The sequence below is a fragment of the Kushneria avicenniae genome (assembly GCF_900112585.1).
Classification (GTDB): Bacteria; Pseudomonadota; Gammaproteobacteria; order Pseudomonadales; family Halomonadaceae; genus Kushneria; species Kushneria avicenniae.
On the sequence record NZ_FOLY01000004.1, the window covers coordinates 57,672 to 519,044 of the forward strand.

The following is a 461,373-nucleotide window of genomic DNA, read 5'->3' on the forward strand; positions in this document are numbered from 1 at the left end:
ACCATCAGCGCCCGATCACGCCATTCACCGGGCACCCGGTAGCGCTCACACAGCGCGGTCAGCGCCTCCTGTGACAGATCGGCTGTCAATAGCGCCCAGCGGGTCATGGGATCCGTAGCGACGTTCATCCGCGCCAGACCGGCCGCCAGCACCTCATCGATCGCCGGCATCAGAACGCCCAGCGCCCCGCACTGTTGCAACAGCTCGAAAAAGGCTGCCGGATCGGGTTCTCCCAGCGTCCGTTCGATCTCCTGCCAGACCCGCTCGGCCACCAGATACGCAACTTCGCCTGCCGCCACCATGCGCGTCATCAGCGTCATGGTGTCATCGGCCACCGTGAAACCGCGTGGACGCAGACGCGCCAGAAAGCGCCCGGTCCGCAGGATACGCAGCGGATCCTCCACAAAGGCATCGGAAACGTGTCGCAGCGTACCGCTGCGACAATCCTCGACACCTCGAAAGGGATCCACCCGCCGGCCCGTGCTGTCCTGCGCCATGGCATTGATGGTCAGGTCGCGGCGCGCCAGATCCTCCTCCAGCGTCACTTCCGGCGCGGCATGCACTTCAAAACCGGTATAGCCGTGGCCGGACTTGCGCTCGGTGCGTGCCAGCGCGTATTCCTCGTGAGTCCGGGGGTGGAGAAAGACCGGAAAATCGCGCCCGACCGGGCGAAACCCGCGCCGGCGCATCTCCTGGCTGGTGGTCCCCACGATCACCCAGTCGCGGTCATCGTGACCAATTCCCAACAGGTCATCGCGCACGGCACCGCCAACGCAGTAGACCTCAAGCCCCTTCAGCGCCTGATCGAGTTCAAAGCGGATCACTGCGGCGCCTGCCCCTCATCACGCACCACCTGCTCGGGATGATGGTGCTGCCAGTGAGTGAAGCCACCATCAAGGCTATAAACCCTGTCATAGCCCTGCCCAGCCAGCCATGCGGCCGCCTGCTGACTGGAATGACCGTGGTAGCAGACCACCACCACGGTACGCTTCTGCGGTGTCTGCTCGATAAAGCTGCCTACGCTTGTATTGTCCAGATGCCGGCTGCCCGGAATATGGCCCTGACTGAAACTCATGGGATCGCGGATATCCACCACTTCATGCACGGTGCCGCTTTCCCGCCACTGCTCCAGAGTGTCATGATCGAGATGATTAAAGGACATGGGACCTCTCGGGACGTGTATGTCACGTCGTTGCCGGTATTTATTCGCGCGGACGCGCCGCGACCGTAACGATCTGGTCGGTTTCAAGATTCATGGCCATCAGCGCCCCACCCCAGACGCAGCCGGCATCCAGCGACCGAACGTTGGCCAGTGCCCCCGGTGCCCGCCCTTCCAGCGCCGCCCAGTGCCCGAAGACAAGGCGCTCGGTATCCCCACGCTCAAAGCGGAACCAGGGCTTGAAACCATCAGGGGCACTGTCCAGCCCTTCCTTGGCACTGAAGTCAAGCCGGCCGTTCTCATCGATAAAGCGCATGCGGGTAAACACGTTGATGATGGCACGCAGACGGTCATTACCGCGCAGCGTCGGCTCAAAGCACGCCGGCTCATTGCCGTACATATGCGGCAGAAATTCGAAGAACTGCCTTGAGGAGAGCATGGCCTCACCCTCACGCGCATACTGCCTGGCACGCTCGATGGACCACTGCGGCAAAAGACCGGCATGGGTCATGACGCATTGATGCGTGCGGGATTCGACCATCAGCGGCTGACAGCGCAGCCACTCGAGCAGCACCTCACGGTCGGGCGCTTCGAGAATGTCGGTCAGCGTATCGGAAGGCTTGAGGCGCGCATGACCGAAGGCGACCGCCAGCAGGTGTAAATCGTGATTGCCCAGCACAACGCTTGCGTGCTCGCGCAGCTCGTAAACGCGGCGCAGCGTTTCAAGCGACTGTGGACCACGATTGATCAGATCGCCGGTCATCCATAAATGATCGCGCCCGGGAACAAAATCAATGGCCTCGAGCAGCGCCTCAAACTCATGGCCACAGCCATGTAAATCACCGATGGCCCAGATCGTCATTATCTACTCCGAAACCGTTGTTATGAGGATGAGCTCTACCCTGCCCAGAAAGCAGCACCTGACACATCAGTGCAGATGCAGCGGGCAAGCCAGCCTGAAAGGGGCAATCGCCACATCAAATGTCCTGCCCAGCGCTGGCGCCATGACGGTATAGCTGCCCTCCATCACCCCGACCTCGCTGTCGAGAATGGCACGGCTGCTGTAATTGAACGGCAGTCCCGGTGCAATCATGGGCTGTTTGCCCACGACCCCTTCGCCGCCTATTTCACGCACATCGCCGCTGCCCTGGGAGATGCGCCAGTAGCGTGCCAGAAGCTGAATGGAATAGTCCCATTGATTGCGAATGGCGACCCGATAGCCAAACACAAAACGCTGCCGGGCGGGATCAGACTCCTGGGGGAGATAGAAACTCTCTACATCGACCACGATGTTCCGGACAGGCTCGCTCATGGGGCGCTCTCGGACAGATGATTGGCGATGGTGACGAATTCACCGACGCTCAGCGTCTCCGGACGACGCGACGGTGCAATATCAAGCGATGTCAGCGCCTCGGCGCTCATGATGTCGCGCAGATTGTTGCGAAGCGTCTTGCGACGCTGGGAAAAGGCACGGCGTACCAGATCGGACAGCAACGCCTCATCGTGTGCCACGTGCGGGCGCGTCTGCCAGGGGATCAGCCGAACGATGCTGGAATCCACCTTCGGCTGGGGAATGAAGGCTTCAGGGGGCACATCAAAAAGCGCCTCGACCTGGCAATAGTAACGGGTCATGATCGACAGCCTGCCCCACTGCCCGGTGCCGGGTTCTGCCGCCAGACGGGCCACGACTTCCTTTTGCAGCATGAAATGCATGTCGCGCACCGCATTACCTGCACCGAGCAGATGAAAAATCAGCGGCGTGGAGATGTTATAGGGCAGATTGCCCACCACGCGAAGCGGCGGACCATCACCGCGCAAGGCACTGAAATCCAGCGCCAGCGCGTCACCTTCGATGATATGAAAGTCGGGATAGTTGAAAAAACGCGTTCGCAGGCCGGGAATCAGGTCGCGATCCAGCTCGACGGCCTCCAGCGCCCCATGCGCTTCCAGCAGCACCTCGGTCAGCGCCCCCTGCCCGGGCCCGATTTCGACCAGACGGTCATCCTTTTGCGGATGTATCGAGGCCACGATACGCTCGATGACGCCGTGGTCCTGGAGGAAGTTCTGCCCGAAGCGCTTGCGGGCGCGCATGGGGGCCGGTTGTCGTGACATGAAAATTCCTTGCGTAAAAAATGACAGCCTTCATCGACGAAAGGCCGCGAGGAGTACTCGCGGCCCGTCATCACCGTCGGCATCGAATGAAGATGTGGGCGGTTACGGCGTGGCGCCGCTGCCTTTCTCCAGTCGATTATCAATGTAGGCCGAAGCGCGAATTTCCTGCGTCCACGCCTCGAGTTCCTCGTTGACCTTGCGCTGGAAAAGCGTGCGACGGATCTGTTCACGCTGCTGCTCGGCATTGCCGCCGCCGCGTTTTTCCAGCAGGGTGATCAGATGGTAGCCGCTGGGGCTGCGGATGGGTTCGCTGACATCCCCCACGCTCATGCCGGGAACGACATCGTCAAAGATGCTGGGCATCTCGGCGCCGCTTCGCCAGCCCAGATCGCCACCGTCCAGCGCCTGGGGACCGTCGGACTGCGCCGCGGCGACCTCCTGAAACCGGGCCTGCCCGGACACAATGCTCTGGCGCAACTGTTCAGCCTTTTGGCGCGCAGCTTCAGCCTGCTGCGGGGTGGGCGCCTGAGGCACGGCGATGAGGATATGCGCCAGATGATACTGCACGCCGGCATTGCTGCCGGCCTGCTTCAGGTACTGATCCACTTCGCGGTCGGAAATGTTGATCTGCCCGGCCACACTGCGCTGCTGTACCTGGGTGATCAGAAGCTCACGACGCACCTGCTCTCTGACCTGGGCATAGCTCATGCCCTCCTGCTCGACACGGTCGGCAAACTGCTCAAGCGTCATGTTGTTGCGCTGGGCAACACCGCGCATGGCCTGGTTGAGATCGCTGTTGCTGATGCTGAGATTGGCACGCTGGGCCATCTGCAGTTCGATCCGCTCGGTGATCATGCGCGACAGCACCTGCTCACGCAGCTCATTCTGGTCCGGCAGACCGATATCGCGTGACTGCATCTGCTGACGCACCTGCGCGACACGCTGATCCAGATCGCTGGACATGATCGCATCATCGTTGACCACGGCAACGATGCCATCCAGAGGCTGCACGGCAGCCGATGCCAGCGGCGAAATGGAAAGACTCAGCGCAAGGCCCAGAGCGGCCAGCGTGTTTGCGTTGCGTGCTTTCATGAACTCTCTCTTTTCATTCATAAAACCGACGTGTCGTCAGTAGTGCAGCAAGGAGATACCTTCGCTACGGGTTATGGCCCGATCATGGGCGATCAGAACGCCTATTGGCTGATGCCGGTGTAGGCACCGAAGTCATCTTCCCGAACGCCGGGAATGGCCTCGGAGAAATAACCATCGCTGCTGCCCTGACCGACACCGCCAAGCCCCTTGAAGATAAAGGACAAAAAGAGGCCATGCTTGCGTTCATCATCGTCGATGCGAGCCGTCTCGTCGTCGTCAATATACTCACGCCAGGCAAGCTGAACACCGTAGCAGCAGTCGTTGAAGCGCACTCCCGCCAGCGTCTCGAGTGTCCGATTGTTGGTCTGATCATACAGATAGCGACCGAGCAGTGAAATTGCCGGAGTAATACGGTAAGCCGCCGAAATATCGTACTCTTCACGGTTATAGGTCAGGCGATCATCCTGATCTCCAAAGGGATCGAAATCCTGAACGGTCCAGCGATAGCCCAGATTGAGGATCAGATTGTCGGTATCCTGATAGGTCAGATAAGAAGAGGTCTTCTCGGTGCGATCGCGGTGATCGTCATAGAAAAACGACTGGCGCGCCGACCAGCGATCGGTAATCTGCCAGTCCGCTTCGGCAACGATTGGAGAACGGTCACGAGTATTGCGGTAAAAAAGATCGCTTTGCTCGTTGATGGTTCGATCTTCGAAGCGCGCATCTACAACACGACGATCCTCGAAATAACGGCTTTGCCCGACCGACAGTCCCAGACGTTCACGCCCGGTATCGTCTTCAAGGAAGCGCGTACTGACGCCGTAGGACACCTTGTTGGTATCGCCAATTCGATCGGAACCGCTGAACCGGTAGGGTGACCACAGCTGTGAATAGGACAGCGGCTGCTCGCGGCTATCGAACTGTGGCAGCTCGGACTGATCCCGGTATGGCGCGTAGGCATAGTACAAACGTGGCTCCAGCGTCTGGCGCCAGTCGCGTCCAAAAATACTGGTATCACGCTCGAATATCAGCCCTGAATCCACTGACAGCACCGGCAGCACCCGATTGGGCGAACGATCAAAGTCCGAGGTGTCGTCACGTCCATGCCAGTCCAGATCATACTGGGTCGCCATGAGTTCGGCACGGGGCTCAAAAAAACCCCAGGACGGAGAACGGCGAAAGCCGATGGCCGGAGCGACATGAACGCGCGCACCGGTCGCGGATTCCTGCGGGATGATCGAAGGATCACTATAATTGACGTCACGCCAGAAATAGGTAGCGCTGGAGTTGAACTCTTCATAAAGGCCGCCGGCCTGATCCCAGCGCGCGCTCGCCAGTAATGCCGGCAGCTCATAGAACGGTTTGTCATCGTCGCGCAGCGGCTCGTCGAGCTTCTGGTAGCCGCGGGCTCGCGCCTGGAGATTCCAGGTCGTGCCCTGATAGTTCAGCCGCGCCAGACGCTCGAGATTATCGGTGTCCTGCTCTTCGAAGGTCTGGCCGAAATCGTCGAAATAATCGCCATCGCTGGCGGCGCCATAGCGGAGGTTATAGGTGGTGCGCGGCGAAAAACGTCCGTCGTGGGCATAGCGCACGAACCAGCGATCCTCGCCTTCGTAATCCTTGTCCTCGCCACCGTCATCATGGCCGAGATAGTTGCCTTCCAGCGTACCGGCGTCCTCATCAAAGAGGTATCGCAGCTGCCCACCGATCGCCTCGCCTCTTCCGGAAATAACGCGTGGCGTAACAGTGGCATCGTAATTGGGCGCCAGGTTCAGATAAAACGGCTGGGCATAATCGAGTCCGGATTCACTGCCGTAGCTGACGGATGGCCATAAAAAGCCGGTCAGACGGCGGTCATCGATCGGAAAGCGCACCCAGGGCCAGTAGAAGACCGGGACATTCTCGACTTCCATGCGCGCATGAGTGGCCGTACCGTAGCCGTTTTCGCGATCAAGGGTGATATCACTGCTGACCAGCTTCCAGAGACTCGACTGCGGCTCGCAGGTGGTAAAGGAGGCGTCCTGCAGGCGGTAGCGGCCATCCTCCAGTCTTGCCAGCTGGCCGGCATCGCCACGCAGACGCTGCTGATGAGCCACGTAATGGGCCTGATCGATCTCGGCGGCATCGCTGTTGAGTGCAACCTGCCCCTTGTCGCCGCGCACCAGAAAGCCGGGCTGGCGGTAGGCCACCGGGCCCTGCAGCGATACGTTGGTACGATCCTGATTGAGTGTGGCGCGCTGCGCTTCAAGCTGCTGGTCACCGCGACGCAGCACTACCTCGCCATCAAGCAGGGTTTCCCCGTTGCTGCCGTAGCCGGCGTCATCGGATTCGGTACGCACCTGTGACGGAGTGCTGCCGGCATCGATACGATAGTCCGGCATGATGTAGCGACCCCGACACAGCGCATTGGCGGGGCGGTCATCTCCCCAGGCCTGCCAGTCGAGTTCGCTGGCAGGCAGTGGCTGGGGCGCCGCCTGAGCCATGGTCGAGAGAAGACCGGTCAGCGAGGCGGCGGTCCAGAAGATACGCTGGCCCATGATCCTTGTTCTTCCTTGCAATGAGGCGATGTGATTGCTTTTAAAAATCGGTATGGTACGCGGCAACAGACACCGCAGCAGCCTGAAAACAGCGATAAAAGTTTACTGTTGCGGCCATTGAGCGCTCAGCATGCGGTGCCGTAACCGTACCGTCAACCAGGAGTTCCCATGACAGCGCGCCTTGACGCCCTGCGCCGCTGGGCGGCATCTCACCACGGCCTTGAGGCCACGCCACCCGAACTCGAGATCGTGACAGATGATGCCAGCTTTCGGCGCTATTTTCGCCTGCCCCTCGACGGTGGACAGTCACGCATTCTGATGGATGCCCCGCCGGAGCGCGAAAACAGTCATCCTTTCGTGGAGATCGCTCGTCAGTGGCGCGCACACGACATCCGCGTTCCCGAGCTTTACCACGTCGATCTGGCGCAGGGCTTCATCGAGATGCAGGACCTGGGCGATGACATGCTGCGCCAGCATCTGGCGTGTCCGGACCAGCGTGAAGCCCTCATGGAACAGGCCATCTCGGTCTCGGTGGCCATCGCGGCGCTGCCACCCGATGACCTGCCCCCCTATGACGCCCGCTGGCTGGGCGATGAGCTCGACCTTTTCCCGCAGTGGTGCCTCACACAGTGGCTCGATATCGCGCCCCCCGACAGCTGGCCACAGGTACGCGAGCAGCTTGTCGTCGCCCTAACGACCCAGCCTCAGGTGTGCGTGCATCGCGACTTTCACGCACAAAATCTCATGTGCCACGACAGCCAGCTCTGGGTCATCGATTTTCAGGGCGCCGTATGCGGGCCACTGGCCTACGATCTGGTCTCGCTGCTGCGCGATCGCAACAACGCCTGGCCGGAAAGCGATCAGACGCGCTGGATCGAGACATGGCGACAGCGGGCCCAAAAGGCCGGTGTCATGGCGACCGTGGCCCCCGAGGCGTTTCGACGCATGGTCGATCTGACCGGCGCCCAGCGCAGCCTCAAGGTGCTGGGGCTTTTCTGTCGTCTGGCACTGCGCGATGACAAGCCGCGCTATCTCATGCTGCTGCCGCTGTTTGTCGAACATGTGCGACAGGGGCTGACAGGGCAGCCAGGGTTTGAAGCGTTCATGCAGTGGTTTGATACCTGCTTTGTGCCGGCACTTGATGCCCGACTGATCGAGCATCGCACTGCCGGTCAGGAGTGCTGACATGAAAGCGATGATTCTGGCCGCCGGACGCGGTTCGCGCATGCGCGAGCTGACCGATGACTGCCCCAAACCCCTGCTCAGGGTGGGCGGCCGCGCCCTGATCGAATACCACATCGAACGTCTGCGTACAGCGGGCATTACCGACATCGTTATCAATGTCAGCTATCTGGGCGAGCAGATCATGACGGCGCTGGGGGATGGCACCCGCTACGGCGTTCGACTGCGCTACAGCGTCGAGCCCGTCGCACTCGAAACGGCCGGCGGCATTCGTCACGCCCTGCCCCTGCTGGGGAATGCGCCCTTCTGGCTGGTCAATGCCGATGTCTGGTGCGACATTTCTCCCGACAGCCTGGGCCCTCTCAATGATGATCTGGCGCGGCTGGTCATGGTCGACACCCCCGAGCACCATCCGCGGGGAGACTTTCATCTCGACGAGGCCGGCCGCCTGCATGAGCAGGGTGTACCGTGCCTGGTCTATGCCGGCATCGCGCTGATGCAGCCGGCGCTGGTGGCGGAGCTTGCCGACAACACGCCCTGTCCGCTTTTACCATGCCTGCGCAGGGCCATGCAGCAGCAACGTCTTGGCGGTTACCACCATCGGGGCGAGTGGTCGGATATTGGCACGCCCGAGCGACTGGCACTTCTCGAGCAGCAGCTTTCCTCCCGGGGCTGACGTCGTCACCCCAGTTTATCACCCATGACAGGGGTTATCCCCTGTATTTGTACGGAGCAGGACTCATGGAAGCCAGCATCAAATGGACCGATGGTCGACAATTTGTGGCCGAATCGGGCAGCGGCCACGCCATCATTCTCGACGGCAACCCGGACAACGGCGGTCGCAACACCGGCCCTCGGCCGATGGAAATGGTCCTCATGGGCCTTGGCGGATGCAGTGCCTATGACGTCATCAACATTCTTGAGAAGGCGCGCGCGAAGGTCACCGACTGCGTTACCCGGCTCAAGGCCGAGCGCGCTGACACCACACCGGCCGTGTTTACCAGCATTCATCTGCACTTCGTGGTCACAGGCGTTGCGCTCAAGGAAGCCCAGGTCAAGCGGGCCGTGGAGCTTTCGGCCGAGAAATACTGCAGCGCCTCGCTGATGCTTGCCAACGGCGGCGTCGAGATTACCCACTCATGGGAAATCGTTGAGGCCTGAACGACATGACGTCACCAATCACCGACGAACCACTATTGTTTGGCGCAGTCAGACTACACTGGTGACGACACACCCGGCAGGATGCCGGGTTTTTTACGACTGTTACAGGCCTGACCGGTCAGCGCCGCTGACATGACAGCAAGGCAGGAGAAGGTATGGGAAAACCGATCGAAAAAAGGGCGTTCGAGCTGCTGCTGGCAGGCGTCTCCATCGCATTTGTCTGGATACTGCTGCCCTTTTTCAGCGCCATCTTCTGGGGTGTGATTCTGGCCCTGGTCTTTATGCCCCTGCAGCGACGCCTGTTGAGCCTCTTTGGTGGTCGACGCAATCTGGCGGCCATCACCAACGTCCTGATCTGTGTCTTTATCGTCATCATTCCGGTCACCCTGATCGCCGGCTCGCTGGTTCAGGAAGGCACCAGTGTCTATCAGCGCATTCGCTCGGGTGATCTGGATATTGGCGCCTACGTGGAACAGGCAAGACAGGCACTGCCGCCAACGGTCGATGGCTGGCTCGAAAGCACCGGCATGGGTGATCTTTCCCAGCTGCGCGACCGGGTCTCCGAGGGCGCTGCGCAGGGCAGTCAGATGCTGGCATCCCGAGCCTTGAGTATCGGACAGAACACCCTGCAGTTTTTTGTCAGCCTTGGCATCATGCTCTATCTGCTGTTCTTTTTGTTTCGGGACGGCATCCCGCTGGGGCGACGCATTCGCCAGGCCATTCCCCTGAGCGCACGCTACAAGTATCAGCTGCTCAACAAGTTCATTACGGTCACGCGCGCTACGGTCAAGGGCAACATCATCGTGGCCGCCACCCAGGGCGCCATTGGCGGCCTGGCCTTCTGGGGACTGGGCATTGAAGCGCCTCTGCTCTGGGGCGTCATCATGGCCTTTCTCTCTCTGCTGCCGGCGATTGGCGCAGCGCTGGTCTGGGCACCGGTGGCGCTCTATTACCTGATGACCGGCAACATTCTCGACGGGGTCATTCTGGTCTTTGTCGGGGTTGTGGTCATCGGCCTTGCCGACAACTTCCTGCGTCCGATTCTGGTCGGCAAGGACACCAAGCTGCCCGACTACGTTGTCCTGATCTCGACACTGGGCGGCATGGCGCTTTTCGGCATCAATGGCTTTGTGATCGGCCCACTGATCGCAGCACTGTTCATCGCGGCCTGGGATCTCTTCTCGCACGAAAAGGAAGAAGACGAAGTCGATACGGTTACCGAGCTGTCACCCACTTCTTCGGAAACCAGCGACACAACACCGCTGACACCCCGAAACATCAAACAGCCCGGGGAATGATCCTCAGTTCATCATGCCGGATGAGTGGTGGCGAAGACGTCGCCACTCGCAGACCCGCGCCCCCAGCGATGCCACAAGGCGTCGGGGGCCGGACCAGCGCTGACCACCGGCTTCGAGCGCACCACGCGCATGGCGTGTGCTGTCATCAAGCATCTGACGAACGATCGCACGTGACGTTTCATCTCCTGCTGGCAGTGCCGCCAGCTGGCGCTCCAGCGACTCGGCCTGCAGACTTTCCCCCATATTGACCAGCCCCAGTCCGCGGGCCTCGCTGCGCCGGCTCAGCAGCATGCCTGCGCCGAGCGAGGCCATATAATAAAAGGGCGTCAGCCTCGAGGGTCGCCCGCCCAGCTCCCGCAGTCGCGAGTCACACCAGTCCAGATGGTCAACGCCGCGAACCGACAGGTCATCCACCGGCTGATACCGGCTGCTCAGGCCCGTGGCAAAACGCTGGCCCTGATAAATGCCCTGACCGATAACCCGACCGCGATGATGATGGCGCAGTACCGCAATCGAGTGCCGGGCTTCATCGGTGGTCATCGGCTTGTTTTTCTCCCGTAGACCGGGTCTGGCGCGGCTGACACGCGTAGCGCCCGGCACCAGGGTGCGCAGCATGGTATCGAACTGATCAACAAGTCGATCGCTACGCGTAAATTGACGGGACATGGCACGTCTCCTGAAAAATCGCTCACGCTGAAAAAGGCAGCGGCTGTCCTGACTATAGTGACCATCTCCGCGGCCTGCGATCTCCAATCAAAAAGATGCAGTGTTTGACTGCGCCGCCGGCGCCAACGATCCAGGCGACCGCACTCAGCGCGCGGCGATTGATAAAGGGCACCGCGTCATGGGTAGCCCCTTGGCCATCTGCACGAACAGGCTGAACAGCACCTGAGGGCCGCCCGGACGCAAAAAAGCGCCTGCAGACATGGCCTTCAGGCGCTTTTGCCATATCAGCAGGGTTTCAGCCGGCAGGCCAGCTCATCTGACGTCCGCCCATCAGGTGGAGATGAATGTGGTAGACGCTCTGGCCGCCCTTCTCGTTGCAGTTCATGACCACCCGATAACCCTCTTCTGCAAAGCCCTTGTCACGTGCGATTTTTGCCGCAGCCAGGTGCAGTTTGCCCACCACTTCGGCATCGACTTCGGTCAGGTCGTTGAGCGTGGCGATCTCCTTTTTGGGGATGATCAGCACATGCACCGGCGCCTGCGGATTGACGTCGTTGAACGCCAGTATGTCATCGTCTTCATAGACGATGTCTGCCTTGATCTCGCGATTGATGATTCTGGAAAAAATGGTGGACATACAAACTCCCTGATCAGGAATGGATCGTTATCGGCGCCGGAAAGTCTAGCGAAAGCGCCGCTGTGCCAGCAGCGCCTCGATCTGCGGCTCCAGAATCAGCTCGATGGCCAGTGGCATTTGCGCCCCGGGCACCACCAGCGTACTGGGACGGGTCATGAAGGCCCCCGACAGCATGGTCAGAAGGTAGGGAAAATCGGCGCTGTCGCGGTCACGAAAGCGGATTACCACCAGGGATTCGGCATCGGAGGGGATCGCCTGCGGCTCGAAGGGATTGGAGGTATCCACCGTGGGCACGCGCTGAAAATTGATATGCGTGCGAGAGAACTGCGGCACGATGTAGCGCACGTAGTCCTGCATGCGCCCCAGAATCGTGTCCACAACCGCTTCATGAGAGTGGCCGCGCATGTTGATATCGCGGTCGATCTTTTGAATCCACTCGAGATTGACCGTCGGCGTTACCCCGATCAGCAGATCGACATGCTGGGCCAGATCGTGCTGACTGGACACCAGCCCGCCATGCAGACCCTCGTAAAACAGAAGATCCGTGCCGGTTGGCAGCGAATGCCATTCGGTAAAGGTGCCGACCCGATAGCCGGCCTCCAGCATGCGCTTGTCTTCGGCATGAATGTAGTGACGGTAGGTGCCGGTACCGTGTTCGCCGTATTCGGCAAACAGACGCTCAAGGCGATCCAGCAGGTTGGCCTCGACCGCGAAGTGAGAGAGCTCATTCTTGCGCTCGGGCTCGTCACGAAAGATACGCGCCAGGTCCTCGCGGCTGTAGCGGTGAAAGGCGTCCCCGTCGACAAAGGCCGCCTTGATCCCCTTGCGGGAGAACATGCGCTCGAAGGCACGCCGAACGGTAGTGGTTCCTGCGCCGGACGAGCCGGTGATGGCAATCACGGGATGCTCGCGTGACATGGCGCCTCCTGAGCTGCAGATCGGATCAAGATATTATTATTGATACCGGCCCGCGTCACACGGGCCGGTGTGCAGCACTATCGATCAATGGCACGCGCTGCAATGTCATGACGATAGAAACCGCCCTCGAACTGCATGGCAGCCACGCCCTCGTAGGCGAGATCGCGCGCGGCTTTCACGTCATCCCCGAGTGCGGTCACGCATAGCACGCGCCCGCCGGCCGTCTCGATGGCACCACGTTCGCTTTCGCGGGTACCGGCATGAAAGACATGGCATCCAAGGCGATGGGCCGCTTCGAAACCGGTAATGACATCGCCCTTGCGATAGCCTTCCGGGTAACCCTTCGCCGCCATGACCACGCCGACCGCGGCCCGCTCATCCCACTGGCACTGATACTGGTTCAGCCGGCCATCAAGGCCCGCCTCACAAAGCTCGAGCAGATCGGATTTGAGGCGCAGCATGATCGGCTGGGTTTCAGGGTCTCCGAAGCGGCAGTTGTACTCGATCACTCTGGGGGCGCCCTGATCATCGATCATCAGGCCCGCGTAGAGAAAGCCTGTATAGGCGTGACCATCAGCCTTCATGCCCTGGATGGTCGGCATGATGATCTCGCGCATGACCCGCTTGCGGACGCTTTCGGTCACCACCGGTGCCGGCGAATAGGCCCCCATGCCGCCGGTATTGGCACCGCTGTCGTTGTCGCCGACCCGCTTGTGGTCCTGGCTGGTGGCCATCTCGAGCACGTGATCGCCATCGGCCATGACGATAAAGCTGGCCTCTTCACCGTCAAGATACTCCTCGATGACCACCCGGGCGCCAGCATCGCCAAAGGCGTTGTCTTCCAGCATGTCCTGAACGGCGGCGCGGGCCTGCCCCATGTCCATGGCCACGATCACGCCCTTGCCGGCGGCCAGACCGTCGGCCTTGATCACGATCGGCGCACCCTGCGACTCAAGATACGCCAGCGCCGGGGCCACATCCGTAAAGCTCTGATAGCGGGCAGTAGGAATGTTGTGACGGGCCAGAAAGTCCTTGCTGAAGGCCTTGGAACCCTCGAGCTGCGCCGCCGCCGCACTCGGCCCGAAGATGCGCAGGCCCTCGGCCTGAAAACGATCCACCACGCCGGCCACCAGTGGCGCTTCGGGGCCGACCACGGTCAGCTCGACTGCCTCGCGGCGGGCTACCGCCAGCAATCCTTCGATGTCGCCGCTGGCAACATCGACGTTGCGAAGGCCGGGCTCGCGCGCGGTGCCGGCATTGCCGGGCGCCAGCAGCACCTCATCCACCCGCGGCGATTGTGCCAGTTTCCATGCCAGCGCATGTTCGCGGCCACCGCCGCCGATCATCAGTACCTTCATGCCGAAGCTTTCCTGCGTCATGGTTCAAGCCGGTTGCCCGTCTGTCCGGGCGCGTGTCGGGCGCATTATGTCAGAAAGCGCACGGGTCGTCCGCCCGGGCAAGCTGCGCTATCATCGCCGCCCCTGTCGATCCGCCCGTACCGTCTGGACATGCCACCATGAATCTCCTGCTGCTCACCCGTGACGATCTTGTGCCACCTGATCGAGCCTGTATCCACGATAGTCGACGCCTGCGTCATCTTCACGAGATCCATCGGGCCTCCGCCGGCGAGGAATTGACGGTCGGGATGACCGACAAGGGCATCGGTCGTGCCCGGCTGCTCGAACTGGAAAAGGACTGCGCCGTTTTCGAGATCCTGCATCTTGATACTCCCCCGCCGCCGCCGCTGCCGCTGCATCTACTGCTGGCACTGCCGCGCCCTCGCATGCTGGCACGCTCGCTTGAAAACATTGCCACCATGGGGGTCAAGCGACTGACCCTTCTGCACACGGCAAGGGTCGAGAAAAGTTACTGGCAGTCGCCCGAACTTCAGCCCGAGCGCATCGAGGCACATTTGCGCCTGGGCCTTGAGCAGGCCCGCGACACGATACTTCCGACGGTGGATTTCCAGCCGCGCTTCAAACCCTTTATCGAGGACAGATTGCCCGGGACAATTGCCGGCCACAGGGCCCTGCTGGCACACCCGGGTGTCGGGGAAAGCTGCCCGCGCGGGCTGCCCATGGACAGCCCCGTGACCCTGGCCATCGGCCCCGAAGGCGGGTTTATTCCCTATGAAGTGCAGCAGTTTCAGGCGCTGGGGTTTGAGGGTATCCATCTGGGACCGCGCATCCTGCGCGTGGAAACGGCAGTAGTTTCGCTGCTTTCAAGACTTTTCTGATCCCTGCTTCGTGACACGATTCGCGCTGGCCTTCACGCCGCCAGTGCTACTGCGCCGCCCTGGGCTGACTGATGCGCGCACGTGCCAGCGCATCCTCCCGCAGTAGATGACGCAGCGCTTCAAAAAGCTCCGGGGCATCACGCCTGCCGTCATGAATTTCCTCGACCAGCGCCCGCGCCCCGGCGTGGGAGTCGCTGCCGTCCAACGCCAGCGAGAACTGCTGTGACAGCGTCTCCCGGACCTGATCCCAGATGGAGATACCGCGATGCTGCTGGCGAGCAATGATCGACAGCGCATTGGCCACCATCAGGGCCGAGTGGCGGGCATCACCATTCAGTGCCGGAATGACCTCTGACTTGAGCGTCTCTCGCGTGATCGCCATCAGATCGCAGGCATCGTCGTTGAGTGCCGACAGCGCCCCCCAGGCCCCGGAAAGTGTTGGCGATCCGGCTTCGTTGCCGGACTCGGGCAAAAGTGCCGGGTCAACACCGGCTTCAAGCGGGATCAGGCGCAGCAGATCAAGTTCGAGCCCCGGTAAAAGATGTGTCGTCAGCGCCAGTTCCAGGTCGGGCTGCATTCCGCTGTCATGACGTGCTCCCTGTTCCAGCGCGATCACGGCCCAGCGCAGCGTCGCCAGGATGATCCATCGATCAAGCTGGTCACGCTCGAAACGTTCACCTCCGGCGCCCTCATAGCCTCTGACCAGGGCCTCGATCGAACCCAGCCCGCCGGCCTCGAGCGCACTTGCAAAGCGCCAGCACGGCGCACAGAACCAGCCAATATCGGCCAGCGCATCATTGGGCCCGGCAAACTCCCAGTCCAGCACGGCCTCGAGCCGGTCGTCATTGACCAGAAAATTGCCGGTGCGAAAATCGTTGTGCGCCAGTACGGTTTTTGACGGTGTGGGGGGATGGCGTTTTAGCCAGCGCAGCGCCCATGCCAGCGTCGGCTGTGGTTCGGGGATCTGCGCCAGGCGGTTCTGATAGTCAGCCAGCTGCCTTGAGACCACATTGACACCATCACATGACTGTCGCTCGTCATCAGACAACGGCAGGGCGTGAATGCGCGCCAGCTCTGCCCCGAGCGCCTCGACCAATGGTTCAAGGCCGCCGTCACCAGCCCGGGCGACCAGCGACCGGGGCGAGGCAACGCCTGCCACGTGTCGCATGATCATGAAGGGACGCCCCAGAATGGCGTTGTCCTGACACATCCACAGCGGCTCGGGCACGCAAATGCCGTAGCGCCAGGCGCGCTTGAGCAGCGCGAACTCCTCTTCGCGGCTGGCGCTGATCGCCAGCGGCGCCCGGGCGTCGCTGCGCAGCACCCAGCGCTGCTCCCCTTTCATGGGGCCGCCGATCACGCTCACCTGAAGCAGACGGTTGTCCTGGACGGCACCGCCGCCCAGGGGTCGCTGCGAGTTGATCGTGACCCACTCGGCTCCGGCCTGCTGCGCCAGCCAGGCGTTCAGGGCTGAATCCGGATCGGTATCACTCACCTGCCACCTCCCAGCGCCAGAAGTCGTTGCCTTCGCTGCGCAGCATGCGCGCCATCAGCATCTGGTGGACCTCGGTGGCGCCATCGACGATGCGGGCCTGCCGCGCGTAGCGATAGATCCACTCGAGCACCGTGTCCTGCGAGTACCCCCTGGCACCGTGCACCTGAATGGCCACATCCACCGCCTTGTTGAGCACGTTGGAGACCGCAACCTTGGCCATGCTGATCTCCTTGCGGGCAAAACTGCCCTGATCGAGCGCCCAGGCCGCCTTCATCACCAGCGTTCGACCGATCTCGATCTCCATGGCCACCTCACCCAGCGAGGTCTGGATGCTCTGGTTGTCCGCCAGCACGCTTCCAAAAGCCTGACGGGTCTCGACATGTCCAAGCGCTTCTTCCATCGCACGCCGCGCCAGCCCCAGCCAGCGCATGCAGTGGGTCAGCCGCGCCGGGGCCAGCCGGGTCTGGGCCACCTTCATGCCCTCACCCACACCCAGCAGCACCTGATCATCGGGAATCTCGAGCCCGTCGAAAATCAGCTCACAGTGGCCGCCGTGTTCCTCGGGACCCATGATCGGAATACGGCGTTTGATCTCCCAGCCCGGCTGGTCGCGGTGGAATAGAAAGACGGTCAGCCCCTTGCGAGCGTCATCGCTGGTGCGGGCCACCAGCATGAAATGCTCGGCAAGCCCGGCACCGGTAATGAACCACTTGTGACCGTTGATGACCCAGCGGTCGCCGCGGCGCTCGGCACGGGTCTGCATCATGCCGGCCATATCGGAACCGGCACCGGGATGCGGCTCGGTCAGGGCAAAGGCACTGCGAACACGCCCGTCAACGATCGGCTGCAGCCAGCGCGTTTTCTGCGCCTCGGTGGCTACCTTTTCAAGCACCATCATGTTGCCATCGTCAGGCGCCACGGCATTGAAGCAGACCGGCCCGAAAATGGAGCGGTTCATCGCCTCGTAGCAGGCCGCCATGCCCACCATGGAAAGCCCCATGCCACCGCGATAGCGCGGCATCTGAGGTGACCAGAGTCCGGCGTCCTTCACCTCGCCGCGCAGCCGCTTCAGGTGGTGATCCACGATGTTTTCATGCTCATCAAAATTGGCCCGATCCTGCTCCAGCGGCAGGATACGCTCCTCCACGAAGGCACTGATGCGCTGACGGTACTGCTCGATATCCCGGGGGAGTGAAAAGTCCATGTGGTGTCCAGACAGGTAGGAAAATGGGCGTCAGAGCGAGCTGACCATGTGGCCGCCATCAACGGTAAGCACGCTGCCGGTCATGTAGCTGCCGGCGTCGCTGCACAGCAGCAGCAAAGGACCATCCAGGGTGTCAGGCGTGCCCAGGCGCCGCTGGGGAATGCGTCGAATCAGCTTCTGCCCCTGCTCGCTCTGAAAAAAATCATGATTCAGCGGCGTATCGATATAGCCCGGCGCCAAGGCGTTGACCCGAATGCCGTAACGCGCCCATTCCAGCGCCAGATTTTTGGTGAGCTGGATCAGTCCGGCCTTGCTGGCGCTGTAGGCTGCCACGTGACCTGCCGAGCGCAGCCCGAGAATCGAGGCCACGTTGACGATCGCACCGCCCCGTCCCTGTGCCTGCATGTCGCTGGCAACCGCCCGGGATACGCGCATGGCACCGTTGAGATTGGTATCGACAATGTCATCCCAGGCGTTCATGTCGCGTGACATCGCCGACGTCGTATCGGTAATGCCGGCGTTATTGATGACGATATCCGGCCCCTGCCCTGCCTCGGCGATCAGCGTCTCGAGCGCGCGCTGAACGTCCTCGTCATCACGAATGTCCATGTCACACACCCACGCCCGGATGCCCTGATGCCGCAGCTCTTCGGCTCGAGCCTCCAGAGGCGCTCGACGACGCCCGGTCAGCATCAGCGATGCCCCGGCGCTGCCAAGCACCTGACTGAAATGCGCTCCCAGACCGCTGGCAGCGCCTGTAATCAGTGCCACCTGCCCTTCAAGCCGCAGGCGCGTTTCGATATCCGCTGTCATGACAACTCCAGCCCTGGTCTCAATAAACACCTGTCCATGACCGCCCTCGATTACATGCAACATTAAACATAAACGATTAATGCCATCGTGGACGTCAATATTAATAATAACTTTCAAACTACGACGTATAGTTCACTTCAAATGTGCCGGACTGATCATGTTGTTCATATAAAAGCCACAACCGCCAACACACGTTTATATTAAACTGTAAAAAAAGCCTTTAACCTTTCTGACACTTGATTAAATCAGCACTGATTAATGTTGACCTGCCCCCTGATACCTCATGATCTTTTTTAAATCATCACTCTTGGGCTTTATTTATTTAAATCTTTTTTCATTTAAATAATAAAAAAGATAAACCAATCATCGCGTGGAGATATGGCCTTGGATAACTCCTTTAGATTACAAACGTCGTCATCCCCCCCACAGGGTGAAAGTAATCATGTTCCCCTTTCGCCTATCAGCTTTCTGGAACGAGCCGTTCGGATTCATCCGGAGCGTGTTGCCGTTATCGATGAAGAGGTCACGCTCACCTATCGAGCGTTTTATCAGCGCTGCTGCCGGCTCACCGGCGCCCTGCAGGCTCTGGGGATTGCTTCTGGAGAAGTCGTCTCGACGCTGGGCATGAACTCAAGGGCCACGCTGGAGGCCCACTACGGCGTACCAATGGCGGGCGGCGTTCTCAATGCCATCAACGCAAGGCTGGATGGTGCCTCGATTGCCTTCATCATGGCGCATGCCGAAACACGGATACTGATCTTTGACCGCAGCCTGCGCAGCACGGTGGCCGCAGCGCTTTCGCAACTGACGTCACCTGCGCCGCTATTGATCGAGATCGAAGATGGCAGCGGGGAAGCCTCCCTGCAGGCACTACCGGCATCGCATGACTACGAAGCGCTGCTGGCAGGGGCAACATCATGGGTTTCGAAGCTGCCCGGTAATGAGCATGACTGCATCGCGCTCAACTACACCTCGGGGACCACGGGCAATCCCAAGGGCGTGATCTACAGCCATCGCGGCGCCTATCTCAATGCACTGTCCAACACGCTGACGCTGAAGATGGACGACCGCACGGTCTATCTTTGGACGCTGCCCATGTTCCACTGCAACGGCTGGACCCATACCTGGGCGGTGACGGCGGCCGGAGGTACTCACGTCTGCATGCGTCGGGTAGAGCCGGCCCGGGTGCTGGACATGATTCATACCCGGGGCATTACCCACATGGCCGCGGCGCCCATCATCATGACCATGCTGCTGGATCAACCGGAGGCTGCTACCCCTCTCCCACACGCCGTGACGCTGGCCACGGGCGGTGCACCACCCAACTCCGCCACCATTGCCCGCATGAGTGCGCTGGGTTTTGACGTGCTCCATCTTTACGGCATGACCGAAACCTATGGTCCTTCGCTGGTCTGTCAGTTTCAGCCGGAGTGGGCCGCCATGACCCATGAGGCACGGGCGCGCCTCCAGATCCGCCAGGGCGTGGGCACCTTCTCGATCGAGCGCGTCGCGCTGAAGGATCCGGTCACTCATGAGGACGTGCCCGCCGACGGCCGGTCACTGGGCCATCTCATGCTGCGCGGTAACACGATCATGCAGGGCTACAACAAGAATCCTGACGCGACCCGTGAGGCCATGGGAAGAGGCTGGCTCGATACCGGCGATATTGCCGTCATGCATGAGGATGGTTATATCGAGATTCGCGATCGCGCCAAGGACATCATCATCTCGGGCGGCGAATCGATCTCATCGATCGAAATCGAGGAGATCATGATGAACCATCCTGCCATCCGGGAGGTGGCCGTCATCGCCAGACCCCACGAGTTCTGGGGCGAGACACCGCACGCCTTCGTGGTACTCGTCACCGGCGCGGACGCTCTGGACGAGACCGAACTCCTGAGCTGGTGTCGAGCGCACATGGCACACTTCAAGGTGCCACGGCACGTCACGTTCCAGACGTCGCTCCCAAGAACTTCGACCGGCAAGCTTCAAAAATATGCCCTGCGCGAGCATCAGAAAACGCAGATGGCAACAGCCTGAGTTCGTTTGCACGCCCCCTGCCCGGCAGGGGCTTTTTGTCAGGCGCGATCGGCCGAGCGACGCCGCTGATACTGCTGACGCAGCGCCACCACGCGCCCGGCCAGTCGAGGCGTCCGGCGCAGCAGAAACAGCAGCCGCTGCGGCGCTGAAATGGCCTGATGATGCATGCTGGTGGTGATCGCCTCGCGAAAACCGCGATAGCGGCCGGCCTGAAGATACTCCACCGAGGCGTAGTACCAGCGCCGGGCCATGGCGAGCGTAATGGCTGGCGTATGGGAAGCATCCAGCATGGCAGCGAGATGGATCATGCACTCGGCATGGCGCGCCATGAGCGCCTGATGACGCTCGTAGCGACGGTCATCCTCCAGCTGACGCTGCTGCTGCGACCACGAGCCCTGCGCCTGCGTGCGATAGACCGCCATGACTTCAGGCAGATAGAGCGCTCCCCCCGATTGGGCCGCCAGCACCTGGAGATAAAAGTCTCCGACGGGGGCTGTGGTATGGAACCATTCGGGCAGGCGTTCCAGCACGTTTCGATGCAGCATCAGCGAAGGCGACGGACAATAGTCCCCGGTATGAACCAGCAGCTCGTCAAGGTCCACCACACGCTCACGATTGCGACTGTCCTGCTGATCGATATGCAGACGCTCCTGCTCGGGACCGCGCCGGATCACGTTGTGATAGCTGATCTCGATGTCGGGTCTGGCCTGCATGGCGCGATACTGTCGAGCCAGTTTTTGATCATCGTTCCAGAAGTCATCCCCCTCACATAGCGCCAGATATTCCGCCCTGGCAAAGCCTGCCGCCAGCGGCATGATCCTGCGCCCCTTCTGGTACTGGTTCTCTTCACGCAATATCGCTCGAAGTATACGAGGGTAGCGTTGGGCGTACTCATCGACGATATCGGCCGTACCGTCGGTGGAGGCATCATCGTGAACGATGATTTCAAAACAGAAATCCGTTTTCTGGCGCAGAAACCCCTCAATGGCCTCCCGGATATAGCCGGCCTGATTGAAGGTCGTGCAGATGACGCTGACTTCAGGCGTCTCCACGCCGGTCGGCCAGTGACCGATAATCGCCTCTTCAGTGGGTAGCTCGGGCATGCTTTCTCTCCTGCACTCGGCGAATGATCATGTCCCTGCCTACCGGGGAAACGACGGCATTGACCAGTAAAATGGCAATACCCATGCCCATCAGGCTGACAAATATCCAGGGTCTGGACAGTGACCACAGGGAAATCCCCAGCCCCTGATAGAGCAGCAGCATCAGCGCCGTGGTAACCGCACAGGGCAGCACATCGCGGGTCATCCAGTCACAATGAATGCCCGGGGCAAATCTTGCGTGCACGAAGGGCGTCCAGAGCAGAAACGAGAGCAGGCGAAAAGCACACCAGGCGACAGCCACACCGATGGCCTGCCACTGCCAGGCGGCCACCACGACCACCGGTACCACGATCAGAACGGAGACCGTATTGTAGATGACATGCAGGCGCAGCCGGCCGTGGGCGTACTGGAGATAATACTGAAAGGCGCCGATGGCAAGCAGACCATTGCCCAGCGCATACCAGAGCAGAATGGGCGCCCCCCATTGGGCGGCCTCCATGTTGCCGGTCCAGGCATACAGCAGCTGCCCGCCGTAGAGCGCCACCATGCCGGCCACCGGCAGCAGCGTGGCGGCAATGAACTGGGATGCATGCCGGTAAAGCCGCAGCATCTGCGCCTCTTCCTGGCTGGCCAGAAGCCCCGTCATCCGCGGCATCAGGGCGCGACTGATCGGCATGGTCAGCGTCATGATGGCATTGGCCACCACCACCACGAGAGTGAAATAGCCATACTCCGACAGCGGCAGAAACGACGACAGCAGCAACTTGTCGAGCTGCGTCATCAGTACCCAGATACCGGCCGTATAGGCTACACCGCCGGCAAAGGGCAGCACCGGGCGCAGCACCGCCCATGAAAACCCCTGCCACTGCTCGTGCCCGCCCAGCAGGCGATAGAACATCACGCCCAGCACCACCAGTTCCAGCAGCGCAATCACGATCTGATATTCGAAATAGGCACTGGGTTGCGTGCTGACAAACTGCAGGATCAGCAAAACGCCCACAAATTTGCAGGTCGCGATCACGACATTGACCACATTCAGCGACACCTGACGCTCCAGCCCCTGGATGCCGCTTCGATATAGTGATGCCACCCAGCGCATGCCGACCATGAGCCCCATGAGCACGATGCACCAGGTCACCTCATCGTGAGATAGCGTCTCGACCTTGAGCCAGTGCGCGGCGAGCCAGTCACTGCCCAGCGTGATCGATACCATTATCACGACCGCCAGACCCAGAAACACGATCTCGAGACTTCTCACCAGCCCTCGAAGCTGCTGCCACTGCTCGCCCTGATGGGTCGCCGCCCTGGCCGTCTCGCGGGAAAGCGTGGGCGACATGCCCATATCAAACAGACCAAGCCATGCCTGTAAAACGATAAAGAATCCGACCAGCCCGTAGGCTTCTTCACCCATCCAGGCCAGATAAAAAGGATAAACCACGATACCGATCAGCGTGGTGTAAAGCTGACCGGCATAGTTGGCAAGCGCGTTGGCCTTGACCGACACGTCATACTCCTGTCAAACGAAACCGTGGGTCATGTAGCTCGAACGTTTCGAACCGGATCCGGTGCCTGCATGGGGGTCAGCGCCTTGAGTCCAAAGGTCCCGACGCGAGCTACGGCAGGCGCCGCTGGCAGCCCGAGTGCAAGACGCACCAGCATATCAGGATAGTTCGCGCCGGCCAGATGCGAGAAGGGATAGCCGCCGCCGAAGCGGGCGTTGAATTCGATCACGGCCAGGCGATCGCCACTGACCATGACGTCAACATCCAGATTGCCCACATGGCCCAGTTGACGGCCCAGACGCTCGCCCAGTCGCATCAGGGCCGGCATGTCGACGACCTCGGCCACATCTGTCTCTCCGGAGCGCATGCGTACCTTGCGCTTGACGGTGGTCACCACATGATGGCCTTCAAGGTCATTGAAGACATCGAGACCGTACTCCTGCCCCGGCACGCCTTCTTGGATCAGTACCTCTCCATGACCGTCCTTCTCGAGGACGCGATCTTCCATCATCGTGAGATAACTGCGGGCAATGGCGCGACGGGTATGTTCGTAAAAGAAAGTCAGCTCATGGGCGTCACGGGCTGTCTGCACCCCGATGGACCCCATGCCCCAGCGGGGTTTCACAAACAGCGGCCAGCGCACCTCGCCGGCCTCGACAGCCTTCAGCGCCGATGACAGCGTGGCCCAGGTACGCGGCCCGTCGAAACCGTGCTCCTGCAAAAAGATCTGGGTGCGCCACTTGTCATTGGCAATATCGACCACCGCCTCGTTGGAGACGGCGACCCTGATGTCATGCTCGGCAAATCGCGCCCGGGCGGCACTGAGAAACGGCAGATCGATATCAAACAGCGAGACCACCAGCCCGACATCCTCCTTGATGGCGATCTCCAGCAGCGCCTCGATGTAGCCGGGGTCATTGACCGCAGGCACTTCATGGGCACGGTCGGCACGCCACATGCCATCGGTCATGGGGTCGCTGTTGGCCGCGATGACACGCCCCTGTCCGGCAAGCGCCTCGCGAAAGTAGTCCACGAGGTAACCGCGTCGACCGACGCAGGACAACAGTACGTTCATGAGCCCTCCCTGGGCGAGCCGCCGTGACGGTATAAAGCGCTAGCGGGCATGATCGGATCGATCCATGAGCGGCATGGTCAGCTGCAGCGACTCAACGCCCCACTCGTTGGTTTCCACCCGCTCGACCACAAACCCCATCTCTTCATAGAAGGCCAGAATTTTGCCCCGATGCCATGTTCTGGCGCGCAGATCATGCATGCCGGCCTGCCGACAGGATTCGATACCCATCGTCAGCAGCGGTCGCGCAATGCCGCTGCCCCGATACTCCGGCAGTACGCCGATAAAGGTGGCATAGGCCTGATGGTGCGCCCGGTCATTGGCGTAGCAGGCGATGGCACCCACCACTTCCTCACCGTCCAGCACGTAGTCTACCTCGGCCAGACGCAGCAGCTTGTCGACATAGTCAGGCAGGTGATGCTGCTCCGAAATGGGCGGCGTGAACTCCTTTTCGACCTGCTCGATAAAGCGCAGGAAGGCCTCGGGTGACAGGGCACGGTCGCGATGACGATGAAAGGCAAGTTCGGGGGCATCGTGGCTCATGCGGTCTCCAGTAGCAGGGCATCTTCAAGGTGGCGCATGACCTGCTCGGCATCCTCACCGGTCATGGCCACAAAATTGGGCAGACAGAGCACGCGCGAGGCGACATCTTCCGCCACGGGCATGGCGGGCGCGACTCCGCTCACGGCCTCGACCCGGTTGAGCGCCGGATAAAAATAGCGCCGCGGGTGGATATCGCGCTCGGCCAGATGGTGCATCACGTTTTCAAGCTGCGCTTCGCTACGCAGCAGTATGGGGTAATAGGCGTGATTGATGTCAGCTCCCGGCACCAGCCCCGGTCGCACAACCTCAAGGCCCCTGTCGTCAATCCACTGATCATAGATAGCGGCAATGTCGGCCCGGCTGGCGAGAATATGATCAAGCCAGGGCCAGAGGGCCAGACCCATTGCCGCGTGCGCCTCGGAGCCCTTGGCGTTGATGCCTGCCCCGCCCGTCTGTCCGAAGGCCCGCAGTGACGCAATGCGCTCGCCAATCTCGGCGCTGCGGGTAAAGAGCGCCCCGCCCTCGATGGTGTGAAAGAGCTTGGTTGCATGGAAGCTGGTGATACTGATATCACCATAATCCAGCAGGCTGCGGCCAAGATGATGTGATCCAAAGGCGTGCGCGCCATCGTAGATGACTTTCAGACCGTACCGGCGAGCAACGGCCTCGATGGACTCGACGTCACAGGGATGACCATAGATATGCGTGGCCAGAATGGCGGAGGTGGCCGGCGTAATCGCCGCCTCGATGCGGGCCGGATCAAGCGTCAGCGTCTGCGGATCGATATCGACAAACACCGGCGACAGGTCTTCCCACAACAGCGCATTGAGCGTTGCTACAAAGGAAAACGGCGTCGTGATGACCTCGCCTTCCAGCGCCAGCGCCTTGAACGCCAGCTGCAGGGCCAGCGTGCCGTTGGCCACAAAATGGCAATGCTCAATATCCAGCCACGTCTGTAGATGCCGTTCGAAGGACTGCACCAGCGGCCCGTGGTTGGTCAGCCACTGACGTGCAAACATGTCGTTGATATAGCGCTGATAGTCCGCTTCCGGGGGCAGGAAGGGACGCGTAAAGGGAATCATGCTGACTCCAGCAGCGAGATCAGATACTGCCCATAGCCGTTTTTCTCCAGTGCACGCCCCTGCCTCATCAGGGCATCGCCATCGATCCAGCCGTTGCGCCAGGCGATCTCTTCGAGACAGGCCACCTTGTAGCCCTGACGCTTCTCGATGGTTTCAACGAACTGTGCAGCTTCCAGCAGGCTTTCGTGGGTGCCGGTATCAAGCCAGGCAAACCCGCGCCCCAGCAGCTCGACGTTGAGATCCCCGCGCGCCATGTAAGCCTGATTGACGCTGGTAATCTCGAGCTCGCCGCGGTCGGAGGGTGTCACTTCACGAGCGATGTCGACGACATCGTTGTCATAGAAGTAGAGCCCAGTGACGGCGTAACGTGACTTGGGCTGTTTCGGCTTCTCCTCCAGCGACAGCACACGCTGATCGCTGTCAAATTCGACGACACCGAAGCGCTCCGGATCACGCACCTGATAACCGAATATGGTGGCGCCGCTGCTGCGCCTGGCCGCACGTCTGAGACGCGGCACGAAGCCGTGTCCATAGAAGATGTTGTCGCCCAGAATCAGACAGACATTGTCATTGCCGATAAACGACTCGCCGATCAGAAACGCCTGTGCCAGCCCGTCCGGGCTTGGCTGAGCGGCGTATTCGATCGACAGGCCGAAGCGCTCGCCATCCCCCAGCAGACGCCTGAACAGGGGCTGTTCAACCGGGGTGGTGATGATCAGCACCTCCCGGATACCCGCCAGCATCAGTATCGACAGCGGGTAGTAGATCATCGGTTTGTCGTGAATGGGCAGAAGCTGCTTCGAGACGCCAAGCGTCAGCGGATACAGGCGCGTGCCGCTGCCGCCGGCCAGAATGATGCCTTTCATATCGTCGCTCCCAGTCCATGACGCTGGCGGGTATCCGCATTCTCGACGCCCTGACACCAGTCACCGTGACTCAGAAACCACCGCACGGTCTTTTCGATGCCGCTTTCAAAGCTTTCCCGGGGGCGCCAGCCAAGCTCGCGCTCGATATGCGAAGCATCGATGGCATAGCGACGGTCGTGCCCGGGGCGGTCTGCGACGTGTGTAATCAGGTCATGAAAGCGACCGACGCCTTCCGGATGCGGCACTTCCAGACGTTCGAGCACATCGCAGATGGTGGTCACCACATCGATATTGCGGCGCTCCTCGTGACCACCGATGTTGTAGCTGCTGCCGATGGCGCCCTGATGCATGACCCGATGAAGCGCGCGGGCATGATCCTCGACGAACAGCCAGTCGCGGATCTGATGCCCCTCTCCGTAAACCGGAATTGCACGCCCCTGAATGGCATTGAGAATGACCAGTGGAATCAGCTTTTCCGGAAAATGCCACGGCCCATAGTTGTTCGAGCAGTTCGTGATCAGGGTCGGCAGCCCGTAGGTACGCTGCCAGGCGCGCACCAGATGATCGGCACTGGCCTTGCTGGCGGCATAGGGCGAGCTGGGCGCATAGGGGGAGGTTTCACTGAAGGGGGCGGCGTCCGATGCAAGATCGCCGAATACCTCATCGGTTGACACATGATGAAAGCGAAAACGCTCGCGGCGTCCGCCTTCGAGGCCTTCATACCAGTTGCGCGCGGCTTCCAGCAGGTTAAAGACACCCACGATATTGGTATCGATAAAGACAGCCGGGCCGTCGATGGAACGATCCACATGTGACTCGGCCGCCAGATGCACCACGATATCCGGCTGCCAGGTCGAGAACAGCCGATCCAGCGCCGGGCGATCACGAATGTCGACCTGCTCCAGTCGATAACGAGGATTCTGATCAATATCCTGCAGGGTGGCGGTGTGTCCGGCATAGGTCAGACAGTCAACGTTGATGATACGACACGTATCATGGGCGATCAGATGACGTATCAGCGCCGAGCCGATAAATCCGGCGCCCCCGGTAACCATAACTGTCTGCATGATTCTCGATCCCTTGATCCCATCCCATCGATCCGCCCTTCAGGGATCATGAATCGAGAGAATGGTCATCCGTGGCAGTCTGTCCGATGTCGCGTATTATTAACACGACATAATATTAACCACTGAAAGTTCAGACAGCATTTATTGCGTTATAAAACCGAGAATAGACAAATAAAACGCTTATTGATTGTGCTGAAACAATCGTGAATTACCAGGCTTTCGGCAGACTGACAGACTCTTGCACTTGATAATCATAAAAGAATGACGATTCCCAGGAGTTTCTCATAAAAAAAGCGCGCCCGTTGACATCAAGGGCGCGCTTTTTTGGAGGCTTTATCATTCAACAATGTTTAAGTGCTATATATAAGTCAACGCAGGTTCAGAATCGTTTAAAACAGTTTATATCCACCAGAACCGAACAAACGTTAATTGATCACTGTTTTAAAGTAACTATGCCAGCATGAGTAACAACAGAATGGACAGATGCGAGACAACCACGACCACGGTCAGCAGCGTACGAAGCGAGGTATACCAGGCGGGCAGGCGCTCCACGCTATCACTCTGCGCTTCATAGAGCCGAATCAACAGAAAACCGGTCATCAGTGCCAGCAGGGAGAACTGCGGACTGAGCATCAGCGCCGGCCAGGCCAGCAGTGACGGCGCCATGGCCACCACCATGCGAGAGCTGAAGTGATGGCTGCTCTCATGATCGAGACTCATGGCCACCCCCCAGTGTATGCCGCCCAGAAATGACAGGATCACGGCGCTGTAATAGAGAAATGCCTGCAGCGCGATCCCCTGCCAGCCGGGGAGTGACAGCACGACAACCCCGGCAAGACCTACAAAGGGGATCAGCCCCGCGATACCCAAGAGCCAGGGTAGTGTTGCAACCTTTTTTCCAGACAGCATGGTGGGATCAATATCCAAAAAGTGGTAGCAACAGAATAGCAATGCCCGGCGTCTGACGATATGTCAGGCTCTGGTGTCGGAGCCCCCCTTCCCGCTTTCACTGCCACCGTCGTTCGGCGCGTCAGTCTCCGCGCCCCTTGCCGTCTTTTTCAGACCGCTGTGCAGACGATGGCTCAAAGGATTGTAATTGGGCCGCAGCTCATCCTTGGAGGTTCCTTTCCAGAGCTCGATGCCGACAAAATAGCCGGCGCGGCCGATGGCGTGCGCCGCCACGGGCGCGGTCATCAGCACAAAGAAGGTGATGGCAATCGTACGAGCAAACACGACCTCTTCAAGAAAGTGCAGCGCCACGCCTGCCATCAGCAGCATGACGCCCAGAGAGGCGCCCTTGGTAGAGGCATGCATACGGGTCAAGAGATCCGGCAGCCGGACAATGCCGAGCGCGGCAACAAACATGAAAAGGGAGCCGGCCAGCAGCAACAGGCCCTGAAGCAGTTCAATCATCCCGACGCCCTCCTCGCTCCAGAAAACGGGCAAATCCGATGGTGGCCAGAAAGGACATCAATGCCACGACAATGGCGACATCCAGAAAGCTGGTCTCGTCGCTTTGCAGCGCATGGATGCCGATAATGCCGACAATGATCATCGACAAAAGCTCCAGCGCCACGACCCGGTCCGGCAGGCTGGGGCCGATCACCATGCGCACAAAGCAGAGCACCATGGAGACGGACAGAATGGCAAAACTCAGATGGGTCAGTATCTGCATGCGTTCCTCATCGTGTTCACGGTGGTCACGATCATCGCAACACCGCCAGTGCCCGTCGCTCCATTTCGCGCAGATCGCCTCTCAGTGACTGCTCGTCATCCAGGAACATGGCATGAATGAACAGCACCCGACGGTCATCGGAGATGTCCAGACTCAGCGTGCCCGGCGTCAATGAGATCAGATTGGCCACAAACGCAATCTCGAGATCTGTCTTCGCCTCCAGTTCGAACGCGATCACGCCTGGCGTCATGTGCCATGGCGGCGTAACGACGTCAAAGGCGACCTTGAAATTGGCCATGAACAGTTCACGCAGAAAATAAAAGACAAAGGACACGATCCGTGGCAGACGGGTGCCATACCCCTTTAAACCGGGTAATTGATTCTGCAACAGCAATATGACCAGATAGCCGAAAGCCAGGCCGGTCAGCATCCCGCCCATGCTGAAATCACCGCTTAGCGCGATCCATGCCACCGCCAGCAGCAGATTGGATAAAAGCCCCGTCATGGCTGCTCTCCCAGAACGGCATCGATGTAGGCCTGCGGATCAAGAAGCTGCGCTGCAGACGCCTCTGCCACATCGTAAAGCAACTGACCATTGAGTCCGATGAACACCGTACAGGCTGCCAGCCCCACGACCGGCAGCAGCATCAGCCACAGGTGACGCGTGGCGACCGGCGCCATCGCTTTCGAGGCGTCCTCTTCTTCGGGCGCTTTTTTCCAGAACACCTCGGCCCAGATCTTGGTCATCGAGTAGAGCGTCAAAAGCCCGACCAGCAGAGCAACCACCGTGATGGTGAAGTGGCCGGCCTCGATGCTGGCGCGAATCAGCACGAACTTGGCAAAAAAACCTGACAGCGGTGGCACGCCGGCCAGCGACAGCGCCGGGATCAGAAAAAGCACCCCCAGAAGCGGCCACGCCTTGTAGACACCGCCCAGTCGCTTGAGATCATGCGTCCCCTTCAATCGATAGACCACGCCACTGATCAAGAACAGATTGGTCTTCACGATGATGTGGTGAAGGATATAAAACACCCCGCCAACCAGCGCCAGCGGTGTAAAAAGGGCCAGCCCCATCATCATGTAGCCGATCTGGCTGACGATGTGAAAGGAAAGGATACGGCGAAATTCGAACTGCGCTGCTGCCCCCAGTACGCCTGTAATCATGGTCAGGCCGGCCCCCCACAGCAGAATCTCGTGGGTGAAATCCACCGACTGATTGAACATCAGGGTAAAGACACGGAACAGCGCATAAACGCCGACCTTGGTCAGAAGGCCTGCAAACAGTGCCGAGACGGCCACTGGAGGCGTGTGATAGGCCGCCGGCAGCCAGAAGAACAGCGGAAAGGCCGCCGGCAGCCAGAAGAACAGCGGAAAGGCCGCCGCCTTGATGCCAAACGAAATCATGAACATGACCGCGATCACATCGATCAGCGTATTGTCCTCGACCAGGGCAATGCGACGGGCAATGTCGGCCATGTTGAGTGTCCCCAGCAGGCCGTAAAGCAGTCCGATGGCGCTGAGGAAAATCACCGATGACAGCAGATTCAGTGTCACATATTTGATGGCCCCTTCCATCTGGGCACGCTCGCCGCCCAGAATCAGCAACGCGAAGGAGGCCAGCAGCATCACCTCAAACCAGACGTACAGATTGAAGATATCACCGGTCAGGAAGGCCCCTGCCACACCGGCCAGCAGCAGGTGCAGCAGCGGATAGTAGCCGAAGGTTTCATGACCACGCCCGATGGTCGGTAGTGAAAAGAGCGCCACGGCGAATCCGATAATGCCGGTCAGGACCACCATGATGGCACTCAGAAGATCCGCCACCAGCGTGATGCCAAAGGGCGCGGCCCAGCCGCCGGCATTCATGATCACATATCCCTGAGACTGAACGCTGACAAAAAGCCAGATACCAACGCCCAGCAGCGCTGCCGTACCGGCAATGCCGATCAGACGCTGCATCAGACGCGAGCGCCAGAACGCCATCGACAGCGCGCCTGCCGTGAGGGGGATCAGTATGGGGAGTGCGACTTCCGGGCTCACGTGTCGGTATCCTTCATCTGGTCCAGATCATCGACCCCGACGACCTGATAGGCACGGCGAATCAGTACCACGGCAAATGACAGGACGCCAAAGGCGATCACAATCGCCGTCAGTACCAGCGCCTGCGGCAACGGGTCGGCGATAACGTCTCCCAGTGGATCACCGTTCATGGGAATCAACGGGGGCGCATCACGCGTCATGCCCGCTACGGTAAAGATCAGGAGATTGGCCGCGTTGGAAATCAAAATCAGCCCGATGACCAGCTTGACGATCGAGCGCCGCAGCATCATGTAGATGGCCGTGGCGTAGATCACGCCGATAACCACTGCCATTACGGGTTCCATGGAGCGCCCTCCTTCGACGATATGCGCGCATCATGTCTCATCCTTGTCGACCTCCGTCAGCGTGATCACGGCTGTCAATACCGACCCCAGCACGACCAGGTAGACACCGATATCGAAAATCAGCGGCGTCGAGAGCTTCAGACCCATCACGTCCCACCACTGGGCGGTCAAAAATGGCTCACCCTGCCACCAGGCCGGAAAGGCCGAGCCCACGCCCAGAAGCAGACCGATACCGATGCAGTCACGCGGATCAACCCGCAGCAGGCGCCGGGTTGCCTGTGGGCCGTTGACAAACTGATGCAGCGCGAAGGCGCCGGCCACGACCAGCCCGGCGATGAAGCCACCGCCGGGCTCATCGTGACCGCGCAGCAGCAGAAAAAGAGAGAACAGAATCTGTAGCGGCACCAGCGTCTGTGCGGCTACCGTCAGGATCAGAGTGCCCGTTTTCATGGTGCCTTCTTCTCTTTTGCCTGCAGTCTGAGCATGGCCAGCACGCCGATGGCCGCCAGCGACAGTACGAAAATCTCACCCAGCGTATCCAGCGCACGGAAGTCGACCAGGATGACATTGACGATGTTGTGGCCATGCCCCAGCGGCTCGCTGTTGTCGATCATGTACTCGGAGATGGAGGTAAATAGATGCCCCTGTCCCAGTATCGTCAGAATCAAAAGCGTCATGAGCACGCCTGTACCGACCGCCACCAGCATGTCGCGCACTCGTTCCATGGGCGTCGACAGACTTGAAAACTGCGGCATCCGAAAGAGCACCAGAATGAGCAGGATCACCGTCAGGGTCTCGATCAGAAGCTGTGTGATCGCCAGATCCGGCGCGCTGAAGAGCAGAAAGATCAGGGCAATACCAAACCCCATGACGCCGGCCGCGGCCACGGCCGCCAGACGCGAGCGCATCATGCAGGCCACCACTGCGCTGGCGGCGGTGACCAGCGCCACGACCACTTCCTGCAGGCGAACATCCAGTTCAAACTCCAGCACCGGACCATGGCGCGCCAGTAGCGTATAGCCGGTCAACCCCACAAAGCTGAGCAGGGTCAGAATCAGATAGTTGCGCATATAGCCGCTCTGCAGCAGACGGGTCTGCCACTCGGACACGCGCACCAAAAGATCCATCAGCTTCCAGTACCCGGCCTCCGGACCGCGATCGAGCACCGGACTGAATCGGTGGATCACACCGCGTACGTCCGGCCAGCGCCAGCACACCAGAAGCCCGATGCAGAGGCTGAACATCGACATCATCAGCGCCGTGTTGATGCCGTGCCAGAGATACAGGTCCGTGACCACCTCACTACCGGCAACGGCACTGGCCGCGGCACTCAGAAGGCCATCGCCGGCAAGCCAGGGCATGAATCCCAGCAACAGTGACAGCCCGGCCAGCACACAGGGCCCGGCCAGCATGGACAGCGGCGCCTCGTGCGGCGTTTTCGGTGTGGTCTTTAACGCGCCGAAAAAGGGCCGCAGCGCCACGATGCCGGCAGCCGCCACCACCAGCACGGACGCCAGCAGACTCATGCCGATCAAAAAGCCGGTAAAGCGGGGGGCATCAAGCACTGCCTCGAACATCAGCTCCTTGGCCACAAAGCCAAACAGCGGAATCACACCGCCCAGCGACAGGGCCGCCACAAACGCACACAGGGCTGTGACCGGCATGGCGCGACGCAGCCCGCCCATTTCATCGATATCCTTGGTGCCCGTCTCGTGATCGAGCGCCCCCGCCACCATGAACAGTGCGCCCTTATAGAGCGAATGGGCGGTCAGAAAGGACACAAATGCGATCATTGCGGCCTCACCGCCGATACCCAGCAGCATGGTCAGCGTGCCCAGTGCCATAACCGTGGAATAGGCCAGCACCTTCTTGATGCCCGTAAACCGGATCGCCAGAAAGGCACCCACTACCATGGTGATCGCCCCGACGATACACAGAAGGGTCATCCAGACCTCGGTACCGCCCAGCCCGGGCTGAAGCCGCGCCATCAGATAGATGCCGGCCTTGACCATGGTCGCCGAGTGCAGATAGGCCGAGACCGGGGTGGGCGCGGCCATCGCATTGGGCAACCAGAAATGGAACGGAAACTGGGCCGACTTGGTAAAGGCACCTCCCAGAAGGCACAGCAGCATTGGCAGATAGAGCGCATGCTCGCGAAGCGCCTCGCCATCATCGAGCAGTGTCTGAAGCGACCAGCTGCCGCCCACCACGTTCAAGAGAATCAATCCGCTGAGAAGTGCCAGGCCACCGGTAAAGGTCACCAGTAGCCCCTGCAGTGCAGACTTGCGGGCCGCAGCGTCCTCGTGATTGAACCCGATCAGCATGTAGGAGGTAATGCTGGTCAGTTCCCAGAAGACAAACAGCGTCATCAGGCCATCCGCCATGACCACGCCGAGCATGGAGGACATAAAGGACAGGATCAGTACATAGAAACGGGCAATCTGCGGATGGCCATGCAGGTAGCCACTGGCGTAGAGAATGATCAGCGTTCCGATGCCGCTGATCAAAAGACCGAACAGCAGTGACAGGCCATCCAGCCAGAAACTCAGGCTCAATCCAAGACTCGGCGCCCAGGCCTGCTCAAAGTAGATCCCCCCCGACTGCAGCACTGCAGGTGCCAGCGACACCAGCCAGAGCGCAACGGCGGCAGGATAGAGCGCCAGTACCATGCCGGTACGGCTGCCACACCAGCGGGACAGGAAAGGAACCAGAATGGCCAGAACAAATCCGGTCAACACGGCAATCTGCATGGTGCGCTTCTCTCCTCGCGTTACCTGCTGTCACAGCCTGATCGCTTCGCGTGGCATCATGGCGACGGCCCAACATCTCTGCCTTTTCATGGAAGAAAGCAGCAAATCGGACCTGGTATGCTATGGTAGGCTTGCATTACAGACGCAATGGCATCCCTTTTTCAATCATTTAACCTTAAGATTAAGGTTTGACAATAAAAAGCGTCACTGCACGTGATGGACGGGTATTGCCAGCACGCCATCGGCAGGGGAGAATCACCTAACTGCTTGATGTCATTGCATAGCGCAACATTCTGCAAATGATCAATAACAAGGGCCGACCCCCAACGAGGGAAACGGCTGCCGCCTTGTGGCGGGTTTCTGCCTGAGACCTTTGACCGGCTCCAGCAAGAAATCAATAACACACGCTGCACTGCGGAATATGCTCGCTGTGTCGTCTATTCATTGATGCTCGCCGTCTGGTCCGCCTGGCATTTTCGCCACCGGTCACCGGAGCCGTGGCATGTCGAATAGTCAGTACACCGGAAGCCATTCATCAGGAAACAAGCATTCATGACCCTGCCCTGGATACCCCTGCTGACCTTTCTGGGCGTTTTCGTCCCGGCGCTTGCCATTCGCGGCGGTAGATCCGTCTGCGCCCTGGCCACCGCTATCGCCCCGGCCATTGTGCTGGGTCTGGTCCTGTTTTTCTATCTGGGCCATGGCGGCGATACAGTCCTGCGCACCTCGATGCAGTGGCTCCCGACCATGGGTCTGGCGCTGGCCTTTCGACTGGATGGCCTGTCGTTGCTCTTTTTGCTGCTGATTCTCGGCATCGGGCTTCTGATCATCCTCTACACCCGCTATTACCTGTCCGAACAGGATTCAATGCCGCGGTTTTACGCGTTTTTGATGCTGTTCATGACTGCCATGGTCGGCATTGTCATGTCGGACAACCTGCTGCTGCTGTGGGGATTCTGGGAGCTGACCAGCATTTCGTCCTTTCTGCTGATCAGCTTCTGGTCGCATGAAACGACGGCGCGCAAGGGCGCGCGCATGGCCATGACAGTAACCGGCGCCGGCGGTCTGGCGCTGCTGGCCGGCATTGTTCTGATCGGCAAGGTCACGGGCACCTACGATATGGGCGTGGTGCTGGATAGCCACGACCTCATTACGGCAAGCCCGCTTTATCCGGTCATCCTGGTGCTGGTACTGCTGGGCGCCTTCACCAAATCGGCCCAGTTCCCGTTTCACTTCTGGCTGCCGCATGCCATGGCCGCGCCGACCCCGGTCTCGGCTTATCTACATTCGGCGACCATGGTCAAGGCCGGCATCTTTTTGATGCTCAGACTGCATCCGACGCTATCGCAGACCGAACTCTGGACGGTCATGGTAACCCTGACCGGTCTGGTCACGCTGGTGTACGGTGCCTGGTTTGCCTTTTTGAAAACCGATCTCAAGGGCATTCTGGCCTTTTCGACCATCAGCCATCTGGGGCTGATCACTGCCCTGCTCGGGCTTGGCAACGCCCAGGCGCTGATTGCTGCCCTTTTCCATATCATCAACCATGCCCTGTTCAAGGCCTCGCTGTTCATGGCCGCCGGCATTGTTGATCATGAAACCGGCACGCGTGACGTTCGAAAGCTCGGCGGTCTTTATCGCCTGATGCCGATCACTACGGTACTCACCTGCATTGCGACCATATCAATGGCCGGACTGCCGCCGCTCAACGGCTTCATCTCGAAAGAGATGTTCTTTACCGAAGTACTGGCCTCACAGCAGTTCGGCGGTCTGGCCTGGATCGTTCCGTTGCTCGCCGGTCTGGGCGGGCTGCTGTCGGTGGCCTATTCCCTGCGCCTGGCCTACGCCACCTTTTTTCGTCGGCCGCGTCAGGAGCCGCCCAAAGCGCCTCACGAGCCGCCCTGGCCGATGCGCTTCCCGATCGAGCTGCTGGTGGCGCTTTGTATCATCGTGGGGCTGGTGCCCACCCTGCCTCAGTCGCCGATTCTCGAAGGCGCCGTGCGCGCCACGGTGTCCGGTGAGATGCCCGATTTCCATCTGGCTCTCTGGCACGGCATCAACCCGGCCCTGCTGCTGAGTATGGCCGCGATCATCGGTGGTATCGTGCTGCATCAGCTGCATCGTCACATGATGCACTTCAATCGCCAGTTCCGACCGCAGGACGCTCGTTATATCTTCGAGGCCTTCATACAGCGCACAGTCGGATTCTGTCAGCGCATGATCGACCGGCTTGAGAACGGTTCACTGCAGCGTTACATGTTTTTCCTGATGGTGGTCTCCGTTCTGGCCATGGGTCTCGGTCTGGCCGATCTGGACACGCTGACCGGCAGTCTGGGGCAGCAGACACTGGACCCGGTCGTGGCACTGGGCGCAGCACTTTTGATCATGGGCGGCGTACTGACCGCTGCGCTGCATCGCTATCGCCTGATTTCGCTTTTGATGCTCTCGGTGGTAGGGCTTGTGGTGTCGCTGACCTTTGCCCGCTTCTCGGCGCCCGATCTGGCGCTGACGCAGCTGTCGGTCGAGGTCGTGACCATGATCCTTCTGATGCTGGCACTCTTCTTCCTGCCGCAGAAAACCCCCAAGGAGTCCGGTGGCGCCCGCGTGGTGCGTGATGTTCTGATCGCAACCGGCTTTGGCGGCGCGGTGGCCAGTCTCAACTTCGCCGTACTGACACGCGATCTGAACAGCATTTCGGAGTTTTTCATCAATCAGAGCGTGCCGGGCGGCGGCGGCCATAACGTGGTCAACGTCATCCTGGTAGATTTCCGCGGCTTCGATACGCTGGGGGAAATCACGGTGCTGGCCATTGCCGGTCTTGCCATCTTCAAGCTTTTGAACCGGCTACGTCTTTTCATGCCGGCTACCGACATGGAAGGTCGTCTGTGGTCCGATGATCGTCATCCGACCCTTTTGATGGTGGTCTCCCAGACCCTGCTGCCTCTGGCACTGCTGGTATCGTTCTTTATCTTCCTGCGCGGCCATAACCAGCCCGGCGGCGGTTTCATCGCCGGTCTGATCACGGCCGTGGCGCTGATCCTTCTATATATGTCGCGCGGCGTCGAATGGGCGCAGCAGCGACTGGACTTCCAGTTCCAGCCCATCGCCATTGCAGGCGTTGCGCTCTCCACCATGACCGGGCTCTGCAGCTGGCTGTTCGGCTATCCGTTTTTGACGTCGACCTTTGATCATTTCCATCTGCCGCTGATCGGTGATATCGAGCTGGCCAGCGCCCTGATCTTTGATGGCGGCATTTATCTGGCGGTCGTGGGCGCCACCCTCATGATTCTGGCCAATCTGGGCAAGCTCACCACCGCACATCGACCCAACAAGGAGATGCCCTGATGGAAGCGCTTTACGCCATCACCACCGGTATCCTGACGGCCAGTGGCGTCTATCTGACCCTGCGCGGGCGCACCTTCCCGGTCGTCGTCGGGCTGACGCTGCTCTCCTATGCCGTCAATCTGTTTCTGTTCTCCATGGGCGGGCTGACCACTCACGGTGCAGCGCTGGTCGGCACCAGCGAACACTATGCCGACCCGTTGCCCCAGGCATTGGTGCTGACCGCCATCGTGATCGGCTTTGCCATGACCGCGTTTGCCATTATCCTGGCGATGCGCTCCAGAGGTGATCTGGGCAGTGACAGCGTCGATGGCAGCCGTACCGATCGTGAAGACCCGCGGGAGAACAAGGCGTGATGCAGCATCTGCCCATTCTCCCGGTTCTGCTGCCGCTGGTAGTCGCTATTGTCCTGCTGCGAAAGCGTGAAGGCGTTGATCCGGTCAGGCGTACCATTTCCATCACGGCCACCTCTGTGCTGGTGATTGTCAGCGCGCTACTGGTCGGTCAGGTCGCCGGCGGTGACACCCTGGTCTATCGCCTGGGCAACTGGCAGGCGCCCTACGGGATCGTGCTGGTCGCCGATCGCCTGTCCGCCATGATGGTTCTCCTGACCGCCCTGCTGGCGCTGGGCAGCGTGATTCATGCCAGTGGCGGCGAGGACAACCAGGGGTCCAACTTTCACGGGCTCTTCAATCTGCAGCTGATGGGCATCAACGGTGCCTTTCTGACCGGTGACCTATTCAACCTGTTCGTGTTTTTCGAGGTGCTGCTGCTGGCCTCCTATGCGCTGTTGATGCACGGGGGTGGCAAGGCTCGCGTTCAGTCAGGCCTGCACTATGTGGTGCTCAATCTTGCCGGCTCGTCACTGTTTCTGATCGCGCTGGGCGTTCTGTACGGCAGCATCGGCACGCTCAACATGGCCGACATGGCCGAGCGCGTCAGCCAGTTACCGGCCGACAGACAGGGGCTGGTACGTGCCGGTGCCCTGCTGCTGCTGGTGGTGTTCGGTCTCAAGTCCGCCATCCTGCCGCTCTATTTCTGGCTGCCGCGCGCCTACAGCTCGGCGCCAGCCCCGATTGCCGCGCTTTTCGCCATCATGACCAAGGTGGGTATCTACGCCATCTTCCGCGTTTTTACCCTGATTTTCGGAGAGCAGGCCGCCGGACTGTCGCTGCTGGCACAGCCCTGGCTCTGGTGGGGCGGCCTGGCCACGCTGGCGCTGGCGATGGTAGCCATTCTGGCCGCACGCGATCTGCGCATGCAGATTTCCTATTTCATGCTGATCTCGATCGGCACGCTGCTGTGCGGACTGGGTATGGAAGGCACCGCCTCCCGCGGGGCCATGCTGTTTTACATGCTGCATACCACCCTGATCAACGGTGGCCTGTTCCTGCTGGCCGATCTGATCGCCGATCAGCGTGGCAAGGTGGGCACACGCATTGTGCGCAGCCGAAAGTTCAAATATGCCACCCTGCTCAGCGCCCTCTACATGCTCGGCGCCATGGCCTCGGCCGGGCTGCCGCCGCTCTCGGGCGCCGTGGCCAAGGCGTGGCTGATGTCGACGGCCACCCTGTCGGAGGGGCTGTGGCTGTGGCCGTTGCTGCTGCTGTCCGGACTGGCGGGCGTGGTCGCCGCTTCGCGCGCCGGGTCCACCATCTTCTGGCGTCACAGCAATGGTGAGCGTGTCGGCGAACATCTCTCCCGCGCCAAACTCATCGGTACGGTCGTGCTGCTCTCGGCGGCGCCGCTGCTGGTCGTGCTCGCCGGACCCGTTGGCAATTACACTCAGGCCACGGCCGAGCAAATCGCCAACACCGTCGAGTATCGCAGCGCCGTTCTGGGCGAGGTCACTTCAGTCACGCCGGGAGCATCCACCCATGCTGATTAAACGCTGTCTCCCCCGCCCCATTCTGTCGCTGATCCTGATGCTGGTCTGGATCATGCTCTCCGATGTCATCAGCTATGGCTCCGTGATCATGGGCGCCATACTGGGGATTGCCATCCCACTGCTGACCCAGCGGTTCTGGGATGCCCAGCCGGTGGTCAAGAAGCCATTGCTGCTGATTCGCTATACCCTGCGCGTCATGCTGGACATTCTGATCGCCAACCTAGAAGTGGCCTGGCTGATTGCCCGGCCCTGGCGCAGGCCCCGGCCTGCCTTCGTGGAGTACCCACTGACGCTCCAGCGTGATTTCAGCATTACGCTGCTGGCCAGCACCATCAGCCTGACGCCGGGCACCATTTCGGCCAACCTGAGACTCGACGGACGCAGCCTGCTGATTCACGTACTGGATACCGACGACGAACAGGCCGTCATCGACGAGATATACCACCGTTACGAGCGACCGCTCATGGAGATTTACGAATGATCGGGATTGCGCTGTGGATCAGCTTCTTTCTAGTCGCCATGGCCATCGTGCTCAATGCCTACCGACTGCTGGTGGGGCCTTCCCTGCCGGATCGCATCATTGCACTGGATACGATGTATGTGAACAGCATCGCCCTGATCATCCTGTATACGATCTGGCTCAGCACACGGGTCTATTTCGAGGGCGCTCTGCTGATTGCCATGCTGGGATTCATCAGTACCGTGGCCGTATGCAAGTATCTGCTGCGCGGCGACATCATCGAATAGGAGATCATCATGGCGTGGTTGGATAAAGCCTGGGTCGATACGGTGCTCGAGGCGCTGACGGCCTTCTTCCTGATCGCCGGCGCGCTGATTACCTTCATCAGCTCGTTCGGGATGGTACACCTGCGCGACTTTTATCTGCGCATGCATGGGCCGGCCAAGGCCACGACCCTGGGCGTCGGGCTGATCCTGGTCGCCTGCATGCTCTATTTCGTGCTGATCGAGCGTACCTTTCACATTCAGCTGCTACTGGTCACCATCTTTTTGCTGATCACAGCCCCCATCAGCGCGCATCTGCTGGCCAAGGTGGCCCTGCATCAGAAGCTGCCAAGCGATACTTCCACCACCGGAGCGCCCAGCGAGCTTCGCGAAGAGGATGTAGGCCAGGAACCGGACACACCGCATCCGGAAGATCCCGGCAGCAGTCAGCGCCCCTGAGGCGCTGACCATCAGCATCAGCACCAGTTGCGCGTGTTTCTCTCCACCAGCCCCGCCAGCGCGTCAATGTGGCTGTCACGATCGTTGAGCGCCGGCACGTAGCTATAGTCTTCACCGCCGGCTTCCATGAAATAGCCGCGGTTTTCTTCCTGAATCTCTTCCAGTGTTTCCAGACAGTCGGCAGCAAATCCAGGGCAGATGACATCGATACCGGGCGTTGACTTCACGTCCCAGTTCTTGAGCGTCTCGTCGGTGTAGGGCTTGAGCCATTCTTCCCGTCCGAAGCGGGACTGAAAGGTCATGGTCCACTCGCTGTCTTCAAGCCCAAGCTCGCGGGCCAGCGCCTCGCTGGTGGCGCGACAGTGCTTCGGGTACGGATCGCCTTCATTGGCGTAACGTTTGGGAATCCCGTGCCATGAGATCAGCAGGTGATTCTGCTTGCCACGCATCGCCCAGTGCTCACGAACGCTTTCGGCAAGTGCCGAGATATAGCCACTGTCGTCGTGGTAGTCGCGGATAAAGTGCATTTCGGGAATGTCCGGACACGGCTTGAGCGCATCCGCCAGCCGGTCAAAGACAGCCGCCGTGGTGGTACGTGAATACTGCGGATAGAGCGGCAGCACCACAATGCGGTCGACCCCGGCACGGCGAAAGCTCAGCCCGGCACTTTCCATGGTGGGCCTGCCATAGGTCATGCCGAGCTCGACCGGAATGTCACAGCCGTAGCGCGCATCCAGCTGCGCCTTGAGCGCACGCTGCTGACGCCTGCCGATAGCCAGCAGGGGCGAGCCTTCCTCTTCCCAGACGCTGGCATAGGCTTCAGCTACCCTTTTGGGACGCGTTCTCAACACGATGGCGTTAAGGATGAACCACCAGAGCGGGCGGGACACGTCGATCACGCGCTTGTCCCACAAAAACTCGCCCAGATAACGCCGCACAGCGGCGGGCGTCGGTTCATCCGGGGTGCCAAGATTGGCCAGCAGTACGCCGAAAGGGGCCTGCGCCATGTCTATACTCCTTGCTGTGGTCAGAGGGCATTTATTACGCAAACCCTCAAAAGAGAACGATTTTAATGAAATTATTCTATCAACACCGGCTTGTCGGTGTTGATGAAATGTCCCTATTCGCCATATTCAGGAAGTGTAAATGCCCTGCCCCCTGATCGTAATCCTGGGTGATCAATTGACCCCTGATCTTCCCATTCTCGAAGGCGCGCCGGAAAATGCCGTAGTGGCCCTGTTCGAGGTTGAGGAAGAGGGACGCTATGTCCCGCATCACCCGCAAAAGATCGCCTTTCTGTTTTCGGCCATGCGTCACTTTGCCCGCGAGCTGCGCCAGCAGGGCCGACAGGTGCACTACACCTGCCTCGACGATAACGACAACACTCAGGATCTGATCGGCGAGGCCGAACGGGTGGCAAAGCTCTATGGCTGCGACGAGATTCGGGTGACCTCGCCGGGGGAATGGCGGCTGCTGGCGCGCATTCGTAAACGGCCCCACACTCCTCTGCCCTGGTATCGGGTTCACGATGACCGCTTTCTGTGCACGCTGGAGGAGTTCAATCAGTGGGCGCAGGGTCGCCAGCGCTTTCGCATGGAGCATTTCTATCGCTGGATGCGCCGTGAGACCGGTCTTTTGATGGACGAGCATAATCAGCCGGAGGGCGATCAGTGGAACTTCGATCACGACAATCGCAAGCCCCTGCCCGACCGTCTCGATCCGCCGGAGGCGCCAAAGCACAAGCCGGACGACATCACCCGTGACGTGCTGACCCTGGTCGATACCCATTTCAAGCAGCATTTCGGCACGCTCGAAGGGTTCAACTGGCCGGTCACGCGACGTCAGGCTCTCAATGATCTTGAGCATTTCATCAAGCATGCTCTGCCCTTTTTTGGCGACTATCAGGACGCCATCAGCGACCAGCATCCCTTTTTGTACCACGCTCGCCTGTCAGGCGCGCTCAATGCCGGCCTGCTCAGGCCGCTGGAAGTCTGTCAGGCCGCGGAAAAGGCCTGGCGTGACGGCAGGGTGCCGCTCAACTGTGCCGAGGGTTTCATTCGCCAGATTCTGGGCTGGCGTGAGTATGTGCGAGGCATCTACTGGCTGAACATGCCCGAATACAAGCAGCGCAACGCTCTAAAGGCCGACCGGGATCTGCCTGCCTTCTACTGGAGTGGCGAGACCGATATGCGCTGCATGAGGCGCGCCATCGAGATGACCAGGGACAACGCCTACGCTCACCACATTCAGCGGCTGATGGTGACCGGCAATTTTGCCCTGCTGTGCGGCGTGCGCCCGGAAGCGCTGTGCGACTGGTACCTGTCCGTGTACATCGATGCCTATGAATGGGTAGAGCTGCCCAATACGCTGGGTATGGTGCTGTACGCCGATGGCGGTTATCTGGGGTCCAAGCCCTATTGCGCCTCGGGCAAATATATTGATCGCATGTCGAATCACTGCCAGCACTGTCGCTACGACGTCAAAAAGAACGTCGGGGAAGACGCCTGCCCTTTCAACAGCCTGTACTGGTATTTTCTGGAGCGCCACGAGCAACAGCTGGCCGGCAATCAGCGCATGAAGCTTATCTATGGCTCGCTCAACAAAATGAAAAGCGACAAGCGTCAGGCACTGCGGGAGCAGGCCATCCATTTTCTGGATCAGCTGGATTATGAACCGGCCTACGGACGGGGAGATCATCGGGCAGGATACGAGACCGGCAATCACAACAAGGGCAAAAGCAGATCCTGATGCGATCCCCACGAAAAGCGCCGGCAATCGCCGGCGCAGAATCATCAAATCGATTTGGTATTTTTAGCGGCGTGCACGCCCTGCAGATAGTGGAGATCAGACCGCCATGGCCAGCGGCGGCATGGCGTCGAGCCGTACCAGACGGCGAGAGCTGTCACTGCCGTCTTCATCACTTTGACGCACGATCCAGGCGTGGCTGATGCCCGCGCCCAGCAGTTGATCGATGGCTTCATCGATCGAACGAAACAGGCAGGGCTTGCCACGACGGCTGAGCCTCTGGCGATGACCACCGTTGGTTTCGCATTCAATCTGGTAGATATGACTCAGCGTGTTGCGAACAACGCGCACTTCCATTTCATGTTGATGTGATACGGCATGCTTGAGTTGCTGTAATTCCATTTCACCCTCCCTGGGGTATTCTGTTCTCACCGCTCGCGTGGCGATGGCTATCTCTTTGTCGTTTCTATCAGTCGCGTAAAGCGTAACAGTGCCGGATGACGATTCCGTGTCAGTGCCGGCCTCTTTTCTTGCGTCAATCTTTTCCTGGTTCAAATCTTTTTTTGGCTCAATCTTTCAGGACTGCCTTCAAGGGTTACGCGCTCGGCCCTTTGGGGGTGCCATCAACATGACGCATCAGACAGGCATCGAACAGGGCCTGCTGTGACGCCGTCATCATGTTGCGGGCACGCATGAGGTGTTCTTCACCGAGTTGCTGCAACCGGGCCACAACCGTGGCAAGCCGGGCCGTGTCGGTAAAGAGAACATCGGGCAGTACAATTCGGCGCTCGAGCACACCGAGACACCAGATATGGTCAATCATGGCAGGGCCGTTTGACGCATCGAAAGCGGCAGCGACGATCAGGCCATTATGGCGTACATCCGGTAGAGGGTAATCGCCTGAAAAGACGCCCTTTTGCGCATGATAGGGATGAATCAGCTCGATCATGCCCGGATGACGACGGCCCAGACGCTCGGCCAGAGGCGCATGGGGTGCCCCCGGCAGCGAGTCATGCGTCAAATGACGCAGCCCGAAGATCAGAATAGCGCGGCGCCCGCGGTCGAGCACCTCCCGCTCGATAAGCTCGACGTAAGCCTGCTCTCGTGCTTCGTGCCACCGCCCAAAGCCTTTGCCATCCAGCGTCTCCCAGTCAATGGCCGGTTCGGCCAGTACAACGCGAACACGTTGCTGGGGAGCACGTTTCAGGTTGACAGCCCGGATTCGCCTGAAAAACTCGGCGTAAACGGGCGGGCTCCACAGCAGGAAATAGAGCGTGTCCTGCCAGACGGCATCCAGACCTGCTTCACCCACCTCATCACCGCGGATATAGCAGTCGAGCCACGCCTGATGGCGAGCGCTACCGAACTCGACAACGATATCGTCAAAAATTTCTTCCAGAACCGGGCTTTCCAGCAGCGTGGTGATCGCCATCATCACCTGCGGGCACCAGTGAATTTCCCCGAGCCCGACCAGCGGGCAGCGCTCGAGAATACTGGCGATGAGCGCTTCGGGCTGATGGGCTGTCATGACAGACTGTCGGCGCAGGCGGCCCGTGGCTCGAGTACCGCCATCAGATGCTGCGCGATCGTTGCCAGATGCGTCTGATGCATCAACTCGGGATGCGTGGCCGGAAGATCAAGGTTGATGATGCGTCCGCCCACGTAAGGCTGCCAGGCACGGCGGTCCAGCCAGTCTTCTTCTCTGGGAGTAGCCGCCGTGAAAAAGTGTATGTCACCTCCGTAGACCGGATGATGGGTCTCTCGCACCAGACGGCTGTTATTGATGACCACATCCACCAGACTATCCAGCGTTTGTGATGACAACTGCCCCAGCGCGCTGCCTTCGTGTCTCAACAGGGCAATCACCTGCTCCCGGCGCGAGCCGCCCTCCTCGGCAAGCTCCCTGTCGGCAAGGCCCGCGATGCGCAGCAGCGCCTCGAGCGCCATGCCCTCATCCGGCGGCGTCATGTCACGCCAGAGATCCGCCGGGTAGGCATCCAGCAGCGCCAGCATACCGACCTTTTCTCCCTCGGCTTCCAGCAGCGCCGCCATGGTGTGGGCGATCATGCCGCCAACCGACCATCCCAGCAGATGATAGGGCCCCCGGGGCTTGAGTCGACGTATCTGCTCAATGTAGTCGCGCGCCATCTCTTCCATGGTCTCTGGCGGGTGACTACCAGGCAACATTCCGCGCGCCTGCAGGCCATACAGGGGATAGCGCGAGGGCAGCGTGCGCGCCAGTCCGGCATAGCACCAGGCAAGCCCGCCCGCCGGATGCACACAGAACACGGGCGGTGCGTCGGCCCCATTGCGCAGCGGCAATACCACATCCAGGCCGCTGATCGCCGCATCCTGTCCGTCAAGGGCATCCAGCGCCTCGATGGTGGGGGCCTCGAACAGCGTGGCGATGGTCAGATTCGCCCCCAGCGCGTCGTTGAGCCGGCGAATCAGCTGCAGGGCGTTCAATGAGTTACCGCCCAGGTCAAAGAAGTTGTCCCGAATGCCGACCCGCTCGAGGTCGAGCACCTCAGCAAACAGATCGGCCATGATCTGCTGACGCGGTGAGGTCGGTGCCATGCCTTCATCGCCGCTTTCGGGCGCCGGCAGCGCCCGGCGGTCCAGCTTGCCGTTGGGACTCAGCGGTAGCGCATCAAGCGTCATGATGACACCGGGCACCATGTAATCCGGCAACGCCCGGGCCAGATGGCGCTTGAGCGATTCGATGACCAGCGTAGCGCTGGCGTCGGGCACCACATAGCCAACCAGTCGCGCACTGCTGCCGCTGCCATGAACACTGACCACGGCATGCGCCACCCCCTCAAGTGCCAGCATGACCGACTCGATCTCACCCAGCTCCAGACGCTGTCCGCGCAGCTTGACCTGATGATCAATGCGTCCCAGATACTCGAGCACGCCATCAAAGCGCCAGCGCGCCAGATCCCCGGTTCGATAAAGTTTCGAATCGCTCTCCAGTGCCGGGCAATCAATGAAACGCTCGGCGGTCAGCTCGGGCTGGCCCAGATAGCCCCGCGCCAGGTTGCGTCCGGCGATATAGAGCTCGCCGGGCATGCCCACCGGCACCGGCTGGAAGGCGCCATCCAGTACGTGCAGGTGGGTATTCCAGATCGGGGCGCCAATGGGCACGCTGCCCTGGCCATCGTTGTGGCGGCACTGCCAGGCGCTGACATCGACCGCCGCTTCAGTCGGGCCGTAAAGATTGTGCAGTGCCACGCCGGGCAGAAGACTCAGAAAGCGCTTTTCCAGCTCACGCGACAGCGCCTCGCCGCTGACAAAGACCTGGCGCAGCGCCTGCAGGCGCTCGACATCTTCAGGCGTCAGTTCGTCGAGCAGAATATCGAGCATCGAGGGGACAAAATGCAGCGTGGTGATCGACTCACTGATGAGGGTATCGATCAGATAGCGCGGGTCGCGGTGACCGCCCTCACGCGCCATGACCAGTGTCGCCCCGCTGATCATGGGCCAGAGAAACTCCCATACGGAGACGTCAAAACCGTTGGGTGTTTTCTGCAGCACCCGATCCCCGCCTCCCAGCGCATAGCGACCCTGCATCCAGAGAATACGGTTGACGATCGCGTGGTGCTCGACCAGAACGCCCTTGGGCCTGCCCGTTGAGCCGGAAGTGAACAGCACATAGGCGCCGAGGGCGGCATCACGCTGTGCGGGACTGCCGGGAATCAGTTCATGGCGCTCGTCGGCATCCGCCAGCGACAGCCCCTGCACAAGCACCTGATCAAAGCGGCTGCGCTGCTCATCACTGCCCAGAATCAGACGCGGTGCGGCGCGCGTGACGATATCGTCCAGACGCGCGTCGGGGTATTCCAGCGGCAGCGGCAGCCAGGCCGCGCCTACGTGATGAATGGCCAGCAGCGCCACCTGCATTTCCAGAGAGCGCGGCAGTGCCACGCCCACGGTGTCGCCGGGGCATACACCCTCCTCGATGAGGGTATCGGCCAGCGCCTGCACCTGACGTCCCAGCGTCTGATAGTCCAGCGCCGCCCCTTCCGCGACCAGCGCCGTCGCGTGGGGCGTCTCGTGGACCTGGCGCTCGAACAGCGTCGCCATGTGCGTTGTTTCCACCGGATGCTCGGTGGCATTGAAATGCGCCAGCGCCTGATGATCTTCGGGTGTCACCAGTGCCAGCTCGCCCACCGGTGTCTCGACCTCGGTCATGAAGGTCATGAGCCACTGCGACAGCCGTGCGAGATGCCACTCCAGCTCGGTTTCGTCATAAAGTGCCGGGTTGCCATCAAGCGCCAGACGCATCGACTCGCTGTCACCGCCGAGATAGACCGAGAAGACCAGATCATCGACCGGGCCGGCCACCAGATGATGCTTGACCACGTGGCTCTGCGGCCATTGACCGCTTGAGTCGAAAGGCAACACGTTGACGTGCATGCCCAGAAGCGGACGCCTGCCGGGACGACGGCCCAGATCGCGCAGCAGCCATTCATGGCGATAGCGCTGGTGGCGGCGCAGCGTGCCCAGCGACTGCGCCGCAGACTGACACCACTGAAGCGGCGTTGCGTCAAAACCGTTTTGCAGCCGCAGCGGCAGCATGTTGACCTGGGTCATGGGCGCACGCAGCGCAGCGCCCTGCATGCGCCCCATCATGGGAACCCCGAGCGTGACATCACTGTGCTGACACATGCGCGCATACCAGGCACCGCTCGCGGCCAGAATGGCCTCGGCAAGGCCCTGCTGCTGAGCTCGGCACTGATCCTGAAACCGCTGCGACTGCTCAGGATCCAGCGTCATTTCACGGCGCAGGGCACGCGGCTGTGCTTGCGCGAACCGCCCGGCAGGAGAAACCGGCTCAGGATCATCGGCAAACAGGGACGTCCAGTGATGACGATCCTGCTCGAGTGCCGGGCCTGTCTGATAGCGCTGCTCCTCCTCGATGACCCGATCAATACTGCCATACCAGCAGGGCCTGGCCGCCTCCCCCTTGCCCAGCGCAATATAGTGTTCGGTAGCGCGCTGCTGAATCAGTCCGTAGGCCCAGGCATCGGCCGCCACGTGATGCATGTTGAGCCACCAGAGCACGTGATTGTTCGAGAGCCGCCAGATGGCCTGGCGATACAGCGGCCCCTTTTGCAGCACAAAGGGAACCTCACGACGAGCCGCCATCTGCTGCCAGGCCAGTTCACGGGCGTGCGGGTGATCGCACAGATCGATGATCCCGGGAATGTCGGCTCGCGCTGCAGCCTTCCCCGCATGTCTGGCCGGGCCACTATCGGTGGCGACAAACGCTTCAAACAGGCCCTCGGCCTCGCTGACGGCCATGGCAGCAGCCTGCGCCAGCCTTTCAACGTCGATGGCACCCGTGAACTCGAGACACTGCGCGGTAGAGTATCCCCCCTGAGCGGCACTGCTCTGCTGGCCGTACCAGATACCGGCCTGAGCGCCGCTGACGGGAAGGAAATCGGCCTGACTCATGAGATCACCATCCTGTGCAATACCATCAAGGTGCAAATCCTGATTAAAGGGGCGCCCATCGCAAGACAGTCACTGGCCGACGATAGACGCCCTCTGAACAAATAGGTGGTTGAATTTAAATAATAATGGTTCTCATTTCAAATGAAGCTGCGATATTTGTATCCCTGCTGCTCCTGAATGCAGAACGGGACCGGATGCTGGCATCCGGTCCCGCTCATCGTGTATCAGGCAATGCTTCGAGGCTCAGCCCTGATCGCGATTGAAGGTCGAGGGGTCGATGGCTACACCCAGCGAACGCTTGTCGATCCAGCGTCCGGCCTTGGTCTCCTTGTAGCGAAAGACCACGTAGTCACCGACTGACACATCCAGCTCGGCCTCTTCCACCTGATAGGAGTAGACCTCGCCATTGACGGTCAGGGTATGGCGATAGAGATCCGGCATGCCCAGCCACTCCTTGAAAGGGCCTTCGGTTTCCACGCTTTCAAGCGTCCCGCGTGCTTCGAGTTTGGGTTGACGACGTCCGCCGCGACGGTATCCAGCCGGCATGTTGACTCCTGTTCTGGCTTGTCAGAAAAAAGGGAAATGACGCTCGGGGCGCCATATTTTTTTGATCAGGGACGCGCATGACGCGCGGCTATTCTTCGTACTGGCCGTAACTGCCCGGGGCAAGATCCTCGAACCGGGTGTACTTGCCGATAAAGGCCATGTGGACGGTGCCGATGGGCCCGTTACGCTGCTTGCCGATGATCAGCTCGGCCAGCCCCTTGTTATCCGGGTTATCCTTGTTATAGACCTCGTCGCGATAGACGAAAGCGATGACATCGGCATCCTGCTCGATGGCGCCGGATTCACGCAGATCCGACATCACCGGTCGCTTGTTGGGACGCTGCTCGAGCGAGCGGTTGAGCTGCGACAGTGCCACAACCGGGCAGTTGAATTCCTTGGCCAGCCCCTTGAGCGAGCGCGAGATTTCCGAAATCTCTGCGGTACGGTTTTCCGACAGCCCCGGCACCTGCATCAGCTGCAGATAGTCGATCATGATCATGCCGATACCACCCGCATCGCGGGCAATACGACGGCTGCGCGAGCGCATCTCGTTGGGCGATAGCGCCGCGGTATCATCCACGTAGAGTTTTTTGTCCTTGAGCAGATTGACCGCCGAGGTCAGTCGCGGCCAGTCCTCGTCCTCGAGCTGACCATTACGCACCCGGGTCTGATCGATGCGTCCCAGCGAGGAGATCATACGCAGCATCAGCGACTCGGCCGGCATCTCCATCGAGAAGACCACCACGGCCTTGTCGCTGCTGACCACGGCATGCTCGACCAGATTCATGGCAAAGGTGGTCTTGCCCATCGATGGGCGCCCCGCCACGATCACCAGATCGGAAGGCTGAAGGCCGGACGTCATGTCATCGAGATCGCGAAAGCCGGTCGACAGACCGGTCATCTGTCCTTTGAGATTGAAAAGCTCATCGATGCGATCCACCGCCTTGCTGAGCAGATCACTCATGCCAATGGCGCCACCGCTTTTGGGGCGAGACTCTGAAATCTGGAAGACCAGCCGCTCGGCCTCATTGACCAGCTCATCGGCCGTGCGTCCCTGAGGGTTGAAGGCGCCTTCGGCAATCTGATTGGCAGCGGTGATCAGCTTTCGAAGCGTAGCGCGCTCGCGCACGATATCGGCATAGGCGCGAATATTGCTGGCGGAAGGCGTATTGCGGGCCAGTTCGGCCAGATAAGAGAGCCCGCCCACACGCTCCAGTCGGTCGTGGGACTCAAGCTCTTCGGACAGCGTGACCACATCCAGAGGGCGACCCTCTTCGGCCAGACGTCCCATGGCCTTGAAGACGTCCCGGTGTTCGATGCGATAGAAGTCATCGCTGACCAGGCGGTCGGCAATCTCGTCCCAGGCCTGATTATCCAGCATCAGCCCGCCCAGCACGGACTGCTCGGCTTCAAGCGAGTATGGCGGCACCTTGAGCGCAGCGGTTTCCTGATCAAACTCGATCACTTCACTCATGACGATGATCAACCATGTAACGACTTACCTGAAGAGTGATTCGGCGCAGGGCCATAGCCTACGCCCACGGGAGAAACATGTCATGACTCCGCCCGTGCGTGAAGCCATTAAAAAAAGGGGCACACAGGGTGCCCCTTTTACAGTGGCATATCAGGAATATGCCATTGCCGTTCGATCCGGGTTATTCAGCAACAACCACGACGCGAACGCTGGCGGTCACATCGGAATGCAGACGCAGTTCGATGTCGTATTCGCCGGTCTGACGGATCGGGCCTTCGGGCATGCGCACTTCGCTGCGTGCCACTTCGATGCCTGCCTGAGCGATGGCATCGGCCAGGTCGCGCGGACCGATGGAACCGAACAGCTTGCCTTCATCGCCGGCACGAGCAACGAGCGACAGCTCGATCTCGGAGAGCTCTTCGGCGCGGCGCTCGGCTTCAGCCTGACGCGCGGCGGCGTTGGCTTCAAGTTCGGCGCGACGGGTTTCGAAGGCATCGACGTTGGCTTTGGTAGCCGGAACAGCCAGGCCGTAGGGTACCAGGTAGTTACGACCGTAACCCGGCTTGACGCTGACCTGGTCACCCAGGTCACCCAGCTTGCCGAGCTTGTCGAGCAGAATGACTTCCATCTCGTGGACCTCTTAACGTTGACTGCCGATCAGACGCGTGCGGAAATCCGCAAAGGTATCTATCAGCGCCAGCAGCAGCACTATCACTAACGTGGGCCAGGTGGTCAGCAGCAATGCATAAAAACCGACCAGCCAGAACCCTCTCATTGACTTTACACCTACCACACCGTGCACAAGGGCAATACCGGCCACCAGCAGAGGCACCCAGGCCATCAGCACGGCGCCGGGAAACGCGCCCAGCATGCCGACGGCAGTCATCATGACCACGCCGACAAGCTCCAGTTTCGACAGGCGAAAGCGATGAAACTCTTCGCGAAAACCGCCAGGGTTATACAGCGCCGCCTGCCAGCTGCGCGCCAGCGCAAGACAGGCAGTCGCCGCCAGCATCACCATCAGGCCGGTGATGGCCGAGATCATCAGCAGTGCCAGTCGTTCAACCGGCACGCCCTGACTCGCATACTGGCGAAGCATTTCATCGATTTCCGGCGCCTGAGCGCGGACTTCCTCAACCAGCTGCGTGGCGTCGGGCGGCGCAAATATCCCTAGATGGATCAAAACGGCCACCACGACCGCCCCTGCCAGCAGGGTTTCGCCCCATCGGAATCGCTCTCTAAGGATAATGGCCATGACCGTGACCAGTAGAATACTGGCCAGCGGAATGGCATCGCCCTGCATCCACCACCAGCCGGCCGGCAGCGCGGCTGCCAGTACCACCGGTGATGCGGGCCCCAGACCACGACGCAGGGTCACCAGTGCGCTGATGGCAGCGGAAACCCAGAAAAGCCATGGGATCAGTGAGCCCAGCAGTGCCACGCCAATGGCGCGCGGCGTGTTCTGCATTACCCAGCGAGCGAATCCCTGCATGCGTGCAGCTTACTGGTGGCTGTCGGTATAGGGCAGCAGGGCCAGATAGCGAGCGCGCTTGATCGCGGTAGCCAGCTGACGCTGATAACGTGCACGAGTACCGGTGATGCGGCTCGGAACGATCTTGCCAGTCTCGGTCACGTAGGCCTTCAGCGTGTCGAGGTCCTTGTAATCAATGTACTTCACGCCTTCAGCGGTGAAGCGGCAAAACTTGCGACGACGGAAAAAACGGGCCATGTCGGTCTCTCCAATGGGTGGATTCAGGCCAGAGCAAACGCTCAGGAAGCAGCTTCGGTCGACTCTTCGGAATCGGAACGTTCACGCGGACGTTCGTCATCGGAGCGCTCGCGACGGCGTCCCTTTTCGTCTGCCGCCTTCATCATCGGAGATGCTTCGGTGACAGCTTCGGTGCAACGCACGACCATGTTGCGAATGATGGCATCGTTGAAGCGGAAGATGTTTTCCAGTTCAGCCAGCGTTTCGCCGCTGCATTCAACGTTCATCAGAACGTAATGAGCCTTGTGGATCTTGTTGATCGGGTAGGCCAGATGACGGCGGCCCCAGTCTTCAAGACGATGAACGGTACCGCCGTTTTCAGTCACAAGCCCGGTATAGCGCTCGATCATGGCAGGCACCTGCTCGCTCTGGTCCGGGTGGACCATGACCACGATTTCATAATGACGCATGGTGTCTCCTTTCGGTTTAACAGCTTCTCGATGACAGGTCTCCGTCATGGGAAGCAAGGAGTTGATAGAAGGGTATTTTTCGTTACAAGCACAGAAAAACAGGGCTGCCCCCGCTCTCCTGCAAATGCATTCGGCGGCCGTAGCCGCCGCGAAACCGCACAATTGTAGGGATCAGACCTTTTGCTTGCAAGCAAAAGGATCAGCGAAGACGCCGCTGGCGCACCGCTTCAAAAAGACAGATGCCGGTGGCCACCGAGACATTGAGACTCGAGACCTGACCGGCCATGGGCAGCTTGACCAGCTGATCACAGTGCTCGCGGGTCAGACGTCGCAACCCCTTGCCCTCGGCACCCATGACCAGCGCCGTCGGCCCGCGCATATCGATGTCATCCACGAAGGCACTGGCCTCACCGGCAGCACCCAGCACCAGTACGCCGGCCTCTCTCAGTCGCGCCAGCGCCCGGGCCAGATTGGTGACCTGATACACCGGAACGCTTTCGGCACCGCCACAGGCAATCTTTCGCACCGTGGCGTTGAGCGGTGCCGAGCGGTCCCGCGCCACCATGACGCCCATGACGCCGGCCGCATCGGCCGAACGCAGACAGGCGCCAAAGTTGTGCACATCGGTGACGCCATCCAGTACCAGCAGCAGCGGCGACTGATCCAGCCGGGCCTCGATCTGCCAGAACAGGGCGGCCTCGTTATCGGCGACCAGCGGCTCGCAAAAGGCAATGACCCCCTGATGCGCGCCCTCGGCCACCTGATCGAGTACGTCACGCGGCTGAACGACCAGCCGCGACCCGAGCGAGACCGCCTGGTGCTGGATATCAGCCAGACGCTTTTCCGCCTGCCCTTCCTGTATCCAGAGCTCCGACGGCACCTGCTGGCGTGCCAGCAGGGTCTCGACCGCATGAACGCCATGGACGGCGTCCAGCCCCCTGGGCGCAGCGCTTTTGACATTTGAACCGCTGCGGCGCTTGCCTTGCCCGTCGTCGCTCTGCCGACGCGACTGTCGCGATGGACTGTCGCCCCGCTTGCCGCCGCGCTGACCATCATGTTTCATGATTTCCGACGATCCTTGCTCTTGCTGCTGCCACCCTTGTTGCCGCTTTTGCTCTTTCCCTTGCCCTTTGAAGCGCCGCTCTTTTGCTTGTCAGACTCACTGATACCGGTATTGGCGGGTTTGTCACTTCGCTTGCGGGGCTTTCGCGCCTCGGCGTCTTCTTCTGCCCTTAGTGTATCGGTGGTCTTTGCAGCGCCGTTTTCAGCCGTTTTTTCTTCACGTCGGCGCAGACGTTCCTTCTTGCCCGGTCGGGATTTGCGACGCTTCTTGTTCGGTGCATCCGCGTCAGAAGGCGCCTGTACCTGACTCTCATTGCCCGAGGCGTTCGAGCCGGGCTTGCGAATACGACGACGCGACTGAGGCTGCGCATCGGTCAGCATGAAGTCGATCTTGCGATCGTCCAGATCGACGCGCGCCACCTGAATGGTGACGCCATCACCCAGGCGATAGGTTACGCCGGAGCGCTCGCCCTTGAGCTGGTGACGCTCGGCCTCGTACTGGTAATAGTCGGAAGGCAGGTTGGAAATATGCACCAGGCCTTCAACGAAGTGCTCGTTGAGCCGTACAAACAGGCCGAACTGGGTCACCGACGCAATAGCGCCCTCAAAGACATCCCCCACCTTGTCGGCCATGAACTCGCACTTGAGCCAGTCCTCGACGTCTCGGGTAGCCTCATCGGCGCGACGCTCAGTCATCGAGCAGTGTTCACCCATGGCCACCATCTGCTCGAAGTTGTACGGACACCAGCGCTGCGGCTCGTTGTCCGGGGCCCCTTCCAAACGCTGAACATGCGTTGATTCACGCTGACTGCGGATGACCGAGCGGATGGCGCGATGCACCAGCAGATCGGGATAGCGCCGGATGGGAGATGTGAAGTGAGCATAGGCGGCATAAGCCAGACCAAAATGACCCTCATTGTGGGGCGAATAAACGGCCTGGTTCATGCTACGCAACATGACCGTCTGGATGATGTCGGCATCCGGGCGGTCGTTGATCACCTCACGCAGATTCTGGAAATCCTGCGGGGTAGACTTGCCCTTTTCACCGCTGGCCCCCAGCGTCAGGCCCAGCTCACCGAGGAAGGCGCGCAGCGTGGCCAGCTTTTCATCCGAGGGCGAGGCGTGTACGCGATACAGCGCCGGCAGCTTGTGCTTTTCCAGAAAACGCGCTGTCGCCACGTTGGCGGCCAGCATGCACTCCTCGATCAGCTTGTGCGCATCGTTGCGGGTACGCGGCACGATACGCTCGATCTTGCGCTGCTCGTTGAAGATGATCTGGGTTTCGGTGGTTTCGAAATCGATGGCGCCGCGAACACTGCGCGCCTGACGCAGCGTCCGATACAGCCCGTGCAGTGCCTCCAGCGGCTTGACCACGTGGGCGTATTCACGCCGCAGGGCCTGACCTTCCTCGCTATCGGCATCCTCCAGCATGGAGCCGACCTTGTTGTAGGTCAGCCGCGCATGCGAGCGCATCACGCCCTCATAAAACTTGTAGCGGCTGATCTCGCCACGCTGCGAAATATTCATCTCGCAGACCATGCAGAGCCGGTCAACGTCCGGGTTGATCGAGCACAGCCCGTTGGACAGAAGCTCGGGCAACATGGGCACGACCTGCCCCGGGAAATAGACCGAGTTCCCTCGTTTCCAGCCTTCCTGATCAAGCGGCGAGTCGACTTCGACATAGTGCGAGACGTCAGCGATGGCCACGATCAGCTTCCAGCCGCCGGATTTGGTCTTCCACGCGTAAACGGCGTCGTCAAAATCCCTGGCGTCTTCACCGTCGATGGTGACCAGCGGCCAGTCACGCAGATCAACGCGGTGATGCTTGTCCTCCTCGCGGACCTCTTCGCTCATGTCGCGAATCTGATCGAGCACCTCAACGGGAAACTCGGCTGGAATGTCATGCTCGCGAATGGCGATGTCGATTTCCATTCCAGGGTCCATGCGCTCGCCCAGAACCTCGGTGACTTCCCCGATGGGCTGCTGGCGCAGGCCGGGCTGGGTGGTGATACGCACCTCGACGACCTGACCATCCTCGGCGCCGTTGGCCGCGCCGTCCTCGATGATGATCTCGTGGGCGATACGGCTGTTTTCGGGCACCACCACGGCGATATCGGTGCCGCGCTTGCGGTACAGTCCGATCAGACTTGGCGTATTGCGCTCGAGGATTTCGTTGACACTGGCCTCTTCCCGGCCGCGTCGATCCTTGCCACTGACGCGTACACGAACGCGATCACCATCGAAAAGACGCCGCATCTGACGCGGCGGGATGACCAGATCCGGCTTTTGCTTGTCATCGCGTACAAAAAAGCCGATGCCGTCGCGATGACCGACAACGCGGCCATCCAGCAACAGCTCGGGATCAATGATTTCAAAGGCCCCGCTTTTCTGGCGCAGGATCTGCCCGTCGCGCTCCATGGCGGACAGGCGTCTGCGAACGGCTTCCAGACGATCCTCATCCTTGATGCCCAGCAGTTGGCTGACATCTTCATGCGTGATCGGCTTGCCGTGCTCGGTCAGAATCTGCAGCAGGTATTCACGACTGGGGACCGGGTTGTCATATTGACTGGCCTCACGTTCCGCTTGCGGATCGTCGGCTGGCGTCCATTGACTCATAGATTGCTTCCCTGAAATGGTTGTCTTGTGATACCGGGCAAGATGGCGAGCAGCGGGCGCGGGGTGATGTGATGTCTTGTCTTCATGTCAGCGATTATAGCGGTCTCGGCAGAACGACCCAAAACCCTTTATTGCCCGGAAAACGTTGCAGGGTGTAAAAAAACCGACCTCCAGCGACTTTAACCCCTTGCATCACTGAAAAAATTGCGTATTATTTCGGCCCACCTGCCCGGATGGCGGAATTGGTAGACGCGCTAGCTTCAGGTGCTAGTGACCGTATGGTCGTGGAGGTTCAAGTCCTCTTCCGGGCACCATCTCGAACGTGCTGTTATCGAGAAGGTGAATCAGAAAAGACAAGACTGTCTTTCAATATCAGGTCATTACAGTAGTGAAGGATCAACGCCCGGATGGCGGAATTGGTAGACGCGCTAGCTTCAGGTGCTAGTGACCGTATGGTCGTGGAGGTTCAAGTCCTCTTCCGGGCACCAGTTGATCACCCTCGCTTTATCACAGCCTCAGGCTGATGACACCCTGCCCGGGTGGCGGAATTGGTAGACGCGCTAGCTTCAGGTGCTAGTGACCGTATGGTCGTGAAGGTTCAAGTCCTTTCCCGGGCACCATGTTTTGCTCCCTCTCCTGTTTTCTTTTTCTATCGGCATTCGATCCCGGTTTTATAGCGGATCACCACGCTCCCCTGCATGACGCCCTGATTTCCGGGATCTGCCATCGCTCGAGACGCGACCGGTGATCGCGCGCGACAGGACATCGCGCGCCTGCAGGCACTTCGCGACCGTAACACCGACCCTGCAGCGTCACGATAGTATCTGATTCAAAAGCGGGCCGGCTGACGCGCTACCTTTTCAAGGCCCCAGCCTCGGGTATCGACGCCGGACTCCAGCTGCTCGGCCATATCATCCGACAGCTCGCTGAAGAAATTGAATCCCGTGCGCGCCTCGATGTCGTCAACGCTGACCAGAAACCGATCCAGCGGCTCATCGCCATGAACATCCTGCGGCACGATAAAGGCAATCATTCGGGGTGGCGCATCGCCACTGCCGGGCGCCACGACGATCTTGTAAAACGCATCCGGAATTTCAATAAACGATGACATGCGCTTGATGGGATCATCGAAGATAGGGCCGGTCGTGACCCAGACCGTGCCGAACCGGGCCGCAAACTGATCGATCACGACCTCCTCCAGCCGCTGCCATACGCGTCGATTGAGATCGGGGCTCTGCGGCGAGATATTGCTCATCTGAAAGGTATCAAGCTGAGCCTGACGCCCGTAGACAGCGGCAATGGCGTAATTGGGCGCCTGATGACCGCGGTCATAGCCACTGCCGGTATAGTCATCCGAGGTCACCGGCCAGAGCGTTCGCCAGTCATCACTGAAATGCCCCGGGCGATCACCAATGGCGGGGTGGTTGACCCGATCCAGCCGATAGACGGTCCATAGTGGATTGGCGCGCAGATCCGACCACCCGGTCAGAAACCCGTCGTTGCGCAGGGTACGATTGATCGTTTTCCAGTCGTACCAGACTTCGGCCCGGGGCGTGCCCATCCAGCTCATCTGCTCCCAATACGTGCGCTCCTGGTAGTACCACAGTCCGTAGAGCACCGCTGTTGCCATGAGTCCAACACCGCTCATGCGCCTGAACCGCTTTAAAAGACCGGGGCGTCGCCGCGCCATATCCATCCCCTGACACTGTTTTATTTATAACCGCTGTATTCTCGAAAGCCACTCTTTCAGGCGGCGGCGAGTATACCCTGGTCAGTATCAGGTTGCTGATCGTGTTCAAAAAACGGGCCATCAGGCCCGTCATTTCAATAGCGCATGGCTTGCCGCACTGGCGTCTACTCGGTGATCTGCGGCCAGTGATGGGTATCCACCACTTCGCCGTTTTCGACCACCTCCAGTACGATGGGAAACCCCCAGAGCCGGTGCAGATAGTGCAGTACCGGCGGCATCGACGCATCCAGACCGCGACGCTGCGTGCGCTCATGACGCAGTATCAGCGAGCGGTCACCGTGGATATTGGCCGCAAAGACCTGAATATCGGGCTCCCGATGCCCCAGCGAGTACTGCAGCGACAGCGCCTCCCGGATCCGCCGGTACCCACGCTCGTCGTGAATGGCCGATATCTCGATCATGTCATCGTGATCGTCATCAAGCAGCGCAAAGAGCTTCATGTCCCGGATCACCTTCGGCGACAAAAACTGCTGAATAAAGGACTCATCCTTGAAATTGCGCATGGCGAAATGCGCGGTATCGAGCCAGTCGCTGCCGGCCATGTCCGGAAACCAGGCACGGTCCTCCTCGGTCGGCTCGGTACAGATCCGCCTGATATCACTGAACATGGCAAACCCCAGCGCGTAGGGGTTAATGCCGTTATACCAGGGACTGTCAAAACCCGGCTGCGCCACTACCGCCGTATGCGACTGGAGAAACTCCAGCATCACGCCTTCGTTAATAAGCTCTTCATCGTAGAGACGATGCATGATGTTGTAGTGCCAGAAGGTGGCCCACCCTTCGTTCATGACCTGCGTCTGGCGCTGCGGATAGAAATACTGCGCCAGCTTGCGCACGATGCGCACGATCTCGCGCTGCCAGGGCTCCAGAAGCGGCGCGTTCTTCTCGATGAAGTAGAGCAGATTCTCCTGCGGCTCCGAGGGATAACGCGGGCGATGATGCCCATCCGACGCATCGCCGGCCTGGTCGGCATCAGCGGCACGCAGCTGTGGAATGGTGCTCCAGAGCGTGTTGATCTGCTGTTGCAGATAGCCTTCGCGTTCCTGCTGGCGACGCGCCTCTTCCTCGGCCGAGATGGGTGAGGGCCGCTTGTAGCGGTCTACCCCCTGGCTCTGCAGCGCATGACAGGCATCCAGCAGCTGCTCGACAGCCTCGACACCGTGGCGCTCTTCACACTCGCTGACGTAGCGCCGGGCAAAGACCAGGTAGTCGACAATGGCAGAGGCATCGGTCCAGGCGCGAAAGAGGTAGTTGCCCTTGAAAAAGGAGTTATGGCCATGACAGGCGTGCGCCATGACCAGAATCTGCATCATCAGGGTGTTTTCTTCCATCAGATAGGCAATGCAGGGATCGGAGTTGATCACCAGCTCATAGGCCAGCCCCATCTGCCCGCGTCGATAGGCCTGCTCGACCGACAGGAACTGCTTGCCGAACGACCAGTGGCTGTAGCCGACCGGCATACCGATGCTGGAATAGGCATCCATCATCTGCTCGGAAGTAATGATCTCGATCTGATTGGGATAGGTGTCCAGTCGATACTCACCGGCAATACGCGCGATCTCACGCTCATAGTATTCCAGATCGTCGAAGGACCAGTCCGACCCCTGCCCCAGAAAGTCCTCGTCCTGGGTCGGCTTGTAGACATTGCTCATGACCGCCCCTCCTGGCCGCCCTGACGGCTTTTGAATAGCTCACGAAAGACCGGATAGATGTCACCGGCCTGAACAATCTGGCGCATGGCAAAACGCTCGGGATAGCCTTCCTGCACCCGCGTGTACTCCTCCCAGAGTGCCTGGTGGGCATGCGGCGTGATTTCGACATAGGCGTAATACTGAAGCCGCGGCATCAGGGCATCCATCAGGATCTGACGGCACTGCACGGAGTCATCATCCCAGTTATCGCCGTCGCTGGCCTGCGCGACATAGAGATTCCACTGATTGGGCGGGTAGCGGGCCTCGATAATCTCATCGAGCAGCGTCAGGGCACTGGAAACGATCGTGCCGCCTGTCTCGCGCGAATAGAAAAAGGCCTCTTCGTCGACCTCCCGCGCCGACGTGTGGTGGCGAATGAACACCAGCTCGACTCGCTCGTAGTCGCGCTCAAGAAAGAGATACAGCAGCAGGAAGAAGCGCTTGGCAATGTCCTTGTGGTTCTGGGTCATGGACCCCGAGACGTCCATCACGCAGAACATGACCGCCTTGTTGGAAGGTTGCGGCTGATCGGTCAGATGGTTGTAGCGCAGATCATAGGTATCGATGAAGGGGACCGCTTCCAGACGCTTTTTCAGACGCTCGATCTCATCCTTCAACTCGCGTATCCGACCAGGGTGGCGCAGCACCGGGTCCTTGCGCTCTTCCTCCTCCAGCGCCTTTTGTGCATCACACAGAGCGCGCCGAATGGGTGCACGCATGGCGATGCGGCGGGCATGTGCCTCGCGCATCGAGCGCACGATGTTCATGCGGGCAGGCACCCCCTGGCGTGACACACCGGCGCGCATGGGGCGACACTCCTCCATATCGGAGAGCTGCTTGCGCTCCAGATGCGGCAACTCCAGCCCGTCAAAGATAAAGCTCAAAAATTCGTCCCGGGACAGCGTGAAGGCAAATTCGTCCATGCCCTCCCCCTGGTTGGAGGCCGAACCCTCACCGCTGCCGCCACCACCGCTGCCCCCCTGAGGGCGACGCAGCCGATCGCCTTCGGCGAACTCGCGGTTGCCGGGGCTGACCACGCTACGTCGTCCACCCTGCCCGTGGCGAAATACAGGTTCGGAAATGTCCCGTCCCGGGATGCTGATCTTCTCGCCGCGCTCCATGTCGGTAATCGAGCGTCGGTTGACCGACTCCTCTACCGCACGCTTGATGTGCTTTTGATAGCGTTTTAGAAAGCGCTGTCGATTGACCGCGCTCTTGTGACGGGCATTGCTGCGCCGATCGATGAAATAGCTCACGTCACCACCTCCTGCAGACCAATCACACCGGCTGCCCCGTGTCAGGGTGGGAATGGGCGCCGGGCATGCCGGCGCCAGCCGCTTACTGGGACTTGCGCACGCGCAGATACCACTCCGAGAGCAGGCGGACCTGCTTTTCGGTGTAGCCCCTTGCCACCATGCGATCGACGAAATCATCGTGTTTTCGGCGGTCCTCGTTGGAGGCCTTGGCATTGAACGAGATAACCGGCAGAAGCTCTTCGGTATTGGCAAACATCTTGTGTTCGATCACGCCCTTGAGCTTTTCATAGGACTGCCAGCCGGGATTGTGGCCGTCGTTTTGTGCCCGCGCGCGCAGCACAAAGTTGACAACCTCGTGACGAAAGTCCTTCGGGTTGGAGATACCCGCCGGCTTTTCGATCTTCTCGAGCTCTTCGTTGAGCGCCTGCCGGTCCAGCAGCTCACCCGTTTCCGGATCGCGGAATTCCTGATCCTGAATCCAGAAATCGGCGTAGGTCACATAGCGATCAAAGATGTTCTGGCCGTATTCACTGTAGGACTCCAGATAGGCGGTCTGGATCTCCTTGCCGATGAAGTCGACATATCGCGGGGCCAGATACTCCTTGATAAAGCGCAGGTAGCGATCATGCATTTCCCGCGGCAGCTGCTCCTGCTCGAGACGCTGCTCCAGCACGTACAACAGATGCACCGGGTTGGCGGCCACTTCACTGGAATCGAAGTTGAACACCTTGGAGAGAATCTTGAAGGCGAAGCGGGTCGACAGCCCCTCCATCCCCTCATCGACCCCGGCAGCGTCCCGATACTCCTGGATCGAACGGGCGCGCGGATCAGTATCCTTCAGGTTCTGACCGTCGTAGATGCGCATTTTGGAGTAGATGCTGGAATTTTCCGGCTCCTTGAGTCGTGACAGCACCGAGAACTGCGCCAGCATCCGCAGCGTATCGGGGGCGCAGGGAGCATGGGAGAGCGAGGAGTGCTGCAGCAGCTTTTCGTAGATCTTCATCTCTTCCGAGACGCGCAGCGAATAAGGCACCTTGACGATGTAGACACGGTCCAGAAAGGCCTCATTATTGCGATTGTTGCGAAACTGCTGCCATTCGGACTCGTTGGAGTGCGCCAGAATCACGCCATCAAAGGGGATGGCGCCCATGCCCTCGGTAGGGTTGTAGTTGCCCTCCTGGGTGGCAGTGAGCAGCGGATGCAGCACCTTGATGGGCGCCTTGAACATCTCCACGAACTCCATCAGCCCCTGATTGGCGCGGCAGAGCCCGCCGGAAAAACTGTAGGCGTCCGGATCGTCCTGGGAGTAGAGCTCAAGCTTGCGAATATCGACCTTGCCCACCAGCGACGAGATATCCTGATTGTTCTCATCACCCGGCTCGGTCTTGGAGATCGCGATCTGATTGAGCCGCGAGGGGTAGACCTTGACCACCCGGAAACGGGAAATATCGCCGCCGTATTCACGCAGGCGCTTGGCCGCCCAGGGGGACATGACGCTGCGCATGTAGCGCCTGGGAATGTTGTATTCGTTTTCCAGCGTCTCGCCATCCTCCTCGGGGCTGAAAAGGCCCAGCGGAGATTCGTGTACCGGCGAATCCTTGATGGCATAAAAGGGGATCTGCTCCATCAGCACCTTGAGGCGCTCGGCGATCGAGGACTTGCCACCACCGACCGGTCCGAGCAGATAGAGGATCTGCTTGCGCTCTTCGAGCCCCTGAGCGGCATGGCGGAAATAGGCCACAATCTGCTCGATGGCATCTTCCATGCCGTGAAACTCGGCAAAGGCGGGGTAGCGACGGATCAGCTTGTTGGAAAAAATACGGGAAAGGCGAGGATTTTTGGCAGTGTCGATGACTTCCGGCTCACCAATCGCTTTGAGCATGCGCTCGGAGGCACTGGCATAGGCGGTAGGGTCCCGACGGCAGAGCTCAAGATATTCCTGAAGGCTCATTTCTTCCTGAAGGGTGCGCTCAAAGCGGTGCTGCACATGATCAAAAATGCTCATGAACTTCTCCTTGAGTTGCGACGGTGTGCCCTGCCGTACGCACGCTCGTCATTTCCGTGAAAATCAATCGGCCACTGCGGCACTCCCGCTCATCGAAGGCTTTATTGCTTTTAAAGAAGGATTGGTCGTGTCGGTCCGGAGCACGCCGGATGACACCCCGGTCAGGTCAGAAGACGCGGCATGAAGACTGCCGCGTCGATGTCAGGGAAGATATCCCATCAATATCACTGTTGGCAGCGTTGTGCCAGTGCCCGACGAAGGTCGGCAACCAATGAATCGATCAATGCTTCAGAGGTATTCCAGCTACACACAAAACGAACGCCGCCCTCTCCTATGAAGGTATAAAACGTCCATCCGCATTCGCGCAAGTACTGTTGTGCTGCGGGAGGAATTTCCAGAAAGACACTGTTGGCCTGCACTGGAAACATGACATCAATGCCTTCCACATCACTTACGCCCTTCATAAGACGCTGCGCCATGGCGTTGGCGTGGGAGGCGTTGGCAAGCCAGGTATTGTTTTCCAGAAGCCCCAGCCAGGGGGCGCTGACAAAGCGCATCTTTGAGGCCAGCTGACCCGCCTGCTTGCAGCGATACTCGAAATCACGCGCCATGTCGCGATCAAAGAAGATAATGGCCTCGCCAAAGGCCAGCCCGTTCTTGGTGCCGGAAAAACACAATACATCCACGCCCGCCTTCCAGGTCATCTCGGCAGGCGTCACATCCAGTGATGCACAGGCGTTGGCAAAGCGAGCGCCATCCATATGAATTCTGAGATCATACTGATCGGCGACGGCACGGATGGCCTGCAGCTCTTCGAGCGAATAAAGCGTGCCCACCTCGGTGGCCTGGGTAATGGACACCACTCTGGGGCGCGGGTAGTGAATATCGTTGCGTCGGGTCACGACGCCGGCAATGCCTTCGGGAGTGAGCTTGCCCATGGGCGAATCGACCGGCAGCAGCTTTGAGCCGTTGGAAAAGAACTCCGGGCCGCCACACTCGTCGGTTTCAATATGAGCCAGCTGATGGCAGATCACGCCGTGATAGGACTGACACATCGACGCCAGCGCCAGCGAATTAGCGGCGGTGCCGTTGAAAACAAAAAAGATTTCGCAGTCCGTTTCGAAAAGCGTTCTGAACCGTGCAGCGGCGCGCTCGGTCCAGACATCATTGCCGTAGGCCAGATCGTCCAGCTCGTTGGCTCTTAGCAGATACTGCATGGCTTCGGGACAGATGCCCGAGGTGTTGTCGCTGGCCAGAAAACGCGGCGAAGCAGTGGCAATATCGCTGTTGGCGATCGTATTGCTGAAACCGGGGGTAGTCATGTTTTGATTATCCTGCAGCTTGTTATTGGCTTGCCGATCGAGGATCACTCGATCACTGGCATGGCTTATCAAGCATGAAGCGCGCAGGGATGGCTGGCAAGCAGGCACAGGAAAACCTGATAGCCGTACAACAGCGTACGAACCAGATAAATAGAATACTGACCGAAAAGAATTCGAGAAGGTCTAGAACCAGAGAGGATTACCGACAGGTAGGAAACATTCAAGCAGATGGCGGACTGGACGGGACTTGAACCCGCGACCTCCGGCGTGACAGGCCGGCATTCTAACCAACTGAACTACCAGTCCGCATAAGCTTGCAATGTCGTATCATCATTTAAAGATGATGGTGGGTGGTACTGGGCTCGAACCAGTGACCCCCAGCTTGTAAGGCTGGTGCTCTTCCAACTGAGCTAACCACCCGGCTATCGCTGATGCTGAAAAACATTGCCAGCATGACGATATTGTAATTTCGATGGCGGACTGGACGGGACTTGAACCCGCGACCTCCGGCGTGACAGGCCGGCATTCTAACCAACTGAACTACCAGTCCACTGTATCGAAATTTTGCTGCAACCAGAGATTTGGCGGACTGGACGGGACTTGAACCCGCGACCTCCGGCGTGACAGGCCGGCATTCTAACCAACTGAACTACCAGTCCGCAACTCTGAAAACAGCAACATGACCTTATCAGTAATGATGGTGGGTGGTACTGGGCTCGAACCAGTGACCCCCAGCTTGTAAGGCTGGTGCTCTTCCAACTGAGCTAACCACCCGGGTCATGTGGCGCTGCATTCTACCGATCATTACTGGAAAGTCAAACACTTCCTGAACGGAAAAGACAATTTCATGACAGCGACGCGTCGTCGTCCTGTGCCATCAGGTTGATCGTATCGATGCGATCGCGCTTCATCAGGCGCTGCTTCTCTTCGAGCCCGTGAAAATCAAACAGGTCGCGGTCCGCCAGCTGTGACGGTGCCACGTTGGTCAGCGCCTTGAACATGGTGTCGATACGCCCGGGATGCTTTTTCTCCCAGTCGGCAAGCATCTCCTTGACCACCTGTCGCTGCAGATTTTCCTGGCTGCCGCACAGGTTGCATGGAATGATCGGAAAAGCCATGGCCTCGGCAAACCGGGCGATATCGGCCTCCGAGCAGTAGGCCATCGGCCGGATCACGATATTCTTGCCATCATCGGAGAGCAGCTTGGGCGGCATCGACTTGAGCGAGCCCCCAAAGAACATGTTGAGAAAGAGCGTTTCCAGCATGTCATCACGATGGTGGCCCAGCGCGATCTTGTTGGCGCCGATCTCCTCGGCAAAACCGTAAAGCGTGCCCCGTCTCAGCCGCGAGCACAGCCCACAGGTCGTCTTGCCCTCGGGCACCTTCTCTTTCACGATCGAATAGGTATCACGTTCCACGATGTGATATTCGATACCCTGCTTCGACAGATACTCCGGCAGCACATGCTCGGGAAAGCCCGGCTGCTTCTGATCCATGTTGACGGCCACCAGCTCGAAACTCACCGGCGCGTTGCGCTGCAGATTGCGCAGAATCTCGAGCATGGTATAGGAGTCCTTGCCACCGGAGAGGCACACCATCACCCTGTCGCCATCATTGATCATGGCGTAGTCGATAATGGCGTTGCCGACGTTGCGGCGCAGGCGTTTTTGAAGCTTGTCGAATTCCCGCTTGTCACGGGTACTCACAGACTGATCAAGTTCTTGCATGGAGATGACTTCAGATTAATGCGACATTGGCGCTACTTTATCATCGCCGTCGGAGGCAGGCGAAGATCGAGTAGTGAATGCGGGGGTTGAGGGGGCGATGACGTCGACGCGCCATACGCGACGTTATCCGTGTTTCAAGGCTGCCATCATGAAGCAGCCATTACGTTGGTCAGGCAAGGATTCCCACGATGTTTCAGGGCTGGTTACTGCTCACCATCTCGCTTTTATACATCGTCACGCTGTTTGGCATCGCCTGGCGTGGCGACCAACGCGCACGGCGGCTCGGACCGGCAAAACGTCGACCGCTGGTGTACAGCCTTGCGCTGGCCGTCTACTGCACCTCCTGGACCTTCTACGGCAGCGTCGGTCAGGTCGCAGGCTCGGGACTGCAGTATCTCAGCGTTTTTTTGGGACCCATTCTCGCCTTTTTGCTGTTCTGGCCGATTCTGACCAAGATGATCCGGGTCGCCAAGGGACAAAATATTACCTCGATCGCCGACTTTATTGCCTCACGCTATGGCAAGACCCAGGCGCTGGCGGCACTGGCCAGTCTGGTGGCGCTGCTGGGCACCCTCCCTTACCTGGCCCTGCAGCTCAAGGCCATGGCGGCCAGTTTCACGGTGCTGACGGCCAACAATGACATCGTACGCTCTCCCATCCTTGGCGATACGGCGTTCTACGTCGCCGCACTCATGGCGCTGTTTGCAATCCTGTTCGGCACGCGCCACACCGATGCCACCGAGCATCACGAGGGTCTGATTCAGGCCATCGCCTTCGAGTCGGTGGTCAAGCTCGGCGCTTTTGTGCTGCTGGGCGCGCTGATCACATGGGGCGCGTTTGACGGCCTGAGCGAGCTTTCAAGCCGCGCGGTCCGGGACCTTTCCGCCGGCACCCATTTCAGCAGCGCCAGCTTCGGTCAGGGGTTCTGGACCCAGACCCTGCTGGCCATGCTGGCCGTGTTCTGCATTCCGCGTCAGTTCCATGTCACCGTGGTCGAAAACACCAGCACCGATGATACCGCCCGGGCACGCTGGCTCTTTCCGCTGTATCTGATCGCCGCCGGCTTTTTCGTATTGCCGCTGGCCGCGGCCGCCATGACGCTGTTCGAAGGTCAGAATCTTGATCCGGACACCTGGGTCCTGCATCTCGCCATGGCCGTCGATCAGCCCTGGCTGGTCATGGTTACCTTCATTGGCGGCTTCGCGGCCGCCAGCGGCATGGTCATCATGGCAGCGGTCACGCTCTCCATCATGATCTCCAACGAGGTCGTTATTCCGCTGCTGCTGCGCCTGAAGGGATTTGACGCCCGCAACGGCGACTACGCCCGCTGGGTTCTGCGTATTCGCCGTCTGATTATCGTGCTGACTCTGGCGCTGGCCTATGGATTCTACAAGCTGACGGCCACCTCAAGCTCACTGGCAAGTCTTGGCATCCTGTCACTGGCGGCGCTGGCGCAGCTCGCCCCGGCGCTGATCGGGGGCCTTTACTGGAAGCGCGGCAACCGCTTCGGCGTCAGCCTGGGCCTGGGACTGGGCTTTCTGATCTGGGCCTATACCCTGCTGCTGCCGACACTGGTACGCGCCGGCCTGCTCTCCTTCCCCGTTGATGCGGGCCCGATGGGCATCGAGCTGCTCAGCCCCTCCAATCTGCTGGGTCTGTCACTGAACGACCCCATCACGCAAGGCGTACTGCTGTCGCTGGGCGTAAACCTGTTCTGCTATATCTTTTTCTCCCAGATTACCCGGCAGCGCGTGGTCGAGCGCATTCAGGCCTCGCTGTTCGTGGACAGCGTGGCCTCTCATCAGACCCTGAGCAATCGACCCTGGGGCGGCACCACCTCGATTGGCGATCTCAAATCCCTTTCCCGCCGTTTTCTCAACGAGGATCAGGTCGAGCGCGCCTTCAGCGATTATGGCTGGCGCAATCAGCAGCGACTCGACCCGGGCATGCGCGCCTCGATTGATCTGATCGGCTTTACCGAACGCCTGCTGGCCTCGGCAATCGGCGCCTCTTCGGCCCGCATCGTGGTCAACTCGGCTCTGTCGGGACGGGACGTCTCCATCTCGGATGTCGTCTCCATCGTCGATGAAGCCTCACAGGTGCTCGAGTTCAACCGATCCCTTCTGCAGGCCACCATCGAGAACATCAACCAGGGCGTCATGGTGGTGGATCACAAGTTGCGCATCGTAGTCTGGAACCAGCGCTATCTGGAGCTTTTCCGCTTTCCCGATCATCTGGTTCATGTCGGCGAACCCATCGAGCGCATCTTTTTATACAACGCCGAGCACGGTGAATACGGCCCCGGGGACCCGCAGGAGCACGTGCGGCTGCTGATGGACAACATTCGCAGCGGCCACGCACATCACTACCAGCGTTACCGGCAGGATGACAGCGTGCTCGACATTCAGGGCAACCCCATGGTGGGCGGCGGCTTTGTCTATACCTATCAGGACATCACTGATCAGAAGCGTACCGAAGAAGCCCTGATTCGCTCGGAAAACAACATTCGCATCTATACCGACAACGTGCCGGCGCTGATCGCCTATTTCGACCGCGACTGTCACTACCTCTTCACCAACCGCGCCTACGAAACCGCCATGGAAGTGGACCGCCTTCAGGCCATTGGCAAGCGTGCCGAAGAGGTCATGAGCGCCAGTACATGGAAGCTGCGTGCGCCCTGGATGCAGCGGGCGCTCGGTGGCGAGCGCGTGTCGTGGGAGCTCTCCCTGCTCGACCGTGATGGCGGCACACGCTACATGCTGGCCACCTATACGCCGCACTTTGGTGAAGACGGCCGCGTACTGGGTTTCTTTGCGCTTTACCAGGATATTACCGAGCGCCGCCTGGCCGAGATCGCCTTGCAAGAAACCAACGAGCATCTGGAAGAGCGGGTGCGCGAGCGAACCCGAGAACTTTCCGAGGTCAACATTGCACTACGTCAGGAAAACCGGGTCCGCTCGGAAGCCGAACTGGCGCTGCGACAGGCCAAACAGGTTGCTGAAACCGCCAATGCCTCCAAGACCCGCTTTCTGGCCGCTGCCAGTCATGACCTCCTCCAGCCGCTCAACGCAGCGCGGCTGTTCACCTCAGCGCTGACCCAGCGTCTCGAGGAGAGCGAACATCATGACACACTGGTCCATATCGACAATTCGCTTCAGGCCGCCGAGGAACTGCTGGGCACGCTGCTGGACATCTCCAAACTGGATGCCGGTGCCCTGACACCCCGACGTCAGGTCGTGGCCCTCAACGAGATTCTGCGCCCTCTTTACGCCGAATTCTCGGTCATGGCGCAGGACCGCGGCCTGGATCTGGACATGATTGAAACAGGTGCCGTGATCGACAGCGACCCGCAGATGCTCAGACGCATCATCCAGAATTTTCTCTCCAACGCCCTGCGTTACACCCAGCACGGCCGCGTGCTGCTGGGCTGTCGTCGTCGAGGAGAGCAGCTGTCGATCGAAGTCTGGGACACCGGCCCCGGCATTCCGGAATCACGCCAGGCGGAAATCTTTCAGGAGTTTCGCCGTCTGGATCAGAAATCGCGCCACCGCGAGAGTGAAAAGGGGCTGGGGCTGGGGCTATCCATCGCCGATCGCATGGCACGCGTGCTGGACCATCCGATTACGATTCGCTCACGGGAAGGCCATGGCACCATGTTTGCCCTGACCGTGCCCCGCAAACAGGGTGCCACGCTGACGCCTCAGGAAACGCAGGCCGCACAGAAAAGTGCCGGCAACCGCATTCGCGGTGCCCGCATCATCTGTATCGATAACGAGACCATGACGCTTGAGGGTATGAAGGCCATGCTGGAAGGCTGGGAGTGCGAGGTGTTCACCGCCACCTCGATCGGCGGCGCCCGCTCGGTTGTTCGCAACATGACCGGCGAGCCTGACATCATTCTGGCCGACTACCATCTGGACAATGAAGTCACCGGCCTGATGGCGCTGGAGTCGCTTGCCGAGCGTTTCAGCAGGGACGTGCCGGGCATCGTGATCACGGCTGATCGGACCGAAGAAGTTGCCGATCAGATCCGACGCGCCGGCTATCATCAGCTCAGCAAGCCGGTCCGCCCGGCGGCCCTGCGCGCGCTGTTGACCCGAACCCTTCAGGCCAATCGCCGCCCCGAATAGCTCGCGCTGCTGTCGACCGACACAGAAAATCCCGGTACCTGCCGGGATTTTTCATGCCTGGTAGCGGCTTACTCTTCGACGCGTGAAGGCTCCACTTCAAGCTTCTGCGCGGCGATCACGGCCTGGGTGCGGGAATGAACGCCCAGCTTGCGCAGGATGGCCGTCACATGCGCCTTGATGGTCGCCTCGGAGACGTTAAGGTCGTAGGCAATCTGCTTGTTGAGCAGGCCTTCGGTCAACATGTTGAGAACGCGAAACTGCTGCGGCGTCAGCGAGGCGATCGCCGCGGCGAACCGGGCTTCTTCTTCGTCACCATCCCCCAGATAGTCCGCCATTTCGGGCGGTAGCCATATTTCGCCATCCAGAATGGCGCTGATGCCACCAGCGATGGTATCCAGCGATGCCGACTTGGGAATGAACCCGGATGCACCGTAGTCCAGTGAGCGGCGCACCACCTGCGGCTCTTCACTGCCGGAGATCACTGCCACCGGAATATCGGGCATCTGCCCGCGCAGCTGTATCAGGCCCGAAAAGCCGTGTGCTCCGGGCATACGCAGGTCCAGAAGAATCAGGTCGGCATCGGGGTGACGCGTGACGACCTCGATGGTGGCTTCCATGGTGTCGGCTTCAACAATCTCGGCATTGGCCGCTACCTGACGCAGCGACTGCGTCAGTGCCGCACGAAACAAGGGGTGATCATCTGCCACGATAAACTTCTGGGCAAAGGCCATGCGGTTTCCTCCAGGATTCCCCGTATCATTCAGGACGGCCCAGCCCCGGTCAAAACGCGGTCAGCCACGTCATCAGCAGTGCAAGGCCGAGCGTCATCATGCCATCTGCCGATCATGTTTATGTAACCAGCAATCTCAGCATGTTATCCCATGATTTTTTTATTTCCAAAATAAAACGTTGGCAACCGGTTTCCCGGCACCAACGTTCATTATGCGACAAGATGACACGCTTGTCGTGACTCAGAAGCAGATGAGCATATTCCTAATGGTGCACACGCTCCCTGATCAGGGCCGCTACCACGTCAGGATCGGAGAGCGTGCTGATATCCCCCAGCCCATCCACTTCGTTGGCCGCAATCTTGCGAAGAATACGACGCATGATCTTGCCCGAACGCGTCTTGGGCAGACCCGGCGCCCACTGAATGGCATCGAGCCTGGCAATCGCTCCGATATCGCGGCGCACGACATCATTGAGTTCCCGGCTCAGATCCTCGGAAGGCTCCACGCCCTGCATCAGGGTGATATAGGCATAGATACCCTGCCCCTTCATGTCATGAGGGAAGCCGACCACGGCGGCCTCGGCCACCGCAGGGTGAGCCACCAGCGCCGATTCGATTTCGGCCGTTCCCATGCGGTGTCCGGACACGTTAAGCACGTCATCGATGCGTCCGGTGATCCAGTAGTCCCCGTCGGCATCGCGATGCGCCCCGTCACCGGTAAAGTAGGTGCCGGGATGGGTGCTGAAATAGGTTTCCTCAAAGCGCTCGTGGTTGCCCCAGATGGTACGCGCCTGTCCCGGCCAGCTGCCCTCGATGACCAGACTACCATCCCCTTCACCTTCAATACGCCTGCCCTCGGCATCCATCAGTGCCGGGCGAATGCCGAAGAAGGGACGCATGGCCGCGCCGGGCTTGACGTTATCAACATCGGTCAGCGGTGCCATCATGTGGCCACCGGTTTCGGTCTGCCACCAGGTGTCCATGATCGGGCAGCGTCCCTTGCCGATGATCTGATGGCTGAAGTGCCATGCCTGCGGGTTGATGGGCTCGCCGACTGTACCGATAAGGCGCAGTGAATCGCGCTGACTGCTGTCCAGTACATGATCGCCGTGCCCCATCATGGCGCGAATGGCCGTCGGGGAGGTGTAGAAAATCGTGATGTTGTGCCGATCGATAACTTCCCCCACGCGACCATAATCCGGATAGCTCGGCACCCCCTCGAACATGACCGTGGTCGCCCCATTGGCCAGGGGTCCATATACCACATAGGAGTGGCCGGTCACCCAGCCCACGTCGGCAGCACACCAGTAGACATCATCCTCACGCAGATCAAAGATCTGCTGATGGGTCATGGCTGCAAACAGCAGATAGCCGCCGGTGGTATGCATCAGCCCCTTGGGCGTGCCGGTCGATCCGGAAGTATAGAGGATGAACAGCGGATCCTCGGCGTTCATGGCTTCAGGCTCGCAGACTTCGGACTGCTCCTTCATCATTGCGCAGGCATCGATGTCGCGTGATTGCCAGTCGATCGACCCATCGCCACAGGGTACGACCAGCACATGCTCGACGCAGTCAGTGCCCTTGATGGACAGCGCTTCATCAACGTTTTTCTTCAGCGGTACCTGCTTGCCACCACGACGCGAGACATTCGAGGTAATGACCACCCGCGATTGGCAGTCCGAGATGCGACCGGCCAGCGCCTCGGGGGAGAAACCACCGAACACCACCGAATGCACCACGCCGATGCGGGCACATGCCAGCATGGCAACGCCAGCTTCCGGGATCATCGGCATATAAAGCGTGACGGTATCCCCACGCTTGACGCCAAGCGCCTTGAGCATGTTGGCAAACTGACAGGTCTGCCGATGCAGCTCGCGATAGGTAATGGTTCGCTGGTGGTCGGGGTTGTCACCCTCCCAGACGATGGCGGGCTTGTCGCCGCGGCTTTCCAGATGTCGATCAAGACAGTTGACCGAGGCATTGAGCTCGCCGTCCGCAAACCACTTGATTCGAGAATGGTTGTCGCCGAAATGACCGTCGAGTATTTTTTCGGGCGTGCGCATCCAGTCAAGACGCTGCATCTCTTCGCGCCAGAAGGCTTCAGGAGATTCGATCGAATAGCGATAGCGCTCACGATAGTCCTGCTCGCTCATCGGACCAGGCAGCTTTTGTGCGGCACCTGCCATGGCATGGGCAGTCTGGCTCATGTCGCATCTCCTCAGTCTGACAGGGTCACGGCCCCCATCATGAATAGTGTGATGCCTAGATTAGCGCCGGGCAGGGGCAGACTGACCATTAGACCATGGTCACTGTTCGACCAATCTCTTGGCGCCATGATCCGAAACCTTTCCCTCAAGGCGAAGCACCACGCCGCAGTGACGACAGCGGTATCGGCTGCCGCGCCGCTCGTTGTTATAGCGCCGGCGGGTAAAGTAGTGATGGCGACAATCACAAACGTAGCGATAGGGTGCCGGGCTGGCACGCGAGGTATCAAAGCGGTGGGTGACGCTGGGTGAGCGATCAAACACCCTGACCATTACCCGCTGCCACTCAACGCCATGAGGGCGAACGCGCCCCGGATACACGTGATGCACCACCCAGTGGGCCATTTCATGGGGCACCACCTCGTTTAAAAAGGTATCGGGCTGCTCGGCGTAGAGCGTCATGTTAAAGCGTAGCCCGCCACGACCGTAATGGGCCTGACCCGCGCTGCGCCCGCGCAGATCGCACCAGATTCCGGGTGCGGGCAGCATTGGGTAATGACGCTGTGCGATGCGCAGACACCGTGTCACGCAGGTCAGAAGCCGCGCCTGACTGGCATCACCGGCAGGAAAGCTGTCACCGACAGGAAAGTCGTCACCGTGATTGGAAAGAGATCTGGTCATGGATGATAAACTGTTGGCTCTCGACCCGGCGGCTTGATTGCCGCACCACGCGCTGCTTACTGGATGGACATTGCTCAATGAATGATATCACGGCCGATACGCCGCAACCGGTACCGCTGCTGGAAGATGACCGTCTTGACGCGCTGTTCGAGTTCATGGACTCCGAACGGGTCAGCGAAGAAGCGCTGGACCTTTTCGGCGCTCACGGTCTTCTGACCGCACTGGCCATCTCGACCGTGGCACATGACCGCGATGAACGACATGCCCTGATCTTTGATACCACGCCCGAATTCGACGACGACCAGCAGCGCCAGAGCGTTCTCGAAGCACTGGATGCTCTGATCGACAACGCCGTTGATGTGTTTGAAGGCGGCAACGTCCCGGACCTGCCCTTTGATCTCGAGTTCGAGGGCAGTGATGAGGACAACGAAGAGCATCCCGCAAGGCTCTGGTGTGCCGGCTTCATGGAGGGCGTTTTCCTTGATGAAGAGGCCTGGTTCGGCGCGCAGGAGGAGACGGCCGCCGAACTACTGCTGCCTTTCATGACCCTGTCCGGGCTTTTTGATGAAGAAGACCCGGAGCTTGCCGCACTGGGACAGCAGCCGGCCGAGGCCACTCGCCTGGCGGGCCAGCTCGCCGAACTGACGCTGGATCTTTATCTGCTGCAGCGCGCCCCGGCCGAAAAACCGGCCCCGAAGGGCGGCCCCACCAAGGGCGGCAAGGGCAAATCCGGCAGCAAGGGCCCGGGAAAACGTTCGCAACGGTAACGTCTCTCAAACCTTCAGAAACACGCTCAGCGCAATCGCGTGATGAGCGCATCCATGACGCCATATCCCCATTCGCGCAGGCGCTGGCGTCGCGATCGTGACGCCCAGCGCGCGGCGCTGATCTCGTGGCACTGTTCAAAGCAGTGCTCGAACAGCGTTCCCAGCTCGGTGGCAAAGTCGTCGTCATCGATCTCCTGATTGGCTTCCAGATTCCACTGCAGACTCCAGTGATCGAAGTTGCACGAGCCAATGGTCGACCAGCCGTCGCACAGGCTGAACTTGGCGTGAATAAAGCGCGGCTGAAATTCGAAGATACGCACACCAGCGCGCAAAAGCCGAGTGAAAAAGCGCTGGCCGGCGTAGCGCACGCTGGGGTGATCATGATCGCGGGCGGCCAGCAGCAGCCTGACATCCACCCCACGCCGCGCCGCGCGACGCAGCTGCCGTCTCAGGGTGCGGGTAGGCACAAAATAGGGGGTACAGATCCATATGCGCTCACGGGCAGTGCCAACCTGGTGCTGCAGCGAGCGGCGTATGGCCTGATAGCGGTAGCCCTGTCCCCAGACCAAACGCCCGACCATGCTGCCCTCGCAGCGCATCGAATGCGGCGTAATGACCGGGACGCTGTTGGTCTTTCGCGCACCGGTGACAAAATCCTGCGCCTTGCGTGAGCGCCATGCCCGGTTGAACAGCCTGATCCAGTCATCAACACAGGGGCCGGTAATGCGCACGGCCACTTCGAACCATGATCTCAAAAACTGATCGCTGATGCCGAACCCACCGGTAAAGGCGGTGTGACCGTCGATGACGATCAGCTTGCGATGGTCGCGCGAGATAAAACGCCCCAGATGCCGGAGCGACAGTACATTGAACTCACGAAGCGACACGCCGGCATCGGCCAGCCGCTGCTTGCTTTCACCAGAGAGCGACCATGAACCGCAGGCATCGATCAGCAGACGCACGTCAACGCCGCGGGCGACGGCGCTCTCGAGCGCCGTGAAAAAGCGCTCGGCCATCTCGCCGTCCTCGACGATATAGAGCTCGATCAGAATCGACGCTTCGGCCTGATCGATGGCATTCAACAGTGCCGGCACAAACCGCTCTGCCCTGGGCAGCAGGGAAAAATGATTGCCGTCGTGCCACTGCTCTCTCATGCTGCCTTCTCCCTGCCTTGCCCCCGGGGCCATGTCGATTCAGCCAGCGCTATACTATAGTGCCATGTCATCGGATCGTTGCAGACCTTCCTGTCAGATCATTCGGTCCGTCCGCTTTCCTGATTCAGCGAGCAGCCATGCCCATGTTTGAAAAGTCCTCACCACAGGGATTCTGGCAGCGGCTCGGCTGTCGGATACTCGGCGCCTGGCTGCGCTTTCGAAGCGTGGATCCCGAACGCCCCGAGTCCGTCATCACATCAGACACTCGGCCAGTGATCTATTTGCTGCCGGTATCGGCGCTCTCCGATCGCCTGGCCCTGTCCATATTCTGTCAGCGCCATCGCCTGCCCTCTCCCGATGGGGACGTCTGTCTGGCGTCGGGACAGCATTTCCCGGCACATCTGGCCCTCTTCGATGCCGCCCACTATCGCCGCCATCGTGGTCATGTCGATCGCTCCACGTCGCTTGATCACCTGATCACCACCCTGGAGCAGCATTCCGACAGCGATGTGGACATCGTACCGGTCACCCTGTTCTGGGGTCGTGCACCGCAGCGCGAGCGCGTGGGGCTTCGTCATCTGCTGACCTCCGATGGCTGGTCGCTGGTGGGCCGGCTTCAGCGTCTGGCCGGCGTCATCATCAACGGCCGCTCGCTCGAAATCCGCCTGGGAGAGCCGGTATCGCTGCGTGCGCTGATGAGCCACGGCGATGTCGATCAGCAGTTCAATCGCATCCGTATTACCCGCTTCCTGCGGCGCTATTTCCGGCGCATTCGCCTGCAGGCCATTGGCCCGGACCTGTCTCATCGACGCACCCTGATCCGGCGCGTATTGCGTCAGCCTGCCGTACAGGAGGCCGCTCATCACATCGCGCTGGAGCGCGGCGAACAGGACGCGCGTGCCCTGCAGCGTGCCGAGCGCTACGGCTTCGAAATCGCCGCCAACATGTCGGCGCCCGTGCTGCGCTTTCTCTATCAGGTACTGGGGCGCCTGTGGAACCGGCTCTATGATGGTGTCGACGTGCACGGCATCGAGGATATCGAGGCTCTGGCCGGTACCCATGAGCTGGTTTATGTCCCCTGCCATCGCAGCCACATCGACTATCTGCTGCTCTCCTACGTGCTCTATCAGCAGGGGCTGATGCCACCGCATATCGCCGCCGGCCGCAATCTCGACATGCCCCTGATCGGCCCGCTGCTGCGCCGGGCCGGTGCCTTTTTCATGCGCCGCAGCTTTCGCGGCAACCGACTCTATAGCGCCGTATTCAACGAATACCTGCATCAGCTCCTGTCGCAGGGCCATCCGGTGGAATACTTCATTGAAGGAGGGCGTTCGCGTACCGGTCGAATGCTCTCGCCGCGCCCCGGCATGCTGTCGATGACGCTGCGCTCCCACGCGCGAGCGCCCAGCCGTGAACTGGCCTTTGTGCCGATCTATATCGGCTACGAGAAGGTACTCGAGTCCAATGCCTACATTCGTGAGCTGCGCACCGGCAAAAAGCGCAAGGAGACGCCGCTGGGACTGTTGCGCGTGCTGCGCCACCTGCGTCAACCCTTCGGACGCGTTCAGGTCAGCGTTGGAGAGCCGCTGGCACTGGGCAGCTATCTGGATCAGCGCTTCCCCGACTGGCGCTCGCAACCACCCGGGGCCGATGCCGACTGGCTGCGTGAAGCCGTGCCGGACCTGAGCCAGGAGATTGCCACTCGCATCAACCACGCGGCCGCACTCACGCCCATTGCCATGGTGGCCCTGACCCTTCTGGCCACGCCGCACCGCACCATCGAAATCGATCTGCTGCTGCGCCAGCTCAAGACCCTTTATGCCCTGCAGGCTCAGCTACCGGGCGGCAAGCGTGTTCGCCTGCCGGAGCAAGGCCCCCGGGAGTGGATCGAGCGCAGCGAATATCTGGGCATGGTCAGTCGTATCGAGCACTCGCTGGGCGATATGATCACCGTGAGCGACGAACGGGCCACACTGTTGACCTGGTATCGCAACAACATCCTGCATCTTTTCGCCCTGCATGCGTTGGTGGCGTTTGCCTTTCGCAACAACGCAAGCCTTGACTTCGAAACGCTGGACACCCTGCTGGCGCCGATCTGGCCGGCCCTGCAGCAGGAGTATTTTATCGAGGACGACGACACGCCGTTTGCCGAGCACCTGAACGATGTGCTGGATGTCTTCGTGGCGCTGGGGCTCTTGAAACGACAGGGAGAGCACTGGCATCGCCCTGAAACAGGTAATGAAGCGCGTGAACGGCTTTATCTGCTGGGTCGGGCCATTCAGCCCACACTCGAGCGCGGGTTTATTCTTTTCTCGACGCTGATGCACTATCCCAGCGGCACCATCAGCCGAGAGGTGCTGGAAGCCCAGAGTCAGCTGCTGGCAGAGCGCCTGACGCGGCTGCAGGGGCTCAACGCACCGGAATTCTTTGACCGTCGTCTGTTTGCCGGGCTGCTGGATACCCTCGAGCGTGACGGCTGGCTCTGGCAGTCGCAGGAGCGACTCAATTTTGACGCCCGCCTGCCGGAGGCGCTGATGAAAAGCCGTGCACTGTTTGATCCGGCCCTGCGTCATCGCCTGACGGAGCTGACCGCCGGGCGGCCGCATACGGAGGCGTCAGCGTGATGGCTTCAGGGAGCGATGGACATAAAGGTCGTAGCGGCTGTTTCTGGACACGATCTCATGGCTGGGCGCCGGCCCGTCAATTGGCGGCGCCCCCTTCGGACGCTTGACCACAACCCGGTGCGTGGCGACATCAAGCGCCTGATCGAGAAGCTGCGCCGCGTCGGCGTCATCACCGACCAGATGGCGGAAAATGCGCATCTCCTTTTTGACCAGCGCGGACTTGTCCTGATGGGGATACATGGGATCAAGATGTATGACCTGAGGCGTGATCCCGGAGACAGCCACCAGCGCTGACAGCGTCTGGCTGCTGTCGCCTTCAGCAAAATGAAGCCGCTGCGTCAGAGACGCCAGCTCACCAACCTCACCGGCGCGCATCAACGCATCGAAAAGCAGCGCGGCCACCACCGGATGCCGCTCGATCATCAGCACCCGCGCCCCCAGCGAGGCCAGTACCGCACTATCACGCCCAAGGCCTGCCGTAGCATCAATGATGTCCGGCGACACGCCCTGTTTCATACCGCAGGCGCGCGCAATCAGCTGTCCACGCCCACCACCGAACTGACGTCGATGCGCCACGCCACCGCTGACCAGATCGGCGCGTATCGGCGCGCCGAAACGTTGCCTGTCGCCCCCCAGCTCCAGTCCCTGCTCACCATAGTGCAGCCATAGCGCATGACTGCCCGGTGTCTGCACCAGAGCAAGCCCCAGCCGCTGCGCCAGGGCCCGGCTGGGAGCGTCATCACCCACCACCACGGGCTGCGTGTCGGCATCTGTACCGGTCATGCCAGAAAGATGAACAAAAAGACGCCCAGAATCAGACGATAGATGACAAAGGGCAGCATGCCGATACGATCCAGTGCGGCCAGAAAGAGCTTGATGCAGGCCAGCGCCGAGAGGAAGGACAATACAACACCCCCCAGGATAGGCAGCCAGTGCGCATCAGCGCCGGTCTCGGCAAGCTCGATCCCCTTGAAGGTGCCGGCCGCCAGAATCAGTGGAATCGACATCAGAAACGAAAAACGTGCTGCCGTCTGGCGGGTATAGCCCAGAAGCAGTGCCGCCGTAATGGTAATGCCCGAACGCGAGGTGCCGGGAATCAGGGCCAGTGCCTGGGCGAAGCCGATCAGCAGCGCATTTTTCAGCGTCATCTGCGACATGACCAGCTTTCTGATGCCCTTGACGTCCGCCCACCACAGCAGCAGACCAAAGACGATGGTGGTGGTTGCAATGACAAGACCTGACCGGGCATAGCTGCTGATCAGATCATCGGCGAGAAATCCCAGAATGCCGGCAGGCAAAGTAGCGACAATGACCGCCCAGCCGATACGAGCCTCTTCGCTCGGTCGGCGCTTGAATACATGTGCAAACCAGCCTCCCAGAATGGCAATGACGTCCTTGCGAAACGCCATTAAAACGGCCAGAAGCGTGCCGACATGAACGGCAACATCAAATGCCAGACCCTGATCGGGCCAGCCAAACAGCTGTGATGGCAGAATCAGATGCGCCGATGACGACACCGGCAGGAATTCGGAGACCCCCTGAATGAGGGAGAGCACCACCACATGAAACCAATCCATAGAAAAGATCCTTAACGCTTGCTGGAAACAACCTGATCACGCAGATAAATGGGAAGGGCCTGTTGGGGGCTGGTCGACACCCCCGAGGCAAGGTCCATGGCAGCCAGCTGCACGATATCGCGGGCTTCAGGCTCGCGATCCTGCGTTGTCCCCACGTATTGACGAGCCTCGGGTGAAAGCCTGTCCAGCAGGGCCACACCGCTGCCAACCACGGTGATCGAACCAGGCTCACATGCCGGCAGCTCAAGCGCCTCGGGTGCTACCACCGCATCAGGCATGACCGTTTCAAGCTGATCCGGCCCGGCCCGGTACAGACCGACATAAAGCTCTCCCAGACGGGCATCCAGTGCCGGCATGACAAGTTCGGCACCATCACGCTGCCAGGCACCCTGCGCCAGCGCTCGCAGCGTGGAGATGCCCAGCAGCGGACGCTCCAGAGCGTAGGCAATGCCCTGAGCCACGCCTGCCGCGATACGAATGCCGGTAAAGGCGCCCGGTCCATGCCCATAGGCGATCGCATCCAGTGACGTGCGGGCTATCCCGGCGTCATCCAGCAGCGTATCGATCATGGGCATGAGACGGCGAGTATGACCCCGGGGGGCATGCTCCACCCTGCTGATCACATTACCGTCCATCCAGAGGGCCACGGAGCAGGCAGAAGAGGAGGCATCAAGGGCCAGAAGGCTAGTCATGGTCTCGTTACGTCTGAGTCGGAAAATGGATCGGCATTATACGTGGGTATTACCCCCCGTTTAAAACCGCTTGTAAATCAGCGTTTCCGGAGCAATACATGGCAACGCACGTGACCGCGGCCCATGGAAGCAGCGCATCATGACACTGCCGTGAAAGAGACACCATGCGCAGCCGAACATTCCCCTGTATCGAAGCAAAATGGACGCAACGGCATAGTGACAGGAAAAAGTCGAACACGAAAAAGCCGCATGCCCTGGGGCATGCGGCTTTTCATCACTACGAGAGGGATCAGGAAGTGAGCGCTTCGACGACACGTGAACGAATGTCCTCGACGCTGCCGACGCCTTCTACCCTATGGAAGGCAGGTGCTCTCTGGGGATCCTGTTCCTGCAACTGCTGATAGTAGGCGATCAGCGGCTCTGTCTGGTCATGGTAGACCTCCAGACGATGACGAACGGTCTCTTCGCGATCGTCTTCACGCTGGATCAGCGGCTCCCCCGTTTCATTGTCAATGTCGACCTTGAGCGGCGGATGGTTGTCGATATGATAGACACGCCCTGACCCCGGGTGAACGCGACGCCCGGAAAGGCGGCTGATGATCTCTTCATCGGCGACATGGATTTCAAGCACATGATCCAGATCGATACCGGCATCCTTCAGCGCATCCGCCTGCACGATGGTGCGGGGGAAGCCGTCGAACAGGAAACCGTTGGCACAGTCGGGTTGCGCGATGCGCTCCCTGACCAGCTCGATGATCAGATCATCGGAGACAAGCTGGCCGGCAGACATGATTTCCTTGACCCTCAGGCCCAGCTCGTTGCCTTCCTTGACGGCCGCCCGCAGCATATCGCCGGTCGAAATCTGAACGATATCAAAGCGTTCACAGATGAATCGGGCCTGCGTCCCCTTACCCGCCCCAGGGGCTCCCAACAGGATCAAACGCATGAAAAACCGCTCCTCAATAAATGACTCGTGATCAAGACCGACCCGACCGGACAATGATGATCGGTGAGCCGTCTGAAAATAAAACGCAACAATAACGACAGGCACTGTTCGGGCACAAGTGAAGTCAACGACTCTGCGACATATTGACGACCTCATTTGCAGCATCAAACCAGCAGCATCAAACAAAAAGGCGGCCCCGAAGGGCCGCCCTGTCTCACTTGTCGTGATTACATCGTCAGTCGACGAATATCGGTCAGAATCGCTGCCAGGTAGGCTGTAAACCTTGCCGCGTCGGCACCGTTGACGGCGCGGTGGTCATAGGACAGCGACAGCGGACACATCAGCCGCGGCTTGAATTCGCTGCCATTCCACACCGGTTTCATCTGCGATTTCGACACGCCCAGAATGGCCACTTCCGGTGCGTTGACGATGGGCGTAAACGCCGTACCACCGATCGAGCCGAGACTCGAAATGGTGAAGCAGCCGCCCTGCATCTCGTCACGCTTGAGTTTGCCTTCCTGAGCGCGACCAGCCAGATCGATCACTTCCTTCGCCAGCTCAACGATGCCCTTTTGATCCACATTGCGGATCACCGGCACCATCAGGCCATTGGGCGTGTCGACCGCCACGCCAATATGGAAGTATTTCTTCTGGATCAGCTTATCGCCATCCGGATGCAGCGAGACGTTGAACTGCGGGAACTTCGCCAGCGCGTGCGCGGCCGCCTTGATCATGAACGGCAGCGGCGTCAGCTTCGCACCCTGCTGGGCAGCCTCGTCCTTCATCGCCTTGCGGAAGGCCTCGAGCTCGGTGATGTCCGCTTCGTCGAACTGGGTCACGTGCGGCACGTTGAGCCAGCTGCGATGCAGGTTGGTGGCACCGGCCTTCATCAGACGACCCATCGGCTTTTCTTCGATCTCGCCAAACTGGCTGAAATCGATTGCCGGGATCGGCGGAATGCCGGCACCGCCCTGGGCCTGCGAGGACGGCTGAGCAGAAGCACCGCTTCCCTTTTTGCGATCGCTCATGACCTGCTTGACGAAGGCGTCGACGTCTTCCTTCAGTACGCGTCCCTTCGGACCGCTGGCCCTGACCTCGGCCAGATCCACGCCCAGCTCACGCGCCATCAGACGCACGGCGGGGCCGGCATGAACGCTGCTGCCGGAAGCGTTTTCTCCCTGTTTGTGACGGGCCTCGGGACCGGGTTCACCGCCGTAGCTGCCTTCGTCCTTCTTCGCCTTGCTGCCAGGCCCATCCTGCTTGCCGCTCTCTTTTTTCGAGCTGCTGGATTTGCCCTTTGAATCAGATGATTTTTTGGCCGAGTCGTCGGACTTTTTCTTCGAATCCGATTTGTCACCGGAAGACGTTCTGGACGCGCTCTTCGGCTTGCTGCCGGCCACTTCGATGTAGCCGATCAGATCACCTTCGGAGACGGTGTCGCCTTCCTTGACGCTGACTTCCACTACCCTGCCCTTGAAGGGACTGGGGATGTCCATGGAGGCCTTGTCGGACTCCAGCGTGATCAGCGCGTCTTCCTCGTTGATCTCGTCGCCTTCGCTGACGGATACCTCGATGATCTCGACGTTTTCGCTGCCGCCGATATCAGGAACACGCAGTTCCTGACGACCGCCTTCGCCGTCGCTTTCCTCGACGTCATCCTCGCTGTCACCGACAGCCTCGGCTTCTTCTTCATGATCAGCATCATCGCCGCTGTCATCATCGTCAGCGTCGCTGTCGGCGTCATCATCGCCTTCACCGGCGATCTCCATGGTACCGATCAGATCACCCTCGGAGACGGTATCGCCTTCCTTGAGTTCAAGCGAGACCAGCTTGCCGCTGTAGGGGCTGGGTACGTCCATCGACGCCTTGTCGGATTCCAGCGTGATCAGCGCATCTTCTTCACTGATCTCGTCACCTTCACTGACTGCGATCTCGATGATTTCGACATTTTCGCTACCGCCGATGTCAGGGACACGCACTTCTACCGTGCGCTTGCCGCCGGACGACTTTTTCGGCTTGTCGTCTTCAACGTCGGATTCGTCGGCTTCAGCCTCTTCTTCGAGATGCTCGGCGTCGCGGCTGTCCTGGATCGATGAACTGTCATCACCGCCCTCGTCTGACTCGCCGTCGTCTTCATCAGCATCGCCGCCACCCTCGGCTTCAAGCTCGAGAATGTCATCGCCTTCAGACACCTTGTCCCCTTCGCTGACCAGTACCTTCCTGACCTTGCCGGCCTTCGGTGCGGGAATATCCATGCTGGCCTTGTCGGACTCCAGCACGATCATGGTGTCTTCGGCTTCAATCGTATCGCCGGCCTGGACGGAGATCTCGATGATCTCGACGCCCTCGCTGCCCCCGATGTCGGGTACCTTAATAATTTCACTACTCAAGGTCGCGCTCCTTATCACCTGGCCGCTGCCTGGACCGGGCGAGCGTATCACTCACCCGGCGGCACTGTTGTGAGACCGGCGCCTCAGCTCACCAGCGGATTGGGTTTGCTGGGGTCGATGTCGTATTTTTTCATCGCGTCACTGACGACTCTGGACTCGATCTCGCCACGATTGGCCAGCGCGCGCAGCGCCAGTACGGTGACAAAATAGCGATCGACTTCGAAGAAGCGACGCAGATGCTCGCGCGTGTCCGAGCGTCCGAAGCCATCGGTGCCCAGAACATGGTAGTCAGACGGCACCCATGCACGCACCTGATCAGCATAGAGCTTCATGTAGTCCGTGGAGGCAACGACCGGTCCTTCGCGACCTTCCAGACAGCTCGTGACCCAGGGCTTTTCCTGCTCGCCTTCCGGGTTGAGGAACTGCTGACGATCGTATTCCAGCGCTTCACGACGCAGCTCGTTGAAGCTGGTCACGCTCCAGACATCAGCGACCACGTTGAAGTCATCGCGCAGCAGCTCGGCGGCCGCTTCCACTTCACGCAGGATGGTGCCACCGCCCAGCAGCTGAACACGCGGCTGCTTCTTGTCGCTCTTGCCTTCCTGAAGCAGATACATGCCACGGATGATGCCTTCCTCGCTGCCTTCCGGCATTTCGGGATGGACATAGTTTTCGTTCATGACCGTCAGGTAGTAGAAGCAGCTTTCACGGTCCTGATACATGCGCTTGAGACCGTCCTGCATGATGACGGCAAGCTCATGGCCATAGCAGGGATCATAGGCACGGCAGTTGGGCACCGTGGACATCAGAATGTGGCTGTGACCATCCTGGTGCTGCAGCCCCTCACCGTTGATGGTGGTCCGTCCGGCCGTGCCGCCGACCATGAAACCACGCGCCTGCAGGTCCCCAGCAGCCCAGACCAGGTCACCGATACGCTGATAGCCGAACATCGAGTAATAGATGTAGAACGGCAACAGCGGTACGTGATGGTTGGCATAGGAGGTCGCCGCCGCGATCCAGGCGGCCATGGAGCCGGCTTCGTTGATGCCTTCCTCGAGAATCTGCCCTTTCTGATCCTCGCGGTAGTACATGATCTGACCGGTATCCATCGGCTCATACTTCTGACCTTCAGCCGCATAGATACCGATCTGGCGGAACATGCCTTCCATGCCAAAGGTGCGTGCTTCATCAGGAATGATGGGCACCACCTGCTGACCGAGCTGCTTGTTTTTCACCAGTCCGTTGAGCACACGAACAAATGACATGGTCGTGGAGACTTCACGATCGCCGGAGCCCTTTGTCTGGCTGGCGAACATCTTGTCGTCCAGACCCGGAATCTCGATAGGCTCGAAATCGTTCTTGCGTGCCGGCAGATAACCGCCCAGCTGCTTGCGCCGCTGATGGAGATAGCGCATTTCGGGGCTATCGTCATCAGGCTTGTAGTAGGGCATGCCTTCTTCAAGCTGCTTGTCGGATACCGGAATGCCAAAACGATCACGCATGACCTTCAAGGCATCGTTTTCCATCGACTTGATCTGGTGGGCTTCCATGTCGGCTTCGCCGCTGCCACCGCCCATGCCGTAGCCCTTGACGGTGTGCGCCAGAACCACGGTCGGACGGTCACCGGCGTTGTTCACGGCTTCATGGTAGGCCGCATACATCTTCTGCGGATCGTGACCACCACGATTGAGGCGATAGATGTCCTCATCGGAGTAGTCCTTGACCATTTCGGCGGTCTCTGGGTACTTGCCGAAAAAGTTCTCGCGGGTATAGGCACCGCCACGTGCCTTGAAGTTCTGGTACTCGCCGTCGACCGCTTCATCCATGCGTTTTTGCATGATGCCCTTGCTGTCCTGTTCGAACAGCGGGTCCCACAGACCGCCCCAGACCACCTTGATGACGTTCCATCCGGCGCCGCGGAACATGCCTTCAAGCTCGTCCATGATACGACCGTTGCCACGTACCGGGCCGTCCAGACGCTGCAGGTTGCAGTTGATGACAAAGATCAGGTTGTTGAGCTTTTCACGACTGGCCAGATGCAGTGCGCCGAGAGATTCCGGCTCGTCGCACTCGCCATCACCCAGGAAGGCCCAGACCTTGCGGTCGCCCATATCCGACAGACCACGCGCGTGCATGTACTTCATGACGTGCGCCTGATAGATCGCCTGGATCGGTCCCAGACCCATCGATACGGTCGGGAACTGCCAGTAATCCGGCATCAGATAGGGGTGAGGATAGGAGGAGAGACCTTCGGCAACGGCTTCCTGGCGGAAGGTATCCAGTTGCTCCTCGGTCAGGCGCCCTTCGAGAAAGGAGCGGGCATAGATACCGGGCGTGACGTGGCCCTGTATGTAAACCAGATCGCCCTTTTGCTCATCGCTGTCGGCGCGAAAGAAATGGTTGAAGCCCACTTCATAAAGCACGGAACAGGACATGTAGCTGGCCAGGTGGCCGCCGAGTCCCTTGTGCTTCTTGTTAGCGCGGATAACCTGCGCCACGCTGTTCCAGCGAATCGCGGAGCGAATCTTGCGCTCCATGAACATGTCGCCGGGCAGCTTTGCCTCACGATGTACGGGGATGGTATTGCGATGAGGCGTGTTGACGGAGAACGGCGGCAGCTTGCCATCACGGCGCAAGCGATCAGCCAGACGGCTCAGAATATACTGAGCACGCTCCTCACCCTCACGATCCACTACCGATGTCAGGGCTTCCAACCACTCCCTTGTCTCGATCGGATCGTGATCTTCTTTTGCCTCCAGACTCATAGACGTCTCTCCGAATGAAGATAAGTTGTCAGCGGGCCCTTTTGGAGCCTCTGGCGCTTTCAAGGCGGGATAGGCACCCGATATTTACAGGGGCCACGGTTTCCGGATACGTCAGGCGATGGCATCGGACGTGCAGTCATTGGCGCGGATAGCCATAAGGGCACTGCAGCGGATTCCGACTCATTGGCCATCAACGAAACAGGCAACACTCGAACATGGGCGCTCTGATTGGACGACGAAGATACCGCAAACATGAAGTCATGCCAATTCACGTCTCCCGACGCCACCGCCGCGGCACGCGTTGAGCCGCCCCCGCAAGAGGGTTACCCCCGGTGATTTACCGCCGTCATGACAGCCAGGCATCGGGCCTGCCGCCAGAATAGTCATGCCTGAAGAGCCGGGCCAGCACCGCATCAAATGCCGGCGTGTGCGCGTGATTCTGCCATGAGTCCGGAAAGGTACTGATGATCAAAGCTCGGCCCTGGATCCACCTTGCGAAGCGGTGCCACCTGCTCGTGAGTCACCGTGTCGCGGGCATCAATGCCGGGATAATGGCGCTCGAGCGTCGTCAACACGCCGGCCAGATACTGATACTGAGCATGAGTGAAGGCGCGACCATCTCCTTCAAGTTCGATGCCAATGGTGAAATCGTTGAGCGCTCGCCGCCCCCGCCACAGGGAGCGGCCGGCATGCCAGGCCCTCTGATCAAACGGCACAAACTGGATACAGCTGCCATCACGACGAATCAGCAGATGCGCCGAGACACGAAGCCCTCTAATGGATCGAAAGAAGGGATGCGCTTCCCAATCCAGGCGATTGGTAAACAGCGCCTCGATGTCATCGCCGCCGAAATGGCCCGGCGGCAGGCTGATGGAATGCAGGACCACCAGCGAGATTTCACCCAGTGGGCGTACATCCGCGTTGGGAGAGCGCACCTGTCGGGCATCGGACAGGCAGTGATCCACAATCATGTCATCGGATCGCTTTTCAAATGTCATGGCCGACCGTTAAAGACTCCGGGATGCGGTCTGCATGGCACGGGCGGCATCGCAGCGGGCGTAAAAGGCGTCGAGAAACTGCGCCCGATCCTGTTTCGACAGCAGCCCGATCGGCACAAGGCGCGCCCGGCGCTCCTGATGCAGATACAGTGTCATACCGCCGGTACGTACCTTTTCAACCTTGGCGATATCGCGAAAATTCAGCGTGACCATCCGCGGCTTCCAGGCAGGACCGCCGATGTAGCGCAGGCTTTGCGCTTCCAGCCTCAGTACCGGAGACAGACGTCGGCGCACGGCCAGATTGTTACCGACCACCAGCCCCCAGACCATCAGCGCAACGCCGATGGCCGCTACCGGCCAGAGACGTCCGGTCTGCCAGGCATGCACCAGCAGGGTAATGCCGCCGGCCACCGAGAAGGCAAAGGCCACCCCTAGAAACGTGGTATTGATCTTCTTCTCGGTAAAGAGCATCGGCGCACTGGAAGCTGCGCCGTTGTGACTTGTCATGATGGTTTATCCTTGCATCAACGCCTGTACCCACTCGCAACATCGCGGCAGCACTCTCCGGGGTTGGACATCACGAAAGCGCCATTGATTCCAGAGCGACGTCAATGGATCACACCTGACGAGCGTTTTCGCCAGGATGCCGGCGCCACGGGCAGATGGCATAATCAGGCCATGAACACACATGATACGCCTTCCCCTGCCAGTGCCTCGATCGCCCTGGACATCATCGGCACCGTCGAAAGCTGCTATCCGGACAAGTTCGGCATCCCGCGTCAGCCCGGACTGGCCCCGCAGGCCACGGCCAGACTCCGGCTCGACGCCCCCTTTGGCCACCGTGACTGCGTGCGAGGGCTCGAGCATTTCAGCCATCTCTGGATCACGTTTATCTTTCATCAGAGCCCCGAGCGCTGGACACCCCTGATACGACCGCCGCGGCTGGGAGGCAACCACCGGATCGGCGTTTTTGCCTCACGCTCGACCCATCGGCCCAACCGGCTGGGCCTGTCGCTGGTCGAACTTGCCGGCATTGAATACGACCCCGCCCCCGTATTGATACTGCGCGGGCATGATCTGGTCGATGGCACGCCGGTCGTGGATATCAAGCCCTATCTGCCCTGGGCCGACAGTGCAGACAATGCCCGGGCAGGCTTTGCCCCCGAGCCGCCGCCACGTCTTGACGTCCGCATGAGCAATGAATGCCGACAGGCACTCGAAGCGCGCCACGACGGAGAAAGCCTCGGCGCACTGATCCGTGAAGTGCTGTCGCAGGACCCGCGACCGGCCTATCGCCGAAACAGGCGCGATGATCGCAGTTATGGCGTGCGTCTTCATGATCTTGATGTGCGATTTCATATCGAGACCGACACACGGGGATCGGGTGACCGCTGCGAAAGCATTGTCGTGGTCGACGCTCTGGTACCCATGGCCTGAAGGGCAGCCGGCAGCCACAGACTACCGACCGCTCGGAGATGATCAGTCGATCGGCTGATCGAAGTCGATACCGATGCGACGCCCGACTTCTTCATAGGCCTCGATGACTCCCCCCAGCCCCTGACGGAAACGGTCCTTGTCCATTTTCTCGCGGGTGCTGGCGTCCCACAGGCGGCAGCCATCGGGTGAGAACTCGTCACCCAGCGTCACCTCGCCGTGAAACAGACCAAACTCGAGCTTGTAGTCCACCAGCAGCAGATCGCCTGCCAGAAAGAGCTTCTGGAGGATCTCGTTGATCTGAAAGGTCAGCTCGCGGGCGCGTACCAGATGCTCGCGTCGGGCCCAGCCGAAGGTCTCGGCCAGCGACTCGTTGATCATCGGATCGCCCTTCTCGTCGTTTTTGAGAAAGAGCTCAAAGGTCGGCGGCTCGAGCGCAATGCCCTCTTCCACGCCCAGACGACGACAAAGACCGCCGGCGGCGATATTACGTACCACGCACTCCACCGGCATCATGGTCAGGCGCTTGACCTCACATTCGGTATCCGAGCGCAGGCGCTCGAAATGCACCGGAATGCCGGCATCCTTCAGGGCATTCATGATAAAGGCGTTGAAGCGGTTGTTGACGCGGCCCTTGCGGTCGAGCTGCTCGACCTTCTTGCCGTCAAAGGCACTGGTATCGTCACGAAACTCAAGGATCAGCCGATCCGGATCGTCGGTCTCGAAAACGGACTTGGCCTTGCCCGCATAAAGTTCCTGGCGTTTTTCCACGAAAGTCTCCGGCAGGGAATCAGAGGGTGATAGGAAATCAATGGTTTGACGTGTTACTCGGGCCATATCCGGCGTGACCACACCTCAACTGACCGACTGCCAGTCAACGGTGCGTCCCTGGCGTGCAATGACCAGGCGAGATTCGTCGTTGTCCAGCAGCGGCCTCAATGCATCAAAGGCAAGCTCGGGCAGATTATTCTTCTCCGACAGGTGGGACGCAACCAGTCGCTGCAGGCGATCGGTGCCCAGCGCCTGTAAAAGCTCCACGGCCTGACGATTGGACAGATGCCCCAGTCGGCCGCTGACGCGACGCTTGAGACTCGGCGGATAGGGGCCGTTGGCCAGCATCCGCGGGTCGTGATTGCATTCGATAAAGAGAGCATCGCACTGGCGATAGCGCTTGAGCACATGTGGCGTCACCATGCCCAGATCCGTCAGAAGCCCCAGTCGTCGGGCGCCGGCTTCGATCAGGTACTGTACCGGCTCGCGCGCATCATGAGGCACCGTCACCGGTGTAATGTCGAGCTCGCCGATACTGCGGGTCTCTTCCGGCGTGATCAGCACGACGCTGATGGCAGGGTCGGGCTGGAGTGCCAGCCAGCTGCCGACCGTCATGTAGACCGTCAGCCCAAACCGGCGCGCCAGCGCCGGCACCCCACGCACATGATCAATGTGTTCATGGGTCACAAGGATACCGGCCAGTGTGGCCGGATCCATGTGAAGGGTCTGCATGCGCTTTACGGCCTCGCGAATGCCGAAGCCGCAATCCACCAGCACGGTGGTGGCGCCACTGCTGACCAGCGTGGCATTGCCCCGACTGCCGCTACCCAGCGATGCGAATCGCATCAGCGCAGGATCGAGGCCACACCGTCCAGCAGGTCATGTGTCCTTTGCTGATCGACCGGCTCACCGGCGCTGTCGGTCACGGTGACCAGCGTGCCGTTATCGCCGGGCGCAACGTGCAGGAGATACTGCTGCGTTTCGTCACTGCTGCCACGGAAGGGAATCCAGCTGCCCTCGCCCTTGACCGTGTACTCGATGGCAAAGACCCGCTCGCTGCGGTTTTGATCGATCAGGCGACGCTGATCCGTCTGGTAGTTGTTCTCCAGCTGCCAGGCAAGCTCCGACCATGCCCGCGGAAAATCAAGTGCCAGCGCGAGACGCCAGTTGTCGCCGCGGCTTTCCAGACGCACCCGATCATTGCGCGACAGGTTCTGGGCAACCAGTGACACCCCACCCTGCGGCGCACTGGAGGAAAGATACTGGCTGATCTGGTTCAGACAGGCTTCCGCACTGCTGCCGCCCTGCTGGCAGTAGACATCCGTGGTGTTGTTGCGAATGCCCTGACGCACTGACAGCACGCCGCGATCGGTCGTGATCTGCCCCGTATTGCCATCGATGTTGTGTACCTGATAGCCATTGGCACGCACGAATTCCTGCAGGCGCGGCCACACCGTGCCCGGGGCGGCACTGACCACCAGCCAGCGATTGCCATCGGCCTCGCGCGGCTCGACATAGCGCGTCTCACGGTCACTGGTCGACAGGGTCTGCGGACGAGGCGGCTCATAGCCATCGCGACTTCTGATGAAGTCATTGGTGGCCTGCGGCACGGGCATCGCATCCTGATAGCGAGCCTGATCGCGCGTGGCCGGCAGCTCCAGCGGCCGCGTCATTTCCGCATCGGCATACTCGCTGTTGCGATCATGGTAATAGCCACCCCCACAGCCACCCAGTGCGAGCAGCAGCGGCGTGACCATCATCCAGCGTGTCCTGCTCATTGATCCATTACTCCGGCCAGCTGCAGCGCCTCGGCTACGGTGGATTGATATTTTTCGGAAAGCCAGGTCAGCGGCAGACGAATGCCCTTGTCCATCAGACCAAGCTCGTGAAGCGCCCACTTCACCGGAATCGGATTGGCCTCGATGCCCAGCACCGAATGCAGCGGCATCAAACGTGTGTTGATCTGGTGGGCGCGGTCATAGTCGCCGCCGGTCGCAGCGGTGCAGAGCTCGTGCATGGCGCGCGGCGCCACGTTGGCCGAGACGGAGATGGCACCATGGCCGCCTGCCAGCATGAATTCACAGGCGGTAGGATCATCTCCGGAGTAGAGGGCGAAGTCCTGACCCTTGAGACGCTCGATCAGATCCTCGGCACGCTCAAGATTGCCCGTGGCATCCTTGAGGCCGACGATGTTGTCGATGGCGGCCAGGCGCTGCGCGGTCTCGTTGTAGAGATCCACGCCGGTGCGGCTGGGCACGTTGTACAGGATCACGGGCAGATCACAGGCGCTGGCCACGGCCTTGAAATGCTGAAAAAGCCCTTCCTGCGTCGGACGGTTGTAGTAGGGCGTCACAGACAGGCAGTAATCGGCCCCCACCTCCTTTGCATAGCGCGCCAGCTCCACGGCTTCTGCCGTGGCATTGGCACCGGTGCCGGCGATCACCGGCACGCGACCGTTGACCGTTTCCACTACCGCGCGAATCACATCGAAATGCTCGGCAAAGCTCATGGTGGTGGGCTCACCGGTGGTACCGGCCGCAACGATGGCATCGGTACCATGCTCGAGATGCCAGCCTACAAGATGTTTCAGGGCGTCCCAGTCGATGGCCCCATCAGCTTTCATGGGTGTCGCCAGAGCGACCATGCTGCCAGTGATCATCCCGCCAACCTCATCCTTTGAATTCATTTGAAAGCGGCCGTATCGAAACCGCCGGAATAGACCTGCACCAATGGCATCCGGCACCGGGCACAACGCCTGCAGGTCGTTCTTTACGCTGACGATGGTACTCGGCGCACCCCATGCTGTACAGACACCGTCGGCCAGGAAACCGCCGACCATGAAAGGAAAAGCAGGACGCCGTGCCGGCTGATTTCACTGTCCGACTCGGTTATTGTCGCCTGACACGTCCGATCAAGCGTCGCCTCGCATCCTTTTGATCAAGCGTCGACAACGCCTTTTCCTCTTTCTGGGAGACCTTTCATGAGCATTGCCCTCGGCACCCCCGCCCCGGATATCACGCTTGAGGCCACCAGTGGCACAAGCTTCAACCCTGCTGCCTTCAAGGGCGAGCAGGTCGTGCTGTATTTCTACCCAAAGGATGCAACGCCTGGCTGTACCACCGAGGGGCAGGACTTCCGCGATCGCATGGACGCCTTTGAACAGGCTGGAACGCGCGTTTTTGGCGTTTCACGTGACTCACTGCGCAAGCATGAAAACTTCAAACACAAGCAGGGGTTCACGTTTGAACTGGTCAGCGACCCGGAGGAGACCCTGTGCCGGGCCTTTGACGTCATCAAGCTCAAGAAGCTCTATGGCAAGGCGCATGAAGGCATCGAGCGCAGCACGTTCCTGATTGACCGAGAGGGCAATATTGCCGCGCAGTGGCGGGCCGTGAAGGTGGCAGGACATGTCGATGAGGTGCTGAGCGCCGCTCGGGCGCTCAATGCCGGCCGATAGGCCATGGCGGCCCTGACTCAACAGGGCCGCATCACTTTATTCAGCGACGGCGCTGCCCTCCTTTCTCAGCGCACTGGCTCCGCGCGGCCAGGCAAACATCAGTGACTTGATCAGCGTGGCCAGCGGGATGGCAAAAAAGATGCCCCAGAAGCCCCAGATGCCGCCGAAAAACAGCACGGCCAGAATAATCGCGACCGGATGCAGGTTGACCACCTCCGAAAACAGAAGGGTCACCAGCACATTGCCATCCAGCGCCTGAATGATGGCGTAGGCCAGCAGAACATAGACAAACTGGGCATCAAAGCCGAAATGCAGGCCGGCAGAGGCCGCCACCGGCAGCGTGGCCGCCGCCGCGCCGATGTAGGGCACCAGCACGGAAAGCCCCACCACGATCCCCAGCAGCACCGCATAGGGCAATCCAAGCGCCCAGAAGGTGAAAAAGGACACCACACCGACAATCATGATCTCGATAAACTTGCCGCGAATAAAGTTGGCAATCTGCGTGTCCATCTCGCACCAGACACGTGTCATCAGCAGGCGCTTTTTGGGCAGCAGCGACAGGAAAAAACCGATCAGTCGCTCGCGGTCCTTGAGCATGAAAAAGACCAGAATCGGCACCAGTACCAGATAGATGATCACACTCAACACACCGGCCAGCGAACTCAGGGACAGACTGACCACGCGCCGCCCCAGCTGGGTGGCCTCCTGACTGGCGGTATTGATCAGATGCTGCACCTGATCGGGCGTGACGATGCTGGGGTAGCGTGCCTGCAGGTCAGTCAAAAGCTCCTGACTGCGATATAAAACGGCCGGCAGTCCCTGTACCAGACGCGCGAACTGATCCCAGACCATCGGAAAGATGATCAGGGCAAAAAACAGCATCGCCCCGACGAACATCAAAAGCACCAGACACACGGCCGGCAACCGTGAGAGCCCCAGACGCTCAAGCCAGCGCACCACGCCCTGCAGCAAAAAGGCAAAGACAAGCGCCGTTAGAAACGGCGCCAGCATGCCGCCAAAAAAGATGATGATGGCAAACCCCAGCACCAGCAGCGCACCCAGCGTGACCGCCTCCTCATCGGAGAGGTAGCGCTCGATAAAATGATTCCAGAGATTTCGGAAGGTCATCGAATTATTGACACCATGAGAGTGAAACCGGCCGGCGCTACTGATGGCGCCCCTTGATCAATACGTAATGATAGACGCCTGCTTCTTCGCGGCGCCCTGCCAGTTCATGCGCTCCCTGTGCGGCAAGGCTTTCAAAGTCACGCCATGAGCCCGGGTCGGTGCAGATCACATGCAACCGCTGTCCGGCCTCCAGTGCGGCCAACGCCTGGCGCGCCTTCAATAGCGGCATCGGACAGGCCAGACCGGTCACATCCAGTGTCTGATCTGCGGCTTGTTCCCACTGTCTGATGTCGTCAGGATGTTCCAACGCCACTGACTCCCCTGCTGGTTGTAATCGACACGATTTAAAGGCAACTTGATGTTACCGGCAACCCTGCTGCCCATGCCTGTCAGGCAGCAGTACCCTTGCCCTTTCAAGTCTCAACGGCCATCCGGTAAGCACGTCATGTCAAGGCATATGCGTTTTCGATGCATCGTTACAGCGACGCTGCTGCTTGGCACGCTGCCCCCTCCGCTGACAGCCCAGGCCAGCCAGCTTCCGGCACTGGGTGATGCCGGCGCAAGCTACAGCAGCCAGGAAGAGTTTCGACTTGGCAGGGCCTGGCTGCGCGAATTTCGCGGCCACGTCGGTCAGTGGCGCGACCCCATCACCCAGAATTACGTCGAATCGCTGGTGGCGCGGCTGGTACCCAACAGCCAGCTGAGCGATGTCTCCCCCATCGTCACGCTGGTATCGAGTCGCACACTCAACGCCTTTGCCGTACCGGGCGGCGTGATCGGTCTGAATACAGGTCTTTTCCTGTGGGCCCCCGATGAGGACGCTTTCGCCTCGGTACTGGCACACGAAATGGGCCATCTGTCACAGCACCACTTCGCCCGCGAAATGGCACGCAGCGAGCGTGCCCAGCTGCCCACCATGGCGGCCATGCTGGCCGGACTGCTGGTCGCCGCCGGCGGTGGCGGCAATCTGGGCGTGGCGACCATGGCCGGCACGCAGGCCGCCGCCATGCAGAGCCAGTTGAGCTATTCAAGACGCTATGAACAGGAAGCCGACCGGGTGGGCCTGCAGGCCATGGCGCGCTCCGGCATGGATCCGATGGCCATGCCGCGCATGTTTGCGACCATGCAGCGACTCTCGAGCATGCAGGGCAATACGCCGCCCGAGTTTTTGCTGACCCACCCCATGACCCAGTCGCGACTGAGCAACACCACCAGCCTGGCCCAGCAGTATCAGACCGGCAACCATGGCGACTCGGGTCCCGAGTACGATCTGACCCGGGCCCGTGCCATGCTGGCCATGAACATGAGCGATCCCGCCTCCGTGCGTATTCGCCTTGAGCAGGATCACGCCCATCCGATCGCCCTGCGCTATCTGGACGCGCTCAACGACAGCATCAATCAGCGTACCGATCAGGCGCTGGCGACGTTTGATCAGCTCGCCCGCGAGGCTCCCGACATCCTGATGCTGCCGGCCAGCGCCGCCGATGCCGCGCTGGATGCCGGCCGCCGCGAGGAGGCCGTTCGTCGCTGTGAGCGTATTCTACGCCTGACGCCCGACTACTATCCGGCTCGGATTATCCAGGCCGAGGCGCAGCTGGGCATCAATCCGAGCACGGCGTTTAGAAGCCTCAGGACCCTGAGCGAAACGCACGCCGAGGATCCGGACCTCTGGAATCTGCTCAGCGAGGCTGCCGGACGCAGCAATCGCGAGGACTGGGGCCATCTGGCGCTGGCCGAACAGCTTCAGCTCAAGGGAGACATCGAGGGCGGCCTGCAGCAGCTCGACATGGCCGAAAAAGCGTCACAGCGAAGCGGCGACTATGCCCTGACCAGTCGCATCCGGGAGCGCCGCCAGGATTTCAGTCAGTACCAGCAGACGCTGGAGAAGTTTCGCTAGACCGGCCACCTTTCAGGACAGGCCATTTTTCGGGACAGCCCCACGCAAAAACGCCTCATCCCGGATAAGGATGAGGCGTTTTCAGAACTGGTGGGTCGTGTAGGATTCGAACCTACGACCAATTGGTTAAAAGCCAACTGCTCTACCACTGAGCTAACGACCCGAAAACAGGGCACTTGATAAAGGCCGGAGACAAAAACGGCAGCAGATGGTGGGTCGTGTAGGATTCGAACCTACGACCAATTGGTTAAAAGCCAACTGCTCTACCACTGAGCTAACGACCCGACAATTCTGCCGGCAATCAAAAACCTGCCGTATTGTCTGTCGAGATGGTGGGTCGTGTAGGATTCGAACCTACGACCAATTGGTTAAAAGCCAACTGCTCTACCACTGAGCTAACGACCCGCTCGACGGGCGCAAATACTACTTTGAAAGCATTTGCGATGCAAGCATCCATTGCACACTCAGGGCGTTAACGACGCCCGCTGCCCTTTCGCCCCTGAGGCGTGCCTGCTTTTCCCTTCTGATGATCACCACGACGCTCCTGCCCCTTTCCCCCCTTGCCGGACGAGCGGCGGTTGCCATTCGGCGCCGTGGAGCTCCAGCTGTCGCGGTCGCGACGCTTTTCATTGCGACGCTCATGGGCAGTCAGGGGGCGCGCCTCTTCACTGTCGCGCTCCGAGCGCTGCTGGCCACCCTCCTGCGTGGCATGGCGAGCTGATTCCGGCGTTCTGACGCCGCGTACCGGGCGACGCTTGTTCTTGTCGCGATTCCAGCGGTTTTTCTCGTCGGGTGTCAGCGCCGGCACCTTGCGCTTTTCAAGCCCGGCCAGCTCGGAGAGATCGTCCACTTCCTGCTGGGTCAGCTCGGTCCATTCACCGGCACGCGCGCGCTTGTCCAGAAACACGCTGCCGTAGCGTACGCGCTTGAGCCGGCTGACCGTCAGGCCCTGGGATTCCCACAGCCTGCGCACTTCCCGGTTGCGCCCTTCCATGATGACGACGTGGAACCAGGTGTTGATTCCCTCGCCGCCAAATTCCTGCACATCGGTAAAGCGCGCCGGACCGTCTTCCAGCATCACGCCGTCAACCATGGCGCGCACATGCGCCATGGTCACCTCGCCCATCACTCGCACGGCGTATTCGCGCTCGATCTGCATCGACGGGTGCATCAGGCGATTGGCCAGCTCGCCATCGGTGGTGAATAGCAGCAGGCCGCTGGTGTTGATGTCCAGTCGGCCGATGGCAATCCAGCGCTCGCCGGACAGACGCGGCAAATGCTCGAATACCGTGCGTCGACCTTCCGGATCCCGGCGCGTGCAGAGCTCGCCTTCCGGCTTGTTATACATGATGACGCGACGCGACGAGGCCTGACTCGAGGTCAGGGTGACGGGACGGCCATCGAAGGTGACGCGATCCTCTTCCGAGACGCGATCCCCCAGTCCTGCCGGCGCATTGTTGACGGTCACGCGTCCGGCGCCGATGGCGGCCTCCATTTCGCGTCGCGATCCCAGCCCGGCACGGGCCAGTACTTTTTGCAGCTTTTCGGTATTCATCAGCGAAGTCTCAATCTTCAGGGTCACTGGTGTGTGTCGATCTCTCATCGAGCCCAGTATCCGGGCGATCACGATCGGTTTTATCGCGCAGCCGCTCGGCCAGTCGCTGGCCGATCTCATCAAGACTCGGACTCTGACGGGAAGGCGTCGGTGCCTCGATCGACGAGTGTTGGGACAGCAGGCGTTCACCCGCGGGCGAATCGCTCACCGCCTCCTCCGTATTACCGCTGCCGTCATCGACAGCGTCTTCATTGGGCATGCTGCCCTCATCAGGGCGCACATCTTCAGCGTTTCCGCCATCGCCTTCCGACGCTACGAGGGCATCAGGCGTTGCTGAATGAGGCGCTGGCGTGAGCTGTTCGAGCCAGTCGACGGTCTCACCCTCCTTCACGGCGCTGATCGGCGGCAGCTCGTCCAGCGTGCGCAGGCCGAAATCATCCAGAAAGCCTCGAGTGGTGGCATAGACCGCTGGCCGGCCGGGCACATCACGATGGCCGGCCACCCGCACCCAGCCGCGCTCGATCAGGGTACGCATGATCGAGGCGCTGACCGAGACCCCGCGCACCTCTTCGATGTCGGGCCGGGTCACGGGTTGACGATAGGCGATCAGGGCCAGCGTCTCCAGCAGCGCCCTTGAATAGCGCTGCGGGCGCTCGTCCCACAATCGCGACACCCAGGGCGAGAGCTCATCGCGCACGCGCAGACGAAACCCCGAGGCGGTCTCCTCAAGCATCAGGGCACTGTGCTCCAGTCGCGCCTCGAGCGTGGTCAGCGCGTCCCGCAATATTCGGCGCCCGGGGTGCTCGTGGTCATCAAATACCGCTTCCAGCCGTTCAAGCGTCAGCGGCTCACCGGCGGCCAGCAGCACGCCCTCGAGAATACGATCCAGCGGCAGCGTCATGCACCACCTGCCGAGTCATCCACTTCAAAGGGCTGCTCGAGGGTGTCTTCCTCATCATCCTGCGACGGTGATTTACCACGAACATGAATGGGCGATAGCGGCGCGTTCTGTACGATTTCGATCAATCGCTCCTTGCTCAGTTCCAGAATGGCCATAAAGGTGACCACCACCCCTGCACGGCCCTCCTCTGGTTCAAACAGGTCTTCAAAGGGAGTGAACTGCGCATCACTGATGCGCTCGAGAATGGCCATCATTCGTTCCCGGGTCGAAAGCACCTCGCGGGTAATCTGGTGCTCCTTTTTGAAATCGACCCGCTGCATCAAAGCGGACAGCGCCCCCAGCAGCTCCGAGAGTTCAACGTCCGGGTGCTGCACGCGCGGCTCGAGCACCGGCAGCCCTGCCTCGGCCTGATACCAGTCCCGTCCCTGGCGCGGCAGTTCATCGATATTCTGTGCCGCCAGCTTGATCTGCTCGTACTCCTGCAGGCGCCGCACCAGCGCCGCCGTCGGGTCCTCCTCGTCGTCATCGTCCTCCGAGCGGGGCGGACGAGGCAGCAGCGTGCGGGACTTGATTTCGGCCAGCATCGCGGCCATCAGCAGATACTCGGCGGCCAGGTCGATTCCGCTGGCCTTCATGAGCTCCACGTACTCGATGTACTGATGGGTCACGGCCGCCACATTGATGCCCAGAATATCGAGATTCTGACGTCGGATCAGATACAGCAGCAGATCCAGCGGACCCTCGAAGGTCTCCAGAAAGACACGCAGCGCCTCCGGAGGAATGTAGAGATCCTCCGGCATGTCATGCAGCGGCTCGCCGCCGACCATGACGGCCGAAGCAACCTCGGGGTTCGGGCTGTCAAAATCACCGGATTGGGTCATGGAAGGCGACGCGAAGGCTCAGGCAAAACGGGATATCGCGCCAGTTTATCAGGGTGGCCCGCTTCAGGCATCCGCGTCCTGATGTGTTGCGGCATTCGGATGCGCCTGCCTGCGGGTGCGGGCAAAGCGGCGATAGGCAAAGGGTTCATCACGCCCGGCCTCTTCCAGCGTCAGCGTCTGGATCTCCTCATGCCAGGGCGAGTGCTGACAGACCGGGTCCATCTGGCGCGCATCGCCGGTCATCATCAGCGCCTGACAGCGACAGCCGCCGTGATCGATGTCGAGACGCTCACAGCTCTGGCACGTCTCGGGCAGAAAATCGGTGCCGCGAAAGGCGTTGAAGGCCGGCGAGTGATACCAGATGTCGGCGAGCCCGTGCTCTCGCACGCTCCAGAATTCAAGCCCCGGGATGGTCTGTGCCGCATGACACGGCAGCCCCAGCCCGGAGGGGGTAATGTTGATCGTCTGGCGTCCCCAGCCGTTCATGCAGGGCTTGGGGCCGCGCGCGTAGTAATCCGGCACCACCGAGTCGATGGCCAGCCGTCCCTTGAGCCGTTGTTGAGCGGCCTCGACCGTTCTCAGCGCCGTCATTACCTCGGCCCGCTTCGGCATCAGCGCCCCACGGTTATGCAGCGCCCAGCCGTAGTACTGGGCATGCGCCAGCTCCAGACGTTCGGCACCCAGTTCCAGCGCCAGATCGATGAAGGCCTCGATCTGATGAATATTGGCGCGATGAATGACAACGTTGATGGTCAGCGGCAGCCCTCGTTTTCGAACCTCTCCGGCAAAGGCACACTTTTTCTCGAAGGCACCTCGCAGGGCCGACACGTGCTCGGTAACCGCAGCATCGGCCCCCTGAAAGGAGAGCTGCACATGATCAAGCCCGGCGTCATCCAGTGCCGCCAATCGCTCGGGCGTGATGCTGACCCCAGCGGTAATCAGATTGGAATAGAGCCCTTCCCGGGCGCAGGTCTCGACCAGTTCCACCAGATCCGGCCGAGCTGCCGGCTCGCCCCCGGAAAGATGCACCTGCAATACGCCCACCTCGGCAGCCTCGCGCAGCACACGCTGCCAGCCGACGGTATCAAGCTCGTCACTGCGACGCTCCAGCTCGACAGGGTTGGAGCAGTAGGGACACTGCAGCGGACAGCGATGGGTCAGCTCGGCCAGAAGCCCCATGGGCGGCGCGATACCGGCTCCGGCCGTGGTCATGTCATTCACGAGGTGACCTCCAGTACGCCCCGATCGATCAGGGCGTGAAAAAGCGCCAGCACATCATGACGAATCCGGCCTCGCTCGGCGTCGAAATCGGCGGCCAGCGCATCGACGATCCGCGACACGGATCGCTCACCATCCACGCGGCTCATGATCGCATGCGCGATCTCATCGAGCTGAAAGATACGCTCCGGTGCCAGCAGTACCCAGCCGCCGCGTGCGGCGTCATGACGCATGCGCACACCCCGGGGCAGACGCACTACGGCATGATCGTTGAGACCCTCACTCAAGGCGCGGCCCCCTCGATCAGACCATATTCGCCGTCCCAGGCGCCCGGCGGGCGATGGCCCTCGATGTAGGCGTGCTGCAGCGCGTCCAGCATCGTCCAGAGCACATCGCACTTGAACACCAGTGCTTCCAGTACAGCCTGCTGCTGATCGGCGCGCCGAGCGTGCTCGCGCACATAGGCCAGCGCCCGCTCGGCGTCGTGGGGCGCCTGGGTCAGACGCGGACGGAAATACGCCAGCGTTTCCTCGGCGACGAAGTCATAGTGCTCAAGCATGCCCGATACCCGGGTGCCGATGACCTTTGGCGAGAACAGCTCGGTCAGAGAGGACGCTACCGCCTCAAGCAGGGTGCGATCGCGCACGAAATGGGTATAGGCCTCGACCGCAAAGCGGGTGGCCGGCAGGATGAAGCGGGTCGAGCGCACCATGTCGCGCTCAAGGCCCAGCCCATCGGTCAGCTTCAACCAGCGCTCGATGCCGCCGTCACCGGGGGCCTCGCCGTCATGATCCACCAGTCGGCTTCGCCATTCGCGCCGCCAGTCCGGATCATCAAGACGCGCCATCAGGGTGGCATCCTTGATGGGAATCATTGCCTGATAGTAATAGCGGTTGAGCGCCCAGGCCCGTACCTGACAGCGATCGAGCTCGCCGCCCTGCAGCGCCAGCTGGAACGGATGGCGATGGTGATAGCGCGCCTCGCCGATCTCGCGCAGGCGCGCTTCCAGCGCCTCGGCACTCATCGGTTCAGTCACGTTGCTCAGGGGCGCATCCAGAGAACTCAAGGCGTGATCTCCATGCCGTCAAAGGCAATCTCCCAACCGGCACTGTCGGCCTCGCGCCGCTCGGCGCTGTCCTCGATCAGTACGGGGTTGGTGTTGTTGATGTGAATGAAAATGCGCCGCTTGATGCCGACCTCTGCCAGCGCCGCCATGCTGCCATCAACCCCGGACATCGACATGTGCCCCATGCGCCGGCCGGTTTTTTGACCGACGCCAGCCCGGACCATTTCGTCATCGCGCCACAGAGTGCCGTCAAACAGCAGCGCCGCGGCGCCTTCCAACCGGGCCGCCAGGCGCGGTGTCACGGTAGCGCAGCCGGGAATGTAATAAAGCCGTCGGCCATCGACGTCGAACTCGATGCCTACAGTGGACTCACCCTCGGCGCCGATATCTACCTGATCGCCTTCCAGATAGAGCGCGGTCTTGCCGGGCACGGCAAAGACCGTGGCAGCAAGGCCCGGCAGCAGCTCGATGCGGCTGTCGAGCGCCACGTCGCATCGCTCGACGCAGTCAGGCGCGAGGACGTTGAAAATCGGGTTGTCGCGCAGCACGCCATGAATCTCCGGCGTGGCATGAAGTCGAAACGGTGAGCGTTCGCGCAGGCTCAGAAGGCCCGCCACGTGGTCCACATCACCGTTGGTGACCAGAATCGACTGAATCGGGGTATGACGGTCATCGCGACCGGGCTGAAGCGCCGGCTCACGCTGCAGCTGGTGCAATACTTCAGGGGCACAGTTGATCAGTGCCCAGCGTTCACCGTCGATGGAGACGGCGATCGAGGACTGGGTGCGCGGTACAACGCGCTGAGGTTCGGTGCGGGCCAGCCGGCAGACGCGACAGCGGCAGTTCCATTGAGGCAGGCCGCCACCGGCGGCCGACCCCAGTACGCGAACGCGCAGGCGTCGCGCACCTGATGCATCACTCTTCAATGTCGATTTCGATATCGGCAGGCAGATAGACACTGGCTTCCATACCAGCGCTGATTTCCTTGACTTCGGGTGCAGACCAGCTCATGAAAGACTCCTTGATCACGGGTGGATCATGTCGGGGGATGGCGCTGTCAAACGACAACGATACTTATTCTAACAGAATAGCCACGGGTCACACGGCCTCTTCAGGTTCCCTCGGCGCTGTCGGCACGTCGATAGCGCCCTTCGTAGTCGAAAAGGCGCTCGCGCACCTGCCAGTAGCGCCCCACCTTGCGACCGACCACGAAATCCGGATGACGCAGCCGCTGGCGTGAGGCGATCACGTCCTCGATCGTGGTCGGCTGCCAGTCGCTGCCCGGCGCGCGCAGATGCGCCTTGAGCCAGGTCTGATAAAAAGCCTTTCGCTGAGCAGGCGTTTCCAGCGCATACCACTCCGAGAGCGTCGCGCCGTCCTCATCCACATAGGTGACCTTCAAACGGGCCAGACCGCGTCCGTTGGCGCTTTCCTCCAGCATCATGCCGCTGACCCGCAGTACCCGGGCATCCTTGAGCTTTAACGCATCGCGCAGCTTGTCATCGGCATCGATCAGCTGCGCCTGACAGTGGCGACAGCGTCGGGCCGCGATGTCATTCTGCGCGCCGCACTGCTCGCAGACCTTGTAGCGAAAGCGAAAGTCACACTGCGCCTGCTCGCCGCCCTCGCTGTCGACCAGCCCCTGACAGCGCCGGCCGAAGTGCTCGATCACCAGCTCGCCGTCACGCTTGCCCCAGAAGATGTTGGCAAAGCCGCACTCGGGGCATTCGACCTGTACCGGCTCACTGTCGCTATCAGGGCGCGGCGCATCGATTTCGGGCCCATAAAGCTCCCAGGGGTTGCCGGCGTAATCCAGTACCAGACATTCGGTCTTGCCGGGCGACAGGCGCAGCCCTCGCCCGACGATCTGCTGGTAGAGTCCCACCGACTCGGTCGGGCGCAGAATCGCGATCAGATCGACATGCGGCGCGTCAAAGCCGGTCGTCAGCACCGCCACGTTAACCAGGTATTTGAGCTGGCGCGCCTTGAAGGCCTCGATCAGGCGCTCGCGCTCCTGCCCGGCGGTCGTGCCGGTCACCAGTGCGGCCTGATCCCCGGGCAGATAGCCCATGATCTCCTCGGCGTGCGCCACGGTGGCGGCAAAGATCATCACGCCCTGACGGTCACGGGCGTGCATCATGACGTCCTCGATGATCACGGGTGTCGCCCGGTGGCCGCTGACCACGCGGTTGATATCGGACTCGGCGTACTGACCGCCGGCGCGCGGGGTCAGCTGTGAAAAGTCATAGCGCGCCACCGCAGCATCGATGCGTCGGGGCTCGGCCAGATAGCCCTGCCTGACCATGACCCGCAGGGGCTGCTCGAACACGCAGTCACGGAAAAAGGCGGTCTCCGCGCCGCGCACCATGCCGTGATAGTGACGATGGTAGATGAACCCCTGCCCCAGCCGGTAAGGGGTGGCCGTCAGTCCCAGCACCTTGAGATCCGGCCGGGCCGCCCGCAGATGATCAATGACACGCTGATAGCTGCCAGGCGGCTGCCGACGTTTGTCCGACGTGCTGTCATCCACCATGGGCGCTACGCGATGACATTCGTCGATGACCAGCAGCGTGAACTGACCGTCATCAAACGCGTCAAGCGCATTGATCACGGACTGTACCGAGCCAAAGACCACCTGACGCTGCGCATCGCGTCGCCCGAGCCCGGCACTGAAAATATCGGCGCGAAGCCCATAGGCCTCGTACTTGGCGTGGTTTTGTGCCACCAGCTCACGCACGTGGGCCAGCACGAGCACCCGGCCACGGGCGATGCGTGCCAGCTCGGCAATCACCAGACTCTTGCCGCTGCCGGTGGGCAGTACCACCACCGCCGGATCATGGCTCTGGCGGAAATGGCCGACGACGCGCTCGACGGCTTCCTGCTGATAGGGGCGCAGCTGCGGGGGTGTCGTTAAAGACGCGGACATGACCTTATACTGATCCTTGAGTGCCTGAACCGGCTGGACATTTAAAACCCGTCACCCATGGTGACAGAAGAGGCGCACAATGCAGGCCAACACACAGATCGAGCACTACATTGAAAGCCTGGGCGCCATGGAGTTCCAGATCGAAGCGATCGATACCCATGCGGCGCGCATCACGCTCGACAATCTGGAGTTCATACTGGTCGTGGCCGAGGATGAGCCGGCCTTTTTTCAGCTGATGCTGCCCGGTGTCTGGCAGGCGGATGCTGCCACCGACCGTGCCCAGCTGCTCGATATTGGCAATGACGTCATGAACGCTATCAAGGCGGCCAAGGTCGTCATTCATGGTGAAGCCGTTCATGTCAGTGTGGAGCAGTTTGTAGAAGGCCCCGACCAGGGCGCCGCACTGGTACCGGGACTTCTGGAATTGCTGCGAAGCGCGGTTGCAGAGTTTCACGAGCGCATGGGCATGGGTCCGGCGCCCCGAGTGCACTGACGCCGCAGGCGCCGGTGCCATTTTGAAATATTCAACGCTGCAGGAGAGTCACAATGAGTGCGATCGATAAAGGCTTCGTCGTTCTGGCCGAATTCAAGGTCAGGGAAGGCCAGCGCGATGCGTTTCTGGCGCTGGCCTACAATGACGCCAACGAGTCGCTGGCCAATGAAAGCGGCTGCCATCAGTTTGATGTGCTGGTCCCCGAAGAGAACGGCAACACCGTCGTGTTTCACGAGGTCTACACCGACCGCGCCGCCTTTGAAAAGCACACGACCATGCCGCACTACCAGCCCTTCAAGGACGGCACAGCGCCGCTGCTGGAAGAGGCCCCCAAAGTACGCTTTTTCCATCCGGCCGCGCGCCCGCAGAACTGATCGCACTGCGGCCATCCCGGTCGTCGCCATACTGGCTGTCACAACACTGAAAGGGGCCTCCCATGGAAGCCCCTTTTTTATGGCTGACGAATGACGGACACCTGTGGCGGCGTTTGACCTCAGCCCACCCACTTTCTGGCATTGCGGAACATGCGCATCCAGCCGCCGGCCTCGCGCCACTCCTGCGGCTGCCAGGAGTTGGTGACCGCTCGCGCCACGCGCTCGGGATGCGGCATCATGATGGTCACGCGGCCGTCACTGCTGGTCAGACCGGTGATGCCGGAGGGCGACCCATTGGGGTTGGCCGGATAGCCGGTGGTCACCTCGCCGAAGTTATCAACGTAGCGCAGCGCGACCGTACCGCTGGCCTGCGCCTGGCGCAGGTGGCTGGCATCACCAAACTGCGCCTGCCCTTCCCCGTGCGCCACCGCAATCGGCATGCGCGAGCCGGCCATGTCGCCCAGAAACAGCGATGGCGTGGACTCCACGCGTACCATCGAGACGCGCGCCTCGTACTGTTCGGAGAGGTTGCGCACAAACCGCGGCCAGTGATCGGCCCCCGGAATCAGCGATTTGAGCCGGGAGAGCATCTGACAACCGTTGCACACGCCAAGGGCGAAGGTATCCTCGCGCTCGAAGAAGCGGGCAAACTGCTCGCGGCCGCGCTCGCTGAAAAGAATAGATTTCGCCCAGCCACCGCCGGCGCCCAGTACGTCGCCATAGGAGAAGCCGCCGCAGGCCGCTGCACCCTGGAAGTCGGCCAGCTCCACGCGCCCTTCCAGAATGTCCGACATGTGAACGTCGATCGCCTCAAAACCGGCGTTGGTGAAATTCCACGCCATCTCGAGCTGGCCGTTGACGCCCTGCTCTCGCAGAATCGCCACTCGCGGAGCCGTGCCCTTGTTGATAAAGGGGGCGGCGACATCGTCATCGACGTCATAGCTCAGGCTGGCGTGCAGTCCGGGATTACGGGTCTCGTCGAGCGCGTCGAACTCCTGGCGGGCGCAGTCCGGATTGTCCCGGCGCGCCTGCAGTCGATAGCTGGTCTCCGCCCAGGTGCGGATGGCGTGAACGCGCGTGGTCTCGATCAGCGTACTGTCGTAAAGCGTTGCCGAGAAGCGATCATCCCGCGTCGGTGACCCGATGCGATGAACGCAATCGCCCAGCCCGCTCTCCGCGAGCACGACCAGTACGGTATCGATGTCGTTTTGAGCCACCTGAATGACCGCCCCCGGCTCTTCGGCAAAGAGCGCGGCAGTCGCCTCATGCGCGTCGCGCACCAGCTCATCGAGGGTGAGCGCCAGGCCGCAGTGGCCGGCGAAGGCCATTTCAGCCACCGTGGTCAAAAGCCCGCCGTCACTGCGGTCGTGATAGGCCAGCAGCCGGCCGTCACGATTGAGACGCTGAATGGCGTTAAAAAAGTTGACCAGATCTTCCGGCGCGTCCAGATCCGGCGCGTGAGCGCCCAGCTGCCCGTAGACCTGCGCCAGCGCCGAGCCGCCCAGGCGGTTTTTGCCACGGCCAAGATCGATCAGCACGAGCTCGGAGGCCTCATTCGGATCCAGCTGCGGTGTCAGGGTCTTCAGGGTATCGCTGACCGGGGCAAAGGCCGACACGATCATCGACAGCGGCGCCGTAACAGCCTTGTCGCGCTCGCCGTCGTGCCAGGCGGTGCGCATCGACATCGAGTCCTTGCCCACCGGAATGGCGATACCCAGCGCCGGGCACAGTTCCATACCGACCGCGTGCACCGCATCAAACAGGGCCTGGTTTTCACCTTCGTGATCGGCAGCGCTCATCCAGTTGGCGGAGAGCTTGATATCGCCCAGCGCCTCGATGGGCGACGCAGCGATATTGGTAATCGCCTCGGTGACGGCCAGACGCGCCGAAGCGGCCGACGAAATCAGGGCGGTGGGCGTACGCTCGCCCATCGACATGGCCTCACCGACATGGGTGTCAAAAGCCGCCGTGGTGACGGCGCAGTCCGCCACCGGCACCTGCCAGGGGCCGACCATCTGATCACGCACGCTCATGCCGCCCACGGTGCGATCGCCGATGGTGATCAGAAAGCTCTTGGACGCCACCGCCGGCAGCTGCAGTACCCGGTCCATGGCCTCGTTGAGATCCAGATTGTCGAGCATCAGAAGCGGCTGGGTAATCTCGCGACGCTCGAAACTGCGCTGCATCTTCGGCGGCTTGCCAAACAACACGCTCATGGGCAGATCGATGGGACGGCTTTCAAAGTGCTCGTCGACCACCGTGATCTCGTGCGCCTCGGTCGCCTCACCTACCACGGCAAACGGACAGCGCTCTCGGGCGCAAAGCGATTCAAACTGTTCGATCGCCTCCGGCGCCACCGCCAGCACATAGCGCTCCTGCGCCTCGTTGCACCAGATTTCCAGCGGCGTCATGCCCGGCTCGGCGCTGGGCACGTCGCGCAGGCTGAACCGCCCGCCGCGACCGCCATCCTTGACCAGCTCCGGCAGCGCGTTGGAGAGACCACCGGCACCGACGTCGTGGATGAAGCTGATCGGGTTGTCTTCTCCCAGCGCGATACAGCGATCGATGACTTCCTGGGCACGGCGCTCCATTTCGGCGTTGTCGCGCTGTACCGAGGCAAAATCCAGTGCGTCGCTGGTGCTGCCGGAGGCCACTGAGGAGGCAGCGCCACCACCCAGCCCGATCAGCATGGCCGGTCCGCCCATGACGATCAGCTTCGCCCCGACGGCAATCTCACCCTTGAGCACGTGCTCATCGCGCACGTTACCGTAGCCACCGGCGAGCATGATCGGCTTGTGGTAGCCGCGGCGCTCGACGCCCGCCGGGCCGACCACATCGTGCTCATAGGTCCGGAAATAGCCGTTGAGCGCCGGACGGCCAAACTCGTTGTTGAACGCCGCCGCGCCGATCGGCGCCTCGATCATGATGTCGAGCGCGCTCTTGATACGCTCTGGCTTGCCGTAATCGAACGCTTCCCACGGCTGCAAAAGCTCCGGGATGCGCAGGTTGGAGACGGTAAAGCCGGTCAGGCCGGCCTTGGGCTTGCCCCCGCGGCCGGTCGCGCCTTCATCACGAATCTCGCCACCGGCGCCGGTGGCAGCCCCGGGGTAGGGCGCAATGGCGGTCGGGTGATTGTGCGTTTCGACCTTCATCAGGATGTGAATCGGCTCCTGATGGGACACAAAGCGAAAATCGCGACTGTCGGCCAGAAAGCGCCCGGCCTCGTGGCCACGAATGATGGCGGCGTTATCGCTATAGGCGGACAGCACGTTGTCCGGCGAGCACTGATGGGTATTGCGAATCATGCCGAACAGCGAGTGCGTCTGCGCCTGGCCGTCGATGCGCCAGTCGGCATTGAAGATCTTGTGGCGGCAGTGCTCGGAATTGGCCTGGGCGAACATCATCAGTTCGACATCGCTGGGATTTCGGCCAAGGCCGGTGAAGGACTCGACCAGATAATCGATTTCGTCCTCGGCCAGCGCCAGTCCGAGTGTGGCGTTGGCCTCTACCAGCGCCGCACGTCCACCTCCCAGAATATCCACGTGGCTTTCCGGCGCCGCCGTATGCTGCTCGAAGAGCTTTGCGGCGTCGCTTGAATCAAACAGTACCGTTTGCGTCATGCGATCGGCCAGAACCTGTCGAATCGCTTCGGCCTCGTCTCTGCTCGGCAGTGAATCGGTCTCAACAAACCAGGCCACACCCGCCTCGATGCGGCGCACCTGATCAAGCCCGCAGTTATGGGCAATATCGGTGGCCTTGGAGGACCAGGGCGAGACGGTACCAAAGCGCGGCACGACCAGATAGAGCGCACCTGCCGGTGCCGAGGCTGCCTTCTCGTCGGCTTCAAGCAGCGCGCAAAGGCGCTCGGTGACGCCGGGCGCCGGGGTCTGCTCGATGTCTACAAAATAGCGATGCATCGCATGCACGCCTGTCACGCCCGGCATCGCCTCGCGCAGACGAGCCAGCAGACGGGCATGACGGAAGGAAGAAAGGGCACTCTGGCCGTGCAGTTCGAGCATGACGAATGAAGCCTCTACTGACTGACAGGAAATAAGGTGGTATGCGGGAACGCCATCGTCGGGATGTCGCAGCCCCCGGGTGGAAACAGCGCCAGGCGGCGAGGGCGTCATCATACTGGAAAGCGACTCGCGTGGCGAAGGCTGGTCGTTGCACAGAACCATGGGCGCGCCATCAGTCAAAAGGCTGAGGCTATCGTGCAGTTAAGGGCCATCGACTAGCCGGGGCGGGCTGCCATCGGTATCTTGTGCCCTCCTTTCAAACGGTCGTTTTTTTCCATGCGCAGGCATTTTCTACGCACAACCCGAAGAGTTGCGGGGCTGGTGGCAGCGCTTTTGCTGCTGCTGACGCCTGCCCGCGCGATCTCGACGTGGTCGGATGCGCTGATGCCGGATGCCATGACTTCCCACACAACGCTTGCCGATATCCAGCAGCGTGATTTCCTGACCATTGCCACACGTAATACGCCGGCCACCTTTTACGAAGGCCGTCAGGGGCCGACCGGCTTCGAATTCGAGCTTTTCCGCCGTTTTGCCGATGAGCTGGGGGTCAGTATTGCCGTGGAAGATGATCACCACATCAACGGTGTACTCGACCAGGTGGCCAAAGGCCGCTCCGATCTTGGCGCCGCCGGACTGGTGCTGGACCAAAAGCGGCCCGGGGTCACCTACTCAAGGCCGATCATGTCGATGCAGCCCATGGTGGCGTATCGGCGCGGCGCAGCTAGACCCGAGACCATCGAGGATCTCGACGGGCTGGATATCGGCACGGTCGCCGGCGCCGGCACCAGTCAGGTGCTGCACGACCTGCAAAAGACCCATCCGTCACTGACCTGGCGCGAAAGCCCCGACATTGAAACCACGGACCTGCTGAAAATGGTCAACGATGGGGAACTTGATGCCGCGGTGGTCTATGCTCACGAGTTCAAGCTGAACCGTCTGTTCTTTCCCGGTGTGGCCAGCGCACTGACCATCGGTGACCCCGTCACTCTGGCATGGGCCTTCCCTGCCGGGACCGACCCCACCCTGGTGGAGCGTGCCAATGCCTTTATCGATGATATGCGACACTCCGGCGATCTGACACTATTGACCCAGCAGTACTTCGGGCATGAGGACTACCTCGAGTATGTGGGAGCACGGCGCTTTATCGCGCAGGCACAGACGCATCTGAACCAGTGGCTGCCTCACTTCAAGCGCGCGGCCGCACAGACCGGGCTGGACTGGAAACTGCTGGCGGCGGTGGGCTATCAGGAGTCCCACTGGCAGCCGGACGCCGTCTCGCCCACGGGCGTCAAGGGGCTGATGATGATGACCCGTAACACCGCACGTCACATGGATGTGGCCGACCGCGAGGATCCCCTGCAGAGCATCGACGGCGGCGCCCGCTATCTGCGCTATCTTCATGAGCGCATCCCTGACGGTGTCGCCGAGCCGGACAGAACCTGGATGACGCTGGCGGCCTACAACCTGGGGCTGGGCCATCTCTATGATGCACGCCGACTGGCAAAACTGCAGGGTCATGATCCGGACCAGTGGTCCTCGATCAGAAAGGTGCTGCCGCTTTTGCAGGAAAGCAGTTGGTACACCCGGGTGGAACACGGCTTCGCACGTGGTAATGTAGCGGCGCTTTATGTGCGCAATATCAAGCGCTATGAAGAGATTCTTGACTGGGTCGAGCGCAGCCAGTACCAGTTTTCATCGCTTGCTCGTGCCACCGCCAGCAATACGCCCACTCCTGTATTCGAGACCGTACCGCCCGTTCCATGAGAGCCCTTTTCGCCCGCCATGGTGACCTGCTGCTGACCCTGCTTGCCCTGCCCTGTGTCGTGGCGGGGTGGTGGCTGACGCGCCCGCAGGAGCACCTGCTGCTGGCCATGACCGCCATGGTGGTTCTGCCACGCCTGGCCATGCACGTGGCCGACAAGTGGCATCCTCATTTTCTCAAGCCCGTGGCCATGGCCATGGCCACTATCGCCCTGATCCCCCTGCTGTCACTGCTGGGCTCGTTCATCCTGCCCGACACCCTTGTGGATTACGGGCAGTGGTCGGCGCTGTTCAATCACTGGCTCGACCGGGTGCCCTTTTACTCCCTGCGCCCGTCCATTCTGATCATTCTGGCGCTGCTGTTTCTGCTGCTGCTTTCACTTCTCCCCTCGCGCTCGGGCGGTGTCGCGCCCATTGCCCTTGCCATGGCCGCCACGCTGACCGTGATGCATCTGATCGAGCAGCACTGGTTTCGCTCGCTGCATGAGGTATCGCTGTCAACGCCGACCATACTGATCATCTTCCTGCTGCTGGCCTCCGAGGCCATAGCGCAGTGGCCGCAGCGGCGCATGGAGGCCGTTGGCGTGGCACTGGCCGCCTCGATGACCGTCATGGTGGTGCTGCTGATACTCTGGCATTACCACAACGACCAGAACATCCGCGAGGTCAACAAGGTCGCCCGCACCCGCGTCGATGCCCTGAGCGAACGACTGGGCCAGGAAATCAACGTCAGTGACCAAGCCATGCAGCGCTTTGCCCTGAGCTGGGATTCGGCCGGCGGCCTGCCTTCCAGCCGAGCCTGGACGCACCGCGCCCGGCGGCTTGCCGAACATTTCGGCTACATGGAGACCATCGCCTACATCGATCGTCAGGGCCCCCGTATTCGCCATGCCTTTCCTCTGCAGAGCAATCAGCCGCTGCTGGGGCATCATGTACTCTCGAGCGAGGATGATCAGGCACTGCCCGGCGTCCTGCAGGGCCGCGCCAGCGCGACCGGCATGGTCAACCTGACCAACGGCGGACGTGGGGTCATCTTCTATCAGCCCGTTCGCGATCTCGATAGCGCCGCCGTTCGGGGCGCCGCCGCCTTTGTGATCGATCCGGCACGCCTTTTTGCCACGCTCGACAACACGCGCGACGGCGGCAACTTCCGGGTGCGGGTCATGCAGGACGGCGACACGATCTACAGCTCCAAGACCCCTAAGAATCTGAGCATGCTGGAGCACTGCAATATCCTGCAGCTGGGCCAGAGCAATTTCACGCTCTGCGCCGAGGCCAGCTACGCCCGACTCTTTGACGACCGCTCCAAGCTGCCGGCCATCGTGTTGCTCACCGGGCTGATCTTTACCTGGATGCTGTATCTGCTGATGTATTTCCATCACCGCCTGCGCCGTCGCCACAATGGCATCAAGGATGCCAACTATCGCCTGCGCGGCGAGGTGGAAAAGCGCATCGCCCTGCAGCAGGAAGTGGAGTGGCTGGCGCAGCATGACGAACTCACCGGCCTGCCCAATCGACGCTATTTCAGCCAGTGGTTCGGACGTCTGGATGCCTCAGGGTTCAGAACGGTCATTCTGCTGGACATCGATCACTTCAAGCAGATCAACGACAGAATGGGTCACCCCACGGGCGATGAATATCTGCAGCGCGTGGCCCACCGCCTGCAGGAGATCGTGACCGCTGGCGGCGGACTGCTGGCCCGCTTTGGTGGTGAGGAGTTCATCGCCTGTCTGCCGGAGATGCCCCCCGAAAGGGCGGCCGATATCGGCGAACAGCTACGCCGCGGCATTGAAGGTCTGGCCCTGCCAAGACATGACTCAAACACTACGGTGACCATCAGCGCCGGTCTGATCAGCACCCGCCGCGCCAGCGATACCCTGATGGCGCTGATCGAAATCGCCGATCAGGCGCTCTATCGCGCCAAGCTGGCCGGGCGCAATCGTGTCGAGGTGGCCGGCGCCATGGATACCGGCACCAGCGGGCGTCAGGACGACTGACGCCGCTGCTCGAAAAAACGCTTCAAAAGCCGCCTAGCCGGCGCTGCCAGCACCCCCGATGTGACCACCACGTCATGATTGTGCCAGGGCTGGGCAAACAGGTTGGCCTTCGACTCCGCCATGCCGGTTCGAGGCTCCGGCGCACCGTAGACGACCCGCGCGATCCGGGCGTGAATGATGGCGCCGGTGCACATCAGACAGGGCTCAACGGTGACGTACAGCGTGCAGCCGGTCAGGCGGTAGTTGCCGGTGCGCTCGCCGGCGTTGCGCAGCGCCTGCACCTCGGCATGCGCCGTCGGATCGTGTCGTCCGACCGGCGTATTGAACCCTTCGCCGACAATCTCGCCTTCGGCGTTGACCACCACTGCCCCGACCGGCACCTCTCCGGCGGCCATCGCCAGATGCGCCTGATCCAGCGCCCGGTGCATGTAGAATTCGTCGCTGTGCATGACTTGCTTCCATCAGGTGAGGATCCGTGACGCCCGAATGGCCCTGCGCAATGATATAAAAAAACCGGCGCCTCGTGGCGCCGGTTGGTGATCAGCCGGGTCAACGGCGAGCCGTTTGATCAGGCAGCACGGCCTTCCTTGAGCGAGGCCATGTCGATGACGAAACGATACTTGACGTCACCCTTTTCCATCCGCTCGTAGGCTTCGTTGATCTGATCAATGTTGATCATTTCAACGTCACAGGTAATGCCATGCTCGGCACAGAAATCCAGCAGCTCCTGAGTTTCCGGAATGCCCCCGATCAGGGAACCGGCCAGAACACGACGCTTGAAAACAAGGTTGAAGGCTGCCACCGGCGGCTCGATCGGATCGAGCAGTCCCACCATGATATGGGTGCCGTCATAGGTCAATGCATTGAGATACGGGTTGATATCATGTTGAACCGGTACGGTATCAAGCATGAAATCGAACTGCCCGGCCACGGCTTCCATCTGCGACTCATCCGTTGAAATCACGACATGATCCGCGCCCTGCTTTTTCGCTTCCGCAACCTTGGACTCGGAACGCGTGAAGATGGTGACTTCAGCACCCAGTGCCTTGGCCAGCTTGACGCCCATGTGGCCCAGACCGCCCATGCCGATCACGCCAACCTTGTGACCTGCCTTGACGCCGTAATGCTTCAGCGGAGAAAAAGTCGTGATGCCGGCACACAGAATGGGCGCCGCAGATTTGAGGTCGATGCCGTCCGGCATGCGGACCACAAAACGCTCGCTGACCACGATGGAATCGGAATAGCCCCCATAGGTCATTGAGCCATCCTGACGATCCGGCGCGCCATAGGTCGGTGTAAATCCTTCCAGACAGTACTGTTCCAGCCCATCATCGCAGGCGGCACAGTGGTGGCAGGAATCGACCATGCAGCCGACACCGACAAGATCGCCAACCTGGTATTGCGAGACATCACTCCCGACACCAGTGACACGCCCCACAATCTCATGGCCCGGTACGACAGGAAAGGTCGTCATGCCCCAGTCATTGCGCGCGAAATGCAGATCGCTGTGGCATACGCCGCAATAGAGGATTTCGATGGCAACATCGTCGGGGCGTGGCGCGCGACGTTCAAAGTTCCAGGGCTCAAGGGGTGTTTCGGCGCTATGGGCAGCGTAGCCCCTGGCGGGTGTCGACATGCAGACGTCTCCTGTGCGTAATGCGTCAAGACAGGAATCCGCCACTGTGGCGGGTTCCCTGAAGTGCACTCAGTCTGATGTCAAACGCACCATCGCGCCATACACGGTTCTGTTCCATGCTTGCCTATTCCTGCACGACAAAACGTTACAGGGTATCAATAAGCCCTCATTCCATGCACAATTCACCAGAATCAACGACTGCCCCTGAGCGTCGCCACCCATGACGGACTTCCCTGCCCCATGTCTGATGCCATGCTTCAATTCCCCAGTGATGTCGCCCCTGATCTTCTTCATCGGCGCCTGTGTGATCTGATCACGCCACTGGTCGATCGGGACGGCTATCTTCCTACTGCCCTTGAAGGCGTCAAACTGATGGCGCTTCACGGCAGCCACCAGCGCACGCCGCTGGTCTATGAGCCCGGCCTGATCATCATTGCCCAGGGGGGGAAAACGGGCTATCTGGGCACGCGTACCATCCACTACGGCGCCGGCCACTATCTGGTACAGGCCATGCCGGTGCCCTTTGAGTGCGAAACGCAGGCCACGCCTGAGGCGCCCCTGCTGGGGGTATTCATCAGTATCGACATGATCATGCTGGGCGAGCTGGCTCAGGTCGTGCCGGGAGCGTTGAACCCGCAGGAGGCACCGGAACTCATGGCCGCAGAGACCCTGACCGCCGCCATGGGGCACAGCGTCATGCATCTGCTGGAGTGTCTGTACGATGAGACCATGTGTCGCGCGCTGGGCCACCAGCGCATTCGGGAAGTACTGTTCGAGGCACTCCGGGGGCCGCAGGGGGAATCACTGCGACAGCTTCTGCAGCAGAATCAGTATGGTCGCATCGGCCATGCCCTCGAGACGCTGCATCGCGACTACGCACAGCCGCTGTCCGTCGAGACGCTGGCCGACAAGGTCAACATGAGCGCCTCGGCCTTTCATCATCACTTCAAGCGCCTGACGCACCTGTCTCCCCTGCAGTATCAAAAGCGCATTCGCCTTTTAAAGGCACGCGCCCTGATTGCGGCCCGGACCCACAACGTCAGCAGTGCGGCCAGCGCCGTGGGCTATCAGAGCCCGTCGCAGTTCAGCCGCGAGTACAAGCGCTACTTCGGCCATCAGCCGGCAGGCGATCAATATCCGGCGCACCAGCACATCAACTGACGCGGCGATCAACCGGCCATGCGCACCAGCTCGGCCTCCTTGCAACGCATGAAGGGCGCATTGATGAAGGCGCCGAAGGGCAGAAAGGCTGCCAGAATCATGCGGGCAATATCAGACCCGCTCCAGCCGCCCATGGACACCACTCGAAAGACCACCGACAGATAGAGCAGAAAGGCCACGCCGTGAATGGGCCCCATGATGGAGACCGCCAGCGCAATCCCCGCCACATGCTTGAGCGGCACGGCCACCACGATCAGCAGTAACAGCGTGGTGCCTTCCAGAATCGACACCAGCCGCAGTCGTTTCATTCGGGTATGGATCAGCTCGGGGGTATTCAATGGCAGCTCTCTTTCATCAGTAAACGTTAAAACGACATCGTGGCGCTACTTTGACATCGTGGCGTTACTGTAATGAACGACAGGGCTGCGGCGCCAGCCGGGATTGCTACCGGAGGCCCGGCATCACAGCTCGACACCATCTGTTCGCGCATCATCACGACACAGCGCATAGACAGCGTGATCATGAACGACACCGTTGACACTCTCGGCGCGAGTAATCACTCCTTCAAGCGTGGCGCCCAGTCGCTCGCAGACGGCCCGGCTTCGAAGGTTGCCGGTGGCCGCCGAGATCTGCACCTTTTCAAGCCCGTAGTGGTCAAAGGCCAGCCGCGTCATTGCCTGACAGGCGCGCGTCATCAGACCCTGCCCCTGCCATCGCTCTCCCAGCCAGTATCCCAGACTGACCCGGCCGGTGGCCGGCATGATCTCGTTGAAACTCACGGTGCCCACCAGCCGCGGTCGCCCCTGCTGATGATATTGAATTCCGCAGATCAGGCGCCGACCCTCGGCGTGATCAATCAGCGACTGCCGAATGAAACCGTCACTGTCAGCCGGAGACGTCGTGTGTACCACCCAGCCCAGCCACTGGCTCAGATGGGCCCGGTTCTCATCCACCAGCCGAAAGAGTTCAGGCGCCATGTGGGGGTGAAGCAGCGAGAGAGAGAGCGTCTCGTCGATCGGGTGAGAAAACATGTCGGCTCCTTTCCGGTAGCGTTTTATCAGCGATATCGCTCCCACTATATGCGCAGGACCGAATAAAGACAGCCCCCGCCTACCGGGCGTCCCCCTGAAGTGGCAGAAGTGGCAGAAGTGGCAGCTACCGGTGGTTCGGGCATATCGTCGGATATTCCTGCGTTTTGATTCCCGCCCCTGATGCTCAGGACGAACGCCTTTTACCATCTTTTATGGTCCAGAGATCGACCCTCACCATGACGCCACCTTCAGGTGATTGCCGACTTGCGCCAGCGCCACTGAAGCAGACTTTAACGCAGGCGACAGGTTCCGAGGCCGCCGAATGCCCTGAAGGGATGACACAAGCGCTATCGTGGCAATGCCGTGATAGCGTTGTTCTGCATCGAGACGGTTTGGCTTCAGAGCGTCATCGCCTGGCCGATATGGTGATGCAGACAGCGCAGGTTCAGGCAGGACTGATCGTGAAAGGAGCCAGGGCGTGAAAGGAGTCAGGGCGTGAAGGGCATCATCTTTAACATGTTCAATGACATTGTGGTCAGCCGCTTCGATGAGCAGACCTGGGAGGATATCCTCGACCACGCTCGGGTCAGCGGCGCTTATTCATCGGTTGGCAACTACGCCGATCAGGACATGTTTGCACTGGTAAATGCTGCCTGCGAACATCTTGAAATGACACCTCAGGAATGCCTTCAATGGCTGGGGCGGGAGATGCTGCCGCAGCTGGGCAGGCTCTATCCGGGAATGCTGGAGCATTACCAGAGCACGTTCTCCACGCTCAAGGCACTCAACAACGTCATTCACCCGGAAGTGGTCAGATATCACCCCGATGCCATCGTGCCGGTCTTTCATTATCATGAGGTGTCCGACAACAGTATGGTGATGGAGTATCGTTCGGCGCGCGGTATCTGCAGTTTTGCGCACGGACTCATGCTGGGCTGTAGCGATTATTACAATGAAGCCGCGGAGATCGACCATTTTCAGTGTCGCCACCGCGGTGATGAACACTGCCTTTTTCGTATCGTGATCCGATGAAAAAATCGCCCCCCGATAACGCCTCCCGAGCCATCGAGCGGCTGCAGAGACAGCTTGCGCGCGAACGCCAGGCACGCCACGACGCCGAGCAGGTGGCCGAGACCAGCACACATCGTCTCTATCGTGAGCAGGTCAAGCTCAAGGCCATCTCGCAGGTCGCCACGCATGCCCACGACGTCATGCGGCTGCGCCGCGCGACCCAGGAGGCGCTCAAGGCGCTTTTGACCCACACCGCCTGGCGCTACTGTCGGGCCGTCTATCTGCCCTTTGACAATATCAGCCCGCCGGTACGCGTCTCCGCCCTGTGCGAAGGAGAAAACCCGCTGACCCGCCCGGGTGACAGCCTGACCGCCTCGGCCGGAGCATGGATCGAGCAGGCCATGCCGCTCGACATGGTCATCGAGGAGCGCGTTGAGTCCGAAAAGCGCTGGCCGGAGCGAATGCACCGGCGCCTGCTTTGCAGTATCGGCATTGGCGAGCAGCACATGGGCACTCTGGAGCTTTTTTCCTATCTGGAAGACAACGACGAGGCCTTCAGCCGCGAGATGGTGCTGGCGCTGGCACGCGAGCTGGCCCATGTCTACAAGAACGAACGTGACCGTCAGGCCATCGAGCGCATGGCCTGGCGCGACGTGCTGACCGGCGCGCTCAATCGCGCGGCCTTCTTTCGTGATCTTGAAACCATCGCCATCGACACGCGTCCGCTGGCGCTTTTATATATCGATCTGGCCGGGTTCGGGGAAATCAACGATGAATGCGGTCACGAGATCGCCGATCGCTATCTGTTCGAGATTGCGCGCCGGCTTGAAAGTGAACCGTTAAGCCGCAGCGTGGCCCGTCTGGGCAGCGATGAGTTCGTGCTGCTGCTGCTCCTGATGGATGCCAGCCATGCGGTACCGGTCGTTCAGGACCTGCTGGCCAATCTGGCCAGACCGATGATACTGGATCACCAGCATATCGAACCGGCGTTTCATGCCGGTCTTGCCGTCTATCCCGATGATGCTCAGGAAGGCTATAGCCTGTTCTATGCCGCCGATATTGCCCTGGGGCATGCCCGTGAGAAGGGCAACACCGGTCTGCGCCGTTTTGATGCCGAAATTGCCGAGAAGGTCGAGCGACGCAAGCAGCTCGGGCTGCGCGTGCGCCAGGCCGTTGCCCGCCAGGAATTCGAGGCGTTCTTTCAGCCCGTGGTCTCGCACGAGCATCATATTGTGGGTGCCGAGGCGCTGCTGCGCTGGCAGACCGCCGATGCGCCCGGGCCTGCCGAGTTTGTCCCCTTTCTCGAGGAACAGGGGCTCATACGTGAGGTAGGTCGACAGATCCTTTACGACGTCATTCACAAAGCCGCCCGATGGCGTCAGGAACAGCCCGCCTTTCAGAGCATTTCCGTCAACGTTTCCCCGGTTCAACTGCGTGAAGAGGCTTTCGTGAGTCATGTCAGCAGCGCGCTCGAGAAGAGCGGTCTGCCGGCAGGCTGCCTGATTCTCGAAATTACTGAAAGTCTCTATATACAGGCCGAACAGGTCGTTCTTGACCGTCTGTCCCGACTGCGTGACATGGGCGTGAAGCTGGCGCTGGATGACTTTGGCACCGGCTACAGCGCGCTGAGCTATCTGCAGTGGATGCCGCTGGATATTCTCAAGATCGACAAGAGCTTCGTGCTCAAGCTCGAACAGGGCTGTGAACGGGATATCACGATCGTGCGCGCCATCATTCAGATCGCCAGAGCCTGCGGGCTTTCGGTCACCGCCGAGGGCGTGGAGTCGGCCGAGGTCGCCCGCGTCATGCGTGAGCTCGGCGCGCACTGCCTGCAGGGCTATCATTTCAGCCGCCCCCTGAGCGAGAGCGCCATGACCGCCCTGCTGCACTCGGTCACGGCGTCCGGGGAATTCCTTACTGGCTGAGGTCCCGATCCTCTTCGTCCTGCTCCTGTTCGCGGCGGCGACGCTCCTCTTCCTCTTCGCGCACGTCCTCGATGACCTCGAGCAGATCGCTGACGTCCACGCTGGTACTGTCGCGGTTGAAGACGCCGGTCAGCGGATAGTCGGGATAAAGCTCACCGGCCTCATACAGCGACCAGATCTCGAGCCCGTAGTCGGTATCCAGAAGTGACGGCGCATAGCGTCCGAAGCTGCGACGCATGTTGTCGACATCGCGCAGCAGCATACGGGACGCGTTGTTGTTACCGGCCGCGTCAACCGCCTGAGGCAGATCGATAATCACCGGCCCTTCGCGCCCGACCAGCACGTTGAATTCCGACAGGTCTCCATGCACCAGACCGGCGCACAGCATGCGGGCCACATCCACCACGATGCGGTGGTGATACTCGATCGCCTGTGCCTCATCGAGTTTGACGTCATCCAGACGCGGGGCCGGATCACCCTCCTCGTCCACGATCATTTCCATGAGCAGCACGCCGTCCACAAAGCCGTGCGGCTCGGGCACGCGGACACCGGCGCTCGAGAGTCGATACAGGGCATCGACCTCGGCGTTGAGCCAGGCCGATTCCTGCTCGCGCTGGCCGTAGCGGGTCTTTTTGGACATGGCGCGGGCCCGGCGACTGTTGCGCACCTGGCGCCCTTCCTGATACTGCACGGCCTGCTTGAAACTGCGCTTGCTGGCCTCCTTGAAAATCTTGGCACAGCGCAGCTCATCGCCGCAGCGCACCACGTAAACCTGAGCTTCCTTGCCGCTTTGAAGCTGAAACACGATGTCATCGATCAGACCGTCTTCTACCAGCGGCTGCAATCGTTTGGGGATTTTCATGCGACCTCTTTGTCCGCCTTTTTCATGACAAGCCTGGCACAAAGCTCATGATGCCCATATCGGCATGAACCTGCATGACTTTTGGCTGATGAGCTCAGCGCGAGATTCGTCGGGCCCGGAAACTGCGCCCTTTCAGGCGTCCATTGTTCAGATGCGACAGCGCGGCGTCAGCCACTTCACGATGAACGGCCACAAAGGCACTTCGTTCCAGCACCCTGATTTTGCCCAGCAGGGCACCGTCGATACCGGCCTCACCGGTCAGCGCTCCAACGATATCGCCCGGGCGGATCTTCTGCTTCTTGCCGGCATCGATCATCAGCGTGGCCATCGCCGGTCTGAAGGGACTGCGACCCAGCACGCTCGCCTCCGGCAGCGGCGCCAGCGTGATCGGCCCGGTCTGCTGGGCCTCATAAAGCGACAGCCGCGCCCGCTCGCGCTCGCCGACCAGGCTATGGGCGGAGCCCTGCCCGCCGGCGCGCCCGGTCCTTCCGATGCGGTGCACGTGGGTTTCCATGTCATGCGAGAGCTGATAGTTGAACACCGCATCCAGCGCGTCGATATCCAGCCCGCGGGCGGCAACGTCGGTGGCCACCAGCATCGAGATACTGCCGTTGGCCAGCAGAATCAGCGTCCGATCACGATCACGCTGCTCCATGTCGCCGTGCAGTGCCGCAGCGTCGAAACCGTCGGCATTGAGCGCATCGGTGACCGATTGCACCTCGCGTCGGGTATTACAGAACACTACGCTCGACGCCGGACGGTACTTGAGCAGCAGCCGCTTCAGCGCCTCGAATCGGGCACTTTCGCTTTCAATGGCATAAAAGTGCTGTCGAATGCTCTGTTCGTCGTGATCCGTATCCACCTCAATGGTGACCGGTGCCGTCATGACGCCGCCCGCAATCGGGGCCAGCGCCTCGCTCCAGGTGGCGCTGAACAACAGCGTCTGACGCCTGCGCGGCGCGACGCCGATGATGGCCTCCAGCGCTTCCTGAAAGCCCATGTCGAGCATGCGATCGGCTTCATCCAGCACCAGCACCTTTAAATGATCGAGGTTCAATGAGCCGCGTTTCAGATGATCCTCCACCCGACCGGGCGTGCCCACGATGATATGAGCCCCGTGGGCCAGCGACTCCCGCTGCGGCCCGATCGGCACGCCGCCGCACAGCGTCAGCACCTTGACGTTATGAAGCCCGCGAGCGAGACGGCGGATCTCCTCGCCGACCTGATCGGCCAGTTCGCGGGTGGGGCACAGCACCAGCGTCTGCACGCAAAAGCGGGCAACTTCCAGACGCGACAACAGACCCAGCCCGAAGGCCGCCGTCTTGCCGGAGCCGGTGCGTCCACGACCGATGACATCCTTGCCGGCCAGCATCAGCGGCAGGCTTTCGGCCTGGATGGGCGTCATGGTGTGATAGCCCAGCGTGGTCAGGTTGTCCTTAAGCTCGGGGGCAAGCCCCAACGAGGCAAAGTCGGTGGCGGTATCATCAGACATGAGGCAGCTCCCTGGCATGAAACGGATGGACTGCCCATGATGGGGGGCAATACGAATTGAACCGCGCAGCATAACAGAGCCACCGGTCAATATCGTTGGCGATGGCCGGGATCAACCCCGTCCCGAGGCAAATAACGCTATTCGTCCCCGGTAGCCTTACAGTAAAATCGAGCCATAACAGTCATCAAGGATCGGAAATCGATATGGGCAGGGCTTTCCAGAACCGCAAGGAATCCATGGCCAAAACGGCCGACGCCAAGACCAAGGTCTACAGCAAGTACGGGCGCGAAATTTATGTGTGCGCCAAGTCCGGCGGCACCGACCCATCAGGCAATCTTTCCCTGCGCGCGCTGATCGAGCGGGCCAAGAAGGACCAGGTGCCCTCGCACGTCATCGAAAAGGCGCTCGACAAGGCCAGCGGTGCAGGCGGCGAAGACTTCTCCCCGGCGCGCTATGAAGGTTTTGGCCCCGGCAACTGTATGGTGATCGTCGAGTGTCTGACCGACAATCCCAACCGCACTTTCGGCGATGTACGGGGCGTATTTACCAAGACAAAATCGAAGATCGGCACCCCCGGCAGCGTCAGTCACATGTTCGATCACAGCGCCATTTTTGCCTTCAAGGGCGAGGATGAGGACGCCGTACTCGAGGCGCTGATGGAAGCCGATGTCGACGTCACCGACATCGAAAACGAAAACGGCCAGCTCACGGTCTTTGCGCCGCATACCGAATACGCGAAAGCTCGGCAGGCCCTGCTGGACGCCTTCGCTGAACTGGATTTCGAGACCGATGACATCCAGTTCGTGCCGCAGACCGCCACCCCGGTCGAGGGCGAAGATGTGGCACAGCTGGAGAAGTTTCTGGGCATGCTCAACGATCTGGACGATGTGCAAAACATCTACCACAACGCCGAGTTTGCCGAGACCGACTGACCCGGTCGCAGGAGTGTTCACAAAAAACCCACCAATCGGTGGGTTTTTTCATATCGGATCAAGGCGCCCTTACAGGCTTGATTTGAAAAATTACGGACTGGATTTGGAAATCTTCGCCCCTTTCAGCGACACCCCACCCTGAATGCCCTGGTTGTTCATGACAAAGGCAACCACTTCCTGATTGGCGGTATTGTTGGTGATCTGACCATTGGCACCGATATCGGCCACGGCGACGCCGGCGTTGGCGCCGACCGACCAGCCGTTGTCGCTGCGCACGCGGTTCAGTGCTCGTTCGGTCATCAGCAGATAGACCACGGCCTGGGACTGGGCACCGGCCTGAAAGCCGATCGAGCCGCTGGTGGTGGTGTAATAGCCCGCATCAGCGCCGTTGATCAGAAGCTGCCCATCGCCGTGGCTGGCCCCGAAGACAAAACTCGCGCCAAGCACTCCCGGGAACACCAGCACTCCCCTGGCCTGCTGCACCAGCTCACGCGACTGCGGCGCCGTGCGGTATAGCCGATTCAGTGTTTCCTGCACGCTCTGATCCAGTTCGTCACGCTGTTGCATCCGGCTCTGACGATCGGACGGTGTGGTGGTGGTGCAGGCAGACAGCGTGGTGGCGCCCAGAACCGCGGCAAGTGCCAGCGCACCGGCGCGGTAGAAACGGGAAAAACGTGACATGTCAGGCCTCCTTGCCATGAAAGATGGCGTCGTCCCCAAAGCTTATGACGGCATTAAGGATGGTAACGCTCATGTTGAGGTATAGACCAGAAACGACCCTTCGACCTCCACGGCCCAAAAATACCGGCCATGACAGCGTCTTTTATCCGACCGAACCTTCATCAAAGCGTCATGCTGACCTGACAACTCAAGCAGGGCTTGCATGATGACCTACCGGCTTCGGGATTTTTATCACCATGACGTTGACACTGACTGACAAGTGCCTGGCGGCGGCCACCGCCCTCCCGATGATTCATGGCATTCACCGGCAATGTTTCCCATACCGATGAAGGCATAACTTTTTTTCCAAGGTGTTATCAGACGATGAACGATATGCCCTGAAATGATCAGACAGGCGACAGCCCCTGTACACGCTCACGCGGGCCGCGTCGCATCATGGACATCGTGACAGGCACACCCTGATACCTCCCCTCTCGCTGATCCACGCGCTGAAATCCCAGAGACTCATACAGACGGATGGCCGCCACATTCGACGCCACTACATCAAGGGTGACGGTCCCGGCCATTCGAGCAAACGCCGCCGTCATCAAAGCTCGTCCGATGCCCCGGCCTCGAAATTCAGGCCTCACCATCAGCCCGACAATATGGCTGTGCTGCCAGTAAATGACACCGGCCAGACCGGTTGTATCCACGTCTACCACCAGCGCTGTGGAATCGTTGAACATGTCTAAACGATCACTGTCTTGAGATAACGGTATAATTGGAAATCGATCAGGCCAGCCTTTTTCGAAGCGAAACTCGTCTCCCTTGCTGCGCTGATAAAGCGCGTTCAGGGCATCGAAATCTTCAGGACAATAATCACGCATATCAGACATTCTCATGGGCAGATGATGGCCTCTCCCAATATCGGGCACAAGCCGTGGCGCTGCCTTTACACCCTCTGGCGCGTTATCATCGCGCCACATTTTTTGCCGGATCATTGTCATGCCGATTCTTCAAAGCATCGTCCATCATCTCGACAAGTCCGCCGACGATCAGAACACCACGCTGAACGCTGCCTCGGCGCCCATGGCCGAATCGGGCGCGATGGAAACCCTGCTCAACCACTTCAACGCGACCTTCAACGGCAAGAGCAAGGGCTGGGGACATTTCAGCGGCGACGGTGCGTTTGCTCACGGCCTTGGCGAGTACCTGGCCGGCAACCTCGATTTTGTCGAGTTTACCCGGCAAAGCAGTGAGGGCTTTCGCTCACTGATCGATGAGCATCTGCCCACCGGCGGGCCACTGCTGTTTGTTCATGCCCGCCAGGGCGAGGCCGAGTTTCTGACCGCGGCGCTTTTGCACTACCGCGAAGGCTTTACGCTGGATGAGCAGTTCAACGTTGCCGCCAGCCGCCAGCTCAACCTGAGCCAGATGACGCTGGCCGTGCGTATCGACCTGACCCAGTGGCAGGCCGGCCAGTCGAAGCAGTACATCGCCTTTACCCGCGACCGCGGCGGCAAGAAGCTGGTCGAGGATTTCCAGAGTCTTCTGGGCTGTGCCGAGGGTGTCGACGCGCCGGGAGAAACCCGCACGCTGCTCAAGGCCTTCAGTGACTATGTCGAAAGCGAATCGATGGACGAGTCACAAAGTCGCGAAAAGACCGACGCCGTGATCGACTACGCCAGTGACCAGTCCAGACGCGGCGAGGCCATCACGCTGGAGGAGTTCTCGAGCCTGGTGGACGACGAGCGTCCGGACGCCTTTTATGACTACATCCGCAACAAGGACTACGGTCTCTCACCGGAAATTCCGCCGGACAAGCGCACCCTGCAGCAGTTTCGCCGCTATGCCGGACGCGCCGGAGGCATGTCGATCAGCTTTGACTCGCACCTGCTCGGCGACAGCATCGAGTACAACGAGTCTCAGGATCGGCTGATCATCAAAAAGGTCCCGGACAAGCTCAAGGCGCAGCTGCTCGATCAGCGCGGCTGACCCCGAGCCTTTGATGGCACAGGACCTGAAGGCACAAAAAAACGGCTCGCCACAGGCGAGCCGTTTCTGGTTCAGGCGATCCGTCAGGCCTTACTGCTGCTGGCGGTTGGCCATCACGCCCTCTTCCACGCGCCGACCGATGGTTTCATCGACGTTTTTCCAGTACTCGAAGACCCGCGAGAGCACCGGCTCTTCAACGCCGGCACTGACGTGCCCGACGATGTTGTTGACCAGACGATCGCGCGCCTCCTGATCCATGACCTTGTTGACCAGGTCATTGGCCTGATTGAAGTCGCCATCGTCCTTGCGCAGCGTGTAGGCGGCACGCACGAACTCACCGTCGGCCTGCCAGGTCGAGGTTTCCGGATAGCGCTGCGCATCAGCATGGGAACCGCCCTTGCTGTTGGGCGCATAGACCGGATCGCTGACGTTGGAGATGCGCATGCGGCCGCCCTTGCTGTAGCTGTTGACAGGAGCGCACTTTGGCGAGTTGACCGGAATCTGCTGATAGTTCACCCCCAGACGTGCGCGGTGCGCATCAGCGTAGGAGATGGTACGTGCCAGCAGCATCTTGTCCGGTGAAAAACCGGTTCCCGGTACCGAGTTGTTGGGCTGAAATGCGGCCTGCTCGATCTCGGTATGGAAATCGATCGGGTTGCGATCCAGCGTCATTTTACCCACCTCGATCAGCGGGTAGTCCTCGTGCGGCCAGATCTTGGTCAGATCGAACGGGTTGATGCGATAGGTTTTGGCATCCTCGAACGGCATGATCTGCACATGCAGCGTCCAGGTCGGATGATCGCCGCGATCGATGGCGTTGAACAGGTCGCGACGGTGGTAGTCAGCATCCGACCCCGCCATCTGATCCGCCTGTTCCTGAGTCATGCACTTGATGCCCTGATCGGTCTTGAAATGATACTTGACCCAGAAACGCTCGCCTTCTTCGTTGACCCACATGTAGGTATGGCTGGAGTAGCCGTTCATATGGCGCCAGGTGGCCGGTACACCGCGATCGCCCATCAGCCAGGTGACCTGATGGGCAGATTCCGGCGACAGCGTCCAGAAATCCCACTGCATGTCGTGATCGCGCAGACCATTGTCGGCACGACGCTTCTGCGAATGGATAAAGTGCTGAAACTTGAGCGGGTCGCGCACGAAGAACACGGGGGTATTATTCCCCACCATGTCGAAGTTGCCTTCCTCGGTGTAGAACTTCAGGGCAAAACCGCGCGGGTCGCGCCAGGTATCCGGGCTTCCGGACTCCCCTGCCACAGTGGAAAAGCGTGCCACCATGTCGGTCTTCTTGCCGGGCTGCAGGAACGCCGCCTTCGTGTAGCGGCTGACGTCGTGTGTCACCTCGAAGTGGCCGAAGGCGCCCCCCCCCTTGGCATGCGGCTGGCGGTCGGGGATCATTTCCCGATTGAAGGCCGCCATCTGCTCCATCAGGTAGTGATCGTGGAGCACGATCGGGCCGTCGGGCCCGACAGAAAGCGAGTGTTCATCGCTGGAGACCGGAATCCCGGCATCGGTGGTGGTTGGCTTGCGATTATCATTAGTCACGGTGGTCTCTCCCTGTTCATCAATGTGACGCTTGACCGCCACACGTCGTGCTCATGGCCATCACGATAGTGTTCGCAACGTCACCGCCATGGCCTGCCCGAACCACGCATCCTGCTGGCGGTCATCAAGGCAGAGAAGCAAGGTTATAAATAATGTCAGGGGGAGCTGTCCAACGCCCTGCCAGTGACTGTCGGGCCTTTTGGCGCCTCTGCAACCCTCGGCCGAACGGGCACCGATAGCCGCTCCTCTCCCGGAAGCCAGCGTTGACGCGGCCTATCGGACATCAAACAATTGATTGAAACGATTTATCGATAATAAAAGCCTATTCAAGCCATCGTGAGATCCCATCTCCTGATGCGCCCCGTTGACGTCTCGATGATCCGGCGGTTCGCTGCCATCAAGCCCCGGGATCACGTTTCAATCGATCCAGAAAAGCTCGCCAACCGGCCCGATCCACAATGCCTTGCCCAGTATGCCTAACGCTCGAACGAGCCGGTGATCGGCAAAACGGTTCGGTGCCCACCACCGTGACGGTGCTCATGCAGCGCCCGAACCTCATCCACCAGCGCCGGTACCGGCCCTTCGACCGCCACGTCAGGCGCCACCTCCCGGATCGAAAGCATTCTCACCGGAGAGGCCGGTGCCCCCAGGCGGGCCAGCCATTCTCCCAGCTGCTCGGAGGAGCTGATAAAGACGATGCGACCCAGCCCCGCCCACGCATGCGCAGCGGCGCACATCGGACAGTGCTCCCCGGAGGTATAGACTGTCGCCTGCGTCCGCGCCTCAGGCGCCATGTTGGCCGCTGCCCAGCGTGCCAGCGTCAGCTCGGGATGTTCGGTCGCCTCTCCAGTAACCACCCGATTGCGCGCCTCGCACAGCATTTCGCCATTGCCATCGACCAGCACGCTGCCGAAGGGGTCATCTCCCGCTTCAAGCGCCTCGCGTGCCAGTGCTATACAGCGCTCAAGATGGACCCGGGCCTGTTCATTGATCATTGACTGCGCATCCTTCGGAATTGGAGCGTAAGAGTTGGAACGTATTAATCGAGCACGAAAAATATCTCGATTGTAAATTTCAGCAATGCTTAAGTGACAATCCCTGGCTATAGTGAGGCCGCCTCGAAACCCGTCGAGGCTCAGGACGCTCATCAAGGATCGAGGAGATATGTCCGTGTCGGGACGTATAGAACATTTTCTCCGGCAGGGTAGCCGATACGTTCTGCTTATCCCCATGCTGTTGCTGTCAGGCTGTGGCTCGGACATGCCGGGGTTCATGAATCCGCAGGGGCCGATCGCCCAGGCCCAGCGCCACCACTTCTGGGTCGTCATTGCGCTGGTAATGGTCGTGGTGATTCCGGTGATCATCCAGACGCCGCTGATTCTCTGGCGCTACCGCTATCGTGGCCACGCGGTCTATCGTCCCAAATGGGACATGTCACGCTGGCTGGATATCATCATGTGGGCGGTGCCCCTTTTGATCGTGGCCATTCTGGGCGTGTATATCTGGCGCCAGACCCATGAGCTTGATCCTTATCGTTCCATCGCCAGTGACAAGCCACCGCTCGAGATTCAGGTGGTGGGCTATGACTGGAAGTGGCTGTTCATCTATCCCGATCAGGGCATCGCCACGATGGGCCAGCTGGTCATTCCGGCGGATCGACCGATTGCCCTTGAGCTGACCTCGGCCACGGTCCTGCAGTCCTTTTTCATCCCGGCGCTGGGCAGCCAGATTGACGTCATGAACCGCATGGTGACGAAGCTGCATCTCGAGGCCGACCATCCGGGCCGCTTCGAGGGCAAGAACATGCAGTACAACGGTGAGGGCTTCCACCACCAGCGCTTTATCACCCGCGCCGTGGAGGATAACGCCTTTGATGCGTTTGTGGCGCGCACGCGCCGTCAGGGCCGGCCGCTGGATCAGGACACCTACGCCATTATTGCCGACAAGGGTGACAATCGTGAGACCGCGCGCGCCCTTGGCCTTGACACCAGTGACACCGATGCGGTGATCCGCTTCTCGCAGGTGCCGGAGGGGCTCTTTCACACCATCATGGGCGGCTCGCCGATTGACTGGTCGGCGCTGAATGTCGCCCCGCCCCAGCTCGGCACGACGCGCACCAGCGTGGTTCAGACATCCGAAAGTGACCAGTCTTCATCTTCCGAGTCGACGTCTGCCGCCCCCGAGTCTTCAGAACCTGAGTCTGCCGAATCATCGTCGCCCTCTCATGAGCGCAAGGAGGCGCAGCCGTGAGCGATACTACAAGCCTGATCTTCGGGCGTCTCGGCTGGGACGCCCTGCCCTTCTGGAGCATGCTCACCGACCACTCCTGGCTAAGCATCATCAACGGCGTGATCGCCACCGGCGCCGCCGGCATGGTGGTCCTCGGGGCACTGGCGGCCGTCATACTGGTGACGTGGCTGGGCAAGTGGAGGTATCTGTGGTCCGAGTGGCTGACCAGCCCCGATCACAAGAAGATCGGCATCATGTTCATCGTGATTGCGCTGGTCATGCTGGCGCGCGCCATCGTCGAGGCCGTTTTCATGCGTGCCCAGCAGGCGGTCGGGCTCGACAGCGGCTTTCTGACCGCCGAGCACTTCGGCCAGCTGTTCACCACCCACGGCACCATCATGGTCTTTTTCATGGCCATGCCGTTTCTCACCGGCATCATCAACTATGTGATGCCGCTTCAGATCGGCGCGCGGGATCTCTCCTTTCCGGTGCTCAATCAGGTCAGCCTGGGGCTGACGGCGGCCGGTGCGGCGCTGGTGATGATCTCGCTGGTGCTGGCCCCCTTTTCGATCGGAGGCTGGACCGGCTATCCGCCCTTTACCGAGCTGGCACGCAATCCGGGTGCGGGGGTGGATTACTGGATCTGGGCGGTGACGCTGTCGACCCTGTCCTCGACCCTGACCGGGGTCAATTTCGCCGTCACCATCTTCAAAAAGCGCGCCCCGGGCATGACACTCATGCGCATGCCGCTCTTTACCTGGACGGCACTTTGCACCGCGATCCTGATGATTTTCGGCATGCCGCCGCTGACGGTCGCCACCGGGCTTCTGGCGCTGGACCGCTATCTCGATTTTCATATGTTCACCACCGACCTGGGTGGCAACATGATGAACTACGTCAACCTGTTCTGGGCCTTCGGACACCCCGAGGTCTATATCCTGATCCTGCCACCCTTTGGCATCTTCTCCGAAGTCTTTGCCACTTTCTCTGGCAAGCGCATCTACGGCTATAAAATTCTGGTCATCGCCACCATGTGCATCGCGGTGCTGTCGTTCACCGTCTGGCTGCATCACTTTTTCACCATGGGACAGAGTGCCCACATCAATGCCGCCTTCGGCATTGCCACCATGCTGATCGGCATCCCGACCGGCGTGAAGGTCTATGACTGGATGCTGACCATGTATCGCGGCCGCATTCGCCTGTCGGTGCCGATGGTCTATGCGATCGGCTTTATCATGCTGTTCGTGCTCGGCGGCATGACCGGCATCATTCTGGCCACGCCCAGCGTGGACTATCAGGTGCACAACTCGCTGTTCCTGGTCGCTCACTTTCACAACATGCTGATCCCCGGGCTCTTGTTCGGCATGTTGAGCGCCACCAACTTCTGGTTCCCCAAGGCCACCGGCTTTCGTCTGGAAGAGCGCTGGGGCTATCGGGCGGCCTTTTGCTGGATCATCGGTTTCATGCTCGCCTTCTTCCCGCTCTACGTGCTGGGCATGATGGGCATGCCACGCCGGTCGGTGGCGTATTTCGAGCCGCAGTATGTGCCGTGGATGATCGTGGCCGGCATCGGCGCGCTGGCGATCCTGTGTGCGCTGCTGTGCCTTCTGATTCAGCTGTGGGTGAGCATTCGCGACCGCCACACCAACAACGTGTTCGCCGGCGACCCGTGGGACGGCCGTACACTGGAGTGGTCAACCGCCTCGCCGCCGCCGGAGTACAACTTCCCGGTGATTCCCGAAGTCCACAGTCTGGATGCCTTCATGACCGAGAAGGAAGGTGGCCGCGCCTGGCGCGTTCCGGATCACTACGGTGATATCGAGATGCCGGCCAACAGCGTTATGGGCGTTGTCATCGGCCTCACCAGCCTGGCCATGGCGTTCGGTCTGGTGTGGTACATGTGGTGGCTGGTGATTGCCGCCGGCGTGATCACCCTGGCCGCTATCGTGGGGCGTGGTTTCGTGCGCCATACCCATCGCATCATCAGCGCCGATGAGGTCAGAACCACCCACGAGCGCTGGCTTGAACGCCTGCGCCAGACCGCACCGATCGACCGCTCCCGGGAGCAGTCCACGGACAATCATGGCCGGGCCATGCCCCCCGTTGAAGGAGCCGTGCAATGAGCCAGCGCCCCCTTGCCCTGCCCCGGCCACAGGCCCGTCATCCCGGGCTCAACCTGGGTGCCGATCACGCTCACGAGGCCGACAGCCGCGAAGAGATGGTCTTCGGCTTCTGGGTCTTCATGATGAGCGATCTGATCATCTTCGGCCTGCTGATGGCGACCTATGTCACCATGCTCGGCGGCACCGCTGGCGGCCCCGGCCCAAAGGCGCTTTTCGAGCTGAAAAGCGTCCTGATTCAGACCATGTTGTTGCTGGTCAGCAGCGCCACCTTCGGCATGGCATCGATCGCGCTCAAGTATCAGGAAAAAAGGCGCCTGGTAATGTGGCTTCTGATCACTCTGGCACTGGGCTTTGCGTTTCTCTTTTTCGAGCTCAGGGACTTTCACACCATGTTCGAAAAGGGCGGCGTGCCCTCGCGCAGCGGCTATCTGTCAGCGTTTTTCTCGCTGGTGCCGCTGCACGGCCTGCACGTTGCCGGCGCGAGCGTCTGGCTGGTGGCACTTCTGGGTCAGATGGCCGTCCACGGTCTCGATGCGCCGGTCAAGACCGGCATTCTGCGCCTTGGCATCCTGTGGCACTTTCTGGACATCGTCTGGATCGGTATTTTCTCGCTGGTCTATCTGGGAGGGCTGTCATGAGTGCATCCGGTGTCGAGCAGGACAGCGCCGCGCAAAGGGCGCAGAAAAAGGCCCGCGAACAGCGCAGCTACCTGTGGGGGTTTGGTCTGGCGCTGGTGTTGACGCTGATCCCCTTTGCCATGCTGGCCTTCACGGCCGTCGAGCGCATGACGCTGTGGCTGACCATCGGCGCCTGCGCGCTGATTCAGGTTGTCGTGCATCTGCGCTTTTTCCTGCATATCACGCTGGATCGCAGCAAGCGCGAGGACCTGCTGCTGATCCTGTTCACGGTGCTGATTCTGATCATTCTATGCGGCGGTACGCTGTGGATTCTGTTTGATCTCTACCAGCGCATGCTGCCCGACATGATGCCCTGAGTCGTCACGGCATCTGACGCATTAAAAAAAACCCGGCCTGGCCGGGGTTTTTTAATGGATGGTTCAGTTACGCGCTATCCGTTGCGGAGGCTGGCCTTGAGGTGAACATCCAGGGTGATGTCGAGCTGCTCGAGCGCCAGCGCCCGCTCGCGCCCCTCGGCGCTGGCGCGATAAAGGTGCGGTGTCATCACCAGCAGGTCCTCGATCTCGTCACGTTGTCCGAGCCGGCAGGTCTCCCGCACAGTCTCGCTGCCGCCGGCATGAAAGCCATCTGCTGGCGCACTGCTCATGTCACGTGGCGCCTTGAGCGTCGGGTAGATGATCTCGCGCAGTTCACGCAAATGATCGGGCCCGGCCTCGATTTCCAGCAGCAGCCCGCCGGGTTTGAGCACGCGGGCGAACTCGGCCGGCGTCGGGAATCCGAACATGCACAGCACCACATCCAGAGACTGATCCGGCACCGGAAGTGCGGCGTTACTGCCCACGACCCAGGCCATGCGCTTGTCCTGCCCGGCCGCCGCCTGCACTGCCCAGCGGGAGATATCCAGCCCCAGCACCGCAAGTTCACGCCCGCCGTCGTTCACCCCGGCCAGCGCGCGCAGGTAATAGCCCTCACCGCAGCCGGCATCCAGTACGGCCAGCGGCGTGCGCTCGGGCGCATGGGCCAGTATGCGGCGGCTGACGGCCCCGGCGATGGCCTGATAGTGACCGGCTTCGAGAAACCGCCGCCGTGCAGCAATCATCAATTTGCTGTCGCCCGGGTCGCGGGAGCGCTTGTTCTGAACCGGCAGCAGATTGACGTGGCCCTGACGCGACACATCAAAGCTGTGGCCCTGCGGACAGCGCCAGCCACCGTCCACACGCGACAGTGGCGCACCGTCCAGCGGGCAGCGCAGCGCTTTGAAGGGCACAACGCTCATAACGCCACGCCCTGATCGGACAGGCGCGCCAGGGCGAACAGGGCAAGCTCCGGCAGGCGGCGTCCCTGGTCCAGCCAGAGCCCCAGCGCCTCGCCCAGCGCACTGGCGAACTTGAAGCCGTGACCGGAAAAGCCGCCGGCCACAATCAACCCCGGCAGCGGTTCATCGATCAGAAAATGCTCATCAGACGTGCGAATGTACTGGCACACCGCACCAGAGCGCAGTGCGCCAACGCCCGGAAAGTAGCGGTCCACCACCTGCTGGAGCTCGCGAACATCATCCTCGTGCTCACCAAAGGGCGCCATCGCCTCGCCCGGCACCAGCGGCTGACCGCTGTCATGGCGGCCGATCTTGAAACCGGCGCCGTCAATGTCGGGAAAACCGTAATAAATAGCGCCTGACGGCGTGGTCAGGCTGAAGCCCGGAAAGTGATCCTGCGCGTAGCGGGCATCACATGCATACCAGGCAAAGGTCTTGCGCACTCGCGTGAGTGGCAGATCAACCCCAAGCCCTGCCATCAGCGGTGCCACATGCTGACCGCTGGAGAGCAGCACACGCCCGGCGCCAAAGCGCCGACCATCGGCACAGACGGCCACCCAGCCGCCCTGCTCGCCGGCCTCGAGCCGGATCACCTGCGCGCCGGTGGCAAGCGCTATCTGCGGGTTTTGCTCAACGCGTTCACGCCAGCAGGCCAGAATCCGCTCGACATACAGCACCCCGGCCTCAGGCTCGAAACAGCCATGCATGGCTTCATCCAGCGCCCAGCCGGGCCAGCGGCTTGACACCTGATCACCGGGCAGGCTGTCGAGCGCCAGGCCGTGCTGTCGGGCGCTGGCCTCGACCTGGTCGATAAAGGGTGCCCCGGGCGGGCCGACGTTGACTACGCCGGTGGGCAGAAACAGCGTCTCGCCGCTCTCTTGTTCCAGCTCTCTCCAGAGCTTGAGCGCGCGTCGGGCCAGCGGCACATAGCTGCTGCCCTCGCCGTAGGCCTGACGCAGCAGACGCGTTTCACCGTGATGCGCCCCGTGCTCATGAGGTGGACTAAAGGCATCAAGCAGCTGCACGCTGGCATCACTGTGTCGGGCGAGCCAGTCGGCGGTCGCCAGTCCCATGCTGCCGGCGCCGATGATCAGATAGTCGGTGTCCGGATAGTCGTTACTCAAGGCCGTCACAGCCGCGGCTCCTTTTTGGCGGATTCAACAAGGGCGCTTGCCGGCTGACCGGAGCGACGGCGCCCCTTGCGCTCGCTGCGCGCGATCAGCGCCGTGCCGGCCAGATCACCGGTGACATTGAGGGCCGTACAGCCCATGCCCACCAGCGCATCGATCGAGGTCAAAAGCGCGACGGTCTCAATCGGCAACCCGACCTGTGAAAACACGGTGGCGATCATCACGATGCCCGCGCCCGGCACGCCGGCGGTGCCGATCGAGATCAGCGTGCCGATCAGCACGATCTGCAACATGGTGGCGATGTCCAGCGGTGTGCCCATCACGTTGGCGGCAAACACCGCCGAAATGGCGATACGGATCGCCGCGCCATCCATGTTGATGGTGGCCCCCAGCGGCAGACTGAAGCCATACAGTGGCTGGGGCAATCTCATGCGATGGGCAGCGTTGAGACTCAGCGGCAGCACCCCGGTGCTGCTCTGGGTCGCAAAGGCTGTCGCCATGGGCGTGCGCGCCTCACGGAAAAAGTCCCGGAGTCTCACGCCAAAGAGTTTCATCAACACGCAGTAGACCAGCAGGTGCACACCCAGCGCGATATAGAGCACCATCACCATGTCGCCCAGCGACAGGAGGGTCTCAAGCCCCTGCTGGCTGACGGTATTGGCCACGATGGCAAACACACCGATGGGTACAACGTGCAGAACACCGGCCATCACCGTCATGGTCACGGCGTTGAACCCTTCCAGCAGGCGATAGAGGTGATCCCCCATCTCGCGCTGGGCATCACTGGAACGCATGAACAGCAGCGCCAGGCCAAACACCACCGCGGTGAAGATAATCCCCAGTAGATTGGGCTCGGCAAATGCCGAGACGATGTTGCTGGGCACAATGTTCAACAGCACCTGTACCAGCCCGGGATTGTCCGGCACGCTGACACTGGCATTGGTATCCAGCGTCAGGCCCTGCCCCGGATTAAAGAGCGTGGCCACCGCCAGTCCCACCACGATCGCCAACGCTGTGGTCACCACGTAATAGAGCAGCACCTTGCGCCCGATGCGCCCCATCCTGCCGGCATCGGCCTGGTTGATACCGACCATCAGGGTAAAGAGCACGATGGGCACGATCAGAAACTGCAAAAGACGCAGCAGCAGATCGCCCAGTGGCGAAAGCCAGGTCACATACTCACCGCCGAACAGACCGGCCAGTACCCCCAGCACCAGTGCCAGCGTGATGCGCAGGATCAGGGAGGCCTTTAAATAGGCGCGAAACAGGGTTTTCATCAGACATCCTTGAAGACGAGAAACAAGCTTGACCAGGGCGCTATGGCACGCCTGGCGCGGCCCGAAATACGGCCGCTCTGCTTCGGGCGGGGATTATGCCATTAACGTGCGGGCAAAAAAGTGCAGTAACCGGCCGTGCCAGTCATTTTCGGCCTCATCATTCAGGATATGCCCTTCGCCTTCCAGATAAACCACTTCGGGCGTGCGTCCGTATTGTTTGAGACGCGCTTCAAGACGGCGCGTCATATTGACCGACCACAGGGTATCCGCCGTGCCGTGGCTTAAAAACAGCGGCCCGTCATAGCGCTCGATCCCGATCGGCGTGGTCGGCAGAAGTCCTTCGCTACTGCCTCGCCATGACCAGGCGCGCTGCGCGCCATCCCACGCCTGCCAGCCCGGATCGCCACTGTCCCGGAAAACACGACCGTCAAACCCGCCGCAGATGACGTCCGGCGGCGCGTGCGCCGCAACACATTCGGGAAGGCCTTCCATCCCTTCCTGTGCCATCAGGGCAGTCACCAGTAGCGCATGCTCCGCGCCTCGCGAGGCGCCATGAAGTCCCAAGTTCGGTCCGCTAAAGGCAAAATGTCGAAGCGCGCGCAGGGCCTCAATGGTGCGATCAAGCGGCACCTCAATGATCTGGCCGGCATTCCACGCATTGCCGCCAACGGAGTAGCCCAGTGGAAAGGCCAGAAAACCATGGGCCGCCAGCATCACGGCATGGCGATGACTCCAGCCCGACCAGGCCCCTTCGGAACCGTGCAGAATCATGACAGCAGGAAACGGTCCTTCGCCGGCCGGTCCATAAGTGGTGCCCCAGCCAGGCAAGGGGCGGCGAACAATGGCAGGCTGCATCATCGAACTCTCCACACTGGTAAATCATCGCTGAGCCAGTTGGCAGGCCAGCGCGACCATCACCTGGCCGAGCCTGGCAAAAAAGCGGACTAGAGACGCCCGGCCAGCCGTTCACCAAGAAGCCGACCGTTTTCCAGACAGTCTCCGACCGCGATGCCGTCGCGCCAGTTGCCTGCCAGCGACAGTCCGTTGTGATATTCAAGCGCGCGATCCAGACGGGCAATGCGCGCCTGATGGCCCAGCTCATACTGGGGGATGGCCTGCGGCCAGCGGTTGACCTGCTGCCAGACCGGATCGCCGCGAATGCCGAGCAGATCACGCAGGTCGTAGAGCACCTGCTGAACCTGCTCGGCGTCACTGCCTTCAGCGGCCTCGGGCTGACGCCGGCCGCCGATGAAGGCGTTGATCAGGCAGTGTCCCGCGGGCGCCCGGCCTTCGAAAATGGTCGAGGAGAAAAGCGCGCCCAGCGTCCGGCGCCTTTCAACGCTCGGTATCAGCACGCCAAAGCCGTCCAGGGCGTGCGTGATGTCCTCGCGTCGAAAGCCCAAAGCGACGGCGTTGACCGACGGGTAGGCGATTTCAGCCAGCGGCGCGGTCAGCGCTTCATCCAGCCCCATTAGCAGTTTGATCGCCACCGGCGCCGATACCGCCAGCACCAGCTCGCGCGCGCGAAAGACACGCCCGGTGCTGTCAGTGATCTGCCAGCCCTGTTCGCCTTTCTCGATAGCAGCAACCTCACACTGGCACTGAATCTCGCCGCCATTCGCCGTGATCTCCTCGCCAAGCCGCTCGGCCAGCCGCCCAAGGCCCGAAGGGAAGCTCACCAGCCTGCCGCGCCACTCGGCCGGCATCTCGGGCGTTGCCCGACGCGACTGCCAGAGCTTCGTCAGGCCACCACGGATCAGCGAACCGTATTCTCGCTCGATGGCGACCAGCCGCGGCATGGCGGCCTGCGCCGAGAGCCGGTGCGGGTCGCCGGCATACACGCCCGACACAAAGGGGTCGACCATGCGCTCCAGCACCCGCCGACCGAGACGGCGCTCGACAAAGCCGGCCAGACTCTCCTCCTCGGCCCGGCTCTTTTTGACGAAGGGCTCGCGAATGATCTGCGACCAGCCTTCACGCCCGATCAACGGATTGTTCAGCGCGCGCAGCGGATGGGTTGGCAGTGCCACAGGGTGGCCATCCATCGCCACGAAACGCTTTTTGGCCGTCGGATTGGCCGACTGCGCCTCGTCCAGCAGATTCATCTCTTCGAGCAGACGATAAAGCGGCGGCTTCATGATCAGCGTGTTGGGGCCGATCTCGGTCTGCCACTCGCCATCGCGCCGACTGCTGATATTGCCGCCTACGCGCGCTTCACGCTCCATCAGCGCCACCCGTTTGCCGCACCGGGCCAGGGTGCGCGCGCAGGCAAGGCCCGTGGCCCCACCGCCCACCACGAGCACGTCATGGATATCGCCGTTCATACTGCCCTCATCCATCGCTTCCCCCCTGCGGGCGTTCGATTATCGTTGCCTTGCAGACCAGCATACGCAGCGCCACGTTTGAGGACACGTGACACATCGCCGCCAGTGCTTCTGGTATGACGTTGACATCAAAAAGCCCGGCGCGTGGCCGGGCCCTTCAACGCTCGATGCAGGCGTTATCAGTCGTTTTGGCCGATTTTATCCTGCGTTCTTGTCTCGAAATCGCTGGCGTCATGGCGTTCGTGGAGCTGGGTTTCCGGCTCGCCGAAGGTGCGATTGACCATGCGACCGCGCTTCACTGCCGGGCGAGCATCGATGTCGCGCGCCCAGCGCATGACGTGCTCGTAGTCTTCCACCTGCAAAAACTGCGCTGCGTTATATAGCCGGCCCAGCGCCAGCTGACCGTACCAGGACCAGATGGCGATATCGGCAATGGTGTACTCATCGCCTGCCATATACGTGTTCTCGGCCAGATGGCGGTTGAGCACGTCAAGCTGACGCTTGGTTTCCATGGCGTAGCGATCAATCGGATACTCGAGCTTCACCGGCGCATAGGCATAGAAGTGGCCGAAACCACCGCCCAGAAACGGCGCGCTGCCCATCTGCCAGAACAGCCAGTTCATGGTTTCGGTACGCGCCCCGTGTTCATCGGGCAAAAATGCCCCGAACTTTTCGGCCAGATAGAGCAGGATCGAGCCGGATTCGAACACCCGCGTGGGCGGCTCGGTGGTGTGATCGACCAGCGCCGGAATCTTGGAGTTCGGGTTGACCGCGACAAAGCCGCTGCCGAACTGATCGCCCTCGCCGATCTCCACCAGCCAGGCATCGTATTCCGCGCCGTCATGCCCCAGCGCCAGCAGCTCCTCGAGCATGATCGAGGCCTTCACGCCGTTGGGCGTGGCCAGCGAGTAAAGCTGAAACGGATGCCTGCCGACCGATAGCGCCCTGTCATGTCTGGCGCCGGCTTCGGGGCTATTGATGCTGGCAAACTTGCCACCGCTCTCTTTTGGCTCCCAGACCCGGGGCGGTGTGTATTCCTGATCACTCATGAGACATGTCCCTGTTAACCTGCTTTGGGGTGCCCGGCACCCGACGTCACGAAAAAGATAGCGGGTTAATGAAGTGACAGCGACCCTGAATCTCATACTCGATGAATACCGACCGCCAGCTTCAGGCAAAGCCGCCGTTGGCACGCAGTATCTGCGCGTTGATCCAGCCGCCGTCGGGGCCGGTCAGAAACGCGACCGTGGCGGCAATCTCTTCGGGCTGGCCCAGACGTTCAAGTGGTGCCATGTCCGCAATGCGCTGCACGGTGTCGTCACTCTTGCCCTCGAAAAAAAGCTCGGTGGCGACCGGGCCGGGGGCCACGGCGTTGACCGTAATCTCGCGACCGCGCAGCTCGTTGGCAAGCACTTTGACCAGCCCCTCGACGCCGGCCTTGCTGGCGATATAGGCGCCATAGCCGGGAAAGGATTTCGCCAGCACACTCGACGACAGCGCAATGATACGACCACCCCGGGTCAGCACTTCACCGGCTCTGGCCATGACCAGCCAGCTGCCACGCAGATTGATCGCAAGCGTCTGATCGAGCACGTCCAGCTCATCACTCTTGATATGGGCCATCGTCATGATGCCGGCGTTATTGACGACCACATCGAGCCGCCCGAAGGCTTCAAGGGCCGTGGCAAACAGACGTTCGACCGCTGCGGCATCGCTGATATCGGCCTGGACGGCCAGTGCCCGCCCGCCGGCGGCTTCAATGTCGGTCACGACCGATGCCGCACGCTCGGCACTGCCGGCGTAGTTGACGACCACGGCGAAGCCATCGTCTGCCAGTTTCAGGGCGATGGCCCGGCCGATACCACGCGAGGCGCCGGTGACCATGGCTACCCGCTCGACCTATTTGTTCATGAACGCTACTCCGTTTCGGGGTTGAACTTCCCTTGAGCGACATTGCCACATCTTCAGGGGCCACGCCCGGGACTACACTGACCATAGCCCTTTTCGTTCATCCTGCCCTGATGGGCCTTCCGGTCACCCATGTCGAGGAGAAGACGCATGATCAATATCAGCGGTGCAGGGCACTATACGCTGGGCGAGTGGCCGGTGTGTCGCATGGGTTACGGCGCCATGCAGCTGGCCGGCCCCGGTGTCTTTGGCCCCCCGAAGGACCCGGCCATGGCGCGCCGCGTCCTCGAGGGCGCCATTGAGGCGGGCGTCGATCATATCGACACCTCCGATTTCTACGGCCCGCATATCACCAATCAATTGATCCGCGAGGCGTTGCACCCTTATCCGGATCAGCTGCACATCGTGACCAAGGTCAGCGCCCGTCGCGATGAAAAAGGGGCCTGGCTGCCGGCGCTCTCCCCCGAAGAGCTGACCCGTGCGGTAGAGGACAATCTGAGACATCTGGGGCTCGAGACACTGGAGGTGGTCAATCTGCGCAGCATGATCGATCCCCACGGCCCGGCGGAAGGATCGCTTGAAGCCCCCTGGACGACGCTGCTCGAATTGAAGGAGCGGGGCCTGATTCGTCATCTGGGACTGAGCAACGTCACCGCCACTCAGGTGCGCGAGGCCCAGAAAAGTGGCGACGTTGCCTGTGTGCAGAACCAGTACAATCTGGCCCAGCGCCAGGATGACGCGCTGATTGATGCACTGGCCGGCCAGAACATTCCCTATGTGCCCTTCTTCCCGCTTGGCGGGTTCACACCACTTCAGTCGGATGCGCTGGATGAAGTGGCCGCACGCATCGAAGCGACGCCGATGCAGGTGGCGCTGGCCTGGCTGTTGCAGCGCTCGCCCAATATCCTGCTGATCCCGGGCACCTCGACGCTTTCGCATCTTGAGGAAAATCTCGATGCCGCCAATCTGGTACTGCCGCACTCGGAACTGGCCGTGCTGGACCGGATCTATCGGAGTGAAGAAGGCGATCGTCCCTGGACGGGCCATGGCGTCTGACACCAGTGAGCCCGGTGCCGCGCCGGGCGTTGACCAGTTATTCCATGATGCGATACCCCACAAAAGTCTCAGGGCCGTCTCGCCTGGCGGCCGGTAAAATGCTGCCCCCTTTCAAACCGAAAGCGTAACGCCCGGTCCGGTCACGGCCGGGCCATCATTCGTGTTTGGCACCCGAACATGGACCAGGGCGCACCTCTCTCCCCGTTATCCCGGGGCACTGCGACGCCCCTTCAAGCCGAAGAACCACTGCCATTCCGGGAGCATGACCGCATGACCACCGATACTGTCTCATCCGTTGCCGGTGAGGCCACAGTGCACGCGGCGCCGGCCAACACGCCGCGCCGAGTGATGATCGCAAGCCTTGCCGGCACCACCATCGAGTTTTATGACTTCTATATCTTTGCCACCGCTGCGGCGTTGGTGATCGGCCCGACCTTCTTTCCGGGCGAATCCTCACAGATGCAGGTGCTGGCCGCTTTCATGAGCTTCGGGCTGGCGTTCGTGGCCCGCCCGGTGGGCTCGTTTCTCTTTGGTCACTTCGGTGATCGTATCGGGCGCAAGTCGACACTGGTGGCCAGTCTCGTGCTGATGGGCGGCGCCACGGTGGGCATCGGGCTGTTGCCGGGCTATCAGAGCATCGGCATTGCCGCGCCGATTCTTCTGTGCGTATTTCGTCTGTGTCAGGGGCTCGGTATCGGTGGGGAATGGGGCGGTGCGGCGCTTCTGGCTACCGAAAACGCCCCACGCGGACGACGGGCCTTTTTCGGCATGTTCCCGCAGCTGGGGCCGTCGCTGGGGTTTCTGCTGGCCAACGGTGTCTTTCTGGTGATTCTGCTGTCGATCAGCGATGAGGCCTTCATGGCGTGGGGCTGGCGCATTCCGTTTCTGCTGAGCGCCGTGCTGGTGGTCATCGGGCTCTATGTACGCACCACTCTGGTGGAGTCCGAGGTCTTCACCCGCGAGCAGCAAAAACCGCCCGGCCGGGCTCCGCTGGTCGAGCTGCTGCGCGATCATCGCGAACCGCTCTTGCAGGGGACGCTGGCCATGGTGGCCTGCTACGCCATCTTTTATATCACGACCGTCTTTACGCTCAACTACGCCACCCAGACCCAGGGCATCGATCGTGGCACCTTTCTGGGCATGCTGTGCTTCGCCATTATTTTCATGGCCGTGGCCACGCCGCTGTCGGCGCTGGCCTGTGACCGCTTTGGTCGCAAGCCGGTCATTCTCAGCGGGCTGATCTTTACCATGCTGGTCGGGCTGATGCTGGCGCCGTTGATCAGCAGCGCCTCCATTCCCCTGACACTGGTATTTCTGTGTCTCGGTCTGACGGCGATGGGCTGGATCTACGCACCGATGGGGGCCCTGCTGCCGGAGCTTTTGCCCACGCGAGTGCGCTACTCGGGTGCCGGCGTTGCCTATAGTCTCGCCGGTATTCTCGGCGCGTCGCTGGCCCCCTATGCCGCTCAGTGGCTGGTCGGACACGGCGGGCTGTCATGGGTAGGGTATTACATTGTCGGCATGGCGATTCTGAGTCTTCTGGCCATGCTGAGCGTGCGCGAAACCCGCGACAGTATGCTGTAGGGCATTGTCTCTCGAGCGTCAGACCTGACGGGTCCCCTGCCGCCCCGACCCGGGGCCGGCAAGGGTGTACCGACAACAGAGGGGCTAAAGAATCAGAAGCGTCAGGACGATATAACGCAGCGCCTTTCCAAGGGTCACCAAACCCACAAACCAGAGCAGGTTGACCCGCAGCATACCTGCGATCAGTGTCAGCGGATCCCCGATGATCGGCACCCAGGCCAGCAGCAGTGACCAGCATCCGTAGCGACGAAACTGCTGTTCGGCGCGACGCATGACATCGGGTTTCTGGCGGGCCAGCCAGCCCTGATTGGCCCAGTATCCCATGACGTAGTTCACCAGGGAGCCAAGCACATTGGCCACCGTGGCGATCAGCACCAGCGTGACAGGAGAACCGCCCTTGAGCAGCAAGGCAGCCAGCACGGCTTCTGACCCCATCGGCAGGAGCGTGGCTGACACGAGGGCCGAGACGAAAAGTCCGGTCTGACTGATATCGAACACCCTGCCTCCACGAAGTGGCCTGACGGCCATGAGTCTTCAATGGGGACTGACATGGCCGCTGGCATGTCTCGCGCCAGGTATTAAACTTGTTGCCCCATGACTCCTAAAACTTTTGATGAGAAGGCAGCCCTCATTGGTGTCTATCGGGGGCCAGGAAGGCCTTCTCGGCGCACATGGCGCCTGCTGGCATAACACGACGCCCCCCTGGGCGTCACCGAGAATACGCCACTGCTCTGCTCACAGGCTGCATAAGGCGCGCCGATGATCGATACGGTAAAAAAGCTCTGGTCGCCCGGCACTTCAGGCAATCCACTCAGGATGCGACGCCAGATTGCACTATGCAATCAGGTCGGCCTGCTGGGTACTGCAGCGACGGTGCCTTACCAGCTGTTTTATTACTTCCATGACCTTGTCTTTTATCGCGGCGTATTCATCGCCAACCTGCTGTTCATGGCGGCTTATCTGCTGGTACTGCTGCTGAATCACGCGGGACGACACAACACGGCCAGCAACGTGTTGCTGATCAACGCCTGCTGCCAACTGTTCGTCGTGACCTGCTTTATCGGCGCCGAAGCCGGCGTCAATCTGTTCTATTTCACCCTCGCCTCCATACTGGCATTTCTTTACCAACGTCTTCGCATCCGGGTGTATGCCACCATCATGACGTCGTTTGGCGCGCTGTATGTTGTATCGTATGTCTGGTTTACGCCCGACACCGCGCTGACACCGGTGCCCTCCCCCTGGATCGACATCATGTATGTTGTCAGCGTGTCAGGTGCGTTGACGCTATCCGGTGTTTTTCTCTACCTCTTTCGCCAGCAGATCGATGATGCAGAGGATGAGTTGACCCTGATCAATCGAGATCTGGAAACCCTCAGCAACACTGACCCGTTAACGGGACTTGCCAACCGGCGAGTGCTGGATGCCAAACTCGAACGAGAATGGTCGCGACTCCTGCGACGCCAGCAGGCGCTGTCCGTCATCATGTTCGATGTGGATCATTTCAAGCTTTTCAATGACCGCTATGGCCACGCCGGAGGGGATCGCTGCCTGCAACAGATTGCGACGGCGTCGAAAAAGGTAACCCTGAGGCCCTCCGATCTTCTGGCGCGCTATGGCGGGGAAGAATTCGCCGTTGTCCTGCCGGGCACCGATGAAGCCGGGGCCCGGCTGATGGGCGAGCGTTTACGCAGCGCTGTGGCAGACCTGAAGCTGCCCAATGAATCATTGGGTAAAAAGGCCTGTGTGACCATCAGCGTTGGCGTGTCGAGCCTCGAAAATATGGCGTTTGACGCCGATGAACATGGGGTCGTTCACCTGTTGAAATGTGCAGATGAAGCGCTCTATCAAGCGAAATCGAATGGCCGCGACCAGGTGGCCTATCAAGCGTATGACAGCACGGTCTCGGGCCGGGGCAGCCATGACAGACCCAATGGCTCTCCAGCGCTTTATGACAGTGGCAGGGTAAGGTCGCTCTGAGCGGGTTGCAGGACGGTACGGTACAGCGTGTTTCTCTGCTCTAGCCCTCGGAGCGCCTCGCCCAAAGGGGTATGGTATTTTTTCTGGCAATGACCAATTCTCGGAGATCGTTGCGCCGGCAGGCACCGACCCGCTGGCGATCATCACCGTTTATCGACCAGAGCATTTTTAATGAAACGCCTGTCCTGCCTGCCCATGAGCGCGGCCGCCATATCGCTCATGCTGTTGATCTCACCGGCCGAGGCCAGAGTCACCGGCTTTGAGGTGACGTCAACAGCGCCCATGTATGAGGGCCGTCGCTTCGGCCAGGCCGGCAGATATCAGAAAATCGAGGGCGTGGCGCATTTTTCCGTCGACCCTGACGCCGAGCGCGTCGCTCACATCGCGGGGATCGACAGGGCTCCTCTCAACCATAAAGGCGAGGTTGAGCTCAGCGCCGAGGTGGTCATTTTACAGCCCACCGGCAAGCAGTCGGGAACGCTGTTTTACGATGTGCCGAACCGGGGACGCAATCTGAGCTTTGCACTGCTGAACCGATCGGGCATCAGCGATCGATTCAGCGTCGACGATGCCGGTGATGGTTTTCTGATGCAGCGAGGGGATACTCTGGTCTGGGGCGGCTGGCAGACCGGACTGGCCGATAACCTTTTGACCATGACCCTGCCGGTGCTTGAAGGCGTCACCGGCCCCTCGCGCGAGCAGTTCATCTTCGACAATACCGATCGTGTGCAGCGCGAGACGCTGAGCTATCCCGCCGCCAGCACCGATCACGACGCCGCCACCCTCACGGTGCGCGCCAGCCCACTGGCCCCCCGTCAAACGCCGAAAGGGCTGTCATTTCGCTATATCGATGACAGGACCATCGAGATCACACGCCCTGACGGCTTCGATGCTGGTGCCATTTACGAGTTCATTCATCCGGCCAGAAATGCGTTGCCTTCCGGGCTGGCCCTTGTGGCCACCAGTGATCTGGTGTCATTTCTGCGCGGCCGCCCGGGGCACGATGTGACACCCCCTATCCACAACATCGATCACACCCTCGGGCTTGGCATCTCGCAGTCGGGGCGCTTTCTGCGCGATCTCATCTATCAAGGGTTCAACGCCGATGAGCAGGGCCAGCGCGTATTCGATGGCGCCATGGTGCATATTGCAGGCTCGCGCAAGACATTCACCAACGCCCTGTTCGCTCAGCCCGGACGCTTCTCGCGCCAGCACGAAGACCACGACTATCCGGGCGATCAGTTTCCCTTTACCTATACCTCATACACGGACCCGTTGACCGGCCGGACTGACAGCATTCTGGCGGCCTGCACGGCCTCGAACACCTGCCCTCGCCTGATGCACAGCGATACGTCCACCGAGTTCTGGCAGGGCCGGGCCTCACTGGTCTCTTCCACCCCTGACGGGTCACCGCTGAAGATGCCCGGCAACGTCCGGCTGTATTTCCTCGCAGGGCTACCCCATCTCAATGCCTGGGGCGCGGCGTCGGCGCACAAGGCCATGTGCCAGTACCCGACCAATCCGCTGAGCCCGGCGCCCGTCATGCGCGCGCTGGCACGCGACATGCAGGCCTGGATCAATGATGGTACCGCGCCCCCGCCCAGCCGCTATCCGGGTCTTGAACCCGATACGCTGGTGGCACCGGACGCGCTGGCCCTGCCGCGCATCAACGACACCATACCGTCACCGGTCGTCAACACGCTGCATGTCATGCATCACGACACCCAGCCGCCCACGATGGGCGCGGCCTACCCGGTGCGCGTGCCCCGCGTCGATGCCGACGGCATCCCCGAAGGCGGCGTGCGTCTTCCCTATGTAGTGGCGTCGCTGGGCACCTACCGGGGCTGGAACCTGCGCGCAAAGGGCTTCGCCGAGGGCGATCTGTGCAGTCTTGAGGGCAGCTATCTGCCCTTTCCGACCTCCTCTGCCGCCAATGACAGTCGGGCGCCGATCAGCGCCCGCTACGCCGACGAGAAGGCCTATCGCGAGGCAGTGCGGCAGGCTGGCGAACAGCTGGTCGAGACACGCCTGATGCTGCCGGAAGATGTCGACATCGTGGTCAGGGAAGCCCCCGATTTTCCGGTCAGATAGCAGTGCCTGTCGGGGCATCCTCCCGGTGTCCGATCATGCCGACGCTTGAAAACCCGCTACACTGATGGTCCTGCCAGCGCTCACATGACACCGTCAGAGCGCGCTGGCACCCCTTCGTTTTTGCACGGATGCTGACGTCCTTTCATGATGGATCGCTTTTCAATGGCATGTCCCGATGCACGCATGACACCTCATGCGTGACCGCCGGCTTTTCCGCTCGCTGAGTGTCTACAACTATCGGCTCTGGTTTGGCGGGGCCATGGTGTCCAACATCGGCACCTGGATGCAGCGTATCGCCCAGGACTGGCTGGTGCTGACGGTTCTGACAGCCCATGATGCCAGCGCCATGGGCATTACCATGGCGCTGCAGTTCGGCCCGCAGCTCCTGCTGCTGCCGCTGTCCGGCTTTGCCGTGGACTATTTCGATCGCCGCCGTCTGATCATGCTTTCCCAGGCGCTGCAGGGCCTGCTGGCACTGGGACTTGGCCTTTTGACCCTGACCGGGGCGGTCACGCTGTGGCAGGTCTATCTCTTTGCGTTCGCCCTGGGCTGCGTGACGGCCTTTGATGCCCCGGCGCGTCAGGTGTTTGTCAATGATCTGGTCGGCGAGAAGTTTCTGGCCAACGCCGTGGCGCTCAACTCCACCTCGTTCAACGCCGCACGCATGGTGGGCCCGGCCGTGGCCGGCATTCTGATTGCCGCTGCCGGCACCGGCTGGCTCTTTATCATCAACGCGGTCTCCTTTGCCGCCGTACTGGGTGCCCTGTGTCTTTTGCGCGTCAATGAGCTGCACATCATCGAGCGGGCCACGCAGCGCCGCGGCAGTCTGACCGAAGGCTTTCGCTACGTGCGCCACCGCCCGGATCTGAGTGCGCTGTTGATCATGCTCTTTTTGATCGGCACCTTCGGGTTCAACTTTTCGGTTTTTATTTCAACCATGTCGGTGAGCGTCTTTCACGGCGATGCGCACCAGTACGGACTTTTGACCACCTGTCTGGCCATCGGCTCGGTGACCGGCGCGCTGCTGGCCGCCCGACGCGAGCAGCCCCGCATGGCGCTTTTGCTGGTGTCGTCGCTGTCGTTTGGCGTGTTCTGCCTGCTGGCCGCGCTGGCCCCCAGCGTCTGGCTCTTTGCCATCGCCCTGGTGCTGACGGGGCTTTCGGCGCTGACCTTCATGACTGCCTCCAACGCCACCATGCAGCTCACGACCACGCCTGCCATGCGCGGTCGCGTGATGGCGCTGCGCATTGCGGTCACCATGGGCGGCACGCCGATCGGTGCGCCCATTGTGGGGGCAATCGCCGACCACGCCGGCCCGCGCTGGGCGATGCTGGTCGGGGCCGCCGCCGGGCTTCTGGCCGCACTGGTCGCCCTGAGGGCCAGAGCGCTGGAACGTCGGCGCACGGCTTCCGGGACCGCTGCCAACGCCGTCGCCAGCGACTAGCGCGCGGGCTGCTTATTCAAAGCGTTATTTCACTTCTTTTCCGGGAAGTTCAGGCGTATAGTGCGCTCGCTTTCGGCCGCCCGGTCGAAGGCCCTGCTTTCGAAAGACCCGTCGGCGCCTCCCTCCTGCCGACGCTGATCAGGACCCACACGCCTCATGTCACGCCAACTGTTCTCGATGGCCCTTGCGCCACTGCTCGGACTTTTTATCTTTGGAATCGGCAACGGTTTTCTGATGTCACTGGTGACGGTGCGTCTGGACGCCGCCGGCGAATCCGCCACCACCATCGGCTGGATATCGGCCGCCTTTCATGCCGGTCTGGTCATCGGCGCGCTCTTTAGTGACCGGATCCTGCTGCGCATCGGTCATATCCGCGCCTATGCCTGTTTCGGTGCGCTCGTGGCGGTGACCGTGCTGGCTCAGGGCCTGTGGGTGAACGCCGAATTCTGGTTCGTCATGCGCTTTTTATGCGGCTGGGCCACGCTCGGCGTCTATCTGGTGATCGAGAGCTGGCTTTTGAGTGCCGCGGACCCGAAGGTCCGTGGTCGTCTGCTGGCGCTTTACATGATCGCGCTGTATGGGGCCGGTGTGATCGGGCAGCTGCTTCTGGGCGTGGCCGATATCGGCGACGATTCGGCCGCCTTCATGGTCATTGCCATACTGGCGGCCCTGTCCATTCTGCCGCTGGGACTGATTCCGCGCGTCTCGCCCCTGATCGAACACGCCGAGCCGCTCTCCCCCTGGCGGCTGATCACGGTGACACCGACCGGTGTGGTCGGCTGTTTCGTGGCCGGACTGTTGATATCGGCCGTCTATAGCCTGGTGCCGCTGTACTTGCAGCGCAGCGGCCTCGAGCTTTCCGAGGTCGGCCGCATGATGGCCATCGTGATTCTCGGCGGCATGCTGTTGCAGTATCCCATCGGGCGCTGGTCGGATCGTCACGACCGACAGATGGTGCTGATTCTGACCAGCGTGGCGCTGTCCGTGCTGTGTTTCGGGCTGTTATTGATCGGTGATGGTCCCCTGCTGATGGCTGGCGTGCTCTTTTTGATCGGCGGCAGCGTGTTCGTGCTCTACCCGGTTTCGATCAGTCACGCCTCTGACCGGGCGCCGGCAGGCGCGCTGGTGCGCATGAGTCAAGGGCTTTTGCTGATCAACGAGCTGGGGGCCACTTTCAGCCCGCCGTTGATCACCCCGGTCATGTCGCGGCTGGGTAATGGCGGGCTGTTCATGGCGATGGGCGCACTGGGCGCGGTATTGGCGGTCTTTCTGCTATGGCGGCGCAGCCAGCGTCCGGCGCCCATGCCAGTGGCGCCCTTCACGTCCAATCCGCCGCAGTCGGTGGTCGGTGCCGAGCTGATCGTGACCGCCGCTCTGGTGCAGGGCGCCATCGAGCACGAACACCATGAGGATCTCTCGCAGGTCGTGCCTGATGTGGCCACCGCCCAGTGTGATTCGATCAGCGGTAACGAAACGCCGCGACCGGCGTAACGCCAGAATCTGCGACACCCTGCTGCTCCGGGGCTGATCCGGGCCGGCAGGGTATCGGGGGCTGCTCGAAGGTACTCAAGCGTTAGAACGTGGTGCTCAGCGTTACCGTGGCACTGCGCGGCTGACCATAGATGGAGCCGGCATAGAAGCCATAGCGCTCGTAGTAGTGCTTGTCGAACAGGTTATCGAGATTGAGTGTCACGCTGGTGGCATCGGTGATGTCATAGCTTGCCATGGCATTCCAGATGGCATATCCCGGCCACTTGACCGCCGTGGACTCGGTGCTGACACCGTTGGTGGGACGGCCGGCCGGACTGGAAAGAGCATCGATATGGCTCTGGGCATAGACACCGCCCCCGAAGGTCCAGCGATCAAGCCATCCAGCAGGCTGATACGTCGTTGACAGCTTGAACAGATGTGACGGGTCGCTGCGACCGTCGGCATCTACCCGACGAAAATGCAGATAGGTATAGCCGCCGTAGACGTTCCAGTTCGGCGTAATGGCACCGGCCACTTCCAGGTCGACCCCTTCCGTTTCATTGCCGGTGCCAGCCTTGTAGGCCTGGCCACCGCTCGGGGTGAGATTGCCACCATCCAGCACGGCGGCGTTTTCCTGCCGGGTGCGGAAGTAGGCGGCGGACGCGTTCAGACGACCGTCAAACCACTCACCCTTCACGCCCGCTTCGTAGCTGTCTCCTTCCAGCGGCTTGACCCGATCACCGCTGCTGGTTTCGCGGGTCTGCGGGGTAAAGATATTGGTATAGCTGGCATACAGCGAGTAATTGTTCGAGAGGTCATACACCAGTCCGGCATAGGGCGTGAAGACGCCGTTTTCCTGCTGGCTGCTGGTGCGCTCGCCCTCATAATCGCGGCTTTCGGTCTTGTAGTAGCTGGCACGTGCGCCCAGGATGACCGACAGCGGTTCGGTGACGTTCAAGCGCGTCGCCGCGTACACACCGCGCAGACGCGTTTTGGTGACCTGCGAGCGACCGGTTCTGGTGGCGTTCATGTTGACGTCGCCATCGACCCCGTCACGCCAGTCGGTAATCGCCAGACCATTGGTGCGGAACATGCAGCCCGGCGACTCGACGGTGGTCGTGTTGCTGGTCATCACACAGTCCGATTCAAGGCTGCGATCACGCGTGCGGCTTTCGCTATAGCCGAACATCACATCATGCTCACGCCCCAGCAGATCATACTTGCCGCTTAAATCGAACCGAACGGCGCGCTGGCGGGTCTCTCTGTCCTGTTGTATCCCGTTGAGGATGGCGCCACTGCCATCCTGATCCCAATAGCCGATATAGTCGCGCGCCGGACTACGGTTGACCTTGGCCACTGCCAGGTGATTCAGGGCGCCGATATCGCTCTGGGCGATTTCGACATTGAGCTGCCAGTCGTCGTTGAACGAGTGCGACAGCGACGCAAATTCGGTATTGATTCTGGACTGTGCGACGCTCCAGTGCGGGGCCACATTGGTACTGCGCGGCAGGTCGGTCACTTCGCCGTCGGCAAACCAGATCGGTACGTTGGCGCCCCAGCCGGCCCCGCGAGTCCTGCGGTATTCGTACTGATAGCCCAGCCCCAGCGTGGTGTCCTCGCTGGCATCGAACTCGAAGCTGGCAAGCGCTGCCCGATTGCGATTGGATTCGTTATCGCGAAACGAATCGCCTTCCTGCTGGGTCACCACAAAGCGCGAACGGATGCTGCCATCCTCGTTGAGCGGCAGATTGAGATCGGCGCCGATGCGGGCCTTGTCCCAGCGGCCATAGGAGGCATAGGCGCTGCCGCCGAACTCCTTTTGCGGGCGCTTGCGTACCAGATCCACGGTCGCTGACGGATCGCCGGTGCCGCCCAGCAGGCCGTTGGCCCCACGTACGATATTGACGCGTTCATAAAGATCCATGCTCAGGGCATTGCCGCTGCCGCCAAAGCCCGAATCGCCGGGAAACTGCAGGCCATCCACCCGCCAGTTGTTGATGCTGTAGCCACGGGCACGATAGTCGGTACGCACGCCGACATCGGATTTGCTGGTGCTGATGCCGGGCGTCAGCGCCAGCGCGTCTTCCAGATCAACCACCCGACGGTCATCCATCTGCTGGCGGGTAATGGTGGTTACCGACTGCGGTGTCTCACGTGGGGATAGATCAAGCCCGGTGGCGCTGCGGGTATCAGGGACCGTATAGCTGTTGGCAAAGCCGCTTTGATAGCCCGAGGCCTCGATCGTCATGGGGGCCAGCTCGACAGCCGAAGGCGCACCATCAACGTCATCAGCAGGCTGGGCAAATGCGGCCGTACTGATCAGGCCACTGGCCAGAGCGACGGCGGCGGTGAGAGACGTCACCGGCCATCCGATCGGACGGACGAAAGTCTGCGAGGCGCAATAATTCATGAATGACCCTTTAATAAAATAATAATGATTAGCATTTACCATTCCGGGGGCCGCAATTATATTGGCGCCTCTGGCTGGGAACCTTTGGCTCTGTGGGGCATATGTAATGGACTGTATTGGTGACGTGACAGACCTGGCCGTGGGCGCCGAACAACACGACGAATGCCCGCTGGTGCTGGTGGTGGATGACGATGACGAGATTCGTGAGCTGGTCTGCGACTATCTCACCGGTATGGGATATCGCACCCGCTCCGCCGCCAACGGTCGCCAGATGTGGAATCAACTCGATGACAGTGTGGATCTGGTGATTCTCGATCTGATGCTGCCGGGCGACGATGGCCTGACCCTGTGTCGCGCCCTGCGCCACCGGGGCGATCTGCCGGTGATCATGATCAGCGCTCGGGGCGCCTGCGCCGAACGTATCATCGGCCTGGAAATCGGCGCGGATGACTATCTGTGCAAGCCCTTTGATCCGCGCGAGCTGCTGGCCCGCATTCGCGCCGTGCTGCGCCGCCAATCAGCGGATTGCCGACCCGCCACGACGGCATCGACCAATGAGACCGCAATCCATGAGCGGCAGATCGCCGACTGGCGTCTGGACCTTCAGACCCGTCGGCTGCGCGCCGGCGATGGACGCGTCATTGATCTGCCCCGCTCCGATTTCATGGTACTCCAGGCGCTGAGCGAGCAACCCAACCGGATCGTCAGTCGCAACCATCTCAGTCACAGCGCTTTCGGGCGGGAATACTATCCTGACGACCGCGCCATTGATGTCTGCATCAGCCGGCTGCGCCAGGTGCTCGAGGATGACCCCCGCCGCCCCCGCTTTATTCGCACCATTCGCAATGAGGGGTATCTGCTTGAGCTGCCCGACACTGCCGAATAATGCGCGCACGTCGAGCAGTTCGCCGATTGTGGCCCGACTCACTGTTTGCTCAGTTGAGCCTGATCCTGGTGATCGGTGGGCTTTCAATACAGTTGATGTTCAGCAGCATCTGGTATGACGTGCGCTTTGGACAGGTGCTGGAAGAACCAGCGCGGCTGGTAATCTTTCGCACGCTTGATGCCATGCGACATCTCGAGCGCGACCGACCGATCGAGGCGTTGAACTCCGATACCTTTCACGTCGAGCTGCGCACCTCACCACTGCCCATGGCGGCGAGGATGGATACCGCCCATCAAAATGTGGAACGCCTGCTGCAGGATGCCCTGCAGCGTGAAATGGGCGATGCCCTGCAGCTGTCGCTGATCGATGTGACACTTGAAGACGACGACGGCCATGCCAATACCTGGTCCAGCCTGTTCGGCCTCTCCCGGGTGGTCGGGCGGTTCAATTATCAGTTGCGCCTCCCCACCGGGCAGTGGCTGCATATCCGGGCCGTTCAGGCACAGGGCTGGAATGGTCGGCCTGCCTGGCAGGTGCTGGGCGACTACGCCATGCGCGTTTATCTGCTGCGTGCGCTGGCGCTGATTGTCGTGGCCCTGCTCGTGGCCCGGTTGAGCACTCGCCCACTGAGGCGCCTGGTGCGGGCGGCAGCGGCGCTGGGGCGGGATATCCGCCAGCCGCCCCTGCCGATCGAAGGCCCCCGGGAGATGCGCCAGGCCGCCGAGACGTTCAATCTCATGCAGCAACAGCTGATCGATCTCATGGATGAACGTACCCAGCTGCTGTCGGCGGTCTCTCATGATCTGAGAACGCCGCTGACCCGCATGCGCCTGCGAGCGGAGGGCATCACGGAGGCCACGTCGAGAGACCGGCTGATTGCCAATATCGATCAGATGGAGACCCTGATCGCCTCGCTGCTGGATTCCGCCAGCCACAGTGCCGTGGCCCGGGGCCACGCGCCTTTCGATCTGGCCGGGCTGATGGATGAGGTGGTCAGCGAATTTGTCGATACCGGCAGCGACGTTCGCCGTGAGGGCGTGTCAACGGCCGTCATCACCGGTCACGCGCCGGGCCTGCGCCGGGTGCTGCACAACCTGATTGATAATGCGCTGCGACATGCCGGCAACGCGCGTTTGAGTCTGCAGACCTTCGATGACCGGATCGAGATGGCCATCCAGGACGATGGTCCCGGCGTCGACGAGACTGCTCTCTCCGACATCATGCAACCCTGGCGCCGTGGCGATACGCCCGCGGATGCCGGCGCGCTCGGCTACGGGCTGGGACTGAGCATTGCGCGCAGTATCGTGATGGCGCATCAGGGCCGGCTGACGCTGGCCAATCGGGAGAGTGGCGGCCTGCGGGTTGTGGTGACCCTGCCCACTCAGGCGTCATGACGTGTTTGCAGGCCAGCCGTCAACAACAAAGGCGGCCCAGCGGGGCCGCCCCTGATCTCCATCAGTGCAGTGGCGTCAGTGCTTCGGTTTCCAGGGGCTTCGGTTTCCAAGCACCTGGAGGCATGAGTCCCTCAGTGCCATTCCATCTCGCCTTTGGCGACCTTCGCGCTCAAGTCCAGTGCCCCCTCCCCGGCCAGGTCCGGGTAGCGGGCCTTCATCGCCTCGATCAGATCATCGGCGTCGGCGGCCCTGTCGGTCACCTCATCGAAGGCGCGGATATAGTCGTCAGTAAAGTCCACCGCCTGCAGGCCTTCGGGATAGTGACCGGCAAAGTGACCCGGAATGACGGTCTGTGGTGACAGCGCGCGGATGTTGTCCAGCGTGGTCAGCCAGTCGGCGTGTGACTGCGCGGTCCGGGTATCGGCCATCCAGACGTGCTCGCCCCACAGTACCGGAATACCACCGGCGACGGTCCTGATCGAGGGAATCCAGACATAGCTGCGATCCGGCGTCGGGCCATCGAGCCCTTCGATCTCGAGCTCTCGACCTTCGAGCATGATCGTGTCGCCCTCGAGCGGCTGCGGCATGATGATCTCTTTCGGCGCATTGTCACCCAGCTGCGGCCCCCAGACCCTGAGCTTGTCATCCTTCGTGTCGCGGATATGGGCGATGGTCTGCGGCGTGGCCACAATCTTCGCGTTCGGGAAGGCCTCATGCAGCGTGTCCAGCCCAAAGTAATAGTCCGGATCGCCGTGGCTGATGTAGATCGTGGTCAGCTTGCGGCCGCTGTTTTTGATCTGCTCGGCCAGCTGGCGCGCCTGCTCGGCGGAGAACTGCGCATCGATGAGCACAGCCTCGTGCTCGCCTTCTACCAGTACTGATGAAACGGCAAAGATGGCCTCCTCGCCCGGATTGAAGACCCGGGTGATCAGCGCCGCCTGCGAATCGGCGCTGGAGGCATCGACGTTGCCGGCACTGTCAGAGTGACAGGCGCTCAGTGCGCCCGCCAGCGCCACAGCGGAAAGGGAAAGTGCCAGTTCTGGAAAGGTCATGAGGGTTGCCCTGTAATGATGCCGGGTTCAAGGGTGACAGGTGATGAGATCAGGCCACTGCGGCCAGCTCGCGCGCCAGCGCGTCGGGACTCGAGAACAGCGCACTGGTATCAAGCAGACGTATACCCCGGCCTTCCTGCGCCAACAGCAGCGTCGGCACGCCCCGGGCACCGACCTGATTCATCAGTGCCTGGCCGTGGCGAGTGCGCTCCCGGTTGGCCCTGAGCAGAAACTCCTGCGGTGAGGCCAGCATGGCGGCGGCCTCATCAAGTCCCAGGGTTTCCAGCAGGTGGGCCAGCGTCTCCATGCGGGTAATGTCATCGCCCTTCACATAGCGCGCATGCTGAATGGCCTTGAGCACTTCGAACTCACGCTCGGGTGTGGTCAGGTGCACGGCGGTCAGCGCCACGGTTACCGGGCCGCTGTCAAAGGCCTGCGTGCGATCCTTGAGCACCTGCTGGCGATAGCGCTCGCTGAAGACCTGCCCGGTCAGGCGCGCGATGCGCTGATCGTTTTGCCAGGCGTGGTCGGCCAGCGCGTCATCCATGGCACGCGCCCCGGTTTCCGAGAAAAGCCCGGTCGGCTGCAGGGTCAGCGTCAGCTCGGTAGCGTTCAAAAGCATTGGCAGGACGCCGCTGGCGCCGTAGCACCAGCCACACAGCGGGTCGAAAAGATAGGTCAGTGTCGTCGGCATAATGGCCTCCCGTTGGAATGGCGCCATCATCCCCTCGCCTTTGAATCAGATAAATACATACAATACAAACCGACTGTATGCCATAAACTGACAATGGAGCGGTGACGTGTCCAACGGCCAAGCCAATCTCAATCGCCTGACCTATTTCGTGGCCGTGGTGGAAACCGGCTCGTTTACCGGCGCGGCGGACCGTCTGGGCATTACCCGTGCGGTGGTCAGCCAGCAGATCGCCCGCCTTGAGCGCGACCATCGCACCACGCTGTTGATTCGCAGCACGCGGCGGGTGCGAACCACCGAGGCGGGCCAGGCGTTTTATTACCGCTGCGCGCTGATCCTCAAGGAGGCCGAGGACGCCTTCGGCGAGCTGGCCGAAACCGCTCGGGAGCCTTCCGGCACTCTGCGTCTGACCGCACCGTTTGATTACGGCACCGGCGTGGTCGTACCGGCCATTACGACCTTTGCCGAGCGCTATCCGCAGTGTCAGGTGGAGGCGCACTTCAGCGATCAGACGCTGGATCTGGGTGATGGCCGGCTGGATCTGGCCATCCGCGTGGGCTGGCTGACCGAGCAGCACCTGCCGGCACGCCTGATCGGCCACTTCGAGCAGCGCCTTGTGGCCGGTCTACAGTGGCAGTCGCGCACGCAGGGTCTGGCAGCGCCGGAGGCACTGTCAGCATTGCCGATCGTGGCCAATACCGCCCTGCGCGATCCGACCCGCTGGCATTTTCACCACGACGCACTGACCCGCCAGAGCGTGACCATGACGGCACCGATCATGCTCGACACGACGCTGGCCGTCCGTGAGGCCACTCTGGCCGGCGCGGGTCTGGCAGTGCTGCCGGATTTTGTCGCCGATCCCGACATCGCTGCCGGCCGGCTGATCGAGGTTCTGCCCGACTGGCACCTGCCGCGTGGCGATATCCATGCCGTGTTTCCGCCGGCGCGCTATCGCCCTGCCCGGGTGCGCGCCTTCGTCGATCTGCTGGCACAGCCTCCCTCGCCCTGACCCGGGCCTGACTCCTGACCCGGGCCTGACTCCCGACCCGGCCGGAGTGGATGACGCTCGTCACGCTAACGCCATGGCGCGTCATGCCTTTTATTCACAACGCCGTAAGGTTCGGTCCAGGCCGAAAGTGCTTCTTTCGTGGCGCCGCAAACCGGCTACGCTGTCATTGAACGCTCATGACAATAACGTGCCGCCGTGGCACCAGTTTTCCTTCAATGATTTCAGGGGGTCTGCCGTGAATGCTGCTGTCGAATATACCCATCGACGCGGGTTGAATCCGCTGCACGGGGTGGTGCTTGCCGGCACCTTCGTGCTCTTTCTGGGCGCCGCGCTGAGTGACTATGCCTATATGGCAAGCTATGAGATCCAGTGGGCCACCTTTGCGTCCTGGCTGATCGCCAGCGCTCTGGTGTGTAACGGCCTCGCCTTTGTGTGTGCCCTTTTCGGCCTGTTTACCGCCGGCAACCGCCGCCGCGGGCTGATCCAGATGCTTCTTCTTCTGGTGAGTTTTCTGCTGGGCTTTGTCAACGCGCTGATCCACGCCATGGACGCCTGGGCGATGATGCCCACCGGCCTGATCCTGTCGATCATCGTGACCATTCTGGCACTGGTTGCTGCCTGGATCGGCTTTACCGCCACCGTCACAAGGAAAGCACAATGACCCTGTCCAGAATCACCCTCACCACGCCTCTGGTCATTGCGCTGATGACCGCCAGCGCCAGTGCCCTGGCAGACACGCCGCAGTACGGTGCCAACCCGGACCTGCCCGAGCCGCAGCGCGGGCTGCTGCCCAGCATGACGGTCCCGGAGCCGGCCGACTGGGGAGATCGCAAACCCATCGTGCCCGAGGGCTATTCGATCACGGAGATCGCCTCCGATCTGAAGATTCCGCGCCAGACACTGGTGCTGCCCAACGGCGATATCCTGGTGGCCGAGGGCAGTGGCGGGAACGCCCCGAAGCTCAAGCCCAAGGATTTCGTGGCCGGCATCATCAAGGCGAAAGGCAAGAGCTCGTTCAAGGGTGGCGATCGCCTGACACTGCTGCGCCCCAACGGCGACGGCAGCTACGAGCAGTCGGTCTTTGCCGAGAATCTGAACGCGCCCTACGGCCTGGCGCTGACCGACAACGGCCTTTATGTCGCCAATCAGGACGCGCTGGTGCGATTTGATTACGAGGAAGGCCAGACGACCGCCGATGGTCCGCCCGAGGTGGTCACACCACTGCCCTCCGAGATCAATCACCACTGGACCAAGGCGCTGACGGCGAGCCCCGACGGCCGGTATCTCTATGTCGGCATTGGTTCCAACAGCAACATCACCGAGCGCGGCATGGAGGCCGAGGTTGATCGCGCCGAAATCTGGGAGATCGATGCCGAGACCGGCGCCCACCGTGCCTATGCCACCGGCGTGCGCAACCCGACGGCACTGACCTTTCAGCCCGGTACCGATACGCTGTGGGCGGTGGCCAACGAGCGCGACGAACTCGGCCCGGATCTGGTACCGGACTATCTGACCTCGATTCAGGACGGTGGCTTTTACGGCTGGCCATACAGCTACTGGGGCCAGCACGTTGATCCGCGCGTCAAGCCGGAAAATCCTGACAAGGTCGAGTCGGCCATTGCACCGGATTACAGTCTGGCCTCGCACCGCGCTCCGCTGGGCATCGCCTTCTCGACACCGCAGGTGGGTGGCGAGTACAGCGACGGGGTATTTGTCGGTCAGCACGGCAGCTGGAACCGCGCCGATCCGGTAGGCTACAACGTCGTCTTCATTCCGTTTCAAAACGGCCGGCCGGCCGGCGATCCGAAGGAATTCGTCTCCGGCTTTCTCAGCGATGAAGGCCGCGCTCGAGGCCGCCCGGTGGGCGTGACCGTTGCCCCGGACGGCTCGGTAATCGTTGCCGATGACCTGACCAACGCCGTCTGGCGCGTAACGCGGGATGATGCAGGTTCGACAGCGCCGGCGGCCACCAGCAGTGACAGTACCACTGCCCCCGGAACGGCTCCGGCCACGCCCGATGACAACGCCCTGACGCCGGAAAACGACGCGGCTACGCCTGACGACAGCACCGCTACGCCTGGGACCGAACCAGCTACTCCCGAGGCCACTCCCGAGGACGAGGCCGTGATGCCCGAGGCCCCTTCTGACACACCTGCTGACCCGTCCAGCGAAGACCGGGAAGACCCTGCCACCACGGCCACCTGACCACACGGTTCTGATCAGGCGTCATCCTCATCCCCCGGAGCGAGCGCCCCGGGGGATTTTTTATCACTGCCGCCCCTGAGGGCGCGGTTACGAGCGCTCTACCGCATGCTCGCCACGGGCAATGTCCTGCTCACTGAGCACCACTACCTGACGCGGCCACCAGTCGGGGTGATGATCGCGAATGAACGTCATGAGCTTCTCACGGATACTGGCCTCGGCCGCCCAGCCGGAGAGCGGATCGACCGTCATCAAGAAACACGTGATGGTCTGCGCCGCAGCGGTCTGCGCGGTGACGCAGCACAGCAGCTTCTCGTGCTCGATGACGTTCTTCTCCTGTTTTGCAAATTCGAGAAACTTCTCGCGCAGGCAGGCCACATCGGCGTTGAGATGCAGCGTCAACTCCAGGCTTCGATACTCCATGGTGCTTTTGGCCGACAGGTTCTCGAAGGGTCGGGAGGCAAAGTAGGTCACCGGCACGATCAGGCGGCGCTCGTTCCAGACCCGCAGCAGAATGTAGGTATAAAAGATGCTCTCGACGTAGCACCACTGGCCCTCGAACATCACCAGATCGCCGATGCGCAGGGGCTTGGCCAGCGACAGCTGAAACGACGACAGGATGTTGCTCAGCACCGCCTGCCCGGCAATACCGACCAGCACCGCCAGCACACTGGCCGAGGCCAGAATCGACATGCCCAGCGTCTCGAAAAGGCGCACCTGACCGAGTACATAGACCATCACCAGCATGACCATGATCAGGATGATCACCCGGCGCACGGCATAGAGCGTGGTCAGGAGCTTGCGCTCGTCGCGCGGCTTGGAATCATCGATCTCTCCGGCCATCTGCCGGGTCATGTGCAGCATGAAGGTATCGATCAGCCTTAGCGCGATAACACCGATGCCCCAGGCCATGACAATGGTCAGCGTCACCCTGAGCGTTGTGGCCACAACGGCAGAGAAGGACACCACAAACTCGATCAGCGTCTGCATGACCAGTGCCATCACGATCAGCGCCGTGGGGCTTCGGATCTGGGTCATGAAGATGCTCGGTGAGCCGGACGGCACAAGCCGTGTCAAAGCCGTCATCAGCCAGTGCACGGCCCGGCCGATCAGACCGATCGCCAGCAGCACCAGCGGAATGGCAATCCATTCCCAGATTCTCAGGAGCCCGAAATTCTGCTTCAGAGGTGCCGGGATATAGGCCTCGAAACGCGACGGGCCGTAGCGCTGATAAAGCGCCGGAATTGATGACACGCTCTCCGGTGTGATCAGCCAGACCGGCTCATCATCCCCCACCTGATACCGCCCCAGACGAATATCATAAGCATCGTTTCCAACCTCGAGAGAGGCCAGCTCGATATCGCGACGCACTTCACCCGCGCGCGGGTCCTTGCCGGAGATATCCTCGATCACGGCATCCGGACGCGCCGAGAGCCGGGAGATATTGATCCACTTGCCCCGTCGAAACACCTCAATCAGCTGTCGGGCCAGCTCCGGTCCCTGGATGCGCTGCTCTTCCGGCGATAGATCTTCCAGGTTGAGAATATGTGCAGCGCTCCTGAAATCCTCCTTGCCGGTCAACTTCATGAACTGTCGCATCGCTTCGCGGGGGGATCGAAGGCTGGTGTCATCGAGGCTGCCTTCAAGTCCGACGTTGAGCGCGTCAAGTTCATACCAGCCCGGCTCACCACCACGGCTGTCTTCCTGCGCCTGACACACCCCTGTCAGCATCAGCCCCGCCAGCAACAGCACTGCCATCGCTACCCGCCACAACCGCCACCCTTTTATCGTCATGCTTGCGTTACCGGGTTCGTGAATCATCCATGAAGGTCTCTGCCGGTGTGCCGCGCGCCGGGGAGGCCCAGCTTAACGCGACTTGCCCTTCACTGCGCCATCGCATATCAGGATGCGTGCGATGACCGGGCGTATCACGCACAAATCGGCCAGGCTGGAAGCTATCGGCACCCTGCCCGACCAGGATGGTAACAGGGTTGGTGAACGGGACAGGGAACGGGAACTTCAGGAGATCATCATGACCGAAGTGACGGGACAGACACGCAAGGCCCTCTACGAGCTGGCGCAGCAGCGCGGCATCGAAGGACGCGCCTCGATGAGCAAGGCAGAGCTTGCAGCCGCTCTCGAGCGTGATGCCCCACAGGGCCCACATCAGACGGTGGGGACACGGCTGGAGACCTTTCGCCGGCTGGCCAATGCAGTCGCCGACGGCGAGTTCATCCTGCGCCCGCGGGTGCTGACCGGGTTCGAGCGACGCCGACACGTGCGCCAGACCCTGCGCGAGGATCACCAGACCCGCATCGCCGACGGTAACGAAGAGACCGCGCTCAAGTTCAACCAGCTCTCCGACTCGCTATTCTCGTTTTTTCGCGGCACGGCGCTGTTGTTCTATCGCGACATGGCCGGCGATGACGGCTGGATGCCCACCGTACTGGCGCTTGGTGATGTGCATCCCGAGAACTTTGGCATCATGCCCAACGTCAACAACGTGCCGATCTTCTCGGTCAACGATTTCGACGAGGCCTGTTACGCCCCCTTCACCTGGGACCTCAGGCGCGGCGCCACCGGCTTCATGATTGCCGCCGGGACCGAGGGCGAGCTCAAGTCAAAGCATCAGAGCAGGATCGTGCGCTGCTTTATCGAAGGCTATATCGACGCCATGACGCGGCTGGCCCGCGACGGCACCGAGCAGGACGAGGAGATGCGCCTGGATAACGCCCCGAAGCTGATCCGTAAACTGTTCGAGGATGCCCATGAGGCCCGCGCTGACTGGCTGAAGGAGGACTATCTTGACGACAGCGGCCGGCGCTTTCGCTCGACCGACAAGCTGGTGCCGATCTCCTCACGAATTGATGAGTTCCAGAAGATCACCGACCGGCTGATCAAGAGCAATCATATCGAGGTGCCGCCGCGCGCCATGGCCTCTGATGGCACCGCCATGCGCGTCAGGGACGTGGCGATTCGGCGCGGTCAGGGCACCGCCTCGCTGGGGCTGGACCGCTACTACGTGCTGATCGAAGGCCCACAGGGCAACGGCACGGATGATCTGATCATCGAATACAAGCAGGCCCGGCGCTCGGCGCTGACCGGTCTGGTGCCGCACAATGGCCATGAGATGGACACCCGCGCCGAGCGCATCACCCACGCGCAGGCGGTGCATCTCATTCGCGGCGATCGCTTTTACGGCCATATCGAGTTTGACGGACGCAGCTATATGTCCCGCGAGCGCGCGCCCTTTCGCGACAGCATCGATCTGGACGAGCTGTCCAAAAAGCAGTGGCGACAATATGCCCGGATCTGCGGCGGGGTCCTGGCCGGTGTGCACGCCCTCTCCGACGAAGCCGGCCGGGTGGACTACGACATCGAACCGGCGATCATCGAGGCCATCGGTCCCCCGGAACTCTTTACCGAAGACATGGTGGCCTTTGCCGAAGAGGCCGCTGAGCGCGTGCGCCGCGACCACGAGATGTTCCGGGAAGACCACGCCCGGGGCGCGTTCACGCAGCTGGATATGGTGTATCGGTAAGGGCAGTTGACGCCCTTGCCGGGGGCACGCGCATGGCGCTACGGGCCGGCCAGCAGGATGACGGCGGCCACCAGCAGCAGCCCCACGCCCACCAGCACGGCGCGAAAGGTGCGAACGTAAATCCCCATGATCACCATGCCGGCACCAACCGGCAGCAGAATCAGCCCGGCAATGAACAGCCAGTCCATCCATAGCGTTTGCATGACAGCCTCCCGGCACGGCCATAACGAAAGCCTTGCTCAAGGATAGCGTCATGCTTACCTGCCCATGCATCATACGCGTCTATCGCATCGTGAATACCAGCAAGGGAAAGCACATCAGCTCGAGCGCCAGCAGCCATCGCGAGCAATTCGATCTATTCAGCGTTCTATTTCAGGCCATAAAAATTATGTTATAACGTATCAATTGAAGACCAGAGGCCCTGTTGAAACTCTGATCCGCTGGTACTTCCAATCATTCATGACATCCGGAACTCCTCTCCATGACTTTTCTACGCCATTCACTGGCGGCCCTGTTGCTCCTGCCGGCGTCGTGCGCCATGGCCGATACCACCGACTACCCGTTGACCGTGGATAACTGCGGCATGGACATGCGCTTTGAATCGGCCCCCGAGCGCGTCATCACCATCGGTCAGTCCGCCACGGAAATTCTCTACGCCCTGGGGCTGTCAGACCGGGTCAAGGGCACATCGGTATGGTTCACGCCGGTACTGCCGCAGTTTCGGGAAGACAACGAGCACATCGAACGTCTGGCCGACAACGATCCCGGTTTTGAATCGGTCGTGAGCAGGCGCCCCGACCTGGTGGCCGTGCAGTACGAATGGCACGTGGGGCCAGCCGGCAGCGTGGCCACGCGCGAACAGTTCAGCGAGCTGGGTATCAATACCTACATCATGCCGGCCGACTGCGATACCAAGGACAACAGTACCGGCGGTGACGGTACCCGCACCGGCGCCTTTACGCCGGACTCGATCTACAAGGGCATCACCGAACTTGCCACCATTTTTGATGTGCAGGCGGCCGGCGCCGCACTGGTCGATGACCTCAGGACGCGCGAGCAAAAGGCCGTCGCCAGGGCCCGAAGCCTTGATCTGCCCGCGGATCTTTCCGCCGTGTTCTGGTTCTCGTCCCCGGCCAGCGGCGCGGCTCCCTACATGGCCGGCAGGCTGGGCGCGCCGGGCTACATGATGAAGGCGCTCGGGATTCACAATGTGATCGAATCCGATGAAGAGTGGCCTACTGTGGACTGGGAGACCGTGGTGCGTGCCGATCCCGACATCATCGTGCTGGCACGCATGGATCGTCGTCGCTATCCGGCAGATGCCATCGCCGTCAAACGAGCGTTTCTCGAAAACGATCCGGTGGCGCGGGAGATGACCGCTGTTAAAGAGGGTCACATCATCGAGATGGATGCCCATGCCATGAGCGCGACCATGCGCACCATTTACGGGCTCGAGACTCTGGCGGATGCCCTCTCGAACATGTCGTTTGACTCATGAGCATGGCGATCACGGCACACTCGCGATGGTCGCTGCCGTGGCGCTGGTGCCTGCTGGCCACCGTGCTGCTGGCCATGACCCTGATGGCCGGCACCGCCATCGGTGAAACCATGATTCCGGTAGAGACCATCCTGAAGGTAATGGCCAATCACTTCTGGGATGCCGGCTACCCGGTGGATCGCATCGATGCCGGCATCATCTGGAACTATCGGTTCAGTCGCTCGATCGTCGCGGCCTGTGTCGGCGCCGGACTGGCACTGTCAGGCGTGGTGCTTCAGGCGCTTTTGCGCAATCCGCTGGCCGACCCCTTCCTGATGGGCATTTCCGCCGGTGCCTCGACCGGGGCAGTGTCCGTCACCGTGGCGGGCCTGGGCGCCGGTGCTCTGACGCTTTCCGGCGGTGCATTTGGCGGCGCCATGCTGGCCTTTGCCATGGTGGTCGTTCTGGCCCATCTTGCCGGGCCCGGCGGGCGCGGTGGCGCCCTGCAGGCTTCGGGCGCCATCATTCTTGCCGGCATTGCCGGCGCGCAGCTCTTCAATGCACTGACCGCATTTATCATCGCACGCTCGGCCAGTGCCGAGCAGGCGCGCGGCATCATGTTCTGGTTGCTGGGGAGTCTTTCCGGCGTGCGCTGGGACGATGTACGCCTAGCCATTCCCGCGGTACTGGCAGGCCTGGCGATCTGTCTGTGGTATCGCCGGGCGCTCGACGCCTTTACCTTCGGCACCGACAGCGCCGCCTCCATGGGCATTGCCGTTCGGCCGGTACGCGGCATTCTGATTGCGACCATGGCGCTGGTGACCGCGGTCATGGTCTCCATGGTCGGTGCGATCGGCTTTGTCGGTCTGGTGATTCCCCATGCCATGCGCTTTCTGGTGGGCAGCCGTCATACCCGACTGGTGCCGGCCTGCGCTCTTGCCGGTGCGATCTTCATGATCGGATCGGATGTGGTCTCACGAACGCTGATTGCCGGTCAGGTGCTGCCGATCGGGGTCATCACCTCCCTGATCGGTGCGCCGGCCTTTGCGCTGATTCTGATACGCGGAGCACGCCTGACATGAAACTGAGCGCACGGAATATCAGCTGGCAGGTCAACGGCCGCCAGCTGCTCGATAACATTCGCCTTGAGACCGTTCCCGGCGAGAATCTTGGCCTGATCGGTCCGAACGGCTCCGGCAAGACGACGCTACTGCGCATTCTGGCCGGACTGCAGAAGCCGCATACCGGCGACGTATGGCTGGGGGATCAATCAATGTACCGGATGCGCCAGCGCCATATTGCCCGTTCCATCGCCCTGGTTGAACAGCAGGCCATGGCCAGCGATCGCATCAGCGTGCATCAGGCGGTATCGCTGGGTCGCACGCCGTATCTCTCGCCGATGCGCGGCTGGTCGCCTCAGGACGAAGCAATCGTCTCGCGCGCGCTTTACGATGTTGGCATCGAGCCTCTGAAAACGCGACCATGGCACACCCTTTCCGGCGGCGAAGGCCAGCGGGTACAGATTGCCCGGGCACTGGCCCAGCAGCCCGATATCCTGCTGCTTGATGAGCCGACCAACCATCTGGACATTCGCCATCAGCTCTCGATTCTTGGGCTGGTGCGGGCACTGCCCATCACGGTGGTGATTGCCCTGCACGATCTCAATCAGGCCATGGACTGCGATCGGGTCGGCGTGCTGGAGGATGGCAGACTGGTCGATATCGGCCCGCCCGAGGAGGTGCTCACGCCCCATCGACTGCGCCGGACCTTCGGGGTGCATGCCGATGTGCTGGCCAACGCGCAGGATCAACGGCACTACATGCGGTTTCGCCAGGCGGTGTAGCCCGCTCTCACGACAAGTGCCCGCTGATGATGTCAGTCATCATGGGCCCGAACGGGTCGCGAAGAATAACGCTGCAAGGAAAGCGCCATGCCTGACCGCTTATTTGTCATACGCGACTACCACGCCGGTGACGCCGACACCACGCTTGCGCTGTTTCAGCGCGCCGTACGCGAGGTGGCCTCACGGGACTACACGCCAGCTGACATCGAAGCGTGGGCCGGCCACATTGATCCAGGCGTCTGGGCCAACAGCCTTGAACGCCAATTCACCTGGCTGGCGATGCTGGACGATACTCCGGCAGGTTTTGCCAGCCTCAACGATCACGGCCATCTCGATATGCTGTTTGTCAGCCCGGACCATCAGCGCTGCGGCGTGGCGAGTGCGCTGCTGATGACCGCCGAACAGGCTGTTCGCCAACGCGGCATGCATCAATTAACGACCGAGGCGAGCCTTACCGCCCGGCCCTTCTTTGAGGCTCAGGGGTTTGAGGTCATGAAGGCGCAGGCGATCGAGCGGCGGGGGCAGGTGCTGAGGAATTTCTGGATGGAGAAACGGTTAGACCATACCCGCAGCGCGCTCTGACAGCATCTCCAGCAGACACGGCACGCCTGGCTGGCCACCGAGCGCGGCGTAATAGACCAGCCGCAGATGGCGGGATTCATCAATGATCAGAGCGGTGTGCTCGAACTCCAGTGGTCCGATACCGTCGATATTCAACCAGCGCCGGCCCTGACAGGGCGCGTGCACATCATGCTGATGCCACAGCGTTCGATACCTGCTCGATCAAAAGAAGAAAATACACAGTACAGGCTGCTTTTCTGCCCTTGGACCTAAAGCAGAATTTTTTTAACAGATTTCTATATATCGTCCACCCACATGCCGATGATCACATCAGGCTTTCGAGATAGCGCATAACAATGCCTTGGGTAAACCATGCGTATGTGGATACCAAGGACAGGTCAGTAACAAAAACTGATGCAAGGTAATGCTCTCCTATCCCCCCTGCCCGCTAAACAGGAAAAATTGCTGCGATTGTTTTCAGAGTTTCCTGAAATGTTGTCTACCCAAGCATTGACAGCTGAGCAATTAAAATCATTATTAATTTAAAATTATCTAATCAGGATTCAGGGATGCTCTGCAAAACAATCGATGAGGATACCAACCATTCGCCCTTGCTGACTTTTGTCACGACGGAAAAAGTAAACTTTGCATCATCCCAAAATGGAGTTTCAGTGCTCAAGAAGCTCGTCTTGGAGAATCAATCGGATGTACCACTTGAGAACCTTACTGTCGAGCTGACCTGTCAACCGGGTCTGTTGCGCCCCAAGGTCTGGAAACTGGATCGCTTGGCACCCGGAAAACAGCAAGCCTTGCACGATCTGGAAACCCCACTGGACACAGTGCTTCTTGGTGGGCTTAACGAAGCTGAAACAGGAAGACTTACGCTACAAGTGTGGCAGGACGATGTTGAATTATTGTCCGAGACTCGCCCTATCGAGATGCTGGCACGCGATGAATGGGGCGGCGTTGGCGAGATGGCACATCTTTTGGCAGCCTTCGTCTCTCCCAACGATACGGTCGTGGCCGGAGTACTAAAGGAAGCAGGACGACTTCTTGAGGCAACAGGACAAAGCGGCAGCATGGATGGCTACCAGTCCAGAGACCCATCACGTGCATGGATGCTGGCAGGAGCCATCTGGTCTGCTGCTACCGGGCTGGGACTGACCTATGCCGTTCCCCCTGCCAGCTTCGAACGGCAGGGACAAAAAATTCGTGACCCTGGCCGTATCCGCTCTGAAGGGCTCGCGACCTGTCTGGACAGTGCACTGTTTCTGGCGGCCTGTTTTGAGGCAGCTGGACTCAATCCTGCCGTTCTGTTTTGTGAAGGACATGCCTGGACCGGCGTATGGCTGACCGACAGAGATTTTGGAACCATCGGCGAACCGGACGTCATGACCGTCCGCAAGGCGCTTGATGCCAAAGAATTCGTCAGTCTGGAAACCACCCTGCTCACAAAACGTCCCAGCGTTGGATTCGAAGAAGCCATTGAGCGTGCGCGCGAGCTTACCTCAGAGCGCAATGAACATGATTTCATCATGGCCATCGACATTCGTCGGGGCCGTGCGGCGCGAGTGCGCCCTCTTGCAAGCCACCGTAGTGAACCCGCTACTGAAATAGCAGATATACCGGCAAGTCCCGCAGCACTTCCAAAACCACTGTCTCTGGGAATGCTGCCGGGTGAGCTGATCGAAGAAGAGCCTTCAACGCCTGCAGATCGAATCTTACGGTGGCAGAGAAAGCTGCTGGACCTCTCGTTGCGCAACCGGTTGCTGAATTTCAAGGACAGCAAGCAGACGCTTTCATTTTTCTGTCCGGATGTTTCATCACTTGAAGATCAGCTTGCCGGTGGCAAAAAATTCCGCGTGCTGGCGCTAAAAGATGAAGACCCAGTTGGAACGCGAGATATGCTGGTCAAGGAGGAGCCGAAACTCCTCGAAGAAGTGGCCATGGACGCTTTTTCCAGGGGACAGATTGCAACGATTCTGACTCGCAAGGAGGCCGGCTCACGGCTTCTGGAGCTATACCGACGTGCCAAAAGTGACATGCAGGAAGGGGGCACCAATACGCTTTTCCTTGCCGCCGGCTTTCTGCGTTGGAAGAAATCGGAAGGAGATACTCAAAGCTATCGTGCGCCACTTCTACTTATTCCGGTAAAGATTACCCGGCAATCTGCACAGTCCGAATTTTTCATCGAGCATCATGAAGATGAGGTTCGCTTCAATACAACGCTCCTTGAGTTTTTGAAAAGAGACTTCGAACTTGGGGTGCCTGAGCTGGAAGGCGAGCTGCCCCGCGACGAGAGCGGCTTTGATCTGCCACGAATCTTTGAAGTCATGAGACGCAGAGTACGAGAGGTGGCAGGCTTCGAAGTAGTTGAAGATATTGCTCTGTCGACCTTTTCCTTTTCCAAGTTCCTGATGTGGAAGGATCTGGTCGAGCGTACCGACAGCCTGCGAAAAAGCGCGCTTGTGAAGCATCTGGTCGACAATCCGTCCGAGCCTTTTATTGCCGCAGGAAACCCGGGGCTCCCTGATGCTACGGATGTAGATCGACGCCTTGCACCACGTGATCTTTTCACCCCTCTGCCTGCGGACTCTTCTCAGCTTGCAGCCGTTCTAGCGGCCGAGGAAGGATATGACTTCGTTCTCATCGGCCCGCCGGGGACAGGCAAGAGCCAGACGATCGCGAACATCATCTCGCAATGCCTCGCGGTGCAAAAAACCGTTCTCTTTGTTGCTGAAAAATCCGCGGCGCTGGATGTGGTTCATCGTCGTCTAGCAGCACATGGGCTGGGAGATGCGGTATTGGAATTGCATTCCAACAAGGCTGATCGCAAATCAGTACTATCGCAGCTCGGACGCAGCTGGAAGCGTGCGGCGCAAAATTCCGAAGCAGAGTGGATAAAGGTGACCGACGATCTTTCTGTCACCCGCGACCAATTGAATGCTTATGTCGCTGCGCTGCATGAAAGAGGAACTCAGGGCTTCAGCATCTTTCAGGCCATTGGAGAAACCGCGGGGAGATGCCGCCGTTCAGACTTTCCTTTCCGAACAAGGATGCTCACGATTCAAACAGCTATGCGCGGCTAAGAGGTATAGCCGAGTCGCTGGGCCGATGTCATGAAATCATCGAGGAGCGACAACCATTGCCGCTTATTCAAGCGGATGACTGGTCCTTCGCCTGGCAGGCCGAACTTCTTGAGCAGACTGCTGTAATGGCTTCTGCGACACATGAGCTATCCGATGCCGCCGAGGGACTTGCTCACCAGTCCGGGTTGGGCTGGAGTGGCACCGGTGCTCCTGAACAGATCGATATCCTTCAGCAGCTTGCTGAAATATCCGCTACCGGCGAAGACGTAAGCTGGTGCCTATCGCGCGATATGGCAGAAATACAACATCAGGCACAGGAGTTGCGCGATCTGCTTGACCAATATCACAGCGCCATAGGCCGTGCTTCGGCACGCTATCCAATGGAACGGCTTGAAGATATTCCTCTAGATAAACTGGACGAGAGCTGGCGACTCGCCCAGGCGAAGATTTGGCCGCTTGCCTTCTTCGCGAAATCTTCGGTGCGCAAACTCCTTCAGACCTATGTTGAGAGCGGTCAGGCTGACCCTGACAGAGATATTGCCGCCATGAGAGACGCTAGGCGCTTACAGTCAGAGATCATGGACAACGTCCTGCAGCAGTGTCCTGCTGCTGACGGTGTGAACACTGATATAGACCGACTGATGAACTGGGTGGCGCAAGCAGGCAGCCTGAAAGCGATTCTGGATGCCCTTGCACCAACCGTATCGGATCAGACTCGCTGGGAAACGGCCAGGCTGAGTCTGGCCCAGCGCGCGCAAGGCGATCTGCGGCGCGCAGTGATCCACTTTTCACAGAAGCACTCTAAATGGGATAGCTGCGCGAACGCTTTTGCCCAGGCTTCACAATCAGATCCTGAAAAACTGTCGCTATCCGAACTTTCCGAGGGTCTCGACAGGATTCTGGAATACAAGGACCATCTTTCAGACTGGACACGATGGATCAGTGTTCGGCTTCAGGCCGATGCCGCTGGCCTGGCGCCACTGGTAGAGGCCATCGAAGAGGGTCGCCTTAAAGGTGATGTCGAGGTGGCCTTCGTGTCCGCTTATGCTGCCTGGTGGCTGCCACTGGCGATAGATGCACAGCCACCGTTACGCGGTTTTTCGCACTGGGCGCACGAGGACACGATCAAACGCTTCAAGGAGCTTGATGATCGAGCAACGGAGATGGCTGCAAACCAGGTTCTAAACCGTATTCAGCATGGCCTGCCGGCTCAGGACGCTGTGCCACGACGATCCGAACTCGGCACGCTTCGGCACCAGCTGACTCTTCAACGGCCAAGTATGCCGATTCGAACCTTGATTTCGGAAATGCCGGACAGCTTTACCAGGCTGGCACCCTGCGTACTGATGTCCCCCCTGTCGGTGGCACAGTACCTGCCTGCTGGACAGGCCGCCTTCGACGTCGTGATTTTCGACGAGGCTTCTCAGATCACGACATGGGACGCCATCGGCGCGATCGCCCGCGGGCGTCAGGCCATCATTGTGGGTGATCCCAAGCAGCTACCCCCTACCAATTTCTTTGGCCGCAGTGATGATGGCGATGAGGACATGCCCGAAGCAGAACGCGATCTGGCGTCCATCCTCGACGAAGTGGCTTCGGCCGGTATTCCGACTCAACAGCTCGACTGGCATTATCGCAGCCGGGATGAATCGCTCATTGCCTTCTCCAACTGGCACTATTACGACGGTCGCCTAGTGACCTTCCCGTCTCCCACGACTGCCTCCGAGGCGGTAACGTTACACCAGGTAGATGGTGTTTACGGGCGTGGTCAGGGACGCACGAATGATGCAGAGGCGCGTGCGATCGTGCACAAGACAGTGCGTCGCTTGAGCGAATGGCTGACATGGCCCGAGGAAGATCGCCTGACGCTGGGCATCATCACCTTCAACATTCAGCAGCAGAGCCTCATCCTCGATCTGCTCGACGAAGAGCGGCGGCAAAATCCTGATCTGGAATGGTTCTTCGAAGATGCCCGGGAAGAACCCGTGATCGTCAAGAACCTGGAAAACATCCAGGGCGATGAACGCGATGTGATGCTTTTTTCGATCACCTTTGGACCGGATCATGCAGGCCGACTTTCGATGGCCTTCGGCGCCTTGAACAGTGATGGTGGCGAAAAGCGTCTGAATGTCGCCGTGACCCGCGCTCGGCAGGAGCTACACATTTTTGCCTCCATACGCGCCGACCAGATCGATCTCACTCGTACCAAAGCCACTGGGGTGAAGCATCTCAAGGCGTTTCTCGACTTCGCCGCGCGTGGCCCGATAGCCTTGCCGGCGCAGGACGAAGGCTCACTGGGTTCGGTCGAGAATGTCTTTGAAGGCGCAATCAAGGCGGCAATCGAGGCAAAAGGATGGGAACTTCGCCCACAGATCGGCGTTTCAGGCTTTCGCATCGATCTGGGCGTGGTCCATCCGGATCATGCTGGCGTGTATATGGCTGGTATCGAATGCGATGGCGCAACGTATCATGGCTCTGCTACGGCGCGGGACAGGGACAAGATTCGACAGGCGGTTCTTGAGAATCTTGGTTGGACCATCCTGCGCATCTGGTCCACTGACTGGTTTCGAAACCCGGGTATGGTTGCCGACCGCATCCACAAGATGCTTGTAGAGCATCTGGAAACAGACCGCAGCAGGAGGGCAGCAGAAAAAACCACCCCTGAACTGACCGATCAGGAAGAGAGTACCACTGACTGCACCACACATACCGAACCGGAGAGTGGCGTTACGCCGCATAGCCTCGCAAACGATCAGGCTTCTGAAGTAATGAAGAAGGAAGGCTCACCCACGAGCGAGACGCCTGTATTCGCGAAGTCAGTGTCTTCTGAGCACTTCGCAAAATCAGCAGCCACGGGCCTCGACCAACCTGTACCTGATCCCGTCCAGTTCTATCATCAGGACTACATTCCGACCCTGGAACTTCTTGTGGCCAATATCGTTGAGCACGAGGGCCCCATACCTTTGGGTCTGCTTGGTAAGCGCATCGCGAACATACACGGCTGGCAACGAACCGGTCGGCGCATCTCCGAACAGGTAGCCAACGCGCTGGGACACGTCGAAATACACCGCGAAGACGATATCGATTTTCTCTGGTCAGCAGGAAGCTACTCGAACAGGGTCACGTTCCGATCGAAACTGAATCGCTCAATTCGGGATATCTCTCGAGCTGAAATTGCCGAGCTCTATGATCGTCATGAGGCTTCACTTCTGAGTAGTCAAGACCAGGCTCTGGAGCTTGCTCGTCATGCAGGCATTTCGCGACTTTCAGCGGAAAACCGAGCCTATCTCGAAAGCTGCATTCTCTGGAGGTTTTCAAAGCATGAATAAACACTAAAGTTTTCTTTTGTATTATCAAAAAAAAGCCCGCCCATGGGCGGGCCTTGCCATTCAGGAATGCCCCATCCTTTCCACGTGATGCCCCTACCCGTCGTTTTCCATGGCGTACAGCTTTTCCACGCGCCGACGAAATTCTTCGTCCGTGGAAAACTCGGCATCCAGGTAGGCTTTGATCAGATCGTTGGCCAGCCAGGGGCCGACGATCTGTGCCCCGATGCACATCACGTTGACGTCGTCATGTTCGACACATTGATGGGCCGAGTGGATATCGTGGCACACCGCTGCGCGAATGCCCCTGACCTTGTTGGCGGCAATGGCAGCCCCCACGCCGGTGCCACACACCATCAGCCCTCGGGAGGCATCGCCACTCGTCACTTTGCTCGTCAGTGCTTTCGCAATGTCGGGAAAATCCACCGGGACGTCGTCATACGAGCCCACGTCGATCACCTCATGCCCAAGCGATTCCACAAAGGCCACCACTGACGCCTTGAGCCGATGGCCTGCGTGGTCCGAGCCAATCACTATCTTCATTGGTTTACTCCTGGGGTTTGTTTAGCGAAGCATACCGGGCAGCCAGAGCACCAGATCCGAGGCAAACGTGATGATCGCCAGGGTGGTCAGCAGCGGTATATAGAAAGGAAGCAGTGCCCAAAGCAGCTGACGCAGGGAAATTCTGGCAATGGAGGCAATCAAGTACAGGGAAAGCCCCATGGGCGGTGTCAAAAGGCCGATCATCAGATTGAAGATCGCCACGATGCCCAGATGCACGGGGTCCACCCCCGCCAGCACCATGGGCGGTGCGATCACGGGAACGACCAGCAGCGTGGCCGTCGTGGAATCCAGAAACATGCCGACCACAAAGAAAATCAGATTGGCGATCAACAGCAGCATCAACGGGTCCTTCGAGACCTGAAGTATCCAGCCGGCGAAGGCCTGCGGAATCTGTTCAACGGCCAGAATCCAGCCAAACAGCGAGGCGGCGGCCACAATGATCAGGATAGCGCTAGTGCTGCGCAGGGTAACCATCATGGCGCTCCAGAGGTGCGCCCAGGTCAATTCCCGATACACCAGTCCACTGATCAACAGGACGTAGCCTGCCGTCACCGCTGCGGCTTCTGTCGGCGTAAACAGGCCACTCATCATCCCGGCGATCATGAGGACCGGTGCCAGAAGTGCCGGCAGTGCCGGCATCAGCGACGCAGTGATCTCGCCCAGAGTGGGTCGGCGTGGCGCCCGCGGCATATTATGACGCAGCGCCAGAATGGCCGCCGTGATCATCAGCAGCGCAATACAGATCAGGGCCGGAACGATGCCCGCAATCAACAGCTGCACGATGGAGACGCTGGTCACCGAGCCATAGACGATCAACGGAATGCTGGGCGGAAAGATGGGGCCCACCACCGCCGAAGAAGCCGTGATGGCACCGGCAAATGGCGCTGAAAATCCGCGCTTGCGCATGGCCTCGATCTCGATCTTGCCCAGCCCGCCGACATCGGCCAGCGCCGCCCCGGACATGCCTGAAAAGATCAGGCTGGAGAAGATATTCACCTGAGCCAGCCCGCCCGGTACGCGTCCGACCAGCGTGTCAGCAAACCGGAAGATACGCTCCGTGACGCCGGCCAGATTCATGATGTTGCCCACAAAGATGAAAATCGGCACGGCGACCAGCGGAAAGCTGTCGAGCGCGTAGGTGATGCGCTGAGCCAATAACCCACTGGGAAAGCCTTCGATCAGGACATAGCCAATGGAGGGAATCAGAATGGAATAAACGACCGGAAAACCGAGAACGAACAGGGCCAGAAAGCCAATGATCAAGGCAATACCCATGACTCCCCCTTATTGGTTGGGTCCGACTTCCGAGGCAGGCGGGTGAACACCGTGAACCAGGTGCAGCAGGCACGCGCCACCAAATCCCAGCAGGGTCGACCCCAGAAACAGCCAGAAGGGAATCTTGAGCGTCGGTGTGGTATTGCCAAGATTGGTCTGCACCGTCATGAATGTGGCATAGGCGATAAAACCGCTGGTCAGGATCGCGCAGACCACAATCAACAGTTTCAACGGTTTGCGTAGGGCCGTCGGCAGTGATTCGCGCAGCTCGGTCATGACAATGTTCTCGCCGTTGTCGACCACCAGCGGATAGGCCATGAACACCAGGCAGACCAGCAGAAAGCGGGTCAACTCTTCCGCCCCCACCATCGGGCTGACGAAGACTTCCCGTAAAACGACCTGGAGTAGTGGCACCAGCACGATGCCCGCCAGCAACAGGGCACATATTCCTTCCAGCAGCCGCCTGATCAGAGGCATGTCCGCTTCTCCTTTAGAGACGATTTCACCGCCTGCCGTGCGCCACTAATTTGTTGGCGACGCTTTCATCGTCAGCCGTGAGCCACGGATATGGCGGCTCACGGCGATCGATTACTCGACCTCGGCGATCATCTCGATATAGGGCTTGAAGTTCGGGAAGTCCTTGTCGATCTGCGCCCGCACCTGGTCACGGAAGGCAGCCACATCCAGGCCATCTTCTTCGCCAAAAACGGTCATGCCCTTGTCCTGCAAGGTCTGGATCAGCTCGCTCTCTGATGCCTGCGCCCACTGCAGCGACTGCTCGGCCTTGTCATCAAGCACTGCTTCGATGGCCTGTCGGTCCGATTCCTCCAGCGACTGCCACTTGCGCTCGTTCACAAAGACCGCCAGCACCGAATCCATGTGGCCGGTAAGCGACACATGCGACTGGACTTCGTAGAGCTGATTGGCATTGATCATGGTCAGCGGGTTTTCCTGGCCGACCACCAGCCCGGTCATCAGGGCCGTGGGCAGTTCCGAGACGGCGACCGGTGTCGGGGTGGCCCCAAACCCCTTGACCATGGAGACCCAGAGATCCAGCGGCACGGCGCGGAAGGGCTTTTTGGAGAGATCATCCGGAGACTTGACTGCAAAATTCGAGGAGATATGGCGCTTGCCGCGATAAATTCTGCCGATGATTCTTACGCCGCCCTTGTCGATGAGCTGCTGGTTGATTTTTTGTACCGCCGGCGAATCCGGCGCGGTCGCGTGCAGAGCATGCTCCGCATCACGGTAGATATAAGGCGCATTGAACACCGCGGCTTCCGGCACGATTCGCGCCAGCGAGGCGAAATCGTGATGCCCCATATCAATGGAGCCCATGCGGACGCCATCCACCATTTCTGCCACGCCGCCCAACTGGCTCGCAGGAAACACCTGGACGTTGATGTTGCCATCGGTGGCGTCCTGAATGGCCTGTGCCGCCTCCGAGGCGTAACGGGTCTGTAGATCGCCTTCTGCCCCCACGTGGGCGTAACGCAGGGTTTCAGCCGAGGCCGGGGTACTCAGCCCAAGCGCCAGTACTGCCGTTGCCAATCCCATGCCGATTTTCGTGAACATGCGCGCCTCACTTTTCATTATCGATTGAGCAAGTGCTGGAGCCACTCTTTCGATGAGCGGCAATGATGCTTCGCCGACGCAGTTCATCACCGATGGCGAAGTGTTCGCGGAGCCGTTGATGCGCCATCTCGCCATCGCCTTCAACGATGGCGAGAAAGACCTGGCGGTGGGAGTCGATATGGCTTTCGACGATCTCGGGCGCATTGGCCGTTGTTCTGCGCCGCTCAACGTGGCTTTTTAAAAGCATCGTGGAGATAGCGTGATAGAGCGCGATCAACGTTTTGCTGTGACTCGCCTCCACAATGGCGATATGAAACTCGTAGTCCGAAAGACCGCCACGCTCCGGGTCATCCACGGTCTGCGTCAATTGTGTAAAACATGTCTCGATGCGGGAAATATCGGCATCCGTGGCTCTGTCACAGGCCAGCCGAATGGCCTGACATTCAATGGCGATACGCGCCTGCATCACGTCATCCAGCGCGCTTTTTTCCTGAGTCAGGTACAGGGTGAAAAAGTCCGACAACATTCCGAAATTGGCACGCGCCACGAAGGCGCCCTTGCCGTGGCGAATATCCAGCACGCCCAGCATGTCCAGCGAACGCATCACTTCGCGCAGCAGCGGCCGCCCTACCCCCAGCGACAGTGCCAGCTCCCGCTCACTGGGCAATCGATCACCGGGGGCCAGAGCACCTGACAGAATCTGATCTCGGAAATAACCAAACACCTTTTCAGCACCGCGTGGTATTTCGCTGCCTTCTTCGCCTGCCCGCTCAGTCATTCTATTCTCCACTGGTATTACCAGTTAACATGCTTCTTTAATCAAAAAATTACTTTTAAAAGGGCTATAGATAAAAGCTTTAAACAAAAATCGCCCCCTTTCGACCATGAAATAAAACTAGGGCGATTCGTTTATGGCCACAATTGGACTTTAGTCATCACAACTGGTCTTACCTCTTTGGCATGTTTTTGATGCCAAAGAGCGCCGAGCCCTGGTCTCGACACTCCTTCCCACATAGCGCGGGCTATCGATTTTGGCGCATGTGGCCGATCTGAGCGGGGAGTTTCGGCGTGACGCTACGCCTATCGGGGTCGCAGGGAGAGAAATCGGCAATGGAGAGCAGACGTTCGAAATCGTCACCGATGCGTCCCCGACGTTCAGGGTCCAGGCCCTGCTAATCGGCGCCGGTCTGGCGCTGCAGTGTCGCGCAAAAGTTCCGGAAGGTTGGTGTATCGTAGCCCGCGCGCCAGACCAGCGTCGTCATCACCCGGCCAAGCGGGATCGGCTGCAGCGATTCGACAGGCGCCAGTGTCCGGTAAACGCTCTCCGGTAATACCGTGGCACAGCGACCGGTACAGGCGAGCGCGACCATCACGTGATACGACGGAGATTCCTGGATGTGCCAGTCCGCCGACCCGGGAATCTGCAGCGCCTCTTCTGCCAGCCGCCGGTAGGTACATCCCTGAGGAAATGCGGCAAGCGTGCGCACCGAGACGTCATCCAGCCCCGGAGCCCCCTGGTTGACTGCGGGATGCAACAGCAGCAGCGACTCCTCCCAGACATCGAGAGTTTCCAGCCCCAGACGCTCTTTGTTCTCCGGGAACGTGCCATCCATGGACGACGGCGGAAACGCCAGAAACGCAGCATCAAGCCTGCCCGCACGAACGTCATCGATCAGTTGCAGGGAGGGGCTGGTACGCAGCTCGAGCCTGACGTCGGGGAAGTCGGCATGAAACGACGCCAGAAATGCCGGCAGCCGGCTCGCGGCGGTGGCTTCCATGCTGCCAAGCCGGATCGTACCGGGCGCCCTTCCGCCAGAGACGACGTGCAGTGATTCCTCTCGCAGGCTGAGCAACCGCTCGGCATAGCCGAGAAACACCTCGCCCGTCTCGGAGAGTGCAAAACGCTTGCCCGTTCTCACCAACAGTGCCGCACCGACGCTCTCTTCGAGTTTCTGCAGCCGCGTGGTCACGTTGGAGGGACTCTTGCCCAGCCGCCTGGCCGCACCAGTAACGCTCAGTTCCTTCGCCACGCAGACGAAGACCCGCAGGGATTCAAAATCTTCCATGGCGTCAGGCCAGCGCCTTTCTGAGGGCATCGAGCGAGACGGCCGTGCGCATCTTCAGCGTGGTCGGTTCAAGCTCTTTCTCGGAAAGGCAGTTCAACCAGGCCTGCTGCGGTTCTGCACAGTAAAAGCGCTTGATCCCCTCCCCCAGAAAATCCGTCAGATCGACGCTCTCTCCGGGGTAGAGCCGCTCGAAAGCGCGACGGGCCTCTTGTGGCGCCGTCACCTCTCTTGCCACGCCCTGTAGATAAAGACACATCAGATTGTTGGTGCCACGCGCCCGCGTCGAATCATAGAAGGTGAGAAACACGGCCCCGTTGGCCGCGATATTTTGCGAGTGCTCCGCCGCAGTCCACGAGGACCAGTAGAAGTTGAGATGGGCATCCGGCAACGCCGTCACCGGGGTATTCCACGGCACGTCATCTCGTGAGGTCGCGATATTGGCGTAAAGATTGTGCCTGAGAATTTCGGCCGCACGCTCGGCCAGGGCCGGCTCGCTCGCAAAGGCTGTCGGAACATCCACCATGAATATCTCCTCCCCTCCGGATCCATGCATGATATTTTCAAAGTCAGAATAAAATTAAAATTTATTCCTTAAAATAGAATATTCGCATTACTCCTGAGGCTCAAGCGCCGGAGCGATGACGAGTGACTCGTCAGGCAATACGTCGGCAGATCCTGATGGCGTATTTCGCACGCAGGGAGGGACACCGCTTTCATGGACGACTACCGCACCATCGCCCTGCCACCACTGGATACTGCCCGCGCGGTGCGACAACGCATCGACGCTCGGTCACGGAGAGGCCTTACTTCGTCATTGCCGATGACCGCCTGAACACCGGCAAGAGCGGCGGGTTTGAAAATGAAGGCGAGGATATTGAAGTACTGGAACTGCCGCTGAGTGAGGCACTGGAGATGATTCGCACCGGGGAGATTGTCGATGGCAAGACCATTATGCTGTTGCAGCACGCGGCGCTGCTGGTGGCGACGGTTAGTGAGGCTTAAGATTTTTTTCTTCGATCATCGCTGGCTCATCCGTATGTATGGTGAGCCAGCAAGTGTCATGGCTTGTGAAAAACAGCGATCCATTTGCCGTCTTCCTTCGTCATTACATCATTGACGATGTCGACATTTGCGTTGCGATTTTCTCTTACCAACCTATTTTTTGCATAGAAATGAAATCTGCGTCTCATATAAATTTACCAATCTTTGTAATTCTTGTTTCGACGCCGCCACTTTTCGGTTAGACATAACCCTTTTCTCATAAAAACCTTCTTTTACGCTTTTTATTTCATCCATTTCTTTATTTGAAAAGACCCCCTCAAATATAAAGTTTTTAGTGTCAAGTATCGGCAGTATTTGGCCATTATTTTCTGATATAAATATTTTTTTAAGCTCAAAAATATTTGAAAACTCAATTAGCTTTTTTTCAGTTGTAGCGATATAAGAGATGTTAACTTCATCATATGGCTTTGTGTATAGAAGCATTTCAGGCAAACGCATCAAAAACAAATCCCAAGCTGTTGATTTCAAATTCTTTATTGCTTTCAAAAATTTTGTATTTTTTTGAACTCCTAAAAAACTGCCTGCCAAGCCTGAAAAATAGTATACCGACAACTCTAACTCCCTCGCCATCGATATACCTAGTTCGTCAAGCAAAAAAACAGAAAACTCTTCTACTTTTTCAACAATATTCCTCATGCTTAAACTAGCGTTATAATTGTGAATTAAAACCATTTTCATCAGGCAAACATAGATAAGCATAATATTTTCATAATCATTTTCTTTGTTGTTATTATAATAATTTTCTGCCCATCTTAAAGCGCACCCCCTCAAATCACCTTCATTGTACTGATACTTATAAATCTCAACCACTTCTTCTTTTAGCTCTATTACACCTCTGCTACAGAAAACATCTTCATCCATGCAATGTAACTTCAAAAGTGAAAATAGTTTTTCTCCTGCTTTCTCAATAAAGAAAGCTTTTTCAGTTTTAAAGCAGTTTTCTGCCAAATAAAACACTGGATTATAATCGCATCTAGCTTTAGACAAGTAAGTTAAAAACAAATGAACCGCTTTAAATCTACTAGGCTTTAATTTTTCAGGACAAGCTGTATAGCTATGTAGATAATCGACTAAATGCGAATCTAAAATTATTGTTTGCAATAACTTAACATCCAATCTTCCTTTATCCAAAAAGCTTTTATTAATTAAGAAAGGACGTCGGCCATTATACTGATCGATTATCGCTATGCTTTCTTCTCCACCATTAAAGAAAATAGACTCCTTACAGAAAGGGTTTTCATATGGAGACTCTGAAATTTCTATACGTGAACGATCCAACTGCAACTCCTTTCAATCTGAAAAATTTAAAAAACAACTACCCGATCCAAAAGCGCTTTTTATCACTTGCAAGCATTAATCAAAAACCATAGCAAAAAAAGCAGCTTTAAATATTTTTTGAATAGCTAACTTAATTTTTAACTGATTGATTACAATATGGATGCGTCAACTGAAAATTTTCAAAGTTTCCCAATCCCCCATCACGCACTCTAACAATATGGTCATAAGATACCGATTTTTCTACATCCAAATAGCCTCTACATATTGGACACTTCATAGCGTTAGCTAGTGCAGCACCTATAAAAACTTTACTCTTTACTTCATCAGAAATAGATGACTCTTTTCTTTTAAAATCTCCAGCAATAATTTTCCCATCTAGCTCAGATATTAGAACCAAATCTTCAGCCTCTAATTCTTTGCCTTTATGTATACTTTCGATTATACGCTCAAGAAAAGTATGGTAGCGACTAGCTCTATCTTTACTTCGATGCCTTTGCACAATAGCCGCTATTAGCTCTTTATTTTCAATCAAAACCTTTTCAAGCTTTTCCCTAACCTCAGTTAACTTTACAAAAAATCTAGAATTATTATTTATTATTTTATAGCTTATTAACGATATAGTGCCCAGAAACATTGGTATGGAGTGTCTACCGGAAGGCCCATAAAAGTATATTGCAGGATGTAAACCTAAACTTCCGCCATCATTGCCAGTAATACGGCCTATAAGTTTTTTAGCTTTTCTAAGGATTTCGATGGTTGAATTGCCATCCTCATCTTGGCTAAAGCTAGCTATAGCAGGTATAGCTTCTTGTTGTCTCCTACTGGATATAAGCAAAAAATCTATTAGAATCTGCGCAGCATTTCTTACTCCTTTAGAACCACCCAAAGGAAGGTCTAAAGTCTTAATTGGCCTTTGAAATTCAGGATTAAAAAGTAATTTATGAAGTTTGAAAGCCTCATCTTCTATAATGTCAGCTTGTTGGCTGTCGAATTTCGACCAATAGCGATGCCCTTTACCAGCTCTTATTATAGCTCTAGCTGCTATAGCTATAGGCTTTTTCCGATTCTTTAAAAGCAACTCTTCTATATCGTCTAAAGGAGTACCTTTCATATTTATATTAAAAAAAGATGTTTCGGCTTTATCAACATCTCCTTTAACCCATTGAACAGGAAGTCCTCTAGTAGTTATAGTAGATAATCGTTGCCTTTGTTCGGATGTAATATTGTCATCATCTTCCAAAAGCCCTTTATAATAACTCCATGAGCCCACCCTTCTATTTATTGTCTTCCTTGCTTGTTCAGCAGCTTTTCTTTGTTCATTAGAAACATTGTGTCCAAAAAGTCTATGTGAAATTGAGCCATCACCATAGTCATCTTCCATCCATGCTTTTATAACGCTTAGCCTGTGGCCGCCATCTATGACAAAAAGATAAGAAGAAGATTTCCACAAAATAACTGAAGGAATAAGATCTCCATTTACGTAACATTCTAATAAGGAGGCGACTTGGTCAGGAGTCCAGTGATTGGTCTCTCTTTGAAAGTCAGGCTTCCTAAGCAAAGCAGCAATAGGGCTACCTGACGAAAGCTCTCTAGCAGGGATTGTATTAAAAGTTTCAAACGATGCTGAATCATTTCCTTCGGAAGCAAAATCTGCTCTTTTGATCATTGCATCTAAATTAACGAGGTTAGACTTTGACGCTACCAATTTCCCCTCCTACCTTTAAGCATTTTAAAAAAAACCTTATAATTAATTCAGAAGATTTTATATTAAATATTAATTATGTCTACTTTTATCACTGACATCTTTCCAGTTATTCCACCGTTCAGGTTGACAATAAAAAGCCCGCCAATTGGCGGGCTTTGTCGTTCAATCAGACGTCTACAACATCACTCCCACTCGATCGTCGCGGGCGGCTTGCTGCTGACGTCATAGGTCACGCGCGACACGCCGCTGATCTCGTTGATGATGCGACCGGAGACCTTCTCCAGCAGCTCATAGGGCAGGTGCGCCCAGCGGGCGGTCATGAAGTCGATGGTTTCGACCGCGCGCAGGGCAATGACCCACTCATAGCGGCGGCCATCCCCCACTACCCCGACGGACTTGACCGGCAGGAACACGGCGAAGGCCTGGCTGGTCTTGTGATACCAGTCCGCGTTGTGCAGCTCTTCGATGAAGATGGCGTCGGCTTCTCGCAGGATATCAGCGTATTCCTTTTTGACTTCACCGAGAATGCGCACGCCCAGGCCCGGCCCGGGGAACGGGTGACGGTAGACCATGTCATACGGCAGGCCGAGTTCGAGACCGAGCTTGCGCACTTCGTCCTTGAACAGTTCGCGCAGCGGTTCGACCAGCTTGAGCTTCATGGTTTCCGGCAGGCCGCCAACGTTGTGGTGCGACTTGATCACATGTGCCTTGCCGGTTTTGCTGGCCGCGGATTCGATCACGTCCGGGTAGATGGTGCCCTGGGCGAGGAAATCGACGCCGTCGATTTTGGCGGCTTCACGGTCGAACACGTCAATGAAGGTGTTGCCGATCAGCTTGCGCTTCTGCTCCGGATCATCGATGCCCTTGAGCCGATCGAGGAACTCGTCTTCGGCATCGACGCGGATGACGCGCACGCCCATGTGCTGGGAGAAGGTGTCCATGACCTGGGCGCCTTCGTCCTTGCGCAGCAGACCGTTGTCGACGAATACGCAGGTGAGCTGATCGCCAATGGCCTTGTGCAACAGCGCGGCGACCACGGAGGAATCCACCCCGCCGGAGAGGCCGAGCAGCACATGACGGTCGCCGACCTGGGCGCGGACACGCTCGGCGAGGTCCTCGATGATCTTGGCCGGGGTCCAGAGGCGTTCACACTGGCAGATGTCCAGCACGAAGCGCTCGAGAATGCGCAGGCCCTGGGTGGTATGGGTCACTTCCGGATGGAACTGCACCGCGTAGAGACGCTTTTCGGCCCAGCTCATGGCGGCGATCGGGCAGCTCGGCGTTGAGGCGGTGATCTCGAAGGCTTCCGGCACCCGGGCGACCTTGTCGCCGTGGCTCATCCAGACATCCAGCAGGGCATCGCCGCGTTCGCCGATGTGGTCCTTGATGCCGCCGAGCAGGTCATCTTCTGCCGAGACACTGATCTGGGCGTAGCCGAACTCGCGCTTGTCGGAGCCTTCGGTGGCGCCCCCCAGCTGGGCGGCCATAGTCTGCATGCCGTAGCAGATACCCAATACCGGCAGACCCATGTCGAACACGCACTCGGGCGCACGCGGAGAGTCCAGTTCGGCCACCGATTCCGGCCCGCCGGAGAGGATGATGCCGTTGGGGTTGTACTCGCGGATCTCTTCTTCGGTGATGTCGAAGGCGCGCACTTCCGAGTAGACCCCGATCTCACGCACGCGGCGGGCGATCAGCTGGGTGTACTGGGAGCCAAAATCAAGAATCAGGATCTTGTGGGCGTGGATATCGGTCATGGTATCTCTCTGGTGCAGCGAGGATATAAATAACAAGCGGGAAGCTTTCGCCTCCCGCTCTTCAAACTGGATGACCCCATAATATCGGGGCACATGCCCTGCCCGCGCCGCGGCGCCAGATTGATGCCATTGATCAGGAACAGGCAGGGCATGGCATCAGCTCCGATAGTTCGGTGCTTCCTTGGTGATCTGCACGTCGTGCACATGCGACTCGGCAAAGCCGGCACCGGTGATGCGGACAAACTGCGGCACGGTGCGCATGGTGAGAATATCGTGCGACCCGGTGTAGCCCATTGACGCGCGCAGACCGCCCATCAGCTGGTGAACAATGGCGCTCATCAGGCCCTTGTAGGGCACGCGGCCTTCGATGCCTTCCGGCACGAGCTTCTCGACGCCTTCGTTCTTGTCCTGGAAGTAGCGGTCCGAGGAGCCCTGGGTCTGCGACATGGCGCCCATCGAGCCCATGCCGCGGTAGGCCTTGTAGGTCCGGCCCTGGTAAAGCTCGATCTCGCCCGGGGCTTCCTCGGTGCCAGCCAGCAGGCCGCCAACCATCACGCAGTGGGCGCCGGCGACGATCGCCTTGGCGATATCACCGGAGAAGCGAATGCCGCCATCGGCGATCAACGGAATATCAAACGGCTCAAGCGCTTCGGCGACGTCTGCGACCGCGGTGATCTGCGGCACGCCAACACCGGCGACAATGCGCGTGGTGCAGATCGAGCCCGGGCCGATACCGACCTTGACCGCATCCGCACCGGCCTCGGCCAGCGCCTTCGCGGCGGCGGCGGTGGCGATGTTGCCGCCGATCACCTGCAGCGCAGGGAAGTGCTCCTTCACCCAGCGAACGCGATCGATGACGCCGGCGCTGTGACCGTGCGCGGTATCGACGACGATGACATCCACGCCGGCCTCATGAAGGGCCTGGATGCGCTCGCTGGTGTCTTCGCCGGTGCCGACGGCCGCGCCGACCAGCAGACGACCATCCTCGTCCTTCGCTGCATTCGGGTAGGTGCGGGATTTTTCGATGTCACGCACGGTGACCAGGCCGCGCAGGCGGAAGTCATCGCTGACGATCAGGATCTTCTCGATGCGGTGTTCCTGAAGCTGACGCTTGATCTCTTCCAGCGGCGTGCCTTCCTTCGCCGTAATCAGCTTTTCGCGCGGGGTCATGATCGCCTCGACGCTGTCGCTGTAGTTGGGCTGGAAGCGCATGTCGCGACCGGTCACGATGCCGACCAGCTCCTCGCCCTTGACGACGGGGAAGCCGGAGTAGCCGTACTCTTCGGCCATGGTGCGCAGATCGGTGAGCTTGGCATCCGGCGAGACGGTGACCGGGTCCTTCACGATCACGCTTTCATGCTTTTTGACCTTGCGCACTTCAGCGGCCTGAGCGGCGATCGACATGCTCTTGTGCACGATACCGATGCCACCTTCCTGCGCCATGGCGATGGCCAGGCGAGCTTCGGTGACGGTATCCATGGCGGAGGAGACGAGCGGGATGTTGAGGACAAGCTTGCGGGTCAGGCGGGATTTCAGAGAGACGTTCTTCGGCAGGACATCGGAATAACCGGGAACAAGTAATACGTCGTCAAACGTAAGCGCTTCTTGAGCTATACGCAGCATAACTGGCGTCCACTGAGCGGGTTGTACAGGCGGCGGGAAATAATTAATCGCACATTTTAACGCCTGCCGCCCGCCCATACAACGGACATCCCGCCGCAGGCGCCCTATCGCCGTCATAACGTCCGGCTTTTTCAAGGCTCGAACCGTTGCCCGGGCGACAGGATCGGCAGACACCGGCGCGAGCGCATGCCAGACTGTTGCCATCCAATGGAACCACCCTGCCCGGAGCTGCCATGGCCCCTTCTTCATCGGGCGACGCCCTGAGCGTTTCCGATCTCAATCGGCGAGCCCGCACCTCGCTTGAGAATACCCTGGGCGAGGTCTGGGTCGAGGGCGAGCTGTCACGCGTGTCTCGTCCATCGTCCGGACACATTTATTTTACCCTCAAGGATGACCGCGCCCAGGTCAGCTGTGCGCTGTTTCGCAATCGCGCCCGATTTGTGGCCGCGCCCATGCACGAAGGCGACAGCGTGCGCGTGCGCGCCAAGGTCTCGATCTTCGAGCCACGCGGGGACTATCAGCTGATCGTGGAGGCCGTGCAGGAAGCCGGTCGCGGCGCTCTGCTGGCCGCGCTGGAGCGGTTGAAGGTAACGCTCGAGGGTGAAGGCGTGTTTGCCAACGCTCGCGAACTGCCCTGCCCGCCCCAGCAGCTTGGCATTATTACCTCCGCCAGCGGGGCGGCCCTTCAGGATGTGCTGGCCGTGCTGCAGGCGCGCTGGCCCATGATCAAGGTGAGTATCCTGCCCGTACCGGTACAGGGCGATCAGGCCGCCGAAGCCATGATCCGCGCACTGGCCGCGGCAGCGCGTGACGGCCGCTTTGATGCCCTGTTGATCACCCGCGGTGGCGGCAGTCTGGAGGACCTGTGGTGTTTCAATGATGAGCGTCTGGCGCGCGCCATTCAGGCCAGTCCGATTCCGGTCATGAGTGCCGTGGGGCACGAGATCGACACGACCCTGGCCGATCTGGCGGCCGACGTGCGCGCCCCCACGCCCTCGGCGGCCGCCGAGCGGCTGGTGCCGGATCGCCGCGATATCCTGGAACGCCTGACCACCCTGACGCAGCGGCTGACCAGCGCCCAGCAGCGTCAGCTTGAACAGCTCGAACAGTGTCTGGATCACGCCGCCTCACGCCTGCGCCATCCCGGTGAGCGCTTGAAAGTGCAGCGTCAACGCCTCGGCGATCTGGAAGCGCGCCTGACCCGCGTCATGCGCTATCGACTGGAGCACGCCCGCCAGCGCCTGACCAGCGACCAGGCCCGACTGCAGCAGGCCTCCCCCCAGCGGACGCTGCGCGATCGCCGTGCACGGCTGGACACCCTTGAACAGCGCCTGAGGGCCGCCCCCGAGCGTCAGCTCAGCGCCCAGCGCCAAAGGCTGGAAGGATTGATGCGTGAGCTCAACGCGGTAAGCCCGCTGGCCGTACTGAGCCGCGGCTACGCGATTCTGGAATCCCCGTCGGGCGTGGTGCGCCGCTCAAGCGACACCACACCCGGGGAAGTGCTCACGGCCCGCCTGGGCGAGGGCCGCTTGAAGGTGGAAGTGAAGCGACGGTTGAAACGCTGAAGGCGGGCGTCTTCGTCGACGCCTGCCTCGTCCCCGACCCGCACTTATTCTGACGTTTCAGACACGCGCCGGGCGCTGCTCCGGATCACTCGGCTGCACCAGATGGATTCGCGTGCCCCCTTCGCCCTCTCCGAGCCCCGGCTTGAGCCGCTGCTCGCCGTCGTAGTGGCCGCCGTTCTGGCGCCGGTAGGCGATCGGCGCGTCGCTGAACAGTCCCGCCAGGCGCTGCTCAAGGTCCGCCGCCACCTGCTGCCAGCCGGCCTCGTCCAGGCGGTCGCTCGAATAGACCGGAAACGGCGGCATGACCGTCAGCCCGGGATAGAACAGCGTGCCGTGATGAATCGGCCACAGAATCTCCTCCAGGCTGCCGTTGACCCCGCGCTCGCTATAGTACGGTGCGCGCCCGCCGATCGGCACCATCAGCATGGCGCGGCGCCCGGCCAGCATGCCTTCGCCGTAGCGGTCGCCCCAGCGCTCGCCGCCATGCTCCCCCACGCCATAGGCGAAGCCAAAGGCAAACACTCGATCGACCCAGCCCTTGAGGATCGCCGGCATGCCGAACCACCACAGCGGAAAGCTGAACAGCACCGCATCGGCCCACAGGAGCTTCTGCTGCTCGGCGGCAATATCCATCGTCTGCGTGTCGGTGGCGTAGGCGTGACGAGACTCGGCGATATAGCGCAGCCGCTCGGCATCACACGTATCGGTGAAATCCTGGCGGTCAGCGAGTGTCTTCCAGCGCATGGCGTAGAGGTCGGAGACCTGCACTTCGTGCCCCCGGGCCTCGAGGGTGGTCACTGCCAGATCCTTCAGCGCACTGGTCAGCGACTGCGGTTCGGGGTGAGCGTGGACGATCAGGATATGAGACATGGTCGGCTCCTTGTGGGTGGTGCCCCGCCAATGGCGGGATCGGCCACGATCCTGACGCTAGTTCTGGTATCTTTGAAATCGGATATTTTATGCTCAGGTATAAAATGAATGGATATCGAGCGGCTGGACTTCAATCTGCTGGTGACCCTGGACACCCTGCTGGCGGAGCGTAACGTCAGCCGCACCGCCCAACGCCTGCACCTGAGCCAGCCGGCGATCTCCACTCGTCTGACCCGGCTGCGTGAGCTGCTGGGTGACCCGCTGCTGCTGCCCGCCCCGCGCGGCATGATCCCGACCCAGCGCGCGCTGGAGCTGCAGGCCCCGCTGCACGCCGCGCTCGAGAACGTGCGCCAGGTGGTGGCCGACACCCGCCCCTTCGACCCGACCACCGCCCGCGGCACGGTGACCCTCGCCGCCAGCGACTATGTGCAGTACGCGGTGCTGCTGCCGCTGGCTTTGGCCCTGACCCGCGAGGCGCCCGGGCTGACGATCGCCTGGCGCACGCTGGACCACGCCACGCTGGCGGCGCAGATGGCCCGTGGTGAAATTGACCTGGCGCTGACGATGCCGGAGATGGCGCCGGAGGCCCTGCGCATGCGAAAGCTCTACCATGAGCACTACGTGGCCATCGCCCGCGCCGGGCATCCCGGGGTGTGCGACCCGCTCGATCTCGACATTTTCTGCACGCTGGAGCACGTCATCGTCTCGCCCCAGGGCGGCGGCTTTCACGGACCGGTGGACGAGGCTCTGGCAGCGATCGGCCGGCGCCGCCGTGTGGCGCTCTCGGCGCCAGGGTTTCTGGTCGTGCCGGAGATCGTGGCGCGCAGTGAGCTGCTCGCCCTGGTGCCCTCGCGAGTCGTCGCCGGGCGAGACGAACAGCTACAGCAGCTGGTGCCACCGCTGATCGTGCCCGGCTTCGACATGGCCCTGCTGTGGCATGAGCGCACCACCACCCACCCGATGCAGCGCTGGCTACGTCAGCGCCTCACAGTGCTGGTTCAGGCAGACTCGGGACAGCCCGCCACGTCGGCTGGGCCAGATGTAGAGACGTAGAAAGTGAGGCGAAAAGAGACGCTGGCACCGAATGTGCTCAGCTTGAAGGCCGCGCGCGCGATCTCAACGCGGTCAGCCGGCTGGCGGTGCCGGACCAGGCAATTCTGGCATCCTCGTCGGGCGTGGTGCGCCGCTCACAGGACACCACGCCCGGCGGCGAGGGTCTGACGGCCGTCCGGGCGACGGCCGTCTGAAGGTGGAAGTGAAGCGGCGGTTGAAGCGCTGCTCCCTCATCTGCCGAGACTCTGGTTACCGATCGGTAATCGGTCACGATATCGACCGGGACACCAGTCCAATAATTACCGATCGGTAATTATCGAGTGGGAAAAGTTTCTTGCTGCTATATTATTACCGAACGGTAATCCGAGGAGGTCTCATGACCAGCAAAGACGTCTCATCGCACCACTGGCCTCGCAGCATTCGCTCCACTGCGGACATAGGCGACGTCATCAGGCAAATGAGGCAACAGCAGAGCCTGCTACAGATGGACCTTGCCGGGCTGGCGGGCACGGGCAATCGCTTCATTGTTGACCTTGAGCGCGGCAAACCGACGCTTCAAATGCAAAAGGTACTCGATGTGCTGGATCTGATGGGCTTGGAGGTCACGATCAGCCCCAGGAGCAAGCCGCAATGAGCTCACGCTGCCTTGATCTTTATGCCCTTGATCAGCAGGTAGGCACGCTGTTCGATGAACATCCCCTGCGCTTTTGCTATTCACGCTCCTGGATCGACAGTCATGGGCGTGAACTGGCGCCCGGTCTTCCCACAGACTGCCAGACTCATCAGGGCGAAAGTGTCGAAAGCTTCTTCGAAAATCTACTCCCTGAGGGGCATCTACGCCAACTGCTGGAGACACAGCGGCAGACAACGACCCTGTTCGGATTGCTTGACGCGGTCGGTGGCGATACGGCCAGCGGTTTCTCGCTGCAACCCGCCGGCCAACCTCCCGAGCCACACCACTATCAAAAAACGACATGGCGAGAGATCGCGGACAACCTTGCAGGCAACAGGGCCGATACTGTCGCCACGGAGATAAAGGATGCACGCCTTTCGCTGGCCGGCGCGCAGTCAAAGTCACTGCTGATGGTCCGGGACGGCACCCCCTGTCTGCCGTTGGGATCGTCACCGTCGAGCCATATCCTGAAACCGGATATCCGCGCCTTTGAAGGCGTATGGGCCTCGGCATTCAACGAGACATTTTGTCAGCGCCTGGCGGCGAAGCTGGACCTGGGTGCGGCGGAGGCGACCTATCAGCCCGACACGCGCGCCAGCCTGATTCTTCGCTACGACCGCGAATGGGATAGCGCTCGCGGTGAACTGCGTCGACTACATCAACTGGATTTTTGCCAGTTGTCCGGCGTCCGCTCGGGCGTCAAGTATGAAAGTGACGGCGGCCCCGATCTCGTGGCCTGTCGCAATCTGATCAGAAAAGCGAACGCTCCTCTTGTCGATCACCAGCGTTTTATCCGCTGGATTTTCTTCAACCTGCTGATCGGCAATCACGATAGCCACGCCAAGAATCTGTCGATTTTATTCACCCGTGACGGCCCTCGACTGGCACCGTTTTATGACCTGATGAGCACCAATCTGTATCCCGGCCTCGCGCGTCGGTTTGCTTTCAAAATCGGCGGGGAAGATCAGCCCGGACACATCGGCAGCGAGCAGCTTGATGCTTGTGCCCGGGCGCTTGACCTGCAACCACGCTATTTCCGTCAACAAGGACTGAATCTTGCCGCCGCCCTGCCCGAAGCATCGAAGGCACTGGGCGAGGAAATGCAAGCGGCCCTGAACCCGGGCCCCGAACAGACATTGCTGGAACGATTGACAAGGCATATTTCGCGTCAGGCCCGCCAAATGCAGGCACGATGGTCAAGGTGACCTCGCGCCATCTGCCTATAAAATCTCGTTACCACACACTTGCATTTCGCCTTCGCCGCGGCTGGCACGCCGGCGCTGAATGTGCTCCAGCTCAAAGGCTTCGTCCACGCGCTCAACGCGCTGGCGGTGTTGGGGCACGGCTACGCGCTCCTGGAATCCCCGTCGAGCATGGTGCGCCGCTCAAGCGACACCACGCCCGGCGAGGTTCTGACGACCCGTCCGGGCGACGGCCGTGTGAAGGTAGAAGTGAAGCGGTGGCTGACGCGTTGATCAGGTCTGATCGGCAGCGTAGACCGGCTTGAAGCTGTTGGGATCAAGCTCGTGGCGGGAAAGCAGCTTGTAGAAGTCGGTGCGGTTGCGCCCGGCAATGCGCGCGGCCTGAGTGACGTTGCCCTCGGTGATCTTGAGCACCTTGACCAGATAGCCATGTTCAAAGCCCGCTCGCGCGGCGTTGAATGACGGCAGCGCGTTGTCCTCGGAGGCCAGTGCCTGAGCCACCAGCGCATGGGCGATGATCGGCGCGCTGGAGAGCGCCACGCACTGCTCGACCACGTTGACAAGCTGGCGTACGTTGCCCGGCCAGGCGTGCGAGGCCAGCAGGTTGATGGCCTCCTTCGAGAACCCCTTGACCGAAGGCTTGTGACGATCGGCGGCCAGCTCCAGGTAGTAACGAGCCAGCAGCGGGATATCCTCGGGGCGCTCGTGCAGCGCCGGCAGGCGCAGGTTGACCACGTTGAGCCGGTAGAAGAGATCCTCGCGGAAGGTGCCTTCATTCATCGCGACATTGAGATCGCGATGGGTGGCCGAGATTACACGGACATCAACATCGACGCTCTGCGTACTGCCCAGCGGGCGGACCTGGCGCTCCTGCAAAACGCGCAGCAGCTTGACCTGCAGCGACAGCGGCATATCGCCGATCTCGTCGAGAAAGAGCGTACCGCCATGGGCGGCCTGAAAGAGCCCTTCATGCGCACTGACCGCGCCGGTAAAGGCACCGCGGGCATGGCCGAACAGCTCGCTTTCCAGAAGCTGCTCGGGCAGCGCGCCGCAGTTGATGGCGATAAAGGGATGTTCGGCACGGGCACTGGCACGGTGCAGGGCGCGAGCCAGCAGCTCCTTGCCGGAGCCGGAAGGCCCGGAGAGCAAGACGCTGACATCGCTGCCGGCGACCTTGCCCGCCTGCTCGAGCACCTGCTCCATCACCGTACTGCGGGTAATGATATCGCGACGCCAGGCCGGATCGGCCTCGTCGCTGGCAGGTGAGGCCTGCATGAGCGCTTCATCCACCAGCGCAAACAGTTCACCACGATCGATCGGCTTGGTCAGAAAGCCGTATACCCCCTGACGGGTGGCATTGACGGCTTCGGGAATGGAGCCGTGAGCGGTCAGGATGATGACCGGCAGGCCCGGATGACGGGACTGGATTTCGCCGAACAGCGCCATGCCGTCCATGCCATCCATGCGCAGATCCGACAGCACCAGATCGGGACGCTGCTGTTCGACCATCGAAAGCGCCTGATCGCCACTTTCAACGGTACTGACCCGGTAGCCACGGCTTTCAAGACGCATGCCCAGAAGCTTTAAAAGGCTCGGGTCATCGTCCACCAATAGCAGATGGGCAGTTTTCACGTATGTCTCCTTGCACCCCCGCCGCGCGAGGAGCGCTCAGGGGCTCTGCCTGGCGTTCATGCTCTCCTCGATCGCGGTCAGGGCGTCCAGTTTCTTTTTCAGCTCGGCGTTTTCCTGCTCCAGCGACTGAATCTGCTGGCGCTGCCGGCTATTACCCTGAGTGCTGCGATTATGCTGAGCATCGAGTCTGGTTTGAAGTCTGGACTGCAGCTCTGCTCGACGCTCAAGATTCCTTTGCCACTGCTGAAGCAGAGGCTGAATGCTTTCGGGCGCCTGGGGCGTGTAACGCTTGAACAGCGCAATGCCTTCCGGCCAGTTCGTGGCGTCCTCCTGGGAGAAGACCACGGCGCGTGCCAGCCCGCCCCGTGGCGTATCGTCATCCATGTATTGAAGCACTTCATCACGCCACTGCTGTGTGCCGGTCTGCGCAGTTCGGCCAAACGCGACCCAGGTCGGCAGCAGACACTCATCATCCACCATGGTGGGAATGCCGCGCGTGATACATCCGTTTTCGGCGGCGCCGGGCACGCGATCGCCCAGCATGGCGCAACCGCCCATCAGCATGGTCGCCAGCAGCGCGCTGCCTGCCATCAGAGTGTGCTTCATTGTCATGTCCTTGCCAGTGCCGGCTTTTTCCTTGCGGCACGGGGTAAAGAGGGAGTGTCCTGTGAAGGCTCTTCCACAATCCAGGGAAGCACCAGCTCAAAACAGACTTCACAGTCGTTGATCGTATCCTCGACCAGACTCAGCGTACCATGCTGGGCACGGGCACTTTCTGCCGCGACCGACAGCCCGATACCGGAGCCCTTGAGCGGCCCCTTGCGCAGCGAGCTGCCCTGATAGAAGGGTTCGAACAGATGATCGCGGTCACGTTCATTGATCGCCTGCCCGCTGTTGGCCACATCAAGGGTCAGGTGATGCTGATCGGCACTGGCCGAAATATAGAGTCGCCCTTCATCGGCACCGTAGGCAATGGCGTTGGAGATCAGATTGTCCAGAATCCGTGCGGTACGGGCGCGATCAGCCTGCCAGTACAGCGGTGCACGACGCTCCTCGACCACCATGCCCTTTTGCTGCAGGGCAAGACGATGTTTCGAGAGCACCTCATGAATGACGCTTGCCACATCAAAGCGTGTCACGTTGAGACGGCGATTCTGCTGCAGCAGATTGTAATCAAGCAACTGCTCGATCAGCGTCTGCAGCTCCTGGCCGCTGTCATCGATCAGCATCACGATCTCGCGCTGACGCTGGCTCATCTCCCCGGCCACGCCATCGGCCAGCAGGCCCGAGCCTTCACGGATACTGGCCAGCGGTGTCTTGAGTTCATGAGACATGTGACGCAGAAACTGCTGCTTTTGTTCCTCGAGTTCCTTGAGCCGTGCCGACAGCCATTCGAGCCGCTCTTCCAGATTGACCAGCTCCAGCGGCCCCTGAATCGGCCGGGCGTCTTCACTGTCGCCGCTGCCGCCGATGCCGAGAATGCGCTGTTCGAGCTGGCGAATCGGGCGGATGATACGCCAGGTGAAAAAGAGGATCAGCATCAGACTGAACGATACCAGCGCCAGCGTGGCCTGCCATAGCCGGGTGGTGACCCGGCCGGCCTGATCGCGGATCTCGTCGATGCGCGCATCGACCTGCCGGCGGGTCGCCTCGGCGAGCGCCTCCGTGGAGGAGGTAAAGCGGCTGAACTCGGACAGCTGAGCGCTCAGGCTCTCCTCTCCGGGCGCAGGCAGGGTTTCCAGCACCGCCAGCTGCTGGCGCAGCGACTGTATCAGGGGGGTGTTGCCCATGAAGGTGGCATGTTCATTGAGCAGGTCGCTGTAGCGCGCGCGACGCTCACCGTAGATTTCAAGCAGGCTCTGGTCATCAAGCACTGCATATTGCCGGGCGCTGCGCTCCATATCCGTTGACAGATTGGTCAACTGACGGGCACGGCGGGTTTCATCCACTGCTTCACGGGCACTGACGTCGGCCAGCTCGGAGAGCTGGGAAAAGCTTTGACCGGCGAGGTGAATCAGCACACCGATCGGCAGCATGACCAGTAAAAAGGCCGTCAATACCTGTTGAAGAAGGGATCTAGGACGCCACCGACGCTTTATTCGAGAAGCCATGAGTTGACAGTCTCCGACAGGCGAACTGTTGAAATAGGGTAATCCAGATCGAAGGAGAGAATAACCGATAATCTCACCGTTCGATAACGTCCGTACACATTTTTCATTCATTCAGTATCATTTGCCCCTGCAGGTAAAAAAAAGAGCCGGCAGAGCCGGCTCTCAACATACGCAGGGAACTAAAGGGTCATTCATGGTATCGCCCCACCCGCCTGACCATGCGGCGCCATACCATTTTGGGCCTGGAGGGGCCCGAAGCCGCGCTATCGAGATTGACATTCAGGCTTTCAATAGCGCCATCGGCTTCTTCATGATCAAGGCCAGCGTTCAACGCTGCCCTCGAAATACTGCTCCGGGATGGCATCCATGCCATGGCAGTTACTGCCGGCTGCCTCCCTGCTGGAGCCCTGGACAGAGCAGCCTGTCACGAATCCCTTCGAAAAAACTCGTCATGAGCGTCTGCTCTGCCATGCCAATCATATAGCCAGCAGCGTGCCACTCCCCCATTAACCCATTAAAAACAATTACCTGAGAGGAATACAGTCATCAGCCGTTTGGTCCCGAGCCATCTTCTGCGCCACGAACGTCGCCAAATGGCGACACCGGATCACCGAAAAATTAGTAAATATCTGTTTTTTATAAATATTTCGATGTCTCCAATGGACGACAATCCACCCGGCTATTGTCTCAAAACCGCGACAGCTGCCGGACTGTCGATCAGACACCGGTCTTCAGCGCGCCAGAGGTCGAGAGGGTCTTGAGCAGTACTCTGGAGTTACGCTGCGGGTTGTAGTGCTGGCGTCGCCGTTCAGGTAGCGCGTCCAGGCCGGCCTGCACGAAGCCACGTTCGAGAAACCAGTGCAGGGTGTGGGTCGTCAGGGCAAAAAGCGCCTCCAGCCCCTGGTCGCGGGCGCGCTGCTCGACGCCTTCGAGCAGTAGATCACCGCGCTCGCCGCCGCGGTAGCTGGTGTGCACCGCCACGCAGGCCAGTTCCGCGCTACGCGCCTCCGGATAGGAATGCAGCGCCGCACAGCCGATGACCATGCCGTCACGCTCGATAACGACATAGTCATCGATCTCCTGCTCCAGCCGCTCGCGGGAGCGCGCCACCAGCATGCCGCGCTCTTCCAGCGGCCGCAGCAGCTCCAGAAGCCCGCCAATGTCGTCAAGACGGGCACCCCTGAGCTGCTCGTAGCGCTCGCGGGTAATCATGGTACCGACCCCGTCACGAGTGAAGAGCTCCGCCAGCAGCGCGTCACGGTCCTGCCAGGAGATCAGATGCGTGCGGCCAACGCCCTGTCGCGCCGCATCGCAGGCAATGTGAACATGCTCGGCAAGCTCGGTATCGTCGTACTCGCGCACCATCGACTGCGCTTCCTTCAGGCTCGGCTGGCGCATGAGACGACCCTGCAGGTTGTGAAGCCCGCGAGCACGCCCCACGATGATCAGCTTGTCGGCCTCGAGTGCAATGGCGGTATGACGGGCAATATCGGCAGCATCCAGATCGAACACCTCGCCGGTACTCGAATAGCCCAGCGGCGGCAGCACGACCAGCGAGCGCTGATCCAGCAACGTGCGAATGGCATCGCGGCGCACGCGGCGTACCTCACCAGCTCGCAGAAAATCCACGCCCTCCCGAATGCCCAGGGGCTTGGCCATGACCAGATTGCCGCTGATGGCATTGATCTCCACGCCGTGCAGTGGCGTGTTGGAAAGCCCGGGCGAGAGGCGCGCCTCAATGGCCAGACGCAGGGTCGAAGCTTCCCGTTCGATCAGCGACATGCAGGCATCGTCTACCACGAAGCGGCCCTGATGACGCTGTGGCGTCAATCCTGCGTCGGTCAGCGCCTCGCGCACCTGAGCGCGAACGCCAAACACCAGCACCAGACGCACGCCCAGCACGTGCAAAAGCGCCAGGTCCTGGATCAGCGGGGCACGACGCTCGGGCGTCAGCCCCTCTCCTTCGATCAGCACCACAAAGGTACGTCCCCGATGGGCATCGATATAGGTCGAGGAGTTTCGAAACCAGTCGGCAAAAGGAAATGAGATGTCCAAGGCGGCTCCAGGGTCAGGCAGGCATCGATGGGGTCTTGCCGGGGCAAGGCTCTCTTATCTTAAAACAGCGAACGCCGGGACGCAGTTCCGGGTGATGGCGCATGAGACCAGATACAGGACCGGACACAGAGCCGGACACGAAAAAGGGTCGCCGTCAGTGACGGCGACCCTTATCCGGCGGGCGTACTCGACGCCTAGCCGAACATGCCCTTGAGCATGAAAAAGAACATGATGGACAGCGCCGCGCCGGCCGGGAGAGTGACCAGCCACGAGATCACGATGGTACCCAGCACGCGCAGGTTCAGGGCGCGCATGCCGCGTGCCAGACCCACGCCCAGTACCGCCCCCACCAGTGTGTGGGTGGTCGAGATCGGCAGTCCCGTGCCCGAGGCGATGACCACGGTCGTGGCGGCGGCAAGCGTTGCGGCAAAGCCGCGCGAGGGCGTCAGCTCGGTGATGCCGGTGCCGACGGTGGCAATGACGCGATGACCATAGGTCAGAAGGCCAAAGACGATGCCGCCGCCGCCAAGGATGAGAATCCACCAGGGCAGCGCCGCGTTACCGCCGATCTGGCCGTGGGTCTGCACAACGCTGACCACGGCCGCCAGCGGCCCCACGGCATTGGCCACGTCGTTGGAGCCGTGAGCAAACGCCATGGCACAGGCGGTAAACATCATCAAAAGCCCGAAGATGCGCTCCACGCCCGTAAAGCTGAAACGGTCGTTCTGGCGCGGCTCGTGGCCGATGCGCCGTTCGAGCAGAATGCCCAGCAGCGTGATGACAGCGCCCACGCCCATGGCCCAGAGCAGCGCATCGGTAAAGGACAGCTCAAGACCGACGTGGCTCAACCCCTTGAGCAGGGTCACCATCGCCACGATAAAACCGACCAGAAACATGTAGCCCGGCACATAGCGCCGCGCCGCCGCCAGCGGATCCTTGTTTTCAAAGATCAGGGTCTGGATCGAGCGGAACAGCAAAAAGGCGAGCACCCCGGCAATGAACGGCGAAGTCACCCAGCTCGACACGATCTGGCCGACGGCACTCCACTGCACTGACGCCGGGCCCAGCCCGGCCACGGCAAAGCCGACAATAGCACCCACGATCGAGTGCGTGGTGGAAACCGGCCAGCCCTTTTTCGAGGCGATCATCAGCCAGATGGCCGCGGACAGCAGCGACGAGAGCATGCCATAGACCAGATACTGGGGCGTCTCATTGAGCAGTGTCGGGTCGATGATGCCGTTGCGAATGGTCGAGGTGACCTCACCGCCGGCAAGCCACGCCCCCAGAAACTCGAAGATGATGGCGATAGCGATCGCCTGGCGGATGGTAATGGCCTTGGAGCCGACCGAGGTACCCATGGCGTTGGCAACGTCGTTGGCACCAACCCCCCAGGCCATGAAAAAGCCGAAAACGCAGGCAAGAAGAATAAAGAGCTCGCCATGCTGTGCGATGATGGTCATAGGAAAGTATCGTTATTCGAACGTCAACCCGACGGTGACGAGCACCTATCGGGCCAGGAGGATTTGCAGGCGGCTGCCCACGCGTTCAGAGCGGTCGGACACCTCGCCGATCCAGTCGATGATCTTGTAGAGAAACATGACATCGACCGGCGGGAGGTCCTTTTCCAGCTCAAAAAGGCGGCGCCGGATCATGACCTGCTGATCGTCGGCCTGATGTTCGAGCTCGTGAAGCTTGCGGATCTGATCGCCCAGAAGATCGGAGACGTTGCGGCCAAAGCCCGACTCGAGCAGATCGTCCAGCTCGGCCAGCGCCTGGCGCGCCTGATGTACCGTGGCCACCGCAATGCGCATGTACTCCTGGAAGATATCCTCCATGGCTTCGGGCACGCGCATGCGACGCCCGAGCATGATGCCGGCGATATCCTTGACCTTGTTGGCTATCTTGTCCTGTACACTGATCAGCTCGAGCAGATCGGAGCGGGACACCGGCAGGAAGATGCTGTTGGGCAGATTCATGCGGATATGGGTTTTCAGCTCATCGGCGTCGTGCTCGCCTGCGCTGATGCGATTGCGAATCTCGCCGGCACGATCCCAGTCCTGCTCAAGGGTTGCCTGAAAGAACTGCGGCAACAGGTCGGCACACTCGACGGTCTTGTCGATGTGCTCAAGCAGTGGCTGGAACGGCGACCGGCCGAACAGTGCTGAAAAGGGATTGGATGACACCATGATGATTTCACTGCAATGAAAAATGGCGTGACCAGTATATTTACATGACCTCCCTGCGTCATGGAAATTTAATGTTTGGCCCCGGATAAAGCGAATCAACACATGACTGCGAGCACGCACGACGACGCCTGCGTCAATAACTCTCCCCGGACACCGCAGGAAATCGAACTCAAGCTGGCGCTGGGTCGCGACAGTGTCGACGCTCTGAAGCACCACCCGCTGCTTGAAAAGACGCCCCCGGAAGTGCATCGGCTGGCCAATGTCTATTACGACACGCCGGAGCTTGCCCTCGAGGCGCACCGGGTCGCGCTACGCCTGCGCGGTGATGGCACGCGGTTTGTTCAGACGGTCAAGACGGCCGGCAGCGGCCAGGGTGGGCTGCACACCCGCGGTGAATGGGAAACAGCACGCGAAGAAGAGCGTCTGGACACGGACTGGCTCGCATCGCTGGAGGTGCCGCCCTTTGACGACAGTGACACCCTGAAGGCGCTGCAGGGCGTCTATCGCACGGATTTCGAGCGCACCCAGTGGCTTGTGGAACACAACGGCAGTCGCATCGAGCTGGCGCTGGATATCGGCGAGATTGTCGTTGGCGAACGCCGCGTCGATATTCACGAAATCGAGCTCGAGCTCAAGGATGGGCAGGAGGACGCGCTCTGGTCGCTGGCCGATCAGCTGGCGCTGCACTGCGCCCTGCGACCGGCCAATGCCAGCAAGGCGGCACGCGCCGCGTCGCTGCGCGAGCAGCATTGGGCATTACCTGCCTGCGCACTGGGCAGACCGGATCAGTGCCTTGAGCGCGCGATTCTGGCGCTTGATGCCTGGCAGGACAGTCAGCAGCAGGCGTTCTTGTACGCCTCACGTCAGGCGCTGCTCAACCTGACGCGTCATGACGACCCCGGCGTTTCGACCCTGGCCGGGCGGCTTGGCGACGCGCTGTCACGTCCGGACTGGCTTGACTGCCGCTTCGGACAGCAGTGGCTGCTCCTGATGCAGCACCTTTATCGTCAATAACCGGTCGCGATATCAATGTGATACCGCCCCGGCAGCCCGCGGCGGCGGCAAGATCGGCGACAGCGTGGCGCCCAGGCGATCAAGCACATCCAGAAAAGGCATGGGCCGGGCATAGATAAAGCCCTGGATCTGCTCGGCCCCCATGTCACATACCGTTTTGAGAGTGGCGCTCTCCTCCACGCCCTCGACCACCACGCGAAACTCCAGACGCCGACACAGATCGATCATCGAGGTCATGACATGGCGCTTGCGCGGCTCGCGCTCCAGATCCATCACGAAGCGGCGATCGATCTTGATGCAGTCCAGCGGCAGCTCGCAGAGCTGTGACAGTGACGAATACCCGCTGCCAAAGTCGTCCAGAGCAATGGAAATGCCGTGCTCGCGCAGCCGCACCAGATTTCTCAGTGCGATGGCCGGCTCGGCCAGTATGGCCGACTCGGTAATTTCCAGATTGACCCGGCGAGGATCGGCACCGTGCCGGTGAATCAGCGCCATCATCTCATCGACCAGCATGACATCCTTGAGCTGATGGCGGGACAGATTGATGTTGATCACGAAATCCCGCCCGAAGCGGTGGGTGAAGGCCGGATCCACCAGAATCTGCAGGGCCTTGTCAATCAATCGCTGACTGAGCTGATGGATCAGTCCGGTCGACTCGGCCGCCTCGATAAAGGCCCCCGGCATGGCGATATCGTCGCCATCCTTGAGACGCATCAATGCTTCAAAGGCAGTGACCCGGCCACCCTCTCGGACGCTGACGATGGGCTGAAGAAAACAGAGCACGCCATCGCTGGCCAGCGCCGACCGGATCAGCTGCTCACCGTGGCTGGCCCGACTGGCACGCGCGCCCAGATCGTCACTGTAGTAATGGATGCCCCCGACGCCGGCGCTGGAGGCGTTATTGATGGTCAGACGCGCCTGCTTTCTGAGAATGTCCACTCCGGCATTGCTGCCGGCGTCAAAGGGCACCACGCCCACGACATAGGACAGCCAGATGCGACCCACCGGCGTTTCCATCGGTGTGGCCAGCATTCGCTGAAGCGGCTCGAGAAAACGCGCCAGCGCTGCTTTCTCCTCAAAGGGGGTTACCAGCGCATAGCTGAAGCCGGGCAGCGCAATCAGACTGCCCTCCGGCAGTAGATCCGCCAGCAGATCGGCAATGCGCGCTTCCAGCTCACGGGTGTTGTTGAAATGCTCGGACTCGCTCAACAGCGTGGCGTTGACCATGGTGATCTTGATCAGGGCATGAGGCGTCCCTGGCACGTTATCCAGAGCGTCCTCCAGTTGCTGATCGAGCAGATCGGAATTGCCAAGGCCAGTGACCGGGTCGCGGTAGCGTTCGTGGGTAATATCGCTGAGCACGCCGGTCAGCCCGGGCGTACCTTCGGGGCCGGCGCCCACGGTGCGCAGCCGAACGAAGCGCCACTGCCCCCGGCCATCACGCAGACGGCACTCGATACGCGATACACCGGGCGCTGCGGCGCCCTGATGACACAGTGAATGAACCCGATCACGGTCATCGGGATGCAGCTTTTCACACCACTGCGCCAGGGAGGACTCGGCCTCGTCGTGATAGAGCGTCTGCCAGCGCGGGGAGAGCGTCAGGGCATCATTGCGGGGCTGCCAGTGCCAGATCACGTCGTGATCACACAGCAGCATGCGCTCGTATTGCGACAGCGGAATGTCCTGCGCCGGCTCGTCAGGGGGCGCTGTCTGAAGCATGGCCAGCAGAGCGTTGCAGCACGCTGATAGATGCGCAAGCTTCTGCTCGTCAAGCGGCGTCGCCTCGGCCACCAGCTCGTCGGCCAGATGGCGAATATCATGACATAGTGTCTGCACCGAATGACGCATGGCGCACTCCGTAAACGTTGTTCTCTACTGATCATCAAACCTGACGATCCCCCTGCCTCCGTCATGACGGGGCGGAGCATGCCGGGCAAACGCCATCTACCCTGTTGCTGTCTTTAACGGCGGGGGCTGTGTTTGCTGAAGCGTCATGGCATGATTTTTCGACGCATGACCCTGGAGATGGACGTCATTTTTTCTCAAGGAATTTCGGAGCCCCGGTGAGCAGTGAATCCCACAAAAAACATTTAACGCTTCGAGATCGTATCTTTCAGATCATTTTCGAATCGGATACGCCGGCCGCCAAGAGCTTTGATATTGCCCTGATCATCATGATCGTGGTGAGCGTCATCATTATCATGCTCGACAGCGTCGCCAGCCTGAAAGCCCGCTATGGCGAAATATTCCTGATTGCCGAGTGGACTTTTACAGGCATCTTTACCATCGAGTATCTGCTGCGCCTTTACTGTCTCGACCGGCCGTTGCGCTATGCCCGCAGCACCTACGGCATCATCGATCTGCTCAGTATCCTGCCCTCCTGGCTCAGCCTTCTGATCCCGGGCTCTCAGGCGATGCTGGTTGTCAGGGTGCTGCGTGTCATGCGCCTTTTCCGGGTGCTGCGCCTGATGGAATTTGTCGGCGAGGGGCATCTGCTGCTTGAGGCGCTGGATCGAAGCCGTCAGAAAATATTGATGTTCTTGATGACGGTCATCTCTCTGGTGATCGTTTTCGGGTCGCTGGTGTATCTGATCGAGCCGGTGGAAGCCGGCTTTACCAGCATTCCTCGCGCCGTCTACTGGGCCGTGGTGACCCTGACCACGGTGGGCTATGGCGATATCGCACCGATCACGCCGCTGGGGCAGTTCATCTCGGCGCTGATGATGATTCTGGGCTACTCGATTCTGGCGGTGCCCACCGGCGTTTTCTCCGCCGAGGTGATGCGCTCGATACGGCGCAATCATTACTCCGACGAGGCCTGCCCGGGCTGTGGCCACGAAGGCCACGAGCGCGATGCCCATTACTGTCGACTCTGCGGCAGCTGGCTCGATGAAGAAGCCGAGGACCCCAGGCGCAAGGAGATCGATGATGAAATCGAGGAGCTGCAGCAGGACCGCGAAGCGCTCGAAGAAAAGATGAAGCTGCTGGAGCAGGAGCGCGACGGCACCGCGGCCTCCCATGATGGCTGTGATGAGACGGATCAACGCAAGGCCCCGGATGACAACGATGACCCAAACAAGCGCGATGACCCGGATTCAAATCACCTTCCGCCGGATCAGCGATAGCCCTGGCCGCATTGTGATCAAAAAAAACCTGCAGGATGACCTGCAGGTTTTTTTGATTCACCCGATCAATGGGCAGAGCATGCATCAGCCAAAGGCGCTGGTGTCGCCACGCCCCTGACGCAGCACTTCCGGCGGCAGCGTTCGCATGTCAAGCACTGTGGTCGGTTCCATGGGGCAGGCGCCGCCGTCAATGATGGCATCCAGCTGTGCGCCGAAGCGGTCGCGAATCTCTTCGGCGTCCGTCATCGGTAGCGTGTCATCGGGCGCGATGAGGGTCACGCTCATCAATGGCGCGCCAGCTGTCTCAAGGATATCGCGGGTAATGCGATGATCCGGCACGCGAATGCCAATGGTGCGTCGTTTGGGGTGCAGCAACAGCCGTGGCACTTCGCTGGTCGCGTCGAGAATGAAGGTATAGGCCCCCGGCGTATGCGCCTTGAGTACCCGGAAGACCGCGCTGTCCATGCGGGCATAGGTGCCGATCGCGTTGAGATCGGGAAACATCAGAGTGAAGTTGTGCTTGTCATCAAGATTGCGCAGCCGCTTGATCCGCTCCACGCCCTTCTTGTTGCCCGGCAGACAGCCCAGCGCATAGCCGGAGTCGGTGGGATAGGCAATGACCCCATCGCGCTCGAGAATCTCGCGCGTCTGCGTCAGAAGACGCTTTTGCGGGGTTTCCGGATGCAGGGAAAAGAACTGGCTCATGGAATATCTCCTGACTCTGACAAGAAGTGGCGCTCACGGCCCTTCGAAGGCGGGTTTCAGCCGCGGATGCTGCCAGATGGGCACCAGCTGACTGCGTGGCACGCGGCTCAGGGTGCCCGGGGCAAGCGCCCCGCCCTGATAATGAAAGTCACTGCCCAGCGAGGCATAAAGCCCTCTTTTGACCAGCATCGAGGCCAGATCACGGCTGCGATCATCGTTCTGGTAGCCGCTGATCAGCTCGGCGCCCTCTCCGCCCAGGGCGGCAAACTCATCCAGCAAAAGGCCCAGCCTGCGCCGGGTCAGCCTGTAGCGCAGCGGATGCGCCACAACCGCCACGGCGCCTGCCTGGCGAGTGCTTTCAAGCGTCTCTTCCAGTGTGGGCCAGTGCACCTTCACATCGCCAGTCTTTCCCGCGCCGAGATAGCGTTTGAAGGCACGCGCCATGTCCGGCACCAGCCCGGCCTCGACCAGTGCCCGGGCAAAGTCGGGCCGCCCCAGCAGTCGGCTGCCCGGGTTCTGCTCCCGCGCCCGCTCGAGCGCATTGTCCAGCCCGGCCTTCTCGAGCCGCGCCGCAATTTCCAGCGCCCGATCATGACGGGCGCGGGACAGACGCTCGAGCAGCGCAGTCATGGCAGCGTCGGGGCTGCCGTGCCACAGCGCCACCACATGAATACCCACGCCCTGCCAGCGGGTGGAGAGCTCAACGCCCGGCACCAGCGTCATCCCCAGCGCCCGGGCCTCGTGTGCTGCCGCCTCGACACCATCGATGGTATCGTGATCGGTCAGCGCCGCGCAGGACAGGCCGCGCTGATGACACAGCTGCATGAGGGCCTGTGGCGACAGCCGGCCATCGGAGGCCGTGGAGTGTAGATGAAGATCAATATGGCCGGCCTGTTCCAGCGTCATGCCGGGATCAAAGAATGACGCTGCGGGGTCAGAAGGTGACGATGTAGTATCCTGCTCGCTCATTGGCCTCTCGGTGGCAGCAAACTCGGCGTGGCCGCCCGAAAACAGGGGGCGACCTCAGGTGCGGGCCATGTTGCGCCGGGTGCTGCGAAGAATCAATGAACACGCGTATTTCGCAGGGTCCTGCCCGCTGGCATTTTTTCAGGAGTGTTGTGTATGAAAATGCTGATCGACTTTCTGCCGATCGCCATCTTCGTTCTGGTCTATCAGCTGACCAAGGATATCGTGCTGGCCACGGCCGTACTGATTCCGGCCACCATTGCACAGGTGCTTTTTACCTGGTGGCGCTGGCGAAAGGTCGAAAAGATGCATCTGGTCACGCTGGCGCTGGTCGTGCTGCTGGGCGGGGCCACCGTGATTCTGGGCGACGGCGAGTTCATCAAGTGGAAGCCGACCGTGGTCAACTGGCTGTTTGCCGTGGCCTTTCTGCTCTCGCCGCTGCTTGGCGGCAAGTCGCTGATCGAGCGGATGATGGAGAAGAACATGACCCTGCCCTCGCCGGTCTGGACCCGTCTGAATCTGGCCTGGGTGGTCTTCTTTCTGGCCATGGGCGCGGTCAACATCGTGGTGTTCACCCATTTCAGCGAGGAAGTCTGGGTCAACTTCAAGCTCTTTGGCATGATGGGGCTGACGATCCTGTTCATTCTCGTTCAGGGCGTCTATCTGGCGCGTCACCTGCCACGTGACGAGAACACCATTCAGGGCACCGGCTCTCGCAAAGAGGAGAAGTAACATGCTGTACGCCATCATCGGAGAAGATGTGGATGAAAGCCTCAAGGCGCGCCAGAGCGTGCGCCCCGAGCACCTGGCGCGTATCGAGGTCCTGCGCGACGAGGGCCGCCTGGTGCTGGCCGGCCCGTTTCCGGCGGTGGATGGGTCGGACCCGGGCGATGCCGGCTTCAGCGGCAGCCTGATCGTGGCCGAGTTCGACTCTCTGGAACAGGCACGCGCCTGGGCCGATGACGATCCCTACGTGGCCGCAGGCGTTTATTCACAGGTCAGCGTTCGGCCGTTTAAAAAGGTTCTGCCCTGACCAGCAAGGAGCCCGCTTCTGCGGGGATCGAACAGGGTTATCCACAGCATTTTTGTTATGCACACTCCGGGTGGATAAGGCTGTGACAACATTGTGCGATCCCCGCGAACACATTGCGCCAGCCGCGATGGTGACAGGCCTGCCCGAAATCGTTTAAAAATTGATCACCTCTCACGTCTCTCCGGTATTCTCTCTTGTCCTCCAATTCCATTGCGGCGCCTTTCGCCCTCTCCCCGGCACGGCTTCACTGGCGCGACGACAACGCCCCTGAAGCCATCGACTACGGCGATGTCTATTTCTCGCGCGAGAACGGCCGCCGCGAAACCGAGCATGTGTTTCTCGCCGGCAATCAGCTTGCAGAGCGCTGGACCGACTGGCATCACCCTCGCCCCTTTGTCATCGGCGAGACCGGCTTCGGCAGCGGGCTCAACGTGCTGTGCGCCGCGCATGACTTTCTGATTCAGGCGCCCGATCACGCCCGCCTTCACGTCGTCTCTACCGAACAGCATCCGTTTACCCGCGAGGATCTGACGCGGGCACTCGGCCATCATGAGGACTTCACCGATCTGGTTGGCGCCCTGATCGAACAGTGGCCGCCGGCCCTGCGCGGCATTCACCGCCTCGCACTGCATGAGCGCGTGACGCTGGATCTGCATTTCGGCGATGCGGCCGACAGCCTCGAGGCACTGGAAGGCCGGGTGGATGCCTGGTTTCTGGACGGTTTTGCCCCGTCCAGAAACCCGGACATGTGGTCGGAAAGGCTCTTCGCCGCGCTCGCCGGTGCCAGTCGCGAGGGCACAACGCTGGCCACCTTCACCTGTGCCGGGATCGTCAAGCGCGGGCTGCGCCAGGCCGGTTTCGAGATTCAAAAGCTGCCCGGGTTTGGCCGCAAGCGCGAGATGCTCGGCGGGCACATGCCCGCACTACCGCCGGAAACCGAGCGTCGTCAGACGCGCCGCCGGCTGACGCCCTGGCATATTGATGCCTGCCCGCGCCCGGCACGGCACGATGAGCACATTGCCGTGATCGGGGCCGGCATTGCCGGCACCAGCGTCGCTCACGCGCTGGCGCGGCGCGGTCGGCGCGTGACGCTGATCGATCCGGCTCCGCCCGGCAGCGGCGCTTCAGGCAACCGTCAGGGGGCGCTCTACATTCGCCCTGCCGCCGAGGTCAACGACCAGAGCCGTTTCTATCTGGCGGCGCTACAGCATACGCAGCGCTTTTTGAGCCGGCTCGACCCGGAAGGTAATCTCTGGCATCCGACCGGCGTGCTGCAGCTGGCCACCAGCGATCGCGAGGCCGAGCGCCAGCGTCGCTGTCTCGAGCACTGGCAGTTGCCTGACGACGTGGCGCGCGGTGTCGACCGTGAAGAGGCTCAGGCACTGGCCGGCCAGGTGCTGGCCGACAGCGTCCGTCACGGCCTCTACTATCCCGGGGCCGGCTGGGTAAGCCCGGACCGACTCTGTCAGCGGCTGGCCGAAACGCTCGGCATTACACAGCGCCGGGCCACACTCGAGTCGATGGCATCGAGCGAGACGGGTCAGCGCCTGACGCTGGATGACGGTACCTGCCTGGAGGCAGACCACGTCGTGCTGGCCTGTGCCAACGGGGTCGAGGCGCTGTCGGTGTCCTGTCATCTCGGGCTTCAGGCGGTGCGGGGTCAGGTCAGCCATTATCCGCTTGATGAGACCGCGAACGCCCTGTCGCCGAACTGCGTCGTCTGCGCCGGGGGCTATGCCCCGCCGGCGTGGGACGGCATCCAGAGCATCGGAGCGTCGTTTACCCCCAACGATCGCGATCCGGCGCTGCGCGCCGAGGATGACGCCTTTAATCTGATCGAGCTTTCCCGCACTCTGCCGGCGCTGGCGAAGGCCCTTGAGACAGCGCCACCGCTGACCTCGCGCAGCGGCATTCGCTGCGCCAGCCCCGACAAGTCGCCCTATGGCGGCGGCCTGCCGCAGGCCGCGCACTGGCAGCAGGTCTATGCCCCCATGGGGTTTGATGCCACCCGCGTGCCGGACGCACCGGGGCGCTATCAGCCGGGGGTATGGGCCTCACTGGCGCACGGCTCGCGCGGGCTGGTCAGCGCGCCGCTGATCGCCGAACTGCTGGCTTCGCGCATCTGCGAAGAGCCCCTGCCGCTGCCCGATACCCTGGTGGATCATCTCAACCCGGGACGGCGCCTGATTCGTGCCATCATTCGTCGCGAGACGCTGGAGTGCCCTACTGATTGACGATGCGCTCCAGCGCTTCCCGGTCGAGACAGCGATAGGAAAAGGAGGGCCGACCGACCTGGCCGTAGGTGAAGGACTCGGTGAGAAGGCCCAGGGTGGCCAGATACTTGAGATACTTTCGGATCGAGACCCGCGACATGCCGGCCATTTCAGCCAGCCCCTCAGTGGAAAATTCATCCTGCGCCAGTGCCAGAATCGCCTCGCAGACCTGTGCAAGACTGTGGGCGGTCAGCCCCTTGGGCAGCCCGCCGAGGCGTCTGGGGGCACTGCTGTCGGCGCGAAACAGCGTATCCAGCGTCTGCTGATCTACCTGATCACTGAGCACATCGAGCGCTTCGCGACGCTGTCGACAGGCGTCGAGTGCTTCGCGAAAGCGCTTGAACTCGAAGGGCTTGACCAGAAAGTCGTTCACACCCAGTCGCCGTGCCTCACGTACAGTGTCGCTCTCTGAAGCCGCGGTAATCAGGATAATGTCGGTATCAATATCGCGCTCGCGCAGCCAGCCGGCAACCTCGAGGCCGCTGCGCTTGCCCAGGTAGACATCCAGCAAAACCACATCGACACTCTCGCGCTCCAGCACCACCAGCGCGGTGGTGACGTCGCTGCAGCGCGCCACCAGCTCCATGTCGCCGATCCGGTTGAGATAATCGACATTGAGCTTCATGACCATCGGGTCATCTTCCACGATCAGCACTCTCATGGCGCTGTGCTCATATTCGCACTGTCATACATCGGCATTCCCATACATCGGTACTCTCAAGCATCACTGCTCTCAAATATTACTGCTCTTGAATATCACTGCGCTCAAACATCACTGCACTCAAACACCACCACGCTCACACACCAGCGCTTTCATGATCGGTAACCTCACATATTGGCACGATCATATCTCGGCGCGACTGGTCTCACCGCGCTTCTGATTGATGACCTGTGCACCTGAAATACGTTGAAGCGTTGCGGCGTCACGCCATGTTCATTTTCGCCACGCTCACTCATCAGGAGACTGCCCGACAGTGGCGTTATCGTGCCCGCGAGTATTCGCGGGTCGATAGGGATAGCTGATCTCGATCAGCGTGCCCTGCCCGGGCGAGGAGTAAAGCGACAGAGTACCTTCCACGGCGTCTATCTGCTCCCGGACCAGATAGAGTCCCAGTCCGCGCTGCTCGCCCTTGCTGGAGATGCCGTGTTCGAAGATGTGGTCCTGACGATCGGGCTCGATACCGGTGCCGTTGTCCTGAATCTGCAGCGACAGCATGCGGGACTCCAGCGCCATGTGAATCGCCACGTGAGGATCATCGCGCCCATCGAGTGCCTCAAAGGCGTTCTCCAGCAGATTGCCGATGATACTGACCAGCGCGTGCACCGTGGCGCCGTCGCAGGCGGCGGGAATGGCGGTCTCGGCCTCGATGCTCAGCGTAATGCCCTTTTCGCGGGCCTCGCTCTGCTTGCCGATCAGAAAGCCCGCCAGCACCGGCTCACGCACGCGCTCGACGATCGACGCCGATACCGCGTGACGATAGTCGACCAGCTCGCGCAGATACCGGCGCAGCGCCGGCAGGTCCTCGAGCTGGGCCAGCCCCAGAATGACATGCAGCTTGTTCTTGAACTCATGCGTGGTGGCCCGCAGGGCTTCGGCGTAGCGCCTCACGCCGGTCAGTTCCTCTGCCAGCGCCTGCATCTCGCGACTGTCACGAAAGGTCACGACCGCCCCAACCAGCTGGCCATCGGCCATCATCGGCTGATAGTTGCCCAGAAAGGCGCGCCCGCCCACCTGCATGCGACGGTTGATCATCGCTCGATCCCCCAGTGCCTGCCCGGCACTGCCACCGCCGGGCAGCAGAACCTCGAGACGCTTGCCCGGCACAATATCGTGCGCTTCAGGATCACCCAGCAGCAGCCGGGCCGCGGGATTGATCAGCGTCACCCTGGCGCCGGCGTCCACGGCGATCACGCCCTCGTGAATGGCGTCAAGCGTCACCCGCCGCTCGGCGACAAGGCGTGCGATATCATCCGGCTCCATCCCCATCAGGCGTCGGCGAATGGTGCGCGCCAGCCATGCCGATCCCAGGCCGCCGATCAGCAGAATGGCCAGAAAGAGAAACAGCAGACGCTTGAGGGACGCCGCTCGCAGCGGCGCCAGATGCGACAGCGTTACCCCCACCGATACGGCACCGATGATGTGGCCCTTACTGTCACGCACCGGCGCAAACCCGCGAATGCTGGTGCCCAGCGTGCCCAGCGCCAGCGACGCATAACGCTTGCCTTCCAGCGCCGGGCCTTCATCGCCGCCGCGAAAGTGATGGCCGATCCACTGCCGGTTGGGGTGGGTCAGCCGAATGCTCTGCGGGTTAATGATGACGATGAAGTTGACATTGAGCAGCGCACGTAGCGACTCCATGCGCTGCTCGATGTCCGAGTCCGGCATGGGAGGCACGTTTTGCTCGAGCGCCTCGATCACCTCACGGCTGTTGGCAAGCGTGGTGGCGACATTGACCACGCGATCCTGCTGGACGCGGGTAATCCCGCGCCACAGTTGATCGCCGAAAACAGCATAGGCCACGATCAACGAGGCCATGATGGTGATAAAGGCCAGCAGGGCCGCCAGAGTATTCAAACGTACCGGCGATTTACGCGGCCAGGGATGTTCATTCACGTGGCGGGTATGTCCTGTCGTGGTCGCGGCCAGTGCAGATTCGATCCTTGCCTTCCTATTGTGCCAGAATCCGAGGCGGTCTCGTGATGGCGTTGCGCTGCCGGCCTGCTCCAGAGGAAGAATTCAACCTTGGTGTTATTTACAGGGCACCACATCCAGGAAGGACCCAGAGTTTTGTTTTCATTAGTTACAAAAACGTTTCTTTAATTCATAAAACTTGGTCAGAGCCGGCGTCTCCGTAATCCTCGCGTCAGCCCGTCAGAGGCCTGTATCCACCATCGTGGTGCTGTCCTGACGCAGGGTGTTTACCATCCCATCCGTTTTTTTGATCCAAAGACAACAGGTCATTGCCATGTCACAGCCTGACACTGCGAGGGCAAGCACTCCCGCCTCCGCCGGAACATCCCCTGGTTCCTGGCGTATTTTCGGCCTATCCCTGCCAATGTTTGCCATCGTGCTGGCCATACTGGTCGCTGCCATGATGCTGGACGCCCTGCCTGCCGGCATGATCGGCGCTCTGGCCACCATGATGGTGCTGGGGGAGCTGATGGGCTTCATCGGCGATCGTCTGCCCATTGTGAAAAGCTATCTGGGCGGTGGCGCCATTCTGGCCATTTTCGGCGCCGCCACCCTGGTCTATCTGCAATGGCTGCCCGAAAGCGTCAGCGACAACGTGACCGATTTCATGAAGGGCGGCGGCTTTCTCAATTTCTACATTGCCGCTCTGATTACCGGCAGCATTCTGGGCATGGACTCGAAGGTGCTGGTCAAGGTCGGCACGCGTTTTGCCCTGCCGCTGCTGTGTTCGGTGCTCTTTGCCGCGCTTTTCGCGATGGGCGTTGGCCTGCTGCTGGGCTTCTCGCCGCAGGACGCCGTGGTCGTGATTACCCTGCCCATCATGGGCGGCGGCATGGGCGCCGGCGCCGTACCGCTGAGCCAGATCTATGAGCAGCTGCTGGGCCAGCCGGCAAGCTACTACATCTCGATTCTGGTGCCGGCGCTGGCGCTGGGCAATGTCTTTGCCATCATCATTGCCGGACTGCTCAACGGTCTGGGCAAGCGCGCTCCGTCGCTGACCGGCAACGGTCAGATGATGCCGGGCGTCGAGATCAGCGACAGCGAGACCACCCCGGAGCTTGGCAAGCTGGGCGTCGGTATCGTGGCGGCGCTGAGCTTCTATGTCGCCGGCGAGATTCTGGGCACGCTTATTCCGCTGCATCCCTACGCGCTGATGATCATTCTGGTCGCGCTGGTCAAGATCAGCGGCCTGATGCCGGAAAACGTCAGCGACGCCGCGGCGCAGTGGTTCCGCTTCGTGGCCCGCAACTGGACCTTTGCCCTGCTGTTCGGCATCGGCATTGCCTACACCGACCTGGGCCAGGTCATTGACGCCATCTCCATCACCTACGTGCTGATCGTGTTTGCCGTGGTCGCCGGCGCCGCCTTCGGCGCCGGGCTGGTGGGCCGTCTGGTAGGCTTCTACCCGATCGAGTCTGCCATTACGGCCGGACTGTGCATGGCCAACATGGGCGGTACCGGTGATGTCGCGGTGCTGTCGGCGGCCAACCGCATGCAGCTGATGCCCTTTGCCCAGATCTCTTCACGCCTGGGCGGCGCGCTGATTCTGCTGCTCTCGAGCCTGCTGGTGCCGCTGCTGTTCGCCTGATCGACAATGGCCCTGCGCGCAGGGCCATGTTCGGCCATAAAAACGCCGCTCCCGAAAGAGCGGCGTTTTTTTATCGAAGAGGCGTCACCGGATGGCTACCACTCGCCCTCTTCTTCATCGTCGGCCACCTGACGGCCGAAGGCGCGCCACTGCTCCAGCGTCATGACCTCGGTCAGCTCGGTCTGCAGGTCATGCACGATCAGAAGCTCTCCGCGCTCGAGCTGGCCACGCACCTGATCGATCCAGCCGCGCTCGCCCGTACCGGTATCGGTCGTATCATAGCCCTGGCGGGTGACAAACTCCGCCAGCAGTCGCTCCAGCGTATCTGCCGGCAGCATGCGCGAGGGCACCTCCACGAATCGTTCACTGCTCATGAGTCGCTCTCCGATGACGTTGTCGATGGCGTCGTGTTTTCGTGCTGGCGCAGCAGGGTCAGCAGGGCCTGCTCCTCCATGACCGCCACGCCCAGTTGCCGGGCCTTTTCCAGCTTGCTGCCGGCAGCATCGCCGGCCACGACCGCGTGCGTTTTCTTCGACACACTGCCGCTGACCTTCGCCCCCAGCGCCACCAGCCGCGCCTTCGCCTCATCGCGGGTGAGCGTGTCCAGCGTGCCGGTCAGCACCCAGGTCTGACCGGTCAGCGGCTGCTCGCGCTCGCCGATTTCGACTTCCTCCCAGTCCACCCCGACGCGAATCAGATCCTCGATCGTCTCTCGGTTGTGCGCCTCGGCAAAGAAGCTGTGAATGTGGCCGGCCACGATCGGGCCGATATCGGCCACCGCCTCCAGCGCCTCGTGTGATGCATCCATGACCCGCTGCAGCTCGCCAAAGTGCAGCACCAGCGCATTGGCCGTCGCCTCGCCGACTTCGGTGATGCCGAGCGCGTAGATAAAGCGCGCCAGCGTGGTGTGGCGCGAGCGCGCCAGCGACGCGACCAGATTGTCGGCGGATTTTTGCGCCATGCGCGGTAGCTCGGCAAGCCTCGAGGCTTCAAGACGAAACAGATCGGCCGGGGTTTTCACCCATTCGCGCTCGACCAGCGCGTCAATCAGTTTGGTGCCCAGCCCGTCGATATCCAGCGCCCGGCGGCTGGAAAAGTGCTTGAGCGCCTCCTTGCGCTGGGCGGGACAGAAAAGCCCGCCGGAGCAGCGTGCGTCGACCTCGTCACCGATGCGTTCCACCCGCGAGTCACAGACCGGGCACTGCTCCGGCATCACGATGACGCGAGCGTCTTCCGGACGCTCATCAAGGATGACGCTGACAATCTGGGGAATCACATCCCCGGCCCGGCGAATGATCACGGTGTCATTGATGCGGGCGTCAAGGCGCTCGATTTCGTCCATGTTGTGCAACGTGGCGTTGGAGACCGTCACCCCGGCGACCTGAACGGGTTCCAGCCGTGCCACCGGTGTCAGGCGACCGGTGCGCCCGACCTGAAAGGCAACATCACGAATGACGGTGGTCTGCTCCTGGGCAGGAAACTTGAAGGCCATCGCCCAGCGCGGCGCGCGCGACACAAAGCCCAGTTCGCGCTGGGCGCGCAGATCATCGACCTTGAGCACTGCGCCATCGATGTCATAGTCCAGCTTGTCACGGCGGCTCCCCATCCGGTCGCAGAAATCGACCAGCCCATCGGCGCCCGTGACCACATCGATCTCGGGGCTGGTGCGAAAGCCCAGCTCGCGCAGTTTGTGCATTAGCGCCGAATGGCTCGGCTGCAGCTGCTCGTCGTCGATCCGGGCCACCTGATAGGCGCAGAACTCGAGTGGTCGGGCGGCGGCAATGCCGGGATCAAGCTGGCGCAGGCTGCCGGCGGCAGCATTGCGCGGGTTGGCAAAGACCTTGCTGCCCCGGGCACGGGCATCCTCATTGAGCGCCTCGAAACCGGAGTGGCTCATGTAGACCTCGCCGCGCACCTCAAGCAGTGCCGGCAGGTTATCGCCACGCAGCCTCAGCGGAATGGATTTGAGCGTACGCAGGTTGGCCGTGATGCCCTCGCCGGTGCGTCCATCGCCGCGGGTCGCGCCCTGCACCAGCAGACCGTTTTCATACACCAGCGAGACGGCCAGCCCGTCCAGCTTGGGCTCGCAGCAGAATCGGACCGCCTGCTCGTCGGTTTCCAGTCGCTCGGCCACCCGACGGGCGAAGGCGCGCACCTCCTGCTCATCAAAGGCGTTATCCAGTGACAGCATGGCCACGGCGTGCTGCACCTCGGGAAAGCCCTCGGCGGGCGGGGCACCCACGCGCTGGGTGGGTGAATCTGCCGTTATCTGCTCGGGATGTTCGGCCTCGATCTCCTGCAGTCGGCGCAGCAGGCGGTCGTATTCGGCGTCGGGAATGGCCGGCGCGTCCTCGACGTAATAGCGGTAGTTGGCGTCTTCAAGCCGGGCCCGCAGGGCGCCGATTTCCTCGGCAATCGTGTCAGCGCTTTTTCTGGCACACATGGCAGTGATTCGTTCCGTTTGACATGACCGCCAGAACCGACGGTCGCAACATGGGTCAGCCCGCCTCGAGCGTGATACAAACGCGGCAGGCAGCCCTGAAATAATCAGGGGGCCCGAAGGCCCCCATAACGTACAACGCGTTAACCGACGCCTAGTGCGCCTGGTGGTGATGCAGCCGCCAGCGACGTTCAAACTCATGCACCCGTTGACGGGCAAACTCGACGGTCTGGGCAGTCATGACGCTGTGGTTTTCATCCTTGAGCTCGCCGCCCAGGTTACGCACCAGCACCATGGCCGTTTCAAACATCGCTTCAAACGCCTCGCGCGAGGATTCGGCGCTGGGCATCGGCATCAAAAAGGTCACGCCGGGCGTGGTGTCCTCGTCCATGACCTCCAGATCGAAGGTGCCGGGCTTGACGACGTTGACCATCGAAAACTGCAGCGGGCTGTCGCTCGATTCGGTCTCGAAGCGGTGAAACACGCCACGGTCATCAAGTCGCAGCCCACAGGCCAGCACCAGCTGCAGCAGATCGGGCCCGTTGAAGCCATCCTCATCGCGCGACATGACGCTGATCACCACGATCTCTTCAGCATCGGAGAGCACGGTACGCGGTTTTTCGCCGTCGATCATGCCGCGCGCGGCACGCTCCAGCGCCGGATGGCGCGACGCCCAGCGCGCACTGTCAAACGACGAGCGGGCGGGCGTGCCCTCATCAAATTCAGGTGTCGGCTCGGGCTCAAAGGCCGGCGCGAGCGGCTCCTCGCGATCGGGGTCGAACTCATCAAATGGCGGGGCGCGGCGCTCGCTGCGGGCAAAAAGCGGATCGTCGTCATCGAAGCGATCGTCATTGAAGCGATCATCGTAGGACCCGGGACGCTCCGGCACCGTCGGTGTCCGGGCAGCGCGCACGTCCGACGATCGAGTCTTTTGCGACGTGTCCCTCTTGCGCGACGTATCGCCCTTGCCTTCCCGGGAAGGAAAGACCGATTTCAGACGACGCGCAAACTCGTCGCGACGACGCACCGGAGCTTCTTCCATCACGTCATCATCGAATTCGGGCTCTGAAGGCTCATCCGATCGGTGTGATGAGAAATAGCGCTCCTGCGGGCGCTCGTCCGGCAGGTCACGCCCATCATCAAACGGCTCATCATGATCGCGGTCAGGCTCCGGCCCGTAGGGCGCCTCCATGTCGGGGTCATCGAAGCGTTCGTCAAAACGATCATCAATGTCGTGCCCCTCTCGAGAGACCACGCGAGCGCCACCGTTGGGCAGCTCCCAGTTCATGCGCTCTTCACGCTCGATATCCTCCTGGTCACGTGCCGGCGCATTCGGATCGATATCGCGTGAAAGATCCATGCGCAGGCCCCGTCGCTGCCGCTGCAGACGCCGTACACCATCCACCAGAATGATGGCGACGAGAACCAGACCCAGAATAATGAGCCACTCTCTCAATTCCATGTAATCATGCCTGTTGTTGGCACCATGCCAGCCCCGGACATGGCGCGATCGCCTTTCGAATAAATGGACGAATGCCTCTCACCACGTGAAAACTGTCGTCCGATGACAGCAATATGACGTCAAAGAGACATATTGCGCAATCGCCCTTCGATTATATCCCTGCGAGAGTCCTCGCTGCCAGGTGGCGGCCTTCAGCCGCCGTGCAGCGTTGGCCCGTGCGTTACACCTCTGCAAGCTCGGCGGCCTCCTCCACGCCCACCGATACCAGGCGCGACACGCCCGGCTCCTGCATGGTGACCCCCATCAGGCGGTCTGCTGCCTCCATGGCAATCTTGTTATGGGTAATGTAGATAAACTGCACGTTTTGCGACATCTCGCGAACAAGTTTTGCATAACGTCCTACGTTGGCGTCATCCAGCGGCGCATCCACCTCATCGAGCATGCAAAAGGGTGCCGGATTGAGCTGGAAGATCGCAAATACCAGAGACAGCGCCGTGAGCGTCTTTTCTCCGCCGGAAAGCAGATGGATGGTGCTGTTTTTCTTGCCAGGCGGTGTGGCCATGATGGCCACGCCGGTTTCCAGCAGATCTTCGCCGGTCAGGGTCAGCCACGCCGAACCGCCGCCGAACACGCGCGGGAACAGCTCGCCAAGGCGTCGATTGACCTCCTCAAAGACCTGCTTGAAGCGGGTGCGCGTCTCCTGATCGATCTTTTTGATCGCCTGACTCAGGGTATCCAGAGCTTCGGTCAGCTCGTCATGCTGGCCCTGAAGATAGTCACGCCGCTCGAGCTGCTGGTCGTACTCTTCGATGGCGGCCAGATTGATCGCGCCCAGCCGACGAATTTTCTCGCTTACCGATTCAAGCTCGCCCTGCCAGACCTGATCACTGGCATCGGCGGCCAGCCCCTCTTCCAGTGCCGTACGATCATGCCCCAGCTCGGTGATCTGCTGCTCCTGGGCTTCCGCCTTGAGTCGCAGCGCCTGGACATCCATGCGTTCGGACTCCAGCTGCTCGCGCAGGGTCTCCAGCTCGCGCTCGTGGCCCTGACGCTTCTGCTCGAGTTCCCGCATGGTCGTGCCGATAGCGCTGGCCTCATCGCGGCACTCGTTGAGCAGCTGCTCCTCGCGGGTGCGCTGATGCAGGGATGCCTCCAGGGACTCACGCAGCGTTTCGAGCGGCTCGAGCGCCTCCTCGCGCTGCTGGCGCAGCATGTCGCGCTTCTCTTCAAGCCGCGCGCGTTGATCCCCGGCCCGGGCATGCTGCCCTTCGATACCCTGAAGCTCGGTGCTCAGGCGCTGGTGCTCCAGCTCCAGCGCGTTGATGGCCTCACGCGCCGGCGACATCCGCGCGTTGACGGCCTCGCGCGCCTCGCGGGTTTCACGGCGCTGACGCTCCAGCTGCTGACGCTGCGCCTCGTTGTCCTCGACCGCCTCCTGCGCCTGGTCCCACTGCTCGCGCGCCTGCTCATGCGTGAGCCGCTGCTCCTCGAGCTGCTCGCGCATGAGCGCCAGCTCTTCTTCAAGCTCGCTGTCACGACTGCGCAGATGATCAAGCCGGGTGCCAAGACGCGACTCCTCCAGCGCCAGCTGCTGACGGCGCTGCTGCTGCTCGCGCTGCCGGGCGTAGAGGGTCTCGAGCGCATCACTGTCACGACCGCGCTGCTCGCGAAGCTGCTCGATCTGCGCCTCATCAAAGGCCATGCGCTCATCCAGCCCGGCAAGCTCCAGATCGATGCGGTCACGGCGCTGACGGTTGGCCATCACGCTACCGGTCTGTTCATCATGGGTCTGACGGTGCGCCCAGTGACGGCCCAGCCAGAGCCCGGAAGGGGCAATAACGCTCTCACCCGGCGACAGCCGCTCACGCAGGCGCCAGGCGTCAGCATCGTCCTCGGCTGTTCCAACCCGCGCCAGCACATCCGCCAGCGCATCGCCGCCACTCACGCGAGCGGCCAGTGTCCCTTCGGGGGACGACACGCTCGGCGAAGCATTATCGAGCAGCGTCAGGGTGCCCGCCGTCAACGCCTCGAGCGCGGCGCCGGTACGGCCCATATCGCCGATCCGGGCCGCCAGCCAGGGGCGCAGGACGACATCAACGGCCGTTTCCCAGCCGCTGTCGACCTGAAGACGTTCAGCAAGCTGCGGCGCATCCCCCAGATCAAACGCTGCCAGGTGCGCCTCCAGCGCCTCGTCACCGCTGTCCAGCGCAGCGCGAATGAGCGCTTCCAGCGAGGCCCGCTCGCCCTGAAGGGCGCTGCGCCGGGCGTTGTGCTCGTCGCGTGAGGCGCCCAGCGTCTGCAGCCGGGTCTCGACATCCTCCAGCCCCTGCTTGAGCTCAAGGCGGCGTGACTCGTCCGTCTCGATCTCGAGATCCAGCTCGGCCAGCTGTTCGGCAGCCATTTCGCGCGCCTCGAGCAGCGCTGTCTGTTCGGGCAGCTCGTCGCGCTGGCGCTGGCGCTGGGCGATGCGCGCGCCCAGATCGTTGATCACGCCATCAAGACGCTGCACCTCGCTCTGGGCGCGCTCGGCGCTGCGAGTATCATTTTGATGCTGCTCACTGAAGCGCTCCCAGGCCTCCAGCGCTTCCTGCTCACGCGCACCGGCCTCTTCGAGCCCGGCCTCGATCATTTCAAGGTTTTCGCGAGCGGCCGCAAGCTTCGGTGCCAGCGACGCCAGCCGGGTAGTGATCTCCTGATAGCGCTCGTTGTCTTCACCGGCCAGACGCTCCAGGTCGCTCAGGTCGCGATCGATGGCGGCAATATCGGCCTGGCTCTGCTGTTCGCGCGCCCGGGCGCTTTCGAGCTGCTGCTCCAGTCGGGCAATGGCGGCGCCGGTGTCGTAGAAGGCACGCTGACGCTCATCAAGCGTCTCCGCCAGTGCGTCATGCTGGCTGCGGGACTGTTCGAGACGGTTTTCGCTCTCGCGCATGCCGAGCACATTGCGCTCGACGCTGTTTTCAAGCTCGCGCACCCGGGTCTCGCGCGTGTTCTGCTGCTCGCGCAGGGCGCGGGCGCGAATCAGGGCCAGCTCGCCCTTGAGACGATGCTCACGCCCTTTCAGCTCACGGTAGCGTCTGGCGGCGTCGGCCTGGCGTTTGAGGCGCTCGAGTTGCTTGTCGAGTTCCTCGCGCAGATCATCGAGTCGCTCGAGGTTCTCGGTGGTGCGCCGCATACGGTTTTCAGTCTCACGGCGGCGCTCCTTGTAGCGCGAGATGCCGGCAGCCTCCTCCAGGGTAGCGCGCAGTTCTTCCGGGCGCGCCTCGACCAGCCGGGAGATCATGCCCTGACCGATGATGGCGTAGGAGCGCGGACCAAGGCCGGTCCCCAGAAACAGATCGGCGATATCGCGGCGACGGCATTTCTGGCCGTTGAAGAAATACTGGGACTGCCCATCACGGGTAACCAGCCGGCGCACGGCGATCTCGGCGTACTGTGCCCAGGCCCCGCCCAGCTTGCCTTCACGGTTGTCAAAGGTGAGTTCGATCGAGGCCTGACCGACCGGCTTGCGCCCGGTCGAACCGTTGAAGATGACATCGGCCATCGATTCGCCGCGCAGGTATTTGGCCGAGGATTCGCCCATGACCCAGCGTACGGCATCGATGACGTTGGACTTGCCACAGCCGTTGGGCCCGACAATGGCAGTCATGTCGGTATCAAAGGGGACTGTCACCGGGTCGACAAAGGATTTGAAGCCGACCAGTTTGATCGATGTCAGGCGCATTCCAGTGGACAGCTCCGGAAACAGGACAATCGGCGCTCACAGGGCAGCAGCCCACAGGCTGTCGTGCCCCCGGTCAGCGCCGCGGCAAAGCGCGCCACTCTACTACGATTGGCGCCCTTTCTCCATGTCAACGACTACCGCCACGCCATGGTTTCGGTTACCTTTGAAAGGTTGTTTGTGACACGCCCGACACCTTCCCCTTCAGGGTAACATTCGTGTCACACTATCCTTGCGACGACGCATGACGTGTCGCCGGTCATGTGCCAGCCCATCGGATGCCTCTTCAGGGAGTTCTCATGTCAGCCCACACCGAGCCACGTTTCCTGCACCGCACCCCCAACATCCCGCTGGTCGAGGATGCCTGGGAGGAGATCGACGCCAGCGAGCTGGTGGAGGTTCCACTGCTGGGGACCGTCTCGGCCGGCATGCCGATGGAAGCCTGCGCCGACGATGAAACGGTGCGCATCCCCTCGCGCATGGTGCGCCGCAACACCTATGCGCTTCGGGTACGCGGTGACTCGATGATCGACTGCAACATCCATGACGGCGACATCATCATTATCGAAAAGCTCGAATCCGCCGAAAACGGCGAGACCGCCGTGGTGCTGATCAATAATCAGGAAGTGACCCTCAAGAAGGTCTACATCGACAAGGCCGGTGTTCGCCTGCAGCCGGCCAACGCCACCATGCCGCCCATCTATCTCAAAAATGACGATATCCAGGTGCTGGGGCTGGTGATGGGCGTGGCTCGTCGTCCGGCCAACTCGACCTTCAACGCCTCCTGAGCATGCGCTATCCCGTTCCTGACCTCGAACCTGCGTACTATCACGAAGAGAGCCTCGAGGTACAAAAGAGTCGCTTCATTGCACGCGTGGCGCATGTCACCACCCCCGAGCAGGCCCAGCAGTTGATCGACCGAGCACGTCTTGATCATCCCGATGCGTCACACCACTGCTCGGCCTTCATTGCCGGGGCACCGAACGAGCAGAACGCCATCGGCTTTTCCGACGATGGCGAACCCGGCGGCACCGCCGGCCGGCCCATGTATCAGGCGCTGGAAGGCAGCGGCACGGGACAGATCGCCGCCGTCATCATCCGCTACTTTGGCGGCACTAAACTGGGCACCGGCGGGCTGGTGCGCGCCTACTCGAAAGCATTGCTGCAGGCGCTTGAAACGCTTCCCACCCGGGCATACATCACCCGCCGTCCGCTGTGGCTGACGACGGACTTCGCTTTCGAGCATGAGCTGCGCCGCTGGGCAGAGCTCAACGAGGCGACTGTCGATCAGGCGCTGCACGATGCCGGCGGTGTCACCCTGCGCCTTGCCTGGCCGATGGATCGAACGCCCGATCTTGAAGGCCTGCACTCACGCCTCAAGGGACGCTTGACCCGTCACGACGAACCGCCTGAAGCGCGGGTCTGAGCCTTTTTAACAGCGGCCCGGTGCTTCAGTGATGATCACTGCCCCGTCGCTCCCGACAAGGAGGGCCTTCATGCACCACGCCTTTTCACACCAGAACCCCTACCCTTCCTGTCGCAGCGCCACCTATGCTCGCCGGGGCATGATTGCGGCCTCCCAGCCGCAGGCTGCTCAGGTCGGGCGCGATATTCTGGCCGCCGGTGGCAACGCGGTGGACGCTGCCATTGCCACGGCTGCGGCGCTGACCGTGGTCGAGCCGACCGGCAACGGGATTGGTGGTGATGCCTTTGCACTGGTGTGGATGCAGGATGATGACGGCAGCGGTCGGCTGCACGGGCTCAATGCCAGCGGAGTATCCCCGCAGGCGCTGACCCGCGAGGCAGTCACACGTGACGGACATGACCACATGCCGCTTTATGGCTGGACGCCGGTGACGGTACCGGGGACGCCGTCGGCCTGGGCAGCGCTGTCCGAGCGCTTCGGCCAACTGCCCTTCGAGGATCTGCTGGCACCGGCCATTTTGCTGGCTCGAGAGGGCTTTCCGGTCTCACCGGCGATCAGCGAGCAGTGGCAGCGCGCCGAAAAACGCTTTCGCCCGGTATTTACCGACCCCGCCACGCAGGCCTGGTTTTCGCTGTTCACGCCGGAGGGTCATGCCCCACAGCCTGGCGACCTGTTCAAAAGCGAACGCCACGCCATCACGCTGGAGTCGCTGGCGCAAAGTCGCTGCGAGAGCTTTTACCGCGGCGCGCTGGCCGAGAAAATCGACGCCTTCTCGCGCGCCACGGGCGGCTATCTGCGCGCGACGGATCTGGCGGCTCATCAGGTCGAGTGGGTCGATCCGATCAGCGTGACCTATCGCGGCGTGGATGTGTGGGAGATTCCGCCCAACGGTCAGGGCATCGTGGCCCTGATGGGCCTCAACATCATGCAGGGCTTCGAGGATCTGCACGCTCGCGATGACATTACGGTGCTGCATCGCCAGTGCGAGGCGATCAAGCTGGCCTACGCCGACGGCCACGCTTTTGTGACTCACGCCGAGCACATGACCACCCGCGTCGAGGATCTATTGAGCCAGCAATACGCCGCGCATCGTCGCCGCGAGATCACCGGGTCCGCCCTCGACCCGACGCCGGGAACCCCGCATGCCGGCGGCACGGTCTATCTGGCCACGGCCGACGAAAACGGCAACATGGTGTCGTTCATTCAGAGCAACTATCACAATTTCGGCTCGGGCGTCGTGATCCCTGACACCGGCATCGCGCTGCACAACCGCGGTCACGGCTTCAGTCTGCAGGCCGATCATGTCAATGTGGTTGCCCCGGGCAAGAAGACCTTTCATACCATCATTCCCGGCTTTTTGACCCGCGACGGCCGGGCGCTTGGCCCCTTCGGCGTCATGGGCGGCTTCATGCAGCCTCAGGGCCACATGCAGGTCGTCATGAACCTGCTCGATTTCGGTCTCAACCCACAGGCGGCGCTGGACGCCCCACGCTGGCAATGGATCGGCGGGCGGCGCATCAGCGTAGAGCACGGCTATCCGCTCCACCTGCTGCGCGAAATGACCCGGCGCGGCCACGAGGTTGACTACGCCTTTGATCTGACCGGTTTCGGACGCGGTCAGATCATTCTTCGCGACCCGGACACCGGCGTACTGTGCGGCGGTACAGAACCGCGCACCGATTCAGCGATTGCCGTGCTCTAGGCGCTGCGAGGCATCACACGGGCGCCTGCCGTCTCGCGACACGACCCGGGCAACCTGTGACCCGATGGGCTGACATGCCCACGATCGAGTGCGACGCTTGCCATTGCGCCCCACATGCCTATGATGGCGGCGCCAATCACGAACCCTGCGGATGTCGCCATGTCAGTCACTTCCCTTTCTACCGCCACGGACGATGCATCACCCCGCTCCGGTCTGATCGGCCTTGCGCCCATGGAGGGCGTTATCGACGCCCTGACACGCGCCCTTCTGACCGAATCAGGCGGCTTTGACTGGAGCGTGACCGAATTCGTGCGCGTCACCGACGCTCGTCTGCCACCAAGGGTTTTCCAACGCCTCTGTCCGGAGCTTGATCACGGCAGCCAGACTCCGGCCGGCACGCCGGTACATCTACAGCTGCTGGGCTCGCAGCCTGACACGCTCGGGGAAAACGCGCGGGTCGCGGCCGCTCTGGGCGCACCGGTGGTCGACATGAACTTCGGCTGCCCGGCAAAGACGGTCAATCGCCACGACGGCGGCGCCGCGCTGCTGCAGTCTCCCGAACGGGTCTACCGCGCCGTAAAGGGCGTCCATGAGGCGTTGAAGGGCACCGGCATCCCGGTCACGGCCAAGCTGCGCCTTGGGTTCGAGGACAAGACGCTGGCGCTGGAGTGCGCCCGCGCCGCAGAAGATGGTGGCGCGCAGCGACTGGTAGTGCACGCCCGTACCCGCCGCGAAGGCTATCGTCCGCCGGCGCACTGGGCGTGGGTCGGCCGCATTCGCGAGCGCGCCGATGTGCCGGTGGTGGTCAACGGCGACATCTGGACGCTGGAAGACTACTGGCGCGCCCGGGAGGTGAGCGGTTGTCGGGATGTCATGCTGGGGCGAGCGGCGCTGGCTGACCCATGGCTGGCACGTCGTATCCGCCACTGGCAGCACACGGGGGAGCGTCTACCGGCCACGCGCTGGGAGGATCGCAGCGCCTTTCTGATCGGCTACGCCGAGCGCATTGATCCGTGCCTGCCCTCGAAGGTCGTGGTGTCGCTTTTGAAGCAGTGGCTCAACATCATGCGTCAGCACGACAGCGAGGCCGGCGAACATTTTCAGCGACTGCGCCGCATTACGGTGCTTGAGGACTTCATGATGGCGCTGCGGGAGGACATTTCAGTACCGGACTGAGGCATCAGGCGGTACTGCCCTTTTCTGCATGATAAGGCGAGACATGAGATGGCGTGAGGCCTGCCCATGGCATGCCTGTCGGCTGGAAAGGCTGGAGACAGCATCCACAAGGGGTATAAAACAGAAAACCCCGTCCAGAAGGACGGGGTTTTGAGATCTGGCGCGCCCGGGAGGATTCGAACCTCCGACCACCTGATTCGTAGTCAGGTACTCTATCCAGCTGAGCTACGGGCGCAGATAACAGTTTTTACATCTTTGTCTGATGGCGCGCCCGGGAGGATTCGAACCTCCGACCACCTGATTCGTAGTCAGGTACTCTATCCAGCTGAGCTACGGGCGCAACAAAAGTACTGCAGATTGAATGTCTTGTTCGCCTTGAGGGCGGGCTTGTCGACATTCGATACCGAAGGTGGCGGAGAGAGAGGGATTCGAACCCTCGATAGGGCTATAAACCCTATACTCCCTTAGCAGGGGAGCGCCTTCAGCCACTCGGCCATCTCTCCTCGATCGGTACGGCGCGCATATTACCTGGTTTACTATTCCCTGTCCAGACCCGAGTGAAAAAATCTTATGATTCAATATATTCGACTGGATATCCGCGCAGGTATGCGGCCTCAGGCGGGGCCATTATCGTTGTCGCTATCGACCTTCTCATGCTGGATACGCTGATAAATCTCTTCACGATGCACGGAGACATTTCTGGGGGCATTCACTCCCAGACGGACCTGGTTGCCCTTGACGCCGAGCACGGTCACGGTAATTTCATCGCCAACCATGAGTGTCTCACCCACGCGGCGAGTCAGGATGAGCATTGCGACCTCCTTTTCATTGCTGCTTCCCTATACAAATCTTCATATAGATCGTGCACCGGATTGAATTAAGCGGAGCATTATGCGTCAAGCCGACCCATGAGCCAACCTGTGTTATATAGCTCGCCTTTCTTTCCTGGTACACGATCACTGGTTCAGTGTGGCAGAAAGCCCCGCAAGCACCACCCTGATACCGGGTATTACCGTTTTTTTTACTGTTCTTCGCTCACATCGGCCCTGTCGAGGCCAAAGGCGGTGTGCAGTGAACGTACGGCCAGCTCGAGAAACTTTTCATCGATAACGACAGAAATCTTGATCTCTGAAGTCGATACCATGCGGATATTGATGCCTTCATCGGCCAGCACCTTGAACATCCGGGTAGCAACGCCTGCGTGAGAGCGCATGCCCACACCCACCAGCGAGACCTTGGCAATCTTGTCATCACCGCGCAGTTCACCACCGCCCAGCGACGGAATGACCTGGTCCTGGAGAATGCGCTGAGTCTGGCGAAAATCGTTTTTGGCCACCGTGAAGGTGAAATCGGTGTAGCCACCGGCAGGGGCAACGTTCTGGACGATCATGTCGACTTCGATATTCGCATCGGAGATCGGCCCCAGAATACGTGATGCTACGCCCGGCACGTCCGGAGTATTAACCAGCGTCAGCTTGGCTTCGTTGTTGTTGAAGGCGATACCCGAGATCAGCGGCTCTTCCATGTTGGAAATCTCTTCATCTGCAGTAATCAGGGTGCCCGGGCCGTCCTCGAAGGAAGAGAGGACGCGCAGCGGGACGTTGTATTTGCCGGCAAACTCCACGGCACGAATCTGAAGCACCTTGGAGCCCAGACTGGCCATTTCCAGCATTTCCTCGACCGTGATGCTTTCAAGACGACGCGCCTTGGCACATACCCGCGGGTCAGTGGTATAGACGCCGTCGACATCAGTGTAGATCTGACACTCATCAGCCTTGAGGGCTGCTGCCAGCGCCACACCGGTCGTATCGGAGCCGCCGCGGCCCAGCGTGGTGATGTTGCCCTCGTCGTCAACGCCCTGAAAGCCCGCCACGACCACGACCTGCCCTTCGTCAAGATCGGCGCGCAACTCATCGGTTTCGATCCGCTGGATGCGGGCGCGGGTATGGGCGCTATCGGTACGAATGCCGATCTGGGCGCCGGTATAGGAGGTTGCCTTGACGCCCAGCTGGTGCAGGGCCATGGCCAATAGTGAGATGGTGACCTGCTCGCCGGTCGACACCAGCATGTCCATTTCACGCGGTGTGGGCTCTTCGTTGATCTGCGCGGCAAGCTCGATAAGGCGATTGGTTTCACCGCTCATGGCCGATACCACGACCACGACCTGATGGCCCTGATCACGAACGCCCTTGACCTTTTCAGCGACCGCCTTGATCCGCTCGACGCTACCTACCGAGGTACCGCCGAATTTTTGTACATAAAGCGCCATGGATGTCCCTGTCGTTGATGGTGTGTTGGACAATCAGTTTTCGAGTGTTTCGGCAACCCACTGGCGCGCGGCCTGCAGGGCGTTGTCCACGCCACTGACGTCACTGCCGCCGGCCTGGGCCATGTCGGGGCGACCGCCGCCGCGGCCGCCGACCATGGGCGCGATGGCGCTGACGAGGCTGCCGGCGCTGAGTCGATCCACCAGATCCTTCGTGACGCCGGCAATCAGGTTGACCTTGCCATCACCGGCCACCGCCAGAACGATCACACCGGACCCCAGACGGTTTTTCATCTGATCCATGACGCCGCGCAGCTCTTTCGCCCCCACGCCCTCGAGCTGACGGGTCAGGACACGCACGCCGCCAATGTCTTCGGCAGCGTCCAGCAGATCATTGCCGGCCTGGCTGGCCAGTCTGGCGCGGTTGCGCTCCAGCTCACGCTCGAGTTCGCGGTTGCGCTCCAGAAGCGTGCCCACGCGCGATTCGAGCTGGTCGGGGCGTGCGCGCACCTGATCGGCAAGACGCGTGACCAGTGACTGCTGATCGCGGAACCAGCGCAGCGTCGCCCCCCCCGAGATGGCCTCGATACGGCGCACACCGGCAGCAACGCCCGACTCGCTGACCAGCTTCACCGGGCCGATATCGCCGGTGCGCAGGACATGGGTACCGCCACACAGCTCGATGGAGAAATCATCGCTCCCCATGGTCAGCACGCGAACGCTTTCACCGTACTTGGCCTCAAAAAGCGCCTGGGCGCCCAGCCTGCGTGCCTCGTCCAGCGTCATCAACTGCGTGGTCACAGGCGTGTTGGCCATGACCTGTTCGTTGATCATAGCCTCGACCCGCTCGAGCTCTTCAGGCGTCACGGCTTCGTTGTGGCTGAAGTCAAAGCGTAGCCGCTCGTCACCCACCTGTGAGCCCTTTTGCTGCACATGCGTGCCGAGAATGCGACGCAAGGCTTCATGCAACAGGTGCGTGGCCGAATGATTGCGCATGATGGCATGACGGGTCGGCACCTCAACGCGGGCCTCGACCGCGGCCTGCGCCGGCATGACACCTTCGCTCACTTCGCCCAGATGGACGAAGTGCTGACCGCGTTTCTGGGTATCGCGCACGGTGAAGACAACACCCGGCAGCGTCAGGGTGCCGCGATCGCCGATCTGACCGCCGGATTCGGCGTAAAAGGGGGTTTCATCCAGCACGATGGCACCGCTCTGCCCGACCTCGAGCTGCTCGACCTGTTCGCCCTGATCGTTGAGCAGCGTCAGCACCTGTCCGGTTGCGATCAGACGCTCACGCCCGACAAAGTCGGTGGCACCTTCCAGATCGAGATCCGCTTCAAGTCTCGCGCCGAACTGGCTGGCGGCACGCGCACGTTCGCGCTGCGCTTCGAGCTCGCGCTGAAAACCGGCCTCATCAAGGGCAATATTGCGCTCGCGGGCAATATCGGCCGTCAGGTCGTAGGGAAAGCCGTAGGTGTCATACAGCTTGAAGATGGTCTCGCCGTCCAGCTCGCTGGAGGACAGGCCGGCCAGTGCCTCGTCGAGCAGACGCATGCCGTGATCCAGCGTGCGGGCAAACTGCTCTTCCTCGCGCAGCAGCACCTTCTCGATCTGTGCACGGCGGGCATGCAGCTCGGGATAGGCCTCACCCATCTCTTCATCCAGCGCTGCCACCAGCCGGTTGAAGAAGGGTTCACGCACGCCCAGCTTGTGACCGTGACGCACTGCGCGACGGATGATGCGACGCAGAACGTAGCCGCGGCCTTCGTTGGAAGGCATGACGCCATCCACGATCAAAAAGGCACACGAGCGAATGTGATCGGCGATGACGCGCAGCGACGGCTGGTGAATATCGTTTTGTCCGGTAATCTCGGCGGCAGAGGCCAGCAGACGCTTGAAGAGATCAATCTCGTAGTTGGAGTGCACGCCCTGCATGACGGCGGCGATACGTTCAAGGCCCATACCGGTATCGATGGAGGGGCTGGGCAGCGGCGTCATGTTGCCCTGGGCATCGCGATCATACTGCATGAAGACCAGATTCCAGACTTCGATGTAGCGATCGCCGTCCTCGTCCGGGCTGCCCGGCGGGCCACCGGCAACGTCGGGACCATGGTCATAAAAGATTTCCGAACACGGGCCACAGGGGCCGGTTTCGCCCATCTGCCAGAAGTTGTCTTCATCCAGACGCGAGAAGCGCTCGCCGCTGACGCCCAGCTCGTTGAGCCAGATATCGGCCGCTTCGTCGTCGCTGACATGCACCGTGACCCACAGTCTTTCTGCCGGCAGCCCCAGATTGACGGTCAGAAACTGCCAGGCGTACTGAATCGCCTCGCGCTTGAAATAGTCGCCAAAGCTGAAGTTGCCCAGCATCTCGAACAGGGTGTGATGGCGCGCCGTATAGCCGACATTGTCGAGATCGTTATGCTTGCCGCCGGCCCTGACACAGCGCTGCGCCGAGGTTGCCCGAACGTAGGGCCTGGGATCGCGTCCCAGAAAGACATCCTTGAAAGGCACCATACCGGCATTGGTGAAAAGCAGCGTAGGGTCGTTGTCAGGCACCAGTGAACTGGAAGGCACCTGGGTATGCCCGTGCTGTTCAAAAAAATTCAGAAATGCTTGTCGTATGTCGGCGCTTTTCATGGGCTTCCCGTAAACAATGGGTCAGATCTTTTGAATGAGGCAACGAGCGATGCCTCGGGCAACGCCCTGGGCGGCGTTGTCGGTCGTCAACATGCGCCTCGAGGTGTGACCCTCACGATGTTCCGGCCTCTATTGTGCGCAGTCGTCAGGACGCATGCTCACAATGAGACGAATTTTGGCGGCTTAATGTATCAGCATGTCGCCTCCTGGCGCGACATCCCCGCCACGCTCCATTTTGTCTCATGCCGGCCACAACGTGCCAGCACATGCGCTCATGAGGGCCAGGCCAGTCGCATGGCACTGCTGCACTGCTGGCCGTCAAACCCACGCGATGCCAGAAAGCGCTGGCGTCTGGCGCGCGCCTTCATGTCATCGCCCGGCCCGTCGAAACGCCGGCTGAGCGCTTCGGCAGCCAGTGCCGTCCAGTCAGCATCACTCTCTTCCAGCGCCTGTGCAATCATCTCGCGCTCGATACCGCGACCCGCCAGCTCCGCACTGATCTTGCGCGGCCCCTGCAGACGCGTGATGCGTGAGCGCACGAAGTGTTCGACAAAGCGGGCATCGGACTGAAGATTGTCCTCGGCGAGTCGATCCAGCAGGGCCGTAACCGCCTCTGGCGGATGCTCATGACGCAGCAGTCGCTCCTCGAGCTCGCTGCGGGTGTATTCACGCCGGGCCAGCAGCGCGATGGCTTCCTCGTAAGGCGTTCTCTGTGTCATCGCCCTCTCCTTTTCCATGCATGTTCTGATCCAGCAACTCTGCAGCAATGCAAAAGGGGCACGCTCGATAAAGCGTGCCCCTTTCATTACTTACCTGATCCGACTATCGCCACTTGTGGCCACAGTAAAAAAGGCCACAGCGAAAAAGTGACGGCTTACAGCAGCTCATCGTCACCGGCATCGGCCGGCGCTTCAGCATCAGCGGTGGCCTTTTCCTCTTCTTTCGTCTGCGGCGTGGTCAGAAGCTGACCGCGGATCGCGTCCTCGATCTCTTTCATGACCTCGGGATTGTCCTCGAGATACTGGGCGGCATTGGCCTTGCCCTGCCCGATCTTGTTGCCCTTGTAGCTGTACCAGGCGCCTGCCTTGTTGACCAGGTTGCACTGGACGCCAAGATCAACCACTTCACCGGCATGGTAAATGCCCTTGCCGTACAGGATCTGGAATTCGGCCTGACGAAACGGCGGCGCCACCTTGTTCTTGACAACCTTGACGCGGGTCTCATTGCCCACAGCCTCATCGCCCTGCTTGACCGAGCCGGTACGGCGGATGTCCAGACGAACGCTTGAATAGAACTTGAGCGCGTTACCGCCGGTGGTCGTTTCGGGATTACCGAACATGACGCCGATCTTCATGCGGATCTGGTTGACGAACATCACCATGCAGTTGGCATTCTTGATGTGTCCGGTCACCTTGCGCAGCGCCTGCGACATGAGACGTGCCTGCAGACCGACGTGGGAGTCGCCCATTTCGCCCTCGATCTCGGCGCGCGGCGTCAGTGCCGCCACCGAGTCGACCACGATGACGTCCACACCACCGGAGCGCACCAGCATGTCGCAAATCTCGAGCGCTTGCTCGCCGGTATCGGGCTGCGAGACCAGCATGTCATCAAGATTGACGCCCAGCTTTTCGGCGTAGCTCGGGTCAAGGGCGTGCTCGGCGTCGATGAAGGCGCAGGTCTTGCCCTGCTTCTGTGCCTGGGCGATGACCGACAGGGTGATGGTGGTCTTGCCCGAGGCTTCCGGTCCAAAAATCTCGACGATACGCCCAAAGGGCAGACCGCCGACGCCAAGGGCAATGTCCAGTCCGAGCGAACCGGTCGATACGGCGGGAATGGCCACGCGGGGCGCATCACCCATCCGCATGACCGCCCCCTTGCCGAACTGGCGCTCGATCTGGGAAAGAGCGGCATTAAGCGCCTTGGAGCGGTTGTCATCTTGTGCCATGTTGGCCCTCCTGTCGGGTCAGCCTGACGCTTAAGCGCCAATAAACTGTATGCTTGTCCAGTATTTTAAACCAAAAAGAGGCGCTGTCACATCCTTTCGGTGACTTATTTTACGGTCTGCTTCATGAGGCCGCGCCACAGCGCATCAGTCAAAAGAATTTTCCTCGAGCCGTTCGATCAATCCCTTGAGCGCCAGCGCCACCGCTTCGCGGCGCACGTCCGAGCGCTCGCCGTTGAGGTGATAGCACCGGGCCTGACTCTGGGTGGCATTACCCCAGGCAAACCATACCGTGCCGACCGGCTTGTCCGGCGTGCCGCCGCCGGGCCCGGCCACCCCGCTGATGGCCACGCCCAGAGCCGCGCCGCTATCGCGACAGGCGCCACGCACCATTTCGTGCACCACCGTCTCGCTGACCGCGCCAAAAAGCTCCAGCGACACCGACGACACGCCCAGAAGCCGCTGCTTGGCACTGTTGGCGTAGGTGACATAGCCGGTCTCGAAACAGGCCGAACTGCCGGCCACATCGGTGATGGCTTTTGCCACGCCGCCGCCGGTACAGGATTCAGCGGTGGTCAGCACCACCCGCTGCTGCTCGCAGAGCAGGCACAGCCGACTGGCCAGCGCCTGTATGCTCGATGCTGTTGCCATGACCACTCCCGCCGATGACATCGAATTGAGACGGCCCCATGGTACTCGATCCCCGGCGCCGAGGGGCACCGTCCGGCATCGACCACCAGCACGGAATCTGCCTGGAACATCCACTGTCTGCACTATAGCAATACAGAAGAGACAGCGGATCATGATAGTCTCGGGCCCCTTTCACCTCATATGTCATTGGACAGGGTCAATTTCACGTGGCAGGCAAGACCGAGTCCCAACCGACGCCCATGATGGCGCAGTATTTTCGTATCAAGCGCGAGCACCCCGACGTGCTGCTTTTCTATCGCATGGGAGACTTCTACGAGCTTTTCCATGACGACGCCAGACGCGCTGCCTCACTGCTGGACATCACGCTGACCGCCCGGGGCACCTCCAACGGCGCCCCCATCCCGATGGCGGGCGTGCCCTATCACAGCGCCGAAAGCTATCTGGCCCGGCTGGTTCGCATGGGCGAATCGGTCGCCATCTGTGAGCAGATCGGCGATCCGGCCACTGCCAAGGGGCCGGTGGAGCGTCGCGTCGTGCGCATCGTCACCCCGGGCACGCTTCACGATGAAGCCCTGCTTGATGAGCGCCGTGACAACCTGGTCGCCGCCCTGCACGGTGATAATGATCACTGGGGACTGGCCTGGCTCGAGCTCTCCAGCGGGCGCTTCAGCGTGCTGGAAGTCGAGGGCGAAGGTGACATGCTGGCCGAGCTGCACCGGCTCGATCCGGCCGAGCTGCTGGTCATGGAAAGCCTGCCCCTTCCCGAACGTCTGGAAGAGCGCCCCGGGCTGCGACGCCAGAGTGACTGGCACTTTGATCTTGAAACCTCACGGCGTCTGCTCTGCGACCAGCTTCAGGTCCAGAATCTGTCAGGCTTTGGCTGTGACCATCTGAACCGGGCGCTGACCGCCGCTGGCGTATTGATCGACTATGTTCGCGATACCCAGCGCACGGCGCTGCCGCATATCACGGCCATTGGCGTGGAAAGCCGTGACGAGTCGGTCGTCATCGATGCCGCCAGCCGACGCAATCTGGAAATCGATCAGAACATGGCCGGCGGGCAGGACAATACGCTGGCCTCGGTGCTCGATACCACGGCCACCGCCATGGGCGCCCGCCTGCTGCGCCGCTGGCTCAACCGTCCCCTGCGGGATCGGGAACAGGTCAACGCCAGGCAACACAGCGTGCGGCTGCTGGGTGATGAGGATCACGTCGAATTTTTCAACGATATCCTGCGCGGCATCGGCGATATCGAGCGTATTCTGGCCCGCGTGGCGCTGCTCAGCGCCCGGCCGCGCGATCTCGCCCGTCTGCGCGATGCCCTCAATGCCCTGCCGGCACTGGCCGAACGCCTGCAGAAGATCCCGGAAGGCAGCGCCCTCGACGCTCTCGCCCGCGACATCGTGCCCTGGCCGACGCTTGCCGACACCCTGACTCGTGCGCTGATCGACAGCCCGCCGGTGGTCATTCGCGATGGCGGCGTCATTCGTGAAGGCTTTGACGAGGAACTCGACGAATATCGGGCGCTGCACGAAAACGCCGGTGACTACCTGGTCCAGCTGGAAGCGCGCGAGCGTGAACGCACCGGCCTTGCCGGACTCAAGGTGGGCTATAACCGAGTGCACGGTTATTACATTGAAATCCCGAGAGCACAGGCACGTGATGTACCGGCAGACTATATTCGCCGCCAGACCCTCAAGAATGCCGAACGTTTTATCATCCCCGAGCTCAAGACCTTCGAGGACAAGGCGCTCTCGGCGCGCAGCCGGGCTTTGGCACGCGAAAAACTGCTGTATGACGGTCTGCTGGAGACCCTCAATGCCGAGCTGTCAGCGCTGACCCGGATGGCCCGCGCGCTGGCAACGCTGGATGTGCTGCATGCCTTTGCCGAGCGAGCGCACACGCTCTCACTGGTCTGTCCGGTGCTGCGCGAAGCGCCGGGCATGACCATCCGTGACGGACGCCACCCGGTGGTCGAACATGTCTCGACGCACCCCTTCGTGCCCAACGATCTCTACTTTGATGACGACACGCGCATGCTGGTCATTACCGGACCCAACATGGGCGGTAAATCGACCTTCATGCGCCAGAACGCATTGATTGCCCTGCTGGCGCATACCGGCTGCTTCGTGCCGGCGACCAGCGCCGAGATCGGCCCGATCGATCGCATCTTCACCCGTATCGGATCATCCGACGATCTGGCCGGCGGACGCTCGACCTTCATGGTCGAAATGACCGAAACCGCCAGCATCCTGCATAACGCTACTGACCAAAGCCTGGTGCTGATGGACGAGATTGGCCGCGGCACCAGCACCTTCGACGGACTGTCGCTGGCGTGGGCGGCGGCCGAACACCTGACCGGTACACGCGCCTTCACGCTGTTTGCCACCCACTATTTCGAAATGACCAGTCTGCCCGAGCAGGCCGAGGGAGTGGCCAACGTGCATCTCAATGCCACCGAGCACAATGACGGCATCGTGTTCATGCACCGGGTAGAGCCGGGCCCCGCCAGTCAGAGCTACGGCCTGCAGGTGGCCCAGCTGGCAGGCGTTCCACGCTCGGTTATCACCCGCGCCCGTGAAAAGCTTATGGTGCTCGAAGCCCAGGAAATCGAACGGCCCGACACGACATTTTCGAATCGGGACACAGCCTCCCCCCGTCAGGAGGATCTGTTTGCAAGCTCCCCGCATCCACTGGTCGAGGCGCTTGAACAGCTTGATCTGGACAGCCTGTCACCGCGCCAGGCACAGGAGTGGCTGTATCAGTGGCGCGATAAACTACGCTGACCCTGCGCTCGCCCGCCCCCTGAAGCCGCTTTAGCCTACAAGCCGCTTGTCCCCGGGCGGGCGGGCCTTCTAGAATAAGGCCCCTTTCGTGGGCCGCCCCACACCCTCTTTTCAGTGCTGCCCGTTCCCGGATGGGCAGTGACCGCCTGCTACCCTGGAGTTCGTGACATGACCTTTGTCGTCACCGAGAACTGCATTCAATGCAAATACACGGACTGTGTGGAAGTCTGCCCGGTCGACTGTTTCTATGAAGGCCCCAACTTTCTGGTCATTCATCCCGACGAATGCATTGACTGCGCCCTGTGCGAGCCTGAGTGCCCGGCCGAAGCCATTTTCTCGGAGGATGAGCTGCCGGAGGGTCAGGAGAAGTTTATCGAGATCAACGCCGATCTGGCCGAGCAGTGGCCCAATATCAACGAGCGCATGGACCCGCCGGCCGACGCCGATGAGTGGAATGGCGTTCCCGGCAAGATTGAAAAACTCACGCGCTGATACCTGAACCGGGGCCGCTGGCGCCCCGCCCCTCCTGCCTTTTATTGACCCGATACAGCCTTTGCTGCCCTGACACTCCCGCCCCGGTTTCTTCGATGACTGGACCCGACGTTTGGGCATAAAAGATGTTCGGGCATAAAAAAGGCGGCCCCGTGGGGCCGCCCTTGCATCCTGCGTCCTTGAGCCTGTCCGTTGGCCCGAATCCATTGGCGTCATCCATGCGAAGAAATCGAATCCGTCCGATACCCAGCGCGCCAAAACCCGTGTTGTGGTTGGGGGATTCCTGAGTGGCGCCATCCATTTGCCGCCGTCAGGAAATTGCACAATCAGATTTTCTGATCAGTGCAAAACTTTTTAAAAAATATTTAATCGAAAAAAATGTCGATCAGATTGCTTTTTTAGAATAAAAATATCAATAATATCAGCTGGTTACGAGAGGAAGGTAGCTTTGTGCCCATACATGGACCGCTTCGAATACACTTATGGTGGGTGCTGCACCCCTTGCGGGTCAAGCCAATCGTCCAGGATTCGTCGAATATAGAGTCCGGGCATAAAAAATCCGACTACCCATGGCAGTCGGATTAATTTTAATGATTCAGATCAAAAATCGGCGCAGCTTAGGACTGCCCCTTCACCTCGGCCAGACCCCTGTAGGGTGCCTTGCCGGCAAGCTGATCCTCGATCACCAGCAGACGGTTGTACTTGGCCACACGGTCACTGCGTGACAGCGAGCCGGTCTTGATCTGACCGGCGCAGGTTCCCACGGCCAGATCCGCAATGGTGGTATCTTCCGTTTCACCGCTGCGGTGAGAGATGACGGCAGTATAGCCGGCATCACGCGCCATCTTGATGGCATCCAGTGTCTCGGTCAGCGAGCCGATCTGGTTGAACTTGATCAGGATAGAGTTGCCGATACCCTTGTCGATACCTTCACGGAAGATACGCGTGTTGGTCACGAACAGATCATCACCCACCAGCTGGACGCGATCGCCGAGCTTGTCGGTCAGGGCCTTCCAGCCATCCCAGTCGGACTCGTCCAGCCCGTCCTCGATGGACACGATCGGGTATTGATCCACCAGGTCGGCCAGGTAGTCGGCAAAGCTCTCGCTGGTGAAGCTCTTGTTTTCACCGGAGAGCGTGTACTGGCCATCCTTGTAGAATTCGGACGCCGCGCAGTCGAGCGCCAGCGTCACATCCGTGCCGAGCTGATAGCCGGCATCGCTGACCGCCTGCTTGATCGCACCCAGCGCATCGGCATTGGATTCCAGGTTCGGCGCAAAGCCGCCCTCATCGCCCACGGCCGTGGACTGGCCGCGACCGGAAAGCACCTTCTTGAGGGCATGGAAGATTTCAGCGCCCATGCGCAGGCCTTCGGCGAAGCTCTTCGCGCCGACCGGCTGAACCATGAACTCCTGAATATCGATGTTGTTGTCGGCGTGCTCACCGCCATTCATGATGTTCATCATCGGCAGCGGCATGCTGTACTGACCCGGCGTGCCATAGAGCTCGGCGATGTGGGCGTAAAGCGGCTGCCCCTTCTCCGTGGCCGCTGCACGCGCCGCTGCCAGCGATACGGCCAGAATGGCGTTGGCGCCCAGACTGCCCTTGTTATCGGTACCATCCAGCTCGAGCATGGCCTGATCCAGCGCGCGTTGATCGCTGGCATCCATGCCCTTGAGGCGCTCGCGGATTACCGTGTTGACCGCTTCAACAGCCTTCTTGACGCCCTTGCCCAGATAGCGTGACTTGTCGCCGTCGCGCAGCTCCAGTGCTTCACGCGAGCCGGTCGAGGCACCCGACGGTGCATAGGCCTGCTCGCGGATGCCGCCGGCCAGCGTGACCGTGGCCATGACAGTAGGGTTGCCGCGCGAATCGAGCACTTCGAGTCCATGTATATCAACAATCTCGGCCATCAAAAGCATCCTCACTGGTTAAACTTCCGGCCCACGCCTTTGGACCGGACTCGAATGAACGCGTCATGAAAGCATAGAAAGCGATCCGCCTGCCTGCCATGCCAGCGTTTTCATGACACTCTTTAGACCAAAGTCGAACGATTTGTTCACCTCAGGACACACACGCCAATAAAAACGCCGGTCATCATGACCGGCGTTTCAGGACTAGCGAATGTCGATCGGGTCGAAATGCTTGACCACCCCATCGAGCATTTTGATCTGCTCCAGAAAGGGCATCAGTCGGTCCAGCGGCAATGCACAGGGACCATCGCAACGCGCATTGTCCGGGTCAGGGTGCGCCTCGACAAACAGCCCGGCAATGCCGGTGGCCACACCGGCACGGGCCAGCTCCACCACCTGCTGACGGCGTCCGCCGGCGCTGTCGGCACGACCGCCCGGCTGCTGCAGCGAGTGGGTGACATCGAAAAGCACCGGATAGCCGGTTTTTTTCATCTCGCCGAAACCGAGCATGTCGACCACAAGATTGTTATAGCCAAAGCTCGAGCCGCGCTCGCACAGAATCAACCGATCGTTACCGGCTTCTTCAAACTTGGTGATGATATGGCGCATTTCGTGCGGGGCGATGAACTGCGGCTTCTTGATATTGACCACCGCACCGGTTTTTGCCATCGCCACCACCAGATCGGTCTGGCGGGCCAGAAAGGCCGGCAGCTGGATGACATCGCAGACCTCGGCCACGGCGCGCGCCTGATCCGGCTCGTGAACGTCGGTCAGCACCGGCACGTTGAAGCGGCGTTTGATCTCGTCAAGGATCTTCAGTCCTTCGTCCAGACCCGGCCCGCGGTAGGAGTGGATCGAGCTGCGATTGGCCTTGTCAAAGCTGGCCTTGAACACGTAGGGAATGCCCAGCGCCTTCGTTGCCTCAACCCAGGCATCGGCCACTTCGATGGCCAGTTCCCGCGACTCCAGCACGTTCATGCCGCCAAAGAGCGTCAGCGGCTGCTGGTTGCCGTTAGTGATATCGCCAATGGCGACACTTTTCTGTGCGGTCGTCTCAGTGCCTGTCATCTTCACGCTCCTGCTGGTCGCGCGTGCCGGCCTTGTGGGAACGCGCGGCGCGATGCGTCAGCGCAGCGTTCACAAAACCGGTGAAGAGCGGATGCCCATCGCGCGGGGTCGAGGTAAATTCCGGATGGAACTGGCAGGCAACATACCAGGGATGATCCGGCAGTTCGACCATTTCGACCAGCGACTGGTCCACACTGCGACCGGAGAAGACCATGCCGGCGCCCTCCAGTTCGGAGACGAACTGATCGTTGATCTCGTAGCGGTGGCGATGACGCTCGACAATGGTGTCGCTGCCGTAGATCTCGCGGGCCTTCGAGCCTTCTGCCAGCATGCAGCTCTGCCCGCCCAGACGCATGGTGCCGCCCAGATCGGAGGACTCGTCGCGGGTTTCGATCCGCCCTTCCGGCGTGATCCACTCGGTAATCAAACCCACCACGGGATGACGCGTGTCGTGGGTGAACTCGGTGGAGTTGGCATCGCGCCAGCCGGCCACGTGACGGGCAAACTCGATGACCGCGACCTGCATGCCCAGACAGATGCCCAGATAGGGGATGCCGTTTTCGCGGGCGTAGCGGGCCGTGGCGATCTTGCCTTCCACGCCGCGCGAGCCAAAACCGCCAGGCACCAGAATCGCATCCTTGCCTTCAAGCCGCTCGACGCCTTCGCGTTCGATGGTTTCAGAATCGATATAGTCGATATTGACCTTTACACGGGTCTGGATACCGGCGTGCATCAGCGATTCATTGAGCGACTTGTAGGCGTCCAGCAGCTCCATGTACTTGCCGACCATCGCGATGTTGATGGTCTTGAGCGGGTTGAGCTTGGCGTCGAGCACTCTGACCCACTCGCTCAGATCCGCGGGCGGCGGATCAAGACGCAGCTTGTCGCAGACGATGTCGTCAAGCTCGTGATCGTGCAGCATCAGCGGGATTCGATAGATCGTATCGGCATCCTGCATCGGGATGACGGCACGCTCGTCCACGTTGGTAAAGAGCGCGATCTTGCGACGCTCGCTGGCCTCAAGCTCGACTTCGCTGCGACACAGCAGGATATCCGGCTGAATGCCGATGGAGCGCAGCTCCTTGACGCTGTGCTGGGTAGGCTTGGTCTTGGTCTCGCCGGCCGTCTTGATGTAGGGCACCAGCGTCAGGTGCATGTACAGCGCGCGGGTGGAGCCGACTTCGCTGCGCAGCTGACGGATGGCTTCCAGAAACGGCAGCGACTCGATGTCGCCGACGGTGCCACCGATCTCGACCAGCGCTACGTCATAGCCTTCGGCACCGGCCTTCACGCGACGCTTGATTTCATCGGTAATGTGCGGAATGACCTGAACGGTACCGCCCAGGTAGTCACCGCGGCGCTCTTTTCTGAGTACGTGCTCGTAGACCCGACCGGTGGTGAAGTTATTGGCCTGGGTCATGCGCGAGCGAATAAAACGCTCGTAGTGGCCCAGATCAAGATCGGTCTCGGCACCATCTTCGGTGACAAAGACCTCACCATGCTGGAAGGGGCTCATGGTGCCCGGATCGACGTTGATATAGGGGTCGAGCTTGAGAATCGTGACCTTCAGGCCACGGGCTTCCAGAATAGCGGCCAGAGAAGCTGCAGCGATGCCTTTACCAAGAGAAGACACAACGCCACCGGTCACGAAAATATATCGCGTCGTCATGGGGAACCTGTTAATGCTGGGCGAAGGCCGGCCAGAAGGGCGAGCCAGGATGGGAGATCAGTTTACGCGAAAGCGTCGGCGCGCTCAATTTGCATTGTCGGCCCGAAGCCGGATCAGCGGTGATGACGCCCTTTTGATGGATTTGGTCACGATATAGGTGAAGTAACGACGGATGGCGAGTCCCTCCATCAGCCAGTGATCAATCAGACGCTGATACTGGTCGATGCTTTCGGCCTCGATCAACAGTAGATAGTCCACCCCGCCACCCACGGCCACGCACTCGCTGACCTGTGGCGTCTCGCGCACGGTGCGCTCGAAACGCTCGGATACGCTCACGCTGTGATTTTCCAGCTCGATCTGTACCCACACGGCGGTCAGTGCCACCCGAACCCGGTCACTGATGCGGGCGCTGTAGCCCTCGATGATGCCGGCACGCTCAAGTCTTCGAACCCGCTCCCAGCAGGGGCTGACCGACAGATTGATCGCCTCGGCCAGCCGGGACTTGGTGATGCGCCCGTCACGCGACAGGATCTCGAGAATACGAAAATCGTACTGATCGAGCTTCATCATGACCTCCTGTCGCAGGGATACCGGATGTCAGGCGGCAGGTGCTTACTGCCGCCCGATGCGGCGCGTTTAGCGCTCAAGCGTTTCGACCACCTCACCAATGACGATCAGGGTATCGCCCATCTCGACGCGCGCCGGAAAGCGCCGGGCCAGCACCAGCCCGTCACGCCCGGCGCGATACTCGACAGGTTCTGCACCGGTGCGCGTGATGTCCCAGATCCGGGCGACCACCTCGCCCTGGCGAACCAGCCCGCCAAGCGCGCAGGTCATCTCCAGAAGCCCCGTGTGCTCGCTTTGCACGTAGCACGAGGCGTCCGGCATTTCGACATACTGCTGACGCGCCGGGCGCTGCAGGTCGCCGGCCACGATCCCGGTAAAGACCAGAAAGTTGTGTACGCCGCGTTCGCTGATCTCGATGCTTGCCGGCGTTGACGTGCCGCCGCCGCCCAGCTCGGTGGTCACCAGTACCTTGCCCTGCTGCTCGACCACGGTGTCATAAAGCGCGGCGGCATCAAGTTCATACATCATGATGGCGGTGCCGGCCCCGAACGCCATGGCGCCTTCAAGACTCTTTCGTTCGAGATCCAGATCTTCCAGCCGATGGGCAGCGGCAAAGGGCAGGATATCCAGCGTGCGTCCCCCCGAGTGCAGATCCAGCGCGTAGTCGCACATCGGCACCAGATAGCGGGTAAAATAGTCAGCAATCTGCTTTGTCGGCCCGCCATCCGGGTCGCCCGGGAAGCTGCGATTGAGGTTGCCGCGATCCATTGGCGAGGTGCGACGTCCTGCCTGCGCGGCCGGCTGATTCATCATCGGCACAATGATGACCCGCCCCTGCACCTCTTCTGCCTTCAGACGCCGGGCCAGCTTCAAAAGGGCCGTGATGCCCTCGTACTCATCGCCGTGATTGCCACCGGTCAGCAGTGCCGTGGGACCTTCACCATTCTTGACCACGGTGACCGGAATCATGACTGCCCCCCAGGCGGACTCGTCATGGGAGACCGGCAGCTTGAGAAAGCCGTGCTGGACGCCATCGGCCTCGAAATCGACGGTAGCGGAAATGGGACTTGGACGCATAAGCCGTGCTGCTCCCCTGAATAGTGTCGTATTGATGACCAGTGGCGTATTGATGACCAGTGGCGTATTGATGACCAGTGGCGTATTGATGACCAGTGGCGTACTGGTTGACCCGCGACGCGTTATTTGACGAAGAGCTGACGCGGAAAATTACTGAAGGTCTCCACGCCGGTCTCGGTAATCAGGATCGATTCGGTAATCTCGAGCCCCCAGTCATCCATCCACATGCCCGGCATGAAATGAAAGGTCATGCCGGGTTCGAGGATAGTGTTGTCACTCGGACGCAGACTCATGGTGCGCTCGCCCCAGTCGGGCGGATAGCTCAGCCCGATGGGATAGCCGCATCGAGCGCCACCGCGGTCAAATCCCCACTTGTCCATGGCCGCGCCCAGCGCCATGGCCAGATCGCAGCAGCGGTTACCGGGTCTGGCAACCTCGAGACCGTTTTCGATGCCTTCAAGCAGTGCCGACTCACCGCGCAGAAAGTCTCGGGTCGGCCGGCCCAGAAAGACGGTACGTGACAGCGGCGCGTGGTAGCGCTTGTAGACACCGGCAATCTCGAAGAAGGTGCCCTCACCCGTTCTGAACGGTGCATCGTCCCACGTCAGATGCGGCGCCGCGGCGTCCTTGCCGGTGGGCAGCAGCGGCACGATGGCCGGATAGTCACCACCATGCCCCTCGACCCCTTCCACCCCGGCCCGATAGATCTCGGCCACCAGCCGGCTCTTGGGCAGGCCGGGCTCGACCATGTCCAGAATGCGGGCATGCATTTCATCCACGATACGCCCGGCCACGCGCATGTACTCGATTTCGGTGGGCGACTTGATCGCCCGGCACCAGTTGACCAGTCCATTGGCATCCACCAGCGTCGCTTCGGGCAGATTGGCCAGCAGGCTGGTATAGGCCTTTGCCGAGAAATAATAGTTGTCCATCTCGACGCCGATACGCCCTCTGTGCCACTGCCAATGAGGCAGGATTGACTGACACAGGTACTCCATCGGGTGCATATCGGGATTCTGGACGTAGTAGTCCGGATACCAGGTCACATGGGTATCCGGATTCATGTAGCAGGTACGTATCGCGCCGTTGCTGTCCTGTCGGCGCCCATACCAGACAGGCTCCTGATCGAGGCTGATGAGAACACACTGGTGAACGTAGAACGACCAGCCGTCATAGCCGGTCAGCCACGCCATGTTGGAGGGATCATAAACGATCAGAAGATCCAGCTCGGCACGCGCCATCGCCGCCCTCACCCGGGCCAGACGCTGAGCGTACTCCTCGCGCGTAAAGGGAAGTGCAATGTCGGTCATTGGCGCTCGCTTTTCCCGGTCCGGAAACCGGGCATTTGTTGTGTTCAACGACATCCCGCTAACAAGCATGATGCACAAGAGCAATGGTTGCCATGCACTCGTCCCTGCTTCTGGTCAGTCTGCCCCTGCCCGATTGTCAGGGTCAAAAGCTTTCATGGGGCAGAACATGATTCTGAACGAGCCCGGCCTTCCCGGCCGCGATCCGGCCTGCCGACTCATGACAGAAAACTGTCAGTCACATTGTCGGATTTGATTAAAGTGCCCGTTCAATATCGTCGTTATAGCGTCAACCAGGGCGCGGTGTCCTATCGCCCCTTTACCCTGTCTTTTTGAAATGGCGCCACCCCGAGCGCGCCGGGATACCAAAATGAGTGATACCAGTCACATGAGTGATGCCCTCAAAAGCCTGAATTCCCAGCATGATTTCCTCAGGGCCTCCATCGATCGTTCCCATGCCGTCATCGAGTTCACGACAGAAGGGATTGTCGTCGATGCCAATGACAACTTCCTGAAGACGATGGGATACACCCTGCAGGACATCAAGGGCAAACATCACCGTATGTTCTGTGATCCCGAGGAAACCTCACAGCCCGAGTATCGCGCTTTCTGGCAAAAGCTTGGCCGCGGCGAATTTGATGCCGGCGAATATCGACGCATCGCCAATAATGGTCGCGAAATCTGGCTTCAGGCCACCTATAGCCCTGTCTGCGATGACAACGGCAAGCCTGTCCGCGTCATCAAGCTCGCCTCCGATATTACCCAGCAGAAACAGCATGACGCCGAGTTCGAGGGCAAGGTGGATGCCATCAGCCGGGCACAGGCCGTCATCGAATTCGATCTGAAGGGCAAGATCCTGTCGGCCAATGAAAACTTTCTGATGGCCACCGGGTATCGCGCCAGTGAGATCATCGGAGAGCATCACCGCATGTTCTGTGATGAAGCCTATGCCAAGACCGCCGAATATCGTGATTTCTGGAACGAACTGGCCAGGGGCGAATTTACCCATGGCGAATACCGGCGCTTTCGCAAGGACGGCAGCGAAATCTGGCTGCAGGCGACCTACAACCCGATTCTGGATGCCGTGGGCCGCCCCTACAAGGTGGTCAAGTTCGCTACCGACATTACCCAGCGCAAGCTGATCAACGCCGAGTTTGAAGGCAAGGTCAATGCCATCAGCCGGGCGCAGGCCGTCATCGAGTTTGATCTCGAAGGGCATGTGCTCAACGCCAATGCGAATTTCCTGAGTACCATCGGCTATCGCTTCGATGACATCCGTGGCCAGCACCACCGCATGTTCTGTGACCCATCCCATGTCAGCAGCGATGAATATCGCCACTTCTGGGATGAACTCAACCGCGGCAAACCCATGAGCGGCGAATTTCGTCGCGTAGGACGCAATGGGCGGGAAGTGTGGCTACAGGCCACCTACAACCCGATCCTTGACATGGATGGCCGTCCTTTCAAGATCGTCAAGTTTGCCACCGACATTACTGCTCAGAAACGCGAAGGTACCGAACGAGAAAGCCGGCTCAAGGCCATCGACCGCTCTCAGGCCGTCATCGAGTTTGATCTCAAGGGCAATATCCTGACCGCCAACCGTAACTTTCTGCATACCATGGGCTATACCCTGGAAGAGGTGCAGAACCAGCATCATCGTATTTTCTGCGATGATGACTACGTTACCAGCACCGATTATCGCGACTTCTGGCAAAAGCTCAGCCTTGGTGAGTTCATCAGCGGCCGGTTCTGCCGTCAGGGCAAGTTTGGCCGCCGCGTCTGGATTCAGGGCACTTACAACCCGATCTTTGATCCCAGCGGCCAGGTCTACAAGATCATCAAGTTTGCCACCGACATCACCGAGCAGGTCACGCTGGAAGACAGCATCAGAGACCAGGCAGCCTCCATGGGCGGCAGCATTGTCGATCTGAACACCTCCATCAATGCCATCGCTGAAAATGCCCAGCTGACTCAGCAGCTGGCCCATACCACCCAGGAAGAGGCGCGCCACGGCAGCAGCACGCTGGCACGATCGGTGGATGTCATGGACGCCATTCGCAAGGGCTCCGAGGATGTCGACGCCATCGTCAAGGTGATCGGCGAGATTGCCAACCAGACCAATCTGCTGGCGTTCAATGCCGCCATCGAAGCGGCTCGTGCCGGTGAACATGGCCTTGGCTTCTCGGTGGTCGCCGATGAGGTCAGAAAGCTGGCCGAAAAATCCTCCGATGCCACTCGCCAGATCAATCGTCTGCTGGGCGAGTCCTCACGCCGTATCGAGGAAGGCAACATTGTCACGCGCGATGCCCGAACCTCGTTTGACAAGATTGTTGAAGGGATCGAGAAAACCAGCAGCGCCGTGGATGAAATTACCCGAACCACTCAGGGGCAGCTCAACAACGCCGACCATGTGGCCCAGGCCATTCAAAGGCTGAATGCTGCCACGGCCCACAAGAGCCATTCCGCCACTGATCAGGGTCATTAATCATGTCCCGGTCGCCAACATCATCATCGGATGCCTATGGCGTATTTGGCATCGGTCAGAGCAACGTGGCCCTGAGCACCACCGTGATACGAGAAGTCGTATCCCTGCCTCATGCATTGACACCGGCGCCCATGGCGCCGGCCTACGCCCTGGGCGCATTCAGACTTCGAGATGAGCTGATCCCGGTCATCGATCTGGCGCGCCTGCTGCAGCTTGATGACAGTCAGGGCACGCGTGAGCGTGAAGATCAGGTGGCCATCGTGCGCTGGCACAATGGCCACTTCGGCCTGCGCGTGGATACGATTCACAGCATTGCGCACGTTTCCAACGACCAGTTGCAGCCACTGGACAGCGCGACCCCAGAACACCCGCCCCTGACGCCGGCGGCCTTTACCGATGGCGACAGACTGGTATATGTGCTCGATATCAACGCCCTGTTTGAACTGCCCGGCATGATGCTGGCCCGCCAAACCCATCACGACGAGGCCGACGGTACAGATTCTCGTGAGAAGTCAACCCGCAAAAGCAGTGCTGAACGCGCCCTGCTTATCGGCTGTGGTGACACTCAGCTGAGCCTGCCGGCAGATATGGTGCGCGAAATTCAGACCATGGGGACACTGGCAGAGCCCGTCATGGACGTTTCCGGCTTCATGGGAACGACAATGCTGCGGCGCCAGACGCTGGCGGTCTTTGACCCTCTTGCATTGGCAGGTCTTGCTGATCAGGGGCAGCCGCAGGGTCAGCTGATGGTGGTCGTGACCGTACGGGAACAGCCTTTGGCCCTTTGTGTGGATCAGGTGATTCGCATGATGACGTACCACCGAGAGGATGTCATGACACTGGCCAACACCCATGATCATCATGGCGCGGCTCTCTCCGGCATGATCCATCATCCGGAGCTGGGCGAATCCCTGCTGGTGGATGCCGCACGTTTTGCCGGGAACACCGATGTCCTGACGCTGGCGGCGATGTATGCATCCCGGGAAGGTCAAAAAACCACAGGGGAAGTCCCCTATCATCGCTTTGCCTATGTGCACTTTGATGCTGCCGGGCAGTTCGTCACGCCACTGGAGCAGATCAGCGAAGTGATCGCCATGCCCGGCAAATTCACGACCAGCTCACATGCCGATGAGGGCTGGACAGGCACCATCGCGCACCGCGGTCGCTCCGTCTCTCTTGTCGACCTTCGCGCGTTACTGGGCGCCCCTCACAACATACCGGCCACAGATGTGTTGCTGGTAGCCAGCGGTGACTATCTGGTCGGTTTCATGATCGATAATGCGCGTCATATCGAATATATCGACGCACCGGCAGACAGCCTGATGGTGCGCTGGCGCGGCGAACAGGAAAGAGAGACGCCCCCCATCGAGCAATGCAAGCGCCTGATCGTGATCGGGACAGGAGCCCAGAAAAGAATCATGTCCGTGCTCTGTCTTGAAACGCTGGCAGCGCTTTTGATTGACAGGGATGCCGAGTGCCATTGCAGCGGCATCGATACCGTGACGCTCGGTTTTCCTGGCTGATCCATATCCGCTGTCCGGCGCGGGAGGCCGAAGCGCGCTGAATGGAAAGTCTTTGGCAATGTCTCTGCGCTCTGGGATCATGACAGGCATTCATATCGTGTCGGAATGTCATCATGATCAGGACCTACAGCCTCGAGCAGCACACCATTCATGAACTGGCCGACGACGAACTCAACGCGCGTCTGTCGCAGGCCACCTGGATCGATGCTCAGGAACCCAGCGACAGCGAACGTGAAGCGTTGGCCCCCTTTCTTGCCGAGGAGCTGCCCGGCAGCACCGATGTCGAAGAGATCGAATCATCGGCGCGCTACTTCTCGGACGCCGATGGCCTTCACGTTCACTCGCTGTTCCTGACCCGCAACGAAGGCAAGCACCAGAACACGACGGTGGCCTTCATTCTTCAGTCCCAGCGGCTTCTGAGTCTGCGCGAGGAGGATCTGGCCGACTTCAGACTGCTGCGTCTGCGCGCCCGCCGCGGCCAGATCGAGGCCGGCTCTCCCCAGGAGCTGATGGTCACCATCTTCGAGCAGAAGGTGGAAAACCTGGCTGACAGCGTCGAGGACATGCACCGCGATCTCGAACAGGTCAGTCATCAGGTGCTTGAAGTCGAGGACTCCGATCTCGAGGACGCCATCGACCGTCTGGCCAAGGTCGAGGACAGCGTCGGCAAGATCCGTCTGTGCCTGATGGATACCCAGCGGTCATTGCACTTTCTGCTGCGTCATCTGCGTCGCCATCCGGAGCTGCAGGAACAGGCCCGTGAAGTGCTTCAGGACGTGGATGCGCTGATGTCGCACAACACGTTCCTGTCCGACAAGGTCAACTTCCTGATGGACACGACCCAGGGCTTTATCAACATCCAGCAGAACCAGATCATCAAGATCTTCTCGATCGCCTCGGTCGTGTTTCTCCCGCCCACCATGATTGCCAGCATCTACGGCATGAACTTTGACGTCATGCCGGAGCTGCACTGGCCGCTGGGGTATCCCTTTGCCATTTTCATCATGTTCCTGTCGGGTCTGACGCCTTTTTTGTACTTCAAGCACCGCGGCTGGCTCTAAGCCGGCCCGGTCGGCCCCTGCTGCCCCGCACATGCCAGGAGAGACGACATGCGCATTCTGATTCATGCCCCGGAAGCGACGCGCTGGCAGGAGGTATTGACGCGCGAACTCCAGCCGGTGCTGCCCGGGGTCGAGATCGTGACCACCGAAGAGGCCGGCGAAGGCCCAGCCGATATTCTGGTGGTGTGGAAGCCGCCGGCCTCGCTGCTGGCATGTCAGGATATGTCTCTCAGGGCAATCTTCAACGCCGGCGCCGGCGTGGATGCTCTGCTGAGTCTTCCCGACCTGCCGGATGTCCCCATCGTTCGCCTGCGCGATGCCGGCATGGGCGCGCTGATGGCCGACTATGCGCTCTACGGCATTCTGCATTTCCATCGCGACATGGATCGCTACCGTCGTCAGCAGGAAAAAGCGCACTGGCAGGCGCAACCGCTGGCCGATCGCAGTGACTGGCGCGTGGGCATCATCGGGCTGGGCACGCTCGGTCAGTCGTGTGCTCATCGTATACGCGCTCAGGGATTCGAGGTGCAGGGCTGGAGCCGCTCACCGAAACACTGTGAGGGCATCGACACCCATCACGGTGAGGCCGGTCTGACCGGGCTTTTGAACACCTCCCGGGTCATTGTCAGCCTGCTGCCGGACACGCCCGAAACCCGCGGCCTGCTGAACGAACAGCGTCTGGCCTGCCTGCCCGAAGGCGCCGTGGTGATCAATGCCGGGCGCGGCACCACGCTGGACCCGGATGCCCTGCTCACCCTCATCGGGCGCGGCCACCTGCGCGGCGCGCTGCTGGACGTGTTTCCCGACGAGCCCCTGCCGGCGCATCACCCGCTCTGGCACGACCCTCGTGTCATCGTGACACCCCACGTGGCAGCGCCCACCGACGTGAGTGAAGGCGCCCGCCAGTTTGCGGCCGATATTCTGGCACTGACACGCGGCGAGCCTCTCGATACCGTGGACCCTGCAATCGGGTACTGATGCCGAGCCCCCGCTTCTACCGACAGGAGACGTCATGCGTCATGTATTTCTGCTGGTGACGGCCCTGCTGCTGTCCGCTCCGATCCAGGCTCAGGAGGTTCATCCCTTCAAGGCCGAATATCATCTCGTGATCGACGGCTGGCCCAACGCCGACATGACCCATCAACTCGAGCAGGACAAGGACGGCTGGCGTACCACCATGCACGCCTCGATCAGGATCGCCACCGGCTATGAATACAGCCGTTTTCACCTGCGCGATGACACCACCGCTGTCCCCTGGAGTTTTTACAGCCGCTACCGGCTGTTCGGCTTTGGCGACACCTATCGGCTTGACCAACAGCAGCTCTCGAATCTGCCCGACCGCCAGGCAGCGCTGTTTGCACTCAGCCGCCAGGCGTTTGACGCCCCCTCCTGCCGCGGTCGCCAGACGACGCCCTGCACGTTTGCCTACGTCGATCACAAGACGCGCAAGCACGACATGGCCTGGCGGGTCATCGATGATCCTGAAATGACCGTCCCCCAGGGCCACTGGAAGACGCGCCATGTGGAAGCCTGGGATGAAGACAAGCCTGATCGGCGCCTGCACTTCTACTTCACGTCGCGCTATCCGGGCCTTCTCGTGCAGACGGACTATTTTCGCGATGGCAAACTGAGTGCACGACTGCAGCTGACCGGGCTGGAGACGCCGTAGGCCAGAACACGTCACAGGCGCGATGCGCGCCGGGCGATAACATCCAATACTGATACCACGGAGGGAACATGCTGGAACCCCATCTGACACTGACCATGGCACTGGGAGAAGGCCCGCACTGGGACAGCCACCAGCAGCGCCTTCACTGGGTGGACATCCTGGGCGGAGAGCTGCACCAGCTGGACCCGGAGACCAGCCAGCATCTGGTCTACCGCTTTGACGAGCCGCTGGCCTACGCCGTGCCCAGTGAGCAGGGTGGCTATCTGGCTGCCTTTCGCTCCGGGCTCTGGCGCCTGGACGCGCAGGGCCAGAAACAGCAGCAGCTGGTCGAGGGGCCGCAGAATCCGTCCATCAGCTGGTGCAACGACGCCCACTGCGATGCCCATGGCCGACTGTGGTTCGGCACCAAAAATGCCGAGGAAACCCATCCCACCGGGGCCTTTTTCAGCTATCACGGCGAGCTGACGCCGCATTTTGATGGCGTGACCATTGCCAACGGCATCGCCATCAGCCCGAACAATGACTGGCTTTATTTCAGCGACACGCCCACCCACAGGATTTATCGCTATCCGCTGGATATCGAGGCGGGGACACTGGGCAAACCCGAGCTCTTTGCCGACACCCGGGCGCTGGCTCTACCCGGGTCGCCGGACGGCGCGGCCATCGATGAGGCCGGTCACTACTGGGTGGCCATGTACGGTGGCGGTGTCGTGGTGCATTTTGACGAGCACGGTAACGTGATCGAAACCCAGCCGCTGCTGGCCCCCAACCCGACCAAGGTGGTCTTTGGTGACAGCGATCTGCGCACGCTCTATGTCACCTGTGCGCGTCAGGAGCTCGAGCAGGCCACGCTGGATCAATATCCTGATGCCGGCTCGCTCTTTTCCATGCGTGTAGAGACCCCGGGCCTGCCCGGTCATCGCTATCGAGACGCCGATCACGTCAGCGCCTGAGCCGCCGAGCCTCGTTCCGCCACCCGCGGCTCGGGGCCTGCCCGTGATGTCGAGCCGGTGATTGCCATCCTGACGCCATGACTACCGAGAATCGCATGACCGAGACCGCCGCCCATGAGCCCCACCATGTGGCCGATCAACTGATCAGGGAAATCCTTGAGGGACGCTATCAGCCGGGCGATTTCATCCCGAAGGAGCTGGAGATCTGCCGGCAGTCCGGCCTGAGCCGCAACGTGGTCCGTCGTCACCTGGGGGCGCTGGTCAAGGGGGGCGTCATCGAGCGCATTTCCGGTTACGGCTCCCGCGTACGCGAATTCTCGCAGTGGCATATTCTCGATCCAGCGGTAACGGACTGGATCACCCGCTTCGCCGGGCCTCATCTGGAGATTCAGCGCGAGATCCTGAGCTTTCGCCTGACGGTCGAGCCCTGGGTGGCGATGATGGCTGCCGGCTGCGCCACGGCTCGGGATCTGGTCGCCATCGAGGAAGCCTTCGAGGGCATGCAGCGTCATCATCTGGATGAGGACACCACCCAGCACGACCACTGCGATGTCTCCTTTCATGTCGCCATCTACTACGCCACCCACAACATCGTCTGGTCCCAGCTCTCCCACGTGCTGCGCCCCTCCATCCACCTGCTGGTGTCCCACAGCAATACCCGCACGCTGGACCCAACGCACAGTCTCGAGAGTCACCGTCGTCTCATGGAGGCCATCCGCATGCGCCAGGCCAATGAGGCCTATCACGCCGCCATCGCGGTACTGGAAGACACCGCTACCACGCTGAACATGACCGTCACGCCGGCACCGGTGCCCCACCATCTGCCACTGAACGCCGCGCCGACAGACTGAGCCACTTTGCCGGCACGCTCGTTCTGGCCAGCGCACGCTCCAGGTTTGCCGCAGAGCCAAAATCCCCCCTGGGCAAAAAACCACTGACTGTGCAGATTCGCGCAGGTCTTTCCCGCCCGAACAGGTGCCCTGTAACGCCAATCGCCTCACCGGCCACTTCTCAAGACTCGACCAAGGTCGAAGCGGCCAAAGTCTATGTTGAGCATTTGGCTTAAATGTCCAACATACACCCCCTGTTGTTGATCCTGTTTTCACCCATGCAGTGACCTCTTTCGGGGCAGCTTATGAAATCATCCATGACCGCGACATCCCACGCGCCCGGCCACGCTGCGCGCCCGTCGATGTCGACCGTATACATGATCGGCGGTGTTGCCGCACTGGCCGGTCTTCTCTTTGGTATGGACATCGGCGTCATCTCCGGTGCCCTGCCCTTTATCGAACAGGATTTTGGCGTCAGCGATCGCCAGCAGGAAATCATCGTCAGCGTCATGATGCTGGGGGCGGCGTTTGGTGCCTGCGCCAGCGGCACCCTGTCACGCAAAATGGGGCGCAAGCTGACCCTGACCGTCAGCGGTGTGGTCTTCGTGGCAGGTGCCCTGCTTTCGGCGCTGGCCGTATCCCCCGAAATGCTGATTGTGGCGAGACTGGTGCTGGGCGTGGCCGTGGGCATTTCCTCCTATGTGGCGCCCATCTATCTCTCCGAGATCGCTCCGGAACACATTCGCGGTCGGCTGATTTCCTTTTATCAGCTGATGATCATGGGCGGCATTCTGCTCGCCTATCTGACCAATACCCTGTTCAGCTACAGCGGCAACTGGCGCGGCATGCTGGGCATCATTGCCGTTCCCGGGGTTCTGTTGCTTCTGGGCATGATCTTTCTGCCCCGCAGCCCGCGCTGGCTGGCAAGCAGCGGGCGCTTTGACGAGGCACGCAGCATCCTGATGCGCCTGCGCGGCAACGACAGCAAAGGCGTGGATGAAGAGATGGCGCAGATTCGCAGCAATCTCAAAATAGGCGAGTCAGGCTGGGCGCTTTTCAAGCGCAACGCCAACTTTCGCCGCTCGACCGGTCTGGGCATGACGCTGCAGTTCATGCAGCAGTTCACCGGCGCCAACGTGATCCTCTATTACGCCCCGCGTATTCTGGAAATGGCAGGCTTTGACAGCGCCAGCGAGCAGCTCTGGGGCACGGTTGTCATCGGTCTGGTCATGACGCTGGCCACCCTGATTGCCGTGGGTCTGGTCGACCGGGCCGGGCGCAAGCCGCTGCTCTACACCGGCTTTACCATCATGGGCCTGTGCATGCTGGCGCTCGGCGCCCTGTTTGAATACGGCCTTGAAGGGGCCACCACCCAGTATCTGGCACTGGGGCTGCTCGGGATGTTCGTGATCAGCTACGCCATGTCGGCGGCACCGATGGTGTGGATTCTGTGCTCGGAAATTCAGCCGCTCAAGGGTCGCGACTTTGGCGTGGCCTGCTCGACGGTCACCAACTGGGTCGCCAACATGATTATCGGGGCCACCTTCCTGACGCTGATCAACGTGCTGGGCAACGCCATGACGTTCTGGCTCTATGCCGCGCTCAATTTTGCCTTCATTGGAATCACGCTGATGCTGGTGCCCGAAACCCGCGGCGTGGCGCTCGAGCGCATCGAGCAGGCGCTGATGGCGGGAAAAAGGCTTCGCCACATCGGCCGGCCAGTACGAGGATAGGGGCTGGTCCGCCCTGCGCCGGGCATGGCTTCTATACTGCCCGGCAGCAGCAGCGACACACGCCCTTGACCCTTTATCGACCGCGGAGTGACCCATGCCCTTGCACTGTGAAAGTGACCACCCTGGTCAGTACAATGACGGCACCCCCTTCACGCGCTTCAGACTGCGCAACAGTGCCGGCATGGAGGTGGATATCCTTGATTACGGTGCCACGCTTCAGGCCCTGCGCGTTCCGGATCGGGCAAGCGGCAAGCCGATCGATCTGGTGCTCGGGTTTGCTGATCCGGCGCAGTATCTCAAGGGGCATCCCTATTTCGGCGCCCTGGTCGGACGCTTCGCCAACCGTCTTTGTGGGGCGCGTTTCGAACTCGATGGGCAGACCTTTCAGATTGTGCCCAACGAGGGCCGTAACGCCCTGCATGGCGGGCCAAAAGGCCTGAGCTTCCAGCGCTTTGAGGGGGCTCTGTTCGAGGACAGCAACCGGGTCGGCGTGACCCTGACCTGCCGTTCTTCCGATGGCGACATGGGCTTTCCGGGCGAGTTGACCGTCACGGTGCATTACAGCCTTGATGAGGATAATCGCCTTGCCATCGACTACGAGGCGCAAAGCTCGAAACCGACCGTTGTCAGCCTGACCAATCACGCCTATTTCAATCTGCACGGCCATGGCGATGTTCGTGATCACAGGCTCGAGTGCGCGGCCAGTCACTACCTGGTGCTCGACGATGAATCGATTCCGACCGGCACGATCGCCCCGGTGGACGACACGCCCTATGACTTTCGAGCGCCGGCCACTCCGCGGGCGCGCGAGCAGATCGAGTGCGAGCAGCTTTGGCATGCCGGCGGTCATGACGTCGCCCTGGTACTGGACCGGGTGGCCCGGGATCAGCCGCTGGCAACGCTTGTCGAACCAGAGAGCGGTCGGCAGCTGACGGTCTTTACCGACCAGCCCTCGCTGCAGCTCTATACCGGCATCGGTCTGGATGGCACTCTGAGCGATCATGAGGGCCGCCCGATCAAGGCCTTTGGTGGACTGGCACTGGAGGCGCAGCAGTTTCCCGATGCGCCCAACCACGCGCACTTCCCCTCGACCCGGCTCGAGCCGGGCGAGTACTACCGCCAGCACACCTGCTATCGACTGACGTTTTAACTCCGGATCGAATGGCCGAAAACGCCGTTCGCCCTCACCAGGACAAGAGATCGATTCATGACCACCATCGCCATTGCCGGCTTCGGCAAGATCGCAAAGGATCAGCACCTGCCGGCCCTGAATGACAACCGCGATTTCGAGCTGACCGCCATCGCCAGTCGCCATGCCACCCTTGAAGGCGTTGATAACCATCAGGACCTGGAGACGCTGCTGTCGGCCAGCCCCGATCTTGAGGCCGTGGCGCTGTGTACGCCGCCGCAGGTGCGCTACGGCCAGGCCGTGGCCGCCATCGAGGCCGGCAAGCATGTGCTGCTGGAAAAGCCCCCGGGTGTGAGCCTCAGCGAGGTCGAGGACCTGGTGCGTCGCGCCGATCAAAAGGGCGTCACGCTTTATGCGACCTGGCACGCCCGGGAGGCCGCCGGCGTCGAGAAAGCGCGCGAGTGGCTGTCGACGCGCCGTGTGACCGGCGTTGACATCCAGTGGCGCGAGGACGTACGTCAATGGCACCCGGGCCAGCAGTGGGTGTGGGAACCGGGCGGTCTGGGCGTGTTCGATCCGGGCATCAACGCGCTGTCGATCGCCACGCATGTGCTGCCCGAGGCCTTTTTCCTGCGTGAGGCAACCCTTGAGGTGCCAGAGAACTGCCAGTCACCGATCGGTGCCACGCTTGAGTTCACCGACATTCATGACACGCCTATTCATGCGGATTTCGACTGGCGCCAGACCGGCCCACAGACTTGGCGGATCACGATCGAGACCGAGGACGGCACGCTGCTCCTCGACAGCGGCGGCAGCCAGCTGGACATCAACGGCGAGCGCATCGTCGACGGTGAGGATGTCGAATACGCAGGCCTTTATCGGCGCTTTGCCCAGCTGATTCGCGACGGTCGCAGTGACGTGGACGTGGCACCGTTTCGCCACGTGGCAGATGCTTTCCTGCTGGGTCGGCGTCAGAACGTCGAGGCCTTTATCGAGTAGGGCTTTTATCGAGCAGGACCTTTATCGAGCAGGGCCTTGACGACAAAAACCCCGGGGAGATCACTCCCCGGGGCCTTGTCACCTCCTGCGATCACCGACTGCGGTAATCAGGCTGGAGGGTCAGTCCAGCGCTTCGAGCTTGTCGACGCATTGATCGATGACGTTATCAAAGGATTTCGAGATATCGATGCTGATGGCCTCATCGGGACCCGGCGTTTGCAGCGTATCAAACTGGGTGCGCAGCATTTGCGGTGAGAAGAAGTGCTGACGCTCCTCCATGCGCTGCAAAATGGTGTTGTAATCGCCATCCAGGAAAAGAATGATCAGGTCGGGATCCCCCTGGCGCAGGATATCGCGATAGGCCCGCTTCAAACCCGAGCAGCCGATCATGACGCTCCTGTTGTCCTTGCGATGACGGTCAAAAATCTCTGCCAGTGCCTCAAGCCAGCCCTGACGATCCTCATCCGTCAGTGCCTCACCATGAGTCATCTTTTCGATGTTTTCCGGCGGATGGTACTTGTCACCGTCGATGTACTCGCACCCTGTGCGCTCTGCCACCGCTTCACCGATGGTCGACTTGCCGGATCCGGAGACCCCCATGATCAGAATGCGTCGTGATTGCCGATGACGCTGATCGAACTGTTTTACCATGCCGGGGCTCTCTTGTCGGGAAAAGGGGCATTACCGTGAAATGTTGGCAACATTCTTGCAAAGGCATCATGGGGTTACAACCGACCCCGTACTCCGGGGCGACTTTCGCACACAAGACCTTGGTCTAATATCACCTCGAGCGGCGATGCGACAGAGCGCCGGGAAATTGCCTCGGGCAGGGCATTTGGCCGTTATCCGCGATCGCGCTGATATCCCAGACGGCTGGCCACATTGCGAAAGGCCTCCAGATCCTTTTGCCCGAAAAAGCACAGTGTTGCCGTCAGTTCCCCGTGTGGCAGCCTTTCGGCCATGACCCCGATGACCACCTCACAGGCCTGCTCGAACGGGTAGCCGTAAACGCCGGTCGAGATCGCCGGAAAGGCGATGGTGTGCATACCATGATCGCGTGCCAGCGCCAGCGAGTTCTGATAGCAGCTGGCCAGCAGTGCCGATCTGTCGACCGTTTTGGCATATACCGGCCCGACGGTGTGAATGACATGGCGCGCCGGAAGATTGAATCCAGGCGTCATGGCCACCTCTCCATCCGGCAGCCCTTCGGGCCATTGCTCGCGGCGCAGCACTTCACAGGCCTTTTTGAGTTCAGGGCCTGCTGCGCGGTGAATTGCACCATCCACACCACCACCGCCCATCAGCGAATGATTGGCCGCATTGACGATGGCATCCATTTCCAGGGTCGTAATGTCGCCCTGTATTGCCCTGAGTTTACCGCTCATCCAGCTCATGGTCGCTGTCATGACGTCTCTCCTGAAGCCCCGGGTGATCACGCTGTCATTATGGGCGATCAACCCCTTCCCCCGAATCCTCCCTACCCCCTGCCATGGTCCAGGACCGGAGGATTTTCCCTTCCCTCTGCTTGAAGCCCTGTAATAAAGGCTATACGTTGATTGAATGACCAATCAATAAAGTCCGGATAAACGCCCTCGTGATCTCGAGTTCCCGGGGTCACGAGGGCGACGTTCAGGAATCACTCATCACTGCATCGGCAACGAGGAAACTCCTTCAATGGGCGTCAATCACACTGACACGGCCGAACAGCCTTGCGACGGTCTCAATCCGGTCGTGTTCTACGGCTCTGCCCTGTGTATCGTGGCCTTTTCTCTCTGGGGCATGCTGTTTACCGAAACCGCCAACACCATCATCTTTGCCGTCCTTGAATGGATCAGTAACACCTTTGGCTGGTACTACTTTCTGGCCGCCACCCTCTATCTGGGCTTTGTCATCTTCGTCGCCGCCTCCCGCTTTGGCAGCATTCGACTGGGGCCGGAGCATTCGCGTCCGGAATTCAGCCTGGGCTCGTGGGCAGCAATGCTGTTTGCCGCCGGTATCGGCATCGATCTGCTGTTTTTCTGCGTGGCCGAACCCGTGACCCAGTTTCTGGCGCCACCGGTGGGTGATGGCGGCACGCTTGAAGCGGCCAGACAGGCCACGGTCTGGGGCATGTTCCACTACGGTGTCACCGGCTGGGGCATGTACGCCCTGATGGGCATGGCGCTGGCCTACTTCAGCTACCGCTATAATCTGCCGCTGACCATTCGCAGCGCACTCTATCCGCTGTTTGGTCGACGCGTAGAAGGTGCCATTGGCCATACAGTGGATATCGCCGCGGTCATCGGCACGGTGTTCGGGATCGCTACCAGCCTGGGCATCGGCGTGGTTCAGCTCAATTACGGGCTGAGCTATCTGTTCGACCTGCCCCAGAATCTCTTTATTCAGGGCGCCCTGATTGCCCTGTCGGTCATTCTGGCCACCATTTCAGTGGTTTCCGGTGTCGACAAGGGCATCCGACGCATCTCCGAATTCAACGTGCTTCTGGCGGTGGTGCTTTTGCTCTACGTGCTGTTTGCCAGCGATACCGTCTTTCTGCTCAACGCGCTGGTGCTCAATATCGGTGACTACGCCAACCGCTTCATGGGCATGACGCTGAATACTTTCGCCTTTGACCGCCCCGCCGACTGGCTCAATACCTGGACGCTGTTCTTCTGGGCCTGGTGGGTGGCCTGGGCGCCTTTCGTAGGGCTTTTCCTGGCGCGCATCTCGCGCGGGCGCACCATCCGCGAGTTCGTGATCGGCACCCTGACCATTCCGTTCATCTTTACCCTGATGTGGATCTCGATTTTTGGCAACAGCGCTATCCAGAGCATTCTGGATGGCGCTACCGCGTTCGGACAGATCGCCATGGAAAGCCCCGAGCGCTCCATCTACGGCCTGCTTGAGCAGTATCCGGGCGTGATATGGACAGCATCACTGGCAACGATTCTGGGCATGCTGTTCTATGTCACCTCGGCAGACTCCGGCGCGCTGGTGCTGGGTAACTTCACCTCGCGCCTGTCCAGCGTGCATCACGACGCCCCGATCTGGCTGCGCATCTTCTGGTCGGTCGTGATCGGTCTACTCACTCTGGCCCTTCTGATGGCCGGCGGCGTTTCGGCACTGCAGGGGATGGTGGTGATCATGGGCCTGCCCTTCTCGTTCGTGATCTTTTTTGTCATGGCGGGGCTTTATCGCTCCTTCAAGAGCGAGGCCTTCAAGGAAGACAGCCACCGCGCCAGCCTTGCCGGGCGTCTCTCGGGCCGAACACACACTGGCAGCGAACGCGGCACGCGCCACTGGCGCAAGCGTCTCAAACGTTCCATGTATTTTCCCGGCCAGCGTCAGGCTCGCGGCTTTATCAATATGACCGCACGCCCGGCCATGGAGGCCGTGGCGCAGGAGCTGACCGAGCAGGGGCTCGAGGCCGAGGTCATCAGGGCCGAAGGCGAAGAGCTGCATCTGGAACTCAACGTGGCGCTGGGCAGCGAGCAGAATTTTACCTATCAGATCTGGCCGCGCGCCTTCCCGGTACCTTCCTTCGCTCGTCGCGCCAACAAGACGCAGTCCTGCTACTACCGTCTCGAGGCCTATCTGCTGGAAGGCAGCCAGGGCTACAACCTGATCGGCTTCAGCCGCGATCAACTGATCGACGACATCCTCGATCAGTACGAACGTCACCTGCAGTTTCTGCACATGAGTCGTGAAGCGCCCGGCAACAGCGCCAATATCCCGGACGACCCGACCTTGCCGCCGGCACCGTAACCAGAGGCTTCGACACAAAAGGGCCGCCCTCATCGGGCGGCCCTTTTTTCGAAAACGTCATTTTTTGAGGACATCATTTTTTGAGCACGTCATTGATGCCCATTTCTGAAACATGCATCGATCCAATCACAGTGCTATTCAGTGCACAGGCCGGCGACGCAGTCGCGGACTAAGCCACTCGCCGATCACCACGAAAAACGCCAGTGCCGCCACACCCCAGACCCACTGGGTCGAGACGTCCAGCGTCATGAAGCCAAGCGCATCGATAAAGATCACCACGATCGCCAGCGGACAGACATAGCGAATCATGAACAGCCACAGCGCGTGGCCAATGCCATTGAGCCCCAGCTCATCGCGCAGTATCCGGTCCTTGAGCACAAAGCCTGCCAGCAGCGCCAGTCCGAGCCCACCCAGCGGCATCAGAAAGCGCGAAGTGAGATAGTCCAGCCAGTCAAAAAAGGTTCGACCGCCAAGCGTCCAGTCAGCACCCAGATTAAAGGACAGCATCGCCAGCGTGCTCACCAGCCACAGCACGATGCCCGTGCCCCAGGCAGCGCGATTGCGAGCGATACCATGACTTTCCACCAGCCAGGCGATGGTGGCCTCGATCATCGAAATGGCCGACGTCAGCGCCGCCATCGTCAGCATCACAAAAAAGATGACCTCCAGCAGCGTGCCCATGGGCATCTGGGCAAAGGCCAGCGGCAGGCTCATGAAGATCAACCCCGGACCGCTGGCGGGGTCCATGCCGTTGGCAAAGATGACCGGAAAGATGGCAAGCCCCGCCATCAGCGCCACCAGCGTGTCACAGATCGCGACGGTAAAGGTTGTACGGACGATGGAAGTGCCGGCCGGCAGATAGGCGCCGTACGCCATGATCGCCCCTGCTGCCAGTGACAGGGTAAAAAAGGCGTGCCCCATCGCCGCCAGCAGCCCTTCACCGGAGAGCTGGCCGAACTCGAAGGCAAACAAGAAGTGGACGGCCTGCTCAAAGCCACCGGAGAACACGCCAAAGCCGATCAGAATCGCCAGCATGATCACCATGCCGGGCATCATCCAGCGCACGCTGCGCTCAATGCCTTCCTGCACACCCTTGCCCACGATCAGCATGGTGATCAGCGTGACCAGCGTGCTCCAGAAGCCCAGATTGAACGGATTGGCGTTGTTATCTTCAAAGATTGCCGCCATGCCCTCGACGCTGTCGGCGGAAAGTCCGCCGGTAACGGCCTTCCAGAGATACGACAGCGACCAGCCGGCAACCACTACGTAAAAGCTCAGGATCATGAAACCGCAGATCATCGACATCCAGCCCAGAATGCTCCACCCGGAACCACCACCAGATTCGGCCACCACGCGCCTGACCGCTTCGACCGGGCTGCCACGGCCGCGTCGGCCAAAGGCGATCTCGGTCATCATCAGGGGTACCCCGATGGCGGCAATGCACAGCAGATAGACCAGCACAAAGGCGGCGCCGCCGTATTCGCCGGTCATGTAGGGAAATTTCCAGATATTGCCAAGCCCCACCGCAGAGCCGGTGGCCGCCAGCACGAATCCCCAGCGTCCGGCCCAGAGCACACCGCCGGTGTCATTGTTTGTGGTCATGCGTGTTCCCTGTCTGTTGTCGGCCTTTTCCGGCCCTCTTGTCGATCAGAAGCGCATTGTAATGGTCTCGCCCCCCTTTTGGCCCGAAACGCTCGCCATTTTCCTGTTCAGGCCATTGAAAAAGGGGCCCCGAGAGGCCCCTGAATCATGCAACCGGCGCATTTGATCGCCACGATCAGCTTAGTTGGTGACGCCTTCCGGCACCTCGAGCTTCTGCTGGGCCGGCTTGAGCAGTGCATAGACACCGCCAACAAAGAGCGAGCCCACGGCGATCGAGAGCAGATAGAGCAGCGCCTGATTGACCGCGCCCGGAATCAGCAGTACGAACAGCCCGCCGTGCGGCGCCATCAGTTTGATCTGGAAATACATCGACAGGGCACCGGTAATCGCCCCGCCCACGATCGAGATCGGAATGACGCGCAGCGGGTCCTTGGCGGCAAAGGGAATGGCGCCTTCGCTGATAAAGCAGAGTCCCAGTACGAAAGCCGCCTTGCCCCCGTCACGCTCGGTGTCGGCAAACTTGGAGCGCGCCAGAAAACTGGCAATGCCCATGCCGATCGCCGGTACCATCCCGGCAGCCATGATGGCAGCCATTGGTGCGTAGGTCTGGGTCGACAGAAGCCCGACCCCGAAGGTGTAGGCCGCCTTGTTGATCGGTCCGCCCAGGTCAACGCACATCATTGCCCCCAGCAGCAGGCCGAGCAGCACAGCGTTGGTCGATCCCATGTTGTTGAGGAAATCGGTCAGCGCCGACAGCATGCCCGCAACCGGCGTGCCGACCAGATAGATCATGACCAGACCGGTCACCAGACTCGCCAGCAGTGGAATGATCAGAATCGGCTTGAGCGATTCGATGCTGGCCGGCAGCTTCAGCCGGTGCGCGATCAGTTTCGCGGTGTAGCCGGCCAGAAAACCGGCGATGATGCCGCCAATAAAACCGGCACCCAGAGTGCTGGCCAGCATGCCACCGATCATTCCTGGCGCGATCCCCGGTCGATCCGCAATCGAATAGGCGATATAGCCCGCCAGCACCGGCACCATTAACGCAAAGGCGGTGTCACCGCCGATCTGCATCAGCGCGGCGGCCAGCGTTCCCTCTTCCTTGAAGGCCTCGATGCCGAACACGAACGACAGCGCGATGCACAGACCGCCGGCGACCACCATCGGCAGCATGAAGGAAACCCCGGTCAGCAGGTGCTTGTAGACGCCCCGCTCCTTGATGCTCTTCTTGCGTTCGCTGCCACCGGCCGGCGCGCTGCCCGCGCTTTCCACCGCGGCGCCCGCCAGCGCGTCATTGATCGTCTGCCGAGACTTTTTGAGCGCCGTGCCGGTAGAGGTGCGATAGATCGGCTTGCCGGCAAAACGCTCGTCGTCGACCTCGATATCGCAGGCCAGCAGGACGATGTCGGCGCTGGCGATATCGTCATCGGTCAGTTGATTCTGCGCCCCGACCGAGCCCTGCGTCTCGACCTTGATCCGATGACCCAGTGCGCGCCCGGCTTCGGCCAGCGCCTCGGCGGCCATGAAGGTATGCGCCACGCCGGTCGGGCAGGCCGTGACGGCGACAATGTTTTTCGAAGTACCGGCCTCGGGCGCTGCCGGGGCTGCACCGGATGCCTCCGGAACGTCATCGTCGCCCTGCCAGGGGCTGGCCTGTTCGCGGGCACGGCTCAAAAAACCATCCGGGTCCGGCAGTGCCGCTTCAAGGCGCTCGCGATAGAGCGGCTTACCGGTAAAACGGGACAGCGTCACCGGACGACTGGCCGCCACCACGACCAGATCGGCCGCGGCAATCTGCTCGTCATCAAGCGTTGCCGAGTCAAACTGGCCCTGCATCTCGACCGCTGTCTGCCAGCCCAGCCGATGAGCAGCCTGCTCGAGCCGGCGCGCCGCCAGATAGGTCGTCGCCGTACCGCTGGGGCAGGCCGTGACGATAACAATGTTCATGCAAACCACTCCTGTGCCAGTGCCAACCACTGGTCGCCATGCTGACCGCGCCTGTCATCAGCAGGCAGCTCAAAAGAAATCGGGGGCGTGATCATGTTGCCAGCGCCTCCACGCAGACCGCATCGCATAACGCGGTAAAGTCCTCAATATCCGAGCGCCCTACGCCGATGCGACGCACGGCGTCGGCCGACAGGGCCGTGGCAAAACGCAGCGTCTTCTCCCGCGGCCAGCCTTTGAGCACGCCATGCAGCGCCCCGGCCAGCAGCGTGTCGCCGGCACACACGGTGCTGACAATCTCCACTTTCGGTGGACGGGCACGCAACGCGCCGCCGTCAAAGAGCCACACCACGCCTTCAGCGCCCAGCGACAGCAGTACGTTCTCGATGCCGCCCTGCTGCAGCTCGCGAGCCGCCGCCAGCAGCGATGACTCATCCGGCAGCGGCCGGCCTACACACTCGGCCAGCTCGTGCTCATTGGGCTTGATCAACGCAGGCAGCGCACGAACGCCCTGCACCAGCGCCTCGCCGCTGCTGTCCAGCCATACCGGGAGGTCCTGCGTACCGAGTCGTGCGATCAGCGCCGAGAGCCACTCGGGTGTGACGCCCGGTGGCAGGCTGCCGGAGATGACCACCGCCTCGAACGCATCACAGCGGGCGTCGATATCTTCAAGCAGCTGCACCATGGCGGCCTCGTCCACCAGCGCCCCCGGCCCATTGATGTCGGTCACGCGGCCGTCGGCCTCGGAGAGTTTGGCATTGACCCGGGTATCGCCTGCCACCCGAATGAAGCGATCTTCAACGCCCCACTGTGCAAAGGCGCGTTCGAACGTTCCCTGGTTATCACGGCCAAGAAAGCCACTGACCGCGACCTGGTGGTCATGACGCGCCAGCACGCGCGCCACGTTATTGCCCTTGCCTGCTGCCGTCAGCGAGCTCTCCTGTGAGCGGTTGACGCTGCCCGGCATGAGCGTTGTCAGGCGAACAGAAAGATCCAGCGCCGGGTTGGGCGTCAGCGTCAGTACCCGGCTCATGTCAGCGACTCCAGCATGGCGCGCACCTCGGCCGCCGTCGGGCAGTCCAGCGCCCGCAATGCCAGTGCCCGGCTCTCTTCCAGACTCAGGCTGCGGATGCGCTGCTTGACCAGCGGGATCTGCCGGCTGGACACCGACAGCTCATCGACCCCCAGCCCCATCAGTACGGCGATCGCCTGCGGGTCGCTGCCCAGCTCGCCGCACACGCCAACCCAGCGTCCCCTGGCATGAGCGGCGTCAACGGTCAGCTGTATCAGGCGCAGCACTGCTGGATGCAGGCCATCGGCCTGGGCGGACAGACGCGAATGGCCGCGGTCGATCGCCAGGGTGTACTGGGTCAGATCGTTGGTGCCGATCGAGAAAAAGTCGACATGTTCGGCCAAACTTGGCGCCAGCAGTGCACAGGAAGGCACCTCGATCATCACGCCCAGCTGTACGTCAGGGGCATTTATCTCGGCCTGAACACGATCAAAGATGGCCTTGCCGGCGTGAAACTCCTCCACATCCTTGACCATCGGGAACATGATGCGCAGCGGTCGATCACCTGCCGCCGTCAGAAGCGCCCGAATCTGGGTTTCAAGCACGTCCGGGCGCGTCAATGCCAGGCGAATGCCGCGCAGACCCAGGAAGGGATTGTCTTCGGCCGGTACCGGCCAGTAATCCAGTGGCTTGTCCCCTCCAACGTCCAGCGTGCGCGCGACCAGTGCCCGATGACTGCCCAGCGCGTCAAAGGCCTGGGTGTATTCGGCCACCTGGGTGTCCATATCCGGCGCCTGGGGGTGGGCCATGAACACGAATTCGGTGCGCAGCAGACCCACGGCCTCGGCACCGCGTTCGACGGCGTCCGCAGCATGCGCGGTATTGCCCAGATTGGCAGCGACCTCGACGCGGTGGCCGTCCCGGGTGACCGCCGGATCAAAACGCACCTCGAAGGCTTCGCGCTCACGAATCTCGCGCTCGCGGATGGAAAGTTCGGTACGGGCCCGGCGCTCTGGATCGGGCTCGGGAATCACGCGGCCGCGCTCGCCGTCGAGAATCATGTCGATGCCGTTGTCCAGCGCCATGATGGTTTCACCGGCCCCGACGACCGCTGGAATGCCCAGTGCACGTGCCAGGATGGCGCTGTGGGAGGTGGCGCCGCCGCGAGCGGTCAGAATGCCACGCACGCGCGAGGTATCCAGCCGTGCCACATCAGACGGCCCGACATCGTCGGTGACCAGAATATAGGGATGCGCTGGCGGATCGGGCATCTTCACGCCACAAAGGTTGCCCAGCACACGTCGACCGACATCACGCAAATCGGCGGCGCGCTCGGCCAGCAGCCGATCGGCCAGCGCCTCCTGGGCACGGGCAGCGACATCAATGGCCCGCCACCAGCCTCCTTCGGCGCTTTTGCCTTCGTTGATCGCCTCATAGGCGGCTTCACGAAGCTCGGGGTCGCCCAGCATCTCTTCATGCATGGAGAGAATCTCGGCCACCTCGCCACCAGCGGCACGAATCATCTCCTCGAGCTGCTGCTCGGCCTCCTGGATCGCTGCCCCCAGGCGCGCCTTCTGCGCCTCACGGTCCGAGGCGGTTTCCTCGTAGTGAAACTCCGGCGGACGCATCACGAACACCGGCGCGATCGCCATGCCGGGCGAGGCCGGCACGGCCGTCAGCAGCGTATCGGCAGCTGGCGCCACCACAGGCTCGCGCGGGGTCTGACGATTGCGTGACGGACGGGCATCGCTGGTATCCCCCAGCGGTGTGACCTCTTCACCCAGCCCGCCGCGCAGCGCCTCGGCCATGGCCTCGACCGCTTCACGGGCGCCCTCGCCCTCGGCCGAAAAGATCAGCATCTGACCGCGGCGTGCCCCCAGACCGATCACCTTGGTCAGACTGGCTGCCGAAACGGCTTCGTTGCCGCCCTCCGCCAGCCGCACGCGCACCGGAACGCTCTGGGCGCGCGCCACCTGTACCAGCTGCTTGGCCGGACGGGCGTGCAGCCCGTGAGCATTGCGTACACGGACTCGCACGGTTTCGGCGCTGGCCGATTCACCGGACAGACGCGAGAGCAGCGCATCACGGCCCAGCCGAGCCAGCTCCTCGCCCTTGCCCTCTTCCAGTACGCTGACCAGTCGGTCGAGCAGCACATCGTGGGCGTTGCCGCTTTCGGCCAGACAGAAAATCCCCGCTACGCCGTCAATGTGGGCCTGCGGCAGGGCCAGTCCCAGCGCCGGCTGGGTAACGCCCGTAGCGCTGCGCACCAGCCACAGCTGCTGCCCCAGTGAAATGGCCTGCTGGGCCAGAATGTCGGCCACGAAACGGCGGTCCACGCAGCCCAGCTGCTCGAGACGCGCCGCTGCCGCCGCCGTCAGTTCCAGCGCCGAGCGTGCCGGCACACCCTGGACAATGGTGTCACCATCCAGGCGCGCGGTGACCGGCGCTTTCGAGAGCAGGCCGACCACCTCATCGGCTTCTTCAGCACGGGCCAGTTTTTCAGATACGCCCTCACGGTCGAGCACATGAGTAAGCTGACGCAGAATATCGAGGTGCTCATCGCTTTGCGCGGCAATGGTGATGATCAAATGGACCCGATTGCCGTCATGCCACTCGACCCCGTCAGGAAACTGCAGAAGACGCACGCCGGTGGCCAGCACATGCTCACGGCTTTTCTGGGTGCCGTGCGGGATGACGATGCCGTTGCCCAGCCAGGTCGAGGACTGCTGTTCGCGCTCGAACAGCGCATCGCGATAGCCTTCCCGGGCAAGCCCGCCTTCCATGAGCGCCTGACCGGCCTGATTGAGCGCATCACGCCAGTCGCTGGCGTGCTGATCGAGCAAAACGGCATCACTTTTCAGCGTGAGCATGGCGTATTGATCCTTGTGAGTGGCAAATCTGCGCAGACAGTGGCATCCATTCATGCAGCCTGGCGCAAAACGGCATGAAACAGGTCATGACAGCATGGCTGAATCGTGTCACCTTTTCCTTGCCGTAATGCTGAAAGAGAACGAGCGTTGAATCAAGCACCATTGACATGGACCCACGTCGTATTGACAGAGGCCGGTCTTTCATATCGGGAAACAACATCATGACGCTTGCAGAGATCGCACGCCTGGCCGGCGTATCACGGACCACCGCAAGCTATGTCATCAACGGCAAGTCACGCCAGCACCGCATCAGTGAGGCGACGGTCAAGCGCGTCATGGCGGTGATCGAGGAGCACGGCTACCGGGTGGATGCCCAGGCCGCGGCCCTGCGTCGCGGTGTCAGCCGTACGCTGGGTTTTGTGCTGCCGGACCTTGAAAACACCAGCTACGCCCGGCTGGCCAAACTGCTTGAACAGGGAGCGCGTCGTGCCGGCTATCAGCTGCTGATGGTCAGCTCCAATGATGACCCGGAGACCGAGCGCGAGCTGCTCAGCGCTCTGCAGGCGCGGCGCTGCGACGCCTTGATCGTGGCCTCGAGCCTGCCACCCGGCGAGGCGTGCTATCAGCGCCTGATCAGCGCCGGCATCCCGGTGGTGGCCGTTGACCGCGCTCTGGACGAGACGCTGATGCCCTGTATCGTCAGTGAAAACCGCCGCACTGCCATGGCGTTGACTACTTCGGTGCTCTCACCCCCGAATCAGTCATTACCGGTACAGGAGATTGTCTGGCTTGATGCCCTGCCCGGGCTTGCCAATACCGTTGAGCGTCGGGAAGGGTTCCGGGCCGCAGTGGATGCTCAGGGAAAGCAGGCGCCCCGGGCGCATTTTTATTCGGGCGAGCGCTACGACCGGAAGACCGGTATGGCGCTGATTCAGGAGCATCTGGAAGATCATGACATGCCAGGAGCCCTGGTGACGGCATCCTATACGCTGCTGGAAGGCGCACTGGACGTGCTGCTGTCGCACTACTCTCTGGAGGCGCTGCGCGAGCGGGGGCTTCAAATGGCAACCTTCGGCAACGACCGGCTGTTGGACTTTCTGCCCCTGAAGGTCAATTCAATGCAGCAAAATCTCGAGCGTATCGCGACGCTGGCGCTGTCCAGTGTCATGGATGCCATCAACGGCCATTTCAGCCCCGGTACGATCGAAATCGAGCGCACCCTGATTCGTCGGAACTGATCTGATGGAAAGGGACAGGCCCGCTCAGACATTGAACAGGTCAGGCGATGGCCTGACCCTGGTACTCATAAACGCCGTACTGCCAGTGGGCACGGCCGGGTTGCCTGGGGCCCTGCCAGCCGCGGGAAATCAGCTCGCGCGCCAGCAGGTGGTTGATCATGCCATGGCCGACAAACAGCACCGAACAGTGCTCACGCGCCAGCTCGACCAGCTTGCTGGCGGCGGCATCGGCGCGACTGAACACCGCCCGGCGCCCTTCAGCATTGCCGTGATAGCCCATGAGCCACAGGACTCGAAAGGCAACCAGCCAGAAGGTGGTCGGCAATGACGGGGTTGGCCAGCGCCCGCTGCCGTGCGGTAGATCGATCTCTCGCATCAGGGGATCGCTGTAGACAATGTTGCCCGCTTCCAGCCGCAGCGCCGACTCGAGCGAGCGTGGCAGATCGCTGCAGGCGACCGCTGCACACTCGCGTGCCACGGAGAACGCCTGCTCGCACCGGGTCAGTTCGTCAAGGCCCGCCAGCTGATAGCGAGCCACCCAGTCCCTGAAATCCGCAGCGGCCATCCTTTCGTCAAAACGTACCTGCGGCGCCCCATGCCGCATCAGGATGATCTTCATGCCGCCGCTGCTCCAGATAATAATTGATTGAGATCAATTCTAGTCAGCGGAGCATGCACTCCACCAGTCCTGTTCAGGCTCAATCAAAATCATCGCGATCCGATGCCAGTCATGACAATCTCCAATGGTATTGTGCCTGACCCTCTTTCAAATCGTGCTGTTAGCGTGGTGACCATGTCAGAAGACGTTTCAGGGAAAGTGAACCAATGCACCGGGGAAGCTCTGCCCGACATTCTGGCAGGCCCCATGCTCCGCCGTCTGCTGCCCGAGCGGATGACACTCTGGCTGGTGGCTTCAAAAGCGCTGACACTCACACTTGTCCTTGAGCGGCAGGGCGAACGGTCCGCGCATCTGCCCCTTGACGAGCAGCAATGCCGACGGCTGTCCATCGGCACGCACGCCGTCGTCCACATGATCGATGTCGCAATCCGGCCCGCCTTCGATGAAGGCGAGGTGCTGAGTTATGACCTGTTGATCGAAGCACAGGGGGCATCGACAGGCATGGCAGAGTGGGCTCCGCAGCTGTGTCTTGAAGGAGAGCGCCGTCCGCGCGTTCGCCACTCCATGACACTTGTCTCCATCGCCCATGGCTCCTGCCGCCGGCCTCACTTTGATGCCCCCGATGGGCTGGCACGCCTGGATCGTCAGCTGAATGCTCAACGCAGCACGCCCGAGCAGTGGCCCTCACTGTTGATGATGACCGGCGATCAGATTTATGCCGATGATGTCGCAGGCCCCATGCTGCTGGCCATCAATGCCCTCGTGTCGCGGCTGGGGCTTTATCACGAGCGTTTTGATCAGGCCGAGATCGACGACAGCCAGGCACTCATGGAAGATCCCTGGCTTTATAGGCGCCATCGTCTGCTGCCCGCCACCTCCGACAATCGTCTTCTTCAGCGCTATTTCTTTCGCGGCAAGCAAAAGCCGATCTTTACTGCCGCTGGCGCCGATAACCACCTCATCAGTCTTGGGGAAATCCTGGCCATGTATCTGCTGGTCTGGTCTGAGGTGCCCTGGCAGCTCATCAACGTCACGCCTCCCGCGCTGGAGGAGGACAAGGCAGCCCTTTTCAAAAGGGAACAGGCGGCGCTGGCGCATTTTGTCGAGGAGTTACCTGCCGTTCGTCGGGTCATGGCGCACCTGCCTGTTTACATGATCTTTGATGATCATGACGTCACCGACGACTGGAATCTGACCGCCCAATGGGAACGTACGGCGCTCGAGCATCCCTTTTCCCGGCGCATCATGGGCAATGCCCTGATGGGCTATCTGATCTGTCAGGGCTGGGGCAATGCCCCGGAACACTTTGACGGCCCGATGATGACGCGGCTTGAGACCTACTGCCGGGCCCCCGAAGAGGCGCATCACAGCGCCATGATCGAGGCCCTGTTTCGCTTTGAGCACTGGCATTATTCGCTGCCCACTCATCCTGCCATGGTCGTTCTGGATACACGGACCCGGCGCTGGCGTAGCGAAAATGGCCTGCACAAGCCTTCCGGACTGATGGATTGGGAGGCCCTGACAGAACTCCAGCAGGAGCTTATGGGGCATGACGCCGTCATCATGGTGTCAGCCGCGCCGGTATTTGGCGTCAAGCTGATCGAGATCGTGCAGCGGGTCTTTGTCTGGTTCAACCGCCCCCTGCTGGTAGATGCCGAGAACTGGATGTCACATCGTGGCGCGGCATACGTCATGCTCAATATTTTCAGGCACCGCAACACCCCGCAGAATTTCGTCGTACTGTCGGGAGATGTGCATTACAGCTTTGCCTATGACGTGCAATTGCGCGGGCAGCACCGCAGCCCCGACATCTGGCAGGTGACCAGCAGCGGTATTCGTAACCAGTTTCCTGATCGGCTACTGGATATCTTTGACCGCATCAATCGCTGGCTTTTTGCCCCCTGGTCCCCCGTCAACTGGCTGACCAAGCGTCGTTACATGGTCATCAGACCCCGCCAGCCCGATAACCGCTCCCCGGGCGAGAGACTGGTCAACAAGGCCGGTATCGGTCTGCTGTATCTGGATGACCAGGGGCGACCCCGGGACATCATTCAACTGGGCGGTGATGATCAGGACGTGCGCTTTGAGCGCGATGACCCATAGACTTTCGGCCATCCTCTGCCCTGACAACACAACGCCCGGCAGGTGCCGGGCGTTATCGAATGGAATGTCACTGCCAGGGGGCTCAGCTCGAGGCATGATCCTCGTCACCATCGGTGGTCGCCTCGCCCTCTTGCGTGCCCTCATCCTCTGACGAGCCACTCTGTTCGCCAGGGGCCGCCTTATCGTCAGGCATATCATCAGACGCTGGCTGATCCCCGGCCTCCTCTGACGTCTCTTCCGGCACGCCTTCCTGCCAGTCCTCCCAGTCCGTCACGATCGATTCGATCAGCGGATAGCCGGCACGCACCATATTGGTCAGCGCCGGCGTATAGCCGCCCTGCTTGGCATAGCCGGTCAGGCCATCAGCATCGGAGAGTCCTTCATATGGCCGGTTAAAGCTGGCACCGGCACGGACCACCACAGTACGTTCGCGCTGGAGGCGCCCGGCCTCATCGGCACGCTTCAAAGCTGTCAGAATGGCATTGTCTTCCTGCTGTCCGGTGCAGATGCTGGCCTTGTCGCCGGCCACCTGCTTGCCGAGCTGCCCGGCGCGATCGGCCAGTCGGTTGCCATACCACCAGGTATCGCTGGAGACGCTGTCACATTGCACGACCGCAGGCGCCTCATTGGCAGGTGCATGGTCATAGTGCTTGCGATAGGCCGCTGCGTTGTCGCTGTCGGCCAGCTCGACGCCCCTGGAAAGCTCGACGGCCCGGTCCACGAGCGCATCATCGAGATGATAGAACTCGGTACCGTATTCCTGATGCGGGTCCTGGGTGGGGGTATGGGTGTTGATGCTCAGATATCCCGTGGTCCAGCCCTCGGGAACATCGCGGGCATCCAGTTCCCACTGGATGCCGAAATCGACCAGATAGCGCGGCCAGGTGGGCGACCCCAGGGTGCCCTGATGCGGATCGATACTGGCCACGCCCGAGACCAGAAACCAGCTGTCGGAGAGATCGAATTCCGGTGAGAACGCCAGCGTTGAGATGGAGGTCGCGGCATTGGCGTAGCCCTTGCCGGTCGTCATCAGGCACACATCATCATCGTTACAGCTGACGCTGCCAAAAGAGCCGTGCAGCCCGGGCACCTTGATGTCCTGGGTCGGCGCCAGCTTCTCGGCCCAGACCTTGCGCTCGGGGCCAAAAGTGGTGATGACCATGGCCTTGACGTGACGCGGCGTTTTTTCAGCTTTTTCAGCATCATTGCCATCGCCCTCTTCACGAGAAGTCGTGCCGGTAGCATCGCCATCACTGTGACTCACTTGAGCTTCAGATTGCGATTCGGTTTCCGGCGTCGCATCGGTGGTCGCCTGTTCGTGTTCGACGCTTTCGGTATCGGCCAGTACCGGCAATGACAGCGGCAGGGTCAACAGGGTGGCTGCCAGCAAACGGGAATAACTCATGACGTAACCTGCTGTTTCATCGGGATGCCCGTGATCATCTCACATCCGCTTGCACGAGCACATGCTGTCGCGGCAGAACCCTGGCGGGCGCTCGTTTTTAGCGACAGTCCAGCAAAATTTACTTAATATTGATTAAATTAGAATATTTAACTAAATAGCCTGCTACATCAGACCGACCCACCGGCAAGCGCATGTCAGGTGAGAGACATACCATAAAGTTTATAAGCGAAATGCCGTTAAAAACCGGGATTATCAGGCACGGATCCCTGCTTTAACGCGTCATTTAAACGCATCATTCGGAACACTCGATGCCCTACCTGAACTCGCTGCGTAACCGGTTCATCATTACTCTGGCGATCATGCTGGTGCTGGTCATGGGCATTCTGATGTTTATCCTGCATCAGCTCATGATCCCCAACCTCCTCAGCGAAGAGCGCCAGGGGGCCCACGTTTACGCCAACGTCCTGCAGGAAAGCATCGACAGGGATGCACGCAATCTCAATACCATGGTTTATCAATGGGCGACCTGGGCCGGTACCTGGGAGTTCATGAACGGGCGTCGGCCGGACTTTCCTCAAACGCATATTACGCCGGCAGTCTTTGATGATCATGCAGCTGATCTGATGATCATTACCAATCCGAATGACGCCATCAGCTGGATTGCCGGCCGCAACCCGGTGAATGGCAGCTTCACTTCGTGCGCCCAGCCTGCCGGAGACTGTCAGTGGTCACTCGATCTTGTCCGCGAGATGCAGAGGCAACTGTCTTCCACCGATACCATGCCCAGAATCGGCGTCCGACCCGACTTCGCCATGATCAGCACATGGCCCATCACACGCCGGGATAGCAGCTTCGCGGCAGGAAAAATCACGCTCATGCGCCTTTTACCTGGCCAATGGCAACCGGAAGCCGGGCTTTCAACCCTGACGCTCTCCTCCATTCGCCTGAAAAAGGGGGATCGGCATGACGACAAGCCAGCCATCAGTATCGAGCCGATCGACGATGACACCCTTCGCTTGACCCTGACACGCCCGAGTGCGACTCCGGAGTATCAGGTCCTGATGACGACGCGCCTGAAACGCGATGGCCTGCATGCCGGCATTGCACGCTTCAACATGACCATGCTCGGCTCGCTGCTGCTACTGATCGCATTGATGATGGCCATGCTGTGGGTATTTCGTGCCATCGTGCTGCGCCCGATTACCGAGCTTTCACGCTATGCCAGCGCCCTGCGCCAATCCCCCGGGGAGCACCTGGAGGCGCCGCCTCCCTGGCTGCAGGCACGTAGTGATGAACTGGGCAACATGGCGCGCGAATTTCAGACGCTGATCAAGGAACTCAACGAGCGCAACGCGCATCTGAAGGCACTGACCAATCGTGATGCGCTGACGGGACTGGGCAATCGCCGCCTGCTGGATCGTCAGCTGCCGCGCACCCTGTCACTGACGCATCGGCTTGAGCGCCCGGTAGCGCTGATCATGATCGATGTGGATCACTTCAAGCTCTATAACGACTTTTACGGCCACCCGGAGGGCGATCAGTGTCTGAAGACCATCGCTGAAACCCTGAGCGATATCTTCCAGCGCGAATCGGATCTGGTCACCCGGGTCGGCGGTGAGGAGTTCGTGATTGTGCTGCCCGACTTTGATCTCGAACGCGCCATGGATATCGCCCGCGGGGTCTGCACCGCCATGGAAGCCCAGTGCATTCCCCATGTCCCCTCGCCCACCCACAAGTACGTCACCATCAGTGCCGGCGTGGCCATCTCCTCGCCCGATCATCCGCTGTCGGGCGAGGCGCTGATCAAGCAGGCCGACCAGGCGCTTTATCAGATCAAGAAAAGCAGCCGCAACGCCGTGGGGTGCACTACTTGCGACTGAATCAGCCGCGCATGGCAATAAACGTCCACAGCAGCGTGGCCGCCGCCAGTGAGGTAATCTCCTGCGGATCATAGGGCGGTGATACTTCCACCACATCCATGCCGATCAGATTGAACTCTCTCAAGGCTTCCAGAAGTTCCAGCGCCTTCATGGTCGTGATACCGCCGATCTCGGGCGTGCCGGTACCGGGGGCATGGGCCGGGTCCAGCACATCGATATCAAAGGTCACATAGATCGGCGTGTTCCCCATGCGCTCACGCACCTTTTGCGCCAGCGCTTCCCCATTGAGGGTCATCAGCTCGCGAGAATTCAGCCACTCGCCGCCCTGTTCGGCCAACCAGTCCCGCGTAGTGGGCTCGACCGGCGAGCGAAGCCCCAGACTCAGGGTCCGCTCCGGCGCCACCAGCCCCTCGTCGATGGCGTTGCGCAGAAAGGTGCCATGGCCAATGTCATCTCCAAAGTGGCTGGCCCAGGTATCGCAGTGCGCGTCAAAATGAATCAGCGACAGCGGCTGATCAACACGACGGCGCTGCGCTCGCAGCACGCCCAGCGTGGTGAGATGATCGCCCCCGGCACACAGCAGCGTCTGCGCTGGTGCCTGCTCAAGCGCTGCGCTCACGCCGGCCTCGATACGCCGCAGGGCGTCATGCTGGCCGACCTGCATGATGTCAAGATCGCCCAGGTCGCTGACCAGTGCGCAGGGATCGGTTTCAAACTCGGGATGGCGGCCATCGGTCAGCATCATGCTGGCCCGGCGCAGGGCGTTGGGCGCCATGCGCGCCCCGGGGCGGAAGGTGACCGAGCAGTCATAGGGCAGCCCCAGAAAGCCAAAGGGACGCGCGCTATCCTGCGGCGCTTTCAAAAAGGTGGCGATACCCTGATACGGCAGACCCGACATGCAATACCTCTCTTGCGGCGTTTGAAACGCAAAGGGCGATGACGAAAGAGCGCATCCTGAGGCTGGCCCGTGCGGGGGTCAATAGCCTTTGAAACGCCCGGCATTGATCACAGGGTAGCCGCGCTGGTGGCGACGTTTCGAGTCTCAGCCGGCCAGGCTGACGCTTCGAATCAGTGCCACGACCGTCATGCCCGGCACCAGTTCAAGCGCTTCGGCAGCCTCCAGAGCAATACGCGATTGAAGCGACTGCCCCCCCAGGGACAGCGTGACTTCAAGCGTGCCCGGCGCACCCGGCGTCAGAGTCGTAATGACCGCCTCAAGCTGATTGCGAAAGCTGCTGTCGCTGTGATGGGACAGCGCAATGGCCACATCGCGCCGACGGATACGCACCCGCAGCGGACTCGCCTCGGGCTGTGACAGCAGCGGCAGCGTCAGGTACTGTCCATCGGCCAGCGCCACCCGACTGGCATGGTAGTGATGATCGTGGGAAAGCACCTGCCCCTGCAAAAGCGAGCTGGCCTCGAAGCCGCCCAGCCAGGGCGACATATCCCCACGGGAGAGCAATGTCTCCAGCCGGTCGCTGGCCATGACGTGCCCCCGGTCCAGCACCACGAGCTGTTCGGCGATCGCCATCAGCTCTTCGGGATCATGACTGACAAACAGGATCGGCAGGTCAATCTCGCGGGTCAGCCGCACGATATAGTCCAGAAGCTCCTGCTTGCGCGCCCCGTCCAAGCCGGTCAGGGGTTCATCCATCAGCAGCATGTCGGGCTCGGCCAGCAGCGCCCGGCCGATCGCTACCCGGCGTGCCTCACCGCCCGACAGCGCCCCTGGCATACGCTCCAGCAGCGCTTCAATGCCCAGCAGATCGACCACGCGATCAAACGCCTCGCCGTGCGTGATCCGTCGCGCGTAGGTCAGGTTGCTGCGCACCCGATAGTGGGGAAACAGGCGGGCCTCCTGAAAGACCACGCCCAGTCGGCGCTGATGCGGCGGCACGAATATCTTCTGCCCGATGTCTACAAACGTTCGACCATTGAGGGCAATACGCCCCTGATCGGGGCAGTCAAGGCCGGCCAGCATGCGCAGCAGCGTGGTCTTGCCGCTACCGGAATGACCGAAAAGCGCCGTCACGCCCGACCCGGGCGTTGTGATATCGACATCAACGTCAAAATCGCCCTGCCGATGCTTGATACACAGTTCAAGCATGGCGGCGCTCCCACAGAGTCGATGTCATGTACAGGGGCAAGGTCATGGTGTCCCCCTGTCGCGACCGGCCATGCGGCGACGGGTGCGACGCGCCAGCCATTCCGAGGCAACCAGCGAGACCATCGCCACGACTACCGAAATCACGCACAGCCGCGCTGCGGCGTCTTCCATGCCGGGCGTCTGGATCAGGGAGTACAGCGCCAGCGGCAGCGTGCGGGTCTCGCCGGGAATATTGGAAGCAAAGGTAATGGTGGCGCCGAATTCGGAGAGCGCCCGGGCGAAGGCCAGCACCGCACCGGTCACCAGCCCGGGCACGGCCAGCGGCAGGGTAATGGTGAAAAAGACCCGTAGTCTTGAGGCGCCCAGCGTGCGCGCGGCCGCCTCGAGTCGCGGGTCCACCGCTTCCAGCGACAGTCGAACAGCGCGCACCAGCAGCGGAAAGGCCATGACGCCGCCCGCCAGCGCTGCCCCCTGCCAGGTAAAGGGCAGCGACAGTCCGAGATGATCATAAAACCAGCCGCCCACAGCTCCACGCCGCCCCATCACCACCAGCAACAGATAACCCACCACCACAGGGGGGAGCACCAGCGGCAGATGAACGACGCCATCAAGCAACGACTTGCCGACAAATTCATGACGCGCCAGCAGCCACGCCATGAGAATGCCGGGGACCAGAATGATCAAAAGCGCCGTACCGGAGACCTGCAGGCTGATGCGCAGGGCCTCGATTTCAAGCGGTGTCAGCACATCGACATCCTCGTGCTGGCCCCCACCGGCAATGGATCAGTTGGCAGCATCCGAATCGTTGACCTCGAAACCATATTGTTCAAACGTTCCGGATGCCTGGTCGCTTTCCAGCCACTGCAGAAAGGCCTGTGCCTGCGGGCTCGGATCCTCACCGATCAGCGCGGCCGGATAGGTGATGGGATCATGGCTGTCGGACGGAAACAGCCCCAGCTGGTGAACATGCTCGCCAGCCATGGCATCGGTGGCATAGACCACACCCAGCGGTGTCTCGCCACGCTCGACCAGCGCCAGCGCACCGCGTACGTCACTGGCACGCGCCAGCCGTGGCTCCAGCGCCTGCCACTCGCCCAGATGCTCGAAGGCCTGCCGGGCATAGATGCCGGCCGGCACGTGGGCCGGGTCACCGACAGCAATACGATCGTTCTCGCCCAGATACTGCGCCAGCGGGTGATCCTTGTCCGGCGTGAAGTCCTTGATGCTGCTGTCCTCTGCAGTAATCAGGGCCAGACGATTATTCAGCAGGTCACGTCGCGCCCTGACCGGTTCCCCCTGCTCTTCCAGCCAGTCCATCCACTTCTCGTTGGCAGACAGATAGACATCTGCCGGTGCCCCCTGGGAGATCTGTCGCGCCAGTGTCGAAGAGGAGGCATAGACCGGCACGATGTCGACGTCGTGATTCTTCTCGTACTGCTCGATCAGGGTATTCATGACATCCGTCAGCGAGGCAGCGGCCTGAACGTCGACGCGCTCTGCAGCGCTGGCGGCATTACAGAGCAAAAGCGTGGCAGTGGACAATACGGCCAGGGATCTGATCATGGGAGGGGTTCTTCCTTGAAAATATTGGTTGTTCATACCGGGCACATCGTCCCGATGTGCTTATGTTTGCACACCGCCCGATCCGGCTCAATGCCGGTACGACAATCGGATCATCGTGTCCTGCAGCCGGCGTTATTCGGCCTGAGGGCTTGCATCCGCCATGCAGCGCTCGAAATCCTCAAAGTGAACGGCGACGGAACAGCGGGTCTGATGCTCGACACGGCGATAGCGCGCCACCAGCTCCTGACCGAGCGGTGTCAGATGCGCGCCACCATGAGAGGCACCGCCCTTGCTGGAGCACACGAGAGGCTGCTGGAAGGCCGCATTGAGCGCATCGATCAGATGACGCGTCTTGCGATAGCTGATACCGGTGCGCCTGGACGCCGCCGAAATGGATCCGGTGTCATGGATGGCTTCCAGCAGATCGATCTTGCCCGGGCCCAGCACCAGACCGCCGTCAAACACCAGACGCAGCTTCGTTTGCGGACGGGACATGTCGATGGTCATGACGCCTCCATCTCCTCGGGAATAACAAAGCCATTGTTATATCACGCACTCTTGCATGGCTGCATGACAGAGCGATGGACCGGGAAATAAAGCACTCTATTCATTAAAAATTACATTAATAAATTATCACATTAAAAAAATATTACACCTTGTTTTCATGCAGTTACTTCCATTTCGCAATTTTGTTTCGCCGTTATTTCCCTTTCACGATTTGTATTCCAACGCGGTGCCAACCAAACTTTTTGTCGGCAGGTCACAGGATCTGTCGAGACATCTTCCTGGGACAGGAGAAACACGATGAAAGCAACATGGCTTGCCCCCTTTGTACTGGCACTGGCCGCCACCCCCGCGTTGGCCAGCGACATGGATACCGATACCGACGACGGTCAAATGCAGGACAGTCAGATGCAGCAGAGCACCAGCTCTGATAGCACGCACTCGGGCATGAACAGTGACACCTCCGATCACGACGGCCAGATGACGGATCAGAACGACCGCATGGACGCCGACGGTGACATGGATACCGACGACGCCAGTCTGGAGCAGGGAACGCAAAGAGACAGCGACATGCGCCTGGAAAAGGACAACGACACCGATACCTGATCCATACGGAGCGCAGCTCCCGTGCTACGCTCTATCGACGTGAGAACCAGCAGCATACGGATGACTTCGGCCCTTCCAGAACCGCCGATGCCGAAGGCACTGACAGCAACACTTAAGCGGTCTCGGACATCGCCGTCCGTTTACCCCTGGATAAAGAAAACAGCCTCCCGATCGGGAGGCCGTTTCATGACAGGCGAGGCGCTTGACGCCGTCGGCATCAGGGCTTGATACGGATCACGCTGTCAAGCTTGTCAGTCTGATGGTTCTCATCCAGTTCCTGTTTCAGGGAAACGTAGGCACCGGAAGCATCCGAGATCGCGGCCAGGCTGTTGGGCATCAGCGGCGTCTTGATGGTATCGATCAACTCGTGGCTGTCTCGATCAAAGAGGGTCACCGTTTTTGCCTTGCGATTGGTCACATACAGACGATCACCTTCCAGCATCAGCGCCAGCGTGCCGTCACCGCTTTTCAGCGTGTCCACAACCTCGCCATTTTCAGTGTCCAGCACCGTGACGTCGCCGCTGTTGGAATTGGTAACGTAGAGCTGATGCTTCTCGCCATCAAGCGCCAGATTCAGCGGGCCGTCACCGCCGGTAGGCCACTGAGCGATGATTTTGTGGCTGTCCATGTCGACCACGCGAACGGCGTTATCCTTCATGGTCGAGACATAAAGACGCTTGTTGTCGTGATCCACGGCAAGACCGGTGGCCCAGACCCCAAACCCTTCGATGGTATCGGTCAGGGTCAGATCTTCGCCGTTAATGACCCACAATACGCTCTTGTCGCCCACACCGGTCACATAGAGCGTGTTGCTCTGCTCATCGATATGAAGCTGGCGCGGGTTGGGACCAAAGACGTCATTCTTTTTCGCTTCGGCCTTTTCAGCATCGGTGGCAAGTGCCAGATGACGAGTACTGTTGTCATCCAGATTAATGGCGGTCACGCTCTGATCCAGCGTATGGCCGACAAACAGCGTATGCGTTTTCTCGTTGAGCGCCAGACCGAAGGGCTTTTGATCCAGCTTGATGGTCTTCTGGATTTCCAGCGTCTGCGGATCAAGCTTGAAAATGCTACCGCCGTCGGCCTCACCGTAATTATCGCTGGCGCCCTCGCCGAAGCCCTGTGCGGCAGCCACATAAATGGCCTGCTGCGACGGACTGAAGACCAGCTCATAAAGACCCTCTCCCACCTCTTTCTGAGCCACGATGTGATCGGAAACGCTCTGCTGCCTGGCACCCTGCTGCTCGGCACCCTGCTGTTGGGACGGCTGCTCGCCGGCGACTGCCCAGGGGGCCGACAGGGTCACGATGCCGAGCGCAATGAGGGCGCCCTGCAGGGCTTTAACGGTACGAAAGGGTGTTTTTGACATGATGACTTTCCAGCATTGAACAGGGTATGGAATGTGCCCCGGAGACTAGCACATGAATGCAAACGATTCTCAGGAATGACTCATGTGACGATACGCCGGCGCCGAACCTTGATCCGACTTATGATACCGGTTCAGCGTCGCGAACCGGTCAGCCATATCAGGGCTTTATCAGTGTGACCGAATTGCCGCGCTCATCGTCGGGAGCTTCCCGTGAAGCGCGATTGGTCACGAAAACATCGTGACTGCCGGGATCGATGGCAATGCTGTTGGGGCGCGGCCCCGTTTCAAACGTTGCAATGACCTCGAGGCTTTCAGCATCCAGCACACTGACCGTTCCGGCACCACGATTGGTGACATAGAGACGTCCGGCGTCTTCATCAAGACCGACATCCAGGGCCCCCTCGCCGGTGCTCACCCGGTGAAGGGACTTGCCGGTTTCTGCGTCGAGCACTTCCAGCTCGCCGCTTTTCTGACCGGTCACCAGCAGGTGTTGATGGCGCGAATCGAAAACGACATTGATCGCTCCCTCTATTTCCAGATCAAAGGTTTTGACAACTTCGCCGCTGTCGGTGTCGATCGCCGCGACCCGATTCTCTCCCAAAAGCGTGACATAGATACGCTGATGCTCGGTATCCAGCGCCAGTCCGGCAGGCCGCGACCCGACGTTTTTGAAGGTGTTGGCAAGCGTCATGTCGTCACCATTGACGACCCAGACCACTCCCTGATCTGCCACACCCGTCACATAAATCAGATTGCTGTCTTCATCCACGGCGGCCAGACGCGGCTGCGGTGGACGCTGGTCACCCTCACGGTCAGCGTCGCTCACCAGCGTCAGGGTCTTGAGAGTCTTGCCGCTTTTGGCATCCAGCGCAGTCAGTGTCCCGCCGCGGGTATCGACCATATACAGCACGTCGCGCTGCTGATCGAGCGCCAGACCGTGAACCTGCTGATTCAGCGCGATGCGTTCGACCACTTCCAGCGTGGCGGCATCCAGACGGTAAAGATAACTTTGCGCGCCCTGATCCCGCCCGCCGGCGTCAGCCACCAGCACCTGGCGGGTATCAGGATCAAACACCAGCTCGTAGAGGCTGCCGCCAAGCTGGACATTCTTGCTGATATGAACGCCTGACTGTGTCTGGGCACTGCCGCCCTGATCAGACTGTGCTACTGCCGGATTGAAAACGCTGGTGCCCAGCAGGACAACCATTGCTCCTGCTGCAACCATGGCAGCCCCCTGCCGCGAACCCCCTCGCTTGCGCATGATGTTGTCTATTCCCTTGAGATGGTGGAGTCGGCTGTCCGCATAAAACGATGCCGTGCTTTTGACTGTTATCAGGCTTAACCGCATGTTTCTTAAGTAAAGTTAAAATCGCTTTACTTGAAAATGATAATAATTAACATTGCGCTTCGTAACAATGCACCGATAACAAAAACTTTCAACATGCCATAAACGAGATCGGCTTGATGAGCCGTTCACGATCGACACGACATTAAAGGGAACAATCAGGGATGCCACGTTCAACGTCAGGTCACACCACGACGCTTGCCATTGCGCTGGCGGTTTCTACGCCCATGTTTTATGCAAGCCCGGTTCTGGCGGCTGCTCAACCTGCAGTCAACTCGCATCAGCAGCTTGAAAGCGCGGCCACCACGGCCGATGCCCCTGCACCGGCCGTCACTGTTGAAGACACTGACGATCTGGGAGAGATGGTGGTACTGGGCACTGCCGAGCAGACGCTCAAGCAGGCACCGGGGGTCTCGATCATCACCAGCGAAGATATCGAAAAACGACCGCCAGCCAATGACCTCTCCGAGATCATCCGTCGCATGCCGGGCGTCAACCTCACCGGCAACAGCGCCTCAGGTCAGCGTGGCAACAACCGCCAGATCGACATTCGCGGCATGGGGCCGGAAAACACTCTGATCCTGATTGATGGCAAGCCGGTCAGCTCGCGCAATTCGGTCCGTTACGGCTGGCGCGGTGAGCGAGATTCCAGAGGCGATACCAACTGGGTGCCACCGGAAATGGTCGAGCGCATCGAGGTGCTGCGCGGTCCGGCCGCAGCGCGATATGGCTCTGGTGCCGCCGGCGGAGTAGTCAACATCATCACCAAACGCGCTACCGAACAGTGGATGGGGTCTGTCACCACCTTCACCAGTACGCCCACCAATAGCGAGGAAGGGGCAACCAGACGTGCCAATTTCAACCTGGCCGGACCGCTGACCAATGATCTGAGCCTTCGACTGTACGGCAGTGCCAACAAGACCGACGCCGACGATACCGATATCAACGCGGATGTCCTTGATGACGGCACGTTGAATCCATCGGCCGGCCGTGAGGGCGTTCGTAATCGTGATATCAATGCATTGCTCTCCTGGCAGGCGACCGAAGACCAGCTGCTGGACCTTGAGATGGGCTATTCGCGTCAGGGCAACATCTATACCGGCGACTCGCAAAACAACAATCGCAACGAGCTGACCGAAGGCCTCGCAGAGGACGGTGCTGAAACCAACCGCCTCTATCGACAAAATGTGGCGCTCACCCATACCGGCCATTGGCAGGATATGGATACGCGTGTCACAGCGCAGTATGAGCGCACCCGCAATACGCGCCTGCAGGAAGGCACTGCAGGCTCAGGAGAGGGACGCATCAACGATCCCGATAATTTTGTCAGCAACGAGCTGAACAGTTATCGACTCAGTGCCGAAGCAGACTACTATACAGACCGCTTTTTCGATCAGGTCATTACCTTCGGCAGCGAATGGAATCGCGATACGCTGGAAGACCCCAGCAATACCAATCAGAGCTTCGGAGAGACCGGTAGCCTGGCCGGTTTTGCCCCCAATGGTGATGACAAGACCAGTGCCGAACTCGGCGGCGTTTATGTTGAAGACAACATCGAGCTGCGTCCGGGCACCATTGTCACACCGGGGTTACGCTTTGATCATCACAGCGAAGCCGGCAGCAACTGGAGCCCAAGCCTGAATGCCTCTCAGGAGCTCAGCGATCACGTCACGCTCAAGGCGGGTGTAGCACGCGCCTTCAAGGCGCCCAACCTCTATCAGACCAACCCCAACTATCTGCTCTATTCGCGCGGCAACGGCTGTGCCATCGGCTCACAGAACTCCTGTTATCTGGTCGGTAACGAAGACCTCGACGCCGAGACCAGCATCAACAAGGAGATCGGGATCGAGTACCGAAACGATGATCTGGTCGCGGGACTGACGTACTTCCGTAACGACTACAAGGACAAGATCGTCTCCGGACTCGACCCTGTTGCGGTGACCGGTGGCGGCACGGATGTGCTGCAATGGCGCAATGCCGAACGCGCCGTGGTTCAGGGGCTGGAGGGCAACCTGCAGATTCCGTTGACCGACAGCCTTTTGTGGAGCAATAACGTCACGTACATGATCGAGTCCGAAGATCGCGAAACCGGCGACCCACTCTCCATCATTCCGGAGTTCACGCTCAACTCCACGCTGGACTGGACCATCAATGACCGGCTCAACACGCAGCTCTACTGGACGGCCTACGGCAAACAGGAAGGCCCCTCACAGCCGATCAATCGTCTGGGGGAGAGAACCGGCGTCAATGATGATAGCCTCTCGCCCTATAGCATCGTAGGCTTCAACGTGGGCTACACCTTCAATGACCATCTGCGCGGCAGCTTTGGCGTCAACAACCTGTTCGACAAGCGTCTTTACCGCGAAGGCAACAGCAGCAACGCCGGGGCTGCGACCTACAACGAGCCGGGGCGCGCGATCTATTCATCGCTGACCGCCTCGTTCTGATGTCCTGACGACTGAAGGAAGATCGCGCCGTCGGAGCAAATGCCCGGCGGCGTGGTCATAGGGATAACACACATCGCCAAGAGCCCCCATGACACAGCATCACCCCTGCGATGGCACCAGACGCCGATTGCTCAAGGGCGCCACCACAACGGCCCTCATGAGCCTGATGCCCGGCACGTTTCTCTCCTTTCCCGCTGCCGCGCGCCCGGGCCCCGACTTCAATCAGCCGCTGCCGCCGGGCATCGTCGAAGAGGGGTCAAACGTCTACGATTTCCGGGTGCACCGCCTGGCCAGTACCGATGGACAGCGTCACTACCGCATCACCGTGGCCATCCCCAAAAAGACGCCGCCCGAGGCCGGCTATACGCCGATCTATCTGCTTGACGGCAACGCCGCTCTGGCAACGCTGGACGAACAGCACCTCAAGGCGATGGACACCGCCACTCCGCCGGTGCTGGTGGCGCTGGGCTACGATACGGATGCCCGTTTTGATGTCGAGGCGCGCCAGTGGGACTACACCCCGAAACGCACGGACCAGCCGCCCATCGTCAACGACCGCCATCCCGAACGCCGCGGCGGCGGTGCCGACGATTTCATCAAGCTGCTCGATGACACCATCATGGCGGAGGCCGAGCGCGACCTGCCCATCAACACGTCCCGGCGCGCCATCTGGGGTCACTCCTTTGGCGGGCTGTTTGTTCTGCACACGCTTTTTACCCGCCCTTCGCTGTTCGATCACTGGTATGCGGCCAGCCCCTCGCTCAGCTGGAACGGCTATCAGGTCGTTGCCGAAGCGGGTCGGTTTCAATGGCCGTCGGATCAGCCAGGCAGCGCACTTTTGATGCGCGGCGACGCCGAACTCCAAAACCGTGGCCCCTACTCCAACGGCGGCAGCGACAAGGAAATCAACGACCAGCTACGAGGTCTGGCACAACAGATGGACCGGTTATCCGGCTTTGAGGCACGCTTTGAAGTGCTTGAAGGGATGGGGCATGGCGCCGCGCTGGCGCGCTCGCTCAAGCTGACGCTCTCGGACATCAGCGGTGCGACCCTGACATCACCGGCCTGATGTGACCGATCTGACAGCCAGGGCCGGCTCGTCTGGCGAGCCGGCCCTGGCTATTGGCGATCCTGTCTGATGGATAGAGAATGCCTGTCTCAAGCGGCGCGTTGGGTCGGCGCCTGACGAAGCGTCAGTGCCAGCAGCAAAATGGCGAGAATGCATGAGCCCACCAGCAGCGCAAAACCGCCATCCCAACCGTAATGGTCCACGGTATAGCCGACCATCGCACTGGCCGCGACCGAACCACCCAAGTAGCCGAAAAGCCCGGTAAAGCCGGCGGCGGTGCCAGCGGCCTTTTTGGGTACCAGCTCCAGCGCATGCAGCCCGATCAGCATGACCGGTCCATAGATCAAAAAGCCGATGGCGATCAGACACAGCATGTCGATGGTCGGGTTACCGGGCGGATTGAGCCAGTAAAGCACGGTGAAGACCGTGACCAGTGCCATGAAACAAATGCCGGTCGCACCGCGATTGCCGCGAAACAGCTTGTCGGAGAGCCAGCCGCACAAAAGCGTGCCGGGAATGCCCGCCCATTCATAAAGGAAATAGGCCCAGGAGGATTTGTCGACCGTAAAGTGTTTGACTTCCTGTAAATAGGTCGGTGCCCAGTCGAGCACGCCATAGCGCAGCAGATAGACAAAGACGTTGGCAAGGGCGATACACCACAGCAAGCGGTTTTTGAGCACATGCTCGACAAAAATTTCACGGGCCGAGAACTCGCGTTCGTGGTTTTCATTGTAGCCTTCCGGATAATCGTTCCGGTACTTCTCGATCGGCGGCAAACCGCAGGTCTGTGGTGTATCACGCATGGTCAGAAGTGCAAAAACGGCAACACCAACTGCCACCGCTGCCGGCACATAAAAGGCCGAACGCCAGTCGTTGAACCAGGCCATCCCCAGAATGAAAAGCGGACCGATCAGACCTCCGCCAACGTTATGGGCCACATTCCATACGGAGACAATGCCGCCGCGCTCGCTTTTCGACCACCAGTGCACCATGGTACGTCCGCATGGGGGCCACCCCATGCCCTGCACCCAGCCGTTGAGAAAGAGCAGCACAAACATGATGGCAATGCTGGAGGTCGCCCACTGCGTAAAGCCGAACAGAAACATGATCAGTGCCGAACACAGAAGGCCGGCCGGCAGGAAGTAGCGTGGGTTGGAGCGATCCGACACCGCGCCCATCAAAAACTTGGATATGCCATAGGCAATCGAAACACCCGCCAGCGCCAGCCCCAGATCGCCGCGGGAATACCCCTGCTCCACCAGACTGGGGATGGCCAGAGTAAAGTTCTTGCGTACCAGATAGTAACCGGCGTAGCCGATAAAGATACCGGCAAAGATCTGCCAGCGCAGTCGCTTGTAGGTGCCGTCGATATCCGCCTCGGGAAGCGGCTTGCCAGGGCGCCCGGCCTTGAAGATTCCGTACATGAATGCCTCGATGTCTGTGACATGACGCGCCGCAGATTATTGTGTATCCCATAAGCGGGGAAGATCCCTGCCACGGCGCTGTCATCAAAATGTCACACTCAGGCATTTCCCCCTACAGAGACCTTGGTCGTGGTAGCACGCTACTGGATACGAACGCATTTCATGAACGTATATGATCTGCGCATCTGAAGGCATAATCTTCATGACCCCGTAGTCTTGTGACACTGGAGTCTTGTGACCCTGCAGCGTCATGGTGGTCAAAGGATCAGACAGGCTTTATGCACCGTTGAATGTCAAACGAAGGAATGTGGTCAACGCGCGCTGAACGGGGAGCAGATCATGAAGATTGGAGAACTGGCGAAGGAAGCCGGCTGCAGTAGCCAGACCATCCGCTTTTACGAGCGCGAGGGGCTTTTACCGGCGCCAGAGCGCAGCGAGAGCAACTATCGCCATTACGGTTCGATGCATCTCAAGCGGCTGAGCTTTATCCGCAACTGCCGGGCGCTGGCGATGAGTCATGCCGAGATCCATGCGCTACTGGCGCTGATGGACGACCCGCGGGGCGATTGTCAGGCCATCAACGCCCTGCTCGATGAGCATATCGATCATGTCGAGGTACGTCTGAAAGAGCTTTCCCAGCTGCACGGCCAGCTCAGGCACCTGCGAGAGAAATGCGAGCACGCCCGTTCGGTGGGCGACTGCGGCATCGTGCACGGTCTGGAAGAGATGGCGCGGGAGGAGGAGCCCGGCAGCAGCACCCATCTGGGCTAGCCGGGCCAGACAAACGAGCTCAGGTACGCGGCAGGGTGACGCCGCGCTGGCCCATGTACTTGCCGCCGCGGTCCTTGTAGGAGGTGTCACACACTTCGTCAGACTCGAAAAAGAGCATCTGTGCCACGCCTTCGTTGGCGTAGATCCGCGCCGGCAGGTTGGTGGTATTGGAAAATTCGAGCGTCACGTGCCCTTCCCACTCCGGCTCCAGAGGCGTGACGTTGACGATGATGCCGCAGCGCGCATAGGTCGACTTGCCCAGACAGATGGTCAGCACGTTACGCGGAATGCGGAAGTATTCCACCGTGCGCGCCAGCGCGAAGGAGTTGGGCGGAATCACGCAGGCATCCCCTTTCACATCTACAAAGCTCTTCTCATCGAAGTGCTTGGGGTCGACGGTGGCAGAATGGATGTTGGTGAACACCTTGAACTCATCGGAGCAGCGCACGTCGTAGCCATAGCTTGACGTCCCGTAGGAGATGACACGCTGATCACCGGCATGGCGGACCTGATCGTACTCGAACGGCTCGATCATGCCGTGTTCCTGCGCCATGCGGCGAATCCATTTGTCTGCCTTGATGCTCACGAGGGGTGTCCTGTCGCAATGCCTGAAAGATGGGGGTAAAGCTGAAGCGCCAGAGCGGCGTCAACGCATGCTGCCATCGCGTTGCACACCGCCCTGGCGGGTGATATCGGCCATGATACCGGCGTGCCCCGCCGAACCAAAGCCCGGGATGCGCCACCCCGGGAAGCGAGACGGCTGCACGGCGTTATTCGCCGAAGCTGATCGACGGGCCGCTTTCGCGCGTTCTGGCGCCGAGCTGCTCATCCACGCGGGCGGCAATTTCCATGAAGGCGCGCGCGGCCGCGCTTTCCGGGTCGGCCACCACAGTAGGATGACCGCCGTCGACCTGCTCGCGAATGCTCATGGTCAGCGGCAGGCGGCCCAGCACTTCGGTATCGTACTGAGCGGCAATGCGGGCACCGCCACCTTCCCCGAAAACCGCCTCTTCATGACCGCAGTTCGAGCACACGTGGGTGCTCATGTTCTCGACCACGCCCAGCACCGGCACGTTGACCTTGCGAAACATTTCGATGCCCTTGCGCGCATCCAGCAGCGCAATGTCCTGTGGCGTGGTGACGATCACCGAGCCCGACACCGGCACCTGCTGTGACAGGGTCAGCTGAATGTCACCGGTGCCCGGCGGCATATCGATGAACAGATAATCCAGCTCGCCCCAGCCGGTCTGGGTCAAAAGCTGCTGGAAGGCGCCGGCGACCATCGGTCCGCGCCAGACCATGGCGGTTTCAGTATCGACCAGCACCGCCATCGACATCATTTTCAAACCGTGCGCCTCGATCGGCTTCATGGTCTTGTCATCGACCATGGTCGGCCGAGTGCCGGGCTTGATACCCAGCATCTGCGCCTGGCTGGGGCCATAGATGTCGGCGTCCAGCACACCGACGCGATGCCCCTGCGCGGCCATGGCCAGCGCCAGATTGACGGTGACGGTGGACTTGCCCACGCCACCCTTGCCGGAAGCGACGGCCACCACATGTTTGACTGTTTCGAGCACTACCTGTCTCCTGTCCGTTTCCTGCCGACACCCCGGATTACGCCTGCGATGTCATGATCGAGCGACAGTATAAACCCTCACCCGGCGACAATCCCAGGTGAAACACTCGGATATAGCCGTGTCTGACCCGTTCAGGCCTTCATCTTTCGTCTCGGTTTTCCACTGAATCAATGATCCACACGCCCACGCAGCGCCTTTTTCTGACCACGCTGCTTCTTGCCTTCCAGCCGGCGCTTTTTGGACCCCAGGGTCGGCCTTGTCGCCTTGCGAGGCCTGTCGGTATGGATCACCGACTTGATCAGCGCTCGCAGACGCGCCTGGGCCTCCTGGCGATTGAGCTCCTGAGTGCGCTGGGACTGTGCCTTGATGATGATCATGCCGCTGGCGGTAATGCGATGATCATTGAGCGAGAGCAGCCGGTCCTTGTACTCCTGCGCCAGGCTGCTGGCTTGTATGTCCATGCGCAGATGGATGGCTGAAGCCACCTTGTTGACGTTCTGGCCACCGGAGCCCTGAGAACGGATGGCATGCATCTCGAACTCGCTGTCGTCGATGGCAATGTGACGGGATATATGCATGCGTTACATTTCTCGAACCGTTTTGGTGCCTGATGCTCAGGGCCGAATGTGCCACCAGACCGGCCGACTGTTTCTGGTATGCCCGGGATGTGGCGTAGACAGTAATATCTGGACAGCCTCCTGACCGCTATCAGTGTTCGGCGTCTTCGGCAGGCGTATAGAGCCCCCGGGCTCGCAGCCAGTGATCCAGCAGTGTGGTCCAGCTGTCCAGTGCGGCGTCGCCCATGCCCAGTCCCGAACCATGCGGCCCGTTGCCGAAGATATGCAGCTCGGCCGGAACTCGGGCATTCACCAGCGCTGTATAGAAATCGATGCTGCCCTGCGGCGGCACCAGCTCATCATTGGTGGTTTGATAGATGAAAGTCGGCGGCGTGTCAGCACTGACCTGTCTTTCGGGGCGATAGCGGTCCCGCCAGGTCCGATCGCACTGATCGATTTTCATCAGCTGGCAGTAATCGATGCGGCTGCTCGGGTCGCTGAACATCACCAGTGCCGGATATCCCAGCACCAGAAAGTCGGGCTGGCTGCGCTGGCGGTCGACCGGATCATCGGCGCTTGCATCCCCCTGATCAAAGCGTGTCCCGGCCAGCGCTGCCAGATGCCCGCCAGCCGAGAAACCGGCCATACCGACCCGGTCGGGGTCGATACTGAAGTCCCCGGCGTGTGCACGTACCCAGCGCATGGCGCGCTGGGCGTCTTCCAGCGGCACCGGCATCGGGTATTCCGGCCCCAGCCGGTACTTGAGCACAAAGGCCACCACGCCGCGGGTATTGAACCAGTTGGCGATCTGGCGACCTTCGGTATTGTCGGACAGCACCTGATAGGCGCCACCGGGGGCAATGATGACTGCCGTGCTGTTGGGCTTTTGCCCGGGCGGATAGATGGTCAGGGTGGGCTGATCACGAAAGCCCTCGCCGCGCGCATCCGGCACGTCACCCTCCCAAAGCGGCACCGTATGCTGTTCCAGATAGCCATTATAGGCCTGCGGCGGTAGCTGCTGCGTATGGGGAACATCGTCCCCGGCGACGGCCGAAGACACCAATGCGGCCATGATCATGGACAGAAATGACAGTACGCCCGAGCGAAAGAGAGGGAGTGCAGACACGACATGTCCTGATGGCCGGTGACAGGGAAGCAGTGAACAACGCAGGCGTGACAATACTACGCCAGGCCCAGCGCCTGCTGTACCTCGAGCTTTTGCGTGATGAAATCGGCATGATCGACATAGAGAAGCTCGGCCAGCTTGCGCACCCGCGCCTCCTCCTGCGGGTCCAGCGCGCCATCGGCGTAGGCCATACGCCAGAGCCGCCCGATCAGCGCCACCCGCTGCGGGTAGTCATATTCATCCCGGATCAGTCGTACGAACTGATAGTGATCCACCGAATCCTCGACCTGCTGACGTGCCATATCAACCAGCGTTTCCACGGCGCTGTCGTCCAGATCAAACCGGCGGCGCAGCATGTCCCGCAGCGTCTGTTGCTCAACATCCTTCATCTCGCCGTCAGCGCGCATGACCTCACACATCAGCGCCGCCACGGCCAGCTCCAGCGTCATCCTGTGATCCTGGTCGCTCGGTGAGCGGCCGCTCATACGCTCGAAAAACTCGTTGATGGTATCCAGCATGCTGTTGTCTCCAAAGGATTGGCGCTCATCGTTATGCCACAGGGCGATAGATAAGGTACAGCGACAGGGGCAAGCGCACGCGTTACGTAATTCAATACTGGAGGATCAGGCAAGGCACAGACAGTAATCACCACGGCATATGCACGGCATAAGCACTACACTCCGGGTCGTTCCGTCATACCAAAGGAGGTTACCGTGTCGAACACCATTAAAACCGTGAATCCGGCTACCGGCCAGACCATCCGGGAATTCGAGACGATCTCCGATGAGCAGCTGCATCAAAAGATCGAACAGACGCATCAGGCCTTTCTCGACTGGAAGCAGCGCTCTCTTGAAGAGCGTGGCAGGCTGGTACGTCGGGTCGGCGAGCTTCTGGTCAGGGACAAGGAGCGCCTTTCGAGTCTCATGACTCAGGAGATGGGCAAACCGATCAGCCAGGCCCCGCCCGAGATCGATCTATGCAAAAGCATTTGCGATTACAGCGCCGACAACGCTGCACGCGTTCTGGCCGAAGAAGAACGTGATCTGCCCGGCGGTCGTGCGCTGGTCACTCACCAGCCGATCGGCATTATCTTCGGCATTCAACCGTGGAACTTCCCCTTCTACCAGGTCATTCGCTACACGATTGCCAACCTGATGGCCGGCAACGCTGTGCTGCTCAAGCACGCACCCAATGTCTGGGGCTGCGCCGAGGCGCTGGAAGAGATCTTTCGTGAAGCCGGCATGCCCGACAATGTCTTTACCGTGCTCTACATTCGCGATGAGCAGGCAAGCCAGGTCACCGAGCACCGTCTGGTGCGCGGCGTCACCTTTACCGGTAGCGCCGCTACGGGCCGCAAGGTGGCCGCGGCTGCCAGCGAACAGCTCAAGAAGACCGTGCTGGAACTGGGCAGCAACGACGCCTACCTGGTGCTCGAGGATGCCGACATCGACAAGGCAGTCGAAACCTGTGTCACCGGCCGCATTACCAACAACGGCCAGACCTGTGTTGCCGCCAAGCGTTTCGTGGTGGTGGACGCCGTCTATGAGCAGTTCCGCGACGCCTTCGTTAAACGAATGAAGCAGGTCGAATTCGGCGATCCGACCGATGAAAACACTCAGCTGGGCCCGCTGGCGCGCAGGGATCTGCGTGACGAGCTCCATAAGCAGGTACAGGCATCCGTCGACAAGGGTGCCGTCTGCCTGACCGGCGGCGAAGTCCCCGACGTGGATGGCTTTTTCTATCCCTCTACGGTGCTGGACAACGTCACGCCCGGCATGCCCGCCTACGACGGCGAGCTGTTTGGCCCGGTCGCCTCGCTGATTCGTGCAAAAGATGAAGAAGACGCGCTGCGTATTGCCAATGACTCGGTATACGGTCTAGGCGGCGGTATCTTCTCCAGAGACGAAGCGCGCGCCGTACGCCTGGCACGCGATCATTTCGATACCGGTATGGTCTGCGTCAACGGCTACTACATTGCGCAGCCCAATCTGCCCTTTGGCGGCGTGAAGGAGAGCGGTTACGGCCGTGAACACGGCGGTTATGGCATGCTTGAGTTCGTTAACAGCAAGTCGCTGATGATTGCTCAGTCATGATGTCGTGATCGTGGCTCTATCCTGCCGCCTGCGGTAATGGGTCAAACCGACGCTGAGCCATGAGCGAGAAGGTAAAACAAATGCCCCGGGAGAGTGACTCCCGGGGCATTTTCATGCAGCGTGGCCTGCCTGCAATGATCTATCGATCGACGTTTAGCGCAGCCCCAGAAAGGACAGGATGAAAAGCACCACGACCACCAGACCGATGAGATAAATGATATTGCGCATGTCTTGCCCCTTGCTTCGTTATGAATGCGGGCCACCCTGTAGCGAGGCCGACCGTTAACGCGTTCCTGCGTTGGCATCAGATTAGTCCAGAGCGTGACAGTGGGCCAGGTCTACGACATTGATAACGTCATGCCTCACCGAATGGAGGCTCAGACATGCATTACCACGCAAGCCAGATGGTATGACGCGCCCCCTTGCCCGGGCGATGTGCACGCACCATGTGCTCCTCGACACAAAGCCCCGCCCGCTTGAGCCGCTCGCTGAAACCGGGGTCCATCCCTGCTGACCAGACCGCCAGCACACCGTCGGGCCGTAGCGCGCGCTGAATACTTTCAAGCCCGCGCGCACTGTAAAGCCGGTCATTGTCGCGCTGGGTCAACCCTTCCGGGCCGTTGTCCACATCCAGCATGATGGCATCGAAGCCTTCTTCGCTGCGCGCGATGACCTCTGCCACATCCTCGACAAGAATGTGGCAGCGTGAATCACGAATCGGGTAGCCGGCTGCCGCGCCCAACGGGCCGCGATTCCACTCGACCACCCCGGGCACCAGCTCGGCCACCACCACTTCTGCTTCAGCGCCGAGCGTGGCCAAAGCCGCGGCCAGAGTAAAGCCCATGCCCAGCCCCCCGACCAGAACACGCACATTCGGATGAGCATACACGCGCTCACAAGCCAGTTCCGCCAGCGCATCCTCGGAACCGTGCAGTCGCGTGTTCATCAGCTCACCGGGCTTGCCGGCAATGCGGATGGAGAACTCGTCATTGCGCTGCAACAGCCGCAGCTGACCACCGCCGGGGATATCGGCGGTATCGATTTCACACAGCTTGGCCATGGCCTACCTGTCAAAAAAATTAAAAAATGATGCCGGTCCGTGTCTTCTACAGGACACCGGCATCCGCCAGTGCAGGCTCATCGACAAGACCATAAAGTGCCCGCTCCTCGCGACACTCAAAGCTGGCCTCCTCGAAGTCACGACAGACCTGTGGGCGGCGCGGATGGATACTGCACAGCATGGTGTTGCGATCCACCGCCGCGCACCAGCCCTCTTCATCCTGACGCATCACCACACCCCCCCACTCGTCCTCATCGATCAAACCATGAGGCACACCGCGGGCCAGATCGTCGTCATCCAGCATGACCAGCAGCCGACAGCAGCACGCCTCGCAATTGAAGCAGCTGACGCCATCAGGCGTCTCGATGGATTCAAGGGGGATATCACCGGACATGCACGCAGCCATCATCGATCACTATGGGCCGGCCATTGTACACACCGTCAGCCAGGGCGCGGTCCTGTTTACGACACGCCGTGACGCCGAGCACCCATCAGGTTTGTACTCCACGCAATGCAGATGATCAGCAGCACCTGCAGAGGCAGGCGCAACAGCAACGCTGTTTCGGGCACATGCGGGAATTTTTCGGCATGCCACCACATATAGACATTGGCCGGCGTCACGCACAGTGTCAGCGCGATCAAACCAATGCCCGCGGCACGGCGATAGCGCGGCATAAAAATACCGATGGCCCCGAGCAGCTCAAACGCCCCGGTAATGAAGACCGCCGGCATTTTGAAAGGCAGAGAGGGGGGAATAATCGAAGCAAACGCCGCCGGCCAGAAAAAGTGGGCGATGCCACCCAGCAAGAACCAGAGAAAGACAACGGCAAGGCCGAGGCGTTGACTACGGGATGTGACGCTTCCAGTACCCACTTATTTCCCCGCCCTCATTGAAAGATCAAGAACCAGCCACAGGCGATCCTGGTGTTGAATGCCGTTTTCAAACAATGGCCTGTCGTAATATTCAGTGAAATAGTCCTTTTGAACACTGACCACCCTGAGGCCGTGTCGCTGATAAAAGCTCAACTGGTGACCAAAGGCGCCGGTGCCCAGCGTCAGACGCTGACATGAATGATCATGAGCCGTATCAATGGCGGCGTTCAACAATAGAGAACCGATACCTCTTTGCTGCAGCGCCGGCATGACAGCAATGTTTAAAAGCTCCAACTCGCCCGGAGTACGGAAAGCCAGTACACAAATACCAGCTATCACGCCATCCAGTGCCGCTCTCAAGGCGATGCCATCTTTGGGATAAGTCTCGATAGAAGTCTCATCCGGGTCGGCCTCGAGCAGAAGCTGTTTCGGCAAGCTGGAAACCGACACTTTTTCAATCAGGGGAACATCGGTCGCCATGGCACTTCCGTGTCGCTGCGTGCAATGCGTATATGGGCATGTTGCCGGACAACGATGCTACAATCGGCCATCGATTTCACCCTCTTCACCCCGTCCGGCCCTGCACGGCCCGGCCTCGGGTTTCGTCACGGGAACAGCCTTTTCATGTCGAGTCCTACCACGTCAGACAACGCCAGGCGCCAGATTCTGGTCACCAGTGCCCTGCCCTATGCCAACGGCTCGATCCATCTGGGTCATCTGCTGGAATACATCCAGACCGACATCTGGGTGCGCTTTCAGAAAAGCCGCGGCCATGAGTGTCACTACGTCTGCGCCGATGACGCCCATGGCACTGCCATCATGCTGCGCGCCGAGCAGGAAGGCATCACCTCCCAGCAGCTGATCGACCGGGTCAACGCCGAGCATCAGGCCGACTTCGCCCGCTTTGGCGTGGCTTTTGACAACTACTACTCGACCCACTCGGAAGAGAACCGCGTCCACAGCGAGCGCATTTACCGTGCCCTGCGCGACGGCGGCTTTATCGCTACCCGCGACGTCGAGCAGATGTATGATCCCGAGCGCGGCATGTTTCTGGCCGACCGCTTCGTCAAGGGCACCTGTCCCAAGTGCCATACCGACGACCAGTACGGCGACAACTGCGAAGCCTGCGGCGCCACCTATACGCCGGCCGAGCTGCTCAATCCGGTCTCGGCGGTTTCCGGCGCCACACCGGTGGTCAAGAGCTCGACTCACTACTTCTTCGAGCTGCCCAAGTTCGAGCCGTTTTTGAAAGAGTGGACGCGATCCGATCGTCTGCAGCCGCAGATTTCCAACAAGCTGCAGGAGTGGTTCGAGGCTGGTCTCAACGACTGGGATATCTCCCGCGATGCGCCCTACTTCGGTTTCGAGATCCCTGATGCGCCGGGCAAGTACTTCTACGTGTGGGTCGATGCGCCGATTGGCTACATGGCCAGCTTTCAGCAGCTCTGCGAGCGTGAAGGCCTCGACTTTGACCAGTACTGGCAAAAGGACAGCACGGCCGAGCTGTATCACTTCATCGGCAAGGACATCGTCTATTTCCACGCTCTGTTCTGGCCGGCGATGCTGGAAGGCGCCAACCTTCGCACGCCCACCGGGGTCAACTGTCACGGCTTCGTGACGGTCAACGGCGCGAAGATGTCAAAGTCCCGCGGCACCTTCATCAAGGCCGAGACCTATGAGCAGTTCTTGAACCCCGAGTACCTGCGCTATTACTTTGCGGCCAAGCTGACCGCCGGCGTCGATGATCTCGATTTGAACCTCGAGGACTTCGCCGCGCGCGTGAATGCGGATCTGGTCGGCAAGGTGGTGAACATCGCCAGTCGCTGTGCCGGCTTTGTGAAAAAATCCGGCGGTCGCCTGTCCGGCACCTGCGCTGAACCAGAGCTGGTACAGCGCTTCATCGATGAAGGCGAAGCGATCGCGGCCGATTTCGAAGCGCGTGAATTTGCCCGCGCGGTACGTCGCATCATGGCGCTGGCCGATGATGCCAACGGCTATATCGCCGAGAAGGCCCCCTGGGCACTGGCAAAGGAGGAAGGCCGTGAGCAGGAAGTGCTGGACATCTGCTCGGTGGGCATCAATCTCTTCCGCCAGCTGGTGGTCTATCTGGCGCCCATTGTGCCGACCCTGGCCGAGGGTGCACGCACCTTCCTCAATCTCGAGACGCTCGACTGGGCCAGCCGTACCACCGTGCTGACTGACCACCCAATCGAGAAGTTCAAGCCGCTGATGACCCGCGTCGAAAGCGACAGGATCGATCAGATGATCGAGGCCTCAAAGGAGGATCTGGCGGTGGAGAAAAAGCTCAAGGATGACGCGAAGGCCGCTCAGAACAACGCGGTCTCGGCACCGGGCGATGGCGAGGAGAATACGCCGGCTGCCGATATCGAGCCGATCGCGCCTGAAATCGCCATTGATGACTTTGCGAAGGTTGATCTGCGCATCGCTCGCATTACGCAGGCCGAGTATGTCGAGGGCGCCGACAAGCTTTTGAAGCTGACGCTGGATATCGGCAGCGAGACGCGAACGGTCTTCTCCGGTATCCGGGCGCAATACGCGCCGGAAGCGCTGGAAAACCGCCTGACCGTGATGATCGCCAATCTGGCCCCGCGCAAGATGCGCTTTGGCGTTTCTGAAGGCATGGTGCTTGCTGCTGGCGACAACGACGGTATTTACCTTCTCTCGCCCGACAGCGGGGCGACGCCGGGAAGCCGCGTGAGCTGATCGCGACGTTTACTGCGTTTCTCCCAACGCCAGCCTCCTGAAGGCTGGCGTTTTTCTGTCTCTGTCACCCCCGTCATTCCTTCCCTCCCTGACACATCTCACGCCTTCATAAATCAAACGCGGCGCCGATATATCCTTACGCTGACGAATCTGCCACTTGAAAGCTACGGGCGAAGTCAGGTCGCCATGGAACGCCGACGGCATGCATTCATTACGATTTCGTTTTTTATTGTCCATTGTGCTGGTGGCGTGTCTGGCCCTGCTGGCGCTCTGGAGTATGGCGCATTTCGTGATCTATCCCGACCTGCTGACACGTGAAGATGATTACGTTGCCCGGGAAATGGGGCGAGTGGAAAGCGCCTGGCAGAGTGACCTGAACAAGCTGGGGGCAGAGACACGCGACTGGGCCAGCTGGGATGATGCCTATGCCTTTATACAGGGCAGGAGCCCCGATTTTGCCGAGAGCAACTTCAGTCAGGAGATGTTCGAGGACATGGCGCACCTGATGATGGTCTTCATGCGCATGGACGGCACACCGGTCTGGATGGCCGGCTACAATCCCGATACGGATACCTACAGTACCTGCACCTCGGCCACCAATGAGTGTCGCTGGATGTCGCCCTTTTTCAACGTCATACAAGCGCATGTGCAGCAGCAGACGCCCGAGCTGGATAAATGGCTTCTAAGCGTACCGGCACCGACCATGATTGCCACCAGCCCCATTTTCCCGACCGAGCGTGACAAGGCGCCGCCGCTGGGCTGGCTGGCCATTGTACGCAGCATGGACCGCAGCTGGTTTGAATCCATCCGCCACCAGACCGGTGTCGATGTTTCCATCGAGCCGATTCTGCATCCCGATCTGATCATCAAGCCGCCCCCCATCATTCGCATCAGCGATGACCAACTACTGGCCACCCGCTGGCTCAAGGCCGAGCCCAACGATGACGTTCTCTCCCTGCAGGCCACACTGGCGCGACATGATTTCATGGCCAACGCGGCCTCGTTCAACTTCGCCATGTTCTGGACGGTCGGCGTTTTGCTGACCGTGGTAGTGGTCATTCTGGGGCTGCTTGAACGCATTATTCTGGCCCCCACCCGGCGTCTGGCTCGATTTACCCGAGAGCAGCGTCAGGAGGAGCATTTCTCGGAAATTCTACCGGTCAGTCTCATTGCCCGACGTGACGAGCTCGGCAGTCTAGCGCGTGAGTTCCAGCATCTTTTGATGCATCAAAAACAGCGCACCGATTCACTGCAGCAGCTCAGCCAGCGCGATCATCTGACCGGTCTCTATAACCGTCGCTACCTTGACGATTATCTGATGCAAACGCTGCTGGAAGGCCACAGGACCAAAACCTCCTCAGGTCTGCTCATCATCGATATCGACTATTTCAAGGCCTATAACGATCACTACGGTCACCTGGAAGGAGACCACTGCCTGGTCCGAGTGGCGCAGAGCCTGCAACGCGCACTGGATGATCAGGGCATCATGGCCCGTGTTGGCGGTGAAGAGTTTATCGCCGTACTACCCGGCGTGACGCGAGAACATCTCTGGCGCACCGCCGAAAGGCTGCGCGGAGCAGTAGCCGACCTTTCCCTGCTGCATGAATGCTCGCGGGTCGCCCCGCACATCACCATCAGTCTGGGCATGGCCATGAGTATTCCCGAGGCTCCCTGCCAGCCCGCCGAACTGATCCGCCTGGCCGATGAAAGTCTTTATCGTGCCAAGCAGGCCGGACGCAACCAGGTCGGCGCCCGCGCCAGGGACCCTCAGTACCATCCTGACACTCTCTGAATCCGACACTCTCTGAATCAGCAGCACCCGGTCAGAGACCACAGGGTTCGAAGCGCTGCACCATTGCGCGTATAATCGCTCCGATTTCCCTGATCACAACGCCCGGGTCTGTTAACAACCTGCATGAGTGCCTCTGCCAGTATTACCGTTACCGATATCGATCGCCTGCTGCCCCAGACCCAGTGCGGCAAGTGCGGCCATCCCGGCTGTCGTCCCTATGCCGAGGCCATTGCCGAAGGCGAAGCCATTAACCGCTGCCCGCCAGGCGGCGAGGCTACCGTAGTGCAGCTTGCCGAGCTGATGGACCGCCCCGCCGTGCCACTGGAAGTGGATGCCGAATCGCCGAAGGCCGCCGTGATTCGCGAGGCAGAGTGCATCGGCTGCACCAAGTGCATTCAGGCCTGCCCGGTGGACGCCATTCTGGGTGCGTCCAAACAGATGCACACCGTTATCGAGGCAGAATGCACCGGCTGTGAGCTCTGCGTGGCGCCCTGTCCGGTCGACTGTATCGACATCGTCGCGCACCCGGGCTGGCAGGCCGCCAGCACCGAGCGCGAACAAAACGACTGGCTGGCGCGACGCGCCGAGCTGGGCCGTCGACGCTTTGAAAATCGCAACGCCCGTCTTGAGCGCCAGCGCGAGGAGAAGGACGCCCGGCGCCGTGAGCGCATGCGCGCACGTCAGCAGCAGCGCAGCGAAACCAAAGCGCCCGGCGAACATGTGCCCTCTACCGCGACGCCTGCCACGTCAAAGCCGGCCGGTAACCTGCGGGCCAGAAAGGCGGCCATCAGCGCCACCGTGCGCCGATTGGAAAAACGCCTGAGCACTGCCCCCGACAACCAGGCAGATCAGAGCGCGCTCGAGCACGCCCGCCAGCAGCTGGCCGATCTTCAGGCGCAGAGTGAGGCCGATACCCGAACGGATGACAACAAGCAGGCTATCCCCGCCTCAAGCACGCTCAACTCCCTGCGTATCGCCCGCTCGGCGGCCAGACAGCGGCTGGCGCTTGCCAACCGCCAGCTGGCCCATGCCAGACGCCAGGGCGGTCCGGAAGACATTGCGACCGCGCAGGCCCTGGTCGAGCGCGCCGAAAACACCTGGCAGGATGCCTGCCGGGCGCTGGACAACGCCGAGCGACACTGAATGCGCGACCGCCCCGTGACTCTCTTCCTGGACCCGCACCGATGAACAATGACAAGCGCCGCGAAATCTTTCGTCGCCTGCAGGCGGCCAACCCCGAGCCCACCACGGAGCTTGCCTGGTCCACACCCTTTGAGCTGCTGGTCGCGGTTGCCCTGTCGGCCCAGTCCACCGATGTCGGCGTCAACAAGGCCACCGCCCGGCTCTTTCCCGTTGCCAGTACGCCACAAGGGATCGTGGATCTGGGACTCGAGGGCGTGAAGGAGGTCATCAAGACCCTCGGGCTTTATAACAACAAGGCCAGAAACCTGGTGGCGATGTGCGAGCTTTTGCTGCGCGATCACGACGGTGAGGTGCCCCGCACCCGCGCCGGGCTTGAGGCGCTACCTGGCGTGGGTCGCAAGACGGCCAACGTGATCCTCAATACCGCCTTCGGCGAGCCGACCATCGCGGTAGACACCCATATCTTCCGTGTTTCCAATCGCACCCACCTGGCCCCGGGCAAGAACGTCGATCAGGTCGAGCAGAAACTTTTGAAAGTGGTGCCGCGCGACTACAAGCGAGACGCCCATCACTGGCTGATCCTGCACGGGCGCTATACCTGCGTGGCGCGCAAGCCGCGCTGCGGCAGCTGCGTGATCGAGGATCTGTGTGAATACAGGGAAAAAACCGAACCGGCCTGAACCTGACTCACGCCAGCGGCTGTAACTGCGCCCGATAGCGCGCCGTCATCTGCGGCCATGTCCAGGCGCCAATATCGGGCGGCCCCGGTCGCGATTCGGGCGAGTCCAGCCAACGCTTGAGACGCTCGATCAGTGCGTCACGGCCACCATCGTAGCGATACTGCGGCGCATAGTACTCGGGGAAACACAGCCGCTCCGGCACCAGCGGCACGCAGCCCTGCTGGACGGCCTCCATGACGGCCAATCCCTGAAACTCGTGCCAGGCGGTAGACACCACGATGCCGCCCTTCCCCAGCGCTTCGAGATAGCGCTCGCGCGTCTGGTGGCCCCAGCAGGTAATGTGCCGGGCCAGCCGCGACCGGGCCTGCTCAAACACGTCGGGGGCGTTGCGAAAGACCTGCCCCATCACGACCAGCTCGAATTCATGGCCTGAATCGGACAGCATCTCGAGTGCGGCAAAGAAATCCTCCGGATTCTTGTCGTACTCCCAGCGGTGATTCCAGATAATACGATTTGGAGCATCCCGCCTGATCGAGACAGACGACGGCAGCGACCACAGCGGCACGGGCAGGATCTCCGAGCGCGTTTTCAACGCCTCCAGGCGAGTGGGCATGACCCGCTCGGGCATCTTCTTCAAGAAACCCGCCACGCCGTCGAAAAAGCTGTCCCGGTTCCACCGGCTGTTGAACAGCACCCGATCGGCGGCCAGCGCGCTGTAAAGATTGACCATCAGAGGTTCGATGCGCGTCCTTTGGTCCTGACCCAGCGGATAGGCGAACTGGTTTTCATGAAAATAGACCACCCGCCGGGCCCGGCCCAGATGCGGATACAGCCCGATCAGCGTGGCCAGATCCACCAGCGAGGTGGCCACGACCAGGTCAAAGGACTGCGACAGCGTAGCGTCATGCTCGCTCATGAAGCTCAGGGGATTGCCGCGCACGCGCCATTGAAAATGACGCGGGGCCAGCTCGAGCAGGGTCCAGTCGATCGTTTCCAGATGCGCCATCAGGCCTCGCGCCCAGTAGCGATGGCTGTCGGCGGCGTAGGCTGAAAGCAAAAGCGCCTTCACGACACAGGCTCGTGTAACGAAGCGGACATGACAATGGCCTCTTTCAGTGTGAAGGCGGCCATTGTAGAGAGGTCAATGCGGCATCGGCCATGTATCGCGGAGTTTTCTGTCCGGTACGCCCGAGACACGGTGAGTGCCACACAGGGGCGACTATACAGGGGCGACCTAGATGTTGAACTCGATGCCGTCGTCAGAGAGCGCCTGCCAGGCCGCAGCGCAGGTAAAAAAGACCCGCGGGCGGTGGTCACTCATGAAGGCCGTGTGACGCAGCTGATCGCGTACCGGCCCGCGCAGCTCGGCCAGATGCAGGGCGATGCCCTGCTCGGCCAGGCGCTCGTCGAGCGTTTCAAGTGCGTGAAGGGCAGCGCCATCGATATGAGTGACGCTGCTGAGCACCAGCACCATGTCGGTCACCTGATCGTGCTCAGAGAGATGCTCGTTGATCCAGCGCTCCAGCGCGCCCATGTTGGCAAAGTGCAGGTTGGCATCCGGTCGCACCATCATCAGATGCGGCATTCGCTCGACGTCAAAGCGCTCGCAGTTGCGAAAGCCACCGTCGGGAAGCTGACCGATCTCGGCGATATGAGGCCGACTCGCCCGCGCCAGCAGCAGTGCCAGCGCAATGCCCACTCCGGCCAGCAGTCCCTGCATGACCCCCAGCAGCAAAACGCCGGCGAAGGCGGCCAGCCAGGCGAGACCGTCGGCGCGCGAATAGCGCCATGCGCGCCACAGAGGGCCGGGGTCGACCAGCGGAATGGCCGCCTGGATGACAATGGCGGCCAGCACCGCCTGCGGCAGCGGCGCAAAGAGCGATGTCGCCAACAGCAGCACCGCCATGAGCGCCAGCGCGGCAAACAGCGACGACAGCGGCGTCTTCGAGCCTGCCTGTTCGTTGACCACGGCGCGCCCCAGCCCGCTGGTGACCGGAAAGCCGCGCGTCAGTGCCGCCAGCAGATTGGCCGCACCCAGCACCCAGAGTTCACGCTGCGGATAGAGACGCTCACGATGTTTTGCCGCCAGCGTCTGCGCCACTGAAATGGCGCTGACGTAGTTGATCAGCGCAATCCCGAGCGCCGGCAGCCACAGGGCGTTCATGGCCTCCAGAGACAGCGTGGGCAGCGCCGGCAACGGCAGCCCGGCAGGGATCTGTCCGACCTGATCGAGCGTGCCGGGCCACAGCGGCGCCAGCAAAAGCGCCAGAATCAGCACGATCAGCGGGCCGGTCTTGCCCAGCACGGCAGCGGCGGTTTTCGGTAGCCCAAGGCGCTCGAGCAGCGGTGAGAGCAGCCAGCGCATCAGCAGCAGGAGCACCATGGCCGTCCCGCCAAAAAGCGCCGCGCCCGGGGTGATATCCCCCAGTGACCAGGCCAGCGTCAGCAACCGTTCGATGGCGTTGCCGGCGGCATCACCGATGCCGAGCAGGTCACTGGTCTGGGAGAGCACGATCATCAGTGCCGAGGCCGTGGTAAAGCCCTGCATGACGCTGGGGCTGACGAAATCGATCAAACGCCCGAGCCGGCAGACATGGATCAACAGCAGCCATCCCCCCACCAGCGCTGCCAGCAGTGCCGCATCACCAGCAATGGAAGATAACGGTATATTGGCATCGCGCAGTGTCTCACCGACCAGCAGCGAGGTCAGCGCCATGGGCCCCATCGCGATCACGCGACTGGTGCCGAACAGCGCGTACAGCATCAGCGGTGCCAGCGCCGTATAGAGCCCCGCCTGCGCCGGCAGTCCAGCGAGCGTGGCATAGGCCATACCCTGCGGGACCAGCAGCGCGGCCGTGATCAACCCGGCGATCAGGTCGCTGAAACGATCCCCTGTCGAAAGCTGCCGCCAGCGGGAAACGGCGGGCAGCAGCACGGGTCTACTGGTATCGGGCATGCGTTCGGATACTCCCTGGCCACAGGCAATACGGCGTCTGCCCCGTTTCAGTTCGGTCGGTGCGTATTGTCGAAGAGATGATCGCCCTGCTCGTCGATGTAGCGCTCGGCCTTGGTGCGGGTCATGTCGATACAGCTGTCGCGATCGGGCAGAACATCGGAGCGCTCAAAGCTCAGCTCCTCCATCTCGCCGTCTTCGCGCATCCTGCGGATAAGGCCGCTGACGCGATACTGACCGCCGGCCGGTGCCGGTGTCATGACAATCTCGCAGCCCTTGTACTCCACGGAATCGGCCACCTGACGCGACGTGTCGTCAGCGGTTGTGGTCGTGCCGGTGCCCTTGAGCGCATCGAACAGTTTTTTCAGCATGGCCGGCTCCTGATGTCTGTGGTTCGGTGCGCCACCCGCGCACACGGGATATTTTAGTCTGACACAAAAAGGGCCGCTGAAAAGCGGCCCCTTCAATGACACGACATCAGTTGCCTAGTCGTCGAGACGACCCTTTTTGGCCGCGATGCGCAGACGCAGCGCGTTGAGCTTGATAAAGCCCTCGGCGTCCTTCTGGTCGTAGGCGCCAGCGTCATCTTCAAAGGTGGCGATCGAGGCGTCGAACAGCGAGTCTTCCGACTCACGGCCGACCACGATGACGTTGCCCTTGTAGAGCTTGAGGCGTACCACGCCGTTGACGCTGCCCTGTGACTGGTCGATCGCAGCCTGCAGCATCTTGCGCTCCGGGCTCCACCAGTAGCCGTTGTAGATCAGCTCGGCGTACTTGGGCATCAGCTCATCCTTGAGATGCGCCGATTCGCGATCCAGCGTGATCGACTCGATCGCGCGATGAGCACGCAGCATGATGGTGCCGCCGGGGGTTTCGTAGCAGCCGCGGGACTTCATGCCCACGTAGCGGTTTTCGACGATGTCCAGACGGCCGATGCCGTTCTCGCCGCCGATCCTGTTGAGATACGAAAGCACGTCATGCGGCTTCATGGCCTGGCCGTCGATGGCCACAATGTCGCCACGCTCGAAGGTCAGATCGATATAGGTGGCCTGATCCGGCGCCGCTTCAGGGCTCACGCTCCAGCGCCACATCTCTTCTTCGGCTTCGCTCCAGGGGTCTTCCAGTACACCGCCTTCATAGGAGATGTGCAGAAGGTTGGCGTCCATCGAATAGGGAGACTTTTTCTTGTTTTTGGCGTAGTCGACCGGGATATTGTGCTCTTCGCAGTAGTTCATCAGCTTTTCGCGCGAGTTCAGATCCCACTCGCGCCACGGCGCGATGACTCTGACGCCGGGCTTGAGCGCATAGGCCCCCAGCTCGAAGCGCACCTGGTCATTGCCCTTGCCGGTCGCACCGTGTGCGATGGCATCCGCGCCGGTCTCGTTGGCGATCTCGATCAGGCGACGGGCGATCAGCGGACGCGCGATCGAGGTACCCAGCAGATACTCGCCTTCATAGATGGTATTGGCACGAAACATCGGGAAGACGTAGTCACGCACAAAGGTTTCACGCAGGTCTTCGATGTAAATTTCCTTCACACCCAGCGCCTGTGCCTTGGCACGTGCAGGCTCGACCTCTTCCCCCTGACCCAGGTCAGCCGTGAAGGTCACGACCTCACAGTCGTAGGTTTCCTTGAGCCACTTGACGATCACGGAGGTATCGAGCCCTCCCGAATAGGCCAGGACAACCTTTTTTACATCGGACATACCGGCTCCTTGAGGCGTAGTCATGCGTTGTGTGTCGCGTGAGTATATCGTCACCTGTCCGCGGCGAACACCGCGTCACGCGTGATGGATGGGATTGACTGCAGGCACAATGCTACACTGCAACCCTGCAAACCGAATCCATCTCTCGACCAGAAGGCTTCCTGTGCCGGTCACCATATCCTCGGGCCCTGCCCGGCTATACGCGTTCTCGATTCCCATGGCGTCTTCTGCTGTCTGCGACAGGAGAACACGACGATGAAAGATGTTGTCCCGAAACTCATGTCCGGTCGTTTTCGCGGTTTCCTGCCCGTCGTGGTCGATCTGGAAACCGGTGGTTTCAACGCCCGCACTGATGCGCTGCTTGAAATTGCTGCGGTGACGCTGACCATGGACGAACAGGGCCATCTGCTTCCGGATGAGACCTTCTCGTTTCATATCGAGCCGTTCGAGGGTGCTAACGTCGAACAGTCGGCGCTGGATTTTACCGGTATTCGCCTGGACAGCCCGCTGCGCCAGAGCGCGGCGCTCAAGGAGAAGGCCGCGCTGGAGGAGATCTTCAAACCAGTGCGCAAGGCGCTCAAGTCCCATCAGTGCAATCGCGCCATTCTGGTCGGTCACAACGCCGCCTTCGATCACGGCTTTCTCAATGCTGCCGTCGAGCGCGCCGGCATCAAGCGCAACCCCTTCCACCCCTTTTCGAGCTTTGATACCGCAACGCTTTCGGGGCTGGTCTACGGCCAGACGGTACTGGCACGCGCATGTCGCGCGGCGGGCATTCCCTTTGACAGTCAGGAAGCCCACTCGGCGCGCTACGATACCGAGCGCACGGCCGAGCTTTTCTGTGCCATCGTCAACCGTTTCAAGGATCTGGGCGGCTGGGACCTGGCCCTGCGCGAGCAGAGCATGGACGGTGACGAACCGCTCTAGCGTTGTCGTCATGCGGCATTAAAAAACCCGCCTCGATCGAGGCGGGTTTTTCATGTCAGCCAGCAGCATGATCAGGCGTTGTCGCCTTCCTGCGGGGCCGCGTTGGCTGCAGCCTGCTTGACCATCGGCGCCAGCTCACCGTTTTGATACATCTCGACGATGATGTCGCAGCCGCCGACCAGCTCGCCGTTGAGCCACAGCTGCGGGAAGGTGGGCCAGTTGGCATATTTGGGCAGCTCGGCGCGGATATCCGGGTTATCCAGAATGTTGACGAAGGCAAAGCGCTCGCCGCAGCCCATCAGCGCCTGAACGGCCTGGGCAGAGAAGCCGCACTGCGGCATCTGCGGTGACCCCTTCATGTAAAGCAGAATGCTGTTTTCGCTGATCTGCTGCTTGATGGTATCGAGTGTCTCGCTCATGTCCGGTCTCCAGAAGGGAGGGGCCTTGAAAGCCCATGAATGTCTGGCCTCACTGTACGACGATATGGGGGTTAAATCAGCCCGGTTCAAGGCGTCATGAGCACATGAGATCGATATGAAGTTGCGCGCCCTGGAGGCTCTGGTTAGGATGACCGAGGTCGATGCCTGACAGCAGGTCTCGTCCGCCGCCATCGACAATGGCCACATTTCAAAGCGCCGCCAGCTCTCGTGCGGCGCTTTTTCGTTGGTTTTACCGCGCAGGTGCAGCATCACGGGGCACGCCCCCTTATCGAGCGTCACGCCTGGCATGGCGCCCGGCAACGTTTTTGTCACCGTAACGTTATGCACATACAGGAGCATCGAGACATGGCCCTTCGCCACTTTCTTACCCTGATGGATCTGTCACCACAGGAACTGGCCTATCTCATCGATCGTTCGATCACCATCAAGCGCGAACTGGCCGACAACGGGCCGATCTATACGCCGCTCAAAAATCGAACGCTGGCCATGATTTTCGAGAAATCCTCTACCCGCACCCGCGTCTCCTTTGAAACGGGCATGACCCAGTTCGGTGGTCATGCGCTGTTTCTGTCACCGCGTGACAGCCAGCTGGGTCGTGGCGAGCCGGTGGGTGATACCGCCCGCGTGCTCTCCGAGATGGTTGATGCGGTGATGATCCGCACCTTCTCGCATGACAGTATCGAATCCTTTGCCGATGCCAGCTCCATTCCGGTCATCAATGCGCTTTCCGATGACTACCACCCGTGTCAGCTGCTGGCCGACGTGCAGACCTGGACCGAGGCCCGCGGCCAGGTCAGGGGCAAGACCGCCGTCTGGGTAGGCGATGGCAACAACATGTGCCATTCCTGGATCAATGCCGCGCGCCAGTTTGATTTCAACCTGCGCATCGCCTGTCCTGAAGGCTTCGAGCCCGATCAGGAGATCCTTGACGCTGCCGGGTCGCGCGTCGAAATCTTCCGCGATCCGCAGGCTGCCGTGGAAGGGGCACACCTGATCACTACTGACGTGTGGGCGTCCATGGGTCAGGAGGAGGAGCAGACCGCTCGCATGGCCTCGTTTGCCGGCTTTCAGGTCAACGAAGCCATGCTGGATTCGGCCGATGACGAGGTCGTATTTCTGCACTGTCTGCCGGCGCATCGCGGCGAAGAGGTCAGCGAGACCCTGCTGGACGACCCGCGCGCCCTGGTCTGGCAGGAAGCCGGCAATCGGCTGCATGCCCAGAAGGCCCTGCTGGAATTTCTGATGATCGGTCGAGTCGGCCAGTAACCCTGTGCGACGTCATCGCGCCCGCGATGACGTCGTTCGACAATCCCTCATTCATCGATGTCCCTGTCGTCCGGGGCGAGCTCGCTGGTCATCGATGGCGTCATGCTCTCCCAGAGCCTTTTGACAGCGTCACGGTCAGTGTTCATGCGCCGTCGAAGCTGTTCGTAGTCCGTCAGCAGTGTCAGCAGGTCCTGGTTGGTACGGATATTGTCGATCCCCTCCGGGGCCGGCAGCGGTTGCGTCAGATATCGCGGCATGGGTGGTGGTGGCACCATCACCGGCGTCGTCTGTTGCGGCGAGCTGGCGCAGCCATTGATGCACCCCGTCAGGCACAGCGTGATCAGCCCATTCCTTTGATGTCTGGTGATCATTGATTATCCTCTCAAGTTGTTGTCGTTTGCCGGCCAGTGCCTGCTGGCTCGCTTCAAGCTGCTGGTCGCGGCTGGCGTTGACCTCTGCCAGATGTTCGGCATGTTGCTGCCAGGCACGCGCAACCAGCTGCTGGCGCTGTGCGAGTTCATGCGCACTGCGAGCCTCTCCCTGAGCATCAGCCAGCGCTTCACGCCACTGATCCAGCCGCTGGGTAAATCCCCATAGACCGCCTGCCAGCAGCGCCAGCACGGCCAGCGCGATCAGCAGTCGAACGGGAATCCGGCCAAAACTCCCCAAAAGCAGGTTCCACATGGACATCTCCTTTTTGAGCTCATTGCTAAAACACCACCATTTCGGACAATAATTATCCTACATGGATAATTATCTCGATAAAGCAAAGCTCGGGCAAGCCAAAACTGTATAAATAAACAGCACTCATGCCGAGAAAAATGTTACTGAATATCGTGAACAGGAGCAGGAAATGACCGCGGGAGATGAACTGGTCGTGGCTCAAGAGGCGCTGCCGGACAGTGCTGATGTGGGCACACTGTTTCATTTGCGTCTGGCAGGCGACAGCGGAGAACCCTTGATCTGCGCCCTGCTGATCAGAGAGATGGGACCGCTGGAAGCCCTGTGTGAGGTGCTGGCCGTTCAGGGCGCTGACGGCACCGGGGCGCGAGACTGATGGTCGCCCTGCAGAGCTTCACAATTCATTAAAGACGCTGGAACCGGTGCCGATAAGAGAGCCATATGGTCAGGCCGTGCCGGCCGATCAAAAGGCTTTCCAGGAGCGAGCGATGCTTACTACCGGAACCCGTGCATGGATTCCCATCGAACTGATGCCGCCGGATCTTCAGCCCGGCGATGAATGCCACGTAATGTCGAGCGTTGTGACACGCACGACGGCCAGCGGCAAAGAGGTTCACGATTATTACCGGGTCAGAATTACCGGTCTTGCGCCCGAGGCGGCAGAATGCGAAGTCATTGAAACGCTGTCGCCCGAGGCCGCCGAAGCCCTGGCCGGCTAAGGCGCCACCCGCTGCCCGCGCAGCGGTGATCCACTCGATGCAGGAGAACGCCCATGGATATGAGCGTTAATGGCATGGTCAATGCGTCAATGGCGCTGCAGCAGCATCAGCTTACCAGTGACGTTCAGACCAGTGTCCTGAAGAAGTCGCTGGATGGTCAGGCCGAACAGATGTCGCAGCTGATGTCGTCGGTAGACTCGATGCCGAAGCTGGCCACCGAAGGCATGGTGGGCACCCGGATCAATACCACGGCCTGATCGCGACGACTTCTGGTCACCCTGTGGTCAAAAAAAGGCGCCATCCGTCATGGATGGCGCCTTTATCCATTCAGGATACCCGCCATTCAGGACACCCGGGCCGTGATCAATCCGAAACGTCTTCAAGCAGGTTCACCGCCAGACGCACAAAATCCACCGATGAGAGAATGCCGACCAGATGGCCTTCACCGTCCAGCACCGGCATGGCCCCCTGACGGTTCGCCAGCAGCTGTTGTCCGGCTTCGGCAAGTGGTGTGGTAATAGACAACGTCTGTACGTCTCTTGAAATCACATCGCTCAGCGGAATCCGCCCCAGATGATGCCCCAGACGCTTGGCACCGAAGTGATCGGTAATGCGCAACGCTTCCTTCAGCACTACCTTTTGATTCAACATCCCCGCCAGACGCCCCAGCTCATCCAGCACCGGGAGATGGCGTATATGGTGTTCCCGCATGAGTTCATTGCCATCATGAAGCGTTTGTTCAAGACGCAATGTCACGAGATTCCGACTCATGATGTCGGCGATCGAAGCCTGTTTGCGACTGGTCATGTCTGTTTATCCTGCATCCATGTTCTATATCAGGTGCCATGCTTCGGCATCCTGTCCCTCCCTTTTCTATCGGCCGCAAACGCAGATATTACAGGGGCATGGCCACGATTAATCAGACAAAAGAAATGGACGACGGTCTGTCGGTCGTTCAGAACGGCAGCGGGAAGTGCCGGAGATCATCATGCGTGGGGAGGACAGCGACGCCGCGCGGCATCCGACCAGAACCCTCGGACATGAAAAAAGCCGCTTCAGAAAACTGAAGCGGCTTTTTTCAATATCTGGTGGAGCCTAGCGGGATCGAACCGCTGACCTCAACACTGCCAGTGTTGCGCTCTCCCAGCTGAGCTAAGGCCCCGAATCGGTGCATACTTTACGATAACAAAGACCAGGCGTCAACCCTTTCTGGCAGGTTATCGCCCGAGAGCTACATTCAGAGCGCGCTGGCGGACACCACGCACAGCGGTTGGCGCGGCAATGAAGCCGGCCCCTGCCGCGTTATCTGTTAAAATGAAGGCACTATCACTTGTGGAGATCATCATGAACGATGAGGTGATCAGGGCGTTCGATTCACGCCAGTTTCTGAAAACGGTCACCGAATCACCGGGTGTCTATCGCATGCTCGATGAGCACGAGAATGTCCTCTATGTCGGCAAGGCCAAGCGGCTCAAGGCGCGACTGTCGAGCTATTTCCGCAATACGGGGCTCAACGCCAAGACCCAGGCACTGGTCAGCCGCATTCGCGACATTCAGGTGACCGTGACGCGCAGCGAAACCGAGGCCCTGCTGCTGGAGCAGACGCTGATCAAGCAGCAGCGCCCGCCTTATAACATCCTCCTGCGCGACGACAAGTCCTATCCCTATATCTTCGCCAGCGACCACCATCCCTATCCGGCGCTGGAGCTTCGCCGCGTGCGCCAGAAGCGCGGTGACGGCCGCTACTTCGGCCCGTTCACCAGCTCCGGAGCCGTACGGGAAAGCCTGTCACTGATGCAGAAGATCTTTCGTATTCGCAACTGCGAAGACTCGGTGTTTGCCCACCGCAGCCGCCCCTGCCTGCAGTACCAGATTGATCGCTGCACGGCGCCCTGCGTCGGCTATATCAGCAAGGAGGACTATCAGCGCGATCTCAATCACGCGCTGATGTGCATGGAGGGCAAGAGCGATCAGGTCACTCAGAAGCTCTATGCCGATATGGAAGCCGCGGCAAAGGAACTTCAGTTCGAGCAGGCCGCCTTTTTACGGGATCAGGTGCAGCAGCTGCGCCGCCTGCAGAGCCAGCAGTCGGTGGATACCGCCGGCGGCGATGCCGATGTCTTCGCCCTGGCCGAGCGCCCGGGTGGGCTATGCGTCAGCGTGCTGATCATCCGCCAGGGGCGAGTGCTCGGTTCGCGCCATCACATGCCCGACAATGGTCTGGACCTGAGCCCCGAGGCGCTGCTGAGCAGCTTTTTCAGCCAGTACTATCTGGGTCAGAGCAACGAGCTGCCCACCGAGGTGCTGACCTCACACGCCGTGGAGGATCAGGAGATTCTGCAGACGGCGCTGTCGGAACATGCGCAGCGTCAGGTACGCGTCGCCCATCAGGTGCGCGGCCATCGCGCCCAATGGCTGGAACTGGCCCGCACCAATGCCGATCAGCACCTGGCCACCAAGCTGGCCAGCCGCCAGCAGCTCAACACGCGCTTCAAGGCGCTGGCCGAGGCGCTCTCACTGGAAGAAACGCCCCAGCGCCTGGAGTGTTTCGATATCAGCCACAGCAGCGGCGAAGCCACGGTGGCCTCCTGCGTGGTGTTCGACCAGAACGGCCCGGTCAAGTCCGACTATCGACGCTTCAACATCGAGGGCGTGGCCGCCGGTGACGACTATGCCGCCATGCGTCAGGCCCTGACGCGACGTTACAAGCGCATCCAGAGCGGCGACGTGCCAAGGCCCGATATCCTGATCGTCGATGGCGGCAAGGGCCAGCTCAACATGGCCCGCGAGGTCTTCGAGGAGCAGGGAGTTTACGATATCGTGCTGCTGGGCGTGGCCAAGGGCACCACGCGCAAGCCCGGGCTCGAGACACTCTTTCTCGACACCGTCGAGCGCAGCCTGACACTGGAAAGTGCTTCCGGGGCCCTGCACCTGATTCAGCATATCCGGGATGAGGCACACCGCTTTGCCATTACCGGACACCGTCAGCAGCGTGACAAGGCGCGACGCTCGTCTACCCTTCAGGAGATTCCCGGTGTCGGGCCCAAAAGACGCCGCGAACTGCTGCGCCATTTCGGTGGTCTGCAGGGTATCCGCAACGCCTCCCGTGATGATCTTGCCCGCGTGCCCGGTATCAACGCTCAGCTGGCAACGCAGATTCATCAGGCACTGCATGGCTGAAGGCGCGCTCAGGCGTTAGAATCCAGTCCTCTTGCAGGTATGTTTCACCCCCGGTCAGGACCGATAGTGCCATGAGCATCCCCAATATCTTGACGCTGACAAGAATCGTACTCATACCGCTTCTGGTCATCGTGTTCTACCTGACGACCGGCTGGAGCAATCCGCTGGCGGCCCTTTTGTTCACCGTGGCCTCGGTGACCGACTGGTTCGATGGCTATCTGGCGCGCCGCTGGAACCAGAGCACCCCCTTTGGTGCCTTTCTGGACCCGGTCGCCGACAAGCTGATGGTGGCCGTCGCCCTTGGCGTACTGATCGAATTCTACAGCGATGTGATTTTGACGCTGCCGGCGCTGGTGATCATCGGTCGTGAAATCGTGATTTCGGCGCTGCGCGAATGGATGGCCGAGCTTGGCAAGCGCGCCAGCGTCTCGGTCTCCAGCATCGGCAAGTACAAGACCGCTTTCCAGATGATCTCGATCATTCTGCTGCTGGGCTTTGCCCCCGGCACCCTGCTGGCGCAGACGGGCTTTCTGCTGCTGTACCTGGCCGCCATCCTGACGCTGTGGTCGATGTACAAGTACCTGCGCGCCGCCTGGCCGGAACTGACCCGCTCGATGTGAGCGTAACGTGCGGTTCGGGTGCGATTTTTACCGCCGGGTGTTTGACACTCCCCTGTCACATCGGTATATTTCGCACCCGTTGAGCGGGAATAGCTCAGTGGTAGAGCATCGCCTTGCCAAGGCGAGGGTCGGGAGTTCGAATCTCCTTTCCCGCTCCATCCCTTACGGGATCAACGGACAGGTCAATGAGTAACGCCATCTCGTTTTCCGCACCGTTTTGAGGCTGGATGGCAGAGTGGTTATGCAGCGGACTGCAACTCCGTGTACGCCGGTTCGATTCCGACTCCAGCCTCCATCTCCCTTCTGCCTGACCTCCAGCCGTTTTCAGATGGCCTCAAGCAGATACGCCGTCGACTCCTCGCCCGGATGGCGGAACAGGTAGACGCAAGGGACTTAAAATCCCTCGACCGCAAGGTCGTGCCGGTTCGATCCCGGCTCCGGGCACCAATCAGCAGCCACCTTCCTCCCTGCTGTTCTCTCTTGATACCCGATGTATTTTCATTCCTTTGTCCGATCTCGATGCCCTGAAACACGGCGCCAATGACGCACGTCTGTATGCCTTGATGGCTCAGGTCCGCTTTTGACCATCAGTACTGCCTGCAACAGGTAGTGGACAGGGATCAATGAGCAGCATCTATCTCTATGATACAGATAGGCGTGGGGCATAACAGGGTGCAGTGTGCTTGACTGACACTACCTTTCACGTCCCGGAGAGTGTCCAATGAGTACTCACACCTATCGGCTGAGCTGCGACTGCGGCAATGCCATACTGACCGCGCGCGGTGCTCCCGAGGTATCGCTTTACTGCCACTGCGGCAGTTGTCGCGCCCTGTATGGAACGGTCATGCTGGCAGGCACCGCCTGGCGCGATGACAGGGTCGAGTTACCGGAAGCTGACCGGGTCATCGATTATAAAATGAGCGATCGCGACATGCGCCGCTTCGTCTGCAGGGAGTGCGGTGTCACCCTCTACGGACGCCATCGCCCGGGGATGCCGGTCATCCCGCATTCGCTGTTTCGCAAGGCCAACGGCGGCGAACTGCCGGCTGAACTCGCCCCGACCCTTCATCTGTTTTATCGCGACCGCGTGCTGGATGTCGCTGATGATCTGCCCAGATCCGACGGCGGTGAACTGATGGGCATGTAGTCGCCTCAAACGTCTCTTTCAGGCTGCTCGATGTCGCTATTAGACACAGGCCCAGCTCTCGAGTGTGTTGGTGATCATTGACAGCCTGCCCGCCCCCGGCATAGTTTCAAGGCGTAACGTTGTGTCATGACGTTGCACCCACGGAGTCGATGCATCATCGCGTCCGTGGCGACAGCCGGCTTATCCGGCCGGTCACACCAACAATATACAAAAGACGTGCTCATGACCCAGACAACTTCCCGCCGGCTGATGCTGGCAGGTGGCCTGCTGCTCGCCGCCACCGGTACCGCCCATGCCAAGACTCTCGTTTTTTGCTCGGAAGCCAGCCCCGAAGGCTTCAACCCACAGCATTACACCGCCGGGACCACCTTCGATGCCTCCTCGCGTACCATCTACAATCGGCTGGTAGAGTTCAAATCGGGGACCACCGAGCTCAAGCCGGCGCTGGCCGAGTCGTGGGAGGTCTCCGATGATGGTAGGACCTACACCTTTCATCTGCGCCAGGGCGTGACATTCCAGACCACCGACTACTTCACGCCGTCACGCGACTTCAACGCCGATGACGTGCTCTACTCGTTCAATCGCCAGCTCGAGGACGATCATCCGTGGCACGGGGTCGGCAGCGGCTACGAATATTTCGAGGGCATGGGCATGCCCGACCTGATCGAAAGTGTCGAGAAGGTCGATGACCATACCGTGCGTTTTCATCTGAGCCGCGCCTCGGCGCCGTTCCTGTCCGACATGGCGATGGATTTTGCCTCGATCCTGTCAGCCGAGTACGCCAATCAACTGATGGAAGAAGGCCATCCCGAGCGCATGAACCAGCAGCCGCTGGGCACCGGCCCGTTCCAGTTCGCGGGCTTTCAGCGCGATGCCTATATCCGCTATCAGGCACATCCGGATTACTGGGAAGGCAAATCGCCGCTGGACCGGCTGGTCTTTTCGATCACCCCCGACGCCTCGGTGCGCTTCCAGAAGCTTCAGGCCAACGAATGCCAGGTCATGGTTTTCCCCAATCCGGCCGACCTGGAAGCGATGCGCAACGATCCCAACATCAATCTTGAATCGGCTGAAGGGCTGAACGTGGGCTATCTCTCCTTCCAGACCGAAAAGCCGCCCTTCGATAATCCGAAGGTACGCCGCGCCCTGTCGATGGCGGTCGACCGCGACGCGATCATCGAATCGGTGTATCAGGGGGCAGGCCAGAAGGCCAAAAATCCGATCCCGCCGACGCTATGGGGTTATGACGAGAACGTCGAGGAAATCCCTTATGATCCCGAGCAGGCCAAAAAACTGTTGCAGGAAGCCGGCGTTGAAAATCTGAGCACCGAGCTGTGGGCCATGCCGGTGCAACGCCCCTATAACCCCAACGCGCGGCGCATGGCAGAGATCATCCAGTCCGACTGGCGCAAGGTGGGCGTTAACGCCGAAATCGTCTCCTACGAGTGGGGCGAGTATCTGCGCCGCGCCTCTGAGGGCGAAGCGATGACCGGCCTGTTTGGCTGGACCGGTGACAACGGCGATCCGGACAACTTCCTCAATACGCTGCTGTCGTGTAACGCCGCACGTGATGGCTCCAACTACGCCAAGTGGTGCAATCCGGAGTACGACGACATCATTCGTCAGGCGGCCACCGCGACCGACCAGGAAGAACGCACAAAACTCTACGTGCAGGCGCAGGAGATCTTCCGCGACCAGATGCCCTGGCTGCCGATCGCCCACTCGATCGTCCATGAACCGGTACGCAGCAGCGTGACCGGCTACCAGGTACAGCCCACCGGGGTGCATACCTTTTACGGAGTGGATATCAAGGAGTAGGCCCCTGACGTAGGATGTTACCCCGCTCTGACGAGCGGGGTTTTTCATGCCTTTCGGACCGCCACCATGACGCTATCCCTCACCGAACTCTCCGCACTTCGACCGCTGGGCGAAGGCCCGCACACCGTGGCGCTCATTGCCCCGGCTGGCGCCGTCCTGCCCGAGCGCATTGAAGCCACCTGTGTCCTGCTCGAGCAGATGGGCTATATCCCGCGCCTCATGGACAATGCCCGAGCACGCCATCGCTATCTGGCCGGTACGGTCGAGCAGCGCCTGGCGGATTTTCATGCCGCCTTTCATTTGCCCGACGTGGCGGCCGTATGGTGCCTGCGCGGCGGCTACGGCTGCGCCCAGCTGATCGATCATATCGACTGGGCCAGGCTTCCGAATGTCCCGCTGATCGGCTATTCCGATATCAGTGTGCTGCTGAGCGCCTTCCACGCCCATGATCGCCGCACCATCCATGCCCCGGTGGCGACCGAACTCGCCCTGCTCGAGCAAGCCAATGGCGCCGAGGCCGAAGCGCGATCCGCCGCCATGGCCAGCATTGCTCCGGCGCTACGTGGCGATGGCGGCCATATGAATGCAACGCATGTGGCAGGTCCTGCAGTCGATCTGTCAGGCCCACTCATCGGCGGCAACCTCACTACGCTGGCCAGCGTCGCCGGCACATCCGGTGCACTGCACGTACCTGAAGACGCCATTGTGATGCTGGAGGACGTCGGCGAGCGTCTCTACCGCCTGGAGCGCAGCCTGTGTCAGCTGCTGGACAGCCTTGAGCCAGGCAGGCTGAATGCCGTCTGTCTGGGCAGCTTCACCGACTGTGATACCGGTGACAGCAGTGTCGAGGCGATGATGCAGGAGTGGCTGGCGCCCCATGACATTGCGCTTTATCACCGGCTGCCCTTCGGCCACGGCGCGCACAATCAGGCGTGGCCGGTGGGCAGCATGGCCAGGCTGAGCAGCGACGGGCTTGAGTGGCGCGCCCGTTGAAGAGCATCCGACTGACAGGAATCAAGGCCTGTCCATGCGCCCTTACGGGCATGGACAGGGTCAACGCAATCCCCTAGGGTCTATTACTCACTGCATCGCCGCCTACAAGGCATTTCGCTGCAGCAACAATAACAAGTACGGATATACGACCATGACCAATACCCTCTCGACTCGCCGTCTCTACAAGGCCCGTCTTGTCCTGCACGCCGCCTCCGCGGCCGGCCCGTGCCGCTCCGATCCAGGCTAGCCCGACATCCGGTTTCCAGGCAGGACGGCGCGCAAGTCGCACCGTTCGATTCACTGCCTGCTCATTCCTGCTGATCAACACGCCCGGGCTGCAAGACGCCCTCAGCGTGCTGTTGGCAGGCACGGATCACACGTTCGAGGTGGCGGAAATCCCCTATGCTGAGCTTTGTCATTCGCAAACTTTTAATGCTGATTCCGACGCTGATCGGCATCACGCTGGTGACCTTCACGCTGGTGCATCTGATCCCCGGGGACCCGGTCGCCATCATGGCCGGCGAGCGCGGCATTTCGGCCGAGCGTCATGCTCAGGTCATGGCCGAACTGGGACTTGATCGCCCACTCTGGCAACAGTATCTGAGCTTTCTGGGCGATCTGGCCCAGGGCGATCTGGGACATTCCCTGATCAGCAGCAACCCGGTGCTGGATGAATTTCTGTCGCTGTTCCCGGCCACGCTGGAGCTTGGCTTCTGCGCCATGCTACTGGCCGTTTGTGTCGGCATCCCGCTGGGTGTCATTGCCGGTATCAAGCGCGGCTCGATCATTGACCATACCGTCATGGGCACCTCGCTGACCGGCTATTCGATGCCGATCTTCTGGTGGGGCCTGCTCCTGATCATTTTGTTTTCCGGCATTCTGGGCTGGACGCCGGTCTCCGGGCGGCTCTCCTCGAGCTACTGGATCGAGACCCCGACCGGCTTCATGCTGATCGACACCCTGCTCTCCGGCGAGCCCGGCGCATTTGTTGATGCGCTCAGGCACCTGATCCTGCCCACGATTGTGCTGGCGACCATTCCGCTGGCCGTCATTGCGCGCATGACCCGCTCATCGATTCTTGAAGTGCTCGGCGAGGACTATATCCGCACCGCCAGGGCCAAGGGGCTCTCGCCCTGGCGCATCATCGCCATCCACGCCCTGCGCAATGCCATGATTCCGGTCACCACCGTCATCGGGCTCCAGATCGGACTGCTCTTTTCCGGTGCCATTCTCACCGAAACCATCTTCTCCTGGCCCGGCATCGGCAAATGGCTGATCGATGCCGTCGGACGGCGTGACTACCCCTCGCTGCAGGGCGGCATCCTGCTGATTGCCCTGATCGTCATGGTGGTCAATCTGATCGTTGATCTGCTCTACGGGCTGATCAATCCCCGCATTCGCAACAGTCGCTGAGCCCGGAGGCCACACATGACACAGGTTACCCCTCAGCCCCCGGCCGCTACACCCGGGATCGACGACGGTGCTCCGGCCGAGCAGACGGCAAAACGCCCGTCGCCACTGCGCGACGTCTGGCGCAGCTTTCGCCGCAACCGTGCGGCGCTGGTCGGCATGGTCATCATCGCACTGATCGTCGTCATCGCCTGTCTGGCCGACGTGGTCGCACCCTACTCACCTGTCGCGCAGTTTCGTGACAGCGTGCTGACCCCGCCCTTCTGGCAGGACGGCGGCTCGCTGCGCTTCGTGCTAGGCACCGACGATCTCGGCCGCGACATTCTCAGCCGCCTGATTCACGGGGCGCGACTGTCGATGACCATTGGCGTCATCGTCGTATCGCTGTCGCTGGGCATTGGCGTGTTGCTGGGTCTGCTGGCCGGCTTTCTACGCGGCTGGATCGACACCGTCATCATGCGACTGATGGACATCATGCTGTCGATCCCGAGCCTGTTGCTGGCCGTGGTCGTGGTTGCCGTGCTCGGGCCGGGGCTTTTCAACGCCATGCTGGCGATCGCGGTGGTCTATCTGCCCCACTACGTGCGCCTGACGCGCAGTTCGGTGATCACCGAGCGCGAGCGTGAATACGTCATGGCCTCGCGCCTGGCTGGTGCCGGCATGTTCCGGCTGATGTTTATCACCATCCTGCCCAACTGTCTCGCCCCGCTGATCGTGCAGGCCACGCTCAGCTTTTCCAACGCCGTGCTGGATGCCGCCGCGCTGGGCTTTCTCGGTCTGGGCGCCCAGCCGCCAACGCCGGAATGGGGCAGCATGCTGGCCGACGCTCGTCAGTACGTGCTGCAGGCCTGGTGGGTCGTGACCTTCCCCGGGCTTGCGGTCCTGATCACGGTGCTGGCGTTCAACATCATGGGAGATGGCCTGCGCGACGCCCTTGACCCGCGCCTCAAGCGCTGACGAGCCGATAGACACGACAACAACAAACATCGACCACTGCACAACAGGAGAGCGCCATGGCGCTTCTGGAAATCGAACAGCTCAGCGTGGCCTTCGATACCGATGAAGGCACCTTCCCTGCCGTGTCGGATCTGAGCCTGACGCTGAATGAAGGTGAAGTTCTCGGCATCGTCGGAGAATCGGGGTCCGGCAAGAGCGTGACCATGCTGGCGATGATGGGGCTTTTGCCCTTCAATGCCCGGGTCGAGGCCAGCCGCTTTCATTTCGCCGGTCAGAACATGCAGACCCTGAGTGACCGTGCTCGGCGGCGCCTGACCGGCAACGATATTGCGATGATCTTTCAGGAACCCAGCACCAGCCTCAACCCGAGCTTTACCATCGGCTTCCAGCTGCTGGAGGCCATCAGGGCGCATGAAGGCGGCAGCCGCCGGCAGCGGCGCGAACGCGCCATCGAGCTGCTCGATCAGGTGGGCATTCCAGCGCCCGCCAAACGCCTGAGCGACTACCCGCACCAGCTCTCGGGCGGTATGAACCAGCGCGTGATGATTGCCATGGCGATTGCCTGCAATCCGCGTCTGCTGATTGCCGATGAGCCGACCACGGCACTGGATGTGACCATTCAGGCGCAGATTCTGGATCTGCTGATGCGGCTGCAGGAGGAGCGCGGCATGGGCATGATTCTGATCACCCATGACATGGGCGTGGTGGCCGGTGCTGCCAGACGTGTGGCCGTGATGTACGCCGGCCAGCTGATGGAAACCGGCGCCAGCCACGATGTTTTCCGCGAGCCGGCTCATCCCTATACCGGCGCGCTGCTCAACGCCCTGCCCGAGCGCCACCCGGGGACGACGCGCCTGCCGACCATCCCCGGCGTGGTGCCTGGCATCGGAGACCGACCGCAGGGCTGCCTGTTTCATCCGCGCTGCGCCCACGCGCAAAAGGACTGTCGCGCCAGCCGCCCGTCACTTGAGGCCCGACATGCCGAAACCGGGCTCGGCACGCGCCATGTCCGCTGCTATCACCCGCTGAACGAAGAAGATCTGGAGATCATGTCATGAGCCGACCCGACCTTCTTGATGTCTCCCCGCTTGACGCGCCCCTGATGGAAGCGCGCGATCTCGTTCAGACCTATCAGGTGCGCCAGGGCTTTCTGCGCCGCGCCGAACTCCACGCCGTGCGCGGCGTCAGCTTTACGCTCCATGCCGGCGAGACCCTGGCGGTGGTCGGCGAGTCCGGCTGTGGCAAGTCAACGCTGGCCCGTATGCTGACCCTCGTGGAACCGCCCTCCTCGGGCGAGTTGTCGGTCGACGGGCGTGACGCGGCGTCACCGGATCGCCAGACACTCACCGCACTGCGTCGCGACGTGCAGATGGTGTTTCAAAACCCCTACGGCTCACTCAATCCTCGCAAACGCATCGGCACGATCCTGGAAGAGCCGCTGGTCATCAACACCTCGACCCCGGCCGACGAGCGCCGGCGCATGGCGCGCGATATGCTCGCTCGCGTCGGGCTGCGCCCGGAGCACTACGACCGCTATCCGCACATGTTCTCCGGCGGTCAACGCCAGCGCATCGCCGTGGCGCGTGCGCTGATGCTGCGTCCCCGGGTGCTGGTGCTGGATGAGCCCGTTTCGGCGCTGGATGTCTCCGTACAGGCCCAGGTGCTCAACCTGCTCAACGATCTGCAGCAGGAATTCGGGCTGGCCTATCTGTTCATCTCCCATGATCTGAGCGTGGTGCGCCACGTTGCCGACAACGTCATGGTGATGTATCTGGGGCGGCCGGTGGAGGTGGGCTCACGCGAGGCACTGTTTACAACACCGCGCCATCCCTATACCCAGGCGCTGCTCTCGGCCACGCCCTCGGTCAACCCCGACGAGCGCCGTGACCGGATCGCGCTCAGCGGCGAGCTGCCCTCGCCGCTGTCGCCGCCGCCGGGCTGTGCCTTCCATCGCCGCTGCCCGCACGCCCGCCCCGAGTGTGCCGACAAGCGCCCCGAGCTGCGCGAGATCGAGGGCGCCAGGGTGGCCTGCCATTTCGCCGAGGAGATCATGGCAAGGCCCCTGACCGGAGCAGCATGATAATCACCGGGCGCATCGCTGCGCCCGATGATTCATGAACGAGGATTGCCCCTCGAATTTCTGGCGTCGCGGACGATAAAATAGGCACACTCACTTTTCATCCCGGCGCCCCATGGCACGCATACGCTTTCGCGATCCCTACTTCAATTACCGTTACCGTCACTATCTCTACACGCTGCGCGCCACCATCGCGCTTGGCATCACCTTCACCATCATTTCGCTGTTCAATATTCCCCACAGCATCTGGGCGCCGGTCAGCACACTGATGGTGATGGGCAATCTGCCCCATGTCGGCGGTGTGCTCGACAAGGGCGGCCAGCGTCTGATCGGCACCGCTCTGGGGGGCGCGCTCGGCATCGTGCTGCTGCTGATTCCGGCGCCATCGGGCACCGTGCAGATACTGACACTGGTGGCCATTGCCGTGGCGCTGCACGCCACCTTTACCTCGCGCTATGGCTATAGCGTTTTGATGTTCGGCATCACGATCCTGATGGTAACCGGCGACGGTAATCAGGACATGACCATCGCGCTGTGGCGCGCCTTTGATGTGCTGCTGGGCACCAGCGTCGGTATCGTCATCACGATCATCATGCTGCCCCAGAAAGCCACGGATCTGTTTCGCTTCATGCTGGCCGACAATCTCGACCGTCTGGCGAGCCTCTATTACGCCCACACTCTGGCCACCGAAGCCGATCATGACCAGACGCTCGAGGAGATGAAAAAAACCACCTCACAGCTGATCAAGCAGCGCGCTCTGGTGGATGCCGTGCACAAGGAAGGCAGACTGCGCCGGGGGGAGCTCAACAGCCTGCTGTCGCTGGAGCGACGCATGATCTCGACCGTCGAACTACTGCTGGAGACCCACTGGGATACCCGCAACGGTCACGACATCATCGAAAGTCTGGAAGGGCTGCGCACGGATCAGCAGCAGCTGGCCCGCTCGCTGTCGATGCTGGCGCATCAGGTGCGCACCGGTCAGGAGATCGATCTCGACATCGCGGCGCTGGATCTGCAACGCTATGTCAACCGCGCCTTTTCCGGACGCTCCGCCTCGGGGCGCGCCCTGTTCAGCCCGAGCGGCTATCTATGGCTCAACCGCGAGCTGGCGCGTCAGGCCCGCGCCCTGGTGGGCTATCTGGGCAATATTCAACGTCTGCCCAGCTCGCGCCTGAGAAAGCGCGCCAGTCGTCATCATCTGGTGGGCGGCCGACGCCTGAGCGACGAACGTCCCGACAGCCCTAGGATCTAAACGGTCTCTTCGAGGGCCGCCTCTTTTGATGAGGTGTTCAACAGCGCCCGGCGCAGCCGACGAAAATGCCCGGGCGGCAGCATGTCGTACCAGAGTGCGTAGCGCCGGCCCTCGATGATGACCTCGCACAGCAGAGGCCCCACCCGGGACGCCCTGATCGTCACACTCTGCCACTGACCACGGCAATACTGCTCCCAATGCCCGCCATCGCCAATGCGAAGCGGCGGCGGCACCCGCCCTGCCTGCTGCCATCCCAGCGCGACAAGCACCACCAGCACCACGCCCGCCCAGATCAGCGAAACCCAGAGCGCACAAGCCAGTGCCATGGCGCCGGCAATCAGACAATAGAGAGCGAGCGCCGCCCTAGAGCGGACGAACGTCGCCTGTACGGGTACTTTCGGCATAATCGATGATGCTTGTAATGATGGGCACCAGTGCCGGGTCATCGGGTTCGCCGCGGCGCATCAGCCATAAAAACAGATCCTGATCCTCCCGGGCGATCAGCGTCTGATAGGCAGTCTGGTCCTCATTGCTGAGCCCGTCGAAGCAGTTCTCGAAAAAAGGCACCAGCATCAGATCCAGTTCCCACATGCCACGACGGGAATGCCAGTAAAGACGCTTGCGCGCCGTGGCATCAAAGGCTTGTTGTTCGCTCACATTGATCTCCTGTCAGAGGGCAGCAGTCATTGCATCACGAGACGCGCGCGCCATGCCACGCCCGTGATGATCGTGCCCCCTGAAAGCCGGTCGGACATGAATTTTGACGGATATGTAGTGCGTTGTTTTATCTCACATTAGCGGCTATGCTGGAAACAAATAAAAATCCTGAAGGCGCCCGACAGGACGGATGGAGACCCACTGATGACGAAGTCCGAATTGATCGAACAGATTGCCGCACAACAGTCAGAGCTGTCCGTCAAGGAAGTGGAATCGGCCGTGCGACTGATTCTTGACGACATTACCGAGGCACTGGCCGGCGGCGGCCGCGTGGAAATCCGTGGTTTTGGCAGCTTCTCCCTGCACTATCGCGAACCGCGCACCGGGCGCAATCCCAAGACCGGCGATCCGGTCAGCCTCAACGGCAAGCATGTGCCCCACTTCAAGCCCGGCAAGGAGCTGCGCGAGCAGGTCAATGCCAGCCGCGAACAGGGCCTTTGAACCTCTCCTTCAACCGTCTCCCGTCACGACGATTCCAGCGCCTCAACGCCATTGGGCGAGTGCCGTAGCCATCGCTGCGTGCCCTCGCCGGTGTTACACTGCTGGCAATTGGACAGGGAAAATCAGGGATCTGCTATGCGCTGGCTTAAGGGCGTGGTACTTGCTGTTGTCACATTGATCGTTCTGCTTCTGGGCATGCTGTTTGCCGTACGCAACCAGCAGACCGTGCCGCTGGACGTCATCTGGGCGGAACTGCCGCCTGCCTCACTTTCCCTGTGGCTGCTGTCGGCGCTGGTCGTCGGGGTGCTGCTGGGCATGGTGGCCATGTCGGGCCTCTATCTGCGCCTGCGCACCACCCTCATGCGCGCCCGTCACGATAATCAGCAGCAGCGCAAGGAGCTTGATCGCCTGCGCGTTCAGGAGTTCAAGGAAGCGCCCTGAATGCTGGATCCCGTGCTGCTCCTTATTCTCATTGCGGCAATCGGCATCGGCTGGTGGCTGGGCCGCATGGAGCGAAGGCACTATCGCTATCGCGACAGGACACTCTCCGGTCAGCGCCTGTCGCGCGACTATTTCGTCGGATTGAACTTTCTGCTCAACGAGCAGCCCGACCGCGCCATTGAAACCTTTGTTCAGGCGCTCGAAGTCAACGGCGACACCATCGATACCCACATTGCGCTGGGCAATCTCTTTCGTATGCGCGGTGAGACCGACCGCGCCGTCAGAATTCACCAGAATCTTCTGGCCCGCCCCGTTTTGACCACCGCCCAGAGCGAGCAGGTGCAGCTCGAGCTGGCCCGCGACTTCATGCGCCTTGGCGTGCTTGATCGCGCTGAACGCCTACTCGCCGGGCTGATCCGTCAGTGCGAAAACGAGGAAACAGCTACGGCGTCCAAGCGATTGATGGTGGATCTCTATGAGCGTGAGAAGGACTGGCAGGCAGCGCTGGAGGTGGCCCTGCCTCAGCTGGTCCGTCAGGACGAATCACTTCGCCGCGCCGCGGCCCACTGGCACTGCGAGCTGGCCGAACAGGCCATCGAGGAAGGCAGTCCCGGCCCTGCGCGCAAGCATCTCAAACAGGCGCTCTCCATCGATGGCGCCTGCGTTCGTGCCAACTGGGTGTATGCTGATATCGAGCACCGCGCCGGCAACTACCGCAACGAAATTCGCGCCCTATGCCGCATTCGCGATCAGGACAGCGACATGGTGCCCGTCACGCTGGCCCCCATACAGCGTGCCTTTGATCTGCTCGATGATGAGGAAGGTTTGATCAACTTTCTCCACGACCAGCTCGAGAAAGCGCCCTATGTCTCTTTTGTGCTGCTGCTGGCCGAGCGACTGCACATGCGTGATGGCATCGAACAGGCCACCCGTCTGGTCAGCGAACAGCTGCAGCGCCACCCAAGTCTGCGCGGGATCGACTATCTGATGGACCTTTATCTCAAGGCCGTCCCCGAGCACGAGCTTGAGCACCTGCGCCTGCTCAAGCGTCATACCGAGCAGCTCATGGCCCAGCGAGCCCGCTATCGCTGCAAGAGCTGCGGCTTTCAGGGCGAGCAGCTCTACTGGCACTGCCCCAGCTGTCGCCAGTGGGGCACCATCAAGCCGATCACGGGGCTGGAAGGCGAGTAGCGCCCCTGCGCCCCTGCGCCCCGTTACATCATTCAAGGAGCTCCTGCTCGATGGCTACCAGCGCCGCCATCGGATCGTCGGCGCGCGTGACCGGTCGACCGATCACCAAGTGCGTGCTGCCGGCCTGCATGGCTTCACCCGGCGTCATGACGCGGTGCTGATCATCGCGTCGGGCAAACGCCGGCCGAATCCCCGGCGTCACCCGCAGGAAATCCTGGCCACACTGCGCAGCTACCGCGCCAGCCTCGCGCGCCGAGCAGACAACGCCCGCCATCCCGCTCTCCCGGGCCAGTCCTGCCAGAGCCAGCGCCTGCTTGCCGGCACTACGCGTGACGCCGGTCTCGGCAAGCGTCTCGTCATCCATGCTGGTCAGCACGGTGACCGCAATCAGGTGCGTGGGCAGCGAATTTCGAACAAGCACATCACGCGCGGCCTGCATCATGTGGCGCCCGCCCGAGGCGTGCACATTGACCATCCATACACCATGATCTGCGGCAGCGTGCACGGCAGCGGCCACCGTATTGGGGATATCATGGAACTTGAGATCCAAAAAGACTTCAAAGCCGCGCCGATGCAGGGCATCCAGCACCTGCGGACCGCTGCGCACAAAAAGCTCCTTGCCCACCTTGAGGCGACAGCGTTGCGGGTCGAGCTGGTCCACCAGCGGCAGCGCCGCGTCCAGACTGGCATGATCGAGAGCAATAATCAGAGGGGAAGACATGCGGGCTCCTGTAGTTGGCGCGATCAGTATAGAGATTGTGCCCTGCCGGCGGGATAGCTGACGGCCATCACGCGGCACAACCCGATATATAAATATTATCTAAATAAGGGCAGACTCCCGCCGATACCCTTGAATGTATTCACATCATTCAAGGAACCCGCATGTCCCGCAAACTGCTCGCCATGATCCTCACCACTGCTGCACTGTCCCTTTCTGCCCCGCTGATGGCCGATGAGCTGGCGGTCAACATCAATACCGCCACCGCGGCCGAGCTGACAGCCCTGCCCGGCATCGGAGAGAAAAAGGCAGATGCCATCGTTGCCGATCGTGAAGAGAACGGCGCCTATGAAAGCGCCGATGATCTGAGCCGCGTCAGCGGTATCGGCAGCGCCACCGTTGATCAACTGCGCGACGGCGTCGAGCTCTGATCGCTCGACGGGCGGCGGCACCGATGCTGCCGCCCGGCCTTCCTGCCTGATCCTGCTGCCCTTTCCCGCCTGTCCTGACGGCTCGACTTTTGTCTCCTGTCATCGTCCGGGCATATACCTCTCGCACCTGACATGCCAGTATTCCTGTCTTTCCCGGCTGCCGTGCTCATCCTTTCATGAGAAAGAAACTTTCCATGAGAGCAACAGAGCGACCACGGCCTCCCCGTCAACACAACGACTGCGAGAGTGCGACCACATCATGCCCCTGCTCCTCCCCATCGGCTTTTTTTTGTTGCTGGATCTGATCTCGATTTTCGTACTGGGCAAACTGATCGGTGCCTGGGTGTTGCTGGTCATCGTTCTGGCGGCGGCACTCGGGATGCATCTGATCCGCCGCGAAGGGCTCGATTCGTTTCGCCAGGCCCAGCAAAAAATGGCCACCGGCGGCGTGGCAAGTCTTGAGCTCAAGCGCGGCGCGGGCATGATCATGGCTGGCGTTTTGCTGATCATGCCCGGCATTCTCACCGACGTCATTGCCCTGTTCTGTCTGATGCCCTTTTCGCGAACCGCGATTCTCGGCCGCTTCATGCGCAGCAACATCAACGTGCATCGCTACCATCCCAACCACGACAAAAGCGGTGATACCTACACCCAGACTGGAAGCGATACCTCAACGGATCAATCCTCCCAAACCCGCGTGATAGAAGGCGAAATCGTCGATAATGACAGGGCGCCGCGCAAGTAAAAAAATTGCGTGCCCCCCTTGAAACACTTCAATGCGACCTCATTAATCTGGCACGTCGTGATATCGACCCAAATACTCCGGTCACGCCGGACCCCGGGGGGCGCCAGCGCCACGGCCTGATCGCCCCCGCGCAGTTCATGTAACCAATCAGGGAGAACGTGAGAAATGAACATCCGTCCTTTGCACGACCGAGTTGTCGTTCGTCGCGTGGAAGAAGAACAAAAGACCTCCGGTGGCATCGTTCTGCCCGGCAACGCGCAGGAAAAGCCGACCCGCGGTGAAATCCTCGCCGTTGGCAAGGGCCGCATCCTTGAAAGTGGTGAAACCCGCCCGCTCGACGTTCAGGTCGGTGACAAGGTGATCTTCAAGGATGGCTTTGGCGTTGAGAAACAAAAGATCAACGGTGAAGAAGTTCTGATCATGAGCGAGTCCGACATTCTCGGCGTGCTCGAAGGCTGATACCTCTTTTACGTCTACGTCATTTTTTTAACGAACATAGAATCGAGGAATTACCGTAATGTCCGCCAAGCAGATCAAGTTCTCCGATGATGCTCGCAAGCGCATGGCGCGAGGCGTCAACGTTCTCGCCGATACCGTCAAGACCACGCTGGGGCCGAAGGGCCGCAACGTTGTTCTGGAAAAATCCTTCGGTGCACCGACCGTCACCAAGGATGGCGTCTCCGTCGCCAAGGAAATCGAGCTGAAGGACAAGTTCGAGAACATGGGCGCGCAGATGGTCAAGGAAGTCGCTTCCAAGACTTCTGATGTCGCCGGTGACGGCACCACAACCGCCACCGTTCTGGCTCAGGCCATCGTCAATGAGGGTCTCAAGGGCGTTACCGCCGGCATGAACCCGATGGACCTCAAGCGCGGCATCGATCTGGCCATTGCCAAGGCCGTCGAAGAGATCCGCAGCATGGCCGTTCCGTGCACCGATTCCCGCGCCATCGCGCAGGTCGGCACCATCTCTGCCAACGGTGACAACACCATCGGTCAGATCATTGCCGATGCCATGGCCAAGGTCGGCAAGGAAGGCGTCATCACCGTTGACGAAGGTCGCGGTTTTGAAGACGAGCTCGAAGTTGTTGAAGGCATGCAGTTTGATCGCGGCTACCTGTCGCCCTACTTCGTGACCAACAACGAAACCATGTCGGTCGAGCTGGAAGACCCCTACATCCTGCTGGTCGACAAGAAGATCTCCAACATTCGTGAGCTGCTGCCGACGCTGGAAAGCGTTGCCAAGGCCGGCAAGCCGCTGGTGATCATCGCTGAAGACATCGAAGGCGAAGCGCTGGCGACCCTGGTCGTCAACAACATGCGCGGTATCGTCAAGGTCGCCGCGGCCAAGGCGCCGGGCTTTGGTGATCGTCGCAAGGCCATGCTGCAGGACATCGCGATCCTGACCGGCGGTACCGTGATCTCTGAAGAAGTCGGCCTGACGCTTGAGCAGACCACGCTGGATCACCTAGGCAGCGCTCGTCGCATCACCATGTCCAAGGAAAACACCACCGTCATCGACGGCAACGGTGTAGAAGCCGACATCGAAGCGCGCGTTGGCCAGATCCGCACCCAGATCGAGGACACCTCCTCCGATTACGATCGCGAGAAGCTCCAGGAGCGTGTTGCCAAGCTGGCCGGCGGTGTTGCTGTTATCCGCGTCGGTGCTGCCACCGAAGTGGAAATGAAAGAGAAGAAGGCTCGCGTTGAAGACGCGCTGCACTCGACTCGTGCTGCCGTTGAAGAAGGCGTGGTGCCCGGTGGCGGTACAGCACTGGTTCGCGCCTCGGCACGCCTGGCCGACATGAAGGGCGAAAACGAAGACCAGACGCACGGCATCCAGCTGACCATCCGCGCCCTGGAAGCACCGCTGCGCCAGATCGTCACCAACGCTGGTGAAGAGGCTTCCGTGATCCTCAACCGCGTTCGTGACGGCGAAGGCAACTTCGGCTACAACGCCCAGACCGGCGAGTACGGCGACCTGTTTGAGATGGGCGTTCTCGACCCGGCCAAGGTCTCGCGCTCTGCGCTGCAGTCGGCCGGCTCCGTTGGCGGTCTGATCATCACCACCGAAGCCATGGTGGCTGACGATCCGGAAGAGAAGGATGCTTCCGCCGGCGGCGGTGACATGGGCGGCATGGGTGGTATGGGCGGCATGATGTAATCATCCCCCGAAGCCCGACCCCTCGAGGTCACTTCAAGGGCCCCGCTTTATGCGGGGCCTTTTCATGTCCATGGTATGCTATGCACCATTACCCATGACTCCTGTATGTGCCCGCTACCATGACGCTTTCCATTCGCGCCGCCCTCCCCGATGACGCTGCCACCATCGTGCGTTTCATCACCGAACTGGCCATTTATGAGCGTGCCGAGCACGAGATGAAGGCCGACGAGTCGATGATTCGAGACACCCTGTTCGGCGATCGCCCGCATGCTCATGCCCTGATCGCCCGGAAAGACGATCAGCCGATCGGTCTGGCCGTCTATTTTTTCAATTACTCGACCTGGCTGGGCCATCGCGGCCTTTATGTCGAGGATGTGTTTGTCACCGCCAGCGCCAGAGGCCAGGGCGCGGGACTTGCCCTGATGCAGGCACTGGCCCGCATCGCCGTGGACAACAATTGCCCGCGTTTTGACTGGCAGGTGCTGGACTGGAATCAGCCCGCTATCGACTTCTACGATGCCATCGGCGCTCTTCCCCGCAAAGAGTGGCTCTCCTACCGCCTCGAAGGTGAAGCGCTCAAGCAGTTTGCCGACTCGGGAGACGCCTCATGACCGGCCAGCGATCGACGCTCGACAACATCCGTATCGTGCTGGTACAGACCTGGCACCCGGGCAATATCGGCGCCGCGGCGCGAGCGATGAAAACCATGGGGCTCGAACAGCTGGTGCTGGTCAACCCACGCCAGTTTCCGGATGAAGATGCCACCCGCATGGCGGCCGGCGGCGAGTCACTGATGGACAACGCCCGCGTGGTAGACAGTCTTGAAGAAGCGGTGGCCGACTGCGGCGCCGTGGTCGGTCTCTCTGCGCGCCTGCGCAACCTTCCTCTACCGCAATTCGAGGAAGGTGACGAGATGGCGCGCGAGCTGGTGTCGCTGGCAGAAAACATGCCGGTCGCGCTGGTGTTCGGTCGTGAGCGCTCGGGTCTGACCAACGATGAAATTGCCTGCTGCACCCATCAGCTGAGCCTGCCCGCCAATCCCGACTACCCGGTGCTCAATCTTTCCCAGGCCGTGCAGGTCTGCGCTCACGAACTGTATCGGGCCTGGCGCCACCGTCAGGCAGCCGGTGCAGCACCCGGTCAGGAGACGACTTCTCAGCGCGCGAAGGACCTGCCGCCGAGTCGCGAGCAGATGCAGCACTTTCAGCAGTCACTGGCCACTGCGCTTCAGGAGGCCGGCTTTTTGAACCAGCCTCACGCCCAGACGCTGGAGCGACTGCAGAACTTCTATCAGCGCGCCGCACCCACTCGAAAGGAACTCTCGCTTTTGCAGGGGGCACTGCGCGCCCTGACCACACCTGCCGACAAGCCATGAAAAGGGCCCCACCATGGGGCCCTTTTCATGGCTCCAACAGCTTTCGAATCAACGTGTACCGACGCGCGGCGCGTTGCGGGCCATCGCGCCGAACAGGTCCAGCATGCGCTCGTGCCACTGCGCCACCGGATCCTCTGCCTTCAAAAGCGGCTGCTCACGCACCACGTATGCCAGCATGAACATGCCAAACACCAGATAGTCAGCGCCGCCCGGGTGGTCGCCATCAATGAAGTCGCTGCCCTCGAGCTGGGCCCGCAGCGGCGGCAGCGCCTTGTCCAGCATCTCAAGACCCTGCTCGGTATTCTGGAAGGCCTCAAGGGTCATGCCAAAGCGCGCTTCACGGCTTTCACGAAAGTACGGCTGATCCTTCGGGTCGATGATCGAGAACACATCCAGAATGGCAATCTTCATCAGCGCCGGCGCCAGCGTGGTCTCGGCCCAGTGCTTGATAAAGCGCGCCCGCGAGCGGGCCATGTCATCACCGAACAGCGCCGGCCCCGGATATTTTTGATCCAGCCAGGTCATGATATCGAAGCTGTCGGTCACGACCTCGTCGTCCTCATCGACGATGACCGGCACCTTTTCCTGGTTGGAAAAGGCAATGTCCTGCTTGTCGCTGAAATGCCAGGGGCGGGTTTCCAGCGTCAGCCCCTTGTGGCGCATGGCCAGCGCCGCGCGCCAGCAAAATGGCGAAAACCTAAGGGCCGTGTCCTCACCACAAAGGTCATACATGATGCGTGCCATGCTTCCTCCCCTTCCTTGATGTCATCGGCAGCAGCGCTGTCGCGCTACACCCCACTATAGCAGTCGGGGCGCACCGCGCAGGTCAGCGCATGTCGAGCGACATCAGAGGATCATGGCAGCGAGCCAGCCAAAGGCCAGCAGCGGCAGGTTGTAGTGCACAAAGGTCGGGATGACCGAATCGCGGATGTGATCGTGCTGCCCATCGGCAGCCAGCCCCGAGGTCGGCCCCAGCGTTGAATCGGACGCCGGGGAACCGGCATCGCCGAGTGCCGCCGCCGTGCCCACCAGTGCGACCGTTGCCAGCGGTGAGAAGCCGAAACTCAGCGCCAGCGGCACGTAGAGCGAGGCGATGATGGGAATGGTCGAAAACGATGAGCCGATGCCCATGGTGATAAAAAGCCCGACCAGCAGCATGATCAGCGCTGCCAGCGCCTGGCTGCTGCCAAAGGCGTGCGCGCTCTGGACCAGTTCATCGATCTGCCCGGTCGCCTGCATGACGCTGGCAAAGCCGGCCGCGGTGATCATGATAAAACCAATGGTCGCCATCAACCGCATGCCCTCGGTAAAGACGCCATCCTGCTCGCGCCAGCGAAACACGCCGCCCAGCGAAAGCACCACAAAGCCTGCCAGTGCCCCCAGCACCATGGAGTCCAGCCACAGTTGCACGGCAAGCGTCGCACCGATCGATACCACCAGCGCGCCCCACTGCCACGGCCTGAGCCGGGCGCGTTGATCGCTTCTATCGGTGCTGCTTTCAGGCGCAGCGGCATCGGCCTGACCCGCCACGGCGCGATCCTCGTAGATACGCGGACGGCGATAGCTGATAAAGACGGCAACCAGCAGCCCCACCAGCATGCCGGAGATGGGCAGCGCCATCGCCGTGGGCACCTGGGCGGCCGTGATCTCAAGCCCTACGGCCTCGCCGGCCGAGTTGATGTTGGCCAGTAGAATGTCGTTGAGAAAGATGGCGCCAAAGCCCACCGGCAGCAGCATGTAGGGCGCGGTAATGCCGAAGGTAATCACACAGGCCACCAGTCGACGGTCCAGCTTCAATCGGTTGAACACCGGCAGCAGCGGGATGACCACGATGGGAATGAAGGCGATATGGACCGGCACCAGATTCTGCGAGCAGACCGCCGCAGCCAGAAGGGCCACGATCAGAAGTGTCTTCAGCGCTTGAGGGCGCATGCGTTCGCCTTCCAGTGCGTTGATGAAGCGCCGCGCCACGCCTTCGGTAATCCCCGAGCGCGCCAGCGCCACGGCAAAGGCGCCGAGCGCGGCATAGGACAGTGCGATACCGGCCCCGTCACCGATACCGTCATTGAAGGCCTCAAGCACTTCGTGAATGGATAGACCGCTGTAGAGGCCGCCGCACAGCGCGGCCACAATCAGGGCCGCCACGACCGGTACGCGCGCAAGGCTCAGACCGACCATGACAAGAATGGAGATGACAATGGCATTCATTGACGCAGCAACCGCAGGCAGAGAGTGAAACCCGACCGCAGCGGACCGGGATGGCGTTGGCCCCTTGAAAAAGAGCGCGCGAACTCTATCACAAACGCCTGCATGCGGGCGGCTCCGACATGCGCATCACGACTCTATACATCGCTTTCAGGCACCTGCATCGCCTCATGCTAGACTGGGCGCTACCGTGACCGACGTTTTCTGGAGCAAGGATCGCCATGTCGATCGAAGACCTACACCTTAATCTGCGCAATCTTGAAGTCGAGGATTACGCCAAACTCAAGGTGCTGATGGATGTTGTTTACAATGACATTGGCGGCGCCTGGGAAAAGCACACCATCGATCGTCTGATCGCCGAGTTTCCGGATGGTCAGATCGTCATCGAGGATGAAGACCGCATCGTCGGCGTCGCCCTGACCGTACTGGTCGATTACGAAACCTTCTCCAATCCGCACAAATACGACGACCTGATCGGCAACCGGGAAATCATCCTCAACAACGCCGAGGGTGATGCCCTGTACGGTCTGGACGTTTTGATCGACCCGGCCTACCGCGGCTATCGTCTGGGGCGGCGCCTGTATGAAGCGCGCAAGGACCTGTGCCGCTCCATGAACCTGCGCGCCATCCTCGCCGGCGGGCGCATTCCCAACTATTTCGAGCACGCCGCCGAACTGTCGCCAACGCAATACATCGATCAGGTCTCGCGCAAGGAAATCCACGACCCGATCCTCTCCTTTCAATTGGCCAATGACTTTCTGGTCAAGCGCCTTTTGAAGAAGTACCTGCCCGAGGATGAGCGCTCGCAGGGCTACGCCACCCTGCTTGAGTGGAACAACATTCTCTTCGAACCGGTCGAGCGCGTGCTTGAATCACGCAAGACCCAGGTACGGGTTGGTGCCGTGCAGTGGCAGATGCGCGAATTCGCCTCGGTAGAGCAGGTATTACAGCAGGTCGAGTTCTACGTGGATGCCATCGCCGATTACCAGAGTGACTTTGCCGTCTTCCCCGAGCTTTTCAACACACCGTTGATGGGGTTGACCGATCAGTCCAACCAGGTGGATGCCATTCATTTTCTGGCCGGCTTTACCGAGCGATTCAGGACCGAAATCTCGCGCATGGCGGTCTCCTATAACATCAATATCATTGCCGGCTCCATGATGGAGGAGGACAGCGAGGGCAAGCTCTATAACGTTTCCTACCTCTGTCATCGTGACGGCGAGATCGAGCGTCAGGCCAAGCTGCACATAACGCCACAGGAGCGACGCGACTGGGTGGTCGAGGGCGGCGACGAGCTGCAGGTTTTTGAAACCGATGCCGGTCGCATCGGCATCCTGATCTGCTATGACGTTGAATTCCCCGAACTGCCACGGCTTCTGGCCGAGCAGGACATGGACATTCTGTTCGTGCCGTTCTGGACCGACACCAAAAACAGCTATCTGCGCGTGCGCCACTGCAGCCAGGCCCGCGCGATCGAAAACGAGTGCTACGTGGTCGCCTGCGGCAGCGTGGGCAACGTGCCCTCGATCGAGAATCTGGACATACAGTACGCGCAGTCGTCGGTATTTTCCCCGTCGGACTTTGCCTTCCCGCACGATGCGGTCATGTCGGAAACCACGCCCAATACCGAGATGGTCATGTTCTCCGATCTCGATCTGACCCGCCTGCGCGTGGTCAGAAGCGAGGGCTCGGTGACCAATCTGAAGGATCGACGCAAGGATCTCTTTGATCTGCGCTGGCGTGACTGGTCGTGGAAATCCGGCGCTACGGATTCATGATGATACGAATCGCTATAGCGCCATCATTGCCTTTACGAAACGCTGTTCTAAGCTTTGACGAGAATCGGTAGGCATACCTGCCGATTCCTCAACAGCAGGAGGTAACGATGAAAAAGACATTGATGACGACAGCCACTCTGGCGCTCACTACCCTGTGGCTTGGCGGCTGCGCCGGCGGTCCGGACTGGCAGAAGCCGGACGGCACTTCGCAGCAGCTGCACTCCGACCAGGCCGACTGCCAGGTCATGGAAAACAAGGCCGATAACGATCAGACCTATGACGACTGCATGAAGGGTCGTGGCTGGACACCGACCTGATTTCGCATCACTCTGCGTCTGTCTCGGGCCTCCCTGTCGGGAGGCCTTTTTTGTATCCGCAAACGACATCAGCTCAACGAGCCGTGCGCCGGCCTCTATCCGTCTTCTATCATTGACGCACTGATGATCGACAAGTAGCTGACGGGGGTGTCATGGGCTGGTGGCAGGAGCAGAAATGGCAGCGATGGCAGGCCCGTCACCCGCTGCCTGAAGCGACGTGGCAGGACGTCTGTACCACGCTGCCGCTGCTGGCCGGTCTATCGAAACCGCTGCTGGCGCGTCTGGGCGAGCGCAGCTGGCGCGTGCTGTTTGAGCTGCGCCTGTCGCTGCCCGGGGAGGTCGAGTGGTCGGTCGAGGCTCATCTGACGCTGGCCGCCCAGATCGCTCTGATGGGGCTGGGCTGGTCCGACCGCCGGGCGCGCGACGCTCTGGGAGATACCCGCGAGATCATCGTGGTGCCGGGTGCCTTCCGACGACACGTGCAGGAAATGGATGACTTTGGCGTCATGCACGAATTCGACGACGAACGGGCCGGAGAAACCTCATGGGGCGGGCCGGTCGTGCTGTCGCTGGAGGATATCAAGTGCTCGGGTGAGTGGCACGGTTTCAATGTCATCATTCACGAGTTCGCCCACAAGCTAGACATGACCGGCAACATGGCCGTGGATGGCCAGCCCGCCCTGCCTGCCGACATTGACCCGAAAACCTGGTACGATACCTTCATGCGCGCTTGGCAAGCCTTTCAGGGGACGCTTGAGCGCGGTGAGGAAACGCCCATCGACGACTATGCCGCTACACACCCCAGTGAGTTTTTCGCCGTGTGCTGCGAATATTTTTTCAGCGCGCCGGATCTGCTCGAAGGCGTCTGGCCCGAGCTTTATGCCCTGCTGGTGCGCTATTTCAACCAGAACCCGCTGGAGCGCTATCGCCCCTTTGCCGCCACCTTCGAGCGCGCAACGCCAGCCCCGGAGTGATCCGCAGCATCAACCTGCCTCAGCGGGTGCTGCGCAAACCACTCGTGCAGGTGATCAATCATGCTGCGCAGTCTGGGCGTCACCTGATCACGATGGGCATACACGCAGTAAAGCCCCAGCACATCAGGATCATATTCCGGCAGAACACGCACCAGCTGCCCGCTATCCAGCGCCTCATCAAGCAGAAAATCGGGTTGCAGCGTGATGCCCATGCCGGCAATGGCCATATCACGCAGCACCTCACCGCTGTTGGCGGTCACGCCGGCCTGGGTGGTGCCGCTGTGGTGATTGGCACCGCGCGTAAAGTGCAGGCGCTGACCGTGACGAGCATAGCGATAATGCAATCCCTGGTGTGACGACAGCTCCCAGGGATGCTGTGGCGTGCCGGCGCGTGACAGGTAATCGGGCGAAGCACACAGCGTCAGGCCGATACTGCCGATACGCCGCGCGACCAGGGTGGAATCTTCAAGCTTCCCGATACGAAGGGCCATGTCAAAGCCCTCCTCGACCAGATCCACCTGACGATCGCTGAGTACCAGCTCCAGTGTTACTGAAGGGTACCTCTGACGATAGCGGGCCAGAATGGGCCCCAGATAGCGGATGCCGAAGGCATGAGGAGCACTGATTCGCAGTCGGCCATCCAGCAGGGCCTGATCGTCGTGTAGCGCGCCTTCAAGCGTTGCCAGCTCCCGCACGATGGTCTCACCGCGCGCCAGCACTTCCCGTCCGGCATCGGTCAGGCTCAGGCGCCGCGTGGTGCGATTGATCAATCTCGCCCCGAAGCGCTGCTCCAGAAAGGCCACATGCTTGCTGACCGACGAGCGTGACATCGACAGCCGCTCGGCAGCACCGATAAAGGCGCCCTGCTGCGCCACTTCCATAAAGACCCTGAGGGCCGCAACGGTATCCATGATTGTTTCCGGATTGAAAACCAATACTCCCTGATTAGCATGTTTATCCTGTACAGGGAAACCATCACACTGCGGGCATTCAATGACTGGAAGGGAATGCCTTCATGCAGACCACCTCTCAACCGGCCAGCGTCGATCGTTCTCATGTCGCCGGTCATGACATCGCTGCCCTGCTGCTGCGCCTGGCACTGGGGACCATGTTCATCGCTCACGGCCTGACCAAACTGCTGGTCTGGACCCTGGCCGGCACGGGTCAGTTTTTCGAGTCCATCGGACTGCCGGCCTGGGTGGCGTGGCCCATCACCGGTCTTGAACTGATTGGTGGCGCACTGTTGATCCTGGGCGTTCGCGTGCGCTGGGTCGCCCTGATTCTCGCCGCCGAACTGGCCGGTGCCAGCATGCCACACCTGGCCAACGGCTGGATGTTCACCTCATCCGGCGGCGGCTGGGAGTACCCGGTGTTTCTGGCCGTAACGGCTCTGGCACTGAGCGTTCTCGATGGCGGCAGACTGACCCTGCCCCGGTTTATCCAGCGGCGCTGATTCTTCCATTGACTGGAGTTCATGACATGGCACAGGTTCTGTTCATTTCTCACGGCTCACCCATGGAAGCTCTGGATCAGGGCGACAGTGCCAGCGCGTGGCGTGCGCTGGCCAACCAGATCAAGCGCCCGGCGCGTATCGTCGTGGCCTCGGCGCACTGGTCAGGCTTTCCCACCCGCCTGACAGGCAGCCAGACACCGAGAACGATTCACGATTTTGAGGGCTTCCCCGCGCCCCTTTATGACCTTCAGTATCCGGCACCCGGGGAGCCGCGGCTGGCTCGCGACGTGGCCTGTCGGCTGAGCGCTGCCGGGCTTCAGTCGTGGATCGACCCCGAGCGCGGGCTGGACCACGGCATGTGGGTGCCGCTGCGCCATCTGTATCCCGACGCCGACATCCCCGTGGTGGGCATCTCCATTAGTGCCCGCCACGATGCCGATTGGCACTACTACCTGGGGCGTCAGCTGGCGCAGGCACTGGATGACGATACCCTCTTGATCTGCTCGGGCAGTATTACCCATAACCTGGGCGACACACGCGGTGATAGTGCGGAAGTCTCGGGCTATGTCGATGCTTTCCAGACCTGGATCAGTCAGCAGATGGCCCAGCGCAACGATGCCGCACTGCTGGATTATCGCCGCCAGGCACCCGCCGCGGTTCGCGCTCATCCCACCGACGAGCATCTGCTGCCCCTGTTTGTGGCGCTGGGCGCCGGCGATACCCGTGCCCCGCAACGCTTCAATGCCGTCGTTTCTCACCAGGCACTGGCCATGGATGCCTATCTGTTCGAGCGCGCCACTCTGGACCATGCTCCCGAGCTGTCGCGCCCGACGCGCTCGCTGGTCAGCGTGGGCCGCTAGACTTGTCGAGCCGGCATCACGCCGGCTCAACTGCCTGCCGAGCCAGCCACTGCCATAAAAGCCCCGCGTTCTTGTGCAGCGTGCGCCCCTCGGGGCGCACCAGCCAGAACCCTTCCCGAGTGGGCAGAGAAATCTCGAAAGGCATGACCAGGGCGGGATCATCTGCCTCCAGCAGGCGACGATGCGCCAGTGCTACCCCGCAGCCGCAGGCGGCCAGACGCAGCGTCATGACCTGCGTATCACACACCAGCCGACGAACATCAGCACTTAAATGGCCAACGCCGGCCGCCTCGAGCCAGCTGGCCCAACCTGCGGAAAATCCGGTGGCATGCAGCAGGGTATGCCCTGCCAGGTCTTCCGGTCTGGTCAGCCGGGCGGCCATCGGCGGTGCACAGACCGGCGTCATTACCTCATGTCCCAGCGACTGCATCTGAACGTCCTGCCAGTCTCCCTGACCGTAGCGGATTTCAATGTCGGCATCGCGGATGCCGAACTGCTGTGACCAGACCGCCGTGACCACCTGCAGCTCGATCTCTGGATGTTGGCGATGAAAGGCCGCCAGCCGTGGAGCAAGCCAGTACTGCTGAACGCCAGGGGTGGCCCTGAGAATGACGGGCGTACTGCTGATCGGTCCGAAAACTTCCGCGGTGCTCATGGATAACTGCGAAAAGGCATCATGCAGGCCGGGCAGCCAGGCCCGGGCGGCATCGGTCAATGAAATGCGTTGCGAATGACGAATAAACAGGGGCTGTCCGAGGCGGTCCTCAAGCAGTCGAATGCGCTGGCTGATCGCCGATTGCGATACGCCAAGTTCGGCTCCGGCCGCGGTAAAGCTCAGGTGGCGGGCCGAGGCTTCAAAAGCCTGCATCCAGGCCAGCGGAGGTAGACGGGTCATGACAGGCTCCATGCATCGATCAAGTCCCCATGATCAGGGGCACCCATGGTAGCAGTGCACCAGCAGGATGCGCCCATGGATATCCATGACCATGCCGATTGGCTCATTGCAGGACCAGCCCATGACAGAAAGCCGACATTATAATGACGGCACTGGTTGCTGACGCCGTACGGCCTGACTAGACTCGTGGCCCTCATTGGCTACGGACGACATTGTCATGACCAGGCGTGTGTGGCTTGTCATTTTCATGATCGCGCTCATGGGCGCACTGGCGGGCTTCTGGCAGTGGCTTGCCATGGGTGATGCGATTACGCCCGAAAAGCTCGAGCGCTGGCTGGGCGAAACCATGAGCCTGCGGGAGTCCTGGTGGGCGCCACCGGCACTGATGCTGACCTATATGATCGGCAGCCTGATCATGTTCCCGCTGACCATTCTGGTCGGGGCCACAGGACTGATTTTCGGCCCCTGGTGGGGGCTTGCCTGGGCGCTATCGGGGACCATGGTGGCCAGCAGCGCCACCTGGTTGCTGGGCCGCATACTGGGACGAGAGATACTGACCCGTTACGGCGGCGACCGTATCCATCGCCTGGCCAACAGCGTGTCGCGCCACGGCATCCGCACCATGATCGTGTTCAATCTCCTGCCGCTGGCACCGTTTACCTTTACCAACATGATCGCCGGCGCCTGCCGGATGCCCTACGGGGTCTACATGGTCGGTTCAGTCATCGGCATCGTGCCGGGGCTGGCAGCCGTGACGGTCGCCGGCAGCCGACTGGGCGAGCTGATTCGCTCACGCAGTCTGGATAACCTGGCCTGGCTGATTGCCGCGGTGGTTGGCGTGATCGTCCTGGGGCTGGTCTTTCGCTGGATTTCACGCCACCGCCAGCAGATCTGACGCCGGCGATGGCATGAGGTCAGGACTTGTCGGCGCTCTTGGAAGAGACGCCGCCCTCAAGGTCGTCCTGGAGCTGCATCAGGGTTACCTCGCCCGGGGTAATCGAGGTGTTGTTGCCGGGGTGAAGATGATGGCCCTGGGTCAGCGGCGTCAGGCTACCCTCGACCAGCGGCACCCGCTGCCCGGTGGGCGGCGCCGGCCGCATCCGCGGCGCGACGCGTTTCGAGCCGCCAAACACACGGCGCAGCACCGTGCCGCGGTGACACAGCAGATTCCACTCCGCCTCCAGGCGCGCCCGCGCCTGCTCCCAGGTGGTCTGATTGTTGCCCAGCGATGACGCCTTGTTCCGATGGGCCGTCAAAAGCCGTTCATAGACGGCCAGACACTGATCGGCACATTTGCAGGTATCAAAACCCGCCGCCGTGGCCATCGCGCCTTCGCGCAGGCTCTGACAGCGCTGCGGATCTGACAGGCTGCCCAGGGCTCTGGCAAAGGCCTGCTCGTCCTGCTCCGGTAGTAAAAGGCCGTTGCGCTCATGAGAGAGCACCTCGCGCACGCCGGTGGCGTCCAGCGCCACCACCGGCAGCCCGGCAGCCATCGCCTCGACCACCACCATACCCTGGGTTTCGCTGAAAGAGGCAAAGGCGAAGCTGTCCATCGCGTGGTACGCATCGATCAGTGCCTGTGCCTTGAGCACGCCGGTCAGGTGCACCCGCTCCCCCACGCCCATCTGATGCGCCTGCGTCAGGATGGCATCACGCTCATCGCCGTCACCGACCACCATGAAGTGCATCTCCGGATGCTCGCTCAGTGCCCGGCAGACGCTGCGGGTCAGAAACGGCAGGTTTTTCTCCTGCGCCAGCCGTCCAACATGACCGACCACGTGAGCCTGCTCATCGATGCCGAAATGCGCGCGCCAGTACTCGCGGTTGCCTTCGGCGAAGCGCTCGATGTCCACACCGCTGGGCACCACTTCCAGCTCGGCACGCACGCCGCGCTCGCGCAAAATGGTGCGGATGCTCTCGCTGGGCGCGATTACGGTGTCGCAGAGTTCGGAGTAGCCGTTGGACAGCGCCAGCGCAAAGCGCTGCATGACCGGCGAGTTGCCCGGCACGTAATGGGTATAGTGCTCATAGAGCGTGTGATGGGTGAACACCAGCGGCAGGCCGCGCCCCTGTGCCACGCGCACCGCCGTATCTCCCAGCAGAAAGGGATGATTGGAGTGCACGATATCGGGGGCAAAGGCCCGGATGGCCTCGTCAAGCGAGCCGGGCATGGTGACCGGCAGGGAAAAGTCGCTGCCGTTGAAACGCTGCATGGCAGGCACGCGGATGACATCGGTCTCCGTTTCGGGCTGACCGTCCAGCGTGGGCGCCACCACCAGCACGCGGTGACCGGCGGCCCTGAAACATTCGACGAATCGCTGCACGGATTCGCTGACCCCCCCCACGATGGGGCTATAGGTGTTGGTGAACATCAAAATGTTCAAGCCATTCCTCCTGATGCTGGCCTCATGGGCTGATGACAGCACCTGACAAACCTGATTGCGCAAACATGTCGAAGGCCTCGACACCATGCGCGCATTATAGCCGACGAAGTCTATCAGAGCTGCGCGGTACCAGGCATTCCGATGCCACGGGAACTACACTGCAGGCGGCATCACAATATATGAATAACGCTTTGTCTCCGAGACAGGATGCCCGGCCACCTGACGGCCACAATATCGACCATGAAAGCCGACCGCTCGATGAAGGAGTACGCCCATGAGTACCATTTTTGAAGAGATCCGCAAGGACCATGACACCCAGCGCACGCTCCTGGACCTGCTGGTCAAGACCCACGGTGACAGTGACGGACGCGAAGAGCTTTTTCAACGCGTCAAGGCGGCCCTCAAGACCCATGAAACCGCCGAGGAACGTTATTTCTATCGCCCGCTGATGGCCTATGACAACGGGGTCGGTAAATCCCGTCACGGTATCGCCGAACATCATGAGATGGATGAAGTCATCGAGCAGATGGAAAGCACGGATTTCAGCTCACCTGCCTGGCTTGGCTACGCCAAAAAGCTACAGGACATGGCACTGCACCATTTCGAGGATGAGGAGCAGCAGTTTTTCATCTCGGCCGGCCAGAAATTTGAAGACGATGAGAAAACGCGTCTGGGGCAGGAATATCGCAGCGAGATGGAGCGTCTGAACAACTGATTTCGTTGGGTGCCCGCAACCGTTGGCACCCGTTTCAACGCCCGGTCGAATGTCACGGTAGCGGCAGCAGCCGCTCGGCAAGACCTTCTGTCATGGCATCGATGAACCGGGCAATCCGTTCCGGAACAAAACGCTGCTGACGATGTACCGCCATGAAATCCATCCGCGGCGTCTCGAAATCAGACAACAGCGGGACGAGCCGGCCCAGCGCCAGCGGTTGTTGTACCTGCCACCATGAGCGATAAATAATACCGTGTCCGGCCATGGCCCAGCGGGTCACACTCTCCCCGTCGTTGCTGCTCATCGTCCCGCTGACCCGCACTCTTCTTTCCTGCCCGTCCTTTATAAAGCGCCAGTCATCAAAGCCTGCATCACGCTCGCGCACCAGCAGACAGTTGTGACGGGCAAGCGCCTCCGGCGTGACCGGGCGACCAGCGCGCGCCAGATAGTCAGGTGAGGCACAGGCGATGCGGCGACTGGCCAACAGCCGCCGGGCCCGTAGCCGGGAATCCGGTGCGGGGCCCACAATGATGCCGATATCCAGATCATGCGCCAGCAGGTCACGCGGATAGTCACTCAAATCCAGCAGCACCTCGACACCTGGATGCTCGCAGGTGAACTGCTCGATCAACGGCGCCACATGAGCACGACCGAACCCGAAGGTCGCGTTGACTCGCAGCGGCCCGGACAGTGCACGGTGCTGGTCCCCCAGCGAGCTTTCCAGTTCATCGAGTTCCTGAAGCAGTGAAGCGCCGCGCTGCAGATACTGCTCACCCTCACCGGTCAGCGCCAGGCGCCGAGTGGTTCGTCGCATCAGCTGTACCCCCAGACGCTTTTCCAGCTGGCTCAACCGCTTGCTGACCGCCGACAGCGACAGCCCCAGTGCCTGCGCCGCCTGCGTCATCGACTCGTGTCGGGCCAGCACCTGAAAAAAGTGCAGATCGCTGATGGCCTTCATGGCGGCTCCCCATCGACTGTTGAACCAGATTCAATAATCAATTGCCTGATGATCTGATTATAAACGCCGACAAATCCTCTAGAGTACTGACAGGCGTTCACCACCGCAGGTACCTGTCATGCTAGAGATGTTCAAGACCTTTGATCTGAACGTGAACGGCGTCACCCTGCACGGCCGTGCCGGAGGCGAGGGGCCACCCCTTCTGTTGCTGCACGGCCATCCGCAGACGCACGTCATCTGGCATCGGATCGCGCCCGCGCTGAAGGCGTACTTTCATATCGTCATGGTGGATCTGCGCGGCTACGGTCACTCATCGAAACCACCGGGCGATGCCGAACACGTGACCTACAGCAAGCGTGTCATGGCACAGGATCTGGTCGCGCTGATGTCTGTACACGGGTTTGAACGCTTTTCGATACTGGCCCACGATCGCGGTGCCCGCGTGGCACATCGACTCTGTCTGGATCATCCCCGATGCGTCGAGCGCGCCATGTTTCTCGACATTGCCCCGACGCTTGATATGTACGAGCGCACCGATCGCGCCTTCGCCAGCGCCTATTTCCACTGGTTCATGCTGATTCAGCCCGCTCCGCTGCCCGAAAGGCTGATCGAGGCCGACCCGCGTGCCTGGATCGACGGCGTGATGGGCAACCGCCACGCCGGACTCGCACCGTTTTCCGACGAGGCGCTCAAGGCCTATCGAGAGGCGATGGCGCTGCCGGGCACGGCGCACGCCATGTGCGAAGACTACCGCGCCGCCAGCACCATCGACCTGGAACATGACCGGCTCGATCGTCATCAGAACCGGCACATCCAGTGCCCGCTCAGAGTGCTGTGGGGTGAGCACGGCGTGATCGAAAAGCTGTTTGATCCCATGGCGCTGTGGCAGACCTGTGCTCTTGAGGCCAGCGGGCGAGCCCTGCCCTGCGGTCACTATCTGCCCGAAGAGTGTCCCGACGAGGTCATCGACGAGGCGCTGAGCTTTTTTAACGCCTCTGGTTTTAATGCTTCTGGTTTTAACGCTTCCGGGGGCGCTGCCTGATCCTTCTCTATCCAATGCTTGCAAGGAGAGATTCATGAGCCACAACATTGCGGTCATTCCCGGCGACGGTATCGGGATCGAGGTCATGCCCGAAGGCGTGCGCGCACTGGAAGCGGCGGCACACCGCTTCAATCTGGATCTGAACTTTACCGAGTTCGATTTTGCCAGCTGCGACTACCATGAGCGCCACGGCAAAATGATGCCAGATGATTGGCGTGACCAGCTTGGCAGTATGGACGCCATCTTCTTTGGGGCCGTTGGCATGCCCGAGCGCGTGCCGGATCACATCTCCCTGTGGGGCTCGCTGCTGCAGTTTCGCCGCGCCTTTGATCAATACGTCAATCTGCGCCCCTGCAAACTGATGCCCGGCATCAAGAGCCCGCTGGCTGGCCGCGCCCCCGGCGATATCGATTTCTACGTAGTACGTGAAAATACCGAAGGCGAATATTCCAGCGTCGGCGGCAAAATGTTTGAAGGCACCGACCGCGAGGTCGTGATTCAGGACACGGTCATGACCCGTACCGGCATTGATCGCGTATTGAAGTTCGCCTTTGAGCTGGCCGGAACCCGCCCCCGTAAAAAGCTGACCTCTGCGACCAAATCCAACGGCATCTCGATCACCATGCCCTACTGGGATGAACGCGTGGCAGAAATGGCCAAAAGCTACCCGGACATCAGCGTCGACAAGTTCCATATCGATATCCTGACCGCCAACTTTGTGCTGCACCCGGACTGGTTCGACGTGGTTGTGGCCAGTAACCTCTTCGGTGACATTCTCTCCGATCTGGGCCCGGCCTGTACCGGTACCATCGGCGTGGCACCGTCGGCCAACATCAATCCTGAAGGTCACTTCCCGAGTCTTTTCGAACCGGTCCACGGCAGCGCCCCGGACATCTTTGGCAAGGGGATTGCCAATCCGATCGGCCAGATCTGGTCGGCGGCGATGATGCTGGAGCATCTGGGGCACGCTGACGCCGGCAAGGCGGTGGTGGACGCCATCGAGCGCGTGCTGGCCGCAGGCCCGGGGGATGCGCCGCTGACGCCGGATCTGGGCGGCAGGGGATCTACCGGCGAGCTGGGCGAGACCATCGCCGAGGCAATCAAAAACGGCTGACCGCCATTCATTACAGCCATGACCGCGACGGCCATCATGGTCGCCATCAAAACTGCGACAACCATCATGGTCGCCATTAAAAAAGGGCCGCATCACGACAGTGATACGGCCCCTTTTCCATCAGGCACAGGCTCTGGTTCAGATCCTGAAGCGGTCCACCGATTGATACAGGCGACCGGACTGCTCTTCCAGCGAAGACGCCGCGGCCGCGGCCTCCTCGACCAGAGCGGCGTTCTGCTGAGTCACCTGATCCATCTGGCTGACGGCCTGATTGACCTGCTCGATACCGCTGGTCTGCTCCTTCGAGGCGGCCGCAATCTCGGCCATTAGATCATTGACCCGACGCGAGCTCTGCGTGATGGTCGCCATGGTGGTATCGGCCTCGTCCACCAGCGTGGTACCGCTGGCCACCTGAGACACCGAACGTTCGATCAGCGCCTTGATGTCGCTGGCCGCGGTAGCCGAGCGGCTGGCCAGCTGGCGCACCTCACCGGCGACCACTGCAAAGCCGCGACCCTGCTCACCGGCCCGGGCTGCCTCGACGGCGGCGTTGAGGGCGAGCAGGTTGGTCTGAAAGGCGATGCTGTCGATCATGGTGATGATTTCACTGATCTTGCTCGAACTTTCGCGAATCTCGCCCATGGTCGCCACGACCCGCTGGATAACCTCGCGACCGTTATCCATCTCGCTGGAGGCGCTCTGTGACAGCCGGGTCGCCTGGGCGGCGTTGTCAGCATTCTGGCGCACGGTAGCGGTCAGCTCTTCCATGCTGGCGGCAGTTTCTTCCAGCGAGGCAGCCTGCTGCTCGGTGCGTGATGACAGATCATTGTTGCCGGCGGCAATTTCACGGGCGCCTACATCGATGGACTCGCTGGCCTGACGAATGCTGGCAATGGTGCCGGCAAGCTCCGCGCGCATGTGTTCGATGTGATACAAAAGACTGGTCCGGTCGCCCTCTTTCAGCGCCAGGGATGTGCCCAGGCGACCGTCGGCGATTTCGCGTACACGCTCGATGGCATAGGCAGGCTCACCGCCCAGACCGCGATAGATGTTGCGGGTCAACAGCACAAACGCCACGGTCAGCGCAGCGCCCACCAGCGCCAGCAGTCCAACGTACTGCAACAGCTTGGCCATGAAGGCATGCTGAATATCGTCGGTATACACCCCGGCGGCCAGGTTGATCTGCCAGGGCGCAAAGCGCTCGACGTAGCCCAGCTTGGGCAATAGCTCTTCACCGGTGGCATTGCGAGAGTCGTAATCGACGAATCCGCTGCCAGTAGCCAGCGCCTTTTTCAAAAGCTCTGCGTACACGGCCACGCCATTGGGGTCCGTATAGGTCGACATATCTGCACCCTGCTCGCGACGCGGGTGATACAGCACGCGCGCGCTGTCATCAAAGGCAAAGATATAGTTTTGGCGGTCATCGCCGAAATGCAGTCCGCTCAGTGCATCCACTGCTCGACGACGCGCTTCATCCATGGTGAACTCGCCGGCACCGGCGCGCTCGTAATAACGCTCGAACAGCGTGTGGGCCACACCCACGGTGGCCTTGAGACTGCGCTCGCGCTCTTCAAACATCATGCCACGCGCATTCCATGCCATGCTGGTCACCAGAATCAGCATGCCGACCCACATCAGGGCCAGAATGGCGAACATTTTCTTTTTCAGCGTCCACTGGCCCAGGCTGAATCCGGCACGACGGCGCGACATTGCTTTCGAGCCATGATAAGGGGCCGTAGGTTCCCCCGCTGTCATCTCCGCCCACCCAACCTGCGACGTCATGCCTGTCTCTCCAAGGATGTTGTATCCAGCGCCATTATGGCGTTACTGATACACATCATCGGCTGACAGGGGCTAGACTTGAGGCGACATGAACGCGATGAATCACTCCGAGCCGACGGCACCGACGGGAGCATGGCATGCCTGACATGGCGGATTTAAAGGGATTACTGGGCAGTCTGGCGAGTGCCATGGGCGGCGAAACGGGCATCCCGACGGGGTGCCAGGCCGTGGAGGGCTTCGAGCTCGAGCGTTATCTGGGCCTGTGGTACGAGATCGCGCGACTGGATCACAGCTTCGAGCGGGGGCTCAGGAAGGTCACGGCGCACTACGGGCTGCGCGATGATGAAGGCGTGGCGGTCACCAACCGTGGTTTCAACCCGGATGACAGCGAATGGGACGAGGCCAGGGGCAAGGCGTATTTTGAAGAGGATCGCCGCACCGGGCGCTTTCGTGTCTCCTTTTTCGGACCCTTCTACGCCGGCTACAACATTCTCTGGCTCGATGACGACTACGAACACGCCATTGTGGCCGGCCCCAACCATGGCTTTCTCTGGCTGCTGGCGCGCTCGCCGGACGTGGCGCCCGACATGTACGAGCACATGGTCATGCTGGCCCGCCAGAACGGCTTTGATACCGACGCCCTGATTCGCGTTTCACACGACGCACCCGAGGTTTGAACCGATGCCGACTCAGCGCGCAACGATACCGGCCCAATAGACCCGCCGGATGCTGGCCAGTCGCTGATTGAACGTCACTCGATCGTAGAGAAAGCTTTCGCTGAAAAGGCCGTCGATGACGCAGTAGGTCATGCTGATAAAGTCGTTTTTTTCCAGATCATTGCGCAGTACGCCCTGCGCAATACCTTCCTGAAAGGCGCTTTCGAGTAGCGCATCAATGGCCGTCTCGCTGTCGCGACTGATCTGTCTGAGCGGCTGTGACAGCGAAGGCGGCGGAAACAGCAGAAAACGCTTGTAAAACACCCCCCGACCCGAATCAAAGATGAAATCGCTGCAGGCCTGCAAGAGATTCTGAAGGCGCTGTTCGACGCCTGCCCCACCGGTAAGGCTGTGCTCGACCACCTCCAGCATCTCGGCCTCGACCTCCTCGACCAGGCCCAGAAAGAGCGCCTCCTTGCTGACAAAGTGGTTATACAGCGAGGGGGTGCGAATACCCACCTCCCGCGCAATGGCTGACAGCGGCGTGGCTTCATAGCCCTGCTCGGCAAACAGCCTGAGGCCCACCTCCCTGATGCGTGTCTCGGTACTCATGGCCCTGTTCCTTGTCGAGGCAGTGATCGGACTTGCAGTAGTACATGAACGGCCCTAGACTAACTAACAATCGTTAGCACAACAATCCCGCCCGTGTCCAAGACACGGACAAGGAGAGAATCATGGCCTCAAAATGGTGGCTGATGCTGCCAGCCACGCTGTGTGAAATCGGCTGGGCGCTGGGTGCCAAATACGCCCAGGGGCCCGTCGAATGGCTGGCCACTCTGGTGCTGGTGACACTGAGTCTGGGACTGGCGACATGGATGGCACGCACCCTGCCGACGACCACTGTCTATACCGTGTTCGTCGGCCTCGGCGCCACAGGCACCGTGCTGGTGGATATCGCCTTTCTGGGCGCGCCGTTCAACGTCCTGACGCTAATATTGATGGCTGCCCTTTTGACCGGCGTGGTCGGTCTCAAGCTCTACTCATCCAGCAATTCGTCCAGCAATTCATCCAGCGGCTCTTCCAACGACGAGGAGGCCTCATGTACTGGCTCGCACTGATCATGTCAGGGCTTATGGAAGTGGTCGGCGTCACCGGCATCGAAAAGTTCAACCGCGGTTCGCGGCGGGCAGGCCTTGCCATGCTGGTGGTCGGCTTCGGACTCTCACTGGCGTTCATCTCGTTTGCCATGCGCGACATCAGCCTGGGGGTTGCCTACGCCGTCTTTACCGCCATCGGCACCGTCGCCAGTGCCCTTTTGGGCATGCTCTTCTGGGGCGAGTCGAAAAGCCCGGTACGCCTTGGTTTCATGACCCTGATCATTGCCTCGGTGGTCGGGCTCAAGCTGGTCTCAGGCACTCAGTGACGCCGCCCGGGCGTCACTTTTCCTCTCGCGCCCAGGCCAGCAGCGGCCGGGTGCGTGCGTGCATGTCCAGTCGCGCCTTTAAACGCACCATGTTCCAGTAGTGGCCGTTGAGCGTGCGCGACAGCAGCATGGTATCGGCCGGCGGCTGCAGGCGGTCCATGGCGGACCAGACCCGCGGGCTGATCTCGCGCAACCGGTAGTGGATGCGCGCATCGCTGAAGTCCTGCTCGCCGGGCTCGAACAGCGGTCGCATGGCCGCGGCGGATTCGCGATAGAGCGCCAGCGGCGCACCCTCGCCCTGACGTCCGCCCATCGAGCGCAGCGCCTCGTCCATGCCCATCGGATCGTCATCGATCGCCGCACCCAGCAGCCGCATCATCGAGCGAAGCCGCGCCTCGGGCACGCTGATCACCGCACCAAGGTCATAGACGATCAGCCGACCCTCGTCATCGGTGGCGAAATTGCCGGCGTGCGGGTCGGCATGCAGTTCACGATGGGTGAACATCTCCTCGGTCAGCCAGTCGCCCAGATTGGCGGCAAGGCGCTGGCGCACCTCATCGGCCATCGCCTCGGCGTCGCGCATGGAAATGCCCGGCAGATAACGCATCGCCAGTACCCGGTCGCCGGAATAGGCCGCCAGCGGCTCGGGAAAACGCAGGCCGTCGTTGTCGGCGTAGCGCAAGCGATAGCGCGCCAGCGCCTCGAGCTCGGCGCGATAGTCGAGCTCTTTGCGCAGACTGTCGGCGAACTCGTCGAACATGGCGTCCAGCCGGGCCTGAGGGACCTTCATCCATCGCATCAGCCGCATCATGCGCCGCACCTGCACCAGATCCTGCTCGAGCACGCGCTCAAGGCCCGGATACTGCACCTTGAGCACCAGCGTTTCGCCGTCATGAGTGGTGGCGCGATGCACCTGCCCCATGGAAGCACTGGCAAAGGGTGTGGTCTCGATATCGGCAAAGACAGCCTCGAGATCGCCATACTGATCCACCAGCGTGCGGCGAATGTCTGCCCATGGCATGGGACGGGCCTGGCGCTGCAGCCGGGCCAGCTGCTCGGCCAGCGCGGGCGGCAGCAGGTCATCCCACTGCGCCATGATCTGGGCCAGCTTCATGGCCGGCCCCTTGAGCTCGGAAAGCTCGTTGAAAAGCTGCTCGCCGAGCGCCTCCCAGCCCGCATCGCGTCCCATGCGCGAGCGCAACAGGGCGCCACCGGTGCGTGCCCCCATTCCCAGCATTCGCCGCGTTCTGCCTCGCTCTCTCATTTACGTGATTCCTTTCAGACGTTCATGATGTCAAGATTCCATCAGACCTGCAGGTCGGGGTCACATCCAGCGCTCATCGGCGGTGAAACAGACCGTGAACCAGCGGTGGTGCGGATCGATGTCCAGCGCCTCACCGATCTGTATTCGGATGTCATCCAGCGCCGCCACGCCCTGCTGCGCGGCAAAGGCCGGTGTGGTCATGATGTGGATCTCGATAAAGTGGCCGCGTCCGGTGCGTGCCACATGACTGTAGTAGTGCCTGAGCCCCTCGCGCTGCATGACCTCCGCCATGACCTCATGCACCTGCCGGTCCAGCCCGCGCGGGGCGATCAAAAGAATCTCCTTCATGGCCCGAACCACGATGGCAATGGGCACCGGCAAAAGGCACAGGGTCAGCACCGCCAGCAGCACCACATCCACATAGGGCGTATAGACGGCCCAGGTCGTTCGCTCAATGATCAGCGACAGCGCAAAGGCGACGATCAGCGCCAGGGTGATCAGCCCCGCCATCAGCCAGCTCTGGGCATCGATACGGATAAAGACCGAGTCGATCCGGGCGTTGACGCGTCGCTCCATGCGATACATGCCCAGACAGATCGCGGCCACCAGCAGTGCATAGCCCAGTGCCGGACCAAAGGCCAGCGCATGGCCGCCCTTGAGGATGCCCTGAACCGCGTTGAGAAAGGCATAAAGACACAGCAGCGTCAGAATGGCGCCGTTGAGGGCCGCCACCAGCGGCTCAAGATGCCAGAAGCCGTGCTGAAACCGGTCGCTGGCCTCACGAACGGCAAGGCGCGCTACCAGAAGCGACAGCGCCGACATCACCGAGTCGATGGCCGAGAACATGCCGTCAAACAGAATGGATTCCGAGCCCGACAGCAGGCCAAAGACAATACCCAGCAGCGACACGCACAGTGTCGCCACGATCGAGCGTATCAGGGTCTGCTGCTCCAGCCGGGCCTCCATGAGCCTTCTCCGAAATCATCTTTGTCGCCGGGATCGAGCCTTACGATGGCTTTGGCGTACACTATAGCTGCCGACAACCCGGGATGGAGGTGGACATGTCGCTGAGCGACTACTTTGCAGATTTCATTGCCACTGTCGAGCCGACCGCCTGGCCGGACAGCAGCACCCTGCCGAACGTGTCCGTCATTGAACACGCCCAGGGGGCGCTGGCGCTCATGCCGGACACCCCGGCGCCCGATGCCGAAGCCGAAGCCGAAGCCGAAGCCACCATCATCTCGGCCGGCATTCACGGCAACGAGACCGCCCCGATCGAGCTGCTGGGCGAACTGCTGGCAGCGCTCGATGCCGGTCAGCTGCGCGTCGGCGCCCCGGTGTTACTGATTCTGGGCAACCGCCGGGCCATCGCCGCCGGCCGGCGCTATATTGATACCAACCTCAATCGGCTCTTCCAGCGCGACACGCTCACGCGCGATGACAGCCGCTTCGAGTGTCAGCGCGCCTGCGAGCTGATGCAGGCCGTCGACCGCTTCATGGCCGACGTCTCCGGGCCGGTGCTGCATCTGGACATGCACACCGCCATTCGTGACAGCCGCTACCCGCGCTTTGCCGTCGAGCCCTTCAGCGACACCGCAACGCCCGAGTTTCTCTGGCAGCGGCTGGCTGACGCCGGCATGCAGGCCGGACTCTCCCAGCACCGCCACAGCTGGACCTTTTCACACTACACGCGCCACTATCATGGCGCGCAGGGCTTTACGCTGGAGCTGGGGCGCGTGGCGCCCTTTGGCGGCAACGATCTCGAACCGCTGGCGCCAATGCTGGATCTGCTGCGCGCGCGAATTGCCGGCGTCACCCCCACCGCATCAAGAGGTGCACCGCTTGTCCGCTTTGAGGTGGTCGATGAAATCATGCGCGAAAGCGAGGACTTTCGCCTGTGTTTTGCTGATGACATCGCCAACTTTACCGAATTTGCTCCGGGCAGTCCGCTGGTACGTGATGGCGCCTGCGGAGAAAGGTGCGTGACACAGGCCCCGGTTCACGTGGTGTTTCCCAACGCTCACGTCGAGCGCGGCGCGCGCGCCTTGCTGCTGGCCCGGCCCGTAGCGCAGCGGCCGGTCAGGCCCTGATGATCCCATCAGACGGGCGCACGCCGACCGGGCCTGTTAACATGCGCCGCCAAACACCTCGGGCCAGCCCATCAATGGCGGCCTGTCGCATGATTTCACACCATAAATGACAATATTTCAGGAGAGTGCCTTGGCCGACGCCTCCATTCCGCTGATCGTCAGCGATATTCACAAACGCTTTGGCGACAACGAAGTGCTCAAGGGCATTTCGCTGGAAGCCAGAAAAGGCGATGTCATTACCCTGATCGGCGCCTCGGGTTCCGGCAAGAGCACCTTTTTGCGCTGCATGAACCTGCTCGAGCGTCCCGACAGCGGCGACATCACCGTGCACGGCGAACCGATCCGCTTTCGCCGGACCCGCCATGGACGCGAACCCGCCGATCGCAGCCAGCTCGAGCGCATTCGCACGCGGCTGTCGATGGTCTTTCAGAACTTCAACCTGTGGGCCCACATGACGCTGATTGCCAACGTCATCGAAGCGCCCGTCCACGTGCGCGGTATCCCGAAGGCCCACGCGATGGAACAGGGCATGGCGCTGCTGGAACGCGTCGGACTGGCCGAGCGAGCCCACTACTACCCGGCCCAGCTTTCAGGCGGCCAGCAGCAGCGCGGCGCCATCGCCCGGGCACTGGCGATGGAACCCGAGGTCATGCTCTTTGACGAGCCGACCTCGGCGCTCGACCCGGAGCTGGTCGGCGATGTGCTCAGAGTCATGCGTGAGCTGGCCGATGAGGGCCGCACCATGATCGTGGTGACCCACGAGATGGACTTCGCCCGTGACGTGTCCAATCAGGTGGTCTATCTGCATCAGGGTATGGTCGAGGAGCAGGGGCACCCGTCTGACATACTGACCAACCCACGCTCGCCGCGCCTGCAACAATTTCTCGCCCCGCGCGGGCGCTAACCCTGGGAGACTGCCATGATCGATTTTCAGGGCTATGGCCCCCGTCTTCTGGAGGGCGCCCTGCTGACCCTGGAGCTGGCCGTCCTGTCGCTGCTGGTCTCCGTCGTGCTGGGACTTGCTACCGCCAGCGCCCGACTCTCGAGACATGCTGTTCTACGGCTTCCAGCTGTGCTCTACACCGTCATCATCCGTGGCGTGCCCGACCTGGTGCTGATGATGATGCTGTTTTACGGCGCCCAGATCGGCATCAATCAGATCACTGACATGATCTATGACCGCTGGGGGCTGGATATCTTTATCAACGTCGACCCCTTCGTGGCCGGCGTGATTACCATCGGGCTGATCTTTGGTGCCTACATGGCCGAAACCTTTCGCGGCGCCTTTCTGGCCGTCGATCAGGGCCAGGTCGAGGCCGCCGAATCCTTTGGCATGAGCAGCTGGCTGCTGTTCCGACGCATCCGCTTTCCGCTGATGATGCGCCACGCCCTGCCAGGGCTGGGCAACAACTGGATGGTGCTTTTGAAAACCACCGCGCTGGTCTCAATCATCGGGCTGTCCGACATGGTCCGCGTGGCGGCCGAGGCCACCCGAGCCACCCACCAGACCTTTTTGTTCATGATCCCGGTCGCGCTGGGCTATCTGGTCATCACGTCGCTGTCGGAAATCGTCATGCAGTGGCTTCGAAAGCGCTATAACGCCGGATTCGAGGAGACGCCGTAATGCAGGAACTGCTGCAGTCCCTCGCCCCCTGGCTGAGTGACAACGCCATCTTTACCCCTTCAACGTTGGCCCAGTACTGGGGCGGCTTCGTCAACACCGTCCAGCTGGTTTTCATTTCGCTGGTGATCGGACTGTTTCTGGCCGTGCCGCTGGCGATCGGCCGTGCCAGCCCGAGCCGGCTGCTCAGCAAGAGCATCTGGGTCTATACGTGGATTTTTCGCGGCACGCCGCTGCTGATCCAGCTCTATATTGCCTATTACGGGCTGGCCTTTATTCCCGGCATTCAGGAGAGCGTGGTCTGGCCGCTGATCAGGGACCCGCTCTACCCGGCCCTGCTGGCATTCACGCTCAACACCGCGGCCTATACCACCGAGATCTTTTACGGGGCGATCAAGGCCACGCCCCGCGGCGAGCTCGAGGCCGCACGCGCCTACGGCATGTCGCCACTGCTGGCCTATCGCCGCATCATTCTGCCCAGCGCCCTGCGCCGCGCTCTGCCGGCCTACGGTAACGAGGTCATCTTCATGCTGCACGCCAGCGCGATTGCAAGCGTTGTGACCATTGCCGATCTGACCGGCGTGGCCTACAACATCTATTCGCGCTATTACGCACCCTTTTCGGCGTTCATCTTCGTGGCACTGTGCTATATGGTGCTGAGCTTTGCCATTCAGGGCGTTTTCAGGCTGCTGGAAAAGCGCATGCTGGCCCATTTAAAGCCGCGCTGAGCGCCTATTCTGTCATCATGACCATCTCTTACACGCTGTTACAGCGCTTGCATCCAATGGGGTGATCATGGTGATAATCCAGCGTTGACCCGGTGCACCGGGCAGTCCCATAAAAGAGAGACAATGATGAAAAGACTACTGACGGTTTCACTGCTGGGGGCAGCCATCGCTGCCGGTTCGGCACAGGCGCGTGATTACGACACGGTACGCATCGGCGTGGATATCCCCTACGTGCCCATGGAGTATCGTACGCCCTCCGGCGAGCTGGCAGGCTTTGATATCGAACTGGGCAACGCCCTGTGCAAGCAGGCCGAAATTCAGTGCAACTGGGTCGAACAGGGCTGGGACGGTATCATTCCGGGGCTCATGTCACGCAAGTTCGACGCCATCATGTCCTCGATGACCATCAACGACGAGCGCCGTCAGCAGGTGCTGTTCTCTGACCCGTACCTGGTGCCGCCATCTGCCTGGTTTGCGCCCACCGACACCAGCATGAAAGGTGTTGAATCCGATGACCTGAAAGGCAGGAACATCGGCGTTCAGCGCGGTACGGTGCAGGACAACTACGTGACCGACAAATTTGGCGATGTCGCCAACATCCAGCGCTATGCCAGCGCGGATGATGTGGCCGTCGACATGGAAACCGGGCGTCTGGACATTGCCTTCCTTGACTACCCCACTGGTCAGGCCGCGCTGCTCAAGGACGGCGAGTACAAGACACTGGGCAAGATGATGACCGAGCCGAAAAAGTACTTTGGTGATGGCTTTGGTATCGCCTTCCGCCAGCGCGACAAGGCGCTTGCCGACAAATTCAACCAGGCACTGGCGACGCTGAAGTCCAACGGCACCTACGATGAGATTCACGACAAATACTTCAATGAGGATGGCACCAGCGCCCCGCAGGCCAGCGACGACTGAGCCACGAGCCAGCACCCCTCGCAATAAGCTGCATGAAAAAAGCCCCGTCCATGACGGGGCTTTTTACTGTCCAGCGATCAGATACGAAAGGGATCAGGCCGGTACGCCGTTAAGCTCGAGGCCTCTGGCACCCGGTTCTGCCGGCTCGTCCACCGCGAAGATGCCGCCCGACAGGCGACGCACCCGTTTGATGAACAGCGCCAGCGCCGCGGCAGTGCCCAGTGCGGCCACCACATAGGCCACGGTCAGCGGCAGACCAAAGCCGATCGGCGCCCAGGCAATGTAGGTAAAGGTGGCCATGGTCATGAATAGCGCCGGCAGCAGCGTCATCCAGTAAGCCTTTTTGGCCAGGATCAGATACATGGTAGCGACCCAGAGCGCGATGACGGCAGTGGTCTGGTTGGCCCAGGAGAAGTAACGCCACAACAGCGTAAAGTCCATGTGGGTTAGACCGTAGGAGATCACGAACAGGGGCGCTGCCACCATGATGCGTTTTGCCATGGGCCGCTGACCGATGTGGAGATAGTCGGCAATGATCATGCGCGCACTGCGAAACGCAGTGTCGCCCGAGGTGATCGGCAGCACGATGACACCCAGCACCGCCAGCGTACCGCCCACGGCGCCCAGCAGATTGACCGAGACGCTCTGGACCACGGCCGCCGGGCCACCCTGCGCCAGCACCTGCGAGAGGCTGGTGTCACCGTGGAACAGGCTCATGGCCGCCGCTGCCCAGATCATGGCGATCACACCTTCGGTGATCATCATGCCGTAAAAGATCTTGCGCCCGTTGTTCTCGTTGCCGGTCGTGCGCGAAATGATCGGCGTCTGGGTGGCGTGAAAACCCGACAGCGCGCCGCAGGAAATGGTCAGAAACAGCAGCGGGAAGATCGGCGCGCCATCCGGATGCATGTTGGAGAAACTGAGCTCCGGAATCGGCGCGCCGCGAATGATCATCATGATGCCGATGCCGGCGGCGCTGAAGAGCAGCAGCGCGCCAAACCACGGATAGATACGGCCGATGATCTTGTCGATCGGCAGAAGTGTGGCCAGCAGATAGTAGGCAAAGATCGCCAGCGTAATGATGGTCAGCGATACCGGCAGCATGTTGGCCAGCAGGGTCGCCGGCGCCGTCACGAAGACGGTCGCCACCAGCAACAGCAACAGCAGCGCAAAGAAGTTGACCACGTGCTTCATGATCCGGCCCAGAAACTTGCCGGCCAGCTGCGGCAGGTGGGCGCCATGGTTACGAATCGAGATCATGCCGGTGAGGTAGTCATGTACGGCGCCGGCAAAGATGCAGCCCACCACGATCCAGATAAAGGCCACCGGACCGTAGAGCGCGCCGAGAACCGGCCCGAAAATGGGTCCGACACCGGCAATATTCAAAAGCTGGATCAGCGCGTTGCGCTTGGTCCCCATGGGGAGATAGTCGACATCGTCGCGCAGGGTGTGTGCCGGCGTGGGACGACGATGGTTGGATTCAAAGACGCGCTCAACGAATTTGCCGTAGGTGAAATACCCCACCACCAGCAGCACGATCCCTGCCAGAAAGGTCATCATTGCAATACTCTCCTTGACCCCTGCGCACGCCATATCCCGGATCGTGATGATCCGGTCTGCGCAGCCACGGTTATCTGTGAGGTTTTTGTAACCTGCAGAGCTTATTCACACGCCGGGACCGTCAACAGATGGACCTTGGTTTTATAGACCAAGGTCGTAATCATTCGAGGACACATGGACCGATGTCAGGAGAGGCTTCAATCGGCAGCGGTCAGCACGCGCCTGAGCCAGACGCCGCACTCGTCGATCGCCTGGTCAGCCTGCACGTGCTGGCCGAGCCGGCGAATAAAGGCGTGGATCATGCCGTAATAGTGGCTGTGACGCGTCAGCACGCCCTGCCCGGCCAGCAGCTCGGCATAACGCGCGCCCTCGTCGCGAACCGGATCAAACTCGGCGGTCACGACCAGCGCCGGGGGCAGCCCTTCCAGATTCTGATGCTCAAGCAGCGTGTTGAAGGGATGATGACGCGCCGCCTCATCCGGCAGGTATTGCGCGATATACCAGTCACGGGCCTCTCGTGTGAAGCCGTAGCCGCTGGCATTTTGCGTCAGCGAGGCCATGCCCTCCTGCTGAAAGTCCAGCATGGGATAGAGCAGGCACTGACCGCGCAGCGCCGGCCCGCCCTCGTCACGAAGGCGCATGGCGGTCAGCGCCGCCAGTTGAGCACCGGCGCTGTCACCGGCCAGCGCCAGCCGCTCGGCGTCGCCGCCAAGACCTGCGGCATGCGTAGCAATGTAGAGCACCGCGGCAAGCGCATCCTCTGGCGCAGCCGGAAAGGGGTGCTCCGGTGCCAGGCGGTAGTCCACTGCGACGATGATGGTTTTCGACGCCCGGCACAGGGCGCGGCAGATCACGTCATAGCTGGCCAGAGACCCGGTCACGAAACCGCCACCGTGGAAAAAGAGCGTCATCGGCCGTGAAGTGCTCGAACCGTGCACGATGGGATAATAGAGTCGTAGCCGCATGGTCCCGTTCGGGCCGGGAATATCGAGATTGCGGATTTCGGCCACGGGATACGCCAGTGGCGGGCGCTGAAGTTTCATGTTGGCCTGATCGGCAACAACGCGACGCTCGGCAGCGCTCATGGCGCTGACATCCGGTGCGTTATCGGCCGCGTCCTGCAGCCAGCGTCCAAACTGCGAATCCAATGGCATATCTTCCCTCCTCCGAGGTGGCGACAAGCCCTCAGCGTAACCCGAATGGAGCTGTGCGTCGCGATCACGCACAATGGATGGCCCGTTCACCACCGTCCCGGTCGTAAACACGGCCTCATTTCTGTCAATGGTTGCTCATGAACATACGCGCACCTGCCTCTGTCACCTCCGCCGTCATCGCTGCCCTGCTGCTGGCTGGCTGCGATCGCATACCCGAAATCGAGCTGGCCCAGGGGGAAGCGCAGGGCACCACCTATCACATCAAGTGGTGGAGCGAGGATGCTCCCGACCGTGGCGACATCGACGCCGACCTGACCCGGGTACTCCGGAAGATCGATCAGGACATTTCAACCTATCGGGATGACTCCTGGATTTCACGATTCAACGACAGCCGTACAACCGACTGGCAGGCGGCGCCGCCCGAGGTGATCCATCTGCTGCAGATCGCACGTATGGTGAATGAACGCTCGCAGGGCTGCTACGACCCAACGGTGGCACCGCTATTCGATCTTTGGGGCTTTCAAAACGAGAACTTCCAGGTACCCACTGATGCGGCCATCCGCGAGGCGATGACCCATGTCGGCCTCGAACATCTTGAGATCGATGCCGATGCCGGGAAAATTCGCAAGACGATCCCGGAGCTTTCCATCGATCTCTCCTCGATGGGCGAGGGGTACAGTGTCGATCAGATCGCCGCGATGCTGGAATCTCACGGCATTCACGATTACCTGGCCGAACTGGGCGGCGACATGCGCATCCGCGGTGCCAAGCCCGACGACGAGCCCTGGCGAGTCGGGATCGAAACCCCCACACCGGGTGAGCGTCGTACCGGCAATGTCGTCACCGTCAACGACCGTCAGGGGCTGTCGCTCAACACCTCCGGCACCTACCGTCGTTACTTCGATGACAGCGGCCATGCCTATGGACATATCATTGACCCGCGCAGCGGCACCCCCGTCACCCACGATCTGGTCTCGGCCACCGTCTTTGGCCATGAAGCCGCCGTCAGTGACGCCTGGGCCACTACCATGCTCTGCCTGGGGCGTGAACAGGGCACCGAAGTGGCCGACCGGGAGGGGCTACCGGTCTATCTCATCGAACGCCGCGGAGAGAAAGACTTCACCGATAGCCGTACGAAAGCACTCAGCGAGACGGATCGGTTAACGCTGAAATAGAATACGCCTGCGTCTATCCCGGGTAACGCAACGCAGCATCACGTTACCCGGCGATACCGGATCGCCATCGCACTGTCATGAGGCGCGCCAATACTCGAGCAGTGTTCTTCTGCCGCGCCGTCATTTGACGAAGCGTTCAGCCTGTTGCCGCCGGCACTCAACCCTGCCGCCATCATGGCCTCGCTGATGGGCGACATCGCCGCACTGCCCGGCGGGGCTCAGGCAATGGGAATATTGGGTGATCAGGCATCTATAGCCCTTTCAGGCTCACCGACAGCAGCGACTGGCCAATGCCGACCTGAACACCGCACTCTCTTGCCCATCCTGATGTGGCTCAATGGTCATGACGGGAGAGTTAGCCTCTCCCGTTATTGTCGGGACCACCTCATCCGGAGAACACATCTCATGCTGGAGACCATCACGATCGGCGGAATGACTCTCGAATTTTACGAAAGTCACGCAACAACGGAGGAGAAACTTGATCTTTTTCGCATGACGGTATTGCCCGGCGGACGCATGCCGGTCGCCCACTATCACGATCGCTGGGACGAGACCATACTGGGCCTGGAGGGCAGACTTACCCTGCACGTGGCAGGCGAAGATATCGATATTGGCCCCGATGACTCCCTGTTTATCCCTCGCGGGGCAGTACACAGCTTTCACAATGTCGGCGATGAACCGGCGCGCTGCTTGTGCATGCTCACCCCTGGTGCTCTGGGGCCGGACTACTTTCGTGAGCTGGCAGTGCTGATTGAAACGGGTGCCCCCGCCCCTGAAGATATGGAAGCGATCATGCGCCGCTATGGACTGATACCGGTGCCCGAAAACGACGTTTCGAATTGAATGAAGACGCCGTGACGAACGCTCTTACGAAGACGCCAGCCCCGCACCCTCGCGCATGAAATTGACGATCCATCGCGCCATGACATGGTCGTCGACCGGGGCATGATGCGAGGCCATGCCCTCACGGCGGCGACGGTCCGGCAGTTTCTCACTCTTGTCTGCCATCAGATCGGCGCTGCACGCCTTCGAGAATTCGGGATGCCCCTGAACGCTCATGAAACGAGGACCGTACTGCAACAGATAAAAGGGACAGAACGGGCTTTCGGCCAGAACCTCGGCGCCCTCCGGCAGGGTCAGCACCTGATCCTGATGGCTGACGATCAGATCCAGCCCTCCCTGCCAGGGCATCATCCAGGATTTGTGTCCTGTCACGGTATTGAACGACACCCCCACGCCCCAGCCGCGGTCGCTTTTACCAGCACGCCCGCCCAGCGCCTGCGCCATTGCCTGATGGCCAAAACAGATCCCCACCAGCGTTCGATTGTCGGCGTAGAGACGACGAATCAGCGTCAGCAGCGTCTCGATCCAGCCATGATCCTCATAGACGCCAGCCTTGCTGCCGGAAATCAACCAGGCATCCACCACATCGAGATCAGTGGGTAGCTCGCCATCATGGATGCGCCAGGTCACGAATTCGATGGCAGGGTCCACCGCCTGCAAAAGGCCCGCGTACAGGGCCGGATAATTGCCATGCACGCGGGCCACATGGGGGGCCAGATCATCACACTGCAGCAGACCGACTTTCATGCGCTCTTGCATCCTTTTCATATCATCAGGCTCTCTGATCGAACCCTTTTTATCCAATGCAGTTATTGAACATCATTTCAGCGTCGCCTCGGCGCTGGCAATGGCGTCGAACTCCTCTTCCGGAGCCTGCGCGACCAGCCGCTTGCGGCTATAGAAACCAAACCAGGCCAGCATGATGGCGTAGAAAAGCCCCGCCCAGAGTGCGGCCTGCAGGCTGACCACAAAGGTCGAGATAAAGGCGATGATGGAAAGTCCCAGCGCCAACCCGGAGGTCCAGCGTCCGCCGGGGGTTCGGTAGGGCCGCTCAAGCTCCGGCTCACGGGTACGCAGCAGCCAGTGCGACAGGGTCATCATGGCATATGAGATAGTGGCGCCGAACACGGCCATGGTGATCATGAGATCGCCCTGACCGGTCAGGGACAGCAAAAAGCCGATCACGCCAGGCACCACCAATGCCAGTATCGGCGCCCCACGGCGACTGGTAATCGACAGTATCCGGGGAATATAACCCGCTCTCGACAGGGCAAAGACCTGGCGGGAATAGCCGAAGATGATCGAGAAAAACGAGGCGATCAGTCCGAACAGGCCGATCAGGTTTACGAAACTCGCCGCCCAGTTGCCCAGTCCATATACGGCGTTGAGCGCATCCACCAGCGGTGCTGCCGAGGTGCTCATGGCAAGAGCACCGGCACCCCCCGGCGCCAGCAGCAGCATGCAAAAGGCAAAGACCAGCAACACGGCCATGGCCGCAATGATGCCGCGCGGCATGTCGCGACCGGGATGCCGAGACTCCTCGGCGGCCAGCGGAACGCCCTCGACCGCCAGAAAGAGCCACATGGCAAAGGGGATCGCCCCCCAGATGCCCAGATAGCCGTTGGGTAAAAAGGCAGAGGCACCTGCGGCATCACCGGGAGCGATATCGAAAAGACGCGTGCTGTCAAAGTGCGGCAGCATGCCGACAATGAACACGATGATCGCGATCACGGCCAGCGCCGTCACGCCCATCATGATCCGCAGCGCCTCACCCGCCCCCCACAGGTGCAGCCCCACAAAGACGATGTAAAAGGCGGCATAAACCAGCGGCCCGTCGAGCCCGATCAGGGAATTGACGTAGCCCCCGATGAAAATGGCGATTGCGGCGGGGGCAATGGCGTATTCAAGTAAAATGGCCGTGCCGGTGATATAGCCACCCCAGGGCCCCATGGCGCGACGGGCAAAGCTGTAGCCGCCGCCGGCGGTCGGCAGCGATGAGGAAAGTTCCGCCAGCGACAGCACCATGGCGGTATACATGATGGCCATCAGCACGGTGGCGATCAGCATGCCGCCAAAGCCGCCCACGCCGATGCCCAGATTCCAGCCAGCAAAGTCACCGGAGATCACGTACGAGACCCCAAGCGTTGCCAGCAGCACCCAGCCGGCGGCGCCCCTTTTAAGCTGGCGCTTTTGCAGGTAATCGTCTGCCACGGCGTCGTGACGAACGCCGCTGTCGTGCTTCGTATCCTGTGTCATGACGACACCTCGCGATTGTTGTTATTGGTCTGCTGTTATTGATCACACTGTGTGAGCCGCCCGCAGACGACTCTATTTCCGGATACGACTCAGGGTTGAACCGGACCTTCTGTCATCATGCCCTGCTCAGGCGAATCCGGCGAGAGGCAAGTCGCCTCATGGGCCTACGGTGCCTTGTAAGACGCCCAAGCGTCGTCGTGCAAGGCGCGAGTGCCACGGTCGAAAGCATGACGCCTGCCAGCATGACGATGATGCGATGAGACATGCCCCCTTGCCGGATCAGAGCGGTACGGAGTGTCAGTTGACAATGTCATGACGACGCGGCAGGTCAGGGCCGCGCTGCTGACAGGTATGCGCCGCCGCACGCATGGCAAACTCGATCATGTCACGACGCTGATCCTGCGTCAGCTGTCCGGGACCTTCGGGCGTGGCAAGCTTCTGCTCGTCGAGCCAGGCCAGCAGGGCCGCCATGAAGCTATCGCCGGCGCCGACGGCGTCTACTACCCGGATTTTTTCGGGCGTGAACGACTCGGTATCGTCCTTCGTGAACAGCGTCACGCCGTCGCCACCGCGGGTCATGATGACCATCGGGCAGCGCTCACCCAGCCAGCCGCGGATCACGTTCTCGGGCGCCTGCTCCGGATAGAGGGCCGCAAGGTCTTCATCGCTGATCTTGATCAGATGGGCATGGCCGGCGAAGGTATCGATGCGCTCGCGCCAGCGCGCCACGTCGGGCTCGACCTTGAGACGAATATTGGGGTCCAGCGAGATCAGGCAGCGGTCGCGCTCACGAGCCACCAGCGCCTCCAGCGTTTCACTGGTCGGTGACACGGCCAGCGCATAGGAGCCGACATGGATGGCATGCACGGTTTCGAGACTGGCCGGCAGGTGCGTCGTCTCCAGCATGCGATCGGCGCCGCTCTGGTTGTAGAACACGTAGCGAGGCGACCCACTGTCATCAAGGGTGACCATGGCAAGGGTGGTGACACTGCCGGGAATTTCGACCATGTAATCGGTATCGACCGACTCGCTGGAGAGCACCGCACGCAGCCGCTCGCCCAGCGCATCGCCGGCCAGTCCGGTAAAAAAGGCAGACTGACGCTCAAGGCGTGCCAGTCCAATGGCCACATTCATGGGCGAGCCGCCCGCCACGGCCGTGAACGACAGCGATGAAGCATTCGGGGCGACTTGCCCCTCGTCGGAAAAGAAGTCAAAAAGGGCTTCACCGCAGACCAGAAACATCGGGCTTCTCCACAACAGTTCGCAAAAGCGCCAAGCTTAACGCACCCGGGCCCTGACGTCGTGGTCCGGCAGACCATGGCGGCCTGCCGGGCCCGCCGGCTAGCGCTGACCGTTGTCGGCAACGCGGATCTGCAGTTTGACGTCCGAGGGCCGGCCCTCGGTCGCGCGATCAAAGGCTTCAACGCTCTGCTCGAAATCGAAGGTTTCGATAATCAGCGGTTTGAGATCGACCTTGCCCGACGCGATCAGCTCGATGGCGCGGTCATAGACGTTGGCGTATCGAAAGACCGTCTCGATGCGCACTTCCTTCGTCTGGGCAACGACCACATCCAGGCTGACCTTCTCGACCGGCATGCCGACCAGCACCAGAGCACCGCCCGGGCGGACACACGCCAGCGCATCGTCATACACCCGCGGGCTGCCGCTGGCCTCGAACACCACATCGGCACCCCAGCCTTCGCCGGCCAGCTCAGCCACACGCTCGGTCAGCGATTCACGGGCGACGTTGACGGGAATCAGCCCCTCGTAGCCTGCCGCGATCTCAAGCTTGTCATCGACCACATCGGAGATCACCACCCGGCTGGCGCCCGAGGCGAGCGCCGCCAGCGCCACCATCAGGCCGATCGGCCCGCAGCCGGTGACCACGCAGGTATCGCCCGGCTGCAGTTGGGCCTTGACCACGGCCTGCATGCCCACCGCAAACGGCTCGACCATCGCCCCTTCGGCAAAAGAGACGTTGTCCGGCAGCTTGAAGGTGAACGCCGCCGGGTGGATGACCTCGGGCGTCAGGCAGCCATGTACTGGCGGCGTCGCCCAGAAGCGTACCGCCGGATCGACGTTGTACATGCCAAGCTTCGAAGCACGCGAAGTCGCCTCGGGAATGCCCGGCTCCATGCAGACCCGATCCCCGGCAGCGAGCGTGGTCACATTGGCGCCAACCTCGGTGACGGTCCCCGAGCCCTCGTGGCCCAGCACCATCGGTTCCTCTACCACAAAGGGACCGATGCGTCCGTGGGTATAGAAGTGGACGTCGCTGCCGCAGATGCCGACGGTGTGCATACTGATGCGGACCTCGTCCGGGCCGACCTCGCCTGGCAGTTCGATCTCGCGCAGCGCCAGCTCGTTCTGACGCTCCAGTACCAGTGCCCTTGCCTTCATGTCGTGACTTCCCTGCCGCGTTGATGAGCTGCCCTTGTAATGGACTGTCCTGCAGTGTCAGTGCCAGCGGGCGCTAGCGCTTTACCACCATGGTCTTATGAACCGCAGGGCCTACTCTGCGGCGCCTTCCAGCTGGAAGGGATAGATCGACCCCAGCTTCAAAAGCCCCGTGAGTTCGTCCAGCGCCATAAGCGACTCATGCGCCAACTGCGGGTCGGCCAGATCCTCCAGTGCCAGACGATCGCGATAGTGGCGCTCGACCCATCGGGTGAGCACCTGGTACAGCTCGTCATCCAGCATGACCCGGCCGCTCATGGCCTGTCGTTCGGCCTCGTTGAGCACCACGCGCAGACGCAGGCAGGCCGGACCGCCGCCGTTGCGCATGCTCTGCTTGACGTCACGTACCACTACCTCGCTGATCGGGTTGTTACCGCCCAGCAGCAGGCTCTGGATCGTCATCCAGACCGATTCATCGCTTTCGCACTCTCCTGGCACGACCAGCGTCATGCTGCCGTCCTCGGCACTCAGAAGCTGGGAATTGAAGAGATAGCTTGCCACTGCAGCCTCGAGCGTGACGGCCTCCTCGGGCACCCGGATGGGAATCAACGGCTGGCCGTCGGCGCGCGCCGCCAGACGGTCACGCAGCGCCTCCAGCACCGCACGCTCATCAAAAAAGGCCCGCTCGTGATAAAGCAGTACCGGGCCGTTGCCGACGCAGATCACATCGTTGTGAAACACGCCCGCATCGATGGCCGCCGGGTGCTGCTGGGCAAAGACAGTCTGCTGATCGCTCAGGCCGTGCTGACGCGCCAGCGCCCGACAGGCTCTGAGCGTCTGACGCGGGCGATGACGCTGCGGGGCGGCCACGGTGTCCGGCGCCGGGTCACCATGCACGAACAGGTGCACGCCAGGTCCGCCGTGGTGAGCGCACAACCGGGTATGGTTGGCCGCACCCTCATCGGAAAACCAGGGCGTGGCGGGCAGTGCCGGGTGATGGGCAAAGTATCGCTCATCACGAAAAATTGCTTGAAGCGTTCGCGCGGTCTGCTCGGCCTCGATCGAGCGATGCAGCGCTGACTGCATGTTGGCAGGCGTCAGGTGGACGCGGGAATCCAGCGTATCGCGTGACGGTGTGATGGTGGCGGCGTTGGCGGTCCACATCGCTGCCGCTGAACAGGCCGCGTACAAGAGCTCCGGCGACTCGCTGCCCACCCGGGGCAGAACGTCCTCCGGGGCGCCGCGGTAGCCGAGACGATGCAACAACCTCATGTCGGGACGCTGCTGCGGCGGCAGCACCGCCTGGGCAAAGCCGGCATCGACGGATGCCTTCATTTTTTCGAGCCCCTGCAGCGCCGCTTCGCGCGGGTTGGAGATCAGTCCGGCATGACGCTGTGAGGCCAGGTTGCCACGGGCCAGCCCGCCGTAATTGTGCGTCGGCCCGACCAGGCCATCGAAATTGATCTCGAGCGTTTTATCCATGTCGCCTTTACCTCATGTAGCCTGCTCGCCGTCGAAACCGCCCAGCGTGATGCCCGGCGGCAACTGATCCGGTAGCACCAGAGTGTCGCTTTCCATGGAGGCCACCGGCCAGGCGCAGTAGTCCGCGGCATACCAGGCGCCGGGGCGATGGTTGCCACTGGCACCCACGCCGCCAAAGGGCGCATCGCTGGCGGCCCCGGTAGTCTGGCGGTTCCAGTTGACGATGCCGGCGCGGATGCGCAGCACAAAGTCTTCCCAGACCCCGGACGTACCGCCGATAAGACCGGCTGCCAGTCCAAAGCGGGTATTGTTCGCTTCGGTAATGGCGCTCTCCCAGTCATGATAACGGGTGACTTTCAGCAGCGGCCCGAAGTACTCCTCATCCGGTACCTCGATGCCGGTGACATCGATCAGCCCCGGCGAGACCAGGCTGGTGCCTTCCTTCACGAGCGCCATGCGCGACAGCACCCTCGCGCCCATCAATTCAAGCTGATGCTGGGCATCAAGCATTTTCTGCGCCGCCGCAGAGGACACCAGGCCGCTGTAGAAAGGCTCCTGCTCACCGTGGCCGTCGAGACCGTCAAACTGCGGCCCTACCACCAGCGTGGCAAGGCTGCGGCGCAGGGCCTCGATCAGGCGATCGCCAGGCTCGCCTTCCGGCACCAGCAGGCGCCGCGCACAGGTACAGCGCTGGCCACCCGACAGGTAGGCCGACTGAATGATGGTCAGCACCGTCGCCTCGAGCGCCTCCGGTACGTCGTGCACCAGCAGCGGGTTATTGCCCCCCAGCTCAAGCGCCAGCATCGTCTCCGGCCGACCGCCCATGCCCTCGTGCAGGTGCCGGCCGGTGCCCTCGCTGCCGGTAAAGAGCAGTCCATCAATACCGGCGTGACCGGCCAGTGCCTGACCGGTTTCGATGCCCCCCTGAACCAGATTGATCACGCCGTCGGGCAGCCCGGCTTCCTGCCAGCAGGTGAGCACCAGATCGGCCGTGGCCGGCGTCAGCTCGCTGGGCTTGAACACCACTGTATTGCCGGCCAGCAGTGCCGGCACGATATGGCCGTTGGGGAGATGCCCGGGAAAGTTGTAGGGGCCAAAGACCGCCATTACACCGTGCGGGCGGTGGCGCACCACGGCGCGCACGCCGGCGTTGTCCCGCACGCGCGTGGGCGTGCGCTCATGCCAGGCCGCAATGGAGATGGCGATCTTGCCGATCATGGCCTGCACTTCGGTGCCGGCCTCCCAGCGTGGCTTGCCGGTTTCCCGGGCGATGGTATCGGCCAGCGTGCTGCGGTGATGCTCCAGACGCTCGCGAAAGGCTTCCAGCAGCGCAATGCGCGCCTCAAGCGGCTGTCGCGCCCAGTCGGGGAAAGCCCGACGCGCCGCCTTGATGGCGTGATCCACCTGTTCGGCAGTGGCGCCATGCCCCTGCCAGAGTCGCTCGCCGCTGACCGGGTCATGCTTGTCGAACACTTCGCCTTCCCCCGGCGCCCATTGCCCGCCCACCAGAAGCTGCTGCGTGATCTCGATACTCATCTCATCCTCCGTGAACATGGCGTGCTCAGGTCGCCAGCAGCCTGAGCGTGTCCCCTTCTGCAACGTTCAGCCGCTGCGCCTCCTCCGGCGTCAGGGCGATCACATCCTTCTGCGGCCCGCGCCCGACCCAGCCGGCGCGAAAGTCGACGGCTGCGCCGGTCGTGGCCGCCAGCCAGCCAGGTCGCTCGTCACATTCGAGTCCGGCGTGAACGACCACCCGGGCCGTGTGACTGTCGCGGATCGAGCGCACATCATCAATGTAGGCCTCCACGGTCGGGCCGCCGTCAAAGATGTCGATGTAGCCCTCGAATCGCAGTCCGTCGCGGTTGAGCATCGCCAGCGCCGGCCGCGTCTGGGTGTGCACCTGACCGATGCATGCCCGCGCCGCCGCCGGCAGAAAGGAGGTACAGATCGGATGGCGCGGCATCATCTCGCCAATAAAGCCCTTCTCGCCCATGCCGGTCAGATGATCGGCGCGCTGAAACTCGATGGGCAGAAACTTCTGGCCCAGCGCCTCCCAGAACGGGCTTTTGCCCTCGTCATCAAAGTGACCGCGCATTTCGGCCAGCACCCGGTCCGGAAAGCGCTCGCGAAAACCGGCCATGAACAGCCAGCGCGCTCGCGACAGCAGGGTGCCGTTGCGCATCGGACGCGGCGCCTCACCGCGCCAGCGCTGCCGCAGGTAGAGCGAGCACACCTCGGCAGAGCCGGTGTGATCCGAGCATAGAAAGAGCGTATCCAGCGTTCGATGCAGCTCCAGATGGTTCGACGAATGCGCCAGCTGACCGATGCGATAGTGATAAAACGGTGCCTCGAGCCCGACACGCGCCTCGATCGCGCAGCAGCCGGCCAGCCGCTCGGCGCTGTCGGCCGGCTGGCTGTCATCCTCGAGCACGAAAAAATAGAGCGCCGCATCAAGCGCCTCTTGTGAGGCGTCGTGCGAGCGCTCGAAGCTCTCGCGGGCATGGGCAATCTTGTCGATCAGAAAGTCACGGTTGTCCGGCAGGGAGGTAAAGCCGGGACCGGTCTCGACGGCAATCGCCTGCAGGGCATCGATATCGCCGGCCTCGATGGGACGAATCAGCATGACAGCCTCTCCCTGTTGCCCGCCTGCCCCATGGGAAGCGCCAGCACGGGCTCATCTGCCGCCACCGCGAGCGCCCTAGCACTTGCGGCATCCAGCACGCACTGCCCGCGCTCGTTGATGGTTTTCGCCACCACCCGCGCCCTGAAATCACCCGTACGCTGACTGGCGATCAAAAGCGCTTCGGTACAGACGCCGTCCTCGGCCGTCTCGCCGATCTGAACGGTCAGCCACTGACCGGGTGGCAGATGGTTACGCGAGGCTTTCAGCAGCGGCCCGCCATCGAGCAGATCGACATGGCGCGACAGCATAAAGCCCTGCCGCTGCCACACCTCGAACGCATTGGAGTGGTTGTCCCCGACGCGGCCGATGGCCTGACGCACCTGATCGTCCAGCAGCGGCAGATAGAGCGGAAACGGCGGCATGACCTCACCGATGAAGCTTCTCGACCCCAGGCTGGCGGCCCGGTGGATATCGTCGAAATCCCGCGAGAAGAAATGCCGGCCCACGCCATCCCAGAACGGCGTACGCCCGGCGTCTCGATAGCCGGACAGTGCCACGAACACCGTCGGGGCAAAGCGCTCGGGAAACCGGGCGATCAGCGCCAGTCTTGCCGCCCGCAGGAGCGCCCGGGCGTGGTCGGCGTGGGCATGATCGGTGGTGGCCAGCGCACACAGCAGCGAGGCGTTCGACATCTCGTGCGAGATGGACAGAATGTCCACTTCGCGACGCACATCGAGCTGCTGCGAGGCGTGGATCAGCGTCTCGCGGCGATAGGTGTAATAGGCCTCGCGGGCACCTGCCAGCGCCTTGACCGTGGCCGTAGCGATCACCTCGCCCGCGTCGGTCTCGGCGACCAGCACATACTGCTCGTCGCCGGGACGCTCAATGGCGTCGGCCAGCGCCTTCCGGCTCGAGGCCAGACGCGCTGACAGACGCTCACGGTCGGCCGGCAGATTGGTCAGCGCCGGTCGAGCCGCCTTCGCCATGGCCAGAATGGCCTCCACGTCATCGGGTGTGGCGCTGCGTGCAATCAATGACATGACCGTGCTCCCGTCAGTCGTTGGACACGACCTTCGCCAGCGCACGATCAAGACGCGCCATGCCTTCGTCGATGACCTCCATCTCAATGACCAGTGACGGCGCAAAGCGCAACACATTGGGGCCGGCCACCAGCAGCATCAGCCCCTCTTCGGTGGCGGCTGCCAGTACCTCGCGGCCGCGCTCGCCAAAGGAGGGCTTGAACTCGGCGCCCAGCAGCAGCCCCATACCGCGAATGTCGCTGAAACAGTCGTACTTCTCATTGAGCTTTTGCAGATGCTCGCGGAAGCGCTGCGAGCGCGCCTCGACCCCCAGAAGGACTTCAGGCGAGCTGATGGTGTCCACCGCCGCCAGCGCCACTGCCGATCCCAGCGGATTGCCGCCGTAGGTCGAGCCGTGGGTGCCGACCACAAACACGCGGGCGACCTCATCGGTGGTCATCATCGCGCCCATCGGGAAACCGCCGCCCAGCGCCTTGGCCGAGGTCAGGATGTCGGGAGTGATGCCGTAGTGCATATAGGCGTACAGATGACCGCTGCGACCGACACCGCACTGGACCTCATCAAAGATCAGCAGGGCCTTGTGGTCGTCACAGAGCTTGCGCAGGCCTTCAAGGAACTCGGGTGTTCCCGGCGTCACGCCGCCCTCGCCCTGCATCGGCTCGACGATGACCGCGCAGGTCTCGTCGTTGATCAGCTCGCGGGCGCTGTCGAGATCATTGTAGGTACCGTGCACGATGCCCCCGGGCACCGGCCCGAACCCCTGGGAGTACCTGGGCTGGCCGCCGACGCTGACAGTGAAAAAGGAGCGGCCGTGAAAGGACTGGCGAAAGGAGACAATACGATGCTTTTGTTCGCCGGCCGTGTCGTGGGCGTAGCGACGCGCCAGCTTCAGCGCTGCCTCGTTGGCCTCTAGCCCCGAGGAGCATAGAAACACCTTGTCGGCAAAGGTCTTCTCGACCAGCGTGCGGGCCAGCTTCAGGGCGGGTTCGTTGGTGTAGACATTGGACAGGTGCCAGACCTTTTCACTCTGGGCCTTCAGGGCTGCCATCAGCGCCGGATGACAGTGGCCCAGACCGTTGACGGCGATACCGCCGGCAAAATCGATATACTCGCGACCCTCCTGGTCCCACAGGCGGCTACCCTCGCCGCGCACCGGTATCACCTTCTGGGGTGAATAGTTGGGCAGCATATACTGATCAAAGGCTTCGCGGGTGGGGGTCCAGCTCATGACAGGTCTCCATTGACGAACACATCAAGCGACAGGACGTCGCTGACAGACCCCTCAGTATACGCAGAGGAGCGCGTCAAAAGGCAGGGGGCAGACCATGATCGAAGGGGGTGGCCGGTACGCTGCCCTCTCAGGGCGACCGCATGACGCCGTCGCGCACGCGCACCTGCCAGTTTTCCCAGCGACTCAGACGATTGGCGCCTCCCGCCGGAGCCTCCTCGCCGGAGGCGGTCGAGGTCCAGAGACTGCTGCCGTTGAAACTGTAGATGGGGATCAGATCCCGGCGGGAGACAGCGGGGGCAATGCGTTTGTCGATATTGTCGAGAATGACCGGCATCTGCTGAGGACTGGCGGCCCAGGAGAGCACCATGTGAAACTGGTCATAGGGCACGTATTTGACGTAGTGAAGGCGCATCTGATCATCGGGCACCCCCAGCTCGCGCAGGGTCAGATACTTGGCCAGCGCGAACTCCTCGCAGTCACCGCGCCCGATGCCCAGAAACTCGATCGGCGTTGCCCAGTAGTCCTCGACACGCCAGATGTCGAGATCATCGACGAAATCGAGACGATTGAAGAAATCGTTGACCCCGGCCAGCTGCGCCGCCACCGGCCGGCCGCGCAGCCGTGTGATCAGCGCCTGCCACTGCTGGACCCGGGCCAGACCGATGGCGCCATAGCGACTCTCGATGGCAGCGGTGGCAGGAATGGCGGCGCCGGAGAGCATGCCGGCCGAAGCCGGCAGGGCCATCACCAGCAGCGCTGTCGCGCCCCACCGCCACCATCGCCACATCATCAGTAGACGTTCCCCGTCAAAGGCTCATGTCACTCTATCGGCAGGCGCACCCATCAATGAACCTCGGGTGCCAGCGTCACCGCCGGGGCCAGATAGCCCTGATAGCCGTCGGCGCCAATATCGGTGACCAGCGCCCGCTGCGCCTCGGACTCGACGCGCGTGACGATTACCAGGGCCTCGATCTGATGAGCCGCCATGCACAGGCTGTGTAGAAACTCGTTGTCGACGTCATCACGCACGAAGAAGGTCTGATCGATCTTGACGTAATCCGGTCGCAGACGACCCAGAATCGGCAGGGAGTTCAGGTCGCGGGCAAAGCGGTCGATGCCGCCGCGCCCTTCAAGATGCCAGGCCACCCGGAACAGGCGCTGTACATTATCGGTGTAGCGCAGAACACTCTCTTCGGTGACCTCGATATCCAGCCGCGCCGCCAGTGCCGGATGTGCCCTCAGCCATTCGATCAGGGCATCGACCTCGTCATTGCTGCCGACAAGGTCCGTGGTCAGATTCACGGCCAGGCGGCAATCAAGATCGTGACCGTGCTGACTCAGCCACTGCAGCACGTAGCGATCCAGCTGCGAGCCGATGCCGAAGTGTCGGGCAATGGGCAAAAAGCTCGAGGCCAGATGGGTCTCGTCGCCCTCCTTCAGACGCATGAAGAGCTCGCGATGCAGCTCCTCGCCGTTATTGAGGATGACGGGCTGGGCCACAAAGATCGCCCGATGCTCGGAAAGCGCCTGTTCGATGACCATGCGCCAGTCGCCACGACTGCGCTCGTTGTGGCGGGATTCGCGCGGCGCCACATACCAGCGCTGATCGGTCTCGACGGCCTCGCGCAGGGCGCTGTCGGCCTTTGACAGTATCGTGATCCGCTGAAGTCCCGGCTCGCGGATCATGACCCCGGCCCGCACATGATGCACCCGCTCGTCGTGAAGCGGGTTGGCATCGACAATGTCGTCGATGCGATCCAGCAGCGTGACCAGCAGCTCCTCGCGACGGGCGTCGCTGACGTCAGGCAGGATCAGGGCAAACTCCTCGGCCGAGAGTCGGGCCGACTGGATGGGCAGCGCCTGCACGTTCATGCTCGTCAGATATGTCCCGATGGCGCGAATGGTGTCATCGCGCGCCACGAAGCCGTCGCGGCGATAGATTTCGGCAAGATGATCGATGCGCAGAATCACCAGCGCACCGCCCTCGGGTGCTGCCAGCCACTCGTCCAGAATGCGGGTCAGATAGGCACGGTTGCCCAGTTTCGAGACCGCATCCTGCTCGGCCATGCGCTGCAGCCGGATGACCTGAGCCGTCTGGGCCTCGAACTGATCGTTGAGTCGGGCGCTGAGTCGGTTGACGGCCAGAGTGATGCCCTGAAGCTCCTGAACGCGGGTCGACGCCACCGGCTGTGCGTAGCCCTCGATCTGCAGGGTTTCCAGATAGTGGGACAGGCGATGCAGCGGGGACAAAAGCCGCCGGAACCCCAGTGCACAGACGACCAGCGTCAGTGCCATGCCGATGACCAGCCAGAGCAACAGGCTCAGGCCAAGCTTCCAGAGCTGGTTATAGGGCAGGCTGTTGTCGGCCTCGAGCATGATGGTCCCCAGCGGCGACCAGCCACCGGAGATTTCACGCTGATTGGAGAGCCGGGGCAGTGAGATCAGTGCCTGAAACCAGTCCGGCGCCAGCGTGGTGCCGGGATTTTGCACCACCAGCGGCTTTTCGAGACCCACTGCCTCGAGTTTGAGCGTATCGATGAAGCTGCCATCCGAGGTGGCCTGCATCAGCGTGCGCACACTGGTCCAGTCCCCCTTTTCGATGAACTGTACCAGCGCCAGGCTCAGTCCCTGCGTCATGTTGGACGTTTCCATGCGCTGGCTGTCGAGCAGCGACTGCCGCGCATAATGTACATTGATGGCAAAGATGCCGATCGAAAAGATCAGCAGCAAAACGGCAACGCCGGCCACCAGGCGGTGAAAGAGACTCATGTGGCATCCCCCGGGGTACTGCTGCTTGTTCCAAGCAGCTGATCTCCATCAACGTTGCCCTGATCGACGTTGATCTGGAGGGTATCGAGAAGATTGCCGGTCACGGCCAGCAGTCGATACTGTGCGCGGATCAGGGCAAAACGTGCCTGCAGCTGGTCCTGCTGGGCGCTATAGAGCTCGGTCTCACTGTCCAGTACGTCCAGCAGGGTGCGACGACCGATATCGAACTGTTTACGGTAGTTGACCCGGGTCTCCTCGCTGGCGCTCATGTGCCGTGCCAGATAAGGGAGCTGACTGCTCACATAATCGCGAGCGTTCCAGGCCAGACGCAGCTCGTCGCGCACCTCACGCAGGGCGCGGTCGCTGTCGTACTGCACGGCCTCCAGCGAGTGCTGGCGGGCATGCAGCTGCGCCATGTCGCTGCCGCCGCGATAGAGATTCCACGACATGACCAGCTCGGCGTTCCAGTCATTGGCCCGACTGCCCTCGAAGTCATAATCCCGACTGGTCATTCGGCTGGCCTGAAAGCGCAGCTCGGGCAGAAAATCACTGCGCTCGACGCCGACCTCATGACCGGCGGCCGTCACCGAGTGACGAGCAGCCAGCAGAATGGGATTATTTTCGTTGGCCATGGCCAGCGCCTGCTCGAGGTCATCAGGCACGGGGGTCAGATCGACCTCCCCCGGCAGCATCAGATCGCGAGGCGGCGTACCGACCAGGCGCACAAAAGAGGAGATGGCGTCCTCACGATTGTTATAGGCCGCAATCAGGCTGGACTGCGCCCGTGCCAGACGTCCGTCCACCTGACTGGCATCGGTGGCCGTACCAGCGCCCAGCTCACTGCGACGACGAATGTCGGCGGCAATGTTCTGGTGGGTATCGACATTGCGCTCGGCCAGCTCCACGAGCCGCTGGGTCTGTAGCACATCGAGATAGCTCTCGATGGTGGCCAGTCCGACCCGATTGGCCGCTGCCGCTACCTCCCAGCGCTGATAGTCGATCTGACTGTCGGCGTTTCGCACCCGCTCCAGCGTGCGATTGTTGTCCCAGATCAGCTGGGAGAGCGTGATGGAGCCGCGGCGATAGTTGTGCGCGTCGCTGGAGCGGTCCAGGCCGTTGACCTCGCTTTCATTGCGGCCACGCCCGGCGCGTGCTTCGAGATCCACCGACGGTAGCCAGGCGCCCCGCTGCGCGCGGGCGTCATCCCTGAACTGGGCATAACGGGCGACTTCCGTGCGCGTTATGGGGTTTTCCATGATGGCCTGCGTCACGGCGTCATCAAGCGACTGTGCCTGCGCCGCTCCTGCCAGTGAGAGCGCATAGAGCCCGGCCCACCACTTTTTCATCATGACCCCCTGATCCCTTTTTTCATTTTTGGGTGTTACCACCTCAACGCTCACGCAGGGCGCCCTGCTGTGCTCTCAAGATCGGCTTGAGCAGATACTGCAAAATGGTCTGATCGCCCGTGATCACATCGACGCTGGCCTGCATGCCGGGAATGATGGTCATCGGATTACGATCGCTGCCCAGATGGCTCTGATCGGTCACCACGGTGACCTCATAGAAGCTGTTGCCCTTTTCATCCTGCACCGTATCCGGGCTGATGCGCTGCACCACACCCTTGAGCCCGCCATAAATGGTGAAATCATAGGCCGACAGCTTGACCGTGGCCGGCAGCCCCGGATGAATGAAGCCGATATCGCGCGGCGGGATGCGCACATCGATCTGCAGCTGATCCTCGATGGGCACGATCTCCATCAGACTCGCGCCCGGCTCGATGACGCCGCCCACGGTATTGACGTTGATGGTGCGCACACTGCCCTGCACCGGCGAGGTCACCAGCGTCCTGTCGAGCCGGTCCTGCAGGCTGGCCCGCCCCTGCTGCTGGCTCTCCAGCCGGCTGCGGGCCTCGCTCAGGGCATCGGCGCTGCGCACCCGGAACTGGGCCGCCACGTCGCGGCGCCGGCTGATGGCCTCCTGCAGCTCGGACTGCTTGGAAGGAATCGACAGTCGCGCCGATTCCAGCTCCCCGCGCAGGTCATTGACCTGGCGCTGCTGCTCGAGCAGATCGACCCGGGAGACGACCCCCTCCTGCACCAGCGGCGTGGTAATCGCCAGCTGCTGACTGGCCAGCTGATAGCTGCGTGACAGACTGGCCACGCGCGAGCGCAGCTCACTGAGCTCCTGATTGCGCTGTGAAATCTGGTCGCGCGCCTGGTCGAGCTGGGTACGCAGCCCGCCAATGCGCTCGCGATAACCCTCTTCTGCCGTGTCGGCCAGCGCCGGATTGGTCGAGCGAAACGCGTCATCGAACTCGGGCGGCTGTGAAGTGATCACAACCTGTTCCTGCCAGCTGCCGGCGTCAGCATTGATGGCCACCGACGACAGCTCGGCCTGATACTGGGCGAGGATGGACTGAAGCCCCGCCAGGGTGGATTCCCGCTCGGCAAGATCGGAGCTGGCGCGGGTCGGATCGATACGCGCCAGCGGCTGGCCGGGCTCGACGATATCGCCCTGACGGACGTAGAGCTCGCGCACGATCCCGCCTTCCAGGTTCTGAATGGTCTGCAGACGGGTCGAGGGCACCACCTGGCCGGTCCCCCGGGTCACGATCTCGACGTGGGCCAGCGCCGCCCAGGCAATAAAGGCCCCCAGCACTGCCAGCAGCACCCACAGGAGAATACGCGAGCGCCAGGGGGTGGCCAGCAGCATGGCGGCACTGGCATCGTCGGCCAGCTCCAGCTCGTGGCCGCCCGGACGCGGCCAGCGTCCCTTTCTAGCCAGCAGTGCCATGGCGCACCTCCGGATCTGCACTGGTCGCTGTCGGCCCCGGTCCGTTACCCGGCGCGTGGACACGACCTTCGTTGAGCGCCTTGAGCACACTGGCCTTGGGACCATCGGCAATGATGCGGCCCTGATCAAGCACGATCAGGCGGTCCACCACCTCGAGCATCGAGCTCTTGTGGGTGACCAGCACCACGCTCTGGCTGCGCGGCATGTCCATGAGTACCCGCCGCAGTCTGGCCTCGGCGCGGTTGTCCAGGTGGGCACCCGGCTCGTCGAGCAGCAGCAGCGGCGCGCGGATTAGAAGCGCCCGTGCCATCAGCACCGACTGGCGCTGACCGCTGGAGAGCAGCCGACCGCCCTCGCCGACCTGGCGGTCCAGCCCGTCCGGATCATGACGGGTAAATTCGGTCACGCCGGCAACGTCCGCCGCGCGCTGGATGGCCTCATCGCTGGCGTGAGTCTGACCCAGCGTGATGTTGTCGCGAATGGTGCCGAAAAAGAGCGCACTGTCCTGACCGGCATGGCCGATATGGCGGCGCACGTCGGCCGGGTGGAGCTGATTGATGTCCAGTCCGTCGATGCGCAGGCTGCCGCTGCTGGCACGATAGAGCCCGGTCATCATGCGCTGCAGGGTGCTCTTGCCGGCGCCCATGCGGCCGATAATGCCCACCCGCTCGCCGGGTTCGATGGTCAGCGACACGTCATGCAGGATTTCAGGAGATTCGGGCGAGTAGCGAAAGCCGACGCGGTCGAACTCGATGCGCATATTCAGTCGGTCGCGATGCACGTAGTTCTTGCCCTCTTCGACCTCCTCGGGCATCTGCATGATCTGATCGATGGCCGCCATCGCGCTGCGGGTCTGGCCCAGCCGTGTGATGAGCAGCGCCATCTGCGCCAGCGGCTGCAGCGCCCGGCCGGTCAGCATGACGGCCGCGATCAGGGCCCCCATGGAAAGCTGTGCATCGCCAATCAGATAGACGCCGTAAATCACCAGCGCCACGGTGGCCAGCTGGTTGACGCTCATCGTAAGCGAGGATACGGACGTTGACAGATTGCGGCTCTTGACGCCCCACTTGGAGATTTCGCCCACGGCGCGCTCATAGCGGCGCTGGGTGTCGCCCTGGGCGTTGGCAAGCTTCAGGCTTTCAAGCCCGGCGACGCTTTCGACCAGTCGCGCATGCTTTTCGGTCGCCAGCCGCGAGCCCAGTTCGATCGAGCGTTTCATGGGCCACTGAATCACGATGCTGTACCCCAGCAGAATCACCAGCGCGATGATGGGCACCCACACCAGCGGCCCGCCCACGACCCAGACCACCACCAGAAAGAAGATGGCAAAGGGCAGGTCGACCAGGGTGGTCATGGTCATGGAGGTGAAAAAGTCGCGAACCGAGTCGAACTCCTGCAGATTCTTGACAAAGGCCCCGACCGATACGGGTCGGGCGTCCATGCGCAGATTCATGACCTTGGCAAAGATCTTCGAGGAGAGCAGCACCTCCGACTTGCGCCCGGCCGTATCCAGAAAGAAGGCCCGTACCTGACGCACCAGAAGATCAAATGCCACGATGATGCCCATGCCGCTGGCCAGCACCCAGAGCGTGCTGAAGGCCATGTTGGGCACCACCTTGTCGTAGACGTTCATGGTGAACAGCGGCGCGGCCAGCGCAAACAGGTTGATCAGAAGGGAAGCGATCAGGACATCGCGGTAGATGGGCGTGGAGAGCTTGAGCGTCGACCAGAACCAGTGACCTTCGGCCAGCTTCATGGTCTCCGGGGCACGCTCGTCAAAGCGGTGTTCACGGCGAATATAGACAATCTGCCCGGTGGCCTCCTCACACAGGCTATCCATGAGGATGTCCTGGGTGCCGTCGGCTTCCGGCAGATAGATGGTGGCGTTTTTGCGCTCGCTGTCACGCGAAAGCATGATCGCGGCCCGACGCCCCTTGAGGATCACGATACAGGGCAACAGGATATCGGCCACGCGGTCGGGGCGCTGACTGACCAGTTTGGCGGACAGCCCGGCGCGGTTGGCCGCGCGGGGCAGGAGTGACAGCGTCAGCCGGCCATCTTCCAGCGGCAGACCGGCACTGATGACCTCGCCCGAGCGGGGTTCACCGTGATAGCGCGACAGAAAGACCAGCGACTGCAAAAGCGGGTCGCTCTCCTTCTCGCCAACGGGGTCCGGGCGAAGTGGTGTCGGTTCATCTACCAAGCTGCTGCCCCTTCTCTTTCGGTTTCACAAAGACCTGATACTGGTGGCAGACGCCACATGACGGAGCGCATGGATCTACGCCTGCGTCTTATTGTGAGACGCGCCGCCGCCGGCTTTTGCCCGAAATAGCGATGATTTATACGGCTATTTCCGGGTTCATGGCCGTGGCAAGCGACGCGATGTTCATCTACCCGTCGAGGTTTGTCTTGAGGTTGCCGTTGTCCAGCAGTGTCTTGATGATCTCCGTATCTGAATTGCCCAGGGTGGTGAAGTCCACACCACTGAACACGATCTTCTGGGTGACGCCGCCTCCCGGGCCGTCGGTCTTGATCTCGAGCGTCGAGCTGTTGCTGGAGGCCGCACCCGGTGCGCCGCTGCCCTCTCCCTTGACGAAGTGCAGATACTGGGAGGCGAGGCTGGCATCCTGGGCGTTGCTGCCGCTGCCGCCGATATCGAGCAGGTCGGAAAGATCCAGTACGTCACCGCCGCTGCCGCGGGTGAAGTCAGTGACGCGATCAATGGCAGGACTGGAAGCGCTGCCCTGATCGCCTCGCATCCAGGCAAAGGTGTCGCTGCCCTCCCCACCGGTCAGAATGTCATTACCGCTGCCACCCACCAGCCGGTCAGTGCCGGTACCGCCATCCAGACGATCGTTGCCGCTGCTGCCGAACAGACGATCATTGCCACTGCCGCCTGAAAGAACGTCATCACCGCCGTAACCGAATAACAGATCGTTGCCGTCGCCCCCTGTCAGGATGTCATTACCGGAGGTGCCCAGCTCCAGATCAGCACCGGACGTGCCCGATACATTCGAACCGGTTACCACGTTGACGGATGTCCCACTGCCATCGGCGGCCAGCGTCACCGTGCGGCTTTCGCCGGGTTGCCGGCTCCCATCCAGCGGCGCAAAGCCAAAGCTGTCGGCCAATGGCTTATCTTCAACCGTGGTGTTGGAATAGCCGGAATACCAGTTACCGGTTCTCTCAACGCGCGACTGATCGTTGGGGTTGTAGGTGATGGTATTGGAATCAAACACGGTGCCCTTGAGCACATCCTGGTGGGTAATGGCGACACCGCTGGCATAGAGAATGCCGTTGGTCGGCAGGGAGGTGATCTGGATGCTCAACGCAGAGCCGCTTTCACGGTCGTTGAACCGGGCATTATTGTTGAAGTCGATATAGACCGTGTCGTTGGCAATACTTCGGTTGGTAAGTCCGACCGTAAACCCTTGAGCCGTGGGCTGCTGATTGAAAGTTGCCCCCGTGACACTGACGGTCAGAGTGGCCGTTGACGTACCGCCCTTTCCATCGCTGATGGTGTAACTGAAATTGTCGCTGGCCTTGCCTCCGCCAAGGAGTGCCCGCGTGGTCGGGCGATCCGGGTCCAGCATGTAGGTATAACGACCATTGGCATCCAGGGTCAGCGTGCCATAAACACCATGAATCGTGGCGGTCGTACCGGTAGTGACAGCCGAAGCGCTGCCTGCCGTACCATTGTTGATCGAGACGACGCTGATGGGATCACCATCAGGATCGCGGTCGTTGGCCAGTACATTACCGGTAGCCGATGGCGTTCCAGCAGTTGCGGTGCCAACCCCACCAGCAGCCCCAAAGAGCGTCGAGTTGCCCAGCGCCGTTAGTGTCGTTGGCGTCCCCAGTGCATTGGTATCGACATTCATCGGCGTGGCCCGATTGTCGGTGGTGACAATCAGCAGGTTGCCGCGTCCATCATCGGCCAGCCCATACACCTGATTGGGCATTGAAGCCACCAGTGTGGTTGTCGCCATGCCACTGCTGTTGGTTTTGATACTGCCATCGCTGTTGAGAGCAATGTCATAGACCTTGCCACTCTGGTTCGAGGCATAAAGATGGTCGCCGACATACTTGATATCGCCACCGGCGTTGAAACCGACCGTTGCCACTTTTGTCGCCACCAGCGTGGTCGGATTGATCGCATAAAGGCCGCCATCCGTATAGCTGGCAGCCAGCAGCTGGCCGCTCGGCATGAGCGTCAACGACACCAGGTTGGCAGCGCCGGTAATCGCACCCAACGCTACCGCTCTTGCCTCAGTACCGCTATGCAGAGGATTGATGCTGTAAAGCATCGTGCCGCCGGCCGAATTCGAATAGGCCACCCCATACAGACGCCCCGGGGTATTGCTGGCAGCGATATCGCCCAGTCCGCTGACAACATTTCCCGAACCATCACGAATGGTCTGCCCCTGCTGACTGCCGGTCGTGACATTCCAGGTGGATAATGTTCCACCGACAGTAGAGAGATAAACGATATTCTCGACGCCCTGGCCACTGACAGAAGCCACATCGGCGACAGCCGTGGGTGCGTCGTTAACGTTATGCACGGTGACCGGAACAGTAACGCTTGTATTGGCCGTGTCACCGTTGCTGGACTCTTTTGACGTTGCAGTCACGACAAGATTGAAAGTGCCGTCGTAGTTGGCCGCCGGCTTGACAGTCAGGGTATTCAGATTCCAGCCGGTAACATTCTGACTGGTCGCCCCCTGAGTGGCCGTAAAGCTGTTGATACCGTCACTGATGGTTGCCCCTACCGGTATGCCACTGATCTGAACACGGCTGATGCTCTCTGACCCATCCGTATCCGTTACGGCCGCAGCGACTCTGGACAGGTATATGGTTGAATTCTCATCCCCTTCATTCATGGCATAGGACTGGTAATAACCATTGCCATTACCATCGCTGCCAAGCAATCCGGAATGGTTGACGCTGGCCGCGTCCAGGGCGCTGACATCCTGCATCAATACCTGGCTTTTGGTGCTCAACGGCGACGCTGCTCCACCGTTGACGCCCACATTGATGGTATAGGATCCGGGACCGGACTGATTGTGATGGTAAAGATCAAGGGTGTAATAACCGGACACCGTCGGCTTGAAGCTACCAGCGTAATTTCCGCCACTGCCGCCCCAGGTTGCCTGAGCGACAACATTACCGCCGATGAGCAGACGAATACTGTCGTCTCCGCCGCCACTGAAGGCATAGGTTTTACCGGCCTCCATGTACATCAGGCCGGAAACGTGCGTTCCTGTACCCGCCGTCACGCTGGCATTGCTGATATCCGTGACGTTACTGCTGCTGGCCGGTGTTCCGGCACGATCGATGGCCGCCTGCATGGTCGCTGGATCAGCACCATTGCCATTGTTGCCAAGCGTGTTGATCGAGAACGTCTCACGAAGCAACCCTGCACCGTTAGCGGTATTACCACTCAGTGTCAACGCTGGCGCATCAGCTACGGCATTGACATTGATCGTTGCTGTTGCCGGCGTCGGATCCTTGCCGCCGTTATTATCTGTAGCCGTGTATTGCAGCGATGTCGTTCCCGCCCAGTTCGCAGCAGGTTTGAAGTAGATGGTTGCCCCATTGTTGCTGGCAGCGATGGATGCACCGTTGCTTATGACCTGAGTTCCTGCGGCATCACTATAAAAAGTACCGTTGGCGCCTGTACCCGTGATCTGGAAACTGGCGATCGAACCATCCACATCGGTACCCGCAAGATTGACGGCAATCAGCGGCGAAGGATCTTCGTTTCCCGTAACGGTAATGTCGCGGGCTTCCGGCAGCTCGTTGGTCCCCACGATGCTGACCGAAATCGTCCTTGTCGTTCCATCCAGCGTCGTGACCGTAAAGTTCTCGACTTTTGTTTCGCCAGCCTTGAGATATTGAACGGACGCATTGGAGACACTGTAAGTCCAGCTCCCACTGCTGGTGATCGAGAGTGACCCCAGCGTACCGCTGGACGCTGTCGCATTGCCGGGTTGAAACGCACTCTGACCGGCATCAGCATCGCTGATCGTCAATGCCCCGGTCGTCATCAGATTACCGCTGGAGACATTACTGTCCTCGGTGACACTGCCGGTTGCCGTGCCGCCGATGGTCGGCACGTCGTTGGTGCCGGTAATGGTGACGCTGATGGTCTGCGGCGTGCCGTCCGCGGTGCGGACGGTGAACTGCTCGACCTTCGTCTCGCCGGCGGCCAGATACTGTACCCGCGCGTTGTCGACGCTGTAGCTCCACTGACCGTTGGCGCCGATGGTCAGGCTGCCCAGCGGCGTGCCGACCGGCGTGGCGCTGCCGGCCTGGAAGCTGGACTGACCGGCATCGGCATCACTGACGGTGAGCGTGCCGGTGGTGACCAGGTTGCCGTTGTTGACGTTGCTGTCTTCGGTGACGGCGCCAGTGGCCTGACCACTGATGGTCGGCACATCGTTGGTGCCGATAATGGTGACGCTGATCGTCTGCGGTGTGCCGTCCGCGGTGCGGACCGTGAACTGCTCGACCTTCGTCTCGCCGGCGGCCAGGTACTGCACCCGGGCGTTATCAACGCTGTAGTTCCACTGACCGTTGGCGCCGATGGTCAGGCTGCCCAGCGGCGTGCCGACCGGCGTGACGCTGCCAGTCTGGAAGCTGGACTGCCCGGTATCGGCATCACTGACGGTGAGCGTGCCGGTGGTGACCAGGTTGCCGTTGTTGACGTTGCTGTCTTCGGTAACGGCGCCGGTGGCCTGACCACTGATGGTCGGTACGTCATTGGTCCCGGTGATGGTGACGCTGATGGTCTGCGGCGTGCCGTCCGCGGTGCGGACCGTGAACTGCTCGACCTTCGTCTCGCCGGCGGCCAGGTACTGCACCCGCGCGTTGTCGACGCTGTAGTTCCACTGACCGTTGGCGCCGATGGTCAGGCTGCCCAGCGGCGTGCCAACCGGCGTGGCACTGCCGGCCTGGAAGCTGGACTGACCGGCATCGGCATCACTGACGGTGAACGTGCCAGTGGTGACCAGGTTGCCGTTGTTGACGTTGCTGTCTTCGGTGACGGCGCCTGTGGCGACGCCACCAATGACCGGGGCATCCGCCGTACCGTTGATGGTGACGGTGATGGTCTGGGTGGCCGAGCCATCGACCGACTTCACGGTGTAGGTCTCGACCCGGCTCTGGCCGGCATCGAGATACTGCACCCGAGCGTTGTCGACCGTGTAGGTCCAGGCGCCGTTGGCGCCGATCGACAGCGATCCCAGCGCGGTGGTCACCCCGTTGGTGCTGCCGCCGGCACCGGTAAAGGTGACACTGCCGGTGTTGAAGGAGGACTGCCCGGTATCGGCATCACTGATGGTCAGGGCACCGGTCGCGGTCAGGTTGTTGCCGGAGACGTTGCGATCCTCGGTGACACTACCAGTTGCCGTGCCGCCGATGGTCGGCACATCGTTGGTGCCGGTAATGGTGACGCTGATGGTCTGCGGCGTGCCGTCCGCGGTGCGGACGGTGAACTGCTCGACCTTCGTCTCGCCGGCGGCCAGATACTGCACTCGGGCGTTATCAACGCTGTAGTTCCATTGGCCGTTGGCGCCGATGGTCAGGTTGCCAAGCGGCGTGCCGACCGGCGTGGCGCTGCCGGCCTGGAAGCTGGACTGACCGGCATCGGCATCGCTGACGGTGAGCGTGCCGGTGGTGACCAGGTTGCCGTTGTTGACGTTGCTGTCTTCAGTCGCGGCACCGGTGGCGACGCCACCAATGACCGGGGCATCCGCCGTACCGTTGATGGTCACGGTGATAGTCTGCGGCGTGCCGTCTGCAGTTCTTACCGTGAACTGCTCGACCTTCGTCTCGCCGGCGGCCAGGTACTGCACCCGGGCGTTATCAACGCTGTAGTTCCACTGGCCGTTGGCCCCGATGGTCAGGCTGCCCAGCGGCGTGCCGATCGGCGTGGCACTGCCGGCCTGGAAGCTGGACTGACCGGCGTCGGCATCACTGACGGTGAGCGTGCCGGTGGTGACCAGGTTGCCGTTGTTGACGTTGCTGTCTTCAGTCACGGCACCAGTGGCGACGCCACCAATGACCGGGGCGTCCGCCGTGCCGTTGATGGTCACGGTGATGGTCTGGGTGGCCGAGCCATCGGCCGATTTCACGGTGTAGGTCTCGACCCGGCTCTGGCCAGCATCGAGATACTGCACACGAGCGTTGTCGACCGTGTAGGTCCAGGCGCCGTTGGCGCCGATCGACAGCGATCCCAACGCGGTGGTCACCCCGTTGGTGCTGCCGCCGGCACCGGTAAAGGTGACACTGCCGGTGTTGAAGGAGGACTGTCCGGTATCGGCGTCACTGATGGTCAGGGCACCGGTCGCGGTCAGGTTATTGCCGGAGACGTTGCGATCCTCGGTGACACTGCCTGTGGCCTGCCCGCTGATAATAGGTACGTCGTTGGTACCAATAATGGTCACCGTCAGCGTAGTGACGGAGACATTACCGCTGCCATCACTGACGGTGTAATGAATCCGGGAGGTGGCCTCCTCCCCGGCCGCCAGGGAATTGAAGGTATTCCCCGGAGCGAACTGATAGCTACCATCGGCTCGAAGGACGAAAGTTCCGCCATTCGAACCGGCAACAGCCTGCCCGACGGCATCCGTGTTTCCATCGATGGCAATAACCTTCAAGGAAGTTGTACTGCCTCCTGTATCGGAATCGTTGGCCAGAACGCCCTGATTGGCCTCAACACTCAGTATCTGCTCTTGCTGAGTGGTACCTGTATCCGCAACGGCCGAAGGCGGTGTGACATCAACACCATAGGCACGGGTCGTTTCAGCGCTGCCTACATTGCCAGCAGGATCGGTATGGCTAACGCTGGCAGAGATCGAACCGATGTTCGTCCCGGTCAGTACTAAGCCCGGCACTGCCATCGAGAACACACCGTTCTGACCCACGGTCGCGGTGTAACTGTTGCCCCCCACGCTGACCGTAACCGTGTCTCCCGCCACCGCATCGCCACCGGCCTGGCCGGTGATGGTCACGTCCTGCGCCGCCTCTGCGGCGTTGATCACGTCATCGCCGGCGATGGTATCGAGGCTTACGGTTACAATCGGAGCATCGGTATCCACGCCATAGCTGGTCGCGGTGTTGGCGCTGCCGGTGTTGCCGGCGGCATCGGTATGCGAGACAGCAGCCACGATTGAGCTGTTCTGTGCCAACTGGCTGCCGGGCACGTTGATGCTGAAGGTGCCGTCGTCGTTCACCGCCCCGGTGTAGGTCTGTTGACCCACCGTGACAGTGACGAGATCGCCCCCCGCATATTCGCCCGTGACGGTACCGGTCACCGGTACGGTCTGGTTGGCTTCCTCGGCATTGATGACGTTGTCGCCAGCCAGGGTATCCAGCGTGATCGTCAGAGTCGGCGGTGTGGTGTCGACGCTATAAGGTAACGTGGCATTGCTGGAGAAGGGATTGCCGGCATCGTCGGTACCACTGACGGTGGCGATGACCTGCTGGCCCCCTAGAAAATCCTGCCCGGGAACATTAATGCTCCAGGTCAGATCGTTCTGAACAACGCCTTCGTAGACATGATCGCCAACCTGCAGGGTAATTCTGTCACCGGGCTCTGCGTCACCATCGACACTTTGACCACCCCATGTCGCATTGACCTTGCCGGATACGGTAATGGTACCCCTTGCCTCGGCAGCGTTGATTACATCATCACCAGCGATGGTAGCAATCCAGATGCTACTGCCAGCTACCGTATCGACCCCGTAGCTGGCCGCGGTGCTGGCACTGCCAGTATTGCCAGCGGTATCGGTATGACTGACTTCTGCACGGATCGCATCGTTGCCAGCCAGCTGGCTGCCGGGCACGTCGATCGAGAAGGTGCCGTCGGCATTGAGTGAACCGGTATAGCTCTGGTTGCCGACCGTCAGACTCACCCTGTCGCCTGCGGCATATTCGCCGCTGACCGTACCGGTCACCGGGACATCACGTCCGGCTTCCTCGGCGTTGATGACGTTGTCGCCGGCCAGCGTATCCAGCGCGATCGTCAGCGCCGGCGGTGTGGTGTCGACGCTGTAAGCGCGATCGGTGGTGGCACTGCCAGTGTTACCGGCGGCATCGGTGTGCGAGATGGACGCACTGATCGTGTTCGCGCCGGCGCTGACTAGGGTCGCACCTGGAACAGCGACACTGAAGGCACCATTCTGGTCCACGGTGGTGGTGTAGGTCTGACCACCCACGTTAACGATGACAGTATCCCCGGCCACCACATCGCCGCCGGCCCGGCCGGTGACGGTCACATCCCGCGCCGCTTCCGCAGCGTTGATCACGTCATCGCCGGCGATGGTGTCGAGGCTTACGGTTACGACCGGGGCATCGGTATCGACGCCATAGCTCGTGGCCGTATTGGCACTGCCGGTATTTCCGGCGGCGTCGGTGTGACTGACTGCTGCCCGGATCGCATCATTGCCAGCCAGCTGGCTGCCGGGCACGTTGATCGAGAAGGTGCCGTCACCGTTCACCGCGCCGGTGTAGCGCTGCTGACCCACCGTGACAGTGACGAGATCGCCCGCGGCGTATTCACCGCTGACCGTACCGGTGATCGGGACATCACGACCGGCTTCCTCGGCGTTGATGACGTTGTCGCCCGCGATCGTATCGAGGCTGATGGTAACGACCGGTACATCGGTATCGACGCCGTAGCTGGTCGCGGTGTTGGCGCTGCCGGTGTTACCGGCGGCGTCGATATGCGACACCGTGACGGCCATCGAGCTGTTCTGCGCCAGCTGGCTGCCGGGGACGTTGATCGAGAAAGTGCCATCACCATTCACCGCCCCGGTGTAGGTCTGCTGACCAACCGTGACGGTGACGAGATCACCCGCGGCGTATTCGCCCGTCACCGTACCGGTGATCGGGACATCACGACCTGCCTCCTCAGCGTTGATGACGTTGTCGCCGGCCAGGGTGTCCAGCGTGATCGTCAGCGCAGGCGGTGTGGTGTCGACCGCATAGTCACGGCTGGTCGAAGTACTGCCGGTATTGCCGGCACTGTCAGTGTGACTGACCGAGGCCGACACGCTGTTGGTGCCGGCAGTGGCCAGCACCGTTCCGGACACGGCCACGCTGAAAGTGCCATTGGGAGCAACGGTCGTGGTATAGCTGTTACCCCCCACGCTGACGGTGACCGTGTCACCCGTCACCGCATCGCCCCCGGCCCGGCCGGTGATGGCGACCTCCTGCCCGGCTTCCGCGGCGTTGATCACGTCATCGCCGGCGAGGGTGTCAAGGCTGATGGTGACTACCGGCACATCGGTATTCACACCGTAGCTGGAGGCGGTGTTGGCGCTACCGGTATTGCCTGCCGCATCAGTGTGCGAGACGGAGGCCGTGATCGAGTCGTTCTGTGCCAGCTGGCTGCCGGGCACGTTGATAGAGAAGGTGCCGTCGGCATTGAGTGAACCGGTATAGCTCTGGTTGCCGACCGTCAGACTCACCCTGTCGCCTGCGGCATATTCGCCCGTGACCGTACCGGTGACCGGAATGCTCTGACCCGACTCCTCGGCATTGACGACGTTGTCGCCGGCCAGGGTATCCAGCGCGATCGTCAGCGCCGGTGGCGTGGTGTCGACGCTATAACCGCGATCGGTAGTCGCCGTCCCGGTATTGCCGGCACTGTCAGTGTGGCTGACCGAGGCCGATACGCTGTTGGCACCAGCCGTCGCCAGCACCGTGCCGGGCACGGCCACGCTGAAGGTGCCATTGGCCGCAACAGTGGTGGTATAGCTTTGGCCGCCGACCGAGATCGTCACGGCATCGCCGGTCACCGCGTCGCCACCGGCCCGACCAATAACGGTCACGTCCCGCGCTGCTTCCGCGGCGTTGATTACGTCATCGCCGGCGATGGTGTCGAGGCTGATGGTGACCACCGGCGCGTTGGTATCGACGCCGTAACTGGTCGCCGTGTTGGCGCTACCGGTATTGCCTGCCGCATCAGTGTGCGACACAGCCGCCGTGATCGAGTCGTTCTGTGCCAGCTGGCTACCGGGCACATTGATCGAGAAGGTGCCATCGGCGTTGACCGCACCGCTGTAGCTCTGCTGGCCGACCGTCAGCGTAACGGTGTCACCTGCGGCATACTCGCCCGTAACCGACCCGGTGACCGGAATGCTCTGACCCGACTCATCGGCGTTGACGACGTTATCACCGGCGATGGTGTCGATCGTGATCGACAGCGCCGGCGGCGTGGTGTCGACCGCATAGTCACGGCTGGTCGAAGCACTGCCGGTATTGCCGGCACTGTCAGTGTGACTGACCGAGGCCGACACGCCGTTGGCACCGGCCGTCGCCAGCACTGTGCCGGGCACGGCCACGCTGAAGGTGCCATTGGCCGCAACGGTGGTGGTATAGCTTTGGCCGCCGACCGAGATCGTCACGACATCCCCGGCCACCGCGTCGCCCCCGGTCCGGCCGGTAATGGTCACATCCTGCGCCGCTTCCGCAGCATTGATGACATCATCACCCGCAATCGTATCGAGGCTGATGGTTACCACCGGCGCGTTGGTATCGATGCCATAGCTGGTCGCGGTGTTGGCGCTGCCGGTGTTACCGGCGGCGTCGATATGTGAGACGGAGGCCGTAATGGAATTGCTGGCAGCAAGCTGCGAACCAGGCACTGCAATGCTGAAAGTGCCGTCGGCATTGAGCGAACCGGTATAGCTCTGGTTGCCGACGGTCAGGGTGACTAGATCCCCCGCGGCGTATTCACCGCTGACCGACCCGGTGACCGGGATGTTCTGGCCCGACTCGTCGGCGTTGACGACGTTATCGCCAGCAATCGTGTCGAGCTGGATGGCCAGTACCGGTGGCGTGGTGTCAACGCTGTAACCGCGATCGGTGGTCGCCGTCCCGGTATTGCCAGCAGCATCAGTATGCGAAACCGAAGCACTGATAGTATTGGTGCCAGCTTGGGCCAGTACCGCACCCGGGACCGCGACACTGAAGGCGCCGTTCTGGCCCACGGTAGTGGTGTAGTTCTGACCGCCCACGTTGACGGTGACGGTATCCCCGGCCACCGCGTCGCCGCCGGCCTGACCGGTGATGGCGACCTCCTGCCCGGCTTCCACCGCATTGATCACATCATCGCCGGCGATGGTGTCGAGACTGATGCTAACTATAGGAACGTCGGTATCGACGCCGTAGCTCGTGGCCGTATTGGCGCTGCCGGTGTTGCCGGCGGTGTCGGTGTGCGAGACGACAGCCACAATCGAGCCGTTCTGCGCCAGCTGCGATCCGGGGACGTCGATCGAAAAGGTACCGTCACTGTTCACCGCCCCGGTGTAACCCTGCTGACCCACCGTGACGGTGACGAGATCACCCGCGGAGTATTCACCGCTGACCGTACCGGTGATCGGGACATCCCGTCCGGCTTCCTCGGCGTTGATGATGTTGTCGCCGGCAAGCGTATCCAGAGTGATCGTCAGGGCCGGCGGCGTGATGTCGACGCTGTAAGGCAACGTAGCATTGCTGGAGAAGGGATTACCGGCATCGTCGGTACCACTGACGGTGGCGATGACCTGCTGGCCCCCTAGAAAATCCTGCCCGGGAACATTAATGCTCCAGGTCAGATCGTTCCGAACAACGCCTTCGTAGATATGATCGCCAACCTGCAGGGTAATTCTGTCACCGGGCTCTGCATCACCATCGACATTTTGACCACCCCATGTCGCATTGACCTTGCCGGATACGGTAATGGTGCCGCTTGCCTCAGCAGCGTTGATTACATCATCACCAGCGATGGTGGCAATCCAGATACTACTGCCAGCTACCGTATCGACCCCGTAGCTGGCCGCGGTGCTGGCACTGCCAGTATTGCCAGCGGTATCGGTATGACTGACTTCTGCACGGATCGCATCGTTGCCAGCCAGCTGGCTGCCGGGCACGTCGATCGAGAAGGTGCCGTCGGCATTGAGTGAACCGGTATAGCTCTGGTTGCCGACCGTCAGACTCACCCTGTCGCCTGCGGCATATTCGCCGCTGACCGTACCGGTCACCGGGACATCACGTCCGGCTTCCTCGGCGTTGATGACGTTGTCGCCGGCCAGGGTGTCCAGCGTGATCGTCAGCGCCGGCGGCGTGGTGTCGACGCTGTAAGCGCGATCGGTGGTCGCCGTACCCACGTTGCCGGCCGCATCGGTGTGGCTGACCGAGGCCGACACATTGCTGGTCCCTGACTGAGCCAGAACTGCTCCGGGCACAGCCACACTGAAGGTGCCATTGGCCGCAACGGTGGTGGTATAGCTTTGGCCGCCGACCGAGATCTTCACGGCATCGCCTGTCACCGCGTCGCCGCCGACCTGACCGGTGATGGCGACATCCTGCCCGGCTTCCGACGCGTTGATCACATCGTCGCCGGCGATGGTGTCGAGACTGATATTGACCACCGGTGCGTCGGTGTCCACGTCATAGCTCGTGGCCGTATTGGCGCTGCCGGTATTACCGGCGACATCGGTGTGACTGACTTCTGCACGGATCGCGTCATTCTGCGCCAGCTGGCTGCCCGGCACATTGATCGAGAAGGTGCCGTTGGCGTTGACCGCACCGGTGTAGGTCTGCTGGCCAACCGTCAGGGTAACGGTATCGCCCGCAGCGTATTCCCCCGTGACCGACCCGGTCACCGGAAGGCTCTGGCCCGATTCCTCGGCGTTGACGACGTTATCGCCAGCAATGGTGTCGAGCTGGATGGCCAGTGCCGGTGGCATGGTGTCGACCGTATAGTCACGGCTGGTTTCGGCACTACCGGTATTGCCGGCATTGTCGGTATGACTGACCGACGCCGATACACTGTTGGCGCCAGCCTGAGCCAAGGCACTACCGGGAACCGCAACCGAGAAGCTGCCGTTCTGACCCACGGTGGTGGCGTAGTTCTGACCGCCCACGTTAACGGTGACGGTATCCCCTGCCACCGCATCGCCACCGGCCTGGCCGGTAATGGTGACGTCCTGCCCGGCTTCCGCCGCATTGATCACATCATCACCCGCGATCGTATCGAGGCTGATGGTAACCACCGGTACATCGGTATCGACGCCATAGCTGGAGGCAGTATTGGCACTGCCCACGTTGCCGGCCGCATCAGTGTGCGACACAGAGGCCGTAATGGCGTTATTGGCGGCAAGCTGAGAACCCGGCACTGCAATGCTGAAGGTGCCATCACCATTCACTGCACCGGTGTAGGTCTGCTGACCGACTGTCAACGTAACGGTGTCGCCCGCGGCATACTCGCCGTTTACGGTGCCGGTGACCGGAATGCTCTGACCCGACTCCTCGGCATTGACGACGTTATCGCCGGCAATGGTGTCGAGCGTGATCGACAGCGCCGGTGGCGTGGTATCGACGCTGTAAGCGCGATCGATGGTCGCCGTACCCACGTTACCGGCCGCATCGGTGTGACTGACCGTGGCCGAGACGCTGTTGACGCCGGCAGTGGCCAGTACCGTTCCGGGTACGGCCACCGAGAACACGCCGTTCTGACCCACGGTCGCGGTGTAGCTGTTGCCTCCCACGCTGACGGTGACCGTGTCACCCGTCACCGCGTCGCCCCCGGCCCGACCGGTGACAGTCACGTCCTGCGCTGCTTCCGACGCGTTGATGACATCATCGCCGGCAATAGTGTCGAGGCTGATGGTAACGACAGGTATATCAGTATCGACGCCGTAACTGGTCGCCGTGTTGGCGCTACCGGTATTGCCTGCCGCATCAGTGTGCGAGACAGAAGCCGTAATGGCGTTATTGGCAGCAAGCTGCGAACCCGGCACTGCGATGCTGAAAGTGCCGTCAGCATTCACCGCACCGTTATAGGTCTGCTGGCCAACCGTCAGTGTGACGGTGTCACCCGCAGCATACTCACCTGTAATCGACCCGGTGACCGGAATGCTTTGGCCGGACTCCTCGGCGTTGACGACGTTGTCGCCGGCCAGAGTATCCAGCGCGATCGTCAGCGCTGGTGGCGTGGTGTCGACCGTATAATCGCGACTGGTTTCGGCACTGCCGGTGTTGCCCGCTGTGTCGGTGTGCGAGATGGACGCACTGACCGTGTTCGAGCCGGCGCTGGCTAGCACTGATCCCGGGACGGCGACACTGAAGGCGCCGTTCTGGCCTACGGTGGTGGTGTAGATCTGACCACCCACGTTAACGGTAACAGTGTCCCCGGCCACCGCATCGCCTCCAGCCTGACCGGTGACGGTCACGTCCCGCGCCGCTTCCGCGGCGTTGATCACGTCATCGCCCGCGAGGGTGTCGAGACTCACGGTCACGACCGGTGCGTCGGTGTCCACGTCGTAGCTCGTGGCCGTATTGGCGCTGCCGGTGTTGCCGGCGGCGTCGGTGTGCGACACCGTGACGGCCATCGAGCTGTTCTGCGCCAGCTGGCTGCCGGGCACGTTGATCGAGAAAGTGCCATCACCATTCACCGCCCCGGTGTAACTCTGCTGACCCACCGTGACGGTGACGATATCACCCATGGCAAACTCGCCCGTGACCGTACCGGTCACCGGTACGGTCTGGTTGGCTTCCTCGGCATTGATGACGTTGTCGCCGGCCAGGGTGTCCAGCGCGATCGTCAGGGCCGGCGGCGTGGTGTCGACGCTGTAACCGCGATCGGTGGTGGCCGTACCCACATTGCCGGCCGCATCGGTGTGGCTGACCGTGGCCGACACATTGCTGGTCCCTGACTGAGCAAGAACTGCTCCGGGCACGGCCACGCTGAAGGTGCCATTGGCCGCAACGATGGTGGTATAGCTTTGGCCGCCGACCGAGATCGTCACGACATCGCCGGTCACCGCATCACCTCCGGCCCGGCCGGTAACGGTCACGTCCTGCGCCGCTTCCGCAGCGTTGATCACATCATCGCCGGCGATGGTATTCAGTGAAATCGTGACCACCGGCACATTGGTATCAACGCCGTAGCTGATCGCGGTGTTGGCGCTGCCGGTGTTACCGGCAGCGTCGGTGTGACTGGCTTCTGCACGGATCGCGCCGTTCTGTGCCAGCTGGCTGCCGGGCACATTGATGCTAAAGGTGCCGTTGGCGTTGACCGCACCGGTGTAGGTTTGCTGACCAACTGTCAACGTAACGGTGTCGCCCGCGGCATACTCGCCCGTGACCGTACCGGTGACCGGAATGCTCTGACCCGACTCCTCGGCATTGACGACGTTGTCGCCGGCAATGGTGTCGAGCTGGATGGCCAGTGCCGGCGGTGTGGTGTCGAAGCTGTAACTGCGATCGGTGGTGGCCGTACCCACGTTGCCGGCCGTATCGGTGTGCGAGACCGCGGCACTCACCGAACCGCTACCTGCACCGGCCAGTACGCTGCCCGGCACTGCCACCGAGAACGCGCCGTTCTGGCCCACGGTCGTGGTGTAGGTCTGACTACCGACCGAGATTGTCACAACATCCCCGGCGACTGCGTCGCCGCCGGCACGACCGGTGACGGTCACATCCCGAGCCGCTTCCGCGGCGTTGATCACGTCATCGCCGGCGATGGTGTCGAGGCTTACGGTTACGACCGGCGCATCGGTATCGACGCCATAACTGGTCGCGGTGTTGGCACTGCCTACGTTGCCGGCTGTATCGGTATGCGACACAGTCGCCGTGATCGAATCGTTCTGTGCCAGCTGCGATCCGGGCACATTGATGCTAAAGGAGCCATCACCGTTGACCGCGCCGGTGTAGTTCTGCTGACCCACCGTGACGGTGACGAGATCGCCCGCAGCGTATTCGCCGCTGACCGTACCGGTCACCGGGACATCACGCCCGGCTTCCTCGGCGTTGATGACGTTGTCGCCGGCCAGGGTGTCCAGCGTGATCATCAGCGCCGGCGGCGTGGTGTCGACGCTGTAACCGCGATCGGTCGTCGCCGTGCCGGTGTTGCCGGCGGCATCGGTATGACTAACCGACGCCGATACACTGCTGGCGCCAGCCTGAGCCAAGGCACTACCGGGGATGGGAATCGAGAAGCTGCCGTTCTGAGCCACGGTGGTGGTGTAGTTCTGACCACCCACATTAACGGTGACGGTATCCCCGGCCACGGCATCGCCGCCGGCCTGACCGGTGATGGCAACGTCCTGCCCGGCTTCCGCCGCGTTGATCACATCGTCGCCGGCGATGGTATTCAGCGAAATCGTGACCACCGGCACATCGGTATCGACGCCGTAGCTGGAGGCGGTGTTGGCACTGCCCACGTTGCCGGCCGCATCGGTATGGCTGATTTCTGCACGGATCGCGTCATTCTGCGCCAGCTGACTGCCCGGCACATTGATGCTGAAGGTGCCGTCGCCGTTCACCGCGCCGGTGTAGTTCTGCTGCCCCACCGTGACGGTGACGAGATCACCCGCGGCGTATTCGCCCGTAACCGTACCGGTGACCGGGATGCTTTGGCCGGACTCCGCCGCGTTGATCACGTCATCGCCGGCAATGGTGTAGAGGCTGATGGTAACGACCGGTATATCGGTATCGACGCTGTAGCTGGAGGCGGTGTTGGCGCTACCAGTATTGCCAGCGGCATCGGTATGACTGACTTCTGCACGGATCGCGTCATTCTGTGCCAGCTGGCTACCCGGCACGTTGATGCTGAAGGTGCCGTCGTCGTTCACCGCCCCGGTGTAGTTCTGCTGACCCACTGTGACGGTGACGAGATCGCCCGCGGCATATTCACCGCTGACCGTACCGGTCACGGGGATATTTCGACCGGCCTCGTCGGCATTGATGACGTTGTCACCGGCCAGGGTGTCCAGCGCGATCGTCAGCGCCGGCGGCGTGGTGTCGACGCTGTAACCGCGATCGGTGGTGGCCGTACCCACGTTGCCGGCCGCATCGGTGTGGCTGACCGACGCCGACACATTGCTGGTCCCTGACTGAGCAAGAACTGCTCCGGGAACAGCCACCGAAAACACGCCGTTCTGACCCACGGTCGCGGTGTAGCTGTTGCCTCCCACGCTGACGGTGACCGTGTCACCCGTCACCGCGTCGCCCCCGGCCCGGCCGGTGACGGTCACATCCTGCGCAGCTTCCGCGGCGTTGATGATGTCATCGCCCGCGATGGTGTCGAGGCTCACGGTCACGACCGGGGCATCGGTATCGACGCCATAGCTGGTCGCGGTGTTGGCGCTGCCGGTATTACCGGCGGCGTCGGTATGCGACACCGTGACGGTCATCGAGTTGTTCTGTGCCAGCTGCGATCCGGGCACGCTGATGCTAAAGGTGCCGTCGCCGCTCACTGCGCCGGTGTAGCTCTGCTGACCCACCGTGACGGTGACGAGATCGCCCGCGGCATATTCGCCCATGACCGTACCGGTTACCGGGACATCACGTCCGGCTTCCTCGGCGTTGATGACATTGTCGCCGGCCAGCGTATCCAGCGCGATCATCAGCGCCGGCGGTGTGGTGTCGACGCTGTAACCGCGATCGGTGGTCGCCGTACCCACATTGCCAGCCGCATCGGTGTGGCTGATTGAGGCCGACACGCTGTTAGTGCCGGCCGTTGCCAGTATCGAACCGGGCACGGCCACACTGAAGGTGCCATTGGTCGCGACGGTCGTTGTATAGGTCTGACTACCGACCGAGATCGTCACGGTATCCCCGGCCACCGCGTCGCCGCCGGCCCGGCCGGTGATGGCGACCTCCTGCCCGGCTTCCGCCGCGTTGATGACATCATCACCGGCAATAGTGTCGAGGCTGATGGTAACAACCGGTACATCAGTATCGACGCCGTAACTGGTCGCCGTGTTGGCGCTACCGGTATTGCCTGCCGCATCAGTGTGCGAGACGGAGGCCGTAATAGCGTTATTGGTAGCAAGCTGTGAACCCGGCACTGCAATGCTGAAAGTGCCGTCGGCATTCACTGCACCGGTGTAGGTCTGCTGGCCAACCGTCAGGATGATGGTATCGCCCGCAGCGTATTCGCCCGTAACCGACCCGGTCACCGGAATGTTCTGACCTGACTCCTCGGCGTTGACGACGTTATCACCGGCAATCGTGTCGAGCTGGATGGCCAGTGCCGGTGGCGTGGTGTCGACCGTATAGTCACGGCTGGTTTCAGCGCTGCCGGTGTTACCGGCGGCATCGGTGTGACTTACCGAGGCCGAGACGCTGTTGACGCCGGCAGTGGCCAGTACCGTTCCGGGCACGGCCACGCTGAAGGTGCCATTGGCCGCAACAGTGGTGGTATAGCTTTGGCCGCCGACCGAGATCGTCACGGCATCGCCGCTCGCCGCATCGCCGCCGGCCTGACCGGTGATGGCGACATCCTGCCCGGCTTCCGCCGCATTGATCACATCATCGCCGGCGATGGTGTCGAGGCTGATGGTGACCACCGGCACATCGGTATCGACGCCGTAGCTGGAGGCGGTGTTGGCGCTACCAGTGTTGCCAGCGGCATCGGTGTGACTGACTTCTGCACGGATCGCGTCGTTGCCAGCCAGTTGACTACCCGGCACATTGATCGAGAAGGTGCCGTCGGCATTCACCACACCGGTATAGCTCTGCTGGCCGACTGTCAGGGTGACGCTGTCACCCGCGGCGTACTCGCCCGTAACCGTGCCGGTCACCGGTACGGCCTGGTTGGCTTCCTCGGCGTTGATGACGTTGTCGCCGGCAATGGTATCCAGCGTGATCAAGAGTTCGGGAGGCACGATGTCGACCGTGTAGCCACGGGAGGTGGTGGCCGAACCGTTATTACCTGCAGCGTCGCGATGCGAAACGATGGCTGTGACTGCTTCCGCCTGCGCCAGCACTGAGCCGGGAACGGAGATCGAGAAAGCACCCTCCATGCCTACGACAGTAGTGTAATTCTGCGACCCGATCGAAATCGTCACAGGATCCCCGGCGACCGCATCACCACCAGCCGTTCCTGTCAGGGTAATGCTCTGACCGGACTCGCTGGCGTTGAGCACATCATCGCCGGCGATGGCCTCCAGCGAAATCGAAACGATCGGCGCTTCCAGGCTTGTTGTATAGGCATGGGAAGTGGTGGCCGTGCTGACGCCACTGTCATGGGCATGACTGATGGTTGCAATGACAGTATGACTGCTGGCCAGAACGCTTCCTGGCACGGCAATACTGAAAGAAAGAGATTCGTCTACAAGCGTCATGTAGGCATGATCGCCGATGGTGATGGTCACCATATCGCCTGCAATAGCATCACCACCGGCCGCGCCGCTGATGATCAGACTACTGCGCGCCTCGTCGGCATTGACGATGTCATCTTCTGCGACAGGGTCAAGAGAAATGGTGACCGCCGGCGTAGTCGTGCCGTCGCCGGTGTTCGGGTCGGTCGGCGTGGTCGTGCCGCCGCCGGTATTGGGGTCGGTCGGCGTAGTCGTGCCGTCGCCGGTGTTCGGGTCGGTCGGCGTGGTCGTGCCGCCGCCGGTGTTCGGATCGGTCGGCGTTGTAGTGCCACCACCGGCATTCGGATCGGACGGCGTGGTCGTGCCGTCGCCGGTGTTCGGATCAGTCGGCGTGGTCGTGCCGCCGCCGGTATCCGGGTCGGTCGGCGTGGTCGTGCCGCCGCCGGTATTGGGGTCGGTCGGCGTGGTGGTGCCACCACCGGTGTTCGGATCAGTCGGCGTGGTCGTACCGCCGCCGGTGTTCGGGTCGGTCGGTGTGGTCGTGCCATCATCCGCGTCGGTGTTGCCTGCAAAGCCCGCGGGTGAAGAGGTGGGCGTTGTATCGGTATCCGTGAAACCGGCGCTATAGCGATATTCGGTCTGCTGCTCCCGGCCGCTGCGGTTGATATCAAAGGGCTGTGAGAAGCCGCCACCCCCGGAAAGGCTGCCACCGTCACCGCCCGAGGAAGCACCAGCAGCCGGCGCCTGCTGAACTTCTGTCGGGTCCTGTCCGGCAGCGATGGCGGCCTGCAGTGCGGCAATTTCAGGGTCGACTTGCGCTGACGGCGAGGCATTCACCAGTTCAGGCACGTCGCCCGTGGCCATCAGGGTTGCTGGCTGGCCGGCACTCAGGCTGAGGACCGTACCGTCGGCCAGGATGATACGACCACCATCGGCTGCCATCAGTACCGCATTTTCAGGCAGTGCCATCCCCTGGGTCACCAGCTTGCGAGGGTCAAGCATAAGCACCACGCCATCAACACGCGCAACCGTATAAGCCGCCATAACTCAGTCCCCTATCCTGCTTCAGAGCCGAAAAACGTCAGTATCGGCGAATATATGGCACCCGCCGCTCTGTTCTAATTATCGATTACCAGTGTTTTTACGCTTCAAATCCGCTTTTTGACTAAACCACAAATATGAAAAGTAGCAGCGAATACTGATATTTATAAAATATTTCTAAACTATCGATAGCACTTTAGATTAAGCAGCCTGGTTCCATTCAACATAAAAAAAGCAGCCCCTGAAGGGCTGCTTTTGAAGCACAACAAATGGATCTCGTCAGTTTGCGGGCGCCATGCCATCAATGAAGCGGTTGGAGCGCTCAATCGAGGCCTGCATCTCACGCCTCAGGGTGGCGATCTGCGTTTCAAGCTGGCTCACTTCCCCCTTTAGCGCACCGATGGCGCGCGCATTGAGGTTGTGCTTGAGAAACAGCACGTTGTCATGCATGGCCGTCAGCACCGGCGGCATGGTGTCCTCGGCGCGGTGCATGGCATCAAGCATTTCGCCATAGCGCTGACGTGTTTGTTCAAGCTCACGCTCGCTTTGACGTCGATATGCCTGGTTCTGGTATTGATCCAGCTCGCCTTCCCACTCGTTGAAAAGCGCCTGTGCCACGCTTTCGATGGCATCGATACGCTGGCTGACACGTTCGGCAGCCGCCTGGCTGCGCTCGTAGTCGGACTCGAGATCACTGTAGGCATGCAACAGCCTGCTTTCGGGTACCGTCACCACGCTCTGGTAGCGCTCAAGCGCCGAGGAGAACTGCTCATCCGCCTTCTGCTGCGCATCACGGGCAGCAATGACACGATCCGAGAGAATATCGCGCTTGTGAACGCCGGCCTGTTCCATGACGTCGTAGTAGGCACTCTGACGGCCCGAAAGTGTCAGGGCTGCCAGAAGCACGGCCACCGGTGCCCCTGCCTTCCAGCGTGTGTGTCGCGATAACGCCATGATGGCCCTCAGAGTTGAACCACGTCGAAATCGACCTTCGGATTGACGTCGGCATTATAATCGACGTCGTCACGATCAAAGCCGAACAGCTTGAGAAACTCATGCTTGTAGCCGGCATAGTCGGTCAGCTCGAAGACGTTGTCACTGGTGACCTGTGGCCAGAGCGCCTTGCACTCGTCCTGCACATCATCACGCAGCTCGCGGTCGTCCAGGCGCAGTCGGCCGGCGTCATCCAGCGCCGGCGGCTGACTGGCAGCCAGATGCTCGTGGAACAGGCGGTTAAGCTGGTCGATCGTGCCTTCATGCAGGCTTTTCTCCTTCATGATCCGATAGACCATGGAGATGTAGAGCGGCATGACCGGAATGGCCGCACTGGCCTGAGTAACCACCGACTTGAGCACAGCAACATTGGCATGGCCGCCCTTCTGACCCAGACGGGTATCAAGGGCCTGCGCCGCACGATCGAGATCCTCCTTGGCCTTGCCCAGCGAGCCATGCCAGTAGATCGGCCAGGTAATTTCGGTACCGATGTAGCTGAAGGCCACCGTGCTGGCACCTTCGGCCAGTACACCAGCCTGATCGAGCGCGTCGATCCAGAGCTCCCAGTCCTCGCCACCCATGACGCGAATGGTGTTATCGATCTCTTCCTGTGACGCCGGCTCGACCGAGGCCTCGATGATCTGATCCTTGTTGGTGTCCAGCGCCGTGGCCCGGTAGGTCTCGCCGATCGGCTTGAGCGCCGATTTGACCACTTCACCGCTGTCGGGCAGCTTGCGCACCGGCGAGGCCAGCGAATAGACCACCAGATCGATCTGGCCGCCCATCTCGTTTTTGATCATGTCAATGGCCTGGTCGCGCGTTTCATGCGCAAAGGCGTCACCGTTGATTGAGCGGCTGTAGAGCCCCTCGGCGCTTGCCAGCCGATCAAAGGCTGCCGCGTTGTACCAGCCTGCCGACCCCGGGCGGGTCTCGGTGCCCGGCTTTTCAAAGAACACGCCCAGCGTGTCGGCACCACATCCAAAGGCAGCGGTAATACGCGCCGACAGGCCATAACCGGTAGAAGCCCCGATGACCAGCACCTTTTTGGGGCCACCTTCAATGCTGCCGCGCGCGCGCGTGATCTCGATCTGCTCGCGCACGTTCTGCTCGCAGCCGACCGGATGGGTTGTCGTACAGATGAAACCGCGAACCTTGGGATGGATAACCACACTCACCTCTCTTGCCGGAAATAGAAACGAAGGACATCTCAGCAGATGGTCTGCCCTTCGAAAATTGCTGTGTCCATGATGGCGCAAGGCTTTATCACAAGCCTTGCGCCGTTCAAAATTGAGTCATGTCAGCCTAGCGCGTATTTTACCGAGTACGGACGCAGGTGTCCGCATTCGTCGGGGTCGATGTGCTTCAACCGCTTCCATACTGCAGGGTAAAAACTGTGTCGTCTTCTCATGACAGCATGAATGATCCACAACGTCTGCTCGATCATCGTCGCGATCTCTGGATGGCACTGGCACCGCTGTGGCTGGATCGCGAGCCCGGCGAGCGCGACTACGCCCATATGGCGGATGTCATCGAGCAGCATGATTTCACCATGGACGAGCTCGAGCGCATCTATCGCGTCGAGATGTCGCCGGTGCTGGTGCGCCATCAGGTTTCGATTACCGGAGAATGGCGTTCCTTTGACGAAGATCGGCTGCTTCGCCAGCTGACCTTTCATGTCTGGAAACTGACCCGCTGGCGACGCGGCTTCTGGCTGCTCTTCTCCGGCCTGACCACCATGATGACGCGCCATCGCTACAACATGCTCATGGATGTCGTTCACACTCGGCGGCGCACCACATCTGATGAGTAACCGCCGGACATGAAAAGGGGCATCCAGTGGATGCCCCTTTTATTGACTGGCGTTGCGCAGGATCAGCGATCCACGTCGCTTCCGCCATCACCTTCATCGTTATCCTCGTCGGGGAGCTTCTCATGCTTTTTGAGACGCTCACGAGCGTCCTTGTCCGAGGAAACGGTCGTGGCGCCAGCGCCATTGCCGGACGGCGTCTGCCCAGCGGCACCGGCTTTTCCTTCTTCCACCACGTACTCGTCGAGAACATGCACGTTGGCCGGCGGTGCACCACCGTTCTTGTCCTGACCGAAGTAGAGCGTGGTATGCGGATACGGAATCTCGATACCGGCCGCATCGAAGTGCTTCTTGACCAGACGGTTGAACGCACGTCCAACGCCCCACTGCGTGCCGGGTTTGGTCTTGATCATGATGCGGATGTTGACCGAGCTGTCGCCCAGCGACACCACCCCGGGCACGGCCATGTCATCAATGATGTTGACCGCCTGATCCGGATTGCCACGCAGCTCATCAAAGGCCTGATGCAGATGGTGGATGGCATCATCCACATTCTCGCGATAGGCAATGCCGTACTCGCCCACATGGTAGGCAAAGTCGCGCATGTAGTTGGAGACCGTATCCACCGAAGAGAACGGGATGACGTGATAGGTCCCATCCAGTGCCCGCAGCCCCACCGAACGAATGGTGATCTTCTCGGCCGTACCGGTCAGCCCGGCGACGCCCACGACGTCCCCCGTGTTCATGGCGTTTTCCAGCTGAATGAACACGCCGGTAATGATGTCCTGTACCAGTTTCTGGGCGCCGAAACCGATCGCCAGACCCACGACACCGGCACCAGCGATCAGCGGACCAATGTTGATGCCGATCTGCGACAGCACAATCAGCAGCGTCATCGTGACAATCAGGATCAGGATCGCATTGCGAAACAGCGACAGCAGCGTCTGCTCACGAGCACTCGGCGCAGACGCAGCGCTCAGGCGGTGCTCGATGAAGCTGGCCACCACGGTCCAGATCAGCGTGGCAATGAACAGGATGATGGCAACATGGACGATCATGCCAATTGTTTCGGCACCGCTGTCCGAAGTCAGCCAGCCGGGCAGATCGAAGGCGTGCCAGGCATCCAGCACCGTCAGTACCACAAAGATGCCCAGCAGAATGCGCAGGCCTCTCAGCGCCTTGGGCACATAGGAGTTGATCCGCGCCTCCAGCTGCGGCAGACGCTCACGCAGCCCTTCGGAAAGATGAATGCGGCGTGCCAGCGCAATGGTCAACAGTGAAGAGAGCAGAATGCCGATACCGATGGCCAGCAGGGTCTGAACCGTGGCGTGCGCCATGAATGGCAGCGCCTGTGCCGGCTGCAGCTGGCTGACCACCAGCAGTACGGTGAAATAGGCCAGTGCAAAGAGATGCCAGGTCCTCCCCAGAATGCGCATGAGCGTGCCAAAGAAGGCAAAGTTGCTTTCATCAGCCCGGCCATTGAGGTTGTCGCGTAGCGTTTTGCGATTTTTCAGCACCACACGTACGGCATAGATGTAGACGCCAATCATGATCAGCAGACTGACGATCTGGCCGACGGCCGGCGACAGCATGGCATTGATCATGGGCACGGCCACCATCAGCCCGTAGCCGGTGATCCCCACTACACGTGCCAACCAGCGATTCCAGTACGAGGCGGTGTCACTCGACATCGCAAACAGGCGCAGCGCGTCATAGCGCGTGGAAAACACCATCCTGATCAATGCCTTGACGATCTCGACGATTACAAAGGCATTGATGAACAGTGATTCGGCCCGACCGATCTCACCGGCCTGGCCGGCAAAGAACAGGCTGATAACATAGCCAACGGCACCGGCCAGCACGATCACGACAACGTCGATCAGCAATGCCCCCAGAACGGCGCCCCAGCGCCTGAGCAGCGCCCCGGCCGCCTGTTTCTGCTCCTTCTCATCCATTACCTGCTGGACATCCTCGTCTTCACCCACCTCTACCGGAGGTGCCGAGGCAGGTGCCGGCTGGCTGGAGACCCAGCCATTGATGCGCTGATAGATGCGCGCCACCAGCATGCGAAAAACAAAAAAGGCAGCGACCGTGGAAGCCACGGCAATACCAAAGGCGAGCAGGATACTGCCCCACAGGGACCAGGGCAGCCCGGCACCTTCACCGTCACCGGCAGTGCGGAAGGCCGCGATGGCATTGGTCACATCTTCGGCGACGCCCTGAGCAAAGCTCTGGGTCATTTCTGCGACACGCCCACCCAGAGACTGCTCCTGAACCGGAACGCCGGCTGGCGTGTCGGTATTTTGTGCAGCGTCGGAAGATGACGTCTCACCCTGCGAGATGCTGCGCAGCTGCGAGATCATTTCATTACGCGTCTGCTCGTTTTCCAGCAGATCCGCCAGCGCCGCATAAGAAGGTTGCTCGGAAGATTGGGAAGATGCCCCTTCCGCCTGGGGCCCTGCCATTGCGGCCACCGACATTGTGCTCAACAAGAGCACCATCAGAGGTAGCCGAAGCCAGTGAAAAAGCCTCGTTAAAGCCACGTGTGTTCTCCATGGTCAGATCAGATAGGTACCGTCGGGCCCGAAAACCCCTTCGCGGCGCACAAGCCTTCATAACCTGGTACAAAAGACTTGTGCTTTCAAAACGCTGTCAAGTCTATCGTCCTGACCTGTCTGTCACCAGAGAAGCCTGTCATCTGATCCGCCAATTGACCCGTTGATGCGCCACTGTCCGACAGCGGGCATCATGGTCGGGTTCGTCGCCACCATGACTGCCCCATCATGAAACTGCGCCATATCGAAGTCTTCCACGCTCTGGTCAGCGGCGGCAGCGTCAGCGCCGCTGCCCGTCGGCTCAATGTCTCCCAGCCCAGCGTGACGCGAACGCTGGCCCACGCCGAGTCCACGCTCGGCGTTCGCCTGTTCGAGCGTCATCCGCGCGGGCTGACGCCAACCCCGGAGGCGCTGCGGCTGTGGCCGGCCATCGAGGCGGCAGTCAGACAGCTTGACGTGGTCGACCAGCTGGGCCGCCAGCTGCGCCATGGTGTCGATCAGCATCTGCGTCTGGGCGCGTCTCATGCACCCGGGCATCTGGTCATGCCGGGCGCATTGATCGCCCTGCAGCGTCTGCTGCCGGCACTGGAAGTCGAGCTGGTCACCTCCCACTTTTCCACCCTGTGCGATGAGCTGCTGGCCCACCGGCTGGACATGGCGCTGGCATTCGAGCAGCCGGCGCCCGAAGGGATCGAATGCGAGCACCTGATGCGCGCCCCCATGCAGGCGCTGCTGCCGCCGGACATGCGCGCGCCCGAGCACGTGACGCTCGAATGGCTCAATGCCCATGGGTTGATCCTGATGCCGGAAGAGGACCCGCTGGGCACCCTGCTGAGTCAGGCGCTCGAGGCCGAGTCGCTGACGCCGACGGCGCGTCTGCGGGTCAAGACCTACAGCGTGATCGCCGAGCTTGTCATCGCCGGCGGCGGCACCGGCATCGTGGACCCGTTTACCGCCGAGCGCTATCGCGACCGGCTGCAGGTGCTGCCGCTATCGCCCACTCTCGACATGAACGTGGCCCTGTTGAAAGCCCGTCATGTTCCGCAGCCTCATGCCGCACACCAGTTAAGAACACTACTGATCGACCAGCTGACGCAGCGGTCACGTCGCTGGCAACAGGACGCTTGACCGGTATACGTTCTTGTTATACCGAAGCGATAAAACGGCATTCGAAGCTATGGCGCTTTTCGCCGACACTGAGTGAATACCTTCTGCGTGGAGCCCATGATGACGACCCAGCCCTACCGCCCTGCCGAGATTGTTGCACCCTATCTGCTGTTTCTGGGCGATATTGAAGACAGTGTCTCGGCCAAGATGGCCCGCGCCGTCGTGATCTGGCGCCCCGAAAAGGCCGTGGGCCAGCTGCGCATGACCGAACAGACGGTCAGCGTCGGCATCGAGGATCTGAGTATTGAAGACGCCGTTGCCCGCGGTGCGAAAACGCTGGTCATCGGCGTGGCCAACTCGGGCGGCAAGCTGCCGGCGCACTGGCGCGACGTCATCTGCCGGGCCATCGAACACGGCATGGATGTGGCCAGTGGCATGCATCAGCGTCTGGACGCCATCGAAGGCGTGGCCGAGCTGGCGCGCGAGCACGGCGTCACGCTGCATGACATTCGTCACCGTCATCCGCCGCTTGAAGTCGGGACAGGTGAGCCTCGTAGCGGCAGGCGAATTCTGACCGTGGGCACCGACTGCTCGCTGGGCAAGATGTTCAGTTCGCTGGCACTTCAGCGCGGTCTCGAAGAGGCCGGACACAAGGCTCGCTTTCGAGCCACCGGCCAGTGCGGGGTACTGGTCGCCGGAGACGGCGTGGCCATCGACGCCGTGATTGCCGACTTCATCTCCGGCGCCGTGGAGTGGCTGAGCCCGGCCGGACCGGAGGATCAGTGGGACATTATCGAAGGCCAGGGGTCCCTGTTTCATCCGGCCTATGCCGGTGTCAGCCTCGGACTTCTGCACGGCGCCCAGCCCGACTATCTCATCATGTGCCATGAGCTGGGTCGTCCCCACATGCGTCACCTGCCCCATCGCCCCATGCCCGACATGGCCGCCTGCATCGAGGCCAACCTGAGTGCTGCACGCGTCACCAACCCGAAGGTGCAGCTGGCCGGGTTTGCCATCAACACCTCACAGGTGGACGAAGCGACAGCAAGGCGTGAACTAGAGGCACTGAGCCAGCAGTTTGGTGTCCCGGCCACCGACCCTGTTCGCTTCGGGGTTGCGCCGCTGGTCAACGCCCTTGTTCAAGGAGATGCGTGATGCGAACGCTCAAGCGCTACGCCCAGACCTGGGCACTGGATCGCCCCTTTGTGATTGCCCGCGGCGCCAGCACATCGATTGACGTCATTCGCGTCGAGATTCATCAGGACGGCGTTGTCGGTCACGGCGAAAGCAAGCCCACGCCGCGCTACGGACACAGCATCGAAACCGTTCTGGCCGAGATCGATGAAGTGGCCGCAGAGATCGAGCGCGGTATTGATCGGGACACTCTGCTGGAGCGTCTGCCGGCCGGCCCAGCGCGCAATGCGCTGGACTGCGCTCTATGGTCGCTGGAGTGCGCGCTGGAAGGCAGCACGTCGACCGCGCGCCTGGGGCCGCCGATCGGGCAAGAGATCGTGACCGCGCACACCATCTCGATTGCCACACCCGAGGAGATGGCAGAAGCGGCGCGAGAGGAGCTGGCCCAGGGGGCACGCCTTCTCAAGATCAAGCTCAACAATGAACAGGTCATCGAGCGAGTGCGCGCCGTGCGCGAGGCTGCCCCGGACGTGCGCATCATCATTGATGCCAACGAGGCCTGGTCACCGGATTACGTCGAAGCCTGGTGCGAGGCGCTGGCACAGCTTGATGTCGAAATGATCGAGCAGCCACTGCCTGCCGGAGAAGACGCCGTGCTGGCCGGGTTCCGCCATCCGGTGCCGCTGTGCGCCGATGAAAGCTGTCATACCCGCGAAGATATTGCCGTCCTGAGCGACCGCTACGAGATGATCAATATCAAGCTCGACAAGAGCGGCGGTCTGACCGAAGCGCTGGCAATGGTCGACACCGCGCGTGAGCAGGGCATGGCCATCATGGTCGGCTGCATGCTGGGCACCTCCATGGCCATGCGCGCCGCGCTGCCGGTCGCCGCCCGGGCCGCCATCGTGGATCTGGACGGCCCGATCTGGCTTGCCGAGGACGACCGACCAGCACTGGATTACAGCCACGGCTGGGTCCGGGAGACACGGGGGCACTAAGCCCCGTCTACGCCACGACCCCCTGGTCGACAAGGGCCCTGAGGGCCTGATGGGAATCGGGGGTCGCATCATCAATGGCCAGCGCGTCTTCCAGTGTCAGCCACTCGACCCCGGTCACCTCACTGGCCTGAAGTCTGATGGGCTCGCCGTGATAGCGCGTCAGAAAGACGCTGCCAAAGGCATTCATGCCCTGCTCGAAATGCAGGGACAGACACGGTTCAAGCGGCAGGGACAGCCCCAGCTCCTCCTGAAGTTCCCGACGGGCCGCGGATGCCATGGTTTCACCGGCATCCACTACCCCACCGGCGCAGAGATCACGATAGCCCGGAAAGATATCCTTCCAGAGCGTGCGGCGCTGTACACACAAACGGTTGTGCTGATCGAAGACAAAAATGTACGCGGCGCGATGCCACATCCGTAGACGACGCATATCGCATCGGCGCGCGCTGCCCGCAGGACGGTTAAAGGCATCGACGATCTGGACGCGTACGCGTGATGGGTCCATGGCGGCGTTCTCCAGAAAGAAAACGAACCATCCTACGCCTGGCCATCACTGATTCGAAGCCCGAATGGCCCCGCTATCGAAACTCTCGCGCATGAAAGGACATCCGCGCATGAAAGGACATCGATCAACAACCGTTGACCGCTCATTGCGTCGAAGCGAAATCACACAAGGGGATCGGGAAAAGGCAGACAGAGGAGAATATCGACGGGTCGGTATCGCTGAGGTATCAGGGGCCATCCATGGCAACTTGAACCGCTTTCCTTTCCTGGAAAATCCTGCGATCCGATGGGATGGGGCTTCCTGCCCCGCATCTGCATCCTTGCAGTGTCATGAATGGTAACACCGGTAAAACTGTTGTCCATATTTTTTGAACAAAAGCGATTTTTTTATTTTCAAAAACCCGGAAACGGATAAAAACCTCGCTTTCTTTTGCAGAAGTTATACGAAAAATTGATATATTTCACCTACATGAAGCCCAGGTCAGGTGTTTTGATCTGAACTACGCTTGAATACAGTGTCCAACCGGATAGCACAGACCAAGGCGAGTACCCGCTGGCGCTACAGGGATCGGACAGAAATACCGTTTTCAGCGATATACCGAGTGACCCTTGCCCGGTATTGACCTGTCACAAGCCTGACCACGTCAATGGAGGACATCAGATGGGCATTTTTTCATCCAGCGAAAGCCGTACACGTCGCCGTCTCAAGGACTACGAAAAGGAATTGAACAAGCGTGGCGCTCGTGCGCTGGCGCGCTATGAAGACGAGCTTGATTCGACAGGTGACAAGGTTCGCAGTCGTCTCAGGGGCGCCGGCGATCAGATCGGCCAGCGCTGGCATCAGGCACGTGATCGAGTTGAAGACGAAGGACATCGTGCCTGGGAGCTGACCGAGGAAGGTGCCCGCGATCTGGATCGCCACGTGCATGAGAATGCGTGGAGCTATATTGGAGCAGGCGCCGCCATCGGTCTGGTGGCCGGCCTGCTGCTGGGCCGTCGCTTCTGATCAGCCGTGCGTCCATGACGCCCGCGCCCTTCTGGCGCGGGCGTTTTAGTATCTATCCCGCTTATCTTCACGAGCGTCCTGATCGGATAGGCAACACGACCGCCGAATCCTTCCTGTCAGCCGCTGCATCGGTTTTATACTGACAGGGCACGTAATGATTCCGACATGATACGGACAAGAGGAGGCCAATGATGTATCACACGATTCTCGTACCACTGGATGGCTCCGGGAATGCCAACAAGGCACTGGATATTGCCGCCCACTTGGCACGTGCCAATACTGCCAGACTCTATCTTTTGCACGTCCCGGCGACCACCGATGACAACGACGCCTCGCGCGATGACGCTGCCCTGCAGCTGGTTCATACAGCGCTTGAGGCCATCGATACATCGGATCTCGAGACCAGTATTCTGGTTCGTCGCGGACAGCCTGCCGACGTTATTGAACGCGAAGCACATCGCTTGGACGCCGATGCCATCGTCATGGGATACAGGGGATTGGGTAAAACGTCAGACATGATGGGCGGCAGCGTTTCACGAGCCATCAATCACCACGCAGCGTGCCGAGTCATTACAGTCAGATAGTAATGCCATCGCCGCATATGTAGCGGCGTCATGTTTCAAGAGACGGATACGATTGCAAAGGGCAGATACCGCGGCGCTCGGACATCAATGCCGGGAACGCTTATCCTCGCGCCAGCGTCGCAGTATCTTCCAGAGCACCATCACCAGCAGCGGAAAAAACAGCAGCGTCAGGATCGCCCCTGACGTAATGAAGAAAAAGTGCAGCACGCCCTCGCTCATGAATGCTCCCGTTCACACTTTTCAGAACATGGCCGATGCCCTTCCGGCCACATGAATGCCAATATTCTAGGGGCTTTCACGGCCCGTTGCACTGGCCTGCAGACACAGACCTCGCTGCCCAATAAAAATGACCGGCTCGAAGGCCGGTCACACGTATCAGCGGGATATCTTGACGCCGTCTATTTACTCGCCACGCTGGCATTGCCAATCCGCTCCTCATGTCTTTTGGCGGCCCGGCGATTAAGAAAGAGATTGGCCGTAAACAGCAGGGAAACCAGCTTGCTGCGATTGTTCATTACGGCGGCCAGTGAACTGACGGCCATTACGCCAAGAAAATAGAACGGAAAGACCACGTCCGGATTACCGTGAACGATTCGGGTTAGCACCACGGGCGCCACCCAGGTCACCGGAAAATGAACGAGGAAAAGCACCAGAGAGTTGCGTCCGAACCATTCAAAGGGACGCAGCACAGTTGCAGACCATCTGAAGGTCACCACACGCAGCAGTACCAGTGTCATGGCCAGTGCCAGCACCATCGATATGGGCTGATAGGACCCACCCGTGGCGACCATGCCGTGATAGGCCATCACATACCAGCCCACCAGCGCTATCAGCGCCAGAACTGCCAGCCAGCTGGTGCGCTCGATAAAGTGTTTAAAGGCCTGCAGATGATAGCCCAGTACACCCCCTGCAATGAAAAACGGGAGATGAAAAATAAACCGGTCGAACTCGGTGTCCTTTAAAAACAGATAGAGTGCTAGTGATCCCAGAATGGAAACGGCCCAGTGCAGCCTGAGAACAAAAAAGGCGATCACATAATAGAAGAAAATATAATAGATGAACCATAAATAGGCCATGGGCTCGAAAAACAGCGAATGCCAGAAATCGGGCGGTGTCTTGCCGTTGAAATGGGCCCTGTACAAAAAAAGACCGTAGGAAACCACGGACCAGATGACATAGGGATACAAAATCCCTGAAAGTTTGCCCGTAAAATAACGCCCCGCGCCCTTTCGCATTGACCCGGCCACCAGAAGGCCCGAGAGCAGCATCAGTGCCGGCATTCTGAACGGAGAGAAATAACCGTTGATTTCGGTAAAGATGGGCGCAAGATCATCAAACTTGAGCGACATCGAGTCGGCACTGTGTAGATAAACCACAAGCGTGATGGCAATTCCCCTGAGGGCGTCCATCCACCTTATACGTCCCCTTGCAGGACTTGTTGAAACTTTTTCGCTGGCCATTAAAAAGACCCTCTGACAGATGACACCGGCAGAGGATCCTAATATAAAAAATAAAAATAGTTTATGCTGATCTGACAGTCTCGGGAAATTTGAGCATTTTCGTACAAAAATAAAACAATAGTCATTATTAAAACTACAATCACACGCTCAGGCTATTTATTATTTGCCTTCACCATGATGAGATCCACCACCTTCCAGGCCGCCAATAGTAATTAGCTTTTTAGTACTTTTCATAATGAGCCCGCTTGTTTAGCGTCGCCTACCCTCTGCCAGCCAATACCAAAGCGAGTCATGAAAAGCCGTCCTTTTTGCGCAGTCGAAGATAGTCTTCCCTGAAATCGGCAAATCCTTTCAGCTTTTCGATGTCCGGGATACTGATCTGATGACGCTCCCGGTAGACCAGGGATTGATCGCGCAGTGAAGAGAATACGCGGCTGACATGCACCGGTGTCAGTCCCATTACATCTGCCAGCATCTGCTGCGACAGCGGCAGCCTGAAGACCTCTAGGCTTCCGTCATTGGTCTTGGACAGCCGACTTCGCATCTCGCAAAGGAAATGGGCCAGCTTACCCTGCGCGGTTCTTCTGCCCAGATTGACCATGCGCTCGACCAGCATGGACTGCTGAATGGCCGAGATAGAGAAAAAGGTGTGAGTCAGTCGGCCGGATTTTTCGAACACATCTTCCAGATGACTGTGAGGAAAGCGACAGAAGGTGCACTCGGTAATGGCCTCAACGGTAGTCTGATGCTTCTCGGAAGCATATTCGCGAAGCCCGATGACATCACCGGGCATGAAAATATCCAGAATCATCCTGCTGCCATCTTCCAGCATATAGCTGTTATAGGCCCAGCCATGGCTCAGCACTGCCATCTCCCGGGCACGCTCGCCCTCACGCCAGAGCACTTCGCCGCTTCCCAGCTGCTCTGGCGATTTTTCAAGCGTGCTCAAAAGCTCGATTTCCGACTCGGAGAGATCGGTAAAATATTGAAAGTGCCGGACCATACAGCTTTGATGAGACACCGGATGCCCTCCCTGACAGGTGTTTGAAACGAATGCGATAGACAAGAATACACGTCCTGCCAACATGAATGGCAAGGCATGGCACAAAAGTGAAGTCGTAAAAAGCAGAAGAGGTAACGCAAGGAAGGCTGCGCAAGAAGGAAGATGGTGCCGGTGGTCGGACTCGAACCGACACGGAGTATTAGTCCGGCGGATTTTGAATCCGCTGCGTCTACCAATTTCGCCACACCGGCAGTGTTGCGCGAGGCGTATTATACGAGCCGTGGACAACACGTCAATGACGGCGACCGGCGCCATCCGCTATCATGACCACCCTTTTTTTGAAAACCGATCCTGATACCCCATGCAGCGCGCCGACTTTCATTTTGATCTGCCCAGCGAACTGATTGCCCGATATCCCAGCGACCAGCGCAGCGACTGTCGACTGCTGTGCGTTGATGGCAACAGTGGCCATCTCGAGCACACGCGCTTCCCGGCGCTTCTGGACCATCTGGACCCGGGCGATCTGGTGGTATTCAACGACACCCGCGTCATTCCCGCACGCCTGTTTGGTCAAAAGGAGAGCGGCGGGCGCGTCGAAATGCTGCTGGAGCGCCCTCTGGACGCCCACCGCGGCCTGGCGCACCTGCGCGCCAGCAAGGCGCCGAAAATCGGCACCCGCATTGTGTTTGAAGGCGAGATTCATGCTGTCGTGGAAGACCGTCGCGACGCACTTTTCGAACTGCGCTTTGAAGGCGATACGCCGCTGGTCGCCCTGCTGGAGGCACACGGCCACATGCCGCTGCCGCCCTATATCGAGCGCGAGGACGAACATACCGACCGCGAGCGCTATCAGACCGTTTACGCCCGCCACGATGGGGCGGTAGCCGCCCCCACGGCCGGTCTTCATTTCGACGAAGCGATGCTCGACGCCATGGCGGCCCGCGGCATCGAGAAGGCCTTCGTCACGCTGCACGTTGGTGCGGGTACCTTTCAGCCCGTGCGGGTCGACAACATCCTTGAGCACCACATGCACAGCGAGTGGATCGAGGTCAGTGAGGCAACCGCCGAACAGGTGCGTGTCGCGCAGGATCGCGGCAACCGGGTGATTGCCGTGGGCACTACCAGCGTGCGCTGCCTGGAAAGCGCCTGCCGGCACAGCAGCAGCGGCCGGATCGAGACCTTCAGCGGTGACACCGATATTTTCATCTATCCGGGCTATCAGTGGCAGTGCGTCGATGCCCTGGTCACCAATTTCCATTTGCCGGAATCCACCCTTTTGATGCTGGTGGCCTCCTTTGCAGGCCATGACCATGTCATGCAGGCCTACCAGGCAGCCGTCGATGAGCGTTACGCCTTCTTCAGCTATGGCGACGCCATGTACCTTACTCGTCAGCGCGGCTGAAAGACGTCGCGCCGTCACGACTCCATGACCTTCAAGTACTGACAGGACCCTTCATGAGACAGGACTGCTTCATGCGCTTTGAGCGCATGGCAACCGATGGCCGCGCCCGCCGTGGGCGTCTGACCTTCCCGCGTGGCAGCGTTGAAACCCCCGCCTTCATGCCGGTAGGCACCTACGGCACGGTCAAGGGCATGACGCCGAAGGATGTCGAAGCCATCGGCGCCGAGATCATTCTGGGCAACACCTTTCACCTGTGGCTGCGTCCGGGCACCGAGGTCATCGAGGCCCACGGCGATCTGCACGATTTCGCTCAGTGGCACAAACCGATCCTGACCGACTCCGGCGGCTTTCAGGTCTTCTCGCTCGGTGAGATGCGCAAGATCACCGAGGCCGGCGTGCATTTTCGCTCTCCGGTCGATGGCGCAAGGATCTTCATGGGGCCTGAAGAGTCGATGGCGGTGCAGCGCTCGCTGGGTTCCGATATCGTCATGATCTTTGACGAATGCACGCCCTACCCGGCCACTCATGAAGAAGCAGAAAAGTCCATGGAGCTCTCGCTTCGCTGGGCACAGCGCTCACTGGACGCCCACGGTGATTCACCCTCGGCGCTTTTCGGCATTATTCAGGGCGGCATGTATCCGGATCTGCGCGAGCGCTCGCTCAAGGGTCTTGAACAGATCAGCTTCGACGGGCTGGCCATTGGCGGACTGTCAGTAGGCGAACCCAAGGAAGAGATGATCAGGGTGCTCGATTACCTGCCTACCTGGATGCCGGACGACAAGCCCCGCTATCTGATGGGCGTGGGCAAGCCCGAGGATCTGGTCGAAGGCGTAAGGCGCGGGGTCGATATGTTCGACTGCGTCATGCCGACTCGCAACGCGCGCAACGGACACCTCTTCACCTTTGACGGCGTCATTCGCATCCGCAACGCCACCCATCGCCATGACACAAGGCCGCTGGAAGAAGGCTGCGACTGCTACACCTGTCAGAACTTTTCGCGCAGCTATCTTCATCATCTGGACCGCTGCGGCGAAATGCTCGGCGCACAGCTCAATACCATCCACAATCTGCGACATTATCAGCAGCTGATGAGTGGTTTGCGCGGGGCTATCGAAGCGGGTACATTGGCGGACTTCGTGGCAGCGTTCTATGCGCGCCGGGGCCAGGCGGTCCCGCCACTTGAGGCGTAAACGGCTTATAACAGAGCACCACTGAACAAGATCATTCCTAGAGGAAACCTCATGCTCGAGTACCTGATTCCGGCAGCCATGGCAGAAGGAGGCGCCGGTAGTGCCGGTGGCGCGGGTGCCATCGGTCAGATCGTCATGCTGGTCGGCTTTGTCCTGATTTTCTACTTCCTGCTGTGGCGTCCGCAGTCCAAGCGTGCCAAGGCCCACAAGAAGTTGATGTCAGAGCTTTCCAAAGGCGATGAAGTCACCATCAGCGGCGGCCTCATGGGACGTCTGACCAAGGTCGGTGACGAGTTCATCACTCTGGAAATCGCCGAAGGTACTGAAGTCAACGTTCAGAAAAGCTCGGTTATCAGCGTACTGCCCAAGGGCACACTGAAATCGATCTGAACCCAGTGACGGCAGGCGATTACCGCTGGCGTATCGGCGTGATCCTCTCCTGCCCGCGACGCGTTGAACGCAACCCGTCGTCCTTATGCCCGGGGCTCGTCCAGTGGTGATTGAACCATTGGTCGGGCCCTGTGGTCATTGATACGACCCCAAAAGCGCTCTTTGAGCCACCAGCCAATCAGGACAGGGCCACGATGCTCAATCGTTATCCCCTCTGGAAGTATCTGCTGATACTCCTCGTGTTTATTGTGGGCGTTCTCTATGCACTGCCCAACCTCTACCCCAAGGACCCGGCCATCCAGATCAGCGCGGCCAACAGCAGCACCAGCGTTGGCGACAGCCAGATATCCCGGGTGACGCAAACGCTCGAGCAGGCCGGCATCGACATCAAGTCGCACGAACTCGACAACGACACCGCCCTGATTCGATTGGAAAACAGCTCACAGCAGACAGCCGCCCGTGACATGGCCAGCCAGTCGCTGGGCCAGGGCTATACCGTCGCGCTCAATCTGGCCGACTCCACGCCGCAGTGGCTGCAGTCCATCGGCGCCAAACCCATGAATCTGGGCCTTGATCTGCGTGGTGGCGTGCACTTTTTGCTGGAAGTCGACATGGACGCCGCCATCGACCAGCGTCTGGATGTCAACGCCAGCGCGATGCGCGACACGCTGCGCGGTGAAGGCATTCGCTATCGCAACAACACCACCGGTGATAATGCCATCCGCTTTACCTTCGCCAATGCCGAGGATCGAAGCCAGGCACGAACGCTGCTCAGCCGGCAATACAACGAGTTCACCTTCTCCAACAACGATGATGCCGGCCCGACACTCGTCCTGACGCTGACCGAGCAGGCCGTCAACGATATCCAGGACTACGCGGTCAATCAGAACCTCACTACCCTGCGCAATCGTGTCAACGAGCTGGGCGTGTCCGAGCCGCTGGTACAGCGTCAGGGCCCCAACCGCATCGTGGTCGAGCTGCCCGGCGTACAGGATACGGCCGAGGCCAAGCGCATCGTGGGCGCCACGGCCAACCTCGAGTTCCGCCTCGAGGCGTCCGACAGCACCAGCGCGGACCAGCAGCAGGCGTTTGAATTCCGTAGCGACGCCGGTCGCAAGGCGGCACTGGAGCGCGATGTCATCATCACCGGCGATCGCGTCTCCAACGCCAGCACCTCCTTTGATGACAATGGTCGCCCCCAGGTCAACATCAATCTTGATGGCCCCGGCGGCAGCCAGATGAATCGCGCCACGCGTGCCAATATCGGCCGCAACATGGCGGTGCTCTATATCGAGCACAAGACCCGCACGCGCACCGTGACGCGTGACGGGGAGCAGGTCGAGGAGCGCGTGCCCTACACCGAGCGCGGGATCATCAGCCTGGCCACCATCCAGAGCGCGCTGGGCAATCAGTTTCGCATCACCGGGCTTGATTCGCCGACCGAAGCGCGCGAGCTGTCGCTGCTGCTGCGCTCCGGGTCATTGGCCGCCCCTATCTACTTCGCTCAGGAGCGCACCATCGGGCCAAGCCTGGGCCAGCAGAACATCGACCGCGGCATCATGTCGGTCATTGTCGGCCTGATTCTGGTACTGGCCTTCATGGTCGTGCGCTACAAGGGCTTTGGCCTGATCGCCAACCTGGCGCTGACGGTCAACCTGACGCTACTGATCGCCGCGATGTCGCTGCTGGGGGCCACCCTGACTCTGCCGGGCATTGCCGGTATCGTTCTGACACTCGGTATGGCGGTCGATGCCAACGTGCTTGTGTTTGAGCGCATCCGCGAGGAGATGCGCGGTCGATCAATACAGCAGGCCATTCATACCGGCTACGAGCGCGCCTTTACGGCGATTCTGGATGCCAATATCACCACGCTGCTGGTGGCGATCATCCTGTTCTCGATCGGCACCGGGCCCGTGAAGGGCTTTGCGGTCACGCTCTCGCTGGGCATTCTGACCTCGGTCTTTACCGCTGTCATGGTGAGCCGTGCCCTTACCAATCTTGTCGTAGGCGGCAAGTCGCTCAAGAAGCTGTGGATCTGAGGAGGCCGGCAAATGACGCAAATTGACTTCATGGGCAAGCGCAAGGCTGCCTACATCATCTCCATCCTGTTAACGGTCATCGCCATCGGGGCGCTGGCCGTCAAGGGACTGAGTCTGGGACTTGATTTTACCGGCGGCACCCAGGTCGAGGTGAGCTACGCTCAGGCGCCCTCTCTGGACGATGTGCGTGACGAGCTGGGCGAAGCCGGTTTCGGCAACTATTCGGTGCAGACCTTCGGGGCCGACACCGATGTGCTGGTCCGCCTTCAGCAGACCTTTGACGAAGGCATCGGTCAGCAGGTCATCGGCGCGCTGCGCGCTCAGGGCGAGCAGGTCGATCTGGTTCGCGCCGAATACGTCGGCGCCCAGGTCGGCGACCAGCTTCGCGACCAGAGCGGACTGGGCATGCTGATCGCACTGGGTGTGGTGGCGCTGTATGTTGCCTTTCGCTTTCAGTACAAGTTCGCCCTTGGCGCCCTGATCTCGCTGGGCCACGACGTGGTCATCCTGCTGGGCTTTTTTGCCCTGTTCGGTTTCGACTTCGATCTGACGGTGCTGGCCGCTGTACTGGCCGTGATCGGTTACTCGCTCAACGACACCATCATTGTCTACGACCGGATTCGCGAGAACATACGACGCTCTCAGTCCAACGATCTGATCAGGATCTTCAACGACGCCATCAACCAGACCCTGTCGCGAACGCTATCGACCTCGGGCACGACTCTTCTGGTGCTGCTGGCGCTGTTTTTCCTGGGCGGCGACATGATCCACAACTTCTCGCTGGCTTTGATCGTGGGCGTGGTGCTGGGAACGTTCTCCTCCATCTACGTGGCGGCGGCCATGCTGCTGCTGGTCAAGCTGGAGCGAGAGGATCTGATCCCGGCCAAACGCGAAAACGCCGTCGAAGACGAACTGCCCTGATACTTCCGGGCGTTTGATGGATCAGCGCTTACGACAAAAAGGGCCCGCCTCCATGAGGCGGGCCCTTTTATTGCTTTTTCAATATCGACAAACAAGCACTGAGCAGGCGTTTGATCGATAACCAGAACGTTACAGGGACGGCAGATTTGCGTTGCCCATGGCCTGCACCAGCTGCTTGAAAAGACGCGGCGATGCCGCCATGAGCGCCCCTTCCACCTTGATCTGAGGGCTCCCCTTCGGGGTTCCGGACAGGGCGCCACACTCCTTGAGCACCAGGCTGATGATGTGCATGTCCTGCTCATCAAGTCCCAGAATGAAGGCTGCATCCACATGGCCGGCACACAGCGCCAGCATGTCCAAAAGCGGACAGCCCGAAGCACGCAGCATGTCCACGCGGCTGCCCAACTGAGCGGTCAGAATCTGCCAGGTCGAGAAGTAGCGCTCGCGCATCCAGCTTTCGGGAAGTCCCAGCGAGATGCGGCTGCCGTCAATGCTGGTCCGCGTCGGAACACGCATGCGTCGACCGTTGTAGTGGGCACCGCGGCCGCGGCTGACCAGATACTCTTCATCGGTAAAGGGGGAAATGACAACGGCATGCTCGGGGCGGCCCTTGTACAGGCAGACCATCGACAGCGCACAGCCCGAGGTACCGGACGCCATGTTGGCGTAACCGTGGAAGATTTCGATCTTCCAGTGATAATCACGCCCTTCACCGCGGCCTTCGTTCCAACCGATGTAACGTCCTGACATGCCGTGTTCCGGATACCCCTTGCCAAACTGGGAGGCAATCAGGGTTTCAGCGCGCTGGGCAGTATCGCTGAGCAGCGCATCGAGCGTGTTGTCTTCACGGGCAATATCAAGTCGGTCGCGAACGCGAACGAACTGTTCCTGGGCGCCACGCAGCGCGCGCAGGGCAAACTGGACCATTGGATGCATGATCAATCCTCGAACCGAGAGCTGTTAAAGAGCGAAGCCAGAGCAGTGGCTGACAGGGTCAGGCATCGCCGGTGCTACCGGCCAAAAGGCAGCCATACCGACGACGCGATAACACATGAGAGTTCTGAAAAGCGGGGCTGGCTGGAAAAGTGGCCGACGATGCTAGCAGAGACGCCACCACCGCGCCAGCGTTGCATCAGAGCAGACAACGCACCAGCCATGCTAGACTCGCCCTCTCCACTGCCCCATGGCCCACCTTTTCTGTATCACGGCGAGTTTCATGCTAGAGCGTATTCGTATAGTTCTGATCGGCACCAGTCATCCCGGTAATATCGGCGCCGCCGCGCGCGCCATGAAAACCATGGGGCTTGAGCAGCTCGCCCTGGTCGCGCCGCGCTGTGAAGGCATCACCCCGGAAGCCATTGCCAGGGCCTCCGGGGCCGATGACATTCTCGAGCGTGCTACCCATCACGACTCACTGGACACGGCACTGACGGATTGCCGCTGGGTGGTCGGCGCCAGCGCGCGTTCGCGACATCTGCCCTGGCCGCTATGCTCACCGCGGGAGTTCTCTGCGCGTCTGCCCGGTGAAATGCAGGGTCACGACGTCACGGTGGCGCTGGTCTTTGGCCGCGAAGACAAGGGGCTGACCAACGAAGAACTCCAGCGCTGCCATACCCACGTTCATATCCCGACATCAAGCGACTACAGCTCGCTCAATCTGGCCGCCGCCGTTCAGGTACTGGCCTATGAGTGCCGCCAGGCCGCACTTGCCACGCCGTCCGGATTGTCCGAGGCCATGCCCGGCTCGGTCCACCCATTTGGAGTGGAATGGGACAATCCGCTGGCGAATCACGCCGACACCGAACGCTTTTTCGAGCACCTCGAGCGCACCCTGACCGATATCGGTTTTCACGACCCGGCCAACCCTCGTCAGTTGATGGCACGCCTGCGTCGCCTGTACATGAGAAGCCGCATGGATGTCATGGAGCTCAACATGCTGCGCGGCATTCTGACTCGGGTGGACCGCCTCCAGAACCCCCCCACCGGGCCCGCGGATCAGGACGAGAGCCCCCACTGAGCTTGTGGACGTAACGGTAGCGTTAGCCGCAATTGTTGACCGCATCGCTCGGGATTATCATAATCCATGATTATTGTCATGCTGCGGAATCTGGATCATGCGTCTGACGACCAAGGGCCGCTACGCCGTTACAGCCATTCTTGATCTGGCTCTGCACGGTGACGGCTCGCCCATCAGTCTGGCCGACATCTCTGCGCGTCAGGACATTTCGCTCTCCTACCTCGAGCAGCTTTTTGCCAGACTGCGTCGTCAGGGACTGGTGACCAGCGTTCGCGGGCCGGGTGGCGGCTACCTGCTGGCCCGGGCGCCCGGCGATATTTCCGTGGCCAGCGTCATAGACGCGGTCAACGAATCCATCGATGCCACCCGCTGTCAGGGAACGGGCGACTGCCAGCAGGGCACGACCTGTCTGACGCACCACCTGTGGAGCGATCTGTCCGATGCCATACACGATTTTCTCGATCGCATTACGCTTGAGGAACTGATTCATCGCCACGATGTACAGCGTATTGCCTGTCGACAGCAGGACAGCGCCAATCAGATCGCCGTACTGCCGGTGGCCCACACGTCATGATGTCATTATGCGTCGTGTTGACGGCCATGGCGTTTGAGACAAGGAAAACACCATGAGCACCATGCCTCTCTACCTTGACTACGCGGCCACAACCCCGGTCGACCCGCGTGTTGCCGAGGTCATGGCCCGCCATCTCACGCTGGAAGGCACCTTTGCCAACCCGGCTTCACGCAGTCACATGTCAGGCTGGCTGGCCGAGCAGGCCGTCGAGACCGGCCGTCGCCAGGTCAGCGACCTGATCGGCGCCGACCCGCGCGAGATCGTCTGGACCTCCGGGGCAACGGAAGCCGACAACCTGGCGCTCATTGGCTATATGCGCGCCCATCGCGCCCGCGGTCGACACCTGATCACCTCGAGCATCGAACACAAGGCCGTGCTCGACAGCGTTGCGGCCCTGGAACGGGAAGGCTTTGAAGCCACCTATCTCGCCCCGCGCACCGACGGCACCATATCGCCGCAGGCCCTGCGCGACGCATTGCGCACCGACACCGTTCTGGTGTCGCTGATGGCGGTCAACAACGAGCTGGGCAGCATCAACGATCTTGAAACGCTGGGCACCATTGCCGCCGAGCATGGCGCGGCCTTCCATGTCGATGCCGCCCAGGCCGCCGGTCGAATAAGGCTCGACATGAGCGCCCTGCCCATCGACATGCTGTCGCTGTCGGCGCACAAGGCATACGGCCCCAAGGGTATAGGAGCGCTTTATGTGCGACGTGGCACCCGGATCGAGGCGCTGATTCACGGTGGCGGACACGAACGCGGCATGCGCTCTGGCACCCTGGCGACCCATCAGATCGCCGGCATGGGACTGGCGTTTTCACTGGCACTGGAAGAACAGGACAGCGACAACGCGCATCTGGAACGGCTGGGACAGCGCCTTCGCGAAGGCATTCGCAACCTGGAAGGCACCTGGATCAATGCCGAAGGCGGCGCGCACGTGCCCAACATCATCAATGCCGGTTTTGAAGGGGTGGATGGCGAGGCCCTGGTCATGGCCCTGCGGGGGCTTGCGGTGTCCACGGGCTCGGCCTGCAATTCGGCCAGCGTCGACCCCTCCTATGTGCTGACCGGCATCGGCGTGCCGCGTGAACGGGCGCTGGCCTCGATTCGTTTCAGCCTTGGCCGTTTCAGCCGGGTCGAAGAGATCGATCAGGCACTTGAATCACTCTCGGATGCCCTGAGCAGCCTGCGCACGCGTCAGAGCGCCTGAGCATCCCTTGTCATTTTCGCGCATCTGATGCGCATCACCGGGGAGGACACCATCATGGCCCGGATCTCGATTTCCGAAGCCGCCGCCCAGCAGATTCGCCACGTGCTCGACGAGCGCGGCAGCGGCGAAGGCCTGCGAGTGGCCGTCAAACCGAGCGGCTGCTCGGGCTATAGCTACGTACTCGATTTTGCCGACCACGTTGAAGCCGATGATCAGGTCTTCGAGGATCACGGCGTACGGGTCATCGTGGACAGCGACGCCCTCTCCGTTCTGGACGGCACGGAAGTGGATTACGTCAGCGAAGGCCTCAACCGCTTCTTTCGCTTCAACAATCCCAACGTGCGCGACGAGTGCGGCTGCGGGGAAAGTTTCAGCGTCTGAACCGGTCACCACCACTTTGGATGCATGTTGCGTCGCCTACGGCTATAATGGCGCGATTTTTGCCGGAGCCGGCAGCTGTTAAAGCAGCTGCCGGCTTTGCGCTATCCTGAATCACGAATATCTTGAACTCATCAGCCTGTCAGGAGCCCTTTACATGGCACAGGAACGTACTCTCTCCATCATCAAGCCGGACGCCGTTGCCAAAAACGCCGTAGGTGAGATCATCTCTCGTTTCGAAAAGGCCGGCCTGCAGGTCGTGGCCTGCAAGATGGTCAGCCTGTCACAGGAAAAGGCCGAGGGCTTTTACGCCGAGCACCGCGAGCGTCCCTTCTTTAACGACCTGGTCTCCTTCATGACCTCGGGTCCGGTCGTGGTTCAGGTGCTCGAAGGTGACAACGCCATCGCCAAGAACCGCGAACTGATGGGCGCCACTGACCCGAAGAAGGCTGAAGCCGGTACCATTCGCGCCGATTTCGCCTCGTCCATCGACGCCAACGCCGTTCACGGCTCTGACGCGCCGGAATCCGCCCAGCGCGAAGTGGCCTACTTCTTCTCCGATGAAGAAATCTGCCCGCGCGGCTGATTATTCGTCGCGCCCGGCCGTCATTTGCCCGCCATGGGCAGATGACGGCCTTCTTTCTCTTATGACACCAGCGAGCTCACTGCCATGACACAGACTGCCACGACGACACGCGTCAATCTTCTGGGTCTTTCACGCAGCCAGATGGAGCAGTTCTTCATCGACCACGGCGAGAAAAAGTTTCGCGCCGCACAGGTCATGAAGTGGATCCATCATGAGGGTGTCGATGACTTCTCGCAGATGACCAATCTTTCCAGGGCCCTGCGCGACAAGCTTGCGCGCGTGGCCGAAGTCCGCGGTCCGAAGGTGGTCTACGAAGGCCAGTCCAGCGACGGCACGCAGAAATGGGTGCTGGAAGTCGAGGACGGCAGCTTCGTGGAAACCGTTCTGATCCCGTCCGAAAACGGCAGCCGGCGCACGCTTTGCGTCTCCTCCCAGGTCGGCTGCTCACTGGACTGCAGCTTCTGCTCGACCGGCAAGCAGGGCTTTCAGCGTAACCTGACCGCTGCCGAAGTCATCGGCCAGCTCTGGATTGCCCAGGCCAGCGCCGGCGGCCGCATGGGCCACGATGATGGGCGCCGCGCCGTCACCAACGTGGTAATGATGGGGATGGGCGAGCCGCTTCTGAACTACGACAACGTCGTACCCGCCATGCATCTGATGCTTGATGACAACGGCTACGGCCTCTCCAAGCGCCGTGTCACCCTGTCGACTTCAGGCGTGGTGCCGATGATCGAGAAGCTGGGCGATGAAATCGACGTGGCACTGGCCATCTCGCTGCACGCTGCCAACGATGAGCTTCGCAACACGCTGGTGCCGCTCAATCGCAAATACAATATCGCCACGCTTCTGGATGCCTGCCGGCGCTATCTGACCAAAAGCGACGGCACCCGTCACATCACCATCGAGTACACCCTGATCAAGGACGTCAACGATCAGCGTGAACACGCCGAACAGCTGGCCGAGGTGCTGGGGGATCTACCCTGCAAGATCAATCTGATTCCCTTTAATCCGTTCCCGCATGCCGGCTACGAGAAGCCCTCACGCAATCAGGTGATGCGCTTTCAGACATGGCTCTACGAGCTGGGCCACAACGCGCCAGTGCGTACCACCCGCGGTGATGACATTGATGCCGCCTGCGGCCAGCTGGTCGGTCGCGTCAAGGATCGCACCAAACGCGCCGAGCGCTACATCAAGGCTGTACAGCTCGACGCATCGTGACCCATCTGCTGGCACCTTGACTTGCCGAGACACCGGCGCTTTGATGGGTAACGTTATTGCTAATATTTGACGGATTCGGGCATATTCATCACGTCAGGAAGTCGATGAGTCACTTGCGCTGCACCCTCAGGACACTGCTGATCGTGGCCACCCTGCTGCTGTTGGCCATGGCCCTCCCAGGCTGTGCCAGCGATGGCAGCAGTATCTCCTCGACAGAGTCACCGAACTCGGCCTATACCCAGCTGGGCATGGCCTACCTGCAGCGCGATGATCCTGAACGTGCGCAACAGGCCTTCGAACGCGCCATCGATATGGCTCCCAACGACCCCGACGCCCTTCAGGGGCTGGCGCTGGTCTATCAGCGCCAGGGCGAGACCGCCAGCGCCGATCGATATTTCAAGCGTGCCCTGGGCAGCCGCAGCGCCTTTACTCAGGCACGCAACAACTATGCGGCGTTCCTGTTTGGCCAGAGCCGTATCTCCGAGGCCTGTGATCAGCTCGAACAGGCTTCAAGCGATTTGCGCTATGACCGCCGCGCGCAGCTGTTCACCAACCTCGGCCAGTGTCGCCAGCGCCAGAATGAACTCGAAGCCTCCATGAATGCCTATCAGCGTGCCCTGCAGCTTGATGATCGGCAGCCGCGGGCCTGGCTGGGGCTGGCCGAAATGCAGTATCAGTTACATCAGCATGAGGCGGCGCGCGCCTCGCTGGCGCACTACATTCAGTTTGCCGGACAGAACGATGAAAGCATTGAGCTGTCCCGACAGCTCAATGGCGAGGCGTTACATGATGGGTAAGGCTGCCCCGCGCTTAATGCCGGCAAGGGAACATTTCGTGCCACGACCGAACAAGGAATTTTCTGCATGAGCGAACAGCATGCCTCTTCCACTGGAGAACCGGGCGCCGGTGAAATGCTGCGCGAAGAGCGCGAACGTCAGCGCCTGCATCTGGAAGATGCCGCCGAGCAGCTGAATCTTCGCCCATCTCTGGTCGCGGACATGGAGCGCGACAACTTCGAGCAGATTCCGATTCCGACCTACCGCCGGGGCTATCTACGCGCCTATGCCCGCCTGCTGGGGATCGATGATCGAATGATCGTGGCCGCCTACGACCGTGTTCATGGCCGAAGCGATCTGGACGAACGTCGCGTGGCACCCGTCAGCAGCATCAAGCCGCCGTCGCGCATGGGCGCCATTGCCTTCAGAGTGGTCACGGTCGTGGTGGTGGTCATCCTGGCCGTCATGACCCTGCTATGGTGGGAGGGGCGCGAAAGTTCGCCCGGTTATGGTGATGACAGTGCCATGACCGAACAGGGCGTCACCCGACAGGACGGCAGCGACGATCGCGATCTGCCACCGGCCCCTGAACCCGCTGCAGATAACACATCTGCCGACGGCTCGGGTAACATGTCCGCCAGCGAAGCCGTCAATACCGCCGTGGCCGCCCGGGTTGCCGAGGGCGACAGTAGCGCCGCCCCTGAATCAGGCACTCTTCAGGTCGATACGCCCGAAGGCCGCAATGGGGCCACCGGCGGGCTGGTGGATACCGCTGAAGACGAGGAACCGGGCGCCGATCCGGCCACAAGCGGTCGACGAATTCAGATGAACTTTGGCAGTGAGTCGTGGGTGGATGTTCGTGATGCCAATGGCACTACCGTCCTGCGCGGCCTGCAGCAAGGCGGTACCACCGCCACGATTGAAGGCGTGCCGCCCTTTCGCCTGACGGTAGGTAATGCCAATCAGGTCACCATCGATTACAAGGGCGAACGCGTTGACATGTCCCAACACGCTGGCAGCAGTAATGTTGCCCGTTTTACCCTGGGGGAATGATTTATCATGATTAGCCAGTCCCCGATCGTAAGGCGCAAGTCGCGCCAGATCCATGTCGGCAATGTGCCCGTGGGTGGCGACGCGCCGATTTCGGTTCAGAGCATGACCAACACCAACACGCTGGATGTTGATGCCACCGTGGATCAGATCGAACGCATTGCCGCGGCCGGTGGCGATATCGTGCGCGTCTCGGTCCCGGACATGGACAGCGCCGAAGCGTTTGGCAAAATCAAGCAGCGCACTTCAGTGCCGCTGGTCACCGACATCCACTTCGATTACCGCATTGCCCTGCGTGTGGCCGAGCTGGGCGCCGACTGTCTGCGCATCAACCCGGGCAATATCGGCCGAGAAGACCGTGTTCACGCTGTGGTTCAGGCCGCCCGCGACAACGGCATTCCCATCCGCATCGGCGTCAATGCCGGCTCGCTCGAAAAGGATTTGCAGAAAAAGTACGGCGAACCGACTCCTGCTGCCCTGGTCGAGTCGGCCATGCGCCACATTGACTACCTCGATCGTCTGGACTTTCAGGAATACAAGATTTCGCTCAAGGCCAGCGATGTCTTCATGGCCGTCGACGCCTATCGCCAGATCGCCACACAGATCGACCAGCCCCTGCATCTGGGCATCACCGAAGCCGGTGGTCTGCGCGGCGGCACGGTCAAGTCATCGATCGGTCTGGGGGCACTTTTGATGGATGGCATCGGCGACACCCTGCGCATCTCTCTGGCCGCCGACCCGGTCGAGGAGATCAAGGTCGGTTACGATATTCTCAAGAGCCTGAAACTGCGCTCGCGTGGTATCAACTTCATTGCCTGCCCGAGCTGCTCGCGCCAGAACTTCGATGTCATCGGCACCATGAATCAGCTCGAGGAGCGTCTTGAAGATGTCATGACGCCACTGAACGTGTCGGTCATCGGCTGCGTCGTCAACGGCCCCGGCGAGGCAAAGGAAACCGATGTCGGCCTGACCGGTGGCAGCCCGGCCAACCTTGTTTACATCGACGGCAAGCCGGCCCAGAAGCTGCGCAACGACCATCTTGTGGACGATCTCGAAAAGCTGATCCGCGAGCGTGTCGCGCGCAAGCAGGCCGAAGAGAACGACGTCATCACCCGCGCCTGAGTATCGGGCGCCCCCTTTTGAAATGCAGCGATCAACCATCAATGTCCAGTAAATTACAGGCCATCCGAGGCATGAATGACCTGCTGCCCGAGCGCTCGCCGCTCTGGCAGTACTTCGAGCAGCACGTGCGCCAGCTCATGGCCCAGTACGGCTATCTGGAAATGCGCACCCCGGTGCTCGAGCAGACCGCCCTGTTCAAGCGCTCGATCGGGGAAGTGACCGACATCGTCGAAAAGGAGATGTATACCTTTGATGATCGCAACGGTGACAGTCTCTCCCTGCGTCCGGAAGGCACCGCCTCGGTGGTGCGCGCCGCCATCGAAAACGGGCTGCTCCATAATCAGACTCATCGGCTCTGGTATGCCGGCCCCATGTTTCGTCATGAGCGCCCTCAGAAGGGCCGCTATCGCCAGTTTCATCAGGTAGGTGTGGAAATCTTCGGCCTTGAAGGGCCGGACATCGATGCCGAGGCCATCGCGCTGTCGGCACGCCTGTGGCGCGCGCTGGGCCTGATCGATCATGTGCAGCTCGAGATCAACTCGCTGGGCTCGCTTGAAGCACGTCATGCCTATCGCGCCACGTTGGTTGAGTACTTCAATGCGCATCTGGATCAGCTCGACGAGGACGCTCGTCGGCGCCTTGACAGCAACCCGCTGCGTATTCTCGACAGCAAGAATCCCGACATGCAGGCGCTGATCGAGGCGGCCCCGAAGCTTATCGACCATCTCGATGACGCATCGATCGCGCATTTTGAAGGTCTCAAGCACAGGCTGGACGCGCTGGGGATTGACTATGTCATCAACACGCGTCTGGTCCGCGGGCTGGACTATTACAGCCGCACGGTCTTTGAATGGACCACCACCGCGCTGGGCAGCCAGGGCACCGTATGTGCCGGTGGGCGCTATGACGGTCTGGTCGAACAGCTGGGCGGCAAGGCCACCCCGGCGGTCGGTTTTGCCATGGGTGTCGAGCGGCTGATTCTGCTGCTGGAAACCCTGCAACTGGTGCCCGAAGCCGCCGAGGACATCCTTGATGTCTACCTGATGGGCCAGGGGGAAAGCGTCGACACGCCACTGCTGGTACTGGGTGAAACCCTTCGCAGCCGCTTGCCCGGTCTGCGTGTACAGGTACACTGCGGTGGCGGCAGCTTCAAGAGCCAGCTCAAGAAGGCCGACAAGAGCCGTGCCCGTTTTGCTGTCATGCTGGGCGAGGATGAGCTTGCCGCCGGGACTGCTACGCTCAAGGATCTGCGCGGAGAAGAGCCCCAGCAGCAGCTGGCGCCCGAGGCACTGATCGATCGCCTTGAACGCTGGATCGATGAACGCCCGGCAGACAGTGGCCTGTCGACCCGGCTCTAGCGCCTGATTGATGGCCGGACCAAAACCGTCATGAGACCCAACCTACAGGAGTGCCGCACGTGGCGGATCAGTTGAACATCCACGAGGAAGACGATCAGCTGGCAGCGGCCAAACGGCTCTGGCACAACTACGCCAAGCCGATTCTGGGCGGTATCATCATTGCCGCAGCCGCTCTTTTTGCCTGGCACTGGTGGCAGGACCACCAGCAGGCCCAGTCCGAGGCCGCCTCGCTTCAGTATCAGCAATTGATCCAGCTGACCTCGCAGGACAGCCTCGATGATAACGGCCGCCAGGCGGCACAGAGCATTATTGATGCCATTCGCGACCAGCACGGCGGCACGCTGTATGCCGATCTTGCCGGCATGATTCAGGCACGCCTGGCCGTGGACGGCAATGATCTGTCGGCCGCCGAGCAGGCACTGGACAGCGTACGCCAGAGCAGCGACCGCGACGAGATCCGAGCGCTGTCGGGTCTGGAGCTGGCCCGCGTCCAGCTGGGTCAGGATCACGCCGACGAGGCCCTTGACACGCTTGACGGTCTCAACCTCCCCGAAGCCATGGCCGCCCGCGCCGCCGACATCCGCGGCGACATTCAGCTGGCGCTGGGCCATCCCGCAGAGGCTCGAAGTGCCTGGCAGGAGGCTGTCAATCTGGCTCGTGAGCACAATCAGGAGCTCTCCGGGATACAACTCAAACTCGATGATCTGGCGCCTCAGGAGGCTTCATGAGCACGCTTGAAAACGGCTCTTCTTCATCTGCGGGCATCAGGCGGTTCGCGCTGATGGCCAAACCGCTGGGCGCGCTGCTGTGCGCCACTTCGCTGCTGGCACTGGCCGGCTGCTCGGGCAACGTTCAGACCGGCACCCAGCCGCGCGAGCTGACCAGCATAGATCAGAGCGTCAACGTTCAGGGGCTCTGGTCTCAGGGCATCGGCTCGCTGACGCAGGCGCGCTACCCGATCACGCCGGCCATCTCGGGCGATACGCTCTATGCCAGCGATGCCGAAGGCAATATCCGCGCCATCAACCGCGAGACCGGAAAGGTCAAATGGGAGAAGCATCTGGAAACACCCATTTCCAGCGGCCTGACGGCAGACGGCGGCCAGCTCTATGCCGGCACCCGCAACGGTGAGGTCATTGTCTTCGGCGAAGACAACGGCGATATCGTCTGGCGCTCGCGCGTATCCAGTGAAGTGATTGCCCCGCCACAGCTCAACAGTGGTCAGGTCGTGGTACAGAGTGTGGATGGCACGCTGACGGCGCTGGATCGCTTTACCGGCGATCAGCAGTGGCTGTATGCCTCTTCCCAGCCAGCGCTGACCCTGCGTGGCACCGGCGCGCCGCGCACCATTGACCCGGTTTCCTTCGCCGGCTTTGCCAACGGTCGTCTGGCCGCCTTCGACAACCGCAGCGGCCAGCAGCTGTGGGATCTTCGCGTGGCCGTTCCCCAGGGGCGCACCGAGGTCGAGCAACTGGTAGACCTCGATGGCCAGCCGGTCCTCACTCAGGATGGACGGCTGTTCGTGACCAGCTATAACGGTCGCGTCATGGCACTCGATGCCCGCAACGGCCAGCCGATCTGGGATCGGGAGCAGTCCAGCTATCATACGCCGGTACTGGTGGGAGACTATCTCTTCACCGTTACGGCCGACAGCCATATCATGGCGCTGGATGCCAACAACGGTCGCGTCATCTGGAACCAGGACGCGCTGGAAGGCCGCTCGCTGAGCGCGCCGATCTTTGTCGATAACAAGCTGGTGGTCGGCGATTACCAGGGCTATCTGCACGTCATCGACGCCCGCAGCGGTGAGCAGGAAGGCCGAACCCATCCGGGCGGCGACGGCATCAGCATCACGCCGCTGACCGATGGCGAGCATGTCTATGTACTGACCAACGACGGCGAACTGATCGCCTACGCGCTCAACGACATCGGCAAGCAGTAACGCCGTTATCGACAGTGCGATCACGGCGGGCACTGCGGTATATGCCGCAGGGCCCGCTCGTGGCATCGGACACTACCCTCCGTCACACGTTTCGAATCCCCACGCCTTTCGGGTTACAATGGCCTGATCAGGACGGACGGTATCCACGCTGTCCTCTCTCAAGCCGACAGACCGCTCCCTCTATTGTGCAGGACCCTCATGAATCCCGTTATCGCACTCGTCGGCCGACCCAATGTCGGCAAATCCACGCTATTCAACCGCCTGACGCGCTCGCGTGATGCCATCGTTGCCGACTTCCCCGGCCTGACCCGCGACCGCCACTATGGCAACGGTCAACTGGGGGAAAAACCCTATACAGTCATCGATACCGGCGGGATCAGCGGTGACGAGATGGGCATTGATGCAGCCATGGCCGAGCAGTCACTACTGGCCATCGACGAAGCCGATATCGTGCTATTCATGGTGGATGCCCGCGCCGGCGTCATGCCTGCCGATGAGGCCATTGCCAATCACCTGCGCATCAATCAGAAAAAGACCTGGCTGGTGGTCAACAAGAGTGACGGCCTGCAGGAGGAGATCGCCACCGCCGATTTCTGGGCGCTGGGGCTGGGCGACCCGCACCCCATTGCGGCCTCCCACGGGCGCAACGTCACGACATTGATCGAGCATGTGCTCGAGCCCTTTCCGGAGGTCAGTGAAGAAACACATCCGGATCTGGTCGCCAACGGCATTCGCATCGGCGTGGTCGGGCGTCCCAACGTGGGCAAGTCGACGCTGGTCAACCGGCTGCTGGGCGAGGAGCGCGTGGTGGTCTTTGATGAGGCCGGTACCACGCGCGATGCCATCGAGATCCCCTTTGAGCGTCGCGGCAAACCCTACGTGCTGATCGACACCGCCGGCATTCGACGTCGCAAGAATGTCAGCCTGGCGGCGGAGAAGTTCTCGATCATCAAGACGCTGGACGCCATCAAGGAGTGCAACGTTGCCATCGTGGTGCTCGATGCCCGCACCGGACTGGTCGAGCAGGACCTGCATCTGCTGGACTACGTGCTGACCACCGGACGCGCGCTGGTGCTGGCCGTCAACAAATGGGACGGCCTCGAGCAGGAAGCGCGCGAAAAGATGCGCGCCGACATCAAGCGCCGACTGGGCTTTGCCGACTACGCCGATCTTCACTTCATCTCGGCGCTGCACGGTACCGCCGTGGGCGATCTCTACCCCTCCATCGAGCGGGCCTTCGCCTCGGCCACGGCCCGCTGGTCGACCAACCGCCTGACCACACTGCTGCAGGACGCGGTCAGTGAACATCAGCCCCCGCTGGTCAACGGCCGGCGCATCAAGCTGCGCATGGCCCACCAGGGGGGCGCCAACCCGCCACTGATCGTGGTGCACGGCAATCAGACCGACGCCCTGCCCGACGCCTACAAGCGCTTTTTGATCAATACCTTCCGCAAGGTGCTCAAGGTTCGCGGCACACCGATCCGCTTCGAATTCCGCTCCGGCGACAATCCCTATGACAAGAACAGCGGCGCCAGCGACCGTGAAAAGGCCAAGGCCCGCCAGCTCTCGCGCACCCGGGAAGCGCGCAAGAACCGGCGCTGAAGGCTTGAATCCCTGCCCTTCAAAGACCTGGTATGACTTTTCGGTGGTTCTAGGTCAGACTTGCATCAGAAGGCGTTCATTCAGCGCCTGCATGATGGGAGTTCATAATGCGTCAGGCAAAGTGTCGATATCGCCCGGTCCAGCTATTGGCCGTCCTGTCACTGGCTGGGTGCATTGTTCTGCCACAGGCCAGCTTCATGCTGGGGCGGCTCGCGCTGCAGTCGATGGGCGTGGAAAACGTTCGGATCGGCCGATGGGCGGTGCCCGTGGATGCGTTGACGCTGGAACCCACGGCACTGGCCCGGGCCGGACTTGATATGGCCGGCATACCGGTCAGCCTGGAACTGCCCCTGTCGCTGACGCCGCCCGACGCCGCACCCGATATCAATCTGGCCGGTTATGCCTGGCAGCTCATGGTGCCCGGAGCAGAGCCGGTCAGCGGCGACGTGGATGACCCCGTGGCCCTTCGCGGCGGAGAAGCGACCACCCTGCGCCTGCCGGTAGCTCTTTTCCCTGACACGCCCGAGCGGGAAGGTACGACCTATAACCAGAAGCTGCTGGCGCTGGCACAGCAGCTGGCCAACCAAAAGCAACTCCCCCCCGGCAGTACCCTGTCGCTGACACCGCGGCTGGATAGCGACATGGCCCGATTGATACCGGCGCCGACCATTACGCTCGATATTTCGGGACCCTCGGAGCAGCGCAGCACGCCGGGACTTCCAGTTTCTCCGGGCACGATCTCTTCAGATCCGGCATCTGCAAACCCGGCATCAGCGAACAGCGTAGCGCCAGCCTCCGAACCGTCGTCCACCTCGCCGGCCAACCAGAATCAGGTCACGACCCCATAAAAAACCGGCGCGCCGGCGCCGGTTTTCCTCGATACGTTCAGATCGTCTCATTCAACGTCACTGAGCGTGCCCTCGCCGACCACTTCATTGTCGAGCAGCCATTCGATGCGGTTGTCGCCTGTCCTTTGCACCTGATAGCAGGTGGTCTCACCACTGCCATAGTCAAGACACATCCGGTCGCCCTCGATGGTGGCCTGACCAGTGTAGTTTTCCCCCTCAATGGTGCCATCGACGCGATAGACCTCGCTGTATCGACTGCCATCGGCCATGGCACCGGTCACCCGATGACCCATGACCGTGTCACGAATGGCGCTGCCGGAGAGACGCTCACCCCGGGTTGAAGCACTCGCCTCGTTGTCATGGGCCATCTGACTGTCCTGGCCGTCGGCCGAGGCCGCCATGGCCGGGACCGTAACCATCCCCGTCAGCAGCAGTGCCCCCATAACGATGGTTATCATTGTTCTCATCGCGCTACTCCCTGTGATTGAAAACCAAGTATGGCATCGATCACCGCACACACGACGTCAGCATCAAAGGCGTTCAGTTCGGATTTAGTCGGCCGAGTAGCTATCGATCGTGGGCTCGCGTCCGGTCCAGCTGATGGCGAACTGCCAGGCAGCGCGGCCGCTGCGTACGCCGCGGGACAGCGCAAAGCGGCGCGCCTCGGCCTCGGCTGCCGCATCAAACTGTCCGCCCAGATGCGCCACCCAGTGCGCGCAGGTCTGAAGGTAGGTGTCCTGGTCAAAGGGATAAAACGACAGCCACAGCCCGAAACGATCCGACAGCGAAATCTTCTCCTCGACGGCGTCACCGTGATGGATCTCACCGCCCACGACCTGTGTATCGCTGTTGTCACTCATGCTTTCGGGCAGCAAATGACGACGGTTGGAGGTGGCATAGAGCAACACGTTGTCCGGCGGCCCGGTCAGGGTGCCGTCCAGCACGCTCTTGAGCGCCTTGTAGGCATCATCACTGCCTTCAAAGGAGAGATCGTCACAGTAGACGACAAAGCGATAGTCGCTGCCTCGAAGTGTCTGCACCAGCGTCGGCAGCCCCACCAGATCATGTCGGTCGACCTGAATCAGGCGCAGCCCCTCGCCGGCCAGATCATTGATCAGCGCCCGGATCAGCGACGACTTGCCGGTGCCTCGCGCGCCCCACAGCAGCGCATGGTTGGCCGGGCGCCCGCGCAGGAAGGTACGGGTATTATCCACCAGCGCCCTTTTCTGGGTCTCGATGCCGATCAGTTCCGACACACTGACGCTATCGCGCGGCTTAACCGGCGTCAGCCGCCCGCCCAGCGCATGACGCTGCCAGAGAGCGGCAATATCACATGACCAGTCGATAGGCGCCTGCTCGGGCGGCAACAGAGGTTCCAGCCGGTCCAGCAGATTCAAAAGACGTGTGCTCAACTGCTCATTCATGTATGGCTCCGCATCAGGTTATGCTGTCATGTGACCATGACCCCGCTATCCTGGCGTGCCCCTTCGGCGCACGTCCAGTCGGGCCCGTTGAATCCTTACAGGAGTTTGGCCGTCCATGATGCGCAAGACCGTGCTGAGTGCACTGACCCTGAGCCTTGGCCTGAGTGCCTGCACCACCTCACCACTGGGACGTTCCCAGCTGTCGCTGTTTGACAGCAGTGAAATCGATCAGCAGGGCCAGCAGGCCTTCGAGGAGTATCGCCAGAGTCACCAACAGGCCACCGGCCGTGACGGAAAGTATGTGACCTGTATTGCCGATGCCATTATCGACACGCTGCCAGAAGGACAGGGCCCGTCAAAGTGGACCGTCGGGGTCTATCAGGATGACGAACCCAATGCCTTTGCGCTGCCCGGCGGCTACGTCGTCATCAATACAGGGTTGATGAAGGTTGCCAAAAATCAGGACCAGATCGCGACAGTCGTCGGCCATGAAATGGCCCACGTGCTGGCCAACCACGCCAATGAACGCACCTCGACCCAGTCACTGACCAGCACAGGCGTGGGCGTGGTGCAATCCGTGACCGGCAGCAATGCGCTGGGCCAGCTGCTGGGTGCCGGCGCCCAGTATGGGGTCCTGCTCCCCTATTCCCGCCGCCAGGAGAGTGAAGCCGACCTGCTGGGTCTGGATCTGATGGCCCGGGCCGGCTTTGACCCGAAAGCCAGTATCAATCTGTGGCAGAACATGGCCGCCGCCTCGCAGGGCGAACCGCCGGCATGGGCCTCGACCCATCCCAACAACGGGGCCCGCAGTGAAGCCCTTGAAGGCCGTATGCAGAGCGCGATCAAGCTCTCCGAGCAGGCCCATGCGGCAGGCCACAACCCCAGCTGCGCCAGTCTCAACTCCTGACCACAGGCGGGCCGGTCAGCGAAGATCGGCCCGCAACGCTTCCAGTACCGGGGTGGTATCAGGGCGCGTACCACGCCAGAGATACCAGGATTCAGCCGCCTGACCGACCAGCATACCGAGCCCGTCCACACAGCGCACGCCGTGGCGCTGCGCCCACTGCAGGAAGACGGTCGGTGTGGCGCCATACATCATGTCGTAGGCCAGCGCCCCCTCGTTGAAAAGAATCTCGGGCAGCGGCGGCAGCGCACCGGCAAGGCTGGCACTGGTGGCATTGATCACAAGATCAAAAGTGCCCTCGATCGCCTCAAACCCACAGCCACGTATATGGCCCATCGCATCGAAAAGCTCGGCCAGCGCCGTGGCCTTTTCTACCGTTCGATTGGCAACGACCAGCTCAGAAGGTCCGGTCGCCAGCAGGGGGCCAAGCACGCCACGTACGGCACCGCCTGCCCCCAGCACCAGAATGCGCGCATCGGCCAGGGGCGCCTCAAGCCTTTTAAGATCCAGCAGCAGTCCGGCGCCATCGGTGTTGTCACCGATCACCTCACCGCTGTCGCCAACCATCAGCGTATTGACGGCGCCGGCCTGTCGCGCCCGATCGCTCAATTGATCCGCCAGTACGGCTGCCTGCTGCTTGAAGGGCACCGTGACGTTGGCGCCACGCCCCCCTTCGCTGACAAAAGCGCGCCATCCGCCTTGAAAGTCATCAACCGGCGCCAGACGCGCGTCATAGCGCACCGCATCTCCCAGCTGCTCGGCAAAGCCTGAATGGATCTGCGGCGATCTTGAATGCGCAATGGGGTTGCCGAACACGGCGTAAAGCGGGACGTCACTCATGCCTGATCGACCTCCTCGAGCCATTCGCGCGCATGCAGGTAGTGCGCGTACAGCTCGGCCTCGGGGGAGCCCTCTTCGGGCTGATACTGATAGGCCCAGTACGCTACCGGCGGCATCGACATCAAAATCGATTCGGTGCGGCCACCGCTTTGCAGCCCGAACAGCGTACCGCGGTCATACACCAGGTTAAATTCGACGTAGCGCCCGCGTCGGTAGTTCTGGAAATGACGCTCCCGTTCCCCCCAGGGCGTATCGCGGCGTTTTTCGACGATCGGCAGATAGGCGGGCACGAAGGCTTCGGCTACCGCCTGCTGGAAGGCAAAACTCTGCTCGAAGCCCTCCTCGTTGACGTCATCGAAGAACAGCCCGCCAACACCGCGAGTCTCATCGCGGTGCTTGAGATAAAAATACTCATCGCACCAGCGCTTGTAGTGGAGATAGACGTCGTCGCCGAAAGGAGTACAGGCGTCACGGATGGTACGATGCCAGTGAATGACATCCTCAAGCACCGGATAGTACGGCGTCAGATCGATGCCACCGCCAAACCACCAGACCGGTGGCTCCCCTTCCTTTTCGGCGATGAAAAAACGAACGTTGCCGTGCGTCGTCGGCAGGTGCGGATTGCTCGGGTGCAGGACCCAGGAGACCCCGACGGCGTGAAAACTGCGTCCGGACAGCTCCGGGCGGGCCGCCGATGCTGAAGGTGGCAGGTTTTCACCGAAGACATGCGAGAAGTTGACGCCGCCCTTTTCAAACACGGCGCCCTCGGTCATCACGCGGGAGCGGCCGCCACCGCCATCCTCGCGCGTCCAGGCATCTTCCACGAAATCGGCGTGGCCATCGGCCCCGGCCAGCGCCTGACAGAGCCGATCCTGAAAGTCCAGCAGGTAGCGTTTTACCCTTTCGAGATAGGCATGTGACACGGTGTCTCTCCAGCAGGGTCATGACCGTGCCCCGGCCATGACGAACGTTTAGGCAGGCAAGGCTAGTCGCGCAGCACGTCGTTGGTCAGCAGATCACGAATCTCACTGGGGCGCGTTCGCCCGCCCAGTGGCCCATCCACCACGAGCACCCGATCGTCGAACACCTGCCTGATCGCTTCGGCGCTCAGACAGGGAGCCTCGCTGGCCCGATTGGCCGAGCTCGAGACCAGCGGGCCGCCAAAGGCGTCGCACAGCGCACGCACCAGAGGATGATCGCTGACCCGCAGCGCCACACTGGAATGCTCACCGCGCACCAGCGGATGCGCCCGACCATTGTCCGGCACCAGCCAGCTCACCGGCCCGGGCCAGCTGGCCCTGAGTCGCAACAGATACGTATCATCCAGGCCAGCCAGCCAGGGCTCGAACTGTTCGATGCCTGATGCAATCAGAATCAACCCCTTGGCCGGGTCGCGCGCCTTGAGCGCCAGAAGACGCTCCAGCGCTTCGGTGTTGTCGGGATCACAGCCCAATCCCCAGACGGCTTCGGTCGGATAGGCCACGACGCCACCCTGGCCGAGATAATCGACGGCGACGTCAAGTGGCGGCTGAACATGGGAGAAGTCAGAAGGTGAAGACATGCTGCTTGAATACCGTTGCCCCAATCAGGGGGGCAGTGTATCTCATGCCAGCCTGCGGACCCAGCCACCGGCAACCTGCGCGGCCCAGCCGTCGAGCTCCAGCATGAGCAGGCGCGACTGTAGTGCAGCGATGGGCTCGCCGGTACGCTCGACCAGCGCATCGACCGGCACGGGATCATGATCAAGCAGCGGCCACAGCGGGTCATCCGGTGCAGATGGATCAACCGGTGCCTCATGACCGGACGCTACCGGCAGAGCCTGTGGTGAAGAGAGGTCCTTCGGGGCAATACTGCCGGTCTGCCAGGTGCGCTCTGGCAGCTCCTGAAGGATATCGTCCAGACAGGTCACCAGCCGGGCGCCTTCGCGAATCAGCCACAGACAGCCGCGCGCCTGCGGGTTATGCAGCGAGCCGGGCAGCGCAAAGACCTCCCGGTTCTGCTCCGTGGCCAGCCTTGCACTCACCAGAGAGCCGCTGGCCATGGCCGCCTCGACCACCAGCACGCCCAGCGACAAGCCGGTAATGATCCGGTTACGCCGGGGAAAATGCTGTGGATGTGCCCGCGTACCCGGCGGGTGCTCGGACAGCAGCAGCCCGCCCTGGTCCAGCAGTTGCTGGCGCAGGCGGGCATGCGTTCGCGGATAGAGCACATCGACACCGCAGCCCAGCACCGCCACGGTGGCACCATGGGCTTCCAGCGCACCATGATGGGCGCAGCCATCCACTCCCAGCGCCAGCCCGCTGATCACCCCATAGCCGGCACCGGCCATGTCACGCGCCAGTCGCCAGGCATTGTCCTGCCCTTCACGCGTGGGCCGGCGCGTGCCCACCACCGCTAGCGATGGCAGAGCCAGCGCCTCAAGTGCCCCCCATGCCCACAGCACCGGCGGCGGGTCGGGCAGCTCCTCGAGCAGAGCCGGCCAGGCCATATGGTCCGGCGTCAACAGATGATGACTCGCATCCTGTTCCAGCCATGCCATGGCCGCCGCGACCCTGGCGTGCAGCGGCCCCTGTCCGGGCACCTGCAGATAGTGACGCATCATCTGCGCCGCCTCCGCGGGCAGGCGAGCCAGCCAGCCCTCGGGCCAGACGGGTGCGGCCTGTCGAAGGGTCATCAGCCGGCGCGCCCCGACCCGCGGCAGCATCGACAGCGCCAGCCACTCATGAGGCGTCTGCAGATGGGTAATCTCAGTCATCAAAAGGCGCTCCCAGTCGATCTCCCGTCGCCATGGGCAGCTCGGCGCGAGTGACCAGCGCAAGGCTTGTCTGCTCGAGGGTGCGCACGACCATCAACTCGCCCAGGATCCCGCCTTCAAGCGTCAGCGACTCATTGGTGACCGGGTCGGGAACAGATTGTGCTTCACCCTGTACGCGAAGGCGCATGCCGGGCGTGACCTGATGACGCCCCAGATCGATCACCACAATGTCGCGAAGGCCCACAATGCGTCCGGCGCCGGGGCGATCGATAATTCGCCCCTGGATACCGGCCGGCGCGACCTCTGGTGTCAGCTGCGCCGGGGGCGCCCAGTCATCGAGCGCCATTAGCTGCGCACCCTGACTGACTTCATGCGGACTCTTTTCAACGGTGAGCGTTGAGAGCGGCGTGCCCTGTCGTTCCAGACGCGCCACGCCCTGGCGAATCATGACCTGCCCCAGCACGCGGCCCTGCTCGTTTTTGAGCTGTTTGCCCGGCGTATAGAGACCAAAACGCTGCCCCGGGCGGCCCTGAACGTGACGCGCCAGCACCTGATCCCCGGCACCGCTGATCAACCGCCCCTCGCTGCCGCTGACCACATAGGCCTGCGGCGCCTCAGGGCTGCCCTCGATGATGCGGTAGTTCATCAGCGCCTGCGACCAGGCCGAAATATCCACAGGGTCATGCGGAGTTTCCAGCGGCAGAAAGCGCAGCCGCGGCGACAGGGTCACGACGCCGCCCCGACCACCGGTTGTATCCTGGGCATCGGCCGATGCCGCCCGGGCGGTATCGATGTCGGTCACCACGGCGGCCATCATGGCCGTTGCCAGCGCCGCAAGCGCTGCCGCGCGAACAGAACGCCTGCCTCTGCGGCGCCTTTCAAGCTGTTTCATGTCATCCCGGCCCTGCTGTCGGTTCCGTTGCCATCGCCTGCGCACTACAATAGGCGTCATACGGAGTGAATCCATTCATGCATTTACGGCCGTCATACCGGCTTTCTTGACCCGATGCGGTCAGGGCCTGCCGGCGACGACCCCACAACAGATACGAACATGGCTCTACTGACGATTCTCGAATACCCCGATGAACGCCTGCGTACCATCGCCCAGCCCGTCGAGCAGGTCGACGATGAGGTACGCCGCCTGATCGATGACATGTTTGAAACCATGTACGACGCCCCGGGCATCGGCCTGGCCGCCACACAGGTGGATGACCATCGCCGCGTGATCGTGATGGATGTCAGCGAAGAGAAAAACCAGCCGCTGGCGCTGGTCAATCCGGAGATCACCCTGCTGGGCGAAGAACGTGAGCCGCTTCAGGAAGGCTGCCTGTCCATTCCGGAATACTACGCCGAAGTGCCCCGCGCCCTGCGAGTACATCTCAAGGCACAGGATCGAAACGGCAAGACCTATGAGCTGGAAGCCGACGGTCTGCTGGCCCACTGCATCCAGCATGAAGCGGATCATCTGGAAGGGGTATTGTTTGTCGATTACCTCTCGCCGCTCAAACGCGACCGGGTCAAAAAGAAGATGCTCAAGCGTCAGAAAGCGGCTTCCTGAACCCGCCGACCGGTCACCGCCGACTGCCCATCATCACCATCAGCGCCCCCAGCAGGGCGCTGACGTTTTTCAGGACCATGCCATGCCCAGCCCCCTTCGCATCGCCTTTGCCGGGACACCGGACTTTGCCGCCGAGCATCTGCGCGCGCTACTCGACAGCCATCACGAGGTGGTGTGTGTCTACACCCAGCCCGACCGCCCCGCCGGTCGCGGGCGCCGCCTGACACCGTCACCGGTCAAGGCGCTGGCACTGGAATATGACCTGCCCGTCCATCAGCCTGAAAGGCTGAAAACGCCGGATACCCATGCGCCGCTGATCGAGGCCGACATCGATGTCCTGGTTGTGGTCGCCTACGGGCTGATCCTGCCACGCGCCGTGCTCGATATTGCCCGCATGGGCGCCATCAACGTGCACGCCTCCCTCCTGCCGCGCTGGCGCGGTGCGGCGCCGATTCAGCGCGCCATCGAAGCAGGCGATCGCGACACCGGCGTGACCATCATGGCCATGGACGAAGGACTCGACACCGGCGACATGCTGCTGACGACCCGCACACCCATCGACGACACGACCACGGCCGCCACGCTGCATGATCAGCTGGCCCAACAGGGCGCCGTTGCCCTGATCGAAGCGCTTGGTCGCCTGAGCGACCATCAGCTGCCGGCCATTCCCCAGCCTGAAGAGGGCGTGACCTACGCCGCCAAGATGAGCAAGGCCGAGGCGCAGCTTGATTTCACTCAAAGCGCGACGACGCTGTCACAGCGCGTGCGGGCGTTTAATCCTTTTCCGGTGGCCTGGACAACCCTGAGCGACGAGACACTGCGCATCTGGGGGGCAGAAGCACGCGCGGCGCGCGGCGCCGAGCTCAAGGCCGCACCGGGTCAGCTGCTGGAGGCCGAGCCGGATGCCCTGTGCGTGGCCTGCGGCGAGGGGGTACTTCGTATCACTTCCGCCCAGTTGCCGGGCGGCAAGGCACTGTCGGCCCAGGAACTGCTCAACAGCCGACGCGACCGGTTCGCGCCCGGCACACGACTGGGAGTCAAACAATGAGCCGTCAACGCGCCTCAAGGACCGGACGCGCCCTCGGCGTGCGCGCCCATGCCGCCCGGGCGCTGGCACTGGTGCTCAATCAGCGCGGCGCCCTGTCCAGTGATGTTCCCGAAGGGATCGCACCGCGCGATCACGGGCTCTACCGGGCGCTGTGCTTTGGCGTCTGCCGCGCCCTGCCCCAGCTCGAGGCCATCGCCGCGACACTTTTGAAATCGCCGTTCAAGCAGCGCGACCAGGACATCCACGCCCTGCTGCTGATCGGGCTGTACCAGCTCTTTCACATGCGTATTCCGACGCATGCGGCCGTAGGAGAAACCGCCGGCGGCGCGCGCGAGCTCAACAAGGAGTGGGCCACCCGGGTGCTCAACGGCTGCCTGCGCCGCGCCGACCGCGAACGCGATACACTGTTGACTGCCGTCGAGCAGACCCCATCGGTTGCGCACTGGCACCCGCAGTGGCTGCTGGACCGACTCGAAAAGGCCTGGCCGGATCAGTGGCGCGATATCGCGGCGGCCAATAACGTGCCCGGCCCCATGACGGTGCGCGTCAATCGCCAGCATCAATCCCGTACCGCGTGGCTCGAGCGACTTGAAGGTGCCGGCCTGGCCGCCCGGGAATGCGCCTTCAGCGAGGACGGTCTGACGCTGACCACCCCCTGTGACGTCGACCAGCTGCCGGGCTTTCAGGCAGGCGATGTCAGCGTACAGGACGAAGCCGCCCAGCTGGCCGCGGCCCTGCTGCTTGATGGTCTCGAGCCTTCTTCGACGCCGCTGCGCCTGCTGGATGCCTGCAGCGCCCCGGGCGGCAAGAGCGCACACCTGCTGGAGCGTGCACCAGACAGCGCGCTGACCGCACTGGACAGCGATGCCGGCCGCATTGAGCGCGTGCGCGAGACGCTGGCTCGTCTGACGCTGTCGGCCACGCTGGTGACCAGTGACGCCACCGACAATGACTGGTGGGACGGCACCCCCTTTGACGGCATTTTGCTGGATGCGCCCTGCTCGGGCACCGGGGTGATTCGTCGCCATCCCGACATCAAGGCGCTGCGCCGGGAAGAGGACATCGCTGAACTGGCCGTCCTGCAGGCGCGTCTGCTGGACGCGCAGTGGCAGCGTCTGGCACCGGGGGGCCGGCTGCTCTATGCCACCTGTTCGGTGCTGCCGGAGGAGAACGCCGATCAGATGACGGCGTTTCTGGCCCGCACCGCCGATGCCCGTGCCCTGCTGATCACGGCCGACTGGGGCCAGCCCAGCGGTGACGGCCGCCAGTTGATGCCGACCGTCGACGGTCACGACGGCTTTTTCTATGCGCTGCTGGAAAAACGCGCCGGCTGATAAACGCCCTCGACGCGCATCGGCAACAAGCTTTCACACGTTGGCGCTTGTCAGATGGGCAGGCGCCTTCGATACTGAAAGTCATTCTGATTGCCGGATACCTGACGCTGCATGGCCCACTCACATCACGAACCCGATATGTTCGAAAGGCCGCCGATCGATCAGTGCGCTTTGATCGTGGTGGATATGCAGGTGGATTTCATGCCCGGCGGGGCGCTGCCCTGCAGCCGGGGCCATGAAATCATCAAGGGGATTCAGCAGGCCATGATCAGCGGCGAGTACGGCCATATCGTGGCGACTCAGGACTGGCATCCGGCCGGTCACATCTCCTTTGCCAGCAGTCATGCCAACCTTCAGAGCTTCGAGTCGATCGATCTTTATGGCGAGATGCAGACGCTCTGGCCGGATCATTGCGTGCGGGCAACGCCCGGTGCCGTACTCGATACGCGTCTCGACTGGTCGCTGGCCGATGTCATCATCCGCAAGGGCAGCGACCCACGCGTGGACAGCTACAGCGCCTTTCGTGACAACCTCGGCCCGAAGGGCACCCGACCCTCGACCGGCCTTGCCGGCTGGCTTGAGGAGCGAGGCGTGACCGAGGTCTCCGTCTGCGGACTGGCGCGAGAGGTGTGTGTGCTCTGGACGGCCGAGGACGCCCGCGCCGCGGGCTTTGACACCCGATTTCTCTGGTCGCTGACGCGTCCGGTGTCCTTTGACAGTGACACCGCAACGTATCAGCGACTGGAACACGGCGGTATCGCGATCGTCGATACCACCTCCATGGACCCCCCTGACGACTGAAGTGCACAGGGGCCACGTTAAAGGAAAAAACACCATGAGCGATCATGTCTACAAGTCTGTCGAACTGACCGGCTCTTCCGAGACCAGCATCGAGGAAGCCGTCCAGAACGCGCTGACCAAGGCCAGCGAGACGATTCAGAACATGCAGTGGTTCCAGGTCACCGAGACCCGCGGCCACATCGAAAACGGCGCTGTCGGTCACTGGCAGGTCAGCATCAAGGTCGGTTTCACCCTCGAGTGATCCCCGCGCGGCAGCCGTCTTCCGGCTGCCGCTCTGTTTTCCCGCCGCCGACAACCCCTGCTCCGCCCTTCCCCTGGTCGCCATTTGGTGCCAACATCCGCGCCATTGATCCTGTCCCATCACCCTTCGGATCGCAGTCATGAAAATCATCATTCTGGGCGCCGGCCAGGTAGGCGGCACGCTGGCCGAGCATCTGGCGCATGAAGACAACGACATCACCGTAGTGGATGTCGACAGCGTGCGTCTGCGCGATCTGAGCACACGTCTTGATCTGAGAACCGTACAGGGCGTGTGCTCCTATCCGATCACCCTGAAGGAGGCCGGCGCCGAAGACGCTGACATGCTGATTGCGGTGACCAACTCCGACGAGGTCAACATGATGGCCTGTCAGGTGGCGCACACGCTGTTCAGCACGCCCACCAAGATTGCCCGCGTTCGCGCGACCCAGTACCTGACCAGCAAGGGCCTGTTTTCTCAGGACGCCATTCCGATCGATGTTCTGATCAGCCCCGAGCAGGTGGTGACCAATCACATCCGCCGGCTGATCGAATACCCCGGCGCCCTGCAGGTGCTGGATTTCGCCAACGGCCTGGCGCAGCTGGTGGCGGTCAAGGCCTACTATGGCGGCCCGCTGGTCGGTCAGGAACTGGCATTTCTGCGCCGCCACATGCCCAACGTCGATACCCGGGTGGCCGCGATCTACCGCCGCAACCGGCCGATCATGCCGCGCGGCAATACCGTCATCGAAGCCGATGACGAGGTGTTTTTCATCGCCGCACGCAAGGACATCCGCACCGTCATGGGCGAGCTTCGGCGCGTGGACCGGGGCTTTCGCCGGGTCATGATCGGCGGCGGCGGCAACATCGGCGAGCGACTGGCCGAGACGCTCGAGCAGGACTATCAGGTCAAGATTCTCGAACAGGATCTGGAGCGCTGCACCCAGCTCTCGGAAAATCTGAAACGCACCGTGGTGCTGCACGGCAGCGCCACCAGCAAGCGACTGCTGCTGGAGGAAAACATCGAGGAGTGCGACATCTTCTGCGCGCTGACCAACGATGACGAGGTCAACGTGATGTCCTCGATGCTCGCCAAGCGCCTGGGCGCCAAGAAGGTGCTAACCCTGATCAACAACCCGGCCTATGTGGATCTGGTCCAGGGCGGCGAGATCGACATTGCCATCTCACCGCAGCAGGCCACCATCGGCGGGCTTTTGACCCACGTACGCCGCGGTGACATCGTCAACGTCCACTCTCTGCGCCGTGGGGCCGCCGAGGCCATCGAGGCCATTGCCCACGGTGATTCGCGCTCCTCCCGCGTGGTCGGCCGTACGGTCGGCGAGGTCAAACTGCCGGAAGGTGTCAGCATCGGCGCCATCGTGCGCGGGCGCGATGTCATGATCGCCCATCGCGACATCACCATTCAGACCGATGATCACGTCATCCTGTTTGTGGTCGACAAGCGTCGCCTCAAGGAGGTCGAGCGTCTCTTCCAGGTGGGCCTGAGCTTTTTTTAACGCCGCTTTCGCGCCCGCCACCGCAGATGGATCAGCCACACATAGGGTGGCAGGTTAATGAGAAACGCTGCCAGCCCCAGCCAGACCTGTATCGCCGGCGTCAGGCCGGCGGGATAGATCACACCGAGCAGGTAGTGCTCGATGAAGCCACCCTCGAAGCCCGCCTGCCCGGCGCGGCTTCGCAGCAGGTTTTCCAGCGGCGTGAGCGGACAGCGCCAGCCGTTGAACTCCACCGCCACGCCCCAGGCCAGCGCCGGCAGATGCAGCCATGCCAGTGCCGGTCGCCACAGCACCAGCAGCGCCCCGAGCACCACCCAGATAATAAAGGCCAGATGCATCACGAGCACTCCATCGGCCGCCAATCGATACAGCATGGCTTGCCCCCCTGCAGAATATTGTCGTAATACTCAATACCGGCACATCCCGGTCCTTCAGTACTGCTTTTTGTTCATCATTGGCGCTTCGGCGATAATGGTCCATCCCGTAGCGGCACTTTCTCGTGCCGATTGTCATTGACGCCAGCCTGTGAGCCACCATGCCCAACCCAGGACAGGGTCCGCGCGACGCCCTCGAGTTCGGAGATCAACACCTGACCCTCGTGGGGACTGCGCACGTTTCCCGTGACAGTGCCGATGAGGTGCGTGAGCTGATTCGATCCGGCGATTATGACGCCGTAGCCATCGAGCTGTGCGCCTCACGCCACCAGGGGCTGATCGACCCCGACGCCATCGCCAGACTGGATCTCTTTCAGGTACTGCGCCAGGGGAAGGCCGGCATGGTCGCGGCAAGCCTGGCGCTCGGCGCCTTTCAGCAGCGTGTGGCCGAGCAGTCCGGCATCGAGCCGGGCGCTGACATGAAGGCCGCCGTCGAGGAGGCGCAACACGCCGGCCTGCCGCTCTATCTGATCGATCGCGAGATCGGCGTGACCCTCAAGCGTGTCTATCGCAATGTGCCCTGGTACAAGCGCATGACGCTCGTGTCGGGCCTGATCGGCAGCGTCCTGTCGCGTCAGAAAGTCTCCAGCGAAGAGATCGAGCGGCTCAAGGAAGGCGACGTGCTGGAGGCCACCTTCACCGAATTCGCGCAACAGTCCCGCCAGCTGTATACGCCGCTGATCGAGGAGCGCGACCGGTACATGGCCCTGAAGCTCATCGAGCAACTGCCCGAGGGCGGCACCCGTCGCGTGCTGGTCGTGATCGGCGCCGGCCATCTCAAGGGCATGGGCGCACATCTGCGCCAGCTGGAGAGCGACCGCCCCGCCCTGCCCGCCGTCACTGACGAGCGTCAGGCGCTGGATAGCGTCGCGCCGCCCGGACGGCTTCTGAAACTGTTGCCCTGGCTGATCGTGGCGCTGGTGGTGGCCGGCTTTGCCGTAGGGTTCAGCCGCGATAGCGGGCTTGGCTGGTCGCTGGTCGTGGAGTGGGTGCTGATCAACTCGACGCTGTCAGCCCTGGGTGCCCTGATCGCGCTCGGGCATCCGCTGACCATTCTGGCCGCCTTTGTGGCGGCGCCGCTGACGTCGCTCAACCCGACCATTGGCGTCGGCTTTGTCACCGCCGGCGTCGAGCTCTATATGCGAAAGCCCAAGGTGGGTGATTTTTCCACCCTGCGCCGCGATGTCAGCCACTGGCGCGGCTGGTGGCGCAACAGAGTGGCGCGCACACTGCTGGTGTTTCTGCTCTCCACCGTAGGCTCGGCCGCCGCCACCTGGATTGCCGGGCTGCGTATCGCCGGGCAGCTGTTTGGCTGATGCAGAAACGTCAGGATAAAAAAGGCGCCGTCACCCGGTGACGGCGCCCGCTGGCATGCAGCTCCAGCCTGACATCAGGTCAGGGGATCAGGTCAGAACGTCGTACTCGCGCACTTCCATCTGCTCAATGGCGTTTTCAAGCGTCTGCGCCATCTGCTTGTAGTGCTCGGTGGCAATATGGGCATCGAGCGCGGCGCGATCCCGCCACTGCTCGACCATGATAAAGCGTGATGGCTGCTGACTGTCTCGCGTCAGGGTATACAAAAGACAGCCATCGTCTTCCCTGGACGGTGCGACGACTTTAGTCAGCTCAGCCTCGACGCGAGATTCCTCGCCCGATTTGGCATCTATGGTCGCCAGAATCCCAAGGGTCATATCACCTCTCCTGTCGTGAACGTGCGTTCCAAGAATAGCCGGCTTATACGCCCTGCGCGCGCCGTCTCTTCAGCAGACGCTGCGCGGCATCGGACTCATGGGGCGTGCCGGCGTCGCGTCGAGCCGCAGCGTACTGTTCGTTGAACACCGTAAAATAGTCATCAAGCACCCGGGCACCCCGTTCATCGCCAGCGTGACGCAGCAGCTCGGTGGCCACTTCTGCCGTGCACAGATGCTCGGGGCTGGCCGGCTTTCTCAATCGATAGCGGGTCAGCCGATCGGTCTGCAGCGCCACGATGGGCAGCTCGGCCAGATAGTCGCTTCGGCGAAACATGCGTCGCGCCTGCCGCCAGGTACCATCGAGCAGGATAAAGACCGGAATGCGTGCCGTATCGCAGGCCTGCTCGACGCTGACGACCCGATGGCGATAGTCCTCCTGGTCATCGGGAAAGACCAGGCTGGGTGCAAAGCGTGGGTCTGCCAGCGCCGCCAGTAGCGTCGGGTCCGGCTCGGTTCGCGACCACTCGAACACCCGGGTGTCAGCAACGCAGTCACCGATCAACCGACCGGTATTGGTCGGCTTGTAGTGCTCGATGCGATGGGTAATCAGCCAGAACTTCGCTCGGGTGCTTACCTGAAGTCGATAGGGGCAGATGCAGTGCAGGCCGGGCATGCGGCACTGCTCGCAGCGTTTGACCAGGCTGCCGCGCGCATTGAACGGTTTACGCGGCGCCTGAGGATCATGACCGACGCTCATGAAGCTGACGGTGCCTCATCGGGGGCATTCGTCGGGCGCCGTTTCCAGTAGCCGGCCAGGATCGAGCCGGAGATGTTGTGCCATACCGAAAAAAGCGCGCCGGGCAGTGCCGCCGCCGCCGGGAAGAAATTGGTCGCCAGCGACACGGCAAGACCGGAGTTCTGCATGCCGACCTCGATCGCCACTGCCCGACAGTCGCGGACATCCAGCCCGGCCAGACGCGACAACCAGAAACCGCCGATGAGACCACAGGCGTTGTGCAACACGACCGCCAGTGCGATCACAGGGCCAAGGCTTGCCAGACGCCCGGCGTTGAGCGCCACCACGATGGCGATGATCGTGACGATGGCGGCCATGGCGACGGTCGCCAGCGCCGGTTCGATACGCCGGATGGTGGTAGCCATGAAGTGATGCACTACCGTGCCCAGCGCGATCGGCACGATCACGAGTTTGGCGATGCTCCAGAGCATGCCGCCCACGGGCACATCGATGCTCGCGCCCATCCAGAGCCAGACCAGTAGTGGCGTCATGACAACTGACAGGAGCGTCGAGATCAGCGTCATGCTGATCGACAGCGCGACGTTGCCGCCGGCAAGCCAGGTCATGACGTTGGAGGCCGTACCACCCGAAGTGGCGCCAACCAGCATCATGCCCACGGCCAGCTCCGGCGAGAGCCCCAGCAGATGCGAAATGCCAAAGGCCGCCGCCGGCATCAGAAGATACTGTAGACCGATACCGATGATGACGGCACGCGGGGTGCGCGCCACGCGGGCAAAGTCATGGCGCGACAGCGTCAGCCCCATGGTGAACATGATCAGCGCCAGCAGGGGCGGCACCCAGCCCTTCAGCGAGACCAGGCTATCGGGAAAAAAGGCGGCAAACAGTGCGGCGCCTATCGCCCACAGTGGAAAGAATCGGTTGATCTGCTCAAACATGGCCAATATCTATATGAGTGGTAATGACAGAGTGCGCCGGCCTGGTCACAGGCAGCGCTCGGTGTTCAGCGCCTGTCGAAGGGCCCGATCGGGGCCTCAAAATGACAGTAGCGCTTTGGGGTCGGGCTTGAGCAGACGGCCATGTTGTGACCAGAAATCGCGCAGGTAGCCAACGCCTTCGGTGGCGCTGGTGGCCAGCGGTACCACGCCCTGGGTGGCAAGTTCGCGCGCGCCGGGATCCACCAGTACACGCGGGGCGGTGAGGGGCGCCTCGTCCAACAGCATCGAAGCCGGCGTGACCGCCAGCGATGTGCCCACGATCAACAGCAGATCGGCTTCGGCCACGATATCGCAGGCGGTGGCATAGAGCGGGACGTTTTCACCGAACCAGACCACGTGTGGGCGCAGCTGGGCCCCGTCATCGCAGCAGTCTCCCACCTCAATGGTCTCGTCCTCGTCGAGCCGATAGACCAGCCGCGGGTTGCGACTGGAGCGCGCCTTCAAGAGCTCGCCGTGCAGATGCAGCACATCGCGGGAACCGGCGCGCTCGTGAAGGTCGTCAATGTTCTGGGTAATGATGCTGACCCGGAAGTGTTTCTCGAGCTCGGCCAGCGCCAGATGGGCCGCGTTGGGCCGGGCCGCTCGTACCTGAGCACGGCGCTCGTTGTAAAAACGCAGTACGGTATGGGGATCGCGCGCCCAGCCTTCGGGCGTGGCCACGTCTTCGACGTGGTGATCCTCCCAGAGGCCGTCGCCATCACGAAAGGTCCTGATACCGCTTTCAGCGCTGATACCGGCACCAGTGAGAACGACCAGGTGAGCCATGTGCTTTCCCCCATGAATACATACATCAGGCCATGCCACCGATACCGCCGCCCACAGGGGGCACTCGATGGCGCGGGAATTTTAACAGAGTCCTCCCGGTGCGCCATCCCGAGCCTGTACATCGACAGGGACAATTGCCGACAATAGCGCCTGATGCCCGGCCATGACGTTTCAATGACGACCCCCATCCCCGTGATTTATCAGGACGATCAGCTGGTGATCGTCCACAAGCCCTCCGGCGCGCTGGTGCACCGCAGCGCGCTGGACCGCCATGCCCCGCTGGTCATGCTGCAGGCGCTGCGCAATCAGCTGGGCCAGCATGTTTACCCGGTCCACCGGCTGGACCGGCCGACCTCGGGCGCGCTGATATTTGCCCTGACGCCCGATATGGCGACCGCGCTGGGTCACCAGTTTCAGCAGCAGCAGGTCCGAAAGCACTACCTTGCCATTGTGCGCGGTATCGGCCCCGAAGCGGCCAGCTACGACTGGGCGCTGCGCGAGGAGGACGGCAAACGGCCCAAGGCCGAGATGCCGGCCATGGAGGCCCTGACCCACGTCAAACGTCAGGACAGCGTCGAGCTGCCAGTCGCCATCGACCGCTACCCGACCAGCCGCTACTCGCTGATGTCGGTCACCCCCGCCACCGGTCGGCGCCATCAGATCCGTCGCCACCTGAGCCGCGGCGGCTACCCCATCATCGGGGACGCCAGGCACGGCAAGGGCATTCACAACCGCTTCTTTCGTGATCATCTCGATGCCGGCCGCCTGCTGCTGGCGGCGACCATGCTCGAGTTTTATCACCCCGCCCGGAAACAGACGCTCAGGGCGGATGCCGCGATCGAAGCGGACATGGCCACCCTGATGCAGCGATTTGGCTGGGGCGGGCACTGCCCGGTCAATCGGGTACAGTGGCAGGAAAGCACCGACGATACGCCTGACAGGAGAGATGCGGCATCATGAGCGATTCAGCCGACGCGAAGCGCCTGGACGCTGCCCGCCATGAGGCAGACTTCACCGCTCGCTTTGACGGCATGCGCCGTCTTTATGGCCACACGGGCATCGAGCGCCTGCGCCGCGCGCATGTCGTGGTCATCGGCATCGGCGGTGTCGGCAGCTGGAGCGTCGAGGCACTGGCGCGCTCGGGATTCGAGCGCATCAGCCTGATCGACCTGGACGACGTCTGCACCACCAACGTCAACCGCCAGCTGCACGCGCTGGATGGCACCATCGGTCGCCCGAAGATCGAGGTCATGGCCGAGCGCTGCCGATTGATCAATCCGTGGCTGCAGATCACGCCTATTGCGGGCTTTATCACCCCGGACAATATCGAGCGTATGCTGCCGGATGATACCGATCACGTGATCGATGCCATTGACCACGTCGGCGCCAAGTGCGCCCTGATTCACTACTGTCGGCGCCGAAAAATCGGCCTGACCGTGACTGGTGGGGCCGGCGGTCTTACCGACCCGACCCGCATCACCACGGCCGATCTCACCCGCACCGAGCATGATCCGCTGCTGTCAAAGGTACGCAGCCGGCTGCGACGGGAGTACGGCTACAGCCGCAACCCGAAACGCCGGTTTGCCGTGACCTGCGTCTACTCGCCCGAGCAGCGACGCTATCCGGACGGCGCCGGCGAGGTCTGCGATACGCGCCCCGGCGATGGCGAAACGCTCAAGCTGGGCTGCAGCGCCGGCTATGGCTCTGCCACCTTCGTGACCGGCGCTTTCGGCTTTGCCGCAGTGGGTCACACCATCGAACGTCTGATCCGGACCGGTCTCGAGACCGCCCGCCCCGACCATGACACTGAACCTGCCGCTCAGGAGACTTTATGAAACGAGAACACGAACACACCGTCACGCCCGGCGTCTATCGACACTACAAGGGCAGTGATTACGAAGTGCTGGGGGTGGCGCATCACAGTGAGACCGAAGAGCCTCTGGTGGTCTATCGCGCCCTCTACGGAGAATTCGGCCTGTGGGTTCGACCGCTGGCGATGTTTCGCGAAAATGTCGAGATCGACGGCGAACCGGTGGCACGCTTCTCGCTGATCCGTCGCTTCTAGTACTCACCCGGCATTCTCTTGAACGACAACGGGCCGCCCGGTCAGGGCGGCCCGTTGTTGATCAATGACAACCGATCGAGAACCGACCGATAAAGCCGGACTCGATCAGGTCGCGGTTTCACCTTCTTCACGCTCGTTGGCCGGGCGCATCTGACGCTGCAGGTAATTTTCCAGACCAACCTGCTGGAGCAGGTGCAGCTCGGTTTCGATGATATCGATGTGTTCTTCTTCTTCGGCCAGAATCTTTTTGAGCATCTCGCTGCTGGGGAAATCCGCCACGGACTCGCAGTACTTGATGGCCGCGATCAGATCATCGCGTCCATCGTGCTCGATGCGCAGGTCACACTCCAGCATTTCCTGAACATTTTCACCGATGTGCAGCTTGCCCAGGTCCTGCAGGTTGGGCAGACCGTCGAGGAACAGAATGCGCTCGATCAGAATATCGGCATGCTGCATCTCTTCGATCGATTCCTTGTACTCCCAGTCGTTCAGGGCATGAAGGCCCCAGTTACGATACATGCGCGCATGCAGGAAGTACTGATTGATGGCAATGAGTTCATTGCCAAGGATTTTATTGAGGTGTTCGACAACCTGAGGATCGCCTTTCATTTTTATCTCCGCCATCAATGGTCATGGCAGTCGCCGACATCTGCGCCCGCCTGTGGAAGCAGTATCCACGAAACGACCGTAGATTTCGACATGAAAAGCACAAAAAAAGGCTCGATGCGAGCCATTATCACAAGATAATTCAAACAGTTAGCAATACGATGTGCACGGTCTTCATCCGGCAGGCGCTGCTTTACCGCACGGCATAGGCCAGTTCCTCATAGTGACGGGCCGGAATATGCTGCGCCACATGCCGATTCAGCAGGGCCTCGTCAACAATCTCCTGTGCAAGACAGGCGCACTTGCCACACTGCGTCGAGCACTGTGTCATGCGGGAAACGTCTTCCCAGCTTGAGGCGCCCAGCGCCACCGCCTGCTTCAGTTGCCCATCCGTAACCTTCTTGCACATGCATACAAACATGGAGATCCCCGCCGCAAAGAGAATAAAAATGATTCTCATAACCGATTGCACCTCGGCAATATGCGAAACATTTTCATTCGCGTCAATCGCTGCGGCGGAAAAGTCACAAAAAAGAGCGACCGAAGTCGCTCTCTGATAGCCGGAGATCGTATTCAGTACAAACCGGCCGGGCTGTCGCTATAGGAAATCAGCTGACACTTGATCTGCTGATAGTTGCCCAGCACGGCAAGATGGGTTTCGCGTCCGATGCCGGATTTCTTGTAGCCCCCAAAGGCCGCATGCGCAGGATACTGGTGATAGCAATTGGTCCAGACCCGGCCGGCCTGAATGGCCCGCCCCATGCGATAGGCGCGGTTCATGTCGCGCGTCCAGACCCCGGCGCCCAGACCGAACTCGGTGTCATTGGCGATCGCCAGCGCCTCCTCCTCGGTTTTAAATGTGGTGACGGACAGCGTGGGCCCGAAAATCTCCTCCTGAAAGATGCGCATGTCGTTGCGCCCCTTGAAGATCGTGGGCTGCACATAGAAGCCATTCTCATAGCCGCCCTCGACCCTGGCGCGCTCGCCGCCCAGCAGCAGCTCGGCCCCATCATCCCGCCCGATCTCCATGTAGGAAAGAATCTTGTCGAACTGCTCCTTCGAGACCTGCGCACCCATTTCGGTATCGGTATCCAGCGGGTTGCCGGATTTCAGCCGTCTGGCCCGCTCGACGGCACGACTCATCAGCGTGTCATAGACCGATTCATGGATCAGCGCGCGCGACGGACAGGTGCAGACTTCCCCCTGGTTGAGAAAGGTCATCATCAGCCCTTCGATGCACTTGTCGAGATAGGCATCGCCGTGATCGAGCACGTCCTCGAAATAGATGTTGGGCGACTTGCCGCCAAGCTCCAGCGTGGCCGGAATGATCCGTTCGGCTGCTCGCGACATGATGTGACTGCCGACCGGAGTGGAGCCGGTAAAGGCGATCTTCTGAATGCCCGGGTGGGTCGCCAGCGCCTCGCCGGCTTCCTCGCCGATGCCCTGCACTACGTTCAGCACGCCAGGCGGTAGCAGATCCTGAATCAGCTCCAGCAGCACGCAGATGGAGGCCGGCGTCTGTTCGGCAGGCTTGAGCACGCTGCAGTTGCCGGCCACCAGTGCCGGGGCCAGCTTCCAGCCCGCCATTAAAAGCGGGAAGTTCCAGGGGATGATCTGCCCTACCACGCCATAGGGTTCGTGGTAGTGATAGGCCACTGTCTGACTATCGATTTCGCTGATGCCGCCTTCCTGCGCCCGGATGCAACCGGCAAAGTAGCGAAAGTGATCAACCAGTAGCGGCAGGTCAGCCGCCAGACACTCGCGGATCGGCTTGCCGTTGTCCCAGGTTTCGGCCACGGCCAGCATCTCGAGATTGTCTTCGATGCGATCGGCGATTTTAAGCAGTACACCTGCCCGTTCGGCCGGGGGCGTGGCGGCCCAGCCGGGCGCTGCCTTTTGGGCCGCCTCCACGGCGCGGTCGATATCGTCGCGCCCGGAACGAGGAACCCGGCAGAACACCTCACCGGTCACCGGCGTCACATTATCCATGTAGCGGCCATCAGCGGGGGCGCACCACTCACCGCCAATGAAGTTGTCGTACTGCTCGCGAAAGCGCACAAGGGCATCCGAACTGCCGGGTCTGGCGTATTGCATCTGTCACCTCCAGAGGATCAGGATTGCGATCGACGAAAGAAGCTATCGCCATCCTCTACTCTGGCACTGCCGCCATAACGCCACAAACGGATATTGGTCCAACGCCCGAACGCAACAGCGCCCCGAAGCCATCGCTTCGAGGCGCTGTCGTTCAAGGCGCTACCAGCGAGGACAGGGCCGTCAGCCGGCGCGACGCAGCAGCCAGAAGCCGATGCCGAAACACACGGCCATGGGCACCAAAATCGCCCAGATCGGCGAGAAGCCGAAGATGGTGGCAGCAGGGCCAAGCAGATCCTGCACATACTTGAATACCAGCCCGACCACCGTGCCATAGAATACGCGCGTCCCCGCAGCGACGCTTCGCAGCGGCCCGAAGATGAACGAGGCCGCAATGATAACCAGCGAGATCAGCGTCAGCGGCAGCAGTACCTTCTGCCAGAAATAGAGCCAGGTGTCGCTGGCACTGATGCCCTGCTCATTGAGATAGCGGCCGTAGCGCCACAGATCCTCGATCGACTGACTGTCGCGATCGGTAATGATCAGGCGCAGCAGCTCCGGGTCCAGCGACGTGTCCCAGTCGAGCCGGTCCAGATGCTCGGATTCGGTGGTCTTGCCATGCAGCAGGGTGCGGTCCACATCTTCCAGCGTCCATTCATCGCCGTTGAGTACCGCCCGCGAGGCGTGGGTGGCCTCGACCAGCTGGGCGCCGTCGTAGCGAAAGCGATTGACGTCCAGAAGCGTATTGTCAGCGCGAATGGAGCCGAAGCGATAATAGCTGTCGCCCTCGCGCTGCCAGCCGCCACGATGGGAAACGGTGCTGCCATCCTGAAGTTCGGTCCGCCACGCCTGACCAAACATCTCGGTGCGCGGCGCGGCAAATTCGCCGATCGCCATGACCACCAGCACCACGATCAGCAGCGGCTTCATGACGCCGATCAGAATACGCCACAGCGAAAACCCGGCTGAGCGCATGACCGTCAGCTCGTTGCTCGAAGCCATCGCGCCCAGCCCGACCAGTGACCCGATCAGGACACTCACCGGCGCGTACTGATAAAAGCGCCAGGGCAGGCGAATGACGCCATACATCAGTACCTGCAGGGTGCCATAGCTGCCCTCGGTATCGCCCAGATCGTTGATGAAGCTGATGGTGAAATCGAGCCCCAGAATGATGAGATGCACGATAAGCATGCCCATGAGGACATTGCGTGCAATGTAGCGATCAAGCCGGTTGAACATCAGCGCACGCCTCCCAGACTGCTTCTATACAACAGCCAGGCGCCGATCAGGGCAAAGACCACATGAATGGGCCACAGACCGATGGCGCTTGAAAGGCTGCCACTGCCCACCGCGTCCTGCGCGGCCAGCAGAAGGCTCATGTAGGCCACATACAAGATGATGGCCGGCATCATCTTGGCAAAGCGCCCCTGACGCGGATTGGCCCGCGACAGCGGCAGGGCAATCATGGTCAGTATCGGCACCATCAGGGCCAGCGATACCCGCCACTGAAGCGCCGCGCGTGCCTTGTTGCTGTCATCGCCCAGCAGGCGCCAGGTGGGCTGAAGCTCGACATCGTCGACCTCCATCTGCGCGGTGCCGTTTTCCAGCCGGGCAGCGTAGGTATCAAACTCAAGGCGCTCGGCGATACGGCTGCCCGGCCTGACACTCTCGCGAGTGCCGTTGGAGAGGACCAGAAAACGACTCTCGCTCTCCGGGTCGCTGGTCTGGTAGCCGCTTTCGCCACGGGTCAGGACATCAACGCGCTGGCCCTGATCGTTGCGATCCTGCTCGGCGATGAAGACATTTTCCATGCGACTGCTGCCCTGCTCGACGCGCTCGGCATAGATGGTGCGATCACCCAGCGTCTGAAAGCGCCCCGGCGTCAACGCGCTGAAATCGGCCCGCTCCTGCTGCTCGGTCAACGTTTTCTCGTTCTGGGTCAGCCCGGCCGGCGTCAGCCACAGGCTGCACACCCCTACCACAACGGCCATCAAGAGCGCCGGCCAGCACGATGCGCCCAGAATGCGCGCAGGGCTGACGCCACAGGCCGCCAGTACCGTCATTTCACTGTTGAGATAAAGCTGCCCGTAGGCCAGCAGGATACCCAGAAAGAAAGCCAGCGGCAGGATCAGCTGGAGAAAGCTGGGCAAATGAAACAGCATCAGGCTGCCCAGCAGACTGGCAGGAAAGTCGCCCTCCGCCACGTCACTGAAGTAGCGAATAAAGCGATTGCCCATGATGACCAGCAGCAGAATGCCGGTGACGGCACTCATTGTGGTCAGGATTTCACGAATCAAATAACGAAAAACGATCAAGCGCAGACTCCCTCACACCTCAATCTCGAGCGGTCGTGTCCGATGCATGCTCGGCAAGTCGACTCCTGACCATGCAATGGTGCAGGGGTTTGCGTACACTGAAGGCCTGTTCGGACCCACCTGTTGAATGCGTCGGGTCGTCGCTTACCGTACTCGACAGCATGTCTGTTCAAAACCGTCATTATCGCCAATACCCACCGCATTGTCTTGGGGAGACATCATGGAATTTCCCGTGCTCACCGCCAACCCGGCCCGCTGCGAAACCGACTGCATCATCGTGCCGGTGTTCAAGGACGGTGATTTGCCCCCCGCCAGCGAGCGTCTGGATGACGCCAGCGAGCGCCTGATCACACAATTGATCGAACGGGGCGACTTTGACCCGGTGACCGCCAGCACCCAGCTGGTGCCCTTTGCGCCCGGTCTGAACACGGCTCGTCTGCTGCTGGTGGGCTGCGGGGAAACCGGCGACTTCAACGAAGGTGCCTATCGCCGCGTACTTGATGCTGCCTTCGGCGTGCTTCTGTCATTGCCGGTCGAGCATGCTGCCATTGCCATGCTGGATCGTGAAAACGGACCGCAGGACGTGGTCTGGAAGGCTCGCATGATTGCCGAGGCGGCCCTGCGCGCCACCTATCGCTTTGACCGCTTCAAATCGAAAAAGCGCCCGCCGATCACGCTGACGCGTCTGTCGCTGATGGTCAGCGATGCCAACGAGGCCGCCGGTGCCGAAGCTGGCGCTCGCATCGGGGCCGGCATCGGCGCCGGAATCAATATGGCCCGGGAGCTGGGCAACCTGCCGGGTAACGTCTGCACGCCGCGCTACCTGGCCGAGGAGGCCGAAAAACTCGGCGCCGAGGGGGATCTCAAGGTCACCATTCATGACGAGAAGGCACTGGCCGCCATGGGCGCCGGCGCCATTCTGGCCGTGGGTCAGGGCAGCACCGAGCCATCACGCCTGATCGTCATGGAATACAAGGGCGCCGAGGACCCCGAGGAAGCGCCCCACGTGCTGGTGGGCAAGGGCATCACCTTCGATAGTGGCGGCATCTCGATCAAGGGTGGGGCCAACATGGACGAGATGAAGTTCGACATGGGTGGCGCCGCCAGCGTCATGGGCACCATGAAGGCCATCACCGCCCTGAAGCCGAAGATCAACGTGGTGGCCATCATTGCCTCTGCCGAGAACATGCCGGATGCCAGCGCCCTGAAACCCGGCGACATTATTACCACGCTCAAGGGGCTGACGGTTGAAGTGCTCAATACCGACGCCGAGGGCCGGCTGGTGCTGTGTGATGCCCTGACCTACGCCGAGCGCTATCAGCCGGCCTCGGTGGTCGATATCGCCACCCTGACCGGCGCCTGCATCGTTGCGCTGGGCCATCAGACCTCGGCACTGCTGGCCAACGATGACGCACTGGCACAGCAGCTTCTCAGTGCGGGCAACACTGCCTGGGACCGTGCCTGGCAGTTGCCGCTGTGGGAGGACTATCAGAGCCAGCTCGATTCCGAGTACGCCGACATGGCCAATATCGGCGGTCGACCAGCCGGCACCATCACCGCGGCCTGTTTTCTGTCACGCTTTGCCAAAAGCTATCCCTGGGCCCATCTGGATGTGGCCGGTACGGCCTGGGATGGCAAAAAGGGCGGCACCGGTCGACCGGTCGGGCTTTTGAGCGAATACCTGCTGTCGCGCGCACCGCATTGATCGTGCTCACAGCACTCTGGGCCCGTCGCCATGCGGCGGGCTTTATTGGCACAGGGCGCCTGTGTCATTCTTGAGCCCCTGTTTCTGACGTTTCCCTTAATCAACTGTCGGACCAGCGTTATCGGATACGCCGTTGCCGATGATCGACAGCGATGTGTACTTCTCGCCTGGCCACCGTACGAACGGAGAATCCGAATCGTGTTTTCTCAAGGCTTTGAGCTTCGCCCTACCACCACGCCCACCGACGCCGGTCAGCGTGACGAGATCCTCAAAAACCCGGGCTTTGGTCGCTACTTCACTGACCATATGGCGCATGTGCGCTGGACTCACGCCGACGGCTGGAACAGCGGTGAAGTGCGTCCCTACGGCCCACTGGCGCTGGACCCCGCCGCCTCGGTGCTCCACTACGCCCAGGAGATCTTTGAGGGGGTCAAGGCCTATCGCCATGCCGACGGTTCTGTCTGGACCTTCCGTCCCGAGAAGA

The 461,373-nt window shown here is 61.0% G+C and carries 395 protein-coding genes, 19 tRNA genes and 3 pseudogenes (2 of these 417 running past the window's edge); 178 read left to right on the top strand and 239 right to left on the bottom strand.

Annotated features, from left to right (window positions below; genetic code table 11):
* The 7 genes from BM079_RS09530 to BM079_RS09560 all read right to left on the bottom strand — a co-directional run.
* On the bottom strand, nt 1–824 hold the 5' portion of the coding sequence (locus BM079_RS09530; protein ID WP_322787939.1) for a polynucleotide adenylyltransferase. It extends 289 nt beyond the left edge of the window; only the first 824 of its 1,113 coding nucleotides appear in the window; the start codon lies at nt 822–824; the stop codon falls past the left edge of the window.
* Nucleotides 821–1,162: a thiosulfate sulfurtransferase GlpE gene (glpE, locus tag BM079_RS09535; RefSeq protein ID WP_090133414.1), complete on the bottom strand. Its 342-nt coding sequence runs from the start codon at nt 1,160–1,162 to the stop codon at nt 821–823. Before glpE ends, BM079_RS09530 begins: the two co-directional genes overlap by 4 nt.
* Before the next feature lie 40 nt (nt 1,163–1,202).
* Nucleotides 1,203–2,021 carry a symmetrical bis(5'-nucleosyl)-tetraphosphatase gene (locus BM079_RS09540; RefSeq protein WP_090133415.1) on the bottom strand — a complete coding sequence of 273 codons (819 nt, stop codon included), beginning with the start codon at nt 2,019–2,021 and terminating at the stop codon, nt 1,203–1,205.
* 66 nt (nt 2,022–2,087) lie between these two features.
* Nucleotides 2,088–2,471, bottom strand: a complete 384-nt coding sequence (apaG, locus tag BM079_RS09545; protein ID WP_090133417.1) for a Co2+/Mg2+ efflux protein ApaG — start codon at nt 2,469–2,471, stop codon at nt 2,088–2,090.
* Entirely contained in the window at nt 2,468–3,271 is an 804-nt protein-coding gene (gene rsmA, locus BM079_RS09550; RefSeq protein ID WP_090133419.1) for a 16S rRNA (adenine(1518)-N(6)/adenine(1519)-N(6))-dimethyltransferase RsmA, read from the bottom strand. The genes apaG and rsmA overlap by 4 nt, the downstream gene beginning before the upstream one ends.
* A gap of 102 nt (nt 3,272–3,373) precedes the next feature.
* Nucleotides 3,374–4,363, bottom strand: coding sequence for a peptidylprolyl isomerase (locus tag BM079_RS09555; protein ID WP_090133422.1), 990 nt, complete (start codon nt 4,361–4,363; stop codon nt 3,374–3,376).
* Between the two features lie 101 nt (nt 4,364–4,464).
* On the bottom strand, nt 4,465–6,900 hold the full coding sequence (locus BM079_RS09560; protein ID WP_090133424.1) for an LPS-assembly protein LptD: 2,436 nt from the start codon (nt 6,898–6,900) through the stop codon (nt 4,465–4,467).
* 168 nt (nt 6,901–7,068) lie between these two features.
* Between BM079_RS09560 and BM079_RS09565 the strand changes: the two genes are divergently transcribed.
* The 4 genes from BM079_RS09565 (at nt 7,069) to BM079_RS09580 (ending at nt 10,541) form a co-directional block, all read left to right on the top strand.
* Complete coding sequence (locus BM079_RS09565; RefSeq protein WP_090133426.1) at nt 7,069–8,085, top strand: aminoglycoside phosphotransferase family protein; 1,017 nt, start codon at nt 7,069–7,071, stop codon at nt 8,083–8,085.
* Between the two features lies 1 nt (nt 8,086).
* Entirely contained in the window at nt 8,087–8,758 is a 672-nt protein-coding gene (murU, locus tag BM079_RS09570; protein ID WP_175489664.1) for an N-acetylmuramate alpha-1-phosphate uridylyltransferase MurU, read from the top strand.
* A gap of 65 nt (nt 8,759–8,823) precedes the next feature.
* Complete coding sequence (locus tag BM079_RS09575; RefSeq protein ID WP_090133428.1) at nt 8,824–9,243, top strand: OsmC family protein; 420 nt, start codon at nt 8,824–8,826, stop codon at nt 9,241–9,243.
* A gap of 155 nt (nt 9,244–9,398) precedes the next feature.
* Complete coding sequence (locus BM079_RS09580; protein ID WP_090133430.1) at nt 9,399–10,541, top strand: AI-2E family transporter; 1,143 nt, start codon at nt 9,399–9,401, stop codon at nt 10,539–10,541.
* A 3-nt stretch (nt 10,542–10,544) separates the two neighbouring features.
* Here BM079_RS09580 and BM079_RS09585 read toward each other — a convergent pair whose 3' ends face one another.
* From BM079_RS09585 to purD, 4 genes are all read right to left on the bottom strand, one after another.
* A complete protein-coding gene (locus tag BM079_RS09585; protein ID WP_090133433.1) occupies nt 10,545–11,207 on the bottom strand; it encodes a 3-demethoxyubiquinol 3-hydroxylase in 663 nt (220 codons plus the stop codon).
* 295 nt (nt 11,208–11,502) lie between these two features.
* Nucleotides 11,503–11,844: a histidine triad nucleotide-binding protein gene (locus tag BM079_RS09590; protein WP_090133435.1), complete on the bottom strand. Its 342-nt coding sequence runs from the start codon at nt 11,842–11,844 to the stop codon at nt 11,503–11,505.
* A gap of 45 nt (nt 11,845–11,889) precedes the next feature.
* Complete coding sequence (locus BM079_RS09595; RefSeq protein ID WP_090133437.1) at nt 11,890–12,762, bottom strand: phosphoribulokinase; 873 nt, start codon at nt 12,760–12,762, stop codon at nt 11,890–11,892.
* 77 nt (nt 12,763–12,839) lie between these two features.
* Complete coding sequence (gene purD / locus BM079_RS09600; protein ID WP_090134203.1) at nt 12,840–14,120, bottom strand: phosphoribosylamine--glycine ligase; 1,281 nt, start codon at nt 14,118–14,120, stop codon at nt 12,840–12,842.
* Nucleotides 14,121–14,278: 158 nt separating this feature from the next.
* Here purD and BM079_RS09605 point away from each other — a divergent pair, with 158 nt between their 5' ends.
* Nucleotides 14,279–14,998, top strand: coding sequence for a 16S rRNA (uracil(1498)-N(3))-methyltransferase (locus BM079_RS09605; RefSeq protein ID WP_090133440.1), 720 nt, complete (start codon nt 14,279–14,281; stop codon nt 14,996–14,998).
* A 46-nt stretch (nt 14,999–15,044) separates the two neighbouring features.
* On the opposite strand, the gene BM079_RS09610 is transcribed toward BM079_RS09605, so the two are convergent.
* The 3 genes from BM079_RS09610 to BM079_RS09620 are packed head-to-tail and all read right to left on the bottom strand — an operon-like array spanning nt 15,045 to nt 18,510.
* Nucleotides 15,045–16,493: a phosphotransferase gene (locus tag BM079_RS09610; RefSeq protein ID WP_090133443.1), complete on the bottom strand. Its 1,449-nt coding sequence runs from the start codon at nt 16,491–16,493 to the stop codon at nt 15,045–15,047.
* Entirely contained in the window at nt 16,486–17,697 is a 1,212-nt protein-coding gene (locus BM079_RS09615; RefSeq protein WP_090133445.1) for an acyl-CoA dehydrogenase family protein, read from the bottom strand. The genes BM079_RS09610 and BM079_RS09615 overlap by 8 nt, the downstream gene beginning before the upstream one ends.
* Before the next feature lie 30 nt (nt 17,698–17,727).
* Nucleotides 17,728–18,510: an SDR family NAD(P)-dependent oxidoreductase gene (locus BM079_RS09620; protein ID WP_090133448.1), complete on the bottom strand. Its 783-nt coding sequence runs from the start codon at nt 18,508–18,510 to the stop codon at nt 17,728–17,730.
* 384 nt (nt 18,511–18,894) lie between these two features.
* On the opposite strand from BM079_RS09620, the gene BM079_RS09625 reads away from it, so the two are divergent.
* The gene (locus BM079_RS09625) at nt 18,895–20,550 is read left to right on the top strand and encodes an AMP-binding protein (protein ID WP_217639672.1); all 1,656 of its coding nucleotides are present in this window, start codon (nt 18,895–18,897) and stop codon (nt 20,548–20,550) included.
* A 38-nt stretch (nt 20,551–20,588) separates the two neighbouring features.
* Here BM079_RS09625 and BM079_RS09630 read toward each other — a convergent pair whose 3' ends face one another.
* The 15 genes from BM079_RS09630 to BM079_RS09700 form a co-directional block, all read right to left on the bottom strand.
* Complete coding sequence (locus BM079_RS09630; protein WP_090133452.1) at nt 20,589–21,653, bottom strand: glycosyltransferase family 2 protein; 1,065 nt, start codon at nt 21,651–21,653, stop codon at nt 20,589–20,591.
* The gene (locus BM079_RS09635; RefSeq protein ID WP_090133454.1) at nt 21,634–23,157 is read right to left on the bottom strand and encodes a lipopolysaccharide biosynthesis protein; all 1,524 of its coding nucleotides are present in this window, start codon (nt 23,155–23,157) and stop codon (nt 21,634–21,636) included. Before BM079_RS09635 ends, BM079_RS09630 begins: the two co-directional genes overlap by 20 nt.
* A gap of 29 nt (nt 23,158–23,186) precedes the next feature.
* Nucleotides 23,187–24,230 carry an ATP-grasp domain-containing protein gene (locus BM079_RS09640; protein WP_090133456.1) on the bottom strand — a complete coding sequence of 348 codons (1,044 nt, stop codon included), beginning with the start codon at nt 24,228–24,230 and terminating at the stop codon, nt 23,187–23,189.
* Nucleotides 24,231–24,269: 39 nt separating this feature from the next.
* Nucleotides 24,270–24,770 carry a GNAT family N-acetyltransferase gene (locus tag BM079_RS09645; RefSeq protein WP_090133459.1) on the bottom strand — a complete coding sequence of 167 codons (501 nt, stop codon included), beginning with the start codon at nt 24,768–24,770 and terminating at the stop codon, nt 24,270–24,272.
* Nucleotides 24,767–25,852: a DegT/DnrJ/EryC1/StrS family aminotransferase gene (locus tag BM079_RS09650; RefSeq protein ID WP_090133461.1), complete on the bottom strand. Its 1,086-nt coding sequence runs from the start codon at nt 25,850–25,852 to the stop codon at nt 24,767–24,769. Before BM079_RS09650 ends, BM079_RS09645 begins: the two co-directional genes overlap by 4 nt.
* Complete coding sequence (gene rfbA, locus BM079_RS09655; RefSeq protein WP_090133463.1) at nt 25,849–26,718, bottom strand: glucose-1-phosphate thymidylyltransferase RfbA; 870 nt, start codon at nt 26,716–26,718, stop codon at nt 25,849–25,851. Before rfbA ends, BM079_RS09650 begins: the two co-directional genes overlap by 4 nt.
* The gene (gene rfbB, locus BM079_RS09660) at nt 26,715–27,785 is read right to left on the bottom strand and encodes a dTDP-glucose 4,6-dehydratase (protein WP_090133465.1); all 1,071 of its coding nucleotides are present in this window, start codon (nt 27,783–27,785) and stop codon (nt 26,715–26,717) included. Before rfbB ends, rfbA begins: the two co-directional genes overlap by 4 nt.
* Nucleotides 27,786–28,235: 450 nt before the next feature.
* Nucleotides 28,236–28,694, bottom strand: a complete 459-nt coding sequence (locus tag BM079_RS09665; protein WP_090133468.1) for a DUF3429 domain-containing protein — start codon at nt 28,692–28,694, stop codon at nt 28,236–28,238.
* A 63-nt stretch (nt 28,695–28,757) separates the two neighbouring features.
* A complete protein-coding gene (gene mnhG, locus BM079_RS09670) occupies nt 28,758–29,198 on the bottom strand; it encodes a monovalent cation/H(+) antiporter subunit G (protein WP_090133470.1) in 441 nt (146 codons plus the stop codon).
* Nucleotides 29,191–29,460: a monovalent cation/H+ antiporter complex subunit F gene (locus BM079_RS09675; protein ID WP_090133472.1), complete on the bottom strand. Its 270-nt coding sequence runs from the start codon at nt 29,458–29,460 to the stop codon at nt 29,191–29,193. Before BM079_RS09675 ends, mnhG begins: the two co-directional genes overlap by 8 nt.
* Nucleotides 29,461–29,491: 31 nt before the next feature.
* A complete protein-coding gene (locus BM079_RS09680; RefSeq protein ID WP_090133474.1) occupies nt 29,492–29,965 on the bottom strand; it encodes a Na+/H+ antiporter subunit E in 474 nt (157 codons plus the stop codon).
* Entirely contained in the window at nt 29,962–31,500 is a 1,539-nt protein-coding gene (locus tag BM079_RS09685) for a proton-conducting transporter transmembrane domain-containing protein (RefSeq protein ID WP_090133476.1), read from the bottom strand. Before BM079_RS09685 ends, BM079_RS09680 begins: the two co-directional genes overlap by 4 nt.
* Nucleotides 31,497–31,844: a Na+/H+ antiporter subunit C gene (locus BM079_RS09690; protein ID WP_090133478.1), complete on the bottom strand. Its 348-nt coding sequence runs from the start codon at nt 31,842–31,844 to the stop codon at nt 31,497–31,499. The genes BM079_RS09685 and BM079_RS09690 overlap by 4 nt, the downstream gene beginning before the upstream one ends.
* A gap of 30 nt (nt 31,845–31,874) precedes the next feature.
* Nucleotides 31,875–32,294, bottom strand: coding sequence for a Na+/H+ antiporter subunit B (locus BM079_RS09695; RefSeq protein WP_090133479.1), 420 nt, complete (start codon nt 32,292–32,294; stop codon nt 31,875–31,877).
* Nucleotides 32,291–34,594, bottom strand: a complete 2,304-nt coding sequence (locus BM079_RS09700; RefSeq protein WP_090133481.1) for a putative monovalent cation/H+ antiporter subunit A — start codon at nt 34,592–34,594, stop codon at nt 32,291–32,293. Before BM079_RS09700 ends, BM079_RS09695 begins: the two co-directional genes overlap by 4 nt.
* A 552-nt stretch (nt 34,595–35,146) precedes the next feature.
* On the opposite strand from BM079_RS09700, the gene BM079_RS09705 reads away from it, so the two are divergent.
* Genes BM079_RS09705 through BM079_RS09730 form a run of 6 tightly spaced genes read left to right on the top strand, consistent with a single transcriptional unit; the run spans nt 35,147 to nt 41,006 of the window.
* Entirely contained in the window at nt 35,147–37,939 is a 2,793-nt protein-coding gene (locus BM079_RS09705) for a monovalent cation/H+ antiporter subunit A (protein WP_090133483.1), read from the top strand.
* On the top strand, nt 37,939–38,292 hold the full coding sequence (locus BM079_RS09710; RefSeq protein WP_090133485.1) for a Na+/H+ antiporter subunit C: 354 nt from the start codon (nt 37,939–37,941) through the stop codon (nt 38,290–38,292). Before BM079_RS09705 ends, BM079_RS09710 begins: the two co-directional genes overlap by 1 nt.
* Nucleotides 38,289–39,824, top strand: coding sequence for a monovalent cation/H+ antiporter subunit D (locus BM079_RS09715; protein ID WP_090133487.1), 1,536 nt, complete (start codon nt 38,289–38,291; stop codon nt 39,822–39,824). The genes BM079_RS09710 and BM079_RS09715 overlap by 4 nt, the downstream gene beginning before the upstream one ends.
* Entirely contained in the window at nt 39,814–40,305 is a 492-nt protein-coding gene (locus BM079_RS09720; protein WP_090133490.1) for a Na+/H+ antiporter subunit E, read from the top strand. Before BM079_RS09715 ends, BM079_RS09720 begins: the two co-directional genes overlap by 11 nt.
* On the top strand, nt 40,302–40,571 hold the full coding sequence (locus BM079_RS09725; RefSeq protein WP_090133492.1) for a K+/H+ antiporter subunit F: 270 nt from the start codon (nt 40,302–40,304) through the stop codon (nt 40,569–40,571). Before BM079_RS09720 ends, BM079_RS09725 begins: the two co-directional genes overlap by 4 nt.
* A gap of 9 nt (nt 40,572–40,580) precedes the next feature.
* On the top strand, nt 40,581–41,006 hold the full coding sequence (locus tag BM079_RS09730; protein ID WP_090133493.1) for a Na+/H+ antiporter subunit G: 426 nt from the start codon (nt 40,581–40,583) through the stop codon (nt 41,004–41,006).
* 17 nt (nt 41,007–41,023) lie between these two features.
* On the opposite strand, the gene hemH is transcribed toward BM079_RS09730, so the two are convergent.
* Nucleotides 41,024–42,013: a ferrochelatase gene (gene hemH / locus BM079_RS09735; RefSeq protein ID WP_090133495.1), complete on the bottom strand. Its 990-nt coding sequence runs from the start codon at nt 42,011–42,013 to the stop codon at nt 41,024–41,026.
* Nucleotides 42,014–42,152: 139 nt separating this feature from the next.
* Here hemH and BM079_RS09740 point away from each other — a divergent pair, with 139 nt between their 5' ends.
* Nucleotides 42,153–43,754 carry a cryptochrome/photolyase family protein gene (locus BM079_RS09740; RefSeq protein WP_090133498.1) on the top strand — a complete coding sequence of 534 codons (1,602 nt, stop codon included), beginning with the start codon at nt 42,153–42,155 and terminating at the stop codon, nt 43,752–43,754.
* A gap of 96 nt (nt 43,755–43,850) precedes the next feature.
* On the opposite strand, the gene BM079_RS09745 is transcribed toward BM079_RS09740, so the two are convergent.
* The 11 genes from BM079_RS09745 to rnr all read right to left on the bottom strand — a co-directional run bounded on the left by BM079_RS09745 (nt 43,851) and on the right by rnr (nt 57,084).
* Nucleotides 43,851–44,153 carry a hypothetical protein gene (locus BM079_RS09745; RefSeq protein ID WP_090133501.1) on the bottom strand — a complete coding sequence of 101 codons (303 nt, stop codon included), beginning with the start codon at nt 44,151–44,153 and terminating at the stop codon, nt 43,851–43,853.
* Nucleotides 44,154–44,346: 193 nt separating this feature from the next.
* Complete coding sequence (locus tag BM079_RS09750; protein WP_090133503.1) at nt 44,347–45,279, bottom strand: hypothetical protein; 933 nt, start codon at nt 45,277–45,279, stop codon at nt 44,347–44,349.
* Nucleotides 45,276–49,208: a non-ribosomal peptide synthetase gene (locus tag BM079_RS09755; protein WP_090133505.1), complete on the bottom strand. Its 3,933-nt coding sequence runs from the start codon at nt 49,206–49,208 to the stop codon at nt 45,276–45,278. Before BM079_RS09755 ends, BM079_RS09750 begins: the two co-directional genes overlap by 4 nt.
* A 243-nt stretch (nt 49,209–49,451) precedes the next feature.
* Nucleotides 49,452–49,754 carry a hypothetical protein gene (locus BM079_RS09760; protein WP_090133507.1) on the bottom strand — a complete coding sequence of 101 codons (303 nt, stop codon included), beginning with the start codon at nt 49,752–49,754 and terminating at the stop codon, nt 49,452–49,454.
* A gap of 88 nt (nt 49,755–49,842) precedes the next feature.
* Entirely contained in the window at nt 49,843–51,228 is a 1,386-nt protein-coding gene (gene dnaB, locus BM079_RS09765; RefSeq protein WP_090134206.1) for a replicative DNA helicase, read from the bottom strand.
* 181 nt (nt 51,229–51,409) lie between these two features.
* Complete coding sequence (rplI, locus tag BM079_RS09770) at nt 51,410–51,856, bottom strand: 50S ribosomal protein L9 (RefSeq protein WP_090133509.1); 447 nt, start codon at nt 51,854–51,856, stop codon at nt 51,410–51,412.
* 12 nt (nt 51,857–51,868) lie between these two features.
* Nucleotides 51,869–52,720 carry a hypothetical protein gene (locus tag BM079_RS09775; RefSeq protein WP_090133512.1) on the bottom strand — a complete coding sequence of 284 codons (852 nt, stop codon included), beginning with the start codon at nt 52,718–52,720 and terminating at the stop codon, nt 51,869–51,871.
* A 9-nt stretch (nt 52,721–52,729) separates the two neighbouring features.
* Complete coding sequence (gene rpsR, locus BM079_RS09780; RefSeq protein ID WP_086622313.1) at nt 52,730–52,957, bottom strand: 30S ribosomal protein S18; 228 nt, start codon at nt 52,955–52,957, stop codon at nt 52,730–52,732.
* Nucleotides 52,958–52,998: 41 nt separating this feature from the next.
* Nucleotides 52,999–53,406 (bottom strand): 30S ribosomal protein S6, encoded by a 408-nt coding sequence (rpsF, locus tag BM079_RS09785; protein ID WP_086622312.1) that lies wholly within the window; start codon nt 53,404–53,406, stop codon nt 52,999–53,001.
* Between the two features lie 199 nt (nt 53,407–53,605).
* Nucleotides 53,606–54,469 carry a 23S rRNA (guanosine(2251)-2'-O)-methyltransferase RlmB gene (gene rlmB, locus BM079_RS09790; protein ID WP_090133514.1) on the bottom strand — a complete coding sequence of 288 codons (864 nt, stop codon included), beginning with the start codon at nt 54,467–54,469 and terminating at the stop codon, nt 53,606–53,608.
* The gene (gene rnr, locus BM079_RS09795) at nt 54,466–57,084 is read right to left on the bottom strand and encodes a ribonuclease R (protein ID WP_090133517.1); all 2,619 of its coding nucleotides are present in this window, start codon (nt 57,082–57,084) and stop codon (nt 54,466–54,468) included. The genes rlmB and rnr overlap by 4 nt, the downstream gene beginning before the upstream one ends.
* Before the next feature lie 227 nt (nt 57,085–57,311).
* Between rnr and BM079_RS09800 the strand changes: the two genes are divergently transcribed.
* From BM079_RS09800 to BM079_RS09810, 3 genes are all read left to right on the top strand, one after another.
* Nucleotides 57,312–57,398: transfer RNA gene (locus BM079_RS09800), tRNA-Leu, on the top strand.
* A gap of 87 nt (nt 57,399–57,485) precedes the next feature.
* A tRNA-Leu gene (locus BM079_RS09805) sits at nt 57,486–57,572 on the top strand.
* 45 nt (nt 57,573–57,617) lie between these two features.
* A tRNA-Leu gene (locus tag BM079_RS09810) sits at nt 57,618–57,704 on the top strand.
* A 209-nt stretch (nt 57,705–57,913) separates the two neighbouring features.
* On the opposite strand, the gene BM079_RS09815 is transcribed toward BM079_RS09810, so the two are convergent.
* The 11 genes from BM079_RS09815 to ttcA form a co-directional block, all read right to left on the bottom strand.
* Nucleotides 57,914–58,732, bottom strand: coding sequence for a DNA/RNA non-specific endonuclease (locus tag BM079_RS09815; protein ID WP_245742948.1), 819 nt, complete (start codon nt 58,730–58,732; stop codon nt 57,914–57,916).
* Nucleotides 58,733–58,938: 206 nt separating this feature from the next.
* Entirely contained in the window at nt 58,939–60,486 is a 1,548-nt protein-coding gene (locus BM079_RS09820) for a SpoVR family protein (RefSeq protein ID WP_090133521.1), read from the bottom strand.
* Nucleotides 60,483–61,781: a YeaH/YhbH family protein gene (locus BM079_RS09825; protein ID WP_090133523.1), complete on the bottom strand. Its 1,299-nt coding sequence runs from the start codon at nt 61,779–61,781 to the stop codon at nt 60,483–60,485. Before BM079_RS09825 ends, BM079_RS09820 begins: the two co-directional genes overlap by 4 nt.
* Nucleotides 61,782–61,863: 82 nt before the next feature.
* Nucleotides 61,864–63,786 carry a PrkA family serine protein kinase gene (locus BM079_RS09830; RefSeq protein WP_090133525.1) on the bottom strand — a complete coding sequence of 641 codons (1,923 nt, stop codon included), beginning with the start codon at nt 63,784–63,786 and terminating at the stop codon, nt 61,864–61,866.
* Nucleotides 63,787–64,010: 224 nt separating this feature from the next.
* Complete coding sequence (locus BM079_RS09835) at nt 64,011–65,108, bottom strand: threonine aldolase family protein (protein ID WP_090133527.1); 1,098 nt, start codon at nt 65,106–65,108, stop codon at nt 64,011–64,013.
* A 229-nt stretch (nt 65,109–65,337) separates the two neighbouring features.
* Nucleotides 65,338–65,414, bottom strand: a tRNA-Asp gene (locus BM079_RS09840).
* Nucleotides 65,415–65,452: 38 nt separating this feature from the next.
* Nucleotides 65,453–65,528, bottom strand: a tRNA-Val gene (locus BM079_RS09845).
* A gap of 53 nt (nt 65,529–65,581) precedes the next feature.
* A tRNA-Asp gene (locus BM079_RS09850) sits at nt 65,582–65,658 on the bottom strand.
* 32 nt (nt 65,659–65,690) lie between these two features.
* Nucleotides 65,691–65,767 (bottom strand) — tRNA-Asp (locus tag BM079_RS09855).
* A 39-nt stretch (nt 65,768–65,806) separates the two neighbouring features.
* Nucleotides 65,807–65,882: transfer RNA gene (locus tag BM079_RS09860), tRNA-Val, on the bottom strand.
* Nucleotides 65,883–65,953: 71 nt separating this feature from the next.
* Complete coding sequence (gene ttcA / locus BM079_RS09865) at nt 65,954–66,835, bottom strand: tRNA 2-thiocytidine(32) synthetase TtcA (protein ID WP_090133528.1); 882 nt, start codon at nt 66,833–66,835, stop codon at nt 65,954–65,956.
* A gap of 188 nt (nt 66,836–67,023) precedes the next feature.
* On the opposite strand from ttcA, the gene BM079_RS09870 reads away from it, so the two are divergent.
* Entirely contained in the window at nt 67,024–70,965 is a 3,942-nt protein-coding gene (locus BM079_RS09870; RefSeq protein ID WP_090133530.1) for a hybrid sensor histidine kinase/response regulator, read from the top strand.
* Nucleotides 70,966–71,033: 68 nt separating this feature from the next.
* Here BM079_RS09870 and BM079_RS09875 read toward each other — a convergent pair whose 3' ends face one another.
* The 3 genes from BM079_RS09875 to BM079_RS09885 all read right to left on the bottom strand — a co-directional run bounded on the left by BM079_RS09875 (nt 71,034) and on the right by BM079_RS09885 (nt 74,580).
* Nucleotides 71,034–71,696, bottom strand: a complete 663-nt coding sequence (locus BM079_RS09875; protein WP_090133533.1) for a response regulator — start codon at nt 71,694–71,696, stop codon at nt 71,034–71,036.
* A 262-nt stretch (nt 71,697–71,958) separates the two neighbouring features.
* Nucleotides 71,959–73,881: an acetate--CoA ligase gene (gene acs / locus BM079_RS09880; protein WP_245743001.1), complete on the bottom strand. Its 1,923-nt coding sequence runs from the start codon at nt 73,879–73,881 to the stop codon at nt 71,959–71,961.
* A 120-nt stretch (nt 73,882–74,001) separates the two neighbouring features.
* A complete protein-coding gene (locus BM079_RS09885) occupies nt 74,002–74,580 on the bottom strand; it encodes a SprT family zinc-dependent metalloprotease (RefSeq protein ID WP_090133538.1) in 579 nt (192 codons plus the stop codon).
* 77 nt (nt 74,581–74,657) lie between these two features.
* On the opposite strand from BM079_RS09885, the gene BM079_RS09890 reads away from it, so the two are divergent.
* Nucleotides 74,658–75,347, top strand: a complete 690-nt coding sequence (locus BM079_RS09890) for a YecA/YgfB family protein (protein WP_090133540.1) — start codon at nt 74,658–74,660, stop codon at nt 75,345–75,347.
* 26 nt (nt 75,348–75,373) lie between these two features.
* On the opposite strand, the gene BM079_RS09895 is transcribed toward BM079_RS09890, so the two are convergent.
* Nucleotides 75,374–76,501, bottom strand: a complete 1,128-nt coding sequence (locus tag BM079_RS09895; protein ID WP_090133542.1) for a phospholipase D-like domain-containing protein — start codon at nt 76,499–76,501, stop codon at nt 75,374–75,376.
* Nucleotides 76,502–76,638: 137 nt separating this feature from the next.
* On the opposite strand from BM079_RS09895, the gene plsB reads away from it, so the two are divergent.
* Complete coding sequence (gene plsB / locus BM079_RS09900) at nt 76,639–79,125, top strand: glycerol-3-phosphate 1-O-acyltransferase PlsB (protein WP_245742951.1); 2,487 nt, start codon at nt 76,639–76,641, stop codon at nt 79,123–79,125.
* On the opposite strand, the gene BM079_RS09905 is transcribed toward plsB, so the two are convergent.
* The 8 genes from BM079_RS09905 to BM079_RS09940 form a co-directional block, all read right to left on the bottom strand.
* On the bottom strand, nt 79,117–79,908 hold the full coding sequence (locus tag BM079_RS09905; RefSeq protein ID WP_090133545.1) for a class I SAM-dependent methyltransferase: 792 nt from the start codon (nt 79,906–79,908) through the stop codon (nt 79,117–79,119). The genes plsB and BM079_RS09905 overlap by 9 nt on opposite strands.
* Nucleotides 79,905–80,702, bottom strand: coding sequence for an undecaprenyl-diphosphate phosphatase (locus tag BM079_RS09910; protein ID WP_090133548.1), 798 nt, complete (start codon nt 80,700–80,702; stop codon nt 79,905–79,907). Before BM079_RS09910 ends, BM079_RS09905 begins: the two co-directional genes overlap by 4 nt.
* Before the next feature lie 11 nt (nt 80,703–80,713).
* A complete protein-coding gene (gene tsaB / locus BM079_RS09915) occupies nt 80,714–81,394 on the bottom strand; it encodes a tRNA (adenosine(37)-N6)-threonylcarbamoyltransferase complex dimerization subunit type 1 TsaB (protein ID WP_090133551.1) in 681 nt (226 codons plus the stop codon).
* 289 nt (nt 81,395–81,683) lie between these two features.
* Nucleotides 81,684–82,340 carry an adenylate kinase gene (gene adk, locus BM079_RS09920; RefSeq protein WP_090133553.1) on the bottom strand — a complete coding sequence of 219 codons (657 nt, stop codon included), beginning with the start codon at nt 82,338–82,340 and terminating at the stop codon, nt 81,684–81,686.
* A 227-nt stretch (nt 82,341–82,567) separates the two neighbouring features.
* Entirely contained in the window at nt 82,568–84,730 is a 2,163-nt protein-coding gene (gene aceF / locus BM079_RS09925; protein ID WP_090133555.1) for a pyruvate dehydrogenase complex dihydrolipoyllysine-residue acetyltransferase, read from the bottom strand.
* 83 nt (nt 84,731–84,813) lie between these two features.
* Nucleotides 84,814–87,495, bottom strand: coding sequence for a pyruvate dehydrogenase (acetyl-transferring), homodimeric type (gene aceE / locus BM079_RS09930; protein ID WP_090133557.1), 2,682 nt, complete (start codon nt 87,493–87,495; stop codon nt 84,814–84,816).
* Between the two features lie 413 nt (nt 87,496–87,908).
* Nucleotides 87,909–88,493 (bottom strand): 1,6-anhydro-N-acetylmuramyl-L-alanine amidase AmpD, encoded by a 585-nt coding sequence (gene ampD / locus BM079_RS09935; RefSeq protein ID WP_245742953.1) that lies wholly within the window; start codon nt 88,491–88,493, stop codon nt 87,909–87,911.
* 9 nt (nt 88,494–88,502) lie between these two features.
* Nucleotides 88,503–89,000 (bottom strand): hypothetical protein, encoded by a 498-nt coding sequence (locus tag BM079_RS09940; RefSeq protein WP_090133560.1) that lies wholly within the window; start codon nt 88,998–89,000, stop codon nt 88,503–88,505.
* 171 nt (nt 89,001–89,171) lie between these two features.
* On the opposite strand from BM079_RS09940, the gene tsaA reads away from it, so the two are divergent.
* On the top strand, nt 89,172–89,930 hold the full coding sequence (tsaA, locus tag BM079_RS09945; RefSeq protein ID WP_090134215.1) for a tRNA (N6-threonylcarbamoyladenosine(37)-N6)-methyltransferase TrmO: 759 nt from the start codon (nt 89,172–89,174) through the stop codon (nt 89,928–89,930).
* A gap of 42 nt (nt 89,931–89,972) precedes the next feature.
* Here tsaA and purC read toward each other — a convergent pair whose 3' ends face one another.
* The 4 genes from purC to dapA form a co-directional block, all read right to left on the bottom strand.
* Nucleotides 89,973–90,698, bottom strand: coding sequence for a phosphoribosylaminoimidazolesuccinocarboxamide synthase (gene purC / locus BM079_RS09950; RefSeq protein WP_090133562.1), 726 nt, complete (start codon nt 90,696–90,698; stop codon nt 89,973–89,975).
* An 84-nt stretch (nt 90,699–90,782) separates the two neighbouring features.
* The gene (locus tag BM079_RS09955; protein WP_090133564.1) at nt 90,783–91,544 is read right to left on the bottom strand and encodes an MBL fold metallo-hydrolase; all 762 of its coding nucleotides are present in this window, start codon (nt 91,542–91,544) and stop codon (nt 90,783–90,785) included.
* On the bottom strand, nt 91,544–92,476 hold the full coding sequence (gene bamC, locus BM079_RS09960; protein WP_090133566.1) for an outer membrane protein assembly factor BamC: 933 nt from the start codon (nt 92,474–92,476) through the stop codon (nt 91,544–91,546). The genes BM079_RS09955 and bamC overlap by 1 nt, the downstream gene beginning before the upstream one ends.
* A complete protein-coding gene (dapA, locus tag BM079_RS09965) occupies nt 92,473–93,357 on the bottom strand; it encodes a 4-hydroxy-tetrahydrodipicolinate synthase (RefSeq protein ID WP_090133568.1) in 885 nt (294 codons plus the stop codon). Before dapA ends, bamC begins: the two co-directional genes overlap by 4 nt.
* Nucleotides 93,358–93,678: 321 nt before the next feature.
* Here dapA and BM079_RS09970 point away from each other — a divergent pair, with 321 nt between their 5' ends.
* Nucleotides 93,679–94,155 (top strand): peroxiredoxin, encoded by a 477-nt coding sequence (locus BM079_RS09970; RefSeq protein ID WP_090133570.1) that lies wholly within the window; start codon nt 93,679–93,681, stop codon nt 94,153–94,155.
* A 36-nt stretch (nt 94,156–94,191) separates the two neighbouring features.
* Here BM079_RS09970 and BM079_RS09975 read toward each other — a convergent pair whose 3' ends face one another.
* Together BM079_RS09975 and BM079_RS09980 are read right to left on the bottom strand one after the other, a co-directional pair.
* A complete protein-coding gene (locus tag BM079_RS09975) occupies nt 94,192–95,283 on the bottom strand; it encodes an AI-2E family transporter (RefSeq protein ID WP_090133572.1) in 1,092 nt (363 codons plus the stop codon).
* A 37-nt stretch (nt 95,284–95,320) separates the two neighbouring features.
* Nucleotides 95,321–95,596 (bottom strand): sulfurtransferase TusA family protein, encoded by a 276-nt coding sequence (locus tag BM079_RS09980; protein ID WP_281243951.1) that lies wholly within the window; start codon nt 95,594–95,596, stop codon nt 95,321–95,323.
* A 132-nt stretch (nt 95,597–95,728) separates the two neighbouring features.
* Between BM079_RS09980 and BM079_RS09985 the strand changes: the two genes are divergently transcribed.
* Nucleotides 95,729–97,180 carry a M48 family metalloprotease gene (locus tag BM079_RS09985; RefSeq protein WP_090133574.1) on the top strand — a complete coding sequence of 484 codons (1,452 nt, stop codon included), beginning with the start codon at nt 95,729–95,731 and terminating at the stop codon, nt 97,178–97,180.
* 88 nt (nt 97,181–97,268) lie between these two features.
* Here the strand turns inward: BM079_RS09985 and BM079_RS09990 are convergent.
* The 11 genes and pseudogenes from BM079_RS09990 to BM079_RS10045 form a co-directional block, all read right to left on the bottom strand.
* A tRNA-Lys gene (locus BM079_RS09990) sits at nt 97,269–97,343 on the bottom strand.
* Nucleotides 97,344–97,389: 46 nt separating this feature from the next.
* Nucleotides 97,390–97,464 (bottom strand) — tRNA-Lys (locus BM079_RS09995).
* A 46-nt stretch (nt 97,465–97,510) separates the two neighbouring features.
* Nucleotides 97,511–97,585 (bottom strand) — tRNA-Lys (locus tag BM079_RS10000).
* 313 nt (nt 97,586–97,898) lie between these two features.
* Nucleotides 97,899–98,735, bottom strand: a pseudogene (rluB, locus tag BM079_RS10005) (23S rRNA pseudouridine(2605) synthase RluB); the annotation flags it as partial.
* Nucleotides 98,736–98,745: 10 nt separating this feature from the next.
* Nucleotides 98,746–99,636 (bottom strand): SMC-Scp complex subunit ScpB, encoded by an 891-nt coding sequence (scpB, locus tag BM079_RS10010; protein ID WP_090133577.1) that lies wholly within the window; start codon nt 99,634–99,636, stop codon nt 98,746–98,748.
* A complete protein-coding gene (locus BM079_RS10015) occupies nt 99,633–100,517 on the bottom strand; it encodes a segregation and condensation protein A (protein WP_090133579.1) in 885 nt (294 codons plus the stop codon). Before BM079_RS10015 ends, scpB begins: the two co-directional genes overlap by 4 nt.
* A 63-nt stretch (nt 100,518–100,580) precedes the next feature.
* Nucleotides 100,581–101,729, bottom strand: a complete 1,149-nt coding sequence (gene pqqE / locus BM079_RS10020) for a pyrroloquinoline quinone biosynthesis protein PqqE (protein ID WP_090134220.1) — start codon at nt 101,727–101,729, stop codon at nt 100,581–100,583.
* Nucleotides 101,730–101,734: 5 nt separating this feature from the next.
* The gene (gene pqqD / locus BM079_RS10025; RefSeq protein ID WP_090133581.1) at nt 101,735–102,022 is read right to left on the bottom strand and encodes a pyrroloquinoline quinone biosynthesis peptide chaperone PqqD; all 288 of its coding nucleotides are present in this window, start codon (nt 102,020–102,022) and stop codon (nt 101,735–101,737) included.
* A complete protein-coding gene (pqqC, locus tag BM079_RS10030) occupies nt 102,019–102,801 on the bottom strand; it encodes a pyrroloquinoline-quinone synthase PqqC (protein WP_245742955.1) in 783 nt (260 codons plus the stop codon). The genes pqqD and pqqC overlap by 4 nt, the downstream gene beginning before the upstream one ends.
* Nucleotides 102,798–103,727: a pyrroloquinoline quinone biosynthesis protein PqqB gene (pqqB, locus tag BM079_RS10035; protein ID WP_245742957.1), complete on the bottom strand. Its 930-nt coding sequence runs from the start codon at nt 103,725–103,727 to the stop codon at nt 102,798–102,800. Before pqqB ends, pqqC begins: the two co-directional genes overlap by 4 nt.
* A gap of 185 nt (nt 103,728–103,912) precedes the next feature.
* Nucleotides 103,913–105,727: a DEAD/DEAH box helicase gene (locus BM079_RS10045; protein ID WP_090133585.1), complete on the bottom strand. Its 1,815-nt coding sequence runs from the start codon at nt 105,725–105,727 to the stop codon at nt 103,913–103,915.
* 79 nt (nt 105,728–105,806) lie between these two features.
* Between BM079_RS10045 and BM079_RS10050 the strand changes: the two genes are divergently transcribed.
* Nucleotides 105,807–106,220 (top strand): hypothetical protein, encoded by a 414-nt coding sequence (locus BM079_RS10050; RefSeq protein ID WP_090133587.1) that lies wholly within the window; start codon nt 105,807–105,809, stop codon nt 106,218–106,220.
* A 53-nt stretch (nt 106,221–106,273) separates the two neighbouring features.
* Nucleotides 106,274–106,594 (top strand): putative quinol monooxygenase, encoded by a 321-nt coding sequence (locus BM079_RS10055; protein WP_090133589.1) that lies wholly within the window; start codon nt 106,274–106,276, stop codon nt 106,592–106,594.
* A gap of 119 nt (nt 106,595–106,713) precedes the next feature.
* On the opposite strand, the gene purL is transcribed toward BM079_RS10055, so the two are convergent.
* The gene (gene purL / locus BM079_RS10060) at nt 106,714–110,613 is read right to left on the bottom strand and encodes a phosphoribosylformylglycinamidine synthase (protein WP_090133591.1); all 3,900 of its coding nucleotides are present in this window, start codon (nt 110,611–110,613) and stop codon (nt 106,714–106,716) included.
* A gap of 276 nt (nt 110,614–110,889) precedes the next feature.
* Between purL and mltF the strand changes: the two genes are divergently transcribed.
* Both mltF and BM079_RS10070 read left to right on the top strand, forming a co-directional pair.
* Nucleotides 110,890–112,377, top strand: coding sequence for a membrane-bound lytic murein transglycosylase MltF (mltF, locus tag BM079_RS10065; RefSeq protein ID WP_175489665.1), 1,488 nt, complete (start codon nt 110,890–110,892; stop codon nt 112,375–112,377).
* The gene (locus tag BM079_RS10070; protein WP_090133593.1) at nt 112,374–114,371 is read left to right on the top strand and encodes a sensor domain-containing diguanylate cyclase; all 1,998 of its coding nucleotides are present in this window, start codon (nt 112,374–112,376) and stop codon (nt 114,369–114,371) included. The genes mltF and BM079_RS10070 overlap by 4 nt, the downstream gene beginning before the upstream one ends.
* Here BM079_RS10070 and tadA read toward each other — a convergent pair.
* Nucleotides 114,359–114,820, bottom strand: a complete 462-nt coding sequence (gene tadA / locus BM079_RS10075; RefSeq protein ID WP_090133596.1) for a tRNA adenosine(34) deaminase TadA — start codon at nt 114,818–114,820, stop codon at nt 114,359–114,361. The genes BM079_RS10070 and tadA overlap by 13 nt on opposite strands.
* A 119-nt stretch (nt 114,821–114,939) precedes the next feature.
* Nucleotides 114,940–116,007, bottom strand: coding sequence for an NAD(P)-dependent alcohol dehydrogenase (locus BM079_RS10080; protein WP_090133599.1), 1,068 nt, complete (start codon nt 116,005–116,007; stop codon nt 114,940–114,942).
* Nucleotides 116,008–116,247: 240 nt separating this feature from the next.
* Here BM079_RS10080 and BM079_RS10085 point away from each other — a divergent pair, with 240 nt between their 5' ends.
* Nucleotides 116,248–117,168, top strand: coding sequence for an AraC family transcriptional regulator (locus tag BM079_RS10085; RefSeq protein ID WP_217639673.1), 921 nt, complete (start codon nt 116,248–116,250; stop codon nt 117,166–117,168).
* A gap of 8 nt (nt 117,169–117,176) precedes the next feature.
* Here the strand turns inward: BM079_RS10085 and BM079_RS10090 are convergent, their stop codons facing one another.
* Together BM079_RS10090 and BM079_RS10095 are read right to left on the bottom strand one after the other, a co-directional pair.
* Nucleotides 117,177–117,506 carry a DUF3817 domain-containing protein gene (locus BM079_RS10090; RefSeq protein WP_245742959.1) on the bottom strand — a complete coding sequence of 110 codons (330 nt, stop codon included), beginning with the start codon at nt 117,504–117,506 and terminating at the stop codon, nt 117,177–117,179.
* A gap of 123 nt (nt 117,507–117,629) precedes the next feature.
* Nucleotides 117,630–118,199, bottom strand: a complete 570-nt coding sequence (locus tag BM079_RS10095) for a GNAT family N-acetyltransferase (RefSeq protein ID WP_090133601.1) — start codon at nt 118,197–118,199, stop codon at nt 117,630–117,632.
* 495 nt (nt 118,200–118,694) lie between these two features.
* On the opposite strand from BM079_RS10095, the gene BM079_RS10100 reads away from it, so the two are divergent.
* Both BM079_RS10100 and BM079_RS10105 read left to right on the top strand, forming a co-directional pair.
* The gene (locus tag BM079_RS10100) at nt 118,695–119,231 is read left to right on the top strand and encodes a heme NO-binding domain-containing protein (RefSeq protein WP_090133605.1); all 537 of its coding nucleotides are present in this window, start codon (nt 118,695–118,697) and stop codon (nt 119,229–119,231) included.
* Entirely contained in the window at nt 119,228–121,135 is a 1,908-nt protein-coding gene (locus tag BM079_RS10105) for a putative bifunctional diguanylate cyclase/phosphodiesterase (protein ID WP_090133608.1), read from the top strand. The genes BM079_RS10100 and BM079_RS10105 overlap by 4 nt, the downstream gene beginning before the upstream one ends.
* Here the strand turns inward: BM079_RS10105 and BM079_RS10110 are convergent.
* Nucleotides 121,125–121,997, bottom strand: coding sequence for a PA4780 family RIO1-like protein kinase (locus BM079_RS10110; protein WP_090133610.1), 873 nt, complete (start codon nt 121,995–121,997; stop codon nt 121,125–121,127). The genes BM079_RS10105 and BM079_RS10110 overlap by 11 nt on opposite strands.
* Before the next feature lie 94 nt (nt 121,998–122,091).
* Nucleotides 122,092–123,489: an ATP-dependent RNA helicase DbpA gene (gene dbpA / locus BM079_RS10115; RefSeq protein ID WP_090133611.1), complete on the bottom strand. Its 1,398-nt coding sequence runs from the start codon at nt 123,487–123,489 to the stop codon at nt 122,092–122,094.
* A gap of 203 nt (nt 123,490–123,692) precedes the next feature.
* On the opposite strand from dbpA, the gene BM079_RS10120 reads away from it, so the two are divergent.
* Nucleotides 123,693–124,421, top strand: a complete 729-nt coding sequence (locus BM079_RS10120) for a YebC/PmpR family DNA-binding transcriptional regulator (protein ID WP_090133613.1) — start codon at nt 123,693–123,695, stop codon at nt 124,419–124,421.
* A 90-nt stretch (nt 124,422–124,511) separates the two neighbouring features.
* Here BM079_RS10120 and BM079_RS10125 read toward each other — a convergent pair whose 3' ends face one another.
* Together BM079_RS10125 and BM079_RS17000 are read right to left on the bottom strand one after the other, a co-directional pair.
* Entirely contained in the window at nt 124,512–125,102 is a 591-nt protein-coding gene (locus BM079_RS10125) for a BPSL1445 family SYLF domain-containing lipoprotein (RefSeq protein ID WP_090133615.1), read from the bottom strand.
* A 386-nt stretch (nt 125,103–125,488) separates the two neighbouring features.
* The gene (locus tag BM079_RS17000; RefSeq protein WP_380059423.1) at nt 125,489–125,827 is read right to left on the bottom strand and encodes a GNAT family N-acetyltransferase; all 339 of its coding nucleotides are present in this window, start codon (nt 125,825–125,827) and stop codon (nt 125,489–125,491) included.
* 259 nt (nt 125,828–126,086) lie between these two features.
* On the opposite strand from BM079_RS17000, the gene yejK reads away from it, so the two are divergent.
* A complete protein-coding gene (gene yejK / locus BM079_RS10135) occupies nt 126,087–127,076 on the top strand; it encodes a nucleoid-associated protein YejK (RefSeq protein ID WP_090133618.1) in 990 nt (329 codons plus the stop codon).
* Nucleotides 127,077–127,166: 90 nt separating this feature from the next.
* On the opposite strand, the gene BM079_RS10140 is transcribed toward yejK, so the two are convergent.
* Nucleotides 127,167–128,636 (bottom strand): catalase, encoded by a 1,470-nt coding sequence (locus BM079_RS10140; protein WP_090134235.1) that lies wholly within the window; start codon nt 128,634–128,636, stop codon nt 127,167–127,169.
* 476 nt (nt 128,637–129,112) lie between these two features.
* Nucleotides 129,113–129,631, bottom strand: coding sequence for a nucleoside deaminase (locus tag BM079_RS10145; protein WP_090133620.1), 519 nt, complete (start codon nt 129,629–129,631; stop codon nt 129,113–129,115).
* A gap of 175 nt (nt 129,632–129,806) precedes the next feature.
* Between BM079_RS10145 and BM079_RS10150 the strand changes: the two genes are divergently transcribed.
* From BM079_RS10150 to cyoD, 4 genes are read left to right on the top strand one after another with little or no spacing between them, the layout of a single operon-like run.
* Nucleotides 129,807–130,886: a cytochrome ubiquinol oxidase subunit II gene (locus BM079_RS10150; protein ID WP_175489666.1), complete on the top strand. Its 1,080-nt coding sequence runs from the start codon at nt 129,807–129,809 to the stop codon at nt 130,884–130,886.
* Complete coding sequence (locus BM079_RS10155) at nt 130,883–132,988, top strand: cbb3-type cytochrome c oxidase subunit I (RefSeq protein ID WP_245742963.1); 2,106 nt, start codon at nt 130,883–130,885, stop codon at nt 132,986–132,988. The genes BM079_RS10150 and BM079_RS10155 overlap by 4 nt, the downstream gene beginning before the upstream one ends.
* The gene (locus BM079_RS10160) at nt 132,985–133,626 is read left to right on the top strand and encodes a cytochrome c oxidase subunit 3 (protein ID WP_090133626.1); all 642 of its coding nucleotides are present in this window, start codon (nt 132,985–132,987) and stop codon (nt 133,624–133,626) included. Before BM079_RS10155 ends, BM079_RS10160 begins: the two co-directional genes overlap by 4 nt.
* On the top strand, nt 133,623–133,982 hold the full coding sequence (cyoD, locus tag BM079_RS10165; RefSeq protein WP_090133628.1) for a cytochrome o ubiquinol oxidase subunit IV: 360 nt from the start codon (nt 133,623–133,625) through the stop codon (nt 133,980–133,982). Before BM079_RS10160 ends, cyoD begins: the two co-directional genes overlap by 4 nt.
* 74 nt (nt 133,983–134,056) lie before the next feature.
* Here the strand turns inward: cyoD and BM079_RS10170 are convergent, their stop codons facing one another.
* The 7 genes from BM079_RS10170 to BM079_RS10200 all read right to left on the bottom strand — a co-directional run bounded on the left by BM079_RS10170 (nt 134,057) and on the right by BM079_RS10200 (nt 141,556).
* The gene (locus BM079_RS10170; protein WP_090133631.1) at nt 134,057–134,902 is read right to left on the bottom strand and encodes a putative RNA methyltransferase; all 846 of its coding nucleotides are present in this window, start codon (nt 134,900–134,902) and stop codon (nt 134,057–134,059) included.
* Nucleotides 134,899–136,074 carry an N-methyl-L-tryptophan oxidase gene (gene solA, locus BM079_RS10175; protein WP_217639674.1) on the bottom strand — a complete coding sequence of 392 codons (1,176 nt, stop codon included), beginning with the start codon at nt 136,072–136,074 and terminating at the stop codon, nt 134,899–134,901. The genes BM079_RS10170 and solA overlap by 4 nt, the downstream gene beginning before the upstream one ends.
* Nucleotides 136,071–137,348 (bottom strand): dicarboxylate/amino acid:cation symporter, encoded by a 1,278-nt coding sequence (locus BM079_RS10180; RefSeq protein ID WP_090133633.1) that lies wholly within the window; start codon nt 137,346–137,348, stop codon nt 136,071–136,073. The genes solA and BM079_RS10180 overlap by 4 nt, the downstream gene beginning before the upstream one ends.
* 93 nt (nt 137,349–137,441) lie before the next feature.
* Nucleotides 137,442–138,206 (bottom strand): alpha/beta hydrolase family protein, encoded by a 765-nt coding sequence (locus BM079_RS10185; RefSeq protein ID WP_245742965.1) that lies wholly within the window; start codon nt 138,204–138,206, stop codon nt 137,442–137,444.
* A gap of 86 nt (nt 138,207–138,292) precedes the next feature.
* The gene (hemG, locus tag BM079_RS10190) at nt 138,293–139,687 is read right to left on the bottom strand and encodes a protoporphyrinogen oxidase (RefSeq protein WP_090133635.1); all 1,395 of its coding nucleotides are present in this window, start codon (nt 139,685–139,687) and stop codon (nt 138,293–138,295) included.
* Nucleotides 139,688–139,851: 164 nt separating this feature from the next.
* Nucleotides 139,852–140,721: a glutathione-dependent disulfide-bond oxidoreductase gene (gene yghU / locus BM079_RS10195; protein ID WP_090133637.1), complete on the bottom strand. Its 870-nt coding sequence runs from the start codon at nt 140,719–140,721 to the stop codon at nt 139,852–139,854.
* A 121-nt stretch (nt 140,722–140,842) separates the two neighbouring features.
* The gene (locus BM079_RS10200) at nt 140,843–141,556 is read right to left on the bottom strand and encodes an SDR family oxidoreductase (protein WP_090133639.1); all 714 of its coding nucleotides are present in this window, start codon (nt 141,554–141,556) and stop codon (nt 140,843–140,845) included.
* 174 nt (nt 141,557–141,730) lie between these two features.
* Between BM079_RS10200 and BM079_RS10205 the strand changes: the two genes are divergently transcribed.
* Together BM079_RS10205 and BM079_RS10210 are read left to right on the top strand one after the other, a co-directional pair.
* On the top strand, nt 141,731–142,636 hold the full coding sequence (locus BM079_RS10205; RefSeq protein WP_090133642.1) for an aldo/keto reductase family oxidoreductase: 906 nt from the start codon (nt 141,731–141,733) through the stop codon (nt 142,634–142,636).
* A gap of 270 nt (nt 142,637–142,906) precedes the next feature.
* Entirely contained in the window at nt 142,907–144,220 is a 1,314-nt protein-coding gene (locus tag BM079_RS10210) for an MFS transporter (RefSeq protein ID WP_090133646.1), read from the top strand.
* 84 nt (nt 144,221–144,304) lie between these two features.
* On the opposite strand, the gene BM079_RS10215 is transcribed toward BM079_RS10210, so the two are convergent.
* The gene (locus BM079_RS10215; protein ID WP_245742967.1) at nt 144,305–144,718 is read right to left on the bottom strand and encodes a YqaA family protein; all 414 of its coding nucleotides are present in this window, start codon (nt 144,716–144,718) and stop codon (nt 144,305–144,307) included.
* 261 nt (nt 144,719–144,979) lie between these two features.
* Between BM079_RS10215 and BM079_RS10220 the strand changes: the two genes are divergently transcribed.
* The 4 genes from BM079_RS10220 to BM079_RS10235 all read left to right on the top strand — a co-directional run bounded on the left by BM079_RS10220 (nt 144,980) and on the right by BM079_RS10235 (nt 151,223).
* Nucleotides 144,980–146,197, top strand: coding sequence for a GGDEF domain-containing protein (locus BM079_RS10220; protein ID WP_090133651.1), 1,218 nt, complete (start codon nt 144,980–144,982; stop codon nt 146,195–146,197).
* Between the two features lie 171 nt (nt 146,198–146,368).
* Nucleotides 146,369–148,288 carry an alpha/beta hydrolase domain-containing protein gene (locus tag BM079_RS10225; RefSeq protein WP_090133654.1) on the top strand — a complete coding sequence of 640 codons (1,920 nt, stop codon included), beginning with the start codon at nt 146,369–146,371 and terminating at the stop codon, nt 148,286–148,288.
* Between the two features lie 193 nt (nt 148,289–148,481).
* On the top strand, nt 148,482–149,732 hold the full coding sequence (locus tag BM079_RS10230; RefSeq protein ID WP_090133655.1) for an MFS transporter: 1,251 nt from the start codon (nt 148,482–148,484) through the stop codon (nt 149,730–149,732).
* 156 nt (nt 149,733–149,888) lie between these two features.
* The gene (locus tag BM079_RS10235; protein WP_090133657.1) at nt 149,889–151,223 is read left to right on the top strand and encodes an MFS transporter; all 1,335 of its coding nucleotides are present in this window, start codon (nt 149,889–149,891) and stop codon (nt 151,221–151,223) included.
* 82 nt (nt 151,224–151,305) lie between these two features.
* Here the strand turns inward: BM079_RS10235 and BM079_RS10240 are convergent, their stop codons facing one another.
* Entirely contained in the window at nt 151,306–153,564 is a 2,259-nt protein-coding gene (locus tag BM079_RS10240; RefSeq protein ID WP_245742969.1) for a TonB-dependent siderophore receptor, read from the bottom strand.
* A 172-nt stretch (nt 153,565–153,736) separates the two neighbouring features.
* Here BM079_RS10240 and BM079_RS10245 point away from each other — a divergent pair, with 172 nt between their 5' ends.
* Nucleotides 153,737–154,498 (top strand): response regulator, encoded by a 762-nt coding sequence (locus tag BM079_RS10245; RefSeq protein WP_245742971.1) that lies wholly within the window; start codon nt 153,737–153,739, stop codon nt 154,496–154,498.
* A 26-nt stretch (nt 154,499–154,524) separates the two neighbouring features.
* Nucleotides 154,525–155,892, top strand: a complete 1,368-nt coding sequence (locus BM079_RS10250; RefSeq protein ID WP_175489667.1) for an ATP-binding protein — start codon at nt 154,525–154,527, stop codon at nt 155,890–155,892.
* 131 nt (nt 155,893–156,023) lie between these two features.
* Here the strand turns inward: BM079_RS10250 and BM079_RS10255 are convergent, their stop codons facing one another.
* Together BM079_RS10255 and BM079_RS10260 are read right to left on the bottom strand one after the other, a co-directional pair.
* Nucleotides 156,024–156,944 carry an MBL fold metallo-hydrolase gene (locus BM079_RS10255; RefSeq protein ID WP_090133665.1) on the bottom strand — a complete coding sequence of 307 codons (921 nt, stop codon included), beginning with the start codon at nt 156,942–156,944 and terminating at the stop codon, nt 156,024–156,026.
* Between the two features lie 49 nt (nt 156,945–156,993).
* Nucleotides 156,994–157,638: a DsbA family protein gene (locus tag BM079_RS10260; RefSeq protein WP_090133667.1), complete on the bottom strand. Its 645-nt coding sequence runs from the start codon at nt 157,636–157,638 to the stop codon at nt 156,994–156,996.
* A gap of 106 nt (nt 157,639–157,744) precedes the next feature.
* Here BM079_RS10260 and BM079_RS10265 point away from each other — a divergent pair, with 106 nt between their 5' ends.
* From BM079_RS10265 to BM079_RS10275, 3 genes and pseudogenes are all read left to right on the top strand, one after another.
* Nucleotides 157,745–158,644: a LysR family transcriptional regulator gene (locus BM079_RS10265; protein WP_090133669.1), complete on the top strand. Its 900-nt coding sequence runs from the start codon at nt 157,745–157,747 to the stop codon at nt 158,642–158,644.
* A gap of 235 nt (nt 158,645–158,879) precedes the next feature.
* Nucleotides 158,880–159,305: a DUF2231 domain-containing protein gene (locus BM079_RS10270; RefSeq protein ID WP_090134243.1), complete on the top strand. Its 426-nt coding sequence runs from the start codon at nt 158,880–158,882 to the stop codon at nt 159,303–159,305.
* 44 nt (nt 159,306–159,349) lie between these two features.
* A pseudogene (locus BM079_RS10275) lies at nt 159,350–160,579 on the top strand (PQQ-dependent sugar dehydrogenase); the annotation flags it as partial.
* A 357-nt stretch (nt 160,580–160,936) separates the two neighbouring features.
* Here the strand turns inward: BM079_RS10275 and BM079_RS10280 are convergent.
* Nucleotides 160,937–162,640, bottom strand: a complete 1,704-nt coding sequence (locus tag BM079_RS10280) for a mechanosensitive ion channel family protein (RefSeq protein ID WP_090133674.1) — start codon at nt 162,638–162,640, stop codon at nt 160,937–160,939.
* Nucleotides 162,641–162,761: 121 nt separating this feature from the next.
* Between BM079_RS10280 and BM079_RS10285 the strand changes: the two genes are divergently transcribed.
* Entirely contained in the window at nt 162,762–164,387 is a 1,626-nt protein-coding gene (locus BM079_RS10285; protein WP_245742973.1) for a DUF2252 domain-containing protein, read from the top strand.
* Nucleotides 164,388–164,425: 38 nt separating this feature from the next.
* On the opposite strand, the gene BM079_RS16730 is transcribed toward BM079_RS10285, so the two are convergent.
* Entirely contained in the window at nt 164,426–164,590 is a 165-nt protein-coding gene (locus BM079_RS16730; protein WP_175489668.1) for a hypothetical protein, read from the bottom strand.
* A gap of 278 nt (nt 164,591–164,868) precedes the next feature.
* Between BM079_RS16730 and BM079_RS10290 the strand changes: the two genes are divergently transcribed.
* From BM079_RS10290 to BM079_RS10305, 4 genes are all read left to right on the top strand, one after another.
* Complete coding sequence (locus BM079_RS10290; RefSeq protein WP_090133676.1) at nt 164,869–165,885, top strand: ABC transporter substrate-binding protein; 1,017 nt, start codon at nt 164,869–164,871, stop codon at nt 165,883–165,885.
* Nucleotides 165,882–166,946, top strand: a complete 1,065-nt coding sequence (locus tag BM079_RS10295; protein ID WP_090133679.1) for a FecCD family ABC transporter permease — start codon at nt 165,882–165,884, stop codon at nt 166,944–166,946. Before BM079_RS10290 ends, BM079_RS10295 begins: the two co-directional genes overlap by 4 nt.
* Nucleotides 166,943–167,707: an ABC transporter ATP-binding protein gene (locus BM079_RS10300; protein WP_090133681.1), complete on the top strand. Its 765-nt coding sequence runs from the start codon at nt 166,943–166,945 to the stop codon at nt 167,705–167,707. Before BM079_RS10295 ends, BM079_RS10300 begins: the two co-directional genes overlap by 4 nt.
* Nucleotides 167,708–167,794: 87 nt before the next feature.
* Nucleotides 167,795–168,289: a GNAT family N-acetyltransferase gene (locus BM079_RS10305; protein ID WP_090133683.1), complete on the top strand. Its 495-nt coding sequence runs from the start codon at nt 167,795–167,797 to the stop codon at nt 168,287–168,289.
* On the opposite strand, the pseudogene BM079_RS16600 reads toward BM079_RS10305, so the two are convergent.
* A pseudogene (locus BM079_RS16600) lies at nt 168,263–168,478 on the bottom strand (MmyB family transcriptional regulator); the annotation flags it as partial. The gene BM079_RS10305 and the pseudogene BM079_RS16600 sit on opposite strands and share 27 nt — an antisense overlap.
* 359 nt (nt 168,479–168,837) lie before the next feature.
* On the opposite strand from BM079_RS16600, the gene BM079_RS16770 reads away from it, so the two are divergent.
* Both BM079_RS16770 and BM079_RS16775 read left to right on the top strand, forming a co-directional pair.
* The gene (locus BM079_RS16770) at nt 168,838–171,357 is read left to right on the top strand and encodes a DUF4011 domain-containing protein (protein WP_217639675.1); all 2,520 of its coding nucleotides are present in this window, start codon (nt 168,838–168,840) and stop codon (nt 171,355–171,357) included.
* Entirely contained in the window at nt 171,291–174,686 is a 3,396-nt protein-coding gene (locus tag BM079_RS16775; protein ID WP_217639676.1) for a DUF3320 domain-containing protein, read from the top strand. The genes BM079_RS16770 and BM079_RS16775 overlap by 67 nt, the downstream gene beginning before the upstream one ends.
* 93 nt (nt 174,687–174,779) lie before the next feature.
* On the opposite strand, the gene rpiB is transcribed toward BM079_RS16775, so the two are convergent.
* The 7 genes from rpiB to BM079_RS10345 form a co-directional block, all read right to left on the bottom strand.
* Nucleotides 174,780–175,226, bottom strand: a complete 447-nt coding sequence (gene rpiB / locus BM079_RS10315; RefSeq protein WP_090133685.1) for a ribose 5-phosphate isomerase B — start codon at nt 175,224–175,226, stop codon at nt 174,780–174,782.
* 21 nt (nt 175,227–175,247) lie between these two features.
* A complete protein-coding gene (locus BM079_RS10320; protein WP_090133687.1) occupies nt 175,248–176,522 on the bottom strand; it encodes a TRAP transporter large permease in 1,275 nt (424 codons plus the stop codon).
* A 9-nt stretch (nt 176,523–176,531) separates the two neighbouring features.
* Complete coding sequence (locus tag BM079_RS10325; RefSeq protein ID WP_090133689.1) at nt 176,532–176,999, bottom strand: TRAP transporter small permease; 468 nt, start codon at nt 176,997–176,999, stop codon at nt 176,532–176,534.
* A gap of 111 nt (nt 177,000–177,110) precedes the next feature.
* Nucleotides 177,111–178,097 (bottom strand): TRAP transporter substrate-binding protein, encoded by a 987-nt coding sequence (locus BM079_RS10330; RefSeq protein ID WP_090134247.1) that lies wholly within the window; start codon nt 178,095–178,097, stop codon nt 177,111–177,113.
* Between the two features lie 7 nt (nt 178,098–178,104).
* Nucleotides 178,105–178,875 carry a FadR/GntR family transcriptional regulator gene (locus tag BM079_RS10335; protein WP_090133691.1) on the bottom strand — a complete coding sequence of 257 codons (771 nt, stop codon included), beginning with the start codon at nt 178,873–178,875 and terminating at the stop codon, nt 178,105–178,107.
* A gap of 394 nt (nt 178,876–179,269) precedes the next feature.
* Nucleotides 179,270–180,193, bottom strand: coding sequence for a LysR substrate-binding domain-containing protein (locus tag BM079_RS10340; RefSeq protein WP_217639677.1), 924 nt, complete (start codon nt 180,191–180,193; stop codon nt 179,270–179,272).
* Nucleotides 180,168–180,686 carry a pyridoxamine 5'-phosphate oxidase family protein gene (locus BM079_RS10345; RefSeq protein ID WP_175489669.1) on the bottom strand — a complete coding sequence of 173 codons (519 nt, stop codon included), beginning with the start codon at nt 180,684–180,686 and terminating at the stop codon, nt 180,168–180,170. Before BM079_RS10345 ends, BM079_RS10340 begins: the two co-directional genes overlap by 26 nt.
* A gap of 122 nt (nt 180,687–180,808) precedes the next feature.
* Between BM079_RS10345 and BM079_RS16955 the strand changes: the two genes are divergently transcribed.
* Nucleotides 180,809–181,165, top strand: coding sequence for an NUDIX hydrolase (locus BM079_RS16955; protein ID WP_139215294.1), 357 nt, complete (start codon nt 180,809–180,811; stop codon nt 181,163–181,165).
* 153 nt (nt 181,166–181,318) lie between these two features.
* Here the strand turns inward: BM079_RS16955 and BM079_RS16605 are convergent, their stop codons facing one another.
* The 4 genes from BM079_RS16605 to guaB form a co-directional block, all read right to left on the bottom strand.
* Nucleotides 181,319–182,503, bottom strand: coding sequence for a hypothetical protein (locus BM079_RS16605; RefSeq protein ID WP_139215295.1), 1,185 nt, complete (start codon nt 182,501–182,503; stop codon nt 181,319–181,321).
* 130 nt (nt 182,504–182,633) lie between these two features.
* Nucleotides 182,634–184,169, bottom strand: coding sequence for a GmrSD restriction endonuclease domain-containing protein (locus BM079_RS10360; protein WP_090133699.1), 1,536 nt, complete (start codon nt 184,167–184,169; stop codon nt 182,634–182,636).
* Nucleotides 184,170–184,390: 221 nt separating this feature from the next.
* Nucleotides 184,391–185,965, bottom strand: coding sequence for a glutamine-hydrolyzing GMP synthase (gene guaA, locus BM079_RS10365; protein ID WP_090133701.1), 1,575 nt, complete (start codon nt 185,963–185,965; stop codon nt 184,391–184,393).
* A 156-nt stretch (nt 185,966–186,121) separates the two neighbouring features.
* Nucleotides 186,122–187,588, bottom strand: a complete 1,467-nt coding sequence (gene guaB / locus BM079_RS10370; RefSeq protein WP_090133705.1) for an IMP dehydrogenase — start codon at nt 187,586–187,588, stop codon at nt 186,122–186,124.
* Between the two features lie 233 nt (nt 187,589–187,821).
* Between guaB and xseA the strand changes: the two genes are divergently transcribed.
* Nucleotides 187,822–189,153 carry an exodeoxyribonuclease VII large subunit gene (gene xseA, locus BM079_RS10375; RefSeq protein ID WP_090133708.1) on the top strand — a complete coding sequence of 444 codons (1,332 nt, stop codon included), beginning with the start codon at nt 187,822–187,824 and terminating at the stop codon, nt 189,151–189,153.
* A gap of 57 nt (nt 189,154–189,210) precedes the next feature.
* Here the strand turns inward: xseA and BM079_RS10380 are convergent, their stop codons facing one another.
* On the bottom strand, nt 189,211–190,023 hold the full coding sequence (locus BM079_RS10380; protein ID WP_090133710.1) for an NAD(P)H-dependent oxidoreductase: 813 nt from the start codon (nt 190,021–190,023) through the stop codon (nt 189,211–189,213).
* Between the two features lie 108 nt (nt 190,024–190,131).
* On the opposite strand from BM079_RS10380, the gene BM079_RS10385 reads away from it, so the two are divergent.
* A complete protein-coding gene (locus tag BM079_RS10385) occupies nt 190,132–191,076 on the top strand; it encodes a LysR family transcriptional regulator (RefSeq protein WP_090133712.1) in 945 nt (314 codons plus the stop codon).
* Nucleotides 191,077–191,113: 37 nt separating this feature from the next.
* Here the strand turns inward: BM079_RS10385 and BM079_RS16610 are convergent, their stop codons facing one another.
* Nucleotides 191,114–191,347, bottom strand: a complete 234-nt coding sequence (locus tag BM079_RS16610) for a hypothetical protein (RefSeq protein WP_139215296.1) — start codon at nt 191,345–191,347, stop codon at nt 191,114–191,116.
* A gap of 105 nt (nt 191,348–191,452) precedes the next feature.
* Between BM079_RS16610 and BM079_RS10390 the strand changes: the two genes are divergently transcribed.
* From BM079_RS10390 to BM079_RS16615, 3 genes are read left to right on the top strand one after another with little or no spacing between them, the layout of a single operon-like run.
* On the top strand, nt 191,453–191,710 hold the full coding sequence (locus tag BM079_RS10390; RefSeq protein ID WP_090133714.1) for a helix-turn-helix transcriptional regulator: 258 nt from the start codon (nt 191,453–191,455) through the stop codon (nt 191,708–191,710).
* On the top strand, nt 191,707–192,954 hold the full coding sequence (locus BM079_RS10395) for a type II toxin-antitoxin system HipA family toxin (protein ID WP_090133716.1): 1,248 nt from the start codon (nt 191,707–191,709) through the stop codon (nt 192,952–192,954). Before BM079_RS10390 ends, BM079_RS10395 begins: the two co-directional genes overlap by 4 nt.
* A 39-nt stretch (nt 192,955–192,993) precedes the next feature.
* Entirely contained in the window at nt 192,994–193,224 is a 231-nt protein-coding gene (locus BM079_RS16615; RefSeq protein WP_139215297.1) for a hypothetical protein, read from the top strand.
* Here BM079_RS16615 and glrR read toward each other — a convergent pair whose 3' ends face one another.
* From glrR to BM079_RS10425, 6 genes are all read right to left on the bottom strand, one after another.
* Complete coding sequence (glrR, locus tag BM079_RS10400; protein ID WP_090133718.1) at nt 193,225–194,583, bottom strand: two-component system response regulator GlrR; 1,359 nt, start codon at nt 194,581–194,583, stop codon at nt 193,225–193,227. It abuts the gene before it with no gap.
* Between the two features lie 36 nt (nt 194,584–194,619).
* Nucleotides 194,620–195,189 (bottom strand): hypothetical protein, encoded by a 570-nt coding sequence (locus tag BM079_RS10405; protein ID WP_090133720.1) that lies wholly within the window; start codon nt 195,187–195,189, stop codon nt 194,620–194,622.
* A 2-nt stretch (nt 195,190–195,191) separates the two neighbouring features.
* Entirely contained in the window at nt 195,192–196,694 is a 1,503-nt protein-coding gene (locus tag BM079_RS10410; protein ID WP_090133721.1) for a sensor histidine kinase, read from the bottom strand.
* A 717-nt stretch (nt 196,695–197,411) separates the two neighbouring features.
* On the bottom strand, nt 197,412–198,749 hold the full coding sequence (argA, locus tag BM079_RS10415; RefSeq protein ID WP_090133723.1) for an amino-acid N-acetyltransferase: 1,338 nt from the start codon (nt 198,747–198,749) through the stop codon (nt 197,412–197,414).
* A 194-nt stretch (nt 198,750–198,943) separates the two neighbouring features.
* Nucleotides 198,944–200,209, bottom strand: a complete 1,266-nt coding sequence (locus BM079_RS10420; protein ID WP_090133726.1) for an inorganic phosphate transporter — start codon at nt 200,207–200,209, stop codon at nt 198,944–198,946.
* Nucleotides 200,210–200,254: 45 nt separating this feature from the next.
* Nucleotides 200,255–200,935 carry a TIGR00153 family protein gene (locus BM079_RS10425; RefSeq protein ID WP_090133727.1) on the bottom strand — a complete coding sequence of 227 codons (681 nt, stop codon included), beginning with the start codon at nt 200,933–200,935 and terminating at the stop codon, nt 200,255–200,257.
* Nucleotides 200,936–201,037: 102 nt separating this feature from the next.
* On the opposite strand from BM079_RS10425, the gene BM079_RS10430 reads away from it, so the two are divergent.
* Nucleotides 201,038–201,949 (top strand): CYTH domain-containing protein, encoded by a 912-nt coding sequence (locus BM079_RS10430; RefSeq protein ID WP_090133729.1) that lies wholly within the window; start codon nt 201,038–201,040, stop codon nt 201,947–201,949.
* A 12-nt stretch (nt 201,950–201,961) separates the two neighbouring features.
* On the opposite strand, the gene BM079_RS10435 is transcribed toward BM079_RS10430, so the two are convergent.
* Nucleotides 201,962–203,800, bottom strand: coding sequence for an EAL domain-containing protein (locus tag BM079_RS10435; RefSeq protein WP_090133731.1), 1,839 nt, complete (start codon nt 203,798–203,800; stop codon nt 201,962–201,964).
* A 215-nt stretch (nt 203,801–204,015) separates the two neighbouring features.
* Between BM079_RS10435 and BM079_RS10440 the strand changes: the two genes are divergently transcribed.
* Nucleotides 204,016–205,077, top strand: a complete 1,062-nt coding sequence (locus BM079_RS10440; RefSeq protein ID WP_090133733.1) for an ion transporter — start codon at nt 204,016–204,018, stop codon at nt 205,075–205,077.
* An 84-nt stretch (nt 205,078–205,161) separates the two neighbouring features.
* Here BM079_RS10440 and BM079_RS10445 read toward each other — a convergent pair whose 3' ends face one another.
* The gene (locus tag BM079_RS10445; protein WP_090133735.1) at nt 205,162–205,782 is read right to left on the bottom strand and encodes an L-threonylcarbamoyladenylate synthase; all 621 of its coding nucleotides are present in this window, start codon (nt 205,780–205,782) and stop codon (nt 205,162–205,164) included.
* 33 nt (nt 205,783–205,815) lie between these two features.
* Nucleotides 205,816–206,751: a PHP domain-containing protein gene (locus tag BM079_RS10450; protein WP_322787942.1), complete on the bottom strand. Its 936-nt coding sequence runs from the start codon at nt 206,749–206,751 to the stop codon at nt 205,816–205,818.
* A 153-nt stretch (nt 206,752–206,904) separates the two neighbouring features.
* Between BM079_RS10450 and BM079_RS10455 the strand changes: the two genes are divergently transcribed.
* The 3 genes from BM079_RS10455 (at nt 206,905) to mnmC (ending at nt 210,015) form a co-directional block, all read left to right on the top strand.
* The gene (locus BM079_RS10455; RefSeq protein ID WP_090133737.1) at nt 206,905–207,480 is read left to right on the top strand and encodes a septation protein A; all 576 of its coding nucleotides are present in this window, start codon (nt 206,905–206,907) and stop codon (nt 207,478–207,480) included.
* 1 nt (nt 207,481) lies between these two features.
* The gene (locus tag BM079_RS10460; protein WP_090133739.1) at nt 207,482–207,781 is read left to right on the top strand and encodes a YciI family protein; all 300 of its coding nucleotides are present in this window, start codon (nt 207,482–207,484) and stop codon (nt 207,779–207,781) included.
* Nucleotides 207,782–207,975: 194 nt separating this feature from the next.
* Complete coding sequence (mnmC, locus tag BM079_RS10465; protein WP_090133741.1) at nt 207,976–210,015, top strand: bifunctional tRNA (5-methylaminomethyl-2-thiouridine)(34)-methyltransferase MnmD/FAD-dependent 5-carboxymethylaminomethyl-2-thiouridine(34) oxidoreductase MnmC; 2,040 nt, start codon at nt 207,976–207,978, stop codon at nt 210,013–210,015.
* Here mnmC and BM079_RS10470 read toward each other — a convergent pair.
* Complete coding sequence (locus BM079_RS10470; protein WP_090133743.1) at nt 210,005–210,715, bottom strand: response regulator; 711 nt, start codon at nt 210,713–210,715, stop codon at nt 210,005–210,007. The genes mnmC and BM079_RS10470 overlap by 11 nt on opposite strands.
* A gap of 288 nt (nt 210,716–211,003) precedes the next feature.
* Complete coding sequence (locus BM079_RS10475) at nt 211,004–212,668, bottom strand: ATP-binding protein (protein ID WP_245742979.1); 1,665 nt, start codon at nt 212,666–212,668, stop codon at nt 211,004–211,006.
* A 352-nt stretch (nt 212,669–213,020) separates the two neighbouring features.
* Between BM079_RS10475 and BM079_RS10480 the strand changes: the two genes are divergently transcribed.
* On the top strand, nt 213,021–214,334 hold the full coding sequence (locus tag BM079_RS10480) for a 2-hydroxycarboxylate transporter family protein (RefSeq protein WP_090133745.1): 1,314 nt from the start codon (nt 213,021–213,023) through the stop codon (nt 214,332–214,334).
* A 95-nt stretch (nt 214,335–214,429) separates the two neighbouring features.
* Here the strand turns inward: BM079_RS10480 and BM079_RS10485 are convergent, their stop codons facing one another.
* The 4 genes from BM079_RS10485 to smc form a co-directional block, all read right to left on the bottom strand.
* Nucleotides 214,430–214,708, bottom strand: a complete 279-nt coding sequence (locus tag BM079_RS10485) for a YheU family protein (protein ID WP_090133747.1) — start codon at nt 214,706–214,708, stop codon at nt 214,430–214,432.
* The gene (ligA, locus tag BM079_RS10490) at nt 214,705–216,777 is read right to left on the bottom strand and encodes an NAD-dependent DNA ligase LigA (RefSeq protein ID WP_090133750.1); all 2,073 of its coding nucleotides are present in this window, start codon (nt 216,775–216,777) and stop codon (nt 214,705–214,707) included. Before ligA ends, BM079_RS10485 begins: the two co-directional genes overlap by 4 nt.
* Before the next feature lie 151 nt (nt 216,778–216,928).
* The gene (gene zipA, locus BM079_RS10495) at nt 216,929–218,236 is read right to left on the bottom strand and encodes a cell division protein ZipA (RefSeq protein ID WP_090133752.1); all 1,308 of its coding nucleotides are present in this window, start codon (nt 218,234–218,236) and stop codon (nt 216,929–216,931) included.
* Between the two features lie 220 nt (nt 218,237–218,456).
* A complete protein-coding gene (smc, locus tag BM079_RS10500; RefSeq protein ID WP_090133754.1) occupies nt 218,457–221,957 on the bottom strand; it encodes a chromosome segregation protein SMC in 3,501 nt (1,166 codons plus the stop codon).
* Nucleotides 221,958–222,253: 296 nt separating this feature from the next.
* Between smc and BM079_RS10505 the strand changes: the two genes are divergently transcribed.
* The 4 genes from BM079_RS10505 to BM079_RS10520 all read left to right on the top strand — a co-directional run bounded on the left by BM079_RS10505 (nt 222,254) and on the right by BM079_RS10520 (nt 226,258).
* Nucleotides 222,254–222,742 carry a LexA family protein gene (locus tag BM079_RS10505; protein WP_090133757.1) on the top strand — a complete coding sequence of 163 codons (489 nt, stop codon included), beginning with the start codon at nt 222,254–222,256 and terminating at the stop codon, nt 222,740–222,742.
* A 2-nt stretch (nt 222,743–222,744) separates the two neighbouring features.
* Nucleotides 222,745–223,380, top strand: a complete 636-nt coding sequence (locus BM079_RS10510) for an IMPACT family protein (RefSeq protein WP_090133759.1) — start codon at nt 222,745–222,747, stop codon at nt 223,378–223,380.
* Between the two features lie 70 nt (nt 223,381–223,450).
* Complete coding sequence (locus tag BM079_RS10515) at nt 223,451–225,082, top strand: gamma-glutamyltransferase family protein (protein WP_090133761.1); 1,632 nt, start codon at nt 223,451–223,453, stop codon at nt 225,080–225,082.
* A gap of 159 nt (nt 225,083–225,241) precedes the next feature.
* Nucleotides 225,242–226,258 carry a tRNA dihydrouridine synthase gene (locus BM079_RS10520; protein ID WP_245742981.1) on the top strand — a complete coding sequence of 339 codons (1,017 nt, stop codon included), beginning with the start codon at nt 225,242–225,244 and terminating at the stop codon, nt 226,256–226,258.
* A 158-nt stretch (nt 226,259–226,416) separates the two neighbouring features.
* On the opposite strand, the gene BM079_RS10525 is transcribed toward BM079_RS10520, so the two are convergent.
* From BM079_RS10525 to BM079_RS10565, 9 genes are all read right to left on the bottom strand, one after another.
* Nucleotides 226,417–226,493, bottom strand: a tRNA-Arg gene (locus BM079_RS10525).
* A 28-nt stretch (nt 226,494–226,521) separates the two neighbouring features.
* Nucleotides 226,522–226,598, bottom strand: a tRNA-Arg gene (locus BM079_RS10530).
* A gap of 70 nt (nt 226,599–226,668) precedes the next feature.
* A tRNA-Ser gene (locus BM079_RS10535) sits at nt 226,669–226,761 on the bottom strand.
* 111 nt (nt 226,762–226,872) lie between these two features.
* Nucleotides 226,873–227,070, bottom strand: coding sequence for a carbon storage regulator CsrA (gene csrA / locus BM079_RS10540; protein ID WP_090133763.1), 198 nt, complete (start codon nt 227,068–227,070; stop codon nt 226,873–226,875).
* 209 nt (nt 227,071–227,279) lie between these two features.
* Complete coding sequence (locus BM079_RS10545; protein WP_090133766.1) at nt 227,280–228,527, bottom strand: aspartate kinase; 1,248 nt, start codon at nt 228,525–228,527, stop codon at nt 227,280–227,282.
* Between the two features lie 33 nt (nt 228,528–228,560).
* On the bottom strand, nt 228,561–231,167 hold the full coding sequence (gene alaS, locus BM079_RS10550; protein ID WP_090133768.1) for an alanine--tRNA ligase: 2,607 nt from the start codon (nt 231,165–231,167) through the stop codon (nt 228,561–228,563).
* Between the two features lie 272 nt (nt 231,168–231,439).
* Entirely contained in the window at nt 231,440–231,886 is a 447-nt protein-coding gene (locus BM079_RS10555) for a regulatory protein RecX (protein ID WP_090133770.1), read from the bottom strand.
* Between the two features lie 155 nt (nt 231,887–232,041).
* Complete coding sequence (gene recA, locus BM079_RS10560) at nt 232,042–233,112, bottom strand: recombinase RecA (protein ID WP_090133773.1); 1,071 nt, start codon at nt 233,110–233,112, stop codon at nt 232,042–232,044.
* 144 nt (nt 233,113–233,256) lie between these two features.
* Nucleotides 233,257–233,760 carry a CinA family protein gene (locus tag BM079_RS10565; RefSeq protein ID WP_090133775.1) on the bottom strand — a complete coding sequence of 168 codons (504 nt, stop codon included), beginning with the start codon at nt 233,758–233,760 and terminating at the stop codon, nt 233,257–233,259.
* A 239-nt stretch (nt 233,761–233,999) separates the two neighbouring features.
* Here BM079_RS10565 and mutS point away from each other — a divergent pair, with 239 nt between their 5' ends.
* Nucleotides 234,000–236,546 (top strand): DNA mismatch repair protein MutS, encoded by a 2,547-nt coding sequence (gene mutS / locus BM079_RS10570; RefSeq protein ID WP_090133777.1) that lies wholly within the window; start codon nt 234,000–234,002, stop codon nt 236,544–236,546.
* Between the two features lie 168 nt (nt 236,547–236,714).
* Nucleotides 236,715–237,038 carry a ferredoxin FdxA gene (gene fdxA, locus BM079_RS10575; RefSeq protein ID WP_090133779.1) on the top strand — a complete coding sequence of 108 codons (324 nt, stop codon included), beginning with the start codon at nt 236,715–236,717 and terminating at the stop codon, nt 237,036–237,038.
* A gap of 617 nt (nt 237,039–237,655) precedes the next feature.
* On the opposite strand, the gene eno is transcribed toward fdxA, so the two are convergent.
* From eno to doeA, 6 genes are all read right to left on the bottom strand, one after another.
* Nucleotides 237,656–238,951 carry a phosphopyruvate hydratase gene (gene eno / locus BM079_RS10585; RefSeq protein ID WP_090134254.1) on the bottom strand — a complete coding sequence of 432 codons (1,296 nt, stop codon included), beginning with the start codon at nt 238,949–238,951 and terminating at the stop codon, nt 237,656–237,658.
* Nucleotides 238,952–239,155: 204 nt separating this feature from the next.
* Nucleotides 239,156–240,019, bottom strand: a complete 864-nt coding sequence (kdsA, locus tag BM079_RS10590; protein ID WP_090133783.1) for a 3-deoxy-8-phosphooctulonate synthase — start codon at nt 240,017–240,019, stop codon at nt 239,156–239,158.
* Nucleotides 240,006–241,688 carry a CTP synthase gene (locus BM079_RS10595; RefSeq protein WP_090133785.1) on the bottom strand — a complete coding sequence of 561 codons (1,683 nt, stop codon included), beginning with the start codon at nt 241,686–241,688 and terminating at the stop codon, nt 240,006–240,008. Before BM079_RS10595 ends, kdsA begins: the two co-directional genes overlap by 14 nt.
* An 84-nt stretch (nt 241,689–241,772) precedes the next feature.
* A complete protein-coding gene (locus tag BM079_RS10600; RefSeq protein WP_090133787.1) occupies nt 241,773–242,255 on the bottom strand; it encodes an Lrp/AsnC family transcriptional regulator in 483 nt (160 codons plus the stop codon).
* A 69-nt stretch (nt 242,256–242,324) separates the two neighbouring features.
* Nucleotides 242,325–243,332, bottom strand: coding sequence for a N(2)-acetyl-L-2,4-diaminobutanoate deacetylase DoeB (doeB, locus tag BM079_RS10605; RefSeq protein ID WP_090133790.1), 1,008 nt, complete (start codon nt 243,330–243,332; stop codon nt 242,325–242,327).
* Nucleotides 243,333–243,454: 122 nt separating this feature from the next.
* The gene (gene doeA / locus BM079_RS10610) at nt 243,455–244,642 is read right to left on the bottom strand and encodes an ectoine hydrolase DoeA (RefSeq protein WP_090133793.1); all 1,188 of its coding nucleotides are present in this window, start codon (nt 244,640–244,642) and stop codon (nt 243,455–243,457) included.
* A 367-nt stretch (nt 244,643–245,009) separates the two neighbouring features.
* On the opposite strand from doeA, the gene BM079_RS16960 reads away from it, so the two are divergent.
* The 10 genes from BM079_RS16960 (at nt 245,010) to BM079_RS10660 (ending at nt 257,021) form a co-directional block, all read left to right on the top strand.
* Nucleotides 245,010–247,124 (top strand): methyl-accepting chemotaxis protein, encoded by a 2,115-nt coding sequence (locus BM079_RS16960; protein WP_090133796.1) that lies wholly within the window; start codon nt 245,010–245,012, stop codon nt 247,122–247,124.
* 2 nt (nt 247,125–247,126) lie between these two features.
* A complete protein-coding gene (locus tag BM079_RS10620) occupies nt 247,127–248,647 on the top strand; it encodes a chemotaxis protein CheW (RefSeq protein ID WP_090133798.1) in 1,521 nt (506 codons plus the stop codon).
* A 113-nt stretch (nt 248,648–248,760) separates the two neighbouring features.
* Nucleotides 248,761–249,708 (top strand): magnesium/cobalt transporter CorA, encoded by a 948-nt coding sequence (corA, locus tag BM079_RS10625; RefSeq protein ID WP_090133800.1) that lies wholly within the window; start codon nt 248,761–248,763, stop codon nt 249,706–249,708.
* 48 nt (nt 249,709–249,756) lie between these two features.
* On the top strand, nt 249,757–250,686 hold the full coding sequence (locus BM079_RS10630; protein WP_090133802.1) for a 2-hydroxyacid dehydrogenase: 930 nt from the start codon (nt 249,757–249,759) through the stop codon (nt 250,684–250,686).
* Nucleotides 250,687–250,720: 34 nt separating this feature from the next.
* A complete protein-coding gene (locus BM079_RS10635) occupies nt 250,721–251,377 on the top strand; it encodes a hypothetical protein (protein WP_090133804.1) in 657 nt (218 codons plus the stop codon).
* A gap of 68 nt (nt 251,378–251,445) precedes the next feature.
* Nucleotides 251,446–252,330, top strand: coding sequence for an SMP-30/gluconolactonase/LRE family protein (locus tag BM079_RS10640; RefSeq protein ID WP_090133807.1), 885 nt, complete (start codon nt 251,446–251,448; stop codon nt 252,328–252,330).
* Between the two features lie 95 nt (nt 252,331–252,425).
* Nucleotides 252,426–253,181 (top strand): FadR/GntR family transcriptional regulator, encoded by a 756-nt coding sequence (locus BM079_RS10645; RefSeq protein WP_090133809.1) that lies wholly within the window; start codon nt 252,426–252,428, stop codon nt 253,179–253,181.
* A 296-nt stretch (nt 253,182–253,477) separates the two neighbouring features.
* Nucleotides 253,478–254,893, top strand: a complete 1,416-nt coding sequence (locus BM079_RS10650) for a sugar porter family MFS transporter (RefSeq protein ID WP_281243952.1) — start codon at nt 253,478–253,480, stop codon at nt 254,891–254,893.
* 94 nt (nt 254,894–254,987) lie between these two features.
* Complete coding sequence (locus BM079_RS10655) at nt 254,988–256,043, top strand: aldose epimerase family protein (protein ID WP_090133815.1); 1,056 nt, start codon at nt 254,988–254,990, stop codon at nt 256,041–256,043.
* Between the two features lie 57 nt (nt 256,044–256,100).
* The gene (locus tag BM079_RS10660) at nt 256,101–257,021 is read left to right on the top strand and encodes a Gfo/Idh/MocA family protein (RefSeq protein ID WP_090133817.1); all 921 of its coding nucleotides are present in this window, start codon (nt 256,101–256,103) and stop codon (nt 257,019–257,021) included.
* Nucleotides 257,022–257,141: 120 nt separating this feature from the next.
* On the opposite strand, the gene BM079_RS10665 is transcribed toward BM079_RS10660, so the two are convergent.
* Both BM079_RS10665 and BM079_RS10670 read right to left on the bottom strand, forming a co-directional pair.
* Nucleotides 257,142–257,672 carry a gluconokinase gene (locus BM079_RS10665; protein ID WP_090133820.1) on the bottom strand — a complete coding sequence of 177 codons (531 nt, stop codon included), beginning with the start codon at nt 257,670–257,672 and terminating at the stop codon, nt 257,142–257,144.
* Between the two features lie 191 nt (nt 257,673–257,863).
* Complete coding sequence (locus tag BM079_RS10670) at nt 257,864–258,427, bottom strand: O-acetyl-ADP-ribose deacetylase (protein ID WP_090133823.1); 564 nt, start codon at nt 258,425–258,427, stop codon at nt 257,864–257,866.
* A 268-nt stretch (nt 258,428–258,695) separates the two neighbouring features.
* Between BM079_RS10670 and betT the strand changes: the two genes are divergently transcribed.
* Nucleotides 258,696–260,765: a choline BCCT transporter BetT gene (gene betT / locus BM079_RS10675; RefSeq protein WP_090133825.1), complete on the top strand. Its 2,070-nt coding sequence runs from the start codon at nt 258,696–258,698 to the stop codon at nt 260,763–260,765.
* A 138-nt stretch (nt 260,766–260,903) separates the two neighbouring features.
* Here the strand turns inward: betT and BM079_RS10680 are convergent, their stop codons facing one another.
* From BM079_RS10680 to ptsP, 4 genes are all read right to left on the bottom strand, one after another.
* The gene (locus BM079_RS10680; RefSeq protein WP_090133827.1) at nt 260,904–262,367 is read right to left on the bottom strand and encodes a sodium-dependent transporter; all 1,464 of its coding nucleotides are present in this window, start codon (nt 262,365–262,367) and stop codon (nt 260,904–260,906) included.
* Nucleotides 262,368–262,547: 180 nt separating this feature from the next.
* A complete protein-coding gene (locus BM079_RS10685; RefSeq protein ID WP_090133829.1) occupies nt 262,548–264,314 on the bottom strand; it encodes a PTS fructose-like transporter subunit IIB in 1,767 nt (588 codons plus the stop codon).
* 91 nt (nt 264,315–264,405) lie between these two features.
* Nucleotides 264,406–265,344 (bottom strand): 1-phosphofructokinase, encoded by a 939-nt coding sequence (gene pfkB / locus BM079_RS10690; protein ID WP_090133831.1) that lies wholly within the window; start codon nt 265,342–265,344, stop codon nt 264,406–264,408.
* Complete coding sequence (gene ptsP / locus BM079_RS10695; protein WP_090133832.1) at nt 265,341–268,193, bottom strand: phosphoenolpyruvate--protein phosphotransferase; 2,853 nt, start codon at nt 268,191–268,193, stop codon at nt 265,341–265,343. The genes pfkB and ptsP overlap by 4 nt, the downstream gene beginning before the upstream one ends.
* Before the next feature lie 221 nt (nt 268,194–268,414).
* Here ptsP and cra point away from each other — a divergent pair, with 221 nt between their 5' ends.
* Nucleotides 268,415–269,431, top strand: coding sequence for a catabolite repressor/activator (gene cra / locus BM079_RS10700; RefSeq protein ID WP_090133834.1), 1,017 nt, complete (start codon nt 268,415–268,417; stop codon nt 269,429–269,431).
* A gap of 40 nt (nt 269,432–269,471) precedes the next feature.
* Here the strand turns inward: cra and BM079_RS10705 are convergent, their stop codons facing one another.
* Entirely contained in the window at nt 269,472–270,050 is a 579-nt protein-coding gene (locus BM079_RS10705; RefSeq protein WP_090133837.1) for a histidine phosphatase family protein, read from the bottom strand.
* A gap of 246 nt (nt 270,051–270,296) precedes the next feature.
* Here BM079_RS10705 and BM079_RS10710 point away from each other — a divergent pair, with 246 nt between their 5' ends.
* Nucleotides 270,297–272,153, top strand: coding sequence for a metallophosphoesterase family protein (locus BM079_RS10710; protein WP_245742983.1), 1,857 nt, complete (start codon nt 270,297–270,299; stop codon nt 272,151–272,153).
* An 82-nt stretch (nt 272,154–272,235) separates the two neighbouring features.
* Here BM079_RS10710 and BM079_RS10715 read toward each other — a convergent pair whose 3' ends face one another.
* On the bottom strand, nt 272,236–273,558 hold the full coding sequence (locus tag BM079_RS10715) for a purine-nucleoside phosphorylase (protein ID WP_090133842.1): 1,323 nt from the start codon (nt 273,556–273,558) through the stop codon (nt 272,236–272,238).
* Nucleotides 273,559–273,866: 308 nt separating this feature from the next.
* On the opposite strand from BM079_RS10715, the gene BM079_RS10720 reads away from it, so the two are divergent.
* The gene (locus tag BM079_RS10720) at nt 273,867–275,438 is read left to right on the top strand and encodes a sensor domain-containing diguanylate cyclase (RefSeq protein WP_090133845.1); all 1,572 of its coding nucleotides are present in this window, start codon (nt 273,867–273,869) and stop codon (nt 275,436–275,438) included.
* A gap of 1 nt (nt 275,439) precedes the next feature.
* On the opposite strand, the gene speB is transcribed toward BM079_RS10720, so the two are convergent.
* From speB to BM079_RS10745, 5 genes are all read right to left on the bottom strand, one after another.
* Complete coding sequence (gene speB, locus BM079_RS10725; RefSeq protein WP_090133847.1) at nt 275,440–276,336, bottom strand: agmatinase; 897 nt, start codon at nt 276,334–276,336, stop codon at nt 275,440–275,442.
* A 144-nt stretch (nt 276,337–276,480) separates the two neighbouring features.
* Nucleotides 276,481–277,545 (bottom strand): molybdenum ABC transporter ATP-binding protein, encoded by a 1,065-nt coding sequence (gene modC / locus BM079_RS10730; protein ID WP_090133849.1) that lies wholly within the window; start codon nt 277,543–277,545, stop codon nt 276,481–276,483.
* 42 nt (nt 277,546–277,587) lie between these two features.
* Nucleotides 277,588–278,292 carry a molybdate ABC transporter permease subunit gene (gene modB / locus BM079_RS10735; protein ID WP_090133851.1) on the bottom strand — a complete coding sequence of 235 codons (705 nt, stop codon included), beginning with the start codon at nt 278,290–278,292 and terminating at the stop codon, nt 277,588–277,590.
* 36 nt (nt 278,293–278,328) lie between these two features.
* Nucleotides 278,329–279,108: a molybdate ABC transporter substrate-binding protein gene (gene modA, locus BM079_RS10740; protein WP_090133853.1), complete on the bottom strand. Its 780-nt coding sequence runs from the start codon at nt 279,106–279,108 to the stop codon at nt 278,329–278,331.
* Between the two features lie 132 nt (nt 279,109–279,240).
* On the bottom strand, nt 279,241–279,615 hold the full coding sequence (locus tag BM079_RS10745) for a winged helix-turn-helix domain-containing protein (RefSeq protein WP_090133855.1): 375 nt from the start codon (nt 279,613–279,615) through the stop codon (nt 279,241–279,243).
* A gap of 297 nt (nt 279,616–279,912) precedes the next feature.
* Between BM079_RS10745 and BM079_RS10750 the strand changes: the two genes are divergently transcribed.
* The gene (locus BM079_RS10750; RefSeq protein WP_090133857.1) at nt 279,913–280,218 is read left to right on the top strand and encodes a hypothetical protein; all 306 of its coding nucleotides are present in this window, start codon (nt 279,913–279,915) and stop codon (nt 280,216–280,218) included.
* Nucleotides 280,219–280,435: 217 nt separating this feature from the next.
* On the opposite strand, the gene BM079_RS10755 is transcribed toward BM079_RS10750, so the two are convergent.
* A complete protein-coding gene (locus BM079_RS10755; protein WP_090133860.1) occupies nt 280,436–281,587 on the bottom strand; it encodes a YncE family protein in 1,152 nt (383 codons plus the stop codon).
* 157 nt (nt 281,588–281,744) lie between these two features.
* Nucleotides 281,745–282,812, bottom strand: coding sequence for a YncE family protein (locus BM079_RS10760; RefSeq protein WP_175489670.1), 1,068 nt, complete (start codon nt 282,810–282,812; stop codon nt 281,745–281,747).
* 284 nt (nt 282,813–283,096) lie between these two features.
* Here BM079_RS10760 and BM079_RS10765 point away from each other — a divergent pair, with 284 nt between their 5' ends.
* Together BM079_RS10765 and BM079_RS10770 are read left to right on the top strand one after the other, a co-directional pair.
* Nucleotides 283,097–285,379: a FepA family TonB-dependent siderophore receptor gene (locus tag BM079_RS10765; RefSeq protein WP_281243953.1), complete on the top strand. Its 2,283-nt coding sequence runs from the start codon at nt 283,097–283,099 to the stop codon at nt 285,377–285,379.
* An 88-nt stretch (nt 285,380–285,467) separates the two neighbouring features.
* Nucleotides 285,468–286,448 (top strand): alpha/beta hydrolase, encoded by a 981-nt coding sequence (locus BM079_RS10770; protein ID WP_090133863.1) that lies wholly within the window; start codon nt 285,468–285,470, stop codon nt 286,446–286,448.
* A gap of 89 nt (nt 286,449–286,537) precedes the next feature.
* Here the strand turns inward: BM079_RS10770 and glpT are convergent, their stop codons facing one another.
* Entirely contained in the window at nt 286,538–287,872 is a 1,335-nt protein-coding gene (gene glpT / locus BM079_RS10775) for a glycerol-3-phosphate transporter (RefSeq protein WP_090133865.1), read from the bottom strand.
* 339 nt (nt 287,873–288,211) lie between these two features.
* Here glpT and cadR point away from each other — a divergent pair, with 339 nt between their 5' ends.
* Complete coding sequence (cadR, locus tag BM079_RS10780) at nt 288,212–288,643, top strand: Cd(II)/Pb(II)-responsive transcriptional regulator (RefSeq protein ID WP_090133867.1); 432 nt, start codon at nt 288,212–288,214, stop codon at nt 288,641–288,643.
* Between the two features lie 19 nt (nt 288,644–288,662).
* Here cadR and dcd read toward each other — a convergent pair whose 3' ends face one another.
* The 5 genes from dcd to BM079_RS10805 all read right to left on the bottom strand — a co-directional run bounded on the left by dcd (nt 288,663) and on the right by BM079_RS10805 (nt 292,421).
* Nucleotides 288,663–289,229 carry a dCTP deaminase gene (gene dcd / locus BM079_RS10785; protein WP_086622150.1) on the bottom strand — a complete coding sequence of 189 codons (567 nt, stop codon included), beginning with the start codon at nt 289,227–289,229 and terminating at the stop codon, nt 288,663–288,665.
* A 184-nt stretch (nt 289,230–289,413) separates the two neighbouring features.
* Nucleotides 289,414–290,220 (bottom strand): iron-sulfur cluster carrier protein ApbC, encoded by an 807-nt coding sequence (apbC, locus tag BM079_RS10790; RefSeq protein WP_090133869.1) that lies wholly within the window; start codon nt 290,218–290,220, stop codon nt 289,414–289,416.
* 167 nt (nt 290,221–290,387) lie between these two features.
* Nucleotides 290,388–290,798 carry an alternative ribosome rescue aminoacyl-tRNA hydrolase ArfB gene (gene arfB / locus BM079_RS10795; protein ID WP_090133871.1) on the bottom strand — a complete coding sequence of 137 codons (411 nt, stop codon included), beginning with the start codon at nt 290,796–290,798 and terminating at the stop codon, nt 290,388–290,390.
* Between the two features lie 130 nt (nt 290,799–290,928).
* A complete protein-coding gene (locus BM079_RS10800; protein ID WP_090133873.1) occupies nt 290,929–291,903 on the bottom strand; it encodes an alpha/beta hydrolase in 975 nt (324 codons plus the stop codon).
* A gap of 56 nt (nt 291,904–291,959) precedes the next feature.
* A complete protein-coding gene (locus BM079_RS10805) occupies nt 291,960–292,421 on the bottom strand; it encodes a tellurite resistance TerB family protein (RefSeq protein WP_090133875.1) in 462 nt (153 codons plus the stop codon).
* A 195-nt stretch (nt 292,422–292,616) separates the two neighbouring features.
* Here BM079_RS10805 and BM079_RS10810 point away from each other — a divergent pair, with 195 nt between their 5' ends.
* Nucleotides 292,617–293,996 carry an NAD-dependent succinate-semialdehyde dehydrogenase gene (locus BM079_RS10810; RefSeq protein WP_090133877.1) on the top strand — a complete coding sequence of 460 codons (1,380 nt, stop codon included), beginning with the start codon at nt 292,617–292,619 and terminating at the stop codon, nt 293,994–293,996.
* A gap of 388 nt (nt 293,997–294,384) precedes the next feature.
* Here the strand turns inward: BM079_RS10810 and BM079_RS10815 are convergent, their stop codons facing one another.
* The 4 genes from BM079_RS10815 to BM079_RS10830 form a co-directional block, all read right to left on the bottom strand.
* Complete coding sequence (locus tag BM079_RS10815; RefSeq protein WP_090133879.1) at nt 294,385–295,056, bottom strand: spermine/spermidine synthase domain-containing protein; 672 nt, start codon at nt 295,054–295,056, stop codon at nt 294,385–294,387.
* A gap of 46 nt (nt 295,057–295,102) precedes the next feature.
* Nucleotides 295,103–295,450 carry a YkgJ family cysteine cluster protein gene (locus BM079_RS10820; RefSeq protein ID WP_245742985.1) on the bottom strand — a complete coding sequence of 116 codons (348 nt, stop codon included), beginning with the start codon at nt 295,448–295,450 and terminating at the stop codon, nt 295,103–295,105.
* Between the two features lie 68 nt (nt 295,451–295,518).
* Nucleotides 295,519–295,929, bottom strand: a complete 411-nt coding sequence (locus BM079_RS10825) for a DoxX family protein (protein ID WP_090133883.1) — start codon at nt 295,927–295,929, stop codon at nt 295,519–295,521.
* Nucleotides 295,930–296,409, bottom strand: coding sequence for a GNAT family N-acetyltransferase (locus BM079_RS10830; protein WP_090133885.1), 480 nt, complete (start codon nt 296,407–296,409; stop codon nt 295,930–295,932). It lies immediately after the preceding gene.
* Between the two features lie 144 nt (nt 296,410–296,553).
* Between BM079_RS10830 and metG the strand changes: the two genes are divergently transcribed.
* The 4 genes from metG to nth all read left to right on the top strand — a co-directional run bounded on the left by metG (nt 296,554) and on the right by nth (nt 302,268).
* Entirely contained in the window at nt 296,554–298,653 is a 2,100-nt protein-coding gene (gene metG / locus BM079_RS10835; protein ID WP_090134258.1) for a methionine--tRNA ligase, read from the top strand.
* A gap of 202 nt (nt 298,654–298,855) precedes the next feature.
* Nucleotides 298,856–300,445, top strand: coding sequence for a sensor domain-containing diguanylate cyclase (locus tag BM079_RS10845; RefSeq protein WP_090133889.1), 1,590 nt, complete (start codon nt 298,856–298,858; stop codon nt 300,443–300,445).
* Between the two features lie 123 nt (nt 300,446–300,568).
* Nucleotides 300,569–301,588, top strand: coding sequence for an electron transport complex subunit RsxB (rsxB, locus tag BM079_RS10850; protein ID WP_090133891.1), 1,020 nt, complete (start codon nt 300,569–300,571; stop codon nt 301,586–301,588).
* A gap of 41 nt (nt 301,589–301,629) precedes the next feature.
* Nucleotides 301,630–302,268 carry an endonuclease III gene (gene nth / locus BM079_RS10855; protein ID WP_090133892.1) on the top strand — a complete coding sequence of 213 codons (639 nt, stop codon included), beginning with the start codon at nt 301,630–301,632 and terminating at the stop codon, nt 302,266–302,268.
* Between the two features lie 7 nt (nt 302,269–302,275).
* Here the strand turns inward: nth and BM079_RS10860 are convergent, their stop codons facing one another.
* The 4 genes from BM079_RS10860 to BM079_RS10875 form a co-directional block, all read right to left on the bottom strand.
* Entirely contained in the window at nt 302,276–303,337 is a 1,062-nt protein-coding gene (locus tag BM079_RS10860) for a tRNA-queuosine alpha-mannosyltransferase domain-containing protein (RefSeq protein WP_090133894.1), read from the bottom strand.
* A 165-nt stretch (nt 303,338–303,502) separates the two neighbouring features.
* Nucleotides 303,503–305,224 (bottom strand): SulP family inorganic anion transporter, encoded by a 1,722-nt coding sequence (locus tag BM079_RS10865; RefSeq protein WP_090133896.1) that lies wholly within the window; start codon nt 305,222–305,224, stop codon nt 303,503–303,505.
* Between the two features lie 47 nt (nt 305,225–305,271).
* Nucleotides 305,272–305,592, bottom strand: a complete 321-nt coding sequence (locus BM079_RS10870; protein WP_090133898.1) for an HlyU family transcriptional regulator — start codon at nt 305,590–305,592, stop codon at nt 305,272–305,274.
* A gap of 114 nt (nt 305,593–305,706) precedes the next feature.
* Nucleotides 305,707–306,927 carry an argininosuccinate synthase gene (locus tag BM079_RS10875; RefSeq protein WP_090133901.1) on the bottom strand — a complete coding sequence of 407 codons (1,221 nt, stop codon included), beginning with the start codon at nt 306,925–306,927 and terminating at the stop codon, nt 305,707–305,709.
* 255 nt (nt 306,928–307,182) lie between these two features.
* On the opposite strand from BM079_RS10875, the gene rnt reads away from it, so the two are divergent.
* Nucleotides 307,183–307,854, top strand: coding sequence for a ribonuclease T (rnt, locus tag BM079_RS10880; protein ID WP_090133903.1), 672 nt, complete (start codon nt 307,183–307,185; stop codon nt 307,852–307,854).
* A 71-nt stretch (nt 307,855–307,925) separates the two neighbouring features.
* On the opposite strand, the gene grxD is transcribed toward rnt, so the two are convergent.
* A complete protein-coding gene (gene grxD, locus BM079_RS10885; protein ID WP_090133905.1) occupies nt 307,926–308,273 on the bottom strand; it encodes a Grx4 family monothiol glutaredoxin in 348 nt (115 codons plus the stop codon).
* Nucleotides 308,274–308,639: 366 nt separating this feature from the next.
* On the opposite strand from grxD, the gene argF reads away from it, so the two are divergent.
* Nucleotides 308,640–309,560: an ornithine carbamoyltransferase gene (gene argF / locus BM079_RS10890; RefSeq protein WP_090133907.1), complete on the top strand. Its 921-nt coding sequence runs from the start codon at nt 308,640–308,642 to the stop codon at nt 309,558–309,560.
* Nucleotides 309,561–309,695: 135 nt separating this feature from the next.
* Here the strand turns inward: argF and BM079_RS16620 are convergent, their stop codons facing one another.
* Nucleotides 309,696–310,244, bottom strand: coding sequence for a hypothetical protein (locus BM079_RS16620; RefSeq protein ID WP_139215299.1), 549 nt, complete (start codon nt 310,242–310,244; stop codon nt 309,696–309,698).
* A gap of 169 nt (nt 310,245–310,413) precedes the next feature.
* On the opposite strand from BM079_RS16620, the gene BM079_RS10905 reads away from it, so the two are divergent.
* The 3 genes from BM079_RS10905 (at nt 310,414) to BM079_RS10915 (ending at nt 311,217) form a co-directional block, all read left to right on the top strand.
* Complete coding sequence (locus tag BM079_RS10905; RefSeq protein ID WP_090133913.1) at nt 310,414–310,617, top strand: hypothetical protein; 204 nt, start codon at nt 310,414–310,416, stop codon at nt 310,615–310,617.
* A gap of 112 nt (nt 310,618–310,729) precedes the next feature.
* On the top strand, nt 310,730–310,960 hold the full coding sequence (locus tag BM079_RS10910; RefSeq protein ID WP_090133914.1) for a hypothetical protein: 231 nt from the start codon (nt 310,730–310,732) through the stop codon (nt 310,958–310,960).
* Nucleotides 310,961–311,013: 53 nt separating this feature from the next.
* The gene (locus BM079_RS10915) at nt 311,014–311,217 is read left to right on the top strand and encodes a putative motility protein (protein WP_090133916.1); all 204 of its coding nucleotides are present in this window, start codon (nt 311,014–311,016) and stop codon (nt 311,215–311,217) included.
* Nucleotides 311,218–311,323: 106 nt separating this feature from the next.
* Here the strand turns inward: BM079_RS10915 and BM079_RS10920 are convergent, their stop codons facing one another.
* Together BM079_RS10920 and BM079_RS10925 are read right to left on the bottom strand one after the other, a co-directional pair.
* Complete coding sequence (locus BM079_RS10920; RefSeq protein WP_090133918.1) at nt 311,324–311,767, bottom strand: CBS domain-containing protein; 444 nt, start codon at nt 311,765–311,767, stop codon at nt 311,324–311,326.
* 279 nt (nt 311,768–312,046) lie between these two features.
* Nucleotides 312,047–312,122: transfer RNA gene (locus tag BM079_RS10925), tRNA-Ala, on the bottom strand.
* A 182-nt stretch (nt 312,123–312,304) separates the two neighbouring features.
* Between BM079_RS10925 and uvrC the strand changes: the two genes are divergently transcribed.
* The 13 genes from uvrC (at nt 312,305) to BM079_RS10990 (ending at nt 324,414) form a co-directional block, all read left to right on the top strand.
* On the top strand, nt 312,305–314,140 hold the full coding sequence (uvrC, locus tag BM079_RS10930) for an excinuclease ABC subunit UvrC (protein ID WP_090134260.1): 1,836 nt from the start codon (nt 312,305–312,307) through the stop codon (nt 314,138–314,140).
* 71 nt (nt 314,141–314,211) lie between these two features.
* Nucleotides 314,212–314,760 (top strand): CDP-diacylglycerol--glycerol-3-phosphate 3-phosphatidyltransferase, encoded by a 549-nt coding sequence (gene pgsA, locus BM079_RS10935; RefSeq protein ID WP_090133919.1) that lies wholly within the window; start codon nt 314,212–314,214, stop codon nt 314,758–314,760.
* Between the two features lie 83 nt (nt 314,761–314,843).
* A tRNA-Gly gene (locus tag BM079_RS10940) sits at nt 314,844–314,918 on the top strand.
* Between the two features lie 63 nt (nt 314,919–314,981).
* A tRNA-Cys gene (locus tag BM079_RS10945) sits at nt 314,982–315,055 on the top strand.
* A gap of 65 nt (nt 315,056–315,120) precedes the next feature.
* Nucleotides 315,121–315,207 (top strand) — tRNA-Leu (locus BM079_RS10950).
* A 274-nt stretch (nt 315,208–315,481) separates the two neighbouring features.
* On the top strand, nt 315,482–315,907 hold the full coding sequence (locus tag BM079_RS10955; RefSeq protein ID WP_090133921.1) for a GFA family protein: 426 nt from the start codon (nt 315,482–315,484) through the stop codon (nt 315,905–315,907).
* 222 nt (nt 315,908–316,129) lie between these two features.
* Nucleotides 316,130–317,725, top strand: a complete 1,596-nt coding sequence (locus BM079_RS10960; protein WP_090133922.1) for an ABC transporter substrate-binding protein — start codon at nt 316,130–316,132, stop codon at nt 317,723–317,725.
* 66 nt (nt 317,726–317,791) lie between these two features.
* Nucleotides 317,792–318,718: a S66 peptidase family protein gene (locus BM079_RS10965; protein WP_090133924.1), complete on the top strand. Its 927-nt coding sequence runs from the start codon at nt 317,792–317,794 to the stop codon at nt 318,716–318,718.
* Nucleotides 318,719–319,120: 402 nt separating this feature from the next.
* Nucleotides 319,121–320,131, top strand: coding sequence for an ABC transporter permease subunit (locus BM079_RS10970; protein ID WP_090133926.1), 1,011 nt, complete (start codon nt 319,121–319,123; stop codon nt 320,129–320,131).
* 15 nt (nt 320,132–320,146) lie between these two features.
* Nucleotides 320,147–321,085 carry an ABC transporter permease subunit gene (locus BM079_RS10975; protein ID WP_090133929.1) on the top strand — a complete coding sequence of 313 codons (939 nt, stop codon included), beginning with the start codon at nt 320,147–320,149 and terminating at the stop codon, nt 321,083–321,085.
* A 56-nt stretch (nt 321,086–321,141) separates the two neighbouring features.
* A complete protein-coding gene (locus tag BM079_RS10980; protein WP_090133931.1) occupies nt 321,142–322,143 on the top strand; it encodes an ABC transporter ATP-binding protein in 1,002 nt (333 codons plus the stop codon).
* Entirely contained in the window at nt 322,140–323,165 is a 1,026-nt protein-coding gene (locus tag BM079_RS10985) for a dipeptide ABC transporter ATP-binding protein (RefSeq protein ID WP_090133933.1), read from the top strand. The genes BM079_RS10980 and BM079_RS10985 overlap by 4 nt, the downstream gene beginning before the upstream one ends.
* A 112-nt stretch (nt 323,166–323,277) precedes the next feature.
* Nucleotides 323,278–324,414, top strand: a complete 1,137-nt coding sequence (locus BM079_RS10990; RefSeq protein ID WP_090133934.1) for an FUSC family protein — start codon at nt 323,278–323,280, stop codon at nt 324,412–324,414.
* Here the strand turns inward: BM079_RS10990 and BM079_RS10995 are convergent.
* A complete protein-coding gene (locus BM079_RS10995; protein WP_175489671.1) occupies nt 324,411–324,818 on the bottom strand; it encodes a hypothetical protein in 408 nt (135 codons plus the stop codon). The two genes, BM079_RS10990 and BM079_RS10995, sit on opposite strands and share 4 nt — an antisense overlap.
* On the bottom strand, nt 324,778–325,071 hold the full coding sequence (locus BM079_RS11000; protein ID WP_090133938.1) for an FAD assembly factor SdhE: 294 nt from the start codon (nt 325,069–325,071) through the stop codon (nt 324,778–324,780). Before BM079_RS11000 ends, BM079_RS10995 begins: the two co-directional genes overlap by 41 nt.
* 204 nt (nt 325,072–325,275) lie before the next feature.
* Here BM079_RS11000 and ihfB point away from each other — a divergent pair, with 204 nt between their 5' ends.
* From ihfB to lapB, 3 genes are all read left to right on the top strand, one after another.
* Nucleotides 325,276–325,572 (top strand): integration host factor subunit beta, encoded by a 297-nt coding sequence (gene ihfB / locus BM079_RS11005; RefSeq protein ID WP_090133941.1) that lies wholly within the window; start codon nt 325,276–325,278, stop codon nt 325,570–325,572.
* Between the two features lie 135 nt (nt 325,573–325,707).
* The gene (locus tag BM079_RS11010; protein WP_090133944.1) at nt 325,708–326,013 is read left to right on the top strand and encodes a lipopolysaccharide assembly protein LapA domain-containing protein; all 306 of its coding nucleotides are present in this window, start codon (nt 325,708–325,710) and stop codon (nt 326,011–326,013) included.
* Complete coding sequence (gene lapB / locus BM079_RS11015; protein ID WP_090133946.1) at nt 326,014–327,204, top strand: lipopolysaccharide assembly protein LapB; 1,191 nt, start codon at nt 326,014–326,016, stop codon at nt 327,202–327,204.
* A 28-nt stretch (nt 327,205–327,232) separates the two neighbouring features.
* Here lapB and pyrF read toward each other — a convergent pair whose 3' ends face one another.
* On the bottom strand, nt 327,233–327,925 hold the full coding sequence (gene pyrF / locus BM079_RS11020; RefSeq protein ID WP_090133948.1) for an orotidine-5'-phosphate decarboxylase: 693 nt from the start codon (nt 327,923–327,925) through the stop codon (nt 327,233–327,235).
* A 161-nt stretch (nt 327,926–328,086) separates the two neighbouring features.
* Between pyrF and BM079_RS11025 the strand changes: the two genes are divergently transcribed.
* The 6 genes from BM079_RS11025 to BM079_RS11050 all read left to right on the top strand — a co-directional run bounded on the left by BM079_RS11025 (nt 328,087) and on the right by BM079_RS11050 (nt 332,634).
* Complete coding sequence (locus BM079_RS11025) at nt 328,087–328,353, top strand: ComEA family DNA-binding protein (protein WP_090133950.1); 267 nt, start codon at nt 328,087–328,089, stop codon at nt 328,351–328,353.
* A gap of 259 nt (nt 328,354–328,612) precedes the next feature.
* Nucleotides 328,613–329,098 carry an FxsA family protein gene (locus BM079_RS11030; protein ID WP_090133952.1) on the top strand — a complete coding sequence of 162 codons (486 nt, stop codon included), beginning with the start codon at nt 328,613–328,615 and terminating at the stop codon, nt 329,096–329,098.
* A gap of 165 nt (nt 329,099–329,263) precedes the next feature.
* Nucleotides 329,264–329,557, top strand: a complete 294-nt coding sequence (locus tag BM079_RS11035; protein WP_086899633.1) for a co-chaperone GroES — start codon at nt 329,264–329,266, stop codon at nt 329,555–329,557.
* A gap of 58 nt (nt 329,558–329,615) precedes the next feature.
* Nucleotides 329,616–331,259, top strand: coding sequence for a chaperonin GroEL (gene groL / locus BM079_RS11040; RefSeq protein WP_090133955.1), 1,644 nt, complete (start codon nt 329,616–329,618; stop codon nt 331,257–331,259).
* 119 nt (nt 331,260–331,378) lie between these two features.
* Nucleotides 331,379–331,870: a GNAT family N-acetyltransferase gene (locus tag BM079_RS11045; RefSeq protein WP_090133957.1), complete on the top strand. Its 492-nt coding sequence runs from the start codon at nt 331,379–331,381 to the stop codon at nt 331,868–331,870.
* Complete coding sequence (locus tag BM079_RS11050) at nt 331,867–332,634, top strand: RNA methyltransferase (protein WP_090133959.1); 768 nt, start codon at nt 331,867–331,869, stop codon at nt 332,632–332,634. The genes BM079_RS11045 and BM079_RS11050 overlap by 4 nt, the downstream gene beginning before the upstream one ends.
* A gap of 48 nt (nt 332,635–332,682) precedes the next feature.
* Here the strand turns inward: BM079_RS11050 and BM079_RS11055 are convergent, their stop codons facing one another.
* Both BM079_RS11055 and BM079_RS11060 read right to left on the bottom strand, forming a co-directional pair.
* Entirely contained in the window at nt 332,683–333,378 is a 696-nt protein-coding gene (locus tag BM079_RS11055) for a glutathione S-transferase N-terminal domain-containing protein (RefSeq protein ID WP_090133961.1), read from the bottom strand.
* Nucleotides 333,379–333,480: 102 nt separating this feature from the next.
* Nucleotides 333,481–334,842: a Na+/H+ antiporter family protein gene (locus tag BM079_RS11060; RefSeq protein WP_090133963.1), complete on the bottom strand. Its 1,362-nt coding sequence runs from the start codon at nt 334,840–334,842 to the stop codon at nt 333,481–333,483.
* Nucleotides 334,843–335,060: 218 nt separating this feature from the next.
* Here BM079_RS11060 and BM079_RS11065 point away from each other — a divergent pair, with 218 nt between their 5' ends.
* The 3 genes from BM079_RS11065 (at nt 335,061) to BM079_RS11075 (ending at nt 337,908) form a co-directional block, all read left to right on the top strand.
* Entirely contained in the window at nt 335,061–336,617 is a 1,557-nt protein-coding gene (locus BM079_RS11065; RefSeq protein WP_090133965.1) for a bifunctional GNAT family N-acetyltransferase/carbon-nitrogen hydrolase family protein, read from the top strand.
* 107 nt (nt 336,618–336,724) lie between these two features.
* Nucleotides 336,725–336,934, top strand: coding sequence for a hypothetical protein (locus BM079_RS11070; RefSeq protein WP_090133967.1), 210 nt, complete (start codon nt 336,725–336,727; stop codon nt 336,932–336,934).
* Between the two features lie 152 nt (nt 336,935–337,086).
* On the top strand, nt 337,087–337,908 hold the full coding sequence (locus BM079_RS11075; RefSeq protein WP_090133969.1) for a M90 family metallopeptidase: 822 nt from the start codon (nt 337,087–337,089) through the stop codon (nt 337,906–337,908).
* On the opposite strand, the gene BM079_RS11080 is transcribed toward BM079_RS11075, so the two are convergent.
* Nucleotides 337,857–338,819: a LysR family transcriptional regulator gene (locus tag BM079_RS11080; protein ID WP_090133971.1), complete on the bottom strand. Its 963-nt coding sequence runs from the start codon at nt 338,817–338,819 to the stop codon at nt 337,857–337,859. The genes BM079_RS11075 and BM079_RS11080 overlap by 52 nt on opposite strands.
* A gap of 104 nt (nt 338,820–338,923) precedes the next feature.
* On the opposite strand from BM079_RS11080, the gene BM079_RS11085 reads away from it, so the two are divergent.
* A complete protein-coding gene (locus tag BM079_RS11085; RefSeq protein ID WP_090133973.1) occupies nt 338,924–339,361 on the top strand; it encodes a DoxX family protein in 438 nt (145 codons plus the stop codon).
* A gap of 26 nt (nt 339,362–339,387) precedes the next feature.
* Nucleotides 339,388–340,221, top strand: a complete 834-nt coding sequence (locus BM079_RS11090; protein WP_090133975.1) for a dioxygenase family protein — start codon at nt 339,388–339,390, stop codon at nt 340,219–340,221.
* 16 nt (nt 340,222–340,237) lie between these two features.
* Here the strand turns inward: BM079_RS11090 and BM079_RS11095 are convergent, their stop codons facing one another.
* Nucleotides 340,238–341,116, bottom strand: coding sequence for a LysR substrate-binding domain-containing protein (locus BM079_RS11095; RefSeq protein ID WP_090134262.1), 879 nt, complete (start codon nt 341,114–341,116; stop codon nt 340,238–340,240).
* Nucleotides 341,117–341,333: 217 nt separating this feature from the next.
* Here BM079_RS11095 and BM079_RS11100 point away from each other — a divergent pair, with 217 nt between their 5' ends.
* Nucleotides 341,334–342,011: a TVP38/TMEM64 family protein gene (locus tag BM079_RS11100; RefSeq protein ID WP_090133977.1), complete on the top strand. Its 678-nt coding sequence runs from the start codon at nt 341,334–341,336 to the stop codon at nt 342,009–342,011.
* Between the two features lie 19 nt (nt 342,012–342,030).
* Here the strand turns inward: BM079_RS11100 and BM079_RS11105 are convergent, their stop codons facing one another.
* Nucleotides 342,031–343,500, bottom strand: coding sequence for a glycosyltransferase (locus BM079_RS11105; RefSeq protein ID WP_090133978.1), 1,470 nt, complete (start codon nt 343,498–343,500; stop codon nt 342,031–342,033).
* Between the two features lie 274 nt (nt 343,501–343,774).
* Here BM079_RS11105 and BM079_RS11110 point away from each other — a divergent pair, with 274 nt between their 5' ends.
* Nucleotides 343,775–344,215 carry a hemerythrin domain-containing protein gene (locus tag BM079_RS11110; RefSeq protein WP_090133979.1) on the top strand — a complete coding sequence of 147 codons (441 nt, stop codon included), beginning with the start codon at nt 343,775–343,777 and terminating at the stop codon, nt 344,213–344,215.
* A 52-nt stretch (nt 344,216–344,267) separates the two neighbouring features.
* Here the strand turns inward: BM079_RS11110 and BM079_RS11115 are convergent, their stop codons facing one another.
* Nucleotides 344,268–345,173 (bottom strand): LysR substrate-binding domain-containing protein, encoded by a 906-nt coding sequence (locus BM079_RS11115; RefSeq protein ID WP_090133980.1) that lies wholly within the window; start codon nt 345,171–345,173, stop codon nt 344,268–344,270.
* 118 nt (nt 345,174–345,291) lie between these two features.
* Here BM079_RS11115 and BM079_RS11120 point away from each other — a divergent pair, with 118 nt between their 5' ends.
* Nucleotides 345,292–346,215 (top strand): alpha/beta fold hydrolase, encoded by a 924-nt coding sequence (locus tag BM079_RS11120; RefSeq protein ID WP_090133981.1) that lies wholly within the window; start codon nt 345,292–345,294, stop codon nt 346,213–346,215.
* A gap of 34 nt (nt 346,216–346,249) precedes the next feature.
* The gene (locus tag BM079_RS11125) at nt 346,250–347,329 is read left to right on the top strand and encodes a tartrate dehydrogenase (protein ID WP_090133982.1); all 1,080 of its coding nucleotides are present in this window, start codon (nt 346,250–346,252) and stop codon (nt 347,327–347,329) included.
* Between the two features lie 138 nt (nt 347,330–347,467).
* Here the strand turns inward: BM079_RS11125 and BM079_RS11130 are convergent, their stop codons facing one another.
* Entirely contained in the window at nt 347,468–349,039 is a 1,572-nt protein-coding gene (locus tag BM079_RS11130; RefSeq protein ID WP_245742987.1) for a methyl-accepting chemotaxis protein, read from the bottom strand.
* Between the two features lie 209 nt (nt 349,040–349,248).
* On the opposite strand from BM079_RS11130, the gene BM079_RS11135 reads away from it, so the two are divergent.
* Nucleotides 349,249–349,788 (top strand): lipocalin family protein, encoded by a 540-nt coding sequence (locus BM079_RS11135; protein WP_245742989.1) that lies wholly within the window; start codon nt 349,249–349,251, stop codon nt 349,786–349,788.
* A gap of 12 nt (nt 349,789–349,800) precedes the next feature.
* On the opposite strand, the gene BM079_RS11140 is transcribed toward BM079_RS11135, so the two are convergent.
* Nucleotides 349,801–350,379: a TetR/AcrR family transcriptional regulator gene (locus tag BM079_RS11140; RefSeq protein ID WP_090133983.1), complete on the bottom strand. Its 579-nt coding sequence runs from the start codon at nt 350,377–350,379 to the stop codon at nt 349,801–349,803.
* Between the two features lie 122 nt (nt 350,380–350,501).
* Between BM079_RS11140 and BM079_RS11145 the strand changes: the two genes are divergently transcribed.
* A complete protein-coding gene (locus tag BM079_RS11145) occupies nt 350,502–350,885 on the top strand; it encodes a DMT family transporter (RefSeq protein ID WP_090133984.1) in 384 nt (127 codons plus the stop codon).
* The gene (locus tag BM079_RS11150; RefSeq protein WP_090133985.1) at nt 350,867–351,190 is read left to right on the top strand and encodes a DMT family transporter; all 324 of its coding nucleotides are present in this window, start codon (nt 350,867–350,869) and stop codon (nt 351,188–351,190) included. Before BM079_RS11145 ends, BM079_RS11150 begins: the two co-directional genes overlap by 19 nt.
* Before the next feature lie 13 nt (nt 351,191–351,203).
* On the opposite strand, the gene BM079_RS11155 is transcribed toward BM079_RS11150, so the two are convergent.
* Nucleotides 351,204–352,454, bottom strand: coding sequence for an ABC1 kinase family protein (locus BM079_RS11155; protein WP_090133988.1), 1,251 nt, complete (start codon nt 352,452–352,454; stop codon nt 351,204–351,206).
* Nucleotides 352,455–352,514: 60 nt separating this feature from the next.
* Nucleotides 352,515–353,420 (bottom strand): cation diffusion facilitator family transporter, encoded by a 906-nt coding sequence (locus tag BM079_RS11160; RefSeq protein ID WP_090133990.1) that lies wholly within the window; start codon nt 353,418–353,420, stop codon nt 352,515–352,517.
* Between the two features lie 95 nt (nt 353,421–353,515).
* Here BM079_RS11160 and BM079_RS11165 point away from each other — a divergent pair, with 95 nt between their 5' ends.
* The 5 genes from BM079_RS11165 (at nt 353,516) to BM079_RS11185 (ending at nt 357,811) form a co-directional block, all read left to right on the top strand.
* The gene (locus BM079_RS11165; protein ID WP_090133991.1) at nt 353,516–354,544 is read left to right on the top strand and encodes a succinylglutamate desuccinylase; all 1,029 of its coding nucleotides are present in this window, start codon (nt 353,516–353,518) and stop codon (nt 354,542–354,544) included.
* 130 nt (nt 354,545–354,674) lie between these two features.
* Complete coding sequence (locus BM079_RS11170; RefSeq protein WP_090133993.1) at nt 354,675–355,448, top strand: ABC transporter ATP-binding protein; 774 nt, start codon at nt 354,675–354,677, stop codon at nt 355,446–355,448.
* Between the two features lie 15 nt (nt 355,449–355,463).
* Nucleotides 355,464–356,168: an ABC transporter permease gene (locus BM079_RS11175; RefSeq protein WP_090133996.1), complete on the top strand. Its 705-nt coding sequence runs from the start codon at nt 355,464–355,466 to the stop codon at nt 356,166–356,168.
* Nucleotides 356,168–356,893 carry an ABC transporter permease gene (locus BM079_RS11180; protein WP_090133998.1) on the top strand — a complete coding sequence of 242 codons (726 nt, stop codon included), beginning with the start codon at nt 356,168–356,170 and terminating at the stop codon, nt 356,891–356,893. The genes BM079_RS11175 and BM079_RS11180 overlap by 1 nt, the downstream gene beginning before the upstream one ends.
* Nucleotides 356,894–357,019: 126 nt before the next feature.
* Complete coding sequence (locus tag BM079_RS11185) at nt 357,020–357,811, top strand: transporter substrate-binding domain-containing protein (RefSeq protein ID WP_090134268.1); 792 nt, start codon at nt 357,020–357,022, stop codon at nt 357,809–357,811.
* 93 nt (nt 357,812–357,904) lie between these two features.
* Here the strand turns inward: BM079_RS11185 and BM079_RS11190 are convergent, their stop codons facing one another.
* Complete coding sequence (locus BM079_RS11190; protein ID WP_090134001.1) at nt 357,905–359,371, bottom strand: carbon starvation CstA family protein; 1,467 nt, start codon at nt 359,369–359,371, stop codon at nt 357,905–357,907.
* 197 nt (nt 359,372–359,568) lie between these two features.
* Entirely contained in the window at nt 359,569–360,525 is a 957-nt protein-coding gene (locus BM079_RS11195; protein WP_090134004.1) for an alpha/beta hydrolase, read from the bottom strand.
* A gap of 137 nt (nt 360,526–360,662) precedes the next feature.
* Between BM079_RS11195 and BM079_RS11200 the strand changes: the two genes are divergently transcribed.
* On the top strand, nt 360,663–361,700 hold the full coding sequence (locus BM079_RS11200; protein WP_090134006.1) for an FAD:protein FMN transferase: 1,038 nt from the start codon (nt 360,663–360,665) through the stop codon (nt 361,698–361,700).
* Between the two features lie 38 nt (nt 361,701–361,738).
* Here BM079_RS11200 and BM079_RS16735 read toward each other — a convergent pair whose 3' ends face one another.
* The gene (locus tag BM079_RS16735; RefSeq protein WP_175489673.1) at nt 361,739–361,897 is read right to left on the bottom strand and encodes a hypothetical protein; all 159 of its coding nucleotides are present in this window, start codon (nt 361,895–361,897) and stop codon (nt 361,739–361,741) included.
* 208 nt (nt 361,898–362,105) lie between these two features.
* Between BM079_RS16735 and BM079_RS11205 the strand changes: the two genes are divergently transcribed.
* Nucleotides 362,106–362,543, top strand: coding sequence for a cupin domain-containing protein (locus BM079_RS11205; protein ID WP_090134008.1), 438 nt, complete (start codon nt 362,106–362,108; stop codon nt 362,541–362,543).
* Nucleotides 362,544–362,567: 24 nt separating this feature from the next.
* On the opposite strand, the gene BM079_RS11210 is transcribed toward BM079_RS11205, so the two are convergent.
* From BM079_RS11210 to fabV, 17 genes are all read right to left on the bottom strand, one after another.
* On the bottom strand, nt 362,568–363,290 hold the full coding sequence (locus BM079_RS11210) for a type 1 glutamine amidotransferase (RefSeq protein ID WP_090134011.1): 723 nt from the start codon (nt 363,288–363,290) through the stop codon (nt 362,568–362,570).
* Nucleotides 363,291–363,362: 72 nt separating this feature from the next.
* Nucleotides 363,363–364,799, bottom strand: a complete 1,437-nt coding sequence (gene eat / locus BM079_RS11215; protein ID WP_090134014.1) for an ethanolamine permease — start codon at nt 364,797–364,799, stop codon at nt 363,363–363,365.
* A 297-nt stretch (nt 364,800–365,096) separates the two neighbouring features.
* Nucleotides 365,097–366,041 (bottom strand): carbohydrate kinase family protein, encoded by a 945-nt coding sequence (locus BM079_RS11220; protein WP_090134016.1) that lies wholly within the window; start codon nt 366,039–366,041, stop codon nt 365,097–365,099.
* Between the two features lie 99 nt (nt 366,042–366,140).
* Nucleotides 366,141–367,199, bottom strand: coding sequence for an NAD(P)-dependent alcohol dehydrogenase (locus BM079_RS11225; protein ID WP_090134018.1), 1,059 nt, complete (start codon nt 367,197–367,199; stop codon nt 366,141–366,143).
* A gap of 111 nt (nt 367,200–367,310) precedes the next feature.
* Nucleotides 367,311–368,678 (bottom strand): N-succinylarginine dihydrolase, encoded by a 1,368-nt coding sequence (gene astB, locus BM079_RS11230; protein ID WP_090134021.1) that lies wholly within the window; start codon nt 368,676–368,678, stop codon nt 367,311–367,313.
* 12 nt (nt 368,679–368,690) lie between these two features.
* Nucleotides 368,691–370,208 (bottom strand): succinylglutamate-semialdehyde dehydrogenase, encoded by a 1,518-nt coding sequence (gene astD / locus BM079_RS11235; RefSeq protein ID WP_380059425.1) that lies wholly within the window; start codon nt 370,206–370,208, stop codon nt 368,691–368,693.
* A 31-nt stretch (nt 370,209–370,239) separates the two neighbouring features.
* Nucleotides 370,240–371,301, bottom strand: a complete 1,062-nt coding sequence (gene astA / locus BM079_RS11240) for an arginine N-succinyltransferase (RefSeq protein ID WP_090134024.1) — start codon at nt 371,299–371,301, stop codon at nt 370,240–370,242.
* Nucleotides 371,295–372,341: an arginine N-succinyltransferase gene (locus tag BM079_RS11245; RefSeq protein ID WP_175489674.1), complete on the bottom strand. Its 1,047-nt coding sequence runs from the start codon at nt 372,339–372,341 to the stop codon at nt 371,295–371,297. Before BM079_RS11245 ends, astA begins: the two co-directional genes overlap by 7 nt.
* 13 nt (nt 372,342–372,354) lie before the next feature.
* Nucleotides 372,355–373,569, bottom strand: coding sequence for an aspartate aminotransferase family protein (locus BM079_RS11250; protein ID WP_090134029.1), 1,215 nt, complete (start codon nt 373,567–373,569; stop codon nt 372,355–372,357).
* Nucleotides 373,570–373,699: 130 nt separating this feature from the next.
* Nucleotides 373,700–374,362, bottom strand: a complete 663-nt coding sequence (locus BM079_RS11255) for a transglutaminase-like cysteine peptidase (protein WP_217639678.1) — start codon at nt 374,360–374,362, stop codon at nt 373,700–373,702.
* Between the two features lie 53 nt (nt 374,363–374,415).
* Nucleotides 374,416–376,341: a bifunctional diguanylate cyclase/phosphodiesterase gene (locus tag BM079_RS11260; protein WP_090134031.1), complete on the bottom strand. Its 1,926-nt coding sequence runs from the start codon at nt 376,339–376,341 to the stop codon at nt 374,416–374,418.
* Complete coding sequence (locus BM079_RS11265) at nt 376,338–377,690, bottom strand: TolC family outer membrane protein (RefSeq protein WP_139215300.1); 1,353 nt, start codon at nt 377,688–377,690, stop codon at nt 376,338–376,340. The genes BM079_RS11260 and BM079_RS11265 overlap by 4 nt, the downstream gene beginning before the upstream one ends.
* Nucleotides 377,691–377,730: 40 nt before the next feature.
* Complete coding sequence (locus BM079_RS11270; protein ID WP_090134035.1) at nt 377,731–379,134, bottom strand: HlyD family type I secretion periplasmic adaptor subunit; 1,404 nt, start codon at nt 379,132–379,134, stop codon at nt 377,731–377,733.
* Nucleotides 379,118–381,337 carry a type I secretion system permease/ATPase gene (locus BM079_RS11275; protein WP_090134037.1) on the bottom strand — a complete coding sequence of 740 codons (2,220 nt, stop codon included), beginning with the start codon at nt 381,335–381,337 and terminating at the stop codon, nt 379,118–379,120. Before BM079_RS11275 ends, BM079_RS11270 begins: the two co-directional genes overlap by 17 nt.
* A gap of 187 nt (nt 381,338–381,524) precedes the next feature.
* On the bottom strand, nt 381,525–401,276 hold the full coding sequence (locus tag BM079_RS11280) for an Ig-like domain-containing protein (RefSeq protein WP_090134039.1): 19,752 nt from the start codon (nt 401,274–401,276) through the stop codon (nt 381,525–381,527).
* Between the two features lie 276 nt (nt 401,277–401,552).
* Nucleotides 401,553–402,227, bottom strand: coding sequence for a DUF2959 domain-containing protein (locus BM079_RS11285; protein ID WP_090134041.1), 675 nt, complete (start codon nt 402,225–402,227; stop codon nt 401,553–401,555).
* A gap of 8 nt (nt 402,228–402,235) precedes the next feature.
* On the bottom strand, nt 402,236–403,435 hold the full coding sequence (fabV, locus tag BM079_RS11290) for an enoyl-ACP reductase FabV (RefSeq protein ID WP_090134043.1): 1,200 nt from the start codon (nt 403,433–403,435) through the stop codon (nt 402,236–402,238).
* Nucleotides 403,436–403,680: 245 nt separating this feature from the next.
* On the opposite strand from fabV, the gene BM079_RS11295 reads away from it, so the two are divergent.
* Nucleotides 403,681–404,076, top strand: coding sequence for a DUF7079 family protein (locus tag BM079_RS11295; RefSeq protein WP_090134045.1), 396 nt, complete (start codon nt 403,681–403,683; stop codon nt 404,074–404,076).
* Between the two features lie 62 nt (nt 404,077–404,138).
* On the opposite strand, the gene BM079_RS11300 is transcribed toward BM079_RS11295, so the two are convergent.
* Nucleotides 404,139–406,616, bottom strand: coding sequence for a mechanosensitive ion channel domain-containing protein (locus BM079_RS11300; protein ID WP_245742991.1), 2,478 nt, complete (start codon nt 406,614–406,616; stop codon nt 404,139–404,141).
* Nucleotides 406,617–406,856: 240 nt separating this feature from the next.
* On the opposite strand from BM079_RS11300, the gene BM079_RS11305 reads away from it, so the two are divergent.
* From BM079_RS11305 to dgcA, 3 genes are all read left to right on the top strand, one after another.
* Nucleotides 406,857–407,756 (top strand): LysR family transcriptional regulator, encoded by a 900-nt coding sequence (locus tag BM079_RS11305; RefSeq protein WP_090134049.1) that lies wholly within the window; start codon nt 406,857–406,859, stop codon nt 407,754–407,756.
* A gap of 96 nt (nt 407,757–407,852) precedes the next feature.
* Nucleotides 407,853–408,890: an N-acetyltransferase DgcN gene (gene dgcN, locus BM079_RS11310; RefSeq protein WP_217639679.1), complete on the top strand. Its 1,038-nt coding sequence runs from the start codon at nt 407,853–407,855 to the stop codon at nt 408,888–408,890.
* Nucleotides 408,890–409,867 (top strand): N-acetyl-D-Glu racemase DgcA, encoded by a 978-nt coding sequence (gene dgcA, locus BM079_RS11315; protein ID WP_090134050.1) that lies wholly within the window; start codon nt 408,890–408,892, stop codon nt 409,865–409,867. Before dgcN ends, dgcA begins: the two co-directional genes overlap by 1 nt.
* 7 nt (nt 409,868–409,874) lie before the next feature.
* On the opposite strand, the gene BM079_RS11320 is transcribed toward dgcA, so the two are convergent.
* Nucleotides 409,875–410,372 (bottom strand): NUDIX hydrolase, encoded by a 498-nt coding sequence (locus BM079_RS11320; RefSeq protein WP_090134052.1) that lies wholly within the window; start codon nt 410,370–410,372, stop codon nt 409,875–409,877.
* A gap of 660 nt (nt 410,373–411,032) precedes the next feature.
* Here BM079_RS11320 and BM079_RS11325 point away from each other — a divergent pair.
* Nucleotides 411,033–411,377 carry a DUF883 family protein gene (locus tag BM079_RS11325; RefSeq protein ID WP_090134055.1) on the top strand — a complete coding sequence of 115 codons (345 nt, stop codon included), beginning with the start codon at nt 411,033–411,035 and terminating at the stop codon, nt 411,375–411,377.
* A gap of 188 nt (nt 411,378–411,565) precedes the next feature.
* Nucleotides 411,566–411,961, top strand: a complete 396-nt coding sequence (locus BM079_RS11330) for a universal stress protein (protein WP_090134057.1) — start codon at nt 411,566–411,568, stop codon at nt 411,959–411,961.
* 84 nt (nt 411,962–412,045) lie between these two features.
* Here the strand turns inward: BM079_RS11330 and BM079_RS16965 are convergent, their stop codons facing one another.
* From BM079_RS16965 to BM079_RS11345, 4 genes are all read right to left on the bottom strand, one after another.
* Nucleotides 412,046–412,180 carry a hypothetical protein gene (locus BM079_RS16965; protein ID WP_281243954.1) on the bottom strand — a complete coding sequence of 45 codons (135 nt, stop codon included), beginning with the start codon at nt 412,178–412,180 and terminating at the stop codon, nt 412,046–412,048.
* Nucleotides 412,181–412,359: 179 nt separating this feature from the next.
* On the bottom strand, nt 412,360–413,370 hold the full coding sequence (locus tag BM079_RS11335; protein ID WP_175489675.1) for an acyltransferase family protein: 1,011 nt from the start codon (nt 413,368–413,370) through the stop codon (nt 412,360–412,362).
* A gap of 340 nt (nt 413,371–413,710) precedes the next feature.
* Nucleotides 413,711–414,442 carry a Crp/Fnr family transcriptional regulator gene (locus BM079_RS11340; RefSeq protein WP_245742993.1) on the bottom strand — a complete coding sequence of 244 codons (732 nt, stop codon included), beginning with the start codon at nt 414,440–414,442 and terminating at the stop codon, nt 413,711–413,713.
* A gap of 145 nt (nt 414,443–414,587) precedes the next feature.
* Nucleotides 414,588–414,675, bottom strand: a tRNA-Leu gene (locus tag BM079_RS11345).
* 110 nt (nt 414,676–414,785) lie between these two features.
* On the opposite strand from BM079_RS11345, the gene queA reads away from it, so the two are divergent.
* From queA to secF, 5 genes are all read left to right on the top strand, one after another.
* Nucleotides 414,786–415,826 (top strand): tRNA preQ1(34) S-adenosylmethionine ribosyltransferase-isomerase QueA, encoded by a 1,041-nt coding sequence (gene queA, locus BM079_RS11350; RefSeq protein WP_090134065.1) that lies wholly within the window; start codon nt 414,786–414,788, stop codon nt 415,824–415,826.
* Between the two features lie 71 nt (nt 415,827–415,897).
* A complete protein-coding gene (tgt, locus tag BM079_RS11355) occupies nt 415,898–417,016 on the top strand; it encodes a tRNA guanosine(34) transglycosylase Tgt (RefSeq protein ID WP_446685130.1) in 1,119 nt (372 codons plus the stop codon).
* 51 nt (nt 417,017–417,067) lie between these two features.
* Entirely contained in the window at nt 417,068–417,406 is a 339-nt protein-coding gene (yajC, locus tag BM079_RS11360; protein ID WP_086899683.1) for a preprotein translocase subunit YajC, read from the top strand.
* A gap of 194 nt (nt 417,407–417,600) precedes the next feature.
* Nucleotides 417,601–419,445: a protein translocase subunit SecD gene (gene secD / locus BM079_RS11365; RefSeq protein WP_090134070.1), complete on the top strand. Its 1,845-nt coding sequence runs from the start codon at nt 417,601–417,603 to the stop codon at nt 419,443–419,445.
* 12 nt (nt 419,446–419,457) lie between these two features.
* Complete coding sequence (gene secF / locus BM079_RS11370; protein ID WP_090134072.1) at nt 419,458–420,366, top strand: protein translocase subunit SecF; 909 nt, start codon at nt 419,458–419,460, stop codon at nt 420,364–420,366.
* A gap of 129 nt (nt 420,367–420,495) precedes the next feature.
* Here secF and BM079_RS11375 read toward each other — a convergent pair whose 3' ends face one another.
* Nucleotides 420,496–421,302, bottom strand: a complete 807-nt coding sequence (locus tag BM079_RS11375) for an inositol monophosphatase family protein (RefSeq protein WP_090134074.1) — start codon at nt 421,300–421,302, stop codon at nt 420,496–420,498.
* 280 nt (nt 421,303–421,582) lie between these two features.
* Here BM079_RS11375 and BM079_RS11380 point away from each other — a divergent pair, with 280 nt between their 5' ends.
* The 14 genes from BM079_RS11380 (at nt 421,583) to BM079_RS11445 (ending at nt 435,047) form a co-directional block, all read left to right on the top strand.
* Nucleotides 421,583–422,383, top strand: coding sequence for an RNA methyltransferase (locus tag BM079_RS11380; protein ID WP_090134278.1), 801 nt, complete (start codon nt 421,583–421,585; stop codon nt 422,381–422,383).
* Nucleotides 422,384–422,480: 97 nt separating this feature from the next.
* Complete coding sequence (iscR, locus tag BM079_RS11385; protein WP_090134076.1) at nt 422,481–422,957, top strand: Fe-S cluster assembly transcriptional regulator IscR; 477 nt, start codon at nt 422,481–422,483, stop codon at nt 422,955–422,957.
* Nucleotides 422,958–423,009: 52 nt separating this feature from the next.
* A complete protein-coding gene (locus BM079_RS11390; RefSeq protein WP_090134079.1) occupies nt 423,010–424,167 on the top strand; it encodes an aminotransferase class V-fold PLP-dependent enzyme in 1,158 nt (385 codons plus the stop codon).
* A gap of 54 nt (nt 424,168–424,221) precedes the next feature.
* Complete coding sequence (locus tag BM079_RS11395; protein ID WP_090134280.1) at nt 424,222–424,548, top strand: HesB/IscA family protein; 327 nt, start codon at nt 424,222–424,224, stop codon at nt 424,546–424,548.
* Nucleotides 424,549–424,702: 154 nt separating this feature from the next.
* A complete protein-coding gene (ndk, locus tag BM079_RS11400) occupies nt 424,703–425,131 on the top strand; it encodes a nucleoside-diphosphate kinase (RefSeq protein ID WP_090134081.1) in 429 nt (142 codons plus the stop codon).
* A gap of 84 nt (nt 425,132–425,215) precedes the next feature.
* Entirely contained in the window at nt 425,216–426,349 is a 1,134-nt protein-coding gene (gene rlmN / locus BM079_RS11405; protein ID WP_090134084.1) for a 23S rRNA (adenine(2503)-C(2))-methyltransferase RlmN, read from the top strand.
* 104 nt (nt 426,350–426,453) lie between these two features.
* Nucleotides 426,454–427,146 (top strand): tetratricopeptide repeat protein, encoded by a 693-nt coding sequence (locus BM079_RS11410; protein WP_090134087.1) that lies wholly within the window; start codon nt 426,454–426,456, stop codon nt 427,144–427,146.
* 66 nt (nt 427,147–427,212) lie between these two features.
* Complete coding sequence (locus BM079_RS11415) at nt 427,213–428,178, top strand: RodZ domain-containing protein (protein WP_090134090.1); 966 nt, start codon at nt 427,213–427,215, stop codon at nt 428,176–428,178.
* Nucleotides 428,179–428,184: 6 nt separating this feature from the next.
* Nucleotides 428,185–429,297: a flavodoxin-dependent (E)-4-hydroxy-3-methylbut-2-enyl-diphosphate synthase gene (gene ispG / locus BM079_RS11420; RefSeq protein ID WP_090134092.1), complete on the top strand. Its 1,113-nt coding sequence runs from the start codon at nt 428,185–428,187 to the stop codon at nt 429,295–429,297.
* A 41-nt stretch (nt 429,298–429,338) separates the two neighbouring features.
* Entirely contained in the window at nt 429,339–430,655 is a 1,317-nt protein-coding gene (gene hisS / locus BM079_RS11425) for a histidine--tRNA ligase (protein WP_090134094.1), read from the top strand.
* A 59-nt stretch (nt 430,656–430,714) separates the two neighbouring features.
* A complete protein-coding gene (locus BM079_RS11430) occupies nt 430,715–431,383 on the top strand; it encodes a YfgM family protein (protein ID WP_175489676.1) in 669 nt (222 codons plus the stop codon).
* Complete coding sequence (bamB, locus tag BM079_RS11435; protein ID WP_245742994.1) at nt 431,380–432,597, top strand: outer membrane protein assembly factor BamB; 1,218 nt, start codon at nt 431,380–431,382, stop codon at nt 432,595–432,597. The genes BM079_RS11430 and bamB overlap by 4 nt, the downstream gene beginning before the upstream one ends.
* Nucleotides 432,598–432,795: 198 nt before the next feature.
* Nucleotides 432,796–434,199, top strand: coding sequence for a ribosome biogenesis GTPase Der (gene der / locus BM079_RS11440; protein ID WP_090134097.1), 1,404 nt, complete (start codon nt 432,796–432,798; stop codon nt 434,197–434,199).
* 107 nt (nt 434,200–434,306) lie between these two features.
* Nucleotides 434,307–435,047: a hypothetical protein gene (locus tag BM079_RS11445; protein WP_090134099.1), complete on the top strand. Its 741-nt coding sequence runs from the start codon at nt 434,307–434,309 to the stop codon at nt 435,045–435,047.
* Nucleotides 435,048–435,094: 47 nt separating this feature from the next.
* Here BM079_RS11445 and BM079_RS11450 read toward each other — a convergent pair whose 3' ends face one another.
* A complete protein-coding gene (locus BM079_RS11450) occupies nt 435,095–435,514 on the bottom strand; it encodes a hypothetical protein (RefSeq protein WP_139215301.1) in 420 nt (139 codons plus the stop codon).
* 84 nt (nt 435,515–435,598) lie between these two features.
* A complete protein-coding gene (locus BM079_RS11455) occupies nt 435,599–436,471 on the bottom strand; it encodes an ATP-binding protein (RefSeq protein WP_090134103.1) in 873 nt (290 codons plus the stop codon).
* Between the two features lie 115 nt (nt 436,472–436,586).
* Between BM079_RS11455 and BM079_RS11460 the strand changes: the two genes are divergently transcribed.
* The gene (locus tag BM079_RS11460) at nt 436,587–437,378 is read left to right on the top strand and encodes a M48 family metallopeptidase (RefSeq protein WP_090134105.1); all 792 of its coding nucleotides are present in this window, start codon (nt 436,587–436,589) and stop codon (nt 437,376–437,378) included.
* A gap of 15 nt (nt 437,379–437,393) precedes the next feature.
* On the opposite strand, the gene aroE is transcribed toward BM079_RS11460, so the two are convergent.
* From aroE to BM079_RS11485, 5 genes are all read right to left on the bottom strand, one after another.
* The gene (gene aroE / locus BM079_RS11465; RefSeq protein WP_090134106.1) at nt 437,394–438,215 is read right to left on the bottom strand and encodes a shikimate dehydrogenase; all 822 of its coding nucleotides are present in this window, start codon (nt 438,213–438,215) and stop codon (nt 437,394–437,396) included.
* On the bottom strand, nt 438,212–439,138 hold the full coding sequence (gene hemF / locus BM079_RS11470; protein ID WP_090134108.1) for an oxygen-dependent coproporphyrinogen oxidase: 927 nt from the start codon (nt 439,136–439,138) through the stop codon (nt 438,212–438,214). The genes aroE and hemF overlap by 4 nt, the downstream gene beginning before the upstream one ends.
* Before the next feature lie 62 nt (nt 439,139–439,200).
* Nucleotides 439,201–439,776 (bottom strand): L-threonylcarbamoyladenylate synthase, encoded by a 576-nt coding sequence (locus tag BM079_RS11475; RefSeq protein ID WP_090134109.1) that lies wholly within the window; start codon nt 439,774–439,776, stop codon nt 439,201–439,203.
* Nucleotides 439,777–439,818: 42 nt separating this feature from the next.
* Nucleotides 439,819–440,970 carry a DNA-processing protein DprA gene (gene dprA / locus BM079_RS11480; RefSeq protein WP_090134111.1) on the bottom strand — a complete coding sequence of 384 codons (1,152 nt, stop codon included), beginning with the start codon at nt 440,968–440,970 and terminating at the stop codon, nt 439,819–439,821.
* Nucleotides 440,963–441,862 (bottom strand): hypothetical protein, encoded by a 900-nt coding sequence (locus tag BM079_RS11485; protein ID WP_090134113.1) that lies wholly within the window; start codon nt 441,860–441,862, stop codon nt 440,963–440,965. The genes dprA and BM079_RS11485 overlap by 8 nt, the downstream gene beginning before the upstream one ends.
* A gap of 159 nt (nt 441,863–442,021) precedes the next feature.
* On the opposite strand from BM079_RS11485, the gene def reads away from it, so the two are divergent.
* The 6 genes from def (at nt 442,022) to trkA (ending at nt 447,465) form a co-directional block, all read left to right on the top strand.
* Complete coding sequence (gene def / locus BM079_RS11490) at nt 442,022–442,528, top strand: peptide deformylase (protein WP_090134115.1); 507 nt, start codon at nt 442,022–442,024, stop codon at nt 442,526–442,528.
* Nucleotides 442,529–442,610: 82 nt separating this feature from the next.
* Nucleotides 442,611–443,576 carry a methionyl-tRNA formyltransferase gene (gene fmt, locus BM079_RS11495; protein WP_090134117.1) on the top strand — a complete coding sequence of 322 codons (966 nt, stop codon included), beginning with the start codon at nt 442,611–442,613 and terminating at the stop codon, nt 443,574–443,576.
* Complete coding sequence (gene rsmB / locus BM079_RS11500; RefSeq protein ID WP_090134119.1) at nt 443,573–444,910, top strand: 16S rRNA (cytosine(967)-C(5))-methyltransferase RsmB; 1,338 nt, start codon at nt 443,573–443,575, stop codon at nt 444,908–444,910. The genes fmt and rsmB overlap by 4 nt, the downstream gene beginning before the upstream one ends.
* A gap of 138 nt (nt 444,911–445,048) precedes the next feature.
* Nucleotides 445,049–445,711: a nicotinamidase gene (locus BM079_RS11505; protein ID WP_090134284.1), complete on the top strand. Its 663-nt coding sequence runs from the start codon at nt 445,049–445,051 to the stop codon at nt 445,709–445,711.
* 34 nt (nt 445,712–445,745) lie between these two features.
* The gene (locus tag BM079_RS11510; RefSeq protein WP_090134122.1) at nt 445,746–445,952 is read left to right on the top strand and encodes a dodecin; all 207 of its coding nucleotides are present in this window, start codon (nt 445,746–445,748) and stop codon (nt 445,950–445,952) included.
* A 130-nt stretch (nt 445,953–446,082) separates the two neighbouring features.
* Nucleotides 446,083–447,465: a Trk system potassium transporter TrkA gene (gene trkA / locus BM079_RS11515; RefSeq protein WP_281243958.1), complete on the top strand. Its 1,383-nt coding sequence runs from the start codon at nt 446,083–446,085 to the stop codon at nt 447,463–447,465.
* On the opposite strand, the gene BM079_RS11520 is transcribed toward trkA, so the two are convergent.
* Nucleotides 447,462–447,839: a DUF2784 domain-containing protein gene (locus BM079_RS11520; RefSeq protein WP_090134127.1), complete on the bottom strand. Its 378-nt coding sequence runs from the start codon at nt 447,837–447,839 to the stop codon at nt 447,462–447,464. The genes trkA and BM079_RS11520 overlap by 4 nt on opposite strands.
* Nucleotides 447,840–448,000: 161 nt before the next feature.
* On the opposite strand from BM079_RS11520, the gene BM079_RS11525 reads away from it, so the two are divergent.
* Nucleotides 448,001–449,215 (top strand): TraB/GumN family protein, encoded by a 1,215-nt coding sequence (locus tag BM079_RS11525; protein WP_090134129.1) that lies wholly within the window; start codon nt 448,001–448,003, stop codon nt 449,213–449,215.
* A gap of 87 nt (nt 449,216–449,302) precedes the next feature.
* Here BM079_RS11525 and BM079_RS11530 read toward each other — a convergent pair whose 3' ends face one another.
* From BM079_RS11530 to BM079_RS11545, 4 genes are all read right to left on the bottom strand, one after another.
* Nucleotides 449,303–449,590: a putative quinol monooxygenase gene (locus tag BM079_RS11530; RefSeq protein ID WP_090134132.1), complete on the bottom strand. Its 288-nt coding sequence runs from the start codon at nt 449,588–449,590 to the stop codon at nt 449,303–449,305.
* A gap of 43 nt (nt 449,591–449,633) precedes the next feature.
* Nucleotides 449,634–450,347 carry a tRNA-uridine aminocarboxypropyltransferase gene (locus BM079_RS11535; protein WP_090134134.1) on the bottom strand — a complete coding sequence of 238 codons (714 nt, stop codon included), beginning with the start codon at nt 450,345–450,347 and terminating at the stop codon, nt 449,634–449,636.
* On the bottom strand, nt 450,344–451,282 hold the full coding sequence (locus BM079_RS11540; protein ID WP_090134136.1) for a bile acid:sodium symporter family protein: 939 nt from the start codon (nt 451,280–451,282) through the stop codon (nt 450,344–450,346). Before BM079_RS11540 ends, BM079_RS11535 begins: the two co-directional genes overlap by 4 nt.
* Nucleotides 451,283–451,378: 96 nt before the next feature.
* The gene (locus BM079_RS11545) at nt 451,379–452,107 is read right to left on the bottom strand and encodes an SIR2 family NAD-dependent protein deacylase (protein ID WP_090134139.1); all 729 of its coding nucleotides are present in this window, start codon (nt 452,105–452,107) and stop codon (nt 451,379–451,381) included.
* 174 nt (nt 452,108–452,281) lie between these two features.
* Between BM079_RS11545 and BM079_RS11550 the strand changes: the two genes are divergently transcribed.
* The 3 genes from BM079_RS11550 to BM079_RS11560 are packed head-to-tail and all read left to right on the top strand — an operon-like array spanning nt 452,282 to nt 454,172.
* Nucleotides 452,282–453,067 (top strand): pseudouridine synthase, encoded by a 786-nt coding sequence (locus BM079_RS11550; RefSeq protein ID WP_090134141.1) that lies wholly within the window; start codon nt 452,282–452,284, stop codon nt 453,065–453,067.
* The gene (locus tag BM079_RS11555; RefSeq protein WP_090134144.1) at nt 453,064–453,942 is read left to right on the top strand and encodes a tRNA threonylcarbamoyladenosine dehydratase; all 879 of its coding nucleotides are present in this window, start codon (nt 453,064–453,066) and stop codon (nt 453,940–453,942) included. Before BM079_RS11550 ends, BM079_RS11555 begins: the two co-directional genes overlap by 4 nt.
* Nucleotides 453,939–454,172, top strand: coding sequence for a DUF1653 domain-containing protein (locus BM079_RS11560; protein WP_090134146.1), 234 nt, complete (start codon nt 453,939–453,941; stop codon nt 454,170–454,172). The genes BM079_RS11555 and BM079_RS11560 overlap by 4 nt, the downstream gene beginning before the upstream one ends.
* Nucleotides 454,173–454,277: 105 nt before the next feature.
* On the opposite strand, the gene bfr is transcribed toward BM079_RS11560, so the two are convergent.
* From bfr to lptF, 5 genes are all read right to left on the bottom strand, one after another.
* The gene (bfr, locus tag BM079_RS11565) at nt 454,278–454,781 is read right to left on the bottom strand and encodes a bacterioferritin (RefSeq protein ID WP_090134287.1); all 504 of its coding nucleotides are present in this window, start codon (nt 454,779–454,781) and stop codon (nt 454,278–454,280) included.
* Nucleotides 454,782–454,971: 190 nt separating this feature from the next.
* A complete protein-coding gene (locus BM079_RS11575; protein ID WP_245742997.1) occupies nt 454,972–455,238 on the bottom strand; it encodes a (2Fe-2S)-binding protein in 267 nt (88 codons plus the stop codon).
* Nucleotides 455,239–455,351: 113 nt separating this feature from the next.
* Complete coding sequence (exaC, locus tag BM079_RS11580; protein WP_090134152.1) at nt 455,352–456,872, bottom strand: acetaldehyde dehydrogenase ExaC; 1,521 nt, start codon at nt 456,870–456,872, stop codon at nt 455,352–455,354.
* A gap of 180 nt (nt 456,873–457,052) precedes the next feature.
* The gene (gene lptG, locus BM079_RS11585; RefSeq protein WP_090134154.1) at nt 457,053–458,108 is read right to left on the bottom strand and encodes an LPS export ABC transporter permease LptG; all 1,056 of its coding nucleotides are present in this window, start codon (nt 458,106–458,108) and stop codon (nt 457,053–457,055) included.
* Nucleotides 458,108–459,184 (bottom strand): LPS export ABC transporter permease LptF, encoded by a 1,077-nt coding sequence (gene lptF, locus BM079_RS11590; RefSeq protein WP_090134156.1) that lies wholly within the window; start codon nt 459,182–459,184, stop codon nt 458,108–458,110. The genes lptG and lptF overlap by 1 nt, the downstream gene beginning before the upstream one ends.
* A gap of 220 nt (nt 459,185–459,404) precedes the next feature.
* Here lptF and BM079_RS11595 point away from each other — a divergent pair, with 220 nt between their 5' ends.
* Nucleotides 459,405–460,889, top strand: coding sequence for a leucyl aminopeptidase (locus tag BM079_RS11595; protein WP_090134158.1), 1,485 nt, complete (start codon nt 459,405–459,407; stop codon nt 460,887–460,889).
* A gap of 198 nt (nt 460,890–461,087) precedes the next feature.
* Nucleotides 461,088–461,373, top strand: the start of a protein-coding gene (locus BM079_RS11600; RefSeq protein ID WP_090134160.1) for a branched-chain amino acid aminotransferase. It continues 815 nt past the right edge of the window; 286 of the gene's 1,101 nt are visible here — the first part of the coding sequence; it begins with the start codon at nt 461,088–461,090; its stop codon lies beyond the right edge, outside the window.

Coding starts and splice junctions, on each gene's coding strand:
- glpE (WP_090133414.1), bottom strand. CDS start 1,162: ATGTCCTTTAATCATCTCGATCATGACACTCTGGAGCAGTGGCGGGAA.
- BM079_RS09540 (WP_090133415.1), bottom strand. CDS start 2,021: ATGACGATCTGGGCCATCGGTGATTTACATGGCTGTGGCCATGAGTTT.
- apaG (WP_090133417.1), bottom strand. CDS start 2,471: ATGAGCGAGCCTGTCCGGAACATCGTGGTCGATGTAGAGAGTTTCTAT.
- rsmA (WP_090133419.1), bottom strand. CDS start 3,271: ATGTCACGACAACCGGCCCCCATGCGCGCCCGCAAGCGCTTCGGGCAG.
- BM079_RS09555 (WP_090133422.1), bottom strand. CDS start 4,363: ATGAAAGCACGCAACGCAAACACGCTGGCCGCTCTGGGCCTTGCGCTG.
- BM079_RS09560 (WP_090133424.1), bottom strand. CDS start 6,900: ATGGGCCAGCGTATCTTCTGGACCGCCGCCTCGCTGACCGGTCTTCTC.
- BM079_RS09565 (WP_090133426.1), top strand. CDS start 7,069: ATGACAGCGCGCCTTGACGCCCTGCGCCGCTGGGCGGCATCTCACCAC.
- murU (WP_175489664.1), top strand. CDS start 8,087: ATGAAAGCGATGATTCTGGCCGCCGGACGCGGTTCGCGCATGCGCGAG.
- BM079_RS09575 (WP_090133428.1), top strand. CDS start 8,824: ATGGAAGCCAGCATCAAATGGACCGATGGTCGACAATTTGTGGCCGAA.
- BM079_RS09580 (WP_090133430.1), top strand. CDS start 9,399: ATGGGAAAACCGATCGAAAAAAGGGCGTTCGAGCTGCTGCTGGCAGGC.
- BM079_RS09585 (WP_090133433.1), bottom strand. CDS start 11,207: ATGTCCCGTCAATTTACGCGTAGCGATCGACTTGTTGATCAGTTCGAT.
- BM079_RS09590 (WP_090133435.1), bottom strand. CDS start 11,844: ATGTCCACCATTTTTTCCAGAATCATCAATCGCGAGATCAAGGCAGAC.
- BM079_RS09595 (WP_090133437.1), bottom strand. CDS start 12,762: ATGTCACGCGAGCATCCCGTGATTGCCATCACCGGCTCGTCCGGCGCA.
- purD (WP_090134203.1), bottom strand. CDS start 14,120: ATGAAGGTACTGATGATCGGCGGCGGTGGCCGCGAACATGCGCTGGCA.
- BM079_RS09605 (WP_090133440.1), top strand. CDS start 14,279: ATGAATCTCCTGCTGCTCACCCGTGACGATCTTGTGCCACCTGATCGA.
- BM079_RS09615 (WP_090133445.1), bottom strand. CDS start 17,697: ATGGACTTTTCACTCCCCCGGGATATCGAGCAGTACCGTCAGCGCATC.
- BM079_RS09620 (WP_090133448.1), bottom strand. CDS start 18,510: ATGACAGCGGATATCGAAACGCGCCTGCGGCTTGAAGGGCAGGTGGCA.
- BM079_RS09630 (WP_090133452.1), bottom strand. CDS start 21,653: ATGCCCGAGCTACCCACTGAAGAGGCGATTATCGGTCACTGGCCGACC.
- BM079_RS09640 (WP_090133456.1), bottom strand. CDS start 24,230: ATGAACGTACTGTTGTCCTGCGTCGGTCGACGCGGTTACCTCGTGGAC.
- BM079_RS09645 (WP_090133459.1), bottom strand. CDS start 24,770: ATGAGCCACGATGCCCCCGAACTTGCCTTTCATCGTCATCGCGACCGT.
- BM079_RS09650 (WP_090133461.1), bottom strand. CDS start 25,852: ATGATTCCCTTTACGCGTCCCTTCCTGCCCCCGGAAGCGGACTATCAG.
- rfbA (WP_090133463.1), bottom strand. CDS start 26,718: ATGAAAGGCATCATTCTGGCCGGCGGCAGCGGCACGCGCCTGTATCCG.
- rfbB (WP_090133465.1), bottom strand. CDS start 27,785: ATGCAGACAGTTATGGTTACCGGGGGCGCCGGATTTATCGGCTCGGCG.
- BM079_RS09665 (WP_090133468.1), bottom strand. CDS start 28,694: ATGCTGTCTGGAAAAAAGGTTGCAACACTACCCTGGCTCTTGGGTATC.
- mnhG (WP_090133470.1), bottom strand. CDS start 29,198: ATGATTGAACTGCTTCAGGGCCTGTTGCTGCTGGCCGGCTCCCTTTTC.
- BM079_RS09675 (WP_090133472.1), bottom strand. CDS start 29,460: ATGCAGATACTGACCCATCTGAGTTTTGCCATTCTGTCCGTCTCCATG.
- BM079_RS09680 (WP_090133474.1), bottom strand. CDS start 29,965: ATGACGGGGCTTTTATCCAATCTGCTGCTGGCGGTGGCATGGATCGCG.
- BM079_RS09690 (WP_090133478.1), bottom strand. CDS start 31,844: ATGGAACCCGTAATGGCAGTGGTTATCGGCGTGATCTACGCCACGGCC.
- BM079_RS09695 (WP_090133479.1), bottom strand. CDS start 32,294: ATGAAAACGGGCACTCTGATCCTGACGGTAGCCGCACAGACGCTGGTG.
- BM079_RS09700 (WP_090133481.1), bottom strand. CDS start 34,594: ATGCAGATTGCCGTGTTGACCGGATTTGTTCTGGCCATTCTGGTTCCT.
- BM079_RS09705 (WP_090133483.1), top strand. CDS start 35,147: ATGACCCTGCCCTGGATACCCCTGCTGACCTTTCTGGGCGTTTTCGTC.
- BM079_RS09710 (WP_090133485.1), top strand. CDS start 37,939: ATGGAAGCGCTTTACGCCATCACCACCGGTATCCTGACGGCCAGTGGC.
- BM079_RS09720 (WP_090133490.1), top strand. CDS start 39,814: ATGCTGATTAAACGCTGTCTCCCCCGCCCCATTCTGTCGCTGATCCTG.
- BM079_RS09725 (WP_090133492.1), top strand. CDS start 40,302: ATGATCGGGATTGCGCTGTGGATCAGCTTCTTTCTAGTCGCCATGGCC.
- BM079_RS09730 (WP_090133493.1), top strand. CDS start 40,581: ATGGCGTGGTTGGATAAAGCCTGGGTCGATACGGTGCTCGAGGCGCTG.
- hemH (WP_090133495.1), bottom strand. CDS start 42,013: ATGGCGCAGGCCCCTTTCGGCGTACTGCTGGCCAATCTTGGCACCCCG.
- BM079_RS09740 (WP_090133498.1), top strand. CDS start 42,153: ATGCCCTGCCCCCTGATCGTAATCCTGGGTGATCAATTGACCCCTGAT.
- BM079_RS09745 (WP_090133501.1), bottom strand. CDS start 44,153: ATGGAATTACAGCAACTCAAGCATGCCGTATCACATCAACATGAAATG.
- BM079_RS09750 (WP_090133503.1), bottom strand. CDS start 45,279: ATGACAGCCCATCAGCCCGAAGCGCTCATCGCCAGTATTCTCGAGCGC.
- BM079_RS09755 (WP_090133505.1), bottom strand. CDS start 49,208: ATGAGTCAGGCCGATTTCCTTCCCGTCAGCGGCGCTCAGGCCGGTATC.
- BM079_RS09760 (WP_090133507.1), bottom strand. CDS start 49,754: ATGCCGGCTGGATACCGTCGCGGCGGACGTCGTCAACCCAAACTCGAA.
- dnaB (WP_090134206.1), bottom strand. CDS start 51,228: ATGAGTGAAGTGATCGAGTTTGATCAGGAAACCGCTGCGCTCAAGGTG.
- rplI (WP_090133509.1), bottom strand. CDS start 51,856: ATGGAAGTCATTCTGCTCGACAAGCTCGGCAAGCTGGGTGACCTGGGT.
- BM079_RS09775 (WP_090133512.1), bottom strand. CDS start 52,720: ATGCAGGGATTCGCTCGCTGGGTAATGCAGAACACGCCGCGCGCCATT.
- rpsR (WP_086622313.1), bottom strand. CDS start 52,957: ATGGCCCGTTTTTTCCGTCGTCGCAAGTTTTGCCGCTTCACCGCTGAA.
- rpsF (WP_086622312.1), bottom strand. CDS start 53,406: ATGCGTCATTATGAAATCGTGGTCATGGTCCACCCGGACCAGAGCGAG.
- rlmB (WP_090133514.1), bottom strand. CDS start 54,469: ATGAAACATGATGGTCAGCGCGGCGGCAAGCGGGGCGACAGTCCATCG.
- rnr (WP_090133517.1), bottom strand. CDS start 57,084: ATGAGTCAATGGACGCCAGCCGACGATCCGCAAGCGGAACGTGAGGCC.
- BM079_RS09815 (WP_245742948.1), bottom strand. CDS start 58,732: ATGAGCGGTGTTGGACTCATGGCAACAGCGGTGCTCTACGGACTGTGG.
- BM079_RS09820 (WP_090133521.1), bottom strand. CDS start 60,486: ATGAGCAATGTCTACAAGCCGACCCAGGACGAGGACTTTCTGGGGCAG.
- BM079_RS09830 (WP_090133525.1), bottom strand. CDS start 63,786: ATGAGCATTTTTGATCATGTGCAGCACCGCTTTGAGCGCACCCTTCAG.
- BM079_RS09835 (WP_090133527.1), bottom strand. CDS start 65,108: ATGACTACCCCCGGTTTCAGCAATACGATCGCCAACAGCGATATTGCC.
- ttcA (WP_090133528.1), bottom strand. CDS start 66,835: ATGCAAGAACTTGATCAGTCTGTGAGTACCCGTGACAAGCGGGAATTC.
- BM079_RS09870 (WP_090133530.1), top strand. CDS start 67,024: ATGTTTCAGGGCTGGTTACTGCTCACCATCTCGCTTTTATACATCGTC.
- BM079_RS09875 (WP_090133533.1), bottom strand. CDS start 71,696: ATGGCCTTTGCCCAGAAGTTTATCGTGGCAGATGATCACCCCTTGTTT.
- acs (WP_245743001.1), bottom strand. CDS start 73,881: ATGGCAGGTGCCGCACAAAAGCTGCCTGGTCCGATGAGCGAGCAGGAC.
- BM079_RS09885 (WP_090133538.1), bottom strand. CDS start 74,580: ATGACCAGATCTCTTTCCAATCACGGTGACGACTTTCCTGTCGGTGAC.
- BM079_RS09890 (WP_090133540.1), top strand. CDS start 74,658: ATGAATGATATCACGGCCGATACGCCGCAACCGGTACCGCTGCTGGAA.
- BM079_RS09895 (WP_090133542.1), bottom strand. CDS start 76,501: ATGAGAGAGCAGTGGCACGACGGCAATCATTTTTCCCTGCTGCCCAGG.
- plsB (WP_245742951.1), top strand. CDS start 76,639: ATGCCCATGTTTGAAAAGTCCTCACCACAGGGATTCTGGCAGCGGCTC.
- BM079_RS09905 (WP_090133545.1), bottom strand. CDS start 79,908: ATGACCGGTACAGATGCCGACACGCAGCCCGTGGTGGTGGGTGATGAC.
- BM079_RS09910 (WP_090133548.1), bottom strand. CDS start 80,702: ATGGATTGGTTTCATGTGGTGGTGCTCTCCCTCATTCAGGGGGTCTCC.
- tsaB (WP_090133551.1), bottom strand. CDS start 81,394: ATGACTAGCCTTCTGGCCCTTGATGCCTCCTCTTCTGCCTGCTCCGTG.
- adk (WP_090133553.1), bottom strand. CDS start 82,340: ATGCGTTTGATCCTGTTGGGAGCCCCTGGGGCGGGTAAGGGGACGCAG.
- aceE (WP_090133557.1), bottom strand. CDS start 87,495: ATGAGTCTGGAGGCAAAAGAAGATCACGATCCGATCGAGACAAGGGAG.
- ampD (WP_245742953.1), bottom strand. CDS start 88,493: ATGACATTTGAAAAGCGATCCGATGACATGATTGTGGATCACTGCCTG.
- BM079_RS09940 (WP_090133560.1), bottom strand. CDS start 89,000: ATGACAAGTCACAACGGCGCAGCTTCCAGTGCGCCGATGCTCTTTACC.
- tsaA (WP_090134215.1), top strand. CDS start 89,172: ATGAACACACATGATACGCCTTCCCCTGCCAGTGCCTCGATCGCCCTG.
- BM079_RS09955 (WP_090133564.1), bottom strand. CDS start 91,544: ATGCGATTCGCATCGCTGGGTAGCGGCAGTCGGGGCAATGCCACGCTG.
- bamC (WP_090133566.1), bottom strand. CDS start 92,476: ATGAGCAGGACACGCTGGATGATGGTCACGCCGCTGCTGCTCGCACTG.
- dapA (WP_090133568.1), bottom strand. CDS start 93,357: ATGATCACTGGCAGCATGGTCGCTCTGGCGACACCCATGAAAGCTGAT.
- BM079_RS09970 (WP_090133570.1), top strand. CDS start 93,679: ATGAGCATTGCCCTCGGCACCCCCGCCCCGGATATCACGCTTGAGGCC.
- BM079_RS09975 (WP_090133572.1), bottom strand. CDS start 95,283: ATGACCTTCCGAAATCTCTGGAATCATTTTATCGAGCGCTACCTCTCC.
- BM079_RS09985 (WP_090133574.1), top strand. CDS start 95,729: ATGTCAAGGCATATGCGTTTTCGATGCATCGTTACAGCGACGCTGCTG.
- scpB (WP_090133577.1), bottom strand. CDS start 99,636: ATGACGCTGCCGCTGGATCGTATTCTCGAGGGCGTGCTGCTGGCCGCC.
- BM079_RS10015 (WP_090133579.1), bottom strand. CDS start 100,517: ATGACCCAATCCGGTGATTTTGACAGCCCGAACCCCGAGGTTGCTTCG.
- pqqE (WP_090134220.1), bottom strand. CDS start 101,729: ATGACCACGGCCGGAGCCGGTATCGCGCCGCCCATGGGGCTTCTGGCC.
- BM079_RS10045 (WP_090133585.1), bottom strand. CDS start 105,727: ATGTCCGCGTCTTTAACGACACCCCCGCAGCTGCGCCCCTATCAGCAG.
- BM079_RS10050 (WP_090133587.1), top strand. CDS start 105,807: ATGCAGGCCAACACACAGATCGAGCACTACATTGAAAGCCTGGGCGCC.
- BM079_RS10055 (WP_090133589.1), top strand. CDS start 106,274: ATGAGTGCGATCGATAAAGGCTTCGTCGTTCTGGCCGAATTCAAGGTC.
- purL (WP_090133591.1), bottom strand. CDS start 110,613: ATGCTCGAACTGCACGGCCAGAGTGCCCTTTCTTCCTTCCGTCATGCC.
- mltF (WP_175489665.1), top strand. CDS start 110,890: ATGCGCAGGCATTTTCTACGCACAACCCGAAGAGTTGCGGGGCTGGTG.
- BM079_RS10070 (WP_090133593.1), top strand. CDS start 112,374: ATGAGAGCCCTTTTCGCCCGCCATGGTGACCTGCTGCTGACCCTGCTT.
- tadA (WP_090133596.1), bottom strand. CDS start 114,820: ATGCACAGCGACGAATTCTACATGCACCGGGCGCTGGATCAGGCGCAT.
- BM079_RS10080 (WP_090133599.1), bottom strand. CDS start 116,007: ATGTCGACACCCGCCAGGGGCTACGCTGCCCATAGCGCCGAAACACCC.
- BM079_RS10085 (WP_217639673.1), top strand. CDS start 116,248: ATGTCTGATGCCATGCTTCAATTCCCCAGTGATGTCGCCCCTGATCTT.
- BM079_RS10095 (WP_090133601.1), bottom strand. CDS start 118,199: ATGTTTTCTCACCCGATCGACGAGACGCTCTCTCTCTCGCTGCTTCAC.
- BM079_RS10105 (WP_090133608.1), top strand. CDS start 119,228: ATGAAAAAATCGCCCCCCGATAACGCCTCCCGAGCCATCGAGCGGCTG.
- BM079_RS10110 (WP_090133610.1), bottom strand. CDS start 121,997: ATGAAAATCCCCAAACGATTGCAGCCGCTGGTAGAAGACGGTCTGATC.
- dbpA (WP_090133611.1), bottom strand. CDS start 123,489: ATGTCTGATGATACCGCCACCGACTTTGCCTCGTTGGGGCTTGCCCCC.
- BM079_RS10120 (WP_090133613.1), top strand. CDS start 123,693: ATGGGCAGGGCTTTCCAGAACCGCAAGGAATCCATGGCCAAAACGGCC.
- BM079_RS10125 (WP_090133615.1), bottom strand. CDS start 125,102: ATGTCACGTTTTTCCCGTTTCTACCGCGCCGGTGCGCTGGCACTTGCC.
- BM079_RS17000 (WP_380059423.1), bottom strand. CDS start 125,827: ATGTTCAACGATTCCACAGCGCTGGTGGTAGACGTGGATACAACCGGT.
- yejK (WP_090133618.1), top strand. CDS start 126,087: ATGCCGATTCTTCAAAGCATCGTCCATCATCTCGACAAGTCCGCCGAC.
- BM079_RS10145 (WP_090133620.1), bottom strand. CDS start 129,631: ATGATCAATGAACAGGCCCGGGTCCATCTTGAGCGCTGTATAGCACTG.
- BM079_RS10160 (WP_090133626.1), top strand. CDS start 132,985: ATGAGCCAGCGCCCCCTTGCCCTGCCCCGGCCACAGGCCCGTCATCCC.
- cyoD (WP_090133628.1), top strand. CDS start 133,623: ATGAGTGCATCCGGTGTCGAGCAGGACAGCGCCGCGCAAAGGGCGCAG.
- BM079_RS10170 (WP_090133631.1), bottom strand. CDS start 134,902: ATGAGCGTTGTGCCCTTCAAAGCGCTGCGCTGCCCGCTGGACGGTGCG.
- BM079_RS10180 (WP_090133633.1), bottom strand. CDS start 137,348: ATGAAAACCCTGTTTCGCGCCTATTTAAAGGCCTCCCTGATCCTGCGC.
- BM079_RS10185 (WP_245742965.1), bottom strand. CDS start 138,206: ATGATGCAGCCTGCCATTGTTCGCCGCCCCTTGCCTGGCTGGGGCACC.
- hemG (WP_090133635.1), bottom strand. CDS start 139,687: ATGGATGAGGGCAGTATGAACGGCGATATCCATGACGTGCTCGTGGTG.
- yghU (WP_090133637.1), bottom strand. CDS start 140,721: ATGAGTGATCAGGAATACACACCGCCCCGGGTCTGGGAGCCAAAAGAG.
- BM079_RS10200 (WP_090133639.1), bottom strand. CDS start 141,556: ATGGTCACCGGCGCCTCGCGTGGTATCGGCCGGGCCATCGCCCTGAAA.
- BM079_RS10205 (WP_090133642.1), top strand. CDS start 141,731: ATGATCAATATCAGCGGTGCAGGGCACTATACGCTGGGCGAGTGGCCG.
- BM079_RS10210 (WP_090133646.1), top strand. CDS start 142,907: ATGACCACCGATACTGTCTCATCCGTTGCCGGTGAGGCCACAGTGCAC.
- BM079_RS10220 (WP_090133651.1), top strand. CDS start 144,980: ATGATCGATACGGTAAAAAAGCTCTGGTCGCCCGGCACTTCAGGCAAT.
- BM079_RS10225 (WP_090133654.1), top strand. CDS start 146,369: ATGAAACGCCTGTCCTGCCTGCCCATGAGCGCGGCCGCCATATCGCTC.
- BM079_RS10230 (WP_090133655.1), top strand. CDS start 148,482: ATGCGTGACCGCCGGCTTTTCCGCTCGCTGAGTGTCTACAACTATCGG.
- BM079_RS10235 (WP_090133657.1), top strand. CDS start 149,889: ATGTCACGCCAACTGTTCTCGATGGCCCTTGCGCCACTGCTCGGACTT.
- BM079_RS10255 (WP_090133665.1), bottom strand. CDS start 156,944: ATGACCTTTCCAGAACTGGCACTTTCCCTTTCCGCTGTGGCGCTGGCG.
- BM079_RS10260 (WP_090133667.1), bottom strand. CDS start 157,638: ATGCCGACGACACTGACCTATCTTTTCGACCCGCTGTGTGGCTGGTGC.
- BM079_RS10280 (WP_090133674.1), bottom strand. CDS start 162,640: ATGACGATAAAAGGGTGGCGGTTGTGGCGGGTAGCGATGGCAGTGCTG.
- BM079_RS10285 (WP_245742973.1), top strand. CDS start 162,762: ATGACCGGGCGTATCACGCACAAATCGGCCAGGCTGGAAGCTATCGGC.
- BM079_RS16730 (WP_175489668.1), bottom strand. CDS start 164,590: ATGCAAACGCTATGGATGGACTGGCTGTTCATTGCCGGGCTGATTCTG.
- BM079_RS10290 (WP_090133676.1), top strand. CDS start 164,869: ATGACTTTTCTACGCCATTCACTGGCGGCCCTGTTGCTCCTGCCGGCG.
- BM079_RS10295 (WP_090133679.1), top strand. CDS start 165,882: ATGAGCATGGCGATCACGGCACACTCGCGATGGTCGCTGCCGTGGCGC.
- BM079_RS10300 (WP_090133681.1), top strand. CDS start 166,943: ATGAAACTGAGCGCACGGAATATCAGCTGGCAGGTCAACGGCCGCCAG.
- BM079_RS10305 (WP_090133683.1), top strand. CDS start 167,795: ATGCCTGACCGCTTATTTGTCATACGCGACTACCACGCCGGTGACGCC.
- BM079_RS16770 (WP_217639675.1), top strand. CDS start 168,838: ATGCTCTGCAAAACAATCGATGAGGATACCAACCATTCGCCCTTGCTG.
- BM079_RS16775 (WP_217639676.1), top strand. CDS start 171,291: ATGCCGCCGTTCAGACTTTCCTTTCCGAACAAGGATGCTCACGATTCA.
- rpiB (WP_090133685.1), bottom strand. CDS start 175,226: ATGAAGATAGTGATTGGCTCGGACCACGCAGGCCATCGGCTCAAGGCG.
- BM079_RS10320 (WP_090133687.1), bottom strand. CDS start 176,522: ATGGGTATTGCCTTGATCATTGGCTTTCTGGCCCTGTTCGTTCTCGGT.
- BM079_RS10325 (WP_090133689.1), bottom strand. CDS start 176,999: ATGCCTCTGATCAGGCGGCTGCTGGAAGGAATATGTGCCCTGTTGCTG.
- BM079_RS10330 (WP_090134247.1), bottom strand. CDS start 178,097: ATGTTCACGAAAATCGGCATGGGATTGGCAACGGCAGTACTGGCGCTT.
- BM079_RS10335 (WP_090133691.1), bottom strand. CDS start 178,875: ATGACTGAGCGGGCAGGCGAAGAAGGCAGCGAAATACCACGCGGTGCT.
- BM079_RS10340 (WP_217639677.1), bottom strand. CDS start 180,193: ATGCCCTCAGAAAGGCGCTGGCCTGACGCCATGGAAGATTTTGAATCC.
- BM079_RS10345 (WP_175489669.1), bottom strand. CDS start 180,686: ATGGTGGATGTTCCGACAGCCTTTGCGAGCGAGCCGGCCCTGGCCGAG.
- BM079_RS10360 (WP_090133699.1), bottom strand. CDS start 184,169: ATGATCAAAAGAGCAGATTTTGCTTCCGAAGGAAATGATTCAGCATCG.
- guaA (WP_090133701.1), bottom strand. CDS start 185,965: ATGACCGATATCCACGCCCACAAGATCCTGATTCTTGATTTTGGCTCC.
- guaB (WP_090133705.1), bottom strand. CDS start 187,588: ATGCTGCGTATAGCTCAAGAAGCGCTTACGTTTGACGACGTATTACTT.
- xseA (WP_090133708.1), top strand. CDS start 187,822: ATGGCCCCTTCTTCATCGGGCGACGCCCTGAGCGTTTCCGATCTCAAT.
- BM079_RS10380 (WP_090133710.1), bottom strand. CDS start 190,023: ATGTCTCATATCCTGATCGTCCACGCTCACCCCGAACCGCAGTCGCTG.
- BM079_RS10385 (WP_090133712.1), top strand. CDS start 190,132: ATGGATATCGAGCGGCTGGACTTCAATCTGCTGGTGACCCTGGACACC.
- BM079_RS10390 (WP_090133714.1), top strand. CDS start 191,453: ATGACCAGCAAAGACGTCTCATCGCACCACTGGCCTCGCAGCATTCGC.
- BM079_RS10395 (WP_090133716.1), top strand. CDS start 191,707: ATGAGCTCACGCTGCCTTGATCTTTATGCCCTTGATCAGCAGGTAGGC.
- BM079_RS10405 (WP_090133720.1), bottom strand. CDS start 195,189: ATGAAGCACACTCTGATGGCAGGCAGCGCGCTGCTGGCGACCATGCTG.
- BM079_RS10410 (WP_090133721.1), bottom strand. CDS start 196,694: ATGGCTTCTCGAATAAAGCGTCGGTGGCGTCCTAGATCCCTTCTTCAA.
- BM079_RS10420 (WP_090133726.1), bottom strand. CDS start 200,209: ATGACCATCATCGCACAGCATGGCGAGCTCTTTATTCTTCTTGCCTGC.
- BM079_RS10425 (WP_090133727.1), bottom strand. CDS start 200,935: ATGGTGTCATCCAATCCCTTTTCAGCACTGTTCGGCCGGTCGCCGTTC.
- BM079_RS10430 (WP_090133729.1), top strand. CDS start 201,038: ATGACTGCGAGCACGCACGACGACGCCTGCGTCAATAACTCTCCCCGG.
- BM079_RS10435 (WP_090133731.1), bottom strand. CDS start 203,800: ATGCGTCATTCGGTGCAGACACTATGTCATGATATTCGCCATCTGGCC.
- BM079_RS10445 (WP_090133735.1), bottom strand. CDS start 205,782: ATGAGCCAGTTCTTTTCCCTGCATCCGGAAACCCCGCAAAAGCGTCTT.
- BM079_RS10450 (WP_322787942.1), bottom strand. CDS start 206,751: ATGAGCGAGCAGGATACTACATCGTCACCTTCTGACCCCGCAGCGTCA.
- BM079_RS10455 (WP_090133737.1), top strand. CDS start 206,905: ATGAAAATGCTGATCGACTTTCTGCCGATCGCCATCTTCGTTCTGGTC.
- BM079_RS10460 (WP_090133739.1), top strand. CDS start 207,482: ATGCTGTACGCCATCATCGGAGAAGATGTGGATGAAAGCCTCAAGGCG.
- BM079_RS10470 (WP_090133743.1), bottom strand. CDS start 210,715: ATGAGAGTGCTGATCGTGGAAGATGACCCGATGGTCATGAAGCTCAAT.
- BM079_RS10480 (WP_090133745.1), top strand. CDS start 213,021: ATGTCACAGCCTGACACTGCGAGGGCAAGCACTCCCGCCTCCGCCGGA.
- BM079_RS10485 (WP_090133747.1), bottom strand. CDS start 214,708: ATGAGCAGTGAACGATTCGTGGAGGTGCCCTCGCGCATGCTGCCGGCA.
- ligA (WP_090133750.1), bottom strand. CDS start 216,777: ATGTGTGCCAGAAAAAGCGCTGACACGATTGCCGAGGAAATCGGCGCC.
- zipA (WP_090133752.1), bottom strand. CDS start 218,236: ATGGAATTGAGAGAGTGGCTCATTATTCTGGGTCTGGTTCTCGTCGCC.
- smc (WP_090133754.1), bottom strand. CDS start 221,957: ATGCGCCTGACATCGATCAAACTGGTCGGCTTCAAATCCTTTGTCGAC.
- BM079_RS10505 (WP_090133757.1), top strand. CDS start 222,254: ATGTCAGCCCACACCGAGCCACGTTTCCTGCACCGCACCCCCAACATC.
- BM079_RS10510 (WP_090133759.1), top strand. CDS start 222,745: ATGCGCTATCCCGTTCCTGACCTCGAACCTGCGTACTATCACGAAGAG.
- BM079_RS10515 (WP_090133761.1), top strand. CDS start 223,451: ATGCACCACGCCTTTTCACACCAGAACCCCTACCCTTCCTGTCGCAGC.
- BM079_RS10520 (WP_245742981.1), top strand. CDS start 225,242: ATGTCAGTCACTTCCCTTTCTACCGCCACGGACGATGCATCACCCCGC.
- csrA (WP_090133763.1), bottom strand. CDS start 227,070: ATGCTCATCCTGACTCGCCGCGTGGGTGAGACACTCATGGTTGGCGAT.
- BM079_RS10545 (WP_090133766.1), bottom strand. CDS start 228,527: ATGGCGCTTTATGTACAAAAATTCGGCGGTACCTCGGTAGGTAGCGTC.
- alaS (WP_090133768.1), bottom strand. CDS start 231,167: ATGAAAAGCGCCGACATACGACAAGCATTTCTGAATTTTTTTGAACAG.
- BM079_RS10555 (WP_090133770.1), bottom strand. CDS start 231,886: ATGACACAGAGAACGCCTTACGAGGAAGCCATCGCGCTGCTGGCCCGG.
- recA (WP_090133773.1), bottom strand. CDS start 233,112: ATGGCACAAGATGACAACCGCTCCAAGGCGCTTAATGCCGCTCTTTCC.
- BM079_RS10565 (WP_090133775.1), bottom strand. CDS start 233,760: ATGGCAACAGCATCGAGCATACAGGCGCTGGCCAGTCGGCTGTGCCTG.
- mutS (WP_090133777.1), top strand. CDS start 234,000: ATGATGGCGCAGTATTTTCGTATCAAGCGCGAGCACCCCGACGTGCTG.
- fdxA (WP_090133779.1), top strand. CDS start 236,715: ATGACCTTTGTCGTCACCGAGAACTGCATTCAATGCAAATACACGGAC.
- eno (WP_090134254.1), bottom strand. CDS start 238,951: ATGGCCGAGATTGTTGATATACATGGACTCGAAGTGCTCGATTCGCGC.
- kdsA (WP_090133783.1), bottom strand. CDS start 240,019: ATGACAGGCACTGAGACGACCGCACAGAAAAGTGTCGCCATTGGCGAT.
- BM079_RS10595 (WP_090133785.1), bottom strand. CDS start 241,688: ATGACGACGCGATATATTTTCGTGACCGGTGGCGTTGTGTCTTCTCTT.
- BM079_RS10600 (WP_090133787.1), bottom strand. CDS start 242,255: ATGAAGCTCGATCAGTACGATTTTCGTATTCTCGAGATCCTGTCGCGT.
- doeB (WP_090133790.1), bottom strand. CDS start 243,332: ATGCGTCCAAGTCCCATTTCCGCTACCGTCGATTTCGAGGCCGATGGC.
- doeA (WP_090133793.1), bottom strand. CDS start 244,642: ATGACCGACATTGCACTTCCCTTTACGCGCGAGGAGTACGCTCAGCGT.
- BM079_RS16960 (WP_090133796.1), top strand. CDS start 245,010: ATGAGTGATACCAGTCACATGAGTGATGCCCTCAAAAGCCTGAATTCC.
- BM079_RS10620 (WP_090133798.1), top strand. CDS start 247,127: ATGTCCCGGTCGCCAACATCATCATCGGATGCCTATGGCGTATTTGGC.
- corA (WP_090133800.1), top strand. CDS start 248,761: ATGATCAGGACCTACAGCCTCGAGCAGCACACCATTCATGAACTGGCC.
- BM079_RS10630 (WP_090133802.1), top strand. CDS start 249,757: ATGCGCATTCTGATTCATGCCCCGGAAGCGACGCGCTGGCAGGAGGTA.
- BM079_RS10635 (WP_090133804.1), top strand. CDS start 250,721: ATGCGTCATGTATTTCTGCTGGTGACGGCCCTGCTGCTGTCCGCTCCG.
- BM079_RS10640 (WP_090133807.1), top strand. CDS start 251,446: ATGCTGGAACCCCATCTGACACTGACCATGGCACTGGGAGAAGGCCCG.
- BM079_RS10645 (WP_090133809.1), top strand. CDS start 252,426: ATGACCGAGACCGCCGCCCATGAGCCCCACCATGTGGCCGATCAACTG.
- BM079_RS10650 (WP_281243952.1), top strand. CDS start 253,478: ATGACCGCGACATCCCACGCGCCCGGCCACGCTGCGCGCCCGTCGATG.
- BM079_RS10655 (WP_090133815.1), top strand. CDS start 254,988: ATGCCCTTGCACTGTGAAAGTGACCACCCTGGTCAGTACAATGACGGC.
- BM079_RS10660 (WP_090133817.1), top strand. CDS start 256,101: ATGACCACCATCGCCATTGCCGGCTTCGGCAAGATCGCAAAGGATCAG.
- BM079_RS10665 (WP_090133820.1), bottom strand. CDS start 257,672: ATGGTAAAACAGTTCGATCAGCGTCATCGGCAATCACGACGCATTCTG.
- BM079_RS10670 (WP_090133823.1), bottom strand. CDS start 258,427: ATGACAGCGACCATGAGCTGGATGAGCGGTAAACTCAGGGCAATACAG.
- betT (WP_090133825.1), top strand. CDS start 258,696: ATGGGCGTCAATCACACTGACACGGCCGAACAGCCTTGCGACGGTCTC.
- BM079_RS10680 (WP_090133827.1), bottom strand. CDS start 262,367: ATGACCACAAACAATGACACCGGCGGTGTGCTCTGGGCCGGACGCTGG.
- BM079_RS10685 (WP_090133829.1), bottom strand. CDS start 264,314: ATGAACATTGTTATCGTCACGGCCTGCCCCAGCGGTACGGCGACGACC.
- pfkB (WP_090133831.1), bottom strand. CDS start 265,344: ATGAGCCGGGTACTGACGCTGACGCCCAACCCGGCGCTGGATCTTTCT.
- ptsP (WP_090133832.1), bottom strand. CDS start 268,193: ATGCTCACGCTGAAAAGTGATGCCGTTTTGCTCGATCAGCACGCCAGC.
- cra (WP_090133834.1), top strand. CDS start 268,415: ATGACGCTTGCAGAGATCGCACGCCTGGCCGGCGTATCACGGACCACC.
- BM079_RS10705 (WP_090133837.1), bottom strand. CDS start 270,050: ATGAAGATCATCCTGATGCGGCATGGGGCGCCGCAGGTACGTTTTGAC.
- BM079_RS10710 (WP_245742983.1), top strand. CDS start 270,297: ATGCTCCGCCGTCTGCTGCCCGAGCGGATGACACTCTGGCTGGTGGCT.
- BM079_RS10715 (WP_090133842.1), bottom strand. CDS start 273,558: ATGAGTTATTCCCGTTTGCTGGCAGCCACCCTGTTGACCCTGCCGCTG.
- BM079_RS10720 (WP_090133845.1), top strand. CDS start 273,867: ATGCCCTACCTGAACTCGCTGCGTAACCGGTTCATCATTACTCTGGCG.
- speB (WP_090133847.1), bottom strand. CDS start 276,336: ATGTCGGGTCTGCCGTATCAGGGTATCGCCACCTTTTTGAAAGCGCCG.
- modC (WP_090133849.1), bottom strand. CDS start 277,545: ATGCTTGAACTGTGTATCAAGCATCGGCAGGGCGATTTTGACGTTGAT.
- modA (WP_090133853.1), bottom strand. CDS start 279,108: ATGATCAGATCCCTGGCCGTATTGTCCACTGCCACGCTTTTGCTCTGT.
- BM079_RS10745 (WP_090133855.1), bottom strand. CDS start 279,615: ATGACCATCGACATGTCCCGTCCGCAAACGAAGCTGCGTCTGGTGTTT.
- BM079_RS10750 (WP_090133857.1), top strand. CDS start 279,913: ATGAAAGCAACATGGCTTGCCCCCTTTGTACTGGCACTGGCCGCCACC.
- BM079_RS10755 (WP_090133860.1), bottom strand. CDS start 281,587: ATGTCAAAAACACCCTTTCGTACCGTTAAAGCCCTGCAGGGCGCCCTC.
- BM079_RS10760 (WP_175489670.1), bottom strand. CDS start 282,812: ATGGTTGCAGCAGGAGCAATGGTTGTCCTGCTGGGCACCAGCGTTTTC.
- BM079_RS10765 (WP_281243953.1), top strand. CDS start 283,097: ATGCCACGTTCAACGTCAGGTCACACCACGACGCTTGCCATTGCGCTG.
- BM079_RS10770 (WP_090133863.1), top strand. CDS start 285,468: ATGACACAGCATCACCCCTGCGATGGCACCAGACGCCGATTGCTCAAG.
- glpT (WP_090133865.1), bottom strand. CDS start 287,872: ATGTACGGAATCTTCAAGGCCGGGCGCCCTGGCAAGCCGCTTCCCGAG.
- cadR (WP_090133867.1), top strand. CDS start 288,212: ATGAAGATTGGAGAACTGGCGAAGGAAGCCGGCTGCAGTAGCCAGACC.
- arfB (WP_090133871.1), bottom strand. CDS start 290,798: ATGCATATATCCCGTCACATTGCCATCGACGACAGCGAGTTCGAGATG.
- BM079_RS10805 (WP_090133875.1), bottom strand. CDS start 292,421: ATGCTGGATACCATCAACGAGTTTTTCGAGCGTATGAGCGGCCGCTCA.
- BM079_RS10815 (WP_090133879.1), bottom strand. CDS start 295,056: ATGGCCAAGCTGTGTGAAATCGATACCGCCGATATCCCCGGCGGTGGT.
- BM079_RS10820 (WP_245742985.1), bottom strand. CDS start 295,450: ATGTCCGGTGATATCCCCCTTGAATCCATCGAGACGCCTGATGGCGTC.
- BM079_RS10830 (WP_090133885.1), bottom strand. CDS start 296,409: ATGGCGACCGATGTTCCCCTGATTGAAAAAGTGTCGGTTTCCAGCTTG.
- metG (WP_090134258.1), top strand. CDS start 296,554: ATGTCGAGTCCTACCACGTCAGACAACGCCAGGCGCCAGATTCTGGTC.
- BM079_RS10845 (WP_090133889.1), top strand. CDS start 298,856: ATGCATTCATTACGATTTCGTTTTTTATTGTCCATTGTGCTGGTGGCG.
- rsxB (WP_090133891.1), top strand. CDS start 300,569: ATGAGTGCCTCTGCCAGTATTACCGTTACCGATATCGATCGCCTGCTG.
- nth (WP_090133892.1), top strand. CDS start 301,630: ATGAACAATGACAAGCGCCGCGAAATCTTTCGTCGCCTGCAGGCGGCC.
- BM079_RS10865 (WP_090133896.1), bottom strand. CDS start 305,224: ATGCCCGATACCAGTAGACCCGTGCTGCTGCCCGCCGTTTCCCGCTGG.
- BM079_RS10870 (WP_090133898.1), bottom strand. CDS start 305,592: ATGCTGAAAAAACTGTTCGATGCGCTCAAGGGCACCGGCACGACCACA.
- BM079_RS10875 (WP_090133901.1), bottom strand. CDS start 306,927: ATGTCCGATGTAAAAAAGGTTGTCCTGGCCTATTCGGGAGGGCTCGAT.
- rnt (WP_090133903.1), top strand. CDS start 307,183: ATGAAAGATGTTGTCCCGAAACTCATGTCCGGTCGTTTTCGCGGTTTC.
- grxD (WP_090133905.1), bottom strand. CDS start 308,273: ATGAGCGAGACACTCGATACCATCAAGCAGCAGATCAGCGAAAACAGC.
- argF (WP_090133907.1), top strand. CDS start 308,640: ATGGCCCTTCGCCACTTTCTTACCCTGATGGATCTGTCACCACAGGAA.
- BM079_RS16620 (WP_139215299.1), bottom strand. CDS start 310,244: ATGTGGAACCTGCTTTTGGGGAGTTTTGGCCGGATTCCCGTTCGACTG.
- BM079_RS10905 (WP_090133913.1), top strand. CDS start 310,414: ATGACCGCGGGAGATGAACTGGTCGTGGCTCAAGAGGCGCTGCCGGAC.
- BM079_RS10910 (WP_090133914.1), top strand. CDS start 310,730: ATGCTTACTACCGGAACCCGTGCATGGATTCCCATCGAACTGATGCCG.
- BM079_RS10915 (WP_090133916.1), top strand. CDS start 311,014: ATGGATATGAGCGTTAATGGCATGGTCAATGCGTCAATGGCGCTGCAG.
- BM079_RS10920 (WP_090133918.1), bottom strand. CDS start 311,767: ATGACCAGTCGCAAACAGGCTTCGATCGCCGACATCATGAGTCGGAAT.
- uvrC (WP_090134260.1), top strand. CDS start 312,305: ATGAACGATGAGGTGATCAGGGCGTTCGATTCACGCCAGTTTCTGAAA.
- pgsA (WP_090133919.1), top strand. CDS start 314,212: ATGAGCATCCCCAATATCTTGACGCTGACAAGAATCGTACTCATACCG.
- BM079_RS10955 (WP_090133921.1), top strand. CDS start 315,482: ATGAGTACTCACACCTATCGGCTGAGCTGCGACTGCGGCAATGCCATA.
- BM079_RS10960 (WP_090133922.1), top strand. CDS start 316,130: ATGACCCAGACAACTTCCCGCCGGCTGATGCTGGCAGGTGGCCTGCTG.
- BM079_RS10965 (WP_090133924.1), top strand. CDS start 317,792: ATGACGCTATCCCTCACCGAACTCTCCGCACTTCGACCGCTGGGCGAA.
- BM079_RS10970 (WP_090133926.1), top strand. CDS start 319,121: ATGCTGAGCTTTGTCATTCGCAAACTTTTAATGCTGATTCCGACGCTG.
- BM079_RS10975 (WP_090133929.1), top strand. CDS start 320,147: ATGACACAGGTTACCCCTCAGCCCCCGGCCGCTACACCCGGGATCGAC.
- BM079_RS10980 (WP_090133931.1), top strand. CDS start 321,142: ATGGCGCTTCTGGAAATCGAACAGCTCAGCGTGGCCTTCGATACCGAT.
- BM079_RS10985 (WP_090133933.1), top strand. CDS start 322,140: ATGAGCCGACCCGACCTTCTTGATGTCTCCCCGCTTGACGCGCCCCTG.
- BM079_RS10990 (WP_090133934.1), top strand. CDS start 323,278: ATGGCACGCATACGCTTTCGCGATCCCTACTTCAATTACCGTTACCGT.
- BM079_RS10995 (WP_175489671.1), bottom strand. CDS start 324,818: ATGCCGAAAGTACCCGTACAGGCGACGTTCGTCCGCTCTAGGGCGGCG.
- ihfB (WP_090133941.1), top strand. CDS start 325,276: ATGACGAAGTCCGAATTGATCGAACAGATTGCCGCACAACAGTCAGAG.
- BM079_RS11010 (WP_090133944.1), top strand. CDS start 325,708: ATGCGCTGGCTTAAGGGCGTGGTACTTGCTGTTGTCACATTGATCGTT.
- lapB (WP_090133946.1), top strand. CDS start 326,014: ATGCTGGATCCCGTGCTGCTCCTTATTCTCATTGCGGCAATCGGCATC.
- pyrF (WP_090133948.1), bottom strand. CDS start 327,925: ATGTCTTCCCCTCTGATTATTGCTCTCGATCATGCCAGTCTGGACGCG.
- BM079_RS11025 (WP_090133950.1), top strand. CDS start 328,087: ATGTCCCGCAAACTGCTCGCCATGATCCTCACCACTGCTGCACTGTCC.
- BM079_RS11030 (WP_090133952.1), top strand. CDS start 328,613: ATGCCCCTGCTCCTCCCCATCGGCTTTTTTTTGTTGCTGGATCTGATC.
- BM079_RS11035 (WP_086899633.1), top strand. CDS start 329,264: ATGAACATCCGTCCTTTGCACGACCGAGTTGTCGTTCGTCGCGTGGAA.
- groL (WP_090133955.1), top strand. CDS start 329,616: ATGTCCGCCAAGCAGATCAAGTTCTCCGATGATGCTCGCAAGCGCATG.
- BM079_RS11045 (WP_090133957.1), top strand. CDS start 331,379: ATGACGCTTTCCATTCGCGCCGCCCTCCCCGATGACGCTGCCACCATC.
- BM079_RS11050 (WP_090133959.1), top strand. CDS start 331,867: ATGACCGGCCAGCGATCGACGCTCGACAACATCCGTATCGTGCTGGTA.
- BM079_RS11055 (WP_090133961.1), bottom strand. CDS start 333,378: ATGGCACGCATCATGTATGACCTTTGTGGTGAGGACACGGCCCTTAGG.
- BM079_RS11060 (WP_090133963.1), bottom strand. CDS start 334,842: ATGAATGCCATTGTCATCTCCATTCTTGTCATGGTCGGTCTGAGCCTT.
- BM079_RS11065 (WP_090133965.1), top strand. CDS start 335,061: ATGTCGATCGAAGACCTACACCTTAATCTGCGCAATCTTGAAGTCGAG.
- BM079_RS11070 (WP_090133967.1), top strand. CDS start 336,725: ATGAAAAAGACATTGATGACGACAGCCACTCTGGCGCTCACTACCCTG.
- BM079_RS11075 (WP_090133969.1), top strand. CDS start 337,087: ATGGGCTGGTGGCAGGAGCAGAAATGGCAGCGATGGCAGGCCCGTCAC.
- BM079_RS11080 (WP_090133971.1), bottom strand. CDS start 338,819: ATGGATACCGTTGCGGCCCTCAGGGTCTTTATGGAAGTGGCGCAGCAG.
- BM079_RS11085 (WP_090133973.1), top strand. CDS start 338,924: ATGCAGACCACCTCTCAACCGGCCAGCGTCGATCGTTCTCATGTCGCC.
- BM079_RS11090 (WP_090133975.1), top strand. CDS start 339,388: ATGGCACAGGTTCTGTTCATTTCTCACGGCTCACCCATGGAAGCTCTG.
- BM079_RS11095 (WP_090134262.1), bottom strand. CDS start 341,116: ATGACCCGTCTACCTCCGCTGGCCTGGATGCAGGCTTTTGAAGCCTCG.
- BM079_RS11100 (WP_090133977.1), top strand. CDS start 341,334: ATGACCAGGCGTGTGTGGCTTGTCATTTTCATGATCGCGCTCATGGGC.
- BM079_RS11110 (WP_090133979.1), top strand. CDS start 343,775: ATGAGTACCATTTTTGAAGAGATCCGCAAGGACCATGACACCCAGCGC.
- BM079_RS11115 (WP_090133980.1), bottom strand. CDS start 345,173: ATGAAGGCCATCAGCGATCTGCACTTTTTTCAGGTGCTGGCCCGACAC.
- BM079_RS11120 (WP_090133981.1), top strand. CDS start 345,292: ATGCTAGAGATGTTCAAGACCTTTGATCTGAACGTGAACGGCGTCACC.
- BM079_RS11125 (WP_090133982.1), top strand. CDS start 346,250: ATGAGCCACAACATTGCGGTCATTCCCGGCGACGGTATCGGGATCGAG.
- BM079_RS11130 (WP_245742987.1), bottom strand. CDS start 349,039: ATGTCGCGCCGTCGTGCCGGATTCAGCCTGGGCCAGTGGACGCTGAAA.
- BM079_RS11135 (WP_245742989.1), top strand. CDS start 349,249: ATGCCTGACATGGCGGATTTAAAGGGATTACTGGGCAGTCTGGCGAGT.
- BM079_RS11140 (WP_090133983.1), bottom strand. CDS start 350,379: ATGAGTACCGAGACACGCATCAGGGAGGTGGGCCTCAGGCTGTTTGCC.
- BM079_RS11145 (WP_090133984.1), top strand. CDS start 350,502: ATGGCCTCAAAATGGTGGCTGATGCTGCCAGCCACGCTGTGTGAAATC.
- BM079_RS11150 (WP_090133985.1), top strand. CDS start 350,867: ATGTACTGGCTCGCACTGATCATGTCAGGGCTTATGGAAGTGGTCGGC.
- BM079_RS11155 (WP_090133988.1), bottom strand. CDS start 352,454: ATGAGAGAGCGAGGCAGAACGCGGCGAATGCTGGGAATGGGGGCACGC.
- BM079_RS11160 (WP_090133990.1), bottom strand. CDS start 353,420: ATGGAGGCCCGGCTGGAGCAGCAGACCCTGATACGCTCGATCGTGGCG.
- BM079_RS11165 (WP_090133991.1), top strand. CDS start 353,516: ATGTCGCTGAGCGACTACTTTGCAGATTTCATTGCCACTGTCGAGCCG.
- BM079_RS11175 (WP_090133996.1), top strand. CDS start 355,464: ATGATCGATTTTCAGGGCTATGGCCCCCGTCTTCTGGAGGGCGCCCTG.
- BM079_RS11180 (WP_090133998.1), top strand. CDS start 356,168: ATGCAGGAACTGCTGCAGTCCCTCGCCCCCTGGCTGAGTGACAACGCC.
- BM079_RS11185 (WP_090134268.1), top strand. CDS start 357,020: ATGAAAAGACTACTGACGGTTTCACTGCTGGGGGCAGCCATCGCTGCC.
- BM079_RS11190 (WP_090134001.1), bottom strand. CDS start 359,371: ATGATGACCTTTCTGGCAGGGATCGTGCTGCTGGTGGTGGGGTATTTC.
- BM079_RS11195 (WP_090134004.1), bottom strand. CDS start 360,525: ATGCCATTGGATTCGCAGTTTGGACGCTGGCTGCAGGACGCGGCCGAT.
- BM079_RS11200 (WP_090134006.1), top strand. CDS start 360,663: ATGAACATACGCGCACCTGCCTCTGTCACCTCCGCCGTCATCGCTGCC.
- BM079_RS16735 (WP_175489673.1), bottom strand. CDS start 361,897: ATGTCGCCCATCAGCGAGGCCATGATGGCGGCAGGGTTGAGTGCCGGC.
- BM079_RS11205 (WP_090134008.1), top strand. CDS start 362,106: ATGCTGGAGACCATCACGATCGGCGGAATGACTCTCGAATTTTACGAA.
- BM079_RS11210 (WP_090134011.1), bottom strand. CDS start 363,290: ATGAAAGTCGGTCTGCTGCAGTGTGATGATCTGGCCCCCCATGTGGCC.
- eat (WP_090134014.1), bottom strand. CDS start 364,799: ATGACACAGGATACGAAGCACGACAGCGGCGTTCGTCACGACGCCGTG.
- BM079_RS11220 (WP_090134016.1), bottom strand. CDS start 366,041: ATGTTTCTGGTCTGCGGTGAAGCCCTTTTTGACTTCTTTTCCGACGAG.
- BM079_RS11225 (WP_090134018.1), bottom strand. CDS start 367,199: ATGAAGGCAAGGGCACTGGTACTGGAGCGTCAGAACGAGCTGGCGCTG.
- astB (WP_090134021.1), bottom strand. CDS start 368,678: ATGGATAAAACGCTCGAGATCAATTTCGATGGCCTGGTCGGGCCGACG.
- astA (WP_090134024.1), bottom strand. CDS start 371,301: ATGCTGATTCGTCCCATCGAGGCCGGCGATATCGATGCCCTGCAGGCG.
- BM079_RS11245 (WP_175489674.1), bottom strand. CDS start 372,341: ATGTCATTGATTGCACGCAGCGCCACACCCGATGACGTGGAGGCCATT.
- BM079_RS11250 (WP_090134029.1), bottom strand. CDS start 373,569: ATGAGCTGGACCCCCACCCGCGAAGCCTTTGATCAGTATATGCTGCCC.
- BM079_RS11255 (WP_217639678.1), bottom strand. CDS start 374,362: ATGATGTGGCGATGGTGGCGGTGGGGCGCGACAGCGCTGCTGGTGATG.
- BM079_RS11260 (WP_090134031.1), bottom strand. CDS start 376,341: ATGAGTCTCTTTCACCGCCTGGTGGCCGGCGTTGCCGTTTTGCTGCTG.
- BM079_RS11265 (WP_139215300.1), bottom strand. CDS start 377,690: ATGATGAAAAAGTGGTGGGCCGGGCTCTATGCGCTCTCACTGGCAGGA.
- BM079_RS11270 (WP_090134035.1), bottom strand. CDS start 379,134: ATGGCACTGCTGGCTAGAAAGGGACGCTGGCCGCGTCCGGGCGGCCAC.
- BM079_RS11280 (WP_090134039.1), bottom strand. CDS start 401,276: ATGGCGGCTTATACGGTTGCGCGTGTTGATGGCGTGGTGCTTATGCTT.
- BM079_RS11285 (WP_090134041.1), bottom strand. CDS start 402,227: ATGGCGTTATCGCGACACACACGCTGGAAGGCAGGGGCACCGGTGGCC.
- BM079_RS11295 (WP_090134045.1), top strand. CDS start 403,681: ATGAATGATCCACAACGTCTGCTCGATCATCGTCGCGATCTCTGGATG.
- BM079_RS11305 (WP_090134049.1), top strand. CDS start 406,857: ATGAAACTGCGCCATATCGAAGTCTTCCACGCTCTGGTCAGCGGCGGC.
- dgcN (WP_217639679.1), top strand. CDS start 407,853: ATGATGACGACCCAGCCCTACCGCCCTGCCGAGATTGTTGCACCCTAT.
- dgcA (WP_090134050.1), top strand. CDS start 408,890: ATGCGAACGCTCAAGCGCTACGCCCAGACCTGGGCACTGGATCGCCCC.
- BM079_RS11320 (WP_090134052.1), bottom strand. CDS start 410,372: ATGGACCCATCACGCGTACGCGTCCAGATCGTCGATGCCTTTAACCGT.
- BM079_RS11325 (WP_090134055.1), top strand. CDS start 411,033: ATGGGCATTTTTTCATCCAGCGAAAGCCGTACACGTCGCCGTCTCAAG.
- BM079_RS11330 (WP_090134057.1), top strand. CDS start 411,566: ATGATGTATCACACGATTCTCGTACCACTGGATGGCTCCGGGAATGCC.
- BM079_RS16965 (WP_281243954.1), bottom strand. CDS start 412,180: ATGAGCGAGGGCGTGCTGCACTTTTTCTTCATTACGTCAGGGGCGATC.
- BM079_RS11335 (WP_175489675.1), bottom strand. CDS start 413,370: ATGGACGCCCTCAGGGGAATTGCCATCACGCTTGTGGTTTATCTACAC.
- queA (WP_090134065.1), top strand. CDS start 414,786: ATGCAGCGCGCCGACTTTCATTTTGATCTGCCCAGCGAACTGATTGCC.
- tgt (WP_446685130.1), top strand. CDS start 415,898: ATGCGCTTTGAGCGCATGGCAACCGATGGCCGCGCCCGCCGTGGGCGT.
- yajC (WP_086899683.1), top strand. CDS start 417,068: ATGCTCGAGTACCTGATTCCGGCAGCCATGGCAGAAGGAGGCGCCGGT.
- secD (WP_090134070.1), top strand. CDS start 417,601: ATGCTCAATCGTTATCCCCTCTGGAAGTATCTGCTGATACTCCTCGTG.
- secF (WP_090134072.1), top strand. CDS start 419,458: ATGACGCAAATTGACTTCATGGGCAAGCGCAAGGCTGCCTACATCATC.
- BM079_RS11375 (WP_090134074.1), bottom strand. CDS start 421,302: ATGCATCCAATGGTCCAGTTTGCCCTGCGCGCGCTGCGTGGCGCCCAG.
- BM079_RS11380 (WP_090134278.1), top strand. CDS start 421,583: ATGCTAGAGCGTATTCGTATAGTTCTGATCGGCACCAGTCATCCCGGT.
- iscR (WP_090134076.1), top strand. CDS start 422,481: ATGCGTCTGACGACCAAGGGCCGCTACGCCGTTACAGCCATTCTTGAT.
- BM079_RS11390 (WP_090134079.1), top strand. CDS start 423,010: ATGAGCACCATGCCTCTCTACCTTGACTACGCGGCCACAACCCCGGTC.
- BM079_RS11395 (WP_090134280.1), top strand. CDS start 424,222: ATGGCCCGGATCTCGATTTCCGAAGCCGCCGCCCAGCAGATTCGCCAC.
- ndk (WP_090134081.1), top strand. CDS start 424,703: ATGGCACAGGAACGTACTCTCTCCATCATCAAGCCGGACGCCGTTGCC.
- rlmN (WP_090134084.1), top strand. CDS start 425,216: ATGACACAGACTGCCACGACGACACGCGTCAATCTTCTGGGTCTTTCA.
- BM079_RS11410 (WP_090134087.1), top strand. CDS start 426,454: ATGAGTCACTTGCGCTGCACCCTCAGGACACTGCTGATCGTGGCCACC.
- BM079_RS11415 (WP_090134090.1), top strand. CDS start 427,213: ATGAGCGAACAGCATGCCTCTTCCACTGGAGAACCGGGCGCCGGTGAA.
- ispG (WP_090134092.1), top strand. CDS start 428,185: ATGATTAGCCAGTCCCCGATCGTAAGGCGCAAGTCGCGCCAGATCCAT.
- hisS (WP_090134094.1), top strand. CDS start 429,339: ATGTCCAGTAAATTACAGGCCATCCGAGGCATGAATGACCTGCTGCCC.
- bamB (WP_245742994.1), top strand. CDS start 431,380: ATGAGCACGCTTGAAAACGGCTCTTCTTCATCTGCGGGCATCAGGCGG.
- der (WP_090134097.1), top strand. CDS start 432,796: ATGAATCCCGTTATCGCACTCGTCGGCCGACCCAATGTCGGCAAATCC.
- BM079_RS11445 (WP_090134099.1), top strand. CDS start 434,307: ATGCGTCAGGCAAAGTGTCGATATCGCCCGGTCCAGCTATTGGCCGTC.
- BM079_RS11450 (WP_139215301.1), bottom strand. CDS start 435,514: ATGAGAACAATGATAACCATCGTTATGGGGGCACTGCTGCTGACGGGG.
- BM079_RS11455 (WP_090134103.1), bottom strand. CDS start 436,471: ATGAATGAGCAGTTGAGCACACGTCTTTTGAATCTGCTGGACCGGCTG.
- BM079_RS11460 (WP_090134105.1), top strand. CDS start 436,587: ATGATGCGCAAGACCGTGCTGAGTGCACTGACCCTGAGCCTTGGCCTG.
- aroE (WP_090134106.1), bottom strand. CDS start 438,215: ATGAGTGACGTCCCGCTTTACGCCGTGTTCGGCAACCCCATTGCGCAT.
- BM079_RS11475 (WP_090134109.1), bottom strand. CDS start 439,776: ATGTCTTCACCTTCTGACTTCTCCCATGTTCAGCCGCCACTTGACGTC.
- dprA (WP_090134111.1), bottom strand. CDS start 440,970: ATGACTGAGATTACCCATCTGCAGACGCCTCATGAGTGGCTGGCGCTG.
- BM079_RS11485 (WP_090134113.1), bottom strand. CDS start 441,862: ATGAAACAGCTTGAAAGGCGCCGCAGAGGCAGGCGTTCTGTTCGCGCG.
- def (WP_090134115.1), top strand. CDS start 442,022: ATGGCTCTACTGACGATTCTCGAATACCCCGATGAACGCCTGCGTACC.
- fmt (WP_090134117.1), top strand. CDS start 442,611: ATGCCCAGCCCCCTTCGCATCGCCTTTGCCGGGACACCGGACTTTGCC.
- rsmB (WP_090134119.1), top strand. CDS start 443,573: ATGAGCCGTCAACGCGCCTCAAGGACCGGACGCGCCCTCGGCGTGCGC.
- BM079_RS11505 (WP_090134284.1), top strand. CDS start 445,049: ATGTTCGAAAGGCCGCCGATCGATCAGTGCGCTTTGATCGTGGTGGAT.
- BM079_RS11510 (WP_090134122.1), top strand. CDS start 445,746: ATGAGCGATCATGTCTACAAGTCTGTCGAACTGACCGGCTCTTCCGAG.
- BM079_RS11520 (WP_090134127.1), bottom strand. CDS start 447,839: ATGCTGTATCGATTGGCGGCCGATGGAGTGCTCGTGATGCATCTGGCC.
- BM079_RS11525 (WP_090134129.1), top strand. CDS start 448,001: ATGCCCAACCCAGGACAGGGTCCGCGCGACGCCCTCGAGTTCGGAGAT.
- BM079_RS11530 (WP_090134132.1), bottom strand. CDS start 449,590: ATGACCCTTGGGATTCTGGCGACCATAGATGCCAAATCGGGCGAGGAA.
- BM079_RS11535 (WP_090134134.1), bottom strand. CDS start 450,347: ATGAGCGTCGGTCATGATCCTCAGGCGCCGCGTAAACCGTTCAATGCG.
- BM079_RS11540 (WP_090134136.1), bottom strand. CDS start 451,282: ATGTTTGAGCAGATCAACCGATTCTTTCCACTGTGGGCGATAGGCGCC.
- BM079_RS11545 (WP_090134139.1), bottom strand. CDS start 452,107: ATGGCTCACCTGGTCGTTCTCACTGGTGCCGGTATCAGCGCTGAAAGC.
- BM079_RS11550 (WP_090134141.1), top strand. CDS start 452,282: ATGACGACCCCCATCCCCGTGATTTATCAGGACGATCAGCTGGTGATC.
- BM079_RS11555 (WP_090134144.1), top strand. CDS start 453,064: ATGAGCGATTCAGCCGACGCGAAGCGCCTGGACGCTGCCCGCCATGAG.
- BM079_RS11560 (WP_090134146.1), top strand. CDS start 453,939: ATGAAACGAGAACACGAACACACCGTCACGCCCGGCGTCTATCGACAC.
- bfr (WP_090134287.1), bottom strand. CDS start 454,781: ATGAAAGGCGATCCTCAGGTTGTCGAACACCTCAATAAAATCCTTGGC.
- BM079_RS11575 (WP_245742997.1), bottom strand. CDS start 455,238: ATGAGAATCATTTTTATTCTCTTTGCGGCGGGGATCTCCATGTTTGTA.
- exaC (WP_090134152.1), bottom strand. CDS start 456,872: ATGCAATACGCCAGACCCGGCAGTTCGGATGCCCTTGTGCGCTTTCGC.
- lptG (WP_090134154.1), bottom strand. CDS start 458,108: ATGTTCAACCGGCTTGATCGCTACATTGCACGCAATGTCCTCATGGGC.
- BM079_RS11595 (WP_090134158.1), top strand. CDS start 459,405: ATGGAATTTCCCGTGCTCACCGCCAACCCGGCCCGCTGCGAAACCGAC.